Consider the following 418360-nt stretch of genomic DNA (forward strand, 5'->3'; position numbering starts at 1 on the left):
ATGCAATCACCCTGATGCAGGAATTTAAAGTTATCGACGCCGCAACTCTGGCCGAAAATGTAAGTGCTGTTACCCAGACGTTCGACGACTTCCGTATCAAAGCTGAGTGCGATATCAGCCTCTTCCCGGGATAAGTGTTCCGGTCTGATCCCTATGGTTATCTGCTCGCCTGCACTCATTGGGGGAACGGATACTGGTAAAGAGATCATCTGACCGTTATACCCCAGTTCTACAGTGATACTATCTGTTTCCCAGGATATGAGTTTACTCGGAATAAAATTCATCTTCGGTGAACCAATAAAGCCGGCAACAAACAGATTTTGCGGGTGGTAATACAGTTCCATCGGCGTACCGACCTGCTCTACACGGCCATCCCGCAGCACTACAATTTTATCAGCCAGCGTCATGGCTTCTACCTGATCATGGGTGACATAAACCATGGTAGACTGCAGCTCTTTGTGAAGCTTGGCAATGTGCAGCCGCATTTCTACCCGCAGTTCTGCATCCAGGTTAGATAAAGGCTCATCAAACAGGAACACATCCGGATCCCGGATAATAGCGCGGCCGATTGCAACCCTTTGTCTCTGTCCTCCTGATAACTGAGCGGGTTTACGTTCCAGAAGAGATTCCAGTTGTAACGCTTTCGCTACCAGTTTTACTTTGTGCTCAATTTCTTTTGGCGGGGTTTTCTTTACTTTAAGAGAATACCCCATATTTTCAGCAACAGTCATATGCGGGTATAGAGCATATGACTGAAACACCATGGCGACACCACGCTGTGAAGGAGGAACATCATTCATCACTTGCTCGCCAATCTTTAGTTCTCCCAGGCTTATTTCTTCGAGTCCGGCGATCATACGCAGCAGGGTTGATTTACCACAGCCAGAGGGGCCAACGAAGACAACAAATTCGCCACTTTCGATAGAAAGATTAACATTATGAATAGTTTGCGTATCACCAAAGCGTTTGATGATATTCGATAAATTAATTGAAGCCATGAGGTAACCTATTGTTTTTTATTCTGAAAATTGAAATCACAACTTTCTTGTGATAAACGCATCAGTAGTTAGTAAATTTTTACTTGATTTGTAATAAATTAATCACAAATCCGATGTTTTCTAGTGACAGAGATCACAAATGCTTAGCAGTTCTATGGATGAAGCCAGGTGCTGAAGCATATTTTATATATCGAACAGGGTAGCTTCTTAAAGTAAATTTAGTTTAACGATTATTAATTGGTAAAAGCAAGGGAAAATATGAAAAATAATAAATTAAAAAAGGTGGTGTATTGCTCTGCAATTTATACTGCTTTAATAGGTTCCTCTTCTGTATTTGCACAAGATAAACTCCTTGTATGGGAGGATATTCAAAAATCATTTGGTAATAAGGAGGCTGTTGAGTTATTTGAAAAAAAATATGATGTAGATGTTCAGGTTAAAGAGCTTCCTTATGGTGGTCAGATTGAGGCATTGAGAATGGACGGCCCTGCTGGCACTGGTCCGGACGTGGTTCTTATTCCTCATGATCAAATTGGTGGTGCTGTTATTCAGGGTCTGATTTCACCTATAAAGCCAGATCAAAAGGTATTAGATACATTTACGGATTCATCTTTGGATGCATTGACATATAAAGGTGTTCTTTATGGAATTCCTAAATCTGTTGAAACAGTTGTAATGGTCTATAATAAAGATCTTATCGATGTTCTTCCTTCTAATATTGAAGAAATATATGAATTATCTAGAGCACTTTCAAAACAAGATAAATATGGTCTTCTAGCGAAGTGGGACGAATTATATTACGGGTATGGCATCATAAAAGGTATGGGGGGTGACATTTTTGCTAAAGCAGAAGATGGCTCTTATGATCCGAATAAACTTTTACTAAATACTGATGGGGCCGTTGAGGGTGCCACGTATATTCAAAAATTCTATCGTGATGGCCTTTTCCCTACGGGCATTGTAGGCAATAACGGATTAAATGCCATTGATTCCTTGTTTACTTCTCAAAAAGCGGCCATCGTAGAAACGGGTCCATGGTCTTTCAAACCGTATGAAGAAGCGGGAATTAATTACGGTGTTGCCCCTTTACCTTCACTTCCTAACGGAGAACCGATGGGATCCTTTATGGGGGTGAAAAGCTACAGTATTTCTACTTATTCGAAGAATAAAGAACTGGCAGAAAAGTATATTGAATTCATTAATAGTTATGACAATGCGAAACGTCGTTTTGAGCTAACCGGTGAAGTACCTGCCGTTGAGAAACTGGTCGATGATCCTGTTATCAAGAATGATATGGGGGCAAGAGCTGTTGCAGTACAGTCTGTTAACGCAACCTCGATGCCATCTATTCCGGAAATGAATGAAGTCTGGAATCCAGCGAACAGTGCCCTTCAACTGATTGCTACTGGAAAACAGGGGCCGAAAGAGGCTTTAGATGGCGCAGTAGAAGCAATCAGTATGCAGATTGAAGCTAACCATGCAATGATGGGTAATTAATATAAAAAGTGGTGCCAGCCTGATAATAATTGTCAGGCTGATATCTAGAGTGTGGAGTTTTGTTAATGTCAGAGTTTTATGGGGAGCCATCTCTTAATATGAAGAAATACAGTTCTCATAGAGTTGTTGCTGTCTTATTTGGGGTTATACCCGGATTCGGTCAGTTTTATAACCGGCAACTGATGAAAGGGAGTATTTTTTCTGTATTACTTTTTAGTTTCCTGGGAATAGGTAGTGATTTTCTTCAGCATGGTTTTTGGGGGTTAACTACATTAGGTGAAAAACTTCCTCAGGATAACTCAATTTTTCTTCTGGCTGAAGGGATCATCTCTCTTATCATCGCATTGTTTGGTCTGTCTGTGTATGCTTTCAGTATATTTGATGCTTATCAAAATGGCAGGCTACGAGATGAAGGTAAGGCACTTAATTCTATAAGAAAGCAGTTCAGAAATATTGTTGAGTCCGGATTTCCATATTTAATGACAACACCTGCATTTATTTTGCTGGTATTTGTTGTGGTTTTTCCTATTGTATTCGGGTTTGCTATCGGTTTCACTAATTACAATTTGTATAATACTCCACCAGCTAAATTAGTTGATTGGGTAGGTCTGAAAAACTTTATTAATATATTTAAAGTTAATCTCTGGAGAAAAACATTTCTTGACGTTTTACAGTGGACAGTGATCTGGACATTTTTGGCAACGACATTGCAATGTTCGGTTGGCATCTTGCTGGCTATTCTGGTTAATCAGAAGGATCTGAAATTTAAGCCATTGATCAGAACTGTATTTATTTTGCCATGGGCAGTTCCAGGATTCGTTACAATTCTGATCTTTACAGGTATGTTTAATGACACATTTGGTGTAATTAACAATGTCATTCTGGACTTTTTCGGTATCGCGCCAAAACCTTGGCTTACCGACCCATTCTGGACGAAGACGGCATTAATTATGATACAGACCTGGCTTGGTTTTCCGTTTGTATTTGCTATGACCACTGGTGTATTACAGGCTATTCCGGGGGATCTTTATGAGGCTGCCACTATGGATGGTGCCAGTAAGTTTCAGCAATTGAGAACTATTACCTTACCACTAGTTCTGTATTCAATTGCACCGATACTTATTACCCAGTACACGTTTAATTTCAATAACTTCAATATTATCTATTTGTTTAATAATGGTGAACCTGCTGTTGTTGGCAGTAATGCCGGCGGGACAGATATCTTAGTCTCCTGGATTTATAAGCTGACTATGTCGTCATCACAATATTCTATCGCTTCTGCTATTACGTTATTGCTTTCAATTTTTGTTGTCGGTATCGCTTTATGGCAGTTCCGGATGACAAAATCATTTAAAGAAGAAGGGAGATAAGAGGGATTATGAGTATTAAACGCAGTAACAGAATCAGACTTACTCTGAGCTATCTTCTGATACTTCTGGTTTGTATTATTATTATTTATCCGTTGGTCTGGACGGTCGGTGCCTCTTTTTATCCAGGTAACAGCATCATGGGTGACTCTATTATTCCGGATAAACCGACATGGTCGCATTATCTGACTTTGTTTGAAAACAGTAAGGTTTCTTATCTGACTTGGTACTGGAACAGTCTGAAAATAAGTGTCCTGACCATGGTTCTGACTTTAATTAGTGTTTGCTGTACTGCTTATGCTTTTTCCCGGTTTCGTTTTAGAGGCAGAAATAACGGGTTGATGCTGTTCTTGCTGTTACAGATGATCCCGCAGTTTTCTGCGCTGATTGCGATTTTTGTGCTGGCGCAGATGATGGGACTGATCAATAGCCATTTGGCATTGGTTTTGGTTTATGTCGGAGGGATGATTCCGATGAATACGTATCTGATGAAAGGGTATTTGGATGCGATACCAAAAGATTTGGATGAATCGGCCAAAATGGATGGAGCCGGTAATTTCAGGATATTTATTGAAATTATCTTACCAATATCAAAGCCAATTATTGCTGTCGTTGCACTGTTTTCTTTTACCGGGCCATTAGGTGATTTTATTCTGGCGACAACAATACTCAGGTCACCGGAATATTACACTTTGCCAATTGGTTTATATAACCTGGTCGTGGAAAAAATGGGTGCTAGTTATACAACTTATGCAGCAGGTGCAGTTCTTATTTCTATTCCGGTTGCATTACTTTACTTGTCATTACAGAAATATTTTGTTTCCGGATTGACAGCAGGAAGTACAAAAGGTTAATAATTAAGAAGGAAATATAATGAAATTATCTTATATCACATGGGCTGTGTTAGGCCTGAGTGCGGCTCTTATCGGCTGTCAGTCAGATTCTGTAACCAGAAAAAATACAGAAGAAAGTATAAAAACATATAATATCCAGCCAGCTAACGTATCGGAAGGTTTTATTAAAGGGATGGATATTTCCATGCTTCCTGAAATGGAATCTATGGGGACAAAATATTATGACGAAGGCTCAGAAAAAGATTTAGTAAAAATTTTGAGCGACCATGGTGTCAATTATATTCGTGCCCGCCTGTGGGTTGACCCTCAGTCAGTGAACGGTACTGGATTTGGTGGTGGTAACTCTGACTTGGTACGTGCGATTGAGCTTGGTAAAAGAGCACATGCGAATGGTATGAAGTACCTGCTGGATATTCACTACAGTGATTTTTGGGCAGATCCGAAGAAACAGTTCAAACCCAAGCATTGGAGCAGCCTGAATTTTGATGAAATGGTGCAAAAAGTGTATGACTACACGGATGCTGTTATGGATGCACATCGGGATGCTGGAATTGTACCGGATATGGTTCAGGTTGGTAATGAACTGAATGGTGGCATGCTGTGGCCGGAAGGTAAAAGCTGGGGTGGTGATGGTAAGGAGTTTGACCGCCTGTCTCGCTTGCTGAAATCTGGTATTCAGGGGGTTAAGGATAATACGCTTGCTGGTGAAGACATCAAAATTATGCTGCATTTGGCGGAAGCGGGCGATAACGGTTTGTTCCGCTGGTGGTTTGATGAAATAACTAAGCATGATGTCGACTTCGACATTATCGGTATGTCTTATTATCCGTTCTGGCATGGGCCGCTGACAAAAGTCCGGGAAAATATTGACGATGTGATAAAGCGGTATAACAAGCCGGTTATTATTGTTGAAACTGCTTTTCCTTTTGTGCCTAAAGGGAATGACGACAAGGGGCCGATTGAAGGCTATGAAGTATCGGTGAATGGTCAGGCTGAATATCTGAAAGATCTGATGGAGATGGTTAATGCAACAGAAAATAACATGGGACTAGGTATTTTCTATTGGGAGCCTGCCTGGTTAGGTCAGGACGCGACATGGGCAACGAAAGCCGGTATGGACTATATCGATGACCACTGGGAAGAAGGAAACGCCTGGGATAATAAAGCGATGTTTGATCCTAATGGTAATGCATTCCCGTCACTAGATGTATTTAATTCAAAATAAGGTTATTTGTAATGTCGCAGTATTCACCAATTATTCCGAATATCACTACGTTTCTGCATGGTGCAGATTATAACCCTGAGCAGTGGTTAGATAGACCTGATATTCTGGAAGCAGACATTAAATTGATGAAACAGACGCATTGTAATGTGATGTCTGTGGGCATATTCAGTTGGTCCGCTCTGGAACCTTCTGAAGGCGAGTTTCATTTTGAATGGCTGGATAATGTGTTAGACCGTCTGGCGGATAACGATATCTCGGTATTTCTGGCAACACCAAGCGGGGCTCGTCCCGCCTGGTTATCTCAGCGCTATCCGGATGTACTACGTGTCGACAAGAATCGGGTGAAGCAACGGCATGGGGAACGGCACAACCATTGTTATAATGCCCCGGTGTATCGGGAAAAGGTTGGTATTATCAATCGTAAACTGGCCGAACGCTATAGTCATCATCCGGCCGTGATTGGCTGGCATATTTCCAATGAATATGGTGGTGAATGTCATTGTGAACATTGCCAGCATAGCTTCCGGGCATGGCTGAAAGAGCGTTACGGGACACTGGAGAATCTGAATGCTCAGTGGTGGACAGCATTCTGGAGTCATACGTTTACGGACTGGTTACAGATAGAGTCGCCTTCGCCAATAGGAGAAGGATCTGTGCATGGGTTAAACCTTGACTGGAAACGTTACCGTACGGAGCGGGTTGCCGATTTTTGTCGCCAGGAAACCCGGCCTCTGAAAGAACTCAATCCGAATTTACCCGTGATTGCCAATTTTATGGAGTATTTTTACGACTATGACTATTGGAAACTGAGTGAAGCCATTGATGTTGTTTCATGGGACAACTACCCATTGTGGCATCGTGACCACGATGAAACGGAGTTAGCATGCTATATCGCTATGTATCATGATTTAATGCGTACTCTGAAGCAACAGCCATTTTTGTTGATGGAATCTACGCCAAGCCAGACCAACTGGCAGCCAATCACTAAACTGAAAAAAAATGGGATGCATCTTCTTTCATCAATGCAGGCAATCGCTCACGGTTCTGATTCGGTTCAGTATTTCCAGTGGCGTAAAAGCCGGGGATCGGTGGAAAAATTCCACGGTGCGGTTATTGACCATGTCGGTCATGCAGATACCCGTTCAGGAAGAGAAGTGACCCAGGTTGGAAAAATGCTTGAAGGTATTTCTTCTGCTTGTGGCAGTCGTACACATTCAGAGGTCGGCATTATCTTTGATTGGGAAAGCCGCTGGGCAATGGATGATGCTTCCGGACCGAGGAACGAAGGTCTGTTCTATGAAAAGACGGTTGCGGAACACTATCGGGGATTCTGGGAACAGGGCATCAACTGCGACATTATTGAACAGTTGTGTGATTTTACATCTTATAAGATTATTGTTGCACCAATGCTGTATATGATTAAGCCGGGGGTAGCCGAACGTCTGGAGCAGTTTGTGAAGGCGGGAGGAACACTGATAGCGACTTACTGGAGTGGCATTGTGAACGAAAGTGATCTTTGTTTCCTTGGTGGCTTCCCTGGTGGTGAAAATAGCCCTCTGCGCAGAACTCTGGGTATTTGGGCGGAAGAGATTGATTCTCTGTATGAAGATGAACGGGTGACATTTGCTATCAATACATCAGGTGAACTGGATTTTGACGGTGAATTCAAAGTGAAACATCTGATGGAACATGTTCATATTGAAACGGCAGAATCACTGGCAACGTATACAGAGGATCTGTTTGATGGTACGCCGGTTCTCACTCGAAATAAGCATGGACAGGGGGTCGCATATTATCTGGCAGCGAGAACGGAACCTGAATTCAACCGCCATTTCTACCGGGATATAGCTAAGCGACACCAGCTATATAGAATAATGGAACACGTACCGTATGGCGTGTCTGTTACAACCCGGCATGATAAAGAGAAAGAATATATTTTTATTATGAACTTTAAAGGGGAAGAAAATAAAATAATTCTACCAGATTCAAACTGGACTAATTTGATTACAGGGAATATGTCTGATTCTGAGTTAATCAATTTAAATCCATATGAAGTGTTAGTATTTTCTAAATTAAAATAATTCACACTTATAAATCGCTCTAAATAATTAGAGCGATTTGATTTAATTAAACAAAAGTTATATGGAATTTAAATTCCATAGATTCCTATTGTCTTAATTTTAATAAATCATGTGATTCAATAATACGTAAACATAAGGACAGTAATATGAAAAAGACATACTTATCATTCGCTATTGTATGCGGATTGCTATCAACTCAGGCAATGGCTGTTGATTTTTATGGCTATGCCCGCTCTGGCTACAGTATTTCCAACAATGGCGGAGGTAATGAAAGTGGCGATGAATATGAAAAAAATAAACTAGGGCGTCTGGGAAACGAGTTTGATACTTATGCAGAGCTTGCATTAGGGCAGGAATTGTATAATGAAGATGGCAAGAGTATATATTTCGAAAGTATGTTCGAAATGTCATCTAATGGAGATCTGGAAACAGAAAAAACAGAAGATGATACTGCTAACTTTGCAATTAAACAATTGAATATGAAAGCGAAAGGTTTTATTACTTCGGCTCCGGATATTACTATTTGGGCAGGTAAACGTTTTTATCAGCAACATGATCTGCATATTATTGATACAAAATACTGGAATATATCTGGCTATGGATTTGGTTTAGAAGGTATTAATGCTGGTCCGGGAACCTTATCCACGGCTTTGATTCGGGGTGATCAGAACGATATTAATATTAATTATGTTGATATTCGCTATGCCGGTCTTAAGCCGTGGGACGGAGCCTGGACAGAATTTGGTATTGATTATGCGATGCCTAATCCAACCGATGATCAGGAAGACGCTGATCTGGACTTTGATAATGCCGTGATGCTGACAGCAGAGCTTAGTCAGAGTTTTTCAAAAGGCTATAACAAAACGGTACTTCAGTATGCTGACAACGGTCTGGCTCAGAATATGGTTACCCAGGGGGGGGGATGGTATGACAACTGGGCTACAGCATCGACTGACCAGATTGAGAAAGTAAATAAAGCGAAAGGGTACCGTTTAATTAATACCGGTGATATCAAGCTTACCGATAACTTTATGTTCCAGCATGTTCTGACTCTTGGCTATGCTCAGGATCATGAAACTACGTGGGCGGAAGTTGTTCCGGCTACAACATGGAAAGAAGTGGATTCTGAAAAACTGTTCTCTTTGGTTGTTCGTCCAGCTTATAACTGGTCGAAAAACAACAAAACACTTTTTGAGCTTGGTTACTACAAGACAACTCAGGATCTAGTCGGTGGGGGAGACTATGAAAACAGCGGGCAAAAATTGACCATTGCTCAGGTGATCAGTGCTGGCGATTATATTCTGGCGCGTCCGGAAATGCGTTTTTATGCTACTTATGTGAAAAATAATGAAAGAGATTCATTCAATGGTGGACGTGATGACAGCGATATCCGAATCGGTGCTCAGATTGAAGCCTGGTGGTAATTTCTCACCAATAGTGTACCTATTGTAATCCACGTTATTGATTGTAATTAGCGTTATTTGCCTGCAGAGCAAGCCTTGCCTGCAGGCTTTTTTATGCAACTTTTTTGTTGTGTTTATTTCAGCATTGTTGAGAATGTGACGGATATGAGGCAATCCGTTATTCTCTGTTCCTGAAATGGTGTAGACTAAGTGTCCGACCGCTTGGGGAACAGGAAAAAATGGCAACAATCAATGACGTATGCAAGGCTACCGGTGTGTCTAAGGCGACCGTATCCAGAGTGATTAACGGTAGTGAACATGTGAAAGAACAGACTCGTCAGTTAGTGCTGGCAGCAATGGACTCTTTAGGGTATCAGCCCAATGCTTTTGCCCGGGCACTTGCAACCAGCAGTTATAATACGTTTGGCCTTATTTTGCCTCATTTTGAAAGCCACTATTTCGGTTCTATGCTGACGCAGGCTGCACAGGATATGCAAAAAGCAGACAAAAAACTGTTTGTGATGGACAGCCATAATAGTGTCGAAGGGGAAATCGATGCGATCCGTTCCCTGAAAGCACATTACTGTGATGCCATTATCATTTACAGCCGTCATTTGTCAGAACAACAATTATCTGACATTCAAAAAGATATCAAAACACAATTGATTATCCTTAACCGTTCTTTATCAGATGATAACCTGTTCAGTTTTGGTTTTGATCAGCACCAAGTAGCACATCTTGCAACGGATTATCTGCTGGATCTTGGCCACCGGAAGATTGCCTGTATTACAACTTCTCTGTCCAGCGATACCGGACGGCAGCGTTTGGCGGCATATAAAACCAGTCTGGAATCCCGCTCGGTTGCGATAGATGACGCTTTGATTTATGAAGGTGAGAGCACTTTGCAGAGTGGCTATGATGCAACGATGGCTTTGCTTGATAGCGGTATCTCGTTTTCTGCTATTTTTTCCTGTACCGATTCAATGGCAATGGGCGCTGTTCGGGCTTTACATGACAGAGGAGTAAAGGTTCCCGAAGAGGTGTCGGTTATCGGTATTGATGGTGAACCTGCCGGAGCTTATGCTGTACCACGTTTATCTACGGTTAAATTACCTATCGTAGAATTAACCAGAGATGCAATCTTAATAGCCTTGGCGATGAACAAAAAACAAGGTATAGAGCAAAAACATTACCAGTATCAGGGAATCTTGCTGGCAAAAGAGTCAACGCAGGATCTGAGATAATTTCAGGCCATATAGAGTATCAGGAAACTGTTCACCGCTCTTTCAACCACTTCACAGATAGCTTGTTCATCGGGCTGTTTGATGATTCCCAGTGCAAATTGTTCTCTGAGTTCCGCCTCCAGCAGGGCTCTTAGCTGCAAGGCTGCAATCCAGGTATCACAGCTTTTCAGTGCTCCATTTTCCACATGGTAAGCTAAAAAGTCCTGCAAATGTGTCAGGCCTCTTTTGGGGCCGTTTTCAAAAAAGTGTCTGCCCAGGTCGGAACGATCCGCTTCGGTATATGCCATTTTCGTTACCATGGCCAGTTCCGGAGAATAGAGAGATGTCAGATACTTGCAGCCGAAGTCTGTCAGAGCTGGCTTGATATCTATGACCGTAGACAGGCTGTGAAAAGCTATGGTCATCTGTTCTGCAACTGATTCCATCACCGCAGTGAAAATCTCTTCTTTAGAGCTGAAATAGTTATAAAGCGTGGCTTTAGACCCGCCCACTTTTTTCGCGATGGCGGACATAGATGTCTGGCTAAATCCATGTTTAGTAAACTCTTCTTTTGCCGTGTCCAGAATAGCCTGTCGACGCTCTTCACTCTTTACTCGCATGTATCCACCTGCCTGATTAAAACGGCGTTAGTTTCGCTTGACGAACGCCGTCTGTCAAGTTATAACTGTACCGTACGGTTTAGTTATGAGGTTTTTAAGGTGATACAGAACACACTTTTAGTGCGATCAGTGAAAGCGGGAAGAATTCATGCCTGTGCGGTAGCTGTAGCCGGTGCAGTGCTGCTGGGCGGCTGTTCAATGCCGTCTGACTACACAATGGAGTCAGTAAAATCAGCAGAAGAGCTGGGGTATACCCAGACATTTAAAGATATTCAGGCCATGAACTGGCCAAACGATGCATGGTGGGCCCGTTATCAGGATGCGCAACTGGATTTGCTCATTCAGGAAGCACTAAAAGATTCGCCGACACTACGTATTGCTGAATCCAGGCTAAAGCATGCTCAGGGGATCGCTCAGCAAATTGGTGCAATTAAAAAGATTCAGGTTGGTGCAGAAGCCACTGCATCTTTGACTAAAGTGAGTTATGGCTATCAGGCGTATCATTACCCGATGTACTGGAATGATTTCGGCACAGTTACGACGAACTTTTCTTATGAATTTGATTTCTGGGGTAAAAATAAGGCATCCGTTGCGGCGGCTGCCTCAGATTATGCTGCAACAGAAGCAGAGCATGCATCAACAAGACTGATGCTTTCTACCTCGGTTGCTAATGCTTATGCAGAACTGGCAAGACTGTACTCGAATCTGGATACCGTAGAAGCGGCTGTTAGAGTGCGGCAGAAAACGGTGGAACTGCTGACAAAACGTTTTGATAACGGTCTGGAAACCAAAGGTGCCGTCAGTCAGGCCAAAGCTGCAGCTGCCAGTGTTGAAGCCGAATTGTTAGGTATTAAAGAGTCGGTCGAACTGCAAAAAAATGCGCTGGCGGCTTTGATGGGAAAAGGCCCGGATCGTGGACGTACAATCAGCCGTCCTACTGTGCAACTATCGGATACGTTTGGCTTACCGGAAGACCTTGGTGTCGGACTGCTTGGACATCGTCCTGATGTCACCGCTGCCCGCTGGAGAGCAGAAGCGGCTGCTCAGCGCATCGGTGTCGCAAGAGGTCAGTTTTATCCTAATGTGAGTTTATCCGGTTTTATCGGTTTTCAGGCATTCGGTATCGATAACCTGACCAATGACGGTAATGATGCCGGCAGTATCGGTCCGGCGATTTATCTGCCGATTTTTAATGGCGGACGTCTTGAAGGGCAACTGACCTCTGCAGAAGCAGACTATGAAACCGCAGTCAGCAGCTATAACGCTACACTGACGAATGCTCTGCAGGAAGTAGCAGATACCATGACCAGTACCAAAGCTCTTGATGCACAGATCAGTAAAACCAGACAGGCAGTAGACGCTGCGAAAGAGGCTCATCAGATTGCAAGTAACCGCTATAAGGGGGGACTGGCAAGATATCTGGACGTACTGACGGCAGAAGATGCATTACTGAACAGTGAAAGGGCGCTGGTTAACCTGCAGTCCCGGTCATTCAGTCTGGATCTGTCATTGATACATGCTCTGGGGGGCGGATATGAATCTACGCCGACTCAGGCACAGGATAAGTAAACAGTCGTTGTAAGTTTTTAATAGGTTTCTAGAAGGTTTTTAATAATGAGTTCAACAGACAACACTCAAAACAGCGAACAGTTCGATCAGGCACAAGCGGCTCGGTCACGCAAAAAAGGTTTTATCGGATTGGCGGCAGCCATTGTTATTGCAGCCGGTGGTTATGGTGCCTACTGGCATTTTATCGGATCCCGTTATATCAGTACTGACAACGCTTATGCTGCCGTTGAAATTGCAGCTGTAACTCCAGCGGTCGGCGGTATCGTTTCTCAGGTCAATGTGGTTGATACCCTGTATGTCAATAAGGGAGATGTACTGGTCACTATCGATGATACTGATGCCCGGATTGCACTGGCTCAGGCTGAAGCCGATTATGCGTTGGCTAAGCGTCGGGTGCGCAGCTATCAGGCCAATGATGAAGGTCTGGATGCTTTGGTCAATGCTCGAGAAGAAGATGAAAAAAGAGCTCGAGCGCAACTGGAGTCAGCACAGGCTAACTACCAGCGCGCTAAGATCGATCTGGAACGTCGTGAAGATCTGGTTAAATCAGGATCGGTATCCGGAGAAGAACTGACTAATGCCAAAACAGCATTTACTCAGGCCCAGGCAAATTTGAATGTGGCAAAAGCGGCGGTAAATCAGTCGGTTGCTAACCGCATGTCTACTATTGGTAATCAAAAGGCCAATGCTGCACTGATTGATAACACAACAGTGGATAATAACCCACAAGTCTTGCTGGCTAAAGCTCAGCTTGATCAGGCTAAAATCAATCTGGAACGCACGGTTATCCGAGCACCGATCAGTGGTGTGATTGCTCAACGTCAAGTACAGGTCGGCCGCCGGGTTCAGGTTGGCGCTCCTTTGATGACAGTTGTCCCTGTGCATGATATGCATATCGACGCAAACTTTAAAGAAGTTGAGCTGCGTGAAGTTCAGGTTGGTCAGGAAGTGGAAGTCACTTCTGATCTGTATGGTGATGACGTTGTTTACCATGGTGTTATCACGGGTCTTTCTGGCGGCACAGGTTCTGCGTTTTCTATGATCCCGGCACAAAATGCAACAGGGAACTGGATTAAAGTGGTACAACGCCTTCCTGTGCGTATCGAACTGGATGCCAACGAACTTCAGGCTCACCCACTGCAGGTTGGTTTGTCTATGGAAGTGACGGTGGATACAAAATCACAGGTAGCGAAAGAAGTACTGGCACAGTACCAAGCAGTGAACGGATCTGAACAGGGTTAAGGTGAAGTATGAGTTCTGCTTCTGATCAAAACCAAGTTCAGCCGTTATCCGGAGGAGCCCTGTTTCTCGGGGTTCTTTGTCTGGCGATGGCCAACTTTCTGGCCATTCTGGATACGACGATTGCGAACGTGTCTGTATCGAACATTGCCGGAAGCCTCGGAACATCAACCAGTCAGGGCACTTATGTCATCACGTCTTATGCGGTAGCAGAAGCGATTTCTGTACCACTGACTGGCTGGCTGGCGTCTCGTTTCGGTTCAATCCGGGTGTTTGCAACCTGTTTTATTATGTTTGGGATCTTTTCACTTTTTTGTGGAATGGCAACGAATATGACGTCTCTGGTGGCGTTCCGGGTTCTGCTGGGATTTTCTGGTGGTCCTTTGATGCCGCTGTCGCAGACGTTGATGATCCGTATCTTTCCGAAAGATAAAAGTCATGCTGCTATTGGTATCTGGAGTATGACTACTCTGGTTGCACCTATTATGGGGCCGATACTGGGTGGTGTGTTGTGTGACCAGCTTAGCTGGCCGTATATTTTCTTTTTCAAGGTGCCGTTTGCGATCATTGCGGGTTATGCAAGCTGGAAGCTGCTGAAGAAATTTGAAACTAAAACAGACAAGTCCGGTATTGATGTGGTTGGCCTGGTGCTGTTGGTTGTGTGGGTTGCTGCACTGCAGATTATGCTCGATGAGGGTAAAGATCACGACTGGTTTGAATCTGCCCGGATAACCACACTGGGTATCGTTGCAGCCATTGGCTTTGCTTCTTTCCTGATTTGGGAAATGACGGCACGTAAACCCGTGGTTGACCTGAAGGTATTCCGGCACCGGGGATTTACTACCTCAATGATGACCTTATCCTTAGGGTTCGGAGCATTTTTTGCAATATCGGTGATCACACCGCTCTGGTTACAGATCTATATGGGATATACGGCAACGATATCCGGCTATGCAACAGCAACTATGGGGATACTGGCGGTATTTCTGGCTCCGTTGATTGCAAATCTGTCCAGTAAATTTGACCCGAGGCCGTTTGTGTTTGCCGGGGTATTATGGCTGGGGTTGTGGACCTTTATCCGTAGTTATGCCAATTTAGATATGACGTTTGCACAGGTAAGCTGGCCGATGTTTTTTCAGGGGATCGGCATGCCGCTGTTCTTTGTCCCCCTGACAGCAATAGCTCTTGGATGTGTTAATCCGAATGAGATGGAGTCGGCGGCTGGCCTGATGAACTTTATCCGGACACTCTCTGGTGCCTTTGCTACTTCTATGATTAATACGTCATGGGAGCGGGAAACAAGGTATGTGCATTCTGAACTGTCAGGTTTGACCGATCAGCATGGTGTTGCGACTCATGCAATGCAGTCCACTGGGATGTCTATGGATCAGATCCGGGGTTCCGTTGACTGGATAGTACAAAAGCAAAGTGTGATGGTTGCGACGAATCAATTGTTTGTGATTATTGCAGTGATATTTGCAGTAGCCGCCTGTGTTATCTGGCTGGCTCCGAAACCGAAGCATTCGGTTGACCCGGGGGCGGCACACTAACCAGCATTCCGTTCTGATCATTTAGTCATCGAATAAAAAGCCCGTATGAAATCATACGGGCTTTTGCATTAAGAAAAAGTCAGTATGGGGATGCTTATTTAGTTGCAGAAATACCACATAACGTCAATAAATCAGCCTTTTTCAGATAGGTTTCCAGTGCCGGTACTACCCGGAAAGCATTCCGTAGATCCTGATATTGTTGCCGGAGTTCTTCAGGATCTCGGCACTGCCTCTTATGGGCTCTGAGCAGGGTATTTTTGTCCGTTGCCCGGGAAGAGACAAATTCAATAACATCAACCTGATAACCGAGCATCTCCAGCAATAATGCACGCATGGAATCAGCCAGCATATACAGCATTCTGTCCCGGTATATGGTGTGACGTGTTATACCTTTAGTCGTTTTCATTGTCTGCATTGATTTTTTTATGCTGTGTTGGCAGCAGGATGCAGAAAGAATATGTCTGGCCTGATTCTGTGCCCCCAGTAGGATGGCTTTATCTGTTGCAGTATCACAAGCGTGCAGTGAATAAGCCAGATCCACTTTTCCTTGATGTTGGTAGGTCGCAATATCACAGGCATGGAAGAACATGTCACTGAAGCCGAGCTGTTGTGCAAATTCACGGTTTTTATCCATCAGCCGTTCATTTATATCGATACAATGCAACTGGACGGGCCGTTTCATGATTATCTGGTAAAAGTAATACACGATAAAACTCAGATAGCAGTTTCCGGCTCCGCTATCAATAATGACCAGTTCACGTTTTGTTGAGTAATGTCTTAGCTGGCTATGTATAGTTTCTAAATAGGCCAGGATCTGTTCCAGTTTTTTACTCTTATCCTGGAACTGTTTTTGCTGTGGCAGGAGCAATCCGAAATGGGTCGAAAACTCTGCCAGCTGTATTTTAGTCTCATGCCCGATTAGCATGAATCCTCCTGAAAAAATACAGATGAGGTGCTGACAGCAAAGAGGGGTTTATACTACGGGAAGAGGGGAATGCATTGAAGAAGCCATCCTGCAGACAGACCCATACAAAGCATCAGATACACCCCATCATTACGTCTGAACGTAATAAATCAAAATAAAGTCACCGCAGTGCGGTAACCGTTAAGTTAAAGGGGACTGAGTTTTGTATTGGCTTTGCTACAGTTCCAGAATTACCGTCTTACGATCTCGTCGTTCCGGATGGGCTTTTCCTTAATTTAACTGGTGATTGAATATTAAGCGGGCTAAGGATACTCCTTAGCCGCTGGGATGTCTATTTAAATGGATAAGGAGAAGTACTCTTATCCGACCCGGATATCGCTAGGCTTACGGTGCATGGTTTGCTTGAATTTTGTTGAGAAATAGTTACTGTCTGAATAGCCGACCATAAAGGCAATATCTGTTACGGATATATCGGTATTGATCAGTAAAGAAATGGCATTTTTTGCCCGGATAAAATGCAGGTACTGGTTAAAGCTCATACCTGTTATATCTTTGATTGCTTTGGATAACAGACGTGAAGAAACTTTAACGTGTTGTGCAATCTCATCAATATTCAGGGGCTGGTCGTAGTTTTTATTCATAAAAACAATAGAAGAAAGAAGCCTGTCTTCCTGTGTCAGGATCCGCTCATCTTGAATTCGGCCTCTCCACAATTCTACAACCAATTGCTGAAACAGAAGCTCGGACATTGCCCTGGATTCTGCGCAGTGGGTGTGAGATTCGTGATCCAGCCTTTCTATGATGTAATTGACTCTCAGCGCGGTTTCATCATCAATAAACCAGTCAACGGTCTCTTCTTCTGGCTGAGGGAGGTACTTTTCCAGCAGAGCAGAAGAACTGAGTTGATCTTTTTTATACAGTATGTTGCATAAAAATAGTTCATCAACTTGTTCGATCAAATGCCGGTCTTTTTTCCCGACAAAGCAAACATAATTTCTGCTTAAATTCATAGGGATATCATTGACCACATGAATGCCATTTCCTTTAGACACCACAATAATCTCATCAAATGAGTGGTCATGTTCCGGAAACACCTGCTGTGGAGAGCGGGGTTCAGTAGTAACAGACATTTTTGAATTCAGAAAATATTCGTTGGATTGTAAATGAATCATGCATCAGTTCCGTATTGACTTGGGATACACATCTGAAAACAGGTTGCTTATTGCTCTGATGTCAGAGTAGCAGATTAAAAATTCACCGATGTTTGTATGGTTATGAAAATGTGAATCAGATAACGACTAACTGTAAAAATACGCCTGTCTTTGAGATGTTTATGGTGTTTTTTCAAAGGTAAGTCAGGATGACTGCTCTTATGATTAGTCAGGTAATATCAATATGTGAGTTTAAGTCTATCTTTTTGAATTTATACAGAGAAAGCGGAGGCTCTACTAACTTACCGATAAACATGCAGAGATAACCTGGAAGCAGGAGGTTTTCCGGGTAATGGATGGCATAACTAAAAATGAAAAAAGCACTATTCGGATCCGACAGCAGGGAAAATAACAAGATAATGGCTGTTAACCGATCTGAATCTACTAATTAACGTGAAGTTAACTCTTAATGAAACGGAGTCAAAACAATGAAAGTGATAAACCTATTTAAATCTGTTCTGGTGGCAGCTTGTCTGTTATCCAGCAGCTTAATTCATGCCGCCGAGATGCGTATTGGATTAGTGGTCAAAGCGCAGGGTATTGGCTTCTTTGAAGCTGCTTATGCGGGGGCAGAGCAGGCCGCTCAGGAAATTGCCGAGGATGTGAAGATTATTTACACCGGACCTGTGACTCCTACGGCAGAAGGTCAAATAGAAATTGTTAACTCATTGATTGCACAGAGAGTTGATGCAATTGTCATTTCTGCTAACGATACCGATGCACTGGTTCCTATCCTGAAAAAAGCACAACAGCGCGGAATTAAGGTCGTGTCATTTGATTCTGGTGTTGCTGTACCGGGAAGAGCGGTACATCTAAATCCTTCCAGTAATGAACTTATTGGTAAAATTAATGTTGATCTGGCTTCTGTTGCTGTTAAAGCAACAAACAGTGAGAAAGGTGACATTGCTATTTTAAGTGCCAGTCCGACAGCCACTAATCAGAACATCTGGATCGATGAAATGAAAAAAGTACTGCCCGGGCATCCTGAACTCAATCTGGTGGCGACGGTATATGGGGATGATCTGGCAGATAAGAGTTACCGTGAAACTAAAGGGCTGATCAATACCTATCCAAACCTGAAAGCTATCGTTGCACCGACATCTGTAGGAATTGTAGCTGCCGCTCAGGCGGTAACGGATATGGGGAAAACCGGTGAAGTCTATGTTACCGGATTGGGCCTTCCTTCCGAATTAGCCGGGCATGTGGAATCTGGAGCAGTTAAGAGTTTTGCTATCTGGAATCCTATTGATCTTGGTTATGCCGCTACCATGATTTCTTACCATTTGATTAAAGGTGATGCAACGGCAACTGAAGTTGCAATGGGACGTATGGGTGTTGCAAAACTGGATAAAGACGGTAACGCAGCTATGGCTTCTCCGTTTATTTATGACATCACCAACGTTGAGAAATTCGCTAAAATTTTCTGAGTCGGTATTTCGTAACGGAAGAATAAAGTGAAGAAGCGAGACAGGTGCAGAAATGTTTCTTTTGCCTGTCTCCCCTTATTTCTAGAGAGTTTGTGACAGAAAGGGATAGTCATGCCAGAGTCAACCCCCATTTTCTCATTGCGGGATATCAGTAAGCATTTTCCCGGAGTGAAAGCGCTGGATAAAGTTCAGCTTGATCTGTATCCGGGACAGGTTACGGCCTTAGTCGGAGAAAACGGAGCTGGTAAATCAACGCTGGTTAAAGTCATGACCGGTATTCATCAGCCCACATCAGGCCAACTGTTTTTAGATCAGCAGGAGATTCATCTGGATACACCGGATGATGCCCGTAAATTTGGTATTACAGCAATACATCAGGAAACGGTATTGTTTGATGAACTGAGTGTGGCGGAAAATATTTTTGCCGGACACTATCTGGCAAATGCCTCAGGCAGTCTGGACTGGAAACGAATGGAGCAGGAAGCAGGCCGGATCCTAAAAGAAATTGATGCTCCTCTAGAGCCCGGAAAGATACTGAAAGAATTAAGTATTGGCCAGAGACATATGGTGGCAATAGCAAGGGCGCTCTCTTTTGATGCCAAAGTCGTAATATTAGATGAGCCGACGGCCGCACTTTCTCACCGGGAGATTGAAGATTTTTATCAGATTGTACGACGGTTGCAGAATAAAGGCTGTGCAATCATGTTTATCAGTCATAAGTTTGATGAAATTTATACGATTGCAGATCGGTATATGGTTTTCAGAGATGGCTGTTATATCGGCGACGGTATATTAAAAGACGTTGAAGAATCTGAGTTAGTGTCCATGATGGTCGGCAGAACCATTGATAATGCCTACCCTAAATCGGATGTAGAGATTGGTCATAAGGTGCTTGAAGTGAGCAACTACTCGCATCCAACGGAGTTTGATGACATCACTTTTGATCTTCATCAGGGTGAAATACTGGGTTTCTACGGCTTGGTTGGCGCAGGTCGTACCGAATTGATGCAATCTCTTTTTGGGGTAACAAAAAATTCCAAAGGCACAATTAAAGTCGATTTCGAAAATATCGCTATAAAATCCCCTTCTGATGCAATTAAGAACGGCATTGTTTACGTTCCGGAAGAACGGCAGAGTCAGGGCGTTGTTCTTGAATTTCCTATTTACCAGAATATCGGTTTGCCGCAATTAGATAAAATTAATTCAGGCGGACTTCTTAATAAAGATGCTGAGTATGGGTTAGCGGATGAGTACGCCAAAAGACTAAGAGTCAAAGCTCCTGACTGGCATGAAAGTGTCGAAAATCTGTCCGGGGGTAATCAGCAGAAAGTGGTTATTGGTAAATGGCTGGCCACTTTGCCTAAGGTGATCATTCTAGATGAGCCGACAAAGGGTATTGATATTGGTTCAAAAGCGGCAGTGCACGAATTTATGTCTGAACTTACGACTCTCGGACTGAGTGTCATTATGGTTTCATCTGAGTTACCGGAAGTGATGGGAATGGCGGATCGAATCATTGTGATGCGTGAAGGGTTAATTGTGGACGAGTTTGCAAGGCATGAATTTACAGCAGAAAAGCTGGTGAGTGCCGCGACAGGGGTAACCGGAGGTGTTCAGTGAAACATTTATTCAAAAGCAGGGAATCCCAGTTAGCACTGGTCGTTCTTGTGTTACTCGGTGCTATTGGATTTATCATTCCTGATTTCTTAGCATTTGGTAATTTGTTGAGTGTGTATAACGATACATCAATACTCATCATTCTGGCGCTGGGTCAGATGCTGGTGATTATCACCCGTTGTATTGATTTGTCAGTTGCCGCTAATGTGGCCTTAACCGGTATGGTTGTTGCCACTATTAATAATTTGTACCCTGAGTTTCCCATATCATTGCTGATTTTGCTGGGGGCGGGTCTGGGAACCGTACTGGGAATGATTAATGGCTGGCTGGTATGGAAAATGAATATACCGGCGATAGTCGTTACACTCGGCACTATGGCTATATATCGGGGAACAGTATTTCTAATCAGTAAAGGCGCATGGATTAATGCTCATCAGATGAGCGCTCATTTTTTAGAGATCCCGCGTTTTGAAATAATGGGATTACCTGTTCTTGGCTGGTGTTCTGTTGCGATCATCGGTGTTATGTACTATTTCACCCGACATCGCCAGCTAGGACGAAAAATATACGCAGCCGGAAATAGTCCGACCGCCGCATATTATATTGGTGTGGATGTTGGTAAGAAACAGTTTATCGCCTTTACTGTTTCCGGCTTTATGGCGGGGATCTCCGGTTATTTGTGGATCTCTCGTTATGCCGTCGCTTACGTTGATATTGCGAATGGCTTTGAGCTGCAGGTCATCGCTGCCTGTGTTATCGGTGGAGTCAGTATTGCCGGAGGAACCGGAACCGTTGTGGGTTGTCTTCTGGGGGCTCTTTTCTTAGGCATTATTAATAATGCATTACCTGTGATCGGTATTTCTCCATTCTGGCAAATGGCGATATCCGGATTGGTCATCATTATTGCGGTGATTGCAAACTCTCGTTCGGAGCGTAAAGCCGGTCGGATTATATTGCGTAAAGCCGTACAAAATGCATCCTGATATTAACTGAGGACTTGAGAATGGAAAAAATAAATAATCAGTCTCTGGGAAATAAGCCTTCAGGGACAAAAAATCTGCCGGAATGGATGTTTGGCTGGGAATCATTTCTGCTGATCACTGCCATTATTGTATTTATTATAAATTGTTTCGCATCCCCTTATTTTTTGGATCCATGGTCATTATCGGATGCTACATTTAACTTTTCAGAGAAAGCAATTATAGCCTTGCCACTGGCTTTGGTTATTATTGTAAGAGAAATCGATATCTCTGTTGCTTCTATTATTGCACTTAGTTCTACAGCCATGGGATTTGTTGCCCAGTGGGGAGGGGGATTATTTTTGATCTGTATGGCAGGACTTGCTGTCGGTACTCTATGTGGTTTATTTAATGGGTTACTGGTGACCCGGTTGAATATTCCTTCTATTGTTGTAACGATAGGAACCATGAGCCTGTTCAGAGGAATCACTTATATCTTATTGGGTGATAATGCCCTGAATGATTATCCGGAATCTTTCGCTTATTTCGGGCAAGGTTATGTTGTATCGGTTCTCAGTTTTGAATTTATCAGCTTTCTCCTGTTAGCGGTGGTATTTTATGTGATTCTACAGAGAACTAATTTTGGCCGGCGTACTTATGCCATCGGCAATAATCCGACAGCTTCTTATTACTCTGGAATTAATGTAGCCAGACATAAGTTAATTCTATTTAGTCTGGTGGGGCTGTTTTGTGGTATTGCTTCAATCATGTTGACTTCACGGCTGGGCAGTACAAGGCCAACCATTGCACTTGGCTGGGAACTGAGCATCATTACAATGGTTGTTTTAGGTGGAGTGAGTATTCTTGGAGGGTCAGGTACTATTATTGGTGTGGTTATTTCTGTATTCCTGATGGGATTAGTTACGGTCGGACTTGGACTGCTTAATATACCAGGGATTGTTATGTCAATTATTATAGGTATGATGCTTATCAGTGTTATAGCTTTACCAAAAATATATAAACAAATAAAAAATCGTGTAAAAATCTGATAAATCAAGGGAATATTATGTCTGATCAATATATCAGAAAAGCATTTTTAATGTCTGTGAATGAAGGTTGTCATGCTGAATATGAAAAGAGGCATGATGAGATATGGCCAGAACTGGTTCGGGTATTGAAAGAACACGGAGCGAGAAATTACTCCATATTTTTGGAGCCGGGCAGCAGTCAATTGTTTGCTTATGTCGAAATAGAAAGTGAAGAGCGCTGGAATCAGGTCGCTGATACAGAAGAGTGTCAGAAGTGGTGGGCCTTTATGAAAGATATCATGGCAACCAATCCGGATAACTCACCGGTTTCTCTGGAACTGAAAAACGTGTTTTATCTGGAATAACCACTATTTTTTTGCCGTTATTTTAAGCACATTAGCTATTTCAGATATATTAATCGTGTAAAGAGCGCCGGAACCGGGATGTTTTCCTGGCTCCGGCGCTTTTTTGTATCCTGGATCCGGTCTTGTCACCATCAGGTGTCTGCGGTGGATCGAGCATCGGTCAACTGAATATCAGAAAATTTGAAATGCCGCAGGGTTTTCTTGAAAAAAAGGCCAGTTACCCGATTCTGAGGGTTAAAAATTGAAGTTATTTTTTTATGAGAAGCAGTTTAATAGTCCTAAATAACAAGGGGTGTTAAACACTATGAAAGCTGTGATTGCAATAGACCTTGGCGCGTCCAGCGGACGCGTGATGGTCGGTTATCTGGAGCAGGAAAAACTTCGCCTTGAAGAGTTTCACCGTTTTCAGAACCAGCAGGTGATACAGGGGAATGAATCCTGCTGGGATCTTTATTCAATCCTGGAAGAAATCAAAGTGGGTATCAATAAAGTGATATCGACTGGAATCGAAGTCTGTTCGCTGGGGATTGATACCTGGGGGGTTGATTTTGTACTTCTGGATAAATTCGGTCAGCATCTGGGGGAATTCGTCAGTTACCGGGATGCCCGGACGAACGGTATCTTGGATAAGCTGACTCTCGACAGCGGACTGAGTCTGGATGATATCTATAACATCACGGGTATTCAGTTTTTGCCATTTAATACCATCAACCAGTTGAAGGCCATCTATGACCAGAAACCTGAGTGGTATGGCGCTATTGATACACTATTGTTTATTCCTGATTATCTGAATTACAAACTGTGTGGCGTTAAGCATTGTGAATACACCAATGCGTCAACCAGTCAACTGCTGAACTGTCAGGAAAAAACCTGGAGTGAGACCCTAATTAAAGCCAGCGGAGCCAAAATGAACTGGTTCCTGCCACCCAAAATGCCAAACCGGATTATTGGTCAGTATCAGTTGGGCGATATTCAGATCCCGGTCTGTTCGGTTGCCAGTCATGATACTGCTTCAGCGGTGGCTGCGACGCCAATCCCTGATAATAACACTGCCTATCTGAGTTCCGGTACCTGGTCACTGGTCGGTATTGAAAGTGAAGAACCGTATACCGGTGAGCTTGCGTATCGCTATAACCTGACCAATGAAGGTGGGGTGGATGGGCGCTATCGGGTACTGAAGAACATTATGGGTCTATGGCTGATCCAGCGAATTAAGGCTGAGAATCCGTCACTGACTTTTCCGGATATCGCCATGCTGGCGCGTCAGGCTGAACCGTTTAAGTACATTGTTAATCCGAACGATGATGATTTCCTGAATCCGTCTTCCATGACTCAGGCTATTCAGAACTGGTTTAAGAAGCGAAATCAAGACGGTCCGGAGACGCTTTCAGAAGTTGTCCGCTGTGTCTATGACAGTCTGGTGCTGGCTTATGACGATGCTCTGAATCAGATCGCTGAGGTCTCCGGAAGGGATATACGGGAACTGCGCATTGTTGGCGGAGGCACTAAAGATCAATTTCTGAATCAGCTTTGTGCGGATGTGTGTCAGATAAAGGTTTCGACAGAACCGACAGAAGCATCGGCACTGGGCAATGTGATTAACCAGTTTATTGCTTCTGACGTCATCACATCGCTGGGAGAAGCTCGGCAGATTATCGATGCGTCTTCCGAAGTTCACTATTTCACAGCAAATACAATTGAGGGATTGGAGCAGATCAAATCCCGCTATCAACAGATAACTAGGTAGGTAAGAAAGATGAGTAAAGAGCAGATCTCTTCAGCATATGAACAGGCAAAAAGCGTTTTTGAAAAATACGGGGTAGATACCGATAAAGCGTTAGAACTGTTAAAAGATATTCCTATTTCTATGCACTGCTGGCAGGGCGATGATGTGAGAGGTTTTGAATCTCCGGATGTGGCACTGAGTGGCGGGATTCAGACTACGGGTAATTATCCGGGGGCGGCTAAAACACCCGCTGAACTTCGTGCTGATATGGAAAAAGCTTTCTCTCTTATCCCGGGGAAAAAACGTGTCAACCTGCATGCTATTTATTTGGATACGGACGAAAAAGTAGAACGAGATCAGATCAAACCGGAACATTTTGACCGCTGGGTTGAATGGGCGAAAGCACAGGATCTGGGGCTGGATTTTAATCCAACACTCTTCTCACATCCCAAAGCTGATGATGGTCTGACGCTGTCTCATCCGGATGAAGAAATCCGAGCTTTTTGGATTGAACACGTAAAAGCAAGCCGTAAGATTTCTGAATACTTTGGCCGCCAGTTGGGAACGCCTTCCTTTATGAATATCTGGATCCCGGATGGCATGAAAGACCAGCCTTTTGACCGTCTGTCTCCACGTCAGCGCTTGATGGATTCACTGGATAAGGCTCTGGAAGAAAAAATTGATACGGCGTATCACATTGATGCAGTGGAAAGTAAGCTGTTTGGTATTGGCGCTGAAGCGTACACCGTAGGCAGTAATGAATTCTATCTGGCGTATGCGACCAGTCGTGGCACCGGACTGTGTCTGGATGCAGGACATTTTCATCCGACAGAGATGATCAGCGATAAAATCAGTGCCTGTTCACTGTACGTGAAAGATTTGCTGCTGCATGTTACCCGTCCTATTCGCTGGGATTCTGATCATGTTGTTTCCTTTGATGATGAAACTCAGGCCATCATGCGCGAAATCGTACGTAACGATCTACTTGACCGGGTGTCGATAGGTCTGGATTTCTTCGATGCTTCGATCAACCGTATTGCAGCATGGGTTATCGGTACCCGTAATGCGCAGAAAGCTCTGCTGAAAGCCTTGCTGGAGCCGAAGGCTCAGTTGAAAGCAGCAGAAGATTCCTTTGATTACACCACTCGTTTTGGTCTTATCGAAGAAGCGCATGCTTTGCCATGGTCTGCTGTATGGGATTACTACTGCCAGAAAAACAATGTACCTGTCGGTTTTGACTGGATTAATGAGGTGAAAGATTACGAAGCTACGGTATTGGTTGCCCGTTAAGTCATCTGTTTTTATCCGGAAAATGACGGAATACATTCCCATGCTCCGGCATGGGAATTCATTCGATTCGAAGAGATTTATCCGGATACCGGTTTTTCACGATAACTCAGTTTTTAGAAAGGTTTATTCTTATGATTACGTTAAATGATGCGGTTAAACAAGAAGTAGAAAAAGTCAGAGAAGTCTCTCAATATCTTTGGCAGAGAGAATGGGCCGAGCGCAACGGCGGTAATATTTCTGTCGATCTGACAGACATTTTTGGTGAAGTCGGAGATATACAGGTTCCGGAAAAGAGACTGCCACTGCAATTACCAATGGAAAGTGCAGGAAGAATTTATTATGTCAAAGGTACCGGACAGCGTATTCGTGAACTGAGAGATCCGGATTATGCCGGCTGTATCCTGCAGATTAATAATAAAGCCGATGGTTATAAAATTATCTGGGGAGGGAAAGCCAGCACAGATTTTGCACCGACATCGGAATTTATCAGTCATATTAAAATCCTTGTAGCAAAAAGAAACACAGGTTCTGACCATAAGTCTGTTGTTCACACTCATCCACTGGAGCTGATCGCACTTTCTCATCATCCGGACATTGCCAAGAGCAGCGAACTGTTTACGTATACTTGCTGGAAGATGCTGCCGGAAGTGCGCGCTTTCGTTCCCCGGGGCATCGGCATGATCCCATATTGTCTTCCATCATCAGAAGAACTGGCTGACGGAACAACAGCAGCATTGCTGGAAAACGATGTTGCTATCTGGGAAAAACATGGCGCAACTGCATCCGGCGCAGACGTATTACAAGCATTCGACTACATCGACGTAGCAAATAAAGGCGCAAAACTGTACCTGATGTGTACAGCCGCCGGTTATGAGCCCGAAGGTGTGTCCAAAGAAAACATGGAGATTCTTAAGCAAGAATTTAACTTATGAGGTAATTAACTATGAGTGTATTTAAACTCGCATTTCCCAAAATAAACTTTTCCGGTGTTGGTGCTATTGAAGCACTGGTTGAGCGTCTGCTGGCTGAACACGGGCAGGAAAAAGGTTTGCTGATCTGTGACCCTGCAATGGTTGAGCTTGGTTTTACAGCAAAACTGATGGAGAGTGAACTGAATCTGACGCTGTTCAGTGATGTCCGGCCTAACCCGGATACGAATACGGTGAACAGTGCTTATGACTTATATGTAAGTTCTGGATCTGGCTATGTCATTGGTTTTGGCGGCGGCAGTTCGATTGATACGGCAAAGGCGATTAAGATCCTGTCAGCGAACGAAGGCCCGATTGCCAAATACAATGGTATTGAACAGGTTAAGGTTCTGGGCGCTCCTCTGTACGCTATCAATACCACTGCAGGTACTGCTGCTGAGGTAACCAGTAACGCAGTGATCACTGATACTGCGACTCACGTTAAGCATGTAATTATTTCCGATAAGATCATTCCTGATATTTCGGTTAACGATCCTAGCGTGATGCTGGGTATTCCGGCTTCAGTGACGGCGGCAACCGGTATTGATGCACTGACTCACGCAGTAGAGTCTTACGTTTCTGTCGGAGCACATAAACTGACAGACTATATTTCTCTGGAATCGATAAGAACCATTGCTGAAAATCTGCCCAAAGCGGTAGACGACGGGTCGGATGTGGATGCGCGTGAAATGATGGCTTATGGTCAGTTTATTGCTGGTTTGTCATTCAACAGTGCTGGGTTGGGTATGGTGCATGCTATGGCTCACCCGGCTGGCGCGCAAAAAGATCTGCCGCATGGTGTATGTAACGCCATTCTGCTGCCTATTGTGTCTGAATTTAACCGTCCGTTCCGGGTAGAAAAATTCGCGAAAGTGGCAGAGGCTCTGGGTGTTGATACATCAGCAATGTCGGTTGAAGAAGCCAGTATCGCTGCGATTGATGCACTAAAAGCACTGAATAAACGCGTTGGTATTCCGGCTGGTTTCGGTGAATTGGGTGTAACCGTTGAAGATACCCTAAGTTGGGTAGATGATGCGATGGCTGACCCATGTGCCGGCGGTAACCCGGAACCTATGAGCCGCGAGCAGGTGATTGAATTATATCGTAAATCTTTGTAAGTCGGTTAAGCGGAGAGGCTCCATTCTCCGCTTTTTTTGTCGCGAAAAATAGCATATCCCCGAATATCGGCCCCTTATCTGCCTTTCCGTAATGCCAACTCAGCGTTTTATAGCCATTGGTTAATGACTTTCTGACCGTGGGATTTCACTGCTTTTGTCATGTCATTTATTTACGCGACTTATGGTTTTGAGTCCCGGTCTATTGAGTCGATGCATATCTTTCCTTCTCTATTTATGAACTTTGTGATGGTGTTCAGGTTTTGTTCACATCTTGGTGGACAATTTTCATCGACATACTTACATTTACCCTGAATATATAACGTGACCTGAATAAATATTCAGAAGGACAAAAGCAATGAATAATAAATTATTAAAAACAAGCCTATTAGCTCTATCCGTAGCCTTCTCTGGCTTTGCCTCAGCAGACAACGGATTAATAGCAATTATTACTCCATCTCATGACAACCCATTTTTTAAAGCCGAAGCTATGGGAGCAAAGGAGAAAGCAGAAGCTCTGGGGTATACGACTCTGGTTGCCTCGCATGATGATGATGCGAATAAACAGGATCAACTCATCACGACGGCAATCGCCCGTAAGGCTAAAGCGATTATTATCGATAACGCTGGATCTGATGTAACTATTGGTTCTATTGCAAAAGCAAAAGAAGCTGGGGTTCCTTCGTTTTTGATTGATAGAGAAATCAATAAAACGGGTGTGGCCATCTCTCAGATTGTATCTAATAACTATCAGGGGGCTCAACTTGGGGCTGAAAAATTTGTTGAGCTGATGGGAGGAGAAGGGAACTATGTAGAACTTCTCGGGCGTGAATCCGATACCAACGCACATGTTCGGTCACAAGGCTATCACGATATTATAGATGATTACTCTGATATGAAAATGGTGGCTCAGCAGTCTGCTAACTGGAGTCAGACAGAAGCATTTACTCGTATGGAATCCATTCTGCAAGCTAACCCTGATATCAAGGGAGTGATTTCAGGTAACGATACAATGGCTCTCGGTGCAGAAGCTGCGTTGCGGGCGGCAGGAAGGACAGATGTTTTTGTAGTTGGCTTTGATGGTAGTGACTATGTAAGAGATTCTATCCTTGCGGATTCTAATATTAAAGCGACGGTTTTACAGCCAGCCTGGGATCAAGCTCAAATGGCTGTTATGCAGGCTGATCAATATATTAAGACAGGTAAAACAGGTTTGGATGAGAAACAACTTATGGATTGTATTCTTATTGATGAAAATAATGCGAAGAAACTGGATACCTTTGCTCTTAATTAAGCTTGTTATGAGCCAGAAATATCTGGCTCTTTTTTACAGAAATGTATCAGGAAAGGAATATTCAGATGATAAGTATTGAAAAAATAGGAAAATTATCACTTATCTCCTTATTTTGTTTATCTCTTTCAGCTTGTGAAGTCGTTGATCTCGATGCGAATGGTAATCCCATCATTCCAATGTCAGCAGAGGAAGCTGCATCGATAAAAAATATGACACCAAAAGCGTTAGCAGAACAATTTTGGGGTGATGTATTAACTGAGGCAAAACAGAAATCGGTAAATTTCGATCTCCTCTCTCTGGAAAATAATACCAGTACCTTTATCAAATTGAGGGGAAAAATTATTCAGGTTGATACTTCCAGTAAAAATGCCACGATGACAGTTAAAGCATTATCTCAACAAATCACTGTGCAGATAGGGCCTATTATCAGAGGCAATGCTATCCGGGATGCCGCATCATTCCTCACGTTTGATCAATTTAAAAATCAGGTTCAGTTTGCCAGACTTTCTAAGGAGCTGAATAAGAAGGCGATGACCTCTTTTGTCAGACCTGATGAATCCTGGACTGATAGTGATGTTGATATGATTGCTGCAGTTACTGTGAAGGAGCAGAAAATTTCTGAAGTCATTCCCATTGAAATTATTAAGAGGTAATAGACATGGGTAATATTAAATCTGACGTAATAATACATGCTGAGCATATATCTATGCTTTTTCCAGGCACTAAAGCTTTAGATAATGTGTCGTATAACGTTTATCGTGGGGCAGTTAATGTCATCATCGGTGAGAATGGAGCAGGTAAATCAACTCTGATGAAAATTCTGGCGGGTGTTCAGCAACCAACGGAAGGACAGTTATACATTAATGATAAACCAGTCACTATAGATAGTACTCGTAGTGCAGCAGACCATGGTATTGGAATGGTGCATCAGGAGTTGAATCTTTCGGAAAACCTGTCTGTTGCGGAGAATATTTTTCTTGGGCGAGAGCAGCAAAAGGGACTTGCCCCGATAGATAATGCAGCTCAATGTGCCGTTGCTGCACAGTTGATGGAGCGGCTAAAACAGAATATTGACCCTAATGAACTGGTTTCAAATCTGAAAGTAGGACAAAAGCAACTGGTTGAAATTGCTAAAGCTTTATCTGGCAACGTAGATGTGTTGATTTTGGACGAGCCTACTTCCGCATTGAGTAAAACAGAAGTCGAAATTTTGTTCGATGTTATTCGGGATCTCACCAGCCAAGGTGTATCAATTGTTTATATTTCTCACCGTCTGGAAGAATTGATGACGATTGGTACCTATATCACTATTCTTCGCGACGGTAAGTTTCAATCGGAAGCGGCGGTAGAAGATATTGATGTGCCATGGATTGTGCGGGAAATGTTGGGTAGCGACCCTGTCACGGATTTTCTGCCAGCTGACCGACAGTTTGGGCATAAGGTATTGGAAGCCGATAATATTTTACTGGTTGGTGAAAATGAATCTCATCTGGTTGATGATGTTTCTTTTGCCGTAAAAGAAGGTGAAATAGTGGGTATCTATGGGCTGATGGGGGCAGGGAGAACCGAGTTATTTGAATGTCTGGTTGGTAAATCTACCTACTCCGGACGTTTTTCTCTGAATGGAAAGATCATTAGTCCGACAACCAGTACACCTGATCGCATAAAAATGGGGATAGGTCTGGTACCGGAAGACCGTAAAGAATCAGGCATTTTCCCTATCAGCTCTGTTGCAACAAATTTAACAATTTCAAGTCTTTGGAAGCGTCTGAAAGGAATGGTCATTTCTGACCAGGAAGAAGACAACGCTGTTGAAAATGCCATAAAGAATCTTTCTATCAAAGTATCATCACCACAGGTAGAAATACAGGCTTTAAGTGGAGGTAATCAGCAGAAAGTCGTGATCGGGCGTTCACTGTTAACCGAGCCTAAGGTTCTGTTATTGGATGAGCCTACCCGGGGGATTGATGTCGGTGCAAAAGGGGATGTTTTTGAGATGATGGTTAAATTATCAGAACAAGGTATTGGCGTATTGTTTTCGACCTCCGATTTGAAAGAGATTATGGCTGTTTCTGACCGTATTTTGGTGATGTCTAATGGAAAATTGACCGCCGATGTAATACGTACGGAAACAACGGAAGAAGAATTAGTTCTAGCAAGTGCGCAAGGGTTTTAATTATGAAAATGAAAGCAATTGATGAGGGAATGACTATGTCTGCATCTCAATTTAATTCAGCCAGTTTAGGGTTACTACTGCTCAAGTTGAGAACCTTTATTGCACTGTTTATCATTTTGGGATTTTTCTCATTTATGGTTGATGGCTTTCTGGCGCCGGCAAGCTTGATCATTATGATCAAGCATATATCAATTAATGCTTTTTTAGCTCTGGGAATCACTTTCCTGATTATTACAGCCGGGATAGACCTTTCCATTGGAGCCACATTAGGTTTTTGCGGCATGGTGGCTGGTTACATGATCTCCAAAGGGATTGTGCTTCCGATATTTGGTATCGCTATTTTCCCGAGTGTCTGGGTCATTGTACCCGTGGTATTGGTTATCGGTGGGCTGCTTGGGTCTCTGAACGGTCTGATTATCACCCGCTATAACGTTGCACCGTTTATCTGTACTTTGGGAACCATGTATATCATCCGTGGCGCAGCCATGTTGCTTTCTGGTGGTGAAACATTTCCGGGGCTGCAAGGTAACCCTGAGCTGGGTAATACAGGCTTTGAAGTGATTGGTGCTGGTTATCTGTTCGGTATTCCTTATGCAATCTGGCTGATGTTTATCGTAGCCGGGATCATTGCTTATGTTGCTAAGAAGCTGCCATTTGGCCGCCATGTCTACGCTATCGGTGATAATGAAAGAGCGGCAGAGCTATCGGGTATCAAGGTTAAGAATGTCAAAGTGTGGGTTTACACCATTTCCGGTCTGTGTGCTGCAATCGCCGGGCTGGTTGTTACATCGCAGCTCGTTGCCAGCCATCCGGCAACAGGTACGGCCTTTGAAATGAATGCCATTGCTGCGGTTGTACTTGGTGGTACATCGCTGGCCGGTGGTCGGGGCACAGTTGCCGGTACTCTTATCGGTGCGTTTGTTATCGGTATCCTGGCAGATGGGCTGGTCATGATGGGCGTCAGTGAATTCTGGCAAATGGTGATTAAAGGTATCGTAATTATTATTGCTGTTATTATTGATCAAATGCAGAGCAGAATGCAGTACAAAGCTGCCATTACTTCTCAAAAATCAGTGAACTAGTGTTAATGGAAGGGCAAAAGTATACCGTGGTCAAAGTTTAAGTTAACAAGACTATTTTTTTGCCTTGTTTGAATATATATTCAGCATTGAATATATTGGAGGTTGTTATGAATCCGTATCGTTTATCAATTGATGAACTAAAGACAAAAGCCACCGATATTCGTAAGCGAATTGTGGTATTGAACTCGGAAAGTCCGGCTGGCGGGCATACCGGAGCCGATTTATCTCAGGTAGATATAGTCACATCGCTATACTTCCGGGTGCTCAACTGTGCACCGGATCGTCTCGATGATCCAGAGCGTGATATTTATATTCAGTCGAAGGGACATGCTGCTGGCGGTTATTACTGCTGTCTGGCTGAGGCTGGTTATTTCCCTGTAGATTGGTTACCGACGTATCAGCATGCTGATTCCAAATTACCGGGTCACCCCGTCAGACATAAAACACCAGGTGTTGAGCTAAATACCGGTGCACTGGGACATGGTCTGCCTGTTGCGGTAGGGCTTGCTCTGGCGGCAAAAAAAAGTGGCAGTAAGCGGAAAATCTATGTGGTTACTGGTGATGGTGAACTGGCTGAAGGCAGTAATTGGGAAGCAGCTCTTGTTGCTGCCCACTATAAACTGGATAACCTGATAATTATTAATGATAAGAACAAACTTCAGTTGGCGGGCTTTACCAACGATATTATGAAAACCGATCCTCTGGATAAAAAGTGGGAAGCATTTGGTATGCAAGTCTCTCTATGTGAAGGAAATGATGTTGAATCAGTGGTTACAACGCTGGAAGGCCTAAAGCCAGAAGGTAAACCGCATGTTGTAATAGCCAACACAATAAAAGGAGCCGGAGTTTCATTTATTCAGGGACGTCCGGAATGGCATCATCGTGTACCTAAAGGTGAAGAAGTTAACCTGGCACTGGAGGAACTGAACTATGCGTAAGGCTGAACATTTTGCAAATATCATGGTTGAGCGGTTTATTTCTGCAGTTAACCGGGGGATCGATTTGGTTCCTGTTGTTGCTGATTCGACCTCAACAGCTAAAATTGCGCCATTTGTTAAAGAATTTCCTGACCGTCTTATTAATGTGGGGATTGCAGAACAGACTCTCATCGGTGCAGCCGCTGGTTTGGCCTTGGGAGGAAAGGTAGCAGTGACCTGTAATGCCGCACCATTTCTTATTTCACGTGCCAATGAGCAAGTCAAAGTTGATGTTTGCTATAACAACACGAACGTTAAGCTGTTTGGTCTGAACTCAGGAGCCAGCTATGGACCGTTAGCCAGTACACATCACAGTATCGATGATATCAGTATAATGCGGGGGTTCGGCAATATAGAGATTTATGCTCCGGCAAGTCCGATGCAGTGCCGTCAGATTATTGATTATGCAATAGATAAAGTCGGCCCGGTTTATATTCGAATGGATGGTAAAGAGTTGCCGGAAGTATTTGAGGACGGCTATACATTTAATCCCGGACAGATCGACCAACTTTCTGATGGTACTGATATTGCACTGATCGGAATGGGTTCAGTCATGCATGAAGTGTGTGATGCCGCAGAGCGGCTGGAGAAAGAAGGTGTCTCTGTGAAAGTCATCTGTCTTGCTTCTATCCGTCCATGTAATGTCGCGGATTTGGCCAATAAATTATCTGGAATACAATACGCCATTACCGTAGAAGAACATAACGTCAACGGTGGTGTCGGCGCTCTGGTCGCGGAAGTTATTGCTGAGTACGGTACGAATACCAAACTGAAAAGACAGGGTATTCAGGACGGTGGCTATGCGTTAGCTGCGGATCGTAAATCGCTGCGTGCATATCACGGTCTGGACGCAGACGGAATTGTTGCACAGGCACATAGTCTCATTAAGGAACATTAATATGGCTCAGCCTTTTATTTTAGCTATTGATGAAGGCACTACCAACGCGAAAGCCATTGCTGTGAGCCAGGATGGGAAAGTTCTTGCAAAGGGAAGTGAGCCGGTAGTGCTCACTCATCCAAAAGCGGGATGGGCCGAACAAGACCCTGAAGCCATCTGGCAGGCAACACAACGGGCGATCCGGCAGTGTATTGCTCAGATTCCGGATAACAAGCTAGCGGGGATTGCGATCAGTAATCAGCGTGAATCGGTACTGATCTGGGATAGAAAAACAGGTAAGGCTCTGACGTCTCTGGCTAGTTGGCAGTGCCGGCGTTCGGAAGAGATATGCGAGCGTATTGCAGAAAAACCGCAGGCGGAACAGGTTAAGCAATTAACCGGCTCTGTCATCGATCCACTTTACCCGGCTTCTAAAATTAACTGGCTGTTATCCAGTCTGGACAATGGAGCGGATAGGGCTGCCAATGGTGAACTCTGTGCCGGGACGATTGACACCTGGTTAGTGTGGAAATTAACTGGCGGACGGCAATTTGTTACTGATGCATCAAATGCATCCCGATACCAGTTATTTAATATTAATACCTTCGAATGGGATCCTCTGCTACTGGAACTGTTTGAAATACCGGTGGAGTGCCTGCCGGAAGTGATTCCGTCAAGTGGTCTGCGTGGGAAGACATCGGGACTTGGTTTTATTGCTGATGATATTCCGGTACTGGCTCAGGCCGGTGACTCTCACGCAGCGCTATATGGACAGGGTGGGTTTAACCCCGGAGTAGTCAAAGCGACGTATGGTACGGGCAGTTCGTTGATGGTGCGCATTGATAAACAACCGGAAGCAGATTTTGGTGTTTGCTCAACAGTTGCTTGGGATGATGGGACACCAAGTCTGGCAATGGAAGGAAATATTACGCATACCGGCTCAGCAATTAAGTTTATCTCTAACATGCTGGGTTATACGGATATTGATAAGTTGAGTGAACTTGCCTGGTCTGTTGAGGATACTAATGGGGTGTTCTTTGTGCCTGCTCTGGCAGGGCTAGGCGCACCGCACTGGGATGCCAAAGCCCGTGGACTCATCACCGGGCTAACTGATGCGGTGACGCCGGCTCATATTGCCCGGGCTGCATTTGAATCGGTTGTCTATCAGGTCGCGGATCTGTTATTTGCGATGGAAGCATCGGTAGATATGGAATTAAATGAGCTGTCAGTTGATGGTGGTCCAACCAAGAACCATCAACTTATGCAGTTTCAGGCTGATGTACTGCAGAAGCGGATTGTAAAAAGAGATATTGCAGAAGTGTCTGCACTGGGGGCGGCATTTCTGGCCGGTAAAGCTATAGGTTGGTGGCCGGATTATGCAGTACTGTCCAGTCTGTTGCCTCCGAGTGAAGTGATTATTCCGAATTCAGATACAAGGTTAGCTTATAAAAACTACCAAGCCTGGAAGCTTGCTGTCGAAAGAGCCCGCTTCCGCTCCAATAACACAGAGGTCTTATAATGAAAAGTACACTAGAACAAACCACTCTTGCCGTTTTATTCGGTAACCGGAATTTTTTTCCAAGTTATCTTCTGGATGAAGCGCGTCAACAGATCCAAACTCTTTTTGAAGAGATGGGTATCCGGGCTATTATGCTGACGGACAAGCAAACACCGTATGGTGGTGTTGAAACATATCAGGACGCCAAAGTTGCGGCAGAAATGTTGAAAGAATATAAGAATGAAATTCAGGGGGTAGTGGTTGCATTGCCTAATTTTGGTGATGAGAAGGCCGTCGCCGATTCACTTCGTATGGCTGGTATGAACGTTCCGGTTCTTATTCAGGCGGAAGCGGATTCTCTGGATAAAATGGGATTGGCAACCCGACGTGACAGCTTCTGCGGTAAAATTTCTCTGTGTAATAACCTGCGTCAGTACGGAATTCCTTACACACTAACTACTCAGCATGTGTGTGAACTGAGTAGCGATATCTTTAAGCAGGATTTGGCGAAGTTCGAAAATATCTGTCGCGTGGTCGATAATATGAAAGGTTGTCGTGTCGGGGCGATTGGTGCTCGTCCATCCAGCTTTAACACGGTTCGTTATAGTGAAAAAATGCTGGAACGTATGGGGATCACGGTTGAGACCATTGACCTGTCTGAGATTTTCACCAGTGTGAATAACATAAAAGATGATGATTTGCGGATCAATGAAAAATTAGTACTGCTGAAAGCTAATGCAGATACGAAAGATATTGCTGAAGATAAGCTTATTATCATGGCGAAACTGTTTGTGGTGATTAGCCAGTGGATCACTGAAAACGACATAGATACAACGGCTATTCAGTGCTGGACGTCGCTGCAGCAGACTTTGGGTGTGAATGTCTGCTCAATTATGAGTGTAATGTCTGGTCAACTGATTCCTAGCGCTTGCGAAGTGGATGTGATGGGGGCTCTGTCAATGTACGCATTATCTATGGCTTCTCAGAAGCCAGCCTCCATCGCTGACTGGAACAATAACTTTGGTGATGATCGTGATAAGTGTGTATTGTTCCACTGCGGCAACTTCGCAACATCAGAGTTGGATAACCCGTTCATGAGTACGGCCGATATTATTGGTACTACGGTAGGTTGTGGTAACACTTGTGGTGCGATTAACGGACGAATGAAAGCTGGCCCTCTTACTTATTTCCGTCTGTCTACTGATGATTTTTCCGGCAAAGTGAAAGCGTATGTCGGAGAAGGCCGTTTTGTGGATGATGAGCTGGATACTGTGGGGTGCCGGGCGGTGGTACAGGTTAACGCGCTGGAGGGGCTTCTTGCCCATATCTGTACAGAAGGTTTTGAGCATCATGTTGCTTTGAATCATTCTGCTACGGGTGATGTATTGTATGAAGCATTTACTAAGTATTTGGGTGTCGATTGTTATCAGCACAGTTAATTTAAGATAAGAGCCGCTGACTTTAGGAAAAGAAAGATACTCTGGCACTTAAATTGGTTTGGTAGCGTTGAGTTTGGCTGATCATATACCCGGATCAGCCTTTTTTATTCTCAATAGTGATGAATTTATATGCGAAGCTGAATATACTTACCAGAGTCTGGTGTTAATTGTACAAATTGTTTGAAGGTGAATATGTTAAAGCGCGATGAGCAACGTTTATTGGTGAAGATTGCTACGCTGTATTATGACGAAAGTAAAAAACAGTCAGAAATAGCTAAACAGCTTGATTTGTCACAGTCCTTTGTTTCTCGTGCTTTATCTCGTTGTACTAAGGAAGGTATTGTCAAAATTAGTATTGTTCAGCCGAGTAATGTGTACCTTGATATTGAATCCCGGTTGCAAAACCAGTATTCGTTGGCACAGGCTATTGTTGTTGATGTTGCTAAAGACTCCGATGACAGCCAGATTAAACGTGCTATTGGTTCAGCTGCTGCTCATTATCTACAGACATCGTTGCCTGCTAATGCGTTAGTTGGGGTTTCTTCCTGGAGTGGAACTATTCGTGAAATGGTTGAGCAATTACATCCTTTAAGCATAAAAGCCGAAGGTGTGGTACAGCTGCTGGGTGGTGTTGGTATTAATGGCAATGCACAAGCATCCATGTTAACTCACTCGCTGGCCGGATTGCTTAATTGTAAACCTTATCTGCTGCCATCACAGAGTATTGAACGAACAGTAGATTATAAAAATAGTCTGCTTAGTACTGAAGAAGTCAGCTCGGTAGTGAATATGTTCGGTCGGGTAGATATTGCTCTGATGGGAATAGGGATGTTAGAGCCGTCACAATTACTAAAAACTTCAGGTAACTACTATCAAGAAGAAATGTTAGAAGAATTGGCGAAGCGGGGAGCTGTTGGAGATATTTGTCTGCATTATTTTGATATCAATGGCAAACCAGTACTTTCTCCCGATGAAGATCCTGTTATCGGCATGGAACTGGAGCTGGTTAAACATTGTCCCAGAGTTGTCGCACTTGCTGGTGGTCTTGAAAAAACACAGGCAATTAAAGGTGCTCTTAATGGTGGATATGTGGACATCTTGATTGTTGATTGTCATACAGCAGTACAATTACTCTGATATGAGTGAAACAGCAGGATAAAATCTTAGTGGTGTATCTGTTTAATTAGTTGAAATGGTAATGCAGCAGGTTATTGCTGCACGGGAAATGAGTTTTTATGCAACTGGATAGAATTGAAGATATTATCGAAGATATTCGCCTCGGTAAGATGGTTATCCTTATGGATGACGAAGACAGAGAGAATGAAGGGGATATACTGATTGCTGCTGAAAAAATAACGGCGGAACATATTAACTTTATGGCAAAAGAGGGCAGAGGGCTAATTTGCCTGACTATAACGGAAGCGCGGGCTCGAAGCCTTAATCTGGCTCCTATGGTAAAACATAATACGGAACAGTTTGGCACTAACTTTACGGTATCCATTGAGGCGGCAGAAGGTGTATCTACAGGTATCTCTGCTGCCGACCGTGCGATGACCATTGCAGCCGCTGTTGCTGTGAATGCAAAGGCTGCTGATTTAGTTTCTCCGGGTCATGTTTTTCCGATCATTGCTCGTGAAGGTGGTGTACTGGTTCGTGCCGGGCACACCGAAGCCGGGTGTGACCTGGCTCGTCTGGCTGGTCTGGAGCCTGCGTGTGCGATTGTTGAGGTGCTTAATCCTGACGGTACTATGGCTCGTCGCCCACAGTTAGAAGAGTTTGCAAAGCAGCACGGTATCAAGCTTGGAACTATCGCTGATCTGATTAAATATCGTTTAGAGACTGAGTCTGTCGTAACACGGGTCAGAGAGCAACAGTTAGAGACTGAGTTTGGCATATTTGATTTGGTGACATATCAGGACTCGATCGATGGCTGTTATCATTATGCTATGACGCAATCTGGTATGGATATCTGCAAAGCAGAACCGACGCTAGTTCGTGTCCATACATTAAATACATGGGTTGACCTTTTTCATGTTAAGAGCAGTAACTGGTCGATGACTTCGGCATTGAAGAAAATTGCTGATGAAGGTGGTGTCTTTGTCTTTATCAGTAAAGTATTGCCTCAGGGAAATATTGATATTTTTGCCCCAGAGATAGTCAATAAACCTGTTGCACCGACTCGTTCTCAGGAAGTTGGTATTGGTTCACGGATCCTGCAGGATCTTGGAGTGGGAAAAATAAAGTTATTATCATCTTCTGTTAAACATTATCATTCTCTCTCAGGGTTTGGTCTGGAAGTAATTGAATATATTAAACAATAAATGATTATCCATCTCACTAATAATGATTAGTGAGATGGTATATATATTCTTATAGGATAAGAAAATTAATTTCTTGCCCGGAAAAATTCAACATCACATAGATTGTTAAATATTATTATTGATTTTTTATCTGCCTGTAGTGAAAATTAATTTGAATTATAATAATAAAAAAGAGGTCTATAATAAGAAGAATCAGGCCTTGATATGTATACAATATTATTGTGAGAATTTATTATTTTACATATGATTATGTTCGAAGGATAGTTATGAAACCGCACTTGTATAAAGTACCAGACAATAAAAAAGTAAGAGTAATCATTGATACAGATGCTTATGCAGAAGGTGACGATCAATTTGCTATTGTACATGCATTATTAACGCCTAAATTCGATGTGGTTGGCATTATTGCTGAGCAATTCGGAGAAAATGGCAGCATGGAGAAAAGCTACGATGAGATTATCAGAATTCTGACTTTAATGGAATTGGAAGATAAAATTCCGGTTTTTAGAGGAGCAGAAGAGGCTCTGGCCAATACAAATACAGCGAAAATATCTGACGGTGCAAAATTTATCGTAGAAGAAGCTTTAAAAATTGATGAACGTCCATTATTTGTACTTAATATTGGTGCAATTACCAATTTAGCTTCTGCATATTTAATTAACCCAGATATTCAGGATAAACTACTTGCTGTATGGATTGGTGGCGGACCCTATCCGAAAGGACATATGGACTTTAATTCTGCTAATGATATTAATGCTGTGAATATTATTATGGGTTCACAGATGGAATTATGGCAGATTCCTCTGACGGCTTATACCATGATGGAAGTTTCTTTCCATGAGTTATTTGACAGAGTAAGACCATGCGGAAATATTGGTCGTTATCTGGTTGATAATTTACTTCGTGTCAGCGATCTTGAATGTGCCTCAGGTTTTGATGCTCTTCCTTTTGCCAGGAACAGTAGTAAGGCAGCAAAAACAATGATAATTCGTTCGGGAGAAGGGTGGTCTCTGGGGGATAATCCTGCTGTTGGAGTGCTTATTACGCCGCAGCTCAAAAATAGTGAAATAAGACCAGCTCAGTTTCTGAATTCAGATGGAAGTTACGGAGAATTTGTGGGTGAAGAACGTACAATTCGTGTACACCATAGCATTGACAGTCGGGTTATCCTTGAAGATATGTTTACAAAAATACGTTATCACTATGGTGAATAAGGCAGGTATTGACATGGTATTTTAAGTAACGCCAGAACCTGCCGGTTATATATCCACCATTTAATTTTCTAGTATTGGATAATCAAATGGTGGTTTTACATAATGTTCCGGCTCGCCGGGTTTTTGTGTTAATCCCAAAGTCTGCAGCCAGTGATAAAACTGTTCGATAAAATGATCGCTTGTCGTACCTTGTTTATGCATACCAAATCCGTGGTCTCCATTCACATAAAAATGCGCTTCCGGAAAATAGCCGGCACTCAGTAAGCTGGTATAAAAATCTCTGACATCGGTACCGACTAAGCGGTCATTCTGAGCGAATGCTAAGAAAAATGGTGGCAAAGCCTGTTCGCTATCTGCTGGCGGTAAATCGGGCTGGCTGCCAACATGAAAGGCTGGAGCACCGTAGATAGAGGCAACATAGTCTGGTCTTGCTGTCGTTTCTGCTGCTATGCCTAAGTTCGACACCAGATTTGCGCCAGCGGAAAAGCCGATTGCAGCGACGTTGTCCGGATTGATAGCATATCGGGATGCATTCTGGCGAATAAGTTCAAGGGCTCGGAAGCCATCTTCAATAGCCGGCTGGCCGGCAACAGACATAGGAAATTCATCCATGCGTGGAAAAACAAGCTCTTGTATGTGTTCATCGCGTAGATGAACAAGACGATATTTTAGGACAAAGGCAGCAATACCTCGTTCTGCCAGCCATTCTGCTACCTGTGTACCTTCTGAATAAATAGACAGCAGGCGAAATGCCCCTCCGGGTGCAATTAATACGGCTGTACCGGTATTTTTTTCGGGAACGGGCAGGTAAGCAGTCAGTGATGGTTGAGTAATATTGTAGATCATCTCTCCATCAGGAGTGATGCTTTCTGCTACAGGATGTTCCAGTTTTCCGGGCCAGTTATCCAGTGACGGAGATCCGTCAGGATAGAGTAAAACCGGAGTATGGATCTGGTAAAGTTCGGATTTTGACATTATATTTTCCTTGTATTGAGTTATGAATATGTTGGCTTATATTCGAAGAATTCGAATCTGGCGGTATTAGAACTGACCATATTGTTACTGGTTGCATATAATCCAATATAATTTCCAACAAAACCACCGGCAGCTCCAACACTAAGAAATTTGGAATCAATACTCCCCGTGAGCATTTTTTTCTCAGAGTTTTTTTCTGTGTAGTAAAAGTCATATATACCATCAGTAACATTAACAGAAAGACTTAGTTCATCTCCGTCAAACGGAACTTTTGCCAGCTCTTTTTCTATATTTTTATAGTTAAAATCATGAGTGTCAGAATTCAGATTTCTTTTTGAATAGCATTTAACTAATACAAGAATCGTGCTACCGCTTTCTCGAGTTATATAGTATCTAAACTGATGATTTGAATTCTGAACAATAGCTATACCGGCTTCTTCATCCATACTTTCAGGGGTGAATACAATATGGCTTATAACTGAATAGCTATGATGTTGAATACGTCGGCCTATAAATGCTGGACAATCATCAATAAAAGTCGTTTTATCTGTGTGTTTTTTATATTCAAAAGATGGACAAGTTAAATGGTCGAGCAATGTTTGTGTTTTTAGTTTTATCGTTATCCCATTCTGTTTGTTTTCGAAATACCAAAAAGGAACGCGGGGGGTTCTTATAAAATTCCACTCATTGCTAAGTTCTCTACTGGCAAAAGTATCCCGCGGATAGTCAATGTAAGCCTTTGCGGGGAGAGGTGTATCTTTATCCAAGAAAAGGTTTACGCAACCTATCCCGGGAGCAATAACTGGCCATCCATCTTCCCAGATAACATCGGTAATAAATGTTTCCCTGCCAAGATTAATTGAACCATGGCAGGGACGGCATCCTAAAGTAACCATATACCAGTCGTTTTTTGATGTTTGGATAAGATCACCATGTCCAATATTGGTGATGGGATGTGATTTTCCTAAGTGACGGTGAGTCAATATAGGATTGGCTGGATTAGAAATATATTTACCCATGATGTTATTACTGCGGGCAATAGTTATTGAATGATACTGTTCGGTTCCTCCTTCAGAAATCATCAGATAATAATATTCATCTCTTTTATAGAGATGGGGAGCCTCTACAAACATGGCATTTTTCATTGCCCCATCCCACAAGACCTTCTGCGTTCCGATGAGTGTTAGTGATAAAAGATCGAGTTCCTGTATCCATATTTCGTGATCACCAAAATATTGTGCATCTTTCTTTGTTCGGGTTCCGGTGACATATACCCGGCCATCATCATCAAAAAATAGAGAAGGGTCGATTCCCGGTGCGTCTGGTAGCCAGACAGGATCACTCCATGGTCCGGATGGGTTTTTGGAATAAACGAGAAAATTCCCTCCATATGTCATATTGGTAGTAATGACATAGAATATACCGTCATGGTGACGGATTGTTGGTGCAAATATGCCGCCAGAATAATTGCTGCCATCAAGGTTCAGTTGACTTGGACGCTCTAGTACATGGCCTAGCTGTGTCCAGTTGACCAGGTCTTTACTATGGAAAATAGGAATTCCGGGAAAGAATGCAAAGCTAGAAGTAATCAAATAGTAGTCATCATTAACCCGGCAGATTGATGGATCTGGATAAAACCCGGGCAGAATTGGATTTATGTTATTCATATTGGCAGACTTATAAGTAAGACATTCATGAATCATAGAGTATCAATGATATATATGATTTTTTTCATAAAACTGTTCAGGTTTTTAATAAATCTTCTTAATAAAGATTGTTAATAAATTAGCCAGCTAATGCAGGCAAAGGCTGGAAGTGACATTATTTATCCATAGCACAATAAATAAAATAGATTTAATCTGTGATTATGATCACGAACGTGCCTCGTGTTGTGATTGTTCTCACAGTTACTGATTATGATAGAAAATGATAAAAAAGTGAAAAAAAAAGGACAATACGCTTCTTGGCTATCGATATAATAAAAATACATGATAAAAATATGGATGGAGGTCAAGTTAAACAATAAATTATTTTCGTGTTATCTGTTTATTTATATTTAAGCATTAGCAGTTGAGTTTATTGTCTGTCTTTTATTAAAGATAGGAATTCTTATTGTCTAATAATAATAAACAAATCTTATAAAAATAAAGTACAATCTATGTGATAACAATCAAGGGGTTCTTATGAAAAGAGCGTTACTAGTTTTAGCTATGTGTCCTGCATTATCGTATGCCAATGCTGATTTTGATAAATTTATTCAGGATGGTGATCTTAGCTTTACTTATCGAATGGATTATATTTATCTGAATTCTGATAAATATGGGTTTGGCAGTGATGAATCTGGCTGGTCTGATTATAATCAGAGTACCTGGGCTCAGTCAGGTAAGGTCGCCTATAAGTCCGGATATTATAATGATCATTTTGGTTTTGATCTGGATCTGTATGCGGTAGATCCAATTGGCCCTCAAGGGGAGGGATTTGCTACTCGTGAAGTAGTGAGAGCAGACAGTAATGGTGACCCGGTAGGATTTACTAAGTTGCCTCAGGCAGTTCTCAAACAAAAATTTATGATCAATGACTTCTCTGTTGAGCTGTTTGAAGGGCGACGCACTTTGAAAGAATATGGCGGTACCAGTGCGGAAGACAATGCTGCAACCAGTTCTTATAAAAGTATTACGTCAGAGATTAAATCGGAACAATGGGATATCAAGCTAGGTTATCTTCTGGCCTATTCTGACAGTGATGAAATTGAAGATGCTGATTTTCTTACCGCGGATGGGGAAGATATTGATTATATGGTTACAGCGGATGCGACCTACAAAAATGGGGCCGATTCTTATCGGTATTATATTACCGAAAGTCAGGATTATTTAAGAAAGCAGCAATTCCGTTATTCTCACTCCTTAGGCCCTGATAGCTGGGTGGGTCCAGCTAAAATAACGGCTACAGTTTTATATGAAGAGGCGTTATCGAATTATAAAGCAATGGATTCCAGTGACAGAATGTTTGATGACTATGCGGTTATCTACTCTTTAGATGCTGATTTCTACTATGATTCAGGGTTTGCCAAGATTGCTTATTATTATACGGAAGCTAATCGAGATGATGGGTTTGGGAAATATGAAATCAATATGGCAAGCAGTGAAACCGGTGGTGTTCAGGGGAGTCAGGATATTCTGACCAGTGGAAATGCTATTGATTACCATAATGATGATGAGCATATGATTGCATTGATGGCGTTTTATGACTTAAATCCATCATTTACTGTCGGTGCGGATTATCGTGCTGGTATGTTTACTTATGCCGGTGAGAATCAGGTGGAAGATGAAATTACACTTGTCGGTGTATGGCACCCCGAAAATATACCGAATCTGAGTGTTTCGACGGTTATTGCTTGGGATCATAATATTAAAGTTGGCTTTGATAATACACCGTTACTGGTGGATGGAAAGACTGTCGATAGCCACGGTAGAGCTGTTGTATCAACGGTGAAATATACATTCTAACTATGCAGAAAGACACGCATAAATTTATGCGTGTCTCTATTGGCATAATTTAAAAAATATAATAAATCGAAGGAAAATTTCCATAGCGGGGGAGATCAATAAAATGTTTAATCATAAGCCAGGTAACAGAGCTTTTTCTGATAAATTTATGTGGGGAGCCGCTGGTGCTGGACACCAGATAGAAGGCAATAACGTTAATGCCGATATATGGCTGATGGAGCATGTTCCACACTCAATATTCAGCGGCAAGTCTGGAGATGCATGTAATAGTTTTGAGCTGTGGGAAACGGATTTGGATCTGGCGAAAGAACTGGGTTTTACAGCTTATCGGTTTTCAATAGAGTGGGCAAGAATTGAGCCTGAATGTGGTTGTTTCTCTCTTGCAATGTTAAAGCACTATGAAGCGATTATTGATGGTTGTTTAAGCCGTAATATGGTTCCTGTGGTAACACTGAATCATTTTGCTAATCCTGTCTGGTTTGCTCGTAAAGGTGGCTGGACTAACCCGGAAGCCTCTCAATTCTTTGTCCGTTACTGTGATTATATTGGCGAGCACATTGGTAAAAAAATCAAGTATGCGATGACATTCAATGAACCCAATATTCTCAGAATCCTCAAGGCTATGGGGATGCCTGAAGAAGTGTGGGAGATCCAGGATAAAACATTAGACGAAGCTGCTCAGTTAACCGACAGTAAGACGTTTTCCGGTCTTAATGTTGCGAGGAGAGAAGATTTTGAACTGATGATGTCATTGCTGATTGAAGGTCATAAAGTGGCTCGCGAAACGCTGAAGAAACATAATCCGGATATGCAGGTAGGGTTCTCTCTGGCAATGCTGGATGACCAGCCGTTGGGTGAAAACAGTCTGTTAGAGCAGAAGCGCAAAGAGAGTTATGGTGACTGGTTTGATGCGGCTGAATTTGCCGATTTTATCGGGATACAGAATTATGAGCGGGTGGTGTGGGATGACAAAGGATCTGTGCCGGTTCCGGATGATGCAATGAAAAATGCTACCGGCAGTTGGATCGATCCCACTTCTCTGGCTAATTGTGTCGCTTATGTTTATCAAAGAACACAAAAGCCGATATTTGTTACCGAGCATGGTATGGGAACGGATAATGACAATCATCGGGAGACATTTCTGCGCCAGTCACTGGTACACCTGATGGATGTTGTTGAAGAGGGTATTCCTGTTCTGGGATATATTCACTGGACATTAATGGATAATTTTGAGTGGATTCATGGGTATGGTCTGCGGTTCGGATTATGCTCTGTTGATCGTAATACCTTTGAGAGAACGCCAAAGGCAAGTGCCTATGCCTACAGAGATATGATTCTAAAAAATCAATTCTGATCACCGATTATTACTTATCCTTGTATTTTTTGTTTATGGCGGGTCAGATGACTCGCTTTTTTTACTTATGAGATTATGACGCAGACAGTGTGAGTTAATTCACGAAATTAGTTAGATGGGTAATAATGATAAAAATCTGAAAGAAAAAAGAAAAAAAATAATCTGATGATTGATAAGGTTAGCAATGAAAAGATTCTGTAATGTCGCAAATGACAGTAGCCGGTAATAAGAGTAAAGATTCGAATTCACTGCTACAGCATAGCCTTACCGGAATAGTGTCGTAAGAATCAGTTAGAATAAGAGTTTTTTATGAAAATAATCAATCTGCAAACAAATAAGATCCACAATCCGCTCGGCTTTCAGTTCGATAAAGTGGTTTTGTCTTACCATGTTGTTGAAACATCATCAAAATTCCGGGAGTCTGTACGCATTGAAGTTTCTGTGGATCCATCCTTTCAGACGATGGAACATGATACGGGCTGGAGAGCAGATATTTCTGGTATTGGCTATGAACTGGATATCGTACTGAAGCCTCGTACCCGCTATTTCTGGCGGGTGAGTGTAAAAGGTGATGCCGGTGATCAATGCACGAGTGATCTGGCATGGTTTGAAACTGCCAAAATGGATGAAGAGTGGAAAGCTCAGTGGATCACGCCTGATAATCTGACTACTGAAGCGCCGGTATTTGTTAAAACGATTCGGTTATCGGAGCTTCCTGTTAAGAGTGTTCGTGCTTATTTTTCCGGAGTCGGCCTGTATGAGTTGTATGTAAATGCAGAAAAAGCAGGCAATGAGTACCTTACTCCTGGCTGTAATGCTTACGATCAGTGGATTCAGTATCAAACCTATGAGGTTTCCGGTTTGCAGCCGGGGGACAATGAAATTCGGGTTATGCTGGGTAACGGCTGGTACAAAGGACGTATCGGATTTAATCATGGTGGGAAAAAGGATCAGTACGGGAGTGACTTTGAGTTGATCGGAGAGCTGGTCATCACCTATGAAGATGGAACGGAAGAGGTTGTTTGCACGGATGAAAGCTGGCAGGTGGCTGATGGCCATATCGGCGCTAATAATATCTATGATGGTGAAGTGTTTGATGCTACTAAGTCTTGTCACTATACGGCGGCAAAACTGAGTACTCAATCTCTGACGTCTCGGCTGGAAGCGCGTAGAAGCCTGCCGGTGGTGATTCACGAACAAATTGCTCCAGTGGAAATCCTGTCGTGTGAAGATGGCAGTGCTATTCTTGATTTCGGGCAGAATATTGTTGGATGGGTTACTTTCCCGGTCAATGAAAAAACAGGAACAGAAATTAATCTGCGCTATGCAGAGATCCTGCAAGATGGTGATATTTATACTGGGAATTTACGCACAGCACAGACCCGGTTTACTTATATTTCTGATGGCCGTCAGTGTGATGTTCGTCCTCATTTTACCTTTTATGGATTTCGTTACGTGAAGGTATCCGGTATCACTGATATGGAAAGTTTGAAACAATTCAGGGCTTGTTTCATCTATTCAGATATTAAACAGATATCTAAACTGGAAACACCTAATCCGTTGGTTAACCAGTTTATTAGTAATGTTATCCGCAGTCAGAAAGATAACTTTCTGGATATCCCGACCGATTGTCCGCAGCGGGATGAACGTATGGGGTGGACAGGAGATATTCAGGTCTTCTCATCGGCGGCCTGCAGTAATATGGATGTGTATGCTTTCTTGAGTAAATATCTGTATGACGTGGCTATCGAGCAGGAGAAAATGGATGGAGCCGTGCCATTTATTGTGCCTATGTTTGATGTTCTGGAAGCAGGGAGTTGTGCCTGGGGGGATGCTGCAACGGTTATCCCGTGGAATATGTGGTTACATTATGGCGACAGCAGCATTCTGAAACAGCAGTTTTACAGTATGAAAGCCTGGGTGGATTACATTCAGAGACAGGTCAGTGCACAGAACAGTTCTGAATATCTGTGGGACAGCGGCTTCCATTTTGGTGACTGGTTGGCGATGGATAACGAACCGCATATCAAAACATTCAAAGGTAAGACTGAAGATAAATTCATTGCCTCTGTCTACTATCATTATTCGGCACTTATTGTCAGCAAAAGTGCTGGTATTTTGGGGCTGAATACTGAGCAGGAATACTATAAAATCCTTTCTGAACAGGTGCTTACTGAGTTGCGTAAAGAGTATCTGACTGCAAACGGGAAGTTAGCGCTGGAAACTCAGACAGCCTACATCCTAGCAATTATATTTGATATTTATCCCGCAGAGTTTATGCCAAGAGCCGCGAAAGAACTGGAGGCGAAACTGGCCAGAGATCAGTTTAAAATTACAACCGGCTTTGTTGGTACACCATATTTCTGCCGTGCTCTGACTAAAGTAGGTTTAAATGAACTTGCTTACAAAATCTTCCTGAGTACGGAAAAGCCGGGCTGGCTGTATCCAGTTACTCAAGGGGCAACCAGTATCTGGGAACGCTGGGATTCAGTCAATGATGGGGTCATTCATCCGGATGACAGTATGAATTCTCTTAACCATTATGCGTTGGGCTCAGTCATTGACTGGCTGTATAAAGATGTATGCGGGTTCAATCCGTCTGAAGAACACACTGGTTTTAGAAAAGCTATTATCAAACCCGCTCCCAGTTACCGGCTTAGGGAAGTCAGCCTGGAATCTGATACGGCTGCAGGTTGCTACAAGGTTAACTGGGCAATTACCGAAGAAGGAGCTATCGAACTGGGTGTTACGGTTCCGTTTGACTGCAGCGCCGAGATTTATCTTCCTGATGCCGGTGATTTTTCCCGGGTAACGAGTTCTGCTGACGTACTGGCTCATACCCAGCAAGGGAAAGAAACCGTAGTGAGCGTTAATGCTGGTAGCTACTTCTTTATTTACCAGCCTGTCAGGGATTATATCTCTCACTATGGTATTGATATGCCGATGCGTGAGCTGCTGGGTAATACTGCAACAAAAGCGGTATTGGATAAATATATTTCGGATGTTTTGGCGCTGCCTTTCTTAGGTATGCTGGAAAATGAATCTCTGGTTGCTATATCGAATAAACCGTTCTACAAGCATGACAAGCAGGTTTTAACCGATATTCATAATGAAATTTCGTCAATCGTTGTTCAGTAATCAATAAGGCACTTTTATGAAAAACTTATATATTATTCGTGGTCCGTTTGGTACGGGCAAAACGGAGTTTGCAAGAATCATCACTGATAACGTCGTGTCTTGCTGGGACTATTATGCCAGATATGGAAAAAATCAGTGGGATAAAAACCTTAAGCCACATTCTGATGAGTACTGTCGTACCAGTGTAAAAGATATGATGGATAAAGGAACGGAAACAATCGCCGTGACAAACTCATTTTCGAAAAATGAGGATCTGGATTATTATTATGATCTGGCTGAGAAACATGACTATAAAGTATTTTGTATGGTCATGAATAACAGAGATACAGCAGAGTTTAAACGTAATGCACCAGATGAAGAAGTGGCAAGACAGATTGCGTTGCTTAAAAGTAATATTATGTTTAAGCATGGTTTGTAACCGACGGTAGCTGTTCATTCTGGCCCTTTTGGCTGTATGTCGAAAGGGCTTTTATTTATTAAATTAGGTGATAAACATTACACATGCTTTTACTGAAATCTGATGAATACGTAAGTTCTTCTTCAAATATCCGGGTTCTGAGCCGGGATCCGCAGCAAGATTACCCGGAACACGGGCATGATTTTTCTGAATTGATATTGGTCACAGCAGGGAGTGGAACACATATCGTAAATGGAAAACAGTCGGTGGTTTTTCCGAATATGATCGCCTGTGTCAGTGAACATGATTATCATCAGTATGCAGATAATAACGGCGTTACCCTGCTCAATGTGCTTTATGATAAACAGCAACTGAGCATCAGCCGTCTGGCTGTGGATGCGATTAAACGTCTTGAAGGTGAAGCGAGTAACCGTCTTGTCACATCGGAAAGTTTTTCTCCCTTGCTTGCTATTGCAGAAAGAATAAAAGCGGAGCAGCAGACTGGGGATAAACATTCTGGACAGATGATCAGACTGCTGTTCGAACAGTTGCTACTGTGTATTGACCGTATTGATATGGCCTGTGTTAATCACGCTCCGGTGATGAATGCCATTATCTTTTTATGCAATAACTATGGTGATCAGGAGCTGTCGGTTAGTTTGGTTTGTGATATGTTTAACGTCACGGCTAAGGCACTGAATAACCAACTGACTTACTTAACCGGTATGTCAGCCAACCGGTTTATTAATCATTTACGGATCCGACGGGCAACTCATTTACTTGAGCAAGGCTGTTCGATAACAGAAACGGCTTATCAGGTAGGTTACAGTGACAGTAACTATTTCAGCACCCGATTTAAGGCCGCAACTGGCGTAAATCCTAAGTATTATCACCAGAAATTGAAAGACAACTAACCAGAGATTGACGTCACTAATGTCTACGGAATTTTAGTGGGGTAGTATGCATGGCGTCACTGAAAAAACGGTTAAATGCCGATTGGGTTGAAAAGCCTAAACTGAACGCGATATCACCAATGGACGTATTGGTATTTTTCAGCAGATTGATGCTCTCATTTAATTTAACCTTCTGTTCTACAGCCTTAAAAGAAGTCCCTTCGTCTTTCAGACGTCTGGATAGAGTGGTTTTACTGGCGTTCAGCCTTTGGCAGACTCGTGTTGCAACGAAACTGCTTTTATAATCGACAGAGCTGTCCCGGATAATCTCACGAACAGAATCTTCAACCATTTTTTTAACACTATTTTCCTGAAAAATAGAATTATATTCAGAATTGACTTTAAACAGGAGGAATTTTTGTACAACAGAATTATACTGAGTGAACTCTTCATCCATACCTGTATTTTCGAAAGAAATAGAATCAATGTCAGATTCCCATTCTACTTCACAATTCCAGTAACTATATATAGTACTAATAGTATTGGTTTTCTTTGATTTGGTTTTTATATGATATGGAAGCTTAGGTGTCGTATAATGCTCAATGAATGAAATTATGAAAATAAAATTAATCATAGGCACAAATTGATAACTCACTTCTGGATATTCGTAAAAGTAAGCAATAGATACTTGATTATTGTCTTCCCGAATAGAAAGATTGTCTGTATTGGCAATAACACCCCGATATTTAATATAATATTGAAATGATTCGCGTAGTGATCTGGAATTAAGGCATAGTAATGCCAGATAGGTAGAGTCGTTAGCTAATGATTCTAGGATATTATCCCTGTCAAATAAAAGACTTATCTGGAAATTTGACTGATTCAAAAACCATTCCAAATCGCAGTCGTGTTCATTGAGTAATCTTAATAATTTATAATGCCGGTCAGCATCAATTCTTTGCCCATCCCCGTTCAGTTCTTCCGGATAAATTCCAGTTTTCTCTGTAATATCATTCCAGGCGTAACCTAAATCAAGGAGATTTGCTATTAATCGCTTAGCAAGATTTCCTGATACGCTTTTATTATGAGATTTATTCATTATATACTTCGGGATGGTCTGACTATATTTTAATATATTATCAAATTAACAGAAGTATAAATTTTCATTTGTGATGGCAATCACAGATAGTGGATGAAAATAAAAATTAATAAAAAAATGCACAAAAATGGAAAAAACGCTTAAGGTGGGTCTGATAGATTTTATCGTGTCAACACAGCTGGTTGTATGTTTTTTTTACTATTAACCAATAATTCTTAGCAGGTCACTTTATGAAAAGAACGCCTTTCCTCCGATTAGTTATAGCCGCGATGCTGGGGGTTGGTACCTCTGTGGCACCATTGGTTCTACTGATGTTCGGTATCATACAATTTAACATTATCCGTCTGGTGGGTGAGAGCCAGGTCACTGCAACTTTTGGTATATGTGCCGGTATCGCCAGTTTTGCGATTGTATTCCTGAACCCCCTGGGTGGCTGGATTGCTGACCATACTTATGTGACTATCGGACGGAGACGATTTTGGATCCTTGTGGGTAGTCTGGGAGGGTGTGTCTGTATGTACTTGTTTTCCCAGGCAGAGAATATCCCACAACTGACTATTGGCTGGATTGCTGCGCAGTTCTTCTACAGTATGGTGACTACCGCTTGTTTTTCTATTGTTCCTGAGCAGGTTGACCAGGAAAAGTTCGGACGTGTATCTGGTTTTATTGGTGCCGCGCCACCGGTATTTGTAATGTTAGGTAGTATGATTGTGATGGGGTATTTTTCAGAAGTATCCGTACAAAACAAAATCATTATGATTGCAGTAGCACAAGTTGTTGCTGGTCTTATTGCCGCAATAATGATTATTGAGCCACCATCAAGAAAGCCAGAAATTACGCATGCTGAAGAAAATATAAGTAACTCTGTTCAAAAAGACAGTTTTTATCCAAGTATAAAAAAATATCCTGAATACACACTTGCACTGCTGACAAAACTATTTATTAATTTTACTAATGCCGGTTTGTCAATGACGACATTGTTTTATATCGCCCGTTTCCATATGGACGAAAAAAGTATTTTTGAACTGAATGCTTTAATGTCTACTGGTATCGCGTTAATGGTTCTTTCTGGGATTTTAGGTGGATTTCTTTCAGATAAAGTTAAAAAGCAAAAGCCATTTGTTATTCTTTCCGCACTAATTACTGGTTTGTGTATGATTGCCTTTGCATTTTCACATAATATCACTTTAGTTATTATCGCTAACTTTATATTTAACTTTGGTTTTGGTATGTATAATGCGGTAGATAATGCTCTTGTGAACCGGATTTTGCCATCGAAGAAAAATTATGCCAAAGATATTTCTATCATGAATGTCACAACAAATCTGACATCTTCTTTAGTTAACTTTATGGCTCCTGCCATTATTTCTCTTGGCGTTTTTCTGCTAAATGACGATGGTTATACATTTTTCTTCCTGGTATTAGCCTGTTTTGCGATTCTTTCCGCTTTAGTTGTTTTCCCTATCCCTGAAATTGGTTCGCCACTTAAACGGGATTTAGTGAAAGAAAAGATAAATTCTGAAGATACTGTCTCTTATGAAGAAAAAGAATCTGAAGAAACTAAAGTAGCCATTTAATTATTAACCAATATAAATATTGAGGGACTGATGATATTCAATCGTCCCTCTGTGATTTTTATAGATAAATTATTTTAACATATTATCGATCAGGAGTGGATTTATGGTTGATCTTAAAACGGCGCCATTTAATTTGGATGAGAGCAGTATTCGTTGGGTAACAGCCACACTAAATAAAATGTCATTGAAAGAAAAAATAGGGCATTTATTTTTCCCTGTAGGTTTAAGTTCAGATCATGCTGAACTGGAAGAGGTGATTACCCGGTTTAAGCCAGCTGGTATGATGTTTCGCCCGGGGCCGTCTGAAGAAGTACAGGAAACACACCGTTTTCTACAAATGACCAGCGATTTGCCTTTGCTTATTGCTTCAAATCTTGAAAGTGGTGGCAATGGTTCATCCATAAACGGAACTGAGTTTGCTTCTCAGATGCAGGTGGCCGCTACTGATGAACTTTATCAGGCAGAAAATCTCGCTCAGGTGTGTGCGACAGAAGGCTCTGCATTAGGATGCAACTGGTCTTTCGCTCCTGTGATTGATCTTGATCTGAATCCGGAAAACCCGATTACGAATGTAAGAACATTTGGTTCGGATGTAAAAAGAGTGAAATCAATGGCTGCGGCTTATATTAAAAAGCTGCAGGGAAATGGTGTTGCATCAGCGGCTAAACATTTTCCGGGTGATGGTGTTGATTCAAGAGACCAGCATATTGCGATGACCTATAACACACTGTCGTGTGAAGAATGGGATGCTTCGTATGGTGAGGTTTACCGTGCGGTTATTGAAAGCGGTGTTCTGTCCATTATGGCCGGGCATATTTCTCTTCCTGCTTATAGTCGGCATTTCAATCCGGATATTGCGATTGACCAGTTGATGCCTGCCAGTCTGGCTCCGGAGCTATTGCAGGGACTTCTGCGGGATAAGCTGGGTTTTAACGGCCTTATTGTTACTGATGCGACAGCGATGGTTGGTTTCACCACGGCGATGCCGCGTGAAAAAGCAGTGCCGTCAGCCATTGCTGCAGGTTGTGACATCTTCTTGTTTAATAAAGACTTGGAAGAAGATTTTCAGTTTATGCTGAACGGTATCGAAACCGGTCTGCTGAGCCTTGAACGAGTTGATGAAGCAGTTACCCGCACTTTGGCAATGAAAGCGGCACTTGGTCTGCATCATCAGAGTAAAGAAGAGCGTGTTCCTGCTAGTCAGCAACTGGAAGTTGTCGGATGTGAGCAGCATAAGCGTATGGCAGAAGAGTGTGCAAATAAAGCCATTACTCTGGTCAAGGACAGAACACAGTTTTTACCGGTTGATATCAATACCCATAAGCGCATTCTGGTCTTTACGCTTAGTGATGACGGTGATTTCTTCGGACATAAGAATTCAGTGTTCGATACAGCCGTGGACTTACTGAGAGCGGAAGGGTTTGAAGTGACTTTATTTGACCCCAAAGACTTTATGTCCCGTGATACCAAGCTGTCTATCTCTTCTGTCACGAAAAATTATGACTTTGCGCTTTATCTGGCTAATCAAAAGCCAGCCAGTAACAAAACCAGCCTGAGGCTGAACTGGGCAAGACCGATGGGAGCCAATGCACCATGGTTCAGTACTGAATTGCCGACGGTATTTGTCTCTTTTGGTAATCCTTACCACCTTCTGGATGTCCCTAAAGTTCCGACATATATCAATGCTTATACCGCGACAGAAGCCACTATTAAAGCGGTGACGGACTGCCTTCTGGGGCGCGCTGAGTTTTGTGGCATCAGCCCGGTGGATGCATTTATGGGGCGTTGGGATACGAGGTTATAAGATGAAAAATACGTATATTTTTGACCTTGATGGCGTCATTGTGGATACCGCCAGATATCATTATCTGGCATGGAAGAAGATAGCGGATGAGTTGGATATTTTTTTTGATGAGGCACTGAATGAGAGTCTGAAAGGGGTTAGCCGGGTTGAGTGTCTGGAGATCCTGATTAAGTACTCCGGTATTGCACTGTCTGATGCAGAAAAGGCCGATATTCTCAGCCGGAAGAATGATTATTATCTGGATTTTATTGCACAGTTAACTCACTCAGATTTACTACCGGGAGTGAAAGCTCTACTTGATCGCTGTAAAGATGATGGAATTTATATTTGTCTCGGGTCTGCTAGTAAAAATGCTGAATATATTCTGGATAAGCTGAATATTAAACACTACTTCGATGTGATCGTAGACGGAAATCATGTGACTAAAGCTAAGCCGGATCCGGAAGTATTTTGCAGAGCATCGGAAGCATTGAACGTTCCTTATGAGAACTGCATTGTGTTTGAGGACTCGATAGCCGGTATTACTGCGGCAAAAAATGCCGGTATGTATACCGTGGGTATCGGCAGTAAAGATGTACTAACAGAGGCAGATATTGTATTCAGCGATCTGTCTGACTTCGCTGTCTGAGCATATCTATTTTCTGTTTTTCCACGTTGGTATACAGACAGAGAAGCATACTCTTTTCTGTCTGTCTCTTTTATAAATTAAACGGGTTGAGCTGCGATAATGAAACTTTCTCTGACAATTGAGAATAAACTGATTTTAGTAACGGCAATGGTTCTGCTGTCTATTGGTATGGTTACGGGCATTGGTATTTACGGTGTTGAATCACACTCCGAGAGAATTAAAACACTGTACAACCAGACCATGAACAATAGCAATAAGATGGGATTTATTCTTAAGGAAAGTAATAGTGCTCTTGATAGCTTGAAAATTGCCTATTATGCAGCACAACAGCCAGAAGAGCTGAATGACCTGGCGCGGTGGGAAAAACAGAAAAATCAGGCAATAGGAAAAATACAGTTTCTCCGGGGAGAGCTTATTCCATCGATAACGGATAGTGGGCTGAATACACAGGAACAATCTATTCTGAGTGCTCTTGATACACTGTTAAAAAAAATAGGCAGCAACACTTATTATACCGATTATGAAAAAAAGCAGGCTTATCTGCAGTTATTGTCGGATCTGGAACAGGAAATAAATCATATTTCAGAGCTGTCGATTCAGTTTTTATCTATTCAGACAGCATCCGGAGAAAATCTGTATGAGGAATCTATTGAATTTAATCTTAAATTCAAATGGTTATCTGTTGGATTGTGCTTATTGTCGATTATGATTCTGATGTGGTTTCTGATCCGTCTGTCATTGCGGTTTAAGAAAGCCAGACAGGCTTTCAGTTGCCTTTCAGCAGAGGTTGAGGCTCAGGATTTAAGTGGAAATGTTGAACTTGGGGGCAGGGATGAGTTTTATGAACTCTCCTGTTCTGTCAATACGATGACAGGTGCTTTCAGGCATATGATATCGGCAGGCCTTTTATCTAATGAGGGGCTTTGTGAAGTGGCATCCCGTTGTCTGCAAATTGGCGTGGAAACACTGAATACCATAGATAAACAGCAGGTTGAGATAGCTTCAATTTCTTCTGCAATGGATAGTTTTCAGGAGCAAATTCAACATATTAATATCAGCACAACGAGTGCAATGGAGTTTGCTGATCAGGCTGAAAAGGCTTCAGTGGAAGGGAAAGAGGTGGTTGCAGAGAATCTGGATAAAATGAGTCATTTGTCGGCACAGATGGAAAATGCTTTTACTTCGATTAATTCTTTGGGTGCACAGATTCATAATATCAGCCAGATCACTGATGCCATCCAGGAAGTCTCAGAACAGACCAATTTGCTGGCGCTCAATGCCGCGATTGAAGCGGCTCGGGCCGGAGAGAATGGGCGGGGGTTTGCTGTTGTTGCATCGGAGGTTCGGAATCTTGCCAGCCGCACCGGAGATGCTACCAGAGAAATCCTGGAGACAGTCACTCAACTGCAGTCTGAGAGCGATCAGGCCATGAGTATGATAAAAGATGGCGTGAATTTCCTGAATGAAACGGTTGAGCATTCCGGACTGGTTGGAAAAAGCCTGTCGGGTATTTATGACAGTGTTAAAGAGATTAACAGAGAGAACCACTATATAAGTACTTCTGTCTCTGAGCAGAATGAGAAAACAGCATTTATCCGGGAAAATGTCTTACAACTGGGTTTGTTATCCGGTGATTCTATAGAGAAAGGGAAGTCAATGTCAGAGGCAACCCGGGAAATGCATACTCTGGCAGAAAAGAATAAAGATGCATTGCTGATGTTTAAGCTCAAAAGGTGACGGTAAAATTCGACAATTATCACTAAACTGAATTTCTGCACCCATAAGTATAATTTATGCCCCTTTAGGGTAAGTCTTTCTCTGATTCAGCGACTATAGTCATAGCAAATAACAAAGACAACATGGAAAATTGCTATGACTTTATCAAAAAAAAATACCTCTCTGATCCCGCATCCTCTAGCCCGTAATGCCAGTAATATTCTGATTTCCGGAGCCATTATGGCTGCCATGTCCGGGTGTTCTGCTTCGGGGGACGATATTCCGGCTTCCGCTGATACTATTGCAGCTCTGGTCAGCCAGATGACGCTGGAAGAAAAAATTCAGATGCTGCATGGCGTGGAAAATAATCTGGCCGGAGCCGGGACGATTGCAGGGGTCGAGCGGCTTGGGATCCCCTCTATCATGCTGACTGATGGGCCGGCTGGAGCTCGTAATTCTAACTATAAAGCCACCGCTATGCCGGCTCCTGTGGCACTTGCTTCTTCTTTCAATCCGGAACTGGCATATCACGTAGGGCAGGTTATTGGTAAGGAGGCCCGGGCTCAGGGGCAGGATGTGCTGCTCTCTCCAATGGTCAATATCGTGCGTACACCACAGGCCGGACGGAATTTTGAGACTCTGGGCGAAGACCCTCTGCTGGCGGGTAAGATGGTCGCAGAAGAGATCAAAGGGGTTCAGGATGCAGGGCTTATGGCAACGGTCAAACATTTTGTGGCAAACAATCAGGAAACGGATCGGATGACGATCGATACCCTTGTCGACGAGCAGGCTCTGCGGGAGATCTATCTGCCGGCATTTAAACGTGCAGTACAGGAAGCCGGGGTTGCCAGCATTATGTGTGCTTATAACAAGCTGGCGATCAATGGTGAAAACAGCGCCTATGCGTGTGCCAATAAAGAGCTTCTGACGAATATTCTGCGTGATGAGTGGGGGTATGAGGGCTTTGTGATGACCGATTGGTTTGCCGGGATCCCCGGGGTATTTACGCCGGAGATGAAACCGACACCAACTCATATTTTGGCGGGTCTGGATGTGGAGATGCCGGCGCAGTTTATGTTTGGCGATTTGCTGCTTAATGCCGTAAAAAATGGTGATATTGAGGAGACTTACATTGATCGCTCCGTGACCCGTATCCTGACGCAGATGGCACATTTCGGACTGTTGGACGGCTCAGCTCCTGAGCGGGCAGATATTGAAGCATTGGCCCGGCATCATGCAAAAGTGGCACTTAAGGCCGCAGTCGAAGGCGCGGTTCTGTTGAAAAATGATAATAAAATACTTCCGCTCTCTTCTACTGATCTGGACTCGTTGTTGATCATCGGTCCAACCGGCGGTGTACTGAATTATGGTGGAGGAGGCAGTTCCAGAGTGAAGCCTATGACTGCATTGGAAAGCCCTTATGAGGCGCTGACCAACCGCGCAGGCGACAATGCTGTGATTCATTATTTGCCGGGTATTGATCTGGATGGCGTAACCGTTCCGGCTGATCTGTTTAAGGATCTTGTCCGTAAAGACCAGGATGGTCAGGAACAGAAAGCGGTAAATATTAATCTGACCGGAGACAGCTTGCTGCCTGCACATGGTAAAACTGAGTGGATCGGTGAACTTGTCGCTCCGGAAACCGGGGAGTATGACATCAAAGTACAGGCGAAAAATGCCGTGGTGCAATTGAGTCTGGATGGTGGTGAGACCGTGATTCTGGATAGTGCTTCAGCGTTTAATCCTCTTAATTCTGTTATTCCTACCCGTGATGGTTTGGAGAATTCGAGCGTTCGCGTGCATCTGAACGCCGGTGAAGTAAAATCAATCCGTTTGGTCGCAACGGCCGGAGAAGTCGGTGCATTCTCGTATCTTGTGGCCGATAAGACAGCGCCAGCTCAGCTTCGTCTGGCCTGGGAGACACCATCACAGAGAAAAATGAATGTTGCCAAAGCTGTTGAGGCCGCAAAAAAAGCAAAAACCGTACTGGTCTTTGGTTACAACGAAGGAACAGAAGGGGCTGACCGTAAAGACCTCTCTCTGCCAAACAATCAGGATGAGCTGATTGCTCAGATTGCAGCAGTGAATAAGAATACGGTGGTTGTGCTGAATACCGGTGATCCGGTCACCATGCCGTGGGCAAATAACGTCCCTGCTATTATGCAGATGTGGTATCCGGGGCAGGAAGGGGGAGAAGCTACCGCCGATCTGCTGCTGGGGAATGCTAATCCTTCCGGTAAGTTACCGGTCAGTTTCCCTGCCAGTATGTCTGATCTGCCTATGCAGCAGGTGAAGCAATTCCCGGGAGAGGATGGTCAGCTTGTTTATGATGAAGGGATTTATGTTGGATACCGTTGGTACGATAAGCAGAATCTGAAACCACTGTTCCCATTTGGTCATGGACTCTCTTACACCGAATTCAGCTATTCCGATGCCCATATCACTCAGCATGAGGGCGGATACCGGGTTGAATTTAAGGTGATCAATACAGGTGAAAAGGCTGGTGTTGATGTTCCTCAGTTATATCTCGGTGCTCCTGAACAAACCCATGTACCAGTGGCGGTAAAATCTCTGGCCGGGTTTGAACGTGTTGCACTGGAGGCTGGTCAGTCTCAGTCCGTCGATATTAATATCGACAGTGAATTGCTGAACTTCTGGGATGTTGACAACCATCAATGGATGCCGGTAGAAGGTGAACGCGCCATTTATCTGGGGCATTCATCCGATGACTATACCCGGATAGGCAGTATTACACACCAGTGATCTGTCTTTCATACTGTGAGCACCCCCAGCAGGTTATTGCTGGGGGATATATACCCAGGCATCTTGAGGTCACTTGAGTATACGAGTATATGTTGATGTTATTTGGGTATATAAACCATTCTCAATTCTACTGGCAACAAATTATTAACTATTTTGTTTCTTACTTTCCGGATTGGTTATAAAATACGCTACTTCGTTTTTTTGATAAACAAAATACGTGTCTGTTGCCATGGATGTAAAAAACAAAACTGTTTCAAGCCGAATACTCAAATATCGTTACCAAAAACTGCTGGATGCAGGGCTGGATGCTGATTATATCTATCGCTGTACCGGTATCAGTGAGGATGAGGTCAATAACAAAAGTACACGTATTTCCTATCCCAATTATCTGCGTTTTAATCAATTTCTGGCGTTGCATGGTTATGGCGGACTGGAAGGGAAAATATGGGAGATAAACATAGAAACTTTAGTCCGGGAACTGGGGGCGTTGCCTGCTCTGTGTGTAAACCAGCCCGATGCCGGAAGTGCACTGAATGCTTATGTTCGCTATCGGGGACTGATTGGTGAATCGGATTATCTGCTGTGCAGTCAGGAGAACGAGCAGGTGACCATTCAGTTTTCCGGGGAAAGCTTTTCCCGTTCAATGCCTGAGTTTTACGCCGGTTCTGCATTGGCAAACTTTATTATTCTGGCAACAATCCTGCGCTTTTATCTTCAGAATGAAGCTCATCAGTTTGATATTGAACTGGTTCATGACCCCATCTTTCCGGCCGATAAATACCGGCGGTTTTTCCGTGGATCTGTGCATTTTAATCAGGAAGAAAACTATATGCGTTTTGATGCTTCTTTGCTTCAGACCGGGAACCGAATGCTTAATCCTGCATTGACGGATTTCTTGCAACAACAGGTTGAAAGTGAGTATGACTACCTGCATTCTCATTCCAGTTTTTCTGCTTTGGTAAGAAAACAGATCATTTCTATTGAGAGAAAAGATGGTATGGGGACATCTGTCCATGATGAGCTTTGCCAGCGTCTGGGTGTCAGCCGCTGGACATTAAGAAGAAAACTGGCAGATGAAGGCTATACGTTTCAGTCTATGGTGGATGAAATCCGTCTTGAGAGGGCAAAGTATTACCTGCGAAGTACCGGTAGCAAGATCAGTGAAATCAGCGATCGGCTTGGATTTTCATCACAGAGTGCATTTACCCGTTTCTTTCACAAACAGACAGACCAGTGCCCGAGTGCATTCCGGGAAAAGGATCAATTTCCTTCTGAAAGCTGAATAAAGGTCGTTTCCAGCTGTTCCCACGGCAGTGGCTTGCTGTTGATGATTTCAATACGACTTTCAAATCCTTCCAGTGACAGCTCATTGACCGACACTACACCGTTATGAACATTAAATGCATGGCAGCCTTTGCTGGTATTCATCACACCTTTAATTCTTTCTGCATCTAACTGATACATCAGAGAAAACAGGCCGTCAAAATCAAATACGATTTCTGCACCGAATATCCATCCGCAACTGACATATCCCTGACCACGGTTTTCTTTACGAATAAAGGCCTTATCCGGTGGCAACTGAAATTGTGGTTCCATAGCTGCGTGTTCATGGTGATGAGGTGCGATAGCGTTACTCTGCCCGGACAGAAGGCGTTCTGTATCCAGTAATTCCGGCGGAAATTCTCCGTTGCTGACCAGCAGATTCATACTTTTAGCAGGTTGCTGAGCGGCAGCCCAATGTTCAAAATATTGTTTTTCATGATCAGTACACGCATCGGCTTTATTCCCAATGATAATGTCAGCTGTATCCAACTGGTCATTGAAGTTCTGGTTTTCCGTATAGCGGGAGTCTGTCAGGCTACGCGGATCAACCAGTGCGACAGTGGCTTTCAGGTCGATATAATTGCTAAACTGCCCAGAAGTCAGCAGGCTGATAATCTTATGCGGATGGCCAAGCCCGGTCGGTTCTATCAGAAGACGATCCGGATTTTGTCGCAGCAGGGTTGTTATGCCGACGGATGTCGGAACTCCGGCCGTACAGCACATACAGCCTCCCGGTACTTCTTTTATCATGGCTCCGCTGTCAGCCATGATGGCACCATCGATACCGATTTCACCAAATTCGTTGACCAGTACCGCCCATTTTTCATGGTCGGGTTTGTTTTTCAGCAAGCTCAGAATCGCGGTGGTTTTTCCTGCACCGAGAAAACCTGTGATGATATTGGCTGGAATAGACATGTTCTGTCACTTTGATTAACAGTTTTAAGTGAGAGTTATCATACAGCAAATGAGCCAAATTGTATCAATACTGGCATTGCCGCTAGATCAATTCGGATTTACCGTTTATGTTATGTATTTGATGTTCTTGCTGAACAGGATTAGCACTATGGCTAAACACCTAATTTTGATGTTACTGATGGCGTTGTTCTCCTTTTCTTCTACTGCGGAAGAAAGTTATTCTGAGAGTGAAATCCTCGACCGCCCGTTGATGGAGCGGTACATTCTGGATGAACTGAAATCGCTCCGGCAGGATCAGCAGGATCTGGAACGCAGGCTTACATTGCAGATCACAGATAGAGAACTGTCTGTTGCTGATAAGTCACTAAACTACGCCAATGTGACCGTAACTTACTTCTTCTATATCATTGCCGGTGTGGCTTCTTTGGTGGCTCTGATTGGCTGGCAGTCACTGAAAGATATCAAACAGAATACTAAAGAGATGGCGGATAAACGTCTGGATCAGATCACCCGTGATTATGAAAAAAAATTCCTGGCTCTGGAACGGGATCTGAAGCGTAAAACCCGGATTATTACTGAAAATAACCGGGAAATCGAGATCATTAATGAGGTACATAACCTGTGGCTGAGGGCTCAGAATGCTCAGACAGCCGAGCAAAAAATTGAGATTTATGATGAAATTCTGAAAATTCGTCCGGGTGATCTTGAAGCCTTAACTTATAAAGCTGATGCTGCTATGGATATTAAGGAATATCACTGGGCGATGAGCTTGTGTAACCGGGTGCTTGAGGTTGATGATTCCAACGCCCATGCGCTTTATCAGCGAGCCTGTGCCTATTCAAGACTTGGTGCTGAGGAGCAGGCTATTTATGATCTGCAAAAGTCGATTGATGCCAGTGCCTCTATCCGTGATCTGGCTGCTGAAGAGACCGATTTTGAACTGCTGAGAGGGAACCCTAAATTTGAACACCTGATTGATACTCAGGACTAGTCACTCAGGGATCCAGTGTAGTGATATGCTTAAATTCTTCCTTCAGCCAGTCTCTCAGGATAAGAATGCTTTCTTGCTGGAGTTTTTCCGGCGGGCAGGCAAAGTAGAAGCTCTGATAAGGGTTTTTGACTGCCTGGCCAATTTCGACCAGAAATCCCAGCTGTATTTCTTCCCGGACAAACAGCCGGTGGGTGACAAGAATTCCCAGTTTGCGGATAGCGGCCTGAACAGCTTGTACTGAAGTGATAAAACTGAGGTTTTTTCTCACTTGAGGAACCGGTAGCTGGCTGGCATGACACCAGATTTTCCAGTCATTTTTGCGGCGCAGATTTTCAGTGTATATAGCCGGAAAGTGCTCGATCAGGGTTTGAGGGGCAATATCTGTTTCTGCCCGTAGCAGTTCCGGACTGCATACCAGAAGCAGCTCATCATCTCCCAGTTTTTCACAATAATAGCTTTCCCATTCTCTGACATCACCATGAATAATAGCTACATCCACGCCTTCTTGTTCCAGATCAAACGGTCCCACCAGATTAGAAAGGCGGATATCAATGTCCGGGGCGTATTGCTGAAACTCTTCCACTTTGGGTACCCACCAGCGTATCGCCAGTGAGTTGATCATATTCAGCATAATGCGGTTTGAATTGGGCGGGTTCAGAAAGCTTTCTGTTGCTTTCATTATGGTTTTCAGTGCCGGAGCGACCTCGTTGTAGTATTTACGGCCCCGGCCATTGAGCTGTACCTGCCGTCCTACCCGCTGAAACAGTGGTTGTCCAAGCTGAGCTTCCAGATTTTTGACAGACTGACTGACCGCCGAGTGGCTGACATTGAGCACTTTTGCCGCTTCGGTCATGCTTCCGCTCTCGGCAACAGCAATAAATGTATACAGGGATTTTAACGGCAGGGCTCTATTCATATGTAAGTTTTGCTAACAGGTTTTGTTAATATTACTCGTTTTTTTACTTGTCGTCATTGCTTTAATATTGGCTGGGTTGAAAGGAGTATATAATGTCAGTCAATAACCGTGCTGTTCTGTTTATGTTGATTTCTACGCTCAGTCTGTCTTTTTCCGGTTTTTTTGCTAAGCAACTTACCGGTCTGATGAGTGTTGAATTTCTGGGTTTTTTGCGTTTGCTTATCCCGTCTATGTTGCTTTTTCTTACCATACCACCGGCGAAGCAGGCTCCGCCATCCCGTAAGATGCTGAAACCGGTAATTATCCGGGCGCTATGCATTGTCGGTTGTCAGCTCTGTTTTCTGATATCGCTGGGTAGCCTGTCTCTGGTCGAGAGTGTGGTGCTATTCGCGACAGGACCGCTTTTTATTCCTGTTCTGGAACGCCTGTTTTTTAAAGTAAAAATCCGTATTGAGACTGGTTTTGCACTGGCAGCTACGTTTGTCGGAGTCATGTTGCTGGCCGGGGACGTATCGGGTATACAGATCAAACCAGAGCTTCTTCTGGGGTTGGCTGCCGGGGTATTTAATGCCGGGTCTCAGGTTAGTCTGTTTCGGGCCAGCAAAGGGGATATGTCACCGGCATCACTGAATGCATGGACGTTCCTGTTCGGTGCTATCAGTATCTTTCCTGTGTTGTTTTTCTCCGGATTGTCGGGAAGTGATAAGGAACTGTTGTTTTCTGCGGACAAACATATATGGGTCTGGGGAATAATGCTGCTGTATTCTGTGGCGATTGTTCTTAACCAGCTTTTCCGTTCCCGGGCATATAAACTCGCAGAAAGTAATTCGCAGATAGCTCCGTTGATTTTTACTAATCTGCTATTTACAGCAGCATTACAGCTGGTGTTTTTTGATGTACATTTTTCTGATTATCAGATTGCCGGTATTGCTCTGATTATTACCGCCAGCCTGATGAATAGTTTTGCTGCCAGGATCCTGAAGTTTCTTTTTCATGCTAAAACCCGGCGAGCCTGAGGCTATCCGTAGTATCCGGAAGGATTACATATAATCAGAAAGGTAATGCTTTATCTTTCTGATTTGGTTGTCCCGGACCTCTGTACTCATTGCCTGTTGGCCGGGTTGCAGAAAGCGCGCGGCATAATCTTTATCGATTCCCTGCTCAAGAAATAGCAAATAGAGCTCGGCATCGATATGACCTGTTGTGGCCATTTCTGTCATGATTTCCAGAGCATCCCCCAGAGTATGGGCTCTTTTATATGGACGGTCATTGGACGTCAGAGCTTCAAATACATCTGCAATTGCCATAACCCGTTCCTGTATGGAGAGAGATTCCTTACTCAGCCCTCTTGGGTAGCCATCACCATCGACTCTTTCGTGGTGGTTACCCGCTATATCCGGTACATTTTTCAGATGCTCCGGATAGGGCAGGCGCTGCAACATAGTGATTGTCTGAACGATATGGCTGTTGATCATGAACCGCTCTTCTTCCGTTAATGTTCCGTGGGGAACCATGAGGTTATAGAGTTCACCTCGGTTATATTGCAGAAAGCCGGGTTTCAGATTGAAGTTATGGTCCCAGTTAGTGTTCGGATTGGCTGTGTCGCTCCATGGGATCATATGAGTATCTTTATCTGCCAGCAGAGGTTCCTCTGTCGGAACCTCTGCTGGTGATGTATCCAGCTCTTTTTCCAGCCATGAGGTGCCGATTCTGTTATTCAGCGTGCGTGTCCAGGTACGTTTGGCGATCTGCAGTAAACGGGTCTTATCTTCTTCTGTGAAAGGTTTGTCGCCTTTATTACACCTGGCGACAAAAGCAAATTCATCATCCAGTGTTGTGAGTTCGGTATCCAGATGCTGTTTCAGGCGGACACTATCGCCTCCTTCACTTAATTGTTTCCAGTAGCGAATTTCAGCCTGTGCTTTTAATACTTCAAAGCGCATACGGATTTCATGGATCCGATTATAAATGGTTTCCAGCTTGGTCGCTTTGTCTACAACATATTCCGGTGTGGTTATCTTGCCGCAATCATGTAGCCAGGCAGCGAAATTCAGTTCCTCCCATTTCTTTTTATCCATGCTGAATTCAGGAAAATATTTCCGGTCGCTGTCTGCTGCCCGGACCAAATGCTCGGCTATAAACGGCACTCGCTGGCAATGTAGCCCGGTATAAGGAGATTTGGTATCGATAGCTGATGCAATTAATTCAATAAAAGATTTAAGCATCTGTTTTTGTTTATGCATAAGATCGATATTGTCTTTTGAAATACCGGCAAAACTGAGTAATTCCTGCAGGAAGGCATGTTTATCCTGTTGACTTCGTTCGATAGGACGTTCATACCCCAGAGCCAGAATGCCTATCAGTTCTTGTTCCCGGTTAAGCAGAGGGAACAGATACAGGTCGGTGTTGTAAAAGATATCTTTGTATTTTTTAACGGCATTGTCGTGCTTATTAATACGAACAATATTGCCTTTTGTCAGTCGGGAACGCAGCCAGGGCGTTTCATCTAATAGCTGATTCATGTCTATTTTGAGTGGAATAATGGCGTGGTTGGCAGCAATGGTGAAACGCTCTTTTTTATCGTTCAGCATGTATAGCATGATGGTTTCTGCCCGGGTGATCAGGTAGCTCTGCTTACTAATTGTTTTCGCCAGATCCGAAAATTCATGATTACGTGCAGTATCTCTCAGCAGCCCCAACAGATCGTGCAAAGCGTGTTCCATCAACTGGATGGAATGAGTAAGGTTGTTAATCTCTTTAATTGCACTACGGGGATAGCGGGTTTTTTTAAAGTTAAAGCTGCGAATATTTTCTGTGAGTATATTCAGCGTATTCAGAGGCTGAGCGACCCGGGTAGTAATTTGCCAGATCAGAATAAGACAGACAAATAGCAGACTGAGTCCGGCAGCTATCTGATAATTTCTCATGGATAGCAGTTCACTGATCAGGCTATTATTAGGAATGGCTTCTGCCAGAAACAGCCGGACATTACTGGTCAGATTGATGGGGGTAAGGGTGATTGACCATTCCTCGCCCTGATAGGAAACCTGTTCATAGATAGTGTTGCTGCTGTTACGGTTCAGTACATCTGAGAAAATAGAACTGAGCATGGTTTTATCCGTCTGTTCCTGGCCGGGGCGTGCATCGACCCCTAACTGATGGCTAGCAAGCAGGCGGAAACGGGTGTCAAACAGTGCCAATTTTGCTGTATCAGAATAAGCGACTTCTCCCAGAAGTTCTGAAAGGTGCTGCAGGGTAAAGTCCGCAGCAACAACGGTACCTCCATCAATTGCCATGCGTGACAGTGTGATCCCTGCCGTCTTCAGGTAGCGGAACTGATAAGGGTTGGTTAACCGGATTTCACCGTCAAAGCTGACATTCTGAAACCAGGGATGGATACGTGGGTCATAATGATTATCCGTACCGGAACGGACATTAGTCAGTTGCAGGTCCTTATCGTAGAACAGGTAATCGTTTCTGCCCTCAACATCGGTGTAATTCAGTACGATATCTGCGTTGGCCGGTGCTCCGGACATTTTTCGGATAGCTGGATCCAGCAGGGGGTGGAACTGGGTCATCGAGCCATTTGGGGATCCGTAGTATAAGGCGACCAGATTGGGATTTTTGGCAAAGATTAACTGAATAGATTTCAACCAGCTGTGTTCTTGTTCGTTACTATCCGGGTGCACCGGAAGTATTCGGGTTGCCATTAAATCCAGGGTGGTAATAATAGGGGAGATTTCTTTTTCAAAGTGACGTTCCAGCTTTTGGCTGTTTTCATGGCTGATATTTTGGGAGAAACGGAAAAATAACTGTTGTGAGTAGAAATAACTGATGGTGATAAGTCCACCACCCAGTACCAATACCAGGATGATAAACAGGCTAGTGATATGCACACTGAGTGGGTATCTTCGTTCGGTCATATGGTCACTGACTTGGCAATATATTATTGATATAAGTATTGTCGAATTCCCCGCGGTTGCAAAACTAAGGAAATGATTCGCTGAAGGTGTGGTCATAAATTGGTACACTTGCCACATAACGACAGAAAGAAGTGAGGCTTTATGAAATTCGCAGTTGATACCCATACCCACACGTATGCCAGTGGTCATGCTTACAGCACACTGATTGAAAACGCCAGAGCGGCAAAAGAGCACGGTCTTAAGCTGTTTTGCACCACAGACCATGCCCCGTCAATGCCGGGTGCGCCTTATTACTGGTTCTTTATCAATCAGAAAGTGTTATCCCGTTTTATTGAAGGGGTCGGCATTATTCGGGGAATTGAAGCGAATATTATGAATGTTCAGGGTGAGATTGATGTGCATCCGGAAGTGTACCCTAATATTGACTGGGTGATTGCCAGTTTCCATCCGCCGGTTTGTCCTCCGACAGATAAAGCAACTCATACGGAAACACTGATTAATGTGATCAAAAGTGGTCATGTTGATGCTCTTGGTCATTTGGGTAATCCGGCGTTTGATTTTGACTTTGAAAAGGTAATTACCTGTGCCAGAGATCACCATGTTGCCATTGAAATTAACAACAGCTCACTGAAAGGGTTCAGCCGCGAAGGCAGCAAAGAGCGTTGCTATGAAATTGCCCGGGTTGCGAAAGAGATCGGGGCATATATTACGACAGGAAGTGACTGCCATTTTTGTGATGCGATAGGTAAGTTCACTGAGGCGGAAATCTTGCTGGAAACGGTAGGAGTACCAGAAGAACAGGTGATTACTACATCGGCCCGCCGTTTTCTGGATTTTCTTGAGCTGAGGGGGCATCAGCCTGTCACCGAGTTCGTCGGGTTATAACCTTCATCAACAAGAAAATGCTGTGTAGCATAGTCGATAAATACCCGTAACCTTGCTGGCATGTACTGGGTCTGGGCATACTGCAGGGCGATAACGCCCTGATAGTTGCTCTTTATGGTCCAGTCTTCCAGAACTTTGACAACCTGGCCGGCAGTAATAGCATCTTTTACCACGAAATCCGGAAAGATACCGATACCTAGTCCGTTGATGACGCCGTTCAGGCGCATTTGTGAATGATTAACCGCGTAGCGTCCGGAGACGGCGATGCTGTGAAATTCATCATCTTTAAAGAAATCCCAGATATGGTCAGTGTCCGTTTCTGCCAGATACAGGCAGTCATGCTCTGCTAGATGTTGCGGGTGTGATGGTGCGCCTCTCTGGCAAAGATAATCCGGGCTGGCACAGAGCATCAGATTGGTTTTGGCTATTTCCCGAAGGATTAACTTTTCATCGGGCTGATCTGTCAACCGGAAGGCGATATCAATTCCCTGTTTGAAAATATCGATATCGCCGTCTGCAGCGCGCAGTTTCAACTGGATATTCGGGTATTGTTTAAGAAACGGAATAACAAAGGGCTGCAAAACCACATTTAAAAATGCTTCCGGTGCGGCAACGGTAATCGAGCCAGCTGGTTCGGTATGATCTGTGCTGGAAATATCGACGGCCTGATGAGCAGCATTCAGCATAATTACACACTGATCATAAATCTTACTTCCAGTTCTTGTGATGATGAGTTTTCGGGTTGTTCTTTCAAACAGTTTTACTTCGAGCGACTTCTCCAGACGAGTGATAGTTTTACTCAGAGCGGAGGGCGTGACATTCAGCTTTTTGGCTGCGGCGGTAAAGCTGCCTTCCTGAACAACCGTATTGAAGCAGGCAAGATCTGGCAGAAGTGCGATTAATTTAGAGGAAAGCATACAAGTATTTGTGCCTGAGATTCATCAATGTTATCCCGTTGGCAGCGGATGATAGTTGTAAGGAACAGAAAAGTAAAGCGGGTAGACGGTGTACTGGAAAAAATTCAAGGCTTAGTTCGAACCTCATTGGATTTGGGCTAAAATAGTCAGTGATATTTTCTTGAATGGCGCAAGGCTCAGGAATTTATCCGTCAGAATATAACTATTAACCTCTATAACTTATTAAGACTGAATATATTATGAAATTAAATAAGCTACTGTGTTCTGCTGCTATTGTCTGCTTCCTTTTTATTAGTGCAATACCTTATAGCTATGCAAGTTGTCAAAAGTCATACGTGATTGGAGTTGCAGAAGATGCCATGTCCGTTGTTGAGAATATGTATGATGAGCATGAATACGCGGCCAATCTCGCTAAAAATGCAAACTTACCCAAGTTGAACGATCTGTCGGATCAGCAGCGTGCCAACGTTATTATGAGAATTCAATCTTCAGACATAAGTGTAGCTAAGACGTTGACAGAACACGTACAACAGATTTCACGTTTTATTCAAAAGTTGGATTCAGCAATTGACGATATTGATGATGCAATGGAAGATACCGAACGATACGGCTCAAAGTTTTCAAGGTTGAAGAGCGAATGTCCGCAGCAAGCAGAGGTACTCTTCAGAGGTGAGATCCTTATCCGTGACTCAGTTGGTGAGATCTACGATGGGAGTGAACGTCTTAAAAAATATCGTAGCTATGTATACCAGGAACTGATGAAATACAAATCGCTATTCGATACTGCCGGCGTCGATTTTCAGTCTGTAAAAAACGGGCAGTGGCTCCGCAGTATGCAGCCGTGAGTGTAGTTTTGGTTAGATAATTGGTGCTGATAATGATGCTTTATTCCTGTCAGGCACGCCTGTTTTTCCCGGTAAGGGGCTAATCGCTTTTAACAGGATGAATTAGAATGCTTTTACAGTGTAAATACTCGGAGAAATAGCCGGAGTATTTAATACAAAACGAGCATGGCGTTTTAAATAGTGAACCTTTTGGAAGGAACAAGGACATGGCATCTGTATTTTATGACCAGATCAAACAGCAGTTGGAAGACATTAAAGCTGAAGGTCTGTATAAATCTGAGCGAGTGATTACTTCGGCACAAAAAGCTGCGGTTTCTGTCTCAACCGGGCAGGAAGTACTGAACTTTTGTGCGAATAACTACCTTGGGTTGGCAAATCATCCGGCTTTAATTGAAGCGGCAAAAGCGGGTATGGATGAGCATGGTTTCGGTATGGCTTCTGTGCGTTTTATCTGTGGTACTCAGGATGCCCATAAGGAGTTGGAACAGAAGTTATCAGCTTTTCTCGGCATGGAAGATACTATACTTTATTCTTCCTGTTTTGATGCCAATACCGGCCTTTTTGAAACAATCTTAGATAAAGAAGATGCCATTATTTCCGATGCACTGAACCATGCTTCGATCATTGACGGTGTCCGTTTATGTAAAGCAATGCGTTTTCGTTATGCCAATAATAATATGCAGGAGCTGGAACAGCAGTTAATCGCCGCAGGTGAAGCGGGTGCCCGGAATAAGCTGATTGTAACGGATGGTGTTTTTTCTATGGATGGGGTGGTAGCCAACCTTCCTGCTATCTGTGATTTGGCGGATAAATACGATGCTCTGGTTATGGTGGATGATTCCCATGCCGTTGGGTTTATGGGAGATAACGGACGCGGAACGCATGAATATCATGATGTAATGAAGCGTATCGACATTATTACCGGTACGCTGGGTAAAGCCATGGGAGGCGCTTCCGGTGGCTATACTGCCGGTAAAAAGGAAGTGATCGATTGGCTGCGTCAGCGTTCTCGTCCTTATCTGTTTTCTAATTCGGTTGCACCGGCTATTGTCGCAGCATCTATCCGGGTTATTGATCTATTGGTAGAAAGTGCTCAGCTGCGTGAGCAGTTGTGGAATAATGCTGCTCACTTCCGTTCCCGTATGCAGTCTGCCGGATTTACGCTGGCAGGTGCCGATCATGCTATTATTCCAATTATGCTGGGTGACGCGAAAGTAGCGACTGAGTTTGCAGAACGAGCTTTGGAAAAAGGTATCTATGTTATTGGTTTCTCGTTCCCGGTCGTACCCAAAGGTCAGGCTCGTATACGTACGCAGATGTCGGCTGCTCACAGCTCTGAACAATTGGATAAGGCGATTGATGTCTTTATTGAAATTGGTCAGGAAATGGGAATTATCTGATGAAAGTGAAGGCACTGGCAAAACTTAAAGCAGAACCGGGGATCTGGATGACCGAGGTAGAGAAGCCGGAAGTCGGTCATAATGATATTCTGATCCGGATAAAGAAAACCGCGATTTGCGGTACGGATATCCATATCTATAACTGGGATAACTGGGCACAGAATACAATCCCTGTGCCAATGGTTGTTGGCCATGAATACGTTGGTGAAGTGGTCGGCATTGGGCAGGAAGTTCGTGGTTTCAGTATTGGTGACCGTGTATCCGGAGAAGGACATATCACTTGTGGACATTGCCGTAACTGCCGTGGGGGGCGTACTCATTTATGCCGTAACACTGTCGGTGTCGGTGTAAATCGTACCGGGGCTTTCTGTGAGTATCTGGTGATCCCAGCTTATAACGCATTTAAGATCCCGGATGAGATTTCTGATGATCTGGCTTCTATTTTCGACCCGTTTGGCAATGCTGTTCACACGGCACTTTCGTTTGATCTGGTCGGGGAAGATGTCTTGATCACCGGAGCCGGTCCTATTGGGATCATGGCAGCCGCAGTTGCTAAACACGTTGGAGCCCGGCATGTCGTCATCACCGATGTGAATGAATACCGCCTTGATCTGGCTCGCAAAATGGGCGTAACCCGAGCGGTGAATGTAGCGGAACAGTCTGTAGAGCAAGTGATGGCCGAACTGAAGATGACGGAAGGTTTCGATGTCGGCATGGAAATGTCCGGTGTTCCTTCTGCATTTAACAGTATGCTGAAAGCGATGAACCACGGAGGCCGTATTGCTCTGTTGGGCATTCCGCCAACAGATATGGGTATTGACTGGAATCAGGTTATCTTTAAGGGGCTGGTTATCAAAGGGATTTATGGCCGTGAAATGTTTGAAACTTGGTATAAAATGGCAAGTTTGATTCAGTCAGGTTTGGATCTGACCCCAATTATCACTCATCACTACAAAATTGATGACTTCCAGAAAGGCTTTGAGACCATGCGTAGCGGGGCTTCCGGGAAAGTTATCCTTGATTGGGAATAAGTGAATATTGAATTTGAAGTGCTCCGGTTGGAGCGCTTTTTGTGTCTCTTTTGTAAAAGAAATGGCCTCATTGATCCGAGGCCATTTCTTTTAGTTGTTTGGTTGACCACCAAGACAGATTAATTCATTGGCCTCTTCTTTGCTTAGATCACTTAGCAATACGTCTAAAGTTAGTTCAGTACGTCTTTTAGCTGAGCCAAATTTATCCAATCCACCACACATTACAGTGTCAATTTTTACAAGAGCGATAGTCTGACCGTTGTCTTTGATAGTAATATTCAGATATCGCATATAGCTAGCCATGTCCCACCACCAACTTGCTGAATAGGTTAGTTTAGGCGTTTCGCTATTTTTATCATTTGATTGGGAAATATCTAAAACTTGATATTGAAAGCCGTATTCATCCAATTTGGCTGTAATGATTTGCTTAATTGAATCCTTAGTTTGACCATCATCAATTATTAATATTTGTTTATTTTCGACACTTTTTGTGTCTAGTTTTTGTAATTCAACAATAGCATTATTTGCACAACCAGCAAGTAGCAAAGTTGTTAGCATGGTAGTGTATTTTTTGAACATATTAAGTGGTTCCATGATAGCGTTAATTTCTGAATGCTACCATGAACATAGTTATATATAAACTAATAGTATGATGTACATAAGAAGTTGATAATGATAAAAGCATCAACTTTGAATCAATTAGAGACATACTAATCAAAGCGAGTAATAATTTCTATATTTTATTGATTTTAAAGGTGAGCTGAGAGAATTTCTGTTTATAATTTAAGCGATTCATTTGTATAGTTTCTGGCTTTCAATTAAGCTGAAAGAGAACTGATAGATCAAGAAAAGGAGCGTTATATGCAAAAACTAGCCACGCTAGGAATATTGACGGTTTTTCTGGCTGCTTGCTCTTCCGATATCCAGACTCAGAACGATAATTATCTTGATGCTTCTTTCGAGCTTTGTAATACCGAAGTAAAGACTTATTCGGTTAGTGATAATGGCCGTGTGCGTATTATTTGTGCTGATGGTTCTAAGTTTACCATGAATAGTGAAGAGACGCTGGAAGTGATGCGGGATATCAATATCGATTACTGTACGGGAGAAGGATTGGCTAAGTTTAATGAAAGCCGTCGCTATTATTCATTTCAGTGTAAGTCAGGTACTTACCTGAGTATTAATAAAGAAGAGTACAAGTAAGTTGTACTTTAAGCCACACGACCAATAAAAGTCGTGTGGCTGCTTGGGGGGGCTCAGAGTCGGAATTTACCAACTTCCTGCTGAAGTGTTTGTGCCAGTTCAGACAGTTTATGTGCTTTTTGTGTCGCGACGGTTGACTCATCTGATAGTGACTGGGAAACCTCCCGAATGCCTTCTGTATTACGGTTGATCTCTGATGTTACCAGCGTTTGTTCTTCTGCTGCGGTGGCGATCTGTGTTGCCATATCGGAAATCTTCGCAATTGCATGAGAAATTTGCTCAAGACTGGTATAAGCGGCCTCAGCATCATCTACACTGGTATTTGCCATGGTATGGCTGGTTGCCATTGAGGCGACCGCTTTTGCGGTTGTCTGTTGCAGCGTTTCAATCATAGACTGAATTTCTTCGGTTGAGTCATGGGTCCGTTTTGACAGTCCCCTAACTTCATCCGCAACAACAGCAAATCCACGGCCATGTTCACCGGCTCTAGCGGCTTCTATTGCTGCATTCAGTGCCAGCAGGTTGGTTTGTTCAGCAATCTCCCGGATTGTTAACAGAATCGTATTGATTTGTTTGGCATGGTTGTTGAGCTCCCCGATGATATTGCTGGCATTATTCACTTCGTCTGCCAGATTACGAATTGACTGCTGACTTTGGGTAACTTGCCCCAGCCCTTCAGTGACTAATCCCACGGTATTTTCAGAGGTATTGGCGGTCAGCTCTGCATTGCTTGCAATATCTTCTGTTGCGGTCGCCATTTCAGTGACAGCGGTTGCCACCATGGTGACTTCATCCTGTTGTCTGGCAATATTCTGGTTATTTTGTTCTGATGACTGGCGGGTATCCTGAGCCTGAGAGGCCAGTTGTGCGGAGACATCATTCATTTTTACAACCATATCGTGCAGGCGCTCTACAAACTGGTTGAACCCGGATGCGAGACGGCCAAGCTCATCATGCTCGTGCTTGGTCTGAATACGGACAGTGAGGTCTCCGTCTCCATGTGAAATATCCTGCAGTGCATCTGCCACTTTTTCTAAATCCTGGAACTGAATTCGGAATATCACCCACAGAACTGCTGCAGAGAGGATCATGATCATCAGACCAATTCCCAGCATCAGCCAGGCCAGATCGGAGGCCGGCTGCATGATAATATCTTTATCCATTACGTAGATTAAGTTCCAGTCTGTATCTGGCAGACTGTTAACATAGAATAAAGAATCGTGCCCCTGATAAACTCGCTCTTCTATCTGTCCGGATTGAGTCAGGGTCTGCTGCCAGCGGCTGGTAAAAGCACTGTCCAGTTCGGTGAGCTCTTTGCCGTTATAGTTGTCATCCGGATGGCTGATAATGACACCGGTTTTCTGTGCCAGAATTGTATAGCCGTTGCCCGGCAGTTTGAGTTCTCGCACTGCTTTGGTCAGACCGTCAATTGCCAGGTTAGCTGCAGCGACACCTTTCATTTCACTTCCCTGAAACACCGGTTCAGCGATAGTAATCACTAATGTTTTCATGGTAGTACTGACATACGGCTCGGTGACAAACATGGATTGGTTGCTTTTTACGCCTTTGTACCAGGGACGTACGCGGGGATCGTAGCCGGCCTTATTTAATTTAGGATCCTGGCGGTGCATATTTCCCTGCTCGTCACCGTAGTAGGTCAGGCCAAATGCCATTGCATTATGGGTCAGTAAAAGATAGGGAACTGGGGGCTCGTCAAGGTGCCTCTCTAGTGTGCGGGCAAGGCTTTTAATCGCACTTTTTCTGTCGGCTATCCATTGTCCTTTGTCGTTGGCAAAGGTATTGGATAATTCCTGCACCTCTTTTTGGGTATTGGCAAATTCATTCGAGCGGATCATGTAGGATGATAGTGCTACCATCATTATGGCCGTGATCAGGACAGAAAATAGTCCGGCGATCAGTAAGCGTATCTTTAATGTCGTTTTCATATGAAAAGACTCCACTGAAAAGTTTATCCTGCATCTTTAGGTCATTCAGGTACAAGTGTAGGCAGTTATCAATAATAGTAGCTTGATTCGTCCGGCATTTTTGAGTATTTCCCTCACGGGGGATGATTTGTTTTCCAAAAGCAATTTGTCGCTCTGTAAGTTGGAAGTGCTATACTTCCTTCCTTTTATCGTTTCATATCAGTTAAGGAGCTTTTATGTTTTCTGTTTCCGGTTTATTTCGGCGGGCAGTTTTAGGGTTGGGGTTACTGGCTACTGCGGCAATGGCATCAGATCTTGATTCATTTAATGGTCAGTCTGGTTCGCTTAATATTGCTGGTGGTACGGCGCATATTCCTGTTATGCAAAAGGCGGCTAAAGTCATTATGCAGGCAAACAGTGATATTCGTATTACCATCGCAGGTGGCGGCTCTGGTGTCGGAGCTAAGCAGGTGGCTAAGGGGTTGGTTGATATCGGTAATACAGGCCGTGCCCTGAAGCCTTCCGAGGCGGAAGGTCTGGTGAGTTTTCCTTTTGCTATCGACGGGGTTGCAGTGATTATCAACCCAGAGAACCCGGTTGATGCGCTGACAAAACAACAGGTGATCGACATCTACAGCGGCAATATTGTTAACTGGAAGGCTTTGGGGGGTGAAGATCGTCCAATTAATATTTTCACCCGTGATGAAGCCAGTGGTACACGAGCAGTATTTATGAGCAAGCTGCTGGACAATAACGTTATCGTAAACAGTGCCAATGTTGTGCCTTCGAATGGTGCGATGAAAACAGCAGTCAGCCGGGATCCGGGAGCGCTGGGTTACAGTAGTGTCGGTTATATTGATTCCATGATAAAGGCACCGGCTCTGGATGGCGTTCAGCCTAGTAACGAAGCATGCGCATCGGGTGAATATCCGGTCGTGCGTAAGCTATATATGAATACTAAAGGTGAACCTGAAGGGCTGACCAAGGCATTTATTGATTTTATCTATTCTGGTCAGGGTGCGGAATTTATCAGTGCTTCAGGCTATATTCCTGTTGTTGCTCAGTAATTGATGCGAGAGGTTGTTAATGCAGAGCGGATAGTACTGGCGCTGGTGCTGGTCGTATTCGCTCTGATCCTTACTCTGCTGGGATTTATTCTCTGGTTTTCTTTACCGCTATTTTTTAGCGGTGATCTCGCGGTTTTTTCTTTACTGTGGCGTCCGGAGGCGGGACATTACGGCATTGTCCCCATGGTGGTGGGGTCGGCGATGATCGGTATCGGGGCATTAGTGCTTGCTTTGCCTGTCGCACTGGGTATTGTCGGTTTCTGTCTGCATGAGCGACACCAGAGTGCTGCGGTCTGGATCCGGTCTCTTATCCGTTTGATGGCTGGTATCCCGACGGTCGTTTATGGTCTGGCTGCACTTTTTTTACTGGTGCCACTGCTGCGTGAGACATTTCGCTCGGGATCCGGTTACTGTCTGCTTGCTGCGATGGTGATGGTTGTTTTATTGATTCTGCCGGTTATGGTTATGATGCTCGATAGCCATTGTCGTCCGCTGGCTGCCCGGTTAAAACTGACCGGAACCGCACTGGGATTCAGTGAAACTCAGCAGGTATTCTATCTGATTCTGCCTAATGCTCAACGGGGCTTTTTTTCTGCGGCATTACTGGGATTCAGCCGCGCCATTGGCGATACATTGTTGCCGTTAATGCTGGCCGGTAATGCACCACAACTCACCGGTAGCCTGCTTGATTCCGTACGTGCTCTGACAGCACACATTGGCCTTGTGATAGCGACTGAATATGGCAGTGATGCCTATAATTCATTATTTGCTGCAGGCTTATTACTGCTTAGTCTGAGCATCTCTACGACTCTGTTGCTAAGAAAAATAGAACGTCGTCAAAGTGATAAGAGGTGAAGATGAAGATACGATTATTCTACCTCTGGTGCCTGCTCTCGGTGTTTGCTCTGATCCTGAGTGTTGGTTATGTCATCGGATTTATTTTTTACCGTGGTGTACCGGCGCTGAGTTTGTCTCTCTTTTTTGGTGATACGCCAGTGACAGACGCTGTATTTGGGCTTTCTCCGGTATGGGGGGGGATCTGGCCTGCCTGTGTGGGGAGTGTGAGTGTGGTCTCCGGAGCTCTGGGGCTGGCATTGTTACCGGGAATTGCCACCGGGATATGGCTGGCTACCAGTCAGGATTCCCGTTTCAGACGCTGGCTGACACTGGGGGTCGATATTCTGGCCGGGTTGCCTTCGGTGCTCATGGGATTATTTGGTTTTACGCTGCTTCTGTTTCTGCGAGGTACGTTATTACCTGCTGCTAATGCCAGTCTTCTTCTTTCGGCACTTTGTCTGGCTATGTTGATCCTACCTTATCTGGCGGCTGCGACTCGTACGGCACTGCTGGCATTACCGCAACAGTTAACGGTAACGGCTCTCTCACTGGGGATGACTCCGTGGCAAACATTGCGCAGGGTATTACTGCCGCAGGCTGCTCGTGGCATTGCAGGGGGGATCCTGCTTGCTACCGGGCGTGCCGCTGAGGATACCGCTGTGATTATGCTGACTGGCGCTGTAGCGAGTGCCGGTCTGCCTGCCGGACTCTTTGAGCGTTATGAAGCGCTTCCTTTTACCATTTTTTATTACAGTGCTCAGTATCAGAGTGAGAACGAACTGCAGATGGCCTTTGGCGCTGCATTGACTCTGCTCTGTATTACGGCAACGTTGTTTGCGCTGGTTGAGCGCAGCCGTTTTATTCGAGGAGATCAAGCGTGACACATTCCTCCTTACCCGATTTACTTGCGGGGCAGGTTTCCGGGCTGACGGTGAGTTTTGGTCAGCATCGGGTACTTACCGATGTCAGCGTTAAATTATACCCAAACCGGATTCATCTTTTGTGTGGTCCTTCCGGTTCTGGGAAGAGTACTTTTTTACGGGCACTGAATCGTCTTAATGACTGCTTTGGTGGCTGCCATACAGAGGGAGAGATTGCACTGCAATTGGGTGGGTGTGTTTATCAGGTTAATCGTCTTCACTCTAGTGCGCTTCCGGATCTGCGGCGACGAGTCGGAATGGTATTTCAGCATCCTCAGCTATTGCCCGGCACGGTTGCTGATAATTTGCTGTTGCCGTTAAAAGTGGTTGCCGGTCTAAGCGGAGCTGAAGCTCAGAAGAGGGTGACAGAGGCTTGCCGGCAAGCCGCGTTATGGGATGAAATTAAAGACCGAATGGATATGGCGGCATCTTCTCTCTCCGGTGGTCAGCAGCAGCGTCTCTGTCTGGCACGCACGCTTGCTCTGGAACCGGAGATTTTATTGCTGGACGAACCGACGGCTTCGCTGGACCCGGTGGCGGAAGAGCTGGTGGAGCAGTGTATTGGGCAATTGGCTCAGAAATACACTATCGTGATGGTCTCTCACTCGGAACGTCAGACAGAAAAACTGGCTGACCACATTATCCGTTTGAATCAGGGAAAGATTGAGTATTGTAAGGTCAACATGCGAGTCTGAGTTTTAATCTGTAGTGAAGGTTTATTTTCTCCGGAGTTTAAATCTTCAATAGTTTTTATAGTGCAAAACTCGACTCTGGGTTCTGATGTGCTAAAGTCCGCCTCAACCACTCTCGATGGTTACAATATTTGATTTATTCAAGTTACAAAAGTTAATTTCGTTCTTTATTAATGCTCCATAAGCCAGGTTCTCTCGGTTCCTGGCTCTTTTTTTATCCCTAGTTTCTGTCCGGTTTGTTCGCGTATTTGTCTGATATGCACTATGGTCAATAAGATGATCATAAGCATAATTATCTCGACCTATGGCTAGGGACATGACTATGAATAATCTCACCTTAAAAGAGAAGAGGTTTTCGATCCGCTTTACTGTAGGCAGTCTGTTTTTAATCGCCGCGACATTAATGAGTGTGTTTGCTATTGCTTTGCAGTATCACTTCAGTAAAGAGATGGCGATGAAGAATGCATTGTCGGAATTTTCGTCTATCTCAGAACAGGCCGGTGAATATATTGATGATATTGATACCAATGCAATCCACACAATTGAACTGCTGACGAAAGTTTTCAGTACCCGGTACGAATCGATTGATGAGGTGACCAAAAGAGATATTCTTATTCAGGCACTGAAAAATGCGCCTCTCTTCTACAGCCTGTATCTGGGCAGTGATACCAATGATTTTTATCAGATTATTAATCTGAATTCTTCCCCTGTCGTCCGGAGAAGAATTGAGGCGGGTGATAATGACCGCTGGGTGATCATCAAAATTTATGGTGATAATCAGCATCGTATCAGAGAAAACAGCTATTACACACAAGATCTGGAGCTGACGAAAAAAAACATTGAGACCAGTAACTATTTTCCGGTAGAGCGGCCATGGTTTCGTTCCGGTAATAAACTGAATACATTTAAGACACAGCCTTATTTATTTCAGCACCTGAAGATTACCGGACAAACCTATTCTAAACGAGTACCTGGTACCGATATTGTTCTGGGACTGGATTGTGTATTGTCTTCATTATTAGAGCGTTTGATTGGCCTGTCGGCTGATTTCGGGGCAGATTCCGGAACAGAAATTTTTATTTTTAATGGTGAGGGAGACATTATCTCTACCAATGTTCAGTCGCAGCAGAAAATACGGATCCCTCCTTCAAAAGCACTGACATTAAGTCAGGAACAGAAGACATTGATAAAAAATACCCGTTCATTAAAAGTGTCCAATCAGATGACCCGGACACCGTTAGATTTTGCTCTGGCCGGAGAGCCACAGGGATATGCCGTAGATGTACTCCGGTTGGTTTCTGAAATGACGGGGCTGCATTTTGAGTTTATTAATGGCTTTACTCTGCCTGAATTGGTGGAGCAGTTCGGACAGGGAGCTTTGGATATTCTGAACGCTGTTCCCGGTAGTGCCATTCGTGATTTAACCGGAATACCCAGTCAGCCGCTTTTTTCTGTTCCTGAAGTACCGATGAGCGATAAATCTGAGTCTTATTATTTGGTAATGGCAGAGGCTGATGACCCGGTTATTCGTGTGATTAATATGGCAGTAAGTAATATTTCGTCCGAGCAGTGGCAGGCTTTGAACACCCGCTGGTTGCATACTTTGAGTGTCGAATCGGGCTGGCAGGCTTCTGTACCATATCAGGAAATATCTTCTTTGACCGGACAACCGGATCAGCATAAGCAGTTGATCCTTTCAGAGGTGAATGGGCAGTCCCGCTATTTTTATGTTGAAAAGATAAATTCAAAGCTAGCGAATAATGAATTTCTTGCGGTTATTGTGCCTGCGGATTTGATCTTGGAGAAGACCATCCGGAGGATACTGAGTGCATTGATACTGACGGTTCTGGCAATGCTGGCTCTGCTGCCAGTTGCATGGTTTTTCGGTACACCGATCGTAACCCCTATACGACAACTTCGGGCCGAAACAAAAAAAGTAAAAGCCCGGCAATTCCGGCAGGTTAGCTGGGTAAACAGCCGGATAAAAGAGGTATGGGAGTTATCGGATTCTATTGTAGAGATGTCGAAAGAGATCCAAAAAAGAGAGAATGAACAGGAGCAATTTGTCGAAGCATTAATCCGTTTAATTGCACAGGCTATCGATGACAAGTCTCCTTATACTGCGGGTCATTGTAATCGGGTTCCTGAGCTGGGCATGATGCTGGCGGATGCTGCTGAACGGGCATCTTATGGTCCGTTGAAGACATTTCAGTTCAATAATGAAGATGAGAAGCGCGAGTTCCGGATTGCCGCCTGGTTGCATGATTGTGGTAAGTTGATTACTCCGGAGTATATTGTTGATAAAGGCACAAAGCTTGAGTGTATCTGTAACCGGATTAATGAAATCCGTACCCGGTTTGAGGTGTTATGGAGGGATGCAGAAATAGGGTATCTGCAGGCGGTGTATCAGCAGGGGGAGGATGATACTTCCGCGCGGCAGGTTATGGAACAGCGCAGAAAGCAGTTGCAAGATGATTTTGCTTTTATCGCTTCAGTCAATGTTGGTAGTGAATCCGTCAGTGAGGAGACGTTGGCTCGTTTGCAGCAGATATCCCTGCAGGAATGGTTCAGGAATTTTGATGATTCATTAGGTTTGTCACCGGTGGAGGAACAGAAACGTCCCCGTAGTCCATCGCCTTTACCGGCTCGCGAACAACTCTTAGCGGATAAGGCCGAGCATTATTCCGAATGGGCGCGAGAAGTTAAATATGCGCCTGAACTGGGTATCCGGATGGATGTGCCCGAATTCAGGAGTAATCATGGCGAGTTGTATAACTTGTCGGTTGGGCGGGGGACGCTAACTGATGAAGATAGATTTATCATTAATGAACATATTATCAGTACCATTAAGATGCTGGAAAGCTTGCCATTTTCCGCTGAGCTAAGTCGGGTTCCCCGCTATGCATCAACCCATCATGAGACACTGACCGGGAGTGGTTATCCGAGAAAACTCACCGGAGACCAACTTTCCGTACCGGAGAGGATTCTTGCTATCGCTGATATATTCGAAGCGCTTACCGCTGCGGATCGTCCATATAAAAAAGCCAAGCCTCTGAGTGTGGCTATTGATATTCTGTATCATATGGCACTGGATGAACATATTGATATGGATATATTCCGCCTGTTTCTGGAAAGCGGAGTTTACCTGCGCTATGCCGAAAAATATCTGCCGGATGAACAGATAGATGCAGTCGATATTGAGCAATATGTTGGAGAGAATAAAACAGGCACTCAACCTAATGTATTTACTACGGAAAAAGCATTACCGGCAGATGTTCCTGTATAAGGATTATGGCTGGCCGGAATACCGGTTAATTCTGAGTAACGGAGCCGGTAGCTTTTCTGTGACAACAAACAAATTGCGGCTTTGTGCATCGAAACCAATACCTTCGGCCTGCGCCAGTTCAGGAAGGGCTATGATTTCTGGTTTTTGGCGTAATACGCTGAGCCAGCTATCATGTTCTGAAGCCGGATAATAATAAGCATCACCATAGGTCAGTATCGCGATACCCAAGCCATCGGAACGGATATCCATCGCAGTTGGCTGAAGGGTATAACCGAATAAGTCGATAAGTCGGAAATGTTTTTTTTCTGGTTGAGGAAATGGTCGGATAACACCTTGCTTTACTGCTGTGGCCGTTGTGCTGCTACCGGGAGTGAATGGCAACATATACAAGACAGGAATGTCCTCCCGCTTACTGAGTAATAGGATTTGCTGGTGTTTTATATCTACGGCGACGGCTTCGCAGTCATGGCTGCCATCATTGTAGCGGAAAGTGACACTCCATTCCGGTTCTGCTGATATATTCGCTGGCAATGCGATATCAGACAGTTCGGGTTCCCGGATAAAGTGCAGTTGATAGCTGGAGCGGGAAGCTCCGTTATCTCCTGTATCGGCAATCAGAATATAGGTGTGTTGGTTATAAGCAAATATAGCCAGATCTTCCCAGTCCTTATTTTTAGTTCCGTTTATTGTCATCCGGACAAGCTCTTTCCCATCGGTATTCACGGCAAAGAGTACGGGCGAATTGCCACTGTCATTGTTTAGCCATAGCAACCCCGGATGTTTCCTCGACACGGCAATACCACTGGCTTCGGCGATACTCTTTGAAGTAAGGTAGCCAGAGGTCATGTTTTCAGGCAGGCTGTTATTGTCCGGCACTGGCGTAAATGAGCAGGATAACAGGGACAGCAGAACGGAAAGAAAGGAAAACTGAATCAGCTTAGAGCAACGAAACATCGGCAGAATACACCTGATCCTGAATATACCGGGTAAAGATAGTTAATGGTAAAGGTTTACTGAAATAATATCCCTGCAGATAATGGCAGCCCATACTCTGCAGTTGTCGTGCCGTATTATTATCTTCAATACCTTCAGCGACGACACTGTACTGTAGTGATTTAGCCAGATAGATAATGGAGTTAACAATAGATTGATTTAATTCACTTTGCAGCATGTCTGTCACGAATGATTGATCTATTTTTATCTGAGCCAGAGGCAGTAGTTTGAGTAACGACAATGAAGAGAAGCCGGTTCCAAAATCATCGATGCTGAATGAAAACCCACTTTGAGCCAGGCAATTCATCATTTTTCTGGCCTGCGAAATGTCGGTCATCATCGTGCTTTCTGTTATCTCGAAAAACAGCTGGCCGGGCTGTAGTATACCTTTGGCTATCGCACCTTTAAGGATGGTCAGCAGAGATGGGTTATGCATATCCTTTGCTGACAGATTGATATGCAGACAACCGGTAAACCCAGCCTTTTTTAATACCGGTAACTCAGAAATACACTGCTGAATGACCCAGCAGGTTATGTCATGAATAACAGAGCTCTGCTCTGCGACAGAAATAAACTGATCCGGCGGGATAAAACTACCGTCTTTTTGCGGCCAGCGGATTAAAACTTCTGCACCGTGAACCGAGTTACCACTGCCTTCTATTATTGGCTGATAATAAAGCTGAAACTCTTTATTTTGTACCGCATCTTTTAGCTTTGCTGCAATGGTCAGCCGTTCCTGAATGCCCTGAGTCAGTTCTTCAGAAAAAACGACAAAATCTGCTTTTTTGTGTTTAGACGCGTACATGGCAAGATTCGCCTGCTGGAGAAGTTCATTGGCATCGCTGCTGTAGAGCGGATAACTGCTGACGCCAATACCCGCTCCGGAACATAATGAATAGCCCTGAACATTAAGAGGGTGGCTTAATTGAAAGTGAATTTCGTCCACAATACTTTTCAGCTGAAAGTTATGTTTGTCTTCCCATAACAGCGCAAATTCATTTCCTCCCAGGCGGTGCAGAGTACTTTCTTTGGGCAGATGGGTGCGGAACTTATCGGAAACTGCCCGTAGAAATTCATCTCCATAATAATGGCCCATGGCATTGTTGATCTGCTTAAAATTATTCAGATCGATAATCAGCAGTGTAAAAGGGGATTTTTTCTCGATGAGTCCGGTCATGGTTTTGAGAAAGGCTCGCCGGTTACCTAGAGAAGTCAGGCCGTCGTGCAATGCGTTATATTTTTCCCGGGCAATGGATTTTTCTATCTGCCGGAGGCTTCGCTGACTGAGCTGAGTGACCATAAGAACAAAGATACTGCCGCTGAACAGAATAATGGCATGAATCAGATAATCAAGGCGGAATTCGGTTGTCGTGAAAAAGCGTATGGTTGAGATCAGGTAGACCAGAATAAAAAACAGGATAAGACTGTACAGAATCCGCCATCCTGTTTGCTGGCTTTTATCACATATTTCGCCTGTCGGACGCAGGCTGTACATCAGTATGATCAGCCCGGTAAAAGTGAGCAGGGTAGAGACATATTCCATTGCATTACCTGAATCATCACGTACAGATAAATCCGTAGGCTTACCTATAACCACATAGTATTTAGGTAGTTAATCACAGGGACTGTGGATTGTAAATCTCTTCTATCTGAGGGGATTACTTATGCTGATTAAATAACCAATCCCGGATGCCGTCAATAGAATACGCATATTGCCAGGTATAACGGTGACTTCCTCCTGTAAAAATGGTGTAATTTATCGATGCATTTTGGCTTAGCATGTCTCTGACATTTTTATCTAGTTTATTTGGGGCCGCTTCTGCGTTCCAGGTAGCTTTGGCAACAGTGGCACCATTATCAGCAAGTACTGCGGTAATCGCATCCATTCCCGGATTAGCTTTCGTATCACCTTGAGAAACGACAATCCACAATGGTTTGCCGCTAAGTGGAGTAACCTGTTTTGGATCCCACTGACAAGCAACGAGCAGTGATGCGGCAAAGAGATCGGGATATTTGATATCCATTGCAATAGAGGTCATGCCACCCATGGACTGACCCGTATTGTATAAACGATTTGCATCTATGGAGTACCGGGTCATTAAATCTTTCAGTAGATTAACGGTTACATCCATATCATCTGATGTCTTCGAATTATCATCCGCCATAATGGCGTTATATTGGGGAGCTAATACAAAACTTTCATGCAGAGCCTGATCCCGTTCAGAGGCCCAAATAACAGAACCTAACCCCTGGGTCAGTGTCTCGGTTGGGTTGTTACTCACGACTCCTGCATCGTGCATAAACAGAACTAAGGGGTAAGATTTTGCTGGGTCATAGTTCTTGGGTACAAACAGGTTATACATCAGATCTTTATTGAACTTTACGTCGTGGTATACATGTTGCTGAAAGCCTTCAGTATCTGGACTCAGGGTAATATTACTGGTTAGTACAGTACCACTTGCAGTAGCGGTTTCACCGGATGCAAGGCTGATCTCTCCAGTCTGAGTTATTGTCGCCGTTAAAATAACCGGATCTGCTGATTTATCTGAAACTTGTCCTAGTTGGGGGCCTCCGGTTCCTGGAGTTTTATTTGTTCCTGCTTCTTGTGAAGCATTTCCCTCTTTCTGAGGGCCTCCCCCCATCTGACTGCTGGTGGGATCAATGTCTGTTTTAAGCTCTATAATGACAACAGAACCTGTCGTTGATGGCTGACCGAGAATAGCTGATTGGCTGAGATACACAGACGTGATTTCTCGACCAGCTACGTTAAAGTCATTAACAGTAAGAGACTGCAATATAACATCCGCCGTGTATTCAATGGCAAGACCAGCAATTTTCTGTCCATCGCCGATTACTTTCACCAGAGCGGTAACATTCATGATGTAGGGGGTATTCGGATACTGGTATTTTCCTATTTTCAGCTTAGCACCTTCATCGCCCAAAACTGCAGCTTTACTGTACCAGTCCAAAGCAATAGAAATATCCTGTGTTACACCAAGTCCTTGTTCATATATATTTCCCAAAGCCAGTATTGCCGGGAGGCTGATGATATCCCCACGAGTAGCAGACTGTTTATATAACACTAACGCTTTGGCATAGTCCTGAACAACGCCCAGACCGTTTTCATATAATTTGCCGAGATAGTACTGACTTGTAATATCACCTTTGTCGGCTGCTTTTTGATAGTTCACCGCGGCCTTTGTATAGTTGACTTCGTCTCCCCAGCCATTTTCATATATCAGGCCGATATAGCGGGAAGCTTTCATATCCCCAGCATAGTTCGCTTTTTCCAGCCATTCACGGGCGAGGCTGTAGTCTTGTTCCACCCCTTCTCCGTACAGATACTGAATACCCAAATCTGTCATGGCTCTGGCTTCTCCCTGTAAAGCTGCTTTTTGAATATAAGCAAAACCTTTTTCCGGGTCATTCAGACCATATCTGCCGTGCCAGTATGCTTCACCTAAACGAACCATAGCATTACGATTGCCATCTATTTCTGCGAGCTTCAAATATTCTAAAGCTAGATCATCCTGACCAGCTGAATTAGCCTGCTCATACAAGGTCATGTAGTCTGCATCTGTGGATTTCACGGTATTGCATCCGGTCAGTAACAGAAGAACAGCTATGAAGCCTGAGATTGCATTACGGGTAAGGGGCATGGTCATGTCCTTATTTCGTCACCTGGAGTTGTTTCAATTTACGTTCATATTCAGCTGTTATTTCCTGAATTTTAAGGTCATATTTTTCTTTTGCTCTTAAGATCTTGGTTGTTTTACCGTCAGACTTTGCTTCAGCAAGATCATCTTCATACTCGTCAAGGGCATCATCCAGATCTTCTTTGTATTCGTCGTTCAATTCTTCCAGCTCTTCCTGATATTCTTCCTGAGCCAGTCCAGGATTCTGTGCACAACTGTCTTTAAGGTGTACCAGAGAATTTTGTAGTCCGAGAATTTTCCCTACATCACCGTATTCTTTCGCTTTTTCCAGCTCATATTCTTTTTCACAAATGTTTCGGTTACATCCGGATAATCCGGCACAACTGGACGTTGCGTGTGCCGCAAGCGTACTGCCGGATAACAGAATACTGGTTACTAAATAGGTTAGGAAATGGGGAGTGATTTTTTTTACCTTATTCATAAGCATTCTCCTGATGCATGCTCGTATAAACTGAGTATGGTTAACTGAGATAAAGTGTAATGGTTAGAGCTACTCTAATGTCAAAGTATACTTATCAACTTTACTTATATTTACGTATAAGTTCGCAGGTGCTGTCCATGACAGAAATACGTTGACCTTAGAGTGACTTCAACCCTTAGGATAAGTATTAGTAGTTGAATCTTTTTGTTTTTAAGAGGACATCTGATGACTAAATTCATAGTTACATTTATGTTGGCGACTGTAACTCTTTTATCTGGCTGTACCCGAGGGGATGCCTTACCACCTGAAGCGGTGACAGATAATAGTGTTATCAGTTCGTTGGCAGTTAGGCTTCCAGTTATACAATGCTCGGAACTTTCTTCTGTGGATATCACATCTATTGGTGGTGCAGGTAGTGTTATTACCTCTGCTGGTGTTGCAGAGCAATCAAGCGGGTCTGTCTGTATTGTAGAAGGAACCCTGGCTCCTGAAATTGGTTTTAAAGTTCAGCTTCCTCTGACAAGCTGGACTCAACGTTATATGCAGCTTGGCTGTGGAGGACTATGTGGTCGGGTGGGTCTGATGGCGGGAGCGTCAGATGGCTGCATGGCGGTAGATAATAACAATTTTGTCCTAGCTTCTTCAGATATGGGGCACAAAGGAGGCTCGGGTGATTTTGGTCATGATCCGCAGAAAAGAATCGATTTTGCCTATCGGGCAATGCACCTGACATCCGTAGTTGCAAAGGCATTAATTAATGAATTTTATGGTCAGGATACGCAGTTTTCTTATTTTAATGGCTGCTCTGATGGTGGGCGAGAAGCTTTGATGGAAGCTCAGCGTTTTCCTGATGATTTTGACGGTATTATAGCCGGAGCTCCGGCAATGAATTTTTCGGTACAGAATTCTTTTCACCATGGCTGGTTAGCGTTGTCCAACAGAGGGAAAGACGGTAATGCTATTCTGCACGCAGAAAAAATGCCTTTGCTTCATCAGGCAGCTTTAGATTTATGTGATGAGATTGACGGACTGAAAGATGATCTGATTCAAGATCCAAGGGAGTGTCATTTTGACCCTAAAATGATTCAGTGCGAACAGGGGCAAGCAACAGATAACTGTCTGACTGAAGAAGAAGTCAAAGCGGCTGCAAAAATATATGCGGGTCCGCATGATGCACAAACAGGTAAGGCACTGGCTCTGGGAGCTCCAATGCCAGGTTCTGAGCTTTCATGGCCGGGGGTTTTTGTTCCTCAGGCGGGCAGTGAAGATATTTTTAGTAAGCGTGTTGCAGAAGAAGCACTGCGGGGTGTTATCTATGCAGAAAATCCAGAACACTTTCAACTTTCAGACCTTAGGTTTACTGAAGCTGAATTTAATAAGGTGCGCGAGCTTTATGGGTTATACAGTGCTGTTGACCCTGATTTGAATGCTTTTAATGCTCAGGGCGGTAAGCTGATTCTCTGGCATGGCTGGTCTGATCCACATATTTCTCCTGTTAATAGCATTGCTTACTATGAAGCAGTGGAAAAGCTGATGGGGAAGAGGGTAACAGATAATTTCATGAAATTTTATTTGTTCCCTGGCATGTATCATTGTTCTGGTGGGGATGGACCTTACCAGTTTGATTTAACTACAGCAATAATGCGCTGGGTTGAACAGGGGATGGCTCCTGATGAAATTATCGCAAGTCAAAGCAGTGAACCGATCCACTTTAATGCAGCCGGTGCTCCGGAAGCTCAGACCGGTGATGAAGACAATATCACTAATAATGAAACAGCAATTGATCGTTCCCGCCCTGTTTATCCATATCCTAATATTGCGTTTTACAAAGGAACAGGCTCTATTAATAGCGCTAGGAATTTTGAATCTAAAAGAGGTGTCTATGGACCAGATTCCTATGATTGGGTTGGGGCTGAATATTATCAGCCTGGTAAGACACTGACATGTGAAGTGACTGACAACAAACTGACATGTTCTCCTTCTACAGATAAATAATCATCATTATGCCCTGCACGTCGGGGCACTTTGTATTTTATCTGTTTATCTTAAAGTATATATTCTGACGTGGGCACTAATCACTATTTATAGATGAGATCCGGCGGAGGCCATTTTGCAGCGTACATATACAATTAAAGAATTTGAGAAAGTGACCGGGGTGAGTGCGCATACTCTGAGGTATTTTGATAAAGTGGGTTTACTGTGCCCGGAAAGGAAAGACAATGGGTATCGGGTTTATTCTCTGAAACAAGTTTCTATTGCTGAAGGCATTATTTTATTACAGCAGGCGATGTTCAGTAATGCGGAAATAAAGGCGTTGCTTAGTGATTATACTTCGGCTCAGACGGTAGATTGTCTGAAAGCCAACCATATGAAACTCAGAGAGAAAATTCTTAGCCTACGTAAAGTCTATAAATTTATGGGTGAACATATTGATTACCTGGAAGATTTACTGTCTGTCCGTAAGCAGCTTAATAAACCATTCTGGGAACATCGGGATGAAAAAATCGTTGGTTTAATTCAGCCGAAAAATCCTCATGATATTGTAGATTTTTTTGATGTTGGTGATGAAATTATCGGTAATCCCTCTTGGTTACATTTTAACACTCACGGGATGATGGTTCCGGTAGAGCAAATATCGGAGACAGGTTATCCACTGAATACGATGTACATAGAAAATGCTAAAGTTGCCCGAAAAGCTCCTTTTACTTTGCCTGCCGGAGATTATTTGTGCATGTATTGCACACAGAGTATGGAAGATAATCCTTATGCTTCTCAGTTAATTACATATGCTAAAGACGCTGGATTTGAATTCGAACCTTACATCCTGATTGAGAAGGTGAGTGGTCCGGTTATTGAAAAGAAGAAAGAAGATTTTCTGGTAAAGCTGATGTTGGCTGGTCAATAAACTCCAGAAAGATTAGTGGTGTCTCAGTACCTGAGAGTCTGAGCGATATGTCGAACTGGATCCGATATCTATGTTTTGGTCATTAAAACCATAATGTCTTTTTTGGCTTGGTGGCAGCAGACCTAAATCAAGCTTTCTATGAATTATATATACTAAACTCAGATCTGAAAGATGACCACTAGAGCGTTTGGTGAAAGTAACCGTAAGTCAAAATAGGTTTTCCCTTACGCTTAACTACACACTCAGGATCTACAAAAGATGTTTAAAATTCCAGTCTTAATTATTGAAGACATAAAAGAAATGTCTAGTTTGCTTTCAGAGCATATCTCTGGCCTTTACCCATACGAAATTGTGGGTATCGCGCCAACGATAGCTGATGCTCGTATGATGATTAATCACCTAAAGCCATCCCTCCTTATTCTTGATAATTTTTTACCTGATGGTACAGGGCTTGATTTGATTAAGAGCTTAAGAGCGAAAGATAATCCGATAGATGTTATTTTTGTTACAGCAGCAAATGATTCAAAAACAGCAGTTACAGCCGTTCGCTACGGAGCCTTTGATTATCTATTAAAACCGTTTTCCCTTGAGCAGATCACAGATTCGCTTGAACGTTATTTTGAATTTAACCGTAGTGTACATATTGAGAAGGGTGAGAATATTAATCAGTCTTTTGTAAAAAGAATTTATAATACGCATCTGAATCCCGATAATATAACAAAACGTCCTAAGGGGATTGACTCAATTACTTTACAAAGAGTCATTGATTCTTTCGAAAAAGGAAAAAGTTATACTGCGTGTCAAATAAGTGAGAAAACAGCTATTAGCAGAACGACGGCAAGGCGCTATCTTGAATATGCAACAAATATAGGTCAGCTGAATGCCGATATTGAGCATGGAAGAGTAGGTCGGCCACAACGGATCTTTAGCCGAATTTATAACAAGCAAAAAGATAATAAAGAGTTGTAGGTAATGTTTTTCAGTTACAAGTCATAGGAAGTGACTTGTAACTGAAAAGGATGATTCTTCTTATTAAAGAGATAAAGTTCCTTCAAAAATCTTTTTCGCAGTTCGAATTAATGATACAGAAGATATCTTACCGTCTTCGCGAGTTACTTTCAGATCAATAAAGCCAGATGGGTGTTCAATACAGCAATCAATGAGGTCGTCTTCTGATTGAAGTAGCTCTGAGCTGACGGTTCCTTTATGACAAAGTGACATTGTAATAGCGATACTTCCGGTTACTGCAATAGCTTTATGACAACGTTTGGGTACATAGTAGCGAGCACAAATTGTGCCCTGTTCAGTCGCTGGTTTGGAAATGAGTACGGGTTTGGGAATAACTTTGTCAGAGACCTTACCAAGACCCATCATCTCGCCAGCCTGACAGCGTAATGTTTCCAGTTTTTGTGTGAATTCTGTATCAGCATCAAGCTCTGCTGGTGATTCGTGTCCTGTTTTTCCAAATTGAGCAGCATCAACAAGCATTACAGGGATCGCTGCATCAACACAACTTACTTTAAACTCTCCGATTTGGTCAGTTGGATTTCCTGTTGGAAAGAGTTTGCCGGTTTTTGCTCCTTCAACACCAAGAAAATTAAGTTCAATTGGAGCTCCCGGGTTATTAACTCCACTGATATAAGTATTTCCTTGATAATTCACTTTACCATTTGGTGTTTGTACACCAGCGTGGATAATTTTATTTGTATTGACGTTTCGGATTCGGACTGTAGTAATATCGCCTTGAACCTGAACAAGTCCTTTTTCAATGGCAAAAGGACCTACACCAGATAAAATATTGCCGCAATTAGGAGAGAAATCAACGTTCATTTCTTCAATACCTACTTGTGCAAATAAATAATCAACATCAACATCTGGCTGTTCTGAAGGCCCGACAATGGCTACTTTACTGGTCAGGCTGTTACCACCACCAATACCTTCAACCTGAAGTTCGTGACCTGACCCCATAACAGTCATTAGTATTTTTGCTATTTCATCATGTTCTTTTGGTAGGTCGGTTGATAAGAAGTATGGACCGCGTGAAGTTCCACCTCTCATCAGGGTGCACGGAATATTTTTCTGAGTCATAGTGTCCTCTCTTTATTAGTGTTTTTTGACGCTATAGACATATTCTCCTAAATAAAAAACAAGAATTGAGAGTAGATAAGCGAGACCTTCTGAAAATAAAAAACACTATAGCCATAATGGCCAAAAATAATTCTAGATAAATAAAAACCGCCACATAGAAATGTGGCGGTTAATTAGATTAATAATATATGTTGACTGTATTATACAGAAGCTGCTTTGGACTCTTTTTTCTTGGCCAATTTTGTACTAATCATTGGCCAGAAAATCATTCCAACTACAGCAATAAGGATAATTACAGTAATTGGACGTTGGAAGAATGACAAATAATCACCATTTGAAATGAGTAGTTGGCGTCGGAATGTCTCTTCCATCATGTTCCCTAGAACAATACCTAAGATTAAGGAGGCAGAAGAGAACTTATACTTCTTAACAAAGTAACCGAAAATACCAAATGCCAACATAATCCAGATTTGGAACACATCATTCGTTCTTGCATAAGCACCGATAATTGAGAACATAACAATCATTGGTGCGATCAAGCCATATGGTAATCTAAGTACGGCTGCAAATGCTTTAACAGCAATACGACCACTGAAGAACACAATGATACTTGCAATCAACATTGAAAAGAAGATGCAGTACAAAAGCAGTGGTTGTTCCGTCATCAATTGTGGGCCGGGTTGCAGACCCTGCAGTACAAGAGCTGCAAGAATGATGGCTGTTGTTGGTGAACCAGGAATACCGAGCACCAGCGTAGGAATCATCGCACCACCACCGGCTGCGTTGTTTGCGGTTTCTGGAGCCAGTACTCCCTCTTCTGCACCTTTACCGAATTGTTCTTTGTGCTTACTTGAACGAGCGGCTTCACCATAACTTACAATGGAAGCAATTGAACCACCTGTACCTGGCAGAATTCCAACAGCAGTACCAATAATAGCAGATTTCAGCACAGTCGCTTTGTATGACCAGAATTCTTTTAGGCTGATACTTTCCAGAGATACTTTTCCTGTATCACCAGTTGTATTCTCATTACTGTTTGCACGATTGATGATTTGTTTGAATACTTCAGCCATGGCAAATGAACCGATCATGATCGGGATATATTCGATACCATTAAGAAATTCAAGCCTGCCAAATGTAAGACGAGAAACACCGGTCATTGGATCCATACCAACCATAGCAATAAGAATACCAATAAGACCAGTGGCCAGTGCTTTCCCCAGGTTTTTCGAGCCTACGGAGGATATACATGCCATACCAAGAAGTGTTAAGGCAAAGTATTCTGCACTTTGGATTTCTAGTGCTATTGTAGAAAGAGCGGGGGCAAGAAAGAGCATTACCAGTACAGCGAAAATACCACCGAATGAAGAACCAGACATAGCAAGGCCAAGAGCTTTACCGGCTTTACCAGCTTGAGCCATTGGATAGCCATCGAATGTTGTTGCTACAGATTCTGCAGTACCAGGGGTATTAAACAGTATTGCTGTAATGGAACCCCCATATGCTGAACCTGCATATAGAGCAACCAGCAGAATAATCGAAGGGTAGATACCCATGTAATAGGTAAATGGGATCATCAAAACGATACCCATGGAGGAACTGATCCCTGGAAGGGTACCGAAGCACACCCCCAAAAACATTCCGACAATAATTAGTATAAAGTTGGCAGGTACAAAGATAACTTGTAACGCGTCCAGCAATAATGAAATGTCCATTATTTTACTCCGGATTTATATATTAATAGAGTAGATAACTAATTGATTCAAAGATACCGACCCCTCTTGGAAGAGGTATACTAAGAATGTTACCAAATACAACAGTAAAGGCGATCGCGCTAATTACAGTTGTTAATGCCATTTGCAATGGTTTTCTTTGGTTAAGGATATACATCACCGAAGAAACAATAATAGCTGCTCCGAACCAGAAACCAACAAAGTCTATAACCAGAACAAAGACAACAATTACAGCAAGAACAGCGAGGAAACCTGGATCAAGCTCTTTAATTTTTTCTTTCTTACCAGTCTTTTCAGACTGACTTATTTTATAAGCCTTAAATGCTTTATAAAGCGAAGGAATCAAAAGTAGAATTGCCAGAATCATAACCACTTGTGGGAAACCAGCAGGACCTATTGGGTCTGTCATTCGTGCTGTATTTATATCCATTGACTCATTAAAAAATATACCCATTACAGCTAATAGGAATATATGAAAAATTATTTCACCCATTTGGATAAACCTCGTTATTTAAGCCCAACTTTTTTAGCTACAGCATCAAACTTTTTATATTCAGATTCCCATTGCTTATAAAAACCTTCAGCATCAAGATAACCAGGACGAATATTTACCAAATTTAGTTCTGCAAAATCTTTGTACTCCTGAGTGTCATAGGCTGTTTTCATTTTATCAATAAGGTATTTTTTAACTTCCGGAGATGTTCCTTTTTTAACAACAAAACCACGCCATGAACCGATAGTTACGTCATAGCCAAGTTCTTTTGTTGTTGGGACGTCTTTGAATACATCTATTTCAGTGATCCGCTTTTCATTCAATACGAGGACAGGTTTTACTTTGCCATCTTTGATGTAGTTAACTGCGGATACAATTTTGTCCAGATAAATATCAACTTCGCCTCCAAGTACGGCAGCTTTAACTTCTGAGCCCGAACGATATGGAATGAACTTTATTTGTACGCCGGTTTCATCAGCCAGCGCGTTAAGAGTCAGGTCGTCTAATCCTCCCGGACTTATACCGCCAAATGTTACAGGATTATTTTGTCCGTATTTCACCAATTCCTCGAAAGAAGAGAATTGACTGTTTTCCGGTAAACACAAAACATAGATATCTGACTGGATACGGGCAAGTGGTTCAAAGTCACGCATAAACTTAACGGCCTTACTTACACCCAGAGCATCAGCTATAACCATTGATGGTGTAACTTCAAGAAGTGTGTATCCATCGTTTGGTTTTTGTGCGGCATAAACCATTCCAACGAGTCCACTACTACCTTTTTTATTGACTGCCTGAATTGGCTGGGGCATATCGTTAGCCATCAGAGTTGAAAATTTACGTGCAAAAGTGTCACTGGCACCACCTTCACCAAAAGGAATAATCATTTCAATAGGTTTTGTTGGGTATGCAGCTGTATCTTCAACCTTGTTTTCTGGTCCGCAACCTGCAAGCACTAATGCAGCTGCTATGCCGGATAAAGCAATAACTTTGTTCATATATTACATCCTTAAACTAATGGATTTTAACCTGATTCAAATTATGAATCTGGAGGTAATAATATCGTCTTAATAATATAAGGATTGTGACGGTTATGGATATCGAATCGGAACATAATAGACAGTATGGTGTTTATGCACAAAAAATAATTCTTATGTAACCATATGTTTTTATAGGTTATTTGTGGTCATGTTTATTATTTACAATAACAATATAATGTTGTGAGTTAAACAAGTTTTCAAAATAAAAAATATGTGTATACTTATTTTTGTGGTTTTCTTACACCGAGGCGCATTTTGAAACCAATATCATTTTTCCATAAGATTCTATTTTTAATGCTATTTGCTGCATTTTGTATTGTACTCTCTTTTGAGTTTATTCTTTATGAGAATATTAATTCTGTGAGAGTCGATAGTATGAAATCTCTTGCGTTGAGTCAGGCTAAACTGATTGCGTCTAATCAGAATTTGAGATATGCGGTCTATAATGAAGATAGTGCAATGCTTAGCCGATTAATGGAGAATTACGAGCCGCCTGGAAATATTGACTATGTATCAGTTTCTAATACCAATCAGATCCGTCTTTTTCATAGTGAAGGAAGAGGGGTCGGTCAGGCATTGGTTAATGTTGATTTTGAGAAAGTCCAGTCTGGAAATGATGTAACTTCTATTAGTACAGGTATAGAAAATAAATTACTTATCAAAGCCAGAGTTCCGGTATTTTATAACGGTAGATTTTCTGGGGTTGTATCTGTTGGTATAAATTATGATAAGGCGTTGAGTGACCTCTATCAAAGATATTGGCTGATATTCATATTGTCAGTGTCCTTATTGTTGGCATTTTTTATTTTTAGCCAAAGATTTGTTAGTTATATTCGTAATAAGATGCACCATCAGAGTCCTCAGGAAATAGAGATGGCTCTGAAATTAAGGCAAGGGATATTAAACACAGTTTTTGAAGGGGTTGCAGCTGTAGACAAAGAAAATCAAATTTTGGTTTTTAATGATTCTGCTCTTCGAGACTTACATATATTAGATGCTCGAGAAAAAGTTCAAGGTTCTCATATATCAGAATATATTTATCCTACGGATTTTTTTGATGTTCATAATGACGGTGAAGTTACGAATCAAGCAATAACCTGTAATGGGGAAATATTAATTGCTAATAGAAAGTTTATGTTCGATGCTCAAGGTAATAAAACTGGTGTTGTGATAAGTTTTAAAATAAAGAGGGAAGTGGAAGAATTAGAACAAATAATAAATACAGCTAATAATGATAAAGAAAATCTTAGAGCAATAATTCATGAATTTAATAATCAAATGTCAATAGTTTATGGACTTCTTCAGATGGAAAAATACGATAAAGCAATGGACTTTATTCGTTCTGAACATAAGAGTAAACAAAGTGATATTTATACTTTTTCTAAATCTTTTCAAGTGCCTACTCTCGTCGCTCTCATATTAAGTAAAGTGTCAAGAGCGAAAGAGCTAGGTGTGACACTAGAAGTCGATCCTTTATGCACTGTTAACGAAAATTACTTACCTATTAGTGAAAATGAATTGAATTGTATTATAGGAAATCTTTTGAATAACGCTTTCGAATCTATTGTATCATCAGAGCCAAATGAAAAATTGGTAAGACTATACATTAGTCATGGAAATGATTTAATCATAGAAGTTGAAGATAGTGGTAACGGTATCACAAAATCCGACGTAGATAAAATATTTGATAGAGAATACACAAAAAAAGATGGACCGAACCACGGTATAGGATTGAATCTAATAAAAAACATTGTATCTGAAGCTAATGGAACCATTATTGTTGATGAATCGGAATTGGGAGGAGCTTTATTTAGTATATATATTCCAGTTATTATTAATCAGACGGATTGAATTAATGATAAAACTCTCAAGTATCAGATTTTCATGATTGTGTTCATAAAGTACATACTGTTTTTTTTGTCATATGGTCACTTGGTTATTTGTCACGTTCCTGATAATGCAAAGTAATGACAATATTATTACTCACTGAGACAGGAACGGTATTATGAATACAATCTATAAGCAATATCTTAATAAATGTGAAGAACGTGCAGCAATGGGGGTGGATAAGCCTTCACTGACGGCTGAAGAAGTTAAAGCATGTTTTACACTACTTGAGACTGAATCTGACACTTCTTTGGTAGAAACTCTCGTTGAACTTATTACATATCAGACACCAGCAGGGGTGGATGATGCAGCCTTTATTAAGGCGGACAAATTATTTGCTATTGCACAAAAAAGACTGAGAGTGAATGGTATTGACTCTGTTGAAGCAACTAAACTGCTCGGTAGTATGGTCGGTGGGTACTGTGTTGATAAATTAATTGCGCTTCTTGAAGATGACGAGCTTGCACAAACCGCGGCTGATGAGCTGAAAAGTATCATTTTAGTTTATGAAAAGGCTGATGATGTTGTAGCAAAAGCACAATCTGGTAATAAGTTTGCAGCTAAGGTTGTTGATAGCTGGGCAAGTGAAGAGTGGTTTACTGATCGATCGGCAGTTGCGGAATGTTTGACGATGACAGTATTTAAAGTTACGGGAGAAAGTACCACTGACGATTTTTCCCCTGCCCCTGATGCCTGGTCACGACCTGATATTCCTTTACATGCCCGGAGTATGTATAAAAATCCACGAGAAGGCGTGCAGCCGGATGAAGAGGGGGTCACTGGTCCTGTATCTCAGATTGAAGAGCTGAAGGTTAAAGGATATCCGATTTGTTTTGTTGGTGATGTTGTTGGTACCGGGTCGTCTCGTAAATCGGCTGCTAATTCACTTATTTGGTATATCGGTGACAAAATTCCATTTGTCCCAAATAAAAAAGCGGGTGGTGTTGTTCTTGGTGGAAAAATCGCGCCAATATTTTTCAATACACTAGAAGACTCAGGTAGTTTACCAATAGAAGTGGATGTAACGCAGCTTAATACTGGTGACGTAATCGATATTTACCCGTATCGGGGGGGTATCTGTAAACACGGGACTGATATAGAAATTGCGAAATTTACGTTAAAACATAGCTCTATTCTTGATCAGGTTCGAGCTGGTGGCCGGGTTCCTTATTTAATTGGTCGGTCTTTGACAAATCGAGTGCGCAGTGCTTTACATCTTCCATTAGAAGAGGCTGGTAAAGGAGCTGTAAGCGGGCCATTCACACTGGCGCAAAAAATTGTCGGAAAAGCGTGCGGTGTTGAGGGTATTAGACCCGGTATGTTTTGTACGCCGAAAGTGACTACAGTAGGGTCACAGGACACAACGGGGGGAATGACTCGGGATGAGATTAAGGATTTAGCTTGTACAAAATTTAGCGCGGATCTTGTTATGCAATCATTTTGTCATACTTCCGCTTATCCTAGGACTATTGACAGTAAGTTGCATGAGTCTTTGCCGGGCTTTTTTCACTCTCGCGGAGGAATCGCTCTTCGACCTGGCGATGGTGTCATACATTCATGGCTAAATCGCATGTTAGTACCAGATACTTTGGGAACCGGAGGTGATAGTCATACACGCTTTCCTGTAGGAATTTCATTTCCGGCAGGCTCCGGGATGGTTGCCTATGCAGCGACAACCGGTACCATGCCAATTGATATGCCCGAGTCAGTGCTGGTTAAATTTACCGGTGAGATGCAGCCGGGTATTACTCTACGTGACCTGGTACATGCAATTCCCTACTTTGCTATTCAGAAGGGGCTGCTAACTTTGGAAAAAGCGAATAAGACAAATGTATTCTCGGGACGTATTATCGAAATTCAGGGGCTTGAGCATTTAAGTGTCGATGAGGCATTCGAGTTAACAGATGCTTCTGCTGAGCGTTCTTCTTCTGCCTGCACTATTGCTCTTTCAGAAAAAAATGTAATAAAGCATATGCAGTCGAATGTTACTCTGCTGAACTGGATGATCCAAAATGACTATGGTGATCGTACTGCCTTGCTAAATAGAGTCAAGGCGATTCAGACCTGGCTGGAGAATCCGGTATTGATTAAGGCTGACGAAGATGCTGAATATGCGGAAGTTATTGAAATTAATTTGAATGAAATAAAAGAGCCTATTCTCTGCTGTCCCAATGATCCGGATGATGCAAGACTTCTTTCAGATGTTTCCGGAACAGAGGTGGAGGAAGTATTCATCGGCTCATGTATGACTCACGTTGGGCATTTCCGGGCAACTGCGCAGTTATTATCTGAGCAGAATCAAATTGCGAAATCTAAGTTATGGCTGGCTCCACCAACCAAGATGGATGATATCCGGCTTCGTCGGGAAGGTTGTTTTAATACTTTTGTGCGCTTCGGTGGCCGTGTAGAAGAACCTGGTTGTTCTTTGTGTATGGGGAACCAGGCTCGCGCAATGGAAGGTACAACAGTAGTTTCAACGTCTACGCGTAACTTTCCGAACCGTATGGGGACAAACACAAATGTGTTTCTTGCTTCTGCTGAATTGGCGGCAATCACCGCAATTATTGGACATTTACCAACTGTTGATGAGTATATAAAATCTGTTTCTGGATTAAAAGAAAACAAAGATAAAATATATAATTATTTATCTTTCGATAAGGATCCGATTTATAACAAAGAACTAAATATTCTAACAGTGTAATTTATAATATGTACTATCCATAAATAAGTGGATAGTACATAATTCTACTCTATAATCATACCATTTTTGAGTGGTATGATTATAGATGATGGAATATATAAATAAAGAGAGTATTTACCTTAAATAAAAAATATTTATCAGGATTGATAAGGTCTCATTATATATGTCTCTAACTAAAAAAATTGTAATAATTTGTTGTTGCATAGTTTCCATACTTGGCGTCATACAGGCTGCTATTGCTATTAATCGTATACAAGCTCAAATAATGGAAAATATTACTATTTCAAATAATCTTTATGTAAGACGTAATGCTGAAGCCATTGGGGAATGGTTTAACCAGAAAATTAATGTACTAGAAGTATTTGTTACAGATTTAGATGAAATTAAAGATAATCAATCAATAATAAATGAAATTTCGACTATTAATAGATCCGGAGAGTTTGGCTCAGTATTGTTTAGCACCCCTGAAGGAGATACGTACAGAGAAAATGGATTAAATACTAAGAAAAATTATGACCCAACAGTACGTCCTTGGTACCAGATTGCCTTGGTAAAAGATAAAACACATCTAAGCCAACCTTACATTGGTTCATCTAGTGGTAAATTAATAACAACTATTTCAAAAAAAGTAGAATCTGGGGGAAATTTCCGTGGGGTTGCAATGGCTTCAATACCACTAGATAAGATTAATAACGATATTCTTTCAACTACAGTACCTGGTGGTGGATTCTCCCTGTTATTTTCTGATGATGGAAATATAATCTCACACTCTAGTGAGTTTAGTAAGGATGATATTGTTTCATCCATGAATAAGAATTCGTATTTTAAAACAGTTATTGAAAATGATGATGAAAATCGTTTGATACCAGTAACTGTTAATGATGTGGAATATTTAGGGGTTGTTTCATCTGTGCCAAATACAGACTGGCATCTAATGATGATGAGTCAAAAAGAATTGTTGTTAGAGCCAGTTAAGGAATTATTGATATATCAGATTGTAACAACATTAATTATGGTATTAGTATCTGTTATTATTCTGACAATTATTTTAAGATATTTATTATCCAATCTTAAAACTGTGGCCAAAGCGCTGGATGAAATTGCATCTGGGGAAGGTGATTTAACGGTTTATATAGGATCAAAAAGTAAAGATGAAATTGGTAAGTTGGCAGAAAGCTTTAACATTTTTGTAAAGAAATTACACAATATAATATTTACAATTAGCCAACTTTCTACTGAAGTACAGCAGCAAGCAGTCATTATCTCCGATACTTCAAGTGAAAGACAGAGTAAGATAGATAATCAACAAGCTGAAGTTACTATGGTGGCAACAGCAATGACAGAGATGGCATCGACAACAGAAAATATTGCAGATAATGCTGAATTGACAGCGGATAGTATGCGTCAGATGACCGATATTAGCCAAAATGCTAATGACCTGGTATATAAAAGCCAGGCATCTATCAGTGAATTATCGGAAAAAGTTCAAAATGCGGGCTTAGTTGTTGATGAGCTCCATCAACAAGGTGAAAAAATTACGTTAATTGTTTCAGCAATCAATGAAATAGCGGAACAAACTAACTTATTGGCTTTGAATGCGGCGATTGAAGCCGCTCGGGCAGGTGAGCAAGGGCGAGGTTTTGCGGTTGTTGCGGATGAGGTAAGAAGTTTGTCTTTGAAGACCCGAAATTCGACAGAAGAAATTAGTCACATGATTAGTCAGTTGCAGGAGACTGCGACGAAGGCTGTGAATGGAATGAATCATTGCCATGAATTGGCGAACCAAAGCGTGAAAAATACTAGAGATGCAGTGGATGTGTTCTCTACTATTCGAAATTCTGCAGTAGATATAAATAATATGGTTACCCATATAGCAACAGCAGCAGAGCAGCAGGCTGCGGTAAGTCGTGAAATTAATGGTAATACAGAATTGATTAAACTTATTTCGGATCAATTAAACGAGGAAGCGTACAAAGGTGCTGAGCAATCTATAATGTTAAATAAATTTGCTCAGGAATTAACTGAGCAAGTGCACAAGTTTAGAATTTAATAACTCACTTAAATATGTAAATTAAAAATTTAGGTAGGAAAAAGTGTACACCGAATATTTTAGTGTACACTTAATTTCCTTTCTATCAGGTTAATTAATTCAAACGGTAAAATACTTCAGGCTGGTATTTAATCGAATGGAGTTATCGACCAGTATCTGACTGTGTTTGGCTAGTTGTTCGGCGACAACGTTAACTTCATTTGCTGAATGATTAATAACATTAACGCTCTGGTTAATTTCATTTGAAACCAACCCCTGTTCTTCTGCGGCTGACGCAATCTGAGTTACCATATCACTGGCCTGATTCAGTGTCTGAACCATATTATCTAATTCTCTTTGTGTTTCCTCCGAGCTGTTGACACACTCCTGCATCTTTTGTCGTCCTACGGTGACTGCGCTGGTTGCTTTACCTACTTTTTCGGTCAACTGACTGATTGATTGCTGAATCATCTCTGTGGAACCATTGGTATTGGTCGCCAGCGTCCGTACTTCATCCGCGACAACGGCAAACCCTCGTCCGTTCTCTCCTGCACGAGCGGCTTCAATTGCTGCATTCAGAGCTAAAAGGTTTGTCTGTTCAGAAATTGACTGAATAACGGAGACTATATTTGCAATACTTTCCACGCCCAGATTTAACTCATCAACCAGAGAGGCAACGGTTGCCATTTGCTCGTCAGTATCTCTTATCCGGAGTATGGTTTCATTCATGTCCTTACTGCTGCTGTTTGCCTGAGAGCAAACATGCGTGGTTCGTTCAGCTGCTTCTTCTGCGTTCCGGGAAACTTCCAGTGTGGTTGAGTTCATTTCATCCATGGCGGTTGCCAGCATATCCAGCTGAACATGTTGTTCTAATATTTCTTTTGCTGTCTGTTCGCTGGAAGAGGAGATATCACTAACCAGGTCTACAGAATAATTTGCAGATTCACTGGCTAATTTTAACGCAGATTGCAGGTTTTCAAGCATGCCGTTCATATCATTACTGATGTCTCCGATTTCATCTTTGCGTTTGACACCAAAGCGTGTAGTAACATCTCCCTCGGCAATATGGTGCACCTTATATCTCAGGTACTCGATAGGTAGAACAATATTTCTTCCTACGACAAAACTGGCTAACACAAGGAAAATGGTCACGAGGGAAATAGCGATACTGGTATGAATAATATTTGTCAGAAAAGCATCATTGATATCGGAAACCAGCAGGCCAGAACCGATAATCCAGTCCCATTCGGAGAAATAATGTACGTAAGAGACTTTATCCAGTAACTGATTTTTGGGCGATTGCCAGGTGTACTCAAGAAAACCGCTTCCGGTTGTTCGGCTGATCTGAGCCATTTCTTTCCAGTGGTATTTGCCTGAACCGTCAGTAAAACCAGATGCATCCTTATTTTGTAGAGCTGGTTTGGTTGGATGCATCAGAACTTTTAGTTGCTGGTCAGTGATCCAAAAGTAGTTATTATCGTCGTAACGCAGTGATCTGCTCGCTTCGATAGCCTGTTGTTTAGCCTCTGTTTCTCCAAGCTGATGTCTTTGGTTATAGAAAAAGTTTATCAGGCTGATAACTTGTTCAACCTGTGCTTTAACTTTGGCCTTTCTTTCTGATAATGAAGAATTTTTTTGTTCAAATAATCCATATCCGGCTATAGCTATGATCATGGATATTGATAGAAAAGCCAGCAAATACAGTTTTTTCTTGATTGTAATATTACCCAGCCAGTTCATATGTGAATCCTTTTTGTTTTTGTAGTTAAGGAGAGCAATAGCTCTAACTAAACTTAGAGCAATATCTAAAATTTTGAGAAAACTTAGATCGATTAAAGATGATCTGGATCACTAATCATAGGTATGGCTGTGGTGAGGAAATTTTCAGTAAAAAGTAAAAGAGCGAACTCTTAAGTCCGCCTTTAGTTTGTTTTTACGCTAACTCTGTGGGTTATTCAGGAATACTATTCTTGCTATGCCTATTAACGAAACAAGGAGATGATAATGGTTGTTTTTTATACCCTGAAGATCAACACGTTCTAATTAATAAAACGATGGGGCAGAGTTAACCACTCGGCCACATAGTCATATGTTAACTTTAATGTATCGCCAAACTGACCGGGATATTTTTCACTGTCTGTTGCGGTGGTAAACAAATGGCTTGCCCCTTCAACAAAAGCAAGGCTTTTGTCCTTGGCAGACGATGTGTTGTAAATTGTTTCTGATGCGAGATATTCCCAATTCCCTGTCATCCCCATCACTAACGTTGGAGCTTTAACTCCGCCAATATTACCAATAGGGGTATTGTAGCTTGAATTCCAATCAATACCGATTACGTGGGTCGCATCATAATGATAGGTATCGGTTGTTCTTACAGCGTAGTTTGCAAGGAAACTTTTCACTGTAGTAACAAGGGTGCCTTCTCGGTAAGAATCAGTATACGACACAGGGTTAGCAGGCGATCTTACAGAATGAATGAGTTGGGTTGTGCTCGAGCCGTCAGAATGAATCAGTGGCCAAGCTTTTTGAGTGTGAGACATTAGTTTCGTATCTTGCGCAAATAGCTTGTTATTCATAAACCCTTGCGCAGCACCAGGGACGATAAAGGGCTCGTTATCCTTATATAGACCTTTATCTTGCTCTATCAACTTTAGGCGTTTTAATGCTGAGTCTACAATGCGGTTGTTTCGCTCACCTTGGGCTTTTTGAAAGCGAGAAATGAATCCATCTGGAAAGTCTGATTCTTCTGGTTGAAACCCGTTTTTAGGATTGAATAAATTGAGCGCAGGTGAGAGTTCTTGCCCACTATTCTCATCTACTACAGCGGGGTCTATGCTAAACAGCATCATCGCGGAAATCCCCCAGTTTGAATCAAGTAGCATGAGCCCATCAGCGGGAGGTAATCCTTCCAGTTTTGCTGAGCAAGGGACAAGCTTATGGCTATCTTGACACACTGATGGGCCATTTTCTGCAATATTCTGATAAGCTGACATCAAAGTTCCGCCACCACTGTGACCCATTAGTACCACTTTTTCGATGTCTGGTTGTTTTCTTAAGAATTCAATAGCATGATGAACATCCAGTAATTTATCATCAAGGGGAGCAGAGGGGTCGTGAACGTTGGCACATAAAACAGAGAATCCCCTCAAAGCCATCTCTTCACACATGGAAAAATTTAGATAGTCAGCATCGGAATGCATGACGAGAATTGCGATGTGACTTTTGTCTGATTGTACTGGTGGAGAATAAATTACACCCGGAACACCTTTAGCTAGGCGCACAAAATCATTCGAGATTGTTGCAGCAGAAACTGATGAAGTAATAAGAGCGAGGAATCCTACCGATTTTGCAATGTTACAAAATTTAAGTTTTATTTTTGCCATATAGATACCACTCATTAGTCAAAAAAATAATTGCAGAAGCTAATGATGGTATCGTCTAAGACGAATGGAATATACTGTCCTTGCAATTATTTACATTTAATAATTTGAATGGCGTCCTCTCTTATATACATGCTCTAGTCAGAAAACAGAAAAACGAATTTTTCTGTTTTCATTTTTTATCTGCGCTTTTTAAAATAGTCATATATACCGGTTATAGAGATCAGCACTAACATCAATCCAGTTAAAGCAAGCAGTAATAGGTAGGATGGGCCGAGAATAAAACGGAAAAAACGTAAATTATGCAGTTCAAAGAAAAGGTGCCATAAAGAAATGGAAGCCTGATGGTTTATATCATCAGGCATCTGAGGGATAGATAGTTGACTGTTTTGAGATAAACGGAGTCCTTTAGAGAAATCAAACAGAGCCATGTCTCCCTCATTTTCAAGTAAAGCGGTAGGCATTACGCGTCTCGGCCAGGTTTCAGATGCTACTGGAGACACTCGCTCAGACGCCGGATCCCAGTGAAAGAGTCCTTTGAAGGAACCGACTATAAACGATCTTTTATAGTGCTGGAATACGTTCGCGCCCATCCCGCTTATGGGAACTGGTAGATCCGCCGGTACAAAAAGGTTCTTCATTTCAGGGGCTTCTCGGTATAGTCCCCCGCTGGTCAGTAGCATTAGAGCGTTCTGTTTAGGATTCCATAACGCTTTTCCAATGGAATGAGGCAGAGGACTGAAATGCAGATCCTTTATTTTGATTGGACTTTGGACGTTGGAGACCAGTAGTAAACCGGGGGGACGCATCAGTAGCCCTGTAGCTCCGCTGATTAATAATACTATAGCGATTACCAGTCCCCAGTGGTTATGATGTTTTAGCATCCAGCGAAACTTCCGTCCTCCAGAGATTCGTCCTTCGCGACTGAGTAGTTTTCTTTTCACCAAACGGGGAAACACAAACATATACAAGCCGCTTACCGATAGGAAGATTAGCAAACCAGCCGCCGCATCCATAATAAAGATCCCAACCTTGCCAAGTAGTTCTCCACTGTGTAGTTGAAAAATAAGACGGTATAGCGGTGAACTTTGTCCATTATCGGCCAGTTTGATAGGAATGGGCTGCAGTTGATAACCTTGTCCATGGAATTTAAGATGATAAAGTCCCTTTCGGCTAATGGCCAATAGTCCATCGGCTCCGTTAATGATCGATACAAACTGCTCTCTGGGGGAGCCTGAGATAGTTTTCCATTCATTACTGACAAGATTTAGACTGTAGATCCCCTCACGCGTCCCGCTTAACAGATGGTGAGTATTACTATCTAAATAAAGGCTATAGCCCATTTTTTTCCAGGCAGAGTCTTGATACGGATTGTCTAAGCGTTTGGCTTCATTATCGATAAAATGCCATACACCTTCTTTACCGGTCGCAAAATATCCTCCTTTCTCATCACTGATGATGGCGCTTACTAGGCCTCGATTCCAATTATGGTATTGATAGTTTTCAGGCAAAACATCGACAGGAAAAGACAATGAGCGGATCCAATCAGGGTGATTTAATCCAATGCCTGTTATAGCAAGCATGATTAGTAATGGGGCAAAGACAATTCCAGCCCATAGATGAAACTTCCGACTGATAAGTGCAACAAAAGAGTGAAAGGACGGCATAAAGAACCAGATAAATAATAAATGATATAAAACGTATTTATTTGGGGGTTTATCCATTAACCCCCAAATAAGTCATAACGGGTATGGCTAAGGTGTCATATTACTCAATAATGTTAGAGCTTTTTTCTTTAACCACATGCCCTGGGCCTGCATCGAAAATTACAGTAAAAGTCTTATCAGGAATTGTGAATGTGTATTCACCATTCTCATCCATCTTACCTTTATAAATAATGCCTCCGTTATCATCGATAACTTGCATATCTACCCACGCTCCTGATGTGCCATCTGAGAATTCACCGTTACAGGTAATGGTTCCGTCGGTATTATCAAAGCAAGCCATAAAGGGAGTATGAGCCAAAGAGGCTTTAATAGGTAAAAGCATACATATTGTGCTTATGGTTAACGCCCTAATATATGTCATGATTTACTCCACCTCAAAAGACATGGTTGCTGAATATTTTTCCTGAATGCATTTATCTTGTATTTCTTCTGATGCCGGTTTTTTGATAACGGCTCTTACAATCCATTCTCCTGGTGCCAGAAGTTTAATAGTTGAAATACCGTCAGAGCCCGTTTTATTTGAAAAAGCGTAGTCTTCAGAAGATGAAAAACCTACGTAGGTTGCATTGATATCGGTGAATGCTGCCGGCTGACCTTTATATAGTACTTTAATCTTTAAGTTATCCCCGATATTTTTCAGATAAGGGTTTTCTAAAGGTATGATCTCGATGTTATGTCCGACTGGTGCCGAATAGGCATGTTCTGATGTTTCACCGACATTGATCAATGCCTTAGTGTAGTTCTCATAATATAAGCTCAAAATTACTGACTCCAGCCCTTCTTTTGAACCTAGTTTATGGTGAACTCTGCCTTTTTCGTAATACATGGTGTAAAAACCGGTATCTGTTGCCGCAGTAACAATATGTGCTCCTTTCTTTTTGAGGATGAGTGGCGTTGCCAGAAAGCCGTTTTCTCCCGATTCAAGTTTCTGTATTTTTCCATCCGGTTTGATGAGATTAAATTCTCTCAGCTTCTCTTTGTCCAGAAAATCATGAACAGGATATTTATGTCCAAATCCGAAATATATTTTTGAATGTGCCCCGGTTTTTTCTCTGAATGTAGGGTTGAAATCAGTTGAATTTAACCAGAGATTATGAGCAAAGCTTATTGATGAAAAAACAAGAAGTCCTGTAGAAATAGAAGCCTTTAATAAAAATGTATTGAATATGTTCATGTTTTGTTCCTTTCCTTGTTGCTATGATTAAGCCTCAAAGCTATTGATCCGGACACTAAATATGCCCGTATATTTAGTGGTTGTTTATCTTATATTTTCTGATTGAAATAATAAGAATAATTGGAAGGCAACCTATTAGGTCTCCTTCTTTTCTGTGTCAGTATTGAAGGCCGCTAATCAAAAAGCATAATTAAGCCCTGCATAAATCAGTCGTCCCTTGATGTCGTAAGGTACACCGTCAAGATCTTCATCGCTCAGGTTGTCAACACCTATACGTGCGGTTAGCTTGTTGAAGAACAGTTTAGATAGTTGGGCACTATAGATAGTGTAATCATCGTAAGTTTCATCACTACTGTATTGCTCACCTGTATAATTGGCTGCGAATGTAGCTTCAATTCCGTAAGGAAGGTTGGATGTCAGCCGAGCCGTCAGAGTGTTATCTGGTCGGTAAGAAAGATCTTCTCCTGATTCTTCATCTTCCGTATCAAGATGGTGGTAAGTGAGGCTAAGATTATGGTTCTCAGTAATATCCTGAGATAGCTCAAATTCAAATCCCACAATCTTTGCGCCATCAACATTTACATATTGATATTCAGTCGTACTAATTTTTTCAGAGGTGATAAGATCGTCAACTTCCGAATAAAAGACCGCAGCTTTAACAACAGTAGAAGTTGAATTGTATTCGTAACCGACTTCGAAACTTTTGGATGTCTCAGCCTCAAGATCATCGTTACCATAGAAAGTGAAATGACTGGTAGAACTGTAACTAGAAGAGTTTTGTGTGACGGTAGGGGCTTTGAAACCTTCCCCATAGCCTGCCCGTACGCGATGATGCTCATCTATTTTGTAAAGAATGTTTACCTTTGGAGAAAATTCTCCTTTAAATCGTTCGTGGTAATCATAACGAGCGCCCAAGGTCAAAATTAGATCATCGGTCAATTCATATTCATCTTGAGCAAAAATGGAAGCCGTATAAATATCATCGTTGAAATCATTGACAGAACTTGTGTCGTATACTTTGTCGTACTCTTCAAGCTTATATTCAGCGCCTGTGACTAAATAGTGATTGTCAAATGAACTAATACCGACTTCTGCACGCGCAGCAGAATTGGTCAGGCTATGTGTATATGCACCAGTGGTATAATATGTGTCTGAATCGATAACATAGCCATCCAGATCCAATGAAACGGTATCAAATTCCTTACTGTAACCTAGAGCATAGCTGTAACGTTCAATCTCGTAGTACAACTCATCGTTAATAAGTTTGCGGTCTTCACTGCCTACAGAAATGGAACCATCAATGGACTGAGTGGTATCTAGGTCATATTTGAAGCGAACCATGCCATTTGTTACTTCTTTGCCCTCGATTTTTGTTTCTGTAGAATCGTCTTCATCTTCCGTCTCTTCAAGATCAAGTCTTTCGGCGCTCAGGAATAAAGATAATTTATCAGTTACGTTACCACTGGCGTTAACCTTGGCATTTAGTAGATCACCACCGTCATCGCTGCTAACACCATACTCGGCATCGATATTACCACTGAATTCGCCAGCATATTTTTTAGTAATGATGTTGATAACACCACCAAGTGCTTCTGAACCATACAGTGAACTCATCGGGCCTTTGATCACCTCAATACGCTCAATAGCATTCATCGGAATCCAATTGTATTGAAAATCAGAATGTCCGATTTGTGCATCAGTTCCCGATACTTTCATACCATCAACAAGAATCAGGACATGGTCTGAATTTGAACCACGGATACTGATATTTTGGCGACCTGAAATAGAACTGGAGTTGATAGTCAGGTTAACCCCAGCAGTTTCTACAAGAATGTCTTTGATAGACAACGCATTTGATTGGCTGATTTGCTCAGAGGTTATTACATCAACTGAAATGCCTTGATCTTCAATGGGTTGTAGAGACTTTGCTGTAACCACCATCGTTTCGGTTATTTGATCACTGGTCTCGTCAGCAAGTACATGATTTGTCAGCATAGTTGTTGACGAAAGGATTAGCGTTGTGATTATGTTTTTTCTTTTCCCTAAGTTCATACTATTTTCTCCTATAGCCCTATAATCTGAAATTATTCTGAATAGAAAACCACCACCATTCAGAAGATTGTTCAAACTATTGGTGGTGATTAAGTTAAAACAGGCTAGAGATGGTAATGATTCTCGGTATGTAAATGAGAATTGTTCGCATTATATTAGGAGTGATAAGAAAATCAATACGTTTATTTTATGGTTTGATCGTTTTTTTGAGAGATTTACTTGGTTTCTTTGACTATATTTGGAAATGGAGGGAGTCTGCCGTCATGGTTCTAAGAGTAGGTTTATTCAAGTTCATCAATAGTGTGGCTTGATTGCTTCGAAAGAAAAATAGACAAACCGCAGTTTGTCTATTTTTTATTGCCTTGCTCAAATTTTAAACGCTTGGATGAACTTTTAATTCCCCGCCTGATAATGTTCAATTATTGGGCAGGTACAGAAAAGATGCCGATCGCCATAGACATTATCCACTCGGTTCACTGTAGGCCAGTATTTAAATGCCTTCGTGTGTGGGGAGGGGAAACAGGCCAGTTCACGAGGGTATGGATGATTCCATTCGTCAGAGGCCAGATCGAACTGGGTATGAGGAGCATTGACCAGAGGGTTGTTATCTGTAGGCCACAGTCCCTGATTGACCTGTTCTATTTCTGCTCTGATTGCAATCATTGCGTCACAGAAGCGATCTAATTCGGCCAAATCTTCCGATTCCGTAGGTTCGATCATTAAAGTGCCGGCAACAGGGAACGACATGGTCGGTGCGTGGAAGCCATAGTCCATCAGGCGTTTGGCAATATCTTCTTCACTGATTCCGGATGCTTCTTTGATCGGACGAATATCAATAATGCATTCATGGGCTACCCGGCCGTTATTACCTCGATACAGAACAGGATAGTGCGGTAGCAGACGTTCCATAATGTAGTTGGCATTCAGAATCGCCAGTTGTGTTGCTTTTTTCAGCCCGGAATCTCCTAGCATGGCAATATACGCCCATGAGATAGGAAGAATGGATGCACTGCCAAAATCGGCTGCTGAGACAGCATAATCGTGGCCTTCCACTCCACCTTCAACGTGTCCCGGCAGGAATGGAGCCAGATGGGATTTTACTCCGATAGGTCCCATGCCAGGGCCGCCTCCGCCATGTGGGATACTGAATGTTTTGTGCAGGTTCAGATGCGATACATCTGAGCCGATGATACCCGGAGAAGTCAGTCCGACCTGAGCATTCATATTGGCTCCGTCAAGATAAACCTGTCCGCCAGCGGCATGAACCATCTCACAAATGGTTTTCACCTGCTCTTCATATACACCGTGCGTTGACGGATAGGTGATCATAATGCAGGAAAGTGCCTCTTTGTGTTTTTTGATCTTTGCTTCAAGATCAGCAAGATCAACATTGCCTGATGTATCACACTGCACCACAACGACCTGCATCGACACCATAGAAGCGGAGGCTGGGTTAGTTCCGTGCGCAGAAGCTGGTATCAGGCAAACGTTGCGGTGTCCTTCGCCGTTGCTCTGATGGTAACGTTGAATCGCAATCAAACCAGCGTACTCTCCGGATGCTCCGGAGTTTGGTTGCAGTGAAAAAGCGTCATAGCCGGTAATAGCACAGAGTTTGGCTTTCAGGTCTTTGGCTAAATCCGTGTAGCCAATAGTTTGGTCTTTCGGCACAAATGGATGAATAGCGGAGAATTCCGGCCAGCTTATCGGCATCATCTCGGCTGCGGCATTCAGTTTCATGGTGCAACTACCCAGAGGGATCATGCCGTGAGTCAGAGAGAAATCTTTATTTTCCAGTTGCTTAAGATAACGCATCATCTGTGTTTCACTATGATAAGTGTTAAACACAGGGTGGGTCATATAATCACTTTTGCGCTGACAGTTAGATGGTATCGCACTGAATTCATTGGCAGAGATGCTCTCTGACAGAGCAGAGATATCTGCTTCAGCCGCAAAAATCTGTAATAAAGACTGAACATCGACCAGCGTTGTTGTTTCGTCCAGACTGATGCCCAGTTTACTGTCCAGTTTTCTCAGGTTGATATGTGCTGTCAACGCTTTGGTATAGATAGCTTCAGTATTGTCCCCGGTAACCAGCGTGATAGTGTCGAAGAAATATTGATGCTGCAGTTTATAACCGGCATTTTTCAGACCTTGTGCCAGTATTGCTGTCATATGATGGGTACGGCGGGCAATCTTACGCAATCCTTCCGGGCCGTGGTAAACCGCATAGAAAGCCGCCATATTGGCCAGCAGAGCCTGTGCAGTGCAAATGTTGGATGTGGCTTTTTCCCGGCGGATATGCTGTTCCCGGGTTTGCATAGCCATACGCAGTGCCGGATTACCTTTACTGTCAATGGATACACCGATAATCCGTCCCGGCATTGTACGCTTGAATTTATCTCTGGTTGCCATAAATGCGGCATGTGGGCCACCAAAGCCAACGGGGACACCAAAACGCTGAGAACTGCCAATGACGACATCTGCCCCCATTTCACCTGCTGGTTTCAGTAATACAGAAGCAAGAAGATCGGTCGCAACAGTAACCAACATACTATTGTCATGTGCCAGCCTGATAAGGTCAGTGAGATCGCGTACTTCACCGGTTGTTCCCGGATACTGAAGTAAGGCACCGAAAACAGGTTGCTGTGGCAGGCTGTCTGCTGCTCCCGTTACGACATCGAGGCCGATAAATTCTGCCCGGGTTTTAATCACGGCCAGTGTCTGGGGATGGACGTCATCGGCAACAAAGAAGGTATTACTTTTGTTTTTTCCTGCTCGTTTACACAGGGTCATCGCCTCTGCAGCCGCAGTTGCTTCGTCCAGCAGTGAAGCATTGGCAATATCCATTCCGGTAAGATCGATAACCATTTGCTGAAAGTTAAGCAGTGCTTCTAGTCTGCCCTGAGATATTTCCGGCTGGTATGGAGTATAAGCCGTATACCAGCCCGGATTTTCCAGTACGTTACGCAGGATCACATTTGGTGTGTGAGTATTGTAGTATCCCTGACCAATAAAGGTTCTGAATAACTGGTTTTGTTTTGCGTAGTGCTGCATTGCATTCAGCATATCAGCTTCACTCATTGGCGTATCCAGGCCCAATGGATGAGAAGAACGGATAGCAGAAGGAATTGTCTGGTTTGTCAGGTCATCCAGTGTCTCTGCTTTTACCGTGTTCAGCATGATTTGCTGAGCTGTTTCATCTGATCCGTTATGACGTGAGGTAAAATCACTGGCCGGACTCAGATGTGTTATGAGCGAATGGTGGTTTCGATCTGTCATACTAACTCCGAATCATCCGTTATTCGTCTTCTTCAATGGTATTTAGGTAATCTTCGGCATTTTTCAGATTATCCAGTTCTGAAGGATCGCTCAGAGTTACTTTGACGATCCAGCCGCCTTCATAGGGTTCTTCATTTATTAGCTCTGGGCTGTCTTCCAGTTCTTCATTTATTTCAATAATTACACCGGAAACAGGTGCATATATATCTGATGCAGCCTTTACCGATTCAACCAGAGAGAATTCTTCACCGGCCTCGATTACTGCCTCAACTTCAGGAAGATCGACGAAAACAACATCGCCCAGCATTTTCTGTGCGTGATCCGAAATACCGATAGTGGCTGTTCCGTCGCCGTTGTCTTTTACCCACTCATGGCTGTCTGTGAATTTTAGTGTCATATCCATGTACATATTCTCCGAAGATGGAATTATTGCTAATAGGTTGTTCTCGTTACCTGACCGTTCAGTCAGCATTCAGGATCTGCGTTCACCATTCCCTGAGAGGATAGCTGATGCAGAAAGTGTTGCTTGGTCTTTTTATGCAACATACCGATTGTTGAATTGCTAATCAATAGAAAAGTTTCTCATTGGAAACTATTTTTATTTTTTTAAGAGGTAATCCCGTATAGGCGATAGAGGTTTGCAATTGTCTTCTGCTGTGTAACACTTGCCATATCAGAAGAAATGAGCCGTAGATGATGACAGACAAAATAACTGATCAGTACCCGTCACTGTTACTGGATAAAGAAAACCAGGACGAACGTATAGAGCCGCTGAAACTCGGGCAGCGGATTAAAGCTATCCGGATGGGACTTTCTCTGACACTGGAAGAGGCAAGCCAGCGCACTGGACTGGCACGCTCCACGCTATCGAAAATTGAAAATGAACAGATATCTCCGACCTTTCAGGCCATGCAGAAACTGGCCGCTGGGTTACAGATAGATATGCCGCAACTCTTTGAACCGCCAAAGAAAAATTCAGCGACAGGCCGAAGGGATGTCACGCTGAACGGGCAGGGAAAGCCTCATCCGACTCCGACCTATGAGCATGAGCTTTTGGCGACACATCTTTCTAATAAGAAGATGATGCCATTTAAAACCCGTATTCGTGCCAGAAATTTTTCCGATTATCATGGCTGGATAAAACATGATGGCGAAGAGTTCCTTCTGGTGTTGGAAGGCGAAGCTATGTTTTACACTGAATTTTACGAGCCTATTCGTCTGGGAGAAGGCGATAGTGCTTATTATGATGCCAGCATGGGACATATGCTGACATCGGTCAGTGAACAGGACGCTCTTATCCTTTGGGTTACCGCTCAATAATTCGGGTACTTACCTGGTATGTTGGCGATGAATGCAGCAAAAAAAGCGTGATTATTCGTCTGTAATCTGTTATTTCTGTGCATAAGGTAAATTAAGTTTCCTATTGGAAACTCTGTTAAAGTAGCTTTACGGAGAAAGCGATGACTCAGCCATTACAGAAAACCCCTCTTTATGATCTACATGTGCAGGCCGGAGCAAAAATGGTGCCTTTCGCCGGGTTTGATATGCCGGTGCAGTACCCTTTAGGCGTAAAAAAAGAGCATATCCACACGCGTGAGTCAGCCGGACTTTTTGATGTGTCCCACATGGGGCAACTGCTTCTGAGTGGTGATAATGCAGCAAAGACAATGGAAGCACTGGTACCGGTGGATATTATGGATCTTCCGGAGGGTAAGCAGCGTTATGCATTCTTCACCAATGAACAAGGTGGCATACTAGATGATCTGATGGTAACCAATTTTGGTGAATACCTGTATGTGGTGGTGAATGCAGCCTGTAAAGCGCAGGATATTGCCCATTTACGGACTCATCTGCCGGAAGATGTTGAGCTGACGTTGCTGGATGACCGAGCTCTGCTGGCTTTACAGGGACCTAAAGCCGCAGAGGTTTTGGCTCGTATTCAGCCGGAAGTTGCGCAGATGGTTTTTATGGATGCCAGAAAACTGGTTATAGATGGTGTTGAATGTTTTGTCAGCCGTAGTGGCTATACCGGAGAAGACGGATTTGAGATTTCAGTTCCGGCAGCATCGGCTGCTGAGCTGGCCGAGAAGCTGACCCGTTATGAAGAGGTTGAGTGGATTGGTTTAGGCGCGCGGGATTCACTGCGTCTGGAATGTGGCTTGTGTCTGTACGGACATGATCTGGACACAACCACCACACCGGTTGAAGCCAGCCTGCTGTGGGGGATCAGCCCGGCCCGGCGCAGTGGTGGTATCAGAGAAGGTGGTTTTCCCGGCGCCGGTATTATTCTGGAACAGATTGAACATAAAGGTGCAGCCAGAAAACGCATCGGTCTGGTGGGCGAAACTAAAGCTCCGGTTCGTGAAGGGTGTAAACTGTTTGACAGTGCCGATAATGACATCGGGGTAGTGACCAGCGGTACGGCAGGGCCGACAGCCGGAAAACCTGTTTCGATGGCATATATTAAAACAGAATTTTCTGCTGTGGATACACAGGTTTTTGCCGAAGTCCGGGGCAAAAAACTACCGATGAAAGTGACTAAAATGCCGTTTGTTCCCCAGCGTTATTACCGGGGGTAATTGTCATTTGGTTATGGACAAGTCGGTTCTATTTGCAAAATAAATTTTGGTGGAAGATACCGGTTTCTTTAATCCCTGAAACCGGTATTATTAAAAGCTTGCATTTATTTATAAGAGCTTACTGCATGAAACTTGTTTTATCCTGTTGTCTGAGTTTTCCCTTTCTTATTACAAGCTTTCAGGCTTTTTCTACAGATGTTTCCACTTATATTGTTAATGGTGAAGTAACTACAACAACAGAGTTCGATACATTTGTCAGTCTTTATTATAACGATGGCACTAGTAGTGGTATTTACTGTGGTGGGACGATCATAGATGATACCCATGTTCTTACGGCGGCTCACTGTGTTAGAGCCGGTTATATGGATTATACGTCTATCGTTCAGGTTGATGATGAGAGCAGCTCTACATTATCAAATGCCGAAAAATATACGGTAGCCAGTTATTATTATCGTGGTGATTATGTAAATAGTGACAGTCAGCTATGGCCGAACGATATTGCGATAATAGAACTGGTATCGGGAATAAACACCAGTGCTAGTACATCTCCTGTTGCTACTCAGACGGATTACCAAAGCTCTTCTGAAATATTTACCGCTGTTGGGCATGGTAATACAAGTACTGGTGTTGACGATGAAGAAACTTTGCTTAAAACGAACTTAATCTATGTCAGTACCAGTGATTGTCAGACGGCTTTAGGTAGTGCTATTACATCAAATCATCTCTGTTTTGATGGTGAACAAGATGGTACTACTTATAAGGATGCAACGTGTCAGGGAGACTCGGGAGGGCCGGTATACTGGAATGATAACGGAGATTATAAACAGGTAGGGATTGTTAGCTTCGGCCCTTCAACCTGTGGGCTGGCGAGTTCGGATGTTGTCACAGTAACAACAGAAATATCTGACTATACTGATTGGATAGAAGGTGTGATAAATAATTCGCCCTCCAGTCTTGATGTGGTGACATACAAGTGTACGATTTCGGGTTCGAGTGTGAGCTGTGCCCAATATAGTTCCAGCTCTTCTTCCTCTTCCTCAGGTGGGGGCGGCAGTATCCCGCTATTCTCTTCTTTATGCCTGCTTATTGCGGCTTTGGTAAGAAAACACCGACATTAATTTATTATTCTGCTACAAGAGAGAGGTGACTCTCTCTTGTTATGCTTTATCTGTTTCTTTTCCATCTTTTCTCCGCTTATTACCGGCAGGCTGAACGCCGTTATTCATCAGAAATTGTGAAACTGATTAATTTCATACATTGACATTTGTGATTTACATCAAGATAATTACTTGCATAGTCAATTAATGACATGTCAACTTAACTAAAGGGCAGCAAGTTTATTATGAAAAATAGTCCGTTACTGAATAGTTCTGTAGAGGACAACATCGGTCTACTGATAGGGAGCTGTAACCGGATAAAAGATCGTCTGCTCGATCAACATCTGCAGGAAGAAGGCATCACAGGCACACAGGCGAAGGTACTCTTTTCGATCTATCGCTGTAAGCTGAGTCGTCAGTGCGATATCGGTAAAAAACTGAATGTGGATGGCAGTGCGGTAACTCGTATGTTGGATCGCATGGAAAAGAAAGGGCTGATCACCCGTACTCAGTCGGAACATGACCGACGTGAAATACGGGTAGAGCTTACGGAAAGCGGACTTGATGTTACTTTACGGGCTGTCCGGTTGGCTTATATGGCTATCGAAGAGCTATGCCAGCCATTGTCTGATGACGAAACAGAAATACTGAGAAATATACTTAAAAAAGTCATTGCATTTCATTGTATTGGCTAAAGAACTATATCAGTGAGGGATTTTAGTTTGTTAAAAAAACTACCTATGGCTTTGGTTGCGCTGCCATTTATTTACGGGTGCAGTGCTCCGGATAATATCCAGCCGACAGCTCAGTTTAACACCAGTGCGATTGAACAAAGTGAATCATTACAAAACCGTCTTAGTGCTGTCGAATGGCCGGTTACCCGTTGGTGGGAGCAGTATCAGGATCCACAGCTCAATCGTCTGATTGAACAGGCGGTTAGTGATAATCCGGACATGTCTCTGGCGGATGCTCGTCTTAAGCAAGCGTCTGCTTTCGTTGATCAGGCCGATGCTCAGTTTGATCCGAATGTGTCGGCTGATGCCAGTGTGCGCCGCTCACGATTTTCCCGGCTTGAAGACTACTCTTTTGAAGGTAATCAATACAGTACTAGCCGTTCATTAGGGCTGAATGCCAGTTATAGTTTCGACCTGTGGGGAGGAAAGAAAGCGGCATGGGAGGCCAGTGTCGATAGCCTGCATGCAGCTGAAGTGGAACATCAGGCTGCGGTGATCAGTCTGTCCGGTGCAGTAGTGAAAACCTATGTTCAGCTTGCCAGCGCTTATGCGCTGGAAGATTTGGCACGTAAGGATCTTGAGCGTAATCAGCATATTGAATTGATCACGCAGAGACTTCTGGATAATGGGTTGACTTCAGAAGACCGGTTATATACAGCACAGAGTGCAGCAGCAGCAGCACAGCAGGTATTGAAAACCCGCGCCTTAACCGTTGCAAAAACAACCAATGCACTGGCAGCATTGCTCGGAGCAGGTCCTGATGCAGCACAGTCTATTCAACGACCAGTCATTAAGGTAAATAGTGATATCACTATACCGGCAAATTTGCCGGCAGAATTGATCGGTCGTCGCCCGGATATTACTGCGGCTAAATGGCGGGTGGAAGCCGCAGATAAGCAGATTACCGTAGCAAAGACCCGTTTTTATCCCAATTTTAATCTGTCGGCCATGGCTGGATTTAAAGCAGTGCTCGGTGATGCAATGTTCGAAGATGTGAGCCGGTCATGGAATGTGACTCCTGCCGTGTCTTTACCTCTGTTTCGCTCTGGATTAAAGGCGGATCTACGCAGTACCACTGCAGATTACGATATAGCGGTGACTCAGTATAACAAAACCCTGATACAAGCTTTGAATGACGTCGCAGATAATATTCTTACGTTGCAGTCTGTTGAACTTCAATTGACCGATGCAAAACGCAGCATGGAGCTGGCGGAGAAAAGTTATCACATTACAGAACAGCGATATCAGGCTGGCATGGGTAGTCAACTGGAAACACTGATGGCAGAGCAGCAGTTGCTCGCATCGGAGTCTATGTATACGCAGTTGAAAAATCAGCAGCAGGAAACACAGGTTCTGTTAATTCAATCTCTTGGTGGCGGCTTTCAGAACGCTTCCGAAGAACAATAATCTCTGCAGATACGAACGAGTAAGGTCATATAATGCAAACTACACCAGAGACGCATATGAATTCAAATAAAAGCAAGCGTAAAAAAGGTTTTACCGTCTTTTTCCTATTGATCATCCTCGCTGCGGGCGCGGCAGGATACTACTACGTTAATTTTCTTGAGGGCAGTGAAAGTACAGAGGATGCCTACGTCAGTGGTAACCTGGTACAGATTACGCCGGAAATTCAGGGTACAGTGACCAGTATTCTGGTTGATGACGGGGACTATGTCGAGAAAGGGCAAGAGCTGGTGTATTTTGACAGCGCGGATGCTGAGATAAATTTTGAAGCTGCGGAAGCCAATCTTGGTCAGGCTGTTCGGCAGGTTCGCTCTCAGTTTAACGGTGTGGCTCAGGCTCAGGCAGTTGTTGACGAGCGCTTGATCGCACTGAAAAAAGCCCAGAGGGATTATGAACGCCGGAAAAATATGGTTGAAGCGGGAGGTTTATCCCGCGAAGAACTGAGCCATGCGAAAGATACCGTCAGCTCGGCACAAAAAGCACTGGACGTTGCCAGACAACAACTGAATGGACAGAAAGCCATGGTTGGTAATACCACAGTGGAAAGTCATCCGATTGTGACTGCGGCTGTAGCCCGCTTGCGACAAGCTTATCTTGAGCAGCATAGAACACACCTGATCGCACCGGTTTCCGGTTATGTTGCACGCCGTAATGTTCAGGTCGGGCAGCGGGTGGTTCCGGGAACCGCTTTGATGGCTGTTGTACCTCTGTCTGATGTCTGGGTAGAGGCCAACTTTAAAGAAACGCAGTTGAAAGATATGCGTATCGGACAGCCGGTTGTTCTGACTGCGGATCTATATGGTGAAGATGTTCAGTATCATGGCCGTGTTGAAAGTCTGGGTATTGGTACGGGGAGTGCTTTCTCTGTATTGCCAGCACAAAACGCAACGGGTAACTGGATCAAAGTGGTTCAGCGTTTGCCTGTGCGCATCACTCTGGACCGCGATGAACTGGATCAACATCCGCTACGTATCGGTCTGTCTATGATTGCTGAAGTCGATATCCGTTCTAAAGATGGTGATTTGCTTGCGATGTCATCGCCAGAAGCCCCTCGTTTTGAGACGGATGTTTATCAGCAGAATCTTGCCGGTGTACAGAATATTGTGGCACAGATCATTAAGCAGAATGACGTGATTAGTGTGAGTCAGTAATTCCGACTGGAGTATAATTTCAGATGAGTCAGTCCGAGAATTTTCAACCTAAAAACCTGGCACTGTGTACCTTTGCGATATCTCTGGGGGTATTTATGCAGGTGCTGGACAGTACGATAGCCAACGTATCTTTGCCGACGATTGCCGGTAACATGGGGGTAAGTCTGAATCAGGGAACCTGGGTGATTACCTCATTCACGGTCAGTAATGCGATAGGTCTTCCTGTCACTGCCTGGTTAAGTCGACGTGTTGGTGAAGTCCGGCTGTATGTGGCGGCGCTGGTTTTCTTTCTTATTACCTCATTTCTTTGTGGTGCAGCGCAGTCAATGGGACAACTGGTGTTGTTCCGGACTCTACAGGGGCTCGCAGCTGCGCCTTTGTTTCCTATGAGTCAGGTGCTGCTGCTGTCCATCTTCCCGAAAGAAAAACGTAGCATGGCGCTGGCACTACTCGGAATGGTTGCTGTTGTCGGACCGATTGTGGGGCCTATCCTTGGCGGCTGGCTGACTTATGACTACAGCTGGCCATGGATCTTCTTTATCAATATCCCAATCGGTATTTTTACCATTGCAGTTGTGCTTTCTGAACTGAAAGATAAGCCACATCAGCCAGCCAGGGGTAAACTTGACTGGGTTGGCCTGAGTACTATGGTTCTTGGGGTCGGTGTATTGCAGATTGTGCTGGATAAAGGCAATGAGCTGGACTGGTTTAACAGTTCGTGGATTATTGCCGGTACGGTGTTTGCTGTGCTCATGCTGGTGGCTATGGTTATCTGGGAACTTACTGATGATCAGCCGATTATTAATCTGAAGTTGTTCGCAAACCGGAATTTCTGCATTGGTACGATTGTTCTGACTCTTGGTTTTGCCAGTTTTTTCAGCATCAACCTGATCCTGCCGCAATGGCTGCAGAGTCAGATGGGTTACACGGCTTTCTGGTCGGGATTAGCGGCTGCTCCGATGGGTGTTCTGCCACTGTTTCTGACCCCTGTGCTCGGACGTTTCGGACCTAAGCTTGATATGCGTATTCTGGCTGCTTTTTCGTTTGTAGTGATGGGGGTTAGCTGTTATTTGCGCGCTCAGTTTAATACAGATGTGGACTTTACTACTATTGCGCTAGTCCAGCTGTTTATGGGGATTGGTATTTCGTTATTTTTTATGCCGATGACCACCATATTGCTGTCTGATCTGCATGGGCCAGAGGTTGCGGATGCAGCATCGTTGTCAACGTTTATTCGGACGTTAGGAGCCAGTTTTGCTTCATCACTGACAACCTGGTTCTGGACACACAATGCCAGTGTGCACCATTCAGTGTTAACTGAACATGTATCGCCATATAATCCAGCCGCTCAGCTGTGGGTAAATGGTGGAGTTGCCGAGTTGACTCAGGCTAATAATATAGTGACACATCAGGCATTTATGCTATCAACGCTGGATCTGTTTGAACTGTTACAGTGGTGTTTTATTGTGCTTGTCCCCTTCATTTTCCTGACCGTTTACCGCAAACCGGAAAGCCACGCTGGTGGTGCCGGAGCCGCTCATTAATATCATTCACCTCAGGATATAAAAAAGGGACACTTAGATAAGTGTCCCAATAAATGCCTACGGGGGCGGAGGCAAAATCATTAAAATATGATATTAATCTTTCGCTACATGATGATTTTTCAGGAACGCGTAACCGAAACCAGTTACCGCAGTACCTGCTGCGATAGCAACGATGTACATCAGTACCGGGCTGATAGCTCCTGGAATTAGCAGTACAAACAGACCACCGTGTGGAGCCATTAGTTTAGCGCCGAATAGCATAGACAGAGCACCTGTTACCGCACCACCAGCCATACAGGCAGGGATTACACGCATTGGGTCTTTTGCCGCGAATGGAATCGCACCTTCAGAGATAAAGCACAGACCCAGTACGAAAGAGGCAATACCACCTTCACGTTCATCTTCATTGAACTTGCTGCGGGCAAGGAAAGTCGCCAGACCCATACCCAGAGCAGGAACCATACCTGCAGCCATGATGGCAGCCATTGGCAGATATTGCTCAGAAGCCAGCAGACCGACACCGAAAGTATAAGCGGCTTTATTTACCGGACCACCCAGGTCGAAACACATCATTGCGCCAAGGATAATACCCAGAAGAACAGCGTTTGCACTACCCATGTTAGTCAGGAAGTCAGTCATTGCTTTCATGATTGCTGCAACAGGGTCACCAACGACGTAGATCATAACCAGACCGGTAAACAGAGTCGCAACCAGAGGGATGATCAGGATTGGTTTCAGTGCTTCCATAGTTTGTGGAAGCTGAACTTTTTCAGCAACAAATTTTGCAGAATAACCGGCGATGAAACCCGCTGCGATACCACCCAGGAAGCCTGCGCCGATAGACGATGCCAGCATACCACCGACAAGACCAGGTGCAAGCCCCGGACGGTCAGCGATGGAGAAGGCGATGTAACCAGCCAGAACTGGAATCATCAGAGCAAAAGCAGAACCGCCACCAATTTTCATCAGAGCCGCTGCCAGTGTTCCTTCTTCTTTAAATGCTTCGATACCGAATACAAAAGAAAGGGCAATAATCAGACCACCAGCAACCACAACAGGCAGCATGTGTGATACACCGGTCATCAGGTGCTTATACACGCCTTTTTTCTCTTCAGATGCAGATTCGCTTGAAGACTTGCCAGAATGTGAATAAACAGTTGCTTGTGCGAATGCTTTATCCATTTCTTCAGCGGTTTTCTTCAGAGCTGGACCTGTGTTTGTTTTGTACAGTTTTTTGCCGTTAAAACGATCCAGAGGAACGTCGATATCAGCGGCGATAATGACCAGATCCGCATCGGCGATTTCCTGATCCGTGAGCTGATTTTTGGCACCAACGGAACCACGGGTTTCAACCTTGATCTGATGACCTCGGCGCTTACCTTCTGCTTCCAGTGCCTCTGCCGCCATAAATGTGTGAGCAACACCGGTCGGACAAGCCGTAATTGCAACAATTTTCTTTGCGCCACCTTCGGATGCAGCAGGTGCAGTCTGAAGTGTGGTTGCTTGTGCTGCGGTCAGTTCAGTCGCATTGGCGGTGGCTTTTTCCAGCCATGCTTTAGGGTCTGCAGTGACTTCGGAAATAGCCGCCTGATACACTTTCTTACCTACGAAACGTGCTGTATCGATTGGGGTATTGGTGGCAATCACAACTGTATCTGCTTTTGCGATATCCTCTGCAGTAAGGGTTTTTCCTTCTACTACGCTGGAATGGCATTCAACCACGGCGTTCCAGTTTAGTGCCTTAGCGGCTTGTTCAAGTAATCCGGCTGCGATAATGCTGTTTGCAACACCGCTCGGACAAGCTGTGATAATGGCAATATTCATAATACTCGACCTTCTTATCTGTTAATTCCGAAGAATGTTAGTTAAGTTCTTTAAATAGAATTTCTTTTTGTAGGGTTTCAAGCTCGTCAAAGCTTGGTACGCCGACACCCACCTGCGAAACTGCTAAAGCAGAGAGAGCGGTAGCGAAACTTAATAACTGAGGTTTATCCATTTCCTGCATATGCCCCCAGCAGAGACCGGCAACTAAGGTATCCCCTGCGCCTACAGTACTAACCACCTGCATTTTTGGCGGCTGAGACCGTAGCCACTTACCTTGGTTTAACCACATAACACCGTCTGAGCCCATTGACACCACAATGTTTTCAATTCCCTTATCAGCAAGCTGCATAGCGGCTTCCTGACAAGCTTCCGGCGTGTCCAGTTCTTTTCCGACAAAATCGGAAAGTTCTTCATCGTTTGGCTTGATCAGCCAAGGATTAGCATCCAGCCCCGCAACTAAGGCATCACGGCTGCTGTCAAACAGCACCTTTTTACCTTTTTCGTGCAGGCGTTGAATCCATGAAGCACAAAGTGTTGGTGAGATGCCTTTAGGCAGGCTTCCCGCCATTACGAAATAATCGTTGTTTTCGGCAAGGCGGAACAGGTTCTCTTCGAACTGCTCAATTGCGGCCTCGTCGACAGGTACTCCGGGGAAGTTGATATCACTGACTTTTCCGGATTTTTCAACCAGCTTAACGTTGATACGGGTTCCTCCGTTTACACGGACAAATTCATCTTTAGCACCTATCTGTTCAAAAAGCTGGCAGAACAGTTCCTGATTGTCTCGACCCAAAAATCCGGTGACGGTAACTTCTGCTCCCAGATCGGACAGCACCCGGGCTACATTGACTCCTTTACCGGCAGCATGCAGGGATCCTTGTTTGACCAGGCTCACTGTACCGACATTCAGTGAATTCAGGCTACCGGTCAGATCCAGTGCCGGATTCAGGGTGATGGTGACAACTTTTTTGGTAGTCATCCTGTTCTCCTTACGCTTCGCCCAGACCTGCTGCGATAGCCGCACCGATAGCAGTCAGTGCTGCTTGTGCATCAGCACCGTCGGCGGTGAATTGCAATTCGTGATCTTTTTTCACGCCCATGGCGATGACTTTCATTAGGCTTTTTGCATTGACTGGCTTGCCGTCACCATTCAGGTTACAAACCTTGATGTTGGATTCGAATTTCTTCGCTTCAGCAACCAGCATGGCTCCCGGACGGGCATGCAGTCCGTGTGCATTTTTGATCTTAAATACAGCTGTGTTACCTTCAGATCCTGCCACTGCATCGGTTTCATCTTCACCACTGAAGAATGTCAGTAACTCTTCATTGCGAGCTTCGATAATTGCTGTTTGTTTTTTCTGGAATACCAGTTGGCTGAGTGCTTCCAGCATATTGTGGTGGGCATTGTTACAAACCGCGAAAGCGATCAGTGCTTTTACCGGCTGGTTTTTAAATGTAAATTCGGTTGATGTTGAAACAAATGACATTGCAGTCCTGCTCACAGCGGTGTTGCTGCTGACCAGCCACAGCCCTTGTCCCAGATGGGTTGGCTCTTTAGTGACCAGTTCTGCTACGAAGTCTGCTGCCACGGCTTGTTTATTTTTCAGAAGGCCACCGGCAACCGCACTTAGCTGAACCATATCGCCGGCAGGGAAGTCATGCTGAATAAGAGAAAGATCAAAATCGGCATTAAACTGAACTTCACCGTTCAGCAGAGCCATAATTTCTTCTTTGGTTGTGGCTTGTTTCAACTTCTCTTCTACACCATCGGAAGAAAGGACCTTAGTCAGTTGTTTAAGAATACCTAAGTGTTCATCAGATTTAGCGGCAATACCGATAGCCACATACACGGTATTTCCATCACTCCAATTGACACCTGCCGGGAAGTGGTGGACTGCAACACCGGTATTTTTTACAAGGTGACGTGTATCGGTTGTACCGTGCGGAATGGCGATACCATTACCTAAAAATGTTGAGTTTTGTGCTTCACGGTTAAGCATGCCTTCCACATAGCTCGCTTCAACCAGACCTTTTTCTGCCAGATCGATAGCCAGTTCACGAATTGCATTTTTCTTATCGTCTGCGGCCTGGTGGAGTTTGATGTCTTGTGTTGTCAGTTTTAGCATGTTCGCCTCTCTGGTTTCCTGGTAGAGATTGGTTGATTCTTAATCGCTGAACGGTTTGGCTGAATCGGTTCAGCAAAGCTTTAAAAAAATTCAGCAAAGCTATTTCAATGTGTTGCTGATCAGGATCTACATAATAAAAGTAGGTGATACGCTTCAAATTTCAAGTTTTGCTGAATCCTTTCAGCTTTTATACTGAATCGTTTCAGCGTATAATTCAATACAGATTAGTAATTGGCCGATAGATTTATGATCTGACGCACAGAATGATATGAGAATCTAACGGGATCTTGGTGAAAGATATGACTTTAGACGAAGTAGCAAAGTTAGCGGGTGTTTCAAAAACGACCGCTAGCTATGTAATAAACGGTAAGGCTCAAAAGTACCGGATCAGTGAAAAAACACAGAAGAAGGTGATGGCCGTTGTTGAAGAATATAACTACCGTCCGAACCTGACCGCATCTTCATTACGGGCCGGAAACAGTCGTTCATTTGGTCTTATCATTCCGGATCTGGAAAACAGCAGTTATGCCAAGCTGGCGAAATTGTTGGAACAAAACTCCCGTAAAGCAGGTTATCAGATTCTGATAGGCTGTTCCGATGACGATCCGGAAACAGAAGAAAAGCTGGCTGATGCGCTGGTCAGCCGTCGTATTGATGCTCTGTTTGTGGCCAGTTGTCTGCCGGATGGCAGTGAGTATTACCTGAATATTCAGACATCAGGAACTCCGGTTATCGCGCTTGACCGTCCACTGGATGATGAACATTTTTCCTGTGTGATCAGTGAAGATTTCAGCTCTGCTTATGAGCTGACCCATTCAGTACTGTCCGGTAATGTTGAAACGGTCGGACTGATCGGAGCATTACCCGATCTTAATGTTTCTAAAGAACGCCAGCTTGGTTTTGAAGCTGTGCTTCGGGCACAATCGAAAAAATCCATTATTGGTTATGGTGAGCATTATTCACGGGATGATGGCAAAGCAATTTTCGAAAAATGGATGAAAGAAGGTGTCTTACCTGATGCCGTTATTACGACCTCTTATGTTTTGCTGGAAGGGGTGCTGGATGTCCTTTTAGAACACCCGGCACTGATGAACCAGATCAAACTGGGTACGTTTGGTGACAGCCGCTTGCTGGATTTCTTGCCAACCAAGGTTAATTCATTGCCACAGCAGTTTGAATTGATTGCAGACAGTGCTTTGGAGTTGGCATTGAATGCTTCAGCCAAACGGTATCATACCGGTATTGAGCTGATCCCGCGTAAAATTATCCGCCGCTAATTTTCAACATTTCTTTCTTTTTTGTGAACGTTCCCAAAACAGGCGTTTTTCGCCTGTTCTATCCTGTCTCTCTATTGTGTTTTTATCTTCACCAATTTAATGAATTCTGTGCTTATTGCGATGCATGGGGTTCGCTAAATTGCTTTATATCGATGTAACAATTACGGATACAAAAGAGACAGGAGTGGTGTATGCAGTCAGAGCTGATGGGCAGAAAAGCACTAGCATTGATTTTAGAGTCGGTTGAGCTACCAAAATTAACCAAGAAAGACGAAAAAGAATTCCATAAGCGGCTGGAGCTGCATTTTCCGGCACTGATCCGTAACTTGCATCAGCTTTATGGGGAGCGTTATGATTTTTTCTATCATATTCAGCAGTTGGTAAAAGAGATGGCGGACTCTTTTGCCTCCCGAAATCGAAAATTAAAGAACAGAGATGAGCTACGCCTGAAGGAGCCGACCTGGTATCGGAGTGAGAAAATGCTGGGGATGGCTTTGTATGTGGATCTGTTTGCCGGTGATTTGAATAAGCTGAAGGAAAAGATCCCTTATCTTCAGGAGCTTGGTGTGAATTATGTGCATCTGATGCCGTTGTATAAATCACCGGAGGGTAACAGTGATGGTGGCTATGCAGTTTCTGATTACCGAAGTGTTGATCCTAAATTGGGGACGGAGAGAGAGCTGATCTCGGTTGCGGATGCATTTAATGATGCGGGGATCAGTCTGGTACTGGATTTTGTGTTTAATCACACTTCAAATGAACATGAATGGGCGAAGAAAGCCCGGGTGGGAGATGATAAATACGCCGATTTTTATTATTTCTTCGATGATGAAAAAGAAGTGGATGAATACAATCAGACCTGTCGGGAAATTTTCCCTACGGTACGTCGTGGTAGCTTCACTTTTCTGGACGATATGCAGAAGTGGGTATGGACAACATTTAATAGCTTTCAGTGGGATCTTAATTTTTCTAACCCGGCGGTTTTTAATGCTATTACCGGTGAAATGTTGTTTCTGGCGAATATTGGTTGTGAAGCGTTACGCCTGGATGCACTGGCGTTTATCTGGAAAGAGAAGTGGACGCAATGTGAAAGCTTGCCCAAGGCGCATACTCTAATCCAGTGTTTTAATCTTTGTCTGCAAATTGTTGCCCCTGCGGTACAGTTTAAATCGGAAGCTATCGTGCATCCGGATGAGGTCGCTCAATATATAGATAAGAATGAGTGTCAGCTTTCGTATAATCCGCTGATGATGGCTCTGATGTGGGAAAGCCTGGCGACCCGTGAAACTAAGTTGCTGACAGCTTCGCTGAAAAAGAGTTTTTCAATTTCACCTCAGTGTAGTTGGGTGAACTATATCCGTTGCCATGATGACATTGGTTGGACGTTTGATGATGCTATCGCAGGACAACTGGGTATTAATGGTTTTGACCATCGTAAATTCCTTAATCGGTTCTATACCGGACGTTTTGCCGGCTCTTTTGCGGAAGGGGTGCCTTTTCAGGAAAATCCGACAACTGGCGATTGTCGCGTCTGTGGTTCTCTGGCTTCTCTGGCGGGACTGGAACAGGCATTGTCAACCGGTGATCACACCGCACTGGAATATGCGCTGAAGCGGGTGCGTCTGATGAACAGTATCAGTCTGTCTATTGGCGGTATTCCGCTGATCTATCAGGGAGATGAGTTGGGAATGCTTAATGATCACAGTTATCTGAATGATGAGCATAAGAGAGATGATTCCCGTTGGGTAAATCGCCCCTATATTACGGAAGAAGCACTGAAACTGGCTCTTCAGGGCGAGGCTCCGCAAGCCAGAATTCATCGTGAACTTAAACACATGATTCAACTACGACAGGAAAACCCGGTATTCGGAGAGGCTGGCACTGAGATACTGGAAACCTATCAGCCTCATCTCTTTGCCTATGTGCGGCAACATGAAAATGGCGACAAAATGCTGGCGATCTGTAATTTTAGCGAGCAGGAACAGCGTGTACCGCTTTCCATCTGTGATGTACTGGGCTCCCGGAGTGTGGAAGATATGCTGCAGGGCAAAATTGCTGACTACGGTAACGAAATTATTCTCGAGGCGTATGATGTATTGTGGCTGAAGGCTGTCTGAGTATAAATGAACAAGGGCATAATATTATGCCCTTGCTACTGATCTTATGTTCAGAGATCGTTAAATCTTAAAGTACCCCAGTTCGCTTCTCTGAGCTTCGGCCAGTTGAGCCAGTTCAGACGATGCCTGCAGGGTCTGATGAATGGCTGCTACGTTTTTATGTACCAGGTCAAACGTGTGTGTGGTGGATTGCGATATTTCTTCGGTGACAGCAAATTGCTGCTGTGATGCCGTAGCAACCAGAGTATTGATATCTGAGATAGATTCCGTTGCTGCAGTAATCTCCTCGAACGCAGCTTTAATGTGATCTGCAAGAGTTACGGATTCCTGAATCAGTCCAACGTTCTCTGCCATGTTCTTATTGGCTTTTTCTGACTGAGACTGCAATTTTTCGATAATTTCCTGAATGCTGACAGTGGATTCCTGAGTTTTTGATGCCAGATTTCTGACTTCATCAGCAACGACAGCAAAACCGCGTCCCTGTTCTCCTGCCCGAGCGGCTTCAATAGCGGCATTCAGGGCCAGCAGGTTTGTTTGTTCAGAGATATTATTAATAACTTCTGTTACCGAGCCGATTTCAAGTACAAAACGACTCAGTTCATCCACTATGCCCGCTGTTGTTGTTACCGACTCATTTATCTGGTCGGTCAGAACAATATTTTTTTCCAGTGTCTGTTTGCCGCTTTCTACGCTGGACTGGGCTTTTCTGGCTTCATCCTCTGCCATTACTGCCTTGTCACTGACTTCCTGAGAGGTTGAAGACAGTTCATTGATAGCCGTAGAAACCTGTTCTATTTGCTGGAGTTCATCCTGAGCATTGTTCTGGGTTTCGCTCATGACCACATTCAGTTCCTGAGCGGCAGATGATACGTTTTCAGAGATATTGTGTGAGTTTTTAATCAGTGTTGCTAACTGAGCCGACAGGTTGACCAGAGAACGATAGATCCCGGTTTCTTTTCCTGTAGGAGTCATATCTTGTGTCAGATCGCCACCGGCCATTTTTTCCATCAGACCGGCAATATCCTCCGGGATACCACCGACAGGCCGGATCACCAGACGGTTGATAGTACTGGTTAGAACGAAGCCTGCAATGATAAGGCTAAGCAGACCGGTAATGGCGGCTGAGATCAACTGACTGTCAGCACCTTGCTCAATATTGCTGTTATCAATAAAAGTAACAAAATTCCAGCCATTGACATCCATATGGTCCCAGAATGCTGTAAAGTCTGCATCCTTACCATCGACTTGTGCTGTATAACTGAGTTCGGGGGTGCTTTTGCTGAATTTTTTGTATAGGGGTCTGGACTGGAAGATATTCTTACCGATTAACTCTGGGTAAGGCGCACTGAGAATGGTTCCATTTCCGGTATAAAGAAACATATCTCCCCGTTTATTCACGCTATCCAGCAGAGCCTCGGCCTTAATATTGGATAAAATAGCCATAGAGCTGTTTAGCTTATAGATAACCGCAAGAACGGTATTTCCTGTCGTAGCAGATTGATAAGGCGGAGAGATATAGAAATCTCGGCCCTGATTAAATATGGCATTATAGTAGTCGCGATTCAGAGTCCGTGCATTGGCTGGCAGTTTGCCGGTTTCGTTAAATAGTCCGCCATCTTTTGTGACCACAGCGACACCATCGGTAATGTTATGTTGTGCCTGAAGCAGGGAATGGATCTGTAAGACAGCAGATGCGGAAAGTTGTTCTCCCTGCAAATCTTGTTCGGTTATCGCAGTTGATGAAAGCAGTAGGCGGTAGCTATTAATTTTTCCTGTTAATTTGGCTTCAACAGTGGCATTTTTTTCCCGCAGCAGTTCTTTATGCAGAGAAATACTTTCTTCTCTGAAAGAGTTGTAATCTAAGGCTGCCAGTATAATTACAATAGTGACGATAAGTGCGCTTAAGGTACCTATGATCTGGAGTCTGAATTTATTCATTGTAAGCTCTTTAATTTGTTTTTATTTATAGGGGAATGTACTGTATCCGGTTCAATAATCAGCAGGACGAGTGTGGATTAAACGTCTGCCTAGTTTAGCCAACTAATAATGAAACCGGGTACATTGTTATAGTATCGGATCTTATAAACTGAAACTACAAGCAATAATTAATAAAAATCCGATTTTAACGGCATTTTTATGCAAACGATTACTTTTTTATAAGCCAATGATTTCATTATAAAGTGAAATCAGATGAATATTATTTTGTCCCCCATTCTGTTGGGGCTTTCCAGTTATTTAACCAGGTTACAATTTGCCCTGCGGGCATAGGTCTGGCAATCCCATATCCCTGTGCATAACGGTAGCCCATATTTTTTAACTGTACACCGTGTTCGTTGGTCTCCATGCCTTCTGCAATCACTTTTATATTAAAGGCTTGACATAAGGCAAGAATTCCCTGAAGGATCATTCTGTCTTCATCATCGTCCAGCATATCAATGACAAAGCTGTTATCTACTTTTAGAACATTGACAGGTAACTGTTTCAGGTAAGTCAGGGAGGAGAAACCAGTACCAAAATCGTCCAGAGCAAAATGGATCCCCAGTTTTTGGCACTCACGAATTTTGTCGGCAACGCCGGTCAGATTATCCAGTGCCTGAGATTCTACAATTTCCAGTTCCAGTAAGGATGCATTCAGTTCCGGGTATTTATCCAGTTCATTCTTCATGCGTTCTGCCAGATTGTCCTGTCTGAAATAGAGATGGCTGGCATTTATGCTGACAGGCACCGATATTCCCTGACAGCGCCATTGTTCCAGTTGGCGCAGCGCTTCTTGTACAACCCACTCATCGATATCGACCATCAGACTGTGTTGCTCGACATCCGGTAAAAAGGTCCCGGGAGGCAGTAAACCTTCTTTCGGATGCTGCCAGCGTATCAAGGCTTCCAGTCCGATCACCTTCCCGCTGACCAGATCCACTTTTGGCTGATAGAACAAGCAGAACTCATTCTGTTTTAATCCTCGGGAGATGTCGTTTAATAGTTTTTCCTGTTTTAGTGCATTTTCTTCTGTTTGTGCATCAAAAAAGTGGAAGCCGTTACGGCCTTTATTTTTAGCTACATACATAGCCTGATCAGCCTGACGCAGTAGAATATCTGCTTCTGTACGTACGGACTGGGGAAAGCTGGTTACCCCAAAACTGGCTGTTACAGACAGTGTATTGTTTTTGTACACAACGGGTTCGGAGATGATAGTCAAAAGTTTATGAATGACTTCGAGATCATTCTCTGGTCCTTGTGAATCGAGCAATAACACAATAAATTCGTCGCCACCGAAACGGGCAACCGTATCATTCGCACGTATGGCATCCCGTACCCGTTGTGCAATAATTTTAAGCAGATGATCGCCGTTGTCATGTCCAAACAGATCATTAATTTCCTTAAATCCATCCAGATCAAAATACAAAATAGTGATACGGGAATTAACCCTGTCGACATATTTCATTGCCTGCTGGAGACGGTCAGAAAAGAGAATTCGGTTTGGCAACCCGGTCAGTTGGTCATGATGAGCGATATGTTCTAACTGTTGTTCATGAATTTTCTGCTCAGTGATATCCACTGATATGCCACACAACCCATATACCATACCATCTGAATTGACAAGAGGTACTTTTGTCGTCTGGATACTGCGATGTTTATTCGGGTCATTGTTCCAGAAATTTTCTTCTTCTTTATACAATTTTCGGGTTGTCAGCACCAGTTCATCCGCCTGCATAATATATGCTGCTGATTCCGGGTCATACAATTGATCCACGGTTCTGGATACAATCTGTTGCAAGGTGAGCCCCAGATATGAGCACAGAGACTGATTGGCAAAAAGGTAACGACCTTTTGCATCTTTCATATAGATATAAGCATCAATGTTATCCAGAATGGTTCTGAGGCGTTGTTCTTTTTCTTCCAGAATATCGTTGTGTTTACGACGTAATCGGTTCTGGTGAGCCAATACAATGGTCAGCAGACATAAGAGAAGCATAATGATGCTAATGACTGTTATTTCTTTCCAGTATCTGGTCAGTATAGAGTTATCGGTGTCACGGTAACGAATATCGGCTGCAGATGGCAGTAGTGATGTGGAGATATGAAATTTTTCCAATTGCTGGTAATCAAAAATAGGTAGATTCGGGCTTTTCATTAGAATCGGTACTGATTTTACCGGAGAGCCTTCAAGGAGTTGCCTGGCTTTTATTGCTGCCTGCCGCCCCTGTTCTTCAAGACTAACCAGTATTCCGCCCACAATACCGTTTCCCATTCCGTGTTCATAGATATGAAATACCGGTGCTTTAACCCAATTCATTATCAGGCTGAGAGATTTTTCAAATGATAAGCTGTCATTGACTGAGTCCCGGTAGGCCGCCAGCAGCAGAACACTATCATCGGGGGAAAGCTGTCGCAGAGCATCAAAAAACTGAGGCCAGCGTAGATGGGACAAATCTAGTACTTTGAATGGCAGGGTTGGGTAGTGTTTCTGGAATGAAAGTGCCCGGCGTAAATCAGACTGTCCAGTCGGAGTTCCGTCTGCAATAATATACAACTGCTTCATTGACGGCCGTAACCGGTAGATGAGATCAATTGTTTCACCGACAGAGACTGATTCAACCACACCGGTAACCGTTGGGTTTGGGTGCTCAACCAATTGTGTCGCCAGCTCATAGTTGTTCAGACCGAGAAAAACGACGGGCGCACCGGGAAAAAGAGAGTCGCCATATTTCAGCACAAAATGCAGAGCGTTATCGTCTGCGGTGATCACCAGATCATAAGGTGGGCGGTGTGCCAGTTTATAGGTCAGGTTCTGACGGAATAGCTCAACACTGGTTGCATCATACAGACGTTTACTGTCCATATACTCGACGTCAATAGTCGGTGGATTTTCTCCAAACCCATTGATAATACCCTGATAAATTTGGGGAACGGTAGGGAAAGTCGTATGGTAGGAGTGGATCAGGAGAACCCGGGAATCAGAAATATTAGCCGGCCTTGCTGATAAAGCTGGCCGAACATATGCTAATGTCACCAGAAATGTAATGATGATAACCGTTAATTTGTGCACTCCAGCCCCTACCCAACATCTTGTTCTGATAGAAAAAGTTTAGCTGGTATTTAGCTGTTTTTAAATAAAAGAGCAGAATGTCTTTTAGAGATAAGTTTTGTGTCTTAATTATGCGGATTAGCGTGTATTTCTATTGTTAACCCAACAGTATTGTTGACTGCAATTAAATCCCAGTTATGTGCCAGAGAGATCTCTTTGCATATGGATAAACCGAGTCCGGCTCCGGTATCTTTTCTCTCTGCTCCTTTCCAGAAACGGTCAAATAGTTTATCCAAATCTTGTTCTGCTACTCCGGTTCCCTGATCCGATACTTTGATTAATTTCTTATCCAGAAGGATTCCTACTTGCGACCCGGAAGGTGAGTGTTGTATTGCATTTTCGACCAGATTTTTCAGTAGCGTAAAGAGTGCACCTTTATCTGCATGCCACATCGAAAGTACTGGAGTGACGGTGACATGAATAGAAATATTATGAGCATTTGCCATGCGTTTTAGATACCCGGAAACTTCATTCGCAATATCTGCCGGGTTAACAAGAGTAAATATATAATTATTTTCTTCACTTACTTCAGCAAGCATGAGCAATTGTTGTACTTGTCTTGTCATATAGTCAACATCACTCATCAGCCAGTATTTTTCTTCACTGTCCGGCATGACATCAAGTTGTGTTTTGAGTAAAGCGATAGGCGTTTTTAGCTCGTGAGCTGCTGTTGCCAGAAATTCCTGTTGTAATCTGAACCCTTTTTCTAAGCGATTGAGGACATGATTGAAGCTATCTATCATGGGTATAAGCTCTGTGGGCATCCCCGACTTATCTAATCTGGCTTGAAGTGAACGAGGGGAAATTAGTTGTGCTGACTGAGATACACGTCGTAGAGGGCGCAAGGCATATTTAAGAGTTAAATGTGCACATAAACCGAATACAACGAAGAGAACAAATGAGAAAATAGTAATGCCTTCTTCGGTAAACCGGAAGCCAAAGGTACTATGAGAAAACTGCATAAATCTGCGACTTACAGCAACTTGTACATACCACTGATTACCATCGCGCACAAATGGATGTGTTGAGGCATCAAAAGGGATCCCTTGATTGACAAAGTGAAAGATATTTTTTTCATTTGGAGTAAAAGGTAAATCAGAGGGCCAAATAGGCAAAGATGACGATTTAAATACGGTATTACCTTTGCTGTCTAATACCCTTACCGCTAATTCCGATTGCAGGCTTTGTAGCATCCAAGACATGATATAATCATCATCAGATGCGATACTGGTTGGTTTCCCTTTTTCATTGAATTCTACCTTTTTGGTTATTGCATGAGAGTATTCGGCAATATCTAGCTGGGCATAGAAGTTTTTATTGAAGGAGAGTAGGGCATAACTTACAGAAATAATGAGAAAGATACTTAATAAAGCGCCGATTACATAAGCAATGAGGATTTGTCGGCTAATGCTGGTGGTTAACAGTAATGCTATCCTGGAGAACATAACCTACACCTCTTATATTACTGACTTGCATTCTGGATTGTAAAGATTTTAGTTTCCGTCGTATCCGATGTAGTGATACGTCCAGTGCATTGGGAGTAACTGGTTCGCTGAGTCCCCATCCGGCGGCTTCTAATGCACCGTGCCTTACAATATGACCTTCTTTTTTTACCAGTAAAAGCATAATTTGCATTTCTGCGTTTGAAAGTATTTCGCACTGGTCTTTGCAAATTATCGTATTGGTTTGCGGGTCAAGAGTGATATCTCCGCATGCAGGTGATGAAACTACTGCTATAACCGGACGTCGTAACAAGGCTTTTACCCTTGCAACCAGTTCTGCCATTTCAAATGGTTTACTCAGATAGTCGTCTGCTCCTGATTCCAGACCGTCTACGCGATCGTGCAAGGAATTTTTGGCTGTTAACATGAGACAAGGAACCATATTTCCATGTTGTCTGAGCCTTTTTACCCACTCTAAACCATCTCCATCGGGCAATCCCCGGTCTATTACTAGGACACTGTATTCAATACACAAAAGTGCTTTTTCAGCATGATCAATTTTATGAAATACGTCAACCATGATACCGCCGGCAGTTAGTCCTTGCAGTATCAGATTTGCTAAACGGTCATGATCTTCAAGTAATAAAATTCTGTTCATTAGAATCTGTGTATATAACCTATTGAAAATATTTTTTTAGTGGTGTTATCGACAAGAGGACTGTCTTCAGTCGCTGAGGGAAGTTGTTTTGTACTTACATCAGCAAATAAGAAGTTGGTTTTATTCATCGAGTATGTGAGTCGAGCCCCTAGCTCGCTGATTAATCCCGCATCTCCTTCAAATTCCGGTCGTGTCGATAGAGCTTCATCTTCTTTAACTCCATAATAATAGTCGAAATATTCGGATGTACTATACTGAATATTCAGTCGTGGAGTGAGGGTGAATTGATTAACTTGCCACGTTTTTTCAATCTGTAGGCCAACAGATGATGCACTAAATTCGTTGGTTATAGAATGCGAAAGTTTTCCTTCAAACTGATAGTCACTGATTTCAAATGCAGCCAATACTCCTCCCCATAAAGTACCTCTGCGGTTTTCCATTTTATCAAAGATATAGGAGTCTGATGACGAATAGCCAGCAAAATCATATTCAATAAATGGTCTGAGTCTTACCTGTCTCAGCGATGAGATGTCAGTTTTTGACCATTTGTATTCAATTGAAGATCCGGAGAATTTTATATACTCATTTTCATAGCCGATAACAGGAAGAACAGACTTTTTCTTCTCTTCCCCTATGTATTCAGAGGAACTGGTCTGCACAAAGCCCCCCAGACTATAGATTTCATCAGAACTATATTGAGCGTTCTTTTTATTTGCGTAACAGGGATAAGAGGTGGATATGGTGACTAAGCCCATGAGCAATAACATATATTTGATGTGATAGGAATGTCTTTTCTCGGTGGCAATGTATGTCAGCATTGACTGAACCCTTTGTTAATAAAATAAGTTTTACACATCATTTATCAATGAGACTTACAGAAAACTTACGGAAAAATTATTTTCGGATATTTATCTGTTTGCCTGGATTGTCGTCATTTTCATCATTTTGATGGTGACCTGAATTATTACATCTGTAAGACTTTTGTAAGCCACCTTAATCCATACTGGCAAATATCAATTTAGCTTGGTTGCTATAGCTACTTATCAGTTATGGCATGTTTAATCGTATATTAATGAAAATAAGCAGGTGAACAGGATGAAGTGTTGGATACGAGGTTTTGTGGTCTGTTTAGTGAGTTTGAGTGTGATATGTACATTATTGCTCGCTATTTCTGGTAAGGCTGAGACCCTGGAAAAACATAAAACGTTACCCCCTGCGATTATCAGTGTTCAGGCAATCGTTCCCGACAATCAACTGATGAACCAGAAATTATCCATGTTCGGTAGTATTGTGCCGTGGAAAGAATTGGTGGTTAGTTCGCAGACTGAAGGATTGCGGCTTATCAGTCTGACTGTGGATGTTGGAGATTCTGTACATAAAGGACAATTGCTTGCTTCATTTGATTCTTCTCTTATCGTAACAGAACTTGCACGGGCAGAAGCTGATGTTGCGTACTATCAGGCGTTACTTGAAGAAGCAAAGATAAATAAAGACAGGGCAGCGAAATTATCGGCAAAGAATGCTGTATCGGAACAAAGTTATCTACGTTATTCCACAGAGGTTCAAACATTCAAAGCGCAATTAGATTCAGCTCAGGCTATTGCTTTACAACAGCATATCCGTCTTGATCAGACTCGTATCTATGCGTCGGATGACGGTATTGTTGCAGCAAAAGAAGCTGTTGTGGGAGAAGTGACAGATGCAGGTCATTTACTGTATCGCATCATCAAAGATAACAGGTTGCAGTGGCATGCACGGGTACTGGCTCAAGAATTGAAAGACATTAAACCTGGTCAGGAGGCTATCTTATGGGTTAGGGATGGTGAGATGATTACTGGGAAAGTATCACGAATTTCCCCTCAGGTTTCAGTGAGTTCCCAATATGGGATCGTGTACATAGATATTGCAGAGCCAGCCGTTCTGGCCGGAATGTTTGCCAGCGGTTATATCCGTATATATCAGAAACCAGCACTTTCGCTTCCTACTTCTGCTTTGATCTTACGTGATGGATATAGTTATGTTGCTCAGATTCTTGATTCAGGCAAGATAAAATTGCTTAAGGTTGAAACAGGGATTCAGGATGGAAATTATATTGAGATTCTTTCTGGTGTCAGCTCGAATAATCGGGTCGTACTAACCGGAGGCAGTTTCCTTAGCGATGGTGACTACGTGAATATTGTATCTGTGTCATCAGAAAAGAATGTACAGCTACAGATGTCTACTGACGGAGTTGAGCTATAAGTATGAATATTTCAGCCTGGTCTATTCGGAATCCAATACCTGTTGTTCTTTTATTCGCAATCTTAAGCGTTGCGGGTCTCTTGGCTTTTAATCAGATGAAAGTACAAGATCTGCCGGATATTGAATTACCTGAAATAATTATTGCCACTACTCTGGAAGGGGCATCCCCAGAACAACTTGAAACTGATATTACAAAACATATAGAAGGTGCTCTGTCTTCCGTTCAGGGAGTCCGGCATATTTTTAGTTCTTTAAATAAAGGTGAAGTATCTATCGCAGTTGAATTTTATCTGGAAAGAGATCTGCAAGAAGCTCTGAATGATGTTAAAGATGCTATCTTAACAATTCGCCCCAAACTGCCTGCAAATATTAGTGAGCCAATCATTCGTAAAAAAATTCAGGCAGATGATCCTATTTTACGTTATGCCGTTTTATCTCCAACACTGAGTGATAATGAAATATCATGGTACATAGATGATGTTGTGGCTAAAAAAATATTAGGAGGAAAGGGTGTTGGCTCATTCAAGCGTATTGGTGGTACGGACAGGGAAATCCGAATTACGCTGAGACCGGCTGCACTCATAGCCTTGAAAACGACAGCAGGCGAAATTTCACGTGCAATTGCTTCACTTATCAGTGATACCTCGGGAGGGCAAATACAGATAAATGGCATACAACAATCAATAAAAACAGGTGCATCTATAACTGATATCCGGGGTGTAGAAAACTTATCTATTCCGCTCTCTGACGGTCAGCATGTTCGTCTTTCAGATATTGCAGAAATACAGGATACTTTTTCTAATCCAAGCAGCTCGGCTTACTTAGACGGAAAAGAGGTTGTCGTATTTGAAGTTTCCAGAGCTGTAGGGTTTGGTGAGATTGATGTTGCACAGGTGGTTAGACGTGCAATAGCGGATTTGGATGGTCAATATCCACATATTTCCATTGTTGAAGTTATGGATCATGTCTCGCCTGTTGAGGAAAGTTTTGTCAGCTCAGTAGAACTTTTTTATGAGGGCGCGTTTCTCGCTGTTGTGGTTATTTTTCTTTTTCTACGTAATTGGCGCTCCACTGTCCTTGCAACTATCGCTTTACCCCTTTCTGTGATACCTACGTTCATCTGTATGCAGTACATGGGTTTTACCTTGAATATGGTGACACTACTATCGTTATCGTTGGTGATTGGTGTTCTTGTTGATGACTCGATTGTGGAAATTGAAAATATTGAACGTCATCTGGCAATGGGAAAAAGTCCTCGGAAAGCTGCAGAGGATGCTGCAAATGAAATTGGGCTTGCTGTCGTCGCTACAACCTTTTCTCTGATTGCTGTTTTTTTACCAACGGCTTTTATGCAGGGTATTGTTGGGCGATTCTTCGTTCAATTTGGCTGGACATGTGCGATTGCTGTCTTTTTTTCCTTATTGGTTGCTCGTTTTCTTACACCAATGATTGCGGCATATCTCTTGCGGCCTGTTAGCATGATCTATCCAGTTTCTTCCCGATGGCTTGAACAGTATATTGTGGTTGTTGCATGGTGCCTTAATCACAGAAGGATCACGCTATCTGTTGCAACAATTCTTCCTGTCTTTGGATTATGGATTGCCACTAACCTGCCTATGACCTTTATCCCGCCAGAAGATAATGACTTCACGACAGTAACAATTTTTTTGCCTGAAGGAAGTGAACTTGGTGACACTGCTGTAGTTGTTACTCAGGCACAACGAATATTGAGAGAGAATAAATATGTTTTGAAAATTATGTCTATTATAGGAAATGACAGTGGCGAAAGTCAGAATATTGCCAGACTAACAGTGGATATTCCCCCCCGAAATGCTCGCCTGGGTATAGATAAAAAAGCAATTGAGCAGGAGATTCGTGATGAGCTCAGTATTTTATCCGGAGTAAAAGTTAAAGTTGGTAGTGATAGTGACAGAGAGAACTATACTTTGGTTCTGGCAAGTAATAATGTTCGTTTATTGCAAGAATACGCAATTCGTGTTGAAAAAGAATTGCGTTTGATATCTGGTGTGGGAACTGTCACCTCTGATTTAGTAGATAATGGGCAGGAATTACATATCGTTCCGGATGTTACGGCTATAGCTGAATACGGTATTTCGATGACCGAAGTATCAGATACTTTGCGGATCACAACGGTTGGAGATTATCTGAAAAATTTAGCTAATCTGAATATGAGAGGTCGTCAGATCCCGGTTGTTGTTCGCTTGTCAGATCATGACCGAAGTGATCTGGATATATTGCGTCATTTACCAGTAGCAGGAAAAAATGGCTCAATAGCATTAGGAAATATTGTCGATACCCGTTTGCAAAGTAGTACAGCTGCAATTAATCGTTTTGACCAGATGCGCAATATTACATTTAATATCGAAATGAAAAGTCTGACTCTTGGAGAACTGGAATCCCGGTTGGATCAGCTTCCCATTTTACAGTCTATGCCGCAGGATATTATATTGGCCTCGCTGGGAGATGCAGAGATGATGATGGAGTTGAGCCATAATTTTACTCTTGTATTAGCTATAGGGTTGCTTTGTATTTATTCGGTACTCGTTTTGTTGTTTAGAGGATTTGCTCAGCCAGTGATTATTCTATTTTCATTGGTACTGTCGATACCCGGTGCATTTTTTTTACTATATGTTACTCATACGGCTGTTTCTCTTCCGGCAATGATTGGGCTGGTTATGTTAATGGGTATAGCAACAAAAAATGCGATTCTTATGGTGGATTATATTAATCTTGCCAAGCAAGGAAGCCCTATTGCGACACAGCAGATGATCATCGAAGGTTGTCGTAAACGAGTCCGCCCTATCGTAATGACCTCGATTGCGATGGGGGCTGGTATGTTACCACTTGCTCTTGGTTTAAATGGTGATCCAAGCTTCCGTTCCCCTATGGGAATTGTTGTGATTGGCGGGTTGATGAGTTCTACTTTTTTGAGTTTGTTTGTTATTCCTGTTGTATTCAGCTATGTGGATAGTATCGGGAAAACAAAAATAGTATCACTAATGCAATAAAACTTATCCCATAAGCCAGCGGCGTATTTTCTTGTAGCGCAGAGCCAGTAATATAAGAGCTATTCCCAGATATATTCCTGGCTCTGTAATACCTGATTTGACCGACCAATAGTAATGTATGGTGCCTGCAATGATGGCAATATAAATCCAGTTATGCAGGCGTTGCCACTGTTTTCCCATATAGGTTTGCACCTTCCGGGGGGAGGTGATAGCCAGAAGGAGCAATATACTCAGGGCGAACATACCCAGTACCAGATAAGGTCGCAGAGCAATTTCTGTTACAATTAGTCTGAATTCCCAGGCCAGTTCCAGCCACATAAATGTTACCCAGTGCATTAACGCCCAGAAGAAACTGTATAAACCCAGCAGGCGACGAAACTTATATAAAAAACCCAGTCCGAATGACTGTGCCAGTGGTGTGATCAACAAGGTCAGAAAGAGCAGGTGTAAAATACTTTTGCCGGTGAAATGCAGAATGGCTTTTACAGGGTCACTGCCGAGGTGGCCGTTAACAGCAGCAAAATATAGCCAGAGCAGGGCAAACAGATTGATAGCATGGATCAGCACTTTGCTGACCACTGTCTGGGTATGAGTAAGGTGCATCAGTAATTCCTTGTCAGATCTATATCAGAGTACAGAGAAGATACCTCATCGGCGTAACCGTTAAACATCAGTGTCTCCTTTCTGCGGGAGGAAAACAGGGATCCAGCTCCGATAAATCGTTCGGATGCCTGACTCCATCTGGGATGATCAACCTTAGGGTTTACATTAGCGTAGAAGCCGTATTCATGAGGCGCAAGTAGATTCCATGTGTTAGGAGGGCGGTGTTCTGTTAGTGTTATTTTTACAATAGATTTGATGCTCTTGAAACCGTACTTCCATGGAATGACCAGGCGCAACGGAGCTCCGTTCTGTGGTGCCAGTGTTTTCCCGTATAGTCCGACAGCGATGATGGTGAGTGGATGCATGGCTTCCGGTATTGTTAATGCTTCAATATAAGGATAATCGATACCGCCGCCAAGGTAGCGATCTTTTTGCCCTGGCATTTGTTCCGGGTCAAACAGTGTCTGCAGAGCGACATACCGGGCATTGCCTGTTGGTTTTGCCATATTAATAAGTTTATTAAGCGGGAAGCCCAGCCAGGGAATATTCATTGACCAGGCTTCGACACAGCGGAACCGGTAGATGCGTTCTTCAATATCCATTTGTTTGAGTAGATCTGCAAAATCGAGTGTGAATGGGCGGTGTACTTCTCCCTCAAGACGAATTTGCCAGGGTTCGGTACTCAAGTTTCCGGAATTTTCGGCTGGTTGGTGCTTGGCTGTACCGAATTCGTAGTAGTTGTTGTAACTCAGTACCTTACTTTCCGGTGTGAGTTCAAGTGACGGGGAAGAATAAGGTGATAACACAGGATTTAAAAGGGTTCGTTGGTCAGACGATACTGTTTCTTTGGAGCTGAATACATCGAAAAGTCCTGCAGTGGACGGAACCGAAAATGGGAGGGTAGTTGTCAACAATCCAAGCTGTTTAATCACTTTTCTTCTTTGATGATAAACATTGTCAGCAGTTGTCTGGTTTTCGGTCAGTTGCCAGTTCTTGCGTATCCGGATTAACATAACGCCTCCTTTCTCCTGGCTTTAAGATGTTAGACCAGCGTTCAGGGTAGTTTGCTGCAATAAAAATAACGGATTCTTTTAAGATATTGTTATTTGAATAAAAAAGGTACTGCCGAAGCAGTACCAAGGGCCGACTACTCGCTTTGCCATCTTTGTGATTAGGTACCTGGAGCCTGACTGAGTCCCAGTTTTTGTCCGGTGCTGATAACTTTGTTTTTCTCCGTGAATATCACCAGCAGACGTTGTAAGGAAATAAAGCTGAACAGCAGGATCCCAATGATAATTTTGGTCCACCATGAGCTGAGTGAACCATCAAAAGTGATGTAGGTTTGTATCAGTCCCTGAATCAGCACGCCAACCAGTGATCCGAATACGGTTCCGACTCCTCCGGTAAGCAGGGTTCCGCCGATAACGACCGCCGCAATAGCATCCAGTTCGACACCGACAGCGGCCAGAGGGTAACCGGCTGATGTGTAGATGGAAAACACAATACCAGCGGTTGTGGCCAACAGGGTCGATAGCATATAGATGCTGACAGTGGTAAAACTGACCGATACTCCCATTAGCTTGGCTGAAGTTTCATTACCGCCGATAGCATAAACGTTATTACCGAAGCGGGTTTTATGAGCCAGTATCATGCCGACGGCAACCACCAGCAGCATAATGCCAGCAATCAGGCTTAGTCTGCCGCCCCCCGGAATATGCCAGTTTGCCCGAGACAGGGTTTTAAATAATGGGGCGCTGATGGGAATCGATTGTTCTGAGATCAGAAAACTGACTCCGCGCAGAAAGAACATCCCTGCCAGAGTAACGATAAATGCTGGGATCTTCAGTTTGTCGACAATCCATCCCATCAAACCGCCAAATGCAGTTCCCAGCATCAGTACGATAACGATAGCGATGCCCGGAGGAATATGATAATCGCCAATCATTTTGGCAAGAAACACACCGGTAAAGGCAATAACGGAGCCTACCGACAGATCAATGCCACCGGAAAGAATGACAAAGGTCATTCCTACTGCAACAATGCCAAGAAAAGCGTTATCCGTCAGAATGTTACAGATGACCCTGGTCGTAGCGAATGCCGGAAACTCAACCAGACAGATAAGATATCCGATAATAAAGACCATAATGGTAATAACCAGAGGCAGGTTACGCTTTATCATGATTGGCTGCTCCTTTTATCAGTTTCATCACGGCTGGGGATTGCATGATGAGCACCACCAGAACCACAATAGCTTTCACTATCTGGTTCCATTGGGGTTGGTATCCGGATAGCAGGATACCGGTATTAACGCCCTGAATGATGAGTGCGGCAATGATAGAAAGGAGAATATTAAATCGTCCTCCCATCAGAGATGTGCCGCCGATAACGACAGCAAGGATGGCATCCAGCTCCAGCCACAGTCCGGCATTGTTTGCGTCTGCTCCCCGTATGTCTGCTGCAACGATAATTCCTGCAACCGCAGCGGTAATACCACTGATCGTATAAGTAAGAGTCACAATAGCCTGAGTATTAACACCTGCGTTTCTTGCTGCTCTTATGTTAATTCCGACAGACTCAATAAACAGGCCGATGGCCGTTTTCTTGGTCAGAGCCCAGATAATCAATGCGACAAAAGCTGTAATCATCACAGGAGTCGGCAGGTAAAACAGGGAGCCGCTTCCTATCCAGGCTAATGCGTTATTGTTGAAGGTGACAATTTGTCCTTCGGTGATCAATTGAGCAATACCCCGTCCGGCGACCATAAGGATCAGTGTTGCTACGATTGGCTGAATTTTTAGCAGGGAAACGAGAATACCATTCCATAAGCCACAGACGGCTCCAGCCAGAATTGAGGCCAGAATAACCAGAGGGATGGCATAGCCCTGACTGGCAAGGCTGGCAAAAATAGCACCACTGATAGCCATGACTGCGCCAACAGACAGGTCGATACCCCCGGTAGCAATAACCAGCGTCATACCGATAGCAAGCAGAGCAACTGGAGAGCAGCGGTTTAAGATATCAATGACACTGCCGAACAGACGACCATCCTGAATATGGATGGAGAAAAAGTTATCAGCGACCAGTGTGTTGATCAGTAACACGCAGATCAGTGCGGCTAACTGCGGGGTTCCGGCCGGACGATGAAATTTCCATCCGGATAGCAGCCGGGTAATTGGGGGGGCGGTATTCATGATTCTCCTCCCGAAGCAATTGCTTTCATAATGGTTGGAACAGACAGCGATTCCGCTGCAATTTCAGTCAGTTGTTTTCTATCTCGGATGACAATTACCCGGTCTGCATAGCCGACCAGTTCTTCCAGTTCGGAAGAGATAACCAGCAGAGCCAACCCTTGCTGACATAAATCCTCGATCAAACGGATGATTTCTGCGTGAGCTCCAACATCAATTCCCCGGGTTGGTTCATCCAGGATCAGAAATTCCGGGTTTGTTAACAGCCACCTTGCCAGTAATACTTTTTGCTGATTGCCTCCGGAAAGGAGTCCGACTGGCTGCTCCATATCCGGTGTTTTAATATTGAGCCGAGTAATGTATTTTTCAGCCGCTTCGATCTGTTCTTTTTGACTAATGGGTCTGAACCAGCCTCTCTGAGCCTGCAAAGCCAGAATAATATTATCTCTGACAGAGGCCGATGCGATAATGCCGTCTGTTTTACGGTCTTCCGGGCAGAAGCCAATACCAAGCGCAGAGGCCTGACGGGGGGAACGGATATTAACAATATTACCTCTGATATAACATTCACCGGAATCACTTGGCTCTGTGCCGAAAATAACCTGAGCGGTTTCTGTACGGCCTGAACCGAGCAGTCCGGCAAGCCCAACAATTTCACCTTTATGAATATTCAGATTAAATGGCTTAATTGTGCCTTTTTTCCCATAGTTCCGGAATTGTGCAATCGGTTCTCCGGCCACCGTTTCAGAAGCCTTTGTCCGTTCCAGAGCATCGTCTTCCAGCTCCCGGCCTAACATCATTTTTATCAGTTCTATACGAGGCAGATCGGAAGTTTTTTCAGTTCCAACCAATTCTCCGTTACGCAATACCGTAATACGGTCAGACACTTCATACACCTGATCCAAAAAGTGAGTAATGAAAATCAGGCTGACACCGGTTTTACTTAGATCCCGCATAATCTGATACAGCATCTGAACCTCATTACTGTCAAGGCTTGCTGTAGGCTCGTCCAGAATAAGAATTTTTGCAGAAAGTGAAATCGCTCTGGCGATAGCAATCACCTGCTGAATAGCAACAGAAAAATGATTCAGAGGTAAAGTGATATCGATATCAAGTCCGTAGCGGCTAACCAGTTTTCTCGCGTCTTTTGCCATAGTTTTGCGATCCACAAACCCAAAACGCAGTGGTTCATTGCCCAGAAAGAGGTTATCCATGACCGGCATATTCGGCAACAGGTTGACTTCCTGGTATACCGTTCCGATCCCCAACTGTTGTGCTTCAAGTGTACTTTGCGGGTTAATGGGTTTTCCATCCAGATAGATATCGCCATGATCCCGCTGATAGACACCAGTAAGGGTTTTTATCAGTGTTGATTTCCCAGCTCCATTTTCACCGAGCAATGCCATAATTTCTCCACGACGAAGAGAAAAATCGACATGGCTTAATGCTCTGACTCCCGGAAACTCTTTGCTTATTTTTCTGGCGTCTAAAATGATGCTGTCTTCATTATTTACAGGCATAGAAACTCCGTTTATGTCTCTTCAGTGCTACCTGAAGAGACATTATTAATGATGTACAACGAATTGAAGTTGGTATTTAATAGCCCATGTCTTTTTTAAGACTTAACTGTTTCTCTGCATCTTTAGGCTCATATAAATTAGATATAGTCTGGATATGTTTTGGCGGAGTTGTACCATTTGCCAGATATTTTTCCAGTGCATCAAATGCCGGACCTGCCATATTTGGAGTTAATTCAACTGTGGCATTGGCCTCACCTTTCATCATCGCCTTAAAGATATCCGGAACACTATCAATTGATACAATGAGAATATCTTTTCCTGGCTGTAATCCGGCCTCTTTTATTGCCTGAATAGCCCCCAGTGCCATATCGTCATTGTGAGCATATAAGGCACAGATATTTTTTCCGTTGTTTTCTGCTTTAATAAAGCTTTCCATCACCTCTTTACCCTTACTACGGGTAAATTCACCAGACTGAGTACGGATAATCTTAATGTTGCCGGCTTTGGCAATGGCTTCATGGAAGCCCTGTTTACGATCAATTGCCACGCTGGCTCCGACAGTTCCCTGTAGTTCGACAACGTTACATTGTTTTCCAGCTAATTTATCTATTAACCAGTCACCGGCGACATTACCTTCATGGACACTGTCTGCTGCTACGGCGGTCATATAAAGGGATTCATCATCAACGGTAATGCCCCGATCTAGCAGAAATACAGGAATATCATAGTCTTTCGCTTCTTCCAGAACCGGTTCCCAGCCAGTCTGAACCACGGGAGCGATAAAGATGGCATCCACACCCTGTGCAATGAATGAGCGTACTGCTTTTATCTGATTTTCCTGTTTCTGCTGAGCATCTGATATTTTTAGTTCAATCCCCCGGCGTTCAGCCTCTGTTTTTGACACACTGGTTTCAGCTGCTCGCCAGCCAGATTCGGAACCTATCTGAGAGAAGCCGACGGTCAGAGATTTTGCAAAAACATTACCTGATATTAATACCGATATTAAGGGTAAAGCTAATGTTAATTTAGTCTTCATATATTAGTCCTTAGGTTTCACGTCAAGTATTATTAATTGTTGTTATTTCGATAAAAAGCAGAGTCAGTATAATTGTGAATTGGTCGGAATGTCAGACTGTAATCACAGTTGTTTTTTGATAGCAGAAATATCCATGCATACAGCAAAATATAGAATGAATGTGATTTTATTTTAATTGTGAAAAAATAAGTTTCTTCACCGATTAGTGATGAATATATATCATTATCTATATGTTGGCAGAGTAAGAATAATGAAAATCAGATATGGTATTTAATTAGTTTAAATATATCATTGCTCTATATAGAGTAATTGCTCAACAAGAATAAGGTATAGAAACTTCAGAACAGGAGAGAAGACGGTACACTGGTGTGATCCTGTCGGTGTTAAAATTATGCAGTCAATATTGGATTTTTATGGCTCGGACAAGTATATTGCACACAATCTTTTTTGGATGAGTGGCACGGGATGAAAGAAAAAGACACTATTGTCGGTATTGAGGACCAGGTTTGCTTTGCACTTTACAGTGCCAGCAATGCGATTATCCGGGCTTATCGCCCTTTACTTGAAGAGCTGGATCTTACTTATTTGCAATATATGGCGATGATTGTTTTATGGCAACATGCACCCTTGAATGTTAAAGAGATTGGGCATCAACTGAGTCTGGATTCCGGAACATTGACACCATTGCTTAAGCGTCTGGAGCTAAAGGGACTGATTATTCGTCGTCGGAGCCTGAGTGATGAAAGAGTCCGGGAGATTACTCTGACAGAAACCGGAACAAAGTTGAGAGATAAAGCTTTATCCATTCCAGAACAGATGTTATGTAAAGTAAAATTATCGCTGCAGGATATTCTGGAACTTAAACATCTTTGCCATGAAGTAACTAAAAACCTCTCCTGACGAAGGGTTTATATGGCAATCAATCAATGGATTATATAATCGTTAACTCTATGCTGAAGTGATCTCATTGAAGAAGTATTGCGGTGTTACTTTGGTATAGAAGCAGATTGTGGATGGAAGATAGGGAGTTTATGCACTAGACTTCATCTTAAAGAATCAATAATGCAGTATCATCAGGTAAACCGCTGGCGTCAGAATATGTGAATATGTAAGGATGGTTAGGTTGGTATGGCTATGAAAAAAACTCAACTTTTTGATGAACAGGTTATGCAGCAGATAGATCAGTTTAAAGAAATATTTAACACTGCTGCTGTTGAATATGATCAGATAGCCGAAAGCTATCTGCTTGGTGAAACGAATAGGCAGTCTCGCAAAGCGGCTTTCAAAAATACACAAAAAGCCTTTTCCCGGTTAATGAAACTTCATGATAAATACTTATCAGGACAGGCATATAATTCAAGCCAGCTATAAAGCTGGCTTGCCATTAGTCAGTTCTGTTCTGAAATTATCTTTCAGGATATTCTTTGCGTATTTTACGCTGATCTTCTTCGTCGTTCATCCAGTGTTCGTTTGGATCGAATCGGGCATCGCACAGATCAATAGTAAATCCCATATCAGCGACTTCTTTCAGAGTCAGGTTATCGGCTAGTTTAGTCACATCACCAGCTTTGTTGTGTAGTTCCATAAAACACTCCCTGCAGTGGTTGCTTCTGGCTTCATCACTAGTATAGTTGCACGATATTTATTTCGCCTTGAAAACTAAAAAATAAGATATTTCAGCGCAGATTAATCACTCATTAACCAGTGCAACAACTTCTCTGGTCAGACGGCCAATTTCTTCCCAGTTACCTTCGGCAACCAGTTTTTTATCCACCATCCAGGTTCCGCCACAAGCGATTACTCGTGGAATCGACAAATAATCTTTTATGTTGTTTGCCGTGACTCCTCCGGTTGGCATCAGTTGAAGATCGGTATAAGGGGCAAGCAGTGATTTCACCATGTTTATACCGCCTGATGCTTCTGCCGGAAAAAACTTCAAGGTGGTGAGTCCCATTTCCAGAGCGGCTTCAACAGCACTTGGATTGTTTATTCCAGGGACGATGTCAATATTCAGTTCCTGACACGCTTTTACGGTATTGGGGTTAAAACCCGGTGACACGATGAATGATGCACCGGCTTCTTTGGCGGCGATAACCTGTTCACGGTTAAGTACCGTTCCGGCACCAATCAGCATCTCTGGCTGATGTTGTTTCAGCAGACGAATGGCTTCAGCCGCTGCATCAGAGCGAAAGGTTATCTCTGCTGCGGGTAGACCATTTTCAGCCAGTGCTTTTCCCAGAGGGATAATATCTTCGGCATTATCAACGGCGATAACCGGGATCACTTTCAGTGCTGTTAGCTGCTGTGTAATTGTTGGCATGTCCTTTCCTTAATGTTCTAAAATGGGATGAGTCAGTTCTTTGGGGATAATCGCTCCCCGGTGCTGAATAACGATACCGGCCAATGTGTTACCTCGCTGGCATGCTTCTGCCATTGGTTTCCCGGCCAGATAGGCGGAAAGAAACCCGCCATTAAATGAATCACCGGCAGAAGTGGTATCCACCACATGTTCAACAGGGATGGTCGGAACGGTGTCAATGGTCGGATAACCGGCAGACCCGATAAGGCAGCCATCGGCTCCCAGTTTTACGACAATCTTACTGACACCAAGCTGAGAGAGGCGGGCAATGGTCGCTTCCGGAGTGGCATCCCCCCAGAGCAACTGTTCATCATCAAACGTAACCAGCGCCAGATCGGTTAACGGGTACATGGCCTGATAACTGTCTTTCACTGTTTGCTGATTATCGTCGCTGGGCCATAAAGCCGGGCGGTAGTTGCTGTCGAACGCAATTTCAACGCCGTTTTGTTTCAGCTCTTTGAGCAGCATCAACATTTCAGCCCGATCGTTGTCAGGCAGAATAGCCAGACTGATCCCACTGAGCATCACCATGTCCACTTGTGTTAAGCTCTGCTTCCGTTGCTCAAAATCCGGATGCTGCATCAGATAACGGGCTGCCGACTGGTTACGCCAGTAAAGAAAGGTACGTTCACCCTGTTCATCCAACTGGATCAGATACAGCCCGGGAGAGCGCTGGGGATCGCGCAGCACCCGACTCGTATCGATGCCTTCGTCCTGCCAGCGGGTCAGCATACCCTGACTGATGGGGTCTTGCCCCAGCGCGGTGACATACGATACCTGAATAGAGGCTTCCGACGGGTGAGCCTGATTGCTTCGGGCCAGATAGATAGCAGCATTCAGCGTATCCCCGCCAAAAGTCTGATGCATAGAGCCAAACGGTTTCCCGTTCAGCTCTATCATGCATTCACCAATAATGGCGATCTGCTTCATATCAGGATCTCCCGCCTTCGAAATAACGTTTTGCGTTGCCAAAGCAGATATTTTCGATCATAGGGCCAAGCAGAGACAGATCGTTCGGGACTTCACCCTGTTCAGCCCAGGTACCAACCATATCGCACAGAATGCGCCGGAAATATTCATGACGGGTGTAAGAAAGGAAGCTGCGTGAATCGGTCAGCATACCCACAAACTGGCTAAGAAGACCCAATTGAGAGAGCTGGGTCATCTGGCGGATCATGCCATCCTTCTGATCGTTAAACCACCAGCCTGAGCCGAACTGTACCTTGCCCGGAATACCGCCGGACTGAAAGTTACCTATCATGGTAGCCAGCACTTCGTTATCGGTTGGGTTCAGGCAGTACAGGATGGTTTTAGGCAGGTTATCGGTTTTATCCATCTCATCCAGCAGTCTTGCCAGAGGGAAGGCGATACTGCTGTCGCCGATAGAGTCAAAACCGCTGTCAGGACCCAGCAGGTTAAACATACGGGTAGAATTGTTACGCTGAGCCCCTAAATGCATCTGCATAACCCAGCCACGCCGGGTGTACTGTTTGGCCAGCCATACCTGAACGGCCGTAAAGTACTGGCCTATCTGTTGTTCGGTCAGCGTCTTTCCTGACAGCCGGTCGGTCAGGATAGTGTCCAGTGTTTTTTCATCCGGAATTGCTTCAAAGCGCAGGTTTTCAATACCGTGGTCGGCAGCCACACAGCCGTGGGCATCAAAATGATCCAGACGTTTTTCTAGCGCAGAAAGCAGTTGACCGAAGGTTCTGATATCAATATCGGTGACTTCAGATAACTGAGACAGATAATCACAGAATCCGTCCAGCTCGATTTTGAAGGCTTTATCCGGACGCCAGCTTGGTCTGACGGCGATAGAAAAAGAGTCATCCTGAGCCAGTGCTGCGTGGTGCTTCAGACTATCAACCGGGTCATCCGTGGTGCCAACCATTTTCACTTTCATTTGCTGCATAATGCCGCGTGCCGAAAACTCCGGACTGGCCAGTTTTTCATTACACTCATTCCAGATAGATTCGGCTGTCTCCGGGCTGAACAGTTTGCCTGTCACACCGAACGGACGACGCAGTTCCAGATGGGTCCAGTGATAGAGCGGGTTACCCAGTGTCATGGGGACGGTTTTCGCCCAGGCCAGATATTTTTCATAGTCGCTGGCATCGCCAGTGATCAGATGCTCGTCAATGCCGGCGGAGCGCATGCCCCGCCATTTATAGTGGTCACCTTCCAGCCAGATCTGACCAAGATTAGCGAACTGACGATCCCCGGCGATTTCCGCCGGATTAAGATGACAATGATAGTCATAGATTGGTTGATCGGCTGCATGTTCATGATACAGGCGTTTCGCTGTTTCATTACTCAGAAGAAAATCTTCGCACATAAATTCTTTCATCATTTTCTCCTTTTACAGTGCCGCGACGGTGGCTCGGGCACCATGGTCAACCAATGACTGGTAAGCTTTTGATACGGCATGAATAACCTGAGGGTTCTGGCCGAGTTCCGGTGAAAAAATGGCTTCTACCGCAAGCAATGCAGGGACGACAGAAACGTTCAGACCATGCTGCTCACAAATCGCTTTCAATTGCTCAGCCATAGGATCTCTCACATCAATGGCATTGCCTTGCTCATCGACAGCTGAAACATAACGCATCCAACCTGCGATACCGGTAGCAATCCAGGAGAAATCAGATCCGTTTTCCAGGTGGTATTTCAGACTGCCTCCCAGACGTTGTGGGATCTTTTGACTGCCATCCATCGCAATCTGCCAGGTTCTGTGTTTCAGGCTAGGGTTAGTGAAGCGTTCGATAAGCATCCGGGCATAGGCTTCTAAGTCGGTACCTTCTGGCATCACAAGTGATGGAGCCTGAGCCTTCATCATCATATCGAATGCAGCCTGGCGGTAACCCTGGTCGGTCATGGTATCGGAGATATGATCATAACCGCCCAGATAGCCAAGGTAAGCCAGAAAGGAGTGGCTGCCGTTAAGCATACGCAGTTTCATCTCTTCATAAGGCACCACGTCAGCAACGAATTCTGCGCCAGCGACATCCCACTCTGGGCGGCCGGCAACGAAGTTGTCTTCAATGACCCACTGACGGAAAGGTTCACAGGCGATACCACATGGGTCTGCGATACCCAGCAGTTCCGTAATATCGTTAAGGGTCTCTTCGGTCGCTGCCGGAACAATGCGGTCAACCATAGTGCAGGGGAAAGTGACATTGGCTTCAATCCATTCAGCTAAATCCTTATCCGCTGACCGGGAAAATTCCAGAATGGCCGCTTTTGCTACATGGCCGTTTTCCTGCACATTGTCACAGGACAATACGGTAAAGGCAGGGAGATCCCGTTCGCGACGCAGTTTCAGTGCCTGAACGATATAGCCAAGAGCCGATTTAGGTGCGCTCAGGTTTTCCAGATCGTGTACCACAAGCGGGTTGTTTTTATCCAGTTTACCGGTAGCAGGATCGGTGCAGTAACCTTTTTCTGTGATGGTCATAGAAACGATAGCGACCTGAGGTTCCGCCATTTTTTCTAACACGGCGTCAATGCCGTCAAATGTCGGGTGCATCGATTCTGTCACAGAACCAATAATTTTCACTTCAGTGGATCCCGCGCCTTTTTCTGCGACTGAATACAGATGATCCTGTTTGCGTAATTGTTCGATCAGTGCTTCACCACCAATCAGGTTAACTTCGCAGATACCCCAGTCAGTATTGGTTTTTCCCAGCATTTCATTCGTGAAAAGAGCCTGATGAGCACGATGAAATGCACCGAATCCCAGATGAACGATACGGCTTTTCAGTACACTCCGGTCATAGACCGGAAGCGTGATCCCATTGCTGAGTGGGCTGTTAGAAATATTGTTATTCATGTTATTTACCTTATCCTTTCAGAAGTGCTGACAGTGGCAGTAAGTCAGTGTGTTGATAAGCTTGTCCGTTAATGATGAGCTGACGCTGTTCATTTTCCGGCAGGAGCAGTTTATAACTGTCATAAGCTGGTTGGTAATTACCTTCGGCGGAAACAGAAAGCTTAATACTGTCGAGATCGCATGTCATTTCGATACCGACCTGCAGGTACAGTCCTTTCTGATAGTTGTTGGTTTCCCCGTCGTCATCGAAGAAAGCCGCTGTGCTGGTGCCTGTACCCTGTAGCGGGAAAATCTCCAGATTACGTGTCGTGTCTTTTGCACTGTTGCTGTGAGCAATTCTGTCACTGGTTGGCAGTACAGAACCGGCTTTCACCAGCAGTGGCAGACGTTCAAGCGGTGCCGGTAACGTGATCATCTGATTGCCGCTGAACCATTGACCCGTGTAGAAATCGTACCAGCCACATGCATTTGCCGGCAGATAGACATCTCTTTCACGTTGTCCCGGTTCAACCACAGAGGCTACCAGTAGGTTCTGTCCCAGCATAAAATCATCACATTCTTCGAATGTATTTGCATCATACTCGTGATCCAGAAACGTCGGACGCAGCATAGGTTCATCATCATGGTGAGCCTGCCACAGTAGATCATACAGGTACGGCATCAGACGATATCTCAGAGCCATTGCGTCACGGATAATTGGTGTAACCTGAGGATACATCCAGGGTTCATTCACTGTACCGTCGTCGTTCCATGAGTGAATCGTAAAGCGAGGGTGCATGACGCCATTTTGAACCCAGCGGGCGAACAGTTCCGGATCTGGACGGTCGCCGGAGAAGCCGCCGACATCGTGACCGACGTTATACAGACCGGACAAGCTCATACCAAGACCCATGCGGATGTTATATTTCAGGCTGTTCCAGTTAGTGCGGTTATCGCCGCTCCATGTCTGAACGTAACGGTTCATACCCGGGCAACCGGAGCGTGAGATCAGATAAGGTCGGATATCAGGCGCATATTCGACTTGTGCTTCGTAAGAGGCTCGCATCATCAGCAGAGGCTGAAGAGGGCGGATAAGACCAACAGGAATGGATTGACCAAAACCAAAACAGCGAGCTTCTTTGTCCCAAATTTCGTATTCGTTGTTGTCATTCCAGGTGGAATCAATACCTTTTGCCAGCAGTTGTTCTTTTACATTATCCTGCCACCACTTCACCGCTTTTGGATTGGTAAAGTCCAGGTGAGAACCATCGTCATCCCAGAATACGGAAATTTCCGGTGTATCTTCTTCTGAATCCAGAATAAACAGCCCCTGCTTTCTGGCCTCATCATATTTAGGGTGGTTATGCAGCATGCATGGCTTAATATTGGCAGCCAGCTTCAGCCCTGCGCGGTGGAAGACTTCTGCCATCCCTTCCGGATTTGGCACTTTATCGTAGTTCCAGTTGAACACATAACGCTTATCACCAATGGAGGTGTAACCGGAAGAGAGCTGGAAAGAATCACATGGAATGCCGTTATCTGCACACTGCTGTACGAAGCCTTCCAGCAGTTCCTGTGAGTTTTCAGCATCGGTATACTGCATGGTTGAACCGCTGTAACCTAAACTCCAGCGAGGGCCGAATGCCGTACCGCCAGTCAGGCGCACAAATTCTTTGGTGACATTGCCAATCGTGTTGCCAAATACAAAGTACAGATCCAGATCACCATCTTCTGCCCGGTAGCTACGGTATTTAATATGGTAGTTGTCCAGTTCATTACCCAGGTCAAACCAACAGCTTGCCAGATTATCGTAGAACAGGCCAAAGCTGGCGGATTCATCTTCCTGAGTGACACGGGTTATATAAAAAGGGATGTGCTTATACAGAGGATCGGTTTCACTGGCGTTATAGCCCATCGCATCCAGATTTCGCATCTCAAAGCGGCGGCCGCCACGGTTCAGATTACCGGTTTTCTCACCAAGGCCATAGTAGAGTTCGTTGTCTTTTCTGTTCATAAAATGCGCAACACCCTTACCTTCAACAGAAAGCTGGAATGCCCCGGTTTTGCGGTCATGTGCCAAAGGCAGCCATTTATCGCCGGATTTATATTCCCATTCCATCCATAAAGGGGTGTGTAAGGTCAGGCGCAATTTAGCGGTTTCGATTTGCAGAGTATCTTCTGTCTGCTGAAGCTGATATGCCGGCAGGCTGAAACCTTCAGCAGAATGTCTGTCTCTGCCTTCCCATGGCACATCACTTTCTCCGGGAGCAATAGTCCAGGTTCTGTCCAGGCGCAGTTCACCTTTATTCTTAAACAGAATACGGATCAGATTATCTTCCAGAATATAAAGCTGTAGCTGGTGGCGGCCATCACATTCGATATCAATGCGGTTGTTCTGTTCGGATAGAAAGCGCCATTGTTTAATAGATTTCATTTGAATTAACCTTATTTGCAGCAGGGCGAGTGCGAGTCGCCCTGAATTAACCATTAGAATGACTTAGGAATGCCTGACTTAATAACCTAAGAAGGTTTGCGGAAGAATCAGACTAAGCTGAGGAATATAGGTCACCAGTGCAAGAGCCAGGACGAGTACAGCGTAGAATGGCAGTAGTGGTTTGATTACCCGGTCAATTTTCACGCCACTTACGGAGCAGCCGATGAACAAGGCACTGCCTACCGGAGGTGTACAGATACCGATACACAGGTTAAATGTCATCATGATGCCGAAGTGAACCGGATCCATTCCCAGATCCAGTGCAATAGGCAGGAAGATAGGCGTGAAGATAAGCAGTGCCGGAGTCATATCCATAAATACACCCACAACCAGCAGTGTCAGGTTAATGATCATCAGAATAACGATAGGGTTTTCTGATACAGACATCAGAGCATCACTGATCATGTATGGAATATCACCGTTTGCCATCGCCCATGACATCCCCATAGATGCACCGATTAGCAGCAGAACGATAGAGGTGGTTACCACGGATTCCAGAATGATGGCGGGCAGTTGTTTAAAGGACACTTCCCGGTAGAACACAACGGCAAGGACCAGAGTGTACACGACGGCAATGGCTGAGGCTTCTGTTGCTGTAAAAATACCGCCGATAATACCGCCGATAATAACAATGATAAGTCCAAGACTTGGCAGTGCATCCAGTGTTTTTTTGATCACTTCTGAGCGGGTTGGTTTAGCGGATACCGGATAACCGCGCTTTTTAGCAATAATACCGGCGACGATCATCAGACTCAGTCCCATAATCAGTCCTGGAATATAACCGCCAAGGAATAGGGCTCCGATAGAAGTACCACCGGAAATCAACGAGTAAACAATAAAAGTATTACTTGGTGGTATAAGCAGCCCGGTTGGACAAGACGTAATATTCACAGCAGCTGAGTAGGCAGGATCGTAGCCTTCTTTTTTCTGCAGCGGAGACATGGTTCCGCCAACTGCGGCTGCTGATGCAACGGCTGAACCGGAAATAGAACCGAACATCATGTTTGCCAGAACGTTAACATGTGACAGAGCGCCCGGCAGGCGGCCGCCCAGAACTTTGGCGAATTCAATCAGGCGCATTGCAATACCGCCCTGATTCATGATGTTACCGGCCAGAATAAAGAACGGAATTGCCAGCAGAGCAAAACTGTCCAGACCTGAAGCCATTTTCTGGGAAATAACGGCGATAGAAGCATCAAACGGCAACTGCAGCATGACAGTAAGCAGAGAGGCTACACCGATGGCAAAAGAAATAGGTACTCCAAGGCCGAGGAAAAAGAAAAAGCTGCCAAATAAAACAATAATAATCTGCCATTCCATCAGACTTCTCCTTCTAGATTTGATGACCCTTTTACAGGTTGGCTAATGGTTGATAAATTGGCGATAACATCTTGTAGCAGGTACACCAGCATAAAGAACCCGCACAGAGGAACGGCGGCATATACCAGACCCATTTCTATTCCAAGTGCCGGAGATACCTGACCTGTTGCCAATGTTTTTAGCATCAGAGAGCCTCCGCCATAGATCATAATGACGCTTGCGAAGAAGATACTTATCAGATTGATTATTAAATGAAGTACCGCTTGTTTTACCGGAAGGTGTTCCAGTTTCATCGCCATCAGGTCGATCGCCAGATGGCGTTTTTTTCCTAAGGTATAAGCGGCTCCCATCAGACCGACCCAGATAAACAGAAACCGGGCAATTTCATCTGTTGTGGTACTCGGAGAATTTAATACATAGCGAGAGAAGACCTGCCAGACTACGCATATCACCAGAAAGCTACTGAGAGATATGCAAAAGAGTGACAGGGACTTATCCATGATGGCAATTAGTTTTTTCATTGTCCCTTCCAATCAGACTTTTAATAACTATTGGTCATACCAATATTTGCTCGTATGGTAAAACCGCAGAGGTGGGGCGATTATAATTACTTGTTCTGATTATCTAAGCGATCAAGATCACATTATTATTGGTCAGTCCAATTGTGATTTTTGTTTGTGATATTGGTCAACCTATTCTCATTTTATGTTTGAAATGTAAAATTGGCTGGGGCAAATTAAACAACGCAATAACGAATATGACTTTTGGTCAACCAAATTAAAGAAAGAGCTAACCCCATAAATTCATCAAATACGATGAAAAACGGAGAATAACTATGTTTGGGAATAAAACTGCAATCGCAACCTTTATTGCTTGCGCTATTGCCTCTACAGCCTCTCTGCCTACCTATGCAGCAACCATTCTGAAACTAAGCCATAACCAGGATCGAACTCACCCTGTGCATAAATCAATGCAGTTCATGGCGGATGAAGTAAAAGATCTGACCGATGGAGAGGTGAAAATCCGTATCTATCCGAATGGCCAGTTAGGTACTCAGCGTGAGTCAATGGAATTGATGCAAAACGGTGCTCTGCAGATGGTTAAATCTAATGCCAGTGAGCTGGAATCATTTGAGCCATCTTATGGTGCCTTTAACATCCCTTATATTTTTAAAGACCGCGACCACTACTACCGGGCAATGCAAAGTGAAGTCGGTGAAAAAATTCTGGCTGCTTCCCATGATAAAGGATTCGTTGGTCTGACCTATTACGATGGTGGTTCCCGTAATTTTTATGCTAACAAGGCGATCAATTCACCCGCTGATCTGGCCGGGATGAAGATTCGTGTTCAGCCTAGTCCGACTGCCGTTGAAATGATCAAACTGATGGGGGGCTCTCCAACACCTCTGGCTTATGGTGAACTATATACTGCTCTGCAACAAGGTGTGGTTGACGGCGCAGAGAACAACCCAACAGCACTGACAACTTCCCGTCATGGTGAAGTGTCAAAAGTATACAGTCTGGATGAACACACTATGATTCCGGATGTATTGCTGATCAGCTCTCAAGCTTGGGATGATCTGACAGAAGAGCAGCAGAAGGCTTTGAAAAAAGCAGCTAGTGACTCCATGATGTACCACAAAAAACTATGGACCGAAATGACTAACGAAGCTATCGATAAAGCGAAGTCATCAATGGGCGTAAAATTCGTCACTGTAGAAAAACAACCATTTATCGATGCAGTAAAACCAATGCATGATACCGCGTTGCAAAATCCTGCTATTGCAGAATATGTAAAAGGTTTTGATGCATTAGCGGATAAGTAATCCAGTCGCGGGCTTATCACTGCAAGGTAAGCCCGCATAATTAACACCAGAATAAAGCTGTAAATAATAAATTGGTCAACCAATTCATTGAATAATTTCCGGACAGTGATATGATGCCCGACCAGATGAAATGATAGCCCATTATCAGGTAAGTTTGAGAGTAGAAATGAGTAATACAACGCGCCTTTATCAGAAAATAGGTCAGCGACTGATCGACCAGATCGCTTCCGGAGAATATAACGTCGGAGATAAGATTCCGCCTGAACGGGATATCGCCGAGAAGATGAATGTAAGTCGCTCTGTAATTCGTGAAGCGCTTATTATGCTTGAACTGAAAAATTTGGTTGAAGTTAAAAAAGGCTCCGGCGTTTATGTAATCAATACTCCGACAGATGAATTGGCTGTGAATCTGTCTTCATCTGTTGCAGAAGATGAGCATTCTCAGGTAGAGGACGATGATGACGTCGGACCGTTCGAAATGCTGCAGGCTCGTCAACTTCTGGAAAGTCATGTTGCAGAATTTGCGGCAACTCAGGTGACTAAGAACGATATTTCCCGTTTGCGTGAAGCGCTGGATATGGAACGTATGCACCTGGAAGGTAATCGTTGCGATTACGATGGTGATGAAATGTTTCATATCGTTATCGCTGAGGCCACACAAAACAGCGTATTGAGCGACATGGTGAAGGATATGTGGGAACGACGTAACCGAAGCCAGATGTGGCAACGCCTGCATGAACGAATTTCTGTTCAGGATTACCGTCAGCGCTGGCTGGCGGATCATGAAAAAGTATATATGGCTCTGGTACGAAAAGATCCTATTGCTGCCCGAAAAGCGATGTGGCAGCACCTGGAAAATGTAAAACAAACATTGTTTGAATTATCTGATGTCGATGATCCTAACTTTGATGGCTATCTGTTCAGTTCTTACCAGGTTGCATCATAGAGATGATTGATTATCTAACTAACTCTGGCTCAAAAGCTTGCTGAAAATAGGCTTATAGAAAGGATAAATGTATGGAACAGACATGGCGTTGGTACGGACCTAACGATCCCGTATCGTTAAATGATATTCGTCAGGCCGGGGCTACTGGTATCGTGACCGCACTTCACCATATTCCTAACGGCGAAATCTGGAGTATCGAAGAGATAGAGAAACGTAAGGCGTTAATAACCGAAAAAGGATTGGTCTGGTCTGTCGTCGAAAGTGTTCCTGTGCATGAAGAAATTAAAACCCGCAGCGGTAACTACCAGCAGTGGATAGCAAATTATAAACAGACACTGGAAAACCTGGCTCAGTGCGGCATTGATACCGTCTGCTATAACTTTATGCCGGTACTGGACTGGACCCGGACGGATCTGGAATATGAACTGCCTGATGGTTCTAAAGCTTTGCGTTTTGATCACAGTGCTTTTGCGGCTTTTGAGCTGTTTATTCTGAAGCGGCCTGGCGCTGAGGATGAATATTCTGCGCAAGAGCAACAGAGTGCAAAAGCCTGTTATGAGGCTATGACTCAGGCTGATATTGATAAGCTGACGTCGAATATTATTGCTGGTCTGCCGGGGGCTGAAGAAGGGTATACTCTGGAAGAGTTTCAGGCTCGTCTGGATACCTATAAAGACGTATCTAAAGACAACCTGAGAGAGCACATGGCTGCATTTCTGCAGGAACTCATGCCGGTTTGTGAACAATATGGCCTCAGACTTGCGGTTCATCCAGATGATCCGCCGCGTCCGATTCTGGGTCTGCCGCGTATTGTCTCAACCATTGAAGACATCGAGTGGTTAACGACTGCCGTACCGAGTGCGATGAATGGTCTGACGATGTGTACCGGTTCGTATGGTGTTCGCGGAGATAATGATCTGGTAAAAATGATCGAAACTTATGGTGATCGTATCTACTTCACTCATTTGCGTTCGACTCAACGTGAAGAAAATCCAAAAGATTTCCATGAAGCGGCACATCTTGAAGGTGATGTGGACATGTACAGCGTCGTTAATGCTCTGCTAAAAGAAGAGTATCGCCGTAAACAAAGCGGTCAAACCCGCCTGATCCCTATGCGTCCGGATCACGGCCACCAGATGATTGATGACCTGCATAAGAAAACCAATCCCGGTTATTCCTGTATCGGCCGGTTAAAAGGTCTTGCTGAAGTCAGAGGTTTGGAACTTGCTCTGAAAAGAACGTTTTATAGTTCATAACCAATATTTGTTATATAGGCCGTTTTTTACTGTTTTAAGTCACTTTTCGTATGGGAAGTGACTTTTCTATACCCATTTCCTTAAACTTTTTTCAAACCTTCGGGTTTGAATAGAAATGAAACGGATCTCTGGATTATCCGGAGCCTGTTCTGTCGATATATATACCGGAAAATTACCGGTTATGAGGCTCGTTAAGTCGCTCTTCTATTTCATGCTGTCCTTTCAGTAATTGAATGGCTTCTTCTGCCGGTTTTGGTGGACTGAACAGGTAACCTTGGATCAGCACGCTGCTTTTCTGTGGCAGGTATTGCAGTTGTTCATGTTCTTCAATACCTTCGACGACGACTTTCATATGCAGCGCGTGAGCCATAGTAACAATTGCCGAAAGAATGGTACTGTTATTGCCTTCATGCAGATCCTTAATAAAGGCTCGGTCAATTTTCAGGATATCAATGGGCAGGGTTCGCAGATAACCCAGTGAGGAGTACCCAGTACCAAAATCATCCAGAGCTACATGGATTCCTATTTCACGCAGTTTTCTAAGGTTCCTCATGACTTGTTCATCGCCTTTGATAACAGAAGACTCTGTCAGCTCTACGTACAGACTTTCATAAGGAATATCATAGTGTTTTACGCTAGTTTCAATCTCCTTCACTATATCTGCATTATTGACCTGTAGTGCAGAGAGGTTGATCCCGACCTTAAAGTTGGAGTAACCGGCTTTATGCCATTGCTGGATTTGGGCGCAGACGTTGGTAATGATCCATAAGCCTATACGCATAATCAGGCCATTTTCTTCGGCAATGTGAATAAACTTATCCGGTGGTACGAAACCCAGTTCTTCATCATTCCAGCGGATCAGCGCTTCATAGGATTGAATTTTCAGATCCATACTGTCCACAATGGGCTGGTAGTGAACTTCAAAACAGCCCCTTTCCGTGGCTTGATACAAACGTTGCTCGATTTTGGCCCTTTCCTTGGTCTGTTTACTGATGGTTGGGGAATAGTAGCAGTATTTATTTTTACCGCTCTGTTTTGCCTGATACATGGCCTGATCCGCACAGGTTACCAGTTCTTCTGAATCATTGGTGTCATCAGTCCATAAGGCGATACCGATACTGGCTGTAATATAAACAGTGTGATCACCAATAGGGATTGGTCTGTTAATCGCATCAATGATTCTTTCCGCAATAAGTCCTGCCTGATAAGGCGCTTTCAGGTGCGGTAGCAAAATTGTAAATTCATCTCCACCGAGTCTGGAAAAATTATCTCTTTCATTCTGATCGAGTGATTTCGGATCATCATCTCCTACCCGGGTAGCCATATCATCGGTGCGTAAAGATTCTCTGAGGATATTAGCAATTGTCTGCAACAGAGTATCACCGGTGGCATGCCCCATATTGTCATTGACGTATTTAAAGTTATCTAAATCAAGATAGAGTAGTGCCAGCATCTCATGCTCACGTTCGGCATAATCGATTGCCCGCAGCAGGTTACGCTGAAATAGGGTACGGTTTGGTAATCCTGTCAGCGTATCAATGTAGGCAAGGTTGCGTATTCTCTGATTAGACCGATAAAGCTCGGTATTAATGTGGTTAAACGAAGCAACCAGTTTATTCAGTTCGTCACTGGTCGTTGTCTGCAGGTTAGGAACTGTTCCATTGCATTTTAATTGATCCAGTGCCTGATTCAGGGTGTCGATAGGATGAAGTACATGCCGGCGGAATAGTTTCAGCATTAACGGAACCGATATTATCAACATTAACGCGGCGAGAGCCAGGATAAAGCTGTTGATACTCAAAGAAGAGGCCAGCAGTATACTTTCCGGAATGTAGATATGAAAGACGAGTCCATCCGTTAATTCAACAGAAAAATGCTGTACTTTGTGGTTATTAACAGAAGTGCTACTCCACTGATTTACAGGTAGATCCTGTAACGGTTGCAGAGAGTGATCCTGTATCGGATCCTGATTCTGCGTACTGTGCGATAAATATATCCGGTCATTTCCACTCAGAAATGTCGAGCCCTTATCCCATGGTGCAGGGATTTGTGGAAATAACAGTGGTTCCAGTTCAAATGTTGCGGTGAGATAACCCCGAACCTGAGGACGAGTTGTGAAGGTGTCCCGGGTTCTATCTCTGAAGATAACAGGGGTTGATATATACATAACATATTGGTTTATATCTGGATCTTTATCGACAAAATAGTAGAAACCGGCATGCTTTTTTTGCATTGCTTTAAAAAAACCAGATTCTGATTCGTCTTCGGTATAGTTCACGCTGTTCCTGTTGGATATACGTAATTCTTCATATCCATTTGGCAGTAGGAGGCTGATTTCCCGCAGTTTTGGATTGGATTGCTGAATAGAGGATAGTTTAGATAGCATAGGTTTTTGCATCAGCATATACCTGTCTGCTTCATTTTCAGTTAGCAGATATTGCTTTACCAGTGAGTCTTTAGCTAAAGTTTTCAGTGTGATGGTGGACTCAGTCAACTGCTCATTAACGTGTTTTTTAAGATGGTTGACATAGTATTCAAGTTGAGTGTGGCTGTTATCCATGTTTTTGTGCCACAGCAGGTAATATGAATAAACACCCACTAAAAATAGAGGAATGGTGATTAACGGAATAATGATCAGACTTATCTTAGAATTCAGGCGCATGTTCACCTCCATTAACCAACGTATTGCTGATCAAGTTTCTTTGTTTTAATTGCTTAGGTGGGATCGAGCGAAATTGTTCAGATTTCATCAGTACATCGTTATCCGGAAAAATAATGGGGTTATCCAAATAGTCATCCGGAAGCAGAGTTTTGGCGCTGTCATTCGGAGTGGCGCAGTAGGTATACAGTGCTGCCTGTGCAGCGTTGTCCGGCCGGTTCAGAAAGTTGATAAATGCATAAGCCAGATCCGGGCGGTTTGCTTTTGCTCCCAGAGTGAAATAATCCACCCAGAGATTAGTCCCTTCTTCCGGTATGGTGAAGTTCAGCCTGTTATGTGAGTCGTGTTCCATTACCATCAGCGCATCACCACTGTAGGCAATGGACATCCATAAATCACCGGAGAGAATTTCTGAATCACGCCTCAGTGACAGATACTGGTAGGAGCGAACATATTCTTTTTGCTGGCTGAGTAATGCAGATGTCTGAGCCAGAGCTTCCGGACTCCCCTCATTAAGGGAATAGCCTAAGGCTTTCAATGCCAGGCTGATAATTTCATTACCATCAGCGAACATGCCTATTTTCCCTTTCAGGATTGGATCTGGCCGGAACAGGTTCATCCAACTGGTAATCTGATATTTTATTTTGTCTTTTCGGTATAAAATACCTGTGGTTCCCCAAAAATAAGGCACACCGTATTCTTTTGCTCCGGGGAAGGCTGTCAGCCATTTCGAATTAATATGCGCTCTGTTCGGAATAAGATCCGGAGAAAGCGGAGCAATCCATCCTCTGTGTGCATAAGGTTCGAGGTTGATACCCGATGTCAGGATAAGATCAAATCCTAAAGCGTGGTTGTCTATTAATATCTGAGTTCTGTGTTCATCAGATTCAAAATAAATTTCTGAAATATCCGTACTAAATTCTTTCTCAAATTTATCGATCAGTTCCGGATCCAAATATTCTGCCCAGTTCAGAATAACCAGTTTATTTGCAGAAACATTATCTGGAGTTTCTTCGCCCCGACTGTTGACGCTAAAGAGTAAAGCAGAGAGTAGTCCATAACGGAGGAGCCATTTCACCATATCCATAGTACAGACCTAGCCTTTGTTTTTTAGTTATAACAAAAGGCTAGTTCAACACGAAGTACAGGCCAAGTAAGGATTTAAGCACCAATTGTTACTGGTCTGTTAAATAAAGAAATTTAATTCACTAATAATATTGTTATCAGTAGTGGTATGTGTATTTATATAGATATAATTGAATTATACCTTTTGGTATATAAGTTAAGTGAATAAGCTACTACACTGGCAGCAGCCTGTAGTGGCAAGCCGCTGCCGATTGAACAGGCTAATTGGCAGTAGACAGTGCGATTTCTATATATATGTCACGCAGCTTCCTGGCAATTTCTCCTGGCTTTCCGTCACCGATTTGGTGACCATCAATATTGATCACCGGCCAGACAAAGGTGGTTGCAGAGCTGATAAAGGCTTCCTTAGCTGTATAAGCTTCTTCAATGGTAAAGTTCCGTTCTTCCACTTCGATATTGGTATCACTGGCTAGTTGCAGTAGGCTTTTTCGGGTAATACCGTGAAGAATATTGTTACTTAGCGGGCGGGTAACCAGTTTTCCATCGGCAGTTACAATATAAGCGTTGTTTGAACTGCCTTCTGTGACATAGCCATCTTCGATCAGCCAAGCATCGTAAGCTCCGGCAGCGAGTGCTGCCTGTTTGGCCAGACAAGGTGCCAGCAGTCCGACAGTTTTAATATCGCGGCGTCTCCAGCGGATATCTGGCACGGAAATGACTTCAATGCCTTTTTCCGCTTTCGCGCAGTTGATTAACTCACGGCTTTGAGTAAATAAAACCAGTGTCGGTTCAATGTCTTCAGCAGGAAAAGCAAAATCACGGTCACCAGTACTGCCTCGGGTCAGTTGTAGGTAGATTCCGCCTTCTTTCAGGGCATTTTTTTTGATAAGTTCTTTTTGAATTGAGGTTAGTACTTCTGGCGTTACCGGCATTTTCAAGCCAAGTTCTTTACAGGAACGCTGAAGCCGGGCGATGTGCCCTTCGTTATCGATCAGCTTACCGTCAAGTACCGCTGTGACTTCATAGACTGCGTCTGAAAATAGAAAACCACGGTCGAATACAGAAATCTTTGCTTCTGATTCAGGCATATAGCCACCGTTTACGTAAACAATTCGTTCCATCATATTTTTATCCTTACTATCTGGCGGGCTGTGTAAACATAACCCGCTAATCGTTAATTCTACTCAAAGGGAAGGATTCATTCCCTCAGAATCAGCCCCAGAGTCTGGCAGAAAATGGCAACATCTGACTGGTGGTGTATTCAAACCCATTTTCAATATCGGTTGCCAGCAGAAGCGGACCATCCAAATCGACAATATCTGCACCCTGAGCGACCACAAAAGCCGGGGCCATACTGAGTGAAGAAGCCAGCATGCAGCCGACCATAACCTGTAGTCCTGCCTTTTCTGCCTCTTTTTTCAGGGCTAAGGCTTCTGTTAAACCACCGGTTTTATCGATTTTGATGTTGATCATGTCATAAAGTCCGGCCAGCCTTTCCAGACTTGCTCTGTCATGACAGGATTCATCGGCACAGATCGGGATCGGGCGATCCAGTGTGGAAAGAATATCATCCTGAGCGGCCGGAAAAGGTTGCTCAATCATGGCAACATCTAGCTTAACCAACTCTGGGATCAGTGCATTATACAGCTCGGCTGTCCAGGCTTCGTTGGCATCCAATATAATTTTGGACGCCGGAGCCCCCCTCCGAACTGCCTGAACTCTGGCCAGATCTTCTGCTCCGCCCAGTTTTAGTTTCAGCAGTGGCCGGTAAGCATTGTCGACAGCCGCTTTTTCCATATTTTCCGGAGTATCAAGAGAAAGGGTATACGCTGTGACCAAAGGTTGTGGAACAATACCGGTTTTTTCCCAGATAGTGCTCCCCGCTTTTTTGCATTCCCAGTCCCAGAATGCACAGTCAAGGGCATTACGGGCTGCTCCGGAAGGCAACAGAGACTGGAGCTTCTCTCTTGTCGGGATCGCACCTTTGAGCTCAGGGATAATGTTTTCCAATTGTGTCAGGACACTGGAGACTGATTCATCATAACGGGCGTAGGGAACGCATTCCCCACGACCGGTGATACCTTGTGCTTCCAGTTCAACAACGACGACTTCCGCCTGAGTTTTACTCCCTCTTGAGATAGTAAAACTTCCCCGTATTGGCCAGTCAGTTGCGTAAATTCGAACTTTCATTACGCTTCCCCGGTAGCGCGTTTTACAATGCGTCCAACGCCTTGACGGAATGGATCGACAGTCGGCAGACCCGTTTCGGTTTCGATTTTATCCATCAGAGCCAGAGCCTCGGCTTCTCCAAGCTGAGAAGTGTTTACTGAAATCCCTACGAAACGAACATCTGGGTTAGTTAGTCTGGCTGTGGCAAGGTTCGCTTCTATGCACTCTTTCAGACCCGGAAGTGAATATTCAGGAACACCTCGCATATGAGAGCGGGTTGGCTCATGACAAAGAACAAGCGCATCTGCCTGACTTCCGTGGATCAATCCTGTTGTGACACCTGCGAAAGAAGGATGGAACAGGGAGCCCTGACCTTCGAGAATATCCCAGTGATCATCACTATTGGCAGGAGAGATCGTCTCGATAGCACCGGCAATAAAGTCAGCAACCACACAGTCTACACTGACACCGTTACCGCTGATCAAAATACCTGTCTGACCTGTTGCCCGGAAATCGACGTTGAAACCTTGTGCCTGCATCTCTTTTTCAATCGCCAGTGAGGTATACATTTTACCAACAGAGCAGTCAGTACCAACGGTCAGCAGGCGTTTTCCTGAACGTTTTTTACCACTTGCAACTGGATAACTCTGAGTTGGATAGCGTACGTCGAACAGTTTTCTGCCTGTGGTCCGGGCAATGTCTACCAGTTCAGGAATATCGTTAAGACGATTATGTAAACCTGCGGCAAGATCCATTCCGGCTTCAAGAGCTTCTTTTAGGACACTGATCCATTCATCCGAAATGATACCGCCCCGGTTAGCAACACCGATGACCAGTGTTTTTGCTCCGGCTTTTACGGCGGTCTCAATAGTCATGTCTTCAAGGCCGCAATCAGCCTTACAAGTATTCAGACGGAACTGACCCACACAGTATTCCGGATGCCATTGCTTTATTCCCTGAGCAACTTTTGCTGCTAGCGGATCAGCGGCATCGCCAAGAAAAAGAAGGTAAGGTTTTTGTAATTCCATTTTTATTCTCCATATATCGTTGTGGCTTTATGCTGAAGCTGAGAACGATGATTGTTGTGGTCATATATGTTGTATGTTGTGTTAAGTGCAGAGCAAAATTCATGACAACTTTTCCTATCATAGGCAAAAAAAAACAAAATTATCTAGTTTAAGTGTTGTTTTTATTAGGTTGTGGGCTTGTTTTTTTGCCATTTAGTGCTGTTTTCTTATTTTTTAATGTTCTTTATTTTTGTAATAATTCAGGATTATATTTTGATTTGATGTTTTGATGGGAGAGATTGTCTTTCCACAAGAGATTAGTTGGATTTATATAATTTTACTGGGTTGCGTGTTATGCCATATTTTATACGGGAGAAAAACACAGAAAAATTTTCTGCACATTTATGCAGCAAGTCAGATGTATCTGATGGTAGTGTGAAAAATAGCCGGTTATTGTCCGGGAATTTTACTGATGTTTGCACCATAAACATGCAAATTGGGGTGTTTTGGTGCATTTAATGGCAGGATTTCGCACCATGACAGACATTTTTTTCTGTTGGTATGGATACTGATATTTGGACAAATAGTTTTTTTCCAGTGAATATATCTGCCATAGGGTTGATTTGTAAAATTCTTAATTTTCTTTTATTTATGGAGTTATATTCCGATTAGATCGTCTATCTTGGAGTTTGATATCGCCATTTTTTTCTGAATAGCACAACAAAAACATAGCATTGTCAGTTTTCTGGTTTTACTATTTATCTCTTCTCTATTTTTGGTCTGCAAATTGCTATCAGGGAGTACTACTCTGAGGGCGATATGGCGAAATAGCTTTTACGTATTCGGGCATCAAGACCAACGGTTCTTTATATCTATACCTGATTTGATATGGAAGATGGCCTGAATACAGATTTTATAGTTCGGAGACAGATAAATGGACCTAATTACTGGCGTGATCAGCCAAATTAACGGCATAGTGTGGGGATGGCCTATGCTGATTCTGATTCTGGGGATAGGTATTTACCTGAGCCTGGGGCTAAAACTTTTTCCTATCCTGCAACTGGGCAGTGCTTTCAAGCTGCTCTGGGATGGTCGTTCGTCTACTGGTGAAGGTGAAATTCCGCCATATCAGGCACTGATGACAGCGATGTCTGCAACCGTGGGTACCGGTAATATTGCCGGTGTGGCTACTGCCGTTTTTATTGGCGGACCTGGAGCTTTGTTCTGGATGTGGATTACGGCATTGTTTGGTATGGCAACAAAGTTTGCGGAAGCTGTATTGGCGGTGAAATACCGGGAAAAAGATGAAAATGGTGCCTATGTTGGCGGGCCTATGTACTATATCAAAAATGGTATGGGGAAAAAGTGGACGTGGCTGGGAACTTTGTTTGCTGTTTTCGGTGCGATAGCTGGTTTTGGTATAGGTAACACGGTTCAGTCCAACTCGATTGCTCAAGTTTTAGAAGCCAATTTTGGTTTTCCTCCTTTGGTTGTTGGTCTGGTTTCCATGGTTGCTGTTGGTCTGGTTATTATCGGGGGTATTAAACGTATCGGTAAATTTGCCGGAGCTATGGTTCCTTTTATGGCGTTAGCTTATATAGCCAGTGGTTTGCTGATTATCGGTATGGAAGCAGATAAGATTGGGGATGCCTTTGTGTTGATCTTTTCCCATGCATTTACACCAGCTTCTGCAACCGGAGGTTTTGCCGGAGCCAGTATTGTCATGGCGATTCGCTTTGGTGTCGCTCGGGGTATTTTCTCCAATGAAGCGGGTCTGGGTTCTGCGCCAATCGCTCATGCCAGTGCTCAGACAAGTGATCCGGTGCGGCAGGGGCTGGTGGCGATGTTGGGGACGTTTATGGATACACTGGTTATCTGTACCATTACTGGTCTGGTGATTGTGATCTCTGGTACTTGGACTCAGGGCGAGTCCGGAGCTGCACTGACTTCCCTTGCCTTTGATAGCGTGCTTCCCGGTTGGGGCAGTAATATGGTTGCTATCGGTCTGGCGGTATTTGCGTTTACCACAATTATCGGTTGGTCGATTTATGGTGAACGCTGTGTCGAATATCTTTTTGGCGAAAAAGCCGTGCTGCCATACCGTATTTTGTGGGTTGTCGCTGTACCGGTTGGTGCTGCCCTTAATCTGGATTTTGTATGGCTGGTTGCCGATACATTGAATGCAATGATGGCAATTCCGAACCTGATTGCACTTGCTGTACTAAGTCCGGTAGTATTTGCTTTAACAAAGAGTTATTTTTCTTCAGAGAAAGAACAGGCATCTTCTTCTGTTCAGGTAACAAAATAAATCTTTTCTGGCTGTTCAGGTTCGTCTGAGCAGCCCCCCTTAATCAGTGACAGGTCAGACCTATAGTGCTGAAGACTATAGGTCTGTCTTGTGCACCTGTTTGTTTGGAAGGAATCAGTCATGATCACAGCAGAAGCCGTTATCGATCTTAAAGCATTGCAGCATAACTACCAGTTTATTAAGCATAAAAGCCATGCTGATAAGGTAATCGCTGTTATTAAAGGCGATGCATACGGGCATGGTGCGGTTGAGGCGGCGAAGGCTTTGGAACAGGCCGATATGTTTGCTGTTTCCCGTATTGAAGAAGCAATATGGCTACGGGAGGCCGGTATTCCTCAGCCAATTCTGCTGCTGGAAGGTTGCTTTTGTGCCGAAGATTTACAGATAGCAGCAAGCGAGGGATTTCAGACGATCATTCATCACCCGGAACAGCTTCAGGATATTGAAAATACGGTACTGGATAAGCCGATTAAAGTCTGGTTGAAACTGGATACCGGTATGCACCGACTGGGTGTTCACCCTGAAGAGGTTGCAGAGTATGTCACTCGCCTTCAGGCTTGTGAGCATGTGGATGGTGAGCCGGGTTTTGCCAGCCATTTTAGTTGTGCTGATGATCTTTCTTCATCTACGACACAATGTCAGCTGGATCGTTTTCTTACGATGACAGCGCCTTATGCCGGTGAAAAAACGCTGGCAAATTCAGCCGGAGCATTGTACTGGCCTGAATCTCATTTTGATTATGTTCGTGCCGGAATTGCTTTGTACGGGATTTCACCGGATGAAGATAAAACTGGTATAGAATTGGGACTAAAGCCCGTAATGACGCTTAAATCAAAACTGATTGCAGTCAGAGAACACAAGGCTGGTAACCCAGTCGGCTACGGAGAAATCTGGACTGCTGAAGAAGATACCCGTATAGGTGTTATTGCTATGGGATATGGGGATGGGTATCCTCGCCTGGCTCCGGAGGGGACGCCGGTTTGGGTGAACGGACGGATTGTACCGATTGTTGGACGGGTATCAATGGATATGCTGACGGTTAACTTAGGGGTCGATGCGGAAGATAAAATCGGCGATGATGTCGAATTCTGGGGAAATCATTTGCCGGTGGAACAGGTTGCAAAACAGGTTGGAACTATCCCTTATGAGCTAGTGATCAAACTGACAAAAAGGGTAGGTAAAAGCTATCTTTGAGGATATATTATTCAGACGGGCAGCAGGAAACTGCCCGTTTGTATAGATAATAAAGGAAATAAGAAATGATCAAGGAAAATACCTACTTCGACGGGAATGTTAAATCTCTGGGCTTTACCCAACAGGATGGAGACAGTAGCGTTGGTGTTATGGCTCCCGGAGAGTACACTTTTGGTACTGCTGCGCCGGAAAAAATGACGGTGATTAAAGGTGCTCTGGTAATCAAACGTGTCGGTGAAGAAGAGTGGACTATCTTCAACGAAGGGGAGTCCTTTAATGTTGCCGGTGATTCTACATTTGATATCCGGGTTAAAGCCACAACGGCTTATCTGTGTGAGTATTTGTAATCGGTTCAGATTAAAGAAGCCTGTGTTGAGCTATGTTAGATAAAGAAAACATCGTTAAATTAGCCCGGATGAAAATGCCATTCGGAAAATACGCAGGCCGGGTACTCATCGATCTTCCCGAAGAGTACCTGCTTTGGTTTGCCCGCAAAGAATCCTTTCCTGAGGGCGAACTGGGAGAACTGATGCAGTTGTGTCTGGCTCTAAAAGTTGAAGGGCTGGATTCAGTCGTTAAGCCGCTGAAGTATTCTGAATATTCTTAAATTTCTATTTTTACCCTCTAAATAACCGATTTCTGTTTTCACATTTATTACGACGTTATATTGATTACGTTATAACGGACGGCTACATTGGTACATGAATTGGTTTATCAATAAGTTAACGTGATGAACTTTATAAAAATCAAATTGATGATAATGCCTAAGGAACCCCTATGTTAAAAACAACCACACCGTCAGTGGACGGGAAAGAAATCCAGGAATATCTTGATGTCGTCGTGGGCGAAGCCATTCTGGGTGCGAATATATTTAAAGATATTTTTGGTGCGATTCGGGATGTTGTTGGCGGGCGATCCGGAGCTTATGAAAAAGAAATGGGTAAGGCCCGGGAAATCGCATTCTCTGAACTGGAAGAGCAGGCGCGCAGATTGGGAGCCGATGGTATTGTTGGCATCGACATTGACTATGAAGTTGTTGGGCAAAAAGGCGGTATGATGATGGTCAGTGTCAGCGGTACCGCTGTGAAGTTTAAAAGATAAATTCTGAGCGCCTTTAGCCGGCGGAGGATGGTTCGGTAGCTTGTCGTAAAGCAGACATAAATTATAGAAATGATACTGAGTGTTTGTCATAGCGCACATTAATGATGTTGTGGTCAATATATTTGGTTGAAATGCGAAGTATTATTTTCTGGGTTATTTTCTTTCTCCGGCCTTATATATGCATACTGTAAAGAATAAACAGAATGCAGAGGACACCCGAATATGGAACAGAGTCAATTTTTCTCCCGTCTTGTAGATAAATTCAGACAGATAGCCGTTGAGAATAATATTACCGGTGAAGAAGTCACGGTATCAGGTAAGGTGCTGACCAACGAAGAGGCTATCGGTAATCCGGACAGGAAAGATTTCCCTCTTTTAACCGGAAAAGAGCGCCTGATGCAGGCTGAATTTAAAGGTTTCAAGGGGCAGGCATTTTCTGATATGCCGGGGCCATTTACCGGAACCATCGCTTCAATTATAGAAAGAGAGCCTCAAAACAACTGGGAAAGAGCGGTGTTGATTGCCTCGCTTAATGCAGTATGTGCCTACCTTGGTCTTACAGACAAAACCATACACTGTAAAGATAACGATCCGGAAGAGTGTGCCTGTCAGTTGGTTACGCATATCAGGCAGTATTACGGTGATGTAAAAGTTGCTTTGGTCGGCTTACAGCCCAGCATGCTTGAGGCGCTTTCCGGTGAGTTTTGGGTACGTAATTTGGATTTGGATAAAGATAAGATAGGCAGCATCAAATTTGGTATCGAAATTGAAGATGGCTTTACAAAAAGGGATGAGGTGCTTGACTGGTGCGATATTATTATTGCGACCGGCAGCACTTGTGCAAACGGTTCAATTGTTCATTATCTCGGTAAAAAACCGGTATTGTTTTACGGTACAACGGTTAGTGGTACTGCTACCTTAATGGATCTTCCTCGTTTTTGTGCTTGTGCCGGGTAGTTATATCTATGTGTCTACCATAACTATGGATTATGAGAGTGAATCTTAAAGACACTGTTTATTCAGATTAATGATAATTGTCTCAAAAATGAACATTGTAGGCAGCAGAGAGAGTCAATAAAATAACCTGTTCAAAAACAACAAATTAGAATATTAACTCTAATAAGTTACTAATATTAAAGAAGTTGGTTATAAAAATGACAAGAAACACTCTGCGACAGAAATCGGTTATACGTGGTTTCACCCTTATTGAATTGGTTGTCACTATAACAATATTGGGTATTTTGGCAGTGACGGCATTGCCCAAGTATCTGAATATGAAAAGTGAAACAGTGATAAGTACCATGCAAGGGCTGAAAGGTTCTCTGGACAGTGCAGCCGCATTAGCTCATGCCAAAGCGGTTATCGATGGTGTGGAAAATAAAAAATCCAGTACGATTGATTACAATGGTACAACGATTGAGATGACCTATGGTTATCCTGCTGGGAAAGACAGCGGAATTGCTCTGATCGTTTCGATACCAATTCCAGAAGAAAGCTGGGATAAAACATCTGAAGACTGGAACCAGAGAGCTAGTACTGTATATAACAGCGATAGCGCTGGTTGGGGGTATGTGTACTGGCACGGCATGATTGAGGAAAATGCTGGTGCAAATAAATGTTATATACGCTACCGTTCTCCGACCAGTGCAAATTCAGTACCGGAGATTGACTTCGAGTCGGACGATTGCTGAACCGTGACAGGGGCCTGCTGAAGCAGGCCCGAATTTTTATCAATTTTTTTCTCAACAACACTATTACATCGAATATTCTGATTTTTTTAGAACGAGGTATCACCATAATGGTGACTGATGAAATCAATAAAAGCTCGTATTTTGTGTGGTAGAAATTGCCGGTTTGCGTACACAAGATATAAACCAATGGGGTTGGGTTGGTAATCCGGAAGGATCTTAACCAGTGTCCCCTGTTGTAAAGCGTCATTAGCGATAAAGGTGGGCTGAATAGTTATTCCTCCCCCTAAAATGGCTGCATTAACAAGAAAATCCCCGTTATTGGCAGAAATGGTTCTGTGAAGATCTATGGTTTCCGTATTTAAGTCAAATAACTCTTGTATCAGTTGCTCCTGATCAGTGTATGAATAACTTAAAAAATTGTGGCCGGATAAGTCTGAAGGCCTGCACGGTACACCTTTACGCTTCAGATAGTCTGGTGACGCAAGCAAAGCAATTTTGATGTCGGATATCTTTTTAGCAATTATGTGGTCATTTTTCAGATTACCAATGCGCAGAGCAATATCAACACCTTCTTCAACAAGATCTATTTTGTGGTCTGTCAGATTGAGTTTTATTTCTACGCTGGGATAGTGTTTCTGAAAATCGAGAATAAGACGTGGCATATGACGGTGTCCAAAAGACATGGGGGCATTGACGGTTAATAGCCCGGACACGTTCTGATGCCAGTCCACCAGAGAATTCTCCATTTCTTCAATATCATCCAGAATCTGAGCACATCGACTGGCATACAAACGTCCAGCTTCCGTAAGTGATACCGTTCGGGTCGTGCGCTGTAACAGCCGGGTCTGGACATCAGCTTCTAATGCCGTTACATATTTACTGACCAACTGGGGTGATATATCTAACTTTTCTGCGGCTCTGGAGAAAGAACTCTTTTGAGCAACCATCAGAAAGGTTTTCATCATGTAAAGTTTGTCCATACCTATTTTATAAATGAATTGTTGATAATTAATCAATGTTAGGTGTCTTTATCAATATGTCAATTATAGTTATTTTTCATATCAACGATTGATAATTCTAGAACAAGGAATAATGATGAACGCTCAACGATTTTATAGGATTTTCCAGTCTGAAGCAGGAATTGCCCCATTATTGCTCAGACTTCCATTAGGTATAATTTTGTCGGCACACGGAGCCCAAAAGTTGTTTGGCTGGTTTGGTGGGTATGGGTTGGAAAGCACTGGTCAATGGATGGAAAGTATTGGTTTTGTTCCTGGTTTTTTGATGGCTTTACTTGCCGGTAGTGCCGAGTTTTTCGGGGGGCTGGCATTAGTACTGGGTATACTGACTCGTCCCGCTGCACTTGTGGCTGCATTCACTATGCTGATGGCAATGACTGTTCATATTAACAATGGACTATTTGTCCAGAACAATGGATATGAGTTTGCTTTAATTTTGCTGGCAGTAACGATTTATCTTGCAGTCATTGGTGCAGGACGCATTTCTGTAGACTGGTTGATTAGCGTGAAACTTCGAAAAGCGTAAACATCGCTCTGCATGAATCAATCTGGGCAGATGTACTTATTTGTCTGGGTAATAACGTCATTGATAATTGAGCATTTCAGCATTAATAGAGGTTACCAGCTGGTTTATTCTTCATACTGGTAACCATTCCTATCTTACGTCTGTATTTGGAAGAATTAATTAGAACTGGTACGCTTCCGGGATAACGACAACCCCCTGTTCTGACAGGGTGAAACGTTTTCGATCTTCTTCTTTGTTGACACCAATAGTTGTGTTCGGGGGTATTTTTACGTGTTTATCTACAATGCATCTGACCAGTTGGCAGCCTTCTCCGACTTCGACATCATCAAGTAAAATACTGTCTACGACCGTTGCACCATCATCGACCATGACACCGGAAGACAGAATAGAGTTCTGTACCGAGCCTCCGGAGATCACCACACCACTGGAGATGATAGAGTTAATAAAAATCCCTTCATTTCCGGTGATGGAAGACACGGTTCTGGCTGGTGGAAGCTGATGCTCATAGGTGCGGATTGCCCAGTTTTTCTGATACAGATTCATTGGCGGAACAGGTTTAAGCAGATCCATATTGGCCTGATAAAATGAGTCCAGCGTTCCGACATCCCGCCAGTAGGCATCTTGAGAAACCCGTCCTTCATGCCCACCGAAACGATGGGCATACACTTTTTCCTGAGTGATCAGCCGGGGAATAATATCTTTGCCAAAATCATGGCTGGATAAAGGGTCGGCGGCATCTGTTTCCAGAGCCTCTTCAAGAGCCTCTGTTGTAAAAATATAAATACCCATTGAAACCAGACTCTTTTCAGGATCTTCCAGAGTAGGGAAAGGCTTGTCTGGCTTTTCTGTAAAAGCAATGATTTTCTGTTCTGTGTCAGTTGCCATAACGCCGAATGCGGAAGCTTCTGACACAGGCACTTCCATACAAGCAATGGTAAGATCGGCATTGGTGGTTTTATGGCGCTCTAACATGGCGGCATAATCCATGCGGTAAATGTGATCTCCTGATAAAACAATGACATATTTTGCTTCGTTACGTGAGATTAGCCACAGGTTCTGGTAAATTGCATCGGCAGTTCCGCTGTACCATTGTTCTCCTTTACGCATCTGCGGGGGAACAACCGTAATGTATTCCCCCAGCTCCGGATTGAAGACTGACCAGCCATCGCGAAGATGTTTTTGCAGTGAATGGGATTTGTATTGAGTAAGTACAAGAATCCTGCGTAACCCGGAGTGCAGGCAGTTGGTCAGAGTAAAATCTATAATCCGGTATTTTCCACCAAATGGAACGGAAGGTTTTGCCCGGTTATCTGTCAGTGGGGAAAGTCTGGAACCCACACCTCCCGCCAGCACAACGGCCATTATATCTTGCATGCTTTATCTCCCTGTATTCACTAAGTTATTACGGTATAACAGTGAAACCTTTCAAGGAATAAGCCAAAAGATAATATACTGATATTTATGGTGTATCTGGTTCTTAACTTTACCTTTATCCCTGTTTTGGTGCGCAGAGTTCAGTGATTTGTGTCATGATGGTGCAAATGATGGTCTGGTACAGATAAGATATAAGCAGACGGGGCTGGAAGATGCTCCGTCTGCTGAATGTTATTGACCGGCAAAGGCTATGACTACTTTATCGTCTCCCAGCGTTCGGGAGAACACATAAGCATTTTTCTGCTCCAATACCTTATGTTCTCCGGCACCGATTGCTGGATGGGAATGGCGGAACTGACCGACAGTCTGCCAGTGTTTCAGAAGTGATTTGCGTTGGTCATCAAGTTTCCAGAGCATATCTGAACGAGTTCCCTGATGAAAATCGTCAGCATACGGGCCGATATTTCTGGCTATTTCATCGCCGTAGTAAACCTGAACAGCTCCCGGACTGAGTAGTAAGGCATTTGCTGCGGCTTTTTGCATTTCTATCGATTTGAAACGGCTGAAGAATAGTTCTGTGTCATGTGATGACATATAACTGACAGGGTTAAAATCCGGCTCAGTCCGGAGCGTATCGGCATAGCTCTGGTAGGTATCGGCCATCTGGCTGAAACACGTTGCTCCTTTATCCATTTTTTTCTGCATATCGAAATTGATTAATGCATCAAATCCATCATCAAAATACGGACTGCGGTAGGCTGAGTGTCCCCATACTTCTCCCATCATAAAGAAAGGCTGTTCGGTCTGATTATGTGCTTTTTGCCACAGCTTAAGGCTGCGTGAGGCCTCGGTTTTCAGCCGTTTCCAGATATCTCCTTCAACATGCTTTACGGTGTCAACCCGGAAACCATCAATACCAAAGCGTTTTACCCAGTCTGTCTGCCATTCTATCAGGTAGTCTGACACACGATAATGTTGACGAGCCAGAACTCGTGTTCCCGGATTATTTAAAAGCCATTTTGGTGGGATCACTGATGTATCGGATTCAGTCAAAAAATCAGGCAAACCGGCCAGAGAAAGAGTGGTATCACTGGTTCCCGGCTGTGGATAACCCGGCAGCCTGGAACGAACCCAGTCGCTGCCCCACCAGTTTTTCCAAGCGATACTTTGTTTGTTGATGTGTGATTGATAACTATGCCAGTTCTGATTCGTTTCCGGCGTCCAGTCGGCCCACTTTGTTGGCCAGGTGCCTCCGGGGGTGATAACATCAATATGGTCAAACTGCAAATCGGCCAGTGAGGAATATCCAGCATGGTTGATTACGGCATCAAACAGAACTTTGATGCCACGTTTATGTGCTTCTTGAATTAACTGTTGCAGATCGGTCTCTGAGCCGAAATTTTCATCAATTTTAGTAAAATCCCGAGCCCAGTAGCCGTGGTAACCATAGAAAGGAAATGAGCCACTTTCTCCTCCCCCGACAAAGCCGTGTATCTGTTCCACAATCGGTGAAAGCCAGATAGCATCAGTACCCAGACTTTTAATATAGTCCAGCTTCTCGGTGACCCCTTTCAGATCTCCGCCATGAAAGGTACCAACTTCATCTTTACCGTCTTTGTGTCGTCCGTAGCTGTGGTCGTTGGTATGATCCGCATTATTGAAACGGTCTACCATGACAAAGTAGATATTGGCATTTCTCCAGTTTAGTGTTGTTTTCGCCTGTGGTTTTTCTACGGGTTCCAGTAAGACCAGTCCTCCGCTTTCTTTTGATGGTATAAAAGAGACCTTTCCGGACTGTACAATGGCCGTTTTTCCGGTGAAAGCATCTCTGAGTTCAGTACCATCAGTGAAGGTATCATTTAGAATTATTGTGACCACGTCACTTATTCGTGCTTCACACTGAACGTTGGGAAGCGGGCGCTTGAATTCAGTTTCGGTTGCTTTTTGTGCCTGACGTGTAACAGACAGGGTATGTGCAACCGCGTCATAGCTGAATGCGTAGTCACCGGAAAAATGGATTTTAAGTGGCAACCGGGTATCTGTACCGCAATTCAGAGCAATGGGTTTGCTAAAACGAATTTTTTGCTTATCTGGTGCCCTGCAGTCGCCTGTGATATCAGAAATTTTTACTGTATAGCTGTCTTTTGCAAGTGGGATAACCAGTGGTCTGTCCGCAGATAACGGGAAATCCCGGCTGTTGGTAGTCGTGGATACAGACAGGTTTGCTGCCAATATGCCGGGAGAAACCAGTAGCACGGTCAGACCAAGAATCTTATATTTCATGTGTATCCCTTTTGAAGCGTATATCGGGAAAGCATAAATAACTCATACAGAAGAAACATCATTCTGCCGTCTACGCCTTAAAAACGTTATCCGGATCAAGCAAGGGGCGTAGAAAATATCATGGTAAAGGTTACAGCGAAGAAGATATCTGTTCACTATACTTACAAGGGTATATGGAGTACGGAGGTTAAAATGACCATTGCAACCCGCTTAAATCATTATCTGTCAGATCATTGTATTCCTTATCAAACCGTCAATCACAGCCCGAGTATCAGTTCACTTCATACTGCGATTGAGGCTCATGTACCTCCGATGCATATTGCAAAAGGGGTTATTTTAGAGGATCACGAAGGACGACACATGATGGCAGTTCTTCCGGCGAATGCTAAGGTGAGTCTGTCTATTCTGAATGATGCATTTTGTGCCAGCTACCATCTGGTCAAAGAGCATGACGTGTATAACATGTTTGAAGACTGCAGGCACGGTGCAGTTCCCCCTATGGGGAATGTTTACCATATGTCTATGGTTTGTGATACAACCCTGGCGGAACTGGAACATGTATATCTGGAAGCCGGTGACCATGAAACTTTGATTAAGCTGGATAGGAATGCTTTTAAAGAGTTTATGGGACACAGCCGATATTTGAGTTTTGCAAGTCAGGTTTTTCATTAATAATCAACAAGAAAGAAAAGGCTTCTGTTTTTAGGGCAGAAGCCTTTTCTTTTCTGGATGGTAAAGAATACAGTGACGGTGATTCATCTATGGATAACGTAGCGTTGAGGCAGGGCTGAAATCCGTCTAGGATAATCTGCATTATGGTATACCGAAACAGACATTAAAGAGAAAGGAGACAACCGTATGGTTGCAAAAGTACAATTATCGCCGAAAGGGCCGGAATTTTCTGAGCTGGTACAGGGATACTGGCGTATGGCTGAGTGGGATATGAGTCCGCAAGAGCGCCTTAGTTTCCTGAAACAGCATATTGATCTTGGAATTACAACCGTTGACCATGCTGATATCTACGGAAATTATGAGTGTGAACGCTTGTTTGGTGAGGGGCTTGCGCTGGAAAAAAGTATTCGGGAAAAGATTCAGATTGTTACTAAGTGTGATATTAAGCTCTGCACCGATAAATTTCCTGAGCGTAAGGTTAATCACTACGATACTGGTAAGAAACATATTCTTGAGTCTGTTGATCATTCTCTTCAACGTTTAAATACGGAAAATATCGATGTTCTGCTGATACACCGTCCGGATGTGCTGATGGATGCTGATGAAGTTGCGGAAGTTTTTGCTGAACTAAAACAGTCAGGAAAAGTAACGCACTTTGGTGTGTCAAATTTTACGCCGCGTCAGTTTGAACTGCTTCAGTCTCGTCTGGATATACCTCTGGTAACGAATCAGGTTGAGATCAACCCACTGAATTTTGATGTTGCACATGATGGTACTCTGGATCAGATGCAGATGCTGCGTACCCGGCCTATGGCATGGTCGTGTTTGGCTGGTGGCGGGATTTTCTCGGGTGAATCGGAGCAGGGTGTCCGGGTTCGCCATGAACTGGAAACCATTCGCCAGGAAGTGGGGGCTGCAACGATTGACCAGGTTATTTATGCCTGGGTTCGCCGTTTGCCGGCAAAACCTTTGCCGATTATTGGTTCCGGTAAGATTGAACGGGTAAAAAGTGCGACAGAAGCCCTGAATATCGAACTGACCCGTGAGCAGTGGTTCCGGGTTTGGGGCGCATCAAAAGGTCATGGTGTGCCATAGGCTGCAAGGAAGAGTCGTTCAATAAGGTTTGGAAAATAAAGTCAAATCTATAAAAAAGAAAGCCTGCCAGAAAACCACCCGGCAGGCTTTTTTGCAAAGACACATGGTTAATAATGTGCTGTGTCTAGGGGGATATTATTATGCAGTGGCTGCTTTCGATGCACCCGCTTTTGATTTTTGACGAGAACCCAGAGCAAGAGTCAGGGCAAATGAAACTGCGAAAGAAATCAGCATACCAATAACATACACACTGATGCTGTCCGGACGGATAGAAATGATACCCGGCAGACCCGCTGCACCCAGAGCCTGAGCTTTTACGTTGAACATGGTCAGGAATGCACTGGATACCGCAGCAGCACAGATTGCTGCAATAAACGGATAACGCAGTTTCAGGTTCACACCAAACATTGCCGGTTCAGTAATACCCAGCAGCGCGGTGATACCGGACGGCAGGGCAATCCCTTTGGTTTTCACATCTTTTGTCGTTACACCGACGGCCAGAGCAGCTGCTCCCTGAGCAATGTTAGACATCGCCGCGATAGGGAAGATAAAAGTACCTCCGGTCACGGCAATATCGGCCAGCAATTGGGTTTCGATGGCAATAAAGCTATGGTGCATACCGGTGATAACGAATGGTGCGTAGATAAAGCCGAATAATGCACCGCCGACAAAACCGGCGGAGTCGTACAGCCAGTTCAGACCATCACCCAGCAGGAAGCCGATGTCACGGGTTGCCGGTCCTACCAGTGTGAACGTCAGGAAACCGGTAATAAAGATAGCCAGCATTGGCGTCAGCAGGTTGTCCAGTACCGATGGGATAACGCAACGCAGCCCGTTTTCTACTTTGGCCAGAATAAAGGCACACACCAGTACCGGCAGAACCGAGCCCTGATATCCTACTTTCTGAATCTCAAAACCAAAGATGTTCCACGTTGGAATAGTTCCGGCCACACTTGCGCCACCGAATCCCCAGCCATTCAGCAGATCAGGGTGAACCATCAGCATACCCAGAGCTGCGCCGAGGAATGGGTTGCCGCCAAACTTCTTCGATGCAGAGAAGGCAAGCAGAACCGGCAGGTAAACAAAAGGAGCGTTAGCAAAAGTGTTGATCATACTTGCCAGATCGGCCATACCCGGGTTGGCATCGATCAATGACATGCCATCGATAAACAGGCCCTTAGCGGTCAGTACGTTAAACAGCCCCATCAGCAGACCGCCAGCCACGATAGCCGGGATAATAGGAACAAAGATGTCAGATAAACCTTTTACTGCCCGCTGAACGATGTTCTGTTTTTGTGCCCCGATGGCGGCCACGTCACGGGTGGACATATCAGCCATCCCGGTGAGAGAGGCCATTTCGGCGTATACCTTATTGACGATACCGGAGCCGAAGATGATCTGGTACTGTCCGGCAACCTTAAACTGGCCTTTAACACCGTCAAGGTTTTCGATGGCTTCTTCCTGGATCAGAGACTCATCTTTTACAGCCAGGCGAAGGCGGGTGGCACAGTGTGCCAGAGCATCGAGATTGGCTTTACCGCCGATCAGCTCTAAGAGTTCTTTTGCTACTGCAGGGTAGTTCATAATTTACTCCAGTTATTGATGTCGTATCTTACAGACGTAACTTGATAAAAATTGTTTGTTCGGGAACGTTTGCAAAATGGATTTTTCGATATCTTTTTCTTTTCGTCAAAGAGAATAGGGTTGAAACGTGATTATGATCGTTTTTTTACCTTTCCATAGAGTATTTGTGTGATCGTTGATTATGTTTCTATGTGATAAATATGAGAACGATTGCGAAAATGTAATGAACAAGGGTGATATCCTATAAAAAGACAGGAATCTGATACAGATAGGCACTTGTCAGCGAAATCATAAGCAAGATTCTGCTTATAGTATGGTGAAAACGCTTTCTCTATAGTGAATGATACGGAAAAATACCAGTTCAAGTTCACAGTTTTATCCACTCTATGGGTGTTCAGCTTGTGTTTACTGATAGCTTAAAATAGAGTTGCAAACGTTCCCGATTCGTATTGAGAGTACAAAGTATGCTGCTAGCCCCATTTATAGAAGATTGTGGTGGTATTGAGAATGTCGTTCGTGTCCTTCTTCCTGATGAACGTTTGATTGTAGAGGTAAGAAATCCGGCTCTTATCAGGAACAAGATTGCTGATAGTCAGTTTAACAAGAGGCTTTCTCAGATAACCTATCAAACATTCCCTGCATTGACATCTGATGAACTATTGAATCTGGGAAAAGATATTGCAAAACATCAACTGGCGATGGCTGAAGATTTTACTGTGCCAGTTGAATGTGATTATCGCCCCTTGTGGCATGTTTCCCCACCAAGAGGGTTACTGAATGATCCTAATGGTTTTATCTATCATAATGGTGAATATCATCTGTTTTATCAGTGGCACCCGTTTTCCTGTGAACATAAAGATAAGTACTGGGCTCACCTGAGCAGTCAGGATTTGATCAACTGGCAATGGAAGCCGGTTCCGTTAACTCCGTCAGACTGGTTCGACTGCCATGGTGTTTTTTCTGGCCATGCTGTTAGCCTGGATGATGAACTGATGCTGTTTTATACAGGGAATGTCCGGGTGGGTGAACAGCGAGACCGGCATACCACTCAGTGTCTGGCCGTATCGAAAGATGGAATTCATTTTGAGAAAAAGGGACCGGTGATCTTCGACCTTCCTCCGCAGGTTACTCCGCACTGCCGTGATCCTAAAATCATTAAGCATAATGATGAATGGTTGATGTTGCTTGGTGCACAGCGAGATGATCTTAAAGGCCGTCTTGCTGTGTATAAATCATCAGATTTATACACCTGGTCTTTCTATAAGCTTTGCGGAGATGAATTGGGTGATTTCGGCTATATGTGGGAATGCCCGGATATGTTTAAATTAGGTGAGCAGCTTTTTGTTGTGATTGGTCCTCAGGGAATCAAATCCGGAAGTCCGCATCATACGATTCCGCATCATAACGGCATTGCTAAAGCAGCATTGAGCAAAGACGGTGATATCACACTCTCTGAATTCCGGAATCTGGACTACGGTTTTGATTTTTATGCCCCGCAAACCATGCAAACCTGTGATGGACGCAGAGTAATGAGTGGCTGGATGGGATTACCGGATGAAGACAATCAACCGACAACGGATAATGGCTGGTTGCACCAACTGACAGTATTGCGTGAAATAGTCTTTGTGGATGGTCACCTGCTTCAGATGCCGATAAAAGAGATGCAGTCTCTACGCAGGGAGCAACATGTACTAAACCTGAATAACAGTGGTTTTGATTTACAGACTAAGGCGTATGAACTGACTACAACACTGAAGTGGGGCAGTACACTTTCTCTGTTTAAAGATGAGGATAATCAGCTGGATATCTGTCTGGATAGTGATACCCGAACCCTATTACTTGACCGCACTAAAACTGAGCTTAGACAAGGTGATACCATTCGTGAGCTGACTCTGGAAGAGTGTGATCAGGTTGAACTGCGTATTTGGGCTGATACCTCGTCGATAGAGATTTTTATTAATCAGGGTGAATTCGTTATGTCCAGCAGGGTATATACACCGAAGCAAGCCACGGGCATATGGCTGAAAGGTCAGGCTAAACTGGATATCTGGACACTTAATCCAGCCAGTAAGCCATTTGCACAGCAGATGTCCTGAGTTTATTTTATTTGGCTCCGAAGCCCGTCAGGTTTTTTCACTGACGGGCCTTTTGTTGTGATGTTGATGGGAAAGTTCATAATAAAAGTTGTGCGCAATATAATTTTGCGCTATTTTTATTGGTGAGTTGGCCGGAAGGGTCAATATATATCCATAACAAATGAGAAAGGAAAGTACCATGGGCTCAATTTACGATATTGATGTAGTGACCATTGACGGTAAAGCACAAAAATTATCTGACTATAAAGGCAAAGCACTGTTGGTTGTCAATACAGCTTCTGAATGTGGTTTGACGCCTCAATATGAGGCTCTGGAAAAACTGTATGAAGCACATAAAGAGCAAGGTTTCGAGATATTGGGATTCCCGTGTAACCAGTTTGGTGCGCAGGAACCGGGGGAAGACGCAGATATCAAGTCATTCTGCACCGCTCGTTTTGGCGTTACTTTCCCTATGTTCAGCAAAGTGGATGTTAACGGAGAACATCGGCATCCTCTGTATAAGGCATTGTTTTCTGCTCTGCCTGAACGTACCACAGCTCCTGATAGCGGTTTTGTGGACAAGCTAAAAGGGTATGGTTTTGAAATAAAAGATGGTGATATTCTGTGGAATTTTGAGAAATTTCTTGTCAGCAGAGAAGGTGACATCATTGGGCATTTTGCTCCGGATATGACTCCGGATCACCCTATTTTAACAGCAGCTCTGGATGCGGCATTAGCGGAATAAACGCTCTGTGGCATCAATTCCCCCGAAGCCATTTGGGTTCTGGGGGGAATTTTTTATCTGTTAAATAAAGTTTCTTAGCCGATGTATTTCAGCAGGGCAGACTCAGATGGTAAGGCTGTCATTGCTCCTTTTTGAGTTGTTGCCAGAGCACCGCAGCCATTTGCCCAGCGAACTGCATCATAAATAGTTTCCTTATTGTTCCAGTTGTCGCTTTGAGCCAAACGAGTGATTAAACCACCAACGAATGCATCCCCGGCACCGGTTGTATCTTTAGGTTGCACGGCCTTACCGGCAACCAGTTCTTGTGTGCCGTTATGGATAACCAGCGCTCCTTTCGCCCCCTGTGTGATAAGCACCAGAGGATTATGGTAGGCTCCGATATATTTCAGCCCCTCTTCCAGCGTACTGGTATCGGTCAGGAACAGCAGCTCATCATCAGAGAATTTAACGACATCTGCCAGTGCAACGGCTTTTAGCACCACCGATTTGATCTCAGACTGATTGGCCCATACTTCATCACGTAAATTCGGGTCAAAACTGACACAGCCTCCGGCGGCTTTTATCTGTTCCATTGCTGTAAAAGTTGTGCTGCGGCTTGGCTCGTTAGCCAGAGCAATGGAACAGACATGCAGCCACTGACCAGCGGAAAATTCCGGAATATCATCAAGCTGGGTAAACTGATCGGCGCTTGGTTTAACCATAAAAGTGAAGCTACGCTCCCCGGAATCATCCAGATCGACAATTACTGTAGAAGTGCGCTGTTTTTCGTCCAGCAGCATAAACTGAGTATCGACGCCTTCAGCGGACAGTGTCTTCTGCATAAACCGGCCCAGAGGATCCTGACCCACCCGACCAAAGAAAGCACTGTCACCACCTAAGCGGGAAACGGCTACCGCTACGTTAGCTGGGGCTCCACCCGGGCATTTCAGATAGGTTTCTGTGCCTTCGGGAATCAAATCTACAACGGCATCGCCGGTAACCCAAACTCTGTTCATATTTTTAAACCTTTGATTACGCATTTTTGCTGAAAAATAGTTTACTAAATCGGTTTAGCAATGCAATAAACTAACTGTTTATCTGCGGTACAGGATACGAAAAGTGTGATCTGGCAAAGTGTCACGGCTTTGCCTATCAAAACAATAGGCAGACTCGACTTTGAAAGAGTCAGAAGGTTTATTATCTTTTGTCGCATGGCTATTTTCTTGAACTGAATGTGTGGACTAAGTTCTGAGTCCTTCCGCTGAAAATTACTATGGCCTATTTATAGGAAATAGAAAGAATAAATAATGGGTTGAACTGTGTTACCGGTAAACCTATAGTAGGGACAGTCGTTAACTTAAGGGCTCCGTCTTAATGGCTGTCATGGGCATAATGATGGAGAAAGGCAAACAATAGCAGTATTAACTGCAATGAGAACGCTATGGTTAATGTAGAAAGAAGGGACGATGATAAGCCAACAGTATTGATCCCGGAAAATAACATAATCGTCATTTTTGGCGCTTCCGGTGATTTAACGCAGCGAAAACTTATTCCTGCGTTTTATCACCTTTATGTGAATGACCTCCTGCCCCCGGATTTTGCTATTTTAGGGGCAAGCCGGACTGATTTTTCCGATCAGGGGTTCCGGGATAAGATGAAATTGGCCTTACAGGCCGGTTCAGAGACCAATGAGGCTCATCTGAGCGGTTTTTGTGAACATCTTTATTATCAGGCTCTTAATACATCTGATAGAACAGAATATGGGGCATTAAAAGCCAGACTCGAAGAGGTACACAAGAAACACAATACAGGCGGTAATACAGTGTATTACCTGTCTACGCCACCCAGCCTTTACGGTGTGATTCCGGAATGTCTGGCTGCGCATGGTCTGAATGAAGAACACGATGGCTGGAAAAACCTGATTGTAGAAAAACCGTTTGGGTACGATTTGCAGTCTGCTACTGAGCTGGATCAGACCATTCATGCTTATTTTAAAGAGCATCAGATTTACCGTATTGACCATTATCTTGGTAAAGAAACCGTACAAAATTTACTGGTTTTCCGCTTTTCGAACGCTCTGTTTGAGCCTTTATGGAACCGTAACTTTATCGACCATGTGGAAATCACATCAGCTGAATTTCTTGGGGTCGAAGAGCGGGGTGGTTATTACGACACCGCCGGTGCGATGCGGGATATGTTCCAGAACCACCTGCTGCAGGTACTGGCTATGGTTGCAATGGAACCTCCGTCAGCGATCAACGCAGATTCTATGCGGGATGAAGCAGTGAAAGTGATGCAGAGCTTCCGTCCTCTGTCTGAGCAGGATCTGAAACAGAACCTGATACTGGGGCAGTATACTGGTTCGGAAGTCCGCGGACAGTATCTGCCTGGTTACCGGGAAGAAAAAGGGGTGTCAGAAGATTCCAGAACGGAAACCTATGTCGGATTGAAAATGTTTATTGATAACTGGCGCTGGAATGGTGTTCCTTTTTATGTTCGTACCGGTAAACGTCTGCCTACCCGGGTGACGGAAGTAGTCATCCATTTTAAAGATACACCGCATCCGATTTTTAGTGCGAATTCGCCGGAGAATAAACTGATTATCCGTATTCAGCCGGATGAAGGTATTTTGATGAGTTTCGGCCTGAAGAAACCGGGAGCAGGATTCGAGACCAAGCAGGTATCGATGGATTTTCACTATGATGATATGGGTGAAGCCAACATGTTGACGGCTTATGAACGTCTGTTGCTGGACTGTATGAAAGGTGATGCTACGTTGTTTACCCGTAGTGATGCCGTACAAACCTGTTGGAAGTTTGTTCAGCCAATACTGAATTTTAAAGAAAACTGCGAACACCTGTTTGGGTACGCAGCGGGAACATGGGGACCCAAAGAAGCGGATGAGTTATTAAAGAATGATGGCCGGGACTGGCGCTTCCCATGTAAGAACCTGACTGATACTGATTATTGTGAGTTGTAATGATGGATTATAAATTATTCGAAACACCTGAAGCCGTAGTTATCTCTCTGGCAGACACTATGCTGAAAATGAGTCTGGAAGGACGCCCTGTTCATATTTCTTTATCTGGCGGAAGTACACCGAAATTGCTGTTTAAAACGTTGGCTCAGACTCCGTATGCGGAAAGCATTCAGTGGCACAATCTGCATTTTTGGTGGGGAGATGAGCGGTGTGTAGAACCAACGGATCCGGAAAGTAATTATGGCGAAGCCAATACACTGCTGTTCAGCCATGTTGAACTGCCTGAAGAAAATATTCACCGTATTCGCGGAGAAGATAGTCCGGAAAAAGAAGTCATTCGTTTTGCTAATGAAATGGACGCGGTGATTCCACATAAAAATACCCTTCCTGTTTTTGACTGGATCCTGCTGGGGATGGGGGGCGATGGCCACACAGCTTCTCTTTTCCCATATAAAACCGATTTTAAAGACGAAAACCTAACCGTGATTGCATCACACCCAGAAAGTGGTCAATTACGTATTTCCAAAACAGCCCGGCTTCTGGCAAATGCAGAGCGTATTACTTACCTGGTTCTGGGGGAAAGTAAAGCCGCTGTTTTGAAAGAAATTCATGATATGCCTGAAGAAGCACTACCGTATCCCGCTGCTAAAGTAAAATCTACACGGGGTAAGACGGAGTGGTATCTGGATGCCGCAGCAGCGAAACTATTTGCGAGAGGGGAATAAAAATGAAAGGTGATATTGGCGTAATTGGCCTGGCAGTTATGGGACAGAACCTTATCCTGAATATGAATGATCATGGTTTTAAAGTTGTCGCATTTAATCGTACTGTATCTAAAGTGGATGAGTTTTTGCAGGGTGCGGCAAAAGGCACAAATATTATTGGTGCGACATCACTGGAAGATTTGGTGGCTAAATTGGAAGCCCCGCGTAAAGTCATGCTGATGGTGCGTGCCGGTGATGTAGTGGATCACTTTATTGATGCGCTGGTGCCGTTATTGGATAAAGGCGATATTATTATTGATGGTGGTAACTCAAACTATCCGGACACTAACCGCCGTGTGGCGGCCTTGAAAGAGAAAGGTCTCTATTATATCGGTACTGGGGTTTCTGGTGGTGAAGAGGGAGCCCGTTTTGGTCCTTCGATTATGCCGGGTGGCTCTCCGGAAGCATGGCCGCATGTAAAACCGATCTTTCAGGCCATTTCGGCAAAAACGGATGCCGGAGAAGCTTGTTGTGATTGGGTGGGTAAAGATGGTGCCGGCCATTTCGTAAAGATGGTTCACAATGGTATTGAATATGGTGATATGCAGCTTATCAGCGAAGCATATCATTTTATGAAAGACGGTCTTGGGCTTTCTTATTCCGAGATGCAGGCGATTTTTCAGGAGTGGAAGTCTACAGAGCTGGATAGTTATCTGATCGATATTACGACGGACATTCTTGGCTATAAAGATGAAGACGGGGAACCCCTGGTTGAAAAAATTCTGGATACGGCTGGTCAGAAAGGAACCGGAAAATGGACGGGGATTAATGCACTGGATCTCGGAATCCCGTTGACATTGATTACGGAATCTGTTTTTGCGCGTTGTCTTTCTTCTCTTAAAGAGCAGCGAGTAGAAGCTGAAACGTTGTTTGGTAAAACCATTGTGAAAATCGAAGGGGATAAGACTGAGTGGGTTGATGCGCTGCGTCAGGCTCTACTTGCTTCTAAAATTATTTCTTATGCGCAAGGCTTTATGCTGATCCGCGAAGCATCAGAAGAAAATGATTGGTCACTGAATTACGGTAACGTTGCATTGATGTGGCGTGGGGGGTGTATTATCCGTAGTGCTTTCCTTGGTAATATTCGGGATGCGTATGAAACCAATCCGGATCTTAAATTCCTGGGGTCTGATCCGTATTTCAGAACGATTCTGGCCGATGGTATGGCCGGGTGGCGTAAAGTCGCTGCTAAATCACTGGAAATCGGTTTGCCAATGCCAACGATGACATCCGCTCTGGCATTTTTGGACGGGTATACTACCGCTCGTTTGCCAGCCAATATGTTGCAGGCTCAGCGTGATTACTTCGGTGCCCATACTTATGAACGGGTTGACAAGCCTCGTGGTCAGTTCTTCCATACTAATTGGACGGGGACAGGTGGTGATACCGCATCAACGACTTATGATGTCTGAACGGGCTTTTACGTATGTGACGTGAAAGTATTAAGGATGTCTTTGCAGCCGGTTTACCGGCTGCTTTAGTGTTAGAATTTAGTATGATAAAGGGGATGAAATTTGTTCGCTTTGTTCGGAGAAAAGTAGTAAAGTAGAAAAAGATCTCATTTCCATTTTTGCTTCAAACGTTATGTTTGCGTGTTTTGCCTGCAAGTTCCTGTCTCTTTCCCTGTTTTCGTGTTAGTTAATATTTAAAGTCATAAACGCCATTTTCAGCATTAAAGAACTAACTTTAAGAGTTTTAAATCACATTACCTACTTTAGTCTTCGTCAATAATACCTATATCAATCTGATGTTGATTCACGTGAGTCTGCGATAGATTGAATGATATCAATAACCATAATAGGTACTTCAATGAACATGAAACTAAAAAGCGTTATGATCGGTGCTGCAGTAGCTTCTATTGCAGTTATGCCTCTGAGCAGTGCGGTAGCAAAGGATTATCAGCCGCCTAAAACTCTTTCATTCGTTGCGCCATCTGGTGCTGGTGGTGGTTGGGACTTAACCATCCGTACAGTAGCGAAAACTCTGAAAGATACAGGTTTGGTTGAATCTAATATGCCTGTTACTAACCGTCCTGGTGGTGGTGGTGCAGTAAACCTTGCTTACATGCAGACTCAGAAAGGCAAAGATAATCTGATTTCAGTTTATTCACCACCGATCCTGCTAACTAACCTGACTGGTGCAAGTAAATACAGCTATGAAGATACGACTCCTCTGGCTCGTCTGATTACTGATTATGCTGCTTTTGTGGTTTCAAAAGACTCTAAATACACTTCTATTAAAGAAGTCATGGATGCACTGAAGAACGATCCTAAGAGTGTGAAGATTGGTGGTACTTCTTCTGCAGGTAGTATGGACCACATTCAGTTCCTGATGGTTGCTAAAGCGGCTGGCGTTCCAAAACTGAACCAGATTGACTACATCTCTTTCCAGGATGGCGGTGCTGTTGCTCAGGTTCTTGGTGGCCATGTTGATTTGATCTCTACTGGTCTGGGTGATGTGACTTCTCTTGTTAAGAGTGGCAACCTGCGTGCACTTGCTCAGACTGCTGACAAGCGTATCGGTGATGGTGCTGTCGCTGAAATCCCAACAGTGAAAGAACAAGGTATTGATGTAACGTTTGAAAACTGGCGTGGTCTGTTTGGTCCTAAAGATATGCCTGCATACGCGGTAACTTACTGGAATGACACACTGAAAGAGATGGTGGCAACTCCAGAGTGGGCTGAAGCACGTAAGCGTAACGGTTGGGATGATGCTTACCAGAATGGTGAAGACTTCACTAAATTCCTGGCAAAAACCAACGAACAATATAAAGAAATTCTGGCAGAAATTTTCTCTAAAAAGTAATGCGTAATTTCTTTAATTATAAGAGGGAGCAATTCCCTCTTATTTCAAATTTAAACACACATTTTAATTTATTTTATATTTAGCATAAGGAATAAATCCTATGGAAAACAAAAATGTTCGTCCTAATTGGGATGCATTTACGGGATTATTCGGGGTAGCATTTGGACTTATATATGGCTATATGACATATACAATGCCTCGTGCAGCATTCGGTAACCCTATGGATCCTCTTTATTTTCCACTTGGCGTTTCTGCCGTGTCTGTTTTAATTGGCATCCTTGTGCTAGTTAAAAGTGATTTTAAAGCAGCAGTTCTGGCTTATAAAAATCTTATTAATGAAGATGAATCCAGAAAAAATGACCGTCGTCGTATTCTATATACTTGTATTATTGCCGTTGGTTATGCTCTTGTATTTGAACACCTGGGATATATAATCAGTACATTTATGTTTATGTTCTGTATGCTGACTATTACCAGCGGAAAAAAATCCTGGATGAAAAGTATTATTATTGCACTTCTTTTCTCCGTCGGTGTTTATTTCGTATTTAACACGTTATTAAGCATTAGTCTTCCTCCACTACCATTCGGGGAATAAGGTGAGATTGTCATGACTGATATTTTAGCTAACTTAATTAATGGATTTGGCGTTGCTCTGCAACCTTACCATCTACTTCTGGTCACTGTTGGTGGTGTACTGGGTACTATCGTAGGTATGTTACCAGGCTTAGGCCCTGCAACGGGTGTAGCCGTTCTGCTACCAATGACTTTTGCAATGGGACCGACAGCGGCTCTGATCACTATGACCGGTGTTTACATTGGTGCAATGTTCGGTGGTTCCCGTAGTTCGATTCTGATTAACACTCCGGGAGACGGCGCAGCTCTGGCTGCAACATTTGACGGTTATCCCATGGCAATGCAAGGACGTGCAGAATCAGCCTTGGCAATGTCTGCTATTGCCTCTCTGATTGGTGGTACGATAGCGGCTGTGCTGATGACTCTGCTTGCGGAACCAGTCGCCAACTTTGCTCTGAAATTTGGTCCGGCAGAATACTTCCTGCTGATGGTGACTGCTCTGTCAATGACAGCTTCTATGTCTAAAGGCAATATGCTGAAAGGCTTCTTGTCGATGGTATTCGGTCTGGCTATTGCAACTATCGGTATTGATGCTCAGTCTGGTGTTGAACGCTTTACTTTTGGTAGTCTTGAACTACAAACGGGTGTTGACTTCCTGGTGGTCATTATCGGTATCTATGCTCTGGGTGAAGTATTCAAGAGCTTCCGTTCTCTGAGTGAAGGCAGTAAAAAAGCACAAACTGAGTTCAAACGAATCTGGATCAGCGGTGACGACTGGCCTCGTTGTAAATGGCCTATCCTGCGCAGTGCACCTGTTGGCTTTATTATTGGTGCTTTGCCTGGCGCCGGTGGTACAATGGCTTCACTGATGTGCTACAACAACGAGAAGCAACTGTCTAAGCGTAGCGAAGAGTTTGGTAAAGGTGCGATCGAAGGTCTTGCTGCACCTGAATCAGCAAACAATGCGGCCTCTATCGGTGCAATGATCCCAATGCTGTCACTAGGTGTACCTGGTTCTGGTACTACAGCGGTAATGATGGGGGCGCTTCTGATGCTGGGTATTCAGCCTGGTCCGCTTCTGTTTGCTCAGTATCCGGAAACTGCATGGGGTCTGATTGCAAGTATGTTTGTGGCTAACTTTATCCTTGCGGTCGTGAATATTCCTCTGGCTGGTATTCTGGTTCGTGTGCTGGCAATTCCACCTAAGATCCTATACCCAATTGTTCTGGGTCTGGCATTCATCGGTTGTTTTGCTATCAGTAACTCAGTCATCGATTTCTATATTCTGACGATTCTGGGTGTGGCTGGTGTTGTAATGAAACGTACACATATCCCAACAGCACCAATGATTTTGGCGTGTATTGTGGGTGGAACTATGGAGCAGTCGTTCCGCCAGGCATTCCGTATTTCGAACCAGGATCTGTCCATCTTTGTACATTCAACCGTGGCACAGGTACTGATTGCAATCACACTGTTGTCGGTTGGCCTGCCGATTCTGGGTATGCTGCGTAACCGTAAACAGCAGACTCAGTCTGCATAACAGTCAGTAGCTAACTGAAGAAAAAATTAAGTCAGTCTGAGGTGTATTTCAGGCTGACTTATTCGGTTTTTATGAATTTGTTTTTATAACAGTGTTGAAATGTTGCTAGACCCACACCGTGACTATGTAAAGAATAAATTCATAAACGCCATTAAGGATATTATCTCTCCCGAAGGGCATGACTTAAATCATGCTTCTTAGTCAGAATAAAGGCGATAATTTTCCAGTAAACCCATTATCGAGAAATGTAAGTGCTTATTTCATACAATTTTGAAAAGATTAAAAATGGAAATAGCAGCAAAATGGAGAAAGTGCGTGAGTTTCTGACCAGAATGGGGTTAGGAGTTGATGCTGATGTTGAGTTATTCGTTATTGCATTTAGTGGTGTTAATGTTGTCGGTTGTGCAGGGTTAGCCGGTAATACACTAAAATCAATTGCAGTCGATGATGCGCACCAGGGACATGGTTTGTCCACTAAGCTATTAACCGAAATAGTGACTCAGGCTTATGATCTGGGGCGTTATAATCTATTTATTTATACCAAGCCTGAGAATTATCAGATGTTCCGCAATGCGGGATTCTATCTGCTGACCTCGGTAAAGGACAGGGTTATCCTGCTGGAAAATAGCAAAAATCGCCTCCAGCGTTATTGTAATAAATTGGCGATGGTTCGGAAGCCTGGAGAGAAAATTGGCAGTATCGTGATGAATGCCAATCCGTTTACTTATGGGCACCGTTATCTGGTAGAACATGCCTCAAAAGAGTGTGACTGGGTACACCTGTTTGTTGTAAAAGAAGATCGTTCCTTTTTTTCTTATCTGGATCGTCTGAATATGATCCGAGCTGGTGTGGAAGAGTTTGGTAATGTTATTATTCATCCGGGGTCGGATTACATTATCTCCCGAGCGACCTTTCCGAGTTACTTCCTGAAAGATGAAGGTGTCATTAACTATTGTCATACGGCAGTTGATCTGCAGCTGTTCCGGGATTATATTGGTCCTGCATTAGGCGTGACTCATCGTTTTGTTGGTACTGAGCCTATTTGTAAAGTTACCCGCTTCTATAATCAGCAGATGCATCAGTGGCTGACAACCCCTTCTCTGGAAAGTCCTCCAATTACTCTGGTGGAAATCCCTCGCTGCGAAGAAGGGGAATTGCCGATTTCAGCCTCTCTGGTGCGTAAATTGTTGTTCCAGAATGAGTGGGATGACATCAGAAAAATTGTTCCTCCAACAACCTATGATTATCTGAGAGATTTGTTCAGCGAAGAAAGCTCGGCTTACCACGCTAAGCGTAAGCAGGCTCAGTTAAAATCCGCCTCGCCGACAGAATTGGGAATAGGAGCCTAGTCGTTAGGTTCATTTTCTGGAAAATAGATAATAAGCCTCAGCAACCAAAGTCTGCTGAGGCTTATTTTTTAATGGAAGGGACTAATTTTAATGGGTACTGTTAACGGGTCTTACAAAACCAACGCTCACATCCGTATTCCATTGTTTACCGGATATTCCTTTTATGCCTTCAAGCACAATTTCTCCCTGATATTCGCAGAAGAAGCAGTAGTCAGAGATTTTTATGCCTGATATTTTCTTATAAGCATCCGCCTGTTTTTCACCGACAGGCGTCTTTAATGTTATATTCAGAGGCATATTTTTAGCTATAACATTAATGGTCACTTTATTGGTGAATTCTGGGTCATATTTTTGGGGTAGTACAACAGCAAAGCTTGAATCGGCAATATGCTTATCTGAGAAGATTTCATCCAGCTTTCTTCTGATCACAGAAGCCCTGTCCTCTAAGTTCTTCAGATAAGGAATCAGAATTTTTTCGTCTTTAAGCTGATGGATTTTAGCCAAATTTTCTTCACTGACTCCCTCCATAACACGGCTATACTCTTCAAAAATGTCGGAAGGTACGATATTGAATTCAGTGATTGTATATACCAAATCATCCGGTTCTTTTTCTCCCAGAGTAATTCTGTTTTTGACTCTTCCCTGTGGGGACATAATGAAGTATTGTCTATATCGTTTAGGAATATATTTTTCTTTCCTAACATTACGCTTCGACCACTGTTTACAAAATATCCATCCCATACGACTGCAGTAGCTTTCTTCTTCATAGTAATACTCTGTTGATGTCCAGTTAGCCTGAAACAGAATGGAGTAGGCCTTATCTGACTGATTGTCTATGGCAAAAATGAGATTTTTTGTATAGATAGATTCATCATAACCATCGCTGACGACATTATTCTCCTGAGTTTTATATTTGCTAACATACTGACCATCTACATAGTAACTCTCGTCGACTGTCGTGTAGTAAGTATTGCTCACAGTTGGAATGTATCTACTTCCTGATTTTTCTTCTTTAATGTTAGTTAATATAGACAGTTTGTATTTTTCATTCAGGGTTTTCTTTACGATCTCTGATGCTGTTGCGCGATAGTTTTTCGGAATAAAATCAACATCGGCTATCTTATTCATTAATTCTAAGTTTTCACTATCTTCCAACAGATACTCTATTATCATTACAGATTTTGGTGTGCTCTCGTATGTCTTTATAAAGGAAAATAGAGTATCAATATCTGAATCTTTTAAATTTAGTTTTGAAAATTCATTTTCACTTTCTAAAATTAAAAGATGTTTATCGTAATCAGCTTCGGAATCAAAGATGCTATCTTCATATACCCAATAACTTCCGGATGAACCGGTTCTTATGTCACTCGTTCTCGGTTGTTTATATGTTCCAATATCAACTTTTTTAACAAACTTACCGTGCTCAGTATTACCACTGATCTCGATATATGGTCCCTTATCCAGAAGGTCAATATATAGTTTTCCTTTTCCTATTGCTTTTCCTTCAGTACATTGGCCGTCCCATTCAACTTTACCAATTTTATCTTTAGGTAGGGTATCAATGGTTAGCTGTTTAGCTGCAAGTTCATCTGGAAAATAAACTTGGCAGGGCGATTCTTTCTTTGTTTCACCAGAATATGCGTATCCACATAGAAAGGAAAAACATATCAATATAGACGTTATTTTAACAGGCATATTACTTTCTCAATAGTATGTGTCAACAAAAAATACGAATGCAATCATCAGAATGAAGAATAAAAATAGCGTCATAACTGCGAATGAGATACGTTTTAGATATTTATTTGAGACCTTTAACTCATTAATAATTTCGATTTCTAGTTCGGTTTTGGATTTTTCTAAATCTGCCATTTGTGTACCAACTGTTTGCTGTGTGTGTTCTACTGATTTCATATTTTATGAGATCATTACCCAAATACTATTGATACTGTAATTATCAGAATTTCTCAATAAAATGGCCGACTTGTACAAGTGGTTGTCGTAAATGTGCAAATGTACACAGTTTTGATATGTGATGGCTAAATACGTGAATTGTAGCTTTCCTTATCATGCAAAATTTTTTAGAGTAACCTCTCATTTTTACATGTATTGAAACGATTTTGAGCGACTTCACTTTATACAGCTACTGTCTTTTTGTAATTGCGGCAATCTGTTTTATTGTGGCAGGAAAAGCCACCAATTACATTAATCGACCTATTACAGTCTGGTTTATCGGTTTAACTCTGGGGTATGGTATTGGCGCTGGTGCATATGGACTTGAACTTACCAGCCGATCAGTAGAAGAAGCACAGCACTGGATAGATATTGAAGTAACATTTTCAGCATTTATTCCTTCCTGTATTTTGCTAATGAGTTTTACTTATCAAAAAGCGAGACAAGCACCGGCCTGGCAAATAGTGCCTTTAATCGTGTTCAGTATTATTTTTGCAATTTTGCAAAATGTGGATATTTATCATCTGGTACCACTCAAGGTAACGGGAATTCGTTATGAAGATGGGTTATCATTTAGTCAACTTAGTTTAAATTTTATCTATTATATTTATAGTTTTTTCATACATATCGTTGTCATTGTTTCTTTGATTATTTTTTATTCCCAGTGGAGAAGTTGTACTCAAGCTTTAAAACCTCAAATAGTATTAATTATGCTGGGAACAACATCTACCTGGATCTGTTATCTGTTTTTTCTTTCCGGTTGGGGGATTAATGGGTTAGATGCGGCTAGTTTTGGTTATGGTTTTTCAGCGGTTGCATTTGCTGTTGGTATTTATCGATATCAGTTTATTGATTTAATTCCAATTGCAAGAACACATATTTTCGATCAATTGAATGATGCCTATTTGATCATAGACAATAGTCGACGAGTGATAGATTATAATTTAACTGCTAAGAATCTGTTCCCAGATATAGAGATAACGACCAATATTGGTTCTATATATGAAATATACGATTTTATTGGAAATGATGGAAATGATTGGCCTAAATTGATACATCTGGATAATCAGCATTGGTATGAAATTTCCCAACAATCAATTTTGGATAAAAATGATCATTTATCCGGGTCTATTATCCGCTTTATGGATGTTACCGAAAGGGAGCTGTTGCTGGCCAGACTGAGAAAGCAGGCTGAAACTGATGATTTAACTGGATTTTCATGCCGTAGTCATATCCTTCAGCAAATGCATGAGCTAACAAATGCTTCCAGACAGAATAACAGCACGATAAGTGCTGCACTGCTTGAGATTGCCAGTCTGGAAAAGATATATGAAGAACAAGGCAGTGCTATAGCTGATATCCGCATCCAGCAATTTGCAAGGACTGTCAAAGGGATGATCGCGGAAGATGTGGCCATTGGTCGTTTAGGTGGCGGTCAGTTTTTATTGCTGTTTCCTTCCCAAACAGAGGAACGTGTTGAGATCTTGCTCGAAGAAATTATAACTAAATGTGAAAAACAATTGTTGATGAATCTGCGTTCTGCAACCGCAGAGCTGAAACTTAACGAACAATATAAATCGTTACTCCAACGGTTGTCGGTCACTCTTATGTACAGTTCCGGCTAAGTATCCTGAACCGTTTCAAAAACCGGGGAAGAGCGGTCTCCTTTCTCTAGTTTTTTTTTGAATTCACTTGGCGTTATTTTGTATTCATTCTTAAACACTCGGCTAAAGTATGCCTGATCTCTGAACCCGGATGTTAAAGCTGCCTCTTTAATGGTGGCTCCCTGCTGCATTTTTTCTACAGCCAGTTGAAACTGAAGTGAACGGATGTACTGAGTACAGGTGATGCCAAATAACTCTTTGATTTTCCGTTGTAATGAACGGGAGCTAATATACATTTTTTCGGCCAATAACTCTGTAGTTATACCACCGGTAGTAATCAGATTGGTCAGTTCTTTTTGTAGTCTGCTTGCGAATTCCTGTTCTTGTTGGTTACCCATAGACATTGTTCCTGGTATGCATTCTGGCATCGGCGGTGTCAGGGTCTGGCTCGGTAATGCCAGAGAAAGCAGATATTGTTGCAGGCGGTTTCGGTTGGCAACAATTGCGTTAAGGCGTAGTTTTAGAATATTGATATTAATCGGGTGAGAAATAAAATCGTCAGCCAGATTTTGCCAGACCTGATACTGGATTGATATATCGTTATTGTCACTGATGAGAATAAAAGGGATATATAGCGGATGACCAGACAGTTTTTGTTGGTTCATCCAGTTGATGGTTTCCCCGTCCGGCAGTATTAATGAGGAAAGAATTAGATCTGGCTCACTCTCTTCTATCTGATGTTCAAGGCCTTTTAAGCTTCCGCAAGTTACTACTCGGTAGCAATCAGAGAGTTGCTCAATTAGCCAGTTAGACAGGTCAGTATCTGCACTAAGCAGGAGCAGTAATGGTGATTCATCCGGAGCAACAGGTAAAGTACCCAGTGGAAAAACTTCACCAGGTGAAGGAAGGGTTCGATAAGAACAACAAAAGCGGATAGTTATCATCCATTGCCCAGCATCTGAAACCTGATAGTCTAATGCACCACCTAAAGATTCAGCTTTTTGCTGTAATAGCATCATTTCAACGGACATTTTGGGGGGGATGCTTTTGTCGCTAACATAAAAGGATGAAGTATTAGAAAATTGCAGGCTAAGGTGTTGAGGGCTATTCTCACTTTCCTGAATTATCAGGTAAAGAGATGTGCCTGCGGAAAAACTATGCTGATAAATGGTGCTGATTGCAAATGCAAGCCATGTTGTGTCTATATAGGCAAGCAGATCGGGACAATATTGTATTTGCAAATTGTGATTAGGAAACTCTTCAGTTAATGATTCGGAATAAGAAGAGACCCACTGATGAATTAATACGGGGTGTTCTTGTGCACTAGAGCTCATACTATCTGCTGATATTGATTTCATTTGCTCCAGAAGAGTTCGCAGCCGATATTGCGGGCTTCCTGTTTCCAGAGTTGCAGAATTATATTTTAAACAGTCTAAACCCAGACCTGCTAGGTGAGTGTTAATTATCTGAGACTGTTCAAATTTCTTTGCTAATTTGGTGTTTTTATTTTCAAAATATTTGGCTTTATCCAGTAAGTTATTTTTCTGTTGATGTATTTTTTTTCGGGATATAAACAGATAATAATTGCTAATGATACTTATACTCATTACAAGCGAGACGGTATAAAATACCAGCCAAATGTTATTTTGTAACACAAATACAATCCTTGTTGTTTTAATTTGATAGCCAGCCGACCTGAAAAAACATTAGCCTGACGAGCTAACTATTATGTCACTAACCCCCCTGAATTTCTGCATTAATATCACAATTTTCTTTCTATTTCCCTGGAAGGTTAGCGACTGCTAAGGAACCTGACTGTACAAGTGGAACAGAATAATAAATAAGAAACTGAATCTTCCTGGTTTTTTTGTTGAACTTACATTTAAAATAAGTGAATGGCCGGGTTTTTACTGAATGATTTAAGCAGGTACTTATGACAGCTACAACCTATCTGGAGGGTCTTAATAAGGACTACCTCTCTATCCATCGAACAAAAGAGGATCTCTTCTGGGAAACCTATATGGGAACCAGTGACGATCACGAGGGTTCTGCACAAGCTCAAATGGAATGGATCAACTTTTTAAGTGATCCGGATAAAATTTCAGAGATAGAACAAGTTCTTACTCAAGCAGAATCAATTATTGACCCCAAAGAGAAAGAAGAGACAATCACCGGGCTAAAAGGCTGGTTGGTCATGTTTCAGGCACATGCCATTCAAAGCGCCGAAGCTCGGGTATTGAAAGAAAAGCTGATTAAGTTTGAAGCGGATCTGTTTGAAAAGAAACAGAACCATGTAATGACTTATATGGATGAACAGGGCAACGCAGTCGAAGGTTCTCTTCCGGTACTGAGTTCGGTTATTCGTACCAATGATAATGAGGCAGTGCGTCAGTCAGCACATCTGGCATTGTTGGATCTGGAGCAGTGGTTGCTGCACAATGGCTTTCTTGAGCTGGTTAAGTTAAGAAACAAGTTCGCGCGTTCCTTCGGTTATGAGTCGTTCTTTGACTACTCTATTGTCAAAACAGAGCAGATGACGACCGATGAACTGTTCACAATTTTAGATGATTTTGAGCAACGGACCCGTGCCAGTCACCAAAACAGCCTGAAAAAGCTGGCGAAAGACAAAGGTGAGCAGGCATTGGTAGGGCATAATTTTGTCTTTTCCTTTGCCGGGGATGTGATGCGGGAGTTAGACCCGTATGTGCCGTTTTCTCAATCGCTACGCCGCTGGGTCGAGTCTTTCGGGCGTCTGAACATTGATTATTCCGGTGCTGAGCTGACCCTTGATTTGCTGGATCGTAAAGGAAAATATCAAAACGGGTTCTGTCATGGGCCCGTCCCGGCGTTTTATGATCAGGGTAAATGGGTGGCTGCGACGGTTAACTTCACCAGTAATGCTAAGCCAGATCAGGTAGGCAGTGGTTATGACGGAATCAACACTCTGTTCCACGAAGGCGGGCATGCCGCTCATTTCGCAAACGTGAAAATGAATGCCCCCTGTTTTTCACAGGAGTTTGCGCCAACGTCGATGGCTTATGCGGAAACACAATCGATGTTCTGCGATAGTCTGTTAACGGATGCTGACTGGTTAAAACAGTATGCGGTCAACGCCGAAGGACAACCCGTTTCGGATGACATTATTAAAAGCATGATTGAGAACCGTCAGCCATTTAAAGCCTATGGTGAACGAAGCATTCTGGTGGTGCCTTATTTCGAACGCGCTCTTTACCAACTGAATGACGATGAGCTGACACCGGAGCGGGTGACTCAACTTGCCCGTGATATGGAAAGAGATGTTCTGGGTCTGGCTTGCAGTCCTCGTCCGTTAATGGCGATTCCACACCTTCTTTCCGATGAATCGGCTTGCTCATATCAGGGCTATCTGCTTGCTCATATGGCGGTCTACCAGACGCGTGCGTATTTCACTGAGAAATTCGGCTTTCTGACCGATAACCCAGCAATCGGTCCGTTACTGGCGAAACATTACTGGCATAACGGAAACAGCGTGTCTCATAATCAGTCTATTGAAAGCCTGACGGGGGAAGGCTTTAATGCCAAATACCTTGCTGATGCATGTAATCTGTCTGCTGAAGAAGCGTGGGATACAGAGCAGAAGAAAATAGCCGCATTAGCTTTCCGGAACCGGGTCGACATTGAGCCGTTGAATGCAACGATAAAGGTCGTTGATGGTGACCGTGTGCTGAGCACTAATACGATTTCTGATGAGGAGATGTGTGTGACATTTGAAAGCTATATTGCGGATAAATATGGCTGTTAAACCTAGGGCGTGTTGACGTTTCAATGTCGAGCCTGTGATGACTGAAAAAGTCTTTAGTCAAGGCACGAAATACGATGTTTAGTCATCTAAATAAGTATTGAGTAACGCCGAATAAAGCTTTTTCAGCCATCACCCTTTGGGCTGAGGCTATTTTCCCTGCTAACTGCGTTAGAAATTTTGTCATTAGACCCACTAGTTACTGCAATTTCTGCCTTGTTATCAGAAAAAATCGCTCTCAGCAGGACGATATATGAAACGTCAACACGCCCTAGGATATGCTCTAGCTGACTCGGAGTCGAAAAGGGCCGCATAGCGATATTCATGACTGAGTATGGTTATGCGGCCCGCATCATCTATATTATCTCTTTTATTTTTTCATTGACCTCAGCAAAAGGGTACTTTTCCAGCTTGCCAAAGCCGTCCATTTTGCTGGCTTTTAATTTGGTACTTAACGGCGTGGTAATGCCACACAGAAAACGGCTCAGGGCTTTATCCGACAATGAAGCTTTACTAGCTTGAAGATATGGCTGTAACCATGTCGATATCTGCCGGGAATCCAAAGGCGGGAGCTCTCGTCCTGGTAGTTGAGCCACCGTGCCTGCACAGACCGAGCAGTGATGACAGTTTTTCGGGGCGTGGTTGTCGGCAAAATAACTGGCTAATGAATAGCTCAGGCATAGTTTACTCTGGAAAAACTCAATCATGGTATGAATACGGGTAATTTCACTGTGTTCTTTCTGTGCAAACAGCTCATACAGATTCGTCACCAGTTCTGATTTAGGCATCTGTGTATTGATTACCTTATATACGTCAGTGATTTGCTTGCTTTCCAGTTCAATCCAGCCTTGTTCATTGAAATAGTCGATGGCAGCGATCACCCGTTTTCTGTCAGCGTTGTAAGCCGTCCACAGAGCGTCAAAATCGACACTGTGCCAGGTTCGGGCTTTTGGTGAACACTGGAATATGGCTTCAACAAAGGCACGCCTTTCACCCTGAAAACGGTGAACAATTGTTTCTGCACTGTCGGTAAGTTTAAAGCGGTAATCGGCGAAATAACTGTATTGAGCCTGAATAATATTGTGCAGTTCTAAATACACCAACAACGTTTTCAGTGGTAACTGACGGATGTTACTGTCACGGGATAGCTGATTCAGCATCACTTCCCAACTGCCTGTACTGGCATATACCTGATCAACGACATACTCAATGGACGAGCTGTCGGGGGTATCACCGTAAATAAAATTTTCTAATACATTTAAGTTATCGGTATTGGCCAGAATCGTGCAGTCGGATGGTTGTCCGTCCCTCCCGGCGCGGCCAATTTCCTGCGAATAGTTTTCAATGGATTTGGGCAGATCGTAGTGGATAACTCTCCGAATGTCGGCTTTATCTATCCCCATACCGAAAGCAATGGTCGCTACAATGCAAGGAGCTGAGCCTTGCATAAACTGCTGTTGAATGGATTCGCGGATCTCGTTTTTTAAGCCTGCGTGATAAGCCGTGGCGCGAATGCCATTTTGCTGCAGTCTGGCGGCTATGTTTTCGGCCGTTTTCTGTAAAGTGACATAGACGATAGAGGGCGATTCGGGCGCATCCTGAATGATGGACTGCAATTTGCTGAATTTTTGGTCTTCGCTGCAGGGGATGACATTCAGTGTTAAGTTGGAGCGATAAAAGCCGGTTATCGTAATGTTCTCTTTATTTATGTCGAATTTACGGCTCATATCATCGATAACCTGAGGTGTGGCTGTCGCGGTCAGCAAGAGTACCTGAGGTATGTTCAGAAGTTTTCGGTAGTCCGGCAGTTTTAGGTAGTCAGGCCGGAAGTTGTGCCCCCATTCAGAGATGCAGTGGGCCTCATCGATAACCAGCATAGATATAGGTATCTGAGAAATAAACTGACGGAATCGTTCATTCTTCAGACGCTCCACGGAAATCATCAGTATTTTCAGTTCACCACTTCTGGCCTGCTGCATGATGCGTTGCGTGCTTTCTCTGTCCTGAGTGGAGTCAATACTGGCGGCGGAAATGCCTTTACTGTGCAGAAACTCAAGCTGATCTTTGATAAGCGCCAATAGTGGCGACACAACCAGTGTCAGATGAGGAAGATGCAGAGCCGGAAGCTGATAACAGAGGGATTTTCCGGAACCGGTCGGGAAAATCGCCGCGGCGGACTGGCCGTCTAAAATATGCTGGATCACCTCGGCCTGACCTTTGCGGAGTGTGTCAAATCCAAAGTACTGTTTTAGAGTTTGTTCAATCATTTTTCATCCTAACTATTGCCGCCACTCGTAATCAAATCTATGCTGTCTAGCCTTGCTAGCGTTTTCATTCATACTGTGATGGATAAATCCCAATTAAAACAAACAATATTAGAACAGCTTTATGCCATTCATAAGGTTGCAATAAGTGCTACCCAACGTGCGATCGATACAGCGACCGATGAAGAAACGATCCCTGAGCACAAGTATGACACACTAGCTCTTGAAGCCTCTTATCTGGCTCATGGTCAGGCGATTCGAGTTCAGGAGTGTGAAGAAGATATTCGTCAGTATCAAGCGTTAATCGTTAACGATTTTGAAGAAGGTTCGAAAATTTCACTCGGTGCGCTGGTTAAGCTGATTGATGATGGTGATAGGGAAAAGTACTTTTTCCTCGGACCTTGTGCTGGTGGTGTTACTTTTTCCTTCGATATTATCGAAGTGACTATTGTTACGCCTAAAGCGCCGTTAGGTCAGGCAATGCTGGGTAAACAAGTGGGTGATGAAGTCTGTCTTTCAATTGGTTCAAAAACAATCTGCTACGACGTTGATTTAATTATTTAACCTGAACGAATGATAAGTAGCTGCGAAGACCAAAAGGGCGATCTATAGATCGCCCTTGTTTATCTGAACTATTGCGTTCTGTAGTAGTTCTCTTTAAACGCAAGGCTTCCCCACAATGCATTGGCGTTCGCCTTACGGACAATATCTTCCGGCACTTCAGCATCCGTTAACGTATTTTCATCCTGATTATAGTGATAGGTTGAAATACCCTGTTCCGGGCGTATTACCACGACATCGTTATTTGCGGTCATCCAGCCAAAGTTTTCCCCTCGTTGCATAATGGCACGTTGCAGTGATTTCGAAACGGGTTTAGTTAGATCAAAACCAATCATAGGGTCTGATGAACTTATTCCGGCCAGCGATAACAGTGTCGGTGGAATATCAATCTGACTGACTAGTCTGTTATCTTTCTTGTGCTTCACTGGTCCACCAAATATCACCGCCGGGATATGGAAATGATCAATGGGTACGGGCAGCACACCTTTAGAGCGCGAATCATGATCCGCGATGGCGACAAATACGGTATCTTTCCAGTATTCTGACTGTTTGGCTTTTTTTACAAACTCTCCCAGCTCAAAGTCAGCGTATTTCACCGCATTTTCACGGGTCTGTTTTGGCTGGTTATAAAGCTTGATTCGACTATCCGGGAACTCAAAAGGCGTATGGTTGGATGACGAAAATACCAGGCTGAAAAATGGCTTTCCTGACTGGTGCAGCTTGGTGAACTGTTGATCTGCTTTCTGATACAGGTCGCCATCTGACGCGCCCCACGACCCGACAAAGTTAGGGTGGTCAAAGGTTGGAAAATCCTGCATATCTACAAAACCATTCCCCAGGAAAAAGCCTTTCATATTATCAAAGTGGCTTTCCCCGCCGTAAATGAACTGAGTATGGTAGCCATAGGATTTAAGCAGCTCGGCAATGGTAAAGAAATGATTCTGGCTTTTCGCCAGTTTCACCACTGAGCGAGCCGGGGTGGGTGTAAAGCCGGTCACGACTGCCTCTATACCCCGGACAGAACGGGTTCCACTCGCATACATGTTGGTAAACCCCCAGCCTTCATCCATCAACTTATCAATACTTGGTGAAAGCGGTAAGCCTCCCAGACTTTTAACATATCTTGCTCCGTGGCTTTCCAGCAAAAGAATGACGATATTCTTATATGGACTTTTTTGAGTCGCTTCATGGTAAGTCGCAGCAGGGGATTTTGGATCATCAAATGATGTTGTCGGCGGTTGCATCGAGTTTCTGACAATGTTGATGATCTCATCTTTTTTCATCTTCGGATAATAATTAAAAGCACTAACGTCTGACCCCATTTGATTAGCGGCATACAACACAGAATAAGCGGAATTTAACGTCAGATCGTTTAACATCGGGTCAGGTGAAAAAGCAACCATGGATGGGTTTAACGGGCGGTGACCTAAAGTAGAACGTGCGCCTAAGGAACCAATGGCAACAACCAGCACGGCTAAAACCGGGCGCCAGTACCATTTCGGAAAAGAAAGGTTCTGCGTGAGTTTTTTTGACCACTTCCAGCCAAACCGGACGGCTAAGATACTGGTAACCAGGCCGATAAACAGCTCCAGCTTGTAGCCAGTCCACAGCATACTGAACACTTCTTTTGGATAAATCAGATACTCGATAAATAAACGGTTTGGCCTTAAATCGTATTCCATAACGAATGGCGGAGTAGCGACTTCCATATAGACAACAAACCACAGTCCGGCGGTGATCCAAAGCCTCAGAACAATGTGCCAGAGTCGGCCGACAACAGAGTCAGACGACAGTAAGGTAGTGAGCAGGGCTGGAAAAATAAACAGAAAACAGATTGAGGCTATGTCGACGCGCAACCCGCTAACAAAGACATGAACCCAGTCACTTAAACCATGAAATCTGGGGTACATCCACAGGCTGAGTGCAATCCGGGATAGAGTAAATATCGCGAGTACCGCAAGACAACTTGCAATAATTGGGTAGGTAACCCCTAGAATTTTTTTGATCCTATCCAAGATAATTTCCTCTGTTGTTCCGTTTGATTTCGGGGATTACAACGATAAACAACGAAACTTAAGGGAAACTTAAGGGAAACTTAAGGTTGTAGAAAAATAGTTTGTTTAATATGAGGGAATAGGAGACGAGATTCATTAAGGAATTGACAATGTTTGATTATCAAACTAATCTCTATTTAGATATTTTGATAATCAAATAAAATGGTGTCGTTATGCGTTTTACCACAGATCACAATCATAACTTTGTTGCTCACAATGTGGATGGTGAAAAGAGGACAGTTTATGTACTTCTGCTGACTTTTATTACTATGAGTGTAGAAATCGTTTCCGGTACGGTATTTGGTTCTATGGCACTTCTGGCAGACGGCTGGCATATGGGAACGCATGCTGCTGCGTTTTGTATCACTCTGTTTGCCTACCGGTATGCAAAAAAACACGCTCACAGTGACCGGTTCTCTTTTGGTACCGGTAAAGTGAGTGTGCTTAGCGGGTATACCAGTGCGATTGCTTTGGGAATTGTGGCCCTGCTGATGGTGGTTGAGTCGGTGCACCGCCTGCTTAATCCTGAGACAATCCGCTTTAATGAAGCCATAATGGTGGCTGTAATTGGTTTGGTGGTGAATGTAGCCAGTATGTTCCTTTTGGACGACCATAATCATGACCACGGGCATGGCGAGGATCATCATCATTCCCATCACCACGACCACAATCTCAGAGCTGCTTATATGCATGTGCTGGCAGATGCACTGACGTCGGTACTGGCTATCGTTGCGCTGCTGTTTGGTAAATTCTACGGCTGGTACTGGCTGGATGCGTTAATGGGGATCGTGGGCGCATTGGTGATCAGCAAATGGACAATCGGGCTGATGAAACAGACGGGACCAATTCTGCTGGATGAGAATATTGATCTGGCGTACCGGGAATCCGTTGCCGAGGCACTGGCTCCGGAAGCAACGGTGAAAGATATGCATATCTGGAAGATCAGCGGTCACCATTACTCGGCAGCGATAATTATTGAATCGAACAGTAATAAGTCAGTGGATGATTATAAGCAGATGTTAGAAAAGTTTGATAAGATTTATCATCTTATAATTGAGATACATCCGGCAGAAGTATGAAAAATATACATAATCTGAATAAGGTGCTGACTGAATTCTATGACAAAATGTCATCCTGGGAACAATCGGTAGTCAGAGAAACCGGTTATTCTTTAGCTCAGATCCATACTATTGAGGTACTGGGTTCTCATGGGTCTCTGAGGATGAAAGAACTGGCAGAGAAATTGGGTATCACGACCGGAACTTTGACTGTTCAGATAGAGAAGCTTGTAAAAGCAGGGTTGATTGAACGCTGTCCTCATCCGACAGACCGGCGTGCGATTGTTGTCGCTTTGACAAATGAAGGGCTGGCTATTTACCAGCAACACAATTTATTGCATCTGGATTTAATTAAAGATCTTACTCGAAATATTTCCCGGGAGCAGGAAGATATTCTGATTGATTGTCTGGAAAAAATGATTCGGGAGTTCTGAGTATCCGGTTAATTCCAGACTTGACAGACACATTTCAGTAATGGATAGTTTATCTGACAGGATAGTTAATAAGAACTTGTAATGCATAAGAGAACCCCCCCAACAATTTGGGTAACAGGACTGATGCTGGTAGCCTTTGTGCTATCCGGTATTTCTGTTGGTGCTCCTTTAATGCCCGACCAGGTATCGGTTAGTGAGTTTTCTATGTCTGCGGCTGAACATAGTGGTGGTATTACATGCGCTTCTTCTCAGGAGCACAGTATAGCAACAGAAATCGATTGCTGTAATGATGATGTTCCTGTCACCAGCCATCAATGCTGCCCTGTCAGTTGTGCCACCGGTTTGCTGATGTCTTCTCAGACAGTCAGCCTTGTTCATCAGACGTCTACACTTATTCTTATTCCCCGGGATACAGTCAAGCATGCCAATTCGGTAGCGAGCACACTGTACCGTCCCCCGATAATCTGATCCCTCTTCAGGGCATACATAGTGCCCGGCCAATTATAATGAACACGGTACTTCCGTGAATTTGGTGTGATATGTATAAGCGAACTCTTATAGTCAGCATTTATACATTGGGAGAAAAATAGAGTGAACATTCTTAAAACCAAGTCTGTGAATATACTGACGGGTGGTGTGATTCTGCTAAGTATTTTTGTATTTACAGCAAATGCTCATGAAGGAAAGCAACATGATAAGGTCAGTTCTGAAGAACTCAGCCAGAATATCCCCGTTCTTACATGGGATGATGTTGATTTTAAACAGGCTGAAACGTTATTCCGTACAGCAGGTGGCTATGGCTGTGTGGCTTGTCATGGTCAGTTTGCTCAGGGAGGAGGTAATATCGGTGGCAACATCAGAAATCACTCATTGAGTCAAATTAATGATGCTCTTCAACATGAGCCAACGATGCAGTTACTGAATAAGGCGCTCAGCGCTGAAGACAAAAGATTATTGGCCGGATATTTACAGGCACTGGGACAAGCCCGGCTTGTTGAGTGGACCATCGATAGTGAATCGTCCTATCAAAAAGTCTCTGTAGACAAAGGAATCGTCAGCCAGTTGGTGATTCTGAATAAGACATTTGAGCCACTGGAGCTGTCTCTGGAATTTATTCGTCCCGGGCTCAGTTTATTTGTGGAACCGTACGCAACCGAAGCCATTCAATGGATGACTAAACCTGGCGTGATCCGGTTGCAGTATAAACAGAATATTCTTGATATTGATGTCAGATAATGGTCTGAATATAAAGGAAAATAAGATGAAAAAGATTTTTAATATTACTATCGTTTTTCTGCTGATGCTGAGTACAAACGCTTTTGCTAAGTCTGTAGTTGAACTTTATAAGTCACCAACATGCGGTTGCTGCAGTCAATGGGCTGCCATAATGAAAGAGAAAGGATATGAGGTGAATATTCACCTGATGAATAACCGAGATTCAGTGAAAGATCCGTTTGACATGCCATCACAATTGAGCTCTTGTCATACTGCAGTTATTGACGGGTATATGGTGGAGGGGCATGTCCCGGAAGCTGATATTGCCCGCCTTCTGGAAGAACGGCCTTCCGATATCTCCGGGATAGCGGTTCCGGGGATGCCTCAGTATTCTCCCGGTATGGCATCTAGGGATAAAAATTATCAGGACTTTAATGTAGTGGCCTTTAATAAAGAGGGGCAGATGAGTTTGTATAGGAAGTATTGATCATGGGATGTTGTAATCGACCACCAGCCGGAGGCCCGGAAAAGAAAGAGATGGGTAAGCTGGTTAAACTTATTGTCATATTTTGGGTGGTGATCTTTGTTATTGCCTACTTGTTTGGATAGTTATTTAGCTTTGTAAGAACGAAAAACCGGCTTCAAAGATGAAGCCGGTTTTTCATAACAGATATACTATTTTTGGTTGCTATTTCTTATTACTGTCGTTGTCATCTGTGTCTGACCAGAAGTTGTGACAACCGGCAAATCCTCTGCCGTTACCGGTAAAGTTTGCATGCATTTCTTTCATCCAGTCGATCATGGCGTTTGGATCATCATGCATTTTTTCCGCCCATTCCCGCATGGCTTGAGGATCATTATGCAGTTTAAGCATAGTTTGATACTGCGGGCTGTCTTCATCCATCATTCCATGGTGAAAACCGAATCCATCACCATTACCACCGTGAGCATAAACACCGGCAGAAATAGCCAGCACACCAAGAATTGTTAAAATTTTCGTTGTCGTTTTCATCATATATTCCTTCTGTTCTTGCGTATTTTCTTTACTGTAATTACAGCAGGAATGGTGTTTCTATGTGTGTCGTAACTGCTTTAATTTCTGATAGTTGATGACAAATGACAACATTGACATACTTTGCCACACTTTAAGAGAGATAAAGCCGCATAATAGATAATAAATCGCTTCCGTAAGAGGTAACCAGATGGACAGGATCTACAACATTCTTGTTGTTGATGACCACAGTGAAATTAGAGAACTATTAAAACGTTTTCTGGTTCAGCATGGCTTTAAGGTCAGTGTCGCTGCTGATGGTGAAGAGATGAATACTCAGTTAGGTCATGGTCATTTTGATCTGATTATTCTGGATCTGATGCTACCGGGGAAAGATGGCGTTACTTTATGTCGGGAGATCCGAGCTGCTTCAAATATTCCGGTTATCATGCTGACGGCTCTGGGGGAAGATATTGATCGGATAGTCGGACTGGAAGTTGGGGCTGATGATTATATCTCTAAACCTTTTAACCCCCGGGAATTACTGGCGAGAGTCAGAGCTGTACTGCGTCGTCATTTTGCTATTCCTAATATTAATGAACAGATTGCCACTAGCGGGCTGAAGTATCATTTTTCCGGATGGATACTTGAGGCGACAACCCGCGAACTTTTTAATCCTACTGGCTCTCTGGTGAGTCTTACATCAACGGAATTTGAGTTGTTAGTCGCGTTTTTGTCTCATCCGAATGTGGTGCTGAAAAGAGAAGATTTGCTGAAATTGGTTCAGGGACGGGGTGGTGATGTCTATGATCGGGCGATTGATACATTGATCAGCCGCTTGCGGAAAAAAATAGAGGTGAACCCTAAAACTCCGAAACTAATCAAAACAATATGGGGGGGAGGATACCAGTTCAGTTGTGAGGTCGGACATGATTAGCTGGTTCCAGAAACAGAAGCTGATCCATCAGATTGGTGTAGTAATACTGAGCGGATTTGCAGTGAGTTTTTTCCTTTCTTTTTGTTTGCTCTCTTCTGAAACTTCGAAAAATATGAGTTTGCTATCATCGTCAGGAGCCGTTCAGAGGGTAATTTCTGTGGTGGATATTCTTTCCCGGACTCCGGTTGAATTACACGATTCAATTATTAGTGCCAGCAGAAGTTCAGACCTATCATTATCTATCAGTTCAAGCCCCCATATTTCAGCAACAGAAATAAACAGTGATGCGGAACAAAAACTGATAAAGAGACTGAATGAAGCAGGTATCAACCAGGTTCATCTATCAATGGTGCAATATGCCAGACCGGCTGTTGATATGAACGAGATGCATAATGCCATGCTTTCTGGTCATTCGATGCATGACATACACAATATAAGACTGGGATATATTGCGACAGTTGAAGGGGCGGTAGAGCTGAAGTCGGGCGCGTGGCTGAACTTTTCATCCGGGGTACAAGAAGACATTACCCGCTGGTCTGTGAGCGTATTGTTTTCTCTTGGAGGGGTTATGCTCAGCACTATTTTTATTTCTTTACTTATTATCCAACATGCACTGAAGCCTGTAGGGAAATTAAGAGAGGCAGCAGATAATTTTGCAATGAATAAAAAAGTATTTCTGGTGGAACCGGAAAGTGCTAGAGACCTTTATCCAACAATTCAGGCTTTTAATGCGATGCAGACCCAGCTTGCAGATTATATTCGGGACAGAACCAAACTGTTAGCTGCGATAGCTCATGATTTGAGAACCCCGCTGACCACACTGAGACTACGGCTAGAGTTTATTGACGAGAGTGAAGACAAGCAGCAGATGCTGCGAACGGTTTCTGTAATGGAAAATATGCTACTGGCTACCATGCAATTTGCCCGGGAAGAGAGCCGGATGGAAAATAGGCAATATTGTGATATCAATAGCCTGATTCAGACGATAGTGGATGAATATACAGATAAACATGTTCTTATCCAATATCAGCCGGAGCAAAGGTTAAGTGGGAACATCCCGCCACTGAGTATCCGACGAATGGTCGAAAACCTGCTGAATAACTCTGTTCAGTATGGGGGAGAGGATAATCAGATTTCACTGGTGGTTAACAAAGAACATCAGAGCCTGACCATTTCGGTAGTCGATACCGGAATTGGTATTGATGAACGCTTGTTTGATGAAATGGTTAAACCGTTTACCCGCCTGAATGAGGCTCGGGATACAGACAGCTCTAATGTTGGACTGGGATTATCTATCACGGCTTCTATAGCGCAGGCGTACGGTGGCAGGCTGGTGCTGAAAAAGAACCTGCCTAAAGGGCTAATTGCTATGGTTAGTGTGTCACTGGGAAAGGACTAGGATAAGGAGTAAAAGAAAGAGCCGGACTCCATGAGCTGAGCCCGGCTTTTCCTGTGGAGAATTCGCTTACTTTAACTTATTTATGCCACTGCATCTTTAGTAAAATATGCGTCGAATAGTTCCAGTACCTTAGCTTCAATTTCAGCTGTGGTATGGCTGTGAGCTGTTGCACAATAGCTTGCTGCGCAATCACAAAGAAGACATTTTCTGGCTTCCATCTGGCTGGCACTGCGAGAGAGTGTTTTTCCATCTGGACTGATAATGTCAATATTCATCAGCATGCCCAGCGGATGATATTTCTCAATTTGAATCATGGCTCTTTTGAGCTCGGAAGAAGCAATTCCTGCGACGACCAGTGTTGCTTCATTACCGGTTTTAGAATGAGTAATTTCACGGTTAACAATACGCGTATTTAATTCCTGAAGCTTGTCAGTAACAGTTTGGAAAGCAATTTCATAGATTTCTTTAGCGTATGAATGATGTGCTATTTCTTTAGGCAGGTGAGTTGTCACCATAACCAGCGGTAAAGCATGCTGTGATAGTAATCGTTGTTGACGACTAATTCTTGCCACTGTTTGTTCATGCGCATCACGTAATGTTACTGTACTTGGCATGGATTCTTCCTTTACGGTTCTCTTCTTTACGTACATATATTAACCGGGACACAAAAATAGAGATGAGGCTTTCAATGCAAAAAAATGTGGCGCTTGTGTTTTAAATGGTGTTAATAAATTTAATTTTTATTCGTAGAAAAAAGTGACGGAAGATAGATATACACAAAATTATTCTTGATTATCTGCGGAAATTGTCTTTTTTATATAAGGAACAATTTGCACTTAAAATAAAATTTATTAACGCCATTTAATACGTTTAATGGTTTCAATTGGATGATGCACTTCACGAAGTAGCTATGCTTTGCTCAGTTAGACTGGCCGGACATTTTTTACTGATAGGTTTGAAGTCATCATGAACGAAAGTCCGATCATTCTTGAAGGCGTGACTCTAATGCTGTTAGGCATGGGGTTCGTCTTCTGTTTCCTTGCACTTTTAGTAGGTGCCACACGCCTGCTCTCAACAGTCGCTATCAAATATGCTCCGCCGGCTCCACCGGCAAAAGCTCCGGCTTCTTCAGCTTCGGCAGCACAGTCCGAGGATAATGTGGTTGCGGCGATTGCTGCAGCACTGCATCACCACAAGAAAAAACTTAGTCAACAAGCGTAAGATTACAGGGGATCTACAATGTCCAAAACAATTAAGCCAGTAGGCATCACCGATGTGGTACTGCGCGACGCTCACCAGTCACTGTTCGCCACTCGTCTGCGTCTGGATGACATGCTGCCAATCGCTTCCAAGCTGGATGAAATCGGTTACTGGTCTCTCGAATCATGGGGTGGTGCGACGTTTGACTCCTGTATTCGTTTCCTTGGTGAAGACCCATGGGTTCGCCTGAGAGAACTGAAAAAAGTAATGCCAAATACGAAGCAGCAGATGCTGTTCCGTGGTCAGAATATTCTTGGCTATCGTCACTATGCCGATGACGTAGTAGACAAATTTGTAGAGCGTGCTGTAGAAAACGGCATGGACGTATTCCGTGTATTTGATGCACTGAATGACGTACGTAATATGAAACAATCCATTCAGGCTGTTAACCGTCAGGGAGCTCACGCTCAGGGTACTATCTGTTACACAACCAGTCCTGTTCATACAATGCAATCTTGGGTTGATGTGGCGGAACAGCTGGTAGAGTGTGGTGTAAATTCAATCGCACTGAAAGATATGTCTGGTGTTATGTCTCCTTATGAGGCTTATGAACTGGTTTCTACACTGAAGAAACAACTGGATGTTGAACTGCATCTGCACTGTCACTCAACGGCGGGTATGGCAGATATGACTCTGCTGAAAGCGATTGAAGCGGGCGTTGACCGTGTTGATACGGCGATTTCTTCTATGAGTGGTACTTATGGCCATCCGGCGACAGAATCTATCGTTGCAGCACTGAAAGGTACTGAACGAGATACCGGTCTGGATCTGGAGAAAATCGAACATATCGCGGCTTATTTCCGTGATGTGCGTAAGAAATACGCGGCATTCGAAGGCCAGCTAAAAGGTATTGATTCCCGTATTCTGGTTGCTCAGGTACCAGGCGGTATGCTGACTAATATGGAAAGCCAGCTTAAGCAGCAGAATGCTCTGGATCGTATTGACGAAGTTCTGGAAGAAATCCCTCGCGTACGTAAAGACCTTGGGTATATTCCTCTGGTAACACCAACTTCACAAATCGTGGGCACTCAGGCTGTTATCAACGTCATTATGGGTGAGCGTTACAAAACCATCACTAAAGAAACCGCTGGCGTACTGAAAGGTGAATACGGTCAGACTCCGGCTCCTGTCGATGCAGAGCTGCAAGCGCGTGTTCTGGATGGCGCGGAAGCCATCACTTGTCGTCCTGCTGATGTCATTGCGCCTGAAATGGCAACCCTGACTGAATCTGTACTGGCAAAAGCAAAAGAGAAAGGCATCGAACTGGCTGAAAACTCAGTGGATGACGTTCTGACGGTCGCTCTGTTCGACCAGGTTGCATGGAAATTCCTTGAAAACCGCAACAATCCAGCGGCGTTTGAACCTGTACCGACTGCTGCTGATGCCGCACCAAAAGCAGCTAAAGCGGTTTCTGACGACAACGCAATTTACACCGTGAATGTGAATAACCAGTCTTTTGTGATTCAAATCAACGAAGGTGCGGATCCTGAAGTACTGGCAGCAACAAGCACTGCTCCGGCAGCGGCTCCAGCTGCAGCGCCATCCGGTAATGCGGAAACGGTTTCTGCACCACTGGCGGGTAATATCTGGAAAATTCACGCCAAAGTCGGTCAGATGGTAAAAGAAGGCGACACATTGCTGATTCTTGAAGCCATGAAAATGGAAACTGAAATTAAAGCCGCACGTGACGGTAAAGTTGAATCTCTGGCTGTATCTGAAGGCGACGCCGTTCAGGTTGGCGATGCATTACTAGCACTGGCTTAAGGGTAAGAAATGACTACTGAATATACAATTAAAGTAAACAACCAGACTTACGTGGTTCAAATCAGTGAAGGCGCTAATGTTGATGCGGTTGCGGCACCAAGCTCTGCTCCAGCGGCACCAGCAGGTAATGCGGAAACGGTTTCTGCACCACTGGCGGGTAATATCTGGAAAATTCACGCGAAAGTCGGTCAGATGGTAAAAGAAGGCGATACGTTGCTGATTCTTGAAGCCATGAAAATGGAAACCGAAATCAAAGCAGCGCGTGACGGTAAAGTTGAATCTCTGGCTGTATCTGAAGGCGACGCCGTTCAGGTTGGCGATGCACTACTAACACTAGCTTAAGGGTAGAAAATGGACAGCGTTTTAGGTCTAATTAACGACTTTGGTATTCTGCATATGCAGTGGGGCCAGGCGGTAATGATTGTGGTGGGGATGGTTCTTCTCTATCTTGCGATAGTGAAAGGATTTGAGCCATTACTGCTGGTACCGATTGGTCTGGGTGGTATTCTTTCTAACCTGCCTGAAGCTAATCTGGCAATCAGTGCAGTGGATGCGGCTATTCATGCCGGTAAAGCGGATGTCATGCAACTTTTCGCAGGCATCCTGAATATGACAGATACAGCACCAGAAGCGATTAAGCATGCGGCACATATGGCGACACCAGAGCAGGCGATGAAACTGCAGCTGCTGGCTCAAGAGTATCAGTATACTGATGGTATGCTTTACACTTTCTATAGTGTTGCTATTGCATCGGGTGTGGGTCCTCTGGTGATCTTCATGGGTGTGGGTGCGATGACCGACTTTGGTCCTCTGCTGGCGAACCCGAAAACTTTGCTTCTTGGTGCAGCCGCTCAGTTTGGTATTTTTGCTACCGTACTGGGTGCACTGGGTCTGAGCCAATTGGGTATCATGGACTTCAGTGTGGCACAGGCAGCCGCTATCGGTATCATCGGTGGTGCAGACGGTCCGACAGCGATCTATGTGTCAAGCCTGCTGGCGCCTGAACTTCTGGGTGCAATTGCAGTTGCTGCATACTCATATATGGCATTGGTTCCAATGATCCAGCCGCCAATCATGCGTGCTCTGACAACAGAAGAAGAGCGTAAGATTGTGATGAAGCAACTGCGTCCAATCAGCAAGCTGGAGAAAGTTTGCTTCCCTCTGATGTTGTTGATCCTGATAGCCATGCTTCTGCCTTCAGCAACACCACTGATGGGTATGTTCTGCTTCGGTAACCTGATGCGTGAATGTGGCGTGGTAGAACGTCTGTCAGACACGGCTCAGAATGCACTGATTAACATTGTGACAATCTTCCTTGGTTTATCTGTGGGTTCTAAGCTGATGGCCGACAAATTCCTGCAACCTCAGACTCTGGGTATTCTTGCCTTGGGTATTGCCGCATTCTGTGTGGGTACAGCGGCGGGTCTGCTGATGGCGAAACTGATGAACAAAGTCTGTAAGGACAAGGTTAACCCACTGCTTGGCTCGGCGGGTGTATCAGCGGTACCGATGGCGGCACGTGTTTCCAACAAAATTGGTCTGGAAGCGAACCCTCAGAACTTCCTTCTGATGCATGCAATGGGTCCAAACGTTGCAGGTGTTATCGGTTCTGCGGTAGCGGCGGGTGTGATGATCAAGTATGTGCTTGGCTAATATTGGCCTTAAATAGCAATAAAAAGGGAGACTCTGGTTCTCCCTTTTGTTGTTTCTTGTTGGTTACTGTGTCACAACTTTGAGAATAGACACTTACCCGAAAAACAAATCTACATATAATTCTATTTTATAGCTGTCCAACGGACTCTGGACGGCTACAAAATACAATTATAAGGAACGAGATGTATGAATATGATGGAAAAGATGAAGACGGGGGCGTCTTTTCGCCTTAAAGTTTTTCTTCTGATTCTGGCGCTGATGAGCCTGCAGATGGCTTTTATGGGGCTTAATTTTCATAATGCATTGATGGATACGCTGGAACATCAGGTTAGTACCCGGGCACTGATTCAGGCGGAAGAGATAGCTAGTGATCCCAAATTAATTCAGGAAGTCCGGATTAAGAACATTCCGGCAATAGAGAGAGTGATCGGTCGTCTGACCAAAATCTCGGATGCTAGTTTTATTGTAATTGGTGATGAAAAAGGCATTCGGCTGTCTCATCCGGTAAAAGAACGTATTGGTCAGCCCATGCAGGGAGATGACAACACACCTGCACTGGAAAGAGGAGAATCTTATACCTCTATCAGTAAAGGTACTCTTGGTTATAGTGTTCGGGGCAAAAGTGCCATTATTGACTATGACGGAGAAGTCATTGGTGTTGTCTCGGTTGGCTATCTGATGAACCGTTTTGACCAGTGGTTGATGTTTTACGCTAAACCGGTTGCTTATGAGCTTGGCCTTATCCTACTGCTGACTATGGTGGGGGCATGGTTTTTTTCCAGCCATATCAAAAAGAAAATGAATGGTATGGAGCCTTCAGAGATTACTCTGGCACTGTACCTGCAAAAATCCATACTGCAATCGGTATATGAAGGGGTAATTGCCATCGATAAGGTGGGAAAGATCCTTGCAGTAAACAAAACGGCAATAGAATTACTCGGAACTGATAAAGAAAGCAGTGAGCTCAAAAATCGTAGCATTATGGAGTATCTGACCCAGACTCAGTTTTTCTTTCAGACACCGTATGAAGAGAATATCAAAGATGAAATTATCTCCATCAATGGTAAGAAACTGATTGCAAACCGGGTTGCAATATTTGACGGAAGTACGTTAATTGGCTGGGTGATAAGTTTCCGACATAAAGACGACATCAACTCGTTGGCGGCAGAACTTTCACAAATAAAGCAGTACACTGACAATTTACGTGTAATGCGGCATGAGCATGCAAATAAACTATCAACTATTTCTGGTTTAATCGAAATAGGTGATTGTGATGCTGCTTTAGCATTAATAAACAGTGAAAACAATAAAAAACAAAAACTAATTGACTTTATAAGTTCAAGAATAAAATGTAAACAAGTCGCCGGTATTCTTTTGGGTAAATATGCCCGATCACGAGAACTGGGACTTAAATTACAGTTTGACCCTACTTGTCAGTTATATAATTTAGGTGTAAATATTGAGCCTGATGAATTATCTGCAGTGATAGGAAACTTGATTGATAATGCTTTTGAAGCAACACTCAAGAATCCAGATAGTAATAAAATAATTACCCTACTGATTACTGACGCCGGTAACGAACTTGTTATTGAAATTGCAGATAACGGTTGTGGTATCAACCCTGAAATTTCCAGCACTATTTTTACCCGAGGAGTTACCAGTAAAGATGATCAGGAAGGTCATGGTATTGGCCTGTATCTGATTAATCGTTATGTGACTAACGCGGGTGGTGTTATTTTAGTGGATGATGCAGAGCCAAAAGGCACGATATTTTCGATATTTATCCCAAATAACGGTAACAAATGATGGATTCTATAGACGTTTTAATTGTAGAAGACGAGGTTGGTATTGCAGAACTGCATGCGCAGTTTCTAAGGCAAACCATGCGCTTCAGACCAGTTGGAATCGCTTCGACCCTGAGCATGGCAAGAACCATGATCAAGGTAAATAAGCCCCACCTGATTATTCTGGATAATTACCTTCCAGACGGGTTGGGTATTGATCTGCTGCGGGAGATCGTAGCAGAAAAGAGTGCGAATAAGGCGGATGTTATTTTGGTAACAGCTTCCAGTGAGATGGATACTGTAAAAGAAGCTATGCATTGCGGATGTTTCGATTATCTTTTAAAACCAGTTGCTTATGATCGACTGAAAGACACTTTGAATCGATATCTGAAGTATCATAGTGCAATCAATGCTTATGATAATATCAGCCAGCGTCACGTAGATGATCTGTTTAATATTCAGGCCAGAGAAAAAACATCCAGTACCTTACCCAAGGGGATCGGTGAATTGACTCTGGATAAAATTAAACAGGTGTTTAATGAAAACTGTGGAGTTAAATTTACAGCCGAGAGTTTGGGTGACCAGGTTGGGATCAGTAAAACAACAGCAAGGCGCTATCTCGAGTACTGTTCTGCCAGTGGCTTCCTCTCTGCCGAAAATGAACATGGGCGGGTGGGTAGACCTGAACGTGTTTATGTGAAAACAAACTGATTTTGTTCTGTTTCCGGTGCTGATAATCCCGTTCTTTATGGGAAGCACCGGATCCAGCTTCTTGCTTTATCTGACTTCTTTTTCTTTACTTCTGCTGGCAGTAAAAATCATAAAAATCATTAATGGTTTTTAGCTTGCGGTGAAACTTGATAGTTATCTCTAAATACTCTTCCCCAGTAAGGAAAATATACCGCAGACGAATTGGTAATACCCTTGCCCATCCGCCTCGAATCAATTTTTTCCGCCATCCAAAACGAGATTCACGAGGAGCGAACATGATAATTAGTCAGCGATCATACGCTGGGACCCTGGAATCCAGTGACCTATTAGTTGAAGTAATGCCTTCAGAAGACAATAGCCTGGATATTGAAATCACTAGCTCTGTTGAAAAGCAATTTGACGATCTGATCAGAAAAGTTGTTACAGATACTCTGGTTGAACTGGGTGTGACATCGGCTGTTGTTGCCGTTAATGATAAAGGGGCGCTTGACTGTGTGATCAAAGCGCGTGTTCAGGCTGCAGTAATGCGGGCATCCGAAAGCAAAGAAATTGTCTGGAGTGATATCAAATGAGTAAGTTACGCAGAAGTATGTTGTTTGTTCCTGGCTCTAACGCCGCGATGCTGAGCAACTCATTTATTTATACTCCGGATGCAATCATGTTTGATCTGGAAGATTCAGTCTCTATTCGTGAAAAAGATACAGCTCGCATGCTCGTGTTTAATGCACTGCAGCATCCGCTATATCAGGAAATTGAAACTGTTGTTCGTGTAAATGGACTGGAAACTGAATTTGGTCCAGAAGACGTTAAAGCGGTAGTAAAAGCAGGGGTAGATGTTATCCGTTTGGCTAAAACGGATAGTGCACAGGATGTGCACGATATGGAAGCAGCTATTGTAGCCGCAGAAAAAGAGTGTGGTCGTGAAGTCGGAAGCACAAAAATGCTAGCAGCAATTGAGTCTGCAAAGGGTATCAATAATGCTGTAGCAATTGCAGAAGCATCTGACCGACTGATTGGTATTGCTCTGGGTGCGGAAGATTATGTTCGTGATATTCGTACACAACGAACTCCAGAAGGTACAGAGTTATTCTTTGCCCGTTGTTCGATTCTTCAGGCTGCACGTGCAGTGGGAATCATGGCATTTGATACTGTATATTCTGATGCGAATAACGAAGAAGGTTTCCTGAAAGAAGCTGAGCATATTAAGACTCTTGGTTTTGATGGTAAGTCCTTGATTAACCCTCGTCAGATCGAGATGGTTCACAACGTATTTGCTCCTTCCCAGAAAGAAGTGGATTATGCTAATGCCGTTATTGAGGCTGCTGCCGAAGCAGAAGAGCAGGGCTCTGGTGTTGTTTCTCTGAACGGTAAAATGGTGGATGCACCAATTATTGAACGGGCTCGCTGGACACTACAACGCGCTGAATCAGGAATCAAACAGTAAGGCATCCTCATGACAACTATTACTAATGCGCTTAATCGCGAAATTGAAATTCCCGCAGAAGGTCACGCAAACATGAAGCCGTTTACTGACGCGCATGAACTGACTGCACACCTTCTGAATAAAGAAACAAAACGCAGCCGTAAGCTGTATGAAACGCTGGAAGATGCCATTGCAAATTCTGGTCTTAAAGATGGTATGACCATCTCATTCCACCACTCATTCCGTGGCGGCGATAAGATCATTAATATGGCAATGGATGTTATTGCGTCCATGGGCTTTAAAAACCTGACACTGGCTTCAAGCTCTCTGTCTGCTATTCATGCCCCTGTTGTTGGTCATATCAAAAATGGTGTAGTTAGCAAGATCTATACTTCTGGTATCCGTGGTGATTTGGCTGAAGAAATCTCTCGTGGCTTGCTTGACGAACCTGTACATATTCACTCTCACGGTGGTCGTGTGCATTTGGTTCAGTCTGGTGAACTAAATATCGATGTGGCATTTGTCGGTGTATCCAGCAGTGACGAATTTGGCAACGCAAACGCAATTAAAGGCCGTTCACGTTGTGGTTCTCTTGGTTATGCCCAAATTGATGCTCAGTACGCTAAACATACCATTGTACTGACAGAAGAGATCGTACCTTTCCCTAATACACCTGCATCAATCGCTCAGGATCAGGTTAATGCTGTAGTGAAAGTGGCAGAAGTAGGCGATGCATCAAAAATTGGTGGTGACGCTACCCGCATGACGACTAACCCTCGTGAACTTCTGATTGCTCGTAAAGCGGCTGAGGTTATTGAACACTCTGGTTATTTCTTCGATGGGTTTAATCTTCAGACCGGTTCTGGCGGTGCTTCTCTGGCAGTAACCCGTTTCCTTGAAGATAAGATGGTAAGAAAAGGCATCAAAGCAAACTTTGGTCTGGGTGGTATCACTGCGACTATGGTTGATCTGCATGAAAAAGGCCTGATTAAGACATTGCTGGATGTTCAGTCATTTGACTCTGTTGCTGCAGATTCTCTGGCTCGTAACCCGAACCATCTTGAAATTTCTGCTAACCAGTATGCTAACCCATCATCAAAAGGTGCGGTAGTTGACCATCTGGATGTAGTCATTCTGAGTGCTTTGGAAATCGATACTGACTATAACGTAAACGTAATTACCGGTTCTGATGGTGTGATCCGTGGTGCATCTGGTGGCCACAGTGATACGGCAGCTTCTGCTAACCTGACTATTATTGTTGCTCCGCTTGTTCGTGGCCGTATTCCAACGGTTGTGAACTCAGTACTGAACGTAGTTACTCCGGGTTCTCAGATTGATGTTCTTGTTACTGACCATGGTATCGCGGTTAACCCAGCTCGTGAAGATGTTAAGGCTCGTCTGGTTGAAGCTGGTGTTCCGGTTGTTAGTATTGAAGAACTACAACAACGTGCAGAAATGCTGACAGGAAAAGGCAAACCAATTGAGTATCTGGATAACATTGTAGGTTATATTCGTTACCGTGACGGTTCAGTTATTGATGTTATCCGTCAGGTGAAGGAATAACCTGTGTATTCAGGACCCAAGGTAACGCTTCATCAGGTTCTGGATAACCGGGAGCTGAGAGCCAGCCGACAAAGAGAATGGGTGGAAGCCCATTCTCTTCCTGTTATTAGTTTTACTATTAATATGGTTGGTGAAGTTAAGCTGAACCAAATCTCGCGCACTGCATTTGAACAGGGGTATCAGGCGATACTTGCTGAATGCGGTGCGCACGACATTCAGGTTGTCAGTCAGGAACAATTTATCAGTAACTGTGGACCGGAATTACTGATTTCGGCAAATATTGACGCAGAAACGCTGAAACGTGTGATGGTTCATGTGGAAGATACCCATCCACTCGGTCGCCTGTTTGATATTGATGTTCTGGATGTGAATGGCTTGGCTCTGTCGCGAGATATATTTGGATTACCACGACGGAAATGTCTGGTCTGCGGAAATGATGCAAAGATCTGTGCGCGGGGACGGGTTCATCCACTTCCTGCACTGATAGATAAAATGAGTGAAATGATAAATGATTGCAACTAACTCTATTAAGTGGTTGCTGGATGACTGTTGCTTGTATCAGCAGACTGCCAGCGGAAAACTGGAGCTGAATATTTGCGAGCTTGCCGGGAATCTGGCTTATCACGCTATGATGTTAGAAGCTCATTTAACACCTAAAGCCGGACTGGTTGACTGTCTTTCTTCTGGTGCTCATACGGATATGGACATCAGTACTTTTGTTGCCAGTTCAGATGCTTTGCGTCCGTATATGAGAAAATTTGTCCGGGCCGGATATGATATGCATGAACTTCCTGCAAAGTCATTGCTTCCAGGTCTGAGAAAAGTGGGAATTGAAGCGGAACGTGCAATGTTTCTCGCTACTGACAATATTAATACTCATAAAGGGATGATTTTTACCCTCGGTCTGATTTGCGGTGCTGTTGGCTGGCTTTACAGGAAAGGTCTGGCCTATGACGCATTGCACATTCGCAGTGTAATTATGGAATGCTGTGCCAGTCTGGTTGCCGATGACCTGAAAAATTCAGATAAAATTCCGGCAACAGCAGGAGAAAGACTTTACCGGGAATATGGAATGACAGGGATCCGTGGCGAAGCAGCTCATGGCTATCCAACTATTTTTGTCCACGGCCTTCCCGTTTATGAAATGGCTATTAATGCCGGACAATCAGAAGAGCAGGCAATGTCACAAGCTCTTTTGTCAATTATGTCGAAAAATAATGACTCTAATCTGGTTAGCCGCGGAGGTATGGAAGGGCTGACGTACGTGCAGACTCAGGCTCAGAATATTTTGCTGGCAGGGGACAGTACCAGAGATAATTTTGAAGAAATTATTCTGGAATTTGACCGGAAACTGATAGATAAAAACCTCAGTCCTGGAGGCAGTGCTGATCTGCTGGCTGCTACCTGGCTTTTGGCTCAGTTGAATTTCTGTTCGAAATTATAAAATATGTCGAAGTCGCCTCAAGCTACAGGATCAGTTATGGGTCACTTCGGTATGCAAGGCGTCAGTTAAAGCAGCGTACTTGTATCAATAAATGTTATACTCTCGTTTTCCCTGCGTATGCAGGGACTTTTTTTAAGGAATGGCATGACCAACAGTATATGTATAGGCATTATCGGTAACTTTACCGGTCACCTGAGCGGCGCGGAAAATGTGGCGGAGCACGATGTTCCCAACGGTATCTTTGTTATTCACCGTGAACATGAAGAGACTCTGAGTACAGGGCAAGAAGCAAAATATCCGCCGGCCGGATCAAACGTGGATATTGAACCAGAGTTTGTAATTCGATTTAAAGTTCGCTATGAAGGTGGCAAAGTTGCTGATCTTGAGCCGCTGCAGATGACGATAGGTAATGACTTTACTATTCGGACACTGGAAGGATCCGATAAGATTTCTGAGCGTAAAGCGTGGGGTGAAAAGTCAAAAGGTATTAATACCCTGTGGTGGGATATGAAACCTTTTACTCCTGAACACTACGGTAAAAATCTAAAGCTTATTTCATATATAGAGCGAGAGGGGCTGTTTTACCGCTCAACCCCTCTGGTTGACTGTACTGATACAAAAGTATTCTGTTCTGATCTTATTGATTGGGTCGTGGACAGTATCAATCATCAGTCACGTCACGGTATGTATGAGGAAATTTTACCGGCTATTATTGAAAATAATTTTCCGGAAGAATTAATTTTGTATACAGGGGCTCCAATTTATACAGATTGGGGTGAGGAAAATTTTTTACAGCGTGGAGATAAAGTCCATATTGCTGCATATTATGCCGATAAGATGAATATTGAAGAAGTAAAGAAAATGTTTTTCAATTATCAGCATAAAAATAATGATGATATTCTTTCCTTTGTTCAAAAAATTATTTAAATCATATAAAAAAAGGCAATGGAAATATCTCCATTGCCTGAAAATTCCAACAAAATCCCTTAAATCAACCTATTTCTGCTGGAATGATTTCTGCGCTGTCATCAAGTTCAATTTGTCCCTGAAAGCTGTCATAGTGTTCTTTACATAAAGGAACCACAAACAATGCTTCACCCTGAGTGGTATTCTGTTTGACCAGTACGCGGTGAGTCGGTTTGTTAATGCAGTTAACTTCTGAGCAAAATCCGTTGCTATGATTTAATGCCTTATCCTGGCAGGCTTTCGGGTCTTGTTTTATCTCTTCAGATGCATTAGTAACAATCATGAATGTGTCCTGTTTTTGAACATGGATATATATTATGATCTCAGCTCTGTTTCTTTTATGAGCCAGCCCCCAGCTTATTATGTTATTAATGATATTTAATAAATTAAATGGTTTTAATGTTCGGGTGTAATTGTTTTTGCGCGCTCTTTTTCTTGCTCGATTAATATTTTTTCGTGTGCTTTAAAGAAAGGCAGATAGATAAAATAAGAGTTGACCATCGCAAGTATCACCATTAATGCATTGGCAATACTGCCGTTAGAAGCCCATGCAGCACCAATTGGAGCCGGAACCGACCAGGGAACCATGATGACAACTCTGTCCAGTATCTGAGCCGAAGTCAGAAACCAGGCGATAGTCGCATTTATCATAGGTACAAAGACAAAAGGCAGTAAAAATAACGGGTTCATTATTACCGGAAAGCCAAACAAGATTGGCTCGTTGATATTAAATATGGAAGGGATAATGCCAACCTTTCCTACTGATTTCAGATGGTTCGAACGACTTTTTATCGCCATATACACCAGAGGAAGAGTTGAACCAACCCCTCCTATCAACAGGTAGAAGTCCCAGAAGGCTGGAAGAAATATATGCGGCAGTACGGATTCTCCGCTTTCCATTGCGGTCTGATTGGCAATAATATTCGGCATCCAGAATGGGTTCATTATTCCGGTGACAATCAAAGCACCGTGAATACCCATAAACCAGAGCAATTGACAAATCAGTATGGCGATTAATATGGCGATCAGGCTATCGGACGCCAGTACCAGAGGCTGAAATAATTCCTGCACCAATTGAGGAAAATGTACACCATATCCGGTTTCAAGATACAGGTTAAATATTGAGACGGAGATCATAACCGCCAGAATTGGCAGCATTAATTTAAAACTCTGGTACGTAAGTATCGGTACATCGTCCGGCATATTAATGTACCAGCCTTTGCGGATGAAAAAATGCACTACTTCAATCGAGTAGATGCTGGCAATCAAAGCAGTAAATAGCCCGGCACCACCGAGATAGTAAATATCTTTCGGGCCATCACCATAAAAACCGGCCAGCATCAGAAAAGTCATGCACCCGGTCAGTCCGGAAAGCCGTTCCGGCAGGCGGTATTGTTTCGCCAGACTGGATGCAATTCCGAATGACACAATCAGACCAATGACACCGATTGTCAGTTGATAGGTTGGGAGAAGAACCGGACGCAGAGTATTGGCGATATCAGTCCAGAGTACGGAAACGCCTGATCCAGAATCGGAGAAAGGAGGAAAAATCACCGGAACAAAGATACACCCAACAAAGATAAATGGCATTGCCAGTTGAAATCCATCCCTCAGAGCAACGAGGTGAGAATTTTTCATCAGCAATCGGGCAAAAGGGGTCATATACCTTTCGACGGTTGCGGCAAACATGTTCATTAGGGCGTGGTTCATGATGGATTCCGGTTAAGCTGACCCGGCAAGAATAACGAAACTCTCAGAAATACGGAAACCGGTTTTCCGAATATGCTGCATGGCACACATTTTCAACGGTACGTTTAGCTATAACTAATTGTTTTAAAATAAATTTTAGGCACATCACCGGCCAGAATGATCTTTTTCCCTATTCCCCAGGAATTTATTTGCTTTCCGTCACAATTTATTTCGACATTTTCCGTTTTATGGTGACCGTTTTCACACAGTGATGGAAATCATTTGGAAACCGGTTTCCAAATGATTTCATTTTCGGCATATTGAAAAGACATTCAGATTTGGAGAAATAGATGATGAAAAAAATAATGCTGTGCTGTTCTGCCGGGATGTCTACATCACTTTTAGTAAAGAAAATGCAGGCATCGGCAGATGAAAGAGGAATTGCTGCGGATATTAAAGCGTTCGGAGCGGCAGAATTTAACAGCCAGGTGGAAAACTATGAAGTCGTTCTTCTTGGGCCACAGGTTAAATATATGCAAAGCGATTTGCAGAAGGTGGCGGATCAATACGGTATTCGGGTTGAACCGATAGATATGATGGACTACGGCATGCAAAAAGGAGATAAGGTGCTTGATTTTGCTCTGGAATTAATTGGGTAATCCAGTCTTTTAACTTGATTTGGCAATTGGTTGGCAGGCTTCTTTCTGACTGACCAATTACCGGATATTAATATTTTTATTTTTTAACCAACGGGAAATAATTATGAGTACTCTATATGACCGCATGGTGAATGTTATCGAACAAAAGGTAACACCAATTGCGGGTAAACTGGGGCAACAGAAGTATGTCACTTCAATTCGTGATGGCTTTATTGCTGCACTGCCATTTATGATTGTCGGCTCATTTATGCTGGTGTTTATTTTTCCTCCTTTCTCTCCGGATACTACTTGGGGGTTTGCGAAGGGATGGCTGAATCTGTCGGAGATGTACCGTGAACAACTGATGCTGCCATTTAATCTCAGCATGGGCATTATGACCATCTTTATATCTGTGGGTATCGCATCGAGTCTGGCTCGTCACCACAATTTGGAACCGGTAACTACAGGATTGCTTTCTCTGATGGCGTTTTTGCTGGTTGCGGCACCTTTAAAAGACGGTCAGCTTTCCATGCAGTATTTTTCTGGACAAGGTATTTTTACGGCCATTATCACTGCGATTTATTCAACAGAGGTATACGCTTATCTGAAGCGCAATAACGTTACGATCAAACTTCCGCCAGAAGTACCGACTGGTGTTGCCCGTTCGTTTGAAATTCTGATCCCGGTTCTGGCTATTATCCTTACTCTGCACCCGCTTAACCTGCTGATTGAAGATGCAACCGGTATGATCATTCCTCAGGCTATTATGGCTCTGGTTCAGCCTTTGGTTGCTGCTTCCGATTCATTACCTGCGGTACTTCTGGCTGTGCTGGTCTGCCAGGTGCTCTGGTTTGCCGGTATTCATGGTGCATTGATTGTTACCGGGATTATGAATCCATTCTGGATGGCAAATCTGTCGGAAAACCAGGCTGCGTTTGCTTCAGGTGAAGTTATCCCCCACATCTTTATGCAAGGTTTCTGGGATCATTACCTGCTGATTGGTGGTGTTGGCTCAACCTTGCCTCTGGCTATATTGCTGATGCGTAGTAAAGCCGTTCATCTGCGTACCATTGGTAAGATGGGAAGCGTACCGGCTATCTTTAATATCAACGAACCTATTCTATTTGGTGCGCCAATTATTATGAACCCGGTTTTCTTCCTGCCCTTCATCCTGGTTCCTATGGTGAATGCAACGTTGGCATGGTTTGCAACGGACCTTGGGCTGGTTGAACGGGTTGTCTCTCTGACTCCGTGGACGACTCCTGGACCTATCGGTGCATCCTGGGCAGCTAACTGGGCATTCAGTCCTGTCATTATGTGTCTGATCTGTATGCTGTCTGCCGCTCTGATGTATCTGCCGTTCCTTAAAGCTTATGAAAAGCAGATTTTGCAACAGGAAGCGGAGCAGGAACAGGGCAAAGCAGTCGGTAATGCAAAGCCTGTAACGGCGTAATTTGTTGAAATCACAATAGGGCAGGTGCTGTCTGCCCTTTTTATCTGAGATAAGAAGTATGCAATATCAATTTCCTGAACACTTTTTTTGGGGCAGTGCCTCATCTGCAACACAGAGTGAAGGTGCTGCATTTGAAGGCGGTAAAGGAGAGAATATCTGGGACTACTGGTTTAAATCTGAACCGAATCGTTTCCATGATGGTGTTCCCTCTACAGAGGCTTCGACTTTTTATGCAAACTATCAGTCTGATATTCAACTGATGAAAGACATTGGTCACAATAGCTTCCGTACATCAATTTCCTGGTCTCGTCTTATTCCTGATGGGATCGGCGAGGTGAATCAGGAAGCCGTCGATTTCTATAATAAGATGATCGACGAACTTATTGACCAGCAGATTGAACCTTTTATCTGCCTGTTTCACTTCGATATGCCGATGGCTATGCAGGTGTTGGGTGGTTTTGAGAACCGTGTTGTACTGGACGCTTATGCCGATTATGCAGAAACCTGTTTTAAGCTGTTCGGTGATAGAGTGAAGTATTGGTTTACATTTAATGAACCAGTTGTTCCGGTTGAAGGCGGGTATCTTTATGATTTTCATTATCCCAATGTCGTAGATTTTCGCCGGGCTGCAACCGTTGCTTATCATACCATTCTGGCTCATGCCAAAGCAGTCAGCCGCTATAAGGCTTTGGAACTCGACGGACGGGTCGGCATTATTCTGAATCTGACACCATCATATCCCCGTTCGCAGAATGAGGCAGATCTCAACGCTGCTAATATCTGTGATTTGATGTTTAACCGTAGCTTTCTTGATCCGGCAGTAAAAGGTGAATATCCGCAGGAACTGATACATCTGCTCGGACAGTTTGATCAGTTACCGACTGTCGAGGAGGGGGACTGTGAACTTATTGCTGCTGGGAAAGTTGATGTACTGGGTATTAACTACTACCAGCCTCGCCGGGTGAAAGCCCGTGACACAGCGATTCATCCGGATGCGCCATTTATGCCTGAATGGTTTTTCGATTATTACGAGATGCCGGGACGCAAAATGAATCCGCACCGTGGCTGGGAAATCTACGAAAAAGGTATCTACGACATTCTGACTAATCTTCGGGAACATTACGGTAATCTGCCCTGTTATATCTCTGAAAACGGTATGGGAGTTGAAGGTGAAGAGAGGTTTATGGAAAACGGCCAGATTCAGGATGACTACCGGATTGAATTTATCCGCGATCATCTGATGTGGCTGCATAAGGGGATTCAGGAAGGCTCTAACTGTTTTGGTTACCACCTGTGGACATTTATTGATAACTGGTCCTGGTCGAATGCGTATAAAAATCGCTATGGTTTTTATCGGTTAAATCTGACAACTCAGTCACGTACGGTTAAAAAAAGTGGTGAATGGTTTGCCAAAGTTTCCAGAAATAATGGTTTTAATTAGAAAGTAATATCTGGTTGATGTTATTTGTTTTTTTATATTTATAGTGGTATCGGGAGAGAATTATGGAGATGGATTTAGAAGAGCAGGTGATGGGGATCATCATTAATGCAGGGCAGTCCCGCAGCTTGTGTTATGAAGCATTGCGGCATGCAAAAAACGGTCAGTTTACTGAAGCAGAAGGATTAATGAAAGAAGCTCAGGAATTTGCCAATCAAGCGCATCTGGTGCAAACAAAACTGATTGAAGCCGATGAAGGGTCAGGTAAAACTAAAATGACGTTGGTGATGGTTCATGCACAGGATCATTTGATGACATCCATGCTGGCTAAGGAACTGGTGACAGAACTTATCGAGCTGCATAAACGTATCGCTTAAACTAATAAGCCTGAATACGAGCCACCGGGCAGAAATTTCTTCTGTCTGTGTGGCTATTCGGTCTATTCATTCTTGTACATCAATCGATAAAAGGTAAAATAGTGGAAAAAACGGGAACCGTTTTCCCGAATGATATTTTTAAGCATAATCTCACAACATTAACAGACTTCCGGTGATAATTCATGGCAACCATTACTGATGTATCCAAACTGGCCAATGTATCTAAAGCGACGGTTTCCCGCGTGTTCAGTGGCAGTAGAGGGGTAAAGACACAAAGCCGTGATGCAGTGCTTCGTGCTGCGGAGGAACTGAATTATCGCCCGAATGTTGCGGCTCAGTCTCTGGCAAACCAAAGTTCGGATTATATTGGTGTTATTCTTTCCTCAGCAGATGCCGGACAGGTATCAACATATCTGCCTCTGCTTGCCCGATCTCTGAAAGAAAAGGGTAAACATATGCTGGTGCATTTTGCTGATAGTAAAGAAGAATATGTCCGTCTTATTGATGATCTTAAACAGCGCTATTGTGATGTGATTATTACTGTCGGTGGAGATTTACCCGGTGATATCGACGATAGGGTGATAGCAATAGACGGTAGAGCAAATGCTGATCACTGGGCCATCGGGTATGATTTTAGTTTTGCCTGCGAAAGTGCCTGTCGTTTCTTATGTAGCCAGGGGCATACCAGTATTGCACTGGTTGTAGATGATGAAAGTTATGCATCACAACTGGTGCTTGAAGGTTATAAGACTGCACTGCAGAACTCATCTATTCCGGTTAACCGTCAGCTTATTGTCCGGGCGAACAATAATAGTGAACAAGCGATAATGGCTTTGTTAAACAGCTATCATCCGTTTACTGCACTTATAGTTATGCGAGACAGTCAGGCAGCCGTTGCGATGAAGTTATTCCGTGATTTTAATCTGGCGACTCCACAGGAAGTGTCAATCATGTCTCTGGAGGATTCTCCGTTGGCCAGTCAGCTTTTTCCAGCATTAAGTTGCATCAGTTACCCTTCACAGCAGCTAGTGGATAGCGCAATGGAGCAGCTTGATGCTTGTCTCAGTGGTAAACCTGTCCAGGAACAGGCCCTCATTTCCGGTCGTCTGGTTTCACGTGATTCGGTCGTTAACCGTCGACAGCCCTAAATAATGATTCTTAAATGCGTATTACGGGGTTGAAATAAACATCAGGCAGATGGTGTATTTTTATTACGAAAAAATGTGATACGCATCTTGTTTTTGCATTTTTTTGTCGTAAAATAAACTCATAAAGAAATTTTATTACAATTTAGAGTGAGATTTGTTATGGGTTATGATATTGCTGCTGTGTATGTAAGCCACATTATTGCAAACGAAATGCTTTATGAAATGATGTATGGAAAGAATGAACCAAAAAAAGTGTCTCTGTTCTCTAAAATTTGGGCATTTTTTAAGTAAAATGTAAGCAAAAGGCAGGAATACGAGATGTTTCCTGCCTTTTGTTATATAGAACCCCTTTCAGTGGTTGCAAGCATGCGGGGTTTGGTACAATCTGTCTCAGGAGTATTGAGTGCAGATAAAACAGTGACTAAATCCAAAAAAATTCATCCTTCCCTTGCGATAGACAGTGCGCCATCTGATGTGTTTATGAACTTTGATGCGTTTCAGTCGAATACAGAAACCCGGCTACATTCACACCACTGGGGGCAACTACAGGTTATCAATGGTGGAACACTGGAGCTGAATGCGGAAGGCATGCGTTTTATTGCTCCGCCTCATCTTGCTATCTGGCTTCCGGCTGGAGTTCAGCATTATAGCTATAACCGTAAACCTCTGAATTATTGTTCTATCAATATTAATGCCGCAAAAACACAATCTATGCCTCCCTATACATGTCTGGTCAGCGTTACTCCTATTGTGTCAGCGATAATTGATGATTTCCGGAAACGTTCCGTCACAGTAGCAGAGTCAATACCGGATCAGCGACTGGCGAATGTGTTGCTTGATCAACTGGCGATCAGTCAGGAACAGCAGCATTTTTTGCCGACGACCAGTCATAAGGCATTGTTACCTATCTTACTGGCTTTGGAAGACGATCCGACAGACGATACGCCGTTGAGTGAGTGGGCGAGTCGGGTGCATACCACGGAGAGAACGCTGGCGCGTTATTGCCACAATGAACTGGGTATGAGTTTTACAGAATGGCGGATCCGGGCTCGGTATCTACATTCCATGACACTGTTGAAAAAGGGGCTGTCAGTGAAGGAAGTGGCTCTGACACTGAGATATAAACAGGCAAGTCCGTTTATTGCTATGTTTAAGAAATACGCCGGTGAAACCCCGGAACAGTATAAAAACAGAATATTATAGCTTCTACAATAATGGCTCCGGGGATCCGGAGCCATTATTATCTTTGTTTCTTTAACTATTTTATCTTCCAGCGAATACTTTCTCCGGCCCGAATCGGAACCACAATGTCAGAACCGAATGGCATGGACTCCGGTACAGGCCACGCTTCCTGAACTAAGGTTACCGAATCACGGTTACGTGGCAGCCCATAAAAATCAGCTCCGTTAAAAGATGCAAAGGCTTCCAGACTCTCCAGTTTCCCGGCTGTTTCAAACACTTCTGCATATAATTCAAGAGCCGCATGAGCAGTGTATGAACCGGCACAACCACAGCTGGATTCTTTCCTGTCTTTAGCATGCGGAGCAGAATCTGTACCTAAGAAAAATTTTTTGTTACCGCTGGTGGCGGCTTCAATCAGGGCTTGTTGATGGGTATTACGCTTCAGAATAGGCAGGCAGTAAAAGTGAGGCTTAATACCACCGACCAGCATATGATTGCGGTTAAATAGCAGGTGATGTGCAGTGATTGTTGCAGCAAGATTGTCACCGGCATTCTTTACAAACTCAACGGCATCTGCTGTGGTAATGTGTTCGGATACGACTTTCAGTGCAGGAAATGCTTTAATAATCGGAGCCAGTACGGTTTCAAGAAATACTTTTTCCCGGTCAAAAATGTCAATATCCTGCGAGGTGACCTCTCCGTGGATCAGCAACAACATGCCTGCCTCTTGCATGGCTTCAAATACCGGATACATATTTTCAATCGATGTTACACCGGAATCTGAGTTGGTGGTTGCGCCTGCCGGATAGAGTTTTGCTGCAACAATTTTGCCGGAAGATTTCGCTTTGTGGATTTCATCCGGGGTTGTGTTATCGGTAAGATAAAGGGTCATCAGCGGCTGGAATGTCGCTGAAGGTTGCTGAGCCATGATACGCCCGTAGTAATCAAGCGCTTTTTCTGTATCGGTAATTGGCGGAACAGTATTCGGCATGATAATCGCCCGGCCGTTGTAGCGACTGATATCCCGGACGGTGTCGGTAAGTACGTCGCCATCGCGTAAGTGAACATGCCAGTCATCTGGGCGAGTAATCGTAAGCGTTGTCATAAAAGTCCCACCTTATTTGCTGTTTTCCTGAATGCCGCAAACGATTTCACGCGGCGTCAGGATAATAGTAAAAATCAGGTGTTATTTCATCAATTATCTGCCGGCAGGCATGAAAAGGGTTACAATAACAGGGCATTATTCCCAACGGTACGAAGAGAGAACCTATGTCAAAAAAGTCACCCAACATACTGTCTCAAATTAATGTCTATCCGGTGAAATCTATTGCAGGTATCAGCTTGTCGAATGCCTGGGTTGAGAAACAAGGACTGGCCTTTGACCGCCGTTTTATGCTGGTACAGGCGGATGGGGGGATGGTTACCGCCAGAAAATATCCGCAGATGATAAAGATTACTGCCAGTCTTACGGCTACCGGTATGATACTGAGTTATGCCGGAAAAGAGCCTCTGATACTTAATTACGATAATTTTGCTATGACGGAAGCCGCAGCAACGGTATGGAAAGATACCTTCATTGCGTATAGGACAACAGACATTGCGGATCAGTGGTTCAGCGATGTCCTTGGTATTGCCGTTCATTTATTGTTCGCTGGTAAACAGTCAAATCGTATCCGGGAAAAAATAGGCCATAACGTAAGTTTTGCTGACGGATACCCTGTACTGGTGATCAGTGAAGCATCTCTTGAAGAGTTAAACCGTCGCAGTCCTGAACCTCATAGTATGAATCAGTTCCGTACGAATCTGGTCGTTTCAGGCAATGAACCGTTTGTGGAAGATGGCTGGAAACGTATCCGGATAGGTGAGGTTGAGTTTGAAATTGTAAAACCGTGTGAACGCTGTATTCTGACGACGGTTGATGTGGAAAAAGGTGCATTCAGAGTAACGAAAGAACCGCTGAAAACACTGCTCAGCTTCAGAGCCAATGAACGGGGTGGTACCTTCTTTGGTCAGAATATGCAGGCTTTAAACGAAGGGGTTATCCGGATCGGAGACAGGATTGAGGTTTTGCTGACTCAGCCAAAAGCCGTTTATGAAGATAAAAAACAACAGCCGGAAAAGCACATCACAGATAAAGAGGAAAGAAGGGTAATGGTCAGTGTTAATGGCCAGCAGTTTTCCGGTAATACAACAGAAACCCTTCTGGAACAGGCTGAAAACAATGGGTTGCCTATAATGAACAGTTGTCGTGCGGGTATCTGTGGTGCCTGCATGGTGCAGCTTGAATCCGGGGAAGTTACGCAGCCGGATGCACCTGGTCTGCTGGATGTTGACAAAAAAGCAGGCAGGGTTCTGGCTTGCTGCTCTGTTCCGAAGACAGATATTGCAATAAGTGCCTGAAGAGTATCTTCAGACAGTGCTGAACGCCAGTCGGAGCGACTGGCGTATTTATTAAGATATGATCATAGCGTTGCAGGATCAGTCATAGATAGTCGGGATGGCTTCACGCTTATGGGCGGTTGCTTTATAAATGGCAATCAGACGTTCAGTTACCTCAGCTGGAACGGGCTTTCCTTCAAGAAAATCATCGATTTGTTCATAGGTCAGATTCAGGGCATGTTCATCAGCTTTCTGTGGACTCAGTTCTTCCAGATCAGCTGTTGGGGTTTTGGTGACCAGAATCTCCGGTGCGCCCAGTGTTTTTGCGACGGCACGAACCTGACGTTTGCTCAGGCCAAACAGTGGAGCCATATCACAGGCACCGTCACCGAATTTAGTATAAAAACCAGTAATATTTTCTGCCGAATGGTCTGTTCCAAGTACCAGACCACCTACGTATCCGGCGACTTCATACTGAGCAACCATTCGAGCTCTGGCTTTTACGTTACCTTTTACAAAATCCAGTTTTTCTGCTTCTGCAGGCAACAGTTCGGTATCATGCAGGGCATGACGAGAAGCCGCATGTAAACCGTCGACTCCTTCTTTGATATTTACGGAAATCGAGTAGGTCGGACGGATAAATTGAAGCGCCAGTTGTGCTTCATCTTCATCTTTCTGTTCACCATAAGGGAGACGAACCGCGACAAATTTATAGTCAGATGTACCGGTTTCGGCATTCAGGCTTTCAACAGCAAGCTGGGCCAGACGACCGCAAGTGGTCGAATCGATACCACCACTGATACCGAGAACCAGAGCCTTACAGCCCGATTCCTGTAGTTTGCGTTTAATAAATGCTACGCGTCTTTCGATTTCAAAATCAGGGTCGATTGACGGCAGAACACGCATTTCTTCGCGAATTTTCTGTTCCATTGATATTCCTTTTTCACTGCAATGTATACCGAAATAACCTCAAGGAGCTTATTTAGAGGTCACTTTGGTATAAAAACACAGCCAATAGCATTATCATACCGAATTAGATCGATTATCAACTAGCGAAAACGTTTGAATGAATGAGATAACAGCAAAAAGGACTAAAATTGCCGTTTTTGGCAGCGCATTTAATCCTCCAAGTTTGGGACATAAAAGTGTGATTGAATCTTTGTCCCATTTTGACCGGATTTTGCTGCTGCCGAGTATCGCGCATGCATGGGGAAAACCTATGCTGGATTATGATCTCAGATGCAGGATACTGGAGCTGTTTATTCATGATCTGGGGTTGAATAATGTGTATCGCTCAACGGTAGAAGAAGATCTGTATCAACCGGGGAATAGTGTAACGACTTTTGCCGTTCTGGAAAAAATTCAGGCCATCTATCCCATGGCAGAAATTACCTTTGTGATCGGACCGGATAATTTTTTCAGTTTTCATAAATTTTATAAAGCAGATGAGATACTACGTAAATGGTCGGTGATGGCTTGTCCGGAAAAAGTGACCATTCGCAGTACTGATATTCGTAGGGCATTACAGAAAAATCATTCTGTTTGTGGAATGACCACCCCATCGGTTGCAGCGTTTCTCCAGCAGAAGAAGCTGTATACGGACAGCTAAAGTACTTTACCCAGTATCAGTTGACACAGACACAGGTAATCACTTTCTGACCCTTGAAACAGAGAATCGATGATGGTACTTGGCTTTATTCCTGATAGTCGTTGTTTCTGAGCTTCCCGAACTAACAGTGCCAGGTGCATTTCTTTGCTCAGACTACCGGAATTTTCTGCTGTCCAGTCGGAAAACAAGCGGCTGAGATGCCCGAGAATTAACTCTGGTTTCAGTTCTGTTGCTTCATAACGGATCGCATCCAGAAAGGTTTTTAGTTGACTATCCGGAACCGGTGCTAGCGCAAGTTTATTGATAATCGAGCGGGTTACATCCGGCAGCTCAACAAAGCCACTCTGAAGCGGAAACGAATCCGTCAGGCGTATGGAAAATTCCACAACAGAAGCCTGGGTATCGGGTAAATAAGTCATTGCGCTTAGGCAGTCGAACGGAAGCCAGAAACTGTCGTCTTGCTCCAAAACGTATTCATACTTACCCAATCGGATCAGAGCAAGCCCGTTATGAATAGTGATAAGTGAGTGTTTTAGCTGTTTCTTTCTGGGGGTGCTAATAAGAAATGCAGACTGACTCAGATGATATTCAAGCGCGTAATTCATGGGATACCTTTTATTTGGGCGCATAGGGTAACGTTAATTGCTTAAAATGCCAATATTTCCGCGATTCTTCTTTATTTCTGTGTTTTTTTATTTCAGGGGCTGTTTCTGGGGATGGCTGGTCTGACCTTATATGCTAAAGCTGTTTGTTTGGATAACTCAGCGTAAAATACCCTGTTTTTGTAACCTTTTGGTTTTCTATCAATCTATTTATTAGCATATTCAAATGACAGCAGACAACGATATCTACCAGGAAATTCGTCCCTACAATGATAATGAGATCAGTGACGCAATTAACCGTCTGATTAACGATCAGGAATTTATTAACGCCATTATTAACCATCGCTTTGAAGGACGTTCCGCCTGGGTTCAGTCTTTGATGACACCGTTTGTACGAATGTATCTGAAATACAAATGGGGAAAATTAAAAACGGTGAATGATGTTCAGATGGAAGTGAAAAAATACATGGATCAGACACTGGACACGACGACGGATGGCGTTACGTATTCCGGTCTGGATAAGTTGGATCCGAATACGTCTTATCTGTTTATTTCTAACCACAGAGATATAGCGATGGATCCGGCTCTGGTCAATTATGGGTTGTATCAGAGTGCACATAAAACTGTGCGAATCGCTATTGGTGATAATCTGCTGAAGAAACCATGTGCGACAGATTTGATGAAACTGAATAAGAGTTTTATCGTTAAACGTTCGGCAAAGGCACCACGTGAAATGATGAAGGCATTGGGATTGCTTTCTTCTTACATTCGTCATTCTCTGGATACGGGAAATTCTATCTGGATTGCTCAACGGGAAGGTCGAGCCAAAGACGGTAATGACGTTACTGAACCGGCTATCCTGAAAATGTTTTATATGGAAGGGCGCCGACAAAAGATCAGTTTTGCCGATTATGTAAAGTCGCTGAAAATTGTACCTGTTGCTGTCTCTTATGAGAATGATCCATGTGATACCGCTAAGGCTTGTGAGCTGTATGAAAAAGAAGCACATGGTCGCTATGAAAAAAGTGAATTTGAAGATATTGAAAGTATCGTGCAGGGCATTATTGGCTATAAAGGGCGTGTTCATGTCAGCTTTGGTGATGTCGTCACGCAAGAATTTGAGACACCGGAAGCATTAGCCGAAGAAATTGATCGGCAGATACATAATATCTATAAGCTGTATCCGATGAATTTGTTGGCTGCAGGTGTCAATGTTGATGATATTCCGGCTGATACAAAGCTGGTTTTTGCGGCAAAACTGGCGTCCATTCCGGAAGGCGCTCATCCTTATCTGAACGCCATGTACGCAAACCCTGTGCGTAACTGTGGAGAGCAGTAGCTGTAGAGCTGCTGATCAGATTAACATCGGGCGGGGTCTTTAACGGGCAACGGCTCCGCCCAGTTCCAGTTCGGAAGGCCATTGCGAAATGGTATTTCCTCCCAGAAAAATATTGCCTCTTACTGTCATATGTTCCGGAAACCTGTGTATAGCCGAACCGCCGATATACAGATTACCTTCCACGATAATTCGATCCGGAAGTTCGGTTAGTGGTGTGCGGATTACGCTGAGATCTCCTTTGACATAGAGAGCCGGAGGAAGCGATGTGAGAGGGGTATCGGTAAAGTTCAGATATCCGCCAACAGAAATACCCGCAGGCCATACTTCAATCTGGCTACCCAGAAAATTAGCGAATCCGCGGATCCGGGTGCCCCTCCTGACCGATGTCAGCGCACTGTTCGATGCATCCAGATTACCGTACACAATCAGTCCTCGAGGTAAATTTCTGATGCCGGTTTTGGCAATATTCAGGTTACCTTTCACCTCAAGATCATCTGGCAGAGAAGTGTATGGTTTATTGCGCAGATAAAGGTTACCGTAGCTATCAATATGATTGAGTATCTGATACTTATCCAGTGGCTCAGAAAATGCCGGGGAACGAAACAGTATCAGTAAGCAGAAAAAAACAATAGATCGCATCTTACCAACCGTAGAATAGAGTAATGTAGTGAGTATTATATCGGCTTGCTAGCGGGGAACTAAACTGATTTCAGAGTAAAAGCGAGTAAACAATGGCTGGTTACCCGCTTTACCGGTTACAGAACTGTGTTGACGGATTAGCGAAGTGAACGGGTTTTCAACTCAAAAATCAGTTTTTCAGCGCTGACTTCGAATTTGAACCTTGCATGCAGTTCTTTTGCATCATCGGCCATGGGTGTGACATCATACTCTACGTTAGCATTCACTTGTTTTGCCAGAGTAATATAATCCTGAAACTTTGTTTCTAACTGGGATTTTTCTTCACCAAATAAAGATACTTCGGCAACCTCATCACCTTCTTTGATAATGAAGCCAACTTCTGCGCTGCACCCACAAGCTTCACAAACACCATCTTCGGTACTGCAGACTTGATTTTCTTCTGACATAACATTCCTCCTACAAAGCACTTAGATTATCTTAGCCCCTGCTGCTCAGGCAACAAATTATTTTAGCTTTTTCTGTTAGAAGCGTAGTCCTTGCCGAAGATATATACAATTGCCCATTCTATGGGGGATGTTTTGTAACATTGTTTGTATTACGCATTTGGCTGCTCGATAGATCGTGTAAAATATACCGGTTAAATTTATTTATCTTAACGATTATACCGAAGCTATGAATCTATAGGCTCGGTATAAGTCCGATGAGTGTGTGACTCGATGATAAGTCCGAAAGGACAGGCAACACACCCGGTCGCTTTGTAAATAAGCTTTTGCTGCTATACGGAATAATAGAAAAGAGATGAACGGGGAGAATAAAGGTTAATAAAGAAGAGCGTGTAGTATGCCAAAACGTAGTAAAGAAGATACCGAAATAACAATTCGAATTATTATGGATGCGGTTATTGACCAGTTGATTCGGCTGGGATATGACAGAATGTCTTATACAAGTTTAAGCCAGCAGACAGGTATATCCCGAACAGGGATCAGCCATCATTTTCCTAAAAAGACCGATTTTGTTTCGGCACTTGATGAACGTATACATGAAAAATTTATTCAGCACCTGAACCTGTGTGACGGGTTAAAGGCATTCTCTGAAAGCTGGCTGGTTGCGCTGAATAATCAGGAGTTTGCATCGATTCTGAGGTTGCTGTTCCATCATATTGTGATGGTTGATTGTGCGGACTCATTTGCCCGTAATGGGATGAACCGGCTATATCGTATGATGGATGAACAATATGGAGAAAAGGCAGATAAAGAACTGGAATGGCTGTTAGGTAAATCGCTGGTTCATTTAACCTGAGTGATTTCTCTGTAAAAAACAAAGGCTCCAGAGGTAATCCGGAGCCTTTGTTTGTGAGTTGTTTCAGGGGTCAGGCATTTACACCATCAGCACTGGCTGCTTTTGTTTCCTGATATTGTCTGAACAGAAAATACAGGTTGATACAGGCGATATAGCTGTTGGCGACAACAACCGGCAGTGCACCGACATACAGACCGTAAGCAATAAACAGTGAGCAACCGACCAAGTTCAGAACCCGCAATGCCACAATATGTTTCATGCTTAATGAAATTGCCACCATAATTGATGCAGCGTAACCTATCATTTCAACCATACTAAATTCCATTACTCTCTCCTCTTTAGTTGCCGAGTCTGGTCGGTACCAATTCTTCTCTTCGTGAGATAAGCGAGGATGCTCCATGCCCCGAATGGTTTTTGATAACACAAATTTTGTGAACTGAGTCAATATTAGCAGGGGTTCTCTGAGAGGAAAATAGCGGGAAGGCGATAAATTGAAGGTTAGCGATTACGCAAACGTTTTTATTTTTTCAGGGGGATATGGCGAGGTTATCTACCTGATTACCGGCTGCACCAATATTAGATCTCCAGCCATCGGGAACGAGCGCATCTGGATGAATGTTGATGAGCATTTTTAATGCCGTTCCATAAGCTACCGATTTTTTCTTGTATCCACTTGACCACCTTGTCTAAACCGATGAACTTATCCAATGCAAATGCTATTCACGATTATTCGCCTTATATAAATGGTTCTTCTCCGCTTAGGTGAGCTTGATATTTGGGTAAAAAGTTGAGTGAGTATCAGGAACTGATGTTTGTCTGATTTTCAATTTAAAATAATCTGTATCTCTCACACCTCTAGCTCTTCTTCTGAGTAAGCCAATTGAGATATTTCCTGCTTCTACCCGAGCGTTGGTCAGCTTGTATTTCCCGTAGTTACAGATCCCCACTTTTCTTTCCAATAACGCATCGGCAAAGTTAATTAAGGAAAGTACTCGGGTCGATTTGGCAAGACGGCACTAAAATTCAGTACTGCAATTTTGCGCAATCTAAGGCGCAATTAGTTTCGGTCGGGTTATTTGAGCACAGCCTTGTGGGAACTGAATCAATGGCTGTTTTAGATTGGGGATATAGAGATCATCCCAGATCGTTTTTTTGTGTTTTTGATCGTTTATGTGATCTTAAAAATTTCTGTAATAAAAATGCAATAAAATTTCGTTTCTAAGAGAACTATTTGAATGTGATCACTTTTTTTATGAATGCTAGTGAGTAGCATTCATCAATTCTGTGAACATGAAAGTAAATAGTTCCCATTGATAAGGAAATGAAATGAAAAAGACAATAATTGCTATGTCGGTTTTACTGTGCGGTGTTATTTCAGCCAATGTCAGTGCCGATCCAAAGACTTCTGGTACTCATAAAGGTTATTCAACAATCGAAATGTTATCATCTGGCATCCCGTCAGATCTAAATATGGTATCTGTAGAAGACCTAGCCAAAGAACTGGGAGATAAGCCAGCAATTGCTGTTGGTTTCGATATTGATGATACAACATTGTTCAGTACGCCAGTATTTTACCGTGGTCAGGAAATGTTTTCTCCAGGTGGCTATTCTTACCTTAGTAATCAGGAATTTTGGGATCAAGCTAACTGTGGTTGGGATGCTTTTAGCCGTCCAAAAGAAATTGCTCGTAAACTGATTGATATGCACCAGAAACGTGGTGACTCAATCTACTTTATCACTGGCCGTACCGGCTCTGACTGTGACTTCACAACAAAATATTTACAGAGCACTTTTGATATCAAAGAGATGCACGATGTGATCTTTGCCGGGTCAAGCAGAGAAGAATATACCAAAGCCAAATATATCAAAGAAAATGACATCAAAATTTATTATGGTGATGCGGACGGAGACATTATCTCTGCACGTCAGGCAGGGGCTGAAGGTATTCGTGTAATGAGAGCTTCTAACTCTAGCTATACTCCTATTCCTAAGAATGGTATTTATGGCGAACGAGTATTACGAGATTCAGAATATTAATTTCAGTTCTCAAGTCATTCTGTAGAATATTAGTTGCCGTTGAATTTTTACCATTCAACGGTATTTTTATAAAAATATACCTAAGTTTAATGTTACATATTAAGCATTTAGTATGGTTCGTTGACGTAGGATTTCAGAGTTAAAGACTGTTCGTTGCTTAAATGCAGTCATTTTTGAGTCAATATCATCATAAAGCTGTTTCATCAGCTGAATTTGCTGCCTACACGATTTCTACACGCAGTTGAAACAGTGCAATTTTGAGATCCACATTTTGACCACTTTTACTGTAAATATGGATATAACAGTATGTATAAACAGGTATGTTAGGCCTTGATTCTACTAGGATGAGCAAGATTACAGATAATGAAGAACCCGCCATAAAGCGGGTTCGAGAGTATTTTATCAGCTGATATTTAATCAGCGTTTGCCTTGCGTTGTGGCTTTATCTTCTTCGGTCAGTTCACGGATACGGCGGCTGATCTCACGGCGCGATTTAGAAATTTCAGCACTTTTGATGATATGATCATCAACACGGTCTTCGTAGTCACCCTTCATGTTTTTGATAATCATAAGGATTTCATCATGACTCATTTCAGGCTTGATATAATCAAGCAGATTTTCCAGCAGGCCAACACGCTTAGTGTTATCACGGATTTTCTTTTCGTTATCCTGAAGTTCACGCTTTAGTTTATTCTTTTGACGCGCCAGATTGACAATTTCAAATACGCTGTTCATATGTCTCGATTCCTAACTATTAATCCATTGATATGCAATGGCTAAAGCATAGCAAACCATAGATAATGATTAAACTTATTCCTGCATCTATTTCAACATTATCCGGACCATTGTCTTTCTTTATTCAGGCGATATAGTATGTAGAAAGCGGATACCCAAACAGTATTCATAACGAATAAAAAAAGAACAAAACGGAGCAGAGCCGAGTATGAGTATAGAATTGTCCCCAGTTGAAGCACGTGTGATTGGTTGTTTAATTGAGAAGGAGGTAACGACACCGGATCATTATCCGTTAACCCTGAATAGTCTGACAACTGCCTGTAATCAGAAAAGTAACCGAGAGCCGGTCATGTCTCTTTCTGAATCTGAGGTGCTGGATACGGTTGATGCCCTGATAGCCCGCCGTCTGGTCAATGATGAGAGTAGTTTTAACAGTCGGGTCGCTAAATATCAGCATCGTTTTTGTAACACAGAATTTGGTGATTTGCAGTTTTCCGAGCAGGAACGTGGTGTAATTTGCTGCCTTTTATTGCGTGGGGCTCAGACTCCCGGTGAAATCCGTACCCGTACCAATCGTTTGTGCTCATTTAGTGATGTAAAAGAAGTAGAAGCTGTTCTGGAAAAGCTGGCGGATGATTCTGATGCGGTTCCACTCGTGGTGAAATTGCCGAGGGAAGCCGGTAAAAGAGAGTCCCGTTATATGCATCAGTTTTGTGGTGAAGTCGATATCAGTACACTGACTACTGATGAGACGGCTGCAGTATATAACGGATCTGGACAATCCAGAATGGAAGCACTTGAATTAGAGGTTGCTCAGCTAAAAGCCGATATGGCGGAATTGCGGGAACTGGTGGAAAGCCTGCTGTAATGTCACTGCAAGAAGAACAGTCTGCCTGGTGGGTTTATCTGATCAGAACCCGTACTGATGCCCTGTACTGCGGCATCAGTAACAATGTGGATCGGCGATTTAAAACTCATCAAAGCGGGCGTGGAGCAAAGGCTCTGCGTGGAAAAGGCCCTCTGCAACTGGTCTGGACACAGCAAACCGACAGCAAAAGTGCGGCACTAAAACTGGAAGCATCCATAAAGAAACTGACCAAGCAGAAAAAGGAAACTCTGATACAGAAGCAGAATAAGGTAGTGTCGGCTACCCAGTAGCTCTCAGTTAGTCCTGCATCTTAGCGTTTTTCTTGCTAACCTCCGAAACTCTGCATATTCTTGATCATGCATGTTATTTAAACTAGTGGTCTATTCTTATGATAATTAAAAAACAATTGGCAGTGGGTATTGCTCTGGCGCTATGTTCTGCAACGGCATTTTCTGCAGCAAAAGTGGCAGACGGACGGGGCAATGCTATGGGGAATACAGGTGTAGCGTCAGCGGATTATCTGTTGGCTCCATTCTATAACCCGGCTCTGGCCGGTGCTTACCGGGAGAATGATGATGTCGGTTTATTATTGCCCGCGTTACAGGCGACAGTGAATGATAATGATGACACATTATCAGATATCGAGGATTTGCAGGATATTGTTGAAGATACTCCTTCTGATACAACGGCAATAGACAGCTATCTGGATAAGTTAAGTGATAATGCCCCTGTGTCGGTAAATGCCGGTGCTGGTATTGCTGTGGCGATTCCGAATAAATACGTTGCTGCAAACTTATTTGCTGCAGGTTATGCCGAGCTGGCTGTCGATACAAATATCGATGATGATTCAACGCCATTAACGAGATACAACAATTCTGAAGTTAATTTATTAGCATTTACCTATACGGAAGTGGGTATTGCACTGGCCAAACCATATACGGTTGCAGGTCAGGAAATTACCTTTGGGGTGTCACCAAAATTTCAGCGTCTGAAAACCTATGCACAGAGCATTAGTATAAGGGACTATGACATTGATGATTATGATGAGAGTGAACAGAGTAAGAGTACCTTCAACTTGGATCTTGGTGCCTTCTGGCAAAAAGATACCTGGCGTGTCGGTCTTGCGGTGAAAGATCTGTTTAAACAATCTATTGATGTTGAAGATACGACGGGTAACATTGATGGAACTTATGAACTGGCCCCTCAGGCTACTCTTGGCGGCGCATATATCTCTCGCTTCTTTACTGCATCGGTTGATCTGGATTTGACCAGACAGACTCGTTTTGAAGATCTAAATATATCCGGTCTGGATGATGATTTTGACGATACTCAATTCCTCCGCTTCGGGGTTGAAGGTAATGCATGGGACTGGCTGCAATTACGCGCCGGATATGAAGTTGATCTGCTGAGTAATCTGGATAATAGTGTTACTGCTGGTATTGGTATCAGTCCGTTTGATGTGGTCAATATTGATCTCGCTGGTAGTTATGCCGGAGATAACCAATATGGTGCTACATTAAGTCTGGCATTTACTTTTTAATTTCTGATTTCAGACCTATTCAATGCCACATAATGAACATGATTATGTGGCATTCGCATATTTCATTACTACCATTCATTATGTAGGCCATTCGAATATATTAATAAATCACTTAACTACAGGTGCGTGATGATTGAGCGTAACTTCAGAAATCATCTTATTAAGAGCATATTTTTCAGTTTCCTGTGTTCTTTTCCCGCATTTTCAGCACCACTTCCGGTTCATTTTAGTGTACTCAGCGAATATTGGGGATACCGGGAATTTCTTGACCACTTTCCCGAGCAGAACCGGCTGACAGGAAAACTGGCTGGTGTGGTTAACTCAGCGCCGGTTCCTTTATCCGTGAAACAAAAACAGGTGGTTAATATATCCGTGATCTATCCCGGGGATCAGGTCTCTGACTACTGGCGCAGAAATATCGTTGCTTTCAGAAAAAGAATGGATGAGCTGAGTATAGACTACCGGATAACGCAGATATTCACCCGTCCAAATGCAGACATAGATCAGCAAAGCCAGTTTTTAAATGACGCACTGAGCAGTCATGCAGACTATCTGGTTTTTACTCTGGATACCGGACGGCACAAGAAGTTTATCGAACATGTGTTGTATAACTCAGAGACGAAATTAATACTGCAGAATATCACCACGCCGGTCGTCGAGTGGTCAGAACATCAGCCTTTTATGTATGTCGGCTTTGATCACGCTACCGGAAGTCGCTTACTGGCCGAATATATCAAGTCGGTGTATTCGGCTCCGGTTTATTATGGTTTGCTTTATTTTTCACCTGGCTATATCAGCGATGTAAGGGGGGATACATTTGTGCATGCCTTAAATCAGGCCGGGGGATACTATCTGCAATCCTCATATTATACCCGGGCAAATAAAGAAAGTGCTTATCAGGCAACGCATAAACTGGTTGGTATGTATCCGGAACTGGACTTTATTTATGCCTGTTCCACAGATGTAGCCCTTGGCGCTGTGGAGGCATTAGAAAGTTTAGGGAGAACTGACATCAGGGTTAACGGCTGGGGGGGAGGGTCGGCTGAGCTGGAAGCAATCAGCAGGGGCGAACTGGCAGTTACTGTGATGCGCATGAATGATGATACGGGAGTGGCTATGGCCGAAGCCATTAAATGGGATCTGGAAGGCAAACCTGTACCGACCGTTTATTCAGGTAGCTTCGAGATCCTGCCTGCAGGAAGTGAGAAAAAAAGAATAGCTCAGCTAAAAAAACAGGCATTCAGGTATTCAGACAAATGATAAATGGCGACGAGACAGTGAAAAAACGTAACTCACTGGTGAATATTACGGTTCGCTCGATTTTTGTTGTCTTCAGTGTGTTGACTGCGATGATTTTGTTATTTAGCTATCAGATATCCACCCGGGCGGTTAATCAGGAAATGCTCCGCAATATGCATCAGACTTCCAGTCTTCTGCAGAATCTGTTTGATACCCATCTGGCGCAAGGAAAACATCTGCAAAATAATATTGCCGGCAATACAGCTCTGCAACAGTACCTTGTCAGACATGAAGAAAAACGGCTGGATGGCTATTTCCTTCATCTGGAAAAAACGGACACGAATATGGTGTTCGACTTTCATTTTATAACCAGGCAACACCATATTCTCTGGGATGATGGCAATGCTCCTTTTTTCGGTCTGCATGAAGCAGAGCTTGAGCAACTGAGCAAAGGTGTTACTTTTTATAATAAATGGCATTATGTGCGTGCAGGTACAGGCGAACGTGCTATTCATCTCTTAGTCCGTCGGGTACCGGTTGTGGATGAACGCAGTGGCGAAATCCTCGGAAAGCTGTATGGCGGAATTGTCCTGAATAACAATCTTGCTTTGCTGGAACAGTTCAAGATCGCCAGTGATGTCAGTCATGTGATATTGACGGTAGGTAATCTTCCGGTTGCTTCAACGGGAGAGATTTCAGACAACTTTATTGCTGCGCTGAATTCGTCATCGGAGTTCCGGTCGCCTCTGGATAATAAATATCTATATAGCCGGACACCCTTGTATATCGCAGGAGCCGAGACTCCGCTCCTTGTCTATGCCATGCAGGATAATGCTAATATTCTGTCTCTGGAATATAACTATCAAATCAGTCTGCTGTTTTATGTTGTCTCGGTTTTTCTGGCCGCGCTGCTGGCTCGTTTTCTTATTCAAAAACGGGTTGCTGGTGAACTTTCCGGGCTGATGCAATTGGCTCAGGGCTGCTCTTACGATAAAAAATCGATGACGTATTCCGGCTCAAAGATCAAAGAATTCAACCATATTGGGAGGACTTTGGAAAAAACTTTTAATGATTTGAGGGATAAAGAGCGCTCATTTCAGGATTTGTTTAATTTTTCCCTCTCTCCGATCATTGTCTGGGATTCTCAAGGAGAGGTGATCCGCATGAATCCCGCCGCAGAACGGATCTTTGACAGACATGGGGAGTTTTATAGTGAGGAATTTCTGAGTTTTCAGTCCAAAATCCGGCCTCAGCTCTCTATGATTAATGAGGGAGCCAGTATCACCGGGATGAATATTTCTGTGTTTGAAACGATTTATCGCTGGAATTTGTCACCGATTGATCTGGAAGGCGGTGTGCATTCGATTATTACTCAGGGACAGGATATAACAACGCTGATAGAAGCCGAGCAGCAGAGTAATCTGGCTAGGATGGAGGCGGAAAAATCGGCAAAGGCCAGAGCTGACTTTCTGGCAAAAATGAGCCATGAGATCAGAACTCCTCTGAATGGTATTCTGGGTATTTCCCAATTGCTAAAACAGTCTGTGACTCAGCCGGATCAGAGTGAAAAAGTGGACGTGCTTTGTCAGAGTGGTGAACATCTTCTCACGGTTTTGAATGATATTCTGGACTTCTCCCGGCTGGAGCAGGGGAAATTTAATATTGTGTTCAGTCCGTTCAGTTTTACATCTCTGATTAGCTCGGTTGATAGCATTTATCGTCCTCTCTGCCGGGAAAAAGATCTTGAATTTATCATTATCAATACCGTCGATGAGCATATTTATCTGAACAATGACAAAGTCCGGTTAAATCAGATCATGCATAATCTGTTGAGTAATGCTGTGAAATTCACGCATAAAGGTCGTGTATCGGTACAGTTTGAACTGATAGATAATGCGGCTGATTTCGTATCAGAAGAGGAAACAGAAGCACAACTCAAATGCCTGAATATTACTGTCGGAGATACAGGGATCGGAATTTCTTCGGAGAAGCTGGAAAGTATTTTTGAGCCTTTTGAACAATCGGAAAAAACGACCACACGTGAATATGGTGGCAGTGGTTTGGGATTAACAATTGTTAAGCATCTTGTGGCGCTGCTGGGGGGAACTATCCGGGTAAGGAGCCTTGTTGGAACCGGCTCTCAGTTTATACTTTCTATTCCTGTTGAATTGGTGGATGAGCCGCAGGAAGACTCCGTACATTACGGCCAAACAAATTATCGGGATCTGTTTGATCGATCTTTGTCGCTGTTACTGGTTGAAGATAACCGGACGAATGCTTTTATTGCCAGAGCCTTTTGTGAAAAGTACGCGATGCATGTGGACTGGGCAGAAGACGGACTGGTGGCTCTGGATAAACTTAAAACGCATCAATATGATGTTATTTTGATGGATAACCAAATGCCGAATCTGGATGGGGTGGAAGCAACCCAAATTATACGCAGGAATCTGAAACTGACGACCCCGGTTTTTGCCTGTACAGCAGACGGGTACGAATTGACCAGGAATGAGTTTCTTAACGCTGGTGCAGACTATGTGATTGTTAAACCAATTAAAGAACAGGCGCTGTACGAAGCATTTTGTTACCTGAAAGAACGATTTCTGCTATCGCAGGAGTAAGCATAAAGGTGATTAAACGTGGGTATCGAGCATAGTACCGACAATGTCGTTAGAACGCTGAACCACATTAGCCCCGACCTGATTATAGGTTTTAGCCTGATTCAGTTGTAGTAAAGAGTCCACGTGTGATTGGGTAAGTTCTTTCGCTCTGGTATGAGGTTCATTTGGATCGGTATTCAGCCGGTTGAAATTCATTCCTTGATCTGAACGGGTATCGTTAGCTGTCGCTCCGGAATCGGCGGTATTACGCTGAGCAGATTGTTCTTCTTCAGCCCGTTTATCAGTAAGACGTTCTTCCTGTTGTTTTTGCTCAAAGCGGTCATAGCCTCTGTCAGCAGAACGCTCAGCAATATCCCTTGCTGCCTGATGGGCAAGCGACTGAGATTGCTGCATAAGCGAATAGCCGGACTGAACAGAAGATATAGCCATAATACTGATCCCTTTTACACCTCTTTTAAGACTAATCCGTTTTGTTCAAAAATTCAACGTTGAGCGGGGTAAAGTTCTGCCTGCTGATCATTGACTTTGGGTACAAATTTACCTGCCAGTGCATGTAACTCCGGCATCATTCGGTAGATCAGATGCAATTGCTGCAGGATCATCCTGACGGAATTATCATCCTCATCCCGCCATTGCGACAGCCGTTTTTCAAGCGTTTTTTCATCTATATCCGGAACACAATTCGGGCTGGCTCCGGATAATTGCTGGTTGAGTACGTCCAGATGCTGGTGGATCATCCTATGGGTATCCAGAATCAGCTTGTGCGTACCCTGGCTGTCAATACGGGTTCGGTGAGCACCAAGCGCGGAAATATAACTCAACAATGCATGGTTCAGAGTAAGGAACCGAAAACTGTCCTCTTCTGAAGTTCTGTATCTGCCCGGCTCGGTCAGCATATTGCTCATAATAGAGCTCAGGTCGGCACTACTGTTATGAGCATCGCGCCGGGCAACACGGTAGTGAAGGTCGTCTTTTTTTCCAATACGGTACTGACCAATAATTTGTGCCAGGTACTGCTGGTTTGTTGTTATCGATGTCGCCATTGCTTTCGATAGCTTACCTGACTGCCAGTCAGGCAAAAGTAAGGTTACGGCTCCAACGGCCAGCAGGCATCCGATCAGCGTGTCGAGAAGCCGCGGCAGGATCACTGCGTAGCCTTCTCCAATCTGGTGAAAGCAGAACAGAACCAGAATTGTAATAAAGGTAGTGGCGTAGCTGTAGTTATTTTCTTTGAAAGCAAAGAATGCTACACCAGAAAGGACAATAAAAACCAGTTGGCTGGCCTGTGACGGGAACAGTGTTAGTAATAGTCCGCCAATCAGCAATCCAGTAACGGTTCCTCCTATACGGGAAACCAGTTTTTGACGAGTTGCGCTGTAGTTTGGCTGGCATACAAACAGCACAGTCAGCAGGATCCAGTATCCTCTGTCTACCTGCATCAGTTGGATAACGCCAAAACCAGCCGTCAAAGCTGTGGAGACTCGGAGCGCATGCCTGAATAGTGGTGAACTGAGCCGGAAGTTTGCAGTGATTCTTTCCCACATGGCTGTAATATTACCCGGATCTGTATTGCTCAGTTCGTTATCCTCGATGGCTTCTATTACATCCGGATTACTGACATTCGAAAGAAGTTTTTCAACGGTGAGCAGGTTTTCAAACAGGTAGTTAAGCTGCAGAAGAAGTGCTTTCCACTCCGGATTCTGTTGTGCTTCCAGATATTGTATAGACTTCTTCAGTTCATCCAGCGCTGCGGTTGAGGCTTCATTATGGTGGTATGGTTCCCCCTCCCGGATAGAGTTGGCAATCATCTGGCATGATTCTGACTGTAATTCCATCATATGCTTGAATCTGAACATAATATCAGAACGGCTGAAAGCTTCAGCCAGTTCCTGATAACGGTAATGAGTGGAGCTGACTCGCTCATGAATATCCTGAGCCAGAAAGTAGATATTCAGGAAACGGTCACTGGGACCATCTACCCGTCCGCGTTTTGAACGGGAGAGAAAAGTTGCTTTACACTGATTGAGTGCCGAAACTGTTTTTGCGTTCAGATTCGCTTCCTGAATACGGTAAGGCTGGGGTGTCAGATCCGATACCGGATGAAAGAGTTTTCGCTTGGTATCCATATAGGCAGATAACTGTTCGAAAACACGGGAAAGGTTATCCTGAACCGGTTTTAACGGCCATAGTGCATACCAGATGATGGACATAAGGTAATACCATACCGCTCCGCCAAGTAACAGAAACGGCTGATACCATAAATGCTGGTTTTCGTCTGCACCCAGCATGGTATAGATGGCAATCAGCAGTGAGCCGAATGCAATAGTGGCGTAGCGGGGACCAATAGCTCCCAGCATGATAAAGCCAAAGGCGGAAGTAAACAGCCCAATAGCAAAGGGCAGAGGGTGGCTGAATAGAAATTCTATGGAAAAGGTTGCAATAGTAAAACAGACAAGTGTCAGACCTTGAGCCTTAAGTTTCCCACTCAGATTATCGTCAGTTTCTGTCAGTGCTGCAGCGATGACTCCCAGAATTAGTGGTGTGATCCAGACTAATTTATTCAGATACCAGCTGGACAGAATCACGCCGGCAAATGCCAGAAGGATCAGTGCACTGTGGTTAAATCTTCTTAGCGAGTGGATATATTTTTTGATCCAGAGTCTGGAAGTGAACATAGATACTTGCTTGTCCCGTTAATAAATCAAGAATGCCATACAGTTAGAGTATTCGGTAGTCTGATAAAAGTATACGTATTATTTGGGATAGGTATACTTAGGTATTATGTATTGAATCAGAAATAACCAAGAATATCTGTTAAGAATTATTGTGGAAGAGATAATGCAAATTGGGGCAGGTAAGGTCGCCCGTTTTTTTATTCAGAACGAATATAGTCAGGTTCGTCTGGAACATGACCGCCTGATACTCGCTTCAGTCGATAATGAAATTCGGATCCCGTTTTCCGTATGGAGCGGAAAAATAACACTCGAGAGAGGATGTTTCTGGGGAACACTGACTTTCTATTCGTTCAGTCAGAATGATAAAATTACGCAGTGGGTAGTTCAGGGGTTAGCCTGGAAATCACTGCGTACTTTTGTTCGTCAGGCGCTGTTGTATTATCAGACGTGGGATCAGCGTCAGTGTGAGCAGATGAAGCAGCAATTGCCACAATGGAAAACAGCACTTACTCTTCTGATTAACCAACCTGGATATCTGGCAGCATCAACGGTGCAGGTCTGGCTGGACAACACAGAGCAGGCTTTTACATCCATGCGCATGAGTCTGGAAGAAGCAGAGCAACGTTACCCGAAAGAGTTGGAAGTCATTTCCCGTTGGATCCGGGATCCGCTCCGGCAGACAGAACTGCGCAATCAGCACTGGCTTGAACAGGAGCGGCAGAACTGGGAGGTGTTATTCGCTCAGGTAGAATCATCACCGCTAAATGAGTCGCAGCAGAAAGCGGTTCTATTAAACAATGATCACAACCTTATTCTTGCCGGAGCCGGATCCGGTAAAACAAGCGTTTTAGTGGCAAGGGTTGCTTATCTTCTGCAAAGCCATCTGACACAGGCTGAAGAGATATTGATGGTTGCCTTCGGTAAAGATGCGGCGAACGAGATGCAGCAACGGCTGCAAAGTAAAATCGGTATGGCTGCAGACGGAGTAAATGTCCATACGTTCCATCAGCTTGGTTTGAAAATTATTAACCAGACAGAATCGGCACCTGTTGTCATCTCTCCGCTGGCGACCGATGCAAAGAAAAAACAGTTTTGGTGCTCTCAGTGGCTAAAGCAGCACTGGGCAATGCAGAATAATTTTAACCGCTGGCAGAAACATCTTGCTCAATGGCCAATAGCTTACCTGAAAGGTGACGATGAGTTAAGCGGTCAGACAGAGAATCCCAAGCTTATTGGTTGGCTGGAAACCCAGCTTGATATTCTTTGTATGCTGCACGACAGTAAAAAATCGATCCAGCAGAAACTGGTCGAACATCCGGACTATCCACGTCTGAACAGTGAACTATCGTTAGTCTGGCCCTGCTACAAAGCCTGGCAGATGATGCTGAAAGAAAACCATCAGGTCGATTTCCATACAATGATCACACGGGCGACAGAGTATGTGCGAAAAGGGAATTTTCAGGTTCCGTGGAAGTTCGTTATGGTGGATGAATATCAGGATATTTCACCGGATCGGTTGGCACTTATTGAAGCGATTTGTGAACAGAGAAATACCGGAAACCAGCCTTCTTTGTTTGCTGTCGGAGATGACTGGCAGGCCATCTACCGTTTTGCCGGTGCCGATGTTGATTTGACGACCGGTTTTGCCCGACGTTACCCGTCATCAACACTTCATTATCTGGATACAACGTATCGTTTTAATAGCCAGATTGGTGCGGTTGCGAATGGGTTTGTGGCCAGAAATCCACAACAGTTGGCTAAAGATTTGTGTAGCCATAAGCAACAAAAGCAGAAAGCCGTGTATATTTTGCCAGTAAAGAGTATAGAAAAAGAGCTGCATGAGCTGAATAAAAAAGCGCAGAAAAAAACATCGGTACTGTTACTGGGACGAAATCATTACCATAAGCCGGAATTGCTGACAGACTGGCAGAAGGCTTATGCCGCATTGGATATCCGTTTTATGACCTGTCATGCCAGCAAAGGCCGAGAGGCAGATTATGTTTTTATTCTACACGTGGATGAAGGACAGTTTCCCGCAGTGGAAAGACTGGTACATCTGGATTCTGCCCTAATGGCATCCAGTGATCCTTTTCCTTTTGCGGAAGAGAGACGGTTATTTTATGTCGCATTGACACGGGCAAAAGAAAAAGTATGGGTAACACACGGTTCGCATCCATCAGGATTTGTTCAGGAGCTGATAGCAGGTGATTACCCGACAATAGAGAAAAGGTAGGACAGAAAACCTGTCTTACCTTATTGGGTCGTGTCAGATTCTTTCGGACAGGTATCGGTCGTAGTCTGGGATCTCTATATTGATTTCAGTGCCGATCAGAGAAGAGGTGAACAGAAAATTTGCTGAAGCACGGTTCATAGCGACAGGAATGTTCCAGACGTTTGCAATACGCAACAGAGCCTTAACATCCGGGTCATGTGGTACGGCATTCAGTGGATCCCAGAAGAATATCAGTACATCGATCTGTTTTTCTGAAATCAGTGCGCCAATCTGCTGGTCGCCTCCCATTGGGCCGCTAATCATACTTTTGATCGCCAGGCCGGTTTGTTTACTTAGCATTGACCCGGTTGTGCCGGTAGCGTACAAGAAGTGACCCTGTAGCTTTTCTTTGTTCTCTTCAACCCAGCGAAGCAGTTCAGGCTTGCAGGAGTCGTGTGCAACCAAAGCAATATGTTTGTGTGCGGGCATGGTACGGGTTGTTTTATGCATTATTTTTTCCATTTTCTCAGTAAGATTATCAGTTGATTATTTTGCCTGTTTTTCAATAGATTAAGGGCGTTGATATCTTAGTTTCCGTTATACTGCGGTCGTTTCCGTTAAAACCGCATCAGTATAACGGAAACATTCGTGAAAGCGATACCGGCAGGAATGAATAAACTCAGCATAATGGCTGGCTGATATGGTAAAGTGTCCCTTTGTAACGGATACAGGAAACAGTAAGCATGGCTCTCGATCTCTCAAAATATAAGGGTTTGATTTTTGATATGGACGGTACGCTTATCGATACGATGCCGGCCCATCTGGATGCCTGGGAGAAGACTGCCAGTAAGTTCAATATTCCTTATGATCGAGACTGGATACATAGCATGGGAGGCATGCCCAGTCCGAAGATTACCCTTGAGATTAACCAAAGATACGGTCTGGAGTTGGATCCTAAGATTATCGCGACTTATAAGATGCAGTGCTTTGATGAGATTGAGCAACAGGGAGAAGTTATTCCGCACACATTTCAGGTACTGAAAAGTGCGCAGGGACTGTTTAAAACAGCGCTGGGAACCGGGAGCCAGCGTTCTGGTGCAATGAAGCTGTTGGGAGACAGAAAACTCTTGCCGTTTTTACAGGAAATCGTAACGGCAACTGACGTTACCCGACATAAACCTAACCCGGATACCTTTCTTTTGGCCGCTGAAAAGCTGAATCTGGCTCCTGAGACATGCGTGGTATTTGAGGATACTGAATTAGGTAAACAGGCGGCACATGCGGCCGGTATGGATTGTTTTATGGTGGTGGGGGAAGACTTTGAATTCCATCCCCGTCCTTAATCTTTGGGCATCAGATACCGCCGGAACAGACGGTATCTGACAATAATAAATGCGGATCGGTTACTGTATTTCCAGAAGTTCTACATCAAAAATCAGTACCGATGCTGGTGGAATGGGGCCTGAGCCGCCTTTACCGTATCCGAGCTCGCTCGGAATAAACAGACGGATTTTTTCTCCGGTTACCATGTACTGCAAACCTTCCTGCCAGCCAGTGATTACCTGATTCAGACCAAAAGTAATCGGCTCTCCGCGCTCTACTGAGCTGTCAAACACGCTACCGTCTATTAGGGTGCCATGATAGTGAACTTTGACCTTACTGGTTGCGGTTGGATGAACAGTTCCGCTGCCTTCATTCAGTACCATATACTGAAGGCCGCTATCCGTTGTGATAACACCATCTTTCTGCGAATTTTCTTGCAAAAAAGCCTTCCCTAATGCCTGGTTTTTATCGGCAGCTTTGTAGTTTCCCCATGCCCGATAGATAAAAAATCCAGCCAGAAGGGCAAGAAGAATATAATAAATTGGTTTCGACACGTAGTAATCCTTATTGTAATAATAACTAACAAGATTTTACCTTCTATACTGAACTAACCTCAAGATGAATCCTGTATCTTGGGGTTACTTTGGTGGAGTGCAGACAAGTAAAGGCACTGAGAGAAAAAATATAATCTGTGATATTTCCCTCATAGTTCCGGTCTGGCAGGCGAATCGTTTGTCCTTTGGCATAAAACAGAGTAAAGAAAATGTATTTCAGGCCGATACGGGGATATCTGGTTAATTCGGAATTGTGCGTGGTTTTCTCATGAAGAAATGGATAAGTTTACTGGTATTTGCTATCAGCGGGTGTCAGTCATTAATAGCAAATAATATGCTGGATACTGCACCTAAGAACGAATTTCAGGTGATGTATCCGGAGTGGGGAGACGTTGAAGAGCCAGCCGATAAAGATACGGTAACAAGAACCTATTATGTGCAGGGACCTAATGGTGAAAAACGAAGTGACGCCATTGATAATCTAACCCATTTTCTGAATCAGATGGGGATTGCTCATGAAGTTGTTCCCGGCAGTTATCTGATGATTAAGATAAAACAAAAAGTGCAGTTCGATACCGGCTCTTCCTATGTTTCGGCACATTCCCGCCAGTGGTTAAGTCAGATCGGTGCCTTTCTGGCCGGAAATAGCACCGTTGATATCGTTATAGACGGTCACACAGACAGCACCGGAACTAAAACGGTTAACGATCAACTGTCTGAGAAACGGGCGCTACAGGTTAAAGAACAACTGCTTGTTCAGCAGGTGTCGCCTGATGCTGTGTATACCCGAGGTTACGGTGAATATATGCCCGCCTGCTCAAACAGTTCCGCTACGGGAAAAGCCTGTAACCGCAGGGTTGAACTGACCCTGATCCTTGCCAGTAACTAAAGCAGGGCTGAGATTAACTCAGCCCGATAACATTTCCCTCGCCATCAATATCCAGATTCATAAATGCCGGTTTTTCCGGTAGTCCTGGCATAGTCATCACATTTCCACACAGAGCATAGATAAAGCCGGCTCCGGCACAGAGTTTCAGCTCCCGGATATAAACTTCAAAGTCCTTTGGTGCCCCTTTTACCGATGAATCTGTCGAAATGGACAGCGGTGTTTTTGCCATACAGATTGCCAGATGATCGAATCCTTGCTTTTTGTACAGAGAAAGCTGTGCTTTAGCCTTATCAGAAAGTATCACCGCTTTGGCTCCATATCCTACTTCTGCAACAGCCATCAGTTTTTCTTCCAGTGGTTGTGACAAGTGATATAGAGAGCTGAATTGATGAGGAGCCTCACAGGCCTGAATAACCTTCTCTGCCAGAACAACTGCGCCGGCTCCTCCTTCTGCATATGCCTCGCTGATAGCAACAGAAACCGGACAGTTCATCTGATCTATCAGATCAATAAGCTGGTGCAGTTCCTGTTCCGAGTCCTGAGGAAAACGATTGATAGCAATAACCGCAGGGATCCCATAACGGGTAACATTACGGATATGCCAGCGAAGGTTTTCGAATCCTGCTTTAAGTGCATTATTGTCGCTATAAATCAATGAGTCTGGCAGTGGCTGTCCTGGGCGCAGATCATAAAGACCAGAGTTTGCTTTTAACCCCCGCAGAGTCGTCACAATAACAGCGCAATCCGGTGCTTTTCCTGACATATTAGTTTTGATGTTACAGGCTTTTTCAAATCCCATATCGGAACCGAATCCGCCTTCGGTGACGGTATAGTCAGCCAGTTTTAACGCGAGCTGGTCAGCAATGATGGAAGAGTTACCATGGGCGATATTAGCAAAAGGGCCTGAGTGGATGAGGGTCGGTACTCCCTCGAGTGTTTGCATCATTGTCGGTTCAATGGAGTCTTTCATGGTGACTGTCATTGCGCCGGCAACCTGCAGATCTTCAGTCGTAACCGGATTATTATCAAGGTCGTAGGCCAGAACAATCGCGCCTATCCGCCGGCGTAAATCCTGTAAATCGGCGGCAAGAGCCAGAATGGCCATTAATTCCGATGCGGCAGAAATGTCAAAACCTTCTTCTCTCTCAAAACCGTTAACCGTTTTTCCGGCTTCATTTTTACCAATGGTGACCATGCGCAGGGCGCGGTCATTATGATCCATCACCCTGCGCCAGAGAATTTTGGAACTGTCGATCCGTAATGCGCGTAGACCGGTTCGGGCTTCAAAATCCTGATAGCCGTTTTTTTGCTCATGAAACAGGCGGGCATCTATTGCGGCTGCAGCAAGGTTATGGGCTGCAGTGACGGCATGTATATCGCCGGTCAGGTGCAGGTTTAGCTCCTCCATTGGGGCAACCTGGCTGTATCCACCACCGGCAGCACCGCCTTTTACACCAAAAACCGGCCCCATGGACGGTTGGCGGATACATGCAATAACAGATTGATTTAACTTAGATAAACCTTGAGAAAGGCCGATGGTTGTAACGGTTTTACCTTCGCCTAATGGCGTGGGGGTAATGGCGGTAACCAGAACAAGTTTTCCGTCGGGTTTGTCTTGCAGGCGCTTTAAACTGGTTAATGCTATTTTAGCTTTGTGGTATCCGTGAGAGGTTACCTCATCTTTTTGTAAACCAGCCTTTGCCGCAATCGTTTCGATATGCTGTAATTTCGCCTCACGGCAGATTTGAATATCAGTAAGCATTACTACCCCAATTTTACCTGAAAATATGCCTATATCACCGCAAAGCAAACGTTTGCGCAGCGATAATACCTCGCAAATGTTCTTTGTAAAGATTTTTTAGCAGCATAGTTTGCTGTTAAAGATAGAAAGGGGTAGTTTAACTATTTTTTACACTCGATGCTTTACGATTATTGTTTGGTTTGAGGATTTACATACGCTTTTGTTCCTCAAAGAGACACTGTCGAAAGGCTGTGCTTAAAACTACTGGACGTTTCTTTAGTTGAGTAAGAGACGTACATCAGTGTTTGAGAACTTGCATCTATGAGTGCTACGCTTATCTCTGTCATGAAAATGACAACTGCATGGTATTTGAACAAGGTAATTTTAGAAAATCTAAAAGATTAACCTGTTCTTTTGAATTAAGGATTTCTTTGTATCCTTTAACTTCATGTTCTTCATTTTTTGGAATTCTTTTAAGGACGACTGGTTCAACGTTATTACTATCGGTGAACTCGTAAATAATAATTGTGTCATTATCAACGATATCGAGTCCATAAAGCACATCAGTAACAATAAGATGTAAGTCTACGCTATTAAATAAATCAAAATTGGGCTTATTTTTTGCTAAGTTATCCAAAATTTTTTCAAACTGAGGTTGAGCATCATGTCTACGTTTTCTTTCGGGATGAAACTTATATAAAACGTATGGTTGGCTTAAAATAGCACCACCTAATGAACTATATCCATTTATTAGAAAGGAACGCTGGTCATGTAGCTTAATAAAATCGTTTATGTATGCTCTATTATTTCTAATGATTTTACGTGTTATCTCATGATCACGTAGACCTGAATGTTCCTCAGCTGTACCATAAACATCTTTAGCGTACCAACCCAGTGAATCATCTATTTTCGATTCATTATCCCACATCATTTGAGTATCCACTCTTGATGCATTTTGTTCTGCCATTTTTAACGCTGTTTGTCTGAAATAATTCATATTAGCGTAGCTGATTGTGAAGAATTCAGATTTAAACCAGTTTGCACTAAACCCTTTACCTGATGATAGATTCCATTGACCATAGAGAGATTCAGGATTGAAATCAGCAATATTAACTCTTATACCTTGGTTTCCTTCAAATGTCGGAATCGCTGCGTATGAACTAAATGAGATAAGAGCAGTAACAGCCACTGTGGTAATTTTATTGTATAATTTCATAAAGTTGTCTAAGCCTAGCCATAAAAAATCACTGTCATTATCTGAATAGGTCAGTGGCGGATTCAACCCTATATAGCTAATTTTTCGGGAATAATGGATAGCAAAAACCAACAACTAGCTTTTGCTACACCATATTCGGTTTTTTAGGGGGATTACGCTGTGGTTTATGAACTTGTTGTTTAGCACCAAAATCCTTAACTTTCGATTGTGGCTTATTCTTTTAGTTTTGCGGTGTAGATTGAACGGATGGTTTCACATAAGCTTTTGTTCCGTATAACGGTACAGTTGATAAGCTGTGTTTAAAACTACCGTCTGTTTCCTTGGTGGTGTATGACAAGTAGAGTAGGGTTTGATTCTCAGAGTCGTAAATTCTACGTACTTTCATTGTCTTGAAGAAAATGCTTTTAGATTTCTTAAAGACCACTTCACCAGATTTACTCTTATCAATCTTGGCTATCATTTCAGGAGTAATGTCACCTGTTTGACGGCAAGAAATGGAACTGTCACTGGGATCTGCAAGGCTCAAGTCTGCTTCAATCGAAGCGATATGACAGGTTACTCCGGTAACTTCTTCATCAACTAAGCTCGAAATTGAAATATCCTTTAAAGTGAACCAACCCAAGCCAACGTCACCAACTTCATTATCAGAGCAACCAGCTAAAAGCACTGTTAAACCAAGGGCTAACGTAAGTTTTTTCATTTTAGTTCTCAAATTAGAATACTAGTGTAGGTAGTGTATCACACTCAGAGAAATTCGGTTATGTAGTGTAATTAGTTTGGTATTGTTGCTTTCATCATGGGGCCTAAACTGACATCACCGACTTCATTGCTGTCACAGGCTGTGAGCAGAGCTGAAATAAAAAGACGATTCTTCATGGTTGTACTTCTCTGAGAAATGGCTGAGTCTAATTTACCATAAAGAAAAGTCTATTCCTGCCGATAGGGTAGAGGTCACATCGGTATAATGGCTTAATTGTTAAAAAGGTCGGGTTGCAATGAAAATAAGGTTTTCTTTAAAAGCAGGGCTGTTAGTATTACTTTTTGCTATGTTAACGGCGTGCAGCTCAGATCCGGCAGCTTTGATCTGTACTCCGACAGCATGTGATATCTGGGGGTACTGAACATTTGCTCCCCCCGACACAATTAAAAGGCTATTTATTACAATGGAATCTGATGCGGAAGTTATCATTAAAAAGAAAAATAACTGGCTTACCAGTCAGGTAGATGTTCAGTTTCCGACACCGGAAAGCATCAAGGGGCGGGATCTTTATCTGGCTGCAGAGCAGGGAAGACAATATGTTCAAATTGACGCGAGTATCTCATCCTCGGAAGAGTCCGTCGTTGATGAGATATACCGGGTTGATTTTCATCGTCTAACCGTCATGTTTTCGTTGCTTCAGGCATCAAAATGGGAAGATAAACAAGAACAGGCCTATATTCTGGAGTATTTTTCACAAATCATTCTTAACGAAGAATGTCAGCTCTACATAGGATTTGTAGATACTTACCCGGTCGCTTGTGCCATGGTTACTCAGGAAAATGGTGACATCTTGATTTCTGATATTGTCGTTGACCGGATCCGTTCAAAGTCCACATGCCTTCCCGCCTGGAAGGCTCCGGAAACGGTTTTTACTGCGCAACTTATTCAGTTTCTGAATCTTTACCCGGAAGTAAATAAGTTATGGATGGGAGCATAGCCCTGCCAGCTGTTTACTTTTCAGAGACATCGGGTTAGTACTTCCAGTCTTTTTGTTTAAGTTCTATCAATGATGCATAGAGAGGCTTTCCGCCCATAGCATGAGCAATAAAACTTGCCCCCAGACTGGTGACCAGAATAGGGAGTATAAGGTGGTAGTTGTTCGATATTTCTACAACCAGTACAACAGAGGTTAATGGTGTTCTGAGTGTCGCAGCGATCAACGCTCCCATTCCGGCAACCGCATATATATTGGGGTCGGATATGGTGTCTGGTGATAACGCTGCAATCAGTCCGCCAAAGGTCAGCCCTAAGAAAGTTCCCAGAGTCAGCAGTGGCGCAAAGATCCCGCCCGGAGCCCCGGATGAGAAGCAGGAAATAGTACCGAACATACGCAGAATGGATAGCCCGGCCATAACAATCCAGGTGCTGGGACTATAAAACAGATCTGAAATAACGGTAAGGCTCCCGCCGCTTAGAAAAGGGAAGTAGAGATGAATGAGAGAAAATAACCCGCCCAATAACACACCGGTCAGAACAAAACGCAGTTTGCTATCACCATGATGGTTTTTAAACCATGCGGTCCCTGACAGAATCCAGCGGTTAAAATAAACTCCAATGACTCCAATGACTAACCCCAGAATGACAAATGAAATCAGAGTGTAGAGCGGTGGAGCACTGTAGCTCGGAATTTTTAATATGGCATTCTGACCATTTAGAAGTTCCATGACAATAGTGGCACAGGCAACGGCCAGTGTGACGCTTTTTATTGAGGTTGAGTTGTAGCTAAACTGGCGACGCATTTCCTCATTTACAAACAAAATTGCAGCAAGTGGGGTGTTGAATGCTGCTGCCATACCCGCCGCTGAACCGGCGGCTATCAAGATATGTTTTGTTAGCCGATCGTTCTCTGAACGACTGGCTACCATCCGGCCAACGGCGCCACCAAGCTGTATTGATGGTCCGCCACGTCCCAGAATCATCCCCGAGCCTATTGCCAGAATGGCAGAAATGAATTTTACCGGCAGGACTCTGTACCAGCGAATATCATGTTCCCCAAGTAGTGCCCCTTCAATATGCGGAATACCACTGCCTTCGGCTTCTGGTGCATAATGGATAGTCAGCCAGAAGCCAAGTCCTGCCATAGCGGCTCCGGCAAGGACAGCAACAGTAGTTTTTAATAAAAAATCGTCGTCAGTTGCCTGCAGCACGTAGTCAAGCCGGAATTCAATTATCCAGTTGATAAAAATATTGAAATAAGACACAACGCCGCCGGCTAAGGTACCGACAATTCCGGATAATAAAACAACGGTAAAATAATCAGACTGAGAAGATAAAAAATGAGGGAGTCGATGTGGCCTGATAATTCTGGGCATAATTCAGTATGGGTATTATCCGGGTAAGTGAGCGGAGGAATAAATTCTGGCCGCATAGTATCACAAACGGCGGGTATTTAAACAATTTTATCTACATTAGAAATTCAATAGCGGCATCACATAAGGGCATAAATTTGCTATGTTAACTTGCGTTTTCACAAAAAGAAGCCAAACTTAAAGTGTAAGGTAAATGTGACCCAGAAAATATGGAGGAATGGAAACCTTACAGACAATTTGGTTGGATACATAATCAACTCATATAGACCTCGTAAAATGTTGGGATACAACCTTTGCGATCTCAGCGACGCACACTCACGATTGAGTAACGAGGAATAAAAGGCGTGCTTGTACGGTACGCCTTTTTGCATGTTTATTTTTTATTTTTAAGGTAACGTTTTCTTCGTTCCTCTTTCTGTTTGGCTTTTTCTTCAGTTTTTCTGGCAGTTTCGAGCTCAACCTGAATCAATTCTTGTGTGATCATCTCTGGCAGTTCCAGAGTGATCTGACCCAGAGTGCCGCTACGCAGTTCATGCAGCAGGATTTCTGATGCTTTGTGCAAATCAACCCGGCCTCCGGCTCGTAGACAGCCGCGTTTTGAGCCGATAGCTTCCATCAGTTCAATCTCAGTCTCTGGTAATTCATCCAACTGATACCTTTCTTTTAACCGATCTGGGTATTGCTTGGCGAGATACTCAACCGTATAGAAAGCGACTTCTTCGTATTCCATTGCCGTATCTTTGACAGCTCCGGTTGCTGCCAGTCTGAATCCGCTGTGGGGGTTTTCCACTTTCGGCCACAGTATTCCGGGAGTATCGGACAGAACAATACCATTTTGCAGGTTGATCCGCTGCTGACGTCGGGTGACCGCCGGTTGGTTACCTGTCTGAGCTATCGTTCTGCCTGCCAGCGTATTGATAATGGTTGATTTCCCAACATTCGGGATGCCCATGATCATGGTGCGGATATTTTTTCCCATAGCCTCTCTGTGCGGGGCCAGTTTGCGGCACAGATCCATGATTTTATGCACTTCCTGAGGTACGGAAGTGGTAATTGCCATCGCTTTTATGCCATTTTCTTTTTCAAAATGATCAACCCATAATTGGGTCAGCTCCGGGTCAGCAAGATCGCGTTTATTCAAAACCTTCACACAAGGCTTATCGCCGCGGATAGAAGAAATCAACGGATTTTCACTACTAAAAGGGATACGGGCATCCAGCACTTCGATAATGACATCAATTTGCGGAATGACTTCTTCGATCTCCTTACGAGCCTTATGCATATGGCCAGGAAACCATTGGATTGAGTTGTTAACCATATTGGGGAAATAGCCTTAATTTTATCTGACTCTATAGTACAACTTGGGCACATAAAGAGCATTATTCACGGTTAATTTGAATAAACGTCATTGTACGCGAGATTAGGTGGGGTATCCAGAATGACTGTACTTGATCGGATAGTTGAGTATAGATCACATCAATTAAGTCTATATAAACTTAATGATTTTATCATATTAACGTATAAATTATGATAGCTGATGCTTATTGGTTTAGAAAAGGTCTATCTACGATTGAAAGTCCAAACGATTCAGGAAAGACACGTATTTTTAGAGATGCTTGCGCTGTGGCAAGGTTACGTGCGTAATAAAGATTTACAACAACAATTTACTATAACCCGCCAGCAGGCCTATCAGGATATCAAAGCATACCAGCAGCTCTATCCAGAGCGATTACAAAAAATGGCTTCTGGACCTTATCAGTTCTCTGCGCAATATCGTACTCAAGCGCCTAAACACTCGCTTGAACCCTATCTGCAATGGTTAATAAACGGACAGTTCTGGGCGCAAAAATATGGCGATAAGTCTACCATTGGAGAGCAATGCTCAGTGCCTCAACGTTATGTTTCACCAGAAGTTATTGCACATTTAACCGAAGCCATTCGACAAAAGAAACGTCTTGAGCTGGGTTATGTCTCACTCTCTAATCCGGAATGGGAAGGGCGGATATTTCATCCACATACCTTTGTTAAAACAGGTTTACGCTGGCACGTTCGAGGCTACTGCGAAAAATCACAAGACTATCGAGATTTAGTATTGAGTCGTTGCCGAGGCGACGTTGAACTGCTTGATGCGTCGCAGAAAACACAAGAGCAAGACACGGTTTGGAATACTGAAGTTACGCTAATATTTGCTCCGGATCCACGTTTGAACGCTGATCAGCAAGAAGTAGTTGCTCATGATTATCACATGCAAAATGGTCAATTCAGTATTACTACACGAGCGGCTCTGGTGGATTATTTATTGAAGGAGATGCAGGTCAATATCAAGTATCTCGATGGTATTCCAGAGGCTCAACAACTGATCCTAGTTAATCAGCATGAGGTAACCCCTTGGTTATTTGATAATTAACGCTTATCTAAGCAGTCCTAAGGTAAAGTCACTTTACCTGATTATATGCGCAGGATTGAACAATAAGGGCGGACGGTAAAAAATGGCATCGTCAAGCTGAACATAAGGAACAGAATTATGGATGACTTATCTCCCTCGGATCTGAAAGTGATATTGCATTCAAAACGCGCCAATATGTATTACCTGGAATATTGCCGTGTAATGCAAAAAGATGGTCGCGTCCTTTATCTTACAGAAGCCGATAAAGAGAATCTTTATTACAACATTCCCATTGCGAATACGACGGTACTGCTGCTTGGTAATGGGACATCAATCACTCAGGCTGCAATGCGTATGCTTTCTCAATCGGGCGTTCTGGTTGGATTCTGTGGCGGGGGAGGTACACCCTTGTATATGGCAAATGAAGTTGAATGGTTTACACCGCAAAGCGAATACCGTCCAACTGAATATTTACAGGGATGGCTATCTTTCTGGTTTGATGATGAAAAGCGCCTGACAGCGGCTAAGATATTCCAAAATGCCCGTATTGATTATCTGCAGCGAGTTTGGTGTAAGGACAGGGAGTTAGCACTAGAAAAATTCAATGTTCAGGATGAAGTGATTCAGCAATCATTTAATACTTTTCATCAACGTACAGATGCTGCTAGTAAACCCTCTGATCTTTTACTCACCGAAGCTCAATTAACCAAATCCCTCTATAAGTACGCAGCCAATAATACCGGTAAAGAGAATTTTTCCCGACAGCATAAATCTACTGACAAAGCTAATGACTTTCTTAATCATGGCAACTATTTAGCTTATGGTTTGGCCGCAAGTTGTTTGTGGGTTTTGGGCATTCCGCATGGTTTCGCCATCATGCACGGCAAAACTCGTCGCGGAGCTTTGGTATTTGATGTCGCAGATTTAATCAAAGATGCGATCGTGTTGCCATGGGCGTTTGTCTGCGCCAAAGAAAATGCCACAGAGCAAGAATTTCGTCAGCAAATCCTGCAATCGTTTATCGAGCATAAGGCGATGGATTTTATGTTTGAGACGGTGAAGCAAGTTGCGTTACAAAACTACTCGGCAGCAGAGATAGAGGAGCAGCAACTATGATGGTTACCTTTGTCTCCCAATGCGAGAAAAATGCCCTCAAGAAAACACGGCGTGTACTGGATGCTTTTGCTAATCGTATTGGTGATAACACTTGGCAGACACTCATTACTGAAGACGGTTTGCAAACGGTGCAAAGAATGCTCCGTCAAACGGCAAGTCGCAGCACTGCAGTGAGTTGCCACTGGATCCGATCTCGTTCGCGCAGCCAATTTTTGTGGGTAGTGGGAAATAAAAAGAAATTTAATTTGGAAGGGTATGTGGCGGTAAACAGTACTGAGAAAGATTTGTTGAATAGTGAGTATGAGAGTGACTGGAAATATCTTCCTGTTATCAAAGCCCTAACTTCAATGGCGGCTTTGCTGCATGATTGGGGAAAAGCATCTTTATTGTTTCGGGAAAAATTGCATCCAGACATTCAAACTAAACACAAAGGTGACCCTCTGCGCCACGAATGGATTTCGTGTCTGTTGTTTAATCAGTTTGTTACTTCAGTAACAACTGATGGTGAGGATAAGCAGTGGCTCTCTGCCATCATTAATGACGGTATTCATAGCCCTGTAATCAGTCCAATAAGTTTGATGGAGAAAGAGAAGCCTTTGGCCGAATTACCCACCTTAGCGGGTTTGATCTCTTGGCTGATTGTCTCACACCACCGTTTACCTTTGCCCAAAGAGCCAAAGCTGTGTGATAACCAAAGGGATAAAAACAATACATCATTGGCTGATTTATTAAAGAGAATCACCCAAGCTTGGGGTTATGAGAATCAATTTGATGATTACCAGAAGTTGTTGTCTAAGTGTTTTTCGTTTCCGCTTGGATTACTTTCAGACTCATCAATTTGGAATCAACAAATTCAGAAACGTGCTAAGGATCTGTTTCATCATCTGCCTTTGATCGAGCAAGCAGTATCAGACGGAAGCTGGCGAGTCATTTTGCATCATGCGCGGTTGTGCTTGATGCTCGGCGATCACAATTATTCCTCTCAACCCAATGATCCTCATTGGAACAGCCCAAGTGAGTTATATGCCAATACCGATCCAAATACGAAAGCGCTTAAACAAAAGTTAGATGAACATTTAGTCAATGTTGCGAAGGCTGCGAACGATATGGTCAAACTGCTACCTCACTTTGAGTCTGAGCCATTATCTGCAACCGAATTATCCGCATTAGCAGCGAAACCGAACACTCCAAAGCAATTTAGATGGCAGGATAAGGCTGTCAGGAAGATTTTACAGTGGCGGGACACAAGAGAAGATAAATCTAACGGCTATTTTGTGGTCAATATGGCCAGCACCGGTTGTGGTAAAACCATGGCTAATGCCAAGATCATGCAAGCCTTATCTGAAGATAAACAAAGCCTGCGCTTTATTCTTGCTCTTGGGTTAAGAACACTAACGTTGCAAACAGGGGATGAATATAAAGAGCGTCTCAGATTAACCGAGGATGATCTCGCCGTGCTCATAGGTTCAAAAGCGATTTTTGAACTGCATCAATCAGGACAACAGATCGATAAGGAAGAAAAAGAGTATCAACAAGCAGATTTAGGGTCAGAGTCATTAGAAAGTCTACTGGATGAACATGATGAGCTGCGTTGGTCAGGTCTATTACCTGAAGATGGATTGAGCACAGTGCTGACTAATCCTAAAGAGAGACAACTGCTTTATGCGCCTGTACTGGCCTGCACCATCGACCATATTATGGCAGCCACTGAGACTAAACGTGGTGGTCGTTATATTTTGCCTTGCTTACGCCTTATGTCTTCGGATTTAGTGATCGATGAAATTGACGATTTTACTGGTGATGATCTCATTGCTATTGGGCGTTTAGTGCACTTGGCGGCGATGTTAGGGCGCAAAGTCATGATTTCATCAGCAACGATTCCGCCGGATCTTGCTTTAGGTTTATACAATGCTTATCGACAAGGCTGGGCGTTATTTGCCGCGAGCCGTGATCAAGCTTCAAGTGTTAATTGTGTTTACGTTGATGAGTTTAATACCCAAGCCGAACTGATTGGTAGTGCGGATAGCGACTGGCAGCAGTATCAAGCATTTCAGCAACAGTTTATTACTAAAAGAGTCGCAAAATTAAAACAGCAAGAAGATAAGCGAAAAGCGGATATTTTTGCCTGTGATAAACACGATCGCCTACCTACGGAGCAGCAATATTACCAACATATCCAGCAAGCTATTGTAGAGAAACATCAGCATCATTTTACTTGCGACTTAGTTAGTCAAACACACGTTTCTTTCGGTGTGGTTCGGGTCGCGAATATTCAACCCTGCGTTGGTTTAACGCAATATTTACTCTCTTGTGATTGGCCTGAAGATATAGAAATTCGATGTATGGCTTACCATAGTCAACAAGTGTTATTGCTACGCCATGAGCAAGAAAAACACCTTGATATCGTTCTGAAACGAAAAGAAAAGGATGGCGAAGCTCCTGTAGCGTTTAATGAGCCGTTAATTCGTCAGCACATAGATAATTGCCGAACTAAAAATCTGATATTCATTTTGGTTGCCACGCCCGTTGAAGAGGTGGGACGCGATCATGATTTTGATTGGGCGGTTATTGAACCTTCCTCTTTCCGCTCAATTATTCAGATGGCAGGGCGGGTAAGACGGCATCGTGATGGCGAAGTGACTGAGCCTAACATCAGTTTGTTGCAATACAACTATAAAGGCTTTAAAGGTGGAGTTGAGCGGGTATTTAATTATCCAGGTTATGAGACAGAGCGTTCAACGCAACTGGAGACTCATGATCTGAAACAGCTTGTTGATGAAAAATTGCTACTTCAATCCGTTAATGCCATTGAGCGTATTCAAAAACGTCCCAACTTGGCACCACGTACCAATCTGGCTGATCTGGAACATTTTGCTACCGCAAAAACCCTCGGGGTGGACCAAATCAATAAACCCCTAGTCAGTAGCACAAGTCGCCAGGATAGGTTCTCTCGTCATCGCCGTCCGAGTCCATCGGATGGTTTTTGGAATGATCATCTCCATGGTCATATTACTGGCTACTGGTGGATGACAGCACTGCCGCAATATTTTAAACGCTTTAGAAAAAGCGAACCGAGTGTGCAGCTCTATTTAGTGAAAAAACATCGAACGACAGAATTTTGTATTCGTGATGAGCAACGGGGGTTAAATACCATTGAACAAACGCTCAATATTCAACGTCAATCACTGACAAGTAAGCAGCAGCAAAGGCTTTGGTTATATCGTGATTATGATGCACTCGTCAGTCAATACAGCTCTAGTACGGATGATGAATTTAAGACTTCAGTTAAGTATGGTGAGATTAGTTTTACCGACCGAGGGGAGCAAGATGAATACTGTTACAACGATCAACTTGGGTTGGTTAAGAAAGGAAAATAACAAGGCTGGAGCGACCAGCCTTAAGCTACCTGCATGGTAGTTAACATCTTAAAGAATTAAATATTTTTCTAAGCTGCTTTTAGCAGATCAAGCTCAGATTACAGCAGGTCTAATTAAGTTGCAAAGAATCGTAAGTTTTAACATTTAAATAATTATATATTGGCGTTGATCATTTTTGTGCTTGTACTAAAGTAAGTTATAACTTGATTATGAAAGGAGATGTCAGGTGATAGATCCCGCAATAGAAGCCTTTTTTGCTGAGCGCAAAGAGGCATGGCTTAAGAAAAACATTAGTGCTGCTATGGATGACCAGCAGTTGCGTGAGAAAAAGCAGGAGTGCGAGCAAAACTTTTTGCTGTCAAACTGGTTGTCCGACGCAGCAAAAAGAGCAGGGCAAATATCAATTTCTTCACACCCTTGTACATTTAGTCATCCCAGTGCCAGAAAGAATAAAAATGGTTATGTTTCATCTGTTATTGCAAGAAATCGTGCACAAGCGGATGGATTTTTACGCTCGGGTAATGTGAGTGTGGAAGTTGATGCATTAGGTAATGCAGCAGCATTAGATGTGTATAAGTTTCTTAGTTTAGAGATGGCAGACAACCGCTCTTTGCTGACTCATATAGAACAAGAGAGCGAATTAGCCAAAGGATTACTGACTCAACCTAATAATGACTATCAAACCTTGCGCGAAGGTTTTTTAAAGATGATCGATACCGATCAGGAATCGATTTCAAGCTCTAAAGTTAAACAGGTTTATTTTCCGGTGGCAGATGGAGAATATCATCTGTTGTCATTGCTTACTCATTCCGGTCACTTGTTTGAATTGCGCCAACGTCTTGATGCGCTTCGCTTCGGTGAAGAAGTAAAACAGGCCAGAGAATGCCGAAAGAACGGTCAGTTTCATCCCGATGGTTATCAAGAAATTTTTGGTTTAACCACGATCGGTTTCGGTGGGACAAAACCACAAAATATAAGCGTGCTGAATAATAAAAATGCAGGTAAAGCACATTTGCTAGCTTCCATTCCTCCAGAGCTTAAACCCCGAAACTTACGATTACCAACAACGGATTTCTTTAAAGAGAGTTTTACAGCGTGGCAGGCTAAAGAAACGCTAGAAGCATTACACCGATTATTCAAAACAGATTACAACAATATCAACATACGCGATGGTCGCGACTATCGTATTCAGGAATATGTTGATCTGGTGATTCATAGAATGTGGCAGGTGCGACTTTTCTTAGCTGATTATCAGGGTGAATTACCCAGTGATTTGAAACCAGAGCAAAAGCTTTGGCTCTATCCAGAATATGAACAATACCGCATCGAAGAGAATGAGTGGTTAGAGGGTATAATTCGACAAATTTCTCGTAGCCTCATTTTGAATTACCGTAAAGTGGCGAATAACTCTACAGTACTCGCTGACGATGAACTCTTGGCAATTGAACGTGTGGTTCGTGATAACAAAGAGGCATTACGATGAGATTACTAATACTTCCACATATCCGCATTCATAACGCTAATGCACTATCGAGTCCGTTCACTATCGGCTTTCCTGCGATGACAGCGTGGTTAGGTTTTACTCATGCGTTAGAGCGAAAGCTTAACCAAGCGGGGCTCGACGAATTAATGTTTGATAGTGTTGCGGTGGTGAGCCATCAATTTGATTTACAAACGCATAAAGGTGAAGGGGATTTCGTCCATTCTATTATTGGCACAGGAAACCCTCTTGATAAAGACGGCTCACGTTCGGCATTTATCGAAGAGGCTCGCTGTCATCTGGATGTTTCCCTTGTTATCGAATATCGCGGTAATGATGACGAAATTGAGCGTGATGATTTCGCTCAGCGGCTACAAGATATGGTCGTGACGATGAAAATTGCGGGTGGTGATATCTTGTCACTGCAAAGGCCAGTGAGCAAATTAGTTGACGAAGAAGATGAACAAGAGACTGCGAAATTACTGCGCCAGTTGATGCCAGGTTATGTGCTGGTTGAACGACGAGAATTGATGGAAGATGCAATGAAAGAAGGCTGTGATGCTCTGGATGCCTTGTTAAGTTATCTGACGGTTAATCATAGCAGCGAACAACTTGAAGACGAAAGTGTCATTTGGCGCAGTCAGCGTAAAGCCTCGGGCTGGATTGTACCTATTGCAACGGGTTTTCAGGGCATATCTCCGCTTGGGCAGGCGAAAAATCAACGAGATCCTACTGTTCCCCATCGCTTTGCAGAAAGTATTGTCACATTAGGCGAATTTGTCATGGTGCATAAGATCAAACACCTGGATGAGATACTTTGGTGCTACAGCACCGATTTAGACAATGATCTGTACCTATGTCAGCAAGTTAACACAATGAATGAATATCAATAAGGAATAACCTCATGGCTAAGAATAACGATACCGCTTCTGTACTCGCATTTGAAAAAAAATTGGTACCCTCAGATGGCTATTTGTATGGTACAAACTGGGATACCAAAGATAAAGCTACTCCATTGGTACTTCAGGAAAAATCAGTGCGCGGTACGATTTCCAACCGCCTGAAAGCTGCAGTTCAAAATGACCCATTGAAGCTGAATGCTGAAGTAGAAAAAGCAAATTTACAACGAGTAGATGCTTGTGCTTTAGGTCAAGAGCAAGACACGCTTAAACTTCATTTCACCCTAAAAGTCTTGGGTGGTTTAGCACAGCCTTCGGCCTGTAATAATGCATTGTTTAAACAAAGCTATAGTGCTGCGGTAAATCAATATATTTCCAAATATGGTTGTTCTGAATTAGCTCAACGTTATGCCACCAACATTGCGAATGCTCGTTTCTTATGGCGCAACCGAGTTGGTGCGGAAGATATTGAAGTACAAGTCAAAGCACTTAACAAAGGCTCAGAGCAAACTTGGACATTTAATGCAAAAGAATACAAGGTGCATTGTTTCGACCATACTGACGAACAAATCAAAAGCTTAGCTGATCGTATTGCGCAAACTTTATCGAGTGAATCTGAGCACTTAATGTTACAAATTGACTGTTATGCAAAGGTTGGTAAAGCTCAGGAAGTTTACCCGAGCGAAGAACTTGTATTGGACAAAGGCAATAGCAAAAGCAAGAAAAGCAAAATCTTGTATGCAGTGAATGATAATGCCGCTATGCACTCCCAGAAAATTGGTAACGCGCTGCGCTCGATTGATACCTGGTACCCTGATTTTTCTGATGCAGATAAAAGTGCTGGTGCCATTGCTATCGAACCTTACGGTGCCGTTACCAATTTAGGAAAAGCATTCCGTACTCCTAAAGATAAGCAAGACTTTTATACCTTCTTTGATAAGTGGGCACGAGGTGAAGCGCTATCCCGTGAAGAAGACGAACATTATGTTGTCGCGGTACTCGTACGCGGTGGAGTATTTGGCGAAAGTGATAAGTAGGTGGCAGTGATGAACTACTACCAAGAAATTACTTTATTACCTGATGCAGATATATCGCTGGGCTTTATTTGGCAAAATGTGTTTCAGCAAGTACACCTTGCTCTTGTTGACAACAAAGTGGCGGACAATCAATCTGCGATAGCGGTGAGCTTCCCTGAGTATGGCAAATCTGGGTTTCCACTTGGCAATAAGCTACGCCTCTTTGCTAAAGAGCAAGCTGGGTTAGAAAAACTGTCGATAGAACAGTGGTTATCTCGATTAGAAGACTACGTGCATATTAAAGGGGTGAAGATGGTTCCCGATGAGGTGACTTACGTTAGCTTTACTCGGAAACAAGTTAAATCACCTGAACGAATTGAACGAGATATGCAGAAAAAAGCGGACCTTTGGGCGGCTAAATCTGGCAGGTCACTACAAGAGTGTCTTGTGGAGCTGGAAAAGACTAAGCCGACCTCGCTCTGTTCATTACCGTTTATCTATTTACATAGTCAACAAACCAAACAACGTTCGCCTGATAAGAGTAGTAGATTTCCGTTGTTTATTGAGATGAATGACATCGGAATTAAGCAAGAAGGGCAGTTTGATTGTTATGGACTGAATGCCAAGCTTAATCAACAAGGCCGTCTGGGGACTGTCCCACAATTTTAACCAATAAAGGGTAAGTTTTTACCCTTTATTTTTGCTCTTTAAAAATAGGTATAAAATACATAGAGTTATAATAGCTGGTATTTGACAGGGTAAAAACATTATTTTTAGCCTAACTATCTGTTGTAACTTTCTTTTATTGATTTATTCTATTGTTCACTGCCGCACAGGCAGCTTAGAAACAATCATGGCGCGCCGATGTGTCGGCCATGTTGTTCACTGCCGCACAGGCAGCTTAGAAAAACTAAACGCGCGCAATATGTATTCGAGAGATGTTCACTGCCGCACAGGCAGCTTAGAAACAAGCGCCAAACCACCCTTATAAGCTGCATCAGTTCACTGCCGCACAGGCAGCTTAGAAAGCCTCACCAAGCATATGCTTTGATGCCTTTGCGTTCACTGCCGCACAGGCAGCTTAGAAAATTACGCGCAGCAAGCAAGGTTATATATGCGTGTTCACTGCCGCACAGGCAGCTTAGAAAAGCCGTTACCGAATCGGTTTATCTTGGCAAATGTTCACTGCCGCACAGGCAGCTTAGAAAACTTAGCAAACGTTTTAGCAAATGACACGCCGTTCACTGCCGCACAGGCAGCTTAGAAATTTCGAGCTTGTTCAAGTTCTCCATCGATAATGTTCACTGCCGCACAGGCAGCTTAGAAAAGACGCAAGGTCTTGCCTGTACTTCTGCCAATGTTCACTGCCGCACAGGCAGCTTAGAAATCCATTGTCATTGCTTACTGCAGTTAGCCCGCGTTCACTGCCGCACAGGCAGCTTAGAAACTTGCGGACACAGCGAGCCAATCTGCATGTAAGTTCACTGCCGCACAGGCAGCTTAGAAAAAGTTAAAACTGGTTACGCCAAGAAAGAAACCGTTCACTGCCGCACAGGCAGCTTAGAAAAGTAATTGAACTCGTACCGGATTCGAGCGACATGTTCACTGCCGCACAGGCAGCTTAGAAATGCAAGTGATTCGACATTTGAGTACCATTCCCGTTCACTGCCGCACAGGCAGCTTAGAAATTTCAACTTTAAGCCGTTTTAGATTCGATTGTGTTCACTGCCGCACAGGCAGCTTAGAAAAATAACTTGTTGAGTAAAAGAATGTTTTTACTGTTCACTGCCGCACAGGCAGCTTAGAAAATCTACTAAATGTGCCAACGGACTAACGTTCGGTTCACTGCCGCACAGGCAGCTTAGAAAATTCTGAATACTGCCTGTAAAATCGGTTAACCGTTCACTGCCGCACAGGCAGCTTAGAAAAAACGGAAAATTGGTAGCTATGATTAATCAACGTTCACTGCCGCACAGGCAGCTTAGAAATAGATAATGTTTCTTGCCCAACATGTAATCACGTTCACTGCCGCACAGGCAGCTTAGAAAGCTATATCAGACAATATTGACGCCCTAAGCAGGTTCACTGCCGCACAGGCAGCTTAGAAATTGCTGCCCCGAAAGTAGAGTTTGCTGATGCTGTTCACTGCCGCACAGGCAGCTTAGAAATGAAAGACTATGGCCAAAACCCAAAGCAGTTCGTTCACTGCCGCACAGGCAGCTTAGAAACAGATAGAATTTTCGACACTTTCCCCAATCCAGTTCACTGCCGCACAGGCAGCTTAGAAAGATCAAACGTATGAGGGGGCGACGCGCACACCGTTCACTGCCGCACAGGCAGCTTAGAAAATATAGACTGTTCGCCAAAGAGTGCGATCAACGTTCACTGCCGCACAGGCAGCTTAGAAAGCCCTGCATAAAGACTGGTGGCACATCAACAAGTTCACTGCCGCACAGGCAGCTTAGAAAATCTTTAACAGAAGTATGTAAAAGCGACTCAAGTTCACTGCCGCACAGGCAGCTTAGAAAGCTTCATGCAGCATGGCATGGTTTCCGGATACGTTCACTGCCGCACAGGCAGCTTAGAAATAGCAAGGATTGTGTTAGCAAATAAAGTCTTTGTTCACTGCCGCACAGGCAGCTTAGAAAGCAGTGAGGGCAAGTTGTGTCACTCTCTCTTAGTTCACTGCCGCACAGGCAGCTTAGAAAATAGGCTGAAGCTGACTCAGTACCCTCTCTTTGTTCACTGCCGCACAGGCAGCTTAGAAACAACTGATCATCAGAACCGCTAACAATAATTCGTTCACTGCCGCACAGGCAGCTTAGAAAGACAAACCCACTATACACAAAGGGCGACAAGCGTTCACTGCCGCACAGGCAGCTTAGAAAATCAATAATGGCATCAATTTTTGCCAACTGATGTTCACTGCCGCACAGGCAGCTTAGAAAATCAGGGCAAGTTCTATCTGAATGCCCGCTGAGTTCACTGCCGCACAGGCAGCTTAGAAAACTTTAAATAGACGTGATGCTTATTTGGGTAGGTTCACTGCCGCACAGGCAGCTTAGAAAGTACTGTAAATACGGCAAATGACGTACTGTTAGTTCACTGCCGCACAGGCAGCTTAGAAAATTTGAACCGTGTCTAAATGAAACCGCCATTAGTTCACTGCCGCACAGGCAGCTTAGAAAAAGTTGGAATAGACGTCCAATCTGGCGTTAATGTTCACTGCCGCACAGGCAGCTTAGAAAGGGAAAAAATGATAATCAAACTTAGACAACACGTTCACTGCCGCACAGGCAGCTTAGAAAATGCTGGAAACTTACACGTAATCACCCTTTCAGTTCACTGCCGCACAGGCAGCTTAGAAATTAGAGCGGCTTTCACCGCCCATTAATAATTAGTTCACTGCCGCACAGGCAGCTTAGAAAAAGTTGATGATGCTCGCCGAGCTGCTTACTTCGTTCACTGCCGCACAGGCAGCTTAGAAAGCCTAAAGCAAGCCGAGAAGAACGCCCGTTCTGTTCACTGCCGCACAGGCAGCTTAGAAAGGCTTGAACGTCAACGGCAGCGGTAAGGAACCGTTCACTGCCGCACAGGCAGCTTAGAAAATTCGTAACACTTGGCATCAAAACCTAAGTTCGTTCACTGCCGCACAGGCAGCTTAGAAAGTCAACGTGGGGCTTTATACGATTAAGGAGCTGTTCACTGCCGCACAGGCAGCTTAGAAATACGGCGTAACCCGGTGTTGAGCCGAGAGCGAGTTCACTGCCGCACAGGCAGCTTAGAAAAGCCGTAACGCTTAACGCACACTAGGTTCCAGGTTCACTGCCGCACAGGCAGCTTAGAAAATAATGATTCGTTTGATGTGGACGTAGATAAGGTTCACTGCCGCACAGGCAGCTTAGAAAACTAAGAACCGACCGCAGACGCGCAGAACGCCGTTCACTGCCGCACAGGCAGCTTAGAAAACCCAAACCATCACCAATAACACCACTCAAACGTTCACTGCCGCACAGGCAGCTTAGAAATTGTATTTCACCAACTTTTTCACCAACCCCATGTTCACTGCCGCACAGGCAGCTTAGAAAACTGCCCCAAATTACCAATAGCACCAAAATCTGTTCACTGTCGCACAGGCAGCTTAGAAATATAATGATTTCGTAGGTGTCTTTGGTAACACGTTCACTGTCGCACAGGCAGCTTAGAAATTGTTCCGGATTGGCGATATCAAAGAGTTCATGTTCACTGTCGCACAGGCAGCTTAGAAATGCTTTTGCAGAGGGTGAGGTTGATGCTATTTGTTCACTGTCGCACAGGCAGCTTAGAAAATCACAGAGCAATCACCAACCGGAAAAAAATGGTTCACTGTCGCACAGGCAGCTTAGAAAAAACCACCATCTTGGACATTTTGTGCGTGGTAGTTCACTGTCGCACAGGCAGCTTAGAAACCCGCTTGATGAGGCGCAAAATCTTTCACCGCGTTCACTGTCGCACAGGCAGCTTAGAAACAAGTTTGGGCGGATTCAAAATATGATGATATGTTCACTGTCGCACAGGCAGCTTAGAAAAATGAAGAAAGCGACGAAGAACTGGCCCTTCGGTTCACTGTCGCACAGGCAGCTTAGAAATCTCACTCAAGTTCAGAATCATTCATTAACGCGTTCACTGTCGCACAGGCAGCTTAGAAATAACTTAACGCCATCAGCGAAGCGTACAAGAGGTTCACTGCCGCACAGGCAGCTTAGAAATCAACAATATTGATATCGGAATAACCAGCATTGTTCACTGCCGCACAGGCAGCTTAGAAACGGGAACACCGCTTTGGCCGTGGATGAGTATGGTTCACTGCCGCACAGGCAGCTTAGATAGCTATCATCGTTAGAAAGCCATCTATATTCACCTATCCACCAAATAATCACCGCTCTTAATTTGGATTAGTTCTGATGTATCGTAGTTGTAGATATATGCCCAGGCTTGGATATTATTGCTTTCGGGTAAGGTGATGGTGGTTTTTTCTCTGATATATTCGTGTGGCCGGGGGAATGTATCTGTACACTCTTCGTACTCATCGAGTCGGATAAACAATTTTTCCTGATTCAGGATCCGATATAATTCTCCATAAACCTTATCACTTGGTTCCGTTGATTTGATGGCTCCCGGATAATGACCAATATCATATAACTTTCCCTGCATGCTTCCGACAGAAACATATTCACAATATTGAGCAAGAACTTGATGCATGGCGGTTGCTGTTTCTTTACGCAGTGTTCCGTAGACAAAAATAAAATCAGTAGTCACTGTTTTTTTCCTTTTTTATATAATAACACGGATAATTTTAAGTTTTCTTTTTACGGTACTGCTCCGTCACAATCAAAATTATTCGAATATAAAAGTATTTCTCCGTTTTTTCCTATAACAAGTTGCTGATGTGCTTCTTCAGCAGTGGGCCACTGAATGGTTTCGATTTGTCGCTGCAGAACGTGGGTCGGTACGGAGTAGGGGCGGGCGAGATTTTGTCTTTGTAGTGTTGTTTCATCCAGATGAAAGATAACTAATATTATCAGAGCCCCATAATTACGCCCGAGAGTTGTTAACTGGTTTCGGTAGTCATTGCGCAGATTAGTGGCGTCCCATACGATATCATGTTTGGTAGCTAACGCAGCTTTCAATCTTGTTCTGGCGATCTGTAATACTTGCCCACGGTTTTTTTGATTACTGCGATCTCCGTGTAATTCTTCCCGGATCTTATCCAGAGAGATAACGTGCCAGTTATTTTGCTTATGCTGCTTAATCCATTCTGATTTACCACTGCCACTAATACCGAATAACAGATACAACCGGCTGTATTTTTGGCAGTGTTCATAGGTTCGGGCGATCGCCTCACTGGGTAATGAGATATCACCTCTGATTAATTCATTAACAGCATAACCATTCACATAACGTTGTTGATATACCGTTGCTTTAACCTGAATATCTTTGCAAAGAAATGCTTCAATATCTGAATATTTCCAGAGCTGATATTCTTCAGCAAACATTCTGTACTCAGCTAATATTGCTAATTGTTTTTGTTTATCAGGGCAGTTTCTGCCGAGCATGTCAGCAAGTTCCAGCCAGTATAATAATTGAATATCCGCATTAAGTGCTAGTTGAAGATATTTCCTGTATTCGGCATTTTTTATGACGAGAAGTTTTGGCCAGTTGTGGTAGCCAACCAACCCCATTATCCGGGTTACAACGGAGTAATCCAGGTTCAGAGACATTAATGGAATAGCAATCAGGTTTCTTCCTTCGGTTTCATGTCGGGGAGAGGTTATACGTATATTGCCATCTATTTCCCGGGTTCTGGTAGTCAATGGTTTTGCTATATCGTGCAGCAAAGCTGCAAGGATCAGTGCCTGTCTTTCTCGTCCGGTAATGTGTACGGCATCATTTTTCAATAACTGGTATAACTCATTGAGAACGGCTTCGGTATGGCGGGCAACATTTCCTTCTGCATGCCACTCTGGGTCTTGTATTGTTGATTCCAGTTGAGTCAGCAACGGGAAAGCAGAAGACAGGTAATGCAAACATTCAGCAAAGTCCGGAGTGTTATTCTGGGTGAGTGATTCCAGCCATTCAGTTTGTGTTATCATCTTCTTCTAACTTATTCATGATCATTGTTGAGTGCATCCAGTGTTTGTCTGTGGTTACGTGCCCTTTACGTACCCATTTGCCGATGCATTTTGAGAAATCGCTATAGAGAAAAGCACCGCTTAGGCGCACAACGTAGCCTTCCTGCCTTACTGGGTCGATACTTAAATTGCGCACTATATGTTCATCCCATATACCCGAATACATCACGGGTACAGTTTTCAGTCCCAATGATGCTGCGAACGAGCACGTCTCTTGCCAGCTCAGACAGCAGTTGTTTTCATTCCAGACAGAAAAAACCAGAAAATAGCTGCTTAGTGTGTCGTAAGCAAGAGAGTGGCGGGCAAACAGATTTTCACCGCAGATACGCCATCCTTTGGGAATTTTCCAGCCGATTTGTCCCTGTAGCGCCCGGATCCATGCCCGGGAAGGGTGATAACGACTGTCTAGAGAGCGTGCGTGCAACCCATCATAGTAGAGAGTAGTATTTTCTCCATCCATTTTCTCTGTAACAGTCACATGCTGATTCTGGAATTGAGTCAAATCCAGCAGGTGGATATCATCGCTGGTATAGCCTAATGACCAGGGAAGATGAGGCGTTCTGGGATACTTATATTTCATTAAGTCGTTCTTCGGCTTTTCCCGGTAATGGCAAATAGGTTAATTTTCAAGATCAATAACAACGGGTTCAAAATCTTCCCCTCTTATTATGATCTGCCGGTTATCAAATACCCATTCCGGGCTATAGTCATATCGGTGAGAGATATAATGATAAGGATAGTGCCCCAGAATAGTGTGATTTCCGGCATCGTAGATCAAAGCATAATAAGTATCGACCAGCTCACTGGTTCCGGGTTGCCCTGCATAGTAGACAATAAGGTAGATTGCTTTTTCCCGGTTAGCCTCTACGACTTCACTTATCCACGGGCGGTTGTTGGCTATTGGGCCGGCGATAAACATTTCCTGTTTTAGCCGGGGATATTCTTTATTGACCAGCCAGTATGATGGCCAGTGTTTTTCTTTTGTTTCAACAATATACCACTGTGATTTGATCTCCTGAATATCTGTGGCGGGCGAGGTGATTCCACAACCGGTATAGACGACAAGCATCAGAGAGATACTACACAATCTGAACCAGAATAACCGCATATTAAAAGCTCCTGTTTTCTTTTTACCGGAAGTCATGCCCAGCGTATCAGGAATGGGGGGCCAACTGCATTCAGCTACCGGATAAATTAAGTTGCTCTTAGTTAAAAATGATGAGCTATATCTCATTTTTATGTGTATTAAAAACAATGTTTCATACCATCCTGATACATTAATCCGGTTATTCGTTTCCTTTCATAAACAGGAGTGCACAATGACCGTTGCAATCAAACCTCTTTCTGTTGCGGTTTTAGGTGGTTTACTGGCCATGGCTGGTCCGGTAATGGCAGATACTGTCAAACTGCGTATTATCGAAACTACTGATATCCATACCAATTTAATGGATTATGACTACTACAAAGACAAAGCATCTAAGAAAATTGGCTTAACCCGTGCCGCTACTTTGGTAAAACAGGCTCGTAGCGAAGTACAAAACAGCATATTGGTTGATAACGGAGATCTGATCCAAGGCAGCCCAATGGGCGATTATATGGCGGCGAAAGGCATTAGGCCGGGTGACGTGCATCCTGTATATAAGGCAATGAATCAGCTCTCTTATGACGTTGGGAATATTGGTAACCATGAGTTTAACTATGGTCTGGATTTCTTGCTGGAAACCATCAACGATGCTGATTTTCCGTATGTTAATGCGAATATCTATGATGTCAAAACTGGAAAACACTTTTTTAAACCGTATCTGATTAAAACCTATACCTTCAAGGATACTGATGGGGATGAACAGCAGATAAAGGTTGGTTATATCGGTTTTGTTCCGCCTCAGGTTATGGTTTGGGACAAAAAGAATCTCGATGGCAAAGTGGTTGCAAAAGATATTAAAGAAACTGCAGAAAAATTGATTCCTCAAATGAGAGCGGAAGGCGCTGATGTGGTGGTTGCTATTCCTCACTCCGGGCTTTCTTCTGAAGCATATAAAGTCGGCGCAGAAAACTCTGTTTATTATCTTACACAGGTAGAAGGTATTGATGCTATCGCTTTCGGCCATGCTCATGCTGTATTTCCAAGTAAAGAATTTGCTGATATTCCAGGAGCCGATGTTGAAAAAGGTACGATTAACGGCATTACGTCTGTTATGCCCGGTCGCTGGGGCAGTCACGTTGGAGTGATGGATCTGACCCTGGAGCAGAATCATGGGAAGTGGATGGTGACTCAGGGACAGTCTGAGGCGCGACCTATTTTCGACCGGGCGACGCAGGAGTCATTGGCTAAACCTGATGAAGCGATTGTAAAAGCACTGGAACATGATCATAAAGCCACTCGTGAGTTTGTGAATCAGCCTATCGGTAAAGCCAGTGATGTTATGTACAGTTTCCTTGCACTGGTACAGGATGATCCGACGATTCAGATTGTAAATCTGGCACAGAAAGATTATGTCGAGCGTTTTATTCAGGGGGATCCGGATCTGGATGGTCTGCCGGTTCTGTCGGCAGCGGCTCCGTTTAAAGCCGGTGGGCGTAAAAATGACCCGTCAAACTATACTGAAGTTGAGTCCGGTGAACTGACATTCCGTAATGCTGCCGATCTGTATCTGTACCCAAATACGCTGGTCACGCTGAAAGTCTCCGGGAAAGAAGTGAAAGAATGGCTGGAATGTTCTGCTGGACAATTTAACCAGATCGATCCTAATTCTGTGCAGCCGCAGTCTCTGATTAACTGGGATGGTTTCCGTACCTATAATTTCGATGTTATTGATGGTGTGAACTATCAGATCGATGTGACTCAGCCTGCCAGATATAATGGTGATTGCCAGCTTATTAATCCGGAGGCGCAGCGTATCGTGAATCTGACTTATAAGGATAAACCAGTCGATATGCAGCAGACGTTTCTGATTGCTTCTAACAATTATCGGGCGTATAGCAACAAGTTCCCAGGCACGGGAGCTGAGTTTGTGGCGTTTGATTCACCGGATGAAAACCGTACTGTACTGGCTGATTATATCGCCAGAGTCAGTAAGGAAAAGGGAGAAGTTGTGCCAAGTGCTGACAAAAACTGGTCATTCACACCGATTCATACTCAGACAAAACTGGATATCCGTTTTGAAACTTCTCCGGGTGAAAAGGCGGCTGAGTTTATAAAGAATAATGGTCAGTATCCTATGGCGTTTGTAAAAACCGATGAATCAGGTTTTAGTCTTTACCGAATTGATCTACGTGATTAGGATGTATTGACGCTTTTGTTATTTTCCGGCCGCCGCTTATCGCAGCGGCCTTTTTTCTTTTCAGTCTCTTCGGTATATCTACAGGCTATTTGAGGTTTGCAAATAGAAGTATGTCAGTTTTTGTTTTTTACCTTGCTCCTTATGACTAAAAAAACACATTATTACAGATAATTTCACTGTATGATTTTGAATAGTTAATCATATATATTGGTTGTGTCTTTTTTTTTGGTGTGTTGTTCTTTTGGGTTGTGTTTTTAACTTGTTGATTTTTATATTCTTTTTGTTTTTGTTTGTCTTGAGAATAATTTTCTGTCTGGATAATTATTCCTATTGATTAAATTCTGAACATTTGCTATTGAGTGGTTTAATTGTCTGTCTTTGTGTTTTTGGTTAGAATATCCCTCTTTATTTTTATGAAACTAAAAACAATGGCAAACAAACATCAGATATTTGGACATCCCCGCGGATTGTTCCTGCTTTTTGGTACGGAACTGTGGGAACGCTTTTCTTATTATGCAATGAGAGCCATCCTGGTTCTTTATCTTACGGATACGACACTTAACGGTGGCCTTGGCTGGAGCCAGAAAGAGGCTCTGGATCTATATGGGATTTATACCGGATTAGTGTACATCACACCTTTAATCGGCGGCTGGTTAGCTGATAACTATTTAGGACAACGCAGATCCATTTTGATTGGTGGTGCCCTAATGGCTATTGGTCAGTTTACTCTGGCACTGCCACATGGATATCTGGGTCTGGATGCGGTCAATGCGTTTATGCTGGGGCTGGTATTCTTGATCGCAGGTAATGGTCTGTTTAAACCTAATATTTCAACCATGGTTGGTGATTTGTATACCGAAGGCGACAGTCGTCGTGATGGTGCATTCACCATTTTTTATATGGGAATTAATTTGGGTGCTTTGCTGGCGGGGATCATTGCCGGTGCAGTAACCAATGAGTTTGGCTGGAAAGCCGGTTTTGCAGCAGCAGGTATCGGGATGCTGGTTAGTCTGGTCATGCAGATGACGCTGGCTCAGAGCTGGTTAGGTAACATTGGGCGTGAACCGGCAGCGGTTACTGATGCCAACAAACAGGCAAATACAAAATCTAAGCCTTTGACGAAAGAAGAAGTTGACCGTATGAAGGTGATTCTGATTATGGGTCTGTTTGTTATTATTTTCTGGGCCGGATTCGAACAGGCTGGCGGACTGATGAACTTGTACACTCAGCAATATACAGATCGTATGCTGGGTGATTTTGAAGTTCCGACGGCATGGTTCCAGTCATTGAACCCATTCTTTATTATTACCTGTGCGCCTATTATTGCGGCTATCTGGGTGAAACTGGGCAGCAAGGAACCGAACTCTCCGGTGAAATTTGCGATGGGACTTTTCTTCCTGGCCATTGGTTTCGTGTTTATGGTTGGAGCGGTTATGGAACAGGGCGGAGATATGACAGTGAAAACGTCTATGCTTTGGCTTGTGGGGGCGTTCTTCTTCCATACTCTTGGTGAACTGTGCCTGTCTCCTATCGGTTTGTCTATGGTAACAAAACTGGCTCCGTTAAGACTGGCTTCTCTGATGATGGGGGTATGGTTCGGTTTCAATGCGGTGGCTAACTATGTTGCCGGGTTGATCGGTGCGCATGTCGGTGAATTTGGTCCAATGGCAATCTTTGGTGGTATTGCAGTGACAGCAACGGTTTCGGGACTTATCCTTCTGGTATTCTCTAATAAGCTGGTGTATTGGATGCATGGAGCTGAACAAATGAAAGCTGCTGAAACTGACGTTATTGCTGACGTTCAGGAAGCTTAAATCCGTCACTTAATGGCCATAAATCTTTTTTCAAATCAAACCAGTTATACTGAAATAAGGTTTATGGCCACCTGTAAAAAAAGCTGTGACCTCAGACGCATATTAAGATAACGTAACGATCTTAACTAAGCAGATGTAAGGCACAGCTGGATGAATCAGGCATTTCTTTTTACCTTCGGGATTATCGTTACCGGTTTTGTCCTGGGGCTTTTATTTCAGCGTTACTTCAGCAAGCTGGCCCCTAAAGTGAGTTTGGTCGCGACCAAAATCGCTCTGACTTCTCTTATCCCTTTCAGTGTTTTTATTTCTCTCTGGCAGCTTGAGCATATGCGGGTGGAGCTGTTCTATCTTCCCGTCATCGGAGCTTGCGTCATCCTGTCCGGGGTTTTGGTCGGAAAAATTGTTTCGGCAAGACATTCTCTGACTGATAAGCAAACCGCAGCATTAGTACCGGTGGCTTCTATGTATAATTTAGGGGCATTGGGTAACCTGATTGTATTCAGTGTGCTTGGAGAAGATGGTGTAGCAGTACTGGCGTTGTTTAAGCTGTTTGAAGAACTGATTTATTTTGGTGGTGTTTTTCCTTATGCCAAGTCTAAGTCTCAGGATGCTGACATGCGTGCAGCCAAAAATAAACGGGTGTGGAGAGATCCTATCTTTCTGATTGCCCTGACAGCGGTATCTTCCGGGCTGGCTCTGAATGTTGCTGGCATTGAACGTCCAGCGTTTTTGTATTCGTTCAGTCACTGGATGATCCCATTCGGCACATTTCTGCTGGTGCTTTCCGTTGGCATGACGTTCAACCTGAAAGGGGGGAAGAACTGGCGAAATCTGGCGGTAGCGACGGCTTTGGCACGCAATCTGGCGGCTGTGATGGTTGTTGTGGTATTGCTGAGCGTATTTGGCCTGTGGCAGGCAGATAATCATTTGGTCGTCTCTGTTTGCCTTATGCTGGCGGTGATGCCGACGGCTTTCATGTCTACGCTTCCTGCGGTACTTTACGGACTGGACAGAGATATAGCGAATACAGGCTGGATTGCAAGCTATGGTGTGTCTGCTGTGATTATTCCGCTGATGCTATTGTACGTAACGCTTTAATAAATAAGGTATAAATAATGGCAGTTCAGCTGTATCTGGGGGGGATGCGTAGCGGGAAGTCTTGCTATGCAGAGCAACAGGCACTTGCTCTTTATCAACAGCAGCGTCTGGCGGAGCCTAAAACCCGTTTGCATTATATTGCAACTGGTGAGGCGTTTGATGACGGCATGAAAGAACGGATCCGGCAGCATCAGGAACGCAGGGACAGCCGCTGGATCAATCATGAGCATCCACTGCATCTGGCAGAGGTGCTGGGGGAATTTTCAGCACACGACATTGTGTTTGTCGATTGTCTGAGTGTATGGCTGAATAATGTGATTCATTATCTGGGGGATGCGGCAGACAGTGCGTGCCTCCGGAGCCGGATTGCAGACTTGGTGGAGGCACTGCGAATGGCTGAATGTACCGTATTCTGTGTTGCGACAGAAGTCGGCCTGGGGGTCATTCCGATGAATGCTTTGTCTCGTTTCTATGTCGATCATGCAGGGTTGATGAATCAGGCGGTCGCCGCGGTGGCTGAACATGTGGCGCTGATAGCGGCTGGGTTACCTGTGGTTCTGAAGGATGAGCGATGATTAACCTGTACCTGTTACGTCACGGAAAAACACAGGGAAAACCAGCACTTAATGGACACACCGATGTAGGGGTAGATGAAGTGATCCAAAAGCATATGGTTCAGTGTTTACGTAATCAGTATGCGTTTAAGAAGGTTTATACTTCACCTATGATACGCTGTAAACGTGTTGCGGAACTCTTGTCTGAGTATGAACCATCTTTAGATATCTGCTGCGATAACCGGCTGCGGGAGCAATCTTTTGGTCAGTTTGACGGTATTCCGTTTGATGAACTGGCGGAAGAATGGCAGACGCTGGAAGCTTTCTGGGCTGCCCCAGCGGAGAAACATCTTCCTGGGGCAGAATCTCTTGAAGCAGGATATTGCAGGGTAACTCAAGCCTGGGAACAGCTTGTACAGACATGCCGGGAGGATACGCTTGTCATTACTCACGGGGGGCCGATCCGTTATATTCTTGCCTGTGTACTCGGTCTTGACTGGCGAAATCCGCACTGGTACACCGCACTGAATATCGGTAATCAGAGTGTTACCCATATCCGGTTAAATCACTATCAAGGCAAAGCGTATCTTAGTGTCAGCTCTATTGGCGTACCGTTAACGGATCCCGCCGGAAATTAGTTGTTGCTGATGACAACGGAAATAAACATGGCCAACCGGTGAGCCTGAAATTTCCCGGATAATCTGCTCAATATCATGTTTGGTGGCGTTGTACAGCAGACCCACCACACTGCCACTGTGAGCAATATTAAGTCCGTATAAGCTGTATTTTTCCACCAAATCCAACAGTTCGGTGAAGAAAGGTTTGGGCAAAATAGCCTGACTTTCAATGGCACTGGTTGTAGCGGCCGCACCTAACAGACTGTTCTCTTGTTTTTGTATTGCCTGTGCCAGCAGATATGCCGCCTTAGAAAGCCGGTCTGCTGACCGGATCAGTGCCGGTCTGCGTGGAAGAGTGTGATAGGCAGCGGTATCTATTTGTGTATGACTTTCCAGAACAAGGATATCAAGGTTCGCAGGAGTCCCTAATTGCTTGCTGATGGTTCCTTTGTGATGATCAAACAGGGTCAGAACACTGAACATTGTACTGTCTGTCGGCTCCAGGTGAGCACACAGGGCGGCAATGTCCTGCTCTGTAATATTTGCCCTAAAATGCCGGTAGGTAGCAGCAATAGTCGCGGCGATGTCTGCTGTACTGCTTGCCATCCCTTTAGCGACCGGAATATCAGACGCATAGTCAATCTTTAACCGGGCGGATTCAGTGACAGGGATCTCCAGTGTTTTAAGGGCTAGTTTCAGCGCCTTACGCATCAGCGGCCGCTCTCGGTATGGGAGGGAATTTCCGGTGGTAACGGATACGGTGCTGAACCAGTTAATCGGGCATGAAACCAGTTTTTCACTGCCGGAAATCCAGCCTTGGATCAATTCCCCACATGAGGCCGGGCAGGTGGCTTCAGCCATGAATAAGTACCTGTTTCAGTGCCTGAATAAGATGTTGATTTTCTTTTCTTGATTTAATCGCAATACGGTAAAAACGCTGATCCAAACCGATATAATTAGCACAACTGCGGATCAATATTCCGTATGGCATTAATAGTGACTGTAAATCCGTATTTTTATTGCAATGTTTGAAAAAGAGGTAGTTTGCCGCCGGAGGAAAACATACCAGTTCAGAAAACTCCTGCAGAGCTGTCATAAGATACGTCTGCTCGTTTTTGAGCCATGCATAGGTCATCTGTCGGTAATCTGTATCGTTAAACAACGTCTTTCCAGCGAGCGCAGCCAGAGCATTAATTGTCCAGGGTTCCCTCTGATCGCGGATTGTTTCCAGTAACCGTATGTCTGATGAGATCAGGTAGCCTAGACGCAAACCGGGCAGGGCATAGAATTTAGTCAGAGAACGCAGGACGTACAGGTGTGAATATCGCCCAAGATAACGGGTTGCGCTCTGATATTGTGGGATAAAATCCAGAAAAGATTCATCAATAAACAGTTTGATGTCCAGATTCCGGCACTGTTCGATGATCTGCGTCAGCAGATGCGGATCTGGGAGCAGGCCGGTAGGATTGTTGGGTGTACAGAGAAACAGACAATCAAGGTTTGCCGTCAGTACCGTCAGTAGCCGTTCGGTGAGCTGAAATCCGTCATCTTCACTGAGCAGGAAGTTTGTGATCTCACAACCGACACGCATAAGTGCGCGGCGGTATTCGGCAAATCCGGGTTCCACCAGCAGTGCTTTTTTCGGCTGTGCATAGTGTGCCCAGAGAAAAATCAGTTCGGTTGCTCCGTTTCCGGCCAGCACATAGTGCTGCGGGCAGCTGTGGTGTCTGGCGATAGCCTGATGCAACTGGGTATAGTCGATATCCGGATACTGTTCAAGACAGGACAAATTGTCGACAATCAGTTGCCGTATCTTGTCTGGCATGCCAGCCGGATTGATATTGGCACTGAAATCGATGACCTGTTCAGGGAGGAGGCCATACTGTTCTGCCATCTGGAGAACATTGCCTCCATGCTGTCCGCTTTTTGCCATAACCTGTTGATCCGAGCTTTAGGAAAGGCTGCAATTTACCACTTTTACAATTCATATCACACATTAACTTGATGATTAATAGGCTTTCCCTATAATGAATCGCTAAATCTGTCATTTCGATGCGATATCCAGTTTAGGATACGGAAGTGAGGTGAAAATCCTCCGCAGCCCCCGCTGCTGTAATGCTGACGACCTGATTTATCCACTGTTGTATACGGGAAGGATTCAGGAAGGATGAAGCTAAGCCAGAAGACGAGTCGAAATGATCTCAATACTCCTTCGGTGGGAAGTGAGTGAGGGAAGCTGCCTCTGTATCTGTTCCGGGGCGGCTACTTTCTGCTTGTTCCCAGTCCGAACCCTATGTGTAAGTGGACTATGCAAGCGATTTTAATTGCGGGGACAAACAGCGGTAGCGGTAAAACGACTATCACGTTGGGGCTGATCCGAGCCTTAACCCGCCGTGCTTTTCAGGTACAGCCATTCAAAGTCGGGCCGGATTATATCGACACGGCCTGGCATACTCAGGCAGCCAACGTTCCTTCACACAATCTAGACCCGTTTATGCTGGATGACAATCGTCTGTACGAACTGTTTGTCCGGCAAACTCAGCAGACCGATATTGCTGTTATCGAAGGGGTTATGGGGCTCTATGATGGCTATGGTGCCGATCCCTATTATTGCAGCAGTGCCGGTGTAGCCAAAACGCTCAAATGTCCGGTTATCCTGGTGGTTGACGGAAAGGCAATATCAACTTCAGCCGCCGCTATCGTATCTGGGTTTCAGCAATTTGCTCCGGATAACAATATCGCTGGTGTCCTGTTCAATCATGTGAATTCAGACCACCACTATCAGCTTCTGAAAAATGCCGTTGAGCAATACTGTCATATTCCGGTTCTGGGGCGGTTACCCAGTTTACCGGCTGTTGAGCTGCCATCAAGACATCTTGGACTGATGACCGTTCAGGACTCTGAACTGCGCGTCAGTCACTGGGATTTGCTGGCAGATGCAATGGAAGAAACGGTTGATTTGGATGCCTTGATCAGACTGGCGCAGATGCCGCCACCAGATATGAGCCTTGAACCCTGTTCATCAGTTTCTTTGCCCGGAGAAGGGTTGACGGTTGCGGTTGCAATGGATAAAGCCTTCAACTTTTACTACCAGGCGAATCTGGATCTGCTTTCTGCAAGCGGAGCTCAACTATGTTATTTCAGCCCGTTGGAGGACAGTGAACTGCCTGTCTGTGACATGGTGTATTTAGGAGGTGGATACCCTGAAATGCATGCAAAAATGCTTTCTGACAATCGTTCAATGCGAGCTTCAATACTGCGTGCCCATCAGAACAGTGTTGCCATCTATGCTGAATGTGGGGGGCTGATGTACTTAGGAATGCAGCTTACTGACCTTGAGGGGCAGATGTATCCCATGGTCGGGATACTGGATGGTGAAAGCCGGATGACGGCAAAACTGCAGCGCTTTGGGTACTGTTGTGCTACTGCCATGCAGGATACGTTATTGTGCAAAACAGGTGTTGCGTTACGGGGTCACGAATTTCACTATTCTGAATTTACTACAAATTTAGCCCCGGTGTTTACCCTGCAGAAGCGACGAGACGGGGAAATAGTTTCAGAATGGCAGGGCGGGTATCAGGTGGAGAATACCCTTGCCATGTATTTGCATGTTCATTTTGCTCAGTCGCCGGATATGTTGCTGCAATGGTTCCAGAGGGCTCGCCGGTGATGTTGCTACTGACTTATGTTGCTGCATTTATCCTTGATTTACTGATGGGAGATCCGCCGGAGTGGCCGCATCCGGTTCGCTGGATAGGTTCTGCAATCAGTCGCGGAGAAAAGCTTATTCGTCTTTGCTGTCATCGCCAGACGGCTCTGTATATTGCTGGAGGACTTCTCTGGCTGATAGTGGTCGGTTTGAGTGCTTTTGTCACATGGACACTGATTAGTGTGTCTTTTTATATCCACTGGGTGTTTGGTTTTGTCGTACAACTTTGGCTGGCAAGTACTGTACTGGCGACCCGATGTCTGAAAGATTGTGCTTTTGCGGTGCTGCGACCATTGCAGAAAGGTGATATCAGTGAAGCCCGGAAACAGCTTTCTTATATCGTTGGCCGGGATACCAGTGAACTGAATGAAGCGGCGATCACCCGGGCGACAGTAGAAACCGTGGCTGAGAATACTGTGGACGGGGTGATTGCTCCGCTCCTGTATTTGTTTATCGGCGGCGTTCCGCTGGCAATGGCATATAAAGCGGTTAATACGCTGGATTCTATGCTTGGCTACCGGAATGAACGTTACCGGGAGATTGGATTTGTGTCCGCGAGACTGGATGATCTGGCTAATCTTATCCCAGCAAGGTTTTCACTGCTCTTGTTTGCTTTGGCAGCTCTATTGTTACGGAGGAATGCTCCGCGCGTATTGAGCGTTGGCTGGCGTGACCGTTACCAGCATAAAAGTCCGAACAGTGGCTGGCCGGAAGCATCTGTTGCCGGAGCGTTAGGGGTTCGTTTAGGCGGGCCAGGTTTGTATTTTGGTGAACGGGTAGAGAAACCCTGGATTGGTGACGCGATCCGTGAGATCGAACCTCTGGATATCAGTATTGCAACGCAGCTTATGTATCTAGCATCAATGTTAGCTCTGGTTGTATTTTCTTTGTGTTACATTGTCACTTTTTGAGATGAGTATGGACTATATACAACAGCCGCAGCGCATTGAAGCGATGAGTTTTAAGATTATCGATCAGATAATTGCCTCAGAGTATCCGGATTATCGTTTTCAGAATGAGCTTGAGAAGAAAGTAATCACACGGGCAGTGCACACAACCGCTGATTTTGACTGGCTGGAAATCCTAAAATTTTCACCAGCGGTGCTGGATCAACTGCAAGTTCTGATCCGTGAAGGCTGTACTTTCTATACTGATACCAGTATGGCACTTTCCGGCATTAATAAGTCACTATTACACCAGTTCAACTGCGATATCCAGTGCTATATTGCCGATCCTATGGTGGCCGAGCAGGCAAAATCTCAGGCTATTACCCGTTCTATGGCGGCAGTGGATAAAGCATTGGCACGGTCTGGCAGAAAAGTGTTTGTGTTTGGTAATGCGCCAACGGCTTTATTCCGACTGATGGAGTCTTGTGCTGACGAATACCCGGTAACGATAGGTGTCCCGGTTGGATTTGTTGGTGCTGCAGAGTCAAAACTGGCGCTGTATGAGAGTAATTTTCCTTATATCACGGCGTTAGGGCGTAAAGGTGGCAGTAATGTTGCTGCAGCCATCGTTAACGCCGTATTGTATTACATGCGGGAGATACAATGAGTCAAGGGACTGAGCCGGATTATGTCTGGCATAGGGGTAAAGCATACCGTAAAGGTTATACGACCGGCTCCTGTGCCACCGCTGCTGCAAAAGTGGCGGCATTAATGGTCATGCGTCAGCAACTGATCCATCAGACATCAATTGTCACCCCGTCAGGTGTTTCGCTGAATCTGAATATTGAACATGCATCAATTGATATGAATCAGGCTGTTGCCTCAGTACGTAAAGATGGCGGTGATGATGTGGACGCCACGCACGGGATGTTGATCTTTGCCAGAGTGACGGTAACTGAAGGCGTTGATATTGACATCTGTGGTGGTGAGGGTATCGGTACGGTAACCCGTAAAGGTGTCGGGCTTCCTGTTGGTGCAGCAGCTATTAATAAAACACCACGCCATACCATTCAGCAGGAAATCCGGGAAGCGATAGGCCCGAATAAGGGAGCCATTGTTGAAATATTTGCACCGGAAGGCCGGGAACGGGCTCTGAATACTTATAACGCCCGCTTGGGTATTGAAGGCGGTATTTCTATTATCGGTACATCCGGGATTGTCACACCCATGTCGGAAGAGAGCTGGAAACGTTCACTGGTCATAGAACTGGAACAGAAAAAAGCTCAGGGGCATCAGCAGGTCATTTTGGTTCCGGGTAATCATGGTGAACGGTTTGTCCGGCAGCAGTTGCATATAGAACAAGATATTGTCGTTACCATGAGTAATTTTGTTGGGTATATGCTACAGGAAGCCAACCGGCTTGGTTTCCGGAGAGTTTTGCTGGCAGGTCATATCGGCAAACTTATCAAGGTGGCATCCGGTGTATTTCATACCCATTCGCATATTGCCGATGCACGACTGGAAACCTTAATTACTCATCTGGCTTTGCTCAACGCCCCTCATTCTCTGCTGCACCAGGTTTACCAGTGTCTGACAACAGAAGAAGCTCTGGAACTCATCGAACAAGCCGGATATCAGCAGGTGTATCAGGTGATTGCTACTCAGATTGTTTCTCGTGTTACCGGCATGCTGAAGTATGCCGGGCACTGTATAGAGTGTGATGTTGTGCTGTTTGCCTATGATAATAGTGTGCTCGGATCCAACCGTCCGGTCGTGGATATTGTGGAGGATTTCCGATGATTTATGTGGTTGGCACCGGTCCGGGCGATCCCGCAATGCGGACTCTGGCGGCACAATATCTTATTGATCAAGCTGACGTTCTTGCCGGCTGGCCAAGACTGCTGAATCTGTATCCGGATTTTCGCGGAGAGCGGCTGGAACTCTCAGGCTCGATGGACAGTATACTGGAATCCTTATCTGCGCATGTATCCAGAAACGTAGTGGTTCTGGCCTCGGGTGATCCCTTGTTGTTTGGTATCGGCAAGCGCATTTGTGAACATTTTTCTGCGGACGAAAGACAATGTGTACCTGGGATCAGCGCAATACAGATGCTGTTTTCTGAGATTGGACTGGATATGAATGATCTGTACATCACCAGTAGCCATGGTAAAACGCCAGACTTTGATTTCCTGTTCGCACACAGAAAAGTTGCATTGGTGACTGACCATAGTATCGGTCCTTATCAACTGGCTCAGGAAGCACTGAATTATAGCCCTGACTGTACCTTTATTATCGGCGAGAACCTAGGGTATGTGGAGCAGAGGATTTCGATATTGAAGCCAGCGCAGGTACAGCCTGAATATGACATGAATGTTGTGGTGATTCTCAATGAAAGATAGTGTTTTTTTGCGTGCAGAAAAGGTGCCGATGACAAAACGGGAAGTACGGGCTGTAGTGCTTGAGCGGCTGGAGCTTGAGAAGGCCCGCAGGTTTGCTGATATCGGTGCCGGTACCGGCAGTGTGGCTATTGAGGCGGCTCTGCGTTTTCCGCAACTGACCGTGACCGCCGTAGAAAGAACACCCGCTGCAGCGGATATCATGCAGAAAAATATGCAGGAACTGGGTTGTCAGCAGGTAGTCCTGATTCGGGATGTGGCTCCTTGTACGCTGGAAAGCGGGCTGGATGCCATCTTTATTGGTGGCAGCGGGGGGAATCTGGAAGATATTATCCAGTGGGCACTGGAACGACTGATGTATGGTGGGCGGCTGGTCATGACTTTTATTTTGCATGATAACCTGCATGAGGCACTCACGTATCTGCAACACTGTCCGGTGAAGCAACTGGACTGTGTACAGTTACTGGCATCATCTATGACACCGCTCGGAAGCAGTTATTATTTCAAGCCAAACAATCCGACATTTATTGTTTCGTGTATTAAGGGGAGTTAACCAATGAACAGTATTGATAAAACGAAAGTGTATTTCGTCGGAGCCGGACCGGGAGATCCTGAGTTGATCACTCTAAAAGGTTATCACCTGCTAAAGCAGGCTGATGTTGTTATTTATGCAGGGTCATTGATTAACCATGATTTGCTGAATTACTGCAAAGATGGTGCGGAATGCCATGATAGCGCCCGCCTGAATTTAGGTGAAATACTGTCCCTGATGGAAGCCGGAATACGCAGTCATAAGCTGGTTGTGCGTTTGCAGACGGGGGATCTTGCTTTGTACGGTTCAGTACGGGAACAGGGTGAAGAGCTGGCAAAACGAGGGATCGGCTTTCGCTGTGTGGCCGGGGTGTCATCCTTTCTCGGCGCCGCCGCAGAACTGGGAGCAGAATATACAGTGCCGGAAGTATCCCAGAGCCTGATTATTACCCGTATGGCCGGGCGAACCCCGACACCGGAACTGGAATCTCTGGAGCGTTTTGCGCAACATCAGACGTCAATGGCGATCTTTCTGTCTGTACAAGGTATATCAGAGGTGGCAGAAAGGCTGGTGTCTGGAGGTTACCCGATAAACACACCGGTTTCTGTGGTTTACAAAGCGACATGGCCGGACTGTCAGATTATTAAAGGTACGCTGGAAGATATTACCCGGCGGGTTGAGGCGGCAGGAATCTATAAAACGGCTCTGATTCTGGTTGGTCGTTTTTTGGGCGACGAATACCACTATTCCAGGCTGTATGATGCGGAGTTCAGCCATGAATACCGTTAAGTGTGGATCTATTTCTGTATTTACACTGACTCCCGGTGGGCAGAAGGTTGCCAATAAGCTGCAGGAGTTTCTCTCTGTCAGTTGTTATTGCGCAGAAAAATATCTACAGGATGGTTTTATCCCGTTCAATGGCAGTTTTCAGGCCTCGGTGGCAGAAGCTTTTGCTAGGGACAGTGCCATTATTGTGGTTGGTGCATGTGGCATTGCTGTGCGCAGTATTGCTCCTTTGATTGAAGATAAATTGTCTGACCCGGCGATCCTGGTTGTGGATGAAAAAGGTGAACATGTGATCAGTCTGCTTTCCGGTCATATTGGCGGAGCCAATGTCCTGACCCGCTATATTGCGAGTATTATCGGTGCCAGACCAGTGATTACAACAGCGACCGATATTAATGAAAAATGCTGTTTTGATCTGCTTGCTGAGCAGATGAGTGCAACGGCCGAAGATTTTCGTTATGCCACAAAAAATATTAATCAGCTATTGGTCAGTGGTGAAAAAGTCGGACTATTGATTGATCCTTGGCTGACAGAGTATATCGGATTTGATTTGAGCGGTTTTGATACCCGGGGATTGACATTGGTTACTGAAGATGAGGTTTCAGATCAGGATCTGGCTGCTTTGATTGATGTTTCTCTGCGGTTACATCGTCCGATATGGCCGGTGCTGAGTCATCAACTGATCCCTAAGCGGATTGTTGCGGGAATTGGTTGTCGCAAAGGGGTTTCGCCGGAAGTTCTTTCTGTCTTGTTCCGGGAACAGATGGCGTTGCTGAATCTGCACCCTCTGTCTTTGTCGGCGATTGGCAGTATCGATGTTAAGAAGAATGAAACGGCGATCCTTGAGCTGGCTTCTGCTCATGATGTGCCATTCAGAGTGTTTACGGCGGAAGAGTTAAGCGAATCTTCTGCTCGCTTTCCTGCCTCTGAATTTGTCCTGAGAACGATCGGTGTGGGTAGTGTTTCCCAGCCAGCTGCCTGGCTGTTAAGTCATGGCTTTCTGCTGGGGGAAACGGTTAAACAGCAGGGGGTCACTATTACCTATGGAGTGGTTAAGTCATGTTATACGTAGTGGGAATAGGTCCGGGCGGACTGGAGATGATGACTGGTCAGGCAAAAGCCGCTATTGAAGAGGCAGATGTTATTGTCGGATACAAGACCTACACCCATCTGGTGAAAGCACTTGTGGGAGATAAACCGGTAGTAAAAACAGGAATGTGTAAAGAAGTCGAGCGGTGTCAGGCAGCGCTGGAAATGGCTCAGGCAGGAAAAACTGTGGCGTTGATCAGTAGTGGGGATGCCGGAATTTATGGCATGGCCGGGTTGATTCTGGAAATGGTAACGAAGCATGACTGGAACGTGGAAGTGAAAGTTATCCCTGGCATGACGGCTTCTATTGCTGCAGGTGCGATTCTGGGGGCACCGCTTATGCACGACTTTTGCCATATCAGTCTGAGTGATCTGCTGACTCCATGGGCGATCATCGAGAAACGTATTATCGCAGCAGCTGAAGCGGATTTTGTTACCTGTTTTTATAATCCGCGCAGCCGGGGACGGGAAGGGCATCTTAAACAGGCGTTTGAACTGATGTCGCCATATAAGGGACCACAGACTCCGGTTGGGATCGTAAAAGAAGCAGGACGCCGCAAAGAAGCCAAATGGATCACTACATTTGCGGAGATGGATTTTGAACGGGTGGATATGCGGACAATGGTCATTGTCGGGAATCAATCTACTTATATTGATCAGGGACTGATGATCACCCCCAGAGGATATCTGTTGTGAGACCGGTGCATGTTCTTGTGTTTGGCGGCACATCTGATGCGGTTGATATTTGTCGGGTTCTTGAATCTAATGCTGTCCGTTATACCTTATCTGTTGCAACTCAGGAAGGAAGACATATGGCGCAAGGTTTGAAAGGAACCGTCATTGATGGGCGTTTATCAGAACAGGCAATGAGTGGATGGATGACTGGTAATGGTGTCGATATGGTTATTGATGCGGCACACCCTTATGCTCAGATATTGCGCCAGACTATTCTGTCAGTTTGCTGTTTACTTGATTGTCCAGTGCTCCGTTATGAACGCCCTGGTGCAGAAGGTATACCGGAACATCCTCTGATTACTAGAGTGTCGAATGTTGAAGAAGCCTGCCGGAGTATCAGTGTTGGATCGGAAAAAGTGCTGTTGACGACAGGGAGTAAGGATCTGAAAGCATTCTGTTCTCAACTGCCGGATACCATACTGTACGTAAGGGTACTGCCAACCTCAGGTGTAATTGCCGGATGTGAAGAACTTGGTCTGGGGATTGACAACATTATCGCTATGAAAGGTCCGTTCAGCCGGGCAATGAATCATGCTTTGTATCAGATGATTCAGCCAGATGTTGTCATTACCAAAGAGTCAGGTCAGGCAGGGGGATTTGCGGAAAAAATTCTTCCCTGCATTGAACTGGGTATTAAGTGCATTGTGATTGAACGTCCGGAACAGGTGCTATCGAGCCAGTATACGGATGTTCTGAGCAGCATTGATAAATGTGCGGCATTATTTCGTCACTGGAAGTAACAGGAATATCTCATATGAAAAAAGCATTACTTATTATCAGCTTCGGCACCAGTTATCCGGGGGCAAGAAAACTGAATATTGATGCCTGTGAAAAAGAACTGGCACAACATTATCCCGACCGGGACTGTTTTCGTGCGTTTACCTCATCCATGATAATTCGGAAGTTATCTCAGCGTGACGGGCTGGACATTGACACCCCTCAGCAGGCACTGGAACGTCTGAAAAGAGAAGGCTACAGGGATGTGTTGATTCAGTCTTTACATATTATCAATGGAGATGAATACGATAAAATTGTTCGTCAGGTGGAGAACTATCAAAGCATATTCGACTACCTTCAGCTTGGTTTGCCGCTTTTGAGTGGTATAGAGGATTATGAACAACTGATCGGGGCGGTTAAATGCCAGTCTCCGGCATTACTGGCCGATGAACGTCTGGTATTGATGGGACACGGTGCAACCCATCATGCGTTTTCTGCTTATGCCTGTCTGGATCATATGATGCGGAGTAAAGGACTGCCTTTTATTGTTGGGGCGGTGGAAAGTTATCCGGAGATTGATACCGTGATTAAGCGACTTATACAAGAGAAGGTTCGAAAAGTGTACCTGATGCCTCTTATGTTAGTAGCGGGGGATCATGCGATTAATGATATGGCTTCCGATGAAACGGATTCCTGGAAAACGCTGATCTGGAATGCGGGTATTGAAGCTGAACCAATCGTTCAGGGATTAGGGGAGAATCCTAAGATCCGGGGAATGTTTGTGCAGCATCTGAAGGCTGCCGCCGGGAAGATTTGTCTGCCAGAGGATAAGGTCGCGTGATGCAGGGAAAGTTGTATGCCATCGGAACCGGTCCGGGAGCGAGTGACTTGATCACTGTCAGGGCTGCAAGGTTACTGGAAAAACTGGATGTACTTTATGCACCGGTCGGACGTAAGGGGTCAAGCAGTCTGGCTTTATCGATTGTTGAAGAATACCTGGGGGAATCGATTCAGATTAAAGAGCAGCATTTCCCCATGACAGCAAATACAGCAGAAAAGCAGCAGGTATGGGATGAGGTCGCAGACGAAATTAAAACGGACGTTACATCAGGAAAGCAGGTAGGATTTATCACTTTAGGTGACAGCATGCTGTTTAGCACCTGGGTGTTTTTGCTGGAACGTCTGTTGCACCAGATTGATATTGATGTGATACCGGGGATCACGTCGTTTTCTGCTATCGCGTCACAGGCACAGTTTCCTCTGTGTATGGAACAGCAGTCACTGGCTGTTATGCCGTGTACGGCAGAGCCGGATGTTCTTCGTTCTGCTTTGAAAAACCATGAATGTGTTGTGCTGATGAAAGTGTATGGACGTTTTGTTCAGATTCGTCAGTTGCTGGATGAACTTGATCTGCTGGATCACGCGATCCTTATGGCAAATGCCTCTATGCAAAGTGAAATCTGTTATTTCGATCTTCGAGTACTCAGTCCGGAAGATACTCTTCCGTATTTCTCAACCATTCTGGTGAATAAAACCAGAATGGGCAGTTCCATTAAAAAAAGCGCTGAACCTGATTTTGTGGTGGATTAACTTGCTATGAAAACCTTTTTAGTTACGCTGCAGTTTATGAGCCGTCTGCCTGTACCGCAGAGGTGGACCCGGGATTTTGATTTTGACAATACCCATAAAGGTATTATCTGCTTCCCGTGGGTAGGGCTGATTCTCGGGGGAATCGCTTCTGTGGTGGTAACGAACTTTGCCGGAATTCTGAACTGGAATAGCCTGTTAAGTGCTGCGATCTATGTGTTTTTGCTGGCTCTGCTAACGGGGGGCTTTCATCTGGATGGGTTGGCTGATACTGCTGACGGTATCTTTTCTGCCCGGGCACCGGAACGTATGCTGGAGATCATGAAAGATAGCCGGCTGGGGACCCATGGTGCTCTTGCTCTGTTTTTTGTTCTGACGCTAAAAATACTGGCGCTTGCACAAGTACTACAGCAATTCCCTGATAAGGCCTTACCTGTCATGATCCTGACGCCGCTTATCGGCCGGACTCTGATGTCTCTACTGATGTATAAGCAGCATTATGCCCGGGAATCCGGACTGGGGCATCTCTACATTAATAGAATCTCCCTGGCACATTTGTGGATAACATTAATGACCGCAGCTGTCATGGCAGGAGTCATTCTCGGCTGGAGAGGGGTGTTTGGCCTTCTTCTGACAGGTTTGTTGTGCCTGTTGTATCGTCGTTATATCAACCGGGTGATTGGGGGGCAAACAGGGGATACTCTGGGCGCTGGTAATGAACTATCAGAACTCTGTTTTTTGTTGATAATGATCAGCATATACGGATAAACAGGCGATAGCCTTTAAGTAATGGAAAGAGAAAAATAATGACGCAATTACTATGTGAATCCAACTTACTATGTGAACTCAAAAAGTCTATCTTGCCTGTTGACGAAAACGTCAGGCAATCTGCCCGGGAGCATGTTGACCAACTGTTTAAGCCGATTGGCAGCCTTGGTCTGCTGGAAGATTTGGCTTGCCAGCTGGCGGCTATTTACCGCACTACAGACTGGAAGACAGGATCCAAAAAGATCTTTGTAATGGCTGCTGATCATGGCGTATTTCATGAAGGTGTTGCATCCAGTCCTCAGGTGATAACGGCCATGCAGGCCATGAATCACCTGAAAGGAACTACCGGGGTTTGTGCTATCGGTTATGCCAATAATGTTCAGGTTGAGATGATTGACGTAGGTATTGATTGTGATCCTATCGAAGGTATTACGGATATGAAGGTTGCCCGAGGGTGCGGAAATATTCTGAAAGTGCCGGCAATGACTTACCATCAGGCAGAAATGCTGATCCTGAATACGGCAAATCATGTAATGCAGGCTATCGAAAATGAAGGACTCAGCGTAATTGGTGTTGGAGAGCTGGGCATCGCAAATACCACGCCAGCAGCTGCAATTGTAAGTGTGGTTACTGGGCACGATCCGGAGGAAGTGGTGGGGTTGGGAGCGAATCTTCCTGCTCACCAATTGCAGCATAAAGTGAATGTAGTGATGGCCGCAATCGCTGAACGGGCACCAGATCCGGAAGATGCCGTAGATATTATGGCTAAAGTCGGTGGGTTTGATTTAGCTGCGATGACAGGCGCAATGCTAGGGGCTGCGGCTATGAAAACGCCGGTCGTTTTGGATGGTTTTCTTTCTTATGCCTCTGCGTTGATTGCGTGTCTGCTTGAACCTAAGGTGGCCGGATATCTGGTTCCGTCACATCAGTCAGCAGAAAAAGGGGCGGCAGTGGCTCTGGCGCATATGAAACTCCGGCCTTATATCCACATGAATTTACGTTTGGGGGAAGGCAGTGGTGCGGCTTTGGCTATGCCATTTATTGACGCTGCGCATGCCATGTATCACCGGATGTGTACCATTCAGGACAATGGGGTAGAGCTGCCTGAACCGGCATAATGTATTGCCTGAATAGCACCAACAGCCCGGTGAAAATTACCGGGCTTTGTATTTGAGGATCAGTACTGGAAACGCACAGCCATCAGGAACTGTGAACCGTATAGTCCATTATTTCGGATACTGGCACCCAGAACCAGTTGCTGAGTAGAGTAAAAACGACCACCTACTTCATAAATAGTGTGGTTGTCGTCGTCTTCAACCAACTGGCCGATTTTTGCATGAGCTTCAACATTGTCGTAGAACCAGATACGGGGACCGATATTGAATTCAGTCATAAAGGTTTCCCCAACCGCATCATCTTCAGCTGTTTTTACGTTATGGATAAGCATTTGTCCCTGAATATCCATAAAACTGCCCATAGGACCGTTAAAACCGACACCACCGGCAATATCCCAGTCACCTTCAAATTCACTATCTGCTTTAATAACAAAGTGGGAATTTTCAGTAAATTGTGTCGTAAATTCGCCACCAGCAGTTGTCGGACTACCACCGAGACGGAAATCAACGGAGTTATAGTTGAAGTTATTAGCGTATAAACAGGAAGAGAAAAGCGACGCTACACCCAGTAAGGCAAGTGACCGGAAAGAAAATGACATGAAAACTCCATATATTAAAAAACGTCAACACTGTTAAATCCTAGCAAAAAACAAGCCATATAAAAGGTTTTTGTCTCAGAATAACTTGTCGGTTGCGGAAGTGGTAAGCTTCCGGCTGATATCAGGGCGTGGTTTGTCTGGCCTTTGTCCTGATATCAGTCGAAGAGCTGCGGCTCTTACTTTTTAAAGACGTCAATAAAGTCCCGTTTCAGAATTGGATCCCGGCGGGCTTTTTTAACCTGTTTAACCATATCCTTAACACAGTTATATAGAACCTGATCAAGTAGCTGAGCCCGATAATGTTCCTGTTCTTCATCACTCATCGTCTTCGGCAGATTCAGTGTATTCGCTTCTTCCATAAAACTGACGCCAGCAAATGCCTGACTGGTGGAAACCAGCGCATGGAATTGTTCAAAGTTATCCAGAATATTCTGAGCACTGGCTGGCATTTGGTCCCAGGCCTCTCTTACGACTTCTTCTGACGCTTCGTGAATAGACACTACCATTCCGATCATTTGTTCCGGTATTTCATCGTATTCGATTACCGTACGCAGCTCTGCAGAAACTGTTTCAAGATCGATTTTGGCGATATTTTCATTATTGTTGTCAGACATAAATATTACTCAGTTATAAAAAATGTCATCCTAAAAAGAAAAGATCATGAATACAAGAAATAGGTATGAAAAAAGCCACTTAAATCAAAGTGGCCTTTTAATTGATTCGAAGTGTATCAGATGGCACTGACATCTTCTGCTTGCGGACCTTTCTGGCCGTTAGTTACAACAAAGGTAACTCGTTGCCCGTCCTGCAAATTACGACGGCCTGTACCGTTAATAGCCGAGAAGTGAACGAATACGTCTTTACCGCCGTTTTCTGGTGTAATAAAGCCGAATCCCTTATCCTGGTTAAACCACTTTACAGTGCCATTGATTTTCTGACTCATAATAAACTCTATATCCATGTAAATATTGATGCTAATTGCATCAAATATTTACACTACAATAACAATTAGTGATCTTCCAGTGAAAATAGTGTGATATTTAAACTCTGTGATCTATGCGATTGTTTATACGGAAACCTGATTTCTGCCACCTTTTTTCGCCCGATATAGCGCTTCATCAGCGGCTTTTATAACCTTCTGTGGTTTTTTTATTTCAGAGCTGTCCGCCAGACCAATACTGATAGTTACATTTACCGATTTATTTTTAGCCGAGTTTCCTCTCTGTTTGGTGCCGTCAGTATGGTTCTTGGGACGTTCCGCCTGATTGCGCAGAATCATCTGATAGTCTGCAATACTTTCACGCAGTTCTTCAAGATAATCAATCGCATCATCGGCATATTTACCCTTAAAAAGAACAGTAAATTCTTCTCCGCCGTAGCGAAATACCTTTGCCCGCCCGCCAACCTGAGTCATTTTACTGGCGACCAGTTTCAGCACGTCATCACCGGTATCATGTCCGTGGGTATCATTGAACTTTTTGAAATGGTCCACATCAAGCATGGCTATTGAATATTTTTTTCCAAGGTGAGTCAGCTCAGTTTCTAAGGCTCTTCGTCCCGGGATCCCGGTAAGCTGATCAACGTAAGCCAGCTCATGACTGGTAGTGATAATACCACTGATCAACAGTATGCCAGCCAGCGAAAACAGCACGCTGGAAATATAAGGTTGCTGGAACATAGCAAATGTCAGCCCTGATAGCAGCAGGCAGCTGTATACGGCAACATCGAGTGTTCGGTTCAGTTTTAGTACGGCAATACCTGTAGCGCACACAATGACAAAATTGTACAGAACGACCAGTAATGGAAGTTTAGATATTTCCGGTACGGAAAAAAGCCATCCATTCCACAGGGAATCAGCCCCGGCTTCCTGATAGTAATTGACGGTAAAAATACTCCAGCCGCACATACAACCCAGCAGGCAGGTATAAATAAATCCGGTCAGAGAGAAAAAACGTTTCTCGGGAAATGCGTAAACAATGATACAAGCTACCGGCAGAATAAAAGCCAGAATCGAGAACTCCAGCTTGGTGGTTCCGGCAGAAAGTGGCGTTTGTAGCCGTTCCTGAATAACATAGTATGCAATGCCCATTGCCAGAGCGATCATACCTATTCGTCCCTGATTAAACCCCTGACAGAGTGCCAGAGAAACACCAAACAGAATGTATGGCAGCATGTCGACAATGCCGGGATTTGACTGAATAAGAAGACTTGTATTACCGTGGCTCAGCAGCAATGCCGCGGCGAGAGCTACAGGAAAAGAGAAGCGGAAAATGTTTGAATGAATTAATGGCATTATTACTGTATTGACGATGGTGATTAAAGTCAGTCTATTTATTTAAAATTTCAGGAATAGGATACAGTGATTTACAGTATTTCTCATTAGATTTGTGAACTAAACTGTGGCGCAGACAACATTACTGGGATAAAGGAGCCTTGGTCGATGTGTCAGAATTTTTTCTTCCTACTATGTTGTCTAAACTGTGGCTATGATTAAGTTAGTTGGGTAAGCGAACATACGGAGAATAACATGCAGATAAGTGTTGATGTGCATAATTATATGGAAACGCTTGTAGGGTCTAAGCTTGCGAAGCTGGAATATACAAAAAAATATACGCATGAGCAGCTAGCCGATTTGGCTTGTATCGCATTGAACCAGTTACGGCCGGTTTATATTCGTTACGATATTGATTTTCTGTCCCGGTTACCGGAAGAGAAACTGGTCGCAATGCAGGAGCAGGCTATTACGGCTTTAAAAGCGGCAGAGTCATTGATTGTTGATGATCAACGTAAAAAACGTGATGACGGCGATATCCCGGTAATAATTGCAGAGCGAAGTGATGATGATGAGCTGGAATGGTATGAAGAGCCGATTATTCCAGTAAAAGGTCATAAGTAGTAAGATGCTTCGTATCTGTTAAGTTGTTGTCGGGAGTATAACGTGGGGTTATTTTCAAAGTTATTCGGTTCTGTAGCAAAGGAAAAACAAGTGGAGGTTGAGCCGTTTGAATATAAGAGTTTTCTGATTTATCAGGAAGCTCTGAGTGAGCACGGACAATACCGGATTGCCGGAAGAATCACCAAAGAAATTGATGGTGAGATAAAAATCCACAGATTTATTCGCTCTGATTTACTTAGTTCGGAGCGAGATGCTAATGAGATGATGCTGAATAAAGCTAAAATGTTTATCGATCAGATGGGTGACAGCATTTTCGGCTAAAACGCAAGATTTTCTATGGTTTGAAATTTTGCAAACTTCTTGTTATGTATTGTCTTTTGAAGAGTCATTTGCACATGGGCAACTGACTCTTTTTAATTATCATAAAACAACATTCTGGTTTGACCTCTGTTTAGTGCTGTTTTCGTTGAGTTTTTGCTTTCTAAAAGAGAGAATCTAACGTTTTCAGTATAGAATGGTACTGATTTGAGTTTTTTTACCATAAAACGCTTGAAGTCAGGGTCATCGTCAGATAAAAACAGAACATTTATTGTGCCAATAGTAGGGAATAACGATGCAAATTGGTGTGCCTAGAGAGATACTCGCAGGTGAAACACGAGTGGCTGCAACACCTAAAACGGTTGAACAGCTATTAAAACTGGGATTTGATGTCTCAGTCGAATCAAATGCCGGTATACACGCCAGCTTTGATAATGCAGCTTTTGAGGCTGCCGGTGCTTCTGTAGTAACAACAGAGGCTATATGGGATGCAGATTTAATTCTGAAGGTGAATGCGCCTTCAGACAGTGAAATAGAGCTGATTAAAGAAGGCGCAAGTCTGATCAGTTTTATCTGGCCTGCTCAGAATGCAGAGCTGATGGAAAGACTGTCTTCTAAGAAAATTAACGTAATGGCGATGGACTGTGTTCCTCGTATTTCCAGAGCACAAGCTCTTGATGCGTTAAGCTCTATGGCGAATATTGCCGGTTATCGTGCTGTGGTTGAAGCTGCACACGAATTTGGCCGTTTCTTTACCGGACAGATTACTGCTGCCGGTAAGGTTCCGCCAGCGAAAGTACTGGTGGCTGGAGCCGGTGTGGCAGGTCTTGCTGCTATTGGCGCTGCAGGTAGTCTGGGTGCTATCGTTCGTGCTTTTGACGTTCGTCCGGAAGTTAAGGAACAAGTCCAGTCAATGGGCGCAGAATTTCTTGAAGTTGATTTTGCAGAAGATACAGGCGCTGGTGATGGCTATGCAAAAGAAATGTCGGATGATTTCAATAAGAAAGCGGCAGAGCTCTATGCAGAGCAGGCGAAAGATGTTGATATTATCATCACGACAGCACTGATCCCGGGCCGCCCTGCTCCTAAGCTGATTACCAAAGACATGGTTGACAGCATGAAAGCGGGTAGCGTGATTGTCGACCTTGCGGCTGCCAATGGCGGTAACTGTGAATACACAGAAGCAGACAAAGTTATCACGACAGCTAACGGCGTGAAGGTTGTCGGGTATACCGACATGGTGGGGCGTTTGCCAACTCAGTCTTCTCAGCTTTACGGCACCAATCTTGTCAACCTTCTGAAACTGCTGTGTAAAGAGAAAGACGGTAATATCGATATTAATTTTGAAGATGTTGTTCTTCGTGGTGTTACTGTTGTCAAAGAAGGTGACGTGACCTGGCCGGCTCCGCCAATTCAGGTATCGGCACAACCGAAAACAGAATCAGCACCAGTAGCGCCAAAAGAAAAAAAAGAAGAAAAGCCGGTTTCTCCGATTAAGAAATTTGCGGGACTTGCTCTGGGTGTTGCTGCATTTGGCTGGGTTGCCAGTGTGGCTCCGGCAGCATTCCTTTCTCACTTTACAGTATTTGTTCTGGCCTGTGTCGTTGGTTATTACGTAGTCTGGAATGTGACTCATGCATTGCATACGCCACTGATGTCGGTAACGAATGCTATTTCAGGCATTATCGTTGTCGGTGCTTTATTGCAAATCGGGCAGGGAAGTACAGCAGTATCAATCCTTGCATTTATCGCTGTGTTAATTGCAAGCATCAATATCTTTGGTGGTTTTACCGTGACCAAACGTATGCTTGAAATGTTCCGTAAAGACTAAGGAGTAATAAATGTCTGCAGGATTAGTACAAGCCGCATACATTGTTGCTGCGGTTCTATTTATCATGAGCCTTGCGGGGCTGTCTAAGCAGGAATCTGCCCGTGCCGGTAACTACTATGGTATTACCGGTATGACAATCGCACTGGTTGCGACTATTTTTGGCCCGGAAGCATCTGGTTTTGGTTGGATCATTCTTGCGATGGTTATCGGTGGCAGCATCGGTATTTATTATGCTAAGAAAGTTGAAATGACCGAAATGCCGGAACTGGTTGCTGTTCTGCATAGCTTTGTGGGGATGGCTGCTGTGTTGGTTGGTTATAACAGCTATCTGTACCATGGTGTTGAACTTGAAGGTGCAATGCTGAGCATCCATCTGGTTGAAGTGTTCTTGGGTGTGTTTATTGGTGCTGTTACTTTTACCGGTTCTATTGTTGCATTCGGTAAGTTGCGTGGTGTTATTTCATCCTCGCCGCTGAATATCCCGCATAAACATAAACTGAACCTTCTGGCGATTGTGGCTTCAACGCTGTTGATGATCTATTTCGTTAAAACAGAAGGCAGTATGTTTGCACTGATGGTGATGACGCTAATTGCTTTTGTTTTTGGTTATCATCTGGTGGCATCTATTGGTGGTGCTGATATGCCGGTGGTAGTCTCCATGTTGAACTCCTATTCCGGTTGGGCTGCGGCTGCGGCTGGTTTTATGCTGGCAAACGATCTGCTTATTGTAACCGGTGCATTGGTGGGTTCTTCCGGCGCAATTCTGTCTTACATCATGTGTAAGGCGATGAACCGTTCATTTATTTCAGTTATTGCCGGTGGTTTTGGCCAGACAGTATCTGTAAGTGCGGACACTGAATATGGTGAGCACCGTGAAACCAGTGCTGAAGAAGTGGCAGACATGCTGAAGAACTCTAAGTCGGTAATCATTACTCCGGGATACGGTATGGCGGTTGCTCAGGCTCAGTATCCAGTGTATGAAATTACAGAAAAACTGCGTTCACAAGGTGTTGAAGTTCGATTTGGTATTCACCCTGTAGCGGGACGGTTACCGGGTCACATGAACGTTCTTCTGGCAGAAGCCAAAGTACCATATGACATTGTACTGGAAATGGATGAAATCAATGATGATTTTCCTGAAACAGATACCGTTCTGGTTATCGGTGCAAACGATACGGTTAATCCGGCAGCGCTGGAAGATCCAGGCAGCCCGATTGCTGGTATGCCAGTGCTGGAAGTTTGGAATGCACAGAATGTCGTTGTGTTTAAGCGCTCGATGAATACCGGTTATGCAGGTGTTCAGAATCCTCTGTTCTTCAAAGAAAATACCCAAATGCTCTTTGGAGATGCGAAAGAAAGTGTGGAAGCTATTTATAAGGCTCTATAATTAATTAGCTTTTACAGTATACTGACACAGATTAAGAACCAGCCTATATATTAGGCTGGTTCTTCTTTTTTGGGTCAATCAATATCTATCTGATTTAATCATATATATATACCGAGGTTACTTCGGTATAGTAAATAAGTGGCGTTGATTAAGGTTTCTGACTTGTATATTCGTATCATTTTAACATTATGCTATCTGCTCTCGTCTGGGGCATGGGCTGATGAGAGTCTTCCTGAAAAGGTGGAGTCTTTTATCAACTTATTTGACTACACACAGGCAAGTTATGTTTATGATATTCGGGTTGTTCAGGCAAATTTCCCAACCAGACTGATTGTTCAGGAGTCTATGCTGCCGCAAACAGCAAGATATCCCTTGAAAGATATTCAGCAGCTTTATTCTCTGTCTGAGAAATGCAGCGGAAAGCTCCCTTTAAGCCCATTGGTGACTGAGCCTCTAAGTTTTATCAGAGCACTCTGCCGGGGAACATCTCTTCCGGAAAAGTGGTTTTCCCGCTCTGGAATGATTCATCCTGGAGGGGGCAGTTACGCTGCTCGCTATGTGGCTGTGCATCCGGAAATGTTTGAGACACTGCAGAATTATATGCATATACAAGAACGTCCGCAGGCACCGGAGGATCAACTGCTAGGGCGACTTCAGAAGATGTCATATACGGCATTATCATCGTTAATTGCCGGTGCTGACATGTTTATTGAAGATCAGGAACTATGGCTCAGAAACGGGGATAATTATTATCTGTTTCCGGCGGATCTCTGGCAGAAAAATAGTATAGCAGCAGGGTTGATGTACAGCATGGTTGATGAAGACAGTTATTGTTCTTTGCGACGTGGTAATGTGTGCTGGGATGAGAAAGATAACTCGGACTTATTACTGAAGAGCATGATCGCTCTGGTTATTCTGAATGTGTCTCTGATGATTGGCTGGTTTGTATACCGGTGGAATGTAAAGCGTCAGGAACTGAGAAGTCGTATGTTAGTGTTGCAGATACTGACCCATGAGCTGAGAACCCCTATTGCAAGTTTATCATTGACAGTGGAAGGATTCAGAAGGTCATTCAGCCTGTTGCCAGAATCGGTTTATGGTGAATTTACACGTCTGTGTCAGGATACCCGAAGGTTAAGGCAGCTTGCCGAAGCAAGCAAAGATTATCTTCAGTCTGATACTCAGGCAATGGGAACACAGTGGATCCCGTCTGTGGTTGACTGGCTTACGTTTCGTTATGAAGAGAATGAATATCATATCGATATAGTGGCAGAAAAAGATGCGGCTATAAAAGTCAGTATTTACTGGTTAGGCACTTGTCTGGATAATCTGGTAAATAATGCGGCAAAGTATGGTATAGCGCCTGTCAGAATACAGGTAAGACTCCTGAAAAATGGAGTAATATTCAGTGTAATTGATCAGGGATGTCTGACTCATAAGGACTGGAAAAAGCTAAAAAAACCGTTTGTAAGTAAATCTGGTCTCGGTTTGGGACTAACAATCGTTGAATCTATGGTTAGCCGAATGGGAGGAAAAATGACTCTCGAAGGACCACCAACGACATTTATAATGGAGATACCTTGTGAAACAGACATTGCTACTCGTTGAAGATGATAAGAATCTGGCGGATGGGCTGTTAGTGAGTCTGGAACAGGCAGGCTATGAATGCTTGCATGCTGAACGTATTTCGGAAGTAGCGCCTCTATGGGCGAAAGCAGCGCTTGTCATCCTTGATCGTCAGCTCCCGGACGGTGATTCGGTTGAACACCTTAAGGAGTGGAAAAATATTAGCCCGGTTCCTGTTATTTTGTTAACAGCAAGAGTAACGATTAAGGACAAAGTTTCAGGTCTGGATGCCGGTGCGAATGATTATCTGACAAAACCGTTTGCGGAAGCAGAACTTTTCGCCAGAATTCGGGCTCAGTTACGTAGTCAGAATGACAGCGATCAGGATGATGATTCAAAAGTGATTACCAGTAACTTGGTTATAGATAAAGCAACACGTGAAGTCGTTTATAATGGTCAGATGGTAACGCTGACCAGAACGGAATTCGATTTGTTACTTTTTCTTGCCAGTAATTTAGGGAGGGTATTTACCCGGGATGAACTATTAGATCATGTATGGGGGTATAACCATTTTCCGACGACCAGAACCGTTGATACGCATGTGTTACAGCTTCGCCAAAAGCTGCCCGGACTGGAAATTGAGACCCTGAGAGGGGTCGGATACAAGATGAAAGCCTGATGTTCAAACGTGTAGGGTTAGGCTTGTTGTTACTATTCTCCCAACCTATGGTGAGTGCGGGAGATTGGTTTAATGAACAAAGTTCACTTACCAGAGCTCACCAACTGCTGCTTGAGGATAATCTTACCGATAGTTTTTCTGCGATGGTGCAGGCATGGCAAACTGAAAATGCCCCTTATATAGCACCACACCTGAATGAATTGCTACTGAAATCGCTGGATAAAGACTGTGGAAAAAGCCTGCACAGTGAAGAATTACCGGATTGGCTAAAAAGAGTTGTGATTCGGAAGCAATCGGTACAAAGTCCGGGAAGACATACGGAAAGAGTTACTGTTGAAGTTAATTCAGGTAAAGAAGTCGATACGATAGAATTAATTAAATGGCCAGATGAAAAATTATCCAATGCATCTGATCCCGAACGCGTTGAAAATAATAGCCGGGAGAGCTTTGTCTATCAGCGAGGCTATATCTTGAACAGGGCTCTGGAACCGGGACTGTATCAGCTTAAGGTTCATGCTGAAGATGAAAAAGAAGTGTGGCATTCCTGGATTATCATCAGTCATTCTTCTCCTAAACAGATCGTTCGCTGGCAGTCTCAGGATAGCTGGGTCGTTGATAAGCAGGAACTTTTAAATTCTTACTGCCCACTGCCAGTTTTGAATGTATCTTTGTATGACTACGCTGATAGCGAATATGTTCAGGTATGGCATCAGGATTACGAAGCAAATTATCCTTCTGTTTTACCTGCCATAACGCTGAATCCTAATCGTTATGTTCTGGCAATATCCATCGCACATAAACGCTGGCAAGGGCAGATCCTCATCGAGGAGCAGCAGGTTATCAGTAAAACTTATGATATATCTGAAGAATAGTCTATAAAGAATATTCTCCAGTAGCCGATAAAAGTGAATACTGTATTTCTTTGGGTCTTGTTATGTACAAACTTCGCTTATCTATTGCTGCTGCACTTGTTGTCTCATCCACATTTTCTGTTGCCGGGAGTTATGGCGTTGAAGCCCGGGGCTCTGCTATGGGAGGGACGGGGGTCGTTGCCGCAAATTATCTGACCGCTCCTTTTTACAATCCTGCATTGACAGCCATTTACCGACGTAATGACGATGCCGGGATGTTACTGCCGAGTGCCGGTTTGGTATATAACGATGAAGATGGCCTGGCTGATGAAATCGATGCTTTGTCAGATGCAATTAAACTGGCCTCCAGTGACGCTGTCACCGCTGCCACAAATGCTCAGCTGGCTATGGATAATATGGACGGCACAGATGCAAAGCTGGAATTTGGTGGGGCAGTTGCCTTCGGAATTCCTAATCCATATTTAGCTATGAATATTTTTGGCAAGGCGTATATGGAATCGTTTGTCACCCCTAATTTTAGTAGTGATACCGATACATTAACCCGGGCTCAAAATAGTTTCATTGAAATTGCTTCTGTTGGTGTAGCTGAAGCTGGTATCTCTATTGCGAAATACCAGACAGTTCTTGGCCAGCATATGTCGTTTGGTATTTCACCCAAGTTACAACGGGTTTATTCTTACGCTTATGCTGCATCAGCAACAAATTATGATCTTCAGGATTTGATGGATAATAAGAATGCTGAAACTACGTTCAATATAGATGCTGGGGCAATGTGGTTTTACGGTCCGTTTCGTGTGGGCTTCTCTGCAATGAATCTCATCTCAAGAGATGTTGAAAGTGAACCGGTTCTTACAACCGGTGGGGCAAGTAAAACCTTTACATACAAAATTCAGCCTCAATACACGGTCGGAGCCGGATTGGTGTTTGACTATTTTACCATTAGCGCGGATTATGATTTGACTGAAGATACTCGTTTTGATGATTTTGAAGATAATACGCAATGGCTAAAAGCTGGGTTGGAACTGGATATTATGCGTCAATTACAACTTCGTGGTGGTTATAAGAAAAATATGGCCTATGAAGATAGTGAAGGGACATTTACTGCAGGCATAGGACTTTCGCCATTAGGACTGTTCGAGCTGGATCTTACTGTAAGTTATACCAATGAAGATGCTATGGGTGGGTATATTAATTTTCTGACCACATATTAGTGCTCGACAGTGTAAGGTAAACCATCTATATTCAGCCTCTGCATTTTCAGAGGCTAATATGTTTAACGACCTACCGACTTTATCACATCAGGAACAGCAACTGGCTGTAGAGAAAATCCAAGCCTTAATGGCACAGGGGATAAGTACAGCTAAAGCCATTCAAATGGTTGCTGAAGAAATCAGAGCCAAATTAGAAGAGGAAAAGCAGAAGTAGATTAGACGGACGGGCTTATGCCTGTTTTTTCATTAGAGCGAAGTGTTGTAACGCACTATAACTAAATATCATCATACCTACCATAATAATCATCTATCCCACAAAAACACAATAACAAGAAAAAGCTCTTCAGGACTTCAGCATTCAGAAAAAGGGGGCTTGAATCTGGCAGGATCATTAACTCCACATTGAGCTGATCCATAAAACATATAAAAATAAACTATTTATCAAATAGTTATCACATAACTCTGCATCATTTATGTGGCGAATAGCTCTACTGCGCAGAAAGATCATTCATCACTCAAATTTGTAATAAATTTACAGATCTTAATGAAAGACGTTCAGGCGTTGTTTTTCTGTAGTCATTTGTGCTGCGGGTAGATTGAAACGTGACAAAATGAAGTTGGTGCTTACTTTGCGTATAGCTGGGATTGATGGGACTTTTGGTAGTGGCGGTGTTTTTTTCCAGAGTCTGTGAGAATGTTCGTCCTGGTGATTTGGTTTCGTCAGGTAAATGTTTGCATCATCTGAACAGCGCAGACGGCGTTCACAAACACCCCGAATGATGTGCAAGCGACTTAACTCATTATCACTCATAGTTACCAACATCTTAATGTTTCTTAAGTTTGGTTCCGGTAGTGTTAACCATAGACAGAGGCGGGTTTATGGAAACATTTTAACTTTGCTCTAAAGTGACAGTATAACTTTAACCTCCATACAAAGTGCGCATTACGTGCGTTATGTTAAATATAGTACAATAAAACCTGAACTCTCCATGCCTATCAGATTTTACTTACACAAATTACCCACCAGCCAGCTTAACGGTATAGCCTTTTTTCTCCAGATGGAGTTTTAGCTTATCCCGGCTATCGCCTTGAATTTCTATATTTCCATCTTTTACTGCACCACCACAGCCACATACTTTCTTCAGCTCTGCTGCAAGCAACTTTAACGGAGCATCATCAAGGTCAAGGCCCGAGACAATACACACTCCTTTACCTTTGCGTCCTTTCGTCTGACGTTGTATCCGGACAATACCATCACCCTTAGGGCGTAGTGGCTTGTCTGCTTCAGGTTTGATCCGGCCAGTTTCTGTTGAATATACTAATGTCATCTCTTTCTCGCTGAGTGTGCATCAATATGTCTCTTTAAGGCTTCTTTACCACCTTTAATTAACTTACCATTAAAAAAACAATACCAGCCATTTTTCGCGCCCGTATCATTCTTTAAAAGATATCCGTTATAAGCCTCCTGTTGTTCGCCCCCTTCATTTCTTTTGGGGGCTAACGAAGCAAATTCTTTAGGGTCAATCATTGATGCAGTATCACACCACCAGTCAATTGATTTTTTTACCGCAGCAAGGTTACCGGATAGGACTCTGTTTTTTATTTGGACACTCCAAACATCTGGCGCACTTGCATTTGACTGAAGAGTGAATCCTCGATGAACAGTTGTAGCCATAATAAACCTTTTTGCGACGAATAATACTTAATATAATAATTGTATTTCATTGTTATTCAAGCGTAATATTAAGTATGTGAAATTTAGTTATAGTGCATAAGATGAAAAAGAATATCCCACCTATTAATAATATTCATATCCGGAAAGCCAGTGTTAATCTGTTTTCCAGAGCCATTCTATGTAGTGATATCAACCAATTAACACATGGTCAATACTCAAAAAGTTCCATATTAGCAATGACATCAGACTGGAATAATTTTATTTCATTTTGTGAAGCCAAACATGTTTCCCCTCTTCCTGCATCAATCACGGCTGTCCGTCTTTTTCTCGAGACAGAAGCAAAAAAAAGAAAATTGGCGACCATAAAACGATACAGTGTCACAATTGGCACTATTCACCAACTACATTCCCTCCCCGATCCGACAGCACACAGGCAAATACGCTTTACATTACAGGCGATCAGAATGGATAAACACGGAGATGCCCGGCAGGCAAATGCCTTTACTCATCAGCACCTTCATGAGCTAAATCGGTTAATGAACAAGGAAAGTAGTGTAAAATCACACCGGGATTTGGCTATTTATTATGTTATGTTCGAATGTGCCTTAAAACGGGCGGATTTACGTGATTTACAGTTTACCGCACTGGATAAAAGTAATAACCAAATAATGATCACTATAGGAACCGCTACCTATAAGCTGAGTCATGAAGCAAGTTATATTTTCAACCAATGGTTAAAATATATTCCCGAGCAGTCAGGTTCTGTATTTCGCCGAATAGACCGTCATGGCAATATTGGCTTTGAAGCATTAGATGATTCATCTATCTATCGAATATCCCGCCAGGCCAGCGATATATTAGGACTGTCAACAGAGATGCGATTTACCGGTCAGTCAGCCCGGGTTGGCGCAGCAAAAGAATTAGAACAACAGGGATATGACCTGAAATCAATTCAGGAATTCGGACGCTGGCTATGCCCGGTAATGCCTGCCCAATATCTGGGCAAGCAAAATACTGCAGAGCTGGAAAAAGCCAAATTTCGTATCATTAAACCCTGGGAGTGAGGCTGTTTTCAATTGCCTTAGCAAGAAAGTCACAAACCTGATGACCGTTATGTTCAAGCATTTTCGGAAACATGGAAATCGGAGTCATACCCGGAAAAGTGTTAACCTCATTCAGATATACTTCACCATGTTCTGTCAGGAAAAAATCGATCCGAGCAAGATCTTTAAGCTTCATATGCCTAAATACCTTACGAGAGTAGTCACGAATAAGGGCAATTTGTTGCTCAGATAATCCTCTGGCCTCAACTTCGGTTATTGAGTGGCTGACTGAACTGTATTTTTCATCGTATGAGTAAAAATCACCTTCCGGAGCAATCACTTCTCCCGGCTTGCTGATAAATAACTCACCATTAATTTCATACGCAGCAACTTCCAGTTCTCGGGGTTTAACTGATTTTTCTATTAAAACCTGATTGGAATAAGAGAAAGCTGATAATACCGCCTCAGCTAAAGCCTCTCGATTGGTGACATTGTAACATCCAACAGAAGACCCCTGTGATGCTGCCTTGACAAAAACTTTTCCCCAGCGGTCAAATGCTTCTTCTGCCCTGGTTAAAGATTCACTCGTATGGTCAGAAAGAAACAAATAAGGTGTATTCGGAATACCCAGTGCGTCATACCACAGTTTAGAGGTTATTTTATTAAAACTGTTTCTACTTGCCTCCGGTCCGCATCCTAAAAATGGAATACCAGCCAATTCAAACATCGATTGTAAATCACCAGTTTCACCAGGAAAACCATGGATACATGGCACAATATAGTCAACTGAAAGCAGTCCGTTCTCAGTACTTAATCCTTTATTATGCAGATCGAAAGAGACCTGACTCCCATCGTTCATAACCCAGCAATCAGAACGAATCTCTACACAGATGATATTAAAGTCAGGTTGTGTCTGTAATTGCTTCTGCAAATACGCGGCAGAAACAAGCGAAACCTCATGTTCGGCAGAGCCTCCGCCGCACACAAGAAGAATATTTTTTTTTAGCATGACCCTGATTATCTTAGCTTGTTCAGTTTCGGGTAGGCTGAATTTTTGATCTCATCCAGACTTTTTACAAAAGGTTTTCTGGTTCGGAAAAACTCTGGCAGCGATTGAATCGCCGCTTTTGCTTCCGATTTAGTCGCATAATCACCATATAGAATAGCGTACCAGTCTGTTCCATTTACACGCTTGAAATGCTCCCAGACAGGGCCATCAGGAAGTTGATCCGCATATGAACGAGACTTATAAGGACTATCAAGAGCAATAACCTGCAGGGTATAACCAAATCGCTGATTTCTGTCTATCTGTTGCTGTGTTGGTGGGATAATCTTTACCCTTTTAGTACTGGTAACGACCGGTGTTGTCTGTACCGTACGTACTGGGGCTGGTTGAACAAATACAGGGGCAGGAGCCGGAGAAGCTACCGCTACCTGTTGCGGCGCAACAGGAGCCGACGCTATTTGTGGCTGAGGCGGTTCCACCGTTGATATATTTTGAACCTGAGGCACCTGTTGTTTTGCCAGACCGCTTGTCTGATAATCCTCTCTATAGGTATCTGAACTTACATCAGTGGTGTAAGTCCCGGATGAACATGCGGCAAGCAATGCTGTAAAGCCTAATATTGAAATCTTTTTCATGATGACTTAATCGAGTTAAAACAGAATCATAGATGATGATGCCTTTGGTACGGCGGATAATCAAGTATCTATTGAGTATTTTCAGGCTGCTTATTTCCCTTGTTGGTTTTCTTTTTTCTCTTTGTTGTACATTATACCTGCAACAATGACAAAAACGATCACCAGTACCCATTCCATACATTTATCCATACCTTAAAGAGCATGCTTAAACCCTAACACATTTTGCCGGTAAAAGCCGTGAAATTCATGAAAATAGACAGCAGTATATTTATCTTCAAATCACATCAAAAAAATGGAAATATTATGCAGAAAAAACTTGACGTCATATTTATGAAATTAAAAAAATTCCTTTTGTGAATAAGAACTTTTGTTCAGCTAATGTCCGTTGAGGGCTGGCAAAAGATCCTACACATCCCACACGAAGTTATCCAAATCTTTATCCACCGTTTCTGTGGATAAATCCTTTTTTCTGTGGGATAAACTTTTTCTTTTACCCTTTTACTGGCTTTAACAATTTATATATCAATGTATTAAGTACGATCAACAGAGTCAAAAAGGCCAAAACCGGAAGAACCAGCCACATCCATGGATGTGTATGCCCCGCTAGTCCAAACCCAAATAGCATGACACTCGCAACACTTATTTCCGCTCCAGCACTGGCAATAATACCGGCAACAAAAGCCATCAGTCCGTATTCATACCAAATCGTGCGGGTAATATTATCCCTGCTAGCACCAAGTGTCCGGTATAAACGTATTTCATCCTGCCTTTGCGCAAGGCCAAGCCTTAATAACGTAAAAATAAGCAGCAACCCTGCCAGCACTCCCAACACAGCCAACACAGTCACAGACCAGATAATCTGTCTCAGCAGCTCCTGAATCTTATCTCCCATCGATCTTACATCCAGCAGGCTTACTGTCGGAAATGTTCGGGATAATGCTTTTAACACATCCTGATGATGATCTTCGACCCGAAAACTAACCAGCCAGGTAGCCGGAAGATTTTTGAGAACATCCGGCGTAAACTGAAAATAAAAATTAGGTTTCATTTCCCGCCACTCAACCTGACGGACAGAATTCACAATAGCAAAAACGGTCTGACTGTTAATAGTGAATCCAAGTCTATCTCCAATCTGAAGACCAAGCTCATCAGCAACACCCTGTTCGACAGATACACCATGTTCAGGCGACCATTCACCATCTATGATTTTATTTCGCTCAGGAATACTCTCAGCATAGGTCAGATTCAGTTCCCGCCTCAGAGAGTCCATTTCCCTGTGGCTATTAAACATGGATTTGGCATCAATACCATTTATTGTCGACAGCCGTCCCCGTATTATCGGATAAGCCTGTGACCGTAACAAATGATGCTTGTCCAGCTGTTGCAGATAAGCATCAACCTCATATGGGGCCATATTGATAGCAAATACGTTGGGTGCACTATCAGGGATAGTCTGCTGCCAATCATTCAGCAGATCTGTTCTGACCAGCCAAATGACTGACAATAGCATTAATGAGAGAGCAAGAGCGCTAAACTGAATACCAGAAATAAACGGTGAACGACTGATCCGGCTGACAGCCAACTTCATTGCAGCAGAGGCAGACATCCCCTTCAGAAACCGAATCACCACCATGCTTAGTAATGCCAATACCAGCAGGAGAAGTAACATACCAGCAATAACCATCCAGATAAAATAATTATTCCTGTATACAAGCAACAGAGGAATAAGAGGAACTAAAACCAGAATATAACGAAGCCGCCCGCCAGATTCATTTGTTACCTGAAAGACATGTACTGCTGACGTATTAATCAGGCCAATCAAAGGGATACCCAGCGCAGGTATCCCAATCAACAAACAAGTAACAATAGCAATCAACGCCGGTTTAAAACCATATCCAGGAAGGGGATCCGGTAACAGATCAACCAAAGGAAGCCTGAGTAAATATTCCAGCCCGACTCCAGTTATTCCTCCGAATATAATTCCTGAAAACAAGAGTAGAGAAACCTGAATCAACAGCCAACAAGTAAGCCATTTCCGGCTAGCTCCCATACTCTTCAACATAGCCACGGTTTGTCTTCTTCCTGAAACATAATGCTGACTGGTCAGGATCAGAGTAATCGCAGCCATGATAATCACAATCGCAACAGTCAGAGACAGGTATTGCTCTGTTTTCTCAAACATATCGTTATCCCGACGGCTGCTTTTCTGCTCTCTCCAGTGCTCACTCGGCGTTAAATCCAGAGTGTTCTTCAGATGAGTCAATGTTTCTTCTTTTCCTGTGAGATACAGATTTGAACGGATACGCCCTCCCGGACGTAAAGCTCCGGTAGCAACAATATCTGACTGGTGCATGTACACTGCAGGCATTTGACGGAAAGGATTAAAACTCAGCCCAGGCTCCTGAGAAATAGTGCCACTGACAATAAAATCAGCATCACCAACAGTGACGCTGTCACCTATCATTATCTCCAGCAGGGACAGAAGCCGCTCGTCCAGCCACAACTCTCCGGGGTTTACCCGATATTTTATACCGGAGCGGCCTTTCAGGTGCAGAATTCCGACCAGTGGGTATGTGCTGTCTACCGCTTTCACCTGTATCAGTTGCATCTGTTTATCACTGAAAGCCATACTGCTGAACTGAGTTTCTCTGGTGTACTGAATATTGAGGCTCTTGACCTGACTCAACAACGTTTCCGGTAATAGGGTCGATGATGAAAATACCAGATCAGCCATCAGAACATCCCGTCCCTGCTTAACGATGACCTGCTCCATACGTTCAGCCAGAGCCGACAACGCAAAAACACAGGCGATAATTAACGTCAGTGCCATAGAAATAGCCCAGAGCTGGCCATGCCTGATTTCTCCGATACTCCAGCGAAACATGCGTTGTCCGGGAGATGCACCTTTGATTGTGACATCATCATAGATATGAGCATTATTCATCACCAGAGTACTCCTCCAGATGTCCCCCCTGCATATGCAGAATTCTGTCACACCGGGTGGCAAGATCTGCATCATGTGTGACTAGTACCAGCGTCGTACCATGTTGCTTATTTAATTCAAACAACAACTCAATAATCGTTGCAGCTGTATGTTGATCCAAATTACCTGTCGGTTCATCGGCAAACAAAACCTCTGGCTTGATCATAAACGCTCTCGCCAGAGCCACTCGTTGCTGCTCACCTCCGGAAAGCTGAGATGGAAGATGATTTGCACGCGAAGCCAGACCAACAGCTTCCAATAATTCCTTCCCTCTCTTCCGATCTTCTTTTTCTCCTTTGAGCAGGCAGGGAAGTGTGACATTTTCAATCGCAGATAAACTGGGGATCAACAAGAAATTTTGAAAAACAAACCCCACGCGATCCCGCCTTAATGCAGCCCGCTCTTCATCATCGGTCTGAGAAATCATCTTCTCCAGCAGATAAATATCCCCGCTGCTGGGTATATCCAGTCCGGCAAGAAGCGTCATTAATGTCGATTTACCCGCTCCGGATGCTCCAACAATCGCCACACTTTCTCCTGCTTGAACATCCAGATTTATCTCTTCAAGGATTGTTAAATGTTCCTGATTAGTAGAGACTGTTTTACTAACAGATTTAGCTTTAATAATGGATTCAGACATGGCGCACTTCATATCCTTTCTGGTTTTATTTATTTCATTCTCTGCAAGTAGTACCACATTATTGGTACTGGGTGATAGTCTGAGTGCCGGATATCGGATGTCAGCAGAAGAAAGCTGGCCCAGCAGACTTCCCGCAGAGCTAAAACAGCGCGGACTCGAGATGACGGTTATCAACGGTAGTGTTTCCGGTGATACCACAGGCAATGGTCTGGACAGACTTCCGGTTTTGTTGGAACAGCACACGCCCGATTGGATACTGGTCGAGCTGGGTGCGAATGATGGCTTGCGTGGCTTTCGTCCCGAAATCATAAAAGAGAATCTGGAAAAAATCATATTGTTAAGCCGGGCTAACGGCACGAATGTTGCTCTGATGCAGATCCAAATACCGCCTAACTACGGTAAACGCTACACACAGGCTCTGGAAAATATTTATCCCCAACTGGCCAGACAATATCAGCTACCACTACTCCCGTTCTTCCTCAGACAGGTTATTCTCCGGGAAGAATGGATGATGAGTGACGGACTCCACCCTAAAGCAGAAGCACAACCCTGGATAGCCGGCTATATTGCAGATAGCCTGACCCCTTATCTGTAGTTTTTGCTTATCCGGTCACGGTTACCTATAATCGCGCTTCACTTTAACCAGAGATTAAATAGAACAATGGATCAGCTAATTGCAACGCTAAAAAAACTGGAGAAACAGAACTACCGGGCTTACCAACAGCTAAAAGGTAATTATGATTTTACTGACTTCACTCTGTTTATCGATTATATCCAGGCTGATCCTTACGCTTCTGCATCCCGATTACGGGCTGTACGACCATGGTCTCTGACCGGTTTGGAATGGCTCAGAGAAAAGTCCGAATCTTATCAAATTGCCGCCCGCGATTTCATTGCCCGTAGCTTTGCTGAATTTGCCAGAGCTGAAACAACACTGTCTGTTGCCGTAACAGGACAAATTGTGCTGGATAATACAGCCGTTCTGTTTACCGATGAAGGGATTGAATTACGCTACCGGGTAAATCTACCAGCAGAAGGAAGGCAAATCTTGGCAAAAAAAGCCAGTAATATCCTTACCTTTCATATGCCAAAGTATATTCGCAAAGCGACTCTGGAGCGGGAGCTGGATAAAACAGCATTGATCCACCACTGCGAAATTGTGGAAGATCAACACATAATGCGAACTCAACTAAAGGAAAAAGGCCTGGTCGCATTTATTGCTAATGGTAGCCTCTTGCCTCGTATCGCCGGTAACTGTGATCTTCCCATGAAAGAAGCCTTAGCTTTTCAGTCTCCGTCATCTCTGGAAGTTGAAATGCATACCCCAAATCAGGGTTGTATACGCGGGCTGGGCATACCGCAGGGGATCACTCTGTTTGTCGGTGGTGGCTTTCACGGAAAATCGACACTACTGAATGCCATTGAACTTTCGGTTTATGACCACATACCGGGCGATGGCCGTGAACGAGTCGTAACGGATACCAATGCGATGAAAATTCGGGCCGAGGATGGACGTTGTGTACATAATCTGAATCTTTCCAACTATATCAATCACCTGCCAATGGGAAAAGAAACAACTAATTTTTCCACGCAGGATGCTTCAGGCTCTACTTCTCAGGCTGCATGGCTACAGGAATCAGTAGAATCAGGCGTGTCGACTCTTCTTATTGATGAAGATACTTCGGCAACCAACTTTATGATCCGCGATGAACGAATGCAATCGTTGGTCAGTAAAGGCGATGAGCCAATTACTCCTCTGGTTGACCGCGTTTGTCAGTTGAAAGATGATCTGGGTATTTCCACACTGATCGTAATGGGCGGTTCAGGAGATTATCTGGATGTCGCAGATACAGTGATTCAGATGCATGACTATCAGCCACTAGATGTTACTGAAAAAGCTCAGCAGGTTATCACGCAGCACCCCAGCAGAAGAGAAACTGAAGCTTCAGATTCATTACAGCTGTTTCCTCCACGTTCAGTGCATCGCAACAGCCTGCAGAAAGTCCTTGCTGACGGTAAGTTCCGGGTATCTGCAAAAGGGGAAAATTCTCTGCGTTTCGGTAAGGAATTTATCGATATATCGGCACTGGAACAGCTCTACTCAGCCAATGAAATCAATGCCATTGGATGGGTCTGGTTTCAATTTGCCCAGACCCCGGGCTGGTCAGCCAACCCGACCAAAGAAATGGAGGAACTGTTACACAAAGAATGGTACAAACAAATGCCAAACTACGGTGATCTGGCCTGTCCCAGAACCATTGATGTGATGGCGACTCTGAACCGGATGCGTAAAGCCCAGTTCAAGTAATTTTGTCAGCAAAATTCCTTTTCCCGCAAAACATTCCAGGCTTCACATAACACCCGGAATTTATCGGCATTACCATTGTCCCGATCCGGGTGCCACATAAGAGCAAGTTTTCGCCAACGTTTACGTATCTCTTTCTGCGTGGCATCCGGATCAAGTTCAAACATCCTTAGTGCTTCCCGGCGATTGATATCTCCCCTGACCTCACCGACAAAATGACGATAACGGGTCCAGAATTCATTCAGTAACCGCTTAACTTCTCCAGCTTCTGCTTCATAATTTTCCCAGTCGGTATAGTACATCCGCAGCGGATCGTCCATATCGATACTCAGTCCAATCGTATTTCTTGTCCCCATCAGACGGATATCCATTGCCTGAACCTGTAGCCAGCTATCCGGATACAGAATCTCCTGAAGCTGGTACAAAGCATTCATGATCAAAAAGTTACGTTTAAACAGATCTTTTTCCGGTGAAATATCCAGAACAGGAAGAATACTCAGTTCAGACAGATGCCCGGACAGGATATGAACCTTCCAGCCGGAGTTTTGTTTACGCAAAATATCCAGAATCGGCCAGAGGAGCGGATTTTCCATTTCGGTAAACGGTTGTGATGCAAAATTAGCAGATGAAGTCATAACATTTATGCACTGGCGACAACTTTATTTGACCATAAGAGACACTCTACTCTAAAGGTACAATGAAACAATACCGTGCTGACATACTACTGGTACGAAGATCTCATAAGATTAATGTCTGGGTTGCAGATATTTTCTTCCCGGATCAGCAATCACCCGGTCACTCAGAAAATTTTTGCCCAGTAAGAGCTCCGTATCCGAAGATCCTTTGTTCATCAAAACAAAGCTTACCCTATCACGGTATTCACCAACCTGAGCCCAGGTAACAACAACGGGTCTTTTCTCCAGCCATACAACAACCGGTAAGTTCAGGACACTCCCCTGACCGAGAGAAAAGCTGACCCATTCTCTGCCGTTACGTTCAAACACGCTCATTTCAGTGACTCGAATAAGAGATAAATCAACATTCGGATCAATTTCTGCAGAAAAGCTCTGATCCGTAGCCGCAAGATAGACCCACTCTTCGGCACCAAACAGTAACTGGTTACCTTCAGGGACAATATCAGGCTCTGACGAAGCTGTTACTTCCTCCGTATTCACAGTGAGATCAGCTTGAGGCTGAATCATTAGCGTATTTTCAGCAGGCTCATCGGCTACGTTTTCTTCAGTAACAGCCGCTGAAAGCACATGCTCTGCAACGATTACGGGTTCATCAACCGAGAGTACATTAGCCGGTTCAAGGGGGGCAGGAACAGGATCTGGCTGAACCGCATTCTGCGCCCCGGCAACGTTAATCTCCAGCCGTGCAACTTCAGCTATCTCTTCCGCAGACAGGGGACCGCTCATAGTGGCTCCTTCTGCTATCTCCGTTTCAGAAACAGCAGAAGACGATGTTGATGCGCATGCGACAAGATAGCCTGACAGAATAACCAGTGACAACGCTTTAAAATGAGCCATTAAACATAACCCCCAGTAAAATTACTCTAATTCAGTCCGGCAATCTGACTTATTGCATTGGCAACATAAGGGATATCAGCCTCTTTTAATCCGGCAATATTTACCCTTCCGTCCGCAACCCCATAGATGCCAAATTGTTTCCGTAACTGAATCATTTGATCCTCTGAGAAGCCTAGCACACTAAACATACCTTTGTGACTTTCAATAAAATCAAATTGTTGGCTTTTGTGAACCGAACGAAGTTCTGAACATAAAGAATGACGCAACCCAACCAGACGCTGCCGCATTTTATCCAGTTCTTCTTTCCACATCGCTGTCAATGTTGGATCATCCAGAACAATCTGAACCAAAGCTGCGCCATGATCAGGTGGCATGGTATACGTTGCCCGAGCCAGACGAAGCAGCTTCCCTTTCGCGTTAATGGTATCTTTAAGGTTTTTACCTACAACAATGGCTGCTCCGGCTCGTTCTCTGTACAAACCAAAGTTTTTGGAGCATGAGGTCGTGATCAGGACTTCATCCAGATTATCTGCCAGATATCTTACTCCCCAGGCATCTTCTTCAAGACCATCACCCAACCCCTGATAAGCAATATCAACGAATGGAGTAAACCCGTTTTTCTGTGCCAGCTGAGTTACCGCCTTCCATGCAGAAAAATCCATATCTGCTCCGGTCGGGTTATGACAACAGCCGTGAAACAATACAACATCTTTTGCTCCTAAACAGGACAAATCCTCCAGCATCGCTGCTGTGTCGACCTGTTTAGATTCCGGATTCAGATAGCGATAAAGCTTCACCTTCAATCCTGCCGCTTCCATAACAGGTCGATGATTCACATAGCTGGGATTACTCAGCCACACCGTTGTATCCGGCTGAGCTACCTTAATTAAATCAGCCAGCATTCTGAGCGCACCACTTGCCCCCGGTGTTTGCATCGCAGAAACCCGGCCTGTTGCGGAAGTACCTTTCAGCACCAGATTAATCATGCTCTGATTAAACTCTTCTCTGCCGGCAAGCCCGGTGTATACCTTCGTCGTCTGGCTTTCTGTCAGTTGTATCTGAGCCTGTTTTACTGCCTGAAGAATCGGTGTTTCTCCCTGACTATTGCGATATACGCCAATGCCAAGGTCAACTTTTTCCTTACGTGGATCATCCCTGAACAATGCAGAAAGAGAGAGAATAGGATCAATTTGAGGAGTGGGTAAATGGGAAAACATGAACGTGACAACCCTTTGATAATTGGTGCAATGGCGTCACGTTATCACTAGTAAATAAAAATCCAAAGCAGTTTATTCAGGCTTCCTCAGATAGTGAATCACCTGATTAGAGCTGCCTCTCCACTCAAGTGCCGGATCTGCCAGATCTTGTTCGAATTTGCCGTCAATAAGCACATCAATATACTGAGTAACCTGCTTCTGTCCAGACGTAAGTTCTGCCAGTACATATCCGGTCCACATCCAGATATCTTTACCCGGGCATTCCTCTCTCACCCTCTGGCAGAGTTTTCGCACCGCTGAAAGATTAGCCGGATGCAAAGGATCACCACCAGACAAGGTCAAACCCCGACGTGGAATCCGGGTATCCTGCAGATCCTGAATTATCTGATCTTCCATCGCTGGCGTAAAAGGCAAACCAGATGTTAATGACCAGGTGGACTTGTTATAGCATCCCCGACATTGATGGACACAACCAGATACAAATAGTACGCAGCGTGTTCCGGGACCATTAACGACATCAATAGGATAATATTGGTTATAGTTCATAACAGTATAAATAGGAGCGGGTATAAATAAACCGTACTCTCCCGTAACCGGAAGAGTACTTTACAGGACAAACGTAATTAAAGGTGCTTAACGCGACGCTTCACTTCTTCCTGTTTTCCCAGGTTGAACGGGCGAGCATCCGGACTACCTAAATAACCACAGACACGACGAGTCACCGATACCCGTGTCGAATCATGGTTACCACATTTCGGGCAGGTAAAACCTTTACTGGTACATTCAAATTCACCGGTATAACCACAGTCGTAACATTCATCGATAGGCGTATTTGTTCCGTAATACGGAACCCGGCTATAACTGTAATCCCAGACATTCTCCAAAGCTTCAATGTTACGCTGCATATTCGGGAACTCACCGTAACAGATAAAGCCTCCGCTGGATAGTTCCGGATAAGGCATTTCGAAGTCAATCTTATCGTATGGATTCACCTTTTTCTCAACATCAAGGTGGAAGCTGTTTGTGTAGTAACCTTTATCAGTTACTCCGTCAATCACACCGAAATCTTTCGCGTCGATCCGGCAGAAACGGTTACACAAGTTTTCACTTGGTGTACCATACAGACTGAAAGCATAGCCAGTTTCTTCTGTCCACTGATCAACCGCTTTCTTCAAGCGACGAATAATCTCAACCCCTTTTTCACTCAACTCAGCAGAATCGTAAACATGGAGTTCATTGCCATACAGGGCATTAATAGTTTCATGAACACCAATATATCCCAGAGAGATAGATGCACGGCCATTTTTGAAGATCTCAGCAACAGAATCATCTGCTTTCAGACGTACACCACATGCACCTTCCATATACAGGATGGGAGCTACACGGGCCTTTACACTTTCCAGACGGTTAATCCGGGTTTCCAGAGCCTTACGAGCTAAGTTCAGTTTCTTATCCAGCAATTCAAAAAAACGGGCTTCATTGCGCTCTGCCTGCAATGCAATTCGCGGCAGGTTAAGACTCACAACGCCAAGGTTATTACGGCCATCATGAACCAACTTGCCATTTTCTTCATAAGGATTCAGGAAGCTACGACAACCCATTGGCGTTTTAAAAGAGCCTGTCACTTCAACAACTTTATCGTAGTTGAGGATATCCGGATACATACGCTTGGAAGCACATTCCAGAGCCAGTTGTTTGACATCATAGTTTGGATCCGATGCTCTGTGGTTCAGTCCGTCACGAATTGCAAATACCAGCTTAGGGAATACCGCCGTCTTATGATTTTTCCCCAGACCGGCAATACGGTTTTTCAGAATAGAGGTCTGAATCAATTTTGCCGCCCAACTGGTTCCTAGCCCAAAGCCAAAGGTAACAAAAGGTGTCTGTCCGTTTGCCGTATGCAGAGTATTTACCTCATACTCCAGAGACTGGAAAGCGTCATAACATTCTTTTTCTGTGCGGGCTTTAGCAAACGCTTCAGGATCGTAAATATCCCATTCTTTGGCAATTTCCAGGTGTTTTTCATAACTGGAAAGAACATATGGTTCCAGAATGACATCAATACCATTGATCGTCGTACCACCATAGATATGTGAGGCGACCTGAGCAATAATCTGAGCCGTTACAGCCGTTGCGGTAGAGATAGATTTGGGTGTATCAATCTCTGCATTACCCATCTTAAATCCGTGGGTGAGCATCCCTTCCAGATCGATAAGCATACAGTTAAACATCGGGAAAAATGGTGCGTAATCAAGGTCGTGATAATGGATATCACCATGATCATGTGCCTGAACAATATCCCGGGGTAAAATATGGGTTTTGGCATAATGCTTTGCCACAATACCAGCCAGCAAATCTCGTTGAGTCGGGATAACCTTGCCGTCTTTATTCGCATTCTCATTCAACAATTCAGCATTACTTTGTTCAATCAATCCCTGAATTTCTTTACTTAATGCACTTTTTTTCTCACGGGCAATATCACGATCATGGCGATATTCAATATAGGAACGAGCCAGCCCCTTATATGAGCCCTGCATAAGTTCATTTTCAACTAATGTCTGAATTTCCTGAATATCGACTTCATGACGATCACACAATTTCAGCTCAACAGCTTCTGCTACTTTTTCAGCATAAGCCAATAATTCACTATCAGTATGATTCGATGCACTTTCAACAGCAGCAGTAATGCGATCCCGGGTGAATGGGGCACGAGAGCCATCTCGTTTAATGACGACAGGTTTCACTTTTTCTCCTTACCCTTAGCATATCCACAGGTTTACCCACAAACACACTATATAGGGCTTTTTATTGTCCAACCGACACAAGATATTGTGGCCGTATTTAACGAGAAGCACTAGGGAAAAGTAATGATCCAGATCAATAAATGTGACATACAGCGCAAGATCAATTCGATCTTTCCGCATGTGATCCCACTCCGGAAAAAAAAGACAAAATCAGCAAATTTTAGCATTTTCCGCCTTGAAATTTCTGTATCCCTGTTACCATGCAGACTACAGCGATGTTTCCGTTTAGATAGGAAAAATAATGAAAAAAAATCCGTGCCTTATAGCAATTTTTATGCTCATTTTTACATGGTCAAATAATATTCATGCAAAACAAATATTATTCACGAGCTGGAATCTGGAATGGTTAACCAATAACCCACAAAATGATATCGCGGCAAGTAAAAGAACAACAGACGATTTTCTTAAATTAGCCGAACAGATAAACAGAATCCGGCCAGATATATTAGCGTTTCAAGAAGTTGATAATAACGAGACACTAAAACAGATTATTAACAGTCATTATAAAATATATCTCTCTGACCGTAACAAATTAACCAATCGACATTTACAATTTGATGATATTAACCAGTACACCGGCTTTGCGGTGTCTGATAAATGGGAAATCAGTGACCCGGAGGATGTCCTTTTGTCCCCGGGCAAGAAGCTAAGGTTTGCCAGTTATATTATTCTGCACCACCCCAGTATGTCGTCAATTCATCTGCTATCGGTACATCTGAAAGCCGGGTGCAGGGGAAAAAACAGCCACAGTTATTCATGTAAACAACTAAAGGAGCAGGGTAATTACCTAAATGTATGGATACGAAAACGACTCTCACTCAATCAGCACTTCATTATTCTGGGTGACTTCAATCACAACCTTGCTTATCCGGAAGACTGGTTCTGGAAAGAAATCATCCAAGGAACTGAAATTCGAAGCAAACCACAGGTTATTCTGGCGACACGGCACTCAACTGCTGATTGTTTGGTTCGTTCGAAGAAAAAACCCGGAGAAATTTATCGCTACCCATACCTGATCGATCATATTGTAACCAGTAGTGGTATGACTCATTCTCAGCCGATACAGAATCTGTATACCAAAGAGCAGGTACTAAGATATACACTCAGTGACCACTGTCCTTTAAGTATGTCTATAGAAGTGAATTAAAAAGGCGGGAAGCTACCTCCCGCCTTTGTCCATTATGACTTAAATGATTTCAAAATATCCTACTTTGTACATATTAGCTTCCGGGTGTAACTTCTGCCTGCTGCAAACGATTATTCCTGAAATTCAGAACCAGATTAGTTCCCCCCAATCCAACCATCATGGTTGCAAAGAACAGAACGACTCCACCATTTCCTGCCGCCAGCGAAGAAACCGCTGGCCCGGGGCAGATACCCACCAGCCCCCAGCCAATACCAAAAATTATGGCACCACTAATCAGCGGTAGATCGATAGTTTTTTTCTTTGCCAAGCAGAACTCTCCCGCCACCAACGGTGCATATCTTTTCCTAATAATCAGAAGATATGCTGGCATAAATACAGCCAGTGCCCCGCCCATGACAAAAGCAAGATCAGGGGACCATTTACCGGCGACATCCAAAAATGCAACAACATTATCCGGGTCGACCATTCCTGAAACCGCCATTCCCAGACCAAATAATACCCCGGTCACTAAAGCAACCAGACGAAATAAAACAGAATGTGACATATATCCTCCGGGTTACAGCAAATGAAGGCGAACAAATACGGTCAGTGCAGCAACCAGCATAAAGACACAAGTTGCAACGACAGACCGAATCGATAAACGACCGATACCACAGATACCATGTCCGCTGGTACAGCCATTTCCAAGTTTTGTTCCTATGCCGACCAGTAATCCGGCTAACGCTACCATGCCTGAGCTGGCAGCAAACTCTGTCGGTATATGAGCCCCCAACAGCTTAGATCCCAGCATTCCGCCACAAATCATGCCAATAAAGAACAATAACCGCCAGGAGTAGTCCTTTGATTTAGGAGTAAGCAACCCCGTTAATATTCCACTGATACCAGCCACTTTGCCATTAACTAACAGCAATACTGTAGCCGATATCCCCAATAACACACCGCCAAACAGTGATCCCCAGGGGATTTCAACACTCATTGATACCTCAGATAAATTTTATGTACAAAAAATAGTTTGCAGATTCTGCAGTAACCGGGTTATCCGCGGATCCGACAAAGAATAAAAAACCTGTTGTGACTCTTTGCGAACTTTTACCAGACCATGCTTTTTAAGCACTGTCAGGTGTTGGGAGAAAGCAGACTGACTCAATGACGAACCTTCCTGCAGTTTACCCACCCCCACTTCACCTTGCGTAAGTTGGCAAAGAACCATTAGCCGTTCCGGATGTGCCATGGTTTTCAACAATTCAGATACATCCACAGCACTGTTCTGCATCTTAGGGATATCCATACACACCTCCGCCTATTTGATTAGATATTACTAATACAAATACTTTAGTCAATACTTGTTTAGTGAATTCAATTATAGACACAAAATAAATATTAGACAAAACTAATACATGGTTGTATGTTTAGTACGTATTCATTGGAAAATACAGTTCAGAGGAAAAGGTTATGACAATAGAGAATGGTGTACGAGTACTTGCAGGAAGCATGATACTGCTGTCTGTGATTCTGACCGTAACGGTTCATCCCGGTTTTGTGTGGCTAACCATATTTGTCGGTCTGAATCTAATCCAGAGTGCATTTACAGGGATCTGTCCTGCCGTATTTTTCCTGAAGAAATTAGGTTTACGTGAATAATATCGACGGCCCATACCAGAGATCAAATGAATACTGGTATGGGTATAACTATGTGTAGTGAGGAACGTATGTCAACGGTTACTATCCGATGCTCATCATGTCATGGCTTAAATAACATCCCTGCCGAACGGATATCAGAGCAAGCCCTATGTGGAAAATGTAAAGAACCCCTAATCGATGGAACTCCAGTTGAAGGCACAACAGAGAATCTGTCTGCGCTGCTCTCCGCAGATACCCCGGTTGTACTGGATTTCTGGGCACCATGGTGCGGCCCGTGCCGGAGTTTTGCTCCTATATTTAAAGAAGTTGCGCAGGAAAGAAAAGGCGAAGTACGCTGTATAAAGATTGATACTGAAGCCAATCCTGTGCTCGCTGCGCAATATCAGATCCGCAGTATTCCAACCATAATGGTATTTAAAAACGGACAGCGCGTAGATATGTTGGCTGGTGCATTATCCAAACATCAGTTCGATGGCTGGCTGGATAATGCATTAACTAAGTAAAATCAGGCGGGAGTTTCCCGCCTTATCATTCGCGACTCTTCTTGTTTACTCAACTTCCTGCCACTGACTGAATTTAGCCACATTACTTACCGTAACCAGTTTTGTTGGTATCAGTTCCGTACGCTGCTGCTGAAACTCACCACTCTGCTTTTCCAGTGCCAGTCTGACCGCTTTTCTGGCCATGATATGCGGAAACTGAGCAACACTCGCTATCAGGTTGCTCTTACCAGATTTCAGCCTTTTCAGCACTTCCGGAGAAGCATCGACAGAAGTAATTAACGGCCTGTCTATATTCATCTGTCTGGCGGCCTCTTCTGCCCCCAATGCTGACGGGTCATTGATTGCAAACACACCATCCAAATCCGGATATTCAAGCAACAGATACGTCATACTTTCCAGTCCACCACTAAATGTACCGCTGCTGTTACGCTCATAGGATACCAGATCAATATTCTGATACTGTTTCAAACTATTCCGGCACCCATCCACCCGGTGGATCACAGAGGAGATCGGCGAACCATTAATGATCGCTACTTTGCCTTTTCCGGACAGTTGCCCGGCCAGATATTCGCAGGCGATGGTTCCGGCCTGAAAATTATCGGATGAGACACTGATATCCGTTCCGACAGCCTCGATATCAACAGCAACCACAATAATACCGTTTTCCCGGGCGTGCCGAATAACCGGAGCAATGGCTTCGGTCTCCGATGCAGCAATAAAAAGTATGTCGACCCCCTCTTCTATAAATGCTCCAAGTTGGGAGATCTGTCGGGTAAGATCATAAGCACTGGAACGAATCAGTACATTGGCGTTTCCCCCCGTCCCCAGTTCAACTTCATTCGAAATCTCTCTGGCCAGAATAGAAAAAAACGGATTCGAAAGATCCACCAGACTAATCCCGATATTTAGTTTTTTCTCTCCTGCCGCTGCGATACTGCTGATGGAAAAAAACAGACATATCAGACACTGCAACCATTTACTTCTCATTTTTCTGCCCTGTGGCTATAACCCGCTGAATATCTTCTTTTTTAAACGGTTTTGTAAGAAAACGTTCACCAAGCACACAACTAAACTGCTGCTCTATTATTTCCTTCGCCATGCCGGAATAGAGAAAGACGGGCAGACTTGGATAGTAACTAGTTACCCTGTCGCGAAATTCAACCCCCGATACTGAATGCACCAGATGAATATCACTCAAAATACCGGCTACCTTGTCGTGATAATCCATCAGCCACAACCAGGCAGTATCCGCACTCTGAAAATGCACCACCTGGCTGTAATGCTGACTGAGCAGATCCGTCATCGTCGCAGCCACTTGTCGATCATCTTCAACTAACAGCATGATCCCGTTAACAAAACATCCCGGTATAGATTCAGTTGCTTCTCCGAGTGACAATTCGTTCATTTCATATTCTACCGGCCATCGCATCCAGACCCGGGTTCCTTGATTCGGCTCCGATTCAATACCAATATCGCCTCCTGACTGCTGAACATAACCATGCACAGAACTCAGCCCGAGTCCACTCCCCTCACCAACAGGTTTTGTGGTAAAAAAGGCTTCGAAAACCCTTTCCTGTATGGCTTTGGGGATACCTTTTCCTGTATCGGATACCGAAACTTCCAGCCAGAGACTGTCACGGCATTCCATTACCTGAGTGGCAAGAATAATATTACCACTGCCGGTTATCGACCCATTCGCGTTTAAGATCAGATTCAGCAAAGCGTTTTGCAATTGTGTCTGATCTATCTTAATTCGGTATGGATGAGAAGAGAGCTCAAATATCAGTGTCACACTGTCTGACACACTATATTCCAGCAGATCACCAGTCTCCCGGATCAGCTCATCGACTTGTATCAGTTCAGGTTCCAGTACCTGTTTACGACTGAAAGCCAGCAATTTTCGGATCAAATGACTTCCGCTCTCTGTGGCTTTTAACGCCCGGCGTATATATTTCTGAGCCTTATCCGATAAATCCGGCTGATTCTCCAATAGCTGCAGATTACCGTAAACAGAGGTCAGGAAATTATTAAAATCGTGAGAAACACCCCCCGTCAACTGGCCAAGAACTTCCATTTTCTTTGCCTGCTGAAGCTGAAGTTCGGTTTCCCGACGATAGGTAAGATCCTGCGTCAATGTGATAAACCCGCCATTAGGCATTGGCTGACTGCGAAACTCAATAATTCCACCGGATAAATCATGCCGCTCCACGCACTTGCCCTGAGTATGACGAATCGATATCCAGTGAGAAAAGTCTACCAGTTCACCACTGATATCCCGGTAAACTTCACCATGACTACTGATCAAATCCAAAATAGCCTTCAACGGCATCCCATAGTACACATCATTTTCAGTAATATTCAGACTGGACAGATACTGCTTGTTCCAGGCCAATAGCTGATTTTGTGCCGAAAAAACACTCAGACCGTCATACATACCATTAAAGATCGTTTCCAGTAAAAGTTTCTGCTGTTCCAGATCGTCCCGAACGCTCTTTATCTGCTCCGTATGAGAACGGAAAGTCAGATAGGCTCGCCATAGTTCCCCCACTTCATCATCACTGACTTTAAGCTTACTCTCTTCTGTAGTATTTCCGATCGACAAGCGCACCATATCATCGGTTACAGAGGTCAGTTCCTGAATCACTCTAAGATTACGACCATAATTGGTAACAACCGTAACAATCAACAGAGCCATTACAAAAACCATTCCCCAGAACACTTGATTATTCAGCGTCTTAGCCATTAACTGCTGCTGGTAAACTTTATCTTCTATCTGATTAGCAAAATCGTTTACATATTCACTCAATTGTTCCGACTGGATACGCATAGAAATCAGTAAAAACTGTTTTCTCTTTTCATTACTGCGCATCTGTTGATCGTTCTGCCGGGCAAAATTCAGAAAGCGACGCAAAGGTTCAGCATAGGAATGAGCGTCATATCTGAGCTGTTTTAATAGCAGCTCAATCAGCTCAGAACGCACCTGTTCCGGATTACTGAGCACATCTATACTATCCAGCTCCGAGTTCAGAATGGCACTGTTCCACTCCGGCTGCTTATCCAGCGAAAACTTGAGCTGATAATAACGACCCAACAACTCTTCCGATAATAAAAGGTTGTCTGAAACGACCTGACTAAGCTGCTCTGCATTCTGCTCGATTTGTGTCAGTTTACTGACTAACGTGGTATGGAAGTTCCGATCGGAAATATCCTCGATAATGGTAAACAGCTGCGTAAACCGCAGTTCAAAACGAACCTTTTGCTGCTGAAGCAGGGAAGGCTGATCCGATGCGGCGACATAAGGAGCAAATGCAGCCAGTTGTGCAACACTTTCCGCCAGTCCCAAAGCGGTGCGGATATCCGGCAAAGACTCAGATTCCAACCGAGTGATCACTTTACTGGTTTGACTTAACCCGATAGCAGCCACCAATACCAATGCCAGAGACATGATGACCGCCATGATCATTGCGGTAAACTCTCTGTTTTTTATTCTTTTTTTCAGCACTATGATGTCCTGTATGGCTATCTGAGAAAGTGTGTTATCCCTTATACCGGAATACAAGAAACCGGGAAGTAATCGATATCACGTCCCGGCTAATTTATATCCGTCAATACAGAAACATGAACCGTTAACGAACGGCATCCCACCCTACATATTGATTAACATTATTGCGGTCAACCAGTTCAGATGGCAACAACATAACGGTTTTATCCGGTTTTACACCAGAAAGGATTTTATATCCGACGGAAACCGCTTCTTCAGCCATATGGTACGGATCCTGGCTACCCGAAGCCTGAATCATTGGATTAGATTTATCTTTTAGTGCAGCCACAATGTCCGGTGCACCATCTACAGAAGTAATAACAATACTGTTACGCTTCAGCTGTTTTGCTGCCAGATTGGTTCCAATAGCCTGAGGATCATTAATCGCAAATACGGCATCAATTTGTGGGTAACGGGTCAGATGACCAAGCATGACGGACATACCACCATCACGGGAACCTTTACCATCTTGATCATCAGACAAGATCGTAATATCCGGAGCTTTAGCCAGTTCCTGCTTACAACCAGTTACCCGGTCAATTACCGCTGAAACCTGAGGACCATTCTGAATAATAACATTCCCTTTCCCGCCTAGTTTCTGAACAATATATTCGCAGGCTACCGCTCCGGCACTGATGTTGTCCGTCGTTACCGTTGCGTCTGAACCTTTTGCTGCCGTATCTACCGATACCACTACGATTCCAGCCTTTTGAGCGCGTTTAATGGCTGGTTCAATCGCATTCGGATCCCCCGGATTGAGCAGGATCAGATCGACACCAGCAGCAATAAAATTATCAATCTGATTAAACTGTTTGCCTAAATCGTAATCGTATCCCATCGACAATACTTCAACATCAGGATTGATTTCTTTTGCCTTAGCTTCTGCCCCATGTGCTAAAGCGACAAAGAAAGGATTACCCATAGAGCCCAAAGAAATACCAATTTTATTCAATTCCGCTGACTGAGCCGTTGAACTTAATCCCGCCATAAGAGCAGCCGTCAGTGCCAGATATTTGAATGGTTTCATTATTATTTACTCCGTGTTTTGTTGTTTTGTTTCACGTGGTTATATGCCGCAGCCCGACCGGAATACCGACACTATGGACCGCATACAATAAATAAATTATTTACATCAGGTTCTTGAATTGCCTTGTAGACGATAGCGATCCAGTGCAACCGCTCCGATAATGATCAGACCTTTGATAATGTACTGCCACACATCCGGAACCCCGGTCAGGATCAAACCATTGGTCAGCACCGCGATGATCAGCGCGCCAATTAACGTTCCCCAAATAGTTCCGATACCACCGACAAAACTGGTTCCACCCAGAATAACGGCAGCGATAGCATCCAGTTCATAAGCCACCCCCAATTGCGTACCATTGGCTGCATACAAACGAGCAGCAGACATCGCCCCTCCGAGACCAGAGAGAAAACCTGATACACCATAGACAAACAGCAGAATGGCTGAGACCTTAATGCCAGACAAACGAGCGGCACTTTCATTACCACCAACAGAGTAGATGTGGATCCCGAGCACGGTACGCCGCAGAATAAACCAGGACGCAAGGATCACGATAGCAGCAATGACCACCAGCCAGGGAACGCCAAACAGTGAACTGTTACCGATAAAGTCAAAAGGCATCTCAGGATTAAATACCGTAGTATCGTTCCCCATTAGACGAGCTATTCCACGTACTGCTGTCAATGCCCCCAGTGTTACAATGAAGGGAGGAAGTCGCAAAAAGGCAATCAGACCACCATTGATCAGGCCGAAAATCATGCCGACCATCATGGCAGCAGGCAGCCCCATCATACCTATGCCTGGAAATTTAGAGACAATCACCGCAATCATCGCGGCTGCAGCCAGTATTGAACCAACAGACAAGTCAATCCCCCCGGTCAAAATAACAAAGGTCATTCCGGCAGCCAGTACAGTATTAATCGATGCCTGCTGTGCCACAATTGAGAGGTTATCCAGAGACATAAATCGCCCGCTCATTACCTCAAATCCGATACAAAGGACAATCAGTACCGGCAACATACCGACTGACTTCAGCATTGCCTGCAGGGATAGTTTAGGCTGGTTAACCGGTGTGGTTTCAACCGCTTTCGTTGTTGTATTCATAATCTTCTCTCTGATATTTCTTATCCGTAACGGCGGCCTATGCACCTGCTGCCAACTTCATAATATTGTTCTGGTTCAACTCTTCTTTCCCCTGATGTTCAAGCTCACCGGCAATACGGCCTTCATGCATCACCAGTACCCGGTCAGCAATCCCGATGACTTCCGGAAGCTCACTGGAAATAACCAAAACCCCAACACCTTTTTTCACCAGATCATTGATAATTTTATAGATTTCAGATTTAGCACCGATATCAACACCCCGGGTAGGTTCATCAAGGATCAGCACTTTAGGCGATACTTCCAGTAACCGGGACAGCAGTACTTTTTGCTGATTACCTCCGGACAAAGAGCCAACACAGACCCGGGAGTGTGGAACTCGGATCTTCAGAGAATCGATGGCCTGATCCACCCGGCGATCCCGTTTACTGAGATCCAGTAATTTTGTGGAGGAACAGTCTTGAGAAAATGCCAGCAGATTCACGTTGTTGCAGACATCCATATCCAGAAACAACCCCTGAGATTTACGATCTTCTGTCAGATAAAGGATACCGTTATCAATGGCCTTCTTCGGACTGTCGAGAGTCACCGGAAGGCCTTTCAGGAACACTTCTCCGCTGCGTTTTTTATCTGCACCAAAGATTAGCCGCGCCAGTTCTGTTCTTCCGGAACCCACCAAACCAGCCAGAGCTAGAACTTCACCTTTGTATAAACTGAATGACGCTGGTTTTAGCATGCCGTTTTCATCCGTCAGTTCTTTTACTTCCAGAAGTTTTTCTTCCCGCTGACATGCAGCGCTGGTGTCTTTTTTATAAAATCCGGAAATATCGCGACCGACCATCATCCGGACCAGCACATCTGAAGACAGCTCCTCACGCTGTAGTGTCCCCACATAACAGCCATCCCGTAACACAGAGCAGCGATCGGAAAGTTCATAAACTTCCGACATCCGGTGTGAAATATAAATGATCGCCAATCCTTCTTCCCTGAGCTTATGGATCAGCTTAAATAGATGACTGGTTTCACGGGTAGAAAGTGCTGTTGTCGGCTCATCCATAACCAGAATTTTTGCATCGGAATGAACGGCACGGGCAATTTCAATCATCTGCTGTTCAGCAATTGAGAGTTCAGAGACCAGTGTCGATGGAGAAAAAGTAACGCCCAGGCGATCCAGTGTTTTCTTCGATTCCGCTATCATCCTCTTACGGTTCGCAATGCCGTTGACTGACAGCTCGCTGCCGAGAAAAATGTTCTCAGCAATAGACAGGTTCGGTGAAAGAGAAAGCTCCTGATAAATAACCGCTATACCTTGCTTTTTCGCCGACAGCGGGTCAGTAATATTGGCGGGCTTACCATTTACATAAATCTGACTGCCTTTATCAGCGGAATAAGCGCCGGACAGTATTTTCATGAGCGTGGATTTTCCCGCTCCGTTTTCTCCCATCAGAGAATGAACTTCAAACGGATAGACCGTCAATTCGACCTGCTGTAAAGCTTTAACCCCGGGAAAAGTTTTTGATACATTCTTCATCTGCAACACCGGGGGATTAATCCGGGTTACGCTGCCTTTTTGTTCCATTGAGATATCCATCTTGTCTACCAAACTGAATTGATAACCGGAGAGCATTTGCTCGCCGTTTGTTATGGAATGACTCTAAGAAAGAAGTATTAACGGACTATCTCAATTGTTAACTCAATATTAACGGGAACTGAAATATACCGATTTTAAGGGGAAATTGGGGGGTTGGTCACACCCGGTGCAAAACAGACTCAGCGAAGCTATAACCGACGCCTCGCTCAGTACGGATATAACGTGGATTTTTAGGATTTACCTCAAGTTTGTTCCTCAGCCGGGAGATAAGTACATCTATCGTGCGATCAAAGACTTCCGCTTCAACACCTCTTAACCCCGTTAACAGTTGTTCTCGCGACATCACCCTTTTAGGATGTCTGGCCAGTGTCTCCAGCAAGGTAAATTCACCAAACGTCAGAACAACATCTTCACCTGAAGAGGACTCCAACTGTCGGGTAGTCAGGTTCAGCAACCAGTCACCAAAAGCCAGATACTCATACTGTGCCTGAATGACACTAGCCCGCTCCTTTTCAGCCAACAGTGAACGACGTAATAGTGCGTTTACCCGGGCTGTCAATTCCCGGATATTAAAAGGCTTCATCAGAAAATCATCTGCCGCAAGCTCAAGACTGATGATCCGATCAGATTCAGTACCCTTTCCGGTTAACATCAAAATGGGAACCGAACTGACAGACCGGATCCTGCGAGCCAGTTCCAGGCCATCTTCACCTTTCAGACGTAAGTCAATAATAACCAGACTGTATTTATTCGCAGCCATTTCCATCCGGGCACATTTCCCGTCAGCAACAGCGACACAGGGATAACCTGCTTGCTGTAGCACATCAGAAATAAGTTCCCGAATATCGGCTTCGTCGTCCACAATAAGGATAGGACACTGACTTCTGTCTTCCATCGTTGTCACTCTTACGAAAAAGATGACCGGAATCTAACAAGCTTACAAAAAGCAATCAACTGATTGGCTGCAAGTATAAGCGGTCACGCACACAATTGATTTGCCGAATAATTGTAGTTTTCCTTGACTAAAAAGCGTCATTCCACTAAAACATATAGCCATTGTATATACGAGGTTAAAAACTGTACTGTGATGGGCTCAAAAAAGAAGATGTCTGCCAATAAAAAAGACAGCAATAAAAAAGACAGCCAGCTGATTATCCGGATTAACGGTGAACAGCGGGATAAATTTGTTTCTCTCTGCGACGATCTGGATACTTCCGCTGCCCGGGAAGTCAGACGCTTTATTAAGCAGTTTATTGAAGAACACGAATCTGAGAATGAATAAAACTAACGGTGCGCGGGATGACGCGCACTGCACGTTATCTTATCCTGAGTGTTAAGTATTGATTATAGGCTTAAGCCATACCTGACTAAAATCAAACCATCCCAGTGCATTACATTTCGCATTCTGTAACGAACCACAATGATCCTTGCTTACACCAAGCCAGCAGTGGAACATCGGAATAATCTGATGGCTCTCGACTAAACTTTTACCCAACTCTTTAGCAGGAAACGGGGTGTCCTTTTCTGTCCGCCATTTTTCCACCAGATGGCTCCAGCAGCTGAAATCCTCTTCACGACTCATAGCTGCAATATCACTATAACCAAGCAACCACCCGGCAAACGCCTCTTCCCGGTATGAACCAATGCCCATCGGCTTAATCCATATATCAACCAGCTCAGGCGTATCGATAATATGTTCGTACTTTATAAACTGAACTTTAATACCATCCTGATTTAACACCGTTTCTATTGACTTCGCCATAACAGGAAACAGAGGATGCTGCGCATGATATGCAATGGTCAATTCTCTCTTGCCTTTTGGTACGACAGGAAAACGTGAAGGTAATGAATGATGCCAACCGGGCTTCAGACCATGTGCAGGCAGCAGCCCCAGCTCAACAATCTGATCTTCCGGCAGGTTTCTGTAGAGGTTCAGACTATTTAAAACTGAACTGAGATATTCAGCCCATTCAGGATTACGAACAATACCGTGTTTTCGGTTCAGAAGCAGATAAGTACAACCGGGATCCAGCTTAACATCATCATTCCCTCTGCGCTGGGACATAATCGGATTAGAAAGGCTTGGGAATACCATTCCGGAATAGGCTTCATCAATAACCCAGACTTCAACCTTATCAACCAGAGGACGATAACCAAAATAGCCGTCATAAGCTTCCAGAACCAGACGTTTGTCATCATTTAAGACTACCCGATATGGCCCGGTTCCCATCGGCAGCAAATCAAAATCTTCCCCCCTCCATGATTCCGGCGGCATGATCTTCGCTAGCGATTCGCTAAAAAGAAACGGTAAATGCCAATCCGGCTGGTTCAGTTTAATATCAATAACCCAAGGGTCTGGCGATGTCACCTGTTCAATATGTCCAAATGTTTTTATCTGCTTAAGCGTCAGAATACTGTCTATAATATGTTGTATCTGAAGAAAATTTCCATTATGGAACCGAACTCCATTTCGCAAATAGAATCTCCAGTGCGAGGAGCTGAGAGCTTCCCAGCTATGGGCAAGATCCGGTTGCAAAATATCATCTTCATCCAATTTAGTTAAGCCGCTAAAAATTTGCCGGATAATATTCTGCTCTGAACGCCGGTTAGGCTTTCCGGGATTAAGCATAGAAAGCGGACGATAATATGGAAGTCGCACAACCTGCTGCCCTTCCACATTCTGAACGCCCAGATAACTCTGAATAACCTGAGCCAGTTTATTGACATCACGGTTAAAAACATTCAGAGCCTGACCGATACGCCCTTCTTCCAGATACCGGCGAGCCAGATTTTCACTGACATCCTGCTGATTACGCTTAAACAAAAGCTGAGAGAGATTCCCTCGTCCCGCAGCCGGATGCCACTCAATCCACCCTTCTTCAGACAGCTTATTCAGCACAATTCTGGCATTCCGGCGTGTACAGCAAAGTACTTCAGTAATATCTTCGAGACGAATATCTGTATCTCTTCCGTGAAAATGCTCGAAAAGGGTCTCAAACTGAGTGCGAAGTCGTGGGCTGCTCATAAAGGGGAAACTCGCCTGAAATAAAACAATCGGTAATTTCCCATATTAGCATAAGGGTCTGCAACATGTAGACGATTAAATCTCACAGCCCATTTCTGCAGCAATCTGTCTGAGTTGTTCTTCATTATCCAGCTTAACTGACCACTTGCATTCACTGCCATTAGCGGCAATAACGTTCGCTCCCCGGCCAATCAGTTGAATGGCATCCGTTTGTGCCTGCATTGTTGCCATATGCTTTCCTTCAAGGCGAACAACCAATTCAAAAGGTGTCACAATGACCTTGCCCCATGAGCATTCAACAACCATCATTGTCCTCGCTTTTTCTTCATAACAGCAATCGTCAGGCGACTGGAGCAGACTAATCGGGAACGCTCATCAGTAATATTGATTTGCCATACTTGCGTCGTCGTTCCCAAATGAACAGGAGAAGCCGTACCTGTTACAATGCCTTTTCTTACCGCACGGATATGGTTTGCATTGATATCCAGCCCGACACAGTAGTAACCGGAATCAACACAGAAATTAGCCGCAAGAGATCCCAGTGTTTCTGCCAATACAACGGAAGCCCCTCCGTGCAACATTCCGAGAGGTTGATGCGTTATACTACAAACCGGCATCGTTGCTGACAGTGACTGCTCCGTAAAATCACTATAAACAATATTGAGGTGCTCTATCAAAGTATCTTTTGAAGTCGCATTCAGCTTCTCCAGACTTATTTCTTTTTTCCATATAGACATATCGCGACCTCTCGTTATTCTGAATTTTTCTGCTGTGGCAGGAAGTTAGTATACCCGATACACCGTGAAAACCAGATGATAATATGCTTATCATATTCTTATAATGTTATGATTTCTGTATAAGAATCCGGCAATAACCCAATTACCCCTTTTATAATTGAGAATAAAGTGGATAATACACGGCAAAACACACTCAACTAAGGTAATTTCTAATGGCAACTGAAGCAACTATGCTTGAGCGTTGTGGCTCTAAATGTGAACTATGTGGTGCGGAAACTAAACTTTCCCCTTTTGTGGTAGCTCCACACACTCAGGTAACGGTTGATCATGCAGCCATGCTGTGTGACACCTGTAAAAGCCAGGTTGAAGATCCGGAAACAATGGATGCCAACCACTGGCGTTGTCTGAATGACAGCATGTGGAGTCAGGTACCACAGGTACAGGTTCTGGCATGGCGTCAGTTAAAGCGTCTGTCTGCTAAAGAAAGCTGGGCTATGGATCTGCTGGATATGATGTATCTGGAAGATGAGATCAAGAACTGGGCAGAAATCGGCATGGATGACGATGCTGAAAAACCTCGTGATGTGAATGGCGTTGAGCTGAAAAAAGGTGACGATGTAACCATCATCAAAGACCTACCAATCAAAGGTTCTTCTCAAGTAATCAAACAAGGTACTGTCGTTCGTGGCATTAGCCTTTCTGACGATCCTAAGCTTATCTCCGGTAAAGCGAATGGTCAGTCAATGTACATCATCGCTGAGTATACTCGTAAGAAATAATTAGCGGTTTGAGCTGATTTATGAAATAGGGAAAGGCGCTGTTTAGCGCCTTTTCTATACCTTTAACTCGATAATTACAAACCTAACGGCTATTCTTTCCTCTGTTCTGATGTATTTTTAATTTAGCCTTCATTTTACGTTTTTCTGCCGAACGCGAAGAGCGTCTGGAACGAGGCTGTTCATCAACCACCGGGGCCGGGCTCGGTTCAAATCCGGCAAGCCATTCCTGAGGCACTCGCATATCAATAAGTGCTTCTATAGCAGCAAGCATATACTCTTCATCCCGACTCATCATGGATACTGCCAGGCCATTTTTCCCAGCGCGTCCTGTTCTGCCGATACGGTGAACATAGTCCTCTGCCTTAAATGGCATATCAAAATTAACGACACATTCCAGCTCGCTAATATCTAATCCCCGGGCAGCAACATCTGTCGCGATCAGCGCCCGAACTTTACCACTTTTAAAGTCATCCAGAGCCTTTTGTCTTGCACCCTGACTTTTATCACCATTAATTGCTGCTGCTTTTATCCCATCCAATTTCAACTCTTTAGCCAAAAGCTCACTTCCCTCTCGAGTTTTCGTAAATACCAAAACCTGTTGCCAGTTACGGGAACCTATCAGATAAGCAAGTAATTCACGCTTTCTTTTTTTATCAACCGGATACAATATTTGAGAGACTAATTCCGCAGCACTATTCTGAGCATGAATCTGAATTTCTTTAGGAGAATTAAGCAGTCGGTATGCCAGAGTCTTCACTTTCTTATCAAAGGTCGCAGAAAATAATAGCGTCTGACGCTGCTGTGGAAGCCGTTTAAAAATACGCTGGATATCAGGTAAAAATCCCATATCCAACATTCTGTCTGCCTCATCAAAGACCACAGTTTCAACAGCACACAAATCAACCGTCTTATTGTATGCGTGATCAAGCAGGCGTCCCGGTGTTGCGACAAGAATATCCGCACCATTTTTCAATTTTTCTTTCTGAGGGTTAAGGCTGACACCACCGTATGCCGCGACAATACTCAGCCCTAATGTATCCGAATAGCTCACCAGATTATCAAATACTTGCTGAGCCAGTTCTCTTGTCGGTGTCACAATCAAACTACGAACACCATTAGCAGGAAAATTTTTAGCCGGTTCTTTATTTAATAATGCATGAATAACAGGTAAACCAAATGCAGCCGTTTTGCCTGTACCTGTCTGGGCACCTGCCAGCAGATCTTCGCCTTCAAGTATAAGGGGAATCGCTTGTATCTGGATATCTGTCGGAGACTGAAAGCCCAAAGCTGCGACTCTGTCCGTTAGCCGATGATCCAGAGACAGTTGAGAAAAGTGAAGAGACTTAGATGACATGGCGATACCTCGTAAACCAGAGGCGAGATATTACCAGAGAAACACATAAATAGCGCCCCCTGTCTGGCGTAAAAAAGGCGCTGTTATAGCGCCTTTATCTTCTGATGGATTAGATAGCCGGATCAGCGGATCAGACCAATATCTTTTTGTAGATGGCCGGAAAGATCACTGGAATAGTAATGACTTTCCACACTGTCCTGTACAAACAGAACATCCAGCAGATGGGCAATCAATCCTTTGACATTCACCGCATAGGTTTTTTTATCCGTAGAGGTTGGAGCAGAGATTCTGTTCGCGTGCATTACCTGAGCCATAAGCGCCTCTTTAAATTATTGTTTGATTACCATTAATATGCGTTAAGTTTAGTTCAGACTATCCACAATAAAAAATGACAAATATTCTCAATATGGATTAGTTTTTCTAATCCAAACTAAGAGCTTGGCTCTATTTATCAACATAATAAAAAATTAGATTACATATGACGTAAGCAGGAATTTATTGAAAATTAATCAAGACAACCCTTTCAATTAGATATAAAGATAAAAAATTTCCATTTCCATGAGAAACGGATACCGATTAGATTTGTGCAACAGATCAAATTAAGACCTAATTTTTTTGATGTGTTTCATACTAAACAAGAAAACTTTTTGATTGGACGGCGCAAGTTAAACGATCAAAAAAGGAGCTGGACGCTCCTTTTTCAATAATAGTAGTATTACACTCCGGTCAACGGGACAAAATAAACCAGAGCAGACCAGGCAATGATCCAAACCAGAACGGCAGCTGTATCCTGTATATCTTTACTCCACATATATCCTCCACTTTTCACTGGACAGATTAGGCTTTACGTTACAGACACTGTCTGTCGATATTAGCTCCTTATCGACCGGTAACGTTTAAAGTTTAACCATATAAATCAAAGCAAAGGGTATGCCAGATTCAGCCTAACTTGGAGATACTGTTCACATTTGTTGCCAGTCTCTCAGGAAATGTCTGAATAAAGTCTATAAAACAGTCCGCCATGGAAAAACGAGTGATCTTGCCTTGTTTTTCCATATTAATCAGCCCGGTATATCCCTCTTTACCTTTCATTGTATAGGCTGACGATGTCCCCCGGTAAATAGCTTCAGCTTCAACGGCTTCCCATCCCCTACCGGCCTTATAGACAGAAAGATGACTGATCCGCTGACCCAGCGGTTTTTCCGCATGGTAGGTAAAGTTCAGATTATACGTATACGGATAGCTTCCTGAACCCGTCCCGATAACACCATTGTTTGTGGCATTATTAATTGCCCCCTCCAGTGCCTCGGCAAGATATTTCCCCTTGATCTTATAAACTCCGACCGGAATGGCAAAAGGCAACAATTTTCCGGCAATATCCGCTACAGAAATATCTCCAGGCTGAAGAGAGGTTCTGACTCCCCCTGCGTTATGGATAGCAAAATCAGCAGAGAAGTTATGTTTATTCATCATATGGACAAACGATTCGGCTACCATAGGCGCAACATCACTGGGGCCATGAGCATCAGGGATCCGGACATGCCGGAACGGCTCACCAATCTGACCGATAATGGTTTGCTGCAGTTTACTGACCTGAGGACGATATTGATGCTGCAATAAATCTTGTATTTCAGGATCTTTGGCACAAATAACCACCTGAGGGTGCTGCCGCAGATAATCTCCCATCTGGCAGCAAAGCTCACCGGAACCAGATTCAGCCAAAGCTGCATCCATAAACAGACGACGCCCGACAAGCAGTTCATTTTTACCAGAAAAACCAGCGACCGAACCATCCGCATTAAATTCAATATGACAGTGACCCAAAGCCTGCGCATGAGCACCCGCCTGAACAATATAAGTCTCATTGATTTTATGTCCGTATTCATCTTCTTTACCCAGCCCCAGAGATGAAAAATCCCCCATCAGCGTATGCGTATGCCCACCGATAATCAGGCTTATTCCCTCAACATCCCCGGCCAGCTTAACATCCAGATCATAACCAAGATGACTCAGCAGAATAATTTTATTAATACCCCGTCGGCGAAGCATGGCCACTGTTTTTATTGCAGTATCACGCGAACTGACAAATGGCGTATCAGGATCCGGATTAGCAATATCTGCCATTTTATCGATGGATAAACCGAAGATAGCAACAGGTTCATCAGAAAACTCTTTAATCAGACAATGGGCTGTTTGTTCCTCTGACCGGTAATAGTACAGATTCTTCTTATTTCTTAGTGGCTTGAGTTTGTGCGTATTTTCACCGGACAGATCCCAATTACCAGCAAGTAAAGGGAAATTAATATTATCCAGAAAATCAGCAACCGGTTCATTCCCCATATCCAGTTCATGATTTCCCAGCGCCATAGCATCAATGTTCAGTGCATTAAGCAAATCAGCATTGGCTCTGCCTTTAAACAGGGAAAAATACAGGGTTCCCTGAAAACAGTCACCGGCATGCAGAAACAGAAAATCATCTCCGGATGTCGCGGCTTGCTGCTTCAGTTGCTTAATCCGGGTGGCGATACGGGCGAATCCGCCATTACTGACATAAGGAGTCAACATCTGACCGTTAAGGTAGAGCTTTAACTGTAATGACTGTGGTTCGAAATAGGAATGGGTATCATTGATATGTGCCAGCGTTACTCTAACTGGCTTATTGGCTTTTTTCATAAGCTGTCTTTTTCTCTTTTCTCCGACCCCATAGTAATACATCGGTTATGACATTGTAATGAACCGGAATTGTTTCCCTTACTGATTGAATCATGTAAGGATCTTTCCGAAATCAATTTGTGAACTACAGCTGAACCGTAAATAACATTTTGATATATGCTTGTAGCTAGGGCGTGCTGACGTAACAGAATTTAACAAAAATGAACGCGAAACGTCATAAAGGAGTCAATATATGCAGTTAGAACGTATTGAAATTTCAGGTTTTCGCGGAATCAAGAGACTTTCTCTCACTTTTGATGCAGTCACCACACTAATCGGAGAAAATACATGGGGTAAATCTTCTCTACTGGATGCGCTATCGGTTGCATTACCCGCTGAGGGTATTCCTTATACCTTCGAAATGCAAGATTTTCACGTCGATTATTCTATTTCCCACCCTCAGACCCAGCACCTGCAAATCATCCTGACATTTTCCCCAAGCTACGAGGGTGAAGAACACGTAGGACGCTACCGAAAATTACGTCCGGTGTGGGTTGAAAACGACTCGGGTCAAAAACAGATCATATACTGTCTGAGTGCCAGCCGGGATATCTATAAAGTATCCACAGAATATCAGTTTCTGAACCCTAAAGGAAAACCGCTCCTGCTGCACCACTCTTTCAAGCTTGCGCAGGAATTAATGTGCCTGCACCCAGTGATCAGAGTACGGGATTCCAGACGCTTCCATCGCCCGCGCAATGCTGGTGAGCAGCCTAAAAATGCCAGAATAGAAAGACGCATCCAAAATACAACCCGTCGTTTACTGTCTACACCCGGTCATGTCAACAAAGGAGAACTGCAGAGTAGCCTGAAATCTATGCAGACTCTGGTAGAACATTATTTTTCTTTTCAGGATCGCAGCCGACCTAACCCAAGGACTCCACGTGACAGTTTGCTGGTCGACAGCCATTCCGTCAGTACAAGTAATCTGTTGGAATACATTCGTGAAACCAAAAATCGCCAAACCCGGTTGCTGCTATTAAGACTGGTCAATTCTTACCTGCAAGGCAAAGGCGAAACCGAACTGAAACGCTGCGCCAGACCCTTACTTATTATAGAAGATCCGGAAGGTCGCCTGCATCCGACCCATTTAGCTCGAGCGTGGAATTTGCTGCAGATGGTACCAATGCAGAAAATCCTGACTACGAACAGTGCCGATCTGCTGGCCGCTGTTCCACTTTATTCCATCCGGCGTCTGATACGTCAGTCTGAAAGAACTGTCGCAAAATGTATCGGCCCAAGAAAGCTTAGTAAAGATGAACTGCGCCGGATCGGCTTTCATATCCGTTTTCATCGTTCAGGTGCATTATTTGCTCGTTGCTGGTTACTGGTCGAGGGAGAGACCGAAGTCTGGCTTTTTAACGAACTGGCCAAACTGTGCGGTTACAATCTGGCCGCAGAAGGTGTACAGATTATTGAGTTTGCTCAGTCCGGCCTGAAATCATTGATTAAAGTGGCGAAAGCATTTGATATTGACTGGCATGTAGTCACTGATGGTGACGCTGCGGGTAAGAAATACGCACATTCAGTCCGAGTTCAGCTGGATAGTGACCAGGAAAGACACCGACTGACAGAACTACCAGAAAGAGATATAGAACACTTCTTATATGCCAATGGCTTCGAAAAATTTTTTAAGGAACTGATAAAAGTACCTTATGATCACCCTATTCCTCCCAAAAAGGTCATTGCCAGGGCTCTGAAAAAATACGCGAAACCGGATCTGGCACTTGCCATCGTCTCTTATTGTGAAGAACAAGGCGTCGAATTTATCCCACTGTTGCTACGCTGGACACTAAAAAGGGTCATCACGATGGCAAACGGCAATACATAAGGCATATCAATTTAATTGAATATGCCTTTTAATAGAAAAGTTACAAAATGCTCGGCCTGCCTTTCATCATTCTCAGGCCTTCTCTCTTAATACAGTCAGCCAGAGGGTTTTCCGTCATATCGGCACGCCAGATAAAAGATAACGTTCGTTCCATTTCCAGTTCCGGAACGTTCAATGCCACCAGTTTTCCCTCCTCTATGTACTTTTCTACATCCAGATAAGGCAGACAAGTCAAATAAGGACCATTCGCAACAAGAGTTCTCAGGACAGGAACATGTTCATATTCACGCCACACATCCAAATCAGAAATAAGATGATGAATGGAGCTATCAAAAATTTTGCGTGTACCAGAACCGACCTCGCGTAACACCCATTTGGCCTGTTCAAGCTGTGCCAGACTCACTCTTTCTCTTTTAGCAAACGGGTGATGCGCAGACACAACAACCGTCAGGTGGTCACGACACCAAACCTCCTGCATGATACGGCTGTCATCAATGCGCCCTTCGATAATCCCCAGATCATATTTGTAATTCAGGATCCCATCGATGACTCCACTGGTACTCTGCACTCCCAGTTCAATGCGCATTTCCGGAAAATCATTATCAATGATACTGATTAAGTCCGGGATCAGATGTTCAGCCGGCGTCTGACTAGCCCCTATGCGGATTTCACCACTCAGAAGATGCTGCTCTAAAAAGCCCTGCTCAATCTGCTGGGCATCCTGCAATAACTTCTTAGCTTTGGGTCTGAGCCACATCCCCCAATGGGTCAGCGCCATACGCTTCCCCTGACGTTCAAACAAAGGCCGTCCGAGCATTTTTTCCAGTTGTGCAAGTGACATACTAGTCGCTGACTGTGTCAGAGCCAGTTTGTCAGCTGCCATGCTGACACTACCGAGATCTGATACTGCATCAAATACTGCTAATTGTTTTAAAGAATAACGCATAACCTTCCCTAAACCTGAATATTCAGCCATATGCTTATTCGTGCATTTTACTGATACAAATCACTATATCAATTTATCTGATAAGAAAATTAAAAAATATCAAATTTACCGCTACCTATAACTCGTCTTATTCTGAACCAGAACCACACACATAAGAACCTTGATGCATTTAAAGTTCGAACTGTGTGGCGTTATGAGAGATACCCATTCGAAAAATAAGGAGTAAATCATGAAAGCGAACAAAAGGAGCACTGATGTCAGCATCTAATCCAATAGAAGCCCGGCAGTTCTTTTCGCCAAACGAAATGATGCTGGAAGCGGAAAAATACGCTGTGTATAAAGCCAAAAAATCCACCAGCATGACGATAGGTCTGGCCATTATGGCTGGTATATTTATCGGTATCGCCTTCCTGTTCTACATTACGGTCACAACCGGTAATGGCGCAGAAAGCTGGGGGCTTAGCCACTTTGCCGGAGGTATCGCATTCAGTCTGGGCCTGATACTGGTTGTTCTGTGTGGCGGTGAACTATTTACCAGTTCCGTACTCACCAGTATCGCCTGCGCAAACCGTGAAATCAGTGTGAAGAAAATGCTGAGTATCTGGGGAAAAGTTTATATCGGTAACTTTATCGGAGCTCTGTTCCTGCTGTTTATCGTCAGTGTTGCAGCCCTGTATCAGTCCGGTCATGGTGAGTGGGGACTGAATGCTCTGAATATCGCTCAGCACAAACTGCATCATACTACAGCGCAGGCATTCGCATTAGGCGTACTCTGTAATCTGCTTGTTTGTCTGGCTATCTGGCTGACCTTCAGTACGGGTAATGCACTGGCAAAAGCATTTATGGTTATTCTGCCTGTGGCTATGTTTGTGAGCAGCGGTTTTGAGCACTGTGTAGCAAATATGTTTATGGTTCCATTGGGTATTGTTATTCAAAGCACTGCTCCGGAATCTTTCTGGCAGGCCGTTGGAGCGACACCCGCCCAATATGCCGATTTAAACCTACCCCACTTTATTACTGCCAATCTCATTCCTGTCACTTTGGGAAATATTGTTGGTGGTGCCGTTTTGGTTGGTTTGGCTAACTGGACTATTTTCAGCCGCCCACAATTAAAAGCATCTTCTGTAACCCCTATTACACAACCTATTACAACTTCTTCAGACAAGGAGACAACAATGAATACAAATATCCTGGTAAAAGACATGATGATCCAGCCAGCCTTTTCACTGCGTGTCGATATGCCGACAGAACTGGCTCTGGATGCACTAATTGACCGCAACCTACAAGGAGCACCGGTTACCGATGTTCAGGGTCGGCTGGTAGGCTTCTTCTCTATGCATGATGTGATGGTAGAGCTGTGGTGTCAGGACTACATTCCTGCTGAAGGACAAAAAGTGGTGGATCTGATGAACCGTGATGTTATCGCCATTGATGCTAACGATAGTCTTGTCAATGTCGCGGAGTACCTGTGCATTGATAAAGAGCAGCTATATCCGGTAAGCAGTGCAGGTATTGCTATCCGTCTGAACAGCCTTTCTGTTGAGGAACGAGCCAAAAGTATGAATATTAGCAAACCTCATACAATGCCAGTTCTGGATAATGGAGAACTGGTTGGTGTGATTTCCCGTTTTCAGGTAGCAAAAGCTCTGCGCTCTGTCTATGGTGAAAGACTGGATATCGTTGAAGACGAAGCAACAAAGGAAACAGCGTAATACATGCTAATAATCAGACCTCAGTCCGTTTCTGCTCATACTGAGGTCTGACACGGTTCACCGGTCAGCAAGAGCTGCTTGCCATAAATTTAAAAATTAGCACCGGCTGAACTGAAAATAATTTAAGGGGTATAACCACGATGTCAATTTCATATGGAAATGCACTGATAAAGAACTTCCTTGGGAAAGCACCGGACTGGTATAAACTGACCATTATTGCTTTTCTTATCCTCAACCCGATTCTATTCTCAATTGACCCGTTCACAGCCGGGTGGCTACTTGTCGTTGAGTTTATCTTTACTCTGGCAATGGCGTTAAAATGTTATCCGCTTCAGCCAGGTGGCCTTCTGGCAATTGAAGCCATTGCGATTGGTATGGCTTCTCCAGCTCAGGTCATGCATGAATTGGAAGCTAACCTTGAAGTACTACTGCTACTGGTATTTATGGTAGCCGGTATCTATTTTATGAAACAGCTCCTACTGCTGATCTTTACCCGGATCCTTCTTAATATCCGGTCAAAAATCATGCTGTCAGTTGCATTCTGTTTTACTGCTGCATTTTTATCTGCCTTTCTTGATGCCCTTACTGTTATTGCCGTAATCATCAGTGTAGCGGTTGGATTCTATGCTATTTACCACCGGGTCGTTTCCGGTCAGGGCAGCAGCCCTTCCCATGACCATACAACAGATGAGCACTTATCCGAAGTCACCCGACAGGATCTGGACGACTACCGTGCATTTTTACGCTCGCTACTTATGCACGCAGGTGTCGGAACAGCTCTGGGAGGGGTGGTGACTCTGGTCGGTGAGCCACAGAACCTGATCATTGCCGATCAGGCAGACTGGCTATTTGGTGAATTTATCATGCGCATGTCCCCGGTAACACTGCCTGTGTTCATTTGTGGCATCCTGACCTGTATTCTGGTAGAAAGATTCCGGTTATTCGGCTATGGAGCACAACTTCCGGAAAGTGTGCGCCATATACTGGTAGAATTTAATCAGGAGCAGCGCCAAAAACGCACCAAACTGGATACAACAAAGCTATGGGCTCAGGGTCTGATTGCTGTCTGGCTCATTACCGGCCTGGCTTTCCATCTGGCATCCGTCGGTTTGATCGGTCTGTCGGTTATCGTTCTGGCAACCACTTTTACCGGAATCACCGAAGAACATGCCGTTGGTAAAGCATTTGAGGAGGCACTGCCCTTTACTGCTCTGCTGGCTGTCTTCTTCTCCATCGTCGCTGTTATTATCGATCAGCAATTATTCGCTCCGATCATCAATTGGGTACTGCATATGGATGGTGATGATCAGCTCAGCATGTTTTATATCGCCAACGGTCTACTGTCCATGGTTTCCGATAATGTGTTCGTCGGTACGGTATACATTAATGAAGTAAAAAATGCACTGATGCATAATGTGATTACCCGGGATCAGTTCGATATGCTTGCCGTTGCCATTAATACCGGCACTAACCTGCCTTCAGTTGCGACACCAAATGGTCAGGCAGCGTTTCTGTTCCTGCTGACATCAGCATTGGCACCGCTTATCCGACTGTCTTACGGACGCATGGTTTACATGGCTCTGCCTTATACCGTCGTGCTGATGACTGTCAGTCTGCTGTGTATTATCTATCTGCTGGATCCGATGACGGTATCTATGTATGAAGCCGGTATTCTCAGTCATCACTCCGATGCAATGAAAACTGTCGGGCATGCGTTAACTACCGGACATTTATAATTTTTATTGCATCTAATACCAGAGTGGATAAGAATAACCACTGCATGAAATCCCCTGATCATCATCGGGGGATTTTTAAATTTCTCTGCATCATCTGGCTTATGGGACACAACCGGGAGGATTCTCTTGCTAAAGGATCTGGCTATTCAAAGTATTCAGAATTTTCAGAAAGATTGTCTGAAACTGTGTGAAAATCACTATCCGACTGTCCATAACCGGGGAATGAGTGAACACCATCTCGGACGAGCTTTTGCCAGAAGAATGGTCAGTACGTTAGAATCATTTGGCTACCCAAGCCAGTTCGAACCCATAGAAACCGTTGCAGAAACCGACCACCCTCATCATTACCGCATTGCTTGCGGTGCTGGAACCATCTGGGTCATGACACATCATCTGGTCAGTGCAAGCTACACCTGCCGGGAAAAACTGCTGGCGGATATTGGTGAATGGCAGGCCGAATACGGTTACTGTATTCAGCCCAATGACCTGCTAATCCTGCTCAGTGACCACTGGATATCCCGTAGTCAGCGGAGCCGGGAATTACTCCATTGGTGGATGGGTGAATTGCCGGATGATATCAATGAATACAGCGGACAAGGCATCACTCTGCATCAAAGTGAATCACAACTGGTCAGTGAACTGGATCACTGCTTTCAAATCAGCCCCTGTTATCTCCGCTTCGGCCACCCTTTAGTACGTTCAGCAGATCAGCAACTGGTCAGAAAATATATCCAGCTTTACGCTATTCTCGAATGGCAGAAGTAGTAAAAAAAGCAGGTTATGCCTGTTTCCATAGCTGACGCATTACACCGTATTTATCCCGGAACAGATCCGAAGGCATTGGCCTTTCGAATAGATAACCCTGGCCATAATCACATCCCAGTTCTATCAGTTTAGCTTTATGTTCATCACTGGCGATGCCTTCCGCAATAACCGCAATATTCAACTGATGGGCCATCATTATCATAGCCCGGCACAATGCCATGCTGTTACTGTCTTTATCAAGATTATCAACGAATGAACGATCTATTTTCAGGATATCAACGTCCATCTCCTGCAGATAAGAAAGTGATGAATATCCAACCCCAAAATCATCAATAGCAATACTAATCCCTTCATCGCGTAACTTCAGCAGGTTACTTCTGACCGAATCTTCACTTTCCATTAGCAGGTTTTCTGTAATTTCAACAATAATGGCACTCTTATCCAGTTTCAGCTCTGCCATATAGCCCAGCCAGTCTTCCAGCCATTCACCAGTGCCTTTAAACTGCGACGGAGAGACGTTGATACTGACCTGAAAATCAGGGTCGATCTCTTCCCGCATAATGGCAACCTCTCTCGAAGCTGATTTTGCGACCCAGGACCCCAATTCCCGGATAAGCCCACTGTCTTCAGCAAGACCGATAAATTCTGATGGCCTGATAAAGCCTTTTTCCGGATGATTCCAGCGAATCAGAGCTTCCGCTTTAATCACACGGCTACTGGCAAGATCAACGACCGGCTGGTAATAAAGCTCAAACTCATCATTTTGAATACCATGACGCAGATCTTCAGTAATACGGCGTTTCTCCAGTGCAACTTCCAGCATTCTCCCGGAAAAAAACTGGTAGCAATTTCGGCCGTCATTTTTAGCTTCATACATGGCCAGATCCGCGAACTTAATCAGAGTCTCAGCAGTATCGCCATGCTCAGGATATAATGTAATACCGATGCTGCAGGTGACAAAAACCTGCTCTCCATTCAGGTGAAAACAATCGGACAAGGAAGCATGAATATCCTCGGCAATACAAGCAACTTCTGTATGGCTGTCAACATCCATAAGCAGGACATTAAACTCATCTCCCCCCATACGGGCAACCATATCCTTATCTCTGACAGCCTGTTTAATCCGTTCTCCAGCCCGGATCAAAAGAATATCGCCATAGTCATGCCCCATGGTATCGTTAACTTCCTTAAATCCATCAAGATCGATAAACATTAATGCAAACGGAAGCCTTTCACGCACAGGCTGTTCACTCAACAGTGACTGTAGCTTCTCCTGCATAAAACGACGATTAGGCAAACCTGACAGGCTATCAAGGTATGCCTGCTGATGAAGTTTTTCATTTGCGATTTTCAGTTCCGTCGTACGTAACTGTACCCGAGTTTCCAGATCCTGTTCCCGGCTTTCCATCTTTTCCAGCATAGAATTGAAATTGACGCTCAATGCTCCGACTTCATCATTAGACAATTGCCGGGCTCGCAGACTGTAATCTCTGGTTCGGGTTACCTTATCCGCGACAGAGGCAAGGTATAGGATCGGGTGAATAAAATAAGAACGCAGAATAAAAGCAAGACTGAAGCTGACTACAAAAACAATGCCCAGAATAATCAGCAGAAAATCCTCATAAAAACTAATCCGCTTCTGAATTTCAGAATCATCAGATTCAATACCCAGATAACCATAGAACTTGTTTTCAATCATCAGAGGGAGTTTCAGAACCGAAATCTCGCTGTTTGGAGAACGAACCGTGTGTTCATTCTCTACCTGAGCAATAATACTGTCTTGTGTATCAGTCACCTGAACCCGGAGAATATTTCCGTTATTTTTAAGTGGATTAATCAGCTCTTGTGCGGTTTGTTCATCATCAAATAATACTGCAGCTGTCAGACTAGGAAGCAGTATATTCGCCATCAGAATAATTTTTTCCCGATCACTTCTTTCAGCCGCTTTCATTTCGTGGGCAGTCAGAATAGATGAGGTCAGAAGCCCGGTGAAAAGAGAAATTCCCATCAAAGTGAACAACAGTTTTACACTGATAGAGCGGAACATCATCGTATATTTCATGACTGATCCCTTTTATAAATCCGCCCCAGACGAAGTACTTTCGAGCTCATCGCTATACCTGCTTTTTCTAACCCTTCAGGGTCAATTTCAAACCGCACCTTTCCGCCAACCACATAAAAACGGATATGACCACCGGACTCAATAAAATCGTCCGATTCCCCAACTAACATCATATTCTTTAGCTGCTGACTCCCGGCAATATGAGTCCATTCAGCCACATCGTCCCTGGATACAAACAAAGTATGACACCCGGATAACTCTTCTTCGAACCCGTTCAACTGCCGAACCATCACCTCAGCACCAAACAGGCTCTGCCCTGCCAGTGCCTGTTTAGCTGCCGCAGTAAACTCCGGTGAAAATCCACACAGCACATAATGTTCCTCCGGATCATCACTGAACCAGAGGCCATGACTGTAACGGGCAAAATTAAACATAAAACCCGATTTAATCGCATATTCTCTCTCAGATGCCAATGCAGTACCGGACAGACATAACGCAACAAGCAGGCTGATGAAAAGCTGACGAATCATCATTTACAACTAAAACTCAGCTTTTAGACGAACAATCACACTCGGCTCGATATAAGTCGGAATGGTGAAAGATTCTGATGTGTTCGCATATTCAAGATGACGGCCATAGAGAAGATTATTCCCGGTAAGGCTAAAAGAGTAAGCCGGAGTGATCTGCCAATTCCAGCTCAGATCCAATGAAGTAAAATCATCCGTACTGTATGCCTCACCATCTTCGGCTCGAAATACAGCATACAACGCATGCTGTGCATTAACCTGTACACTACTTTTCATGAAAATTTGCTTCATTTCACTGCTGAATCCAACCGCAGAAGCCGTGCCCGAAGCCAAAGAATAATCATATGAGGTATAACTGTAACCAAACTCAGTTTTAATGTTATCGGCCATCTGCCAGCCAACAACCAACTCTCCACCATAACTCTCCAGTTCCGCACTATAACCCAACTGATAAATGATTTTCATTGTACTGAGATCTGCAAGGCTTCCTTCCTGAGCAACACTTGTCGCTAGAACATTATCAGCTTTAGTATGAAACAGAGACAGATCAACATTCCAGTCCTGATGAAGGTAACGGTAGCCCAGCTCTTCGGAAACAGAATGCTCGGCTTCGGCATCCGTCGTTCCCCGGATTTCAGCATTGATCCATTGTGCATTAAGTAACGGATTACCCGTATCACCAAGATCCCCAACCTGAGCACCAAGGCTGTCCACTCCCAGATCATATTCCAGCAGACAAGGAATACGCACACTCTGACTTACCGATGCCCACACAATATGCCGGGGTGCGGGAGTCCAGACCAGACGAGCCATCGGCTGATGTTCCCAGCCGGTATAGGTGTTATGCTCTGATTTATTACCCACAATCAATGTCAGTTCATCCGGAATAGCATCAAACTGAGCCTGCATAAATGCACCGTACAGGGTAAATTCATCTTCATCATTCAGACTGTATGAATAGGCCACTTCTTCAGAAGAGAGATCATTATACCGATAATTAACCCCCCAATCGAACTGCCAGCCATCCAGCAGAGTATTCATCTGATAATCGATGTCATAAAAATTAAAATTATCCTGATAATAAACCTGGTGACCTTGCTGCATTGCCCAGGATGACTGCAGGGTCTGATTGATATTATCTGACAAACGCTGTTCGTAGCGCACCATCAGTTGTGCATGCATGCGCCGGTTAATATCATCCACATCTAGCCGGGAATTATCTGAATCAGATAGCCGGACACCCTGCCCGACCGCAATATCGCTGTATTGCCCCTGGATCAGCAAAGAAGACGCATCATCCGTACTCAGATCCAAGCGGCCGCCGACACTCTTTTTCCTGCGGGTGTCCGTCGGAGTAATTCGAGTTCCCTGCTCAGAAGCATCCGCCTGCTCAGAACTTCCGTATAACCGAAATGTACTTCTTCCTCCCAGCTCACTGCCAATACGAAAATCTATACTGTGGTCAGTATCGCTGCCGGTCCTAGCCTGAAGCAGCATACCTCGGGTATCATCGGAGTGTTTGGTAATGATGTTAATCACGCCATTAGTGGCATTACTTCCCCACAGCAGTCCACCCTGTCCCCGTATCAATTCAATCCGTTCAATGTCATAGACCGGAATATCCAAAGCCTCCCAGTAAACACCCGCGAAACTTGGATTATAAATACTCTGACCATCAATCATAACCAGTGTCTTGCTGGAATAGCGGCCGGCAGGAGCCCGGGTTGTAATGGCATACTGATTAGCATCAATGCGCCGTACCTGAATACCGGGCACAAGAGATAAAGCCTGTGGTACTGAAGTTACCCCTGACTGGACAAGCTCCTGGTGGGTAAGAACATAAAGAGATGCTGCGGTTTTTGATGCGTCCTGAACCCGCTTCATTGCAGAGGTCGTCTGAACATCAGTTGCCATCAGTTTATCCAGATCGAGTCCCGGAAGATCTGAATCAGCAAGAGCCACAGGAGAAATTAAAGTAATAATAAGTATTCCATACTGCCTGTTTAACAACGTCTTCTCCTGATCATTCTTGCTTTATTCAAACCACGTCACCCTTTTTGACGCACAACTCAAGCACATAAGGTGGCATTTGAATTTCACCTTATGTTAAAAAATTCTAATGATGGGATATTCGCCGCCCGGACGAAAAATGAAAACTGTTATATGTATATGATGTATTTATCTGCCTACTGCGCATAATTTACAGATACATATTTACAACCTTTTATTCACACCTAGCCAATAAGATATTGAACTTATTCATCATTATTTTATGTTCAGTACATAGCAACATATCGTACTGAAGCTGAACATTTTAATGGACGCAGAGAAAATAATAAATGATTAATAACCAGCTTTTACCGCTTATTTACTGATTAACAAATCATCTATTTTCTCAGTTCAAAAATGTAACCGCTTCCTATATTCTCTGGGAGAACAGCCATAATACTTTCTGAATCGGTGCGTAAAGTTATACGGGTCTTTATAACCGAGACGAGTAGCGACCATACTGATACTCCAGTCCTGATATCGCAAAAGATCAACCGCCTTTTCCATTCTCAGAGCGATCAGCCTCGCTCTAGGGGAACAGCCAAACAGTGTTTTCGATATCCGGTTCAATTGTTCTTCACTTAAAAAACATTGCTCTGCCATTATTTTTACTGTCCACGGAAGATGAAGCTGCGATTCGACTTCATTGAATAAGGTCTGAACACGTATTGTTGAATTCAGTGGCTGAGCTTCCATCCCGGTCAACAGTCTCAACAACTCACTGATCAGTAACTTCCGGTACCCCGGCCTTCCGTTAATTTCACTGTAAAGCAATACCATCAGAGACCAAACCTGTTCACACTGAAAAAACGGTATAACCACCTGCCCCATCCCCGCTATTTCATGCCATTTTTCTGCCGGCGGCAACAGCATCCAAACCATTTTCCATTCCACTGACGGATCTTTTATCTCAAAACGAAAACAACTCTCAGCCGGAAGTATGGTCAGGGAGTTAGGCGTAATGGTAGTCTGTCCAAAAGGGGTGGTTAACAAGCCTTCACCTTCCACAGTAAACAGCAGCGAATGCACATCAACCCCGTTCCGTTCTACCCGGTATCCTTTCGACAGTTCAGATAAGCCGGCAACACTAAACCCGTCACCCTCCAGCTCAGGAATATCAGATAACGTGAGAAAACGTTCTTTGCAGGTATCTGACAGATAAACATGGTCCCGCCATTCTTTAGGTGGCTCAAAACCATCAATGACAGATTTGCACATGTTTTCGCTTTTTTTGAACATTTCCTTATCCGTATTTCGATATTATATTTGCCGCATATTCATGAGGAATCATTATGACATCCAACTTTGCGACAAAAACAGCGCCAACTCATTTATTGTCAAGTGTTGCCAGACTTGCCTTCCCTGTTGCACTGCAGAGTGCACTGGTTGCAATTCTGGCTCTGGCTGATGTATTGATGGTCAGTGACTTTGGTAAAGAAGCAACTGCCGCTGTGGGAATCGCCTCAAAATGGCACTTTGTTGCCATCATGATTATGGCAGGACTGACCACCTCCAGTGGAGTACTTGTGTCACAATATTGGGGAAAGGAAGACAAAGAATCGGCTAAAACTGTTTCTGTACAGGCTATGAAGCTGGGAATACTGCTGATGCTTCCGGTTACACTACTTATTACTCTGTTTTCTGACACCATTATGTTACTGCAGACTAATGACTACAGTGTTATTACACTTGGATCACAGTACCTGTGGTTTAGCTTTCCGGTACTGATCCTCACTCACCTGGTGATTGTGACCGAATCCAGTTTGCGTTCCAGTAATGATGCCGTATTACCCCTGCTTGTCGGTACACTGACTATTTTTATTAATATCGCCCTGAATTTCTGGTTGATAAGAGGCGGGCTCGGTATTGAAGCAATGGGGGTTGCCGGTGCCGCTCTGGCAACCACAATCTCACGAACAGTTCAGGTTATTATTCTGTACCGGATACTCAAATACCGAAACCACTGGCTGGTTATTACCCGGACACTGGATGATGGTAAAAAATTGTGGAAATCGTTTTCCTCACTGGCTTTGACCAATGCCGCCAATTCACTGCTATGGGCAATTGGTACACTCACTTATCAGATGATCTTCGGTCATCTGGGTACCACCGAACTTGCCGTCTTCAGTATGCTTGGTCCATTTGAATCTCTCTGTTATTCCTCTTTTCTCGGTATTTCCGTGGCTTGCTCCGTACTTCTGGGACAATCGCTCGGACGCAGTGAATTTGCTCAGGCACAGAGCATGACCAAAGTATTCCTGAAATCCGTTTTCACGTTTGGACTGATACTCGGCGGAGTATTGTTACTGGGCAGGGAATTATTACTGGAATGGCTGAATCTGACTAACCCGGAACTGTACCCTATGGCGCTTCCCGCGATTTCAGTACTCTGTTGCGGGATCTGGCTACGAATGCTCAATATGATCATCATTAACGGTATTCTGCGTTCAGGAGGAGAAAACCTGTTCTGTATCAGAATGGATTTTATTGCGATGTGGATGGTCGGGATCCCGCTGGTAGCGTATGGGGCATTTATCGGCCAATGGGGGTTTAATTGGGTATACGCACTGATGCTCTCAGAAGAGATCGTCAAATTCTCACTCTGTTTCCATCGTTATCTGCAGCATAAATGGGTAAATAACCTGACATTACAGCACAGCTAAGTTCTACCGTTTCATCCGGACAGGAAGAAACGGTTATTTCTTATCACTCTGATGTTCATACATGCGCCGGTAACGGTTAGACATATTTGGCTTAGGCTTTTCCGGAACGCTCTGCCGGGCATGAAGCAGATGACGAACCGCCAGAATCGGATGCGGCAGCAACATCTTAGGTCCGGAATAACGCATAACCATGCGCATTTTCTCTTTCTGCTCAGGCTTGTAGCAATGAATCGGACACCGATTACAGGCTGGTTTTTCCTCACCATAGGGACAACGGTCAAGTTTTGTGACAGCGTAACTCAATAGATTGTCACATTCCGGACATAACTGCCTGGCGGAATTATGAGTATCCTTGCAATATATCTGCACCATGGCTTTGAGTGTTTTATATTCAATCGCCAGTTTTCCTGTCAGGAGCTTGCTATCATTCATCTGTATCTACTTCTGCATTCTGGTGTAAAATCTGATTTTAATTCTATCAGAAAAGAAAGTATCTATTTTGAGCCATGCCATAATGAGTAAACCTGATGTTATCTATTTTCGATATCTATAAAATAGGAGTTGGCCCTTCCAGCTCCCATACCAATGGCCCTATGATTGCCGGCTTCGAGTTCGGAAAAAAATTATCACCACAGATAGCCAGAGTCGTCCGTATTCAGGTAGATCTGTTCGGTTCTCTGTCTCTGACCGGGAAAGGACACCATACTGATAAAGCGGTTATGATGGGGTTACAGGGAAACCGTCCGGACACAATCGACATCCCCGCAGCCACTGAACTCATGATAAGCAATCTCGACAAGCATCAGTTGCTGTTGCAGGGAATGCATGCCATTACATTTAATCCTCATTCTGACATACTGTTCCATAATGATAACCTGCCCCTGCACGAAAATGGCATGGCAATATCCGCCTATGATGTAAACGGTGTTCAGCTCGACCGGCAGGTATACTATTCCATCGGTGGCGGCTTTATTGCAACAGAGGCTGAGCTGGAACAGGGATATTCTGACCATGATACTGCCGTAGAGTTTCCGTTTTATTCAGCAGATGAGCTTCTTCGGCAAGCAGAAAAAAACGGATTCTGTCTGGGCGGGCTGATCATGCGCAATGAACTCGCTTTCAGAACCAATGACGAAATTAATCAAATGGTTAATCGTATCTGGGAGGTTATGTCAGCTTGCGTCACTAACGGACTAAACACCGAAGGAATTCTTGAAGGCGGGCTGAATGTTACCCGCAGGGCTTCCGCCTTGCTAAAAAAACTGGAAGCAAACCGTGCACTGACCACTGACCCGATGGAGATCATGGACTGGATCAATGCTTACGCTTTTGCGGCCAGTGAAGAAAATGCTTCCGGTGGTCAGGTTGTCACTTCCCCGACAAACGGGGCTTCTGGTGTTATTCCGGCTGTTCTTATGTATTACAACCAGTTTATTCGCTCTCTGGACACTAAACAATTGCGGGATTTCTTTGCGGTTTCCGGTGCAATAGGTATGTTGTACAAAATGAATGCCTCTATTTCAGGAGCCGAAGTCGGCTGTCAGGGGGAAATCGGTGTTTCTTCATCCATGGCCGCAGCAGGGCTCACTGCACTACGAGGCGGAAGTAATGAACAGATCTGTATCGCGGCTGAAATTGCGATGGAACATTCACTTGGTATGACCTGTGATCCTATCGGTGGTCTGGTTCAGGTTCCCTGTATTGAACGCAATGCCATGGGAGCCATCAAAGCTATTAATGCTTCACGTATGGCACTAAAAAGAACCAGTAAATGTTTAATTTCTCTGGATAAAGTAATAGACACCATGTATCAGACAGGGAAGGATATGAATAAAAAATACCGGGAAACCTCACTGGGCGGTCTCGCTATTATTCATCTTGCACCGCCGTGTGAGTGACCTGACCCGGTTAACTGTTCGTGTTTTTTACTCAATAGCAAATCTGGACTACTCTAAAGAGTGGGCATACAGCCATTTTAAGATGTAATAATGAAAATGACTCATCAATCCTCAGAATATAGCGTTGGTATGGCGAATACCACGCAGAATACCCGTCAGAAGCCTTCCGTGAATAAACCTTGGTTGAAGAGTTTTCCTGCTGATGTACCGGCCACAATCAATGCCGATAAGTATCAGAGCATCAATGAAATGTTCCGGGATTCTTTCACTAAAAATGCTGAAAAAGCCGCATTTGTCAATATGGGGCATACACTCTCTTTTCGTGATCTGGACGAGAAAAGCACAGCCTTTGCAGCCTACCTGCAACAGCAACTGCATATGAAAAAAGGCGACCGGATTGCACTGATGATGCCGAACCTTCTGCAGTACCCCATTAGCATACTTGGGGCATTAAAGGCTGGCCTGGTTGTTGTCAACGTCAATCCGCTCTATACACCAAGAGAGTTATGCCATCAGCTCCGGGATTCCGGAGCCACCGCTATTGTCGCAGTGACTAATTTTGGTAACAACCTGCAACAAGTAGTCGCAAAAACCAGCATAAAACATATCATTCTGACTCGTATTGGTGATGAACTGGCACCACATAAGCGTACACTGGTTAACTTTGTGGTTAAGTATGTGAAGAAAATGGTACCCAAGTATAACCTTCCAGGTGCTATCTCTCTGAAACGGGCTCTGACTCAGGGCAAAAACCTGCCTTATAACGAGCCCGACATTAAACCGGATGATCTGGCTTACCTGCAATATACTGGCGGAACAACCGGTCAGGCTAAGGGTGCCATGCTGACACACAGGAATATTATTGCCAACGTCCTGCAGGTTTACGCACATTTTGCACCAAGAACCTTACTGGTCAATGAGCATGCCGTAACCCCGTTGCCGCTTTATCATATATTTGCTAATTCCGTCAGCATGATGCTGATCATGTATTTTGGCGGAACCAACCTGCTGATCACCAATCCCCGGGATCTGGACAGTTTTGTCAGTGATCTGCGCAAGTATCCGTTTACGATGATTTTCGGACTGAATACACTGTTTAATGCTTTGAATAATCACGCTGGCTTTCGTTCGCTTGATTTCAGCCAGGCAAATTTCACCATTGCCGGAGGTATGGCAACACAGAAACATGTCGCAGAAGAATGGCAACGTATCACCGGAATGCCAATTATTGAAGGGTATGGTTTAACCGAATGTTCACCGGTTGTGGCCGGCGGTACTCACACACAGCAATCTTTTATTCATTCTGTCGGTGTTCCGATGCCAAGTACAGATATCCGGATTGTGGATGACGATAACCGCGAATTAGATATCGGCGGGGTCGGTGAGTTACAAATCCGTGGTCCACAAATCATGAAGGGGTACTGGAAGCAGGAGCTGGAAACCAAAGCAGTGATGCATGACGGTGGCTGGATCAGCTCCGGAGATATCGGAAGAATGGACGATAACGGTTTTTTCTATATTGAAGATCGTAAAAAAGATATGATTCTGGTCTCCGGATTCAATGTCTTTCCGACAGAAATTGAAGAAGTTGCCACCCTTCACCCTAAAATAACTGAAGCGGCCGCTATTGGTATTCCGGACGAAATCTCCGGAGAAAAAGTAAAGCTGATCGTGGTAACCAGCGCCCCTGTTTCCGCAGACGGAATCAGGAAACATTGTCGTAAACACCTGACCGGTTACAAGGTTCCTAAGTTGATTGAATTCAGGGATGAACTGCCGAAAACCAATGTCGGAAAAATCCTTCGCCGGGAATTAAGAGATTAGAATGCCTGCCTGAAATCTAAAAACTTACCGGCAGATAATCCGTCGCCATCTCAACTTCTGGCTGTGATGTGTTATGGAAGTGTCGGTAAGTATGGCTGATAAGATACGTTTCAATCCTCAGTAACGAGTCCGTAGTCGTGTCCTGGCACTGGGTAAAAGCCGCTGTATACGCTTCCCGCATTTCTCTCTCCAACTGAAAATACCCGGTCAGAAACAAATAATGCTGTAAAGAATCCATATTCATCTGTTCCACTTCCGGACATAGCTGCCGGAGTTTAGATATCACAGCATCCTGTTCTCCAGAAAGTGATTTTCCATGGATTCTCAGCAGGTTAAGTTGAAGCATATCTTTTTTACACAATACGGCTCCTCCTTTCCAGCGCCGTATTTCCAGCTCAAATTTCTTGAGATACATATAACTGAGTTTTTGATTATTCTGCGCAACATACAATAACCCTCGCAGATAGCGAAAATATACAGGAGGGCAGTCACGAAAAGTATTTTTTACCGCACGATAACAAAGCTGATAAACTTCCTGAGATTTTTCATAATCTTCCTGAATCAGATATAAGGCTGCGAGTAGTCCCTGACGGGCATAATTATCCGGAACTAAACGACAGGCATTGCGCATAATATCAACCGCCTGATTTACCCTTCCCTGATTCAGTTCCAACTTGGTTTCAATGTCCAGAGCGGTCAGACTATAACGTTCACACCTTAACCTATAGTCCTGAAGCGCTTTCCTTGCTTCTGTATTCTGACCATTTTCTATCAGGGCGTTAGCAAGCCGCAGGTATACCCAATCTTCATCTGAAGACTCATCCAGATGCTTAAGTAAGGAACGATAAAAACGAACCGCCACATCGTACCGGTTAGCTTTCTCAAACAGTCTCCCTCTCAGTTTCTGGATGGAATAAAAGTGATCAGGATGGCTGATTTCAAGCTCGTTGCAGACCGATAACTGAGATAAACCACTACTGTCATCCGACAAGTAAAAGGACTTAAGCACATACTTGTTCCGATAAAGAGTATATATTTTCTGCCGGATTTCTGTTGCAGACCACGAGGCAGAAACGATACCGTCAATACCAGAATCAATCGCTTTACGAATGATATCTGCCTGATCTGAAGCCGCCCATATAATAAAAACGGCGTCCTTTCTTAACCGAGAATGATGAGTAAGTTCGTCAAAAAGTAGCCAGACATTGTCGTTATTATCCATTTTTTCACTGGCAATAATAATGTCGTAGGATGTTCCACTCGCCCTTTGTAAGGCAATCTTTGCATTATTAGCATTATGTATTCTGGCCTCGTTGGCTTCCATACTCCTCAATATCAGACGAGCATTTTTCGCCATCGAAAACGAATCACTGACAATTAAGACATTGGCATTTTTTAGTTTAATCACTTGTTTTGACCAATATGAATAAGCTTACTGACTTCAACTTATGTTGATATCAACCCGGCGAGGACTTTTAGCCAATCGATTTTATCATCAAAAGGTAAGAATTGAGTGTTATTCATACTGAACCCGTAAAAACTGGAGTAAACATCACATAATTACGGAACTAAAACAAAAATAGCAGGCATTCGACCCGCTATTCTCTTCTCGTTCACAACAAAAACAGGTTATTATTCAAGACACGCTCTAGTCGTAGGCTTTAATTAATACCGATGTGTCCATCCTGCCAAACCCTTTCTTCTGTAAATCTGCATAAAGCTCATCTACCTCTTTAGTCATCGGCAAATTCAGAGCGAATTTTTCAGCTTCATCCAGGCAAATACCTAAATCTTTACGCATCCAGTCAATAGCAAAACCAAAATCAAATTTACCTTCAGACATCGTTAATGCCCGGTTTTCCATCTGCCATGAACCTGCAGCTCCGTGTTTCAGCACATTCACTACCTGTTCAATATCCAACTCTGATTTTTGAGCCAAAAGAAGAGCCTCACTCAATCCCTGCAAAACCCCGGCAATACAGATCTGGTTAACCATTTTGCATCGCTGTCCCTGACCATGCGAACCAATCAAAACTGATTGCTTCGCGTATGCCTTGATAACCAAAGCCACTTTTTCGTAGATATCAGGATCGCCTCCACACATCACTGTCAGCGAACCATTCTCTGCACCGGCCTGACCGCCAGACACAGGGGCATCAATAAAATGAACCCCTTTACTCCGGCAGACATCTGTCAGCTCAAGTGCCAGATCGGCAGATGTTGTCGTATGATCAACCAATATAGTGCCGGGTTGCATACCGGCTAGTACGCCGTCTTCGCCATATATCACACTGCGTACGTCATCATCATTACCCACGCAGACAAAGATAATATCGCTCTGCTCAGCAGCTTCTCTTGGCGTAGAGACAGCCATACCATGAAAACTTTCAACCCATCGCTGAGACTTTGTTGCTGTTCGGTTATATACCGTCACATCATGTCCGGCTTTTTTCAGGTGCCCGGCCATCGGATATCCCATAACACCTAAACCTATAAACGCTGCTTTTACCATTATATTTCTCCTCTTTAGCCATCAGACTAAGTTTATCGTTCTTATTACACCGACCTTAACCTACCCCCGAATACGGTGAACTGCAAGCTGGCTTGAAAAGGAAGCTAAAGCTTCTGCCCGATAACACACTGTTTCTGAACAGGACAACCATCACATACCGGCTTTGTATTGCAGAAACGCTTGGCATGCTCCACCAGCAATGCATGATAATAGGCAAAGATCTCCGTATTTTCCGGTAAAGCCCGTACAATCATCTGTTGAAAAAGCTCATAGTGGTCAGGAACTTCCAGACCAATACGGGAAAAAATACGCCGTGTGTAAGCATCAATAACAAAAGAAGGCTTACCTACGGCATAGACAAGTATTGAATCTGCTGTTTCTGGCCCAATACCGGAAATTGCCAGTAATTCGGCTCTCAGTGTATCTTTGTCAATGTTCCGTACGTTTTTAATGTCATATCCATACTGCTTAAACCATCGTGTCAGGGCTTTCAGCCTTAACCGCTTTTGATTATAAAAACCACTCGGACGAATAAGCTCCCCCAGCTCCGTATCCGGCATACACTCTATCTGTTCCGGAGAGAGCCTGCCCTCCAGGTTTTTCAGGGCAATTTCTACATTTTTCCAGTTAGTATTCTGTGTCAGAACCGCACCGACCATCACCTCATAAGCGGAACCAGCCTGCCACCAGGAGAAGCGCCCGTAGTATTGTTTCAGTTGCTCAAACACGGTATTTATCAGTTCCAGATGCAGCAACTGCTGTTTTACTGCCAATCCGAAAGCATAACCAGTGAGTCTGCCATTTGCCCCCACGACCCGGTGACAGGGGATAATAATGGGGATCGGATTCTTATTATTAGCCATTCCGACAGCCCGGCTTCCTTTAGGATTCCCGACTTTCTCTGCAATCGCTTTGTAGCTACAACTCAGACCATATGGGATTTCTGTCAGAGCCTTCCAGACTCGGTTCTGGAATTCTGTTCCCTCCGGGGCCAATTTCAGGTCAAACTCTTGCCGTGTACCACAAAGAAATTCATTCAGTTGCTTTTTAACTTCCGTAAAGTGTTGCGGGGCATATTCTGCGTCTTCGTTATAGGCAGTCGTACAAGTATCATTATCAATAAACAGATGAGTCAGCCCCTGTTCATTTCCCGTTACAACAACCATCCCGACCCGGGTTTCAAATCTGTCAAAATACATGCGGGTTCTCACTCTAATCACATAAATGCATATGAACTTCAAAAAAATATACTTTAAAGAATAACGCTATTAGACTCTCCTTCAGTGTACGGCTATTTTTATAGTAATCAATCGGCTCCCTAACGAGAAAGGATCCCTATGCCAGCTCAATACCCTCTTCTGCTGTCTACAATAGCCGTCATACTGATTGGTCTATCAGCGACGCTAATGATCCGGGAACCACAGAACACCAGAAAAGCAAAGCCTCTTTTTGTCGGATTTTTTGTCAGCTCTCTTATCCTTAACTTCCATTTAATCCATGTTCCGGATTTTCATGCCCCTTGGGAACATATGGTCGTGGATGTGTTGTTTATGCTAAATATCGCATTGCTTTCTATCGGCATTACCATACGATTCAACAAATGCTATATCGAGCGATCCTACTATCTATTCCTGTCCGGCTATTTGACGTTTTATTTATTTGGTCCCTACTACCCTATACTTCCGGTTCTTTTCGGCCTGATTAATACGCTACTAATCATCTGGATGGTGCTGACCCGGGATCCAAAACCCAATATTGCCGATTTTGGGCTGGTCGTTACCCTATTCATATGGTTCGGTATATTACTTTATGACGTATCCACTCATACACCGGGCAGAGCACCAGATTTTTTTGGTCAGCAGATGGTAACCAACCTTATTTTTGTGCCGGCCTTTATGAGTGGGATCAGTGTATTTATACTGGCCAGTTATATGATGGACAGCCATATTCTTCTTGAACGCCTGGCTTCAAAAGATGAACTCACCGACATGCTTAACCGACGAGGATTATTTGAACAAATCACAACCCAACTCAGCTATCTGAAACGTAAAAAACAGCCCGCATCCGTCATCATTGCAGATATCGACCATTTCAAGAATATCAACGACACCTACGGACATGAAGCCGGAGATAAAGCCATCAGACAATTTGCTTCTGTTATTAAACATGTTGTTCGTGAGTACGATATTTCTGCCCGGTATGGCGGTGAAGAGTTTGTTATTTTTCTGCCAGGAGCAAACGCAGAGACGGCTTTTAAAGTCGCAGAAAGAATTCGTCTTAAATGTGAATCAGGTAAACTTGTTTACAGAAACAACACCATTGTTTTTACTGCGAGCTTTGGCGTTGCCCAGTTTCAATTTGATAAAAAGATAGAAATGTCCATTCATACCGCTGACGAGGCACTGTACACCTCCAAGCTGACAGGAAGAAATAAGGTAAGCATTAAGTAAATATAACTTCTTTCAATACGTTACTTTAGAAAGTGTTTCTCTGTGAGTAGACTATACTTACCACTGAAATTGTGCTTCAGGGGGTAATATGGGAGCTGTATCAGAGTTTCATGTTAATTTAAGGGAGATGATCACCGCCATTGAAACCGCCGTTTCTCTGGTCGGTATTAATGATACTAATCATGGGAAACGGGTCGGATATATGGCCTGTCAGTTGGGTCATGCTCTGGGGTATAGCAAGCAGGATTTGAGATTTCTGTTTGAGCTCGGAATGCTACATGATATAGGCGTGTCTTCTAACCATACCCATAATAATCTGGTCGCTAACTTTGACTGGGATCAAGCGCATATTCATTGTGAAGTTGGCTATCAGCTGTTAAAAGATTTTGAGCCTCTGTCTCAGTTCGCACTCCCGATTTTGTACCACCACACCCCATGGAGTCAGTTAGAGAATAAAGATGTAAAGCCCCGCGCTGCCATGATGGCTAATCTGGTATTTCTTGCAGACCGTATAGATATTTATGGTGCCGGCCATTACGGAAAAGATATCCTTATTGCCAGAAGAGATATTGTCAAAACTATTACGGAAAAATCGGGGGAATATTTCTCTCCGGACTTCATCAAAGCTTTTCTGAAAATTCAGGATTCTGAGTCTTTCTGGATCGCACTAGAAGATCAACATATCGCCCGTTATGTATGGGATATGAGTCAGGAAAAAAGCCGCACCATTATCAGCCTGCAACAATTAAAACAACTTTCTCTTATTCTGGCTTATATTGTTGACCAAAAAAGTCCTTTTACAGCGCAACACTCGGCTAAAGTCGCTGAGCTGGCCAAGTTTATTGCCACAGAATACGGTATGCCTGAGACCCAGTGTGCCATGATAGAAATTGCCGGACTACTACACGACTTGGGAAAACTGCGCACCCCGGATGAAATTCTGGAAAAGCCGGGAAAACTGGATGAGCTGGAACGGGCAATAATGAACCAACACAGCTATGAAACCTATGAAATTCTGCGGCATATCTCCGGACTTGAAGATATTGCCGACTGGGCGGCATTTCATCATGAAGGACTGAATGGTCACGGATATCCTTTCCATCCAAACCAGCATGATATTCCAACAGAAGCCCGGATCATCGCTGTTGCTGACGTTTTTCAGGCTCTAGTTCAAGATCGTCCCTATCGATCAGGAATGAGTATTGATGAAGCAATGCCTATTCTCGACGATATGTCACAAAAAGGAAAATTGGATCCCACCATTGTCGCTTTAGTTCACAAGCACCGACAGCAATGCTTTGAAGTGGCATCCGGTCGCTAATATGGGAAATACCCAGCCAGACAACAGAGACTGCTTGAGTTCACACAATAAAAACGGCAAAATGCGCTCTTCTGTTTATCAAGCTCACATTCCCCCTACATCAGGCGGTACCGTGATTCCCCGCCTGCTGAACATTTCGTTTACTAACCGAGAGTTAACTGTATGAGTTTCACCCATCTGGGTCTTTCTACGCCAATTTTAAAAGCCGTTACTGAGCAAGGCTACACAACCCCTTCCCCTATTCAGCAACAGGCAATCCCTGCCGTACTTGAAGGAAAAGATGTGATGGCCGCCGCTCAGACTGGTACGGGAAAAACCGCTGGCTTTACCCTACCACTGCTGGAACGACTCAGTTCAGGACCCAAAGTAAAAGGCAACCATATTCGGGCTCTTGTGCTGACTCCTACTCGGGAACTGGCAGCACAGGTAAACGATAGCGTAGTAAAATATAGTAAATATCTGCCGGTAAAATCCAATGTCGTATTTGGTGGTGTGAAGATAAATCCACAAATGATGAATTTGCGTCGAGGCAGTGACATTCTGGTCGCAACACCAGGACGGTTACTGGATCTTTATCAACAAAATGCCGTGAAATTTACACAGCTAGAAGTATTGGTACTGGATGAGGCAGATCGGATGCTGGATATGGGCTTTATCCGGGACATCCGTAAAATTTTGGACTTACTTCCTAAGCAGCGACAAAATCTTCTGTTTTCAGCCACTTTTTCGGCTGAAATCCGGGAATTGGCTAAAGGCCTGGTCAGCAATCCTGTAGAGATATCAGTTAACCCGGAAAACTCTACCGCAAAAACGGTTGAGCAAAGCCTCTATCCTGCGGATAAACGTAAAAAAGCACCTATGCTACTGCAATTGATCAAGCAGGGTAACTGGCAACAGGTGCTGGTTTTTTGCCGAACCAAGCACGGTGCCAATCGTCTTTCATACTATCTTAATGATCAGGGGGTTACCGCCGCCCCAATCCACGGCAATAAAAGCCAGGGAGCCAGAACACGAGCCCTGGCTGAATTTAAATCCGGCGATATCCGGGTTCTGGTTGCCACCGATATTGCCGCCCGTGGCATTGATATTCCACAGCTGCCACAAGTCGTTAACTATGAATTACCTAATGTAGCCGAAGACTATGTACACAGAATCGGCCGAACCGGACGAGCAGGTGAAGTCGGTAAAGCTTTTTCTCTGGTATGTGCTGACGAAGTTGCCGAGCTATTTGCTATTGAAAGGCTAATCCAAAAAGTACTACCACGGTATGAACTGGAAGGATATCCGGTACACAACACTCTACCTGAATCCAAACTGGATACCAGACCGATAAAAGCCAAAAAACCGAAGAAACCCAAAAAACCAAAAAACGATCATACCGATGGTCAGCGTTCAGCCGATAATACCCGGGGGCATAAGCCGGCAGGTAAAAATCGACGCCATATATCTAAAGTACCGTCAGGAGATAAAGCAGCATCTTCAGGTAAAAGTGGTCAGTCATCCCGGAAGAAAACATCTACAAGCAACCCACGTCGTCCTTCTGCATCACGCGCACCGAAACAATAGTCGGGCAGAATGTAGTCACATTCCGGGCATCGCCATTGCATCTGGTTTCTTTTTTCTCTAGATTAGTTTAAAGGACAGAGGCTTCAGAGGATGATAGATGGGCAACTTATTAATAGTTAATGTAGGTTCTGCGCCAGAAGAACAATTGATTAAGTACGGTGATTTCGAACAATGGGCTCAACAGGCGATCGGAGAAACAGAACTTAATGTTGTCTTCCATGACGGCATCCATTGTCCTTTACCTGATTACTCCTCATTATCCGGGGTAATTGTAATGGGCTCTCTCTCTATGGTGACCGACAGAGAGAGCTGGATGCTAAAACTTTCAAAACAACTCATCGAATTATCCGCTCAAAATGTACCTCTCCTTGGTATCTGCTTCGGCCATCAGCTCATTGCTTATACTTTTGGCGGAGACGTGGGCTACAACCCCAATGGATTGGAGATAGGTTCAGTACCACTGACCTGCCTGCCAGCCTGTAAGAATGACCCGATATTTTCAATGTTACCCGACCGTTTTGAGGCTCAGACTGTGCACTACCAATCGGTATTGGCACTGCCTCCCGGTGCCGTTCATCTGGCTCAGAGCCAGTTGGATAAAAATCATGCATTTCGTGTAGGAAAATGCGCATGGGGAGTACAGTTCCACCCTGAGTTTTCTGCTGAAATTATGCGGGATATGTTAAATAACTTCCGGGATACCTTAGATAAAGACGAATTAATAAAAAAATCATCACAAATTATCTCTACAGAATATGCACAGCAGGTTCTGGTCAGATTTGTGCAGTTATGTAACGGAGAGCATTATGACTGAAACTCAGACCAAATTTCTTGTAGTCATTTTCCTTGCATTTTATGTGATCAGTTATTTTTTTAATATTCGATCAATTTTCCGGTTAATTAAAGAAAGAAGAAGTAATCTCTATAACTGGGCTTCATATATAGAAGTTATTTTTAATGATGAGGTTATTGGTTCAATTTCTTATTTTTCACAGGAAGAAAATGACTGGATAGAGTTTCATATTACTCCCTATGATGACGGATTTGTCTATATGTTCAGAAATGATTTATGGGAAAAACATAAGTTTACTTTTCGCGATCCGGATACCAAATATATTTGTACCTCCGGGTATGAAGTCAAAGCTCCCCCGGGAATCTTCAAAAAAAGAGTACAATTAAAAAATATTCATTTCTCGAATAGGAATTAGTCCATTCGACCATACCCCAAATCGACCACGATCTATCTGTCCCACAACAAAAAAAGTACCATTTATTGATACACCTTGTTCATCGTTAGTATATTCATATACTAATTCTTCGCTTTCTTCTTCTGAAAAATATTCCCCCTGAGCTATACGGAAACAAACCTGTGTACCGGTAAGGTAACGTTCTTCACTGCCTTTCTCTGGTTCTGTATCCCAAAATACCGGTCCACATTCTGCTCGTTCAAAATTAATAAACGGATCCTTACCGGATACGGAAATTTTTACTATTTCACCAACATGAGAGGATAAGAAATCCATAAAATCAATATTATTCTTATATGAAGTCTGTTCTCCAAAATATTCAGGAAGTATCAACCCTTCGCGCTGTCCCCGCATATACAGATACTCCAAAGCTTCTGTCGTTGCTGGTATTTTAATAACATCACCTACCTCTACTAAAGATGAATTATTTATGTCGTTATATCTGGCCAACGCATAAAAATAAAGCTCATCCCCAAGATAATCTTTGGCCAGAGTAAACAGTGACTCTTCTTCCTTTAACTGAACAGCAAACCATTCAAACGGATAGTAACGAAAAGAAAAATAAGATTCGCCACCCTCTGTTTCCTCAAGAAGATGAGAAGCCATCAGCACATCCGAATTAGCCGCTAAATAATTCTCTAACTCCGGTCGTGCTCTCTCCGGGTGTCCACTATATAGATAGGCTATCGCCCGACTCAGCCCTCTGTCGGTGATACCCGGTTTAACTGATGTACAGGCTAACAACACTAAGGAAAAAAAGAACACACTGACACAGCGAAAAGAAGAAAACATTATTTAACCTCCCCTGTATGTATCGGAATCGGTGCCAATCCTATTGTTTCCAGATTTTCCGGCCACATTTCCAGCTCACCGGCGATATAAAAAAGTCCATTAATGGTGACCGTTTTCGTCTTTTCATCATAGGTATAGGTTTTATATCCACTGCTATCTTCCTGAAAGCCGGAATCGTATCCTTTGCAGGGTTCAAAACAGAGCTGGGTTCCGCTCTGGTAGAGCCTATCGCCGGTTACGCCCTGAGAAGGTTTCATATCCCAGAATACCGGTCCGCAGGATGAATAATCAAAACTAACTTGTGGCCATTTAGCCTGAACCGACAGTTGGATCCGTTCTCCCTGATGTTCAGACAAGAACCACTGTAACTCCTGATTATCCTCATAACTGGTAATTATTTTGTTATAAATAACAGGAGTTATATCCTGAATCTTTTCAATGGAAATCATATAATTACTGGTAAAAGTGACAGATGAAACTGCAATGTCTATCCATACCGTCTCACCAGTGACCCCAATATCCATGACATAATCATCCCCCGAAACAGTCAGACCATCACCATCAACTGAGGCTGATGCCTTTCCGTCACTCTCTTCTATCACAACATGGTAATGATCACCAGCAAAGCCAAGTAACCGGTAATGTGTCTGATGTTCACCACCAACAAAGCCTTGCAGAGTAACGCCCTCTCTCTGATCTTTTATCTGAATATAGAAATAATCACGGCTGACATCTTCCACATGCTTAAGCAGATATTCCTGACGATTATTACAAAACAAAGGAGCCTTATAATCAAAAGTCTTATCAACGGCCATCACCGGTAGTGAGACCCAAACCACTAAAGCTAGGATAAATTTATTCATATTATTCAACCAAACTCTTGCGATATATCTTACCTCGATAGCTATTTTTCATATTTACTTTTATAAATCCGGCTTTATCTCTATCTCCATCTGGAGTATTTATATACTGAAATGTATCATCTCCTCGCCATACCCAATTATTATAAACACCCTCTGCATGCCAATAAAATATTCCGTTCATCGTATTAATTAAATAAGCATCTTCTCCACTATCCAATCGCCATCTTTTAGTTATCCATGAATCGTCCATTGATTTATAATGGATATAAACCATAACCTGCTCAGATGTCTTGTTTTTAAAGTAGACTTTGTATTTTTTCGAATCTTCTATAAGAGATATTATATCATTGATAGGTTTTTCATCACCAATATAATAATTCTTCCAATTTTTCATCATATTTATAACAGTCAGACCATTTTCATTTTTGATGAAAATATTTGCACCGTGGTCCAGTAATGCTTGGGTCAATTCTTTATTAAAAGCAGTTGCAGCAATAAATAAGGCCGTATCGCCATCCTTATTTTTTTCATTAACAGGGAACCCTTGTTCTAATAAAAATATTGCATTATCGATATAGATTTTCTTTTTTTCTTCATCAAGAATTGTTCCTAAAGGTGCTGAATTATCAACAATAAATAGAAGCAGATTTTCACCGTCATTATTCAGAGCAGATTTATCGGCTCCGGCAGCAACAAGTGCCGTATAGAGTTCATTGAAATTTTTGTTGTAGCTGGCTTCAAACAAAGCAGTCCAGCCAAAATAACCATTTCCCCGGACTTCGGTATTCGCCCCCTTATTCAGCAAGGCTTTTACAATATCAACTTCACCATGCCTCGCCATTTCTGTCAATATTGGTCGGGACATATATGTGAGGGCATTGACATCACCTGATCGACGTATCAGCTTGATCATCATTTCCCGGTCATCATGGGTTAATTTAATCTTACCTTCAAAATCCGGACCGAGAATTTCCAGTGGAGCCCGACCGCGCTTATCCCGGAAATCAAAATCAAATGTGTCACCACGCTGCAGATATGTATCAAGCAATTTATCATCACGCAGTAATAATGCCTGCATAACTGGAGTCGTTCCCTCAGAGGAGAGAGTATTAAAGACTTGATCTATCGCCGCTGTTGATCCTGTTAAAGGAAAGACTAAAGTCAGGTTTTTACTCTCTGCGGTAAGAAGAGAAACCTGTAATTCCTTTCCTCTCTTCAATTGCTGAATAAGTTCCCCATCCGCAGGAATCACAAACTGAGACTTAGAGTTAATGCACAAATACGGTTCTTCTTTGCACTGATTCAGTGTAGATAAGGGACGTCCGTCAACAGCAACGTCCAATACCATTTCCATGCCGTTCTTCGGCAGAATAACAAACCAGGCACGACGCTCTCCGAATGCTAATAACGCAACATTATTCCCGACAGCAACATAGGCATTTGCACCACTTTTTAGTGGTTCACGATCAACCTTGGTCGGCTTGTTGTAAACCCATTTAGCTTTTGCTGTAATGACATTTTCTTTATCTTCGGATGGTTGCTTACGGTCGCTTTCAGAATAAACTAAACGAAATCCAATATTATTACTTTTGTCATCATCTCCATGCATATTTCTCCGAGTTGTGCGCTGCTCTGACTGATCACTCAGCCAACTGCCACCACGAGAAACACGCAAAGAACCTTTAGTATACCCCTGTGGATTTTTACGAGGACTATCAGCATAATAGCGTTCATCAAACCCATCCTGACACCATTCCCATACGTTTCCACTCATATCGTACAAACCAAGTCCATTTGGTCTTTTCTGTCCGACAGAATGAGGCCTGTTATTGCTGTTTATTTTAAACCATGAAATATCAGCTACTGCATTATTACTGCCGGCGTACTTCTCATCCTTTCCACCACTACGTGCAGCGTATTCCCACTCAGCTTCCGTCGGTAAACGATATTTCTTACCACTTTTTTGATTAAGTTTATCAATGAATCGATTCACCTCTTTCCAACTAACATTCTCTACAGGTTGACTACTACCCTGATGATCACTGGGATTATCCCCCATAACAGCCTGCCATTGAGTCTGGGTAACTTCATACTTACCCATATAAAAATCATCAACACACACTTCGTGTACCGGCAGCTCCGTATCATAACCAACCCCAAAAATGTCCCCCATTGGGTAACAACCACCTTTGACAGGAATAAACTCTATTCCGGTAGTGGAGTCCGAATAAGCCGCGTCTGCCATATGTATACTGAGTACACTGTAAATAAATAATACGAAGACAGTAAGTATCTTTTTTATTGATTTTCCGTATCTAGCCATATTTATCTCTGGAATATATCAAACTAAATTTTCACTATCCTTATGAAATTAAAAGATTTATTTATTCAGTTTGACATCCTTAGTTCCTGTGTTGTTTTTTAAATTATATGCAGAAAATATACTACTTCAGTAATAACTGATAAATCCACATTGGGTTATTTCAAAATAATATTCTTTAAAAAAGATTGTATAGGTATGATTTTTTAATAGCCATACTTTTTTACATGTTATTGACACACGGATCCTGCATCATCGTATGGTAATAGGATAAGATCCCGACTCTGCACTATACTAACGCTTACAGGTATTACTACGAATATTTACCTGTCAGGAAAATGATTAAAACAACAGGAGATAGTATGAAAAAGTTAGCAGTGGCTATATCAGCAATACTGGGTATGTCTGTGTCATCACTGGCAAGTGCTGATTTTTATCTAGGTGGTAAATTGGGACAAACTTGGCTGGACGACAATTGTTCCGTCAGTTCACCATGTGATGATGACAGTATCAGCGGCGGTATTTTTGCCGGATATGATCTGGAAGAAAATATTGCACTTGAAGCTGGCTATGACCGCTTAGGCAATTTTGAATCCAACTTTACCGATGGCTCATCCAGTATAGAATTGGATGGTAATCTGGATATATTGACGCTGGCTCCAAAATTCCATATGGCATTAACAGATAACCTGGAGGCCTATCTGAAACTCGGGTTAGCCTGGATAAATTACGACAATTATGATGATGATTTTTCACCTATGGCCGCCATTGGTGGCGAATACATGCTTTCCGAAAATTGGGTTGCCCGTCTGGAATACCAACATGTCAATGACATGAATGAAGGTTTGATGGATGATATGGACGCTAACTCCATTTTCTTTGGATTCGCTTATAGATTTGGTGCAGATAAAAAAGCCATCCCCGTACCCGACCCGATAATGGAAGAAAAAGCAGCCGTACCCGTTACAGCAGCAGAACCCGTTGCCGTAACCGAGCCGATTTTAAAAACAAAGGTATTCAAAGAATTTGGTGTCGAATTATTTGCTACGGACAGTGCCGCTCTCGCCGCTGGCAGCGAGCAATATTTCGGTTGGCTGGTTGATGTCATGAAAAAATATCCACAAGCCAACGCTGCCATCGTCGGGCATACTGATTCCAGTGGCTCAGAAGCTTATAACCTGAAACTGTCTCAAAAACGGGCACAGGCTGTAGCCAATTATCTGACGGAAAACGGTATAGATGCTTCGCGTCTGACAGTGACAGGAGCCGGTGAATCTTCACCTAAAGCATCCAATGACTCTCCGGAAGGACGTGAGCAAAACCGGCGAGTTGAAGTCACAATTGAAGAGTTTGAATATCAGGAATAACCTGAGATTGAATGCAGAAAACCAATAAACAGATTTATCGCACCGGCTCTGCTGTAACACTGGCAGCCAGTGCGATCCATTTGGCTTTGACAATCAAAAAATCAACATCATCTTCAGTCGCCAATCTAAGGGAAATATCCATTTTTCCTCCAGAAAGTTTACCGCTTGATGATGCTAATGTTCTCAACGACAGAATGTATCAATATACAATGCTTCAACTTTATCTCTTGCCCATGGAGTCCGCCGCAAAAACTTGAGCGATGACTTAATTGATGGGTTGTTGTAGAAACAGTTGATCTGGATTTTATCATCCAAGCCTTCCCAACCATAGTGCTCCTGTAAACGAACGAGGATCTTCTCCAGAGTTAAACCATGTAAAAAGTTATTGGGTTGTTCTTGGCTCATTGAAATATGTTCCTGCTGTTGCCGCCATGTAAAAGTGCAGTGTACCAGATTAGACAAGTGGGAATTAGAATGGCTTGGGCGCAAAGCCGGTCATCACTTCCAAGCGCAGCTCTTTACCCAACTTGGTCATCGGATGTACCACCACCAAGCCTTTCACCTTTCTTTTCAGCTTGCCCATATCGGCCTGCTCTTCCTTGGTGATCTCACGTGAAAACGGCATGTCCAGCAGACTCTTGCGCTCTTTATTCATGTCGTAGTTCTGCTTATGCTTCAGCTGAGCAAGCTTTTTACTCAGTTGCTCCACTTCATCAGTAAATTTGGTGATATTTACCTCATCACCACGAGATTTAGCTGCTTCCAACTTGCGGTTACAGGTATCTAGGCGATTACTCAGTTGCTGGATCTCTTGTTTGATATTCATGCTCGATAGGCTCTCGTGTTGGGTAATACCGCAGAAAAAACGGGCGCCGACTATACCACAGCCAGCGCCCGCTTGATACCGCTATACTCACACCGACAAAGATGTCCGTCGTTTTACTTGCCTGACACACGGCTACTGACAGACCGGTCACCTTTTCCCTGGTCTCGGAGTCTTCTAACTATCGGTTAATATAAATAATTTTATGGTTGTATTTACAGTTGAAACAACCACAACCTCCTTACTCCCTGCCAAACACATTATTTTCCTGTTCCTGAACACGGATAAAGGTTGTTCGCTTAGTCAGTTCTTTCAGTTGAGCGGCTCCGACATAAGTACAGGTAGAACGAACGCCTCCGAGAATATCCTGAATGGTGCGGTTTACACTGCCCCGGAAAGGTAGCAGAACTGTTTTACCCTCTGCGGCCCGGTATCCGGCAACGCCGCCAGCGTGTTTATCCATCGCTGACTGACTGGACATTCCGTAAAAACGCATAAACTTATCACCATTGAGTTCAACGATTTCTCCGCCGGACTCTTCATGACCAGCCAGCATGCCACCCAGCATGACAAAATCAGCGCCACCACCAAATGCTTTGGAAACATCACCGGCACAAGTACAACCACCATCACCGATAATACGCCCACCAAGACCATGTGCAGCATCCGCACATTCGATAATAGCAGACAGCTGAGGATAACCGACCCCGGTTTTAACACGAGTAGTACACACCGACCCCGGCCCTATTCCCACTTTAACAATATCTGCCCCCGCAAGAATCAGCTCTTCAACCATATCCCCGGTGACAACATTACCGGCTGTAATCACTTTATCCGGAAACGCTTCACGAACTTTAGTCACAAATTCAACAAGGTGCTCTGAATACCCATTAGCGATATCGATACAGATAAACATCAACTCATCACTAAAAGACAAAATAGTACGCATTTTCTCGAAGTCAGCCTCCGAAGTTCCGCTTGAAACCATGACATGTTTCAGAACATCTGAATCCGCCCCATCAACAAATGCTTTCCACTCATCCACTGTGTAATGCTTATGAACCGCCGTCATCACATTGTGTGTTGCCAAAGCTTTGGCCATTTCAAAAGTGGCAACAGAGTCCATATTGGCAGCAATAACCGGCACTCCGTTCCATTGACGCCCACTGTGCTTAAAGGTAAACTCGCGGGTTAAATCTACTTGGGAGCGGCTTTTCAGGGTTGAGCGTTTCGGGCGAAACAGGACATCTTTAAAACCTAACTTAAGTTCATGTTCGATACGCATGATGTAATTCCTTGATTTATTGAACTGTGTGCCCGGCACTGAGTATTGAATAACAAACGGTACTTGGTAATTAAAGCACCATTTCAAACTATCGTGCGTGGTTTTGGGTTGGCAGACCCATCTCCGTTCTTCGGGCACAAAAAAACCGGAGCGTTGGCAGACGCTCCGGTTTTCAACATTATAGGTTGTGATTTCTTTCCGGCAAGTCTGATATTCGCATTTTTTTTATGATACCATCCCGAATACTTGCATATCTGAACGCCTTCGTTTTTTTGTTTTCCGTTTATTTTTCAACGCTTTTTTGCATTATTCCCATCGATAAAATATGGTTTATTTTCTTTAATATTCAGGGTATCTATATAGGCAGAATCAAAATCATTATGTAGTGATATACACTATTGAGGAGCCTATATGCTAGAAGTCGCCTTTTTCAGTTCAAAATCTTATGATGAAAAATCATTCAAGAAGGCTAATTCCGGAGAACTATATAAATTTCAGTATCACGATTTCCGTCTGACCGTTAAAACAGCCAAACTGGCTCAGGGTAGTGATATCGTTTGTGCTTTCGTTAACGATGACCTCTCAGCGGATGTGCTTAAAATACTGGCCAAGGGCGGAACCAAACTGATCACTATGCGCTGTGCCGGATTTGACCGTGTAGACTTAGACGCAGCAAAACAACTAGGGCTTCAAGTATCCCGCGTTCCTGCATACTCTCCTGAAGCAGTAGCAGAACATGCAGTAGGGCTGATGATGAGCCTGAATCGCCGGTTCCACAAAGCGTATCAACGCACCCGTGATGCAAACTTCTCACTGGAAGGGCTGGTTGGTTTTAACTTTTACGGTAAAACAGCCGGTATCATAGGTACGGGTAAAATAGGTTTAGCTACCATGAGGATCCTGAAAGGGCTGGGAATGGATATCCTGTGCTATGACCCGTTCGAGAATCCTCTTGCTATCGAACTGGGGGCGAAATATTGCGAACTGAATGAGATCTATGCCAAATCAGACATTATCTCTCTGCACTGCCCTATGACAAAAGAAAACTATCATCTTCTGAATGAAGAAGCGTTTAACAAGATGCGTGACGGCGTCATGATCATTAACACCAGCCGTGGTGAACTGCTGGATTCAGCTTCGGCCATTGAAGCCCTGAAGCGGGGACGGATCGGCGCATTGGGGCTGGATGTGTATGACAATGAGAAAGAACTCTTCTTTGAAGATAAATCAAATGACGTCATTACAGATGATATCTTCCGCCGTCTGTCTGCCTGTCATAATGTTATTTTTACCGGACATCAGGCTTTTCTGACTGAAGACGCGCTGCAGAATATCGCAGAAACGACGTTAAATAATATCGAGAGTTTTTTCAGCGGAAGTAAGAGCGGAAATGAGCTGATTGATTAAATCATAGTTCTAAATGAAAAATAAACAGGACAGATCGACTCTGTTATGGATCTGTCCTGTTTAGGTAGCTCAACCTTATTGGGTTTTCCTGTCACAAAAATACCCGATTTTCAGCTATTAAGCAGTGGCCGAAGATACGGAAACAATTCACTGGCCAGCATGCCTCGTTCGCCTTTTTCCCTGGCACACAAATCTGCTGCCGTTGAATGAATCCAGACACCGGCTTTCGCAGCCTGAGCAAGAGAAAAGCCCTGTGCCAGCAATCCGGCAATAATTCCGGTCAGTACGTCCCCCATCCCCCCTGTCGCCATTCCCGGATTCCCGGCCTGACATACCCAGCAATGTTTACCATTATGCACCAGCGTTCCTGCCCCTTTGAGTACCACAACCCCACCATATTTGTTCTGCAGCCGCTGTACCGCTTTGAAACGATCAGATTCAACCTCTTCGACGGTCGTTGCCAACAAACGAGCAGCCTCTCCCGGATGGGGAGTAATGATCCGTTTATTATTAAAATCCGGAGTTTTGACTAATAAGTTCAGGCAATCCGCATCCGCAACCACGGGCTTTTCTACCGTTCTGGAATACCCAAGAAGAGAACGACCCCAACTGGAGGAACCCAACCCCGGTCCGATTGCGATAATATCCGCCCATTCCAGATGATCATTGATTTCATTACTGTTTCCACGCCAGTCATAGACCATTAACTCCGGGCAGGCTCCGACAATAGCAGGGACATTTTCCGGCTGGGTGACGACCCGGGTCAGACCCGCACCAGCTCTGGCACAGGCTTCAGAGGCAAGACGAATAGCACCGAACATCCCCCGGTCACCTCCCAGACATAATGCTCGTCCATTGGATCCTTTATGAGCAGTACGGGAACGGGGAGTAAAAAGACCTTTCATTTCCCTGGCATCAATCAAAGAACAGACTGAAGGAACCTGTTCTGAAAAATACTTATCCACACCAAGTCCGGCAAAGTGAATATCTCCGGTGTACTCCGCTGCCTGCCCGGTAAACAACCCTTGTTTCAGACCAATAAAGGATACCGTACACGCTGCTTTAACCGCACAGCCGAGAACGACTCCCGTATCAGCACACAAACCTGATGGGATATCGACGGCCAGAACCGGAATGTCTATGTTATTGATCGCCTGGATCAATCCGGAATAGCTGTCTCGTACCTGACCATGTAAGCCGGTTCCAAGCAAAGCATCGACAATAATGTCGTACTGAGGGGGAATAACATCCTCAGGTAAAGAAATTGTCCCGCCAAGAGCCAGCCATGCCGCCTGTGCAGCCGCCGCATCTCCGGTCAGGTCCGATTCCCCGATCTGCCAGAGTGTAACCCGCATTCCAACCTGCTTAGCCAGGCTGGCAACGATATAACCATCCCCGCCATTATTACCGCCCCCACAGCAAATCAGCAGTGAGTGTGTTTCAGGAAAAGTGTCAAGAATGCAGGAAAAGACCGCCTGTCCGGCTCTTTCCATGAGTGTGTACATCTCAAGGCTCAGACTTCTCGCAATCTCATATTCACCACAACGTACATCTTCAGCTGTATACAGGCTGCATTCCTGATTGTTCACTTATCACTATCCCTGTCGTTTCCGTTACTGTTTTTCTGACTGCGCAGAACCCATCATAGCTTCCGCTGTAGCATCCTGAATAGAAAGAAACAGCGATTTGATTTCCCCGGTCGGTGTCCGCATTGGATTTAATGTCACATTTTGATACATAAAATCAGCCTGCTGGGTAATAGGCCGGACATTACGACATTTGAACAGATAAGGTCTCTGTCTCCACGTAACAAAACTGCGGCAACCCAGATCATAAACCGGTTTGGCTTTGATCATAAACCACTCTTTGGGAATTTCGGGAAACAGTTCGAAAAGTGTTTTTCCTATTGCATCATGAGCCTGTCTGCCACTGTGATGCGTCATAAAGCCGTTCCAGACCTTAACCTTATAATCTTCATCCAGAACAATAAGCCCCAGGTCAACATTCTGAACCATGTCCACCATCCAGTGAAACTGTTCAAATTCAGCAGGAAGTCCAAGCATCAGAATTCCTCCATTAGATAAGAAAGTTTGTTATCCAGTAACGGTAAAGATTCATCTACAAACATAAACAGCAAATCACAACGAATACTGGTACCTTCAATGGTATAACTCACTTCAAATGTCATGGTTTTTGTAAATGAGCCCCGGGTAGATTCAATAACAGACTGGATAGGAATATGCTGTCCCAGCAGCACCGGCTGACTCTGGAAGAAACGAACTTCCGCTTGTTGCCCCAGTCCATTCAGAAATGCTCCGACCAGAATATTGGAGACATCCATCAGGAGTTCCAGCTCTTCCAACTCTTCGTTATCAGCCGGCACCTGCATCAGGCGTTTAAGATCCAAAATACTGGAGTCGCTCAGCAGAACCAATGCTTCTCCGGCTATCCCTTCACCACTGAACCCCTGACAGACCCCCGAAACCTGCTTATTCTGAGCAAGATCTTCCAGTGCCATATGCAGCTCACTGACTTCAAAAATATTCACATTGGGCAGCGGCAGATGAACAAACACATCAAAATGACGAGCCAGCGCATCAGCGGCCCTGCCTATCGATACGTTCGCCACTTCCATATAGATATCACGTCGCTTGAGTACAGGCAGCTCAATACTGGTTGTTTTGATCACCGCCGGTTTATCAACCGGTTCGACCAGCGTTCGTAGCACATCTTTCAGTATGTCCTGATCCATCGGCTTCTGAATAAAAGCCTTTGCACCAAGCTCTTCTACTTTTTGTCTGGCTTTAGGCTGAATATCCCCGGAAACAACCACAACCGAGATCGGAATATCTCTCTTTTGGATTTCAGCTAGTGTACCGAAACCATCCAGCTCAGGCATGGTTAAATCCAGAAACATCAGCTTATATTCTTGTTGCTCCAGCTTCTCCAGAGCATCCAGACCATGAACAGCAAAAGTAATGTCCGCATTCAGCGAAGCTGGCAGAGAGCGTGCCATTTGCTTGCGGGCAAGAGCAGAGTCATCGCAAATCAGGACAGGATAAGTCATTCTCACACCTAAGGTTAATTATCATTATAAGTAATAAGTGTAACAGACAACCGTGCGGTAATAAGATTCAAATGTAAATAAATCTGGAACTTTTTGTTTTATTGGTTAAAAAAGAAACACATTTTTTACTCCGGAGAGTGATTCCCTTCATACATTTTCACACAGACTTTGTCCCGCCCTTGTTCCTTGGCCTGATACAGAGCCTGATCAGCCCGTAAGATAACGGTTGCTGCGGAATCGCCTTTCTGGTGTGCGGTTACGCCAAAACTCACGGTTCGGTACCCTGCTGCATTTAGTTTCGTCTGCTGTAGAACTTTTTTTAACCCTTCAGCAACAGTGATACCATCACAAGATTGAGTGTTCGGGCAGATAATTAAAAACTCTTCCCCTCCCCAACGCCCAACCGTGTCCACCTTACGCACCCGGTCATGAAACAGATGTGCAATATCAATAAGCACCAGATCCCCGACCTGATGTCCGTAGGTATCATTCACTTCTTTAAAATGATCGATATCAGCCAGAATAACAGAAAAGGATCCACCATAACGCCGAACCCGTTCCAGCTCAGCTCCCAAAATTCGTTCTGTTTTTCTCCGGTTATACAGATGTGTCAGGCTGTCTGTTGTGGATAATGTCTCCAGCTCTGCATTTTTCTGCTCCAGAGAAGCTTTTGCTATCATCAGTTCAGACAATGCCTTATCTGCCCGCTCTTTTTCATAGGCTAATTTTCGATTCCACCAGATAAACAAAGCAATAATCACCGCTGCACTAATCATCACCTGGAGCATAGGGCCATAATCCAGTTTTTCGATCATCCGAACAGAAAACCACTTCATCTGTAATGCCGAATGTTGTGGCTGAGAGAGTCTGAGGTATCCCTTATTCAGTATGCTTGTCAACTCACTCCATTCTTTAGGAGCAACAAAGCTATATTCAATATTGCCGTATTGTGTTGGCAGGGCTACCTTCAGATTATCCATGCCCTCATAGGCCATCATATAATTAGCAATAGCAATATTTCCCACATAGGCTTCGGCAATGCCATTATTTACCAGTTGTAATGCTTCTTTTGTACTGGGGACATTGGCAATTTGTATTTCCGGAAAGTCTCTTTTAATCCACAGATTCGTCAGATAACTGGTTTCCAGCGCTATAACTTTGCCGTTTAAGTCAGTCACTTTAAAAACCGGTGGAGAGTCTTTGTGCGTGATAACCATCATAGGAAAAGAGAGAAAAGCATCACTGAAAGCAAACCGGGAGGCTCGTTCAGGATTCTTTACTGTATATGTCAACGTATCAAAATCCTTTCTTTTGGTTTCGATCTCCTCAAATGCAGCCTCCAAAGGTCGATCATCTACAATAAAGACGGCATTAAACCCAGTAAGATCAGCAATCAAACGCAGATAATCAACGGCCAGTCCTCTTATCTTGCCGTCTTCAACAAATTCAAACGGAGGGATATTAGATCTAACCCTGAAACGAATATCCGGATGCTCCCTGATAAACTGCTTTTCAGCTTCAGTAAACAAATTCAGCTCATCAGAGTCTGCCCGGACCGATGACACTCCGGAAAAAAATATTATTACCAGGACCATGGTAATAAAAACGGTAAAACGGCTTTTTATTCTCATTCTTAGCCTTATTCGTCCCTCTGATACAAAAAGTATATACCAAGATAAAAGGTCAACTGTGTTTATTACCCAAACCAGAAAAGCGTCTGGATAGATTTTCTCTCCCTCCCCTCTTAAGATTCGGATAAAAGATCAACAATGTGCCGACTTAATAGTCAACCGATTCATTTTATGCAAAAAAAATGAAATTTACTGTTGCTAACCACAGCTGAACAGGTGTAGTATCAGCCCCGTAGTCAAGGCGCAGCTTAAAACACCAAGCAGACAGTTGACTTACAACCACAGTGCGGTGGTGGCGGAATTGGTAGACGCGCTAGCTTCAGGTGCTAGTGTCCGCAAGGACGTGAGGGTTCAAGTCCCTCCCTCCGCACCAAATTTCTTTTTTCCTTTCAGAAAATCCCTTCGTATTTTTATTTTTCAACATAAACTGAATTCATCGGTATGTAACTTATTGTTTTTGTATTTTTCGGTTGTTCACCGCATAAAAATCCTTTGAGAGCAGAGTCATTAACACTACATCTAATCTATACATAACTTTTTGTGATAGTTTTATCATTATGTTAACTATTTGTATCCATACTGTAGGATGACAGCACAGCGTCAACTATAATCAGCTGAGATAATTGTAAGCATTCAGTTAAATCAGGATATATAGAAGATATGGACACTTATGTTGCCCGTCAGCCCATCTTAAATAAGCAGAAAGAAACCTATGGTTATGAACTTCTGTTCAGGGATGGCAAAAATAACGCTTTTCCCAGTGGTATCAGTGAAAATCGGGCAACATACCGAATTGTTGCCGAGAATTTTCTGACGCTTGGGCGGAATTCAAGATGTGAAGGCTCCCGATGCTTTATTAACTTTACCTACAATTCAATTATTCAGGGGTTACCTTTCAGTCTTCCCAGAGAACAGGTGGTTATAGAAATTCCTGGCCAATCCATACCTGACGATACTCTTTACTCTGCGGTAGCCAAACTCCACCGTGAAGGCTATATACTGGCCATTGATGATTTTACCGATACTCAGGAATGGGAACGCTTTATCCCCCTGATACACATCATTAAAATTGATGTTCTGGATATGGGTATAGATACAGCATGTGACCTCGCTATTGATCTGCATGAAATTGGAGTAACTGCAGCATTTCTTGCTGAAAAGATTGAAACGCAGGATGAATTCGAAGCTGCTTTAGATGCAGGATTCCGTTATTTTCAGGGGTATTTTTTCAGCAAGCCCAAAATCGTTAAACAGAAGTACATCAGCCCGGAGCAGGCTCTTGCTCTACAACTACTGACTGAAGTTGCCAAACCAGAAGTTGATTTTAACTGCGTAGAACAGATCATCGAACGGGATGTCTCTCTGTCCTACAAACTCTTACGTTTTGTTAATTCTTTAACCAACCGGATTGATCGTCCTATCGAATCATTCCGTCAGGCACTGGTCTACCTTGGACACGATAAACTAAAAATATTTGTCTCTCTCACTGTTGCCTCTTTTATTGCATCAGAAAAACCAGCCGAAATATACAACCTTTCAATGCAACGTGCCCAGTTTTGCCAGCTAATGGCCTGCTACAAACCATTCCATCAGCACCAAAGTAACTTATTTTTAATCGGTTTATTCTCCATGCTGGATGCTCTGCTGGACGGACCGCTGGAATCATTAATCGCTGAATTACCACTAGCAGAAGAAGCTAAAACAGCACTGATTTCCAGAGAAGGGCCTTTAGGGTACCTGTTGCAGATGGAAGAATGTTATGAACATGCAGACTGGGAAGCCAGTAAAATGATATGCCAGCAGTTGGAACTGGACTTTAATGATGTCAGCAATATTTACCTGCAGGCACAAAAGTGGAGTCAAGAAGTCAGTAATACTGATAATTAATATATATCCAATAAAAAAGGCTGATATACCTAGTACATCAGCCTTAATAATGACTGGAATTTCGATTACTTAAGTAAAGCTACAGACTGCTCTGCGATTACCAACTCTTCATTAGTTGGAATAACCACTGCTAGTTTTGAATCCGAAGTGGTAATTACGCCAGACTCACCAAAGCGAGCATCAGCATTACCCTGCTCATCTTCTTTATAACCAAAAACTTTCAGGTAATTCAAGATTTCACTGCGAATAGGCAGAGAGTTTTCACCAATACCACCAGTAAAGACGATGGCATCAATTTCTTCACCAATAGCAACCATGTAAGAACCAATGTATTTTGCCACACGATAAGTAAAAATATCGTATGCCAGTTTCGCACGAGGGTTACCGTTATCCATTGCTTCCAGAACACCACGAGCATCGCTGGTGACACCTGAAATACCTAAGAAACCAGATTTCTTGTTCAGCATATCGAACAATTCTTCTTCTTTCCAACCTTTGCGGAACAGGTACTCAATAATACTTGGATCCAAATCACCACAACGAGTTCCCATCATAAGACCAGCAAGCGGGGTCAACCCCATGCTGGTGTCAACACATTTACCGTGTTTTACTGCACTAATAGATGCACCATTACCTAGGTGAACAGTAATAAAGTTACCTTCTTCCACTGGCTTATCAACCATTTTTGCTGCTTCACGGCTTACATAATAATGACTAGTTCCGTGCGCACCATAACGACGAACTTTTTGTTCAGTATACAATTCGTAAGGCAGTGCATAAGTAAACGCTTTTGCAGGCATAGTCTGGTGGAAAGCGGTATCAAAAACAGCAAATTGAGGCAGTTCAGGGAATGCTTCCATTGCCGCACGAATACCAATAACGTGTGCCGGGTTATGAAGAGGAGCAAGATCCTGAATAGATTCAATGCCCTGAACAACTTCTTCATCAATCTGAACTGTCTTGTTAAACAATTCTCCACCATGAACTACACGGTGACCAACAGCCACTATATCGTTAGTAAAACCAAAATCATGAACCAGTTCGACCAGTTTCTTAACTGCTGCTTTATGGTGATTACCAGCATCAGTAATTTCAATTTCAGTTTTTTCACCCTGATATTTCCAGCTCATACGGGCTTCCGGCAGCCCAAAACACTCGCCTAAACCACTAAGAAGAGCATCACCGCTCTGAGAATCGATAACCGCGAATTTCAGGGATGAGCTTCCCGAATTAATCACGAGTACAAGTGCGTTTGCCATGAGTTCAATTTCCTATTGTGTCTGACTGTCAGAGCCCCTCGCTCTGCTTATTGCCCCATTATTCAATAATTTTTGAATCATTCAACTTTAATTGAAAAAAATCCGCCAATCTATCTTCTTTTTATTGATCTTTGTCAAATTTCACATTATTTAGAAGAATAAATTTAATCATGCAAAATAAAACTATATGCATAAAAAAACCGGATCATCTGATCCGGTTTTTTTATTAAGATACACTGACTGATTCTGATTTATGCGTCAGAACGTCCGCTGCTTCTTCCGCTGCGCTCACCACGATGACTGCCACGATGGTCACCACCACGGTTGCGGTCATAGCGTCGCTCACCTTCACGGCGGTTACCGTTACCACGCTGCTCACGCTGACCGTCACGTCCACGGAAACCACCTTCACGACGTCCACCTTCGCGACGACCGCCACGAGACTCACGGAAATCATCAAAGTCACAGACTACCGCACCCACTTCCTGCTGCCGGATACGCAGTTTGCGCAGCTTACCTGCGGCTTGAGAACCCAGAGCTTTTGGCAGTTGCACAAAAGTATGTCCCTGAGCCAACTTAATCGCACCGATAGAACCTTTACCTAGACCGACTTCATTTGCCAGTGCACCAACAATATCCTTAACCTGAACACCTTGCTCACGGCCAACCTGAAGCTGATAAGTATCCCAATCTTGGTTAGAGCGCTCCACACGCTCACCTCGTTCACCACGACGTCCGTCACGGCCGCCGCCATCACGACGTTCTCTGCGACGCTGCTGATCACGTTCGATTGCGGCTATCATTGGATCCGCACCCGTATAGAAGAGTGGTCGTTTGCCCTGAACACGCTTCAGTAACATAGCAGCCAATGTTGTTGCATCAATTTCCAACGAGGCTTGCAGCTTTTCGATAAGCTCCGCAAAATTTACCAAAGCGTCATTATCTCTTTCCGCTTCCAGCTCAGCCCCAAGCTTCGCCAGACGGGCTTCCGCTACTTTATCCCGCAGAGGAAGCTGGATCTCTTCCATGCTGGATTTAGTCACACGTTCAATGGTACGCAGCATACGTAGCTGGTTGGTACGAACCAGAAGGATCGCTTTACCTTTACGCCCGGCACGACCGGTACGGCCAATACGGTGGATATAAGATTCAACATCAAACGGAATATCATAGTTGAATACGTGTGTAATACGTGGCACATCAAGACCACGAGCAACAACATCTGTCGCCACAAGGATATCAATTACACCACGTTTGATATGGTCAACTGTACGCTCACGCAGAGACTGTGGAATATCACCATGAAGTGCTGCAGCTTTAAAGCCCCGGGCAGATAGCCAGTCAGCCAGACGCTCTGTATCCTGACGGGTACGCACAAAAACAATGGAAGCATCCGTTTCTTCTGTTTCCAGAAGACGCCCAATAGCCTCATCCTTTTCTACGCCTTTTACGACCCAGAACTGCTGCTCTACCTTTTCAACGGTCTGATTTTTACCAGCCACATCGATATGTGCTGGTTCTCTCAGAAAACGCTCAACAATGGTTTTCAGCATCGGAGGCATAGTTGCAGAGAACAAGACACGCTGTGCCGACTCCGGAGCGTGTTCCATAATCCAGGTAACATCGTCCACAAAGCCCATATTCAGCATTTCGTCAGCTTCATCCAGAACGAATGTATTCACTTCATCCAGATGTAGGCGATCACGGTTAATCAAATCCTGCACACGTCCCGGCGTACCCACGATAATATGAGCTCCGGCCTTAAGTGCACGCATTTGATCTACGATAGAAGTACCACCATAGATTTCAAGAACTTTCAGACCCTTGATATTACGGCCCAGATTTTTCATCTCGGCAGCAACCTGAATTGCCAGCTCACGTGTTGGAGCCAGTACAATAGCCTGTGGTTTATATTGTTTAAGATCCAGCTTGTTCAGCAGAGGAAGAGAAAAAGCCGCAGTCTTACCGGTACCGGTTTGTGCTTTACCCAGGACGTCACGACCTTCCAGAAGAAAAGGAATAGCCGCAGCCTGAATTGGAGTTGGAGAAACAAAGCCCATTCCGTCCAGAGCGGACAGAATAGCATCATTCAGTGCTAATTCACTGAATTGAATATCAGAATCTTGCATTGGGATCCTACTGTGTATATGTAAACGTCGGTCCCATTCGCTTTCCAATTCCAATACCGTGCAACCGAACTATCCGGCGACAATAAGTACAAAAACCCACTAAGCAATCAGGGACATCTCTAAGGGGTGCGCATTCTGCCCTATTCCCACATTAAAAGCCAGAAAAAATTGAAACTCATCACATTTTTGTCGCAAAACTGGACAAAATGCATCGATTCCCGACAACACTATCCATCACAGAAGATAAATGTGTAAACAGTCCCGAACAGCCCTTAGCAATATACATTCTCTGCATTACCTTGTACCATGTGGCGCAATAACAATTCCACGGCAACAATTCATAAAACTACTTTTCCGGAAAATCACTTTCTGTTTTCCCGAAGGTATGTAATGAATCACCCGACGGACATATTCCTCAGTAAAATCATAGGATTAAAATCAACAGATGTTTCAAGACAACCCGTTACTTGCGCAACTGAAGCAGCAGATTAAAGAAAACATTCCCAAAAAAGAGGGGATAATCAAAGCAACAGAAAAAGGCTTTGGTTTTCTGGAAGTAGATAGCAAAACCAGCTTCTTTATTCCGCCACCTTATATGAAAAAATGCCTTCACGGAGACAAAGTCGTCGCCCTGATCCGAACAGAGAATGGCAAAGAAGTCGCAGAGCCGGATGAATTGCTTGAGCAAAACCTTACCCGTTTTATTGGGCGGGTAAAATTATTTAAAGGCCGCCTGAATGTTTGTCCGGATCATCCTCAACTTAAAAAAATGTCGCTAAAAGCGAAAGCGAGAAAAGGACTGAACCCGGAAACACTGGCTGAAGGTGATTGGGTTGTGGCTCATCTGACCCGCCACCCACTAAAGGGAGACAATGGTTTTTTTGTTGAGATCAGTGAGAAAATCACCGATGCAAATGACAAAATCGCCCCCTGGTGGGTAACTCTGGCACAGAACAGCCTGCCAAATTCTGAACCTCAGGGATTGGAGCACTGGGAAATAAATGATGATGCCGATATGCAACGTCAGGACATGACCCATATTCCTTTCGTCACCATTGATGGTCAGTCCACCAAAGACATGGACGATGCCCTCTATGCCAAACGCACCGAAGACGGTAATTTTGAACTGACTATCGCCATTGCCGACCCTACAGCCTATATTTCCCCCGATGATGAAATGGATAAAGTCGCACGTGAGCGCGGATTTACTATTTATCTGCCGGGCAGGAATATTCCCATGCTGCCCCGGGAACTTGCTGATGAATTGTGTTCTCTGGTTGAGGGTGAAGAACGCCCGGCTATCTGTTGCACTGTCAGTGTCGATAAAGATGGCGTGATCAGTGATCATATCCACTTTTTTGCAGCAACTATCAAATCCCATGCTCGTCTGGTCTACGACCATGTCTCCGATTGGCTGGAAAATGGCACCAGTGATCACTGGCAACCAGAAGATGAAATCGCGCAGGTTGTACGCAACCTGTATGATTTTTCCCTTGCCCGAGCAAACTGGCGGGAACAGCATGCTGTTGTTTTCCCTGACCGTCCGGATTATCGTTTTGAACTGAGCGAAGATAACGATGTTATTGCTATCCATTCAGATATGCGCCGCAGTGCAAACCGCTTGGTAGAAGAAGCCATGATCACGGCGAACATCTGTGCAGGTCAGATACTGAAAGGCAGCTTTAATGCCGGTGTCTTTAACACTCATTCAGGTTTTAAAGAAGATAAGCTGAAAGATGTCGTTGAACTGGTTAATCCCGAGAATGACACACGGTTTACCACTGAGTCTATTACTACGCTGGAAGGCTTTAGTGAATTACGCCGCTGGCTGGGAAATCAGGAAACCACTTACCTTGATAATCGTATCCGTAAATATCAGGCTTACAGTGAAATCAGTAATCAGCCAGATGCCCATTTTGCGATGGGACTACCGGTCTATGCAACCTGGACATCTCCTATCCGTAAATACGGAGATATGATCAACCACCGCCTGCTTAAAGCCCATATTATGGGTAAGCCACCGATTCAGCTACCAGATGATACTGTAGGTGAAGAACTGGCTATCCACCGTAAACACCATAAAATGGCAGAACGTAATGTGGGTGACTGGTTATACGCAAGAACTCTGGCTGAAGAACCGGAAAAAGAGACTCGCTATCAGGGCGAAATTTTCGATGTAAACCGTGCCGGCATGCGAATTCGTTTACTGGAAAACGGTGCCTGTGCCTTTATTCCTTCACCTTTAATTGTTGATAACAAAGAGAGAATTGAGTGCGATGGCGACAAAGGCACGGTTTCTGTTGATAAAGAGCAAGTTTACAAATTAGGTGATATTCTGGAAGTAATTCTTACTGATGTAAATCAGGAAAATCGGAGTCTGGTGGCAAAACCCTCTCAGATTTTTGCTGAACCTATCACTTCCGGTGACGCAGTCACTGAATAAAAAACTACCAATCAGAGTGTAACGTGGTGCATAATGTGTGCACCACGCTTTGACGCGTGAGTAGATCATTGGAAAAATTTTAAATTAATATCAATAGATTAGCGTAAAATTAGATTCATCAGAGCATTCACAGAAGAATAACATGTCTAAAGTTACTATTTATAAACATCAGAGTCTGACTACACGGAAAAAAGACCGTTTTCCATCCACTCAAAGTGGTATCTTGCATATCAGCAAAGGAGCACTGGATCTTCGGACAGAAAGTAATATGTCACATATCCTCTCCGCCGGTGAATTTATTATCTACCATTCTGATGATATAAAAGAGCTCCAGTCACAGATGCTGTATGAACATTTTATGGCTGAAATGATTATTTTTGAACCGTCGGTTTTTCAGGGGTTTTGCAATCAAATCCCGAAATCTAATCAGAATATTATCGCAGCCAACGATAACGATGACGATTTTTTTGTCTTTAACCGTAACCATGTTATCGCCAGCCATATTCTGTCCTTATTGATTTCGGCGAAAGACTCCGGCAGCAGCAGTCATACGATAGAATCATTGGCTCATGCGCTTCTGGCAGAATTAATTCATATAGCGCCATCTGTCCAGCATGTTATTCGTAAAGCCTTTAATCAGAGTACGGCACAAAAAGTTATTCGTTTTATTGAGCTGAATATTGAAAATGAAGTCTCTCTGGAGGCAACATCTCAGTTTCTGGGTATGTCTACGGCCACATTAAAGAGACGACTGGCTGCAGAAGATCTCAGTTTTTCTCAGCTACTGAAGGTAAAACGGGTCAATTATGCGGCAACAAAACTGCGTCTGACCGGTAAGTCGATCGCTCAGATTGCATTTGAATCAGGATTCAAAAGTGCGGCTCATTTCAGTACTGCATTTAAAGGGGTACAGGGCATGACACCAAAAGAGTTCCGTCAACAGGTCGCCTCAAGCCAGGAATAACTACCAAAGTACTCTTTCCGGATCTCGGCCTAATGTCGTCAGAGCCGCATCAAATGTTTTTTGTCTGGCGAGATTCGGATAGGGAAGCCAGGCAATAATTTCAGCATGTTCCTGTCGGCATTGAGCTATATACAGCATCCAGAGCTGGTCTCTTTTATCGTATTCCAGCTTTGCCAACGGCAACTCACTGTGAGAATGCACAGAATCAAGCAGAAAATTAAGCCGGGAGAATACCGCACCACCGGAATAGATCTCATACTGAATTTTACCAAGTTCGGCAGGTATGCTCTGATTTCTTTGACAGCAGAAATTACGTACCGCTCTTTCCAACCGGTATTGTTCTATTTCTGAAATATTCATAGCCACCTCCACCACTAACTATACTCCTTTGCACTCAGAAAACACCTAACCGACAGATAAAATATAAGACCACCTTAATTTTCACGAAACTGTCATAATACAGACATATGATTGCTCCGTACCTTTACCCTTTATATTTTAGGAGCCTTTTTATGTTTCGAATTGCGTTAGCCGCACTTCTCTCCGCAGCTGTACTTGGTCCCGGCGTCAATGCAAAAGAGATTAACGTTTCCGGTTCGACTTCCGTAGCCCGCCTGATGGATGTTCTGGCAGAAGAATTCAACAACACCCACAAAGACAACTATGTTGCTATTCAGGGGATTGGTTCTACCGCTGGAATAACGATGGTCAAAAAAGGGATTTCTGAAATCGGCATGAGTTCCCGCTATCTGACCGAAGGTGAAAAAACAGAAGATCTGACGCTGTTCCCGGTTGCTTTTGACGGACTGGCAATCATAGTGAACCACAGTAATGAGGTGAATAATCTCAGCCGTCAGCAGTTATACGACATCTACAAAGGTAAGATCACGAACTGGAAAGATGTTGGTGGAGCAGATCGTCAAATCGCAGTGGTCACCCGGGAAGCATCATCCGGATCCCGTTATAGTTTTGAATCACTGCTTGGTCTGACCAAGGTTATTGGTCATCATCAGGTCTCTGATATTAACCAGACAAACTTAGTAGTTAACAGCAACAGCATGGTGAAAACCATTGTAAATCATAACCTGCATGCTATCGGTTTTGTATCTGATGGTTCCGTTGATGCTTCAGTAAAAGAACTGACATTTGAAGGTATTGCAGCAACACCAGAGAACATTGCAGCCAAAAAATATGAGCTGGCGCGTCCGTTTTTACTTCTGTACAAAGAAGAAACTCTGCCGAAAGGCGGTACTGAATTTATCCATTTTGTGGGTTCTGAGCGGGCAAAAGTTCTGATTTCTCAATATGGATATATTCCTGCAGATAAGTAAATAACACCAAATAATGAAAAGAGCTGGCATAAACCAGCTCTTTTCCGACGTAGACAAACTCATATCAAGCGAGGAAGACCTTTTGATATGAACAACGATGGTCGGCTAAAAATATAAGCGGATCACCGACACAGCAATACAACCGGGACGACGTACTCCCTCAATTTCAACCGTCATTTCACGCTCCAGTTCCAGCCCCCGATTAATCGGGGTCACCTTTAATAATTTACTGTGCGTCCGGAGTCGGTTACCCGCTTTTACCGGATAAGGGAAACGAACCTGATTCAGCCCGACATTCACTACCATTCTGGCCGTTGGGAACTGTGGATTTTCAGGATCAACACTATCTGTCATTCTGGACAGCATGGAAAGTGTCAAAAAACCATGTGCTATGGTCGTCTTAAATGGAGATTCCTGTACAGCCCTCTCCGGGTCGGTATGAATCCACTGTGTATCTTCAGTGACTTCCGCAAAGGCATTAATACGAGCCTGATCAATAATAATCCAGTCTCCTACATGAATCACTTCATCCAATTTTTCCTGCAGTTCTTCGTACAAAGCCTGTGCAGCTTCATTCAGGTTCAGATTCTCTTCCTGCTGAAGAGGAACCTCTTCATTAACGGCAGAAGCGTGCTCACGTACCCAATCCAGTACCTGAATGGTCGTGGTTCTGTTTATAAAATCGTGCCAATATTCCCTTAGCGCAGGCGACATCCTTTCTTTTATTTCAAAAGGATGCTTTGCCAGCGATTCACTTTTGTGTTTGAGAATATCCACAACTTTCATAAAAACCCCGGTAAAAAAAGCCTAATGTTGTGCTGCTAGGGTCAATTCTGGATGAGATCACAAAAACCAGCAACATTTTTCGAGCGTACGCATGTATTCTGAATGGTGTTTTTTTATTAAAAAACAATTCGTTACGCAATAAAACATTATTTTATTAATCAAGACCAAAATAGCTTAACTGCCCGTATTTTAACCATAAAAACCATTTTCAGCGCTCCCCTCCACTATTACGGGTCGAGCGGGGAATCGATCGGTTCAACCGATTAATTTTTCGGTTTTTAGAGAAAAACATCTCAAAATCCAGCCGAATTCCGGGATTAATCTGATAGTCATATTCCCTTGGAGCATCAATTCTCGGTGTCACAGAAACATATAGCCAATTTTTATAAACATTCAGATGCCAGGCAACAGATACCCAGTAATTGGTGACTTTATCTGACTCATCTGGGTCAACACTCAGACCGGCAGAGTATTCCAGAAGATGGTCATTATCCACTCGATCTGAAAGTGTCATCTGCAGCAAAAGTTCCCAACGCTCCTCATCAAACAAATACTGAGCACTGGGCCCAACAGAAAAGATGTCCGCCTCATCTTCAGTGACAGGGTAATAAAACTTCAGCTCACTGAGAGAACCCCCACCAACCGAATGATAATAAAAAAACTGCTGTCTGAATGCCCCAACCCAGTCACTGTCAAATACTTCAACCCGCCGGAATTCGGTTCTGACAAAAGGATCCAACGGCCAGCGTAGCTTAAGCCCTATATCCAAATCCGTATCCCAGTCATCCAGCCACCCGTCCTGATATCGGACACCTCCGATAGCATCAGCATCCACATTCTTTGTCGGCAAATCACGCTGCTTACTTTCCAGAGACTGATAGTCATCCGGATCCGTATCAAATATCAGATTCCACCTACGCTCGGTATACGGCATATCGATACGTAATGACACCCGTGCATCTGAATTGAAGTCACCGTAGCGACTGTAGTCAGACAAAGAACGAAGCCGGATATAACTGCGATTCTTTAACGCCTCATCGCCTTCCCGTTTACCCAGTCCTTGGTCGATATAATTGCTGAAGTCATGAACCGTGGTAGCAAAATAGTTCTCAGTTATATCTATCCAGGAACTCTCTTCTTCCACTACCTGCTCTGGTGATTTTTCAGCAGAAACGCTGGTCGGCAACTGACGGCCTCCCTCTGGAAGAGAAAGCATTTCTTGTGCCACAACAGGATGAAGCAAAGCTATATCAGAAATGAAAGCGATAACGCAGCACCTTATCAGAGCGGCGATACCAACGCAGACACTGTGTAAGCATCGGTAACCTGCATGAAAGAAATCTGCTTTAAAATAGTTCACTGATGGCCATAACTCTGGTTTGTTACCATTTTGTAATTATAGCCAATATGATAGAAACTGGATTTTTATACTTAATTTTCAGTACTAAAGCACATTTTGGATATTGGATAAATCCAGAACATCATATACGTTTATAGATAGTAAAAAGCCACTTTCAGGTGATTCTGCTATGCACATACCAACATGGACAAAGATTCTGACATTACTTTTATGTATGTTTTCAACCTGTGCCTCTGCGATAGAAATACAGGGAGTCAGTGGTGAATTTACTGTAGGTTTAGGTCCGATATCACTGGGAAAAGTGATCATGACCTATCAGTGTGAAAAAGAAACCTGCCATTACCGAACGAAGGTAAACGGATCATTTATGTGGATCGATGCTGACATAGATGAACAGGGATCCTACGTGCAATTTGACCATCAACTGTCTCCATTGACCACTCACTATGAAGAAAAAATTGGCTCAAAGCATAAAGAATATAAATACGATTTCCTGTCTATGGAGATTGAAAACGAAAAAAACAAAAAAAGAACGAAACTGAAAGAGATTGCCTACCCGTATACCCTTCTTCTCAATCAGCTTGCACTGGATTTAAAAAACGAGGGACCGAAAGAATACTATGACTATCTTTCCAATCAGAAAGTAAAACGGGCAACCGTCACCAGCTACAATAAAACACCAGTTAAAGAAGGAACTCTGCACCGATTGGTAGCCAAAAGAAAAGATCTCACTCTGGCATTTTCTTTTATTCAGCAAGGTGAACAGCTGCAATTTGAAAAACTTGAATACAATGCTTTTGATATGTCACGTAAAAAATAAACGCCAGTGACAAAGAGAATGTCAAAATCAGGGAGAGAAAATGGAGGCGCGTCCCGGAGTCGAACCGAGGTCCACGGATTTGCAATCCGCTGCATAGCCACTCTGCCAACGCGCCTTAGTGCAATTTATACATCAAATATTTCAAAGGGTTATTTAACATTTCCCCTTTGCTGTGCGCATACTTTACTGATCTGAAAAAAAGAGTCAAACAAAAAAACGTCTTCCCTGTTTGTTTGCTGCTTTTAAATACACATTGATGAATGATTAGTCTTTTAAGACCCGATAATGATGCCTTTTAAATGGCATTTTTCCATAGGTTCTAAGTAAGGCATTACCATTTTTTAATCAATCTTCCTAACATTCCCGGATGATAAGACCAGCAATGATCAAACATAGCCATTAGTTGCGGATTACCATGTCTGGAAAGGCTGATAGCATGAAAACGGTTATGCTTTTCCTGCAGTGACTTAACCTGATGCAGGATCGCTTCCGGCTGCTTAGGCGCAATAAAATCGGAAAGAACAACCAAATCAGCATTTTGGTACCGCTCAGAAGACATCAGTTCCACCGACTTAAGCAAAGCAGGTTCCAGTTCAGTACCTCCCCGGAATTGATAAGAGAGAAAAACACTGGCTTCTTTCAGGCCATCCTGACCGGTCAACTCATAAGTGATCTGCTCCGTAGAGAACAGCATAACATAGCAGTCACGATCTTCTTCCACTGCTATTTGCATCAGTGCATACGCCATTGCTTTTGCACACTGTTCGGGGAACCCTCTCATCGAACCAGACGCATCTATGCACAGAATAAATGGTCCCTTCTCAACTTCAGATGTTTGATTTTCTGCTTTCTGCGCTCTGACCCGTTTTAACTTACGCGCCTTACCTCGCATTTTATAATTCATCAGCCGCTTACTGATAAAACGCTTATAGAAAATCACTTCCAGTTCCGGATAAGCAAGGAATATCGCTTCGTTCGGCAACATCCGGTTCAGATCGTTATGCTGATGGACACCGACAATATCATCCGTAGCTTCATCACTGATTTCTTCAACGATTTTCAACTCTTCCTGCTGATCTTTTCTCAGCTCTGGAGCATCAATTTCATTCGCCATGCGGCCAAGCTTATCCGCTATATCTTTCAGTTCACCATTTTTACGCAGAAACTCAGCATAATGGCGCATTGTTTCCACTTCCCCCCGGGTCAGCTTCGCTGCCGCCATATCCCAGGCACGAATGAAATTTCCGACCTGTCCGGTTCCGGCTATTTCGTTCACATATTCCAGCGTTTCTAGACGCTGACGAAGATCAGACAAACATTTTTCTTTCTCTGAATTCAGAGTTTCAGATTCACTCTCTTTAACCGTATTCAGCAGACTCTCGTACCATTTGTCACAAAAATGCTGAGCAAACAAAGGACTTTTTGTCCCTTTATTCTGATCCAGTAACCTTTTTGCTTCCGGATAGAAGGCTGAGATAGGAGCCAGTTTCTCCAATAACTTTGGCAGGTAAATATAGAATGCACTTTCACTCAGTTTTAAAGTTTCCCGGTACAAAGAAAGCTCATGCTGCAGATGACTTTCCTCAAAAACTCGGGCTACACGCCGCTGAGCATCATGACTCCACTGATGAATATGTTCTCTGGCCAGCTCATTCACTTTCGCGTTTTCAGCGACTGCCAGAAACTCAACCTTAGTCATCAAATCATTGATAGCCGAATCCAGCACACCAGATTCCGCCACCATCATCGCCATATTTATTTCATCAAAACCTAACACTACGACTTACAACTCCCCGCCAACACTTCAAAACCTAAGCAAAAAACTGATTCAGATTTTTTATCCGGGATGCAATTTTGTCACATGCCTGCTGAATCGTTTCCAGCTCACCGGTGAGGGTCTGCAAACCGGTTTCTATTTGCCTTGGTAATTCTTCTCCAATGAAGATATGTGGCAATGCTCCAGAAAACTGGAAGTGGGTCTGGCGCAGATGCCGTTCGGCAGCATGAATCTGAGCCATAGCATTATCGGCTTTTGTACACCACCTCTCATACAGTTCATTGTCCAGTCCGTCTTCGGTAACCAGACCAACTGTAATCGTTCGATTTGAAATATCCCGGATAACCAGGTACCCGGAAGCATCCAGATCAAAATTGATACGGCACATATTGGGATTCTGGTTGACATAGCCATAAGCATCGCCGCCGCCATCACGGATCAGTTTTTCCAGCTCAGACTTTTCCACATACAGCCAGCGTCCTTCCCCCTTCACCGATTCATTGACGGGCATACCGCTTTGCAGCAGCACCAGCTTATACAGATTACGGGTTTTCCCTACGGTATAAGTACGTGCACCGGATAAGTCGCACTGATAACTGTCTTTACGTCGTAGTTTATTAGCCGGTTCTAACGTCAGTTTCATCCGGAAACGGGCTTCCAGATCATCCTGTATATCAGATAGCTCCCGGTGACACAGGTCTATCTGCTTGTGTACTTTTTCCTGATCAAACGCCTTGTTCAGAGCAAAGTCATTAATAGTATCCTGAACCACTTCCCGGTTATCAGGGCTGTACCAGAGGCAGTTTTGCAGCAACAGAATATCCAGCGGATTAACCCGATCTCTGCCATTAAAATACGCACTGGCTTTTAGCAGCTTCACGGCTTTTTTCCAGCGTCGGTCCGAAACATACAGATCCGTATCTTCTGTACTGAGGCCAAGCTGGGTTGCTTTTTCTTCCAGCATCATCTTCAGTTCATACAGCTTTTCAAAACTGTCATCATCGAGTTGCAGCCGGTTCAGTTCATCCTGCCACAGATAATATTCTTCATTGGTAATAGCCAGGCCGGGCGGGATCTGCGTCTCCTGTACCGTACCAACTGTCAGCATTGATTTGAAATTCTGTTTATTCTGAATACGGTTCATAAAAACACGTACCAGCATCCGGTCATACAGCGCATCCAGCCCACTATCTTCATCCGGAAGCTCATTTGATGCTGTCACCAGAAGCCGCATCGGTACTTTCTCTATGTCACTGCCATTTTTGAAGGTTTTTTCATTCACGACCGTCAATAGCGTATTCAGAATAGCCGGCCCTGCTTTCCATATTTCATCCAGAAAAACCACCTGTGCCGTCGGCAGATACCCTTCCGTCAGGCGAACATAGCGACCATTATCTTTTAACTCCTGAATGCTCAGTGGACCAAACACTTCTTCCGGTGTAGAGAAACGAGTCATCAGATATTCGAAATAGCTGCTATTATCGAACGCTTGGATTAACCGTTTGGCTATTAAACTCTTTCCGATCCCCGGAGGTCCGAGAAGGAATACACTTTCACCAGATAATGCAGCAAGGAGACAGAGCTTAATAATCTCTTCCCGTTCATAAACGCCATCCAGCAGAGCGTTAGCTAATTTATTAATGCGTTCCCGTCGCAATGACTTTTCTGCAGTAGATGCACCGGAACGATCAGAAAACGTAGTCATGGTAAAACCTAAGTAACATCAAGGTAGTCACCTCAGTATAGCGACTCACTTCACATAAACCAGTAATTTTGCGATACAGGTCAACTTTTGTACTGCATCATTTGCGATTAATCAAGAAATTTCCAGATAACAGACAGATGTGAATAAATAAATTGAAACGGCATACCAAATGTGTACAGATAGGTTTCGTCCGTTATCTCTTGCATCAGACTGCATTTACTCTCGGCTTGACAATACTCTGCTGACACGCACAAAACGCATGTTTATTTTCCAGATGGACAATAATATTCGTGACCTTATGGATGAATTCTGCTAAAAAGTATGAGCACCAACGGAAAGCAAAAGCAATGACAGAAAGAAAACAAGGCAGACGCAGTGCGAAAACTGCCGATGAAACAAAATTCCAGATCCTGATGACCGCAACCAAGATGTTTTGCGAACTTGGGTATGAACGTGTTTCCCTCAGAAATATCAGTGATCAGGCTGGCGTTTCACACAGTTTGATCCGCCATCATTTTGGCAGCAAAGAAAAAATCTGGTATGCCATCAGTGATAAGCTGCACTGCTATATGGAAAAATATATGCTGGAGCTGCTTCATCGGATCCCGGAAAATACACCGGTAAACGAAATCTTATACCAATTCGATATCCGGTTGATGGCTCACCTGATTTTGGTACCGGAACCATTGCAGTTTATCGCTGACGGGATCCGTCAGGAAGGTGAATTCTTTGACTATTTTATGGATAAAAATGGTGAAATGGGATACATCTTCCACAAACTAACCGATGATTTTAACCTTGCTCACCCAGATAACCAAATTGAACTGGCTGAGCAGAAATGGATCATGATCAGCTATGCCCACGCGGCAATCAGCCTGAGGCCAATGCAGAAAGCCATCTGGATAGAATATGGTAAAAATCCGGATCAGTGTCTACTTGACCACTGGAAGCTTTTTAACCATCTTTCAGCAAGCTCACTCAGCATTCCGGAAGAAAAAATTCTTAGCCCAAAAACACTGGAAGAGCTGCTGTTGCCGATGGCTGCCTGCTGGAAACATTGCTGCAGTGTGGAAGAGTTTTCCTCTGAACTGGAATACCTTACCCACTAGGGTATGGCACTGGTGTCTGCCGGGAAAAATCAGCAGACGCCTGTAATACATCCGGATAAAATTTCCCGAACAATGTTATAAGCTCAGCGTAATCGTCCCGGATACAGGGAAAGCATTCCGCCAGCCTGCTCATTCTCCTGCTTCTTTCCGACATACGCTGCAATGCCAGTTCAATAACCTCCAGACGGGCGTACGATTCCAGCCAGTTATACCGCCACATGCGTTCTGTCACCTCGATATATCGATCAGGATAACGGATATCCGGTGATGCCTTATACTTGTTTTTCACATCAGATTCTGCCTGTGCCACGAAGTCCGCTAATGATAGCGGAGAGGCAAACCGCGACCAGTTTTTTGCCAGACAATGATCCCAGAAGACATCAAGAGCGATAGGAGCAAAGCGCCGGAGAGGCTCCGGAAAAAAGAGCTTTGCTTTTTTCATGTAAGGATGCGAGTCCGTATAACTGTCCACAAAACGATGCAATTTTATACCCTGAACAATATCATCCGGATACTGACCAGCAGGATCTCCTTTCACAAAATCTCCCAGCAGGTTTCCGCTAATGTCACTACCACAACTGACGGCAATATGGATATGGGCAAGAAAATTCACAACAATAACTCAAAAAAAACATCATCCGCCCAACATAATCGCAACGATATCCAGAAGCAAGCCTAAAACAGAAGCAGATCAACCTGTATGGTGGTATTCACTTTCAGAGTTTCCGGGTAAGAATTTGTTAGCCTGCAAAATCCTGAACTATACTCGCTAATGATACCTCTGGTTACTGATAATCTTCTTAGCAGAGATTATCGGCTCGTAATGTTTTCTCAACTCTTACAAGGGGGAAGATATGAACATTCGGGAACAAATAGAAGATCTGGAACAGCAAATCTATATCGCCTATTCAGACGGGGATTATGAACGAATGAATATGCTGGAAAACCAGCTCGAAAAATTGCGTGGACGTATGGCTCATGTACTGGACGATGATCCATATGCTCTGGAAGATTATATGTGGGACGATGAATGAAGTTTGTTGCCCTGTGGTATGGATCTCCGGCAGGGCTTAAATTTCAAGTCATCTCAGACCATGTAGAAACTCACTTCTTGTGGCTGGGTTTGATTTAAAGATCCCGCCGAGGGCTGTTGTGGTGGTTTCACTGGTCGCATCCATAACCCCTCGTGATTTCACACAATAATGCGTTGCATCCATGGTGATTGCCACGTCATCCGTTTCCAGTAAGGCCTGCAAAGCCACCAGAATTTGCTGGGTCATTCTTTCCTGCACCTGAGGTCGCTGAGCAAAAAAGCGTACGATACGATTAATTTTCGACAGCCCGATAATTTTACCGCGAGGTATATATGCCACTGCCGCCTTACCATCAATCGTCACCAGATGATGTTCACAAGTACTGGTTACAGTAATATCTTTCACCCGAACCATTTCACTCACTTTCATCTTATTTTCAATGACAGTAATTTTAGGAAAATTGCGGTAATCCAGACCAGAAAAAATCTCATCTACATACATCTTGGCAATACGTCCCGGCGTTTCCTCCAGGCTGTCATCAGTAAGATCCAGTTCAAGAAGTTGCAACACTTCCCGCATATGATGTTCAATACGCGTTTTCTTCTCTTCGCTGGTAAAATCATTCGGATTCATAGGAGTTTCAAGTCCTCGTTCCGCAAGTGCATCTCTGACTAACTGTGCAGCTTCACTGATACCCGACATCAATTTCCCCCTTAACTCTGACTACCACTTCCGGATGGCAGACAAGGATACTCGTATTCCGGCATAATTACACCCATATTTGCTGTGTGGTAATTCTTTCTGTGCCATTTTAGTGCAGAAAGTCTTTCTCTTTTTAAACGATGACGATCCTGCCATGATTCTCATTTAGAAAGAGATAGTCTATGCTATGCTGAAAAACATCATTACGAACAATGAGTAACATCAGTCTGGATAAGGAAAAGTTATGAGCTGCTGCAATAAACCGGGATTAATGTCTATAGAGGAAGCTCAGCAAAAAATGCTGGCATCCGTCAGCACGACTCCATCCATTCTGGCGTTACCTCTTGAGCAAGCCCCCGGTTATGTTTTAGCTGACGATGTTTTTTCCCCGCTGTTTGTTCCCCCTTTCGATAACTCAGCGATGGATGGATATGCTGTACGCATGAAGGATCTTCACCATCATGATATTCTGCCGCTGGCCGGAAAAGCTTTCGCCGGACAACCTTTTAACGAAGAATGGCCGGATGGTACATGCATACGCATAATGACAGGAGCAAAAATCCCCAATGGGTGTGATGCGGTCATCATGCAGGAAGAAACCACAGAAACAGAAACCGGAATTCAGTTTCAGACTTCAGGCATCAAAAAAGGTAGTAATATCCGCCCGAGAGGGGATGATATCAGTCAGGGAGATATCGTTCTGGAGCAAGGAATCCGCCTCACACCAAGGGATATTCCTATGCTCGCCTCTTTGGGTATCACAACCGTTAGCGTATATAGCAAACCTAAGGTTGCGGTATTTTCAACCGGGGATGAACTGCGGGCTCCGGGAGAACCACTCGCAGAAGGACAAATTTACGACAGCAACCGCTATGGATTAAAAGCAATGCTGCAAAACTTTGGCTGTGAAGTTACTGACCTTGGTATTATTCCCGACTGTCCGGATAAACTACGCGCAGCTTTCAGCGAGGCACAGGCAATAGCTGATCTGGTGATCACCTCCGGGGGAGTTAGTGTAGGAGAAGCAGACTACACGAAAGATATTCTGCAGGAATCCGGTGAAATCCATTTCTGGAAAATTGCCATAAAGCCAGGCAAGCCATTTGCTTTCGGTAAACTTAATACTGCATTTTTCTGCGGTTTGCCCGGAAACCCGGTATCTGCAGCCGTCACAGCTTATGTCTTGGTACAACCTATGATCGCCCGGTTAAGCGGACACAAATACTGGCAAGCCCCCGTTTCATTTCCCGCCACCAGTAAAAATATATTCAGAAAAAAACCTGGACGCACAGATTATCAACGTGGAGTTTACACTGTAAAAGATGGCAAATTTGAAGTGGAAACCACAGGTAATCAAAGCTCCGGCGCATTTCGTTCTATGAGTCAGGCTAACTGTTTCGTGATCCTGGAACAAGACAGAGGAAAAATTGAAGCCGGTGAAGTTGTGCAGATCCAGCCGTTCAACCACACTCTCTACTAAGGCAAATTATGGCGATTCTCTCTGATCAGGAAATCCTCCGTTATAACCGTCAAATTAGTCTGAAAGGCTTTGATTTTGATGGTCAGGAAGCACTAAAACAGGCCTCAGTGTTAATAATCGGGCTCGGAGGACTAGGTAGTGCCGCCAGCCAGTATTTAGCCTGTGCCGGAGTAGGAGCCATGACTCTGGTCGATTTCGATTCTGTCGAACTGTCCAACTTACAGCGCCAGGTGCTGCACACTAGTGCCGATATCGGCAGAAAAAAAGTACACTCGGCAGCGGAATCTCTGCAAGCTCTGAACCCGGATCTTGTGGTTACAACAATCGATCAGCAACTTAATGATGATCTTCTGTCAGACCTGGTCAAAACACATTCTCTGGTTGTAGATGCCACAGATAATATGACCACCAGAAACCAGCTCAACCGGCTGTGCTATATGCACAAAATACCACTGGTATCGGGAGCAGCGATTCGAATGGAAGGCCAACTCTCTGTTTTTACTTACAAAAAATCAGAACCCTGCTACCAATGCCTTAGTTCTCTTTTCGCGGATACTCGGTTAAGTTGTTCTGAGACAGGGGTTATGGCTCCGGTTGTGGGGGTAATAGGAGCCGCTCAGGCATTGGAAGCGATTAAGATCCTGACAAATTATGGTTCTCCATTAACTGGAAAATTATTGATCCTGGATGCCATGACCATGAGCTGGAAAGAAATAAAACTACCAAAAAATACAGCATGTTCGCTTTGCTCTTCACCAGACTGACGAAAAAAACAGCAAATTCTGCGTCAAAAAATGTCAGAGAAAGAAAAAACGTGAACCGTGTCACTAGATCTTACAATTTATTTGAAGGATCCTGCCTAGCTGGCAATCTATTGATATCTAAAAGTGATTTGTCTATTCGAGTGCTGTACTGATGGATTCCAGAGTATCTAAACTGAAAAAAGATTTTCATGCATGCCTAAAAGCAGCAACCCAAAAAAGTAGTGTTGATTCAAGCATCGCTCTGCTGACTGAAGAAGAGCTGAACGAGCTTGAAAATGCCTGGATACAGTTAAGTGTCTGGAAACTAAACGAAGCCACGACTTCCTGAGTAAGTACTACTTATTTCATCTGTTCATCCAGATTCAGTACCGTCAGAGCATTACTGACACTCGTTGCAATCACATCAATAACACCTGTTCTTAAAGCTCCCAGCAGAGCCAGAGGTTTACTGTTCTCAGCTGCAATCGCAATGACTTCAGAGATCGGTCTGAATTCTTCTATACTCAATCCAATCACCCTGTCGCTCATCACAGTATTCGCTGTCAGTCCTTTCACATCAAAAAAATCATAGCCAGCAAAATCCCCCACAACACCTTGTTGCAAGCGTGACTGCACAACCTCTTCTGCCGTGAACCATCCTAAATCAACCATATAACTGTTTTCGCTCATATCACCGATCCCGACCAGAGCAACATCAGCCTTACGAGCCAGATCCAGAGTCTGCTTAACTGTCGCATTCTGCATAAAAACCTGTTTCTGAGCTTTGTTCTCAGCATAAGCCGGAGCGTACAATGTCTCGGATGTCCCACCGTATTTTTTTGCCAGTTGACGGCAAATATGGTCGGCGTTAAACATACCTCCTCTCGGATGTATCCCCCCAATGCCGCATACAAATTTGCAATCTCTCGGAGTAATCACTCCAATATGATGAGCAACGGCCGATACATTGCGCCCCTGCCCGACAGTAATGACATTCCCATCACGCAAATTAGAAGAAAGATAACTGGAGACCAGGCCAGCCACCTGACTACGTTGTTCATCCTCATTTGACTGATCCAGTGCAATAAGTGCCCGTTTGACGCCAAAGTGTTTAATCAGCCTCTGTTCTATTTTGGCACTGAAGACCGGGTGATATTTCACTGTTATTTCGACAATTCCCTCATCCCTTGCCTGTTTCAGCATCCGACCAACTTTGGCACGGGATAGAGAAAATTTACGGGATATTTCTTCCTGTGTCGCGCCATCCTGATAATACGCAACTGAAATTTCAGTCAGCAAATCGGTACTTTGTTCTGAAATTTCCTGAATCTGACTACTCATTCTCATATCCAAACCGTTTTTCCGCAGCAATATTAACACAAGACATGATTCATACTGAACAGGTGCTCACCACCATGACAGGTATGTTACCGAACCACAACAAAACAAATGATACATAACATTACATTTGCTCAGGATGGATGATTTTATCCATTCCTTACAAACCCTGTATTTAACAGCAATAAAATGGTTATACACTGTGTGTAGCGATATAAAAAAGAAAGAAAGTTGACAAACATCACTTTTATTTCGTTTGTGTGATTGACATCTAATATGAATGCGCTAATTTGGAATCATCAATTACTCACAAATAGCGCAAATGCTCACCAAGTATTTGCCTCAGACAATAGAATTAGAATCAATGAAGAAAAGCCATTGATTGACTAACAAACAAATGACCAGAACGTTGAATAGATAGGACACCGATATGAGCAACAAATTAGAGCAACTTCGTAAAGTAACCACTGTTGTCGCCGATACAGGCGATATCGAAGCTATCGCAAAATATCAGCCAGAAGATGCAACCACCAACCCCTCTCTTATTCTCAAAGCTGCTCAGATAGCCGATTATGCGCCTCTTATCGATCAGGCTGTAGAGTACGCGAAATCTCAGAGCAACGACAAAGCTCAGCAGCTTGAAGATGCCTGCGACATGCTGGCAGTGAATATCGGAAAAGAAATCCTGAAAATTGTACCGGGACGTATTTCTACCGAAGTTGATGCCCGCCTTTCCTTTAATACCGAGGCCAGTGTCGAAAAAGCCCGTAAACTGGTCAAAATGTACAATGATGCCGGCATCGCCAATGACCGAATCCTGATCAAACTGGCGTCAACCTGGGAAGGTATTCGTGCAGGTGAAATACTAGAAAAAGAAGGGATCAACTGTAACCTGACACTACTGTTCTCTTTTGCTCAGGCTCGCGCATGTGCTGAAGCCGGTGTATTCCTTATTTCTCCTTTTGTGGGACGTATTATGGACTGGTACAAAGCAAAAGAAGGTCGTAATTTTGAAGCTCAGGAAGATCCGGGTGTCCTTTCCGTCACGAAAATCTACAACTATTACAAAGAGCATGGCTATGACACTGTCGTGATGGGAGCAAGCTTCCGTAATATTGGTGAGATCCTGGAGATTGCTGGTTGTGATCGCCTGACTATTGCACCTCAGCTTCTTCAGGAACTGGAAGATGCACAAGGTGAATTAATCACAAAACTGGCACCAGCAACCGATGTGAAAGAACGTCCAGCTCCACTTACCCATGCTGAATTTATGTGGGAACACAATCAGGATGCAATGGCTGTTGAAAAACTAGCAGAAGGCATTCGTAACTTTGCTGTCGATCAGGGCAAACTGGAAACCATGATTGAAGCCAGACTTTAATTTTCCTGAAACCAGACTACAAAACGGGCGCATTAGCGCCCTTTCAAATTTAACCTTTAAATACCGGTAACCACTATGGAACGCAAACAACTAGCCAACGCAATTCGTGCTCTTAGTATGGATGGTGTACAACAAGCCAACTCAGGCCACCCGGGTGCACCAATG

General features: G+C 43.9%; 355 protein-coding genes, 2 tRNA genes, 4 pseudogenes, 1 CRISPR repeat array and 1 riboswitch (1 of these 363 running past the window's edge). Of the genes and pseudogenes, 206 read left to right on the top strand and 155 right to left on the bottom strand.

What is annotated here, in order from left to right; genetic code table 11:
- On the bottom strand, positions 1–998 hold the 5' portion of the coding sequence (locus tag CSW98_RS04480; RefSeq protein ID WP_100799264.1) for an ABC transporter ATP-binding protein. 109 nt of this gene lie to the left of the window's left edge; only the first 998 of its 1107 coding nucleotides appear in the window; it begins with the start codon at positions 996–998; its stop codon lies off the left edge, out of view.
- Between the two features lie 258 nt (positions 999–1256).
- Here CSW98_RS04480 and CSW98_RS04485 point away from each other — a divergent pair, with 258 nt between their 5' ends.
- From CSW98_RS04485 to CSW98_RS04515, 7 genes are all read left to right on the top strand, one after another.
- On the top strand, positions 1257–2495 hold the full coding sequence (locus CSW98_RS04485; protein ID WP_100799265.1) for an extracellular solute-binding protein: 1239 nt from the start codon (positions 1257–1259) through the stop codon (positions 2493–2495).
- 65 nt (positions 2496–2560) lie between these two features.
- Entirely contained in the window at positions 2561–3865 is a 1305-nt protein-coding gene (locus CSW98_RS04490; RefSeq protein ID WP_100799266.1) for an ABC transporter permease subunit, read from the top strand.
- An 8-nt stretch (positions 3866–3873) separates the two neighbouring features.
- Positions 3874–4716 (top strand): sugar ABC transporter permease, encoded by an 843-nt coding sequence (locus CSW98_RS04495; protein ID WP_100799267.1) that lies wholly within the window; start codon positions 3874–3876, stop codon positions 4714–4716.
- A gap of 19 nt (positions 4717–4735) precedes the next feature.
- On the top strand, positions 4736–5941 hold the full coding sequence (locus tag CSW98_RS04500) for a glycoside hydrolase family 53 protein (protein ID WP_100799268.1): 1206 nt from the start codon (positions 4736–4738) through the stop codon (positions 5939–5941).
- A gap of 11 nt (positions 5942–5952) precedes the next feature.
- Positions 5953–8022, top strand: a complete 2070-nt coding sequence (locus CSW98_RS04505) for a beta-galactosidase (RefSeq protein WP_100799269.1) — start codon at positions 5953–5955, stop codon at positions 8020–8022.
- Between the two features lie 146 nt (positions 8023–8168).
- Entirely contained in the window at positions 8169–9446 is a 1278-nt protein-coding gene (locus tag CSW98_RS04510; RefSeq protein ID WP_100799270.1) for a maltoporin, read from the top strand.
- A gap of 218 nt (positions 9447–9664) precedes the next feature.
- Complete coding sequence (locus CSW98_RS04515; protein WP_100799271.1) at positions 9665–10669, top strand: LacI family DNA-binding transcriptional regulator; 1005 nt, start codon at positions 9665–9667, stop codon at positions 10667–10669.
- Positions 10670–10671: 2 nt separating this feature from the next.
- Here the strand turns inward: CSW98_RS04515 and CSW98_RS04520 are convergent, their stop codons facing one another.
- Complete coding sequence (locus tag CSW98_RS04520) at positions 10672–11268, bottom strand: TetR/AcrR family transcriptional regulator (RefSeq protein WP_100799604.1); 597 nt, start codon at positions 11266–11268, stop codon at positions 10672–10674.
- 120 nt (positions 11269–11388) lie between these two features.
- Between CSW98_RS04520 and CSW98_RS04525 the strand changes: the two genes are divergently transcribed.
- Genes CSW98_RS04525 through CSW98_RS04535 form a run of 3 tightly spaced genes read left to right on the top strand, consistent with a single transcriptional unit; the run spans position 11389 to position 15626 of the window.
- Positions 11389–12837 carry an efflux transporter outer membrane subunit gene (locus tag CSW98_RS04525; RefSeq protein WP_443083650.1) on the top strand — a complete coding sequence of 483 codons (1449 nt, stop codon included), beginning with the start codon at positions 11389–11391 and terminating at the stop codon, positions 12835–12837.
- 45 nt (positions 12838–12882) lie between these two features.
- On the top strand, positions 12883–14079 hold the full coding sequence (locus CSW98_RS04530) for an HlyD family secretion protein (protein ID WP_100799273.1): 1197 nt from the start codon (positions 12883–12885) through the stop codon (positions 14077–14079).
- 8 nt (positions 14080–14087) lie between these two features.
- Positions 14088–15626 (top strand): MDR family MFS transporter, encoded by a 1539-nt coding sequence (locus CSW98_RS04535; protein WP_100799274.1) that lies wholly within the window; start codon positions 14088–14090, stop codon positions 15624–15626.
- Between the two features lie 94 nt (positions 15627–15720).
- Here the strand turns inward: CSW98_RS04535 and CSW98_RS04540 are convergent, their stop codons facing one another.
- Positions 15721–16551, bottom strand: a complete 831-nt coding sequence (locus CSW98_RS04540; RefSeq protein ID WP_100799275.1) for a class I SAM-dependent methyltransferase — start codon at positions 16549–16551, stop codon at positions 15721–15723.
- A gap of 359 nt (positions 16552–16910) precedes the next feature.
- Complete coding sequence (locus CSW98_RS04545) at positions 16911–17723, bottom strand: AraC family transcriptional regulator (RefSeq protein WP_100799276.1); 813 nt, start codon at positions 17721–17723, stop codon at positions 16911–16913.
- 467 nt (positions 17724–18190) lie between these two features.
- Between CSW98_RS04545 and rhaS the strand changes: the two genes are divergently transcribed.
- The 20 genes from rhaS (at position 18191) to CSW98_RS04645 (ending at position 41135) form a co-directional block, all read left to right on the top strand.
- The gene (rhaS, locus tag CSW98_RS04550) at positions 18191–19189 is read left to right on the top strand and encodes a rhamnose ABC transporter substrate-binding protein (RefSeq protein WP_100799277.1); all 999 of its coding nucleotides are present in this window, start codon (positions 18191–18193) and stop codon (positions 19187–19189) included.
- Positions 19190–19300: 111 nt separating this feature from the next.
- On the top strand, positions 19301–20809 hold the full coding sequence (locus CSW98_RS04555) for a sugar ABC transporter ATP-binding protein (protein WP_100799278.1): 1509 nt from the start codon (positions 19301–19303) through the stop codon (positions 20807–20809).
- Entirely contained in the window at positions 20806–21789 is a 984-nt protein-coding gene (locus CSW98_RS04560; protein ID WP_100799279.1) for an ABC transporter permease, read from the top strand. The genes CSW98_RS04555 and CSW98_RS04560 overlap by 4 nt, the downstream gene beginning before the upstream one ends.
- A 20-nt stretch (positions 21790–21809) precedes the next feature.
- Positions 21810–22814 (top strand): ABC transporter permease, encoded by a 1005-nt coding sequence (locus CSW98_RS04565; RefSeq protein ID WP_100799280.1) that lies wholly within the window; start codon positions 21810–21812, stop codon positions 22812–22814.
- Positions 22815–22831: 17 nt separating this feature from the next.
- A complete protein-coding gene (gene rhaM / locus CSW98_RS04570; RefSeq protein ID WP_100799281.1) occupies positions 22832–23158 on the top strand; it encodes an L-rhamnose mutarotase in 327 nt (108 codons plus the stop codon).
- Positions 23159–23462: 304 nt separating this feature from the next.
- Positions 23463–24905, top strand: a complete 1443-nt coding sequence (rhaB, locus tag CSW98_RS04575; RefSeq protein ID WP_100799282.1) for a rhamnulokinase — start codon at positions 23463–23465, stop codon at positions 24903–24905.
- A 9-nt stretch (positions 24906–24914) separates the two neighbouring features.
- Complete coding sequence (locus CSW98_RS04580; protein ID WP_100799283.1) at positions 24915–26174, top strand: L-rhamnose isomerase; 1260 nt, start codon at positions 24915–24917, stop codon at positions 26172–26174.
- A 131-nt stretch (positions 26175–26305) separates the two neighbouring features.
- Positions 26306–27106, top strand: coding sequence for a rhamnulose-1-phosphate aldolase (gene rhaD / locus CSW98_RS04585; RefSeq protein ID WP_100799284.1), 801 nt, complete (start codon positions 26306–26308; stop codon positions 27104–27106).
- Between the two features lie 11 nt (positions 27107–27117).
- A complete protein-coding gene (locus tag CSW98_RS04590; RefSeq protein ID WP_100799285.1) occupies positions 27118–28260 on the top strand; it encodes an iron-containing alcohol dehydrogenase in 1143 nt (380 codons plus the stop codon).
- Between the two features lie 355 nt (positions 28261–28615).
- Positions 28616–29551, top strand: coding sequence for a D-ribose ABC transporter substrate-binding protein (locus tag CSW98_RS04595; RefSeq protein WP_100799286.1), 936 nt, complete (start codon positions 28616–28618; stop codon positions 29549–29551).
- Positions 29552–29616: 65 nt separating this feature from the next.
- Positions 29617–30204 (top strand): DUF2291 family protein, encoded by a 588-nt coding sequence (locus CSW98_RS04600; RefSeq protein ID WP_157810327.1) that lies wholly within the window; start codon positions 29617–29619, stop codon positions 30202–30204.
- Positions 30205–30209: 5 nt separating this feature from the next.
- The gene (locus tag CSW98_RS04605; protein WP_198517273.1) at positions 30210–31727 is read left to right on the top strand and encodes a sugar ABC transporter ATP-binding protein; all 1518 of its coding nucleotides are present in this window, start codon (positions 30210–30212) and stop codon (positions 31725–31727) included.
- A gap of 2 nt (positions 31728–31729) precedes the next feature.
- Positions 31730–32809: an ABC transporter permease gene (locus tag CSW98_RS04610; RefSeq protein ID WP_100799288.1), complete on the top strand. Its 1080-nt coding sequence runs from the start codon at positions 31730–31732 to the stop codon at positions 32807–32809.
- Positions 32810–32916: 107 nt separating this feature from the next.
- Complete coding sequence (locus tag CSW98_RS04615; RefSeq protein ID WP_100799289.1) at positions 32917–33747, top strand: transketolase; 831 nt, start codon at positions 32917–32919, stop codon at positions 33745–33747.
- Complete coding sequence (locus tag CSW98_RS04620) at positions 33740–34684, top strand: transketolase family protein (protein WP_100799290.1); 945 nt, start codon at positions 33740–33742, stop codon at positions 34682–34684. The genes CSW98_RS04615 and CSW98_RS04620 overlap by 8 nt, the downstream gene beginning before the upstream one ends.
- A gap of 1 nt (position 34685) precedes the next feature.
- Complete coding sequence (locus tag CSW98_RS04625; protein ID WP_100799291.1) at positions 34686–36182, top strand: FGGY family carbohydrate kinase; 1497 nt, start codon at positions 34686–34688, stop codon at positions 36180–36182.
- A complete protein-coding gene (locus tag CSW98_RS04630; RefSeq protein WP_100799292.1) occupies positions 36182–37600 on the top strand; it encodes an L-fucose/L-arabinose isomerase family protein in 1419 nt (472 codons plus the stop codon). The genes CSW98_RS04625 and CSW98_RS04630 overlap by 1 nt, the downstream gene beginning before the upstream one ends.
- A gap of 192 nt (positions 37601–37792) precedes the next feature.
- Complete coding sequence (locus CSW98_RS04635; RefSeq protein ID WP_100799293.1) at positions 37793–38737, top strand: sugar-binding transcriptional regulator; 945 nt, start codon at positions 37793–37795, stop codon at positions 38735–38737.
- A 98-nt stretch (positions 38738–38835) separates the two neighbouring features.
- Positions 38836–39921 carry a 3,4-dihydroxy-2-butanone-4-phosphate synthase gene (gene ribB / locus CSW98_RS04640; protein WP_100799294.1) on the top strand — a complete coding sequence of 362 codons (1086 nt, stop codon included), beginning with the start codon at positions 38836–38838 and terminating at the stop codon, positions 39919–39921.
- Positions 39922–40187: 266 nt separating this feature from the next.
- A complete protein-coding gene (locus CSW98_RS04645; RefSeq protein ID WP_100799295.1) occupies positions 40188–41135 on the top strand; it encodes a nucleoside hydrolase in 948 nt (315 codons plus the stop codon).
- Between the two features lie 60 nt (positions 41136–41195).
- Here the strand turns inward: CSW98_RS04645 and CSW98_RS04650 are convergent, their stop codons facing one another.
- Both CSW98_RS04650 and CSW98_RS04655 read right to left on the bottom strand, forming a co-directional pair.
- A complete protein-coding gene (locus CSW98_RS04650) occupies positions 41196–42110 on the bottom strand; it encodes an alpha/beta hydrolase (protein WP_100799296.1) in 915 nt (304 codons plus the stop codon).
- A 20-nt stretch (positions 42111–42130) separates the two neighbouring features.
- Positions 42131–43777, bottom strand: a complete 1647-nt coding sequence (locus CSW98_RS04655) for a glycoside hydrolase family 43 protein (RefSeq protein ID WP_100799606.1) — start codon at positions 43775–43777, stop codon at positions 42131–42133.
- 516 nt (positions 43778–44293) lie between these two features.
- Between CSW98_RS04655 and CSW98_RS04660 the strand changes: the two genes are divergently transcribed.
- The 5 genes from CSW98_RS04660 (at position 44294) to CSW98_RS04680 (ending at position 51419) form a co-directional block, all read left to right on the top strand.
- Positions 44294–45616 carry a hypothetical protein gene (locus tag CSW98_RS04660; RefSeq protein ID WP_157810328.1) on the top strand — a complete coding sequence of 441 codons (1323 nt, stop codon included), beginning with the start codon at positions 44294–44296 and terminating at the stop codon, positions 45614–45616.
- A gap of 103 nt (positions 45617–45719) precedes the next feature.
- Entirely contained in the window at positions 45720–46970 is a 1251-nt protein-coding gene (locus tag CSW98_RS04665; RefSeq protein ID WP_100799298.1) for a glycoside hydrolase family 1 protein, read from the top strand.
- A 309-nt stretch (positions 46971–47279) separates the two neighbouring features.
- On the top strand, positions 47280–50108 hold the full coding sequence (locus CSW98_RS04670) for an alpha-L-rhamnosidase (RefSeq protein WP_100799299.1): 2829 nt from the start codon (positions 47280–47282) through the stop codon (positions 50106–50108).
- A 16-nt stretch (positions 50109–50124) separates the two neighbouring features.
- Positions 50125–50526, top strand: a complete 402-nt coding sequence (locus tag CSW98_RS04675; RefSeq protein WP_100799300.1) for a hypothetical protein — start codon at positions 50125–50127, stop codon at positions 50524–50526.
- 83 nt (positions 50527–50609) lie between these two features.
- Positions 50610–51419, top strand: coding sequence for a helix-turn-helix domain-containing protein (locus CSW98_RS04680; RefSeq protein WP_100799301.1), 810 nt, complete (start codon positions 50610–50612; stop codon positions 51417–51419).
- 16 nt (positions 51420–51435) lie between these two features.
- Here the strand turns inward: CSW98_RS04680 and CSW98_RS04685 are convergent, their stop codons facing one another.
- Positions 51436–52497, bottom strand: coding sequence for a helix-turn-helix domain-containing protein (locus tag CSW98_RS04685; RefSeq protein WP_100799302.1), 1062 nt, complete (start codon positions 52495–52497; stop codon positions 51436–51438).
- Positions 52498–52808: 311 nt separating this feature from the next.
- Here CSW98_RS04685 and CSW98_RS04690 point away from each other — a divergent pair, with 311 nt between their 5' ends.
- The 6 genes from CSW98_RS04690 (at position 52809) to CSW98_RS04715 (ending at position 62267) form a co-directional block, all read left to right on the top strand.
- The gene (locus CSW98_RS04690) at positions 52809–54074 is read left to right on the top strand and encodes an MFS transporter (RefSeq protein WP_157810329.1); all 1266 of its coding nucleotides are present in this window, start codon (positions 52809–52811) and stop codon (positions 54072–54074) included.
- A gap of 103 nt (positions 54075–54177) precedes the next feature.
- Positions 54178–55878, top strand: coding sequence for a glycoside hydrolase family 3 protein (locus CSW98_RS04695; protein WP_100799304.1), 1701 nt, complete (start codon positions 54178–54180; stop codon positions 55876–55878).
- Between the two features lies 1 nt (position 55879).
- Positions 55880–56506, top strand: coding sequence for a beta-phosphoglucomutase (gene pgmB, locus CSW98_RS04700; protein ID WP_100799305.1), 627 nt, complete (start codon positions 55880–55882; stop codon positions 56504–56506).
- 99 nt (positions 56507–56605) lie between these two features.
- On the top strand, positions 56606–58243 hold the full coding sequence (locus CSW98_RS04705) for a methyl-accepting chemotaxis protein (protein WP_100799306.1): 1638 nt from the start codon (positions 56606–56608) through the stop codon (positions 58241–58243).
- A 135-nt stretch (positions 58244–58378) separates the two neighbouring features.
- A complete protein-coding gene (locus tag CSW98_RS04710; protein ID WP_100799307.1) occupies positions 58379–60985 on the top strand; it encodes a glycoside hydrolase family 3 protein in 2607 nt (868 codons plus the stop codon).
- Positions 60986–61214: 229 nt separating this feature from the next.
- Entirely contained in the window at positions 61215–62267 is a 1053-nt protein-coding gene (locus tag CSW98_RS04715; protein ID WP_157810330.1) for an AraC family transcriptional regulator, read from the top strand.
- Here CSW98_RS04715 and CSW98_RS04720 read toward each other — a convergent pair.
- Entirely contained in the window at positions 62246–63223 is a 978-nt protein-coding gene (locus CSW98_RS04720; RefSeq protein ID WP_100799309.1) for a CobW family GTP-binding protein, read from the bottom strand. The two genes, CSW98_RS04715 and CSW98_RS04720, sit on opposite strands and share 22 nt — an antisense overlap.
- 148 nt (positions 63224–63371) lie before the next feature.
- On the opposite strand from CSW98_RS04720, the gene CSW98_RS04725 reads away from it, so the two are divergent.
- Positions 63372–64214: a tetratricopeptide repeat protein gene (locus CSW98_RS04725; protein ID WP_100799310.1), complete on the top strand. Its 843-nt coding sequence runs from the start codon at positions 63372–63374 to the stop codon at positions 64212–64214.
- 4 nt (positions 64215–64218) lie between these two features.
- Here the strand turns inward: CSW98_RS04725 and CSW98_RS04730 are convergent, their stop codons facing one another.
- Positions 64219–65130: a LysR substrate-binding domain-containing protein gene (locus CSW98_RS04730; protein WP_100799311.1), complete on the bottom strand. Its 912-nt coding sequence runs from the start codon at positions 65128–65130 to the stop codon at positions 64219–64221.
- A gap of 92 nt (positions 65131–65222) precedes the next feature.
- Between CSW98_RS04730 and CSW98_RS04735 the strand changes: the two genes are divergently transcribed.
- On the top strand, positions 65223–66146 hold the full coding sequence (locus tag CSW98_RS04735) for a DMT family transporter (protein WP_100799312.1): 924 nt from the start codon (positions 65223–65225) through the stop codon (positions 66144–66146).
- 24 nt (positions 66147–66170) lie between these two features.
- Here the strand turns inward: CSW98_RS04735 and CSW98_RS04740 are convergent, their stop codons facing one another.
- On the bottom strand, positions 66171–69053 hold the full coding sequence (locus tag CSW98_RS04740; protein WP_100799313.1) for an HD domain-containing phosphohydrolase: 2883 nt from the start codon (positions 69051–69053) through the stop codon (positions 66171–66173).
- 141 nt (positions 69054–69194) lie between these two features.
- Here CSW98_RS04740 and CSW98_RS04745 point away from each other — a divergent pair, with 141 nt between their 5' ends.
- Entirely contained in the window at positions 69195–69938 is a 744-nt protein-coding gene (locus CSW98_RS04745; protein ID WP_100799314.1) for a phosphatase, read from the top strand.
- Here the strand turns inward: CSW98_RS04745 and CSW98_RS04750 are convergent.
- The gene (locus CSW98_RS04750) at positions 69908–70855 is read right to left on the bottom strand and encodes a LysR family transcriptional regulator (RefSeq protein WP_100799315.1); all 948 of its coding nucleotides are present in this window, start codon (positions 70853–70855) and stop codon (positions 69908–69910) included. The genes CSW98_RS04745 and CSW98_RS04750 overlap by 31 nt on opposite strands.
- 239 nt (positions 70856–71094) lie before the next feature.
- Between CSW98_RS04750 and CSW98_RS04755 the strand changes: the two genes are divergently transcribed.
- The 3 genes from CSW98_RS04755 (at position 71095) to tdh (ending at position 74131) form a co-directional block, all read left to right on the top strand.
- Positions 71095–71700, top strand: coding sequence for a hypothetical protein (locus CSW98_RS04755; protein WP_100799316.1), 606 nt, complete (start codon positions 71095–71097; stop codon positions 71698–71700).
- Between the two features lie 206 nt (positions 71701–71906).
- On the top strand, positions 71907–73100 hold the full coding sequence (locus tag CSW98_RS04760; RefSeq protein ID WP_100799317.1) for a glycine C-acetyltransferase: 1194 nt from the start codon (positions 71907–71909) through the stop codon (positions 73098–73100).
- Positions 73100–74131, top strand: coding sequence for an L-threonine 3-dehydrogenase (gene tdh / locus CSW98_RS04765; RefSeq protein ID WP_100799318.1), 1032 nt, complete (start codon positions 73100–73102; stop codon positions 74129–74131). Before CSW98_RS04760 ends, tdh begins: the two co-directional genes overlap by 1 nt.
- Positions 74132–74221: 90 nt before the next feature.
- Here the strand turns inward: tdh and CSW98_RS04770 are convergent, their stop codons facing one another.
- Complete coding sequence (locus tag CSW98_RS04770; RefSeq protein WP_100799607.1) at positions 74222–74710, bottom strand: Sbal_3080 family lipoprotein; 489 nt, start codon at positions 74708–74710, stop codon at positions 74222–74224.
- A 282-nt stretch (positions 74711–74992) separates the two neighbouring features.
- Between CSW98_RS04770 and CSW98_RS04775 the strand changes: the two genes are divergently transcribed.
- A complete protein-coding gene (locus CSW98_RS04775; protein ID WP_100799319.1) occupies positions 74993–75334 on the top strand; it encodes a hypothetical protein in 342 nt (113 codons plus the stop codon).
- A gap of 53 nt (positions 75335–75387) precedes the next feature.
- Here CSW98_RS04775 and CSW98_RS04780 read toward each other — a convergent pair whose 3' ends face one another.
- The gene (locus tag CSW98_RS04780) at positions 75388–77280 is read right to left on the bottom strand and encodes a methyl-accepting chemotaxis protein (RefSeq protein WP_100799320.1); all 1893 of its coding nucleotides are present in this window, start codon (positions 77278–77280) and stop codon (positions 75388–75390) included.
- Positions 77281–77495: 215 nt separating this feature from the next.
- On the opposite strand from CSW98_RS04780, the gene CSW98_RS04785 reads away from it, so the two are divergent.
- The 5 genes from CSW98_RS04785 (at position 77496) to CSW98_RS04805 (ending at position 84061) form a co-directional block, all read left to right on the top strand.
- Positions 77496–78326 carry a phosphate ABC transporter substrate-binding protein gene (locus CSW98_RS04785; RefSeq protein WP_100799321.1) on the top strand — a complete coding sequence of 277 codons (831 nt, stop codon included), beginning with the start codon at positions 77496–77498 and terminating at the stop codon, positions 78324–78326.
- A gap of 3 nt (positions 78327–78329) precedes the next feature.
- On the top strand, positions 78330–79181 hold the full coding sequence (locus tag CSW98_RS04790) for a PstC family ABC transporter permease (protein ID WP_100799322.1): 852 nt from the start codon (positions 78330–78332) through the stop codon (positions 79179–79181).
- A 2-nt stretch (positions 79182–79183) separates the two neighbouring features.
- Positions 79184–80044 (top strand): ABC transporter permease subunit, encoded by an 861-nt coding sequence (locus CSW98_RS04795; RefSeq protein ID WP_100799323.1) that lies wholly within the window; start codon positions 79184–79186, stop codon positions 80042–80044.
- A complete protein-coding gene (locus tag CSW98_RS04800) occupies positions 80041–80778 on the top strand; it encodes a phosphate ABC transporter ATP-binding protein (RefSeq protein WP_100799324.1) in 738 nt (245 codons plus the stop codon). The genes CSW98_RS04795 and CSW98_RS04800 overlap by 4 nt, the downstream gene beginning before the upstream one ends.
- A gap of 319 nt (positions 80779–81097) precedes the next feature.
- Positions 81098–84061: an HD domain-containing phosphohydrolase gene (locus CSW98_RS04805; protein ID WP_100799325.1), complete on the top strand. Its 2964-nt coding sequence runs from the start codon at positions 81098–81100 to the stop codon at positions 84059–84061.
- 3 nt (positions 84062–84064) lie between these two features.
- Here the strand turns inward: CSW98_RS04805 and CSW98_RS04810 are convergent, their stop codons facing one another.
- From CSW98_RS04810 to CSW98_RS04825, 4 genes are all read right to left on the bottom strand, one after another.
- Complete coding sequence (locus CSW98_RS04810) at positions 84065–85015, bottom strand: hypothetical protein (RefSeq protein WP_100799326.1); 951 nt, start codon at positions 85013–85015, stop codon at positions 84065–84067.
- Entirely contained in the window at positions 84999–86597 is a 1599-nt protein-coding gene (locus CSW98_RS04815; protein ID WP_100799327.1) for a putative bifunctional diguanylate cyclase/phosphodiesterase, read from the bottom strand. Before CSW98_RS04815 ends, CSW98_RS04810 begins: the two co-directional genes overlap by 17 nt.
- A gap of 115 nt (positions 86598–86712) precedes the next feature.
- A complete protein-coding gene (locus CSW98_RS04820; protein WP_100799328.1) occupies positions 86713–88719 on the bottom strand; it encodes an alpha/beta hydrolase-fold protein in 2007 nt (668 codons plus the stop codon).
- Between the two features lie 4 nt (positions 88720–88723).
- Positions 88724–89191, bottom strand: coding sequence for a DUF1090 family protein (locus CSW98_RS04825; RefSeq protein ID WP_157810331.1), 468 nt, complete (start codon positions 89189–89191; stop codon positions 88724–88726).
- Positions 89192–89416: 225 nt separating this feature from the next.
- Between CSW98_RS04825 and CSW98_RS04830 the strand changes: the two genes are divergently transcribed.
- From CSW98_RS04830 to CSW98_RS04840, 3 genes are all read left to right on the top strand, one after another.
- Entirely contained in the window at positions 89417–91186 is a 1770-nt protein-coding gene (locus CSW98_RS04830) for a tannase/feruloyl esterase family alpha/beta hydrolase (RefSeq protein WP_100799330.1), read from the top strand.
- Between the two features lie 115 nt (positions 91187–91301).
- Positions 91302–92096, top strand: a complete 795-nt coding sequence (locus CSW98_RS04835) for a MerR family transcriptional regulator (RefSeq protein ID WP_157810332.1) — start codon at positions 91302–91304, stop codon at positions 92094–92096.
- Positions 92097–92354: 258 nt separating this feature from the next.
- Entirely contained in the window at positions 92355–93065 is a 711-nt protein-coding gene (locus CSW98_RS04840) for a response regulator (protein ID WP_100799332.1), read from the top strand.
- A gap of 63 nt (positions 93066–93128) precedes the next feature.
- On the opposite strand, the gene CSW98_RS04845 is transcribed toward CSW98_RS04840, so the two are convergent.
- The 4 genes from CSW98_RS04845 to CSW98_RS04860 form a co-directional block, all read right to left on the bottom strand.
- Positions 93129–94184 carry a 4-oxalomesaconate tautomerase gene (locus CSW98_RS04845; RefSeq protein ID WP_100799333.1) on the bottom strand — a complete coding sequence of 352 codons (1056 nt, stop codon included), beginning with the start codon at positions 94182–94184 and terminating at the stop codon, positions 93129–93131.
- Between the two features lie 200 nt (positions 94185–94384).
- The gene (locus CSW98_RS04850; protein WP_100799334.1) at positions 94385–95899 is read right to left on the bottom strand and encodes a tripartite tricarboxylate transporter permease; all 1515 of its coding nucleotides are present in this window, start codon (positions 95897–95899) and stop codon (positions 94385–94387) included.
- 22 nt (positions 95900–95921) lie between these two features.
- The gene (locus tag CSW98_RS04855; RefSeq protein WP_100799335.1) at positions 95922–96410 is read right to left on the bottom strand and encodes a tripartite tricarboxylate transporter TctB family protein; all 489 of its coding nucleotides are present in this window, start codon (positions 96408–96410) and stop codon (positions 95922–95924) included.
- 14 nt (positions 96411–96424) lie between these two features.
- A complete protein-coding gene (locus tag CSW98_RS04860) occupies positions 96425–97408 on the bottom strand; it encodes a Bug family tripartite tricarboxylate transporter substrate binding protein (RefSeq protein WP_100799336.1) in 984 nt (327 codons plus the stop codon).
- A 417-nt stretch (positions 97409–97825) separates the two neighbouring features.
- Here CSW98_RS04860 and CSW98_RS04865 point away from each other — a divergent pair, with 417 nt between their 5' ends.
- The 3 genes from CSW98_RS04865 to CSW98_RS04875 all read left to right on the top strand — a co-directional run bounded on the left by CSW98_RS04865 (position 97826) and on the right by CSW98_RS04875 (position 104088).
- A complete protein-coding gene (locus tag CSW98_RS04865; RefSeq protein WP_198517274.1) occupies positions 97826–99301 on the top strand; it encodes a sensor histidine kinase in 1476 nt (491 codons plus the stop codon).
- A 163-nt stretch (positions 99302–99464) separates the two neighbouring features.
- A complete protein-coding gene (locus CSW98_RS04870; protein ID WP_443083651.1) occupies positions 99465–102038 on the top strand; it encodes a bifunctional aconitate hydratase 2/2-methylisocitrate dehydratase in 2574 nt (857 codons plus the stop codon).
- A 163-nt stretch (positions 102039–102201) separates the two neighbouring features.
- Complete coding sequence (locus CSW98_RS04875; protein ID WP_100799339.1) at positions 102202–104088, top strand: methyl-accepting chemotaxis protein; 1887 nt, start codon at positions 102202–102204, stop codon at positions 104086–104088.
- A gap of 99 nt (positions 104089–104187) precedes the next feature.
- On the opposite strand, the gene CSW98_RS04880 is transcribed toward CSW98_RS04875, so the two are convergent.
- From CSW98_RS04880 to gcvH, 8 genes are all read right to left on the bottom strand, one after another.
- On the bottom strand, positions 104188–105807 hold the full coding sequence (locus tag CSW98_RS04880) for a methyl-accepting chemotaxis protein (RefSeq protein ID WP_100799340.1): 1620 nt from the start codon (positions 105805–105807) through the stop codon (positions 104188–104190).
- 299 nt (positions 105808–106106) lie between these two features.
- Positions 106107–107450 carry an alpha/beta hydrolase family protein gene (locus CSW98_RS04885; RefSeq protein ID WP_198517275.1) on the bottom strand — a complete coding sequence of 448 codons (1344 nt, stop codon included), beginning with the start codon at positions 107448–107450 and terminating at the stop codon, positions 106107–106109.
- Positions 107451–107626: 176 nt separating this feature from the next.
- On the bottom strand, positions 107627–109171 hold the full coding sequence (locus CSW98_RS04890; RefSeq protein ID WP_100799341.1) for a PepSY-associated TM helix domain-containing protein: 1545 nt from the start codon (positions 109169–109171) through the stop codon (positions 107627–107629).
- Positions 109172–109214: 43 nt separating this feature from the next.
- Positions 109215–109496 (bottom strand): hypothetical protein, encoded by a 282-nt coding sequence (locus tag CSW98_RS04895; protein WP_232733473.1) that lies wholly within the window; start codon positions 109494–109496, stop codon positions 109215–109217.
- A gap of 42 nt (positions 109497–109538) precedes the next feature.
- Positions 109539–110348 (bottom strand): DUF4198 domain-containing protein, encoded by an 810-nt coding sequence (locus tag CSW98_RS04900; protein WP_100799343.1) that lies wholly within the window; start codon positions 110346–110348, stop codon positions 109539–109541.
- Positions 110349–110525: 177 nt separating this feature from the next.
- A complete protein-coding gene (locus tag CSW98_RS04905) occupies positions 110526–112400 on the bottom strand; it encodes a TonB-dependent receptor plug domain-containing protein (protein WP_100799344.1) in 1875 nt (624 codons plus the stop codon).
- A gap of 393 nt (positions 112401–112793) precedes the next feature.
- Positions 112794–115679: an aminomethyl-transferring glycine dehydrogenase gene (gene gcvP, locus CSW98_RS04910; protein WP_100799345.1), complete on the bottom strand. Its 2886-nt coding sequence runs from the start codon at positions 115677–115679 to the stop codon at positions 112794–112796.
- Between the two features lie 19 nt (positions 115680–115698).
- Positions 115699–116082 (bottom strand): glycine cleavage system protein GcvH, encoded by a 384-nt coding sequence (gcvH, locus tag CSW98_RS04915; RefSeq protein WP_100799346.1) that lies wholly within the window; start codon positions 116080–116082, stop codon positions 115699–115701.
- A gap of 293 nt (positions 116083–116375) precedes the next feature.
- On the opposite strand from gcvH, the gene CSW98_RS04920 reads away from it, so the two are divergent.
- The 7 genes from CSW98_RS04920 (at position 116376) to CSW98_RS04950 (ending at position 124248) form a co-directional block, all read left to right on the top strand.
- Positions 116376–116999 (top strand): helix-turn-helix domain-containing protein, encoded by a 624-nt coding sequence (locus CSW98_RS04920; RefSeq protein WP_100799609.1) that lies wholly within the window; start codon positions 116376–116378, stop codon positions 116997–116999.
- A 140-nt stretch (positions 117000–117139) separates the two neighbouring features.
- Positions 117140–118258, top strand: coding sequence for a glycine cleavage system aminomethyltransferase GcvT (gcvT, locus tag CSW98_RS04925; RefSeq protein ID WP_100799347.1), 1119 nt, complete (start codon positions 117140–117142; stop codon positions 118256–118258).
- A 125-nt stretch (positions 118259–118383) separates the two neighbouring features.
- Entirely contained in the window at positions 118384–119376 is a 993-nt protein-coding gene (locus tag CSW98_RS04930; RefSeq protein WP_100799348.1) for a S1 family peptidase, read from the top strand.
- 224 nt (positions 119377–119600) lie between these two features.
- Positions 119601–120050, top strand: coding sequence for a MarR family winged helix-turn-helix transcriptional regulator (locus tag CSW98_RS04935; protein ID WP_100799349.1), 450 nt, complete (start codon positions 119601–119603; stop codon positions 120048–120050).
- Between the two features lie 27 nt (positions 120051–120077).
- Positions 120078–121496 (top strand): efflux transporter outer membrane subunit, encoded by a 1419-nt coding sequence (locus tag CSW98_RS04940; protein ID WP_157810334.1) that lies wholly within the window; start codon positions 120078–120080, stop codon positions 121494–121496.
- Between the two features lie 56 nt (positions 121497–121552).
- Positions 121553–122704 (top strand): HlyD family secretion protein, encoded by a 1152-nt coding sequence (locus CSW98_RS04945; RefSeq protein ID WP_232733474.1) that lies wholly within the window; start codon positions 121553–121555, stop codon positions 122702–122704.
- Positions 122705–122727: 23 nt separating this feature from the next.
- Positions 122728–124248 (top strand): DHA2 family efflux MFS transporter permease subunit, encoded by a 1521-nt coding sequence (locus tag CSW98_RS04950; protein ID WP_100799352.1) that lies wholly within the window; start codon positions 122728–122730, stop codon positions 124246–124248.
- A gap of 93 nt (positions 124249–124341) precedes the next feature.
- On the opposite strand, the gene fruA is transcribed toward CSW98_RS04950, so the two are convergent.
- The 3 genes from fruA to fruB are packed head-to-tail and all read right to left on the bottom strand — an operon-like array spanning position 124342 to position 128198.
- Entirely contained in the window at positions 124342–126072 is a 1731-nt protein-coding gene (fruA, locus tag CSW98_RS04955; RefSeq protein WP_100799353.1) for a PTS fructose transporter subunit IIBC, read from the bottom strand.
- A 37-nt stretch (positions 126073–126109) separates the two neighbouring features.
- Positions 126110–127051 carry a 1-phosphofructokinase gene (gene pfkB, locus CSW98_RS04960; protein WP_100799354.1) on the bottom strand — a complete coding sequence of 314 codons (942 nt, stop codon included), beginning with the start codon at positions 127049–127051 and terminating at the stop codon, positions 126110–126112.
- Positions 127052–127061: 10 nt separating this feature from the next.
- A complete protein-coding gene (gene fruB / locus CSW98_RS04965) occupies positions 127062–128198 on the bottom strand; it encodes a fused PTS fructose transporter subunit IIA/HPr protein (RefSeq protein WP_100799355.1) in 1137 nt (378 codons plus the stop codon).
- Positions 128199–128497: 299 nt separating this feature from the next.
- On the opposite strand from fruB, the gene cra reads away from it, so the two are divergent.
- Together cra and CSW98_RS04975 are read left to right on the top strand one after the other, a co-directional pair.
- On the top strand, positions 128498–129475 hold the full coding sequence (gene cra, locus CSW98_RS04970) for a catabolite repressor/activator (RefSeq protein WP_100799610.1): 978 nt from the start codon (positions 128498–128500) through the stop codon (positions 129473–129475).
- A gap of 191 nt (positions 129476–129666) precedes the next feature.
- Positions 129667–131592 (top strand): amylosucrase, encoded by a 1926-nt coding sequence (locus CSW98_RS04975; protein WP_100799356.1) that lies wholly within the window; start codon positions 129667–129669, stop codon positions 131590–131592.
- A gap of 60 nt (positions 131593–131652) precedes the next feature.
- Here the strand turns inward: CSW98_RS04975 and CSW98_RS04980 are convergent, their stop codons facing one another.
- From CSW98_RS04980 to CSW98_RS05000, 5 genes are all read right to left on the bottom strand, one after another.
- Entirely contained in the window at positions 131653–133530 is a 1878-nt protein-coding gene (locus tag CSW98_RS04980) for a methyl-accepting chemotaxis protein (protein WP_100799357.1), read from the bottom strand.
- Between the two features lie 259 nt (positions 133531–133789).
- Complete coding sequence (locus CSW98_RS04985; protein ID WP_100799358.1) at positions 133790–136639, bottom strand: EAL domain-containing protein; 2850 nt, start codon at positions 136637–136639, stop codon at positions 133790–133792.
- A gap of 104 nt (positions 136640–136743) precedes the next feature.
- Positions 136744–138123: a sensor histidine kinase gene (locus CSW98_RS04990; protein WP_100799359.1), complete on the bottom strand. Its 1380-nt coding sequence runs from the start codon at positions 138121–138123 to the stop codon at positions 136744–136746.
- Positions 138083–138778 (bottom strand): response regulator transcription factor, encoded by a 696-nt coding sequence (locus tag CSW98_RS04995; RefSeq protein WP_100799360.1) that lies wholly within the window; start codon positions 138776–138778, stop codon positions 138083–138085. Before CSW98_RS04995 ends, CSW98_RS04990 begins: the two co-directional genes overlap by 41 nt.
- Positions 138778–139596, bottom strand: coding sequence for a MipA/OmpV family protein (locus CSW98_RS05000; RefSeq protein ID WP_100799361.1), 819 nt, complete (start codon positions 139594–139596; stop codon positions 138778–138780). Before CSW98_RS05000 ends, CSW98_RS04995 begins: the two co-directional genes overlap by 1 nt.
- A gap of 277 nt (positions 139597–139873) precedes the next feature.
- Between CSW98_RS05000 and CSW98_RS05005 the strand changes: the two genes are divergently transcribed.
- Together CSW98_RS05005 and CSW98_RS05010 are read left to right on the top strand one after the other, a co-directional pair.
- Positions 139874–141019: an efflux RND transporter periplasmic adaptor subunit gene (locus tag CSW98_RS05005; protein WP_100799362.1), complete on the top strand. Its 1146-nt coding sequence runs from the start codon at positions 139874–139876 to the stop codon at positions 141017–141019.
- 2 nt (positions 141020–141021) lie between these two features.
- Positions 141022–144048 (top strand): efflux RND transporter permease subunit, encoded by a 3027-nt coding sequence (locus tag CSW98_RS05010; protein WP_100799363.1) that lies wholly within the window; start codon positions 141022–141024, stop codon positions 144046–144048.
- Positions 144049–144051: 3 nt separating this feature from the next.
- On the opposite strand, the gene msrQ is transcribed toward CSW98_RS05010, so the two are convergent.
- The 6 genes from msrQ to ytfQ all read right to left on the bottom strand — a co-directional run bounded on the left by msrQ (position 144052) and on the right by ytfQ (position 150395).
- Entirely contained in the window at positions 144052–144651 is a 600-nt protein-coding gene (msrQ, locus tag CSW98_RS05015) for a protein-methionine-sulfoxide reductase heme-binding subunit MsrQ (RefSeq protein WP_100799364.1), read from the bottom strand.
- On the bottom strand, positions 144651–145664 hold the full coding sequence (gene msrP / locus CSW98_RS05020) for a protein-methionine-sulfoxide reductase catalytic subunit MsrP (protein WP_100799365.1): 1014 nt from the start codon (positions 145662–145664) through the stop codon (positions 144651–144653). Before msrP ends, msrQ begins: the two co-directional genes overlap by 1 nt.
- Before the next feature lie 158 nt (positions 145665–145822).
- Positions 145823–146830, bottom strand: a complete 1008-nt coding sequence (yjfF, locus tag CSW98_RS05025; protein WP_100799366.1) for a galactofuranose ABC transporter, permease protein YjfF — start codon at positions 146828–146830, stop codon at positions 145823–145825.
- Complete coding sequence (gene ytfT, locus CSW98_RS05030) at positions 146817–147842, bottom strand: galactofuranose ABC transporter, ATP-binding protein YtfT (protein WP_100799367.1); 1026 nt, start codon at positions 147840–147842, stop codon at positions 146817–146819. The genes yjfF and ytfT overlap by 14 nt, the downstream gene beginning before the upstream one ends.
- Complete coding sequence (locus tag CSW98_RS05035) at positions 147839–149359, bottom strand: sugar ABC transporter ATP-binding protein (protein ID WP_100799368.1); 1521 nt, start codon at positions 149357–149359, stop codon at positions 147839–147841. Before CSW98_RS05035 ends, ytfT begins: the two co-directional genes overlap by 4 nt.
- 76 nt (positions 149360–149435) lie before the next feature.
- Entirely contained in the window at positions 149436–150395 is a 960-nt protein-coding gene (gene ytfQ / locus CSW98_RS05040) for a galactofuranose ABC transporter, galactofuranose-binding protein YtfQ (RefSeq protein ID WP_100799369.1), read from the bottom strand.
- A gap of 465 nt (positions 150396–150860) precedes the next feature.
- On the opposite strand from ytfQ, the gene ohrR reads away from it, so the two are divergent.
- Complete coding sequence (ohrR, locus tag CSW98_RS05045; RefSeq protein WP_100799370.1) at positions 150861–151295, top strand: transcriptional regulator OhrR; 435 nt, start codon at positions 150861–150863, stop codon at positions 151293–151295.
- A gap of 228 nt (positions 151296–151523) precedes the next feature.
- The gene (locus tag CSW98_RS05050) at positions 151524–151766 is read left to right on the top strand and encodes a hypothetical protein (RefSeq protein WP_100799371.1); all 243 of its coding nucleotides are present in this window, start codon (positions 151524–151526) and stop codon (positions 151764–151766) included.
- A gap of 34 nt (positions 151767–151800) precedes the next feature.
- Here CSW98_RS05050 and CSW98_RS05055 read toward each other — a convergent pair whose 3' ends face one another.
- The 8 genes from CSW98_RS05055 to CSW98_RS05090 all read right to left on the bottom strand — a co-directional run bounded on the left by CSW98_RS05055 (position 151801) and on the right by CSW98_RS05090 (position 160894).
- On the bottom strand, positions 151801–151980 hold the full coding sequence (locus tag CSW98_RS05055; protein ID WP_100799372.1) for a hypothetical protein: 180 nt from the start codon (positions 151978–151980) through the stop codon (positions 151801–151803).
- 105 nt (positions 151981–152085) lie between these two features.
- Positions 152086–152715 (bottom strand): bifunctional 4-hydroxy-2-oxoglutarate aldolase/2-dehydro-3-deoxy-phosphogluconate aldolase, encoded by a 630-nt coding sequence (locus CSW98_RS05060; protein ID WP_100799373.1) that lies wholly within the window; start codon positions 152713–152715, stop codon positions 152086–152088.
- 9 nt (positions 152716–152724) lie between these two features.
- Complete coding sequence (locus CSW98_RS05065; RefSeq protein WP_100799374.1) at positions 152725–153684, bottom strand: sugar kinase; 960 nt, start codon at positions 153682–153684, stop codon at positions 152725–152727.
- Position 153685: 1 nt separating this feature from the next.
- Positions 153686–155101, bottom strand: coding sequence for a glucuronate isomerase (uxaC, locus tag CSW98_RS05070; protein ID WP_100799375.1), 1416 nt, complete (start codon positions 155099–155101; stop codon positions 153686–153688).
- 12 nt (positions 155102–155113) lie between these two features.
- The gene (locus tag CSW98_RS05075; protein WP_100799376.1) at positions 155114–156580 is read right to left on the bottom strand and encodes a fructuronate reductase; all 1467 of its coding nucleotides are present in this window, start codon (positions 156578–156580) and stop codon (positions 155114–155116) included.
- A 10-nt stretch (positions 156581–156590) separates the two neighbouring features.
- Positions 156591–158993, bottom strand: coding sequence for a glycoside hydrolase family 31 protein (locus tag CSW98_RS05080; RefSeq protein ID WP_100799377.1), 2403 nt, complete (start codon positions 158991–158993; stop codon positions 156591–156593).
- A gap of 78 nt (positions 158994–159071) precedes the next feature.
- On the bottom strand, positions 159072–160373 hold the full coding sequence (locus CSW98_RS05085) for a TRAP transporter large permease (RefSeq protein ID WP_100799378.1): 1302 nt from the start codon (positions 160371–160373) through the stop codon (positions 159072–159074).
- The gene (locus CSW98_RS05090; RefSeq protein ID WP_100799379.1) at positions 160373–160894 is read right to left on the bottom strand and encodes a TRAP transporter small permease; all 522 of its coding nucleotides are present in this window, start codon (positions 160892–160894) and stop codon (positions 160373–160375) included. The genes CSW98_RS05085 and CSW98_RS05090 overlap by 1 nt, the downstream gene beginning before the upstream one ends.
- Positions 160895–161208: 314 nt before the next feature.
- On the opposite strand from CSW98_RS05090, the gene CSW98_RS05095 reads away from it, so the two are divergent.
- The 3 genes from CSW98_RS05095 (at position 161209) to uxuA (ending at position 164400) form a co-directional block, all read left to right on the top strand.
- On the top strand, positions 161209–162198 hold the full coding sequence (locus CSW98_RS05095) for a TRAP transporter substrate-binding protein (RefSeq protein ID WP_100799380.1): 990 nt from the start codon (positions 161209–161211) through the stop codon (positions 162196–162198).
- 166 nt (positions 162199–162364) lie between these two features.
- Complete coding sequence (locus tag CSW98_RS05100; protein WP_100799381.1) at positions 162365–163144, top strand: FCD domain-containing protein; 780 nt, start codon at positions 162365–162367, stop codon at positions 163142–163144.
- A gap of 71 nt (positions 163145–163215) precedes the next feature.
- Positions 163216–164400 carry a mannonate dehydratase gene (gene uxuA, locus CSW98_RS05105; protein ID WP_100799382.1) on the top strand — a complete coding sequence of 395 codons (1185 nt, stop codon included), beginning with the start codon at positions 163216–163218 and terminating at the stop codon, positions 164398–164400.
- Positions 164401–164572: 172 nt separating this feature from the next.
- Here the strand turns inward: uxuA and CSW98_RS05110 are convergent, their stop codons facing one another.
- From CSW98_RS05110 to dgcN, 5 genes are all read right to left on the bottom strand, one after another.
- Complete coding sequence (locus CSW98_RS05110) at positions 164573–167062, bottom strand: bifunctional diguanylate cyclase/phosphodiesterase (RefSeq protein ID WP_198517276.1); 2490 nt, start codon at positions 167060–167062, stop codon at positions 164573–164575.
- Entirely contained in the window at positions 167046–168146 is a 1101-nt protein-coding gene (locus CSW98_RS05115; protein ID WP_100799384.1) for a polyamine ABC transporter substrate-binding protein, read from the bottom strand. Before CSW98_RS05115 ends, CSW98_RS05110 begins: the two co-directional genes overlap by 17 nt.
- Positions 168147–168405: 259 nt before the next feature.
- Positions 168406–169269, bottom strand: a complete 864-nt coding sequence (locus CSW98_RS05120) for a D-amino-acid transaminase (protein WP_232733475.1) — start codon at positions 169267–169269, stop codon at positions 168406–168408.
- Between the two features lie 88 nt (positions 169270–169357).
- On the bottom strand, positions 169358–170335 hold the full coding sequence (gene dgcA / locus CSW98_RS05125; RefSeq protein WP_100799385.1) for an N-acetyl-D-Glu racemase DgcA: 978 nt from the start codon (positions 170333–170335) through the stop codon (positions 169358–169360).
- Positions 170335–171342: an N-acetyltransferase DgcN gene (gene dgcN / locus CSW98_RS05130; RefSeq protein WP_100799386.1), complete on the bottom strand. Its 1008-nt coding sequence runs from the start codon at positions 171340–171342 to the stop codon at positions 170335–170337. The genes dgcA and dgcN overlap by 1 nt, the downstream gene beginning before the upstream one ends.
- Before the next feature lie 913 nt (positions 171343–172255).
- Between dgcN and CSW98_RS05135 the strand changes: the two genes are divergently transcribed.
- The 7 genes from CSW98_RS05135 (at position 172256) to CSW98_RS17785 (ending at position 177615) form a co-directional block, all read left to right on the top strand.
- Positions 172256–173629 carry an alanine/glycine:cation symporter family protein gene (locus CSW98_RS05135; RefSeq protein WP_100799387.1) on the top strand — a complete coding sequence of 458 codons (1374 nt, stop codon included), beginning with the start codon at positions 172256–172258 and terminating at the stop codon, positions 173627–173629.
- Positions 173630–173749: 120 nt separating this feature from the next.
- Positions 173750–174823 (top strand): alanine racemase, encoded by a 1074-nt coding sequence (alr, locus tag CSW98_RS05140; RefSeq protein WP_100799388.1) that lies wholly within the window; start codon positions 173750–173752, stop codon positions 174821–174823.
- Between the two features lie 65 nt (positions 174824–174888).
- A complete protein-coding gene (gene ppnP / locus CSW98_RS05145) occupies positions 174889–175170 on the top strand; it encodes a pyrimidine/purine nucleoside phosphorylase (protein ID WP_100799389.1) in 282 nt (93 codons plus the stop codon).
- Between the two features lie 32 nt (positions 175171–175202).
- Positions 175203–175430: a DUF3820 family protein gene (locus CSW98_RS05150; protein ID WP_100799390.1), complete on the top strand. Its 228-nt coding sequence runs from the start codon at positions 175203–175205 to the stop codon at positions 175428–175430.
- Between the two features lie 170 nt (positions 175431–175600).
- On the top strand, positions 175601–175924 hold the full coding sequence (locus CSW98_RS05155; RefSeq protein WP_100799391.1) for a heavy metal-binding domain-containing protein: 324 nt from the start codon (positions 175601–175603) through the stop codon (positions 175922–175924).
- 222 nt (positions 175925–176146) lie between these two features.
- On the top strand, positions 176147–176881 hold the full coding sequence (locus CSW98_RS05160) for a Rossmann-like domain-containing protein (protein WP_100799392.1): 735 nt from the start codon (positions 176147–176149) through the stop codon (positions 176879–176881).
- Between the two features lie 197 nt (positions 176882–177078).
- Entirely contained in the window at positions 177079–177615 is a 537-nt protein-coding gene (locus CSW98_RS17785) for a type II secretion system protein (protein WP_100799393.1), read from the top strand.
- Between the two features lie 86 nt (positions 177616–177701).
- On the opposite strand, the gene CSW98_RS05170 is transcribed toward CSW98_RS17785, so the two are convergent.
- Positions 177702–178580 (bottom strand): LysR family transcriptional regulator, encoded by an 879-nt coding sequence (locus CSW98_RS05170; RefSeq protein WP_232733476.1) that lies wholly within the window; start codon positions 178578–178580, stop codon positions 177702–177704.
- 130 nt (positions 178581–178710) lie between these two features.
- Here CSW98_RS05170 and CSW98_RS05175 point away from each other — a divergent pair, with 130 nt between their 5' ends.
- Positions 178711–179160, top strand: coding sequence for a DoxX family protein (locus tag CSW98_RS05175; RefSeq protein ID WP_100799394.1), 450 nt, complete (start codon positions 178711–178713; stop codon positions 179158–179160).
- 159 nt (positions 179161–179319) lie between these two features.
- On the opposite strand, the gene glgC is transcribed toward CSW98_RS05175, so the two are convergent.
- Positions 179320–180534, bottom strand: coding sequence for a glucose-1-phosphate adenylyltransferase (gene glgC / locus CSW98_RS05180; RefSeq protein ID WP_100799395.1), 1215 nt, complete (start codon positions 180532–180534; stop codon positions 179320–179322).
- A gap of 231 nt (positions 180535–180765) precedes the next feature.
- Positions 180766–182817 carry an alpha-amylase gene (locus CSW98_RS05185; protein ID WP_100799396.1) on the bottom strand — a complete coding sequence of 684 codons (2052 nt, stop codon included), beginning with the start codon at positions 182815–182817 and terminating at the stop codon, positions 180766–180768.
- A gap of 192 nt (positions 182818–183009) precedes the next feature.
- On the opposite strand from CSW98_RS05185, the gene CSW98_RS05190 reads away from it, so the two are divergent.
- Positions 183010–183489: an aminoacyl-tRNA deacylase gene (locus CSW98_RS05190; RefSeq protein ID WP_100799397.1), complete on the top strand. Its 480-nt coding sequence runs from the start codon at positions 183010–183012 to the stop codon at positions 183487–183489.
- 186 nt (positions 183490–183675) lie between these two features.
- The gene (locus tag CSW98_RS05195; protein ID WP_100799398.1) at positions 183676–184584 is read left to right on the top strand and encodes an aldo/keto reductase; all 909 of its coding nucleotides are present in this window, start codon (positions 183676–183678) and stop codon (positions 184582–184584) included.
- 138 nt (positions 184585–184722) lie between these two features.
- On the opposite strand, the gene CSW98_RS05200 is transcribed toward CSW98_RS05195, so the two are convergent.
- Complete coding sequence (locus tag CSW98_RS05200; protein WP_100799399.1) at positions 184723–186168, bottom strand: sucrose-specific PTS transporter subunit IIBC; 1446 nt, start codon at positions 186166–186168, stop codon at positions 184723–184725.
- A gap of 464 nt (positions 186169–186632) precedes the next feature.
- Here CSW98_RS05200 and CSW98_RS05205 point away from each other — a divergent pair, with 464 nt between their 5' ends.
- Complete coding sequence (locus tag CSW98_RS05205) at positions 186633–188264, top strand: glycoside hydrolase family 32 protein (RefSeq protein WP_100799400.1); 1632 nt, start codon at positions 186633–186635, stop codon at positions 188262–188264.
- A gap of 178 nt (positions 188265–188442) precedes the next feature.
- A complete protein-coding gene (locus CSW98_RS05210; protein WP_100799401.1) occupies positions 188443–188988 on the top strand; it encodes a glutathione peroxidase in 546 nt (181 codons plus the stop codon).
- 74 nt (positions 188989–189062) lie between these two features.
- Here CSW98_RS05210 and cscK read toward each other — a convergent pair whose 3' ends face one another.
- Positions 189063–189983 carry a fructokinase gene (cscK, locus tag CSW98_RS05215; protein WP_100799402.1) on the bottom strand — a complete coding sequence of 307 codons (921 nt, stop codon included), beginning with the start codon at positions 189981–189983 and terminating at the stop codon, positions 189063–189065.
- A gap of 425 nt (positions 189984–190408) precedes the next feature.
- On the opposite strand from cscK, the gene zwf reads away from it, so the two are divergent.
- The 7 genes from zwf to citC all read left to right on the top strand — a co-directional run bounded on the left by zwf (position 190409) and on the right by citC (position 198978).
- Positions 190409–191947, top strand: a complete 1539-nt coding sequence (zwf, locus tag CSW98_RS05220) for a glucose-6-phosphate dehydrogenase (protein WP_100799403.1) — start codon at positions 190409–190411, stop codon at positions 191945–191947.
- Positions 191947–192672, top strand: coding sequence for a 6-phosphogluconolactonase (gene pgl / locus CSW98_RS05225; protein ID WP_100799404.1), 726 nt, complete (start codon positions 191947–191949; stop codon positions 192670–192672). The genes zwf and pgl overlap by 1 nt, the downstream gene beginning before the upstream one ends.
- Positions 192673–192674: 2 nt before the next feature.
- Positions 192675–194123 carry a decarboxylating NADP(+)-dependent phosphogluconate dehydrogenase gene (gene gnd / locus CSW98_RS05230; RefSeq protein ID WP_100799405.1) on the top strand — a complete coding sequence of 483 codons (1449 nt, stop codon included), beginning with the start codon at positions 192675–192677 and terminating at the stop codon, positions 194121–194123.
- A 397-nt stretch (positions 194124–194520) separates the two neighbouring features.
- Positions 194521–195516 (top strand): Bug family tripartite tricarboxylate transporter substrate binding protein, encoded by a 996-nt coding sequence (locus CSW98_RS05235; RefSeq protein WP_100799406.1) that lies wholly within the window; start codon positions 194521–194523, stop codon positions 195514–195516.
- Between the two features lie 100 nt (positions 195517–195616).
- Positions 195617–196111, top strand: a complete 495-nt coding sequence (locus CSW98_RS05240) for a tripartite tricarboxylate transporter TctB family protein (RefSeq protein ID WP_100799407.1) — start codon at positions 195617–195619, stop codon at positions 196109–196111.
- Between the two features lie 12 nt (positions 196112–196123).
- Complete coding sequence (locus tag CSW98_RS05245) at positions 196124–197629, top strand: tripartite tricarboxylate transporter permease (protein ID WP_100799408.1); 1506 nt, start codon at positions 196124–196126, stop codon at positions 197627–197629.
- A gap of 251 nt (positions 197630–197880) precedes the next feature.
- A complete protein-coding gene (gene citC, locus CSW98_RS05250; RefSeq protein WP_100799409.1) occupies positions 197881–198978 on the top strand; it encodes a [citrate (pro-3S)-lyase] ligase in 1098 nt (365 codons plus the stop codon).
- Between the two features lie 87 nt (positions 198979–199065).
- Here the strand turns inward: citC and CSW98_RS05255 are convergent, their stop codons facing one another.
- On the bottom strand, positions 199066–200673 hold the full coding sequence (locus CSW98_RS05255) for a hypothetical protein (protein ID WP_100799410.1): 1608 nt from the start codon (positions 200671–200673) through the stop codon (positions 199066–199068).
- Positions 200674–201095: 422 nt separating this feature from the next.
- On the opposite strand from CSW98_RS05255, the gene CSW98_RS05260 reads away from it, so the two are divergent.
- Complete coding sequence (locus tag CSW98_RS05260) at positions 201096–202553, top strand: histidine kinase N-terminal 7TM domain-containing diguanylate cyclase (RefSeq protein ID WP_100799411.1); 1458 nt, start codon at positions 201096–201098, stop codon at positions 202551–202553.
- Here CSW98_RS05260 and CSW98_RS05265 read toward each other — a convergent pair.
- Positions 202550–203866, bottom strand: coding sequence for a helix-turn-helix domain-containing protein (locus CSW98_RS05265; RefSeq protein WP_157810335.1), 1317 nt, complete (start codon positions 203864–203866; stop codon positions 202550–202552). The two genes, CSW98_RS05260 and CSW98_RS05265, sit on opposite strands and share 4 nt — an antisense overlap.
- A gap of 599 nt (positions 203867–204465) precedes the next feature.
- Here CSW98_RS05265 and CSW98_RS05270 point away from each other — a divergent pair.
- Entirely contained in the window at positions 204466–206313 is a 1848-nt protein-coding gene (locus CSW98_RS05270; protein WP_100799413.1) for a M3 family metallopeptidase, read from the top strand.
- Between the two features lie 353 nt (positions 206314–206666).
- Here the strand turns inward: CSW98_RS05270 and CSW98_RS05275 are convergent, their stop codons facing one another.
- On the bottom strand, positions 206667–208577 hold the full coding sequence (locus CSW98_RS05275; protein WP_100799414.1) for a RecQ family ATP-dependent DNA helicase: 1911 nt from the start codon (positions 208575–208577) through the stop codon (positions 206667–206669).
- Between the two features lie 78 nt (positions 208578–208655).
- Between CSW98_RS05275 and CSW98_RS05280 the strand changes: the two genes are divergently transcribed.
- Entirely contained in the window at positions 208656–209138 is a 483-nt protein-coding gene (locus CSW98_RS05280) for a GreA/GreB family elongation factor (RefSeq protein WP_100799415.1), read from the top strand.
- 68 nt (positions 209139–209206) lie between these two features.
- Here the strand turns inward: CSW98_RS05280 and CSW98_RS05285 are convergent, their stop codons facing one another.
- On the bottom strand, positions 209207–211150 hold the full coding sequence (locus tag CSW98_RS05285; protein ID WP_100799416.1) for an LTA synthase family protein: 1944 nt from the start codon (positions 211148–211150) through the stop codon (positions 209207–209209).
- A 212-nt stretch (positions 211151–211362) separates the two neighbouring features.
- Here CSW98_RS05285 and dmeF point away from each other — a divergent pair, with 212 nt between their 5' ends.
- From dmeF to CSW98_RS05310, 5 genes are all read left to right on the top strand, one after another.
- Positions 211363–212268 carry a CDF family Co(II)/Ni(II) efflux transporter DmeF gene (gene dmeF / locus CSW98_RS05290; RefSeq protein WP_100799417.1) on the top strand — a complete coding sequence of 302 codons (906 nt, stop codon included), beginning with the start codon at positions 211363–211365 and terminating at the stop codon, positions 212266–212268.
- Positions 212265–212681, top strand: a complete 417-nt coding sequence (locus CSW98_RS05295; RefSeq protein ID WP_100799418.1) for a MarR family winged helix-turn-helix transcriptional regulator — start codon at positions 212265–212267, stop codon at positions 212679–212681. Before dmeF ends, CSW98_RS05295 begins: the two co-directional genes overlap by 4 nt.
- An 81-nt stretch (positions 212682–212762) precedes the next feature.
- Positions 212763–213149 (top strand): hypothetical protein, encoded by a 387-nt coding sequence (locus CSW98_RS05300; protein WP_157810336.1) that lies wholly within the window; start codon positions 212763–212765, stop codon positions 213147–213149.
- 123 nt (positions 213150–213272) lie between these two features.
- The gene (locus tag CSW98_RS05305; protein ID WP_100799420.1) at positions 213273–213917 is read left to right on the top strand and encodes a hypothetical protein; all 645 of its coding nucleotides are present in this window, start codon (positions 213273–213275) and stop codon (positions 213915–213917) included.
- A gap of 25 nt (positions 213918–213942) precedes the next feature.
- Positions 213943–214383 carry a DUF411 domain-containing protein gene (locus CSW98_RS05310; RefSeq protein ID WP_100799613.1) on the top strand — a complete coding sequence of 147 codons (441 nt, stop codon included), beginning with the start codon at positions 213943–213945 and terminating at the stop codon, positions 214381–214383.
- 201 nt (positions 214384–214584) lie between these two features.
- Here CSW98_RS05310 and CSW98_RS05315 read toward each other — a convergent pair whose 3' ends face one another.
- Positions 214585–214908 (bottom strand): hypothetical protein, encoded by a 324-nt coding sequence (locus CSW98_RS05315; protein WP_100799421.1) that lies wholly within the window; start codon positions 214906–214908, stop codon positions 214585–214587.
- A 190-nt stretch (positions 214909–215098) separates the two neighbouring features.
- Between CSW98_RS05315 and CSW98_RS05320 the strand changes: the two genes are divergently transcribed.
- Together CSW98_RS05320 and CSW98_RS05325 are read left to right on the top strand one after the other, a co-directional pair.
- A complete protein-coding gene (locus CSW98_RS05320) occupies positions 215099–215824 on the top strand; it encodes a response regulator (protein ID WP_100799422.1) in 726 nt (241 codons plus the stop codon).
- The gene (locus CSW98_RS05325; RefSeq protein ID WP_100799423.1) at positions 215817–217223 is read left to right on the top strand and encodes a sensor histidine kinase; all 1407 of its coding nucleotides are present in this window, start codon (positions 215817–215819) and stop codon (positions 217221–217223) included. Before CSW98_RS05320 ends, CSW98_RS05325 begins: the two co-directional genes overlap by 8 nt.
- A gap of 80 nt (positions 217224–217303) precedes the next feature.
- Here CSW98_RS05325 and citX (CSW98_RS05330) read toward each other — a convergent pair whose 3' ends face one another.
- Positions 217304–217837, bottom strand: a complete 534-nt coding sequence (citX, locus tag CSW98_RS05330) for a citrate lyase holo-[acyl-carrier protein] synthase (RefSeq protein ID WP_157810337.1) — start codon at positions 217835–217837, stop codon at positions 217304–217306.
- 352 nt (positions 217838–218189) lie between these two features.
- Here citX (CSW98_RS05330) and CSW98_RS05335 point away from each other — a divergent pair, with 352 nt between their 5' ends.
- From CSW98_RS05335 to CSW98_RS05395, 12 genes and pseudogenes are all read left to right on the top strand, one after another.
- Positions 218190–218444, top strand: coding sequence for an OadG family protein (locus tag CSW98_RS05335; protein WP_100799425.1), 255 nt, complete (start codon positions 218190–218192; stop codon positions 218442–218444).
- Positions 218445–218462: 18 nt separating this feature from the next.
- Positions 218463–220247, top strand: a complete 1785-nt coding sequence (gene oadA, locus CSW98_RS05340; protein ID WP_100799426.1) for a sodium-extruding oxaloacetate decarboxylase subunit alpha — start codon at positions 218463–218465, stop codon at positions 220245–220247.
- A 21-nt stretch (positions 220248–220268) separates the two neighbouring features.
- A pseudogene (locus CSW98_RS05345) lies at positions 220269–220589 on the top strand (biotin/lipoyl-containing protein); the annotation flags it as partial.
- 9 nt (positions 220590–220598) lie between these two features.
- The gene (locus CSW98_RS05350) at positions 220599–221900 is read left to right on the top strand and encodes a sodium ion-translocating decarboxylase subunit beta (RefSeq protein WP_100799428.1); all 1302 of its coding nucleotides are present in this window, start codon (positions 220599–220601) and stop codon (positions 221898–221900) included.
- Between the two features lie 186 nt (positions 221901–222086).
- Positions 222087–223706, top strand: a complete 1620-nt coding sequence (locus CSW98_RS05355) for an ATP-binding protein (RefSeq protein WP_157810338.1) — start codon at positions 222087–222089, stop codon at positions 223704–223706.
- Complete coding sequence (locus CSW98_RS05360) at positions 223703–224395, top strand: response regulator (protein ID WP_198517277.1); 693 nt, start codon at positions 223703–223705, stop codon at positions 224393–224395. Before CSW98_RS05355 ends, CSW98_RS05360 begins: the two co-directional genes overlap by 4 nt.
- 275 nt (positions 224396–224670) lie before the next feature.
- Positions 224671–224967, top strand: coding sequence for a citrate lyase acyl carrier protein (gene citD, locus CSW98_RS05370; protein ID WP_100799431.1), 297 nt, complete (start codon positions 224671–224673; stop codon positions 224965–224967).
- Positions 224964–225839, top strand: coding sequence for a citrate (pro-3S)-lyase subunit beta (gene citE, locus CSW98_RS05375; protein ID WP_100799432.1), 876 nt, complete (start codon positions 224964–224966; stop codon positions 225837–225839). Before citD ends, citE begins: the two co-directional genes overlap by 4 nt.
- Positions 225840–225911: 72 nt before the next feature.
- Entirely contained in the window at positions 225912–227381 is a 1470-nt protein-coding gene (gene citF, locus CSW98_RS05380; protein WP_198517288.1) for a citrate lyase subunit alpha, read from the top strand.
- Between the two features lie 3 nt (positions 227382–227384).
- Positions 227385–227903, top strand: coding sequence for a citrate lyase holo-[acyl-carrier protein] synthase (gene citX, locus CSW98_RS05385; RefSeq protein WP_100799434.1), 519 nt, complete (start codon positions 227385–227387; stop codon positions 227901–227903).
- Positions 227890–228825 carry a triphosphoribosyl-dephospho-CoA synthase CitG gene (gene citG, locus CSW98_RS05390; RefSeq protein ID WP_100799435.1) on the top strand — a complete coding sequence of 312 codons (936 nt, stop codon included), beginning with the start codon at positions 227890–227892 and terminating at the stop codon, positions 228823–228825. Before citX (CSW98_RS05385) ends, citG begins: the two co-directional genes overlap by 14 nt.
- Positions 228826–228969: 144 nt before the next feature.
- A complete protein-coding gene (locus tag CSW98_RS05395) occupies positions 228970–229752 on the top strand; it encodes a DUF5718 family protein (RefSeq protein WP_100799436.1) in 783 nt (260 codons plus the stop codon).
- Between the two features lie 64 nt (positions 229753–229816).
- Here the strand turns inward: CSW98_RS05395 and CSW98_RS05400 are convergent, their stop codons facing one another.
- Positions 229817–230074 (bottom strand): hypothetical protein, encoded by a 258-nt coding sequence (locus CSW98_RS05400; protein ID WP_100799437.1) that lies wholly within the window; start codon positions 230072–230074, stop codon positions 229817–229819.
- Between the two features lie 113 nt (positions 230075–230187).
- Positions 230188–231501 carry a PTS sugar transporter subunit IIC gene (locus tag CSW98_RS05405; protein WP_100799438.1) on the bottom strand — a complete coding sequence of 438 codons (1314 nt, stop codon included), beginning with the start codon at positions 231499–231501 and terminating at the stop codon, positions 230188–230190.
- A 332-nt stretch (positions 231502–231833) separates the two neighbouring features.
- Here CSW98_RS05405 and CSW98_RS05410 point away from each other — a divergent pair, with 332 nt between their 5' ends.
- The 6 genes from CSW98_RS05410 (at position 231834) to CSW98_RS05435 (ending at position 237737) form a co-directional block, all read left to right on the top strand.
- Complete coding sequence (locus CSW98_RS05410; protein WP_100799615.1) at positions 231834–232139, top strand: PTS sugar transporter subunit IIB; 306 nt, start codon at positions 231834–231836, stop codon at positions 232137–232139.
- 103 nt (positions 232140–232242) lie between these two features.
- Positions 232243–233571 (top strand): PTS sugar transporter subunit IIC, encoded by a 1329-nt coding sequence (locus CSW98_RS05415; protein WP_100799439.1) that lies wholly within the window; start codon positions 232243–232245, stop codon positions 233569–233571.
- A 58-nt stretch (positions 233572–233629) separates the two neighbouring features.
- Positions 233630–235012: a 6-phospho-beta-glucosidase GmuD gene (gene gmuD / locus CSW98_RS05420; RefSeq protein ID WP_100799440.1), complete on the top strand. Its 1383-nt coding sequence runs from the start codon at positions 233630–233632 to the stop codon at positions 235010–235012.
- A gap of 68 nt (positions 235013–235080) precedes the next feature.
- A complete protein-coding gene (gene chbA / locus CSW98_RS05425) occupies positions 235081–235386 on the top strand; it encodes a PTS N,N'-diacetylchitobiose transporter subunit IIA (RefSeq protein WP_100799616.1) in 306 nt (101 codons plus the stop codon).
- A gap of 182 nt (positions 235387–235568) precedes the next feature.
- Complete coding sequence (locus tag CSW98_RS05430) at positions 235569–236534, top strand: LacI family DNA-binding transcriptional regulator (RefSeq protein ID WP_100799441.1); 966 nt, start codon at positions 235569–235571, stop codon at positions 236532–236534.
- Positions 236535–236900: 366 nt separating this feature from the next.
- Positions 236901–237737: an AraC family transcriptional regulator gene (locus CSW98_RS05435; RefSeq protein WP_100799617.1), complete on the top strand. Its 837-nt coding sequence runs from the start codon at positions 236901–236903 to the stop codon at positions 237735–237737.
- A gap of 55 nt (positions 237738–237792) precedes the next feature.
- Here the strand turns inward: CSW98_RS05435 and pyrC are convergent, their stop codons facing one another.
- Positions 237793–238821, bottom strand: coding sequence for a dihydroorotase (gene pyrC / locus CSW98_RS05440; RefSeq protein ID WP_100799442.1), 1029 nt, complete (start codon positions 238819–238821; stop codon positions 237793–237795).
- A 164-nt stretch (positions 238822–238985) separates the two neighbouring features.
- On the opposite strand from pyrC, the gene CSW98_RS05445 reads away from it, so the two are divergent.
- On the top strand, positions 238986–240116 hold the full coding sequence (locus CSW98_RS05445; RefSeq protein ID WP_100799443.1) for a YcbX family protein: 1131 nt from the start codon (positions 238986–238988) through the stop codon (positions 240114–240116).
- A gap of 78 nt (positions 240117–240194) precedes the next feature.
- Here the strand turns inward: CSW98_RS05445 and nadE are convergent, their stop codons facing one another.
- Positions 240195–241025: an NAD(+) synthase gene (gene nadE / locus CSW98_RS05450; protein WP_100799444.1), complete on the bottom strand. Its 831-nt coding sequence runs from the start codon at positions 241023–241025 to the stop codon at positions 240195–240197.
- A gap of 136 nt (positions 241026–241161) precedes the next feature.
- On the opposite strand from nadE, the gene CSW98_RS05455 reads away from it, so the two are divergent.
- The gene (locus CSW98_RS05455; RefSeq protein WP_100799445.1) at positions 241162–241704 is read left to right on the top strand and encodes a nicotinate-nicotinamide nucleotide adenylyltransferase; all 543 of its coding nucleotides are present in this window, start codon (positions 241162–241164) and stop codon (positions 241702–241704) included.
- Here CSW98_RS05455 and CSW98_RS05460 read toward each other — a convergent pair.
- On the bottom strand, positions 241701–242309 hold the full coding sequence (locus CSW98_RS05460; RefSeq protein WP_100799446.1) for an AraC family transcriptional regulator: 609 nt from the start codon (positions 242307–242309) through the stop codon (positions 241701–241703). The genes CSW98_RS05455 and CSW98_RS05460 overlap by 4 nt on opposite strands.
- A gap of 223 nt (positions 242310–242532) precedes the next feature.
- Here CSW98_RS05460 and CSW98_RS05465 point away from each other — a divergent pair, with 223 nt between their 5' ends.
- Positions 242533–243645, top strand: coding sequence for a 1-acyl-sn-glycerol-3-phosphate acyltransferase (locus tag CSW98_RS05465; RefSeq protein WP_100799447.1), 1113 nt, complete (start codon positions 242533–242535; stop codon positions 243643–243645).
- 39 nt (positions 243646–243684) lie between these two features.
- Here CSW98_RS05465 and CSW98_RS05470 read toward each other — a convergent pair whose 3' ends face one another.
- Positions 243685–244284, bottom strand: coding sequence for a hypothetical protein (locus CSW98_RS05470; protein ID WP_100799448.1), 600 nt, complete (start codon positions 244282–244284; stop codon positions 243685–243687).
- Between the two features lie 137 nt (positions 244285–244421).
- Positions 244422–244730 carry a YfcZ/YiiS family protein gene (locus CSW98_RS05475; RefSeq protein WP_100799449.1) on the bottom strand — a complete coding sequence of 103 codons (309 nt, stop codon included), beginning with the start codon at positions 244728–244730 and terminating at the stop codon, positions 244422–244424.
- Positions 244731–245124: 394 nt separating this feature from the next.
- On the opposite strand from CSW98_RS05475, the gene CSW98_RS05480 reads away from it, so the two are divergent.
- Positions 245125–245583, top strand: a complete 459-nt coding sequence (locus CSW98_RS05480; RefSeq protein ID WP_100799450.1) for a TetR family transcriptional regulator — start codon at positions 245125–245127, stop codon at positions 245581–245583.
- Positions 245584–245653: 70 nt separating this feature from the next.
- Here the strand turns inward: CSW98_RS05480 and CSW98_RS05485 are convergent, their stop codons facing one another.
- The gene (locus CSW98_RS05485; RefSeq protein ID WP_100799451.1) at positions 245654–245908 is read right to left on the bottom strand and encodes a YgjV family protein; all 255 of its coding nucleotides are present in this window, start codon (positions 245906–245908) and stop codon (positions 245654–245656) included.
- A 433-nt stretch (positions 245909–246341) separates the two neighbouring features.
- Positions 246342–246599, bottom strand: a pseudogene (locus tag CSW98_RS05490) (transposase); the annotation flags it as partial.
- Between the two features lie 310 nt (positions 246600–246909).
- Between CSW98_RS05490 and aphA the strand changes: the two are divergent.
- Entirely contained in the window at positions 246910–247620 is a 711-nt protein-coding gene (gene aphA, locus CSW98_RS05495) for an acid phosphatase AphA (RefSeq protein ID WP_100799452.1), read from the top strand.
- Between the two features lie 417 nt (positions 247621–248037).
- On the opposite strand, the gene CSW98_RS05500 is transcribed toward aphA, so the two are convergent.
- Positions 248038–248355, bottom strand: a complete 318-nt coding sequence (locus CSW98_RS05500) for a DUF496 family protein (protein ID WP_100799453.1) — start codon at positions 248353–248355, stop codon at positions 248038–248040.
- 208 nt (positions 248356–248563) lie between these two features.
- Here CSW98_RS05500 and CSW98_RS05505 point away from each other — a divergent pair, with 208 nt between their 5' ends.
- The 5 genes from CSW98_RS05505 to CSW98_RS05525 all read left to right on the top strand — a co-directional run bounded on the left by CSW98_RS05505 (position 248564) and on the right by CSW98_RS05525 (position 254620).
- A complete protein-coding gene (locus CSW98_RS05505; protein ID WP_100799454.1) occupies positions 248564–249223 on the top strand; it encodes a YceH family protein in 660 nt (219 codons plus the stop codon).
- Positions 249223–249513, top strand: a complete 291-nt coding sequence (locus CSW98_RS05510) for a GIY-YIG nuclease family protein (protein ID WP_100799455.1) — start codon at positions 249223–249225, stop codon at positions 249511–249513. The genes CSW98_RS05505 and CSW98_RS05510 overlap by 1 nt, the downstream gene beginning before the upstream one ends.
- A 98-nt stretch (positions 249514–249611) precedes the next feature.
- Positions 249612–250763 carry a conjugal transfer protein TraF gene (locus tag CSW98_RS05515; protein WP_100799456.1) on the top strand — a complete coding sequence of 384 codons (1152 nt, stop codon included), beginning with the start codon at positions 249612–249614 and terminating at the stop codon, positions 250761–250763.
- A 159-nt stretch (positions 250764–250922) separates the two neighbouring features.
- Complete coding sequence (locus tag CSW98_RS05520; protein ID WP_443083652.1) at positions 250923–252023, top strand: autoinducer 2-binding periplasmic protein LuxP; 1101 nt, start codon at positions 250923–250925, stop codon at positions 252021–252023.
- Positions 252020–254620, top strand: a complete 2601-nt coding sequence (locus CSW98_RS05525; protein WP_100799458.1) for a LuxQ periplasmic sensor domain-containing protein — start codon at positions 252020–252022, stop codon at positions 254618–254620. The genes CSW98_RS05520 and CSW98_RS05525 overlap by 4 nt, the downstream gene beginning before the upstream one ends.
- 12 nt (positions 254621–254632) lie before the next feature.
- Here the strand turns inward: CSW98_RS05525 and CSW98_RS05530 are convergent, their stop codons facing one another.
- Entirely contained in the window at positions 254633–255049 is a 417-nt protein-coding gene (locus tag CSW98_RS05530) for a hypothetical protein (protein WP_100799459.1), read from the bottom strand.
- Positions 255050–255102: 53 nt separating this feature from the next.
- On the bottom strand, positions 255103–257295 hold the full coding sequence (yccS, locus tag CSW98_RS05535) for a YccS family putative transporter (RefSeq protein ID WP_100799460.1): 2193 nt from the start codon (positions 257293–257295) through the stop codon (positions 255103–255105).
- A 163-nt stretch (positions 257296–257458) separates the two neighbouring features.
- Between yccS and helD the strand changes: the two genes are divergently transcribed.
- Entirely contained in the window at positions 257459–259528 is a 2070-nt protein-coding gene (gene helD / locus CSW98_RS05540) for a DNA helicase IV (RefSeq protein ID WP_100799461.1), read from the top strand.
- A gap of 33 nt (positions 259529–259561) precedes the next feature.
- Here helD and CSW98_RS05545 read toward each other — a convergent pair whose 3' ends face one another.
- Positions 259562–260017, bottom strand: coding sequence for a methylglyoxal synthase (locus CSW98_RS05545; protein WP_100799462.1), 456 nt, complete (start codon positions 260015–260017; stop codon positions 259562–259564).
- Between the two features lie 233 nt (positions 260018–260250).
- On the opposite strand from CSW98_RS05545, the gene CSW98_RS05550 reads away from it, so the two are divergent.
- Complete coding sequence (locus tag CSW98_RS05550; RefSeq protein ID WP_100799463.1) at positions 260251–260850, top strand: beta-phosphoglucomutase family hydrolase; 600 nt, start codon at positions 260251–260253, stop codon at positions 260848–260850.
- A gap of 60 nt (positions 260851–260910) precedes the next feature.
- Here the strand turns inward: CSW98_RS05550 and bamJ are convergent, their stop codons facing one another.
- The gene (gene bamJ / locus CSW98_RS05555; RefSeq protein WP_100799464.1) at positions 260911–261384 is read right to left on the bottom strand and encodes a BamJ family beta-barrel-assembly machinery protein; all 474 of its coding nucleotides are present in this window, start codon (positions 261382–261384) and stop codon (positions 260911–260913) included.
- A gap of 268 nt (positions 261385–261652) precedes the next feature.
- Here bamJ and CSW98_RS05560 point away from each other — a divergent pair, with 268 nt between their 5' ends.
- The gene (locus tag CSW98_RS05560; protein ID WP_100799465.1) at positions 261653–262273 is read left to right on the top strand and encodes an OmpA family protein; all 621 of its coding nucleotides are present in this window, start codon (positions 261653–261655) and stop codon (positions 262271–262273) included.
- Between the two features lie 13 nt (positions 262274–262286).
- Here the strand turns inward: CSW98_RS05560 and CSW98_RS05565 are convergent, their stop codons facing one another.
- The 4 genes and pseudogenes from CSW98_RS05565 to CSW98_RS05575 all read right to left on the bottom strand — a co-directional run bounded on the left by CSW98_RS05565 (position 262287) and on the right by CSW98_RS05575 (position 265930).
- The gene (locus CSW98_RS05565) at positions 262287–264035 is read right to left on the bottom strand and encodes a formate--tetrahydrofolate ligase (protein WP_100799466.1); all 1749 of its coding nucleotides are present in this window, start codon (positions 264033–264035) and stop codon (positions 262287–262289) included.
- A 206-nt stretch (positions 264036–264241) separates the two neighbouring features.
- Positions 264242–264340: pseudogene (locus CSW98_RS17515) on the bottom strand (CreA family protein); the annotation flags it as partial.
- Between the two features lie 17 nt (positions 264341–264357).
- Positions 264358–265230 carry a hypothetical protein gene (locus CSW98_RS05570; protein WP_100799467.1) on the bottom strand — a complete coding sequence of 291 codons (873 nt, stop codon included), beginning with the start codon at positions 265228–265230 and terminating at the stop codon, positions 264358–264360.
- A 220-nt stretch (positions 265231–265450) separates the two neighbouring features.
- A complete protein-coding gene (locus tag CSW98_RS05575; protein ID WP_100799468.1) occupies positions 265451–265930 on the bottom strand; it encodes a CreA family protein in 480 nt (159 codons plus the stop codon).
- A 463-nt stretch (positions 265931–266393) separates the two neighbouring features.
- Between CSW98_RS05575 and CSW98_RS05580 the strand changes: the two genes are divergently transcribed.
- Positions 266394–266927, top strand: a complete 534-nt coding sequence (locus tag CSW98_RS05580; protein ID WP_100799469.1) for a flavodoxin — start codon at positions 266394–266396, stop codon at positions 266925–266927.
- A gap of 34 nt (positions 266928–266961) precedes the next feature.
- Here the strand turns inward: CSW98_RS05580 and clcA are convergent, their stop codons facing one another.
- Entirely contained in the window at positions 266962–268302 is a 1341-nt protein-coding gene (gene clcA / locus CSW98_RS05585) for a H(+)/Cl(-) exchange transporter ClcA (RefSeq protein WP_100799470.1), read from the bottom strand.
- Between the two features lie 370 nt (positions 268303–268672).
- Complete coding sequence (gene ylqF / locus CSW98_RS05590; protein WP_100799471.1) at positions 268673–269617, bottom strand: ribosome biogenesis GTPase YlqF; 945 nt, start codon at positions 269615–269617, stop codon at positions 268673–268675.
- Between the two features lie 219 nt (positions 269618–269836).
- On the opposite strand from ylqF, the gene CSW98_RS05595 reads away from it, so the two are divergent.
- The 7 genes from CSW98_RS05595 (at position 269837) to cas6f (ending at position 279242) form a co-directional block, all read left to right on the top strand.
- Positions 269837–270706, top strand: coding sequence for a BrxR family transcriptional regulator (locus CSW98_RS05595; RefSeq protein ID WP_232733478.1), 870 nt, complete (start codon positions 269837–269839; stop codon positions 270704–270706).
- Positions 270707–270823: 117 nt separating this feature from the next.
- Complete coding sequence (cas1f, locus tag CSW98_RS05600; protein WP_100799472.1) at positions 270824–271801, top strand: type I-F CRISPR-associated endonuclease Cas1f; 978 nt, start codon at positions 270824–270826, stop codon at positions 271799–271801.
- Positions 271798–275178 (top strand): type I-F CRISPR-associated helicase Cas3f, encoded by a 3381-nt coding sequence (cas3f, locus tag CSW98_RS05605; protein ID WP_100799473.1) that lies wholly within the window; start codon positions 271798–271800, stop codon positions 275176–275178. Before cas1f ends, cas3f begins: the two co-directional genes overlap by 4 nt.
- 226 nt (positions 275179–275404) lie before the next feature.
- Complete coding sequence (gene csy1 / locus CSW98_RS05610; RefSeq protein WP_100799474.1) at positions 275405–276661, top strand: type I-F CRISPR-associated protein Csy1; 1257 nt, start codon at positions 275405–275407, stop codon at positions 276659–276661.
- Entirely contained in the window at positions 276658–277551 is an 894-nt protein-coding gene (gene csy2 / locus CSW98_RS05615) for a type I-F CRISPR-associated protein Csy2 (RefSeq protein WP_100799475.1), read from the top strand. Before csy1 ends, csy2 begins: the two co-directional genes overlap by 4 nt.
- Positions 277552–277562: 11 nt before the next feature.
- Complete coding sequence (gene csy3, locus CSW98_RS05620; protein WP_100799476.1) at positions 277563–278594, top strand: type I-F CRISPR-associated protein Csy3; 1032 nt, start codon at positions 277563–277565, stop codon at positions 278592–278594.
- Positions 278595–278603: 9 nt separating this feature from the next.
- Positions 278604–279242, top strand: coding sequence for a type I-F CRISPR-associated endoribonuclease Cas6/Csy4 (gene cas6f, locus CSW98_RS05625; RefSeq protein ID WP_100799477.1), 639 nt, complete (start codon positions 278604–278606; stop codon positions 279240–279242).
- Between the two features lie 151 nt (positions 279243–279393).
- Positions 279394–283441: a CRISPR direct-repeat array (repeat unit 28 nt; unit sequence GTTCACTGCCGCACAGGCAGCTTAGAAA).
- Between the two features lie 28 nt (positions 283442–283469).
- On the opposite strand, the gene CSW98_RS05630 is transcribed toward cas6f, so the two are convergent.
- The 4 genes from CSW98_RS05630 to CSW98_RS05645 are packed head-to-tail and all read right to left on the bottom strand — an operon-like array spanning position 283470 to position 286352.
- A complete protein-coding gene (locus CSW98_RS05630) occupies positions 283470–283871 on the bottom strand; it encodes a gamma-glutamylcyclotransferase family protein (protein ID WP_100799478.1) in 402 nt (133 codons plus the stop codon).
- Positions 283872–283921: 50 nt separating this feature from the next.
- Positions 283922–285205 carry an AAA family ATPase gene (locus CSW98_RS05635; protein ID WP_100799479.1) on the bottom strand — a complete coding sequence of 428 codons (1284 nt, stop codon included), beginning with the start codon at positions 285203–285205 and terminating at the stop codon, positions 283922–283924.
- Complete coding sequence (locus CSW98_RS05640; RefSeq protein ID WP_100799480.1) at positions 285189–285824, bottom strand: RNA ligase family protein; 636 nt, start codon at positions 285822–285824, stop codon at positions 285189–285191. Before CSW98_RS05640 ends, CSW98_RS05635 begins: the two co-directional genes overlap by 17 nt.
- A 39-nt stretch (positions 285825–285863) precedes the next feature.
- Entirely contained in the window at positions 285864–286352 is a 489-nt protein-coding gene (locus tag CSW98_RS05645; RefSeq protein WP_100799481.1) for a hypothetical protein, read from the bottom strand.
- Between the two features lie 211 nt (positions 286353–286563).
- Here CSW98_RS05645 and cpdB point away from each other — a divergent pair, with 211 nt between their 5' ends.
- The 5 genes from cpdB to CSW98_RS05670 all read left to right on the top strand — a co-directional run bounded on the left by cpdB (position 286564) and on the right by CSW98_RS05670 (position 292629).
- Entirely contained in the window at positions 286564–288525 is a 1962-nt protein-coding gene (gene cpdB, locus CSW98_RS05650) for a 2',3'-cyclic-nucleotide 2'-phosphodiesterase (protein WP_100799482.1), read from the top strand.
- Positions 288526–288953: 428 nt separating this feature from the next.
- The gene (locus CSW98_RS05655; protein ID WP_100799483.1) at positions 288954–290339 is read left to right on the top strand and encodes a peptide MFS transporter; all 1386 of its coding nucleotides are present in this window, start codon (positions 288954–288956) and stop codon (positions 290337–290339) included.
- A gap of 150 nt (positions 290340–290489) precedes the next feature.
- Positions 290490–291437 (top strand): AEC family transporter, encoded by a 948-nt coding sequence (locus CSW98_RS05660; protein WP_100799484.1) that lies wholly within the window; start codon positions 290490–290492, stop codon positions 291435–291437.
- Between the two features lie 17 nt (positions 291438–291454).
- Positions 291455–292012 (top strand): bifunctional adenosylcobinamide kinase/adenosylcobinamide-phosphate guanylyltransferase, encoded by a 558-nt coding sequence (gene cobU / locus CSW98_RS05665; RefSeq protein WP_100799485.1) that lies wholly within the window; start codon positions 291455–291457, stop codon positions 292010–292012.
- Complete coding sequence (locus tag CSW98_RS05670) at positions 292009–292629, top strand: histidine phosphatase family protein (protein WP_100799486.1); 621 nt, start codon at positions 292009–292011, stop codon at positions 292627–292629. Before cobU ends, CSW98_RS05670 begins: the two co-directional genes overlap by 4 nt.
- On the opposite strand, the gene CSW98_RS05675 is transcribed toward CSW98_RS05670, so the two are convergent.
- Positions 292606–293469: a GHMP family kinase ATP-binding protein gene (locus CSW98_RS05675; protein WP_100799487.1), complete on the bottom strand. Its 864-nt coding sequence runs from the start codon at positions 293467–293469 to the stop codon at positions 292606–292608. The genes CSW98_RS05670 and CSW98_RS05675 overlap by 24 nt on opposite strands.
- Positions 293462–294541 carry a threonine-phosphate decarboxylase CobD gene (gene cobD / locus CSW98_RS05680; RefSeq protein ID WP_100799488.1) on the bottom strand — a complete coding sequence of 360 codons (1080 nt, stop codon included), beginning with the start codon at positions 294539–294541 and terminating at the stop codon, positions 293462–293464. The genes CSW98_RS05675 and cobD overlap by 8 nt, the downstream gene beginning before the upstream one ends.
- A gap of 100 nt (positions 294542–294641) precedes the next feature.
- Positions 294642–294817, top strand: a riboswitch (cobalamin riboswitch).
- A gap of 99 nt (positions 294818–294916) precedes the next feature.
- Here cobD and CSW98_RS05685 point away from each other — a divergent pair.
- Genes CSW98_RS05685 through cobT form a run of 14 tightly spaced genes read left to right on the top strand, consistent with a single transcriptional unit; the run spans position 294917 to position 306932 of the window.
- A complete protein-coding gene (locus tag CSW98_RS05685; protein ID WP_100799619.1) occupies positions 294917–296278 on the top strand; it encodes a cobyrinic acid a,c-diamide synthase CobB in 1362 nt (453 codons plus the stop codon).
- The gene (gene cbiB / locus CSW98_RS05690; protein ID WP_198517278.1) at positions 296254–297228 is read left to right on the top strand and encodes an adenosylcobinamide-phosphate synthase CbiB; all 975 of its coding nucleotides are present in this window, start codon (positions 296254–296256) and stop codon (positions 297226–297228) included. Before CSW98_RS05685 ends, cbiB begins: the two co-directional genes overlap by 25 nt.
- A gap of 7 nt (positions 297229–297235) precedes the next feature.
- Positions 297236–297871 carry a cobalt-precorrin-8 methylmutase gene (locus CSW98_RS05695; RefSeq protein ID WP_100799620.1) on the top strand — a complete coding sequence of 212 codons (636 nt, stop codon included), beginning with the start codon at positions 297236–297238 and terminating at the stop codon, positions 297869–297871.
- Positions 297868–299004, top strand: coding sequence for a cobalt-precorrin-5B (C(1))-methyltransferase CbiD (gene cbiD, locus CSW98_RS05700; protein ID WP_100799490.1), 1137 nt, complete (start codon positions 297868–297870; stop codon positions 299002–299004). The genes CSW98_RS05695 and cbiD overlap by 4 nt, the downstream gene beginning before the upstream one ends.
- Positions 299001–299603: a precorrin-6y C5,15-methyltransferase (decarboxylating) subunit CbiE gene (cbiE, locus tag CSW98_RS05705; RefSeq protein WP_100799491.1), complete on the top strand. Its 603-nt coding sequence runs from the start codon at positions 299001–299003 to the stop codon at positions 299601–299603. The genes cbiD and cbiE overlap by 4 nt, the downstream gene beginning before the upstream one ends.
- The gene (locus CSW98_RS05710; protein ID WP_100799492.1) at positions 299593–300153 is read left to right on the top strand and encodes a decarboxylating cobalt-precorrin-6B (C(15))-methyltransferase; all 561 of its coding nucleotides are present in this window, start codon (positions 299593–299595) and stop codon (positions 300151–300153) included. Before cbiE ends, CSW98_RS05710 begins: the two co-directional genes overlap by 11 nt.
- 3 nt (positions 300154–300156) lie before the next feature.
- Positions 300157–300921 carry a cobalt-precorrin-4 methyltransferase gene (locus CSW98_RS05715; RefSeq protein WP_100799493.1) on the top strand — a complete coding sequence of 255 codons (765 nt, stop codon included), beginning with the start codon at positions 300157–300159 and terminating at the stop codon, positions 300919–300921.
- Positions 300908–301990: a cobalt-precorrin 5A hydrolase gene (locus CSW98_RS05720; protein WP_100799494.1), complete on the top strand. Its 1083-nt coding sequence runs from the start codon at positions 300908–300910 to the stop codon at positions 301988–301990. The genes CSW98_RS05715 and CSW98_RS05720 overlap by 14 nt, the downstream gene beginning before the upstream one ends.
- Positions 301978–302703: a precorrin-3B C(17)-methyltransferase gene (locus CSW98_RS05725; RefSeq protein ID WP_100799495.1), complete on the top strand. Its 726-nt coding sequence runs from the start codon at positions 301978–301980 to the stop codon at positions 302701–302703. Before CSW98_RS05720 ends, CSW98_RS05725 begins: the two co-directional genes overlap by 13 nt.
- The gene (gene cobK, locus CSW98_RS05730; RefSeq protein WP_100799496.1) at positions 302700–303482 is read left to right on the top strand and encodes a precorrin-6A reductase; all 783 of its coding nucleotides are present in this window, start codon (positions 302700–302702) and stop codon (positions 303480–303482) included. Before CSW98_RS05725 ends, cobK begins: the two co-directional genes overlap by 4 nt.
- A gap of 14 nt (positions 303483–303496) precedes the next feature.
- A complete protein-coding gene (gene cbiK / locus CSW98_RS05735) occupies positions 303497–304300 on the top strand; it encodes a sirohydrochlorin cobaltochelatase (RefSeq protein WP_100799497.1) in 804 nt (267 codons plus the stop codon).
- Entirely contained in the window at positions 304300–305049 is a 750-nt protein-coding gene (locus CSW98_RS05740) for a cobalt-factor II C(20)-methyltransferase (RefSeq protein ID WP_100799498.1), read from the top strand. The genes cbiK and CSW98_RS05740 overlap by 1 nt, the downstream gene beginning before the upstream one ends.
- Positions 305050–305055: 6 nt before the next feature.
- Entirely contained in the window at positions 305056–305814 is a 759-nt protein-coding gene (gene cobS / locus CSW98_RS05745) for an adenosylcobinamide-GDP ribazoletransferase (protein ID WP_100799499.1), read from the top strand.
- Positions 305815–305852: 38 nt separating this feature from the next.
- Positions 305853–306932 carry a nicotinate-nucleotide--dimethylbenzimidazole phosphoribosyltransferase gene (gene cobT / locus CSW98_RS05750; RefSeq protein WP_100799500.1) on the top strand — a complete coding sequence of 360 codons (1080 nt, stop codon included), beginning with the start codon at positions 305853–305855 and terminating at the stop codon, positions 306930–306932.
- Positions 306933–306991: 59 nt separating this feature from the next.
- On the opposite strand, the gene CSW98_RS05755 is transcribed toward cobT, so the two are convergent.
- The 4 genes from CSW98_RS05755 to CSW98_RS05770 form a co-directional block, all read right to left on the bottom strand.
- On the bottom strand, positions 306992–307528 hold the full coding sequence (locus tag CSW98_RS05755) for a hypothetical protein (RefSeq protein WP_100799501.1): 537 nt from the start codon (positions 307526–307528) through the stop codon (positions 306992–306994).
- Positions 307529–307704: 176 nt separating this feature from the next.
- Positions 307705–308142, bottom strand: coding sequence for a DUF3069 domain-containing protein (locus tag CSW98_RS05760; protein WP_100799502.1), 438 nt, complete (start codon positions 308140–308142; stop codon positions 307705–307707).
- A 116-nt stretch (positions 308143–308258) separates the two neighbouring features.
- Positions 308259–308471 carry a cold-shock protein gene (locus CSW98_RS05765; RefSeq protein ID WP_100799621.1) on the bottom strand — a complete coding sequence of 71 codons (213 nt, stop codon included), beginning with the start codon at positions 308469–308471 and terminating at the stop codon, positions 308259–308261.
- Between the two features lie 123 nt (positions 308472–308594).
- Positions 308595–309821, bottom strand: a complete 1227-nt coding sequence (locus CSW98_RS05770; RefSeq protein WP_100799503.1) for a GGDEF domain-containing protein — start codon at positions 309819–309821, stop codon at positions 308595–308597.
- Between the two features lie 234 nt (positions 309822–310055).
- On the opposite strand from CSW98_RS05770, the gene CSW98_RS05775 reads away from it, so the two are divergent.
- From CSW98_RS05775 to CSW98_RS05815, 9 genes are all read left to right on the top strand, one after another.
- The gene (locus CSW98_RS05775; protein WP_100799504.1) at positions 310056–310424 is read left to right on the top strand and encodes a late competence development ComFB family protein; all 369 of its coding nucleotides are present in this window, start codon (positions 310056–310058) and stop codon (positions 310422–310424) included.
- Between the two features lie 42 nt (positions 310425–310466).
- Positions 310467–310745: an HlyU family transcriptional regulator gene (locus tag CSW98_RS05780; protein WP_100799505.1), complete on the top strand. Its 279-nt coding sequence runs from the start codon at positions 310467–310469 to the stop codon at positions 310743–310745.
- A gap of 292 nt (positions 310746–311037) precedes the next feature.
- Positions 311038–312573 carry a Re/Si-specific NAD(P)(+) transhydrogenase subunit alpha gene (gene pntA, locus CSW98_RS05785; RefSeq protein WP_100799506.1) on the top strand — a complete coding sequence of 512 codons (1536 nt, stop codon included), beginning with the start codon at positions 311038–311040 and terminating at the stop codon, positions 312571–312573.
- A 10-nt stretch (positions 312574–312583) separates the two neighbouring features.
- Positions 312584–313960 (top strand): Re/Si-specific NAD(P)(+) transhydrogenase subunit beta, encoded by a 1377-nt coding sequence (pntB, locus tag CSW98_RS05790; protein ID WP_100799507.1) that lies wholly within the window; start codon positions 312584–312586, stop codon positions 313958–313960.
- A gap of 144 nt (positions 313961–314104) precedes the next feature.
- Positions 314105–315568 (top strand): sensor histidine kinase VxrA, encoded by a 1464-nt coding sequence (gene vxrA, locus CSW98_RS05795; RefSeq protein ID WP_443083653.1) that lies wholly within the window; start codon positions 314105–314107, stop codon positions 315566–315568.
- Positions 315543–316205 carry a response regulator transcription factor VxrB gene (gene vxrB / locus CSW98_RS05800; RefSeq protein ID WP_100799509.1) on the top strand — a complete coding sequence of 221 codons (663 nt, stop codon included), beginning with the start codon at positions 315543–315545 and terminating at the stop codon, positions 316203–316205. The genes vxrA and vxrB overlap by 26 nt, the downstream gene beginning before the upstream one ends.
- On the top strand, positions 316205–317077 hold the full coding sequence (locus CSW98_RS05805; RefSeq protein WP_100799510.1) for a DUF2861 family protein: 873 nt from the start codon (positions 316205–316207) through the stop codon (positions 317075–317077). Before vxrB ends, CSW98_RS05805 begins: the two co-directional genes overlap by 1 nt.
- Positions 317078–317139: 62 nt before the next feature.
- Entirely contained in the window at positions 317140–318288 is a 1149-nt protein-coding gene (locus tag CSW98_RS05810) for a conjugal transfer protein TraF (protein ID WP_100799511.1), read from the top strand.
- Between the two features lie 58 nt (positions 318289–318346).
- On the top strand, positions 318347–318502 hold the full coding sequence (locus tag CSW98_RS05815; RefSeq protein WP_100799512.1) for a YoaH family protein: 156 nt from the start codon (positions 318347–318349) through the stop codon (positions 318500–318502).
- A gap of 327 nt (positions 318503–318829) precedes the next feature.
- Here CSW98_RS05815 and CSW98_RS17520 read toward each other — a convergent pair whose 3' ends face one another.
- From CSW98_RS17520 to CSW98_RS05825, 3 genes are all read right to left on the bottom strand, one after another.
- On the bottom strand, positions 318830–319099 hold the full coding sequence (locus tag CSW98_RS17520) for a hypothetical protein (protein WP_157810339.1): 270 nt from the start codon (positions 319097–319099) through the stop codon (positions 318830–318832).
- 205 nt (positions 319100–319304) lie between these two features.
- The gene (yciH, locus tag CSW98_RS05820) at positions 319305–319616 is read right to left on the bottom strand and encodes a stress response translation initiation inhibitor YciH (protein ID WP_100799513.1); all 312 of its coding nucleotides are present in this window, start codon (positions 319614–319616) and stop codon (positions 319305–319307) included.
- Entirely contained in the window at positions 319613–319963 is a 351-nt protein-coding gene (locus tag CSW98_RS05825) for a DUF3319 domain-containing protein (protein ID WP_100799514.1), read from the bottom strand. Before CSW98_RS05825 ends, yciH begins: the two co-directional genes overlap by 4 nt.
- Before the next feature lie 101 nt (positions 319964–320064).
- Between CSW98_RS05825 and CSW98_RS05830 the strand changes: the two genes are divergently transcribed.
- On the top strand, positions 320065–321027 hold the full coding sequence (locus tag CSW98_RS05830) for a tyrosine-type recombinase/integrase (protein WP_100799515.1): 963 nt from the start codon (positions 320065–320067) through the stop codon (positions 321025–321027).
- On the opposite strand, the gene CSW98_RS05835 is transcribed toward CSW98_RS05830, so the two are convergent.
- From CSW98_RS05835 to CSW98_RS05850, 4 genes are all read right to left on the bottom strand, one after another.
- Entirely contained in the window at positions 321011–322015 is a 1005-nt protein-coding gene (locus CSW98_RS05835) for a D-alanine--D-alanine ligase (RefSeq protein WP_100799516.1), read from the bottom strand. The two genes, CSW98_RS05830 and CSW98_RS05835, sit on opposite strands and share 17 nt — an antisense overlap.
- An 8-nt stretch (positions 322016–322023) precedes the next feature.
- Positions 322024–322647 carry an SPOR domain-containing protein gene (locus CSW98_RS05840; protein WP_100799517.1) on the bottom strand — a complete coding sequence of 208 codons (624 nt, stop codon included), beginning with the start codon at positions 322645–322647 and terminating at the stop codon, positions 322024–322026.
- 490 nt (positions 322648–323137) lie between these two features.
- Positions 323138–325591, bottom strand: a complete 2454-nt coding sequence (locus tag CSW98_RS05845) for an ABC transporter permease (RefSeq protein ID WP_100799518.1) — start codon at positions 325589–325591, stop codon at positions 323138–323140.
- The gene (locus CSW98_RS05850; protein ID WP_100799519.1) at positions 325584–326270 is read right to left on the bottom strand and encodes an ABC transporter ATP-binding protein; all 687 of its coding nucleotides are present in this window, start codon (positions 326268–326270) and stop codon (positions 325584–325586) included. The genes CSW98_RS05845 and CSW98_RS05850 overlap by 8 nt, the downstream gene beginning before the upstream one ends.
- Between CSW98_RS05850 and CSW98_RS05855 the strand changes: the two genes are divergently transcribed.
- Positions 326269–326865: an arylesterase gene (locus tag CSW98_RS05855; RefSeq protein ID WP_100799520.1), complete on the top strand. Its 597-nt coding sequence runs from the start codon at positions 326269–326271 to the stop codon at positions 326863–326865. The two genes, CSW98_RS05850 and CSW98_RS05855, sit on opposite strands and share 2 nt — an antisense overlap.
- A gap of 66 nt (positions 326866–326931) precedes the next feature.
- Positions 326932–328578: an ABC-ATPase domain-containing protein gene (locus tag CSW98_RS05860; protein WP_100799521.1), complete on the top strand. Its 1647-nt coding sequence runs from the start codon at positions 326932–326934 to the stop codon at positions 328576–328578.
- Positions 328579–328583: 5 nt separating this feature from the next.
- Here the strand turns inward: CSW98_RS05860 and CSW98_RS05865 are convergent, their stop codons facing one another.
- The 5 genes from CSW98_RS05865 to nrdD form a co-directional block, all read right to left on the bottom strand.
- A complete protein-coding gene (locus CSW98_RS05865) occupies positions 328584–329210 on the bottom strand; it encodes a DNA-J related domain-containing protein (RefSeq protein ID WP_100799522.1) in 627 nt (208 codons plus the stop codon).
- Between the two features lie 111 nt (positions 329211–329321).
- Complete coding sequence (locus CSW98_RS05870) at positions 329322–330107, bottom strand: putative ATP-dependent zinc protease (RefSeq protein ID WP_100799523.1); 786 nt, start codon at positions 330105–330107, stop codon at positions 329322–329324.
- A gap of 26 nt (positions 330108–330133) precedes the next feature.
- Positions 330134–331324, bottom strand: coding sequence for an amino acid aminotransferase (locus tag CSW98_RS05875; protein WP_100799524.1), 1191 nt, complete (start codon positions 331322–331324; stop codon positions 330134–330136).
- A gap of 72 nt (positions 331325–331396) precedes the next feature.
- On the bottom strand, positions 331397–331870 hold the full coding sequence (nrdG, locus tag CSW98_RS05880; RefSeq protein ID WP_100799525.1) for an anaerobic ribonucleoside-triphosphate reductase-activating protein: 474 nt from the start codon (positions 331868–331870) through the stop codon (positions 331397–331399).
- A 77-nt stretch (positions 331871–331947) separates the two neighbouring features.
- A complete protein-coding gene (gene nrdD, locus CSW98_RS05885; protein ID WP_100799526.1) occupies positions 331948–334068 on the bottom strand; it encodes an anaerobic ribonucleoside-triphosphate reductase in 2121 nt (706 codons plus the stop codon).
- 301 nt (positions 334069–334369) lie between these two features.
- On the opposite strand from nrdD, the gene CSW98_RS05890 reads away from it, so the two are divergent.
- The gene (locus CSW98_RS05890; protein ID WP_100799527.1) at positions 334370–335275 is read left to right on the top strand and encodes an endonuclease/exonuclease/phosphatase family protein; all 906 of its coding nucleotides are present in this window, start codon (positions 334370–334372) and stop codon (positions 335273–335275) included.
- A 73-nt stretch (positions 335276–335348) separates the two neighbouring features.
- Here the strand turns inward: CSW98_RS05890 and CSW98_RS05895 are convergent, their stop codons facing one another.
- Genes CSW98_RS05895 through CSW98_RS05905 form a run of 3 tightly spaced genes read right to left on the bottom strand, consistent with a single transcriptional unit; the run spans position 335349 to position 336563 of the window.
- Positions 335349–335819 (bottom strand): YeeE/YedE family protein, encoded by a 471-nt coding sequence (locus tag CSW98_RS05895; RefSeq protein WP_100799528.1) that lies wholly within the window; start codon positions 335817–335819, stop codon positions 335349–335351.
- 12 nt (positions 335820–335831) lie between these two features.
- Positions 335832–336251, bottom strand: coding sequence for a YeeE/YedE family protein (locus tag CSW98_RS05900; RefSeq protein WP_100799529.1), 420 nt, complete (start codon positions 336249–336251; stop codon positions 335832–335834).
- 18 nt (positions 336252–336269) lie between these two features.
- A complete protein-coding gene (locus tag CSW98_RS05905) occupies positions 336270–336563 on the bottom strand; it encodes an ArsR/SmtB family transcription factor (protein WP_100799530.1) in 294 nt (97 codons plus the stop codon).
- A 164-nt stretch (positions 336564–336727) separates the two neighbouring features.
- Between CSW98_RS05905 and CSW98_RS05910 the strand changes: the two genes are divergently transcribed.
- Both CSW98_RS05910 and trxC read left to right on the top strand, forming a co-directional pair.
- Positions 336728–336916: a YgaP family membrane protein gene (locus CSW98_RS05910; protein WP_100799531.1), complete on the top strand. Its 189-nt coding sequence runs from the start codon at positions 336728–336730 to the stop codon at positions 336914–336916.
- 68 nt (positions 336917–336984) lie between these two features.
- Entirely contained in the window at positions 336985–337419 is a 435-nt protein-coding gene (trxC, locus tag CSW98_RS05915; RefSeq protein WP_100799532.1) for a thioredoxin TrxC, read from the top strand.
- Positions 337420–337464: 45 nt separating this feature from the next.
- On the opposite strand, the gene CSW98_RS05920 is transcribed toward trxC, so the two are convergent.
- The 6 genes from CSW98_RS05920 to CSW98_RS05945 form a co-directional block, all read right to left on the bottom strand.
- Positions 337465–338406: a substrate-binding domain-containing protein gene (locus tag CSW98_RS05920; protein WP_100799533.1), complete on the bottom strand. Its 942-nt coding sequence runs from the start codon at positions 338404–338406 to the stop codon at positions 337465–337467.
- A complete protein-coding gene (locus CSW98_RS05925) occupies positions 338396–340921 on the bottom strand; it encodes a hybrid sensor histidine kinase/response regulator (RefSeq protein WP_100799534.1) in 2526 nt (841 codons plus the stop codon). The genes CSW98_RS05920 and CSW98_RS05925 overlap by 11 nt, the downstream gene beginning before the upstream one ends.
- 124 nt (positions 340922–341045) lie before the next feature.
- Positions 341046–341987, bottom strand: a complete 942-nt coding sequence (locus CSW98_RS05930; RefSeq protein ID WP_100799535.1) for an ABC transporter substrate-binding protein — start codon at positions 341985–341987, stop codon at positions 341046–341048.
- Between the two features lie 105 nt (positions 341988–342092).
- On the bottom strand, positions 342093–343088 hold the full coding sequence (locus CSW98_RS05935) for an ABC transporter permease subunit (protein WP_100799536.1): 996 nt from the start codon (positions 343086–343088) through the stop codon (positions 342093–342095).
- Between the two features lie 37 nt (positions 343089–343125).
- Positions 343126–344676 (bottom strand): sugar ABC transporter ATP-binding protein, encoded by a 1551-nt coding sequence (locus CSW98_RS05940; RefSeq protein ID WP_198517280.1) that lies wholly within the window; start codon positions 344674–344676, stop codon positions 343126–343128.
- 157 nt (positions 344677–344833) lie between these two features.
- The gene (locus CSW98_RS05945; protein ID WP_100799537.1) at positions 344834–345571 is read right to left on the bottom strand and encodes a response regulator; all 738 of its coding nucleotides are present in this window, start codon (positions 345569–345571) and stop codon (positions 344834–344836) included.
- A 210-nt stretch (positions 345572–345781) separates the two neighbouring features.
- Here CSW98_RS05945 and CSW98_RS17610 point away from each other — a divergent pair, with 210 nt between their 5' ends.
- The gene (locus tag CSW98_RS17610; protein WP_198517281.1) at positions 345782–345958 is read left to right on the top strand and encodes a hypothetical protein; all 177 of its coding nucleotides are present in this window, start codon (positions 345782–345784) and stop codon (positions 345956–345958) included.
- A 51-nt stretch (positions 345959–346009) separates the two neighbouring features.
- Here CSW98_RS17610 and CSW98_RS05955 read toward each other — a convergent pair whose 3' ends face one another.
- The 3 genes from CSW98_RS05955 to CSW98_RS05965 form a co-directional block, all read right to left on the bottom strand.
- Positions 346010–347701 carry an SgrR family transcriptional regulator gene (locus CSW98_RS05955; RefSeq protein ID WP_100799539.1) on the bottom strand — a complete coding sequence of 564 codons (1692 nt, stop codon included), beginning with the start codon at positions 347699–347701 and terminating at the stop codon, positions 346010–346012.
- 75 nt (positions 347702–347776) lie between these two features.
- A complete protein-coding gene (locus CSW98_RS05960; protein ID WP_100799623.1) occupies positions 347777–348007 on the bottom strand; it encodes a DUF3389 domain-containing protein in 231 nt (76 codons plus the stop codon).
- Complete coding sequence (locus CSW98_RS05965) at positions 348007–348438, bottom strand: hotdog fold thioesterase (protein WP_100799540.1); 432 nt, start codon at positions 348436–348438, stop codon at positions 348007–348009. Before CSW98_RS05965 ends, CSW98_RS05960 begins: the two co-directional genes overlap by 1 nt.
- Before the next feature lie 212 nt (positions 348439–348650).
- Here CSW98_RS05965 and CSW98_RS05970 point away from each other — a divergent pair, with 212 nt between their 5' ends.
- Positions 348651–349217 carry a PhnA domain-containing protein gene (locus CSW98_RS05970; protein WP_100799541.1) on the top strand — a complete coding sequence of 189 codons (567 nt, stop codon included), beginning with the start codon at positions 348651–348653 and terminating at the stop codon, positions 349215–349217.
- Between the two features lie 82 nt (positions 349218–349299).
- Here the strand turns inward: CSW98_RS05970 and CSW98_RS05975 are convergent, their stop codons facing one another.
- The 3 genes from CSW98_RS05975 to CSW98_RS05985 all read right to left on the bottom strand — a co-directional run bounded on the left by CSW98_RS05975 (position 349300) and on the right by CSW98_RS05985 (position 353244).
- Positions 349300–350571, bottom strand: coding sequence for a DEAD/DEAH box helicase (locus CSW98_RS05975; RefSeq protein WP_100799542.1), 1272 nt, complete (start codon positions 350569–350571; stop codon positions 349300–349302).
- Positions 350572–350693: 122 nt separating this feature from the next.
- Positions 350694–350885: a hypothetical protein gene (locus CSW98_RS05980; RefSeq protein WP_100799543.1), complete on the bottom strand. Its 192-nt coding sequence runs from the start codon at positions 350883–350885 to the stop codon at positions 350694–350696.
- 625 nt (positions 350886–351510) lie between these two features.
- On the bottom strand, positions 351511–353244 hold the full coding sequence (locus tag CSW98_RS05985) for a bifunctional metallophosphatase/5'-nucleotidase (RefSeq protein WP_100799624.1): 1734 nt from the start codon (positions 353242–353244) through the stop codon (positions 351511–351513).
- 232 nt (positions 353245–353476) lie between these two features.
- Here CSW98_RS05985 and CSW98_RS05990 point away from each other — a divergent pair, with 232 nt between their 5' ends.
- Positions 353477–355114, top strand: coding sequence for an ATP-dependent endonuclease (locus CSW98_RS05990; protein WP_100799544.1), 1638 nt, complete (start codon positions 353477–353479; stop codon positions 355112–355114).
- A 40-nt stretch (positions 355115–355154) separates the two neighbouring features.
- Here CSW98_RS05990 and CSW98_RS05995 read toward each other — a convergent pair whose 3' ends face one another.
- On the bottom strand, positions 355155–356060 hold the full coding sequence (locus CSW98_RS05995) for a LysR substrate-binding domain-containing protein (protein WP_100799545.1): 906 nt from the start codon (positions 356058–356060) through the stop codon (positions 355155–355157).
- Between the two features lie 254 nt (positions 356061–356314).
- Between CSW98_RS05995 and focA the strand changes: the two genes are divergently transcribed.
- From focA to CSW98_RS06010, 3 genes are all read left to right on the top strand, one after another.
- On the top strand, positions 356315–357772 hold the full coding sequence (focA, locus tag CSW98_RS06000) for a formate transporter FocA (protein WP_100799546.1): 1458 nt from the start codon (positions 356315–356317) through the stop codon (positions 357770–357772).
- Between the two features lie 140 nt (positions 357773–357912).
- A complete protein-coding gene (nhaB, locus tag CSW98_RS06005) occupies positions 357913–359508 on the top strand; it encodes a Na(+)/H(+) antiporter NhaB (RefSeq protein ID WP_100799547.1) in 1596 nt (531 codons plus the stop codon).
- A gap of 126 nt (positions 359509–359634) precedes the next feature.
- Positions 359635–360273: a hypothetical protein gene (locus CSW98_RS06010; protein ID WP_100799548.1), complete on the top strand. Its 639-nt coding sequence runs from the start codon at positions 359635–359637 to the stop codon at positions 360271–360273.
- Between the two features lie 13 nt (positions 360274–360286).
- On the opposite strand, the gene CSW98_RS06015 is transcribed toward CSW98_RS06010, so the two are convergent.
- The 4 genes from CSW98_RS06015 to CSW98_RS06030 form a co-directional block, all read right to left on the bottom strand.
- On the bottom strand, positions 360287–362335 hold the full coding sequence (locus CSW98_RS06015; RefSeq protein ID WP_100799549.1) for a bifunctional diguanylate cyclase/phosphodiesterase: 2049 nt from the start codon (positions 362333–362335) through the stop codon (positions 360287–360289).
- On the bottom strand, positions 362332–362868 hold the full coding sequence (locus CSW98_RS06020; protein ID WP_100799550.1) for a YfiR family protein: 537 nt from the start codon (positions 362866–362868) through the stop codon (positions 362332–362334). Before CSW98_RS06020 ends, CSW98_RS06015 begins: the two co-directional genes overlap by 4 nt.
- 6 nt (positions 362869–362874) lie before the next feature.
- Positions 362875–364872: a TonB-dependent receptor plug domain-containing protein gene (locus tag CSW98_RS06025; protein ID WP_100799551.1), complete on the bottom strand. Its 1998-nt coding sequence runs from the start codon at positions 364870–364872 to the stop codon at positions 362875–362877.
- A 390-nt stretch (positions 364873–365262) separates the two neighbouring features.
- Positions 365263–366150 (bottom strand): AraC family transcriptional regulator, encoded by an 888-nt coding sequence (locus CSW98_RS06030; protein WP_100799552.1) that lies wholly within the window; start codon positions 366148–366150, stop codon positions 365263–365265.
- A 53-nt stretch (positions 366151–366203) separates the two neighbouring features.
- On the opposite strand from CSW98_RS06030, the gene CSW98_RS06035 reads away from it, so the two are divergent.
- Entirely contained in the window at positions 366204–367574 is a 1371-nt protein-coding gene (locus CSW98_RS06035) for an MATE family efflux transporter (protein WP_100799553.1), read from the top strand.
- A gap of 33 nt (positions 367575–367607) precedes the next feature.
- Here the strand turns inward: CSW98_RS06035 and CSW98_RS06040 are convergent, their stop codons facing one another.
- On the bottom strand, positions 367608–368006 hold the full coding sequence (locus CSW98_RS06040; protein WP_100799554.1) for a nitrous oxide-stimulated promoter family protein: 399 nt from the start codon (positions 368004–368006) through the stop codon (positions 367608–367610).
- Positions 368007–368101: 95 nt separating this feature from the next.
- On the opposite strand from CSW98_RS06040, the gene CSW98_RS06045 reads away from it, so the two are divergent.
- Together CSW98_RS06045 and CSW98_RS06050 are read left to right on the top strand one after the other, a co-directional pair.
- Complete coding sequence (locus CSW98_RS06045; protein WP_100799555.1) at positions 368102–369472, top strand: L-serine ammonia-lyase; 1371 nt, start codon at positions 368102–368104, stop codon at positions 369470–369472.
- Between the two features lie 168 nt (positions 369473–369640).
- Positions 369641–371296, top strand: coding sequence for an AMP-binding protein (locus tag CSW98_RS06050; RefSeq protein WP_198517290.1), 1656 nt, complete (start codon positions 369641–369643; stop codon positions 371294–371296).
- A gap of 16 nt (positions 371297–371312) precedes the next feature.
- Here the strand turns inward: CSW98_RS06050 and CSW98_RS06055 are convergent, their stop codons facing one another.
- From CSW98_RS06055 to CSW98_RS17700, 4 genes and pseudogenes are all read right to left on the bottom strand, one after another.
- Positions 371313–372704, bottom strand: coding sequence for a tetratricopeptide repeat protein (locus tag CSW98_RS06055; protein WP_100799556.1), 1392 nt, complete (start codon positions 372702–372704; stop codon positions 371313–371315).
- A gap of 240 nt (positions 372705–372944) precedes the next feature.
- Positions 372945–373808: an NAD(P)-dependent oxidoreductase gene (locus CSW98_RS06060; RefSeq protein ID WP_100799557.1), complete on the bottom strand. Its 864-nt coding sequence runs from the start codon at positions 373806–373808 to the stop codon at positions 372945–372947.
- 104 nt (positions 373809–373912) lie between these two features.
- Positions 373913–374467: an endonuclease III domain-containing protein gene (locus tag CSW98_RS17695; protein ID WP_232733481.1), complete on the bottom strand. Its 555-nt coding sequence runs from the start codon at positions 374465–374467 to the stop codon at positions 373913–373915.
- A gap of 81 nt (positions 374468–374548) precedes the next feature.
- Positions 374549–375007 (bottom strand): annotated as a pseudogene (locus CSW98_RS17700) (methylated-DNA--[protein]-cysteine S-methyltransferase); the annotation flags it as partial.
- A gap of 138 nt (positions 375008–375145) precedes the next feature.
- Here CSW98_RS17700 and CSW98_RS06070 point away from each other — a divergent pair.
- The 5 genes from CSW98_RS06070 (at position 375146) to CSW98_RS06090 (ending at position 380353) form a co-directional block, all read left to right on the top strand.
- Positions 375146–376258, top strand: coding sequence for a GGDEF domain-containing protein (locus CSW98_RS06070; RefSeq protein ID WP_100799559.1), 1113 nt, complete (start codon positions 375146–375148; stop codon positions 376256–376258).
- A gap of 88 nt (positions 376259–376346) precedes the next feature.
- A complete protein-coding gene (locus CSW98_RS06075) occupies positions 376347–377579 on the top strand; it encodes an HD-GYP domain-containing protein (RefSeq protein ID WP_100799560.1) in 1233 nt (410 codons plus the stop codon).
- Between the two features lie 162 nt (positions 377580–377741).
- Positions 377742–379145, top strand: a complete 1404-nt coding sequence (locus tag CSW98_RS06080) for a DEAD/DEAH box helicase (RefSeq protein ID WP_100799561.1) — start codon at positions 377742–377744, stop codon at positions 379143–379145.
- Between the two features lie 97 nt (positions 379146–379242).
- Positions 379243–379959 (top strand): glutamine amidotransferase, encoded by a 717-nt coding sequence (locus tag CSW98_RS06085; RefSeq protein WP_100799562.1) that lies wholly within the window; start codon positions 379243–379245, stop codon positions 379957–379959.
- Positions 379952–380353, top strand: coding sequence for a hypothetical protein (locus CSW98_RS06090; RefSeq protein WP_100799563.1), 402 nt, complete (start codon positions 379952–379954; stop codon positions 380351–380353). The genes CSW98_RS06085 and CSW98_RS06090 overlap by 8 nt, the downstream gene beginning before the upstream one ends.
- Here the strand turns inward: CSW98_RS06090 and CSW98_RS06095 are convergent.
- The 3 genes from CSW98_RS06095 to CSW98_RS06105 form a co-directional block, all read right to left on the bottom strand.
- Positions 380321–380998 carry a LysM peptidoglycan-binding domain-containing protein gene (locus CSW98_RS06095; protein WP_157810340.1) on the bottom strand — a complete coding sequence of 226 codons (678 nt, stop codon included), beginning with the start codon at positions 380996–380998 and terminating at the stop codon, positions 380321–380323. The two genes, CSW98_RS06090 and CSW98_RS06095, sit on opposite strands and share 33 nt — an antisense overlap.
- Before the next feature lie 185 nt (positions 380999–381183).
- A complete protein-coding gene (locus CSW98_RS06100; protein WP_100799565.1) occupies positions 381184–382047 on the bottom strand; it encodes a hypothetical protein in 864 nt (287 codons plus the stop codon).
- 1 nt (position 382048) lies between these two features.
- Complete coding sequence (locus CSW98_RS06105; protein WP_100799566.1) at positions 382049–384370, bottom strand: SUMF1/EgtB/PvdO family nonheme iron enzyme; 2322 nt, start codon at positions 384368–384370, stop codon at positions 382049–382051.
- Positions 384371–384729: 359 nt separating this feature from the next.
- Between CSW98_RS06105 and CSW98_RS06110 the strand changes: the two genes are divergently transcribed.
- A complete protein-coding gene (locus tag CSW98_RS06110; RefSeq protein ID WP_198517282.1) occupies positions 384730–385734 on the top strand; it encodes an OmpA family protein in 1005 nt (334 codons plus the stop codon).
- Between the two features lie 183 nt (positions 385735–385917).
- Here CSW98_RS06110 and CSW98_RS06115 read toward each other — a convergent pair whose 3' ends face one another.
- The 3 genes from CSW98_RS06115 to CSW98_RS06125 all read right to left on the bottom strand — a co-directional run bounded on the left by CSW98_RS06115 (position 385918) and on the right by CSW98_RS06125 (position 387842).
- On the bottom strand, positions 385918–386139 hold the full coding sequence (locus tag CSW98_RS06115) for a VF530 family protein (RefSeq protein WP_100799568.1): 222 nt from the start codon (positions 386137–386139) through the stop codon (positions 385918–385920).
- A 64-nt stretch (positions 386140–386203) separates the two neighbouring features.
- Positions 386204–386560, bottom strand: coding sequence for a YibL family ribosome-associated protein (locus tag CSW98_RS06120; protein ID WP_100799569.1), 357 nt, complete (start codon positions 386558–386560; stop codon positions 386204–386206).
- 238 nt (positions 386561–386798) lie between these two features.
- Positions 386799–387842: a GMP reductase gene (locus CSW98_RS06125; RefSeq protein WP_100799570.1), complete on the bottom strand. Its 1044-nt coding sequence runs from the start codon at positions 387840–387842 to the stop codon at positions 386799–386801.
- A gap of 411 nt (positions 387843–388253) precedes the next feature.
- On the opposite strand from CSW98_RS06125, the gene CSW98_RS06130 reads away from it, so the two are divergent.
- Positions 388254–389249, top strand: a complete 996-nt coding sequence (locus CSW98_RS06130; protein ID WP_100799571.1) for a 2-hydroxyacid dehydrogenase — start codon at positions 388254–388256, stop codon at positions 389247–389249.
- A 110-nt stretch (positions 389250–389359) separates the two neighbouring features.
- Here CSW98_RS06130 and CSW98_RS06135 read toward each other — a convergent pair whose 3' ends face one another.
- From CSW98_RS06135 to CSW98_RS06150, 4 genes are all read right to left on the bottom strand, one after another.
- Positions 389360–390838 (bottom strand): NAD(P)H-hydrate dehydratase, encoded by a 1479-nt coding sequence (locus CSW98_RS06135; RefSeq protein WP_100799572.1) that lies wholly within the window; start codon positions 390836–390838, stop codon positions 389360–389362.
- A gap of 24 nt (positions 390839–390862) precedes the next feature.
- Positions 390863–391312 (bottom strand): PAS domain-containing protein, encoded by a 450-nt coding sequence (locus CSW98_RS06140; protein ID WP_100799573.1) that lies wholly within the window; start codon positions 391310–391312, stop codon positions 390863–390865.
- Positions 391312–392316: a response regulator gene (locus tag CSW98_RS06145; RefSeq protein WP_100799574.1), complete on the bottom strand. Its 1005-nt coding sequence runs from the start codon at positions 392314–392316 to the stop codon at positions 391312–391314. The genes CSW98_RS06140 and CSW98_RS06145 overlap by 1 nt, the downstream gene beginning before the upstream one ends.
- Positions 392317–392441: 125 nt before the next feature.
- Entirely contained in the window at positions 392442–393845 is a 1404-nt protein-coding gene (locus CSW98_RS06150) for a transporter substrate-binding domain-containing diguanylate cyclase (RefSeq protein ID WP_198517283.1), read from the bottom strand.
- Positions 393846–394233: 388 nt separating this feature from the next.
- Here CSW98_RS06150 and CSW98_RS06155 point away from each other — a divergent pair.
- Positions 394234–394320 (top strand) — tRNA-Leu (locus CSW98_RS06155).
- A 287-nt stretch (positions 394321–394607) separates the two neighbouring features.
- Positions 394608–395834: an EAL and HDOD domain-containing protein gene (locus tag CSW98_RS06160; protein ID WP_100799576.1), complete on the top strand. Its 1227-nt coding sequence runs from the start codon at positions 394608–394610 to the stop codon at positions 395832–395834.
- 65 nt (positions 395835–395899) lie between these two features.
- Here CSW98_RS06160 and CSW98_RS06165 read toward each other — a convergent pair whose 3' ends face one another.
- Both CSW98_RS06165 and CSW98_RS06170 read right to left on the bottom strand, forming a co-directional pair.
- On the bottom strand, positions 395900–397093 hold the full coding sequence (locus tag CSW98_RS06165; protein WP_100799577.1) for an acetate/propionate family kinase: 1194 nt from the start codon (positions 397091–397093) through the stop codon (positions 395900–395902).
- A 251-nt stretch (positions 397094–397344) separates the two neighbouring features.
- Positions 397345–399222: a DEAD/DEAH box helicase gene (locus CSW98_RS06170; RefSeq protein WP_100799578.1), complete on the bottom strand. Its 1878-nt coding sequence runs from the start codon at positions 399220–399222 to the stop codon at positions 397345–397347.
- 445 nt (positions 399223–399667) lie between these two features.
- On the opposite strand from CSW98_RS06170, the gene rnb reads away from it, so the two are divergent.
- Positions 399668–401665 carry an exoribonuclease II gene (gene rnb / locus CSW98_RS06175; RefSeq protein WP_100799579.1) on the top strand — a complete coding sequence of 666 codons (1998 nt, stop codon included), beginning with the start codon at positions 399668–399670 and terminating at the stop codon, positions 401663–401665.
- 142 nt (positions 401666–401807) lie between these two features.
- Entirely contained in the window at positions 401808–402629 is an 822-nt protein-coding gene (locus tag CSW98_RS06180; protein WP_100799580.1) for a helix-turn-helix domain-containing protein, read from the top strand.
- Here CSW98_RS06180 and CSW98_RS06185 read toward each other — a convergent pair whose 3' ends face one another.
- Positions 402630–402989 carry a DUF3024 domain-containing protein gene (locus tag CSW98_RS06185; RefSeq protein ID WP_157810341.1) on the bottom strand — a complete coding sequence of 120 codons (360 nt, stop codon included), beginning with the start codon at positions 402987–402989 and terminating at the stop codon, positions 402630–402632.
- A gap of 152 nt (positions 402990–403141) precedes the next feature.
- Here CSW98_RS06185 and CSW98_RS06190 point away from each other — a divergent pair, with 152 nt between their 5' ends.
- Positions 403142–403960: a phosphate ABC transporter substrate-binding protein gene (locus tag CSW98_RS06190; RefSeq protein ID WP_100799582.1), complete on the top strand. Its 819-nt coding sequence runs from the start codon at positions 403142–403144 to the stop codon at positions 403958–403960.
- 105 nt (positions 403961–404065) lie between these two features.
- Here CSW98_RS06190 and CSW98_RS06195 read toward each other — a convergent pair whose 3' ends face one another.
- Together CSW98_RS06195 and CSW98_RS06200 are read right to left on the bottom strand one after the other, a co-directional pair.
- A complete protein-coding gene (locus tag CSW98_RS06195) occupies positions 404066–404746 on the bottom strand; it encodes a MaoC family dehydratase (RefSeq protein ID WP_100799583.1) in 681 nt (226 codons plus the stop codon).
- A 208-nt stretch (positions 404747–404954) separates the two neighbouring features.
- Complete coding sequence (locus CSW98_RS06200; RefSeq protein ID WP_157810342.1) at positions 404955–405989, bottom strand: hypothetical protein; 1035 nt, start codon at positions 405987–405989, stop codon at positions 404955–404957.
- 286 nt (positions 405990–406275) lie between these two features.
- Between CSW98_RS06200 and CSW98_RS06205 the strand changes: the two genes are divergently transcribed.
- A complete protein-coding gene (locus CSW98_RS06205; protein WP_100799585.1) occupies positions 406276–406926 on the top strand; it encodes a hypothetical protein in 651 nt (216 codons plus the stop codon).
- A gap of 41 nt (positions 406927–406967) precedes the next feature.
- On the opposite strand, the gene CSW98_RS06210 is transcribed toward CSW98_RS06205, so the two are convergent.
- The 3 genes from CSW98_RS06210 to CSW98_RS06220 form a co-directional block, all read right to left on the bottom strand.
- Positions 406968–407041, bottom strand: a tRNA-Cys gene (locus tag CSW98_RS06210).
- Between the two features lie 216 nt (positions 407042–407257).
- A complete protein-coding gene (gene viaA, locus CSW98_RS06215) occupies positions 407258–408703 on the bottom strand; it encodes an ATPase RavA stimulator ViaA (RefSeq protein WP_100799586.1) in 1446 nt (481 codons plus the stop codon).
- 34 nt (positions 408704–408737) lie between these two features.
- Complete coding sequence (locus CSW98_RS06220; RefSeq protein ID WP_100799587.1) at positions 408738–410408, bottom strand: ATPase RavA domain-containing protein; 1671 nt, start codon at positions 410406–410408, stop codon at positions 408738–408740.
- A gap of 347 nt (positions 410409–410755) precedes the next feature.
- On the opposite strand from CSW98_RS06220, the gene CSW98_RS06225 reads away from it, so the two are divergent.
- Positions 410756–411517, top strand: coding sequence for a TetR/AcrR family transcriptional regulator (locus CSW98_RS06225; RefSeq protein ID WP_100799626.1), 762 nt, complete (start codon positions 410756–410758; stop codon positions 411515–411517).
- Here CSW98_RS06225 and CSW98_RS06230 read toward each other — a convergent pair.
- On the bottom strand, positions 411507–412130 hold the full coding sequence (locus CSW98_RS06230) for an acyl carrier protein phosphodiesterase (protein WP_100799588.1): 624 nt from the start codon (positions 412128–412130) through the stop codon (positions 411507–411509). The genes CSW98_RS06225 and CSW98_RS06230 overlap by 11 nt on opposite strands.
- 241 nt (positions 412131–412371) lie before the next feature.
- Between CSW98_RS06230 and CSW98_RS06235 the strand changes: the two genes are divergently transcribed.
- The gene (locus CSW98_RS06235) at positions 412372–412551 is read left to right on the top strand and encodes a hypothetical protein (protein ID WP_100799589.1); all 180 of its coding nucleotides are present in this window, start codon (positions 412372–412374) and stop codon (positions 412549–412551) included.
- 48 nt (positions 412552–412599) lie between these two features.
- On the opposite strand, the gene folE is transcribed toward CSW98_RS06235, so the two are convergent.
- Complete coding sequence (folE, locus tag CSW98_RS06240) at positions 412600–413253, bottom strand: GTP cyclohydrolase I FolE (protein WP_100799590.1); 654 nt, start codon at positions 413251–413253, stop codon at positions 412600–412602.
- A gap of 244 nt (positions 413254–413497) precedes the next feature.
- Between folE and moeA the strand changes: the two genes are divergently transcribed.
- The 3 genes from moeA to CSW98_RS17615 all read left to right on the top strand — a co-directional run bounded on the left by moeA (position 413498) and on the right by CSW98_RS17615 (position 415825).
- Entirely contained in the window at positions 413498–414733 is a 1236-nt protein-coding gene (gene moeA, locus CSW98_RS06245; RefSeq protein WP_100799591.1) for a molybdopterin molybdotransferase MoeA, read from the top strand.
- 8 nt (positions 414734–414741) lie between these two features.
- Complete coding sequence (moeB, locus tag CSW98_RS06250) at positions 414742–415497, top strand: molybdopterin-synthase adenylyltransferase MoeB (protein WP_100799592.1); 756 nt, start codon at positions 414742–414744, stop codon at positions 415495–415497.
- 151 nt (positions 415498–415648) lie between these two features.
- Positions 415649–415825, top strand: coding sequence for a hypothetical protein (locus CSW98_RS17615; protein WP_198517284.1), 177 nt, complete (start codon positions 415649–415651; stop codon positions 415823–415825).
- Positions 415826–415836: 11 nt separating this feature from the next.
- Here CSW98_RS17615 and CSW98_RS06255 read toward each other — a convergent pair whose 3' ends face one another.
- Complete coding sequence (locus tag CSW98_RS06255; protein WP_100799593.1) at positions 415837–416817, bottom strand: sugar-binding transcriptional regulator; 981 nt, start codon at positions 416815–416817, stop codon at positions 415837–415839.
- A 427-nt stretch (positions 416818–417244) separates the two neighbouring features.
- Between CSW98_RS06255 and tal the strand changes: the two genes are divergently transcribed.
- Both tal and CSW98_RS17875 read left to right on the top strand, forming a co-directional pair.
- A complete protein-coding gene (gene tal / locus CSW98_RS06260) occupies positions 417245–418195 on the top strand; it encodes a transaldolase (RefSeq protein ID WP_100799594.1) in 951 nt (316 codons plus the stop codon).
- Positions 418196–418270: 75 nt separating this feature from the next.
- Positions 418271–418360, top strand: a 90-nt coding sequence (locus CSW98_RS17875; RefSeq protein ID WP_157810343.1) for a thiamine pyrophosphate-binding protein, incomplete at its 3' end; no start/stop codon positions are given.

The organism is Vibrio sp. HA2012, from assembly GCF_002812955.1.
Lineage (GTDB): Bacteria > Pseudomonadota > Gammaproteobacteria > Enterobacterales > Vibrionaceae > Vibrio.

Excerpts from the sequence above, each read along its gene's own strand:
- CSW98_RS04485 (WP_100799265.1), top strand. The coding sequence starts at position 1,257 with ATGAAAAATAATAAATTAAAAAAGGTGGTGTATTGCTCTGCAATTTAT.
- CSW98_RS04490 (WP_100799266.1), top strand. The coding sequence starts at position 2,561 with ATGTCAGAGTTTTATGGGGAGCCATCTCTTAATATGAAGAAATACAGT.
- CSW98_RS04495 (WP_100799267.1), top strand. The coding sequence starts at position 3,874 with ATGAGTATTAAACGCAGTAACAGAATCAGACTTACTCTGAGCTATCTT.
- CSW98_RS04500 (WP_100799268.1), top strand. The coding sequence starts at position 4,736 with ATGAAATTATCTTATATCACATGGGCTGTGTTAGGCCTGAGTGCGGCT.
- CSW98_RS04505 (WP_100799269.1), top strand. The coding sequence starts at position 5,953 with ATGTCGCAGTATTCACCAATTATTCCGAATATCACTACGTTTCTGCAT.
- CSW98_RS04510 (WP_100799270.1), top strand. The coding sequence starts at position 8,169 with ATGAAAAAGACATACTTATCATTCGCTATTGTATGCGGATTGCTATCA.
- CSW98_RS04515 (WP_100799271.1), top strand. The coding sequence starts at position 9,665 with ATGGCAACAATCAATGACGTATGCAAGGCTACCGGTGTGTCTAAGGCG.
- CSW98_RS04520 (WP_100799604.1), bottom strand. The coding sequence starts at position 11,268 with ATGCGAGTAAAGAGTGAAGAGCGTCGACAGGCTATTCTGGACACGGCA.
- CSW98_RS04530 (WP_100799273.1), top strand. The coding sequence starts at position 12,883 with ATGAGTTCAACAGACAACACTCAAAACAGCGAACAGTTCGATCAGGCA.
- CSW98_RS04535 (WP_100799274.1), top strand. The coding sequence starts at position 14,088 with ATGAGTTCTGCTTCTGATCAAAACCAAGTTCAGCCGTTATCCGGAGGA.
- CSW98_RS04540 (WP_100799275.1), bottom strand. The coding sequence starts at position 16,551 with ATGCTAATCGGGCATGAGACTAAAATACAGCTGGCAGAGTTTTCGACC.
- CSW98_RS04545 (WP_100799276.1), bottom strand. The coding sequence starts at position 17,723 with ATGATTCATTTACAATCCAACGAATATTTTCTGAATTCAAAAATGTCT.
- rhaS (WP_100799277.1), top strand. The coding sequence starts at position 18,191 with ATGAAAGTGATAAACCTATTTAAATCTGTTCTGGTGGCAGCTTGTCTG.
- CSW98_RS04555 (WP_100799278.1), top strand. The coding sequence starts at position 19,301 with ATGCCAGAGTCAACCCCCATTTTCTCATTGCGGGATATCAGTAAGCAT.
- CSW98_RS04565 (WP_100799280.1), top strand. The coding sequence starts at position 21,810 with ATGGAAAAAATAAATAATCAGTCTCTGGGAAATAAGCCTTCAGGGACA.
- rhaM (WP_100799281.1), top strand. The coding sequence starts at position 22,832 with ATGTCTGATCAATATATCAGAAAAGCATTTTTAATGTCTGTGAATGAA.
- rhaB (WP_100799282.1), top strand. The coding sequence starts at position 23,463 with ATGAAAGCTGTGATTGCAATAGACCTTGGCGCGTCCAGCGGACGCGTG.
- CSW98_RS04580 (WP_100799283.1), top strand. The coding sequence starts at position 24,915 with ATGAGTAAAGAGCAGATCTCTTCAGCATATGAACAGGCAAAAAGCGTT.
- rhaD (WP_100799284.1), top strand. The coding sequence starts at position 26,306 with ATGATTACGTTAAATGATGCGGTTAAACAAGAAGTAGAAAAAGTCAGA.
- CSW98_RS04590 (WP_100799285.1), top strand. The coding sequence starts at position 27,118 with ATGAGTGTATTTAAACTCGCATTTCCCAAAATAAACTTTTCCGGTGTT.
- CSW98_RS04595 (WP_100799286.1), top strand. The coding sequence starts at position 28,616 with ATGAATAATAAATTATTAAAAACAAGCCTATTAGCTCTATCCGTAGCC.
- CSW98_RS04600 (WP_157810327.1), top strand. The coding sequence starts at position 29,617 with ATGATAAGTATTGAAAAAATAGGAAAATTATCACTTATCTCCTTATTT.
- CSW98_RS04605 (WP_198517273.1), top strand. The coding sequence starts at position 30,210 with ATGGGTAATATTAAATCTGACGTAATAATACATGCTGAGCATATATCT.
- CSW98_RS04610 (WP_100799288.1), top strand. The coding sequence starts at position 31,730 with ATGAAAATGAAAGCAATTGATGAGGGAATGACTATGTCTGCATCTCAA.
- CSW98_RS04615 (WP_100799289.1), top strand. The coding sequence starts at position 32,917 with ATGAATCCGTATCGTTTATCAATTGATGAACTAAAGACAAAAGCCACC.
- CSW98_RS04620 (WP_100799290.1), top strand. The coding sequence starts at position 33,740 with ATGCGTAAGGCTGAACATTTTGCAAATATCATGGTTGAGCGGTTTATT.
- CSW98_RS04625 (WP_100799291.1), top strand. The coding sequence starts at position 34,686 with ATGGCTCAGCCTTTTATTTTAGCTATTGATGAAGGCACTACCAACGCG.
- CSW98_RS04630 (WP_100799292.1), top strand. The coding sequence starts at position 36,182 with ATGAAAAGTACACTAGAACAAACCACTCTTGCCGTTTTATTCGGTAAC.
- CSW98_RS04635 (WP_100799293.1), top strand. The coding sequence starts at position 37,793 with ATGTTAAAGCGCGATGAGCAACGTTTATTGGTGAAGATTGCTACGCTG.
- ribB (WP_100799294.1), top strand. The coding sequence starts at position 38,836 with ATGCAACTGGATAGAATTGAAGATATTATCGAAGATATTCGCCTCGGT.
- CSW98_RS04645 (WP_100799295.1), top strand. The coding sequence starts at position 40,188 with ATGAAACCGCACTTGTATAAAGTACCAGACAATAAAAAAGTAAGAGTA.
- CSW98_RS04650 (WP_100799296.1), bottom strand. The coding sequence starts at position 42,110 with ATGTCAAAATCCGAACTTTACCAGATCCATACTCCGGTTTTACTCTAT.
- CSW98_RS04655 (WP_100799606.1), bottom strand. The coding sequence starts at position 43,777 with ATGAATAACATAAATCCAATTCTGCCCGGGTTTTATCCAGATCCATCA.
- CSW98_RS04660 (WP_157810328.1), top strand. The coding sequence starts at position 44,294 with ATGAAAAGAGCGTTACTAGTTTTAGCTATGTGTCCTGCATTATCGTAT.
- CSW98_RS04665 (WP_100799298.1), top strand. The coding sequence starts at position 45,720 with ATGTTTAATCATAAGCCAGGTAACAGAGCTTTTTCTGATAAATTTATG.
- CSW98_RS04670 (WP_100799299.1), top strand. The coding sequence starts at position 47,280 with ATGAAAATAATCAATCTGCAAACAAATAAGATCCACAATCCGCTCGGC.
- CSW98_RS04675 (WP_100799300.1), top strand. The coding sequence starts at position 50,125 with ATGAAAAACTTATATATTATTCGTGGTCCGTTTGGTACGGGCAAAACG.
- CSW98_RS04680 (WP_100799301.1), top strand. The coding sequence starts at position 50,610 with ATGCTTTTACTGAAATCTGATGAATACGTAAGTTCTTCTTCAAATATC.
- CSW98_RS04685 (WP_100799302.1), bottom strand. The coding sequence starts at position 52,497 with ATGAATAAATCTCATAATAAAAGCGTATCAGGAAATCTTGCTAAGCGA.
- CSW98_RS04690 (WP_157810329.1), top strand. The coding sequence starts at position 52,809 with ATGTTCGGTATCATACAATTTAACATTATCCGTCTGGTGGGTGAGAGC.
- CSW98_RS04695 (WP_100799304.1), top strand. The coding sequence starts at position 54,178 with ATGGTTGATCTTAAAACGGCGCCATTTAATTTGGATGAGAGCAGTATT.
- pgmB (WP_100799305.1), top strand. The coding sequence starts at position 55,880 with ATGAAAAATACGTATATTTTTGACCTTGATGGCGTCATTGTGGATACC.
- CSW98_RS04705 (WP_100799306.1), top strand. The coding sequence starts at position 56,606 with ATGAAACTTTCTCTGACAATTGAGAATAAACTGATTTTAGTAACGGCA.
- CSW98_RS04710 (WP_100799307.1), top strand. The coding sequence starts at position 58,379 with ATGACTTTATCAAAAAAAAATACCTCTCTGATCCCGCATCCTCTAGCC.
- CSW98_RS04715 (WP_157810330.1), top strand. The coding sequence starts at position 61,215 with ATGGATGTAAAAAACAAAACTGTTTCAAGCCGAATACTCAAATATCGT.
- CSW98_RS04720 (WP_100799309.1), bottom strand. The coding sequence starts at position 63,223 with ATGTCTATTCCAGCCAATATCATCACAGGTTTTCTCGGTGCAGGAAAA.
- CSW98_RS04725 (WP_100799310.1), top strand. The coding sequence starts at position 63,372 with ATGGCTAAACACCTAATTTTGATGTTACTGATGGCGTTGTTCTCCTTT.
- CSW98_RS04730 (WP_100799311.1), bottom strand. The coding sequence starts at position 65,130 with ATGAATAGAGCCCTGCCGTTAAAATCCCTGTATACATTTATTGCTGTT.
- CSW98_RS04735 (WP_100799312.1), top strand. The coding sequence starts at position 65,223 with ATGTCAGTCAATAACCGTGCTGTTCTGTTTATGTTGATTTCTACGCTC.
- CSW98_RS04740 (WP_100799313.1), bottom strand. The coding sequence starts at position 69,053 with ATGACCGAACGAAGATACCCACTCAGTGTGCATATCACTAGCCTGTTT.
- CSW98_RS04745 (WP_100799314.1), top strand. The coding sequence starts at position 69,195 with ATGAAATTCGCAGTTGATACCCATACCCACACGTATGCCAGTGGTCAT.
- CSW98_RS04750 (WP_100799315.1), bottom strand. The coding sequence starts at position 70,855 with ATGCTTTCCTCTAAATTAATCGCACTTCTGCCAGATCTTGCCTGCTTC.
- CSW98_RS04755 (WP_100799316.1), top strand. The coding sequence starts at position 71,095 with ATGAAATTAAATAAGCTACTGTGTTCTGCTGCTATTGTCTGCTTCCTT.
- CSW98_RS04760 (WP_100799317.1), top strand. The coding sequence starts at position 71,907 with ATGGCATCTGTATTTTATGACCAGATCAAACAGCAGTTGGAAGACATT.
- tdh (WP_100799318.1), top strand. The coding sequence starts at position 73,100 with ATGAAAGTGAAGGCACTGGCAAAACTTAAAGCAGAACCGGGGATCTGG.
- CSW98_RS04770 (WP_100799607.1), bottom strand. The coding sequence starts at position 74,710 with ATGTTCAAAAAATACACTACCATGCTAACAACTTTGCTACTTGCTGGT.
- CSW98_RS04775 (WP_100799319.1), top strand. The coding sequence starts at position 74,993 with ATGCAAAAACTAGCCACGCTAGGAATATTGACGGTTTTTCTGGCTGCT.
- CSW98_RS04780 (WP_100799320.1), bottom strand. The coding sequence starts at position 77,280 with ATGAAAACGACATTAAAGATACGCTTACTGATCGCCGGACTATTTTCT.
- CSW98_RS04785 (WP_100799321.1), top strand. The coding sequence starts at position 77,496 with ATGTTTTCTGTTTCCGGTTTATTTCGGCGGGCAGTTTTAGGGTTGGGG.
- CSW98_RS04790 (WP_100799322.1), top strand. The coding sequence starts at position 78,330 with ATGCGAGAGGTTGTTAATGCAGAGCGGATAGTACTGGCGCTGGTGCTG.
- CSW98_RS04795 (WP_100799323.1), top strand. The coding sequence starts at position 79,184 with ATGAAGATACGATTATTCTACCTCTGGTGCCTGCTCTCGGTGTTTGCT.
- CSW98_RS04805 (WP_100799325.1), top strand. The coding sequence starts at position 81,098 with ATGAATAATCTCACCTTAAAAGAGAAGAGGTTTTCGATCCGCTTTACT.
- CSW98_RS04810 (WP_100799326.1), bottom strand. The coding sequence starts at position 85,015 with ATGTTTCGTTGCTCTAAGCTGATTCAGTTTTCCTTTCTTTCCGTTCTG.
- CSW98_RS04815 (WP_100799327.1), bottom strand. The coding sequence starts at position 86,597 with ATGGAATATGTCTCTACCCTGCTCACTTTTACCGGGCTGATCATACTG.
- CSW98_RS04820 (WP_100799328.1), bottom strand. The coding sequence starts at position 88,719 with ATGACCATGCCCCTTACCCGTAATGCAATCTCAGGCTTCATAGCTGTT.
- CSW98_RS04825 (WP_157810331.1), bottom strand. The coding sequence starts at position 89,191 with ATGAATAAGGTAAAAAAAATCACTCCCCATTTCCTAACCTATTTAGTA.
- CSW98_RS04830 (WP_100799330.1), top strand. The coding sequence starts at position 89,417 with ATGACTAAATTCATAGTTACATTTATGTTGGCGACTGTAACTCTTTTA.
- CSW98_RS04840 (WP_100799332.1), top strand. The coding sequence starts at position 92,355 with ATGTTTAAAATTCCAGTCTTAATTATTGAAGACATAAAAGAAATGTCT.
- CSW98_RS04845 (WP_100799333.1), bottom strand. The coding sequence starts at position 94,184 with ATGACTCAGAAAAATATTCCGTGCACCCTGATGAGAGGTGGAACTTCA.
- CSW98_RS04850 (WP_100799334.1), bottom strand. The coding sequence starts at position 95,899 with ATGGACATTTCATTATTGCTGGACGCGTTACAAGTTATCTTTGTACCT.
- CSW98_RS04855 (WP_100799335.1), bottom strand. The coding sequence starts at position 96,410 with ATGGGTGAAATAATTTTTCATATATTCCTATTAGCTGTAATGGGTATA.
- CSW98_RS04860 (WP_100799336.1), bottom strand. The coding sequence starts at position 97,408 with ATGAACAAAGTTATTGCTTTATCCGGCATAGCAGCTGCATTAGTGCTT.
- CSW98_RS04865 (WP_198517274.1), top strand. The coding sequence starts at position 97,826 with ATGAAATCTCTTGCGTTGAGTCAGGCTAAACTGATTGCGTCTAATCAG.
- CSW98_RS04875 (WP_100799339.1), top strand. The coding sequence starts at position 102,202 with ATGTCTCTAACTAAAAAAATTGTAATAATTTGTTGTTGCATAGTTTCC.
- CSW98_RS04880 (WP_100799340.1), bottom strand. The coding sequence starts at position 105,807 with ATGAACTGGCTGGGTAATATTACAATCAAGAAAAAACTGTATTTGCTG.
- CSW98_RS04885 (WP_198517275.1), bottom strand. The coding sequence starts at position 107,450 with ATGGCAAAAATAAAACTTAAATTTTGTAACATTGCAAAATCGGTAGGA.
- CSW98_RS04890 (WP_100799341.1), bottom strand. The coding sequence starts at position 109,171 with ATGGATAAACCCCCAAATAAATACGTTTTATATCATTTATTATTTATC.
- CSW98_RS04895 (WP_232733473.1), bottom strand. The coding sequence starts at position 109,496 with ATGCTTTTACCTATTAAAGCCTCTTTGGCTCATACTCCCTTTATGGCT.
- CSW98_RS04900 (WP_100799343.1), bottom strand. The coding sequence starts at position 110,348 with ATGAACATATTCAATACATTTTTATTAAAGGCTTCTATTTCTACAGGA.
- CSW98_RS04905 (WP_100799344.1), bottom strand. The coding sequence starts at position 112,400 with ATGAACTTAGGGAAAAGAAAAAACATAATCACAACGCTAATCCTTTCG.
- gcvP (WP_100799345.1), bottom strand. The coding sequence starts at position 115,679 with ATGACAGATCGAAACCACCATTCGCTCATAACACATCTGAGTCCGGCC.
- gcvH (WP_100799346.1), bottom strand. The coding sequence starts at position 116,082 with ATGGATATGACACTAAAATTCACAGACAGCCATGAGTGGGTAAAAGAC.
- CSW98_RS04920 (WP_100799609.1), top strand. The coding sequence starts at position 116,376 with ATGACAGACAAAATAACTGATCAGTACCCGTCACTGTTACTGGATAAA.
- gcvT (WP_100799347.1), top strand. The coding sequence starts at position 117,140 with ATGACTCAGCCATTACAGAAAACCCCTCTTTATGATCTACATGTGCAG.
- CSW98_RS04930 (WP_100799348.1), top strand. The coding sequence starts at position 118,384 with ATGAAACTTGTTTTATCCTGTTGTCTGAGTTTTCCCTTTCTTATTACA.
- CSW98_RS04935 (WP_100799349.1), top strand. The coding sequence starts at position 119,601 with ATGAAAAATAGTCCGTTACTGAATAGTTCTGTAGAGGACAACATCGGT.
- CSW98_RS04945 (WP_232733474.1), top strand. The coding sequence starts at position 121,553 with ATGAATTCAAATAAAAGCAAGCGTAAAAAAGGTTTTACCGTCTTTTTC.
- CSW98_RS04950 (WP_100799352.1), top strand. The coding sequence starts at position 122,728 with ATGAGTCAGTCCGAGAATTTTCAACCTAAAAACCTGGCACTGTGTACC.
- fruA (WP_100799353.1), bottom strand. The coding sequence starts at position 126,072 with ATGAATATTGCCATTATCACAGCTTGTCCGAGCGGTGTTGCAAACAGC.
- pfkB (WP_100799354.1), bottom strand. The coding sequence starts at position 127,051 with ATGACTACCAAAAAAGTTGTCACCATCACCCTGAATCCGGCACTGGAT.
- fruB (WP_100799355.1), bottom strand. The coding sequence starts at position 128,198 with ATGCTAAAACTGACAACACAAGACATCAAACTCCACCAGGCCGCAGAC.
- cra (WP_100799610.1), top strand. The coding sequence starts at position 128,498 with ATGACTTTAGACGAAGTAGCAAAGTTAGCGGGTGTTTCAAAAACGACC.
- CSW98_RS04975 (WP_100799356.1), top strand. The coding sequence starts at position 129,667 with ATGCAGTCAGAGCTGATGGGCAGAAAAGCACTAGCATTGATTTTAGAG.
- CSW98_RS04980 (WP_100799357.1), bottom strand. The coding sequence starts at position 133,530 with ATGAATAAATTCAGACTCCAGATCATAGGTACCTTAAGCGCACTTATC.
- CSW98_RS04990 (WP_100799359.1), bottom strand. The coding sequence starts at position 138,123 with ATGTTCTCCAGGATAGCATTACTGTTAACCACCAGCATTAGCCGACAA.
- CSW98_RS04995 (WP_100799360.1), bottom strand. The coding sequence starts at position 138,778 with ATGAACAGAATTTTATTACTTGAAGATCATGACCGTTTAGCAAATCTG.
- CSW98_RS05000 (WP_100799361.1), bottom strand. The coding sequence starts at position 139,596 with ATGCTGACATACATTGCCACCGAGAAAAGACATTCCTATCACATCAAA.
- CSW98_RS05005 (WP_100799362.1), top strand. The coding sequence starts at position 139,874 with ATGAAGTGTTGGATACGAGGTTTTGTGGTCTGTTTAGTGAGTTTGAGT.
- CSW98_RS05010 (WP_100799363.1), top strand. The coding sequence starts at position 141,022 with ATGAATATTTCAGCCTGGTCTATTCGGAATCCAATACCTGTTGTTCTT.
- msrQ (WP_100799364.1), bottom strand. The coding sequence starts at position 144,651 with ATGCACCTTACTCATACCCAGACAGTGGTCAGCAAAGTGCTGATCCAT.
- msrP (WP_100799365.1), bottom strand. The coding sequence starts at position 145,664 with ATGTTAATCCGGATACGCAAGAACTGGCAACTGACCGAAAACCAGACA.
- yjfF (WP_100799366.1), bottom strand. The coding sequence starts at position 146,830 with ATGATAAAGCGTAACCTGCCTCTGGTTATTACCATTATGGTCTTTATT.
- ytfT (WP_100799367.1), bottom strand. The coding sequence starts at position 147,842 with ATGAATACCGCCCCCCCAATTACCCGGCTGCTATCCGGATGGAAATTT.
- CSW98_RS05035 (WP_100799368.1), bottom strand. The coding sequence starts at position 149,359 with ATGCCTGTAAATAATGAAGACAGCATCATTTTAGACGCCAGAAAAATA.
- ytfQ (WP_100799369.1), bottom strand. The coding sequence starts at position 150,395 with ATGAAGACTAAATTAACATTAGCTTTACCCTTAATATCGGTATTAATA.
- ohrR (WP_100799370.1), top strand. The coding sequence starts at position 150,861 with ATGAAAGAAAAAGACACTATTGTCGGTATTGAGGACCAGGTTTGCTTT.
- CSW98_RS05050 (WP_100799371.1), top strand. The coding sequence starts at position 151,524 with ATGGCTATGAAAAAAACTCAACTTTTTGATGAACAGGTTATGCAGCAG.
- CSW98_RS05055 (WP_100799372.1), bottom strand. The coding sequence starts at position 151,980 with ATGGAACTACACAACAAAGCTGGTGATGTGACTAAACTAGCCGATAAC.
- CSW98_RS05060 (WP_100799373.1), bottom strand. The coding sequence starts at position 152,715 with ATGCCAACAATTACACAGCAGCTAACAGCACTGAAAGTGATCCCGGTT.
- CSW98_RS05065 (WP_100799374.1), bottom strand. The coding sequence starts at position 153,684 with ATGAAGCAGATCGCCATTATTGGTGAATGCATGATAGAGCTGAACGGG.
- uxaC (WP_100799375.1), bottom strand. The coding sequence starts at position 155,101 with ATGAAAGAATTTATGTGCGAAGATTTTCTTCTGAGTAATGAAACAGCG.
- CSW98_RS05075 (WP_100799376.1), bottom strand. The coding sequence starts at position 156,580 with ATGAATAACAATATTTCTAACAGCCCACTCAGCAATGGGATCACGCTT.
- CSW98_RS05080 (WP_100799377.1), bottom strand. The coding sequence starts at position 158,993 with ATGAAATCTATTAAACAATGGCGCTTTCTATCCGAACAGAACAACCGC.
- CSW98_RS05085 (WP_100799378.1), bottom strand. The coding sequence starts at position 160,373 with ATGGAATGGCAGATTATTATTGTTTTATTTGGCAGCTTTTTCTTTTTC.
- CSW98_RS05090 (WP_100799379.1), bottom strand. The coding sequence starts at position 160,894 with ATGAAAAAACTAATTGCCATCATGGATAAGTCCCTGTCACTCTTTTGC.
- CSW98_RS05095 (WP_100799380.1), top strand. The coding sequence starts at position 161,209 with ATGTTTGGGAATAAAACTGCAATCGCAACCTTTATTGCTTGCGCTATT.
- CSW98_RS05100 (WP_100799381.1), top strand. The coding sequence starts at position 162,365 with ATGAGTAATACAACGCGCCTTTATCAGAAAATAGGTCAGCGACTGATC.
- uxuA (WP_100799382.1), top strand. The coding sequence starts at position 163,216 with ATGGAACAGACATGGCGTTGGTACGGACCTAACGATCCCGTATCGTTA.
- CSW98_RS05110 (WP_198517276.1), bottom strand. The coding sequence starts at position 167,062 with ATGCGCCTGAATTCTAAGATAAGTCTGATCATTATTCCGTTAATCACC.
- CSW98_RS05115 (WP_100799384.1), bottom strand. The coding sequence starts at position 168,146 with ATGGATATGGTGAAATGGCTCCTCCGTTATGGACTACTCTCTGCTTTA.
- CSW98_RS05120 (WP_232733475.1), bottom strand. The coding sequence starts at position 169,269 with ATGATGGAACGAATTGTTTACGTAAACGGTGGCTATATGCCTGAATCA.
- dgcA (WP_100799385.1), bottom strand. The coding sequence starts at position 170,335 with ATGAAAGTTCGAATTTACGCAACTGACTGGCCAATACGGGGAAGTTTT.
- dgcN (WP_100799386.1), bottom strand. The coding sequence starts at position 171,342 with ATGGAATTACAAAAACCTTACCTTCTTTTTCTTGGCGATGCCGCTGAT.
- CSW98_RS05135 (WP_100799387.1), top strand. The coding sequence starts at position 172,256 with ATGGACCTAATTACTGGCGTGATCAGCCAAATTAACGGCATAGTGTGG.
- alr (WP_100799388.1), top strand. The coding sequence starts at position 173,750 with ATGATCACAGCAGAAGCCGTTATCGATCTTAAAGCATTGCAGCATAAC.
- ppnP (WP_100799389.1), top strand. The coding sequence starts at position 174,889 with ATGATCAAGGAAAATACCTACTTCGACGGGAATGTTAAATCTCTGGGC.
- CSW98_RS05150 (WP_100799390.1), top strand. The coding sequence starts at position 175,203 with ATGTTAGATAAAGAAAACATCGTTAAATTAGCCCGGATGAAAATGCCA.
- CSW98_RS05155 (WP_100799391.1), top strand. The coding sequence starts at position 175,601 with ATGTTAAAAACAACCACACCGTCAGTGGACGGGAAAGAAATCCAGGAA.
- CSW98_RS05160 (WP_100799392.1), top strand. The coding sequence starts at position 176,147 with ATGGAACAGAGTCAATTTTTCTCCCGTCTTGTAGATAAATTCAGACAG.
- CSW98_RS17785 (WP_100799393.1), top strand. The coding sequence starts at position 177,079 with ATGACAAGAAACACTCTGCGACAGAAATCGGTTATACGTGGTTTCACC.
- CSW98_RS05170 (WP_232733476.1), bottom strand. The coding sequence starts at position 178,580 with ATGATGAAAACCTTTCTGATGGTTGCTCAAAAGAGTTCTTTCTCCAGA.
- CSW98_RS05175 (WP_100799394.1), top strand. The coding sequence starts at position 178,711 with ATGAACGCTCAACGATTTTATAGGATTTTCCAGTCTGAAGCAGGAATT.
- glgC (WP_100799395.1), bottom strand. The coding sequence starts at position 180,534 with ATGCAAGATATAATGGCCGTTGTGCTGGCGGGAGGTGTGGGTTCCAGA.
- CSW98_RS05185 (WP_100799396.1), bottom strand. The coding sequence starts at position 182,817 with ATGAAATATAAGATTCTTGGTCTGACCGTGCTACTGGTTTCTCCCGGC.
- CSW98_RS05190 (WP_100799397.1), top strand. The coding sequence starts at position 183,010 with ATGACCATTGCAACCCGCTTAAATCATTATCTGTCAGATCATTGTATT.
- CSW98_RS05195 (WP_100799398.1), top strand. The coding sequence starts at position 183,676 with ATGGTTGCAAAAGTACAATTATCGCCGAAAGGGCCGGAATTTTCTGAG.
- CSW98_RS05200 (WP_100799399.1), bottom strand. The coding sequence starts at position 186,168 with ATGAACTACCCTGCAGTAGCAAAAGAACTCTTAGAGCTGATCGGCGGT.
- CSW98_RS05205 (WP_100799400.1), top strand. The coding sequence starts at position 186,633 with ATGCTGCTAGCCCCATTTATAGAAGATTGTGGTGGTATTGAGAATGTC.
- CSW98_RS05210 (WP_100799401.1), top strand. The coding sequence starts at position 188,443 with ATGGGCTCAATTTACGATATTGATGTAGTGACCATTGACGGTAAAGCA.
- cscK (WP_100799402.1), bottom strand. The coding sequence starts at position 189,983 with ATGAACAGAGTTTGGGTTACCGGCGATGCCGTTGTAGATTTGATTCCC.
- zwf (WP_100799403.1), top strand. The coding sequence starts at position 190,409 with ATGGTTAATGTAGAAAGAAGGGACGATGATAAGCCAACAGTATTGATC.
- pgl (WP_100799404.1), top strand. The coding sequence starts at position 191,947 with ATGATGGATTATAAATTATTCGAAACACCTGAAGCCGTAGTTATCTCT.
- gnd (WP_100799405.1), top strand. The coding sequence starts at position 192,675 with ATGAAAGGTGATATTGGCGTAATTGGCCTGGCAGTTATGGGACAGAAC.
- CSW98_RS05235 (WP_100799406.1), top strand. The coding sequence starts at position 194,521 with ATGAACATGAAACTAAAAAGCGTTATGATCGGTGCTGCAGTAGCTTCT.
- CSW98_RS05240 (WP_100799407.1), top strand. The coding sequence starts at position 195,617 with ATGGAAAACAAAAATGTTCGTCCTAATTGGGATGCATTTACGGGATTA.
- CSW98_RS05245 (WP_100799408.1), top strand. The coding sequence starts at position 196,124 with ATGACTGATATTTTAGCTAACTTAATTAATGGATTTGGCGTTGCTCTG.
- CSW98_RS05255 (WP_100799410.1), bottom strand. The coding sequence starts at position 200,673 with ATGCCTGTTAAAATAACGTCTATATTGATATGTTTTTCCTTTCTATGT.
- CSW98_RS05265 (WP_157810335.1), bottom strand. The coding sequence starts at position 203,866 with ATGAGCTCTAGTGCACAAGAACACCCCGTATTAATTCATCAGTGGGTC.
- CSW98_RS05270 (WP_100799413.1), top strand. The coding sequence starts at position 204,466 with ATGACAGCTACAACCTATCTGGAGGGTCTTAATAAGGACTACCTCTCT.
- CSW98_RS05275 (WP_100799414.1), bottom strand. The coding sequence starts at position 208,577 with ATGATTGAACAAACTCTAAAACAGTACTTTGGATTTGACACACTCCGC.
- CSW98_RS05280 (WP_100799415.1), top strand. The coding sequence starts at position 208,656 with ATGGATAAATCCCAATTAAAACAAACAATATTAGAACAGCTTTATGCC.
- dmeF (WP_100799417.1), top strand. The coding sequence starts at position 211,363 with ATGCGTTTTACCACAGATCACAATCATAACTTTGTTGCTCACAATGTG.
- CSW98_RS05295 (WP_100799418.1), top strand. The coding sequence starts at position 212,265 with ATGAAAAATATACATAATCTGAATAAGGTGCTGACTGAATTCTATGAC.
- CSW98_RS05300 (WP_157810336.1), top strand. The coding sequence starts at position 212,763 with ATGCATAAGAGAACCCCCCCAACAATTTGGGTAACAGGACTGATGCTG.
- CSW98_RS05310 (WP_100799613.1), top strand. The coding sequence starts at position 213,943 with ATGAAAAAGATTTTTAATATTACTATCGTTTTTCTGCTGATGCTGAGT.
- CSW98_RS05315 (WP_100799421.1), bottom strand. The coding sequence starts at position 214,908 with ATGAAAACGACAACGAAAATTTTAACAATTCTTGGTGTGCTGGCTATT.
- CSW98_RS05320 (WP_100799422.1), top strand. The coding sequence starts at position 215,099 with ATGGACAGGATCTACAACATTCTTGTTGTTGATGACCACAGTGAAATT.
- CSW98_RS05325 (WP_100799423.1), top strand. The coding sequence starts at position 215,817 with ATGATTAGCTGGTTCCAGAAACAGAAGCTGATCCATCAGATTGGTGTA.
- citX (WP_157810337.1), bottom strand. The coding sequence starts at position 217,837 with ATGCCAAGTACAGTAACATTACGTGATGCGCATGAACAAACAGTGGCA.
- CSW98_RS05335 (WP_100799425.1), top strand. The coding sequence starts at position 218,190 with ATGAACGAAAGTCCGATCATTCTTGAAGGCGTGACTCTAATGCTGTTA.
- oadA (WP_100799426.1), top strand. The coding sequence starts at position 218,463 with ATGTCCAAAACAATTAAGCCAGTAGGCATCACCGATGTGGTACTGCGC.
- CSW98_RS05350 (WP_100799428.1), top strand. The coding sequence starts at position 220,599 with ATGGACAGCGTTTTAGGTCTAATTAACGACTTTGGTATTCTGCATATG.
- CSW98_RS05355 (WP_157810338.1), top strand. The coding sequence starts at position 222,087 with ATGAATATGATGGAAAAGATGAAGACGGGGGCGTCTTTTCGCCTTAAA.
- CSW98_RS05360 (WP_198517277.1), top strand. The coding sequence starts at position 223,703 with ATGATGGATTCTATAGACGTTTTAATTGTAGAAGACGAGGTTGGTATT.
- citD (WP_100799431.1), top strand. The coding sequence starts at position 224,671 with ATGATAATTAGTCAGCGATCATACGCTGGGACCCTGGAATCCAGTGAC.
- citE (WP_100799432.1), top strand. The coding sequence starts at position 224,964 with ATGAGTAAGTTACGCAGAAGTATGTTGTTTGTTCCTGGCTCTAACGCC.
- citF (WP_198517288.1), top strand. The coding sequence starts at position 225,912 with ATGAAGCCGTTTACTGACGCGCATGAACTGACTGCACACCTTCTGAAT.
- citG (WP_100799435.1), top strand. The coding sequence starts at position 227,890 with ATGATTGCAACTAACTCTATTAAGTGGTTGCTGGATGACTGTTGCTTG.
- CSW98_RS05395 (WP_100799436.1), top strand. The coding sequence starts at position 228,970 with ATGACCAACAGTATATGTATAGGCATTATCGGTAACTTTACCGGTCAC.
- CSW98_RS05400 (WP_100799437.1), bottom strand. The coding sequence starts at position 230,074 with ATGATTGTTACTAATGCATCTGAAGAGATAAAACAAGACCCGAAAGCC.
- CSW98_RS05405 (WP_100799438.1), bottom strand. The coding sequence starts at position 231,501 with ATGAACCACGCCCTAATGAACATGTTTGCCGCAACCGTCGAAAGGTAT.
- CSW98_RS05410 (WP_100799615.1), top strand. The coding sequence starts at position 231,834 with ATGAAAAAAATAATGCTGTGCTGTTCTGCCGGGATGTCTACATCACTT.
- CSW98_RS05415 (WP_100799439.1), top strand. The coding sequence starts at position 232,243 with ATGAGTACTCTATATGACCGCATGGTGAATGTTATCGAACAAAAGGTA.
- gmuD (WP_100799440.1), top strand. The coding sequence starts at position 233,630 with ATGCAATATCAATTTCCTGAACACTTTTTTTGGGGCAGTGCCTCATCT.
- chbA (WP_100799616.1), top strand. The coding sequence starts at position 235,081 with ATGGATTTAGAAGAGCAGGTGATGGGGATCATCATTAATGCAGGGCAG.
- CSW98_RS05430 (WP_100799441.1), top strand. The coding sequence starts at position 235,569 with ATGGCAACCATTACTGATGTATCCAAACTGGCCAATGTATCTAAAGCG.
- CSW98_RS05435 (WP_100799617.1), top strand. The coding sequence starts at position 236,901 with ATGCGGGGTTTGGTACAATCTGTCTCAGGAGTATTGAGTGCAGATAAA.
- pyrC (WP_100799442.1), bottom strand. The coding sequence starts at position 238,821 with ATGACAACGCTTACGATTACTCGCCCAGATGACTGGCATGTTCACTTA.
- CSW98_RS05445 (WP_100799443.1), top strand. The coding sequence starts at position 238,986 with ATGTCAAAAAAGTCACCCAACATACTGTCTCAAATTAATGTCTATCCG.
- nadE (WP_100799444.1), bottom strand. The coding sequence starts at position 241,025 with ATGGAACAGAAAATTCGCGAAGAAATGCGTGTTCTGCCGTCAATCGAC.
- CSW98_RS05455 (WP_100799445.1), top strand. The coding sequence starts at position 241,162 with ATGAATGAGATAACAGCAAAAAGGACTAAAATTGCCGTTTTTGGCAGC.
- CSW98_RS05460 (WP_100799446.1), bottom strand. The coding sequence starts at position 242,309 with ATGAATTACGCGCTTGAATATCATCTGAGTCAGTCTGCATTTCTTATT.
- CSW98_RS05465 (WP_100799447.1), top strand. The coding sequence starts at position 242,533 with ATGACAGCAGACAACGATATCTACCAGGAAATTCGTCCCTACAATGAT.
- CSW98_RS05470 (WP_100799448.1), bottom strand. The coding sequence starts at position 244,284 with ATGCGATCTATTGTTTTTTTCTGCTTACTGATACTGTTTCGTTCCCCG.
- CSW98_RS05475 (WP_100799449.1), bottom strand. The coding sequence starts at position 244,730 with ATGTCAGAAGAAAATCAAGTCTGCAGTACCGAAGATGGTGTTTGTGAA.
- CSW98_RS05480 (WP_100799450.1), top strand. The coding sequence starts at position 245,125 with ATGCCAAAACGTAGTAAAGAAGATACCGAAATAACAATTCGAATTATT.
- CSW98_RS05485 (WP_100799451.1), bottom strand. The coding sequence starts at position 245,908 with ATGGAATTTAGTATGGTTGAAATGATAGGTTACGCTGCATCAATTATG.
- aphA (WP_100799452.1), top strand. The coding sequence starts at position 246,910 with ATGAAAAAGACAATAATTGCTATGTCGGTTTTACTGTGCGGTGTTATT.
- CSW98_RS05500 (WP_100799453.1), bottom strand. The coding sequence starts at position 248,355 with ATGAACAGCGTATTTGAAATTGTCAATCTGGCGCGTCAAAAGAATAAA.
- CSW98_RS05505 (WP_100799454.1), top strand. The coding sequence starts at position 248,564 with ATGAGTATAGAATTGTCCCCAGTTGAAGCACGTGTGATTGGTTGTTTA.
- CSW98_RS05510 (WP_100799455.1), top strand. The coding sequence starts at position 249,223 with ATGTCACTGCAAGAAGAACAGTCTGCCTGGTGGGTTTATCTGATCAGA.
- CSW98_RS05515 (WP_100799456.1), top strand. The coding sequence starts at position 249,612 with ATGATAATTAAAAAACAATTGGCAGTGGGTATTGCTCTGGCGCTATGT.
- CSW98_RS05525 (WP_100799458.1), top strand. The coding sequence starts at position 252,020 with ATGATAAATGGCGACGAGACAGTGAAAAAACGTAACTCACTGGTGAAT.
- CSW98_RS05530 (WP_100799459.1), bottom strand. The coding sequence starts at position 255,049 with ATGGCTATATCTTCTGTTCAGTCCGGCTATTCGCTTATGCAGCAATCT.
- yccS (WP_100799460.1), bottom strand. The coding sequence starts at position 257,295 with ATGTTCACTTCCAGACTCTGGATCAAAAAATATATCCACTCGCTAAGA.
- helD (WP_100799461.1), top strand. The coding sequence starts at position 257,459 with ATGCAAATTGGGGCAGGTAAGGTCGCCCGTTTTTTTATTCAGAACGAA.
- CSW98_RS05545 (WP_100799462.1), bottom strand. The coding sequence starts at position 260,017 with ATGCATAAAACAACCCGTACCATGCCCGCACACAAACATATTGCTTTG.
- CSW98_RS05550 (WP_100799463.1), top strand. The coding sequence starts at position 260,251 with ATGGCTCTCGATCTCTCAAAATATAAGGGTTTGATTTTTGATATGGAC.
- CSW98_RS05560 (WP_100799465.1), top strand. The coding sequence starts at position 261,653 with ATGAAGAAATGGATAAGTTTACTGGTATTTGCTATCAGCGGGTGTCAG.
- CSW98_RS05565 (WP_100799466.1), bottom strand. The coding sequence starts at position 264,035 with ATGCTTACTGATATTCAAATCTGCCGTGAGGCGAAATTACAGCATATC.
- CSW98_RS05570 (WP_100799467.1), bottom strand. The coding sequence starts at position 265,230 with ATGAAATTATACAATAAAATTACCACAGTGGCTGTTACTGCTCTTATC.
- CSW98_RS05575 (WP_100799468.1), bottom strand. The coding sequence starts at position 265,930 with ATGAAAAAACTTACGTTAGCCCTTGGTTTAACAGTGCTTTTAGCTGGT.
- CSW98_RS05580 (WP_100799469.1), top strand. The coding sequence starts at position 266,394 with ATGGAATCTGATGCGGAAGTTATCATTAAAAAGAAAAATAACTGGCTT.
- clcA (WP_100799470.1), bottom strand. The coding sequence starts at position 268,302 with ATGCCCAGAATTATCAGGCCACATCGACTCCCTCATTTTTTATCTTCT.
- ylqF (WP_100799471.1), bottom strand. The coding sequence starts at position 269,617 with ATGGTTAACAACTCAATCCAATGGTTTCCTGGCCATATGCATAAGGCT.
- CSW98_RS05595 (WP_232733478.1), top strand. The coding sequence starts at position 269,837 with ATGCTTATTGGTTTAGAAAAGGTCTATCTACGATTGAAAGTCCAAACG.
- cas1f (WP_100799472.1), top strand. The coding sequence starts at position 270,824 with ATGGATGACTTATCTCCCTCGGATCTGAAAGTGATATTGCATTCAAAA.
- cas3f (WP_100799473.1), top strand. The coding sequence starts at position 271,798 with ATGATGGTTACCTTTGTCTCCCAATGCGAGAAAAATGCCCTCAAGAAA.
- csy2 (WP_100799475.1), top strand. The coding sequence starts at position 276,658 with ATGAGATTACTAATACTTCCACATATCCGCATTCATAACGCTAATGCA.
- csy3 (WP_100799476.1), top strand. The coding sequence starts at position 277,563 with ATGGCTAAGAATAACGATACCGCTTCTGTACTCGCATTTGAAAAAAAA.
- cas6f (WP_100799477.1), top strand. The coding sequence starts at position 278,604 with ATGAACTACTACCAAGAAATTACTTTATTACCTGATGCAGATATATCG.
- CSW98_RS05635 (WP_100799479.1), bottom strand. The coding sequence starts at position 285,205 with ATGATAACACAAACTGAATGGCTGGAATCACTCACCCAGAATAACACT.
- CSW98_RS05640 (WP_100799480.1), bottom strand. The coding sequence starts at position 285,824 with ATGAAATATAAGTATCCCAGAACGCCTCATCTTCCCTGGTCATTAGGC.
- CSW98_RS05645 (WP_100799481.1), bottom strand. The coding sequence starts at position 286,352 with ATGCGGTTATTCTGGTTCAGATTGTGTAGTATCTCTCTGATGCTTGTC.
- cpdB (WP_100799482.1), top strand. The coding sequence starts at position 286,564 with ATGACCGTTGCAATCAAACCTCTTTCTGTTGCGGTTTTAGGTGGTTTA.
- CSW98_RS05655 (WP_100799483.1), top strand. The coding sequence starts at position 288,954 with ATGGCAAACAAACATCAGATATTTGGACATCCCCGCGGATTGTTCCTG.
- CSW98_RS05660 (WP_100799484.1), top strand. The coding sequence starts at position 290,490 with ATGAATCAGGCATTTCTTTTTACCTTCGGGATTATCGTTACCGGTTTT.
- cobU (WP_100799485.1), top strand. The coding sequence starts at position 291,455 with ATGGCAGTTCAGCTGTATCTGGGGGGGATGCGTAGCGGGAAGTCTTGC.
- CSW98_RS05670 (WP_100799486.1), top strand. The coding sequence starts at position 292,009 with ATGATTAACCTGTACCTGTTACGTCACGGAAAAACACAGGGAAAACCA.
- CSW98_RS05675 (WP_100799487.1), bottom strand. The coding sequence starts at position 293,469 with ATGGCTGAAGCCACCTGCCCGGCCTCATGTGGGGAATTGATCCAAGGC.
- cobD (WP_100799488.1), bottom strand. The coding sequence starts at position 294,541 with ATGGCAAAAAGCGGACAGCATGGAGGCAATGTTCTCCAGATGGCAGAA.
- CSW98_RS05685 (WP_100799619.1), top strand. The coding sequence starts at position 294,917 with ATGCAAGCGATTTTAATTGCGGGGACAAACAGCGGTAGCGGTAAAACG.
- cbiB (WP_198517278.1), top strand. The coding sequence starts at position 296,254 with ATGGTTCCAGAGGGCTCGCCGGTGATGTTGCTACTGACTTATGTTGCT.
- CSW98_RS05695 (WP_100799620.1), top strand. The coding sequence starts at position 297,236 with ATGGACTATATACAACAGCCGCAGCGCATTGAAGCGATGAGTTTTAAG.
- cbiD (WP_100799490.1), top strand. The coding sequence starts at position 297,868 with ATGAGTCAAGGGACTGAGCCGGATTATGTCTGGCATAGGGGTAAAGCA.
- cbiE (WP_100799491.1), top strand. The coding sequence starts at position 299,001 with ATGATTTATGTGGTTGGCACCGGTCCGGGCGATCCCGCAATGCGGACT.
- CSW98_RS05710 (WP_100799492.1), top strand. The coding sequence starts at position 299,593 with ATGAAAGATAGTGTTTTTTTGCGTGCAGAAAAGGTGCCGATGACAAAA.
- CSW98_RS05715 (WP_100799493.1), top strand. The coding sequence starts at position 300,157 with ATGAACAGTATTGATAAAACGAAAGTGTATTTCGTCGGAGCCGGACCG.
- CSW98_RS05720 (WP_100799494.1), top strand. The coding sequence starts at position 300,908 with ATGAATACCGTTAAGTGTGGATCTATTTCTGTATTTACACTGACTCCC.
- CSW98_RS05725 (WP_100799495.1), top strand. The coding sequence starts at position 301,978 with ATGTTATACGTAGTGGGAATAGGTCCGGGCGGACTGGAGATGATGACT.
- cbiK (WP_100799497.1), top strand. The coding sequence starts at position 303,497 with ATGAAAAAAGCATTACTTATTATCAGCTTCGGCACCAGTTATCCGGGG.
- CSW98_RS05740 (WP_100799498.1), top strand. The coding sequence starts at position 304,300 with ATGCAGGGAAAGTTGTATGCCATCGGAACCGGTCCGGGAGCGAGTGAC.
- cobS (WP_100799499.1), top strand. The coding sequence starts at position 305,056 with ATGAAAACCTTTTTAGTTACGCTGCAGTTTATGAGCCGTCTGCCTGTA.
- cobT (WP_100799500.1), top strand. The coding sequence starts at position 305,853 with ATGACGCAATTACTATGTGAATCCAACTTACTATGTGAACTCAAAAAG.
- CSW98_RS05755 (WP_100799501.1), bottom strand. The coding sequence starts at position 307,528 with ATGTCATTTTCTTTCCGGTCACTTGCCTTACTGGGTGTAGCGTCGCTT.
- CSW98_RS05760 (WP_100799502.1), bottom strand. The coding sequence starts at position 308,142 with ATGTCTGACAACAATAATGAAAATATCGCCAAAATCGATCTTGAAACA.
- CSW98_RS05765 (WP_100799621.1), bottom strand. The coding sequence starts at position 308,471 with ATGAGTCAGAAAATCAATGGCACTGTAAAGTGGTTTAACCAGGATAAG.
- CSW98_RS05770 (WP_100799503.1), bottom strand. The coding sequence starts at position 309,821 with ATGCCATTAATTCATTCAAACATTTTCCGCTTCTCTTTTCCTGTAGCT.
- CSW98_RS05775 (WP_100799504.1), top strand. The coding sequence starts at position 310,056 with ATGCAGATAAGTGTTGATGTGCATAATTATATGGAAACGCTTGTAGGG.
- pntA (WP_100799506.1), top strand. The coding sequence starts at position 311,038 with ATGCAAATTGGTGTGCCTAGAGAGATACTCGCAGGTGAAACACGAGTG.
- pntB (WP_100799507.1), top strand. The coding sequence starts at position 312,584 with ATGTCTGCAGGATTAGTACAAGCCGCATACATTGTTGCTGCGGTTCTA.
- CSW98_RS05805 (WP_100799510.1), top strand. The coding sequence starts at position 316,205 with ATGTTCAAACGTGTAGGGTTAGGCTTGTTGTTACTATTCTCCCAACCT.
- CSW98_RS05810 (WP_100799511.1), top strand. The coding sequence starts at position 317,140 with ATGTACAAACTTCGCTTATCTATTGCTGCTGCACTTGTTGTCTCATCC.
- CSW98_RS05815 (WP_100799512.1), top strand. The coding sequence starts at position 318,347 with ATGTTTAACGACCTACCGACTTTATCACATCAGGAACAGCAACTGGCT.
- CSW98_RS17520 (WP_157810339.1), bottom strand. The coding sequence starts at position 319,099 with ATGAGTGATAATGAGTTAAGTCGCTTGCACATCATTCGGGGTGTTTGT.
- yciH (WP_100799513.1), bottom strand. The coding sequence starts at position 319,616 with ATGACATTAGTATATTCAACAGAAACTGGCCGGATCAAACCTGAAGCA.
- CSW98_RS05825 (WP_100799514.1), bottom strand. The coding sequence starts at position 319,963 with ATGGCTACAACTGTTCATCGAGGATTCACTCTTCAGTCAAATGCAAGT.
- CSW98_RS05830 (WP_100799515.1), top strand. The coding sequence starts at position 320,065 with ATGAAAAAGAATATCCCACCTATTAATAATATTCATATCCGGAAAGCC.
- CSW98_RS05835 (WP_100799516.1), bottom strand. The coding sequence starts at position 322,015 with ATGCTAAAAAAAAATATTCTTCTTGTGTGCGGCGGAGGCTCTGCCGAA.
- CSW98_RS05840 (WP_100799517.1), bottom strand. The coding sequence starts at position 322,647 with ATGAAAAAGATTTCAATATTAGGCTTTACAGCATTGCTTGCCGCATGT.
- CSW98_RS05845 (WP_100799518.1), bottom strand. The coding sequence starts at position 325,591 with ATGAATAATGCTCATATCTATGATGATGTCACAATCAAAGGTGCATCT.
- CSW98_RS05855 (WP_100799520.1), top strand. The coding sequence starts at position 326,269 with ATGGCGCACTTCATATCCTTTCTGGTTTTATTTATTTCATTCTCTGCA.
- CSW98_RS05850 (WP_100799519.1), bottom strand. The coding sequence starts at position 326,270 with ATGTCTGAATCCATTATTAAAGCTAAATCTGTTAGTAAAACAGTCTCT.
- CSW98_RS05860 (WP_100799521.1), top strand. The coding sequence starts at position 326,932 with ATGGATCAGCTAATTGCAACGCTAAAAAAACTGGAGAAACAGAACTAC.
- CSW98_RS05865 (WP_100799522.1), bottom strand. The coding sequence starts at position 329,210 with ATGACTTCATCTGCTAATTTTGCATCACAACCGTTTACCGAAATGGAA.
- CSW98_RS05870 (WP_100799523.1), bottom strand. The coding sequence starts at position 330,107 with ATGGCTCATTTTAAAGCGTTGTCACTGGTTATTCTGTCAGGCTATCTT.
- CSW98_RS05875 (WP_100799524.1), bottom strand. The coding sequence starts at position 331,324 with ATGTTTTCCCATTTACCCACTCCTCAAATTGATCCTATTCTCTCTCTT.
- nrdG (WP_100799525.1), bottom strand. The coding sequence starts at position 331,870 with ATGAACTATAACCAATATTATCCTATTGATGTCGTTAATGGTCCCGGA.
- CSW98_RS05890 (WP_100799527.1), top strand. The coding sequence starts at position 334,370 with ATGAAAAAAAATCCGTGCCTTATAGCAATTTTTATGCTCATTTTTACA.
- CSW98_RS05895 (WP_100799528.1), bottom strand. The coding sequence starts at position 335,819 with ATGTCACATTCTGTTTTATTTCGTCTGGTTGCTTTAGTGACCGGGGTA.
- CSW98_RS05900 (WP_100799529.1), bottom strand. The coding sequence starts at position 336,251 with ATGAGTGTTGAAATCCCCTGGGGATCACTGTTTGGCGGTGTGTTATTG.
- CSW98_RS05905 (WP_100799530.1), bottom strand. The coding sequence starts at position 336,563 with ATGGATATCCCTAAGATGCAGAACAGTGCTGTGGATGTATCTGAATTG.
- CSW98_RS05910 (WP_100799531.1), top strand. The coding sequence starts at position 336,728 with ATGACAATAGAGAATGGTGTACGAGTACTTGCAGGAAGCATGATACTG.
- trxC (WP_100799532.1), top strand. The coding sequence starts at position 336,985 with ATGTCAACGGTTACTATCCGATGCTCATCATGTCATGGCTTAAATAAC.
- CSW98_RS05920 (WP_100799533.1), bottom strand. The coding sequence starts at position 338,406 with ATGAGAAGTAAATGGTTGCAGTGTCTGATATGTCTGTTTTTTTCCATC.
- CSW98_RS05930 (WP_100799535.1), bottom strand. The coding sequence starts at position 341,987 with ATGAAACCATTCAAATATCTGGCACTGACGGCTGCTCTTATGGCGGGA.
- CSW98_RS05935 (WP_100799536.1), bottom strand. The coding sequence starts at position 343,088 with ATGAATACAACAACGAAAGCGGTTGAAACCACACCGGTTAACCAGCCT.
- CSW98_RS05940 (WP_198517280.1), bottom strand. The coding sequence starts at position 344,676 with ATGGATATCTCAATGGAACAAAAAGGCAGCGTAACCCGGATTAATCCC.
- CSW98_RS05945 (WP_100799537.1), bottom strand. The coding sequence starts at position 345,571 with ATGGAAGACAGAAGTCAGTGTCCTATCCTTATTGTGGACGACGAAGCC.
- CSW98_RS17610 (WP_198517281.1), top strand. The coding sequence starts at position 345,782 with ATGTCTGCCAATAAAAAAGACAGCAATAAAAAAGACAGCCAGCTGATT.
- CSW98_RS05955 (WP_100799539.1), bottom strand. The coding sequence starts at position 347,701 with ATGAGCAGCCCACGACTTCGCACTCAGTTTGAGACCCTTTTCGAGCAT.
- CSW98_RS05960 (WP_100799623.1), bottom strand. The coding sequence starts at position 348,007 with ATGGTTGTTGAATGCTCATGGGGCAAGGTCATTGTGACACCTTTTGAA.
- CSW98_RS05965 (WP_100799540.1), bottom strand. The coding sequence starts at position 348,438 with ATGTCTATATGGAAAAAAGAAATAAGTCTGGAGAAGCTGAATGCGACT.
- CSW98_RS05970 (WP_100799541.1), top strand. The coding sequence starts at position 348,651 with ATGGCAACTGAAGCAACTATGCTTGAGCGTTGTGGCTCTAAATGTGAA.
- CSW98_RS05975 (WP_100799542.1), bottom strand. The coding sequence starts at position 350,571 with ATGTCATCTAAGTCTCTTCACTTTTCTCAACTGTCTCTGGATCATCGG.
- CSW98_RS05980 (WP_100799543.1), bottom strand. The coding sequence starts at position 350,885 with ATGGCTCAGGTAATGCACGCGAACAGAATCTCTGCTCCAACCTCTACG.
- CSW98_RS05985 (WP_100799624.1), bottom strand. The coding sequence starts at position 353,244 with ATGAAAAAAGCCAATAAGCCAGTTAGAGTAACGCTGGCACATATCAAT.
- CSW98_RS05990 (WP_100799544.1), top strand. The coding sequence starts at position 353,477 with ATGCAGTTAGAACGTATTGAAATTTCAGGTTTTCGCGGAATCAAGAGA.
- CSW98_RS05995 (WP_100799545.1), bottom strand. The coding sequence starts at position 356,060 with ATGCGTTATTCTTTAAAACAATTAGCAGTATTTGATGCAGTATCAGAT.
- focA (WP_100799546.1), top strand. The coding sequence starts at position 356,315 with ATGTCAGCATCTAATCCAATAGAAGCCCGGCAGTTCTTTTCGCCAAAC.
- nhaB (WP_100799547.1), top strand. The coding sequence starts at position 357,913 with ATGTCAATTTCATATGGAAATGCACTGATAAAGAACTTCCTTGGGAAA.
- CSW98_RS06015 (WP_100799549.1), bottom strand. The coding sequence starts at position 362,335 with ATGAAATATACGATGATGTTCCGCTCTATCAGTGTAAAACTGTTGTTC.
- CSW98_RS06020 (WP_100799550.1), bottom strand. The coding sequence starts at position 362,868 with ATGATGATTCGTCAGCTTTTCATCAGCCTGCTTGTTGCGTTATGTCTG.
- CSW98_RS06030 (WP_100799552.1), bottom strand. The coding sequence starts at position 366,150 with ATGTTCAAAAAAAGCGAAAACATGTGCAAATCTGTCATTGATGGTTTT.
- CSW98_RS06035 (WP_100799553.1), top strand. The coding sequence starts at position 366,204 with ATGACATCCAACTTTGCGACAAAAACAGCGCCAACTCATTTATTGTCA.
- CSW98_RS06040 (WP_100799554.1), bottom strand. The coding sequence starts at position 368,006 with ATGAATGATAGCAAGCTCCTGACAGGAAAACTGGCGATTGAATATAAA.
- CSW98_RS06045 (WP_100799555.1), top strand. The coding sequence starts at position 368,102 with ATGTTATCTATTTTCGATATCTATAAAATAGGAGTTGGCCCTTCCAGC.
- CSW98_RS06060 (WP_100799557.1), bottom strand. The coding sequence starts at position 373,808 with ATGGTAAAAGCAGCGTTTATAGGTTTAGGTGTTATGGGATATCCGATG.
- CSW98_RS17695 (WP_232733481.1), bottom strand. The coding sequence starts at position 374,467 with ATGGTCGGTGCGGTTCTGACACAGAATACTAACTGGAAAAATGTAGAA.
- CSW98_RS06070 (WP_100799559.1), top strand. The coding sequence starts at position 375,146 with ATGCCAGCTCAATACCCTCTTCTGCTGTCTACAATAGCCGTCATACTG.
- CSW98_RS06075 (WP_100799560.1), top strand. The coding sequence starts at position 376,347 with ATGGGAGCTGTATCAGAGTTTCATGTTAATTTAAGGGAGATGATCACC.
- CSW98_RS06080 (WP_100799561.1), top strand. The coding sequence starts at position 377,742 with ATGAGTTTCACCCATCTGGGTCTTTCTACGCCAATTTTAAAAGCCGTT.
- CSW98_RS06085 (WP_100799562.1), top strand. The coding sequence starts at position 379,243 with ATGGGCAACTTATTAATAGTTAATGTAGGTTCTGCGCCAGAAGAACAA.
- CSW98_RS06090 (WP_100799563.1), top strand. The coding sequence starts at position 379,952 with ATGACTGAAACTCAGACCAAATTTCTTGTAGTCATTTTCCTTGCATTT.
- CSW98_RS06095 (WP_157810340.1), bottom strand. The coding sequence starts at position 380,998 with ATGGCTTCTCATCTTCTTGAGGAAACAGAGGGTGGCGAATCTTATTTT.
- CSW98_RS06100 (WP_100799565.1), bottom strand. The coding sequence starts at position 382,047 with ATGAATAAATTTATCCTAGCTTTAGTGGTTTGGGTCTCACTACCGGTG.
- CSW98_RS06105 (WP_100799566.1), bottom strand. The coding sequence starts at position 384,370 with ATGGCTAGATACGGAAAATCAATAAAAAAGATACTTACTGTCTTCGTA.
- CSW98_RS06110 (WP_198517282.1), top strand. The coding sequence starts at position 384,730 with ATGAAAAAGTTAGCAGTGGCTATATCAGCAATACTGGGTATGTCTGTG.
- CSW98_RS06115 (WP_100799568.1), bottom strand. The coding sequence starts at position 386,139 with ATGAGCCAAGAACAACCCAATAACTTTTTACATGGTTTAACTCTGGAG.
- CSW98_RS06120 (WP_100799569.1), bottom strand. The coding sequence starts at position 386,560 with ATGAATATCAAACAAGAGATCCAGCAACTGAGTAATCGCCTAGATACC.
- CSW98_RS06125 (WP_100799570.1), bottom strand. The coding sequence starts at position 387,842 with ATGCGTATCGAACATGAACTTAAGTTAGGTTTTAAAGATGTCCTGTTT.
- CSW98_RS06130 (WP_100799571.1), top strand. The coding sequence starts at position 388,254 with ATGCTAGAAGTCGCCTTTTTCAGTTCAAAATCTTATGATGAAAAATCA.
- CSW98_RS06140 (WP_100799573.1), bottom strand. The coding sequence starts at position 391,312 with ATGCTTGGACTTCCTGCTGAATTTGAACAGTTTCACTGGATGGTGGAC.
- CSW98_RS06145 (WP_100799574.1), bottom strand. The coding sequence starts at position 392,316 with ATGACTTATCCTGTCCTGATTTGCGATGACTCTGCTCTTGCCCGCAAG.
- CSW98_RS06160 (WP_100799576.1), top strand. The coding sequence starts at position 394,608 with ATGGACACTTATGTTGCCCGTCAGCCCATCTTAAATAAGCAGAAAGAA.
- CSW98_RS06165 (WP_100799577.1), bottom strand. The coding sequence starts at position 397,093 with ATGGCAAACGCACTTGTACTCGTGATTAATTCGGGAAGCTCATCCCTG.
- CSW98_RS06170 (WP_100799578.1), bottom strand. The coding sequence starts at position 399,222 with ATGCAAGATTCTGATATTCAATTCAGTGAATTAGCACTGAATGATGCT.
- rnb (WP_100799579.1), top strand. The coding sequence starts at position 399,668 with ATGTTTCAAGACAACCCGTTACTTGCGCAACTGAAGCAGCAGATTAAA.
- CSW98_RS06180 (WP_100799580.1), top strand. The coding sequence starts at position 401,808 with ATGTCTAAAGTTACTATTTATAAACATCAGAGTCTGACTACACGGAAA.
- CSW98_RS06185 (WP_157810341.1), bottom strand. The coding sequence starts at position 402,989 with ATGAATATTTCAGAAATAGAACAATACCGGTTGGAAAGAGCGGTACGT.
- CSW98_RS06190 (WP_100799582.1), top strand. The coding sequence starts at position 403,142 with ATGTTTCGAATTGCGTTAGCCGCACTTCTCTCCGCAGCTGTACTTGGT.
- CSW98_RS06195 (WP_100799583.1), bottom strand. The coding sequence starts at position 404,746 with ATGAAAGTTGTGGATATTCTCAAACACAAAAGTGAATCGCTGGCAAAG.
- CSW98_RS06205 (WP_100799585.1), top strand. The coding sequence starts at position 406,276 with ATGCACATACCAACATGGACAAAGATTCTGACATTACTTTTATGTATG.
- CSW98_RS06220 (WP_100799587.1), bottom strand. The coding sequence starts at position 410,408 with ATGACTACGTTTTCTGATCGTTCCGGTGCATCTACTGCAGAAAAGTCA.
- CSW98_RS06225 (WP_100799626.1), top strand. The coding sequence starts at position 410,756 with ATGACAGAAAGAAAACAAGGCAGACGCAGTGCGAAAACTGCCGATGAA.
- CSW98_RS06235 (WP_100799589.1), top strand. The coding sequence starts at position 412,372 with ATGAACATTCGGGAACAAATAGAAGATCTGGAACAGCAAATCTATATC.
- folE (WP_100799590.1), bottom strand. The coding sequence starts at position 413,253 with ATGTCGGGTATCAGTGAAGCTGCACAGTTAGTCAGAGATGCACTTGCG.
- moeA (WP_100799591.1), top strand. The coding sequence starts at position 413,498 with ATGAGCTGCTGCAATAAACCGGGATTAATGTCTATAGAGGAAGCTCAG.
- moeB (WP_100799592.1), top strand. The coding sequence starts at position 414,742 with ATGGCGATTCTCTCTGATCAGGAAATCCTCCGTTATAACCGTCAAATT.
- CSW98_RS17615 (WP_198517284.1), top strand. The coding sequence starts at position 415,649 with ATGGATTCCAGAGTATCTAAACTGAAAAAAGATTTTCATGCATGCCTA.
- CSW98_RS06255 (WP_100799593.1), bottom strand. The coding sequence starts at position 416,817 with ATGAGTAGTCAGATTCAGGAAATTTCAGAACAAAGTACCGATTTGCTG.
- tal (WP_100799594.1), top strand. The coding sequence starts at position 417,245 with ATGAGCAACAAATTAGAGCAACTTCGTAAAGTAACCACTGTTGTCGCC.